We start from the raw sequence: 454,800 nt of genomic DNA on the forward strand, positions 1-454,800 counted from the left end.
GCGATTGCGCTCGTGCTCGGGCGCGCCGGCGCGACGGTGATCGGCACCGCCACGTCCGACAAGGGGGCGGCGGCGATCAGTGACGCGTTGCACGCCGAAGGCATGGCCGGTCGCGGCGTGGTGCTGGACGTCAACGACGGCCGCGCGGCCGATGCGCTGGTCGATTCAGTGGTCAAGGAGTTCGGAGCATTGAACATCCTAGTGAACAACGCCGGCATCACGCAGGACCAGCTTGCGATGCGGATGAAGGACGACGAGTGGGACGCGGTGATCGACACCAACCTGAAGGCCGTGTTCCGCCTGTCGCGTGCCGTGCTGCGGCCGATGATGAAGGCGCGCGGCGGGCGCATCATCAGCATCACGTCCGTCGTCGGCTCGACCGGTAATCCGGGGCAGGTCAACTACGCAGCGGCCAAGGCGGGGGTAGCCGGCATGACGCGGGCGCTGGCGCGCGAGATCGGCAGCCGCAACATCACCGTCAACTGCGTGGCGCCGGGTTTCATCGACACGGATATGACCCGCGTGTTGCCCGAGGCGCAGCGCGCTGCGCTCGACGCGCAGATTCCATTAGGCCGGCTGGGTGCGCCGGAAGACGTCGCCCACGCGGTTGCATTCCTCGCTTCGGCGCAGGCGGGATATATCACGGGCACGACGCTGCACGTCAACGGCGGCATGTACATGTCCTGACGGGTGCCGGCTGCGCTTGCCGCGGTGCTTGCAAGGGTTGCGGCGAATCTGGTCGCGCGTCATTTTTTGCGGGACAAACCTGATAAAATGCGCGCACTTGCATTTTTGAACTCATTTTCCCTGGAGGGGTGCATGGACAACATCGAACAGCGCGTCAAGAAGATCGTCGCGGAACAGCTCGGCGTGGCTGACGCGGAAATCAAGAACGAGGCATCGTTCGTCAACGATTTGGGTGCGGATTCGCTGGACACTGTCGAGCTTGTGATGGCGCTGGAAGACGAGTTCGGCATGGAGATTCCGGATGAGGAAGCCGAGAAGATCACGACGGTCCAGCAGGCAATCGACTACGCCCGGGCTAACGTCAAGGCCTGAGCGTCTGGGTTGACTGTCGCAGATCGCGGCCACAGGGCTCACGGGTTTCCGTGCGGCCGCTGTGGCTTTTTGATTTTCTGTTATTTATGAAAAAGGGAATATCGTGAGCCGTCGTCGTGTGGTAGTTACCGGCCTTGGGCTGATTTCGCCCGTTGGCAATAACGTTGCCGACGGTTGGGCGAACCTGATTGCTGGCAAATCGGGGATCGCGAATATCACGAAGTTTGACGCATCGAATTTTTCAACGCGTTTTGCCGGTGAAGTCAAGGGCTTCAATATCGAGGACTACATGGCGGCCAAAGAGGCCCGTCACATGGATACGTTCATCCACTACGGCTTTGCGGCCGGCGTGCAAGCCATGACGGACGCGGGCATCGACACGGCAAGCGAGGATTTGGAGCGTATCGGTGTGGTCGTCGGCTCGGGCATTGGCGGCTTGCCGATGATCGAAGTCACGCAAACCGAGATGCTGAACCGAGGGCCACGGCGAATCTCTCCTTTCTTCGTCCCAGCCTCGATTATTAACATGATCTCCGGTCACCTGTCGATGCGCTACGGCCTCAAGGGGCCGAATCTGGCGATCGTGACCGCATGCACGACCGGCCTGCACTGCATTGGCGAGGCGGCGCGGTTGATCGAATACGGGGACGCCGACGTGATGCTGGCCGGCGGCGCAGAAGCGACCGTGTCGCCGCTGGGCATTGGCGGCTTTGCCGCCGCGCGCGCGCTGTCGCAGCGGAACGATGATCCAGCCACGGCTAGCCGTCCGTGGGACAAGGACCGTGATGGCTTCGTGCTGGGCGAGGGCGCCGGCGTGATGGTGCTTGAGGAATACGAGCGCGCGAAGGCGCGTGGCGCGAGGATTTATGCTGAAGTTGCCGGCTATGGCATGAGTGCTGACGCATACCACATCACGGCGCCGCTCGAGGATGGCGACGGCGCGCGCCGCTGCATGCTGGCAGCGTTGAAGAACGCGCGCGTGAACTTGGATGAAGTTCACTACCTAAATGCGCATGGCACGTCGACGCCGTTGGGCGACCTGGCGGAGACCATCGGCATTAAGCGCGCGTTTGGCGACCACGTCAAGCACATGGTCGTGAACTCGACAAAGTCGATGACCGGCCACCTACTGGGCGGCGCGGGCGGTCTGGAGTCGGTATTCACCGTGCTGGCGCTGCATCACCAAGTATCGCCGCCGACGATCAACATTTTCAATCAGGATCCGCAGTGCGACCTGGATTACTGCGCGAATACTGCGCGGGAGATGAAGATCGATGTCGCGTTGAAGAACTCATTCGGCTTCGGCGGCACGAACGGTACGCTGGTGTTCAAGCGCGTCTGATGACGGATCGCGCCATCTTCGCGGGGCTGCGGCCCGCGCCGTCGCTGCACTCCAGCATCGCATCGGCGGCGCGCGACGACGCGATGGCTTTGCAGCGCTCGCCGATGCTTGCGGCGCTGGGCATGGTCTGCGCGGGTGCGTGCGCGCTGGCGGTGATGTTGGTGCTGGCGCCGCGCATCGGTTTCATCGCTGCCGCAGCGGCAGCGCTCGCGGTGGCGCTCGTATTGGCTGTTTTTTCGCAGTGGCAGGAGCGCATGAGGCCGATTGCGATCCAAGTCGGGCCGGATGGTGCGCTCACGTGGCATCGCCAGGGTGCGCCGGTGCGATATCACCGGATCCTTGGGCACGCGCGTCCTGCTGCCGGCCTGTTGGTGCTACGCCTGGCGCCTGATGACGAGCGGGCGACGCGGCACAGTGCACGGTCGGGTTCGGTGCTGATCGCGGCCGACGCAATCGAGCCGGCCCATTTCCGCGAGTTGGCGATCGCGCTGGCGCGTCAACGCCGGCGGCCCGGATGAGTTGTTGCACCGCAGCACGCCCGCGCGGCCCCTTGTAACCGTTGTAACGCTTGCCTGCCCACAGGGCGCTACAATAGGCGTCCTTTCGCGTCGCAATCTATACAGACAACGGATTTTTCAGGTGAGCGAAAAAGAAATCGACCAGGCGCTGGTCGAGCGCGTCCAGAAAGGCGATAAAGCCGCGTTCGAACTCCTGGTCGCCAAATACCACCGCAAGATCATTAGGCTCATTTCGCGCCTCGTGCGCGACCCCGCAGAAGTCGAGGACGTCGCACAGGACGCGTTCATCAAGGCATATCGTGCGCTGCCGCAATTTCGCGGCGAGTCCGCGTTCTATACGTGGTTGTACCGGATAGCCGTCAACACCGCAAAAAATTACCTTGCGACGCAGGGCCGGCGTGCGCCGACGTCCACGGAAGCGGACGCGGAGGAGGCTGAAACTTTCTCCGATGCTGACCAACTAAGGGATATCAACACGCCTGAATCAGTGTTGATGAGCAAGCAGATCGCACAGACGGTCAACGCCGCGATGGCGCTATTGCCCGAGGAGCTGCGCACGGCGATCACGCTGCGCGAGATCGAGGGGCTGAGCTACGAGGAAATCGCCGAGATGATGGGTTGCCCAATCGGCACCGTTCGGTCGCGGATTTTTCGGGCTCGCGAAGCCATTGCGACAAGGTTGCGCCCGTTGCTGGATACCCCCGAAGGCAAGCGGTGGTAGTGGTAAGGGTCGAGCGGGGGCGACGGGGTTGTCAGTTAGATGGGGAGCATCATGGAGTCGGTTCCATTGCAAATGAACGAGTCGGCGAGCCACATTTCGGTTGCCGAGCGTATTTCCGCCGCGCTGGATGGTGAGTTGCCGGAAGGTGGTGGGCACGCGGCGCGCGCGCGCGTGTCGCACAGGCTTGCCCAGTTTCTGTCGACGCTGGATGCTGACGGGCGGGCCTTGTGGACCGACTATCATCTGATTGGTGATGTGCTGCGTTCCGATGAATTGGCCGAGGATGCCGCGATGAGCGCGGCGTTCGTTGCCCGGTTTTCCGCGCGACTGGCCGAGGAGCCGCACGTGCTGGCGCCGTCGGCGTTGCAGACCAGCGTGCGGCGCACGCTGGCGTTACGGCGCCGCATGCTGCCCGTATTCGCGGTGGCCGCTGCCGCCGCGACGCTGAGCTGGGTGGTCGTGCCGCAACTGCAAGGCCTTGGCGGTGCGGACACGCCGGCACAAGTCGCTTCGGTTAGCGGCTCAGGTGTGGAGGCAATGCAACGCGTCGCATTGGCGTCCACGCCGATGAATGGCGGCGTGCCGCAGGACATCCAGGAGGCGAACATTGTTCGCGATGCGGATCTGGATCAATATTTGGCCGCGCACCAGCAATTCGCGCAGCAGCCGATGATCCAATCCACCACGCCTTTGATCCGTGCCGCCGCGGTTTCCGAGAGCAAATAATCTGATGCAGCTTCAGCGGTCAAAAACAATCGATGCACGGGGGCGGCTGCGGGGAACGATGTTCGTCGCAGCCGTATTCATTTCGATGGTCTGCGCGGCCGTCCACGCTCAGCTGCGCACCGACGAGCCGCTCGTCGCGCGGCGCGAGGCGGCCAATTGGCTGAACCGGATCCACCAGGCAGCGCAGCAGCAGAGCTACGAAGGGATTTTCGTCTACCAGCGTGGTTCGGCGGTGCAGTCATCCAGTATCGTGCATTTCGCGGATCATGGTGACGGCGAATATGAAAGGCTTGAAAGCCTGGACGGTAAGCCGCGCCGAATGCTGCGGCACAACGACGAGGTCTACACGTTCGTGCCCGAGCGCAAGCTGTGCGTGTTCGAGCATCGGCAGAACAGGGATGCGTTCCCCGCGTTGTTGTCCGCGAGCAGCGACCACGTATTGAGTGTCTACGATCCGCAACTGCTGGGGACCGACCGTGTCGCCGGACTGGACGCGACGGTGATCGAATTGCGTCCAAAGGACGCGCTGCGCTATACGTATAAGTTGTGGGCTGACCAGAAGACCGGCTTGCTGTTGCGCGAGCAGACGCTGGACAGCGACGGGCAGGTGCTCGAGCAGGTTGCCTTTTCGCAGGTCCGGCTCGGCGTGCCGGCGGGCCGCAACGCGATTGCCCAGGCCGTGCGCAACGCATCTGGTTGCGTGCGCCCCCCGGTGGAGCCAGTCAACATGGAAGCAGCGGGCTGGCAATTGCCGAATCAGATTCCCGGGTTTCGCAAGGTGCGGGAGCTACGTCGGCCGATGGCCGCACGCGATCCGTCGTCGTCGCCCATTGCCGTGGATCAGGCGGTGTTTTCTGATGGGCTTTGTGCGGTCTCGATTTTCGTCGAGCCATTCGAGCGCAATTCCCGCAAGGAAGGTTCGGGTGCGAGCGCAGCCACGCACATCCTAGTCAAGCGTCATGGTGATTATTGGATCACCGCGTTGGGTGAAGTACCGATGACGACGCTGCAACGGTTCACTTCTGCCATAGAATACAGGGCTCCTCGATAGTTCGCGCGGTCTCTTTCTTTTGGTCAACAATATGAATATCCATCCGGTGCGCAGATTCCTGCTCGCGGCCGCCATGGCCATCTGTATTCCCTTGGTGTCCCCGTGCGCAGCCGCGGCGCCAGCTGCTGCCAGCCTGCCAGATTTCACGGATCTGGTCGATAAGGTCGGCCCGGCGGTCGTCAATATCCGCACCACGACGCATGCGCAGCAACAGGGCCCGATAGGCGGCCTGCCCCCCGGGCTGGATGATGGCGGCGATATGGCCGAGTTCTTCCGGCGCTTCTTTGGTATTCCGCTGCCACAGCAGCCGGGCAAGCCGAACCCGCCGCGCGGAGGGGGCGGAGGCGAGGATTCAGATCCGTCGGATTCAGAACAGAGCAGCGGAGTAGGTTCCGGCTTTATCCTGTCGGCTGACGGCTATGTGATGACCAATGCGCATGTGGTGGATGACGCGGACACGATCTATGTGACGCTGACCGACAAACGCGAATTCAAGGCAAAGTTGATCGGCGTGGACGAGCGCACCGACGTGGCGCTTGTGAAGATCAATGCGGCGAGCCTGCCGACGGTGACGATCGGCGATTCGAACAAGGTTCGGGTCGGGGAATGGGTCGTGGCGATCGGCTCCCCCTTCGGGCTGGACAACACGGTCACGTCCGGCATTGTCAGTGCGAAGGGGCGCGATACCGGCGACTATTTGCCGTTCATCCAAACCGATGTCGCGGTCAATCCCGGCAATTCGGGCGGGCCGTTGATCAACATGCAGGGCGAGGTAATCGGCATTAACTCGCAAATCTACAGTCGTACTGGCGGTTTCATGGGGATCTCGTTTGCCATCCCGATCGACGAGGCAATGCGCGTCGCAGACCAGCTCAAGGTCAACGGACGAGTTGTGCGGGGGCGGATCGCGGTGGCGGTCGGCGAAGTGAGCAAGGACGTGTCGGACTCACTGGGGCTGCCTAAGGCGCAAGGCGCGCTAGTGTCCAGCGTCGAGGTGGACGGCCCGGCCGACAAGGCCGGCGTGCAGCCGGGGGACATTATCCTGAAGTTCAATGAGCGCACTGTGGATACGGCGACGGACCTGCCGCGGATGGTGGGCGAAACCAAGCCCGGTACCCGAGCGACGCTGACGATCTGGCGCAAGGGCCAGACGAAAGATTTGTCGGTCGTTGTGGCCGAGATGCAGCCGGACAAGACGAAGGCGCAGACTAGCCGCCGCACGCCGCCGCGCGAGCGTGCATCGAACCAGCTTGGACTGGCGGTCAGCGATCTGTCGCCGGCGCAGCGCAAGGCGATGAATCTGGTCGGTGGCGTGCAGGTCGATGGCGTGCACGGCCCGGCGGCCCGCGCAGGGTTGCAGCGGGGCGACATCATCCTGCGAATCGGCGATACTGACGTCGCGAATACGAAACAATTCGAGTCGCTCGTGCAGCAACTCGATCCGCAAAAGGCTGCGGCGTTGCTGGTGCGCCGCGGCGACAACACGCAGTTCGTCCCAGTCAGGCCGCGGCTCGCGCCGGCACAGAAGTAATGCGGGCCGACGCTCGATGATGGCGCACGGCTCGCGCCGCCTGCCTCGCCTGACGCTGTACGGCCGCGCCTGGTGTCATTTGTGCGACGACATGCGGGCGCAGCTCGATGCACTGTGGCCGAGCACGAGCGGTATCGTCGTCGACGTGGTTGACATCGACGCGGATCCAGTGCTGCAAGCGCAGTATGACGAGGCGGTACCTGTGCTGCTGCTGGACGGCGTCGAGTTGTGTCGCTATCGGCTCGATCCTGTGCGCGTCGCGCGGGCGTTGGCAGACTTCGATGCGGGGCGATGGCCTACGAGTCCAGCCTGATCGATGCGTTTTCCGCTAAAATGCGCGGATTCTTGACTTTATCGCAAGGCGTGCTCCACTTTTGTCCGAGCGCGCCTTTTTCGCTTGATCGGCATTGAATGGATCATATTCGTAATTTTTCGATCATCGCGCACATCGATCACGGTAAATCGACGCTTGCCGACCGCATCATCCAGTTGTGCGGCGGCTTGTCGGACCGCGAAATGGAAGCGCAAGTGCTCGATTCGATGGACCTGGAGCGCGAACGCGGCATCACGATCAAGGCGCAGACCGCCGCGTTGACGTACCGGGCGCGGGATGGCCGTGTCTATAACTTGAATCTGATCGACACGCCAGGCCACGTCGACTTTTCCTATGAAGTGAGCCGGTCGTTGTCCGCTTGCGAGGGGGCACTGCTGGTCGTCGACGCGAGCCAGGGGGTCGAGGCGCAGACTGTCGCAAACTGCTATACCGCGATCGAGTTGGGTGTCGAGGTCGTGCCGGTGCTCAACAAGATCGATCTGCCCGCGGCGAACCCGGACAACGCGATGGCCGAAATCGAGGATGTGATTGGCATCGACGCCACAGACGCAGTCCAGTGCAGCGCGAAGACCGGCCTGGGCGTGCAGGATGTGCTCGAGGCGCTAATCGCTAAGGTGCCGCCGCCCCGCGGTGACGCGCAGGCGCCGTTGCAGGCGCTGGTCATCGATTCGTGGTTCGACAATTACGTCGGCGTCGTGATGCTGGTGCGCATTATCAATGGCGCGTTGCGCCCGAAGGACAAGATCAAGATGATGGCGACCGGCGCGCAGTATCCGGTCGAGCACGTGGGCGTGTTCACACCGAAGTCGCAAAACCGTGACGTCTTGTCCGCGGGCGAGGTTGGGTTCGTGATCGCGGGCATCAAGGAGTTGACGGCCGCGAAGGTCGGCGACACGATCACCCATGCGGCGAAGCCGGCGGCTGAACCGTTGCCGGGCTTCAAGGAAGTCAAGCCCCAGGTGTTTGCCGGGCTGTATCCGGTCGAGGCCAACCAGTACGATGCGTTGCGCGAGTCGCTCGAGAAACTTAAGCTCAACGATGCGTCGCTGCAATATGAACCTGAGGTCTCGCAGGCGCTGGGCTTCGGCTTTCGCTGTGGCTTCCTAGGCTTGCTGCACATGGAAATTGTGCAGGAGCGGCTTGAGCGCGAATTCAATATGGATTTGATCACGACGGCGCCGACCGTCGTGTACCAGGTGCTGATGCAGGACGGCTCGATGATGATGGTCGAGAACCCGGCGAAGATGCCTGAGCCCTCCAAAATCGCCGAGATTCGCGAGCCGATCGTGACGGTAAACCTGTATATGCCGCAGGACTATGTCGGCGCGGTGATTACGCTGTGCACGAGCAAGCGCGGCAATCAGGTCAACATGGCCTACCACGGTCGCCAGGTGCAACTCACGTACGAGATACCGATGGCCGAGATCGTGCTGGACTTTTTCGATCGGCTCAAGTCCGTATCGCGCGGCTACGCGTCGATGGACTATGAGTTCAAGGAATACCGAGCATCGGACGTGGTCAAGGTCGATATGCTGATCAACGGCGACAAGGTCGATGCGTTGTCGGTGATCGTGCATCGGTCGCAGTCGCAGTATCGCGGCCGCGAGGTGGCCGCGAGGATGCGCGAAATCATTCCCCGGCAGATGTACGACGTCGCGATCCAGGCGGCCATCGGCGCGCACATCATCGCGCGCGAGAACATCAAGGCGCTGCGCAAGAACGTGCTAGCCAAGTGCTACGGTGGCGACATCACGCGCAAGAAGAAACTGCTCGAAAAGCAAAAAGAAGGCAAGAAGCGGATGAAGCAGGTTGGCAGCGTCGAGATTCCTCAAGAGGCATTTCTCGCTATCCTCAAAGTCGAAGACAAATAACCGAAAAACGGAATCTCCATGAATTTTGCGCTGATCCTCTTCATCCTGGTTGTGTTGACCGGCATTGCATGGGTAGCGGACAAACTGGTTTTTCTGCCTCAGCGCCGGCGGGCCGCGGATGCCGCCGCGCACGAGTTTGATCAGCAGCAACAGCGCATGGATGAGCGCTTTCGCGACGAAGACGCCGCCCGCACGCGGGCCAGGCTGCGCGAAGAACGGCTGCGCCAGCCGTGGTGGCTCGAGTATTCGGCAAGCTTCTTTCCGGTGATCTTGCTAGTATTCGTGCTGCGTTCATTCATTGTCGAGCCGTTCAAGATTCCGTCCGGCTCGATGGTGCCCACGCTGCTTGTTGGCGACTTCATCCTGGTCAACAAGTATGATTACGGGGTCCGCTTGCCGATCATCGACAAGAAGATCATCCCGAACCGAGACCCGCAGCGCGGCGACGTCGTCGTATTCCGCTATCCGAAGGACGAGTCGATCGATTACATCAAGCGCGTCGTTGGCGTGCCGGGCGACGTGGTCGCGTATCAGGACAAGCACTTGACGATCAATGGTGAGGTGGTGCTCGAAGTGCCGCTGCCGGATTATCTGGATGAGGACCGGCTGTCAATGGGGCAGCCGGCCAAATACGTCAAGCAGTACAGCGAGACACTCGGGGGCAAGCGCCATGCGTTGCTCAACGATCCGGCCGTGCCGCCGTTCGTGATTGGCGCAGACGATTATCCCTATCGCGACAATTGCCACTACAACGACCGTGGCGTGATTTGCAAGGTGCCGCCGGGCCACTATTTCGTGATGGGCGACAACCGGGACAATAGTGCCGACAGTCGCTACTGGGGCTTCGTGCCTGAGCGCAACCTGGTTGGCCGTGCGTTCTTTATCTGGCTGAACTTCTCGAACCTGAAGCGAATCGGCTCGTTCGAATGACGCCTGAGCGTTGCACGGCTCAGCCTGCTGCACGCGTTATACTTCTATCCATGCCTTTGTCACCGCTGGAAAGCCGGCTGCACTACGAATTTCGCAATGCGGAATTGTTGCGGCAGGCGATGACCCACCGAAGCCACAGTGCCACGCATAACGAGCGGCTCGAATTCCTTGGCGATTCAGTCCTCAACTGCGTGGTGGCCGCCCTTTTGTTCCAACGTTTTGGCAAGCTTGACGAAGGCGACTTGTCCCGCGTGCGGGCGAATCTTGTCAAGCAACAGTCGCTGTACGAAATTGCTCAGGCGCTAAATATCGCAGAGGCGCTGCGGCTCGGTGAGGGGGAGTTGCGCAGTGGCGGCTTCCGGCGGCCATCGATCCTGGCCGACACGTTTGAGGCGGTGCTCGGCGCGATCTTCCTGGATGGAGGGTTCGACGCGGCGCAAACGGTGATCAAGCGTTTATATGTCCCTATTTTGGATCATATTGATCCGCGCACGCTGGGCAAGGATGCCAAGACATTGTTGCAAGAGTATTTGCAAGGGCACAAGATCGCATTGCCGAGCTACGCGGTGATCGCGACCACGGGCGCCGCCCACAATCAGCAGTTCGAGGTCGAGTGCACGGTGCCGAAGCTCGAGGTCAAGGTGTTCGGCACCGGCGCCAGTCGGCGCGCCGCCGAGCAGGCTGCCGCAAAAAAGGCGCTCGAAGAAGTGATGGCGGTGGCGCCGCAGCTGCTCGGCAAGCCGAAGCGATCGAAGAGTGCGGCACGCGCTGCCAAGCGCGAATCCGGGGACACACCGTCGCCTAGCACCGGGGTGCAGGGTGCACTGGATTTACGCCCCGCATTGGACCGCAAGACCGAGCGGCTGGTGGGCCGCGCCGAGCGCGCCACGCATCCCGCCGAGCGGGCGATGCAGCCGATGGAGCGGGGAGGCAATGACCATGAACGCGTGAGCAGCGCGCCGTCGTCAAATGGCGTGCCGAGCGCCGTCGCGATGATGCGTGCCGCGCAGGCTGACCATTCGGTCGAGCGGGCGCCACGCCAGGCCGACAAGGGGGCCGCTGCGGCCACAGCGGTCGATGCGCCATTGGCCAAGGCAGCGGCAGCGATTGCCGCTACCACCGTGGTGGTTGCCGATGTGCCGGCCGGGTCCAGACAGGCGCTCGATGAGCGTCGCGATACGGCGCCTCATCCGACGCCGCGCAAGGCCGATGCCGGCGCGTGAGCGCGACCGCGCTAATGCGGCCCGTCGCAGCATGGCCTGCCCGCGCTTTACCCTTTGAACCCGACAGCCGAGGTCGGGCGCTACGCGCCCACGTCAGCGATATTTTCTGCAGGTCCGCTTGCCATGAATTCAACTCTTGAACAAACTGGTTTCCGTTGCGGCATGATCGCGATCGTCGGGCGACCCAATGTCGGCAAGTCGACGTTGATGAACGCCCTCGTCGGGCAAAAGGTCAGCATCACGTCACGCAAGGCGCAAACCACGCGGCACCGGATTACGGGTATCCGCACGCTGGACGATGCGCAATTCATCTTTGTCGACACGCCCGGCTTCCAGACCCGGCACGGCTCGGCGCTGAACCGCTCGTTGAACCGCGCGGTCACCTCGACGCTGACCTCGGTGGACGTCGTGCTGTTCGTGGTCGAGGCTGGCCGTTATGGGCCCGACGACCAGCGGGTGCTGGAATTGATCCCGCCGTCGGTGCCGACGGTGCTGTTAGCGAACAAGATCGACAAGCTTTCGGACAAGAGCGCGCTGCTGCCATTTTTGAAAAGCACAGCGGCACTGCGCGCGTTCCGTGACGTCGTACCGATGAGCGCGAAGCAGCCGGACGACATCACGCGGCTGTTGAAGATCTTGCGGCCGTCGTTGCCGCTCGGTGAGCCGATCTATGGCGAGGACGAGTTGACCGACCGCAGCGAGCGATTCTTGGCGGCCGAGATCCTGCGGGAGAAAGTCTTCCGCTGGACCGGAGACGAGTTGCCCTACACGAGTACGGTACTGATCGACAAGTTCGAGCAGGAAGGCCGACTGCGGCGGATTTTTGCAACGATCCTCGTCGATCGTGACAGTCACAAGGCGATGATTATCGGGCAGAAGGGCGCGAAGCTGAAGCAGATCAGCACCGAGGCGCGCCTCGACATGGAACAGCTCTTCGATGGTCGAGTTTATCTGGAGACGTTTGTGAAGATCAAGAGCGGCTGGGCGGACAACGAGGCGGGATTGCGCGCCTATGGGTACGAGTGACGTCTGGCCGGGTCAACCAGAGGAGGCCGGGCAACTCGATGCCGGCGTGGCACCCGGGCTGGCGCCCGATGGTGCGCCGCCGGGCGCGTCGGGTGCGTCAGGTGCGTCAGGTGCGTCGGGCGATGTTGCGCGGTCCGCGCCAGATGACACCGCGCCGACCCGTCGCCGCGCCGCCGCGCCGCGCTCGGGCCACCGTATCGCCGAGCAGCCGGGCTTCGTGTTGCACACTTACCCGTATCGCGAGACGAGCCTGATCATCGACGTGTTCACGCGCATGCACGGCCGTCTCGCGCTCGTCGCAAAGGGGGCGAAGCGGCCGCATTCGGCGCTGCGCGGCGTGCTGCAAACGTTTCAGCCGCTCGCGCTGTCATGGACCGGCAAGTCCGAAATGCGGACCTTGACCCGGGCTGAATGGGTCGGCGGGATGCGTCCGCTCGCCGGTGATGCACTGCTGTGTGGCTTTTACGTCAACGAGTTGCTCGTCAGATTCTGTGCACGGGAAGATCCGCATACCGCGTTGTTCGACCATTACTTGCTGACGTTGACGCGGCTCGCGCATGACGAACCGGCGGTGCAGGTATTGCGCTCGTTCGAGCGCGTCTTACTGCGTGAGACCGGCTATGCCATGTCGCTCGATCGGACCGTGGCGAGGCAGAATGTCGTGGCCGGGCGCTCGTATGTGTTCGACCCCGAGCGGGGCGTATGCGACGTCGAGATGCTCGAGCCTGACGCGCACGCGTTGCGCGGGCCGGTCATCGCCGGGCAAACGCTGCTTGACATGGAGCGCGACGATTATTCGCGTGCGCAGACCGTCGCGCAGAGCAAGACCCTGATGCGTTTTTTGCTGAATACTTATCTTGGCGGCGCGCCGCTTGCGACGCGCCAGATCCTGATCGACTTGCAAAACCTATGAACATCTTCTCGTCGCCAACGCCTGTTATCGAGTTGGGTGTCAACATCGACCATGTCGCTACGTTACGCAACGTGCGTGGTACGGCGTATCCTGACCCGCTGCGCGCGGCGCTGCAAGCTGAGGCTGCCGGCGCCGACGCGATCACGCTGCATCTGCGCGAGGACCGCCGCCATATCGTCGATGCCGACGTGCGCGCGTTGCGGCCGTTGCTCAAGACTCGAATGAACCTGGAGTGCGCGTTGACGCAGGAAATGCTCGACATCGCCTGTGACGTGCGCCCACACGACGTTTGCCTGGTACCGGAAAAGCGCGCCGAGCTGACCACCGAAGGCGGATTGGACGTGGTTACACACTTCGACGCAGTCAAGGCGGCGAGCCGGCAACTGGCCGATGCGGGCACGCGCGTATCGCTGTTTATCGACGCCGAGCCGGAGCAGATTCGGGCGGCCCACGAAAGCGGCGCGCCGGTGATTGAGCTACATACTGGACGCTACGCTGACGCGGATGATGACGCTCGGCAGTCACAGGAATTCGAGCGGATTGCCGCGGGTGTTGACTTGGGGCTGTCGCTGGGCCTGAAAGTCAATGCCGGTCACGGCCTGCACTATACCAACGTGCAGCGCATTGCCGCGCTCGATGGCATTGCCGAGTTGAACATCGGCCATGCCATCGTTGCGCATGCCATTTTTGCGGGATGGGACAACGCCGTGCGGGAGATGAAGGCGATCATCGTTGCGTCGCGCGTGGGCACGCGCGCATGAGCACCGCAGCCGCGCCGATGGTGCCCCGCGCCGTCTATGGGATCGGCACGGACATCGTGCAAGTCAGTCGCATCGCCGCCGTGATGGAGCGTACCGGTGGCCGCTTTGCCGAGAAAATCCTCGGTCCGCAGGAACTGGCGGTCTATCGCGTGCGCGCGGCACGCTCGCACGTGCGCGGCGTGGCGTTCTTGGCCACGCGCTTCAGCGCGAAGGAGGCGTTCTCCAAAGCGATCGGGCTCGGTATGCATTGGCCAATGACGTGGCGCGCGGTGCAGACGCTCAACGAGAAGAGCGGCAAGCCGGTGCTCGTCGCGTCGGGCGAGCTGGCCCGGTGGATGGCCGAGCGCGGACTTAGCGCACGCGTATCCGTCAGCGACGAACGCGATTATGCGGTGTCGTTCGTCATTGCCGAAGTCGGCGCGTCCATGGAGGGCCCCGATGCCGGGCCGATGGAGCGGCACGCAACCGACCTCAGGAACCCGAGTTGAACAATCGCAAGTGCCAATATGGTCCGGTGATGTTCGATGTCGCCGGCACTTCGTTGAGTCGTGACGATGTCCGCCGGATCGCCGATCCGCTGACCGGCGGCGTGATTTTGTTCGCCCGCAATTATGCAAGCCGCGCGCAACTGCTCGAGCTGACCGGCGCAATCCGCGATGTGCGCGACGACGTGATCATTGCGGTGGACCAAGAGGGCGGGCGCGTGCAGCGTTTCCGGGAGGATGGGTTCACGTCGCTGCCGCCGATGCGCGTCCTGGGCGCGTTATGGAACGACGATGCACTCGCGGCGATTCGAGTGGCCACGGCGATCGGCTATGTGATGGCATCGGAGTTGCGCGCGAGCGGCCTCGACTTGAGCTTTGCACCGGTGCTTGACCTCGACTACGGGCACGCGAAGGCGATCGGCGATCGCGCGTTCCACGCGGATCCGCGCGTCGTCGCGCTGTTGGCCAAAAGCGTCGCACATGGCTTGGCGCTGGCCGGAATGGCAGCCTGCGGCAAGCACTTTCCGGGGCACGGCTACGTGGAGGCGGATTCGCATGTCGAGGCGCCTGTCGATACCCGCGCGCTCGACGAGATTCTCGGCTGCGATGCGCAGCCGTATCAATGGCTTGGGCTGTCGCTGGCCGCGGTGATGCCGGCCCACGTCGTCTATCCGGCCGTCGATGCCCGGCCGGCCGGCTTCTCGGGCGTGTGGCTGCAGCAGATCCTGCGCGGCAGGCTTGGGTTCAATGGCGTGATCTTCAGCGACGATTTGTCGATGGAGGCGGCGCGCCAGGCCGGGACCACCGCCGAGGCCGCGCACGCGGCGCTCGATGCCGGATGCGACATGGTGCTCGTGTGCAATCGTCCCGAAGACGCCGACGATGTGCTGCAGCGCCTGCGCGCGCGCGTCATCGATACGGCGTCCCGGCGCCGCATCAAGCGGCTCGCACCCCGCGGCGGCGCGCCAAAGTGGAGCGAACTGATGCGCCAACCCGACTATTGCCAAGCGCGCGAGCTGATCGACAGTCTGCGGTGAACGGGATGGCCGGCTTAGGTCACCTTCATTCGCTGAAGCTTGTTGTACAGCGTCTTGGGGCTGATGCCGAGCAGCGTCGCCGCCCGATGCCGGGTGCCGCCCACCGCATCGAGCGTGGCGCGGATCAACATCTCCTCGACATCGGCAAGCGGTGTGCCGACCGCGATCTGCACCTGGTTGCTCGATAGCGAACGGCCAGTGCGACCGCCTTCATTGTTCGGCGACAAGCTTTCGATCATGTCCTCGGACGCCTGATGTGCACGCTCGATCACGTCGCGCAATTCACGCACGTTGCCCGGCCACTCGTATTGGAACAGCTCGTGCACGCAGAGCGGGCTGAGCCGCTTGACCGACTCGTGGCGTTGGTTCAGCACGTCGACGAAATAAGTGGCCAACAGTTCGATGTCCTCGCCGCGCTCGCGCAGCGGCGGCAATATCAACGGCGCCACGTTCAGCCGTTGCAGCAGGTCGGCGCGCAGCGTGCCGCGGGCCAGCGCCTGCTGCGGCGATTCGACGGTGGCCGCCACCACCCGGAAGTCGGCGCTTCAGATCGGTGGTGCCGCCCATCCGGCGGAACGTGCGCACGCCCAGCGCTCGTGCGAGTGCTTCCTGCTGCGCGGCGGGCAGCAGATCGACACGGTCGATGAACAGCGTGCCACCGGCCGCTCGTTCCAGCACGCCGGCTTCGTTCGTCTCCGCCCCATCGAATGCGCCGCGCTGGTGACCGAATAGCATGCTTTCCCACGGCTCAGCGCCTGCGTGACTGGCCGCCGCGCCGTCCAGCTTCACCAGCGGGCTTTTCTTGCGACGGCTCATCTCGTGCAGCGTTCGCGCGGCAATCTCCTTGCCTGTTCCCGGCTCGCCGACGATCAGCACCGCTGCCTCTGTCGGCGCGATACGCTCGATCGTGTCATAGACCTGTTGCATCGCCGCACCGCGGCCAATCATTGAGCCGAAGCGGCCGACCCGCCGCAATGCCGCACGCAGGTTTTGGACTTCCTCGGTAAGCTCGTATGGGCGCGGAATGCGCGCCAGCAGGCTGCGCAATCGCGGGATATTGACTGGTTTGAGTAGGTAATCCCAAATGCCGTGGCGTAGCCCTTCGATCGCGCTTTCTACCGTCGCGTTACCGGTCATTACGATGACCGGCGTCGCGCCGTCCGGCTGAGACGGCAGCGAGTGCAGCACGTCTAGCCCACTGCCGTCAGGCAGGTTTAAGTCGACCAGCACCACATCGGGAATAAACCGCTGCAACGCGGCGCGCGCTTCTACGAGCGTGGCTGCCGTGTCGACGGAAAAGCCATCAGTACTCAGAATGGCCGACAATCCCGACAGGCTGTTAGGGTCGTCTTCAACGATTAGGGCGTGTGGCATAGCGCGAAGAGGTATGATCTGCGGCGAATTTTTGAGCGCTGCGGTGGCGGTTCGGGGTGAGCATGCTTCGTGCCAATTCGTAGCACTTTACCAATCAATGCGTTGCTGTAACAGGGTGACTCGCGTACGACCCCGAAGCGGCAAATTTTTCCCGTTTGGCGCGTAAATTTTTCCACCGCTGCGCAGCAGTGTCGCGTCGCGTAGCATTGGCCCCTGTAAACAAAAAGCGCTCCAGTTGGAGCGCTTGCGTTGCGGCATGGGGAATATTCGGCGCGTTGTTACGCGCGGCTGCGGTACTCGTGTGTACGCGTGTCAATCTCGATCTTGTCGCCGATGTTGCAAAATAGCGGCACTTGCAATTCAAAGCCGGTAGCCAGCTTGGCATTCTTGAGTACCTTACCGGACGACGTATCGCCCTTGACCGCAGGTTCCGTATAGACGATTTCGCGCACCAGCGTGGTCGGCAACTCGACTGAGATCGCCTTGTCGTTGTAGAACACCACTTCACACGTCATGCCATCCTCGAGATAGTGCAACGCATCGCCCATCATCTCGCTTTCGACCTCGTACTGATTGTAGTCCGCATCCATGAAGACATACATCGGATCAGCGAAGTACGAATAGGTGACTTCCTTGCGGTCGAGCACGACCACGTCGAACTTGTCATCGGCCTTGTACACCGACTCGTTGCCCGCGCCGGTCAGCAGGTTCTTCAGCTTCAGCTTGACGACCGCGGCGTTGCGGCCCGACTTATTGTACTCGGTCTTTTGCACGACCATGGGATCGTTGCCGATCATTATGACGTTGCCCGTACGCAGTTCTTGAGCGGTCTTCATAACACTGTCCTGTCCGATAAATGGGTATGGCGAATGACTGACGGCACGCCCCCGCATTGGGCAGTCCGGCAGGCGAGCCTAAGCTCTTGAAAACCCACTATTTTAACGTATTTTGGGCAAATGCGGCCAGATGCCCGGCTAGATCACCAACGGCGGCTAGCTCGTCCGCCCATGCGTGCGCGCGTGCCGCGAACGCTTCCCGGTGCTGGATGAAATCCTGCCAATCGGGCATGCCATGCGTTGAATTGCCGTTCCATGCGTGCCAGAAACGCGTCAATGCGTCGCGCGCGCGCGGCTCCAGCGCCGAGCCGATATGCGCGAGGGCCGCGTCCAGCTTCGGCAGATGCGCATCATCCGCCTGTGGATAGATGTGCCAGACGAACGGCTTGCGTGCCCACTGCGCGCGCACGAACGAATCCTCGCCACGCACGAAGTTGATATCGGCGCTCCACAACAGTCGATCGTAGCCGCGTTGGTCGGTGAATGGCAACGCATGCGCGCTCAGCGCGCCTGCGCTCGCGCTGGTGCCCGCCGCGAATGCGCGCGCTCCTGCAGGATGACCGAAGAATCGCGCTACGGAGCTGGAGATCCGTCCCTGTGGAACCAATAGCACCAACGGATCCGTCGCATCGCGCCATTGCTCGAGCAGCGCGTCGAGGGCGGGATTCTCGTAGGAGAACAGCGATACGACCGTGGCGGCCGGATCGGGCTGCGGCAGCCCGAGCCCCGTCCACCAGCCTGCCCGTTCGGCCGCCGATTCAACGAATGCGCGGCGCTGCGCGTCCAGGTCTTGCTCGCAAAGCACTCCGCCGGTGTGGGCGCCGAGGCCGGGGAAGAAGAACGTCTTGGCCAGCGCATGGCGGGGATGGGGCGACGCGCGCAAGTGAAAGTTTGCCACCCAGTCTTCCGATGACAGGTATTCAAGGTTGATCCAAACTACCCGCGACGAGCGTTGCGCCATCGCAGCAACGTATGACGCCGGCAGATCACAGGCGAATGCCTCGATGACGACATCGGCGATGTTTAGTACCGCCGCGCCAGGTTCAGCGAACTGGGGCTCATGCCAGTGCTCGATGGCGACGCCGGCCAGCACTTGCCGCTCACGCTCGGCATCCAGCCCAGGCGCCAGACGCGCGAGCGTGGCCAACTCGTCGATGAATAGACGCACCTGCCAGCCGTATTCATTCGCCAACTGCCGGGCCAGCCGCCAGCAGACGCCGGCGTCGCCAAAATTGTCGATTACCGTGCAGAAAATGTCGCACGTGAGTGGCGCACGCGCGCCGACGAGCAGGTCGGGGCAGGAGGACATGGGATGCGTGCGCGACGCGCAGGCCGCTTGACGAATGATCTAAACTGTTTATTTTAGAGCACAGATTCCGTGCAGCGCACGGGACTGATCCGGTATTGGCTACATGACTGAACCGTCTGCCCCTGTGTCCGTTGCCGAGCCCGATAGGGGTTTCAACCCTAAAAGTGTCATTGCACAGTTGCCGCACCTGCCCGGCGTGTATCGCTACTACGACGCACAAGGCGCCGTGCTGTACGTGGGCAAGGCGCGCGACTTGAAAAAGCGTGTATCGAGCTATTTCACCAGGACGCTAGTGTCGCCGCGTATCGCGTTGATGGTCCAGCGCATCGCGCGCATCGAAACCACGGTGACCCGCTCCGAAGCAGAGGCACTGCTGCTGGAGAACAATCTGATCAAGGCATTGACGCCGCGCTACAACATTCTGTTTCGCGACGACAAGTCGTACCCGTACTTGAAGCTCACTGGGCATCGCTTCCCGCGCATGGCGTACTACCGTGGCGCGGTCGACAAGAACAACCAGTATTTTGGCCCATTCCCGAGTTCCTGGGCGGTGCGCGAGAGCATCCAGATCCTGCAGCGCGTATTCCAATTGCGAACCTGCGAGGACTCAGTCTTTAGCAACCGTACCCGCCCCTGCCTGCTGCATCAGATCGGCCGGTGCACTGCGCCTTGTGTCGGCGCAATCAGTGACGAAGACTATGCGCGCGACGTGACGAACGCGGCGCGCTTTCTGCAGGGGCGTCAGCGTGAGGTGATGAACGAACTGGAGGACAAGATGCATGGTTACGCGGCCGAGTTGAAATTCGAGCAGGCGGCCGCGGTACGCAACCAGATGAGTTCGCTGTCCAAGGTGCTGCACCAGCAGGCGATCGAGGTCGGCGCCGAGCGTGGCAGCGGCGATGCCGACATCCTGGCGGTGGTCGCGCAAGGAGGGCGCGTGTGCGTGAACCTGGCCATGGTACGTGGCGGACGCCATCTCGGCGACAAGGCTTATTTCCCATCCCACGTCGAGACCGCGCTGGCCGCGCCGCACGAACTCAGCGTCGAGGAAGCTATGCAGACGGCGTGCGTCGCCGATAGGTTGTCGGTGGGTCAGGCGCCGACAACCGCCGCTGGGCACGATGCCGAAGACGGCGCGGAAGTTGCCGAGGTGCCGGAAGCCGGTGACGGGTCCGAGGCGGGCAACGAATCGGAGGTGGGCAATGGGTCCAAGGCGGGCGGTGGATCCGAGGCGAGCGCTGGATCCGAGTTGGGCAATGGATCCGAGGTGGATGGTGGATCCGAGGCCGGCGATGGGTTGGAAGTGACGACAGCCGCCATCCCGGCAGCCAGCACTGCGGCAGCCGATGTCCTGGCGGCGGACCGTAGCACACGGAAGGCGGCGCGGGATGGCATCGAGGCAGAGGTGCTGGACGCGTTTATCGCACAGCACTATATTGGCCATCCGGTGCCGCCCGTAATCATCGTCAGCCATGCGCCGGCCACGCGTGAGTTGGTTGACGTGCTAGCGCAGCAGTGCGGGCACAAGGTCTCGCTGATCCGCCAGCCGCAAGGCCAGAAGCGGGCATGGCTATCGATGGCCGAGCAGAATGCACGACTCGCGCTCGCCCGGCTGCTGTCCGAGCAGGGTTCCCAGCAGGCCCGTACGCGCGCGCTTGCCCAGGTGTTGTCAATTGACCTGGAGGACTTGTCATCATTGCGCATCGAGTGCTTTGACATCTCGCACACGATGGGCGAGGCGACCCAGGCCTCCTGTGTCGTCTATCACCATCATAAGATGCAGTCCGCCGAGTACCGACGCTACAACATCACGGGGATCACGCCGGGTGATGACTACGCCGCTATGCGGCAGGTGCTCACGCGGCGCTATGAAAAGGTCGTATCGCAGTTGGCCGGCGCATCATCGACTTTGCCGGCCGACGTGCAACCACCGGCTCGCGACGCCGCACCCGCCCGCGACGCGCAGCCCGCGGCGCAGGCGGGTGCGGTCGCGGGTGCTGGCGTGCTGCCGCATATTGTGCTGATCGACGGCGGCAAGGGGCAGGTCGAGATCGCCCGTCAGGTTTTCACGGAACTGGGACTGGATGCCGGCATACTGGTCGGGGTCGCGAAAGGTGAGGGTCGCAAGGTCGGTCTTGAGACTTTGGTCTTCGCGGACGGGCGGGCGCCGCTCGAGTTGGGCAAGGAGAGTGCTGCGCTGATGCTGGTCGCGCAGATTCGCGACGAGGCGCATCGCTTTGCCATCACTGGGATGCGGGCCAAGCGCGCCAAGGCGCGGCACAGCTCGCGCCTGGAGGAGCTTGAGGGGGTTGGGGCGAAGCGACGGCAGCGATTGCTCGCGCGCTTTGGCGGGCTGCGCGGCGTGATGTCCGCCAGCATCGACGAATTGGCCAGTGTCGAGGGCGTGTCGCGCGCACTGGCCGAGCAGATTTACCATCAATTGCATTGAGCATGGCGGCCGGCGCGCGGGTCGCTTGCTTGTGACGCGCCGGATCACGCGGCACAATGACAATTCTGCGCAACCTTTCATCGCCCGTTCGTTTCGATGCCTTTTAATTTACCGATTTTCCTGACGTGGCTACGGATCGTGCTGATCCCGTTGATTGTTGGCGTGTACTATCTGCCGGACACGATGCTGATCGCGCAGGACAAGAACGAAGCGGCTGCGGCCATCTTCATCCTGGCGGCGTTGACCGATTGGTTCGATGGATTTCTCGCGCGCAAGCTCAACCAAACCTCGGCATTTGGTGCCTTTCTTGATCCGGTTGCGGACAAGCTGATGGTGACCGCTGCGTTACTGGTGCTGGTGCACTTGATGCGGCTCGATTCGGCCATTGCGCTGGTGATCGTGGGCCGTGAGATCACGATTTCCGCGCTGCGTGAATGGATGGCGCAGATCGGCGCATCTAAGAGCGTCGCCGTCAATTCGCTAGGCAAGTTCAAGACCGCGTGCCAAATGATCGCGATTCCAATGCTGCTGTACTATGCGCCAATTGGCGTGCCGGGGCAGTTCGCGATCAACACGCGCGTCGTGGGCGAGTGGCTGATCTACTTGGCGGCCGTGCTGACGATCTGGTCGATGTTCTATTACATGAAGCTGGCCTGGCCGCAGATCCGCGATCGGGCCGCATGACGGGTTGGAGCGGAACGGGCATTTCTGCGATGGCCCGGATTTTTTTATCGGCCTCGGTCCTTGACACTGTGCGTCGCTTTCAGCATAATCTCGAACTTCGCTGAACACGCCAACGCGTGAACGGCGACAGCATCGTGCGGGAGTAGCTCAGTTGGTAGAGCGCAACCTTGCCAAGGTTGAGGTCGCGAGTTCGAGACTCGTCTCCCGCTCCACGACGCATAGTAGCTCATGCTTGCGGGAGTAGCTCAGTTGGTAGAGCGCAACCTTGCCAAGGTTGAGGTCGCGAGTTCGAGACTCGTCTCCCGCTCCAGGTGCCATGGCGCGATAGCAAAGCGGTTATGCAGCGGCCTGCAAAGCCGTTTAGGCCGGTTCGACTCCGGCTCGCGCCTCCAGACAACCCCCTAATTTTCAGGGGGTTTTTTGTTTGCGCCACGCCCCCTACGACGACCAGTTGCTTGACGCTTGCTATCTTCAGCGCTGCCAGCAGTGTAGCGGCCTTCAACGTCGAAAAGCGTGTGCTGCTAACGACCGCGTCGACGCCGTGTATCGCCGCGGCTAGGGCAATGACGTCGTTGGCGTTCACCTCGTGCACGGCGGCTTCCCCAGTACGGCGACCGATATGGCAGGCAGTTGGCGACGGGCAGCGCATGATGCTCACGCGTGCATGCGCAGGCATCATGCGACAATGGTAGCGGTCGTGCCACCTGCATGACGCCGGCGTACCGGCGTGCCATGGTGGCGCACGTCTACCTTTGAGGCCCTGTGCAACCCGTGCACGCTGGAATAAACGGATGAAATGATCGAATGGAGTTTCCGGCACTTCGCCGAGTTGAGCGCGGCTGACGTCTACGACATGTTGGACGTGCGCAGTGAGGTTTTCGTCGTCGAGCAACGGTGCATTTATCGCGATATCGATCAACTTGATTGGCAGGCGTGGCATCTGTTTGCGCGCGATACGCGCTTGCCGGGCTGTCCGTGCGCGGGCTATCTCCGGGTGCTGTCCGCCGCGCAGCACGATGAGCGCGCCGATCGCGTCATCGGTCGTGTGCTGACTTCGCCGCGCCATCGCGGCGATGGGCTGGGCCGCGCGTTGATGGCCCAGGCGCTCGACCATATCGGCTCGCGCTGGCCAAACACGGCGGTGCGGCTGCACGCGCAGGCGCACTTGCAGCGCTTCTACCGCGGGTTCGGATTCGAGCCGATCTCCGACGAGCATGATGACGATGGCATTGCGCATGTCTGGATGCGTCGTCCGTGACTGATGACCGCCTTTGCGCCAACAAGATGAAGAACGCTACTACAAGCGCTGTCCTGACCAAGCAGGATTTTGAAACGTTGTCCGAGTTCCGCTACCAAATGCGGCGGTTCCAACGTTTTTCGGAAAACGCTGCGCAAAGTGAAGGCATTACACCGTTGCAATACCTGCTGCTATTGCATGTCAAGGGTTTCCCGGGGCGCGAGTGGGCGACCATCGGTGAGTTGGCTGAACGGCTGCAAGCCCAGCCGCATGGCGTGGTGGCGCTGGTCACGCGCTGCGAGGCGTTGGAATTGGTCAAGCGCGTGCAAAGTGAAGTGGACCGGCGACAGGTCCAGGTGCATCTTTTGAAGAAAGGCGAGCACGTGCTGGGTCATCTTGCGTCGCTGCATCGCGCGGAACTTAAGGCGCTACGCGGCATGTTCAAAGTACCCGATCTCGATTACTGAACCAGCCTCGCGCGATGCGACGTGCATCGCGCGTGCACAGCTCGGCGATGCAGCGGCGTCAGGACGTTTGCTTGATCAGGTGTTTCAAGTCGTTGGTGATCATGTTGGCGGAGTCGGATGCGGTAGCGAGCAGGCGCGCGCGGCCGGTACGATCGAACACATAGACCGCTGAGCTGTGCGTGACCTCGTAGCTTCCGTTGCCGTCGGGTTTCTCGGCCTGGTACGCGACGCGATAGCGTCGTGCCAAATTAGCGATCTGTTTTTCGGAGCCGCTCAGGCCGACCACGTGCTGTGGATCGAACGCCTGCACGTAGGTATGCAATGTCTGCGGCGTGTCCCGGTGGGGATCGACCGAAATAAACAGAATGCGCACGTCGCGGGCGTCGTCGCCCAATTGCTCGACAACTTGCATCAGCCGGGCCATGGTCTCCGGGCATACATCCGGACAATGCGTATAGCCAAAGAAGACTAGCGTGGTTTTGCCGGCGAACGACGCGCCGGACACAGTCTGCCCGTTGTCTGCCTGCAGCGAGAAGCCAAGATCCGGCAGGTGGCCAGAGACGTTGGTCAGTTTCCATTGGCCGTTATCCCGCGTGCACGCTGACAATGTCACCAATAGGCCGACGCACGCGGCGAGCACGGTGTGGCGCAGCACCGATTGGCGGCGGGGCGCGCGCGGAATGCGCATACGCGATCGGGGCAACGGGATGGACATCGGCAAACGGAACACGGGTAGGGACTTGGCGCGGAGCGTATCGACGCATCCACCGAATGGGGTACTTTAGCGCATTTCGTTGCGCACGGCGACCCATGCACGGCGGTGGGGCAATATGCCGCGCGTTGCCGTTGCGGTAAGATGCCACGACAATAAGGCGGACGATGCGGCAACGTGCGTGATGCCCGTCGATGGGGCATCGTCCTGCGCCGCTGTCTCTTTGATCCAGACTATCCATTCGATGCAACGCTTATCCGATTCATTTGCCGCACTGCCTCACGTCAACCCGCTTGAAGCAGCATTTTTCTTCGATTTCGATGGCACGCTGGTGGAACTGGCGGGGGCGCCGGATCGTGTGGTTGTCGAACCGGTGCTCATCCAGTTGCTAGGCGGGTTGCGGCAAGCATCGCACGGCGCGCTTGCGGTGGTGTCCGGTCGCGGCATCGACAGCATTGACATGCTGCTCGCGTCGGACGCGCTGGCAAACCTGCCCATCGCGGGGTTGCATGGCGCGGAGCGGCGCGATGCGAATGGCGGCGTGTTGCGCGTGGGGTTCAACGATCCACGACTCGCGCGCATCGAACGGGAGCTCGAGCGTGTGGTCGGTAATAATCCCGGCATGTTGCTCGAGATCAAGGGCGCGGCGCTTGCGCTGCACTATCGGAATGCGCCGGATCGAGAGCCGGTGGCACGACGCGAGACCGAGCGGTTGTGCGTTGAATACAGCGATGCGTATGTGCTGCAGCCCGGCAAGATGGTGTACGAAATCAAGCCGAAGCACGTCGACAAAGGGCGGGCGATCGCGGCATTCCTCGACGAGCCGCCGTTCGCGGGTCGCGTGCCGGTTTTTGCGGGCGATGACCTGACGGACGAAAAGGGCTTCGACGTGGTCAATGCGCGCGGCGGCGTGTCGATCAAGATTGGTGACGGCGATACGCGGGCCGGCGCCAGGGTCCCTTCGGTCGCCGCATTCCGCGATTGGCTCGCGACGCTGATTGGCGCGCGGCCACTGCGCGCATGAACCGCCAGATGCACGGCGACTTGTACGGTGCCGCATGAGCCGGTTGATCATCGTTTCAAACCGGGTTGCGCCGATTTCCGAGGGAGGGCCCGCCGCCGGCGGACTGGCGATCGGCGTCTATGACGCGCTAAAAGAGACCGGTGGCATGTGGTTCGGCTGGAGTGGCGACACGCAGTCCGGCCCGATCGAGCCGATCAAGCTCGAGGAGCGTGGCCCGGTGACCTTTGCGACGATCGCGTTGTCCCGGCGCGACTACGAGCAATACTATCGCGGCTTTTCGAACGCGGTGCTATGGCCGACATTCCACTATCGCTGCGACCTTGCCCATTTTGAGCGGCAGGAGTTTGACGGTTACCGCCGGGTCAATCGATGGCTGGCGGACCAGTTGGTGCCGCTGATCCGGCCCGATGATGTGATCTGGGTCCACGACTATCATCTGATTCCGTTTGCCGAGGCGCTGCGTGCTCGGCACGTGGCGAACCGTATCGGCTTTTTTCTTCATATTCCGTTTCCGCCCGCGCAGTTGCTGTTGACCGTCCCGCCGCATGAGGAACTGATGCGGGCGCTGTGTTGCTTCGATTTGGTCGGCTTCCAGACAGAAGGGGATCTGCGTGCCTTCGTCGATTACATCGAGCATGAGGCACATGGGCAGGTCGAACGTCGTATTGACGCCAGGGTATGCAGCGTGCGAGCGTATGATCGCACGCTGCGCGCCGGCGCCTATCCGATCGGCATTTATCCGGACGAGATTGCGCAATTGGCTGCGGTCGGCGAGAGCGCTAGCTACGTGCGCAATCTGAAGGCAACGCTGCACGAGCGACAACTGATCATGGCCGTGGACCGGCTAGACTATTCGAAAGGGCTGGTGGAGCGGTTCCGTGCGTTCGAGAAGCTGCTTGAGGCGACGCCTGCGCGCCGCAACAAGGTGTCGTTCGTGCAGATCGCGCCACCGACCCGCGCTGACATGAATGCGTACCAGGACATCCGGCTGCAGCTCGAGGCGGAGGCGGGCCGGATCAACGGACGTTTTGCCGAGTTGGATTGGGCGCCGATCCGCTACATTCACCGGCAGTACGAGCGACAGGTGCTGGCTGCGTTGTTCCGGATATCCGATGTCGGCTACGTGACACCGCTGCGCGACGGCATGAATCTGGTGGCCAAGGAGTATGTGTCCGCGCAGGATCCCGACGATCCGGGCGTTTTGGTGCTGTCACGCTTCGCTGGCGCCGCGCAGGAACTGCACGGCGCGTTGATTGTCAATCCCGCCGACCTCGCGGGCATGGCCGACGCCCTAGATCGCGCGCTGAGCATGCCGCTGTTTGAGCGGCGGCAGCGTCACGCGGATATGATGACGCAGTTGCGTGAGAATAACGTATCTGTATGGCGCGATCACTTCCTCGGCGACCTGCGCTTGCTGGCGCCGGCCACAGGCTGACAGCAAGCACGCCGTCGAAGAGGGCGGCAGCGACGTATACGCAGCGACGCCCACACGCAGCGGTGGGGCGACTGCGCGGGCCGAGCCCCGCCAGAGACGCGCTAACCTTGTGGCCAGGGACGCGCCAGTCTCGTTAAGCGTGCTCGACGAGTCTCGGTTCGTGGGCATGGGCTGCAGCGCGTCCCAATTGCTTTGTCAGCAAGTCGCGATACGGGCCGGGCCGATTCTTCAGCTCGTCCGGCGTGCCATCGTCGATGACCTTGCCCGCGCTCATCACGATGATTCGGTCGAAGTTCTGCAGCGTCGAGAGCCGGTGCGCGATCGCCACCACGGTGCGGCCCCGCATCAGCCGGTCCAGCGCCTGCTGGATCGCTTCCTCGGATGCGCTGTCCAGTGCGGACGTTGCTTCGTCCAGCAGCAGGATCGGGGCGTCCTTCAAAATGGCGCGAGCGATCGCGATGCGTTGGCGCTGTCCGCCAGAGAGCTTGACGCCACGGTCGCCAACGATCGTCTCGAACCCGTCTGGCATGGTCTCGATGAAGTCCGTGCAGCGGGCTTCGCGCGCGGCGGCGAGCACTTCCTCGCGGGACGCCTCGGGCCGGCCATAGGCGATATTCTCATACACGGTTCGATGGAACAGCGAAATATCCTGCGGCACCAGCGCGATGGCGCTGCGCAGGCTGTCCTGCGTGATGCGTGAGATGTCCTGTCCGTCGATCCGGATCACGCCGCCCTGCGGCTCGTAAAAGCGCTGCAGCAGCGCCAGTACGGTGGACTTGCCGGCGCCGGACTTGCCCACCAGCCCAACCCGCTGACCCGGTTCGATATGCAATTCGAAATGATCGAGAATCGGGCGGCGTCGTGGATATGCGAACGTGACCTGCTCGAAATCGACGCACCCCCCATTCGTGCTCAGCTCGGTAGCGTCGTTGCGGTCGGGCATGTCATGCGGCTCGAGCAGCGTCTGCACGGCTTCGGACAGCCTTGCCACATGCTGCGTGACATCCACCAGCGCGACCGCGAGGTCCCGCGTGCCGTGCAGGATCGTGAAGCCCAGCGAACTCACCAGCACGATGTCGCCGGAGGTTGCCTGCCCACGTGTCCATAGCCACAGCGTCCAACCGAGCAGCCCGGCCGAGAGCAGTGCAGTGATCACCGCGTGCAACAGCCGCAGCTTCTCCAGGTACAGCAGGCTTTGCTGGCGTGCGGTCATCTCGGCGTGCACGGTCATGCCGAAGCGCCGCTGCTCGCGCAGCGTCATGCCGAAGGCACGTACCAGCGCCATGTTGCCGATCACGTCGACCAGCTCGCCGTCCACTGACGCGGCGCGCGTCGCGAAGGCCTGATGATGCGCGCTGCCGCGCCGGGCCAGCTTGAACAGCACGATCGCCAGAATGGCGGAGGCCACCAGCAGTGTGCTAGCCATCAGGGGGTTGACCGCGAAAATCATCACGATCGCGCCGCACACGGCGATACAAGGTGGCAACACATTCCACGCCATCATGTTCTCGGCCGTGTAGACCGCGTTGGACGTGGCAGTGATGCGACTGGCTAGCATCCCAGGCTGCTTTTCGGCGAAATAGGTCGGCGAATGGCCGCTCAGGTAGCGGAACAAGTCCTTGCGCAAATCGCCTGTGACGACCACGAACGTATGCGCGGAGATCCCAGCCGCCGACCCGCCATAGCAGGTTGTCAGCGNCAATCAGGCCGAACAGCAGCCCGAACGCGCCCCATACCTCGAGCGGGTGATGGCGGCCGTGACTGAGCACGTCGATTAAATGCTTGATCGCATACTGTGATGCAAGCGCGCAGCCGACCGCCGCGAATACGCTTGCCAATACGGTGGCGTGCGCGACCGGATGACGCCGAATGTAGCGAAACAGGAACGACAGCGGACGATGGGCGTAGCTCGCCAGCCGCGTATTGCGCGCATTGCGTTCGGCCGCCGTCAGGCGCTCATTCTGGTCGGGGTAAAGCGTCGAATCGGTGTTTGCCATGGCGAGTGCGGTGGCCTCGAACAGTGGTGACCCTGGCAGGCGAGCTGCCAAAGACGGGATTGTAAACGCGCCGGGAACGGTTCAGTCGGGCGACGTGCGAATCGGCAGGCCAGGGCACGTATGGTGGTGGACCCCAACGGCAGCCGATCGGGCGTGGCCAGCAAGCGACATTTCATGTCCGTAGGTGACTGTATTTTAAGATACAATGACAAGTCAGCCTGCGCTGACTGCCAGCGCGTCGCGTCGTGTTGCGTTGCGTTAAATCGCGCAGCCCAACGCCCGGCCCGCGTGGCCAGCCCTGCAAACAATCTAAAACAGCCTTTTAAAACAAGGCTTAGCAAAGTGTATCAATACTGTAACAAGGTAAAGACTTTGAAAGGCAGGCAAGGATTTGTGCTATGCGGCATCGATAATCGAGTCCTGGTCAGCCCCTAGATAGTTTTGCCGAACAGTCAACGGCTTGACGTCTTGAGCGTTTATGGCTTGCCCACCGTCGGAAGACGATGGCATTGAGCGCGGCAGACGGATTAGACCGAGAGACTGTACAACCGCACCGTGCCGGTGCGGCAAAACCGGCCGCCGCGCTCGCGCCGATGGCGCAGGCGCGGCGGCCCGGGTGGCAAGCCGGGGGGCCTGAGCCGTATTAAAACGAAGTAGCCACTTCGCCTGACTTTTTTAGGAGTTTACCGACATGCGAATCGCTCAAATCGCGCCGCTGCACGAGGCTGTTCCTCCAAAGCTGTACGGTGGGACCGAGCGCGTCGTGTCCTATCTCACTGAAGCGCTGGTCGAACTCGGACATGATGTGACGCTGTTTGCCAGCGGGGATTCGCAAACGTCGGCCAAGCTCGATGCGGTATGGCCGCAGGCATTGCGACTGGATCCGTCGATCCGCGACACGATGGCGCCGCACATGTTGCTGCTCGAGCAGGTGCGCCGACGCTCGGAAGCGTTCGATGTACTGCATTTCCATATCGACTACTATCCGTTCCCGCTGTTTTCGCGCCAGCCGGTGCCGCATTTGACGACATTGCACGGCCGGCTCGACTTGCCTGAGCTGCAGCCGATCTTCAACGTGTTCAACGACGTGCCGGTCGTGTCGATCTCCGACAACCAGCGCAATCCGTTGCCGCAGGCCAATTGGCTCTCGACCGTACATCATGGCCTGCCCATCGATCTGCTGACGCCCCGCACCGATATCGAGCCGAGCTATCTGGCCTTCCTGGGACGTATTTCGCCGGAAAAGCGCGTAGATACCGCGATCCGGATCGCACAGCAGTGCGGCATGAAGATCAAGATCGCCGCGAAGCTCGACAAGGCCGATCGTGCCTATTACGAGGAACAGGTCAAGCCGCTGATGTCGCTGCCGCACGTCGAGTACATCGGCGAGATCTCGGAAGCCGAGAAGGCCGAGTTTCTGTCGGGCGCGCATGCGTTGTTGTTCCCGATTGACTGGCCGGAGCCGTTCGGCTTAGTCATGATCGAGGCAATGGCTTGCGGCACGCCCGTGATCGCGTTCAAGCGCGGCTCCGTGCCGGAGGTCATCGAGAACGGTGTGTCGGGCTTTGTCGTCGAGGATGAACTGAGCGCGGTGGCTGCGGTGAATCGGCTGCATACGCTGCCGCGCGCCGGCGTACGAGCGGCATTCGAGGCCTGTTTTACGTCGAAGGTGATGGCGCAACGCTACGTCGATGCGTACAAGGCATTGCTGCGCCGCAGCCGTCGTACCGTGCTGCGCGAAGTCGCCGCCGGCTAAGCAAACTGCATCGAGCCGGTTCGACGAGCCTGCTGCATTCCTCCAATGCCCACGGTGTTCGATGCCGTGGGCGTTTTTGTTTGCGCGGCGATTGCCGCATTGCTCCGTAAGAGTCCTTATAATGTGCCGCTGGGGCGATTGCGGCGGCCTGCAGGGCGGCTGTGCGACAAACAGGAGAATAAATTGCCGAGGGACTTGCCGAGGGCAATGCGACCGAACCGCCATACTGTGCCAGGTGCCGCGACGATTTTTGCGTTGCGAGCGATCGGCCTGGCGTTGCTTGCACGCTGGGTGCAGTCGATGTCGCAGATGGGCTTCGTGTCGATGCTGAATGGCGTCGCGTCGTCGCCGTGGGCATGCCTGAACATCATTCTGCTGTTCCTGCTGGTTGCGCTGCCCGGGGCGCAGGCGCGCGTGGAACGGCCATTTCATCCGCTACCCCAATGGTTGAGGCAGGCTTTGCGTTGCTTTGCGCTTGTCTGTTTTCTGTTCGCCGCATGGTCAATCGGGTCGTTCGTTGCCGCGGCCGAACCCAAGGCGACGCTGCATGCCGTGGCAAACAGCAATGGCTGGTTGGCCGTATTGCCTTGGCTATATGTCGCTGTGATTTGGATTTGCCGGCCGCGGCCGCTGTGGCGATCGAATTTCGCGGCGCGGCGGTTTGCGATCGGTCGCTATGCGGTGTCCATCGATCTCGTCACGCGGACCACCGTCGTGTGGGTCGAGAGCCGCAAGGTTGGCCAGTATGACGGCCGAGAGCTGTCGCTGCGCTTGGTCAACGAAGGTGCGCCGATCCGTGCGTGGCGGCGGTGGGTTCATGCCGAGCAGCCGTGTGCCCAGCTATTGTGGAATTCGCCGGCGGCGGCCGGCCACAACCGGCAACGGGTGATGCACGTGGTGCTCAAAAATGACGCGGATTTTGCCGCTAGTCGCGCTTTGGAGAGGGCGCTTGCGTCGCTCAGCGCTGCCTGATCCCTGTCTGCCAACGAATTGGGTGGAACTGCGGATCATGCCGTTTGAGCCCCTTTCGTCTGATAACTTAGCACGCTCGCAAACCCTCGAACGGTTTTAAATTCTCCGTCGCCACGTGCACGGTGTCTTATTGGACCGTTTCGTCGCAGAAAGCCAACATCGGCGCGACGCATAGCGTTGTGGGGTACATGCGCTTTTGCAGGCGCGACGCTCGGGTCAGCATAGTGTTATCCGACTCAGTTCTAATGCGTGCGACGCACTACTGGAGTGTAGCGTGTGCTTTCAGCTAACCTGTCATGCAGCCGCGCTGCGCCGTGTTTGTCTCTTGTTGCCGAGCTTGCCAATGGACCTGGATCTGAACGCCACGTTGAATGATTACCGGAGCTATATCTATGCGTTGGAGGTTTATCAAAAACCTTCGGCCGCGTCGATGCCGCCACAACACAAGCCGGCAGACGTTGCCTTGGCTAATTCGCCAGTTGACAGGCCGACTACGTACAACGACTTGCCGCCTGAAGTGATCCTGCGAATTGGCAGCCATGTGCCGATCCAGGATGTTGGCAGCTTTGGAGCAGTCGATAGTCGAACTTACCATTTAATGAAGGAACGGCGAACGGTTTGGCGATTCTGGCGGCGCGCTGAAAGGGCCGTTAGCCTTTCGGCGGTCAAAACTATTATTTGGGACCTTAGCGGCCTTATCGAGGATCCCGAGCAGCGTGTAGAACCCATTGAAATGCTGCAGCAGCGTCTCAAGGTGCTGCCCCGCGCGGAGCGAGTCGAAGCTTTCCAGTGGCTGTGTGAGGCGACTGATGATATGCCGAAAAAAGGAGCGCAGACACAAAGGGCACTGATGGCAATGCTCGGTGATTTTCCGATCCCTGAGCGTATTCTGTTATTCAACTATCTAAGTGCGAAATTGGCACATCGTAGTCCTGATCAGGAAAATCTCTGGCCAGACCTTGCACTCCAGTTACTGTCTTTTCCACTGACTTCACCCAAGATTTTAGAGGGTTACAATTTTATTTTGGCCAAAACGTCGGACTTACCTGAGTCACAGCAGGCAGAGCTGATTCCGGTCTTGGCTGATTTACTGTTCCAGTTTTTGGATAAGTATGGGTATGCTAACACGCTCGTTCCGCAACTGTATGCTGAGTTGCGCGAAAGGACGTTGCGACTGTCAATGCCATATCAAGGCGCTCCGATTGGCGCATTAGCGGCGGTCTTATCGGCATTGCCAGAATCCGAGCGGTCTGTGCGCTACGCGGAAATGCGCAACGTGGCGATGGCATTGCCTGATGAACCATGGAGCACTGCACTCCTCGGTTTATTTTCAGGATTGCTTGCGTTGCCTAGCCATCGGCACGCTGATGAAATAGCTGTGCTGGAGCGAGGGTTTGCACGCGTGCCGTTGGCGCAGCGGACGCAGGTGGCAGCTGGCTTGTTGGAGTGCGCTTTTTTCATGGATGCCAGCCTATCAAGGCAGGTTTGGCAGCAAGCGCTGAACTTGCTCAATAACGCCGACGAAGACCAACTATATCGAGTTTTCGACGTGCTCAAAAGGAGGGGTATTGTCCTAACTCAGTTGTCCAATGCTAAGCGGGACTTAGCGATCAGCGAGATCCTATCGTATATGAAATACAACAGATTTTCCGAGCAGGGACGCACCCGAATACTCGAAAGTTTGGGGTATAGCAAAGCCTTTGCTGGAGCGTAACCCGGATTCGGATGGTTGCGCTGCACAGCTCACCGTATTTATTACGGGTGTCGTAGGATTTTTGCAGTAATTCAAATCCGATCTGATCTTCGGGTTGTTGCTTTTCCTAGAACAACGATTCTTTTTTATCCAGCCCACGCCGGATATCAAAGTTTTGTGAGACGGGACGGTATGGGAGCATGCCCCTGCCCCTTCACTTGCGCAGGTCCGCTTGGGCATGCAGTGCTTCGTAATTTCATAGTTGACATCGGAATGCGAGCACGTGACCGCGTGCTTCACATTAGTATCGCAAGGGCGAGGTCATGCGAAGGAGGCGCTTGTATGAGGCTAGTCGGGATCACGGCAAAATTACTGAGCTTCGAAGATAAAGAGCCGGTTAACTCAGTGCTGATATCGAAGCCATACAATGTGAAGGGCCGCGTACATGGCGAACTAGCAGGGCTTGAGCGATTACGAAAGGCGTCCATTCAGCCGGAGGCTGGCTCTGTCGACAAAAAAAATGAGCCAAGCAAAGAGCAGTCGGTGTCCGATCCTTGTGAAGACTGGAATTTACAAGGGCAGTATGCTTTTTTCGATGTCAAATATCATCACCAGCAGCATGTGAATATGTGTGGCGACGCAAGCGCAGCAATGCTGTTGAGCTTCTTTGGAAAGAAACCAGTTGATTTGAACAGGAACCCACGGCGTATATGGGAAGGCTTGAATTCTACTCAGCTGATAAATTTATTAGAAAGCCATGGCTTCCGGGTCTCATCAATTCCGCTGCCACCCCGATTTGAGCGGCATCCGAAGGATAGGACGGTGACGGGAGGTTGGGAAAGCTCGCAGTTATGCTCGCTGCTTAATGGTTTTGGTCCAATCATCTGTGGCGGCCGGTGGCCAAGGCATGTGTTCGGTCATTGCATATTGTTAATTGGGGCAACGGAAAACACGGTTGTTTATCACGATCCATGGAGTGGAGCTAAGCGAACCAAAACATTGCAGCAGTTTAATGGTTTTCTAGATTGGGACGATCCCAATGCAATGATCGCGAGCGATAAAGGATTAGCCGCGATGCACGATATTTCCATGCCTATCGTCGAAGAAGGGCCAAGCCAAGGAACCGCCTTCAAGAAGCGTTGACTTACTAACAAGCACCGCGGAAAGGAAATGACACGCAAAGTGCGCATACTGTTAAATTAAGGACAGTTTATAGTCTATTAAGATATTAGATAGCCAAACCAGTGTCCTTTGTCGTGCGAGAGGGATGGCTCGCTTCGCCTTGCTACACGAGCCTTCCAGCGCTCTACCGCTGAGCTAAAACTTTTAAAATTTGCCTCGGAGCGTCCCTAGCGTTGTGGGACGGTTACGGCATCGCTATGTATGTACACATAGCCGTTCGCACCGAAAATTGTCTTCTAACGCGTGAACCGCGCGTCTGCATGAGTGTCTCCGAATTTCCCCATTCGCTCGTTTGGAAGCATCCTCAAACAAAACAGAAAACGAGTGGAGAGTTAGGCCGCGATAGGTGCCTACCGCATGCTTGGTCTAGGCAGGGGTGCAGGGAAAAAATTTTGTTTTGCTTTGCTAATTTATAGTTACGGTCCAGCTACCGAGTGCTGTTCACCCGTAGGGACACTGACACGAATAAGGGCGTTGCAGATGCGTGTGCATGCGTGAACTATATTGCTGTTTGGGGTGGGGCGCTTCATCATGACAGCAACTTGACCTGTAAGGATTGTAATCGTGCGCTTGCATGTCGGGTGGGGGAGTTGATGATGGGCGTATCTAGTCCTGTGACGCAAGCTGCGCACGACGCTGACATAAAGACGGGTTCAATTGATCAGATGGACTGATTAGTATGGTATACTGAATTATCTTGTCTTTTCATTCGATCGCAGTGCGAAATAGGATAAAAGGCAGTATGGTAAATGTAGATGGATGGAGTTGTTAGTTGATTCAACGTATTAAAGCATTATCTGTCGCTGTAGCCGTAGCGCTGACTCAATACGGTTGTGGGAGCGGTGAAGTCGATATGGTCCGTAGTGCTCCATTAGCGGATTACCAAGGGTTTTACACCAATATAGAGCCAGACGGCTCTATATTGTCAACCGCCATCTTTGATGACGGGTCTTTATATGCAATATCGTTTGATAAAGAGGGGAAGGAATTTCACGCGTTACGAGGAACGGTTGAAGGCAGTAACGGTAACCTTTTCGCTTCGGACATCATCGGCTATAGTTTCAATGGTCTAAGACCAGTGCGCGGCCAACTTTCCGGTACATATCGGGCTAAGCAATCCTTAAGCGGCCAAGTTACTTATTCCGAGACGGGGCGGATCATGCCGGTTTCGGTGACCTATGATCCGCGCTATGAGGACACACCAACCCTTGCTAATGCGGCAGGTGTGTATTCGGGCCTGGCCGTCGGAGAATCGGAACGAGGTCAAGCGAACGTCAGCATAACACCGCAAGGCGCGGTGGAAATTTCAGGTCCTAACGATTGTCGAGCGGCTGGAGGAATTACGCCTAAGAAAACTGGCAACGCCTACGATATAACGGTTCGATACGGTCAGATTGCGAGTTGCTCACTGTCTGGCCAAGTGATGACGGGCAGCGTGGTCATTGAGGCTGAGACGGGCCATCTGAACGCTCTCGCAACGAGCGCGGACCGAACCCACCCGCTGTTGTTTACGGGAGGGAAGTAAGCCACAACGGAAGCAAATGACTATAGCTGCGGCGCAGATGCCGTCGTGCGTCTAGGGCATCACGACGTGTGCCGCTTAACACAAAGCTATACAATGCGTTGGATATGGCGCGCTTGCAGCGAACGTAGTTACCGTAGAACGAAGCCAGTACGGCCAATGTCGATGCTTTGCGGTTTGTGCTTCAATGTGGTGCCGTCCCGCAAAGCTTGATAACGTCTTGGCTGCCCAAAATTTTAGTTTCCTGGAGTTGACCCGGTAGTCCCGGACACGGCCTTACACTACAGTTGATGAATCCATGGTGCGTCGAAACTCGCGTGGTGAGCGATATTTCAGCGCGCTATGGGGATGCTTCTCGTTGTAATGCTCGAACGCAATGGCGAGATTGGGCACGGCCGTTGCCGTATCCGGTTTTGGCATGAAAGCCACGTAATCGCGCATCATCGTCTTCACGAAGCTCTCAGCCATGCCGTTACTCTGCGCACTGCACACCGGCGTCATCTACGGCTTCAGGCGATTTCGGTGGCGAAGCGGCGCGTTTCGTCGGCCGTATAACCGCAGCCGTTATCGCTCAGCCCCTCGATTTCCGAGGGTGCTTGCAGCGCGTTGTCGAAGCGGTTTTCGACGGCCGCCAGCATCACATCATGCCATGTTGCCGCTATAGCCAGCCGTCGTCGCCATCCAGCTCATCGCTTCGTGGTCGCAGCAATCCAGTGCGAACGTCATGCGCAGCACCTCGCCATTGTCGCAGCGGAACTCGAAGCCGTCCGAACACCAGCGTTGGTTGCTGTGTTCGACTGCGACCTTGCCATCGTGGCGACGTTGCGCTCGAGGTGGCTGCGGCCTTCGTTGTATCAGCAACGCGTGCGTACGCATGACTCGGTACACGCGCTTGGCGTTGACCGGTGCCACTGCGTTCACGCCGCAGGATGCCCCAGACGCGCCGGTAGCCATAGCTGGGCAACTCAGTCACCACCAGCCGGATTTCCTCGACCAAAGCGCCATCGTCTATCCCGCCACTAGGCCGGACGCGACAGTTTCGCCACCACATTGGAGCGCGTCACGCCGAGAACTTCGCAGACCTGCTTCACGGATCGTCCTGCGGCAGCAAGGGTGAGCGCGCAATCCACTTTTTTGCTCGCCCGTATTCCACTGCCTCGCGCAGAATTTCGTTCTCTAGGCTTTTCTTGCCGAGCAGTCGTTGCAGCTCCCGAACCTGCTTGAGTGCGTCGGTCAATTCCGACGCCGGTGCGACTTCCTCGCCAGCCTTGAGCGCCGACAGGCTCCCGTCCTGATACAGTTTGCGCCAGTGAAATAGCGGGTTCGGATTCATGCCGTGTTAGCGCGCGACCATCGAGACCGATTTCCCTGGCTCGAAGCTCTCCCGCACCATTATCAGCTTTTGCTGGCGCTGACTAGCGTCGTCGCCGCTCCGGGCCCCTCAACACTTCCATCACTTCCTGCCTAGTGTTAGTCACAAACACAGTCTTATGCCTATCCGCTAGTTTAAGTGGCTGGCCGTGTCCGGTGATTCACGGGACTGCTCCACTTCATGATAGTGGAGCCTTGATTTGTAATCCTTGAACTCGTGCTGACCTCGTGTCGGATTCTATTCAATGTAAAGCCGCTTTAAGATACGATGAGTACTAAGCCGCCAATTACCATGGCGCATTTGACAACGCTCCTTGTTATGTGCTCGACAGGGGAATAAAATGGAGTTTTGTGACTAAAGAAAAGCTGTAGTGGATTAGGGAGGGTAATAACCTGAACTAGATAACAACAAATCAGACCGCTATGGTTTGCCAAAGAATGGAGGTCGAGGTTGCAGCGTAACTATTTCAGTTCCACCTTGATCATTTGGAATTTTTTGGATTAACAATGTTTATTTAAATAGAGATGGCTTGAAAGCTAGCGGGGCTTATTGAGAGTTTAATGCCTCTATATATGAGTGATATATTCTACGCGAACGAGGGCAGTCCGTGGCGAGATAGGCTACTCATTGGTACTGTAAAAGCCTCGGGTGGTACGCTGTCCTCTTCGGATGTTATCGACTATGATTTGACCAACGCAGAAACGCATAAAACGATTATTTCTGCAACATACGCGCCGAAGGGCTGGTTAAACGGTACATTAGTCAGCCCGGACGTGGATAGAGAAAGCGTTACTTTTGCAACTACATATGACGAAGACTACGAAAAGATGCCAACTCTTGCTGCGATAACGGGCACTTACAGGGGCACGACCAAAGGGTTAAATACGAGCAATTCTACTGGTGTTTCTATTACAACTGACGGGTATATAGCGTTAGATAGCGGGGCGTGCAAGGCGAAAGGAACAATTGCACATCGTACTTCCGGAAACGCGTATTCGCTGACACTGAATTTTGACGAGTCTCCGTCTTGCACGTACTCTGGCCGGACGCAATCAGGCATCGCGGGGGGGGGGGACAACGGGGTAATCATGGTCGCTCGTGCGGTGGATACGTCACATCCGCTGTTATTTTTGGGAATTAAATAGCAAGAACCGGAGGTTGACCGTCTAATTAAAATTAGATCGGCGAGCGGGCAGCTTTTACAATTGCCGCCCGCACTATGCTCTTGTCAGCAGTGTGTTGATTATTGTGCTTGTGAGGCTATCTCCAATTAAGGCCGTTCCTCCTAATCTTTGATACTGCAAAGCATGCCGATGTACGCCTGGGTGAGCCGCTAACCGCCATCAGTCAGTCCATGTCTAGCGGTTCGCGCTCCGGGCGGCGACGGTAATGGCTCTGTTACCATTTCCGGCCTACGCCCTTCGCGCTGCGCAGTGGCGGAGCGTGGCGGGCCATATACGGGGAGTCCATGTTCAATCGCGAAGTCGTGCAGATCGTCGAAGTGCTGGGGCGTGCCACGCAGGGTATCACCCAGCCATTTATCTGCCGGGGCGACGACAATCAGCTATATTTTGTAAAGGGGCTTCATGCTGGGCGCCGGAGTCTGGTCGCCGAGTGGCTCGGGAGTGCGATGGCCGAAGCGTTCGGGTTACCCGTTGCACCGTTTCGGATTGCGCAGGTGGCCGACGAACTGATCCAAATCGGCCCTTCACATTTCGCCGAACTTGGCGCAGGCTATGTATTTGCGTCCTGCGCGGTGCCAAACGCACTAGAGATGTCATGGACGCTGCTTGGCAATGTCGATCCCAAACTGCAGTTGGACGTCATCGTGTTCGACTGGTGGATTCGGAACCAGGACCGGACGCTGACCGAGAAAGGCGGCAATCCAAATTTGCTTTGGGACCCGGGAGCAAGTCGAATGTTAGTGATTGATCAAAACCAGGCATTCGATCCCTATTTCGACGGGGCAGCCTTTCTCGAGCTTCACCCGTTCTCCCAGGTATGGCGCAGCGTCTATGAGGACTTCGTGACCCGGCAGATTTACGAGATGAGGATGCTAAACGCGCTCAAACAGTTCGAGTGCGCGTGCGATAAAATGCCAGCTTCGTGGTCTATCGTCGGTGATGACGTGCCGCTCGGGTTCACGCCTGACGAGGCATACAGCCTGCTGCTTAGGTATTGCCACGAGGATTTTTGGAAACCATAATGAAACACGCGTGCCGTTACGCCATTGTCCGCTTCATGCCTTATCTGGAGACGGGTGAGTTCGCGAACGTGGGACTCCTGCTGATGAGCCCCACAGCGAGGTTCTTTGGTTTTCGCATGCTCGATAGCGTGCGGCGGGTGACCGCGTTCTTTGACGAACTTGACCCGAATATCTTCCGCCGTGCGAGGAAAACCTATCAACAAGAGCTGACGCGTATCGGCACGTCTATCGAACATGCGTTCTGCAATGTATCGCACGGTTCGGGTCCGGACTATGCGAAATTCGCGTTCACCGAACTGGTGAAGCCGCGGCAGGCGATCATGTATGCCGATGCGGAACGGGCGGTCTTGGCGGAGGATCCGGCCGAGAAGCTGCTCGAGCTTTTTGATCACTATGTTGGCCGTGTGTTCGTGACCCGGGCCTATCAGGAGCGGGAAGTCGAAAAGGACGTGCAGCGCATTCTAAAATCCGCAGAACTGGCTGCGCTGTACAAACAGCAGGTGTTGATCGGCGATGACGCCTACCGCGCAAGGTTGCCGTTCGCACGGGTAAACGAGCACGGCCAGGCGATACGTGCGATCAAGCCGCTGTTTCTCGCGCATGACGACCCCTCACGGCTGTACGACCATGGCTGGGACTGGCTGGGCAAGGTCAAGAAGCTGCGTCGCGACGACAAGCTCATTGGCGACGTTATGTTTGCTGTCCGGCGTCCGATAGAGGAATTTGGGCCGCACGCAGCTGCCTTCGCTGATGTAAAGCAGGATTTGGAACGCGAGGATTTTATCTCAGTGGTATCTGACAGCGACGAACGTAGCATCCTCGCCTTTGCTCGCGATTGAGCTACAGATGGGTACCGGCGCCTCGGCCGTACCGGCCATAGGCGACCGTCTGGCTTAATCGGTCAATACATGTATGTCGAGGCACGATGCAAAGGCACGCACGACCTGATGCGTGTCGTGCCGGAATTTGCCGCCGTTTCGACCGACACGCGTTTCGCCGTAAGCAACGAGGTTTTCGCGAGGATGACGGATGATCAATAGAGGGGCGTCTCGAGAGGCGTTCCCATTCTTTGCGGGCTACGCTGAGAGCGTGCCCTATAGTGTCGACTCACGGTTCACAGTAGACTCGAATCTTTGGCTATCCGGCGGCCCTGATCAACAGCAATGATCTCGCTGCTGATCGCTGAGACTTGTATTGCGCGAGCGGATCCATCCCGATCTTGTGTACTTTCAAGATTTTGCTGGCCTCGCCTTCTTTTGTGATGAGATTTCCTCGGCGTACCGTTTCAGGAGATCGCCGAAGGTATTCCGCTCAGTTTCCGATCGGTCAATGAATACCCCGGTCCATCTCGGACTCGGCACGCCGCGCCCAAGCTTCATCGGTGGCCTTGATATCGAAACTGCGAGACAGCGACAGCCACTCGCGTCGCCGAGTTTGCGCTTTCCAGTACTGTCCTCCTTGCCGAATCGTCGCCATGCAAATGCCTCGCCAAGTGAACCGTGGCAAATTTGTGGCAAACCACCCGATTCAGGGGAGGACAGAAATCGAATGAGGAGGGTGTTCGATCGGGAGGCTTGCTGACATTGTCGCAAGTCGCGTATCTGTGCCGCGCTCCTGGAGCGAGCGAAGCAAAGCGACGAGTGCCAGTGACAACGACGCACGCCAGAGACCGAAGGAGCAGAGCGCTCCTACAAGACAGGGGCGATAGTGAGCCTTCATGATAGTGGAGCCTTGATTTGTAATCCTTGAACTCGTGCTGACCCCGTGTCGGATTCTATTCAATGTAAAGCCGCTTTGAGATACGATGAATATTAAGCCGCCAATTACCATGGCTCATTTGACAACGCTCCTTGTTATGCGCTCGAAGGGGAAATATAATAAAAAACTTGTGAATCAATAATAATATTAATTACATGCATCAGAGATTAATTTTTATAGCTGTTGCCTCTATCATAAGTGGATGCGTTCATACCACAGCGAATCCTGTACAAGTGGCACAAATCGGCGACGAGAGCAAGAGCTGCCGAGCAATCGTCAACGAAATAGAAGAAATGAAGGCGCTAATACTTTCTACTCAAAGTGAGGGTAATGTTAAGACGGCCAAGAACGTGGGTTTGGGGGTGGCAGGTGCGTTCCTGCTTGTGCCATGGTTCTTTATGGATCTAGGGAACGCTCCTACAGTCGAGCAGAAAGCCGCGCAAGCGCGAATTAAGCGGCTTACAGCTTTGTATGAAGACAAAAAATGCGCAGGTCCAACTACGGATAGTGCAATAGCACCTGCGCCTGCAAGCAGTGCGGCGGCATTGAATAGCATACAATGATCGAAGGCGGCCTTACTTCACACTATTACCTGAACCACGTCTTCATGTTGTCAGCAGGGTGTTGACTATTGTGGTCGATCAGGAAAAAACGTCGGGTCAAGCGTTTGCTCCATCGACCACGGGCAGGTCTCGGGGAAAGTCGTGTATGACAGCCCCGTTTCTTTAGACGCCGCCTCGACGGCGTCATCCCAAGCGTCGGCCCACCAGTCAGGATCATTAAGCGACGCTTTAAGGCTAGGTGTTTTACGGATACGTCGTTCAATGCCGTTGCGTTGAGTATGAATCTTCGCTTCCCAACTTGCGCCGCGACGCTTGGATTGGAACTCCCATTTCAGCAAGTGTGCGAGCAGTATGGCCATCCGGTTCGCCAGTTCGCGTTGTTCGCTCTTACCCACGTCCTCAATTTCCTCCGCGATGTGTTCTATATCGATGGCGGATAGCTTGCCCGCACGCAATAGTGCAGCTTGCTCGTTGGCCCACGCTATTACATCTTCATCGTAGCTCGTTCCCATCAGTCATCTCCCTCGGTTAGGGGGCTTCTATCAAGCTTACCAATTATCCATCATAGAGCCATCAATTAGCCGTCATCTGACGCCATGGGTTAGATGGTGGCCGGTGATACAAATGCTATGTCTAAGATTGCTCAATCAGCGCCCGTTCATCATATGTGGCCCCCACGTAAAGCTGTTGACGGCCCCTACAGCGGCTTCGCTGCTTCCGGGAGGGGTAAGCTTTAGCAGTCCTTTGCAGGCCTGACGTGGCCCTTACACCTGCCGCCCGAATCACACCACGCGCCCGATGACAGCGAACCCCCGCTGATCATTCGCGTCTTCTATCGGTACCTCATACGGCGGGTAGTCTGGGTTCGCAGAGATTACCCGAAGAAAGGGGCCGTGCAAGCGTTGCAGCCGCTTCACAAGTACCTGACCGTCCACTCGAATAACGTAGATGCCATCCTGCGGCGACGTGAACGCATGATTGATAAGAATATTGTCACCGTCGTGCAGCACAGGGTACATAGAATCCCCGTGCACTCGTAGCACGCTCAAATCCTCAGGGCGGGCGTGTAGGTAGTTCTCTACCCAATAGCGCCGGAACGCCATTGTGAATTTAGCCTTCTCATCGTCCGGCCAAAGTCCGGTCGCTGTCTCTTGAAGATCATAGCGGGGGACATACACGAACTCATCCAAAACTTTTCGTAACGTGTCATCGCTCGCCCACGAACGCCAGAAGACGGCCGCGCTTGCGCGATCATTGGCCGTGTCACAAGCCGCCTTCTATGTATATGTCAGTGCCTCGAAGCGGACGCAGGCGCGGGCCGCCAACCAACCGTAAAGCGATTAACAATGCGCTCAACGCAAACCCTGATTGGCGCGACATGCCTATTCCTGATTCTGTGTTTAACAGCTTGTATGCGAACCGCCCCCGCATCCTATCGCGGCCTGCCAGCGGCGTCACTGTTCGCTGATTGTCCGGAGCTGACGCCGCCGACTTGCCGGACGCTCGGCGGGATGGTGCAATCCATTCTCGACTACCAGACTGCCCTAGACCGCTGTAATGATGACAAGGCGGCGCTCCGAGCCTGGGCTGAGCGGGAAATGGAAAACTAGCCGAGCTTCCTGGCAAGGTCAGCCGCACGTAGATGCGTGTAGCGCTGGAGCATGGAGAGCGTCTTATGTCCGGTGATGCTGGCGACCTCCATCGAATTAAGCCCCTTTTCAAAAGAACCGGCTTGTCACCTCGTGACGAAGATCATGAAGGCGAAGGTCCACGATCTTGGCACGAGCGCGCGCTCGACGGTAAGTGCATTTGATTGCCTCCGTACTCAGGCCGGGGAATACCAGGCCAGTGCGCTCCGTTGCAATGCCACTGAGTACTTTAACGGCACGGCTAGAAAGCGCCACGGGGCGACCGTCGCCATTTTTAGAGTCGGGCAACCACAGCGTTTGGTTGTTAAGGTCAATATTGGGCCGGTGTATCCCCACGACTTCGCTGCGGCGCATGCCCGTCTCGATTGCCAGCAGGACGGCGGGGTAAAGAAACTTATTGCGGGCACGTGGGCACGCGTGCAGCAACAAAGCTTCTTCGCCGCTTTCCATGCGGCGACTCCGCGGTCTGTTGTGCTTCGGGCGGCGGATGCGGCTGACCGGGTTGACCGGAAGGTAGACGCGCCACTCGATCATGGCCGTCGAGAATACGTGCGACAGTAAATTCAGTTCGCGATTGATTGTGCTGCCGCTGACTGTTTTCAACCGTTCGTCTCGCCACGCAGCCAGTACGTCCGGTGTCACGTTGGCGACGGCGTACTTGCACAAAGGCCACTTGAGCATGCTGTGGATACGCTTTGCCTCCGCTGCGCCACTTTTTTTGGTCGGGGACACGCGTATTGCGTATTTCTTAAGAAGATCGCCTAAGGTGGTTTCGCGGGCTATTGAAGTGTCTACGAATGTCCCCCAACGTATATTTTCTTCAATAGAACGCGCCCAATCTTCAGCCTCGGCTTTAGTCGGGAATGACTTGGATTGAGAAGGGAATCCCTTTCGACGGACCTTGGCTTGCCAGCGGTACCGAGCTGAACGATCGTCGCGACGAGTGATAGTCGCCATGCAAAACGCCTTCTATTGTGTCCCCGGAGTGTCCCCAAGGCCAAACTAGAAGGCGCTTAGCATGCTTAACTGCTTGAATTCATTGGTGGGTAGTACTGGGATCGAACCAGTGACCCCTGCCGTGTGAAGGCAGTGCTCTACCGCTGAGCTAACCACCCAACTGAGTCAGCGATTATGACAGGACTTGCAGGATCCGTAAAGCGCTTTTCACAGGCTCGGGCTGCGTTATCGGTATTCGGTGCTCGACCGGGTCCGCAGTGGCACCGGCCTGCTCGCGTGTTAATCACGTGCGTATCCGTCGACACCGCACCGACGCGCGCGGCACGCCGCCGTATCACGCGGCAGCCGCGGGGGCGGCTTCACTCACCGACTGCGGCGGCTCCCGCCATACGCACGGCCCTTTGCGTGCTTTGTCGAGTTCGTCGAGCACACCCGCGTGGGCGGCAAGCTCGTCATCGCTCGCACTGATGACGGGCAACTCAAACTGGGCGAGCGACACGCGCGTCGTGGCTACCGATCCTGAGCCCGGCGTGTCGGCCAGCATGTCGATGACCAGGCTTTCCTGGCCGCGTGTCATCGCTAGGTAGACGTCGGCCAGCAATTCCGCATCGAGCAGCGCGCCATGCAGCGTGCGGTGCGCATTGCTAATGCCGAAGCGCTCGCACAGGGCGTCCAGTGAGTTACGCTTGCCGGGAAACATCGCCTTGGCCTGCACTAGCGTGTCGATCACTTCGCCACAATGATCGCAAAACGGCGGCAGTCCCAGCATCGCAAATTCCGCGTTGAGAAAGCCGATGTCGAACGGCGCGTTATGAATGATGATGTCGGCATCCTTGACGAAATCGCGCAGCGCATCGGCAATTTCCGCGAATTTCGGCTTGTCGCGCAGGAACTCGGTAGTCAATCCATGCACGGCCAACGCGCCGGGATCGCTGTCGCGCTCCGGATTGACGTAAAAGTGCAGGTTGTTGCCGGTCAGCTGCCGATTGACGATTTCGACGCAGCCGATTTCAATGATCCGGTCTCCGCCTTTGGCGTTTAGGCCAGTGGTTTCGGTGTCGAGAACAAGAAGACGCATGGTGGGATTGCCTGTTCAGAAAAGTTTAGCGCGCGGCGCGTCCGCACGCGGCTCACGCTTGCTCGAGCGATGTCACGCCTCGGTTGGCCAGTGCGTCGGCCCGCTCGTTTTCCGGATGGCCGGCGTGGCCGCGGACCCAGCGCCATTCGATCTCGTGCAGCACGCTCAGCGCATCGAGACGTTGCCATAGATCGGCGTTCTTGACCGGTGTTTTCGCGGCAGTCATCCAATTCTTCTTCTTCCAGCCGTGAATCCATTCGCTGATGCCTTTTTGCACGTACTGCGAGTCGGTATGGACGACCGCCTTGCAGGGCCGCTTCAGCGCCTCGAGCGCGGCGATCACGGCCATCAGCTCCATTCGGTTGTTGGTCGTCGAGCGCTCGCCGCCAAACAGCTCTTTTTCCTGCGTGCCGAAGCGCAGCAGTGCGCCCCAGCCGCCCGGACCCGGGTTGCCTTTGCATGCGCCGTCCGTGTAAATCTCAATGAGGGTGTTGGATTCCATAAGTTCGTCGATAGGGTGGCACGCAACGCCGGCGCACGCCGGCGTTGTCAGTTAGCGTTTGGCGTCGCAACCGGATTCAGCGCCGGCGTGAGCGCCTGTTTTTTGATTTTGGCCGGGCCGATTAGCCGCATGCCATGCACCCGCTTGATCGCGGTGATCATGTATGCCGCGCCGAAAATCGGCCACCAGCGATCGCCGGCCGCTTCCATGAACGCATACCGCGCGAGCCACTTCTCGGTGTCCACCGGCGGACGGTAGCAGCCGAAGCGGCCACGATCCAGTTCGAAGCCGAGCAATTTGATCCAGTCCTTCATTCTCGTGAAGGCGATCAGGTCGTGTGCCGCTGGCACGAACGCATGGCCGCCGCGGCGGCTGATCGACTGCCGCATGCCCCATAGGCTCAGCGAGTTGAAACCGACGATCACTAGTCGTCCCTCTGGCACGAGGACGCGTTCGGCTTCGCGCAGCAGCCGATGCGGATCGTGCGTGAACTCGAGCGTGTGCGGCAGGATCAGCAGATCCACGCTCTGCGACTCGAACGGCAGGTCCAGGAAATCGCACCAAAGCGTTTCGCGTTGCGGCGGCGCGTGGCGCTGGCCGGTATCGGCGGCGCCATGGCTATTCTGGCCCGGCAATCGATAGGGCGCGCTCGCGCCGCTGGCCGCGTCCAGCACCAGGCCGCGGCATGGCATGCGGTTCTCGCGCAACGCATCGAGCTGGGGCAAGCCCAACTGCAGCGCGTAATAGCCGAACATGTCGGACACCAGGCGATCGAGTTGGCTTTGCTCCCACGCGAGCACGTATCGCCCCGGTGGTGATTCGGTCCAGGTTGGCCAGTCTATAATCGGTCGGTTCGACATTGTATCTATGGGTCCTGCGCGATGAACGTACCGTTGGAAGCCAGATCAGCCCGTGACGCCGGTGGCGGGTTGCAATACATCCCGGTTCCGGCGTTCGAGGACAACTATATCTGGGTCATCTCGAACGGATGTGACGCTGCAGTGGTCGATCCCGGCGATGCCGCGCCGGTCGCCGACTTCCTGCAGCGACAAGGCTTGCGGCTGACCGCTATTTTACTCACCCACCACCATGCCGACCATGTCGGCGGAGTGGCCACGTTGATCCAGACGTGTGGCGCACACGGCGCGGTTCCGGTATACGGTCCGGGCAGCGAGACCATTCAGGTAGTCACGGACCCGCTCGCGGGTGGGGACGAAATCCGGATCGAGCCGCTTCGGTTGGTATTGTCCGTGATTGACGTACCCGGGCATACACGTGGGCATATCGCCTATTTCGCAGCGGCCGGCGAGGATCCCGTGCCGCACCTGCTGTGCGGCGACACGCTATTTGCCAGTGGTTGCGGGCGTTTGTTCGAGGGCACGCCGCAGCAGATGCTTGCCTCGCTGGACGCGCTGGCGGCGCTGCCCGACGCCACCGAAGTGCATTGCGCGCACGAATACACGCTGTCCAATATTGCATTCGCGCTCGCGGTGGAGCCGGACAACGCAGATTTGCTCGTCTGGCGGGACCGGGCGCAGGGTTTACGCGCTGATGGGGTGGCGACGGTGCCGACTACGGTGGGTCATGAGAAGCGCGTCAATCCATTCCTGCGCGCCCATCTGCCGTCGATCCGGCAGCAACTGGCCGACAAACGTCATGTGCACGTCAGCGGGCGGCTCGACACCTTTGCTGCGTTGCGCGAATGGAAGAACGTCTTTCGCTGACGTCAACCGCGTCGGTGAATCCGGACGTCATCATTTATTCCAACGACGCCGCATGTCGAGACCCTCACATCGATGGCGGATTGCACACGAAACCTGAAGAACAGCCCTCAATGCCTGGATTTTGCAGGCTTTTTTACAGTTTTTGGGTTGACGCGCCGCACGCGTTCTGCGTACTATCGGACCCAATTTTCCGGCGCCCCTTTGGAATCCGAGACGTTCGATGCGATTGATACTCAGCGTGCTGTTGACACTGTTGCTCGCCGCCTGCGCGAGCAGCGGCACGAATACGGCGCAATCCTCTCAACCGGCTTCCTCCGCGCTTGCCACCTCGCAGAACCTGCAACCCGTCGAAGGCAATCCCATCCAAAAGCATGCCGCGCTGTCCTCGTCCAAACACACCATCGACGTTGATCATGGCAGCGTGCAAGAACTGCAAGGCTCCGATGATTTATGGAGCCGGATTCGCGCCGGCGTCCAGATCCCGGACCTGCAAAGCAATCTGGTCGACATGCAGACGAATTGGTACGCACAGCGCCCCGACTACGTCGAGCGCATGACCGAACGCTCAAAGAAGTACCTGTATCACATCGTTGAGGAGCTTGAGCAACGGCACATGCCGACGGAGTTGGCGCTGTTGCCGTTCGTCGAGTCGGCGTTCAACCCGCATGCGCTCTCGGTCGCGAAGGCCGCCGGCATGTGGCAGTTCGTGCCCGGCACGGGCCGCACCTTCAAACTGAAACAGAACATGTTTCAGGACGAACGGCGCGACGTCGTCGCCTCGACCAGTGCGGCGCTCGATTATCTGACGAAGCTGCACGGCATGTTCGGCGACTGGTATCTGGCGCTGGCCGCGTACAACTGGGGCGAAGGCAGCGTGCGACGTGCGATTGCGCGCAACTTAGCGCGCGGGCTGCCAACCGACTATCAAAGCCTGCCGATGCCGGCCGAAACGCGCAATTATGTGCCCAAGCTGCAGGCGGTGAAAAACATCGTAATGAACCCGCGGCAATATGGGCTGACGTTGCCGGATATCCCGAATCACCCGTACTTCGTTACGGTGACGACCGCGCGCGACATCGACGTCAAGGTGGCGTCCAAGCTCGCAGGCCTTTCGCTGGACGAGTTCCGCTCGCTGAACCCCGGCTTCAAGCAACCGGTGATTCTCGGCGCATCGCAACCGCAGATCCTGCTGCCGTTTGAGAACGCGAATGTGTTCGAGCGTAACCTGAAGGCCTACGATGGAAACCTGTCGACGTGGAAAACGTACAAGGTGACCGAGCGCGCGACTCCGGCGGTGCTGGCCAAGAAAATCGGCGTTGACTCCGGCATGCTGATGACGGTCAACAAGATTCCAGCCGGCATGCGGCTCAAGCCCGGCTCGACGCTGCTGGTGCCCAAGGACGATGGCGACGACGAGGATATCAGCGCCGACGTCGCGGAAAACGCCGTACTCGCGATGGAGCCGGACGTGCCCGATACGCGTAAGATGTTGATCCGTGTGCGGCGCGGGCAGTCGATGGCGGCGGTGGCCCAGCGCTATGGCGTGAGCGTCGCACAGATCAAGGCATGGAACCATACGCGGCGCAACACGGTGATGGCGGGTCAGCGGCTGATGTTGCACGTACCAGTCGGGCGGGTGATTGTAAAGAAGGTGCCGGCGCCGCGCGCGGGCCGCGTGGAAAAGATTTCGGCGCGCGCGCAGGACAGGCGGGCGGTTTCGCGCTACGGTGCGCGCAGAGGCCGTGCGGGCATCGTGCGCGTTGCCGAGCCGGTCCGCAGCAAGGCCGGCGGGGTGAAGGCGGGCAAGGGGGCGGCGAAGTCGGCGGGCACTGCCGTATCCACCCGGGCCGGCAAGGCGGCGCGGGCGTCTGCCGGTAAGACCCAGGCCGCAGTCGTGAGCCGCGCGAAGACCACAGGCGACGCGCGTAGACGCAAGGCAAACTAGGCGACTTATGCATCGGCGGCGCGTTGCGGGGGCACGCGTATGATGCTCCATCGGGCGGGATATTGTGTCAGAACGAGCGATGCCGCAATTCTGATGTGGTCCAGTTGCACAAGCTCGCCCCGATCGATGAAGCGCCGCGCAAGCTGCAGCCGTGTGGTGCACACCCCCTGGCCGGCGAGCGCGGCTTGCAGCAGCAGCGCTGAGTCGTCGAAGATCGGTCCGCGCGTGGGCTCGTCCGCGTCCAACCCCGCCGCATTGAAGAAGTCCCGCCAGGAGCGCCGCGTAAAGCGCAGCAACGGCATCGACGGCAATTGCTCGATCCGGAAATCTGGATAGTGGGCAAGCAGCGTCGGATGGCACACCGCGACGACCTGGTCGTCGAGCAGCTTCCTTGCTTCGAATCCAGGCTCCTCGACCCGTCGATGCCAGATGCCGACGTCCACTGAATAGGGATCCGGCGGCTCGACCTCGGCGTGCATGCGCAGCGCCAGGTCCACCAGCGGGTGCCGGTCGTAGAAGTCGCTATGCGTCAAATGCAATGCTTCGGCGGCACGACTGAAACTGCGCCGGCGCGATGCGGCTTCCAGCGCCCGTAGCGCTTGCAGTGGCGGCAGTGGAGGGCTCATCGCGTCAAATTATACTCACAGCGCGGGTTGAAATTTCTCGTTGGCCATGTCGCCTCGCCTGTCCAATAATCGGCGTTCGATAGGCCGCCGCCGCACCAAGCACAGACTATGACTTCCAGCAGAATCCGCATCTTTGTCGTTTTTTCGATCGGCTACTTCGTGTCGTATGTGTTCCGAGGCGTCAATTTGGGTTTCGCGCCGCTGTTGGCCAACGAGTTTGGACTATCGTCGAGTGACCTCGGCACGCTGACCAGCATGTATTTCCTCGGCTTTGCCGGCGCGCAGATCCCGGTCGGCGTGCTGCTGGACCGCTTTGGCGCGCGGCGCGTGACAGCCGCGGTGATGCTTGTGGCCGCCGCGGGCATCTTGCTGTTCGGTCTCGCGCAGGACTTCGGTTCGATGATGCTCGGCCGCTTGCTGATCGGCGTCGGCGTGTCGGTATGCCTCGGTGGCGCGTTCCAGGCGACGGCGCAGCATTTCCCTGCGTCCCAGTTGACAGTCGTGAATGGGCTCGTGATGGTGGTGGGCGGCCTGGGCGGGGTAGTCGTGGGCACGCCGTTGACCTGGCTGCTGTCGGTAACGGGCTGGCGCACCCTCTGTATCGCACTGGCGGTGCTCACGCTCGTCGTGGCGGCATCGATTTGGGTGTTCGGGCCCCATACTCGGGAACCGCAACATCGCGCGGGTGTGCTGGCCCAATTGCAAGGCACGTGGGAAGTCGTGCGCAGCCGCCGCTTTTGGAAGCTGGCAACGTTCTCGGGCTTGACGCAGAGCGTGTTCTACGCGATGGCAGTCGCTATGGATCGGTGCATTCCTACGCGACGTCACGTTCCAGTCGTTGCCGGATGCCGCGGCCCGTGCCGCATCGAGCGTATCGGTGCTCGGTGCCACTTTCATTGCAGGCAATATTGGTTTTGGTGCACTGGCCCGCACACTCGAGCGTTGGGGCGTGTCGGTATATCGATTCTCTGGCGTCACGATGGTGTTGTTCGTGCTGGTGCAGGGGCTTATCGCCGCTCGCGTGCCGTTGCCGCCGATGGTGGTGTGGGCCGCCTATGGCGCATTGGGCGGCAGCGGCATTCTTACCTATGCCGTGCTTGCCAAGCACTTCCCGGTGCGCCTGATTGGCCGCGTGAACACGAGTTTCACGTTAGTGATTTTCCTTGGGATCTTTGTGCTGCAAGTGGCGATTGGCGCGGCGCTCGGTCATTGGCCGGAGCGGGGCGGCCATTATCCGGTTCACGCGCATCAGTGGGTCTGGGTCGCGCTGATTGTAGTGCAAGGGCTTGCTGCAATTGGGTACTTCATGCCGGCTCGCGACGCTCGGGCAGCGCGCGAGTGGCCACAGGGGGCGACCGGGACGGCTGAGGACGAGCCGATCCGGTGAAAATGGACTAAAACTGAAGCGTGGCCGACACTGGGTCGTTGAACCGATGGGTTTGAGGCAGGGTCGGTTTCAAGCTATAATTTGAAAGTTTAAGTTAATTAACCCGCACCCTAGCGCCTACCTCCCCCAAACCGCTCGTCCGCCGCGCGCCCGATGCTATCGGAGCTGTCGCCCGCAGCGGGGCCGCTTGTACGCGTCGTTCGTGAGCCGAATTGGCCTCGGAGGCGGACAATGCGCCCCCCGGACAAGGACGACAGGTCGGCAGCAGGGTGTTCCCGGAAGGAGCCTCCCGTGTTGCCGTCTTTTTCTCCCGCTCTGCTTGCGCTTGCCGATGGCACCGTTTTGCGCGGCTACTCGATCGGCGCCACCGGCCACACGATTGGTGAGGTGGTGTTCAATACCGCGATCACCGGCTATCAGGAAATCCTCACCGATCCTAGCTACGCGCGCCAGATCGTCACGCTGACGTATCCGCACATCGGCAATGTCGGTGTGAATAGCGAGGACGTCGAGTCGAGTCGCGTCCATGCAGCCGGCCTGGTGATTCGCGACCTGCCGGTGCTGGCGTCGAATTTCCGTGCTCAGCGCACGTTGTCTGACTATCTGGCCGGCGAGGGCGTGGTCGCGATTGCCGGCCTGGACACGCGCCACTTGACCCGCATCCTACGCGAGCGGGGCGCGCAGAACGGCTGCATCCTCGTCGGGACTGACGAACAGCAGGCGGTCGAGCTGGCGCGCGCGTTCCCGGGCCTGGCCGGCATGGATCTGGCAAAAGTCGTGTCGACGCACGCGCGCTACGAGTGGACCGAGGCCGAATGGCGCCTGGGTGAAGGCTACCGGGCGCAACAAACGCCGCAGCACCGCGTGGTCGCGTTCGACTATGGCATCAAGCGCAATATTCTGCGCATGCTTGCCGAGCGCGGCTGCCATGTAACCGTGCTGCCTGCGCAATCGAGCGCCGCCGACGCGCTCGCGCTGGATCCGGATGGCGTGTTCCTGTCCAACGGGCCTGGTGATCCGCAAGCGTGCGATTACGCGGTCGCCGCGACGCGCGAATTGATCGAGCGCGGCGTGCCGACGTTCGGCATTTGCCTGGGCCACCAGGTCATGGCGCTGGCTGTCGGCGCGAAGACGTTGAAGATGAAGACCGGCCACCATGGCGCCAATCATCCGGTCAAGGATCTGGACAACGGCAAGGTTGTAATCACCTCGCAGAACCACGGCTTCGCGGTCGACGCGTCGACGCTGCCGGCCAACGCGAAGGTCACGCACGTATCGCTGTTCGATGGCACGCTGCAGGGGTTCGCGCTGCAGGACAAGCCCGCGTTCTGCTTCCAGGGGCACCCGGAAGCGTCGCCGGGGCCGCGCGACATCGGCTACCTGTTCGACCGGTTCGTTGACCTGATCGAGGCGAGCAAGAGCGGCCGCAACTGCGCCACGAGCGCTGCATAGCGCCGCGCGGCGGGCGGCTCATTGCCCGCTGTGCGCCAGGCGGCGTGCAGGCGCGTGTGCGACATGCGCCGCACCGCAATACCGAAGACACGAATATCAGCGCGATACACGCGCACACCAGCGAGTAGCGTTATGCCCAAGCGGACAGACATCAACAGTATCCTTATCATCGGCGCGGGGCCGATCATCATTGGCCAGGCGTGCGAGTTCGACTATTCCGGCGCGCAGGCGTGCAAGGCGCTGCGCGAGGAAGGCTATAAGGTGATCCTAGTCAACAGCAATCCGGCGACGATCATGACCGACCCGGACACGGCCGACGTCACGTACATCGAGCCGATCACCTGGGAAGTCGTCGAGACAATCATTGCGAAGGAGCGTCCCGACGCGATCCTGCCGACGATGGGAGGCCAGACCGCGCTGAACTGCGCGCTAGACCTACATCGGCACGGCGTGCTGGACAAATACGGCGTCGAGTTGATCGGCGCGTCGCCCGCGGCGATCGACAAGGCCGAGGATCGGCAGAAGTTCAAGGAGGCGATGGACCAGATCGGGTTGGGCTCGGCCAAGTCGGGGATTGCGCACTCGTGGGAAGAGGCGCTGAAGGTCCAGGCCGAGATTGCCCAGGCGACCGGCGGCGCGGGCTATCCGGTGGTGATCCGGCCATCGTTCACGCTCGGCGGCTCGGGGGGCGGTATTGCATACAACCGTGTCGAGTTCGAAGAGATCTGCAAGCGCGGCCTAGACCTGTCGCCCACGCGTGAGTTGCTGATCGAGGAATCGCTGCTGGGTTGGAAGGAATTCGAGATGGAGGTCGTGCGTGACCGGCACGACAACTGCATCATCGTCTGCTCGATCGAGAACCTCGATCCGATGGGCATCCACACCGGCGATTCGATTACCGTCGCGCCCGCGCAGACGCTGACCGACAAGGAATACCAATTGATGCGCGACGCGTCGCTCGCGGTGCTGCGCGAGATTGGGGTGGACACTGGCGGCTCAAACGTGCAGTTTGCGATCAATCCGCGCGATGGCCGCATGATCGTGATCGAGATGAATCCGCGCGTGTCGCGCTCGTCCGCGCTTGCGTCGAAGGCAACAGGATTCCCGATCGCGAAGGTGGCGGCCAAGCTCGCGGTTGGCTATACGCTGGATGAGTTGAAGAACGAGATTACCGGCGGCCAGACGCCGGCCTCGTTCGAGCCGACGATCGACTACGTGGTCACGAAGGTGCCGCGCTTTGCGTTTGAGAAATTCCGCGAGGCCGATCCGCATTTGACGACCCAGATGAAGTCCGTCGGCGAGGTGATGGCAATCGGGCGCACGTTCCAGGAATCGTTTCAGAAGGCGCTGCGGGGGCTGGAGGTCGGCGTGGACGGGCTGGACGAAAAGTCCACGGACCGCGACGAGATCATCGAGCGGATCGGCACGCCGGGTCCGGACCGGATCTGGTATGTCGGCGACGCATTCCGCGTGGGCCTGTCGCGCGACGAAATCTTTGACGAAACCGCGATTGATCCGTGGTTCCTCGCCCAGATCGAGCAGATCGTGTTGAAGGAAAAAGCGCTCGCCGCACGCTCGCTGGTCAGCCTGTCGCGCGACGAGTTGCGGTACCTGAAGCAGAGCGGCTTTTCGGACCGGCGTCTGGCCAAGCTCACGGGCGCGAGCCCGGCCGAGGTGCGCGCGCGTCGCATCGAATTGAATGTGCGGCCGGTCTACAAGCGCGTGGACACCTGCGCGGCGGAGTTTGCGACGAAAACCGCCTACCTGTACTCGACGTACGAGCAGGAGTGCGAGGCGCAGCCGACGACGAACAAGAAGATTATGGTGCTGGGCGGCGGCCCAAACCGGATTGGCCAGGGCATCGAGTTCGACTATTGCTGCGTGCATGCCGCGCTGGCGATGCGCGAGGACGGCTACGAGACGATCATGGTCAACTGCAATCCGGAAACGGTGTCGACTGACTATGACACGTCGGATCGGCTCTATTTCGAGCCGCTGACGCTGGAGGACGTGCTCGAGATCGTCGACAAGGAAAAGCCGCTCGGCGTGATCGTGCAATACGGTGGCCAGACGCCGCTGAAGCTCGCACTGGATCTAGAGGCCAATGGCGTGCCGATTGTGGGCACCTCGCCAGACATGATCGATGCGGCCGAGGACCGCGAGCGTTTCCAGAAGCTATTGCAATCGCTCGGCCTGCGTCAGCCACCGAATCGGACCGCCCGCACCGAGGACGAAGCGCTGCGGCTGGCCGGCGAGATCGGCTATCCGCTTGTCGTGCGGCCCTCCTATGTGTTGGGCGGCCGCGCGATGGAGATCGTGCATGAGCCACGCGACCTGGAACGCTACATGCGCGAGGCGGTCAAGGTATCGAACGACTCGCCGGGTGTTGTTGGACCGGTTCTTAAATGATGCGATCGAATGCGATGTCGATTGCATCTGTGACGGCAATGCGGTCTTCATCGGCGGCGTCATGGAGCATATTTGAGCAGGCGSGCGTGCACTCTGGCGATTCCGCATGCTCGCTGCCACCGTACTCGCTGTCGGCCGCAACCGTGACCGAGCTGAAGCGGCAGACCGCGGCGATGGCGCGAGCGCTGAACGTGATCGGGCTGATGAACGTACAGTTCGCGATTCAGCAGGTGCCGCAGGCCGACGGTACGCTCGGCGATGTGATCTACGTGCTGGAAGTCAATCCGCGCGCGTCCCGCACGGTGCCGTATGTGTCGAAGGCGAGCGGGTTGCAACTGGCCAAGATTGCCGCGCGCGCGATGGTCGGACAGACGCTAGCCGCGCAGCGGGTGACACGGGAGGTTGAGCCGCCTTACTTCAGCGTGAAGGAGGCGGTGTTCCCGTTCATCAAGTTCCCGGCTGTCGATCCGGTGTTGGGACCGGAAATGCGCTCGACCGGTGAAGTGATGGGCGTCGGACGCACGTTCGGCGAGGCGTTGTTCAAGTCGCAACTGGCTGCCGGCTCGCGGCTGCCCGCGTCGGGCACCGTGCTGTTGACCGTGATGGACGCGGATAAGCCCAAGGCCGTCGAGGTAGCGCGCATGCTGCACGAGCTTGGCTATCCGTTGGTCGCGACGAAGGGAACGGCCGCGGCCATTGCGGCTGCCGGCGTGCCGGTCAAAGTCGTCAGCAAGGTCAAGGACGGTCGGCCGCATATCGTCGACATGATCAAGAACGGCGAGATCGCGCTCGTGTTCACGACTGTCGATGAAACCCGGACCGCGATTGCTGATTCGCGCTCGATCCGCATGAGCGCGCAGGCGAACAAGGTGACGTACTACACGACGATGTCTGGCGCGCGCGCTGCAGTCGAAGGGCTGCGCTATTTGAAAAACCTCGAGGTCTATGATTTACAAGGGCTTCACGCTCGCCTAAACTGATCATCGATCCGGCGGTTTGCGCAGATGAGGTAAGATGCGTCTGTACCCGTCGGTGGTACCCGAAATAGCCCTATGAGCCGCGGTTGAGCGGTATCCCGGAATGGGATGCGATCAACCGCGGTAATTTTTTTAATCCTGAGCCGTTTATGAGCACTATTCCACTGACGAAGCGCGGTGCTGACCAACTGCGTGACGAATTGCAACGACTGAAGTCGGTCGAGCGTCCGTCGGTGATCCACGCGATCGCCGAGGCGCGTGCACAAGGTGATTTATCGGAAAACGCCGAGTACGATGCCGCGAAGGAGAAGCAGGCATTTATCGAGGGCCGCATCGCTGAACTTGAGTCAAAATTGTCGGCCGCGCAGATCATCGATCCGAAGGCGGTCGACGCGGACGGGCGCGTCGTATTTGGCGCCACCGTCGATCTCGAGGATCTCGATTCGGGTGACAAGGTTACCTACCAGATCGTCGGGGACGACGAGGCGGATCTCGAGCATGGGCTGATCTCGGTCAGCTCGCCGATTGCTCGCGCGTTGATTGGCAAGTTTGAGGGCGATGTGGCGGCGGTGCAAGCGCCCAGCGGCGTGCGCGAGTACGAGATTATCGCGGTACGCTACGAGTAAAATGTCATGTTCCTGTTGATTACGGCATTTGAACGATGATTGCACAGCGCCTGTTCCGCCTGCTCGCGATGCTATGGGTTGGCAGTCTCGTCAGCATCGGCTACGTGGCTGCGCCGACCCTGTTCGCGTCGCTCGATCGCGCGAGCGCGGGCACGGTCGCCGCCTCACTGTTCCACACGCAGGCAATGATCGGCGTGGTGGCCGGTATCGTGTTGCTCGGGTTCGCGCACGCGTTCGTTAAGCGCGGCGACCGGACGTACCGGGCTGCGCGCTGGGTGATCGTCGCGATGCTGGTCTGCGTGCTGGTCGGTTATTTCGCGCTGCAGCCGTTCATGAATGAATTGCGCGTCGCGGCGCAGCACGCCGGGACCGATGTCGGACATTCCGTCTATGCGGCGCGCTTTGGTGCGTTGCACGTCGCGTCCAGCGCCCTCTATCTGGTGCAAAGCCTGCTTGGCCTTGTGCTGGTGTGGCGCCTGCCAGTTGCCACGCGGTCGATGTTCTGAGCGATCGATCGGCCTTCGCTGCAATCGTGGCGCGTTCGCCGTGCAGGCTGGGCGCAATCGCATGCCAGCAAGCGTCGCGCGGGGACGCACGGGGTCCGGTAGCAGGCTGGTTGTGCCTACTTGTTAGACTGATGTTGGCGCTTCAGACTCGTCTGCCGCTTTTTCGCCTTTTTAACATTGCCGCCAGCGGTGACGCGTTCATTGCCGAGTACCTTGACCAATTGCGGCTTTGGGCGTCGTACTGTGCTGGACGGTTTTACCACCTTGACGACGCGTGGCGCGGCACCGGTCGTCGATGTGTCGCGGCGCGCGGCGCAGCGCGCGGTGCCGGCGCTCGGCACGTCGGTGCTGCGCTGCGCCGCGGCCTGGGTCTTGGTCGCGCGGGTGCGCGATGCACTGCCGCGCGGGGTGCTGGCTTCGGTGTCGTCGCGCTGCGGCCTCCAGATCACCAGCAGCTTGCCGATGTGCTGAATGGGCGCCGCCGACAGACGGTCGCAGATCGTGTCGTAAAGCGCCGCGCGCTCGTCGCGCTCGTCGCCGAACACGCGGATCTTAATCAACTCATGCGCGTTCAGGTGCACGTCGATCTCGTTGAGCACCGCGTCGGTCAAGCCGTCTGCGCCGATCAGCACGACTGGTTTGAGCGAATGGGCTTGCGAGCGCAGCGCGCTGCGCTCGGCGGAGGAAAGGGTAAGAGCAGGCATGAGGGTAATCCGTCAAGCAGGGTCACGGCCAACGGCCGCAAAGACGCGTATTATCCGCTAAAAGAGCCGTCACCGTGTCGCTCGGGCCACATTTAACCTGTTTTATGGCAAAAAATCGTTTCAATCAGTCGTGGTTGCATGACCACATCAATGATCCGTACGTCAAGCTCGCGCAGCGCGACGGGTATCGGGCACGCGCGGCGTACAAGCTCAAGGAAATCGACGAGCAGGATAAGCTGATTCGGCCCGGGCAGGTGATTGTCGACCTGGGCGCCGCACCGGGAAGCTGGAGCCAATACGCGCGCAACAAGCTGGCGGCCGGCTCCCACCGTGCCAGCGGTGGCATTGATGGCACGATCATTGCGCTGGATATGCTGCCCATGGAACCGATCGCCGACGTGACGTTTATTCAGGGCGATTTCCGTGACGATGCGGTACTGGCGCAGTTGGAGGCGGCCGTCGAGGGTCGCGCGGTAGACCTTGTCATTTCCGACATGGCCCCCAACCTGTCGGGTGTTGCGGTAGCGGATGCAGCGCGGATCGAGCACGTATGCGATTTGGCGCTCGAATTCGCGCAGAATCACCTGACATCACAGGGGGCGCTGTTAGTTAAGTGTTTTCACGGCAGCGGTTATAGTCAGATCGTCGAGCGGTTCAAGCACCAGTTCAGGAGCGTGGCGGCGCGCAAGCCGAAGGCCTCGCGCGACAAATCGTCGGAAACGTTTATTCTCGGTCGGATGCTGAAGCATCCGCGAGCGTAAATGCAGCAATATCGGTTCGGTAGCGCACCGTTTCGGCATGGCGCGCTGAAACGCGTGAAGCGCGTGGTTTTTCAAATTTTTCGCTATCCGCCCGAGAGCCAATCGCTATGGCAGGGGGAGGCGGACTGGATTAGAATGCCTGAGGGTGGTTGGCTTTCTGACTGAAAGTCGGATGCTGCCCTATATGAGTGAAGGAGTGGTGCGTTGAACAACAACATGTTTTCCAAGGCGGCAGTGTGGCTTGTCATCGCACTGGTGCTGTTTACGGTGTTCAAGCAGTTCGACAAGCCCCGCGTCCCGGAAGGCGTCACGTATTCGCAGTTCATGGACGACGCGAAGAACGGCAAGGTCAAGAACGTCGTCGTCCAGGGCCGCAACCTCACCGTCACTCCTGCGGACGGCCAGAAGTACCAGATTGTGTCGCCCGGCGACATCTGGATGGTCGGCGACCTGATGAAGTACGGTGTGCAGGTCAGCGGCAAGGCGGATGATGAACCGAACGCGCTGGTGTCTGCGCTGTACTACCTTGGCCCGACGATTCTGATCATCGGGTTCTGGTTTTACATGATGCGACAGATGCAGGGTGGTGGCAAAGGCGGGGCGTTTTCGTTCGGTAAGTCGCGTGCGCGGCTGATCGATGAAAACAACAATGCGGTGAATTTTACCGACGTCGCGGGCTGCGATGAGGCGAAGGAGGAAGTGTCCGAGCTGGTTGATTTCCTGCGCGATCCGCAGAAATTTCAGAAGCTCGGCGGCCGCATTCCGCGCGGCGTGCTGCTCGTCGGACCGCCGGGAACCGGTAAGACGCTGCTTGCGCGTGCGATCGCCGGCGAGGCGAAAGTGCCGTTTTTCAGTATTTCGGGTTCGGACTTTGTTGAAATGTTCGTCGGCGTGGGCGCAGCCCGCGTGCGTGACATGTTCGAGCAGGCGAAGAAGCACGCGCCCTGTATCGTGTTCATCGACGAGATCGACGCGGTCGGCCGCCATCGCGGCGCCGGCATGGGTGGCGGCAACGACGAGCGCGAACAGACGCTCAATCAGATGCTGGTCGAGATGGACGGTTTCGAGGCCAATTCGGGCGTGATCGTGATTGCCGCGACCAATCGCTCCGACGTGCTCGACAAGGCACTGCTGCGTCCCGGACGCTTTGACCGTCAGGTCTACGTCGGCTTGCCGGACATCCGTGGACGCGAGCAGATTCTGAAAGTCCACTTGCGCAAAGTGCCGATTTCGAACGATGTCGATGCATCGGTGGTGGCGCGCGGCACGCCAGGCTTTTCCGGCGCGGACCTCGCGAACTTGGTGAACGAGGCGGCGCTGTTCGCCGCGCGGCGTGGCAAGCGCATCGTCGAGATGCAGGATTTCGAGGATGCCAAGGACAAGATCTTCATGGGTCCGGAGCGCAAGTCAGCCGTGATGCGCGAAGAGGAGCGTCGCAATACCGCGTATCACGAGTCGGGCCATGCGGTCGTCGCAAAGCTGCTGCCGCACGCTGATCCGGTGCACAAGGTAACGATTATGCCGCGCGGCTGGGCGCTGGGCGTCACGTGGCAGCTGCCCGAGCATGATCGCGTCAATCTGTACCGTGACAAGATGCTCGAGGAGATCGCGATCCTGTTTGGCGGCCGGGCTGCTGAGGAAGTCTTCTTGAATTCGATGTCCACCGGCGCGTCCAATGACTTCGAACGGGCGACCAAGATGGCCCGCGACATGGTGACGCGATATGGCATGTCCGACGTGCTTGGGACGATGGTCTATATCGATACGGAGCAGGACGGCATGCTCGGCCGGTTGTCGTCGCGTTCGGTGTCCGAGGCTACGCAACAGAAGGTTGACGCGGAGATTCGCCGCATCCTCGACGAGCAATATGGGCTCGCGCGCAAGCTGCTGGAGGAGCACCGTGAAAAGGTCGAGGTGATGGTCAAGGCACTGCTCGATTGGGAAACGATCGACGCCGACCAGATCAACGACATCATGTCGGGCAATGACCCGCGTCCACCGAAGAACCTGCCTCCGCCGTCTGGCGACGCGCCGAGCGGTGGCACGGGTGGCGGCGCTGAGGTGAAGCCCGCGCCGGGCGCGGCCGCTCCCGCGTAACCGCAGCCGTTTCCCCGCCAAGGGCTGGTGCTGGTGCACCAGCCCTTTGTCATTTTCTTCTACTGAGTATTGCTGTTCAATGTCGAGCACTCCTAGCGCAACCGGCCTGGTCGCCGGCGCGACGTTGCAATGCGGCCGCTTCAGGCTGACGCTGGCGCGGCCCCTAGTGATGGGCATTTTGAATGTGACGCCAGACTCGTTCTCCGATGGCGGACGTTTCATCGGCTACGAGGCCGCGCAGGCGCGCGCTCAGCAGATGATTGACGAGGGGGCCGACCTGATCGACATCGGCGGCGAATCGACGCGGCCCGGTGCACCGCCGCTCCCACTGGACGAGGAGCTGGCGCGGGTGTTGCCTTTGATCGACGCGTTGCGTGATACGGGCGTGCCGATCTCGATCGATACGTACAAGCCCGAGGTGATGCGTGCCGCGCTCGACGCCGGCGCGGACTTGATCAACGATATCTGGGGCCTGCGTCAGCCCGGCGCGCTCGATGCGGTGCGCGACACGCGTTGCGGGCTGTGTGTGATGCATATGCAAGGCGAGCCGGGTACGATGCAGCGCGAGCCGCAGTACCGCGATGTCGTCGCGGATGTTCGCGACTTTCTCGACGGGCGGATCCGGTCACTGGAGCGCGCCGGGATTGCCGCGGACCGGCTCTGTGTCGATCCGGGCTTTGGTTTTGGCAAGACGGCCGAGCACAATTTCACACTGCTGCGTGAATTGCCGCACGCCGTGCCCGCTGGTGTGCCGATCCTTGTGGGGCTGTCGCGTAAGTCAATGATCGGCGCGGCCACAGGTCGCAGCGTGCCGCAGCAGCGCATAGCCGGCAGTCTTGCCGGCATGCTGGCGGCGGTCGATCGGGGCGCGGCGATTGTGCGCGTGCACGACGTCGCGCCGACGGTCGATGCATTGAAAGTCTGGCAGGCGATGCGGGCACGACCGTGGTGCGACGCCCAGTCCGTGCACAGCTAGAACGATAAACAGCAACAAAGGCGACGCATGTTGCGGCGTGTGCGGCGCACGCCTGCGGACGCGTCGCACAGTATGAAAAAGAGGAGTTCAACATGAGTCGTCGTTATTTCGGCACGGACGGTATCCGCGGCAAGGTGGGCGAGCCGCCGATCACCCCGGATTTCGTGCTGCGGCTCGGCTATGCGGCGGGCAAGGTGCTGGCCGGCGCGGACACCACGGGCAGTGGGCGGCCGACCGTATTGATCGGCAAGGACACGCGAGTTTCGGGCTATATGCTCGAGGCGGCGCTGGAAGCGGGTTTCTCGGCGGCCGGCATCGACGTGATGCTGGCCGGGCCGATGCCCACGCCAGGCATCGCGTATCTGACGCGCGCGCTGCGACTGGCCGCCGGCGTCGTGATCAGCGCGTCGCACAACCCTTATTACGACAACGGTATCAAGTTCTTTTCGGGCGACGGCAACAAGCTGCCCGACGAGGTCGAGCATGCGATCGAGAACCAACTCGAGCAGCCGATGACGTGTGCGCCGTCCGAGCATCTTGGCAAGGCGCGGCGCCTGGATGACGCGGCAGGACGGTATATCGAGTTCTGCAAGGGCACGTTTCCGGCCGCATTCGACCTGCGTGGACTGAAGCTCGTCGTCGATTGTGCGAATGGCGCGGCATATCAGGTCGCGCCGCACGTGTTCCATGAGCTGGGAGCCGAGGTCGTGCCGATTGGTGTTGCCCCGAACGGCTTCAATATCAATGACGGGGTGGGCGCGACCGCGCCTGACACGCTGGTGACGGCCGTGCGTGCCAATCACGCCGATCTGGGCATCGCGCTGGACGGTGACGCGGACCGGTTGCAGGTCGTCGACGCGTCCGGCCGCCTGTATAACGGCGACGAGTTGCTGTACGTACTCGTGAAGGACCGCATCGCCACACACGGAGTGGTGCCGGGCGCGGTTGGCACACTCATGACGAACCTAGCGGTGGAGGTCGCGCTACAGCAGCTCGGCGTTGAATTCGTGCGCGCCGCGGTAGGCGATCGCTATATCCTGGAGCAGCTGCGCGAACGAGGTTGGCAACTCGGCGCCGAAGGCTCCGGCCACATCCTGTCGCTGGACCGCCATACGACCGGCGACGGCATCGTATCGGCGCTGCTCGTGCTCGCCGCGATCAAACGTAGCGGTCAGACGCTGGCTCAACTGCTCGGCGGGCTGACGTTATTTCCGCAGACGCTGGTCAACGTGCGGATGACGCCGGGCGCTGATTGGAAAGGCAGCGCCGCGATTCGTGAAGTCGTCGCGCAGGCTGAGCGCGCATTGGGCCAGTGCGGCCGCGTGCTGATCCGCGCGTCTGGCACTGAACCGGTATTGCGCGTGATGGTCGAGGCGCAGCGGGCGGAAGAGGCAAACGGTCACGCTCAAGCGATCGCCGAAGTCGCGCGCGCGGCGACCACGGGGTAACCTGTGGCGCCGGCGCGGTAAAAAGTTCGCAGGCTGCACCGGAAGTCCGCAAGCCGAACCGCAGGCCTGCAGGCTGAACCGCAAGCCCACAGCTGGACTAGAAGCCCGCAGGCGGAGCAGATTCACTGCCGCGGGCATCTTACGATCGGCAATGTGACTGTCACGGTTTAGTCACCGAATGTCACATGACTGTCACGTTCCCCGCCTAAGCTTCTCGATGTTTCGACTCCGCTCACCCCTGGTCCTGGAGGTCTCATGAAATCGATGCATACCGCGATCGCCGGCGTTGTCGGCGCCCTGTTTGCCTGGTCCGTGCAGGCTGCCGATATCACCGGCGCGGGTAGCACGTTCGCGGCGCCGATTTATACGAAGTGGGCCGATGCCTATCGGAAGTCGGGCGGTGGCAAGGTCAACTACCAGGGCATCGGATCATCCGGCGGCATCAAGCAGATCATCGCGAAGACGGTTGACTTCGCCGGCTCGGACGCACCGCTGAAGGACGATGCGCTCGTCAAGGATGGCCTGTTCCAATTCCCGACCGTGGTCGGCGGCGTGGTGCCGGTGATCAACGTGCCGGGTATCAAGGCCGGCGAACTGGTGCTATCCGGCGAAGTGCTGGGCGATATCTACCTGGGCAAGATCAAGAAGTGGAATGCCCCGGCGATTGCCGCGCTCAATCCGAAGATGAACCTGCCGGATACCGATGTCGCCGTGGTGCGCCGCGCCGACGGCTCGGGTACGAGCTTCATCTGGACAAACTACCTGTCGAAGGTGAACACTCAGTGGAAGTCAAAGGTTGGCGAAGGCACGACGGTGAATTGGCCGGTGGGCATCGGCGGCAAAGGCAATGACGGCGTGGCCGCGTTCGTGCAGCGCCTGCCTGGCTCGATCGGCTATGTCGAATGGGCCTATGCGAAGCAAAATCATATGACCTTCACTGCGCTGAAGAACCAGACTGGCACGGTCGTCGAGCCGAAGACTGAAACGTTCAAGGCCGCGGCCGCCGGCGCCGACTGGAAAAAGTCGTTTTACCAAATCCTGACAAACCAGCCGGGCAAGCAAGCCTGGCCGGTGGTCGGTGCGACGTTCGTGCTGCTGCACACCGCGCAGGACAAGCCCGCGCAAGGCAAGGAGACGCTCAAGTTCTTCGACTGGGCATTCAAGAACGGTACGCAGGCCGCGACCGAGCTGGACTACATTTCACTGCCGGAATCGGTCGTCAGTGAAATTCGCACGCAGTGGAAGTCGAAGGTGAAGGACGGCGCGGGCAAGGCGCTCGCCGAGTAACCGGCATCCCGTGTCGGCGCGGGCAGGCGCAACCGCTTCGCGCCGCGCCGGCGCGTGGTGCTTTGACGACAAGCGGTTACGCGCGCGAGCGTTGCGCCGCGTGGCCTGTGAAGAGGCATCATGGCCGACATTCAGACTGCATCCGGCTCGGGCGGCAACCGCGCGATGAAAGCGCCGGGCCGCACAGGCGACATCGTCTTCGGCGCGCTGGCACGGCTTGCCGCGATCGTGACCTTGCTGATGCTCGGCGGGATACTCATCTCGCTGATCATCGCGTCCCTGCCCACCCTCCAAAAGTTCGGCTTTTCGTTCCTGTGGCACTCCGATTGGGACCCACCCTCCGAACAATTCGGCGCGCTGGTGCCGATTTACGGCACGATCGCCACATCGTTGATCGCTCTGATTATCGCGGTACCGGTCAGCTTCGGCATTGCGTTGTTTCTGACCGAACTCTCTCCTGCCTGGCTGCGGCGCCCGTTGGGCATTGCGATCGAGCTGCTGGCCGCGATTCCGTCCATCGTCTACGGCATGTGGGGCCTGTTGGTGTTCGCGCCGGTCTTCGCGAGCGGGTTCCAGAAGCCGCTGCAGACCGTGCTCGGCTCGATGCCGCTGGTCGGCGCGCTGGTGGCCGGCCCCCCGGTGGGCATCGGCATCCTGGCTGCCGGCGTCATTCTCGCGATCATGACCATCCCGTATATCGCCGCAGTCATGCGCGACGTGTTCGAAGTGACCCCAGTCCTGCTGAAGGAGTCCGCGTACGGCATGGGTTGTACGACCTGGGAAGTCATGTGGAAAATCGTGCTGCCGTTCACGAAGACCGGTGTGATTGGCGGCATCATGCTCGGCTTGGGCCGTGCGCTCGGCGAGACCATGGCGGTCACGTTCGTGATCGGCAACACCAATCTGCTGTCCGGTGCTTCGTTGTTCGCCCCAGGCAACAGCATCACGTCGGCGTTAGCGAATGAATTTGCCGAGGCCCAGCCCGGGCTGCATACGGCAGCCTTGATGGAGTTGGGCCTGATCCTGTTCCTGATTACCTTCATCGTGCTCGCCTTGTCCAAAGTGATGCTGTTGCGTCTGGAAAAAAGGGAGGGCGCGCGATGAGCCGCCCCGTATGTTCTCGCGCGTCGGATCTCGTGTCGCCGGGTAGCGCGAACGCCGATGATGCGCCGCGTATCCGGTTGCAGGCGCGCCGCCGTCGCACCAACGCGATCGCGTTGGCCCTGTCGTTGCTGGCCATGGCCTTTGGTCTGGTGTGGTTAGTGTGGATCTTGTTCACGACGCTGCGCTTGGGCATCGATGGACTGTCGCTGACGCTGTTCACCGAATCGACGCCGCCACCGAACACGGACGGCGGCGGGCTGGCCAACGCGATTGTCGGCAGCCTTGAGTTGGTGACGTTGGCCACGCTGTTTGGCACGCCGATCGGTATTCTGGCCGGCGTCTATCTGGCCGAGTATGGTCAATCCAACCTGTTGGCTAGCACGACGCGTTTTATCAACGACATCTTGTTGTCCGCGCCGTCCATTGTCGTTGGCCTGTTCGTCTACGCGCTGGTGGTCGCTCGCATGGGGCACTTCAGTGGCTGGGCTGGTGTGGTGGCGCTTGCGCTGTTGCAGATTCCGATCGTGATCCGTACCACGGAAAACATGCTGAAGCTGGTGCCCAATGCGCTGCGCGAGGCGGCCTTCGCACTCGGCACGCCGAAGTGGAAAATGGTGACATCAATTACGTTGAAGGCGTCGGCGGCGGGCATTACGACGGGCGTGCTGCTGGCGCTCGCGCGTATCGCCGGCGAAACCGCCCCTTTGCTGTTCACCGCGCTATCGAATCAGTTCTTCAGCTTAAACCTGAATCAACCGATCGCAAACCTACCCTATACGATCTTCAAGTTTGCGATGAGTCCGTTCCCACAGTGGCAATCGCTCGCGTGGGCAGGCGTGTTTTTGATTACGCTGGGTGTGCTGGGCCTAAATATTTTGGCCCGCGCGTTGTTTTCAAAGTAAGCGACGGAAGACGATCCATGAACATGGCTGAGCGCCACCTCGACCCTTTGCGTACCGGCGACAGTGTGCCGATTCCGCTCGGTTCGGCCAAAAGCGGCGCCCGCGTGCTGGCGCCGCCGAAGATCGAGGTGAAGAACCTGAACTTCTTCTACGGTAAGTACCATGCGTTGAAGAACATCAATCTGAGCATTCCCGAGAAGCAGGTCACCGCATTCATCGGACCGTCCGGTTGCGGCAAATCCACGCTGCTGCGCACGTTCAACAAGATGTTCGCGTTGTATCCGGAGCAACGCGCCGAGGGCGAGATCCTGATCGACGGCGAGAACCTGCTCGCAACCACCCGCGACATCTCGCTGCTGCGCGCGCGGGTTGGCATGGTCTTCCAGAAACCGACGCCGTTTCCGATGTCGATCTACGACAACATCGCGTTTGGCGTGCGGATGTTCGAAACCTTGTCGCGCTCAGAAATGGATGAGCGCGTCGAATGGGCGCTGACCAAGGCCGCGCTATGGACCGAAGTGAAGGACAAGCTGCAGCAAAGCGGCTATGGGTTGTCCGGCGGCCAGCAGCAGCGGCTGTGCATCGCGCGTGGCATCGCGATCCGTCCCGAAGTGCTGCTGCTGGACGAGCCGTGCTCGGCGCTCGATCCGATCTCCACCGGCCGCATCGAAGAGTTGATTGCCGAGTTGAAGGACGACTATACGGTGGTCATCGTCACGCACAACATGCAGCAGGCGGCGCGCTGTTCGGACTACACTGCCTATATGTACCTGGGCGAGCTTATTGAATTCGGAGATACCGAGAAGATTTTCATCAAGCCGGTGCGCAAGGAAACAGAAAACTACATTACGGGTCGCTTCGGTTGATCGAGCCGATTGCCAAGACGGGAGAGCATCATGTCCGACAAGCATTTGTCTAGCCAGTTCGACGCGGACCTGAACCAGGTTTCGTCCAGGGTCCTCGAGATGGGGGGCTTGGTGGAGTCGCAGATCATCAAGGCGATGCAGGCGTTGAACCATTTTGACGCCGAGGTGGCCGACCAAGTGATCACTGACGAGGCGCGGCTCAACTCGATGGAAGTTGAGATCGACGAGGCGTGCAGTCATATCATCGCGCGGCGCCAGCCCGCGGCGCGTGATTTGCGGCTGCTGATGGCCATCTCGAAGACGATTACGAACCTGGAGCGCGCCGGCGACGAGGCTGAGAAGATCGCCAAGCGCGTGAAGCGCATCATGGAGGAGGGTAACGCGCGCACGGTGAACATCGCAGAAATCCGACTGGCCGGCGACATGGCGACGTCGATCCTGCGTCGCGCGCTGGACGCGTTTGCCCGGCTGGACACGGTCGCCGCCGCGCAGATCGTGCGCGATGACAAGGCGATCGATGAGGCATTCCGGGCGTTCGTGCGCAAGCTCGTGACCTACATGATGGAAGATGCGCGCACGATCTCGGTCGGGCTGGATCTGCTGTTCGTCGCGAAGGCGATTGAGCGCATCGGTGACCACGCAAAGAACATCGCTGAGTTCATCATTTACATCGTTAAAGGCACGGACGTGCGGCATGTGCCGCGCGACCAACTCGAGCGTGAGGCGCTGTCGTAGGACGATGCGGCTTCGTGTAACTGTACGATCTAAAAAGGCGAAAGAGGTGCCGATGCCCAGCAGCATTCTCGTGATCGAGGACGAGCCCGCGATTTCCGAGTTGATTGCGGTGAACCTACAGCACGCGGGACACTGTCCGATTCGCGCGTACAACGCCGAGCAGGCGCAGCGCCTGATCAGCGATGTCTTGCCGGACCTGGTGTTGCTCGATTGGATGCTGCCCGGCAAGTCGGGCGTCGCATTCGCACGCGAGTTGCGTAGCAACGAGCGCACCAAGCACATCCCGATCATCATGCTGACCGCGCGGGGCGAGGAGCAGGACAAGGTGCTCGGGTTGGAGATCGGCGCCGATGACTACGTGACCAAGCCGTTTTCGCCCAAGGAGTTGATGGCGCGTATCAAGGCGGTGCTGCGACGCCGCGCGCCGCAGCTCACCGAGGATAGCGTGTCGATCAACGGCCTGCGACTGGACCCGGCGACGCATCGCGTCGCGGCGAGCCGCAACGGCGAGCAAACCCAGCTCGATCTTGGGCCGACCGAGTTCCGCCTGTTGCATTTCTTCATGACGCATCCGGAACGCGTGCACAGCCGCACGCAACTGCTCGACCAAGTATGGGGCGACCACGTATTCGTCGAAGAGCGCACGGTGGACGTGCACATCAAGCGGCTGCGTGCCGCGCTCAAGCCGGCCGGCTGCGATGCTATGATTGAGACAGTGCGCGGTAGCGGCTACCGGTTGGCCAAGACAGCCTAACGCTGGCGCCGTCGGCGCCCGCACCTTTGTCTGATTGTCCCGCGGCACCTTTCGCTCCGATATGAATATCATTTGGGCGCGCGCGCTCGTGTCGCTAGTCTTGCTGGGCTGTATCGCCACGGCAATCGCCTTCGCGGTCAATGTGGATGCGGCGCTGTCGTTCGCGTTGCTCGCACTGCTCGCGCAGTCGCTTTTCAACACCTACCATACGCAGCGCCTGTGGCGGCTGCTTGATGCGCCGGTCTACGGGGAAGTGCCGAGCGCGCCGGGGTTGTGGGGCGAGATCTACTACCGCTTACATCGGCTCGCCAAGCGGTGGCACGCGCAGGTGCGGCAGGTGGAGCAGCAGCATACGCGGTTTATCCAGGGCATCCAAGCTTCCCCCAACGGCGTGATGATGCTCGACGACCACAACCGGATCGAGTGGTGCAATGCCATCGGTGAGCAGCACTTCGGGCTCGACGTGAAACGCGATTTGTGCCAGCACGTCACCCACCTGGTGCGCCAGCCCGATTTCGTGCGTTATCTGAACAGCCAGCAGTACGACGAGGCGCTGACGATGCGTGGCATGGGCGCAAGCCGACAGCATATCCTGTCGGTGCAGGTTTTTCCGTATGGTGACAACCGCAAGCTGATCCTCACCCAGGATATTACCGAGTTGGAGTGCACCGATGCGATGCGGCGCGACTTCGTCGCCAACGTGTCGCATGAATTGAAGACGCCGTTGACCGTGCTGTCTGGCTTTCTCGAGACAATGCGTGAACTGCCGATTGCGGAATTGGACCGGCGCCGATACCTGGATATCATGGCACAGCAGGCGGCAAGGATGCAGACGATCGTCAACGACCTGTTGGTGCTCGCCAACCTGGAGGGTGACATCAAGCCGCCGGCCGAACAGCCAATCGACATGCGTGCGGTGCTGCAGCATCTGCGTAATGAAGCGTCGGGATTGTCCGGCGGGCGGCACCACATCAAGTTCGAGGCCGACGACGATCTCAACGTGGTGGGGACGGAAAGCGAAATTCTCAGTGCGCTTGGCAACTTGGTCAGCAATGCGATCCGCTATACCCCGGATGGTGGGGCAATTCAGGTCACGTGGCGTGCCGAGCGTGACGGCGCCGTGCTCAGCGTCGCCGACACGGGGCTGGGCATTCCGGCCGAGCATATCCCGCGGCTGACCGAGCGCTTCTATCGCGTCGAGCGCAGCCGCTCGCGCGACACCGGCGGCACCGGGCTCGGGCTGGCGATTGTCAAGCACGTGCTGCAACGCCACGATGCGGACTTACACATTGCCAGTGAGGAAGGCAAGGGCAGCACGTTCTCAGTCCGCTTCCCGCCGTCGCGGGTGACGCACGGGCGCAGTGGGGCGGCCTGACATACGCTGGCGCCAGCGGCGCTTTACCAGCCGCATTCAAGCGTCGGTACCAACGGTGCTTCGCAACCCACGTTCAAGCGTCGGCGCCCGGGGCCTAGGCACTTGCAGAAGCTATCACAGTATGATGATAAGGTTATGACGCGCTGCAACCGGAGCGGCACTGTCACAAATCCTACCCGTTATTCTGGTACGGTCGGCAATCCGGCCCGCCATTGACCCATGCACAAGACCCCGCACCTGCTCGCTGCCGTTGACCTAGGCTCCAACAGCTTCCGGCTTATCATCGCACGCGTGGAGAAAACTTTCGCCGGCACGCAGATTGACCCAGTGGACGCGTTGCGCGAGCCCGTGCGGCTCGCTGCTGGCCTCACGCGTGACAAGTTCCTTGACCAGCCAGCGCAGTCACGCGGCTGGGACGCGCTCAAGCGTTTTGGCGAGCGGCTGCGCGATTTTCATCCGGACCACGTGCGGGCGGTGGCCACCAACACGCTGCGGGTCGCAAAGAACGCCGACGAGTTCCTTGACGAGGCCGAGCGCGCACTGGGCTTTCCGATCGAGGTCATCGCCGGGCGCGAGGAAGCACGCCTAATTTATGCGGGCGCCGCGCATTCGATGCCGGCGAGCAACGGCAAACGGCTGGTGTTCGATATCGGTGGAGGTTCGACCGAGTTCATCATTGGCGACGAATATGACCCGCTGATGATGGAGAGCCTGTACATCGGTTGTGTGACGCACAGTCGACAGTTCTTCCCGAGCGGTAATGTTGACGACTACGCGATGCGTCAGGCAGAGCTGGCCGCCAAGCGCGAGATCCAAGTCATCTCCAGCCTGTATAAGCGGACCGGCTGGGACCAGGCGGTCGGCTCGTCCGGCACTGCGCGGGCAATTGCGGAACTGGTCGAGGCCAATCAATTCAACGACGCCGGCGTGACGCACGGCATCACGCGTGGCGCACTGGAGCGCCTGAAGCGCGCGCTGATCAAGGCGGAAAACGTGAACCGGCTCAAGCTGGCCGCCCTCAAGGCCGACCGTGTGCCAGTGCTGGCCGGCGGCCTGTCGATCATGCTGGCGGTGTTTGAGGAATTGGGCATCGACTACGTGGATACGACCGATGGCGCGTTGCGGCTTGGTGTGCTGTACGACCTGCTGGGTCGCTCACAGCACCAGGACATGCGTGCGGTGACGGTGGAAGGCTTCTCGCGGCGCTATGGTGTCGATCGCGCGCAAGCCGAGCGCATCGCCGCGCTGGCAACCGGTTTTTACAATCAACTGAATGAAACCGATCCACAACGGCGCACGCAGGGAGCGCTGCTGCTCGGCTGGGCCGCGATGCTGCATGAAATCGGCCTGTCGATCTCGCACAGTGCCTACCATAAGCATTCGGCGTACATCGCGACTCATGCCGACATGCCCGGATTCTCGCGCACTGACCAGGCACGGCTGGCGGCGCTCGTGCTTGGCCACGCCGGCAAGCTGGGCAAGCTCACGCAGACACGGGACCTGGACTGGCGCCTGTTGTTCTGCTTGCGGCTGGCCGTGCTGCTGTGCCGTCGCCGGATCGACGTGGCGACCCCGATGCTGGCCGTGCGCGAGCATGATGGCGGCTTCGAGGTGCGCTTGTCGCACAGCTGGGTTGATGACAACCCGCTGACCGAGTACAGCCTGGTCCAGGAGGCGGCTGAGTGGGAAAAAATCGGCCGGCACTATCGGGTCGTCTACGTAGATTGACGCTCGCGGTCAGAAAAACGCCTGGATGCCCGTTTGCGCCCGTCCGAGGATCAGTGCATGGATGTCGTGCGTGCCCTCGTACGTATTGACGACTTCCAGATTGACCAAGTGTCGGGCCACGCCGAACTCGTCCGAGATTCCGTTGCCGCCGAGCATGTCGCGTGCGGTGCGCGCAATGTCGAGCGCCTTGCCGCATGAATTGCGCTTCATGATCGACGTGATCTCGGCCGCGGCGGTGCCTTCATCCTTCAWYCGTCCCAGTCGCAGCACGCCTTGCAGGCCCAGTGTGATCTCGGTTTGCATGTCGGCGTGCCGAGCGCAAAGCATTGGCCAGAGGAGCAGACCTGGGTATATGCCCGAATGATAGCCGGGGTGTGTCGAAAGTGCTTCTGATTTGGCGTGCGGTGCCGAATCGAAATCGCATAAAATTCTTTGGTGAAGGGGCGGGAAGAATTTTATGCAGGCAATTTCACTCGATGCGACCGATTGCCGGATTCTAGCGCTGCTGCAGGAGGAGGGTCGCGTCAGCAATCTCGAATTGGCGGAGCGGATCGCGTTGTCGCCGTCTGCTTGTCTCAGGCGGATGCGGTTGCTCGAGGAGCAGGGCGTGATCGAGCGTTATCGTGCGTCGTTGTCCCGCGAGAAGCTAGGTTTCGAGCTAGAAGCCTTCGTGCAGGTGTCGATGCGCAACGATCAGTCGGACTGGCACGAGAAGTTCGCTGCCGCATTGCGCGATTGGCCTGAGGTGGTCGGCGCATTCGTCGTGACCGGGGAAAGCCACTACATGCTGCGCGTGCTGTCGCACAACCTGAAGCACTTTTCGGATTTCATCATCGATCGATTGTATAAGGCGCCGGGCGTCATGGATATTCGTTCGAACATCGTGCTGAAGACATTGAAGGACGGCGCTGGTGTCCCGGTTGAACTGCTGCCTCGCGCGCGTTGAAACCCGCGCGGGATTCAGCCGAGCGGATCGACGGTATGAAAGCCACCGCGATGGAACACCAGCGGTTCGCGCGCATCACCGGCGACGCCGCAGCGCTCGACCTCGCCGACGAAGATCACGTGATCGCCCTCGTCGTAGCGGCTGCGATTGTGGCACTCGAACCATGCGAGGGCGCCATCCAGGATGGGCATGCCGGTGTCGCCGGCCGCGTGTGCTACGCCGGCAAATCGGTCGCCTTTCAGGGTCGCGAAGCGGTGGCACAGCGCGAGCTGCGACGCGGCGAGCACATTGACGACATAATGTGTATTGGTTTCAAACACGGTCATCGAGCTTGCCCGTTTCGCCAGGCTCCATAGCACGAGCGGCGGCGCCAGCGAAACGGAATTGAACGAACTGGCGGTGATGCCGATCAATTGTCCCGATTCGGCGCGCGTCGTGATGATGGTCACGCCGGTGGCGAATTCGCCCAGTGCGAGCCGAAACGCAGCAGTATCGAAATTGGGGTAGGCGGCGGACGTCATGGTTGAGTGCGAGCAGCGGCGCGCCGGGGCGCACACGCGAGGGCAGTGATGCGTTGAATGAGGCGAAGCCACGATTGTAGCGGATCAGGCGCGGGCTGGCTGATCGAGCCGCTGGGTGTCCGCGGGGCGGTACCGCGCGCCGATGGGCTGGCGGGCGGCAAGGCCCGACGGACATATCGCACGATAACGGGATGCCTGACTCGATGGGCATACCGCATGATGATGGGATGCCTAACTCGATGGGCGATTCCCGACTGATTGAGAGGGGGCAACGATGAACGAAGTGGCGACGCTGGGCGGAGGATGTTTCTGGTGCCTCGAAGCGGTATTCCTAGATGTCGAAGGTGTCACGGCCGTTGAGTCAGGCTACGCGGGTGGCCATGTCGACGCTCCATCGTACGAAGCGGTGTGCAACGGCGAGACTGGGCATGCGGAGGTCGTCAATCTGACCTTCGATCCGGCGGTGATCGGTTATCGCGAAATCCTGGAGATTTTCTTTGCCACGCACGATCCGACGCAATTGAATCGGCAGGGTAACGACGTCGGCACTCAGTACCGGTCGGTGATCTTTACGCATTCGGTTGAACAGGCATGCATTGCGACGGCGATGCGCGATGAGCTTGCGGCGCGTCGGTTCTATGATGCGCCGATCGTCACGCAGATCGAGCCGCTGGCGGGAAACTATTGGCCGGCCGAAGCCTATCATCAAAACTATTTCGCGAACCACCCAGCACAGGGCTATTGCGCATTCGTGATCGCGCCGAAGGTGGCCAAGTTCCGGCAGCGTTTTGCGCACCGGCTTAAGTCGCGGCGCGCATAGCGACGCAGAACCATGTTCGCGCTGGCCGCTGGCATGCTGGCATGCCAGCATGCCGGGGCAGAGCGCCCGGCCAAGCCCGCTACGCGACACCGTGCACGGCGGCGAGACTATCCGGGCGCAGCCAGATGGGTAACGATTGCGTCGGCCAGCGCGATGCACGAGAGCGGGGCACATCCCTCGGCGTTGTTGCTGACCGTGATCAGCACGGACTGGCCTGCGCGTGCGTGTCGCGCTGCCAGCGCGGCGAGCGCCTCGCGCGTGTCGCGGTCCTCATCGAGCATCGTGTCGAATGGGGCGTACCGCGTTTCTGCCTGTTGGTGTTTCAATCCTGCATGAAGATTCCAGCGCACGACCAACGGGCCGGGCGTGTCGCCGTCGAGCAGCGCCAGTGCGGTAGCCTGGCGCTGCACGGACGGCATCCGTGCGTGGATGCCGATGCAGTAGCGCACGCGCGCGGCCCGCAGGGCCTTCATCAGCCGGGGCGTCAGCAGGATCGCGTCGCGGATTTCTACCGCGTACACGACCCCGTCGGGCAGCGCTGGTAGCGCCTCCAGAAACGGCTGCAAGCGCTGGACGAACGTGGCTGGCTCGGCGATCCATCTGTCGGGCAACGGCGGGAACTGGAACACCAGTGCGCCTGCCTTGTGGCCGAGCCCTTGCAGGCAAGGCTCGATGAACTCGCGCCGTGCCAGCCCGGTATCAAGGAAGCATGGATTGGCTTCGCCCGGCATGCCGCGCTCGCCGCGTACCGTCGCATCGGTAATGCTCGACGTCGCCTTGACAGTGAAGCGGAATGCGTCGGGCACCTGCGACGCGTAACGCGCATAGTCGCCGACGGACAGTGGCGCATAGAAGGTCCGGTCGATGCTGACACTGCGCAGCAGCGGATGCGCGCTGTAGGCAGCCAACCCATTGCGCGACAAACGGCTGTCGCTGTATTCGTCGCCATAGACGAGGCCGTTCCATCCCGGGTACGACCATGACGATGTGCCGAGGCGCACGTTAGGCGGCAACGCAGCGCCCAGTTGTCGGCAACGCTCGTCAATGCGCGCCGGCAGGATCTCCCCGCGCGAGCGGTGGCGCGCCGACGCGGCGGTCGCAGACTTGTCGGTATCGGCCGGCGCCGCCGCTGGCGGGGACGTGCCGAACAAATGAAATTGGCCGTCGTTGGAGGGTGCTTGCTCGGTCACAGCGGATTGGCGTACATGTAGCGGCGCGACCAGGGCAGCGTGCACGCGGGTCGTCCGGCCTTGCGGCATACCACTTGATAGATCGACACGTCATCGTTGTCGAACGCGTACGCGCACCCGGCCAGGTACACACGCCAGATGCGGAATTTCTCGTCATCGACGAGCGACCTTGCTTCGGCTGCGCATTTCTCGAAATTCTCGGTCCACAATTCGAGCGTGCGCGCGTAGTGTCGACGCAAGCTTTCGACGTCGATGGCCTCCAGCCCGCCGCGCTGCATCGCTTCCAGCGCCAGGCTGATATGGGGCAGTTCGCCGTCGGGGAAAACATACTTGTCGATGAACTCGCCGCCGCCCAGCGCGGTTTCGCCGCTGTTGAAGTCGCTCGACGTGATGCCATGGTTCATTGCGATGCCGTCGTCCGTAAGCAACTCGCGGATCTTGCTGAAGTACAGCGGCAGGTTTTTGCGACCGACGTGCTCGAACATGCCGACGCTGGTGACGCGGTCGAATTGCCCCGACACGTCGCGGTAGTCCTGCAGCCGGATCTCGATTCTGTCCTGCAGCCCCGCGTCCTTGACGCGTTGCGTGGCCAGCGCGAATTGATTTTCGGACAGCGTGACGCCAACACACTGCGCGCCGAACTTCTGCGCCGCGCGCAGCACGAGCGTGCCCCAACCGCAGCCGATATCGAGCAACCGTTGCCCAGGTTGCAATTGGATCTTAGTCAGAATGTGGTCGATTTTCTTCAGTTGCGCGGTATCCAGATCCTCGTCGCCATTTTCGAAATAGGCGCACGAATAAACCATGTTTTTGTCCAGCCACAGCTTGTAGAACGCGTTGGACACATCGTAGTGGTACTGGATTGCCTTCTTGTCCGAGGCTTTCGTGTGCGTAAAATAGCGCCGCACGCGCGCCAGCTTGCTGGCATGGGTAACGGTGCTGCGGGCCAGCGAGTAGCCGACGCGGATCACATCGGACAGCTTGCCCTCGATATCGATCTTGCCCTTGATGTATGCCTCGCCGAGGTGGTCCAGGCTCGGATCCAGCAGCAGCGGCAGCGCCGCCGCCGTGTTGACCTTCAGCGTGACTTGCGGCGCCGCAAACTTGCCGAAATCATGCTGCTGTCCATCCCACAGGACCAGACGTGCGGGCAGATTAGTCTTTTCGCGCACTTCCGAAACCCATTGCGCAAGCTTTTTTTCCCAGAACATAAAAATTCTCCTGTTCGTTGAAACGCAAGCAAAGCAACTGTTGTTCGTCTGTGATGCAAACCTTCCGGCCACGCGACGTGGCTTCGCGTGAAGCCTTGTCTCGCAACGCACCGGCATTGGCAGGCAGGGTCACGGCGACAGGCGCACGATCCTCCAAGTGTTGTCCGGATTGCGCAGGTACTGGATTCGATCGTGTAGCCGCGATGGCCGCCCCTGCCAGAACTCAACCGCGTCCGGCACCAGCCGGTAGCCGCCCCAGTGCGGCGGCCGCGGCGGGTGGTTGCCGAACTGCGCCGCGAAGTGCGCTTCACGCGCTTGCAGTTGTGCGCGATCGTGCAGCACCGCACTTTGCTCCGACGCCCACGCACCGATGCGTGAGCCGAGCGGACGGGACGCGAAATAGGCGTCGCTTTCGGCGTCGGCGATCTGGCTCACCCTGCCTTCGATGCGGACCTGGCGCTCTAGCTCAATCCAATAGAAGAGCAGCGTGGCGTACGGGTTGTGCGCCAGTTCGCGACCCTTGCGGCTTTGGTAGTTGGTGAAGAACGTGAAACCTTGCGCATCGACCCCCTTGACCAGTACGATGCGGGCGTCCGGCCGGCCACGCTCGTCGACGGTGGCCAGTGTCATCGTATTCGGTTCGGGAAGCTGTGCGTTGAGCGCCTGTTCGAACCAGCGTTCGAACTGCTTGATCGGATCGGCGTCGACATCGGCCTCCGATAATGTGCCAAGCGCGTAGTTCTTGCGTAGATCAGCGAGGAAGCTCATCTTTTTATGCGGTCGCTTACTATGGGTCGAGTATATCGGAAGACGACGATAGCCGCTCGATAGGGCGACGCAGCCGCCGCAGGCAAGGCACAATAGCGGTTTGGCCACCGCATCGCGCATGATGCGCGGCGGCGCTCCTTCTGCTTCTTCAACGCTAGACCATGTCCGCTTCGCATGCCATCCATACCGCGTCATCCGAGCCGTGCGCCGCGCGCGCGGCGCCAGCCGAGCCAGCCCCGGAAACCGGGGAATTCGAGACCGCTGACCATCCGCGCCGTTTTGGCGGCGTAGCACGATTGTACGGCGCAGCCGCGCTGCAGGCATTCGAGCGTTGCCATGTCGCAGTCGTGGGCATCGGCGGGGTCGGCTCGTGGGTGGCCGAAGCGCTGGCGCGTAGTGCGATTGGGCGCCTGACGCTGATCGACCTGGACCACGTTGCGGAAAGCAACACGAATCGCCAGATCCATGCGTTGAACGGTAACTATGGCAAGCCGAAGGTCGGCGCAATGGCCGAGCGGATCGCGGCGATCCATCCGCAGTGCGTCGTCACGCAAGTCGAGGATTTTGTCGAAGCCGACAACCTGGACGCACGGCTGGGCATCGGGTACGACTTCATCGTCGATGCCATCGATAGCGTACGCACCAAGACGGCGCTGATTGCATGGTGCGTCCGGCACCGGGTGCCGTTGGTGACGGTGGGCGGTGCGGGCGGGCAACTCGATCCGACGCGGATTCGCATCGACGATCTGGCCCGCACAATACAGGATCCGCTATTAGCCAAGGTGCGGGCGCAGTTGCGCAAACACCACGGATTCCCGCGCGGGCCGAAGGCCAAGTTCAACGTCCCGGCGGTCTACTCCGATGAGCCGTTGATCTATCCGCAAGCGGCCGCATGCGATTTGGACGGCGGGGAGGCCGCGTATGCTGGTGCGCCGGACATTGGTACGGCGCCGATCGGGCTCAACTGCGCGGGCTTTGGCTCGAGCGTGTGCGTGACCGGCAGCTTCGGCTTTGCCGCCGCAGCCTATGTGCTGCGCGTGCTGGCCGCGCGCCAGCCGGGTTCGGCGCACGGCTGCTCAGAATAGCGCGCTGCTCAGCTTGCGGCGCCACTGCGAGACCAGGTGCGGTTGCCCTGACGCGAGATCGAATACCGACAGCATTGTCTTGCGACCGATGTCGTCACGGAACGAGCGGTCGCGCTTGACGATCTCCAGCAACTGCTCGAGCGCGCCGGCATAGTGACGCGCGGCGATCCATTGGCTGGCAAGATCAAAGCGTGCTTCCAGATCCCCCGGATCGTTCGCGATGCGCGCTTCCAGCGCGCTCGTATCAGGCAACTCGGTGGCCACCGCGGCCGCGTCCAGCCGGGTCTTCAGCGCGTTGTAGCGCGCGTCGATACCCTGCGTGGTCCGCGGCGACAAAAATTCGGCCTCGGCCCGCGCGTCATCGAAACGATCGTCGTCGAGCAGCCACTCAATCAGGTCCAGGCGCGCCTCGTCAAATCCCGGATCGAGTGCTAGTGCCGTGCGCAATCGGCCCAGCGCTTCGTCGGTGCGGCCCTGGGCACGCAGGGCGTGCGCGGCGCGGCGCTCAGTTTCGGCGGCGTCAGGCACCAACTGGTCGATGAAGCGGCGCAATTGCCCTTCCGGCAGCACGCCGACGAACTGGTCCACTGGCCGGCCGTCGACGAACGCGATCACGTGCGGAATGCTGCGAATGCCAAAATGCTGTGCCAGCTCCGGACTGTCGTCAAAGTTGACTTTCGCGAGCTTAAAGCGTCCGCCGTACTCGCGCTCGATTTTTTCCAACAGACGGGCCGAGGACCTTGCATGGGCCGCACCAGGGCGCCCAGAAGTCGACCAGTACTGGCACGTTTCTCGATGCGGCGATCACGTCCTGCTCGAAAGTTTCAAGCGTCGTGTCCATCATGTTCCTCGCAAAAAAGAATTGGCTATCCGGCTACCAGATGGAGGGCGATCTTGCGTAATTCAACGGTCCGGTAACGGAGCCCATTTGGTCTCGCCGGGCACCTTGTCCATCGTCTGCTGCCGCCATGCCTGTTGCGCGCGCTCGATCTTTTCGCGCGAGCTGGAAACGAAATTCCAGTGGATGAGGCGCTCGCCGTCAAGTGGCACGCCACCGGCCAGCATCACGCGAGCGTCGCCCGCGCTGCTCAGTTGCGCCACGGTGCCGGCATCGAGTACCGCCATCTGGGCCGACTCGATCGCTGTGCCATCCACGTCCAATTCGCCATCGACCAGATAGACTGCGCCCTGCTCGTGCTCGTGCTCGTGCTCGTGCTCGTGCTCGTGCTCGTGCTCGTGCTCGTGCTCAGGCGGCACGTCGAGGTGGCAGCCAGCGTCCAGCGTCACCGACACGTGTCAACGCAGCGGACATTGGTGGCTCCCAGATAAATAGATACTGATTGGGACGCCGATTGGAACGTCGCTGTGTGTACGGTATTGCACGAGGCGTTACAACTGCTTACTTTTCGCCGTCAACGGTGTTGTTGGCCATCGCGTTTTTGTAGCCAAGCGCGACTGTTTCGCGCGTTCGGAAAAGGAGTCCGACATGAGTAAGCTGCTGATCGCATTGACCGCTGGTCTGTTCGCCGCTTCCGCGGCATACGCGCAAGGCGCGGCATCGACGCCCGTGGTGGCGTCCGCGCCTGCCGTGACAGCGTCCGCGCCGGTGGCCGCCAGCGGCGTGAACACCAAAAAGCACCATGCACGCCACCATCACGGTGCGAAGGTGAAGCGTGCCGAACAACGAAAGGCGGCGAGCCACCCCGATAGCGGCGGCACCGGTTCGAAGTAACCGATCCGGGCGCGGTCGCGCTCGAAGCGTCGTGTACCGCTCCCCGCGGCATCGCGGCGTTCGCACAGCCTCTCCCGTATTGGCGGGCGGGGCTTTTTTTATTGGCGCGGCATGCCGCCGATAGCGCTGCCGGCTCCATAAGCCTGACAAGCGGGTTATTCTGTTGGTCGTTCGCGTGGCTTGGGCAAGGTCGCCGCGCGGCTTACCCCCATAATAAGCCGTCAAGGAGTGCTGGATGTCGCCAAAGGACCTGTTGCTCGCGTTTGTCGTGATCGCAGTATGGGGCGTCAATTTTGTCGTCATCAAGGTCGGGCTGCACGGTCTGCCGCCGATGCTGCTCGGCGCGCTGCGTTTTCTGCTTTCGGCTTTTCCCGCTGTGTTCTTCGTCAGGCGGCCAGCCGTGCCGTGGCCGCTTTTCCTGGCTTATGGCGCGACCATCTCATTAGGCCAGCTCGGGTTACTGTTCATGGCCATGTACGTTGGGATGCCCGCCGGACTAGCATCACTGGTGCTGCAATCGCAAGCATTCTTCACGCTGGTGTTCGCCGCGCTGCTGCTCGGTGAGCGTTGGCAGCCGCACAATTTGCTCGCGTTGGCGATTGCGACGATCGGGCTAGCCGTCATCGGCATACAGAGTCAACATGCGATGCCGGCCGCCGGCTTCGTGCTCACGCTGCTCGCGGCATCGATGTGGGCGCTGGGTAATGTCGTGATGCGCAGGATCGGCAACGTCGATTTGTTGGGACTGGTGGTCTGGTCCAGCCTGATTCCGCCATTGCCGTTCATCGCACTGTCCCTCTGGTTCGAGGGGCCGGCGCAGATCTGGGCGTCGGTCACCCAGATCTCGGCTGCGTCGGTGTTCGCGGTGGCCTACCTGGCATTTGGTGCCACGCTGCTTGGCTGCAGCTTGTGGGGCCGCTTGTTGATGCGCTACCCGGCCGCGCAGGTCGCGCCGTTTTCACTGTTGGTGCCAATCGTCGGGCTGAGCACCGCGGCGCTGTGGCTCGGTGAGGCGCTCACCCTGCCGCAATGGCTCGGTGCGATTCTGGTGATGGGCGGCTTGCTGGTGAACGTGTTGGGCCGCTGGCTGAGCGATCGGCTGGCGCACGCACGCCGAACTTGAGCATGGCGGCGGCCCGACGGGCGGCGCCGGGCCGCCGCGGCTTTTGCAACGGCGCGCGCCCGCCGCGGCTTTTGCAACGGCGCGCGCCCGCCGCGGCTTTTGCAACGACGCGCGCCCGCTGCATGCAACTCGTTATGCAGACTTGCCCCAACTGTCACGCAGGCTGACGATTCGGTTGAACACCGGCTGGCCGGGCACTGAATCGACACGGTCCGCGACGAAGTAGCCGTGTCGCTCGAACTGAGCCCGGTCCTCAGGTAGGAATTGTTGTGCGCCCGGCTCCAGGTAGGCGGTGACCACGCGTTTAGCATCCGGGTTCAGCGCTTCGAGGAAGTCACGACCGCCGGCATCCGGCTGCGGCTCCTTGAACAGCCGGTCGTATAGGCGCACCTCGGCGCGGTACGCATGCGCGGCGCTGACCCAGTGGATGTTACCCTTGACCTTGTAATGGTTCGAACCCTCGGTCCCCGACTTGCTGTCCGAGAAATAGTTGCAATGCACCGCGACGATGTTGCCGTGCTCATCCTTGTCCGCGCCCGTGCATTCGACGACGAAACCGTAGCGCAGCCGCACGCGATTACCCGGGAACAGCCGGAAATAGCCCTTTGGTGGATTTTCGTTGAAGTCCTCACGCTCGATCCACAGCTCCCGCGAGAACGGGAAGGTCCGCGTGCCGCGCTCCGGGTGATGCGGATGCACCGGCGCGCTGCATGTTTCCTCGCTATCTTGCGGATAGTTGTCCACGATAAGTTTGAGCGGATCGAGTACGGCGATTGCGCGAGGCGCCTTCTCGTCCAAGTCCTCGCGTAGTGCCGCCTCGAGCAGTCCAAAGTCGATCCACGAGTTGATCTTGGTCAATCCGGTGCGTTCGCACATCAGCCGGATGCTCCCTGGCGTGAAGCCCCGACGGCGCAACCCAACGATCGTCGGCATGCGCGGATCGTCCCAGCCGTCTACGTGCTTGCCCTCGACCAGTTGCAGCAGCTTGCGTTTGCTCGTGATCACGTACGTCAGGTTGAGCCGCGAGAACTCGATTTGCTGCGGCAGCGGGCGCGTGAAGATGCCGGCATCGGCCAGCTCCGCGAGAAACCAGTCGTACAGCGGCCGATGATCCTCGAACTCCAGTGTGCATAGCGAATGCGTGATGTTCTCCAGCGCATCGCAGATGCAGTGCGTGTAGTCGTACATCGGATACACGCACCATGCATCGCCGGTGCGATAGTGATGGGCGAAGCGGATCCGGTAGATGACTGGGTCGCGCATGTTGATGTTCGGCGACGCCATGTCAATCTTGGCGCGCAGCACATGCGTGCCTTCGGCGAATTCGCCAGCCTTCATCCGGCGAAACAGCGCCAGGTTTTCCTCCGGCGTGCGATCGCGATACGGTGACGGCGTGCCAGGCTCGGTCAGTGTGCCGCGTGTGGCGCGCATCTGCTCCGCGCTCTGGCTGTCCACATAGGCTTTGCCGCGCTGAATGAGCAGCTCGGCGAACGCGTACAGCTTGTCATAGTAGTCGCTGGCGAAGTACAGGTGCTCGCGACCGTCCTTCTGCCAATCGAAGCCGAGCCACCGGACCGCGTCGATGATCGAGTTCACATACTCGACATCTTCCTTTTCTGGGTTCGTATCGTCAAAACGCAGGTGGCAAACGCCGCCGTAGTCGCGCGCGATGCCGAAGTTCACGCAGATGCTCTTGGCATGGCCGATGTGCAGGTAGCCGTTCGGCTCCGGCGGGAAGCGCGTCTCGACCCGTTGGCCCCACTTCCCGGACCGGTTGTCGTCATCGATGATGTTGCGGATGAAGTTCGATGCGGTGGCCGGTTCAGCCGATGCGTTTGTGGGTGCGCCCGAACCGCCGCCGGCCGGCGGTACGCCAGCAGAGGCGGCAGGGTGTTGGCCGGGCTTGGCACCCGATCTTGCGTCGTTGCGTTCGATATTCATGAGCGGGCAGGGTGGGCCGGCCCGTGCCCGGGCCGGACAATATTCATGACATTGCATTTTACCCGACGTGACGGCGTGGCGCGGGCTGTGCGGCGCGATCTGCTGGCGGGGCTGCGACCGTAACATCTGTAACAGCCCGTAAAACTGATTGCCACCCCGCGCCTCGGTCTCTTAGGATCCCTGAGCTCGCGCATGCGCGCGGCCCCGCTCAAAGGAGAAGAAATGAACGCGAAGGCGTCGACGCTCGCAAAGTTGGTGGTCCTGGTATCGCTCGTTCCGGCATTGTCCGCATGCGGCTCGTTGTCGCGCTCAGAAAAACACGCGGCGATTGGTGCGTCGGCCGGGGGCGCACTCGGTTACGTGTTGACCGGTGGGCCGCTGGGCACGGTGGTGGGCGCGGCTGCTGGCGGCCTGGTCGGCGCGGGCCATTGATGCGTGATTCTGGGCGATAAAAAACGTAGTCCTCACTGGCGCGCTTTCTAACGTGTTGCGCCGCGCCGGTCGGTAACGCAATATTATTTAATATATTAAATAAATTAAGGAGACATCATGAGTTTGGACGACACCTGTCGGTGGTCGCGCGCCATGTTAAGCATCGTGGCCAATGCGGTTGCACTGTCGTTGCCGTTGTCCTTCGTCGGCAACGAAGCGGCCTTTGCGAGGGCGCCGGTCCAAACCCCGGTGCTGACCGCGTCGGCCATCGCGGTGGCTGACAAGTACAGCGCCGATGCCGCCCAGCAGATCTTCAACGAGGGCGGCAACGCGATCGACGCGGCGGTGGCCATCGCGTTCACGCTGGCAGTCACGTATCCGGAGGCGGGCAATCTTGGCGGGGGCGGCTTCATGACGCTGTACGTGGAAGGCAAGCCGTACTTCGTCGACTACCGCGAGCGCGCGCCGGCCGCCGCGTCGCGCACCATGTATCTGGATGGCAAGGGCAAGGTGGTCAGCGGTATGAGCCTGGTCGGCGAGAAGGCCGCCGGGGTGCCGGGCACCGTTGACGGCATGTGGCAGGTGCATCGCCGCTTTGGACGCTTGACATGGAAGCAGGTGCTGACACCGGCAATCCAGTACGCGCGCCAAGGCTTCGAAGTCGAGCCGCAACTGCAGCAGGTGCGCGAAGCGGAGGAAAAGCACTATGAGGGCAAGACCAATTTCAGCCGCTATTTCGGTGCGTTGAAGGCCGGTACTACGTTCAAGCAATCGGAGCTGGCTCAGACGCTGCAACGCATTGCTGATCACGGCGGTCGCGAATTCTATACCGGCAGGATCGCCGAGTTGATCGCCGCGCAGACGCGCGGCAGCAAGTGGATCACCCGGCATGACCTGCAGCAGTACCGAGCCGTGTGGCGCCAGCCGATCATCGCGAACTGGCACGGCTTATCAGGTCATSCACCGCGCCGCCGCCGAGCTCGGGCGGCATCGGGTTGATCCAGTTGCTGAAGATGAAGGAGAACCTGCGAAGCCGCTTCGCCGACGTGCCACTGAACTCGCCGCAGTACATCCACCTGGTCGCGGAGATTGAGAAGCGCGTGTTTGCCGACCGCGCGCAATACCTGGGTGATCCAGATTACTACAAGGTGCCGGTCGCGCAGTTGATCGACGAGCCGTATCTGGCCAAGCGGGCGGCCGAGGTCAACCCGAAGGCGCCGTCGGACACCCGCAGCGTGCAGCCAGGCCTGGGCATGGTCACTGCACAGCGCGTGAGCCGTGTCACGGCGAATGAACGCGCCGAGACTACGCACTACTCGGTAGTCGATAAGTGGGGCAACGCCGTGTCGAATACCTATACGATCAACGGCTATTTTGGCTCCGGGGTGGTCGTCGAAGGTGCGGGCTTCCTGTTAAACAACGAGATGGACGACTTCTCGTCCAAGCCCGGTGTGCCGAACCTGTACGGGGTGGTCGGCAGCGATGCCAATGCGATTGAGCCCGGCAAGCGGCCGCTGTCGTCGATGACGCCGACGATCCTTACGCGCAACGGCAAGCTCGCGCTGGTGGTCGGCACGCCAGGCGGCTCGCGCATCTTCACGTCCGTGTTTCAGGTCATCACCGACCTGTACGACTTCAAGATGCCGGCCAACGAGGCCATTGCCGCGATGCGCTTTCATCATCAGTTGCTGCCGCCCAACACGATTTTCTGGGAGCCGTACCGGCCGATCGAGGGCGAGCTTGCGCAGCAGCTCCAGACGCTTGGCTATACGCTGGAAGGGCAGGCGTTCAACGGCGACGTCCAACTCGTAAAGATCAACGGCGATACACCTGAGCCGGTGACGGACCCGCGCAAGCGCGGCGTCGCGAGGGTGATCCGGTAGGGCGGCTGTTCGATGCGGCGTCGCGCTTGCGCGACGCTCAGTATGAGCGGGGCGCGGGCGCTAACACAAACTACAGTTGAGCACGATCAACAACGTCAGCGGATAGAGCGTGGCAAAGCCCTCGCGACGGCGGTGCGTGGCTTTCGCGCCTATCTCGGCGAGCGCGATCGCAAGCACGGCGCAGCTCGACGACTGCAGCGCGCCGAGAGTATCGTGCAGCAGTGCCAGCCCAAGCGTGAAGCCGAACAACAGCGAGTCGGCGCTCGACGAACATGCCGACACGCGGCGCTCCAGGTGATGCAGCACGGCGTCGAGCCGCCGCGCGGCGCCGTCCGGCACGAAAGCGAGTACGAGCGCGCCGCAGCACTGGAGCGTGCAGGCGAGCACCATCGCGGCAAAGGCGAGGTAGAGGAGCGACACCGGCAATGCAAGCGTATCGATTGCGTATGGATGCCTGCCCTACTGCAGCGCGAGCGTCGCGGCCAGGCCCAGCGCGCTGAACAATGGCAGGTTGTGCCGCAGGTCGGGCCACGGCTTGAACCATGTGTTGGGCGCACGCTTCATGTCAGATGACCCGTTGCTCGCGTAATGCGGCGAGCGTGGCCGTGTTGTAGCCGAGCCATTCGGCCAGCGGCATGGTGGCGCTCGAATCCATGTTAGTCATCAGAGCGGCGATCGCGACGCGTGCGCATCAGGGGCCGGCGAGCACGCGCGTCAGCTCCAGGACGCGCAGGTGAGTCAGGGCTCCTATCAACCGAACATGTCTTCTTGCAAGTGCGGCGGTTGCAGCAATTATACGGGGGTGGGCCGGTGCGTACATCCCGTATAATCAATCGTTTAAACGGACGCGTCCGTGTCCGGATTCACCCGATGCGCTGGCGCGCCAGCGACAGACCACTCGAAGCACGCTATGAAAGCCGCTGAAATCCGCGAGAAGTTCCTGAGGTTCTTTGAATCGAAGGGCCATACGATCGTTCGCTCGTCGAGCCTCGTGCCCGCCAACGATCCGACGCTGCTGTTCACCAACTCCGGCATGGTGCAATTCAAGGACGTGTTTCTGGGCGCCGACACGCGGCCGTACTCGCGGGCCACAACCGCGCAGCGCAGCGTGCGGGCCGGCGGCAAGCACAATGATCTGGAGAACGTCGGTTATACCGCTCGGCACCATACGTTCTTCGAGATGCTGGGCAACTTCTCGTTCGGCGACTATTTTAAGCGCGACGCGATCCACTATGCGTGGGAGCTACTCACGCGCGTCTACCAGCTGCCGCCTGAGAAGCTGACCGTGACCGTCTACCACGAGGACGACGAGGCGTACGACATCTGGGCCAACGAAATTGGCGTGCCGCTCGAGCGGATCATCCGCATCGGCGACAACAAGGGCGCCCGCTATGCATCGGACAATTTCTGGCAAATGGCCGATACCGGTCCCTGTGGCCCGTGCTCGGAGATTTTTTATGATCATGGCCCGCAGGTGTGGGGTGGGCCGCCCGGATCGGCCGATGAGGAGGGCGACCGCTTCATCGAGATCTGGAATCTCGTGTTCATGCAATTCAACCGCGATGCGCAAGGCAACCTGACGCCGTTGCCCAAGCAGTGCGTCGATACCGGCATGGGCCTGGAGCGGCTCGCCGCGGTGCTGCAGCACGTGCACAGCAACTACGAGATTGATCTATTCCAACGGTTGATTGCCGCGGCGGCTCGCGAAACCGGCGTGTTGGATCTTGCGCACAACTCGCTGAAGGTGATCGCCGACCATATCCGCGCGTGCGGTTTCCTGATCGTTGACGGCGTGATCCCGGGCAATGAGGGGCGCGGCTACGTGCTGCGCCGCATCGTGCGCCGCGCGATTCGCCACGGCTACAAGCTTGGCCGCAAGAGCCCATTCTTTCATCGGCTAGTTGAGGATCTGGTTGGCGAGATGGGGGCCGCGTATCCTGAGCTGAAGGTGGCGCAGCAGCGCGTGACCGACGTGCTGCGCCAGGAAGAGGAACGTTTCTTCGAGACGATCGAGCACGGGATGTCGATTCTGGACGCCGCGCTGTCCGAGCTTACGGCGCGCGGCGCAAAAGTGCTCGACGGTGAGCTTGCGTTCAAGCTGCACGATACGTACGGCTTCCCGCTGGACCTAACAGCGGACGTGTGCCGTGAGCGGGGCATCGGCGTCGATGAGGTGGCGTTCGACGAAGCGATGGCGCGCCAGCGCGAGCAGGCGCGTGCGGCCGGCAAGTTCCGCATGGTCCAGACGCTCGACTACACGGGCAGCAAGACGACATTTCACGGCTACGACAAGCACGTGTTCGACGATGCCAAGGTCGTCGCGGTGTATGTCGATGGCACGGCGGTGCCATCGCTGCGGGCGGGCCAGCAGGGCGTGGTCGTGCTTGACCAGACGCCTTTCTATGCGGAGTCGGGCGGTCAGGTCGGCGACCAGGGCACGATCGGCAATGCCACGGTGCGCTTTGCGGTGTTTGACACGTTGAAGGTGCAGGCCGACGTGGTCGGCCACCACGGTACCCTCGAGCAGGGCGAGCTGAAGGTCGGCGATGTCGTTAGCGCCCGCGTCGATGCCGAGCGGCGCGCACGCACTGCGCGCAATCACTCGGCGACGCACCTGATGCACAAGGCGCTGCGCGAGGTGCTGGGCCCGCATGTGCAGCAAAAGGGCTCGCTGGTCGATCCGGACAAGACCCGTTTCGATTTCTCGCATCATGCGCCGCTCAGCGATGACGAGATTCGTCGCGTCGAGGCGATTGTCAACGCCGAGGTGCTGGCCAATACGCCGGGCCTCGCGCGAGTGATGCCATTCGACGACGCGGTCAAGTCGGGCGCGATGGCGCTATTCGGCGAAAAGTACGGCGACGAGGTCCGCGTGCTCGACCTGGGGTTTTCGCGCGAGCTGTGCGGCGGCACGCACGTGCAGCGCACCGGCGACATCGGTTTGTTCAAGATCGTGTTCGAAGGGGGGGTGGCGGCCGGCATCCGTCGTGTCGAGGCGATCACCGGCGACAATGCAGTGCGCTATGTGCAGGACCTGGAGTCGACGCTCGCGGGGGCTGCCGCGGCATTGAAGGTCCAGCCGGCGGAGCTTGCCCCGCGCATCGCGCAGGTGCAGGATCAGTTCAGGGCGCTGGAGAAGGAACTGGCGCAGCTTAAATCGAAGATCGCGTCGAGCCAGGGCGACGAGCTGGTGAGCCAGGCGGTCGACGTGGCGGGCGTGCATGTGTTGGCGGCCCAGCTCGAAGGCGCCGATGTGAAGACGCTGCGTGAAACGGTGGACAAGCTGAAGGACAAGCTTAAACATGCAGCGATCGTGCTGGCGAGCGTCGACGGTGGCAAGGTCAGCCTGATCGCCGGCGTGACGACCGACGCGAGCAAAAAGGTCAAGGCCGGCGAGCTGGTCAACTTCGTTGCGCAGCAGGTCGGCGGCAAGGGCGGCGGCCGGCCGGATATGGCGCAGGCGGGCGGCACCGATCCGTCGAAGCTGCCGGCGGCGCTCTCCGGCGTCAAGGAATGGATCCAGGCGCAGTTGTAAGCACGCCGCGGGTATCACTGCAGGTTACCGCGTGTCGCGGCGACGGTCCGGTGGCCCTCACGCAGCGTGGCCCGTGGACACAGTTGGGGCGGCGGGCGGCGGCCGCCGACGGGACTGCGGCGGCCGCGATGGCGCCACCGTCGCAGTCGTCGTAGCCGTAGCTGTCGTCGTAGCCGTCGCGGCGTGGGGCGGCGCGACGGCTACGGCAAGGTCAGCCAGCAGAATCTGCCGCAGCGCCCGGGCTGCGGATGACGTGTACCCGCACCGCCATGCGAGCAGCGTGTCCGATCATGCCGATGTCAGGCAACGGGTGCATTGATATACCTATTTCACGCCCGCCCGCTCGTTGCAGTTCGAGCACTGAGCGGGGCGTTACGGCGATGCCGGCCCCGGCGGCGACACAGGCCACGATCGCATGATACGAGCCGAGCTCGAGCGCGCGGCGAAGCCGCAGCGCGTCGTGCGCGTACCAGCGTTCGGCATACGCGCGATACGCGCAGCCTGACTCGAATGCAATCAGCGTGGCAACGCGCACGTCCCGCGGCTGGCGGATCGGCGGGTGGTCGCGCGCGGCGATCAGCACAAGTTCCTCGCGATACACGGGCGTGAGTTCGAACGTGTCGGTGAGGTGGGACACGCCATCCACCGGTGTGGCGATCAGCGCGACATCGATATCGAACTCCCGCAAACGGTTGATCAGGCATCCGGTGGTGCCGGTTGCGAGTTCCAGCGTCACGTCTGGCCACTGGCCACATGCTCGCCGGCCCGTCGCATCGTCGGCGTGCGGCAGACGATGCACGGCGCGGCCAGGGGGAGTCTCAAAGCCGATACAATAGGCGGCTCTTTCGCGCATTTCAAACGATGATGGGATCGACCCTCGCAGGCGTGTTGGGCAGCGACTACCGGTATTGTCCGCGCTGCCGCGCCGAACTGATTGACCAACCCGTTGCGCACGGTACTCGAGCCGCTGGTTCGATAGCGGGGCGGCGGACACGATACGTCGAATGCTCGCGGATTTGACGATGCAATCGTTCGTTGCCGTGTTGCTCAATGGCCTGAGCTATGGGTTGCTGTTGTTCCTGTTGTGTGCCGGGTTGACACTCGTGTTCAGCTTGATGGGCGTGATGAACTTTGCGCATGCGAGTTTCTACATGCTCGGTGCCTACATCGGCTACACGAGCGCGCGCTACGGTGGCTTTGCCGCCGCGTTGATCCTCGCGCCGGCCGCGGTGGCCGGCCTGGCCGCCGCTTTCGAGCTTGGCGTGCTGCGCCGTGTGCACCGTCAGGGGCCGCTTGCCCAGTTGCTGGCGACCTTCGGCCTGGCTTATCTAATTGCCGAGTTCGTGCAACTAGGATGGGGCCGCTCGCCGTTGCCCGCCGTCGTGCCGCAGTGGCTCGATGGCGCACTGGTGAATTGGCATGGCGTGGCATTCTCCCGTCTTCGTGCCTTTATGATGGCGATCTCCGCTGGCGTGCTTGGCCTCTGTGCGCTGCTACTGCGGTATTCTCGCCTTGGCCTGGTGATCGCGGCCGCGCGCACGCACCCGCACGCCGTGCAGGCACTGGGCCATGATGTCGCTCGTGTGCATATCCAGGTGTTCGCGTGCGGCGCGGCGCTTGCCGCGGTGGCTGGCGTGCTTGGCGGCGTGGCATTCGTCACGGATACGTCGATGGCCGAAACGCTGGGTTCGGTCGTGTTCGCAATCGTCGTGGCGGGGGGAATGGGTTCGTTGGCTGGCGCATTCGCCGCATCGCTGTTGTTTGGCATCGTGCAGACGCTGCTTGTCGGACTCGACATACGGCTTGGCTCGCTGCTCCATTGGGTGTTGCCGACGGTGGACGAGACCGGCGCATGGGGCCGCATCACGTTGGCACAACTCGCGCCAGTAACGCCCTTTGTGTTGCTAATCATCATGTTGGCGTTGCGTCCGGGCGGGCTGGTGCGTGGCCATGTGGAGCTGGACACATGATGGTGCATCGCCAGGCCCCGCGTGGCATGCGGATCGACCGCGACGTGCGGCGGCTGCCGTGGGGCGGGCTGATATTGACAACCGTGCTCGCCGCGCTACCGCTGCTGCCGCTGGCGCACGGCGAGCCGAGCGGCGCGGCGCTGGCGCTCGCGTCTCAGGCGGCCGTGCTGATTGTGTTCGCGCTGTCGTACGATTTGTTGCTCGGTCAAACCGGCCTGCTGTCGTTTGGCCATGCCATGTATTACGGCATCGGCGCATTGGCGGCGGCGCGCGTGGCCAACGCGTGGGCATTGTCCGCGCCGTGGCTGCCGGTGGTCGGCGGCGCAGGTGCGGCGCTTGTTGCCGTCCCGGCCGGGTGGCTCAGTGCGCGCCGGGGTGGCGTGACCTTCGCGATGGTGACGCTGGGGCTCGGCGAACTGGTCGCGACTGCCGCGAGCACCGTGCCGGAATGGTTTGGCGGCGTGGGTGGCGTGATGATCGACCGCGGCGCCGTCCCGGGCTGGCTCGGTATCGATTTCGGTGCGACGCGCGCGGCCTATGGCCTGGTGGTCGTGGTCGCACTGGCCTCATGCATGCTGATCGCCTGGTTATTACGCACGCCGCTCGTGCACGTGGCCAATGCGGTGCGCGACAATCCGCGACGGGCGGCATTCGTCGGCGTGGATCCGTCGCGCGTGAGGTGGGCGATGACGGTCATTGCCGCATTCTTTGCCGGCGTCGCCGGCGCACTATCGGTGGTGACCTTTGAGATCGCCACCGCGGACAATGCGAGCGTTGCAACATGCGCGACCGCGTTGATCGCCGTGGTGATTGGCGGCACTGGCACGTTCGCCGGTCCTATCCTGGGCGCCGTGGTTTATGTGTCGATCGCGAACGGCTTGGCGTCGATTACCCGCGCGTGGCCGATGTACGTCGGCCTTTTTTTCTTGCTCGTCGTGGTGCTCGCGCCCGGCGGGCTGATCGGTGCATGGTTGCATCGCCGGGTGTCGCCATCGCTGGCGGGCAGCCGGCGTGCGCGATGCGCGCTACCACGGTTCAGCGGAAGACGCATGGGACGTGCGCTGGCAGTGCTCGGCATGCTGGCCGGCGGTATCGCTGTAATTCAGTCAGTTTATGCATGGCGATTTGGCGATACCGGCGCAGATATCAGTCCGGGCTTGCATGCCGCCAACGGGTGGGGCATCGCGGTGGCCGGGGCGGTATGGATGGCGGTGTCGGCGTTCGCGCTGCGTGGCACGACGCTGCGTTCGCCGCGCCGGGTTGCTACGAGCTTGCGTTCGACCCATGCTGCTGCGGCAGCCATGGCTTCGACCCACGCTTCTACGGCGGCCATGGTTTCGACCTATGCTGCTACGGCAGCCACGAGACCAGCCGTAGCCAAAGCCACCGCGTCAGTCATCGTCGCAGGCGCCGCCGCCAACGTGCCGGCACGAGCAGCCGGTACGGCGGAACAAGCGAAACCCATTGATCCTGCGCCGAGGGTACGGCCGAGACACGCGCCGAGTGGTCTGGCGCTTGATGTGACGCTGGACGACGTCCATGTCAGTTACCGCGCGACATCCGTGCTGCGCGGCGTGCATTTGCACGTGCGAGCCGGCGAGATTCACGCATTGATCGGCCCGAATGGGGCAGGCAAATCCACGGTATTCAACGTGCTCAGTGGCGTCACGCAGGTCGATCGGGGCACCGTGCGGCTCGATGCCAGGCCGATCCGGCGGTTGGCGGCACATCGGATCGCTCGCCTTGGGGTCGCGCGGGGCTTGCAGACACCCAACTTGTTCACGCAGTTGTCGGTACTGGATAACGTGTGCTGTGCGATGCTTTGCCCGCGCGGCGCGCCGCTTTATCGCTGGCTACAACCTGCCGCGTGGCGCGGTCTGCGTGAGCGCGCACTCGACTGGCTACAGGTGGTGGGCCTCGGCGACGAAGCCAGCGCCCGCGCCGCGCAACTGAGCTACGCCCAACAACGCGCGCTTGAGTTGGCCATGGCCACGGCTAGTGGTGCGCGACTGCTGTTGCTGGACGAGCCGACCGCCGGCATGAGCCGGGCAGAGGCCATCGAGGCGCTTGCATTGATCCGCGCGATGGCGGCGGGGCGCACGCTCCTGCTGATCGAGCACGACATGGGCGTCGTGTTCGATCTCGCAGACCGGATTTCGGTGCTGGTTGATGGCGTGGTCATCGCCACCGGTACGCCGGCGCAGATCCGCGCCAATCCGGACGTGCGCGATGCTTACTTGGGCCCCGCGCGTGCGCTATGAGACTTGACGTGCGCCACCTGGAGGCCGGATACCAGGGCGTGCGGGTCATCCAGCACGTATCGATGCACGTGGACGGCGGCGAGATCGTCGCCCTGTTTGGCCGCAATGGCGTGGGCCGCTCGACGCTGGCCAAGGCCATTGTCGGTCTGGTTGAGCGGCGCGGCTCGATCGAGCTCGATGGCATGCAGATCGGCACGTTGCGCACCGTGGACATTGCCCGCGCCGGTGTCGGTTATGTCGCCGAGACCCGCGATGTGTTCCCGACATTGAGCGTCGCGCAGAACTTGCTGCTCGGTCTGCCGCGCCGCGCACGGGGTCCGGCGGTGCTCGAGCCGCTGTACGAGTTGTTTCCCCGCTTGCGTGTCCGTGCCGACGTGAAGGCGGGCGTGCTCTCCGGTGGGGAACAGCAGATGTTGGCCATTGCCCGGGCGTGGGCCGCGCAGCCCCGTGTATTGATCATTGACGAGCCGACTGAGGGCCTCGCGCCGCGTGTTGTCGATGAGCTTGGCGTTGCACTGTCAACGCTGGCTGCGCGCGGCACGGCGATTGTGCTGATCGAGCAGCGTGCCGCAATGGCGTTGGAGCTGGCGCGACGCGTCTACGTGATGGGACGCGGTCCGTCGGGCTTGGGTGAGATCGTCTTCACCGGTGCGCGTAGCGAGTTCGAGGCGAAGCCGGCGATTGCCCGGCAATGGCTGTCGGTGTAGCGCTGCGCGAGCCGCAGCGGCGACATGGCATGATCAAGTTATAGTCTGGTCAGCACGCCGGCAATGCAGGCTGCCAGCGTCGTTTCCCGCTACAATTCGTAGGCGGTGCGGCTCGCATCGCGTTTGAGCTAACGGTAGGGATTCGATGGAAGTTCACAAGGAAGTTGACGCGCGGGGGCTGAACTGCCCCTTGCCGATCTTGCGTGCGAAGAAAGCGCTGGCCGACATGCAGAGTGGCCAGATCCTGAAAGTGCTGGCGACGGATCCCGGCTCGCAGCGAGATTTCGCCGCGTTTGCAAAGCAGACCGGCAACGAGCTAGTGGAAACCAGCACGGGCGCTGACAGGACATTCGTGTTCCTGATGCGTCGGCGCTGAGTAGCAAACGCGCCGCAAGCTGCGGCGCCGTGCCGCGGCGTTAGCCTTCGAGTACCGGCGAGCGGGTGCGTAGGTATTCGGCGAACTCGTCGCGAACCTCCGGGTGCTGCAGCGCGAACTCGATTGTTGCCTTTAGGTAGCCGAGCTTGCTGCCGCAGTCGAAGCGCGTGCCGTGGTACTTGTACGCGAGCACCTGCTCGTCGCCGAGCAGCGACTGGATCGCATCGGTCAATTGCAATTCACCGCCCGCGCCTGGCTTCAGTGCACGCAAGTGACTGAAGATGCGCGGCTTGAGCACATAGCGGCCGACCACGCCAAAATTGGATGGCGCGACCTCCGGGGCTGGCTTCTCGACGATGCCTGACATCTTGACGATGTTGTCTTCCCATTCCTTGCCGTCGACGATGCCGTACGACTTCGTTTCCTCGTGCGGCACTTCCTCGATGCCGATCACCGAGCTGTGGTAGTGATCGAATACGTCGATCATTTGCTTCATCACGGGCGGGCGACCGTACAGCAGATCGTCGGCGAGGATGACCGCGAACGGGTTATCGCCGACGAGTTTTTCTGCGCACAGCACCGCATGCCCGAGCCCGAGCGCCTCGGGCTGGCGAACGTAGAAGCAGTCAACGTGGCTGGGCTTGATTCCGCGCACTAGCTCGAGCAACTTGTCCTTGCCGCGAGCCTCGAGTTCCGCTTCGATCTCATACGACTTGTCAAAGTGATCCTCAATCGCGCGCTTGCTGCGGCCTGTCACGAAAATCATTTCGGTGATACCTGCGGCAATCGCTTCCTCAACCGCATACTGAATCAGCGGCTTGTCGACCACTGGAAGCATTTCTTTCGGGCTCGCCTTGGTGGCTGGGAGGAACCGCGTGCCAAGACCTGCCACGGGAAACACTGCCTTAGTAACTTTGAGCATCTTCGATTACCTTGTTCGTTTCCGGTTGTACTACGTTAGCCCGATATTGGGAAAATGAACAGCGCGACAAAAAATATCGCCCTGTCATAGCAGATAACCCTGCACTTTATGCCGGAAGCCGCTCGAGTTGGGTGGTCAGTTTTGCCAACCTCGACTCAAAATCTGCCAATCTTTTGCGCTCCTGGTCAACGACGGCGGCCGGTGCGCGAGCCACAAAACGCTCGTTTTGCAGCTTCGTATTGCATTTGGCCAGTTCGTCGCCGATGCGGCTGATTTCGCGGGTCAGTCGCTCACGTTCGGCGGCAACGTCGATCTCGACCTTCAGTACCAGCTTGCTCGAGCCGACAAGGGCGACAGGCGCGCCATGCGCCTGCTGGTCGAGCGCGGCTTCGTCTGCGAGCACCTGGACTTGCGACAACCGCGCGAGCGCTTGGGCATAGGGTGCGAATTCGCGCAGGCGCGTGGCATCGCCGGCCGCCACCAGCGGTACGCGGGTGGCGGGCGACAGGTTCATCTCACCGCGTAAATTACGACATGCATCGACTACTGCCTTCAGTTCGGTAACCCACTGTTCCGCCTGCTCGTCGATCTTCGATGGTGTGCTGCGTGGATAGGGCTGCATCATCACGGAGGCGTCGCCGGCCGCGGTCCCGGCCGGGTACCGGCCCGCCAGCGGCGCGACTTTCTGCCACAACGCCTCGGTAATGAACGGCATCAGCGGATGCGCGAGCCGCAGGATTGTCTCGAGCACCCTGAGCAGCGTACGCCGCGTGCCGCGCTGCTGCGCCGGCGTGCCGGTCTGCAACTGGACTTTGGCCAATTCGACGTACCAGTCGCAATACTCATCCCAGACGAACTTGTAGATCGCGTTTGCAATGTTGTCGAAGCGGTAGTCGGCAAAGCCCTTCTCGACATCGGCCTCGACCCGTTGCAACAGCGATACGAGCCACCGGTCGGCGGGCGAAAAATCGAGCGTGCCGTGCGGCCCGCAATCGCCTTGGCACGGCGCGATACCGCAATCATGCCCCTCGCAATTCATTAGCACGAAGCGCGTGGCGTTCCACAATTTATTGCAGAAGTTGCGATAGCCTTCGCAGCGCGCCAGATCGAAGCTCACGTTGCGCCCGAGCGTGGCCATCGATGCCATCGTGAAGCGCAGCGCGTCGGTGCCGTAGGCAGGAATCCCGTCCGGGAACGCTTTGCGCGTCTTTTGCTCGATCGATGCCGCCTGCTTCGGATTCATCAACCCGGTTACGCGCTTGGCGACGAGCGTCTCTAGGTCGATGCCGTCAACGATGTCGATCGGATCGAGCGTGTTGCCGCGGCTCTTGGACATCTTCTGGCCTTCAGCGTCGCGCACCAGGCCGTGCACATACACGGTGTGGAACGGCACCTTGCCGGTGAAATGGGTGGTCATCATCACCATTCGGGCGACCCAGAAGAAGATGATGTCGAAGCCCGTTACCAGCACCGACGAGGGTAGGAAGTGCTCGAGTTCCGGCGTCGATTGGGGCCATCCAAGCGAGGAGAACGGCACGAGCGCGGACGAGAACCACGTGTCGAGCACGTCCTCGTCGCGCTTGAGCGCGCCGTTATAGCCCTGAGCACGGGCCTGTGCTAGGGCATCGGCTTCGCTGTGTGCGACGAACACCTGCCCATCATCCGCATACCAGGCGGGAATCTGGTGGCCCCACCAGAGTTGGCGCGAGATGCACCAGTCCTGAATGTTCTCCAGCCACTGGTAGTACGTGGTGGTCCAGTTTTCCGGCACGAACTTGATTTGGCCGCGGCGCACCACGTCCAGCGAGGTTTGCGCGATCGACTTGCCCGGATGCAGTGTGCCTTCGGGCGCCGGCTGGCTCATCGCGACGAACCACTGATCGGTGAGCATCGGCTCGATGATTGATTGCGTGCGATCACCACGCGGCACGACCAGCCGGTGCGGCTTGACCGACTCGAGTAGGCCGAGCGCGTCCAGGTCTGCGACGATGCGCTCGCGCGCGTCAAAGCGATCCAGCCCGCGGTAGGCGGCCGGTGCGTTGTCGTTAATCTTCGCATCGAGCGTGAGCACGACGATCTGCGGCAGTCCATGGCGTTGCCCGACCTGGTAGTCGTTGAAATCGTGTGCTGGCGTGACCTTGACCACACCGGTGCCGAACTCGCGTTCCACATAGTCATCGGCGATCACCGGGATCTCGCGTCCGACCAGCGGCAGCGTGACGGTCTTGCCGACCAGCGCCGCGTAACGCTCGTCCTGCGGATGGACCATGACCGCGACGTCACCGAGCATCGTCTCGGGCCGTGTGGTCGCCACGGTTAGGTGGCCGGAGCCGTCAGTGAGCGGATAGCGGATGTGCCACAGCTTGCCGTCTTCCTCCTCGCTGACCACCTCCAGGTCCGACACCGCGGTCCTTAGCTTCGGATCCCAGTTCACGAGCCGTTTGCCGCGGTAGATCAGCCCTTGCTGGTAGAGGCGCACGAACACGTCGGTGACGACGCGGGACATGCGCTCATCCATCGTGAAATACTCGCGTGACCAGTCGGTCGATGCGCCGAGCCGCCGGATCTGCCGCGTGATCGTGGAGCCCGATTCCTGTTTCCATTGCCAGACGCGCTCGATGAAGCGCTCCCGCCCCAGCTCGTGCCGTGATTGCTTTTGCGCGTCGAGTTGGCGTTCCACGACGATTTGCGTGGCAATGCCCGCGTGGTCCGTGCCGGGCACCCACAACGTGTTCTCGCCGCGCATCCGGTGGTAGCGTGCCAAGCCATCCATGATAGTCTGGTTAAACGCGTGGCCCATGTGCAGCGTGCCGGTCACGTTCGGCGGTGGCAGCTGAATCGCGAAGTCGGGTCGCTGCGGGTCTAGGGTTGCCTTCGCGTAGCCACGCTTTTCCCATTCTGGGCCCCAATACGCCTCGATCGTCGAAGGCTCAAAACTTTTTGCAAGCGTGGTATTGCTGTCGCTCATTGTCGAAATCTGCCGGAAAGACGGTGAAAATGCGGTCGAATAGATCGTTACAGTAAATTATAAGGGAGCTGGCGATGCACGGGCGCCGGTTGCGCCGCCGCGCGGCGCGGCACCTGCCGCCGTGGGACGGCGCATACTGGGTGCATTCCCCGCCTGCTGGACCGATCACGGCCGTATAATGGCAAGCTTGTTGTGACCAAGGCCGCTCATGTCCGATTTGCTTGCCAACCTGAATCCCGAACAATATGCAGCGGTGACGCTGCCAAATGAACCGGCCCTGATTCTTGCCGGCGCGGGCAGCGGCAAGACGCGCGTGCTAATTACCCGCATTGCATGGTTGATCTCGCGCGGCGAGGCGAGCCCCGCTGGCATCCTGGCCGTCACCTTCACAAACAAGGCGGCGCGCGAGATGCTGATCCGTTTGGACGCGATGCTGCCGATCAATACGCGCGGCATGTGGATCGGCACGTTCCACGGATTGTGCAACCGCATGCTGCGCGCCCATTACCGCGATGCCGGGTTGCCGCAGGCCTTCCAGATTCTGGACACAGCAGACCAGTTGTCGGCGATCAAGCGGCTGATGAAGGGTCTGAACATCGACGACGAGAAATATCCGCCAAAGAGCCTACAGTACTTCATCAACAACGCGAAGGAGCAAGGGTTGAGGCCCGAGCAGGTCGATGCGAGCGATAATTTCAATCGCAAGTGCGTCGAGCTGTATGCCGCCTACGAGCAACAATGCCAGCGCGAGGGGGTCGTCGACTTTGCGGAATTGCTGCTGCGCTGCCATGAACTGCTGCAACGCAATCCGACGCTGCGGGCGCATTACCAGGCCCGTTTCCGGCATATCCTGGTCGACGAGTTCCAGGACACCAACAAGCTACAGTACGCGTGGCTGAAGCTGCTGGCCGGCGGGCACAATGCGATATTCGCGGTCGGCGACGATGACCAGTCGATTTACGCATTCCGCGGCGCCAACGTGGGCAACATGCTCGATTTCGAGCGCGAGTTCAACGTCCGGCATCTGATCAAGCTCGAGCAGAACTATCGTTCGCACGGCAATATTCTCGATGCCGCTAATGCGCTGATTGCGCATAATTCAAAACGGCTTGGCAAGAACCTGCGTACCGATGCCGGCCACGGCGAGCCGGTGCGGGTCTATGAGGCGACGACCGATTCGCAGGAGGCCGGCTGGATCGTCGAGGAAATCCGCGCCCTGATCGACACGGGCCTGTCGCGCGACGAGATCGCGGTACTTTATCGCAGCAACGCGCAGTCGCGCGTGGTCGAGCACACGCTGGTCAATGCCGGGATCGCGTACCGGGTCTACGGCGGGCTGCGCTTTTTCGAGCGCCAGGAAGTCAAGCATGCGCTTGCGTACCTGCGGCTGATCGACAATCCGAGCGATGACACCGCATTTGCGCGGGTGGTCAATTTTCCGGCCCGTGGCATTGGCGCACGCTCGCTTGAGCAACTGGCCGATGCCGCGCGGCTGTACAACTGCTCAATGGCACAGGCGATTCCCTATGTGACCGGCAAGGCCGGCCAGGCGCTGGGCGGGTTTCTTGCTCTGATTGAGCGGATGCGTGGCGAGACCCGTGCGATGAGCTTGCCGGAGACGGTCGAGGCGGTGATCCGGCTCAGCGGGCTGGAGCAATTCTATGCCAACGACCGTGAAGGCCAGGAGCGTATCGAGAACTTGCAGGAGCTGGTCAACGCGGCCAGCGCATTCGTATCCGAGGAGGGCTATGGCCTCGATACGCCGGCGCGCTCGATTCCGCTGGCGCCGGGTGCAAGCCGCGCTGCCGCGCTGCGGGGGCCGGACGATGACGGGGAGCAGGCCGTGCTGGATGCGCCGCGCATTGACGCACCGGCGCAGAATCCCGACCAGATGACGCCGCTTGCCGGCTTCCTGTCGCATGCGTCGCTCGAGGCGGGCGACAATCAGGCGCAGGCCGGTGAGCACGCGGTGCAATTGATGACGGTGCATGCCGCCAAGGGGCTCGAGTTTGCCGCCGTGTTCATCACCGGACTCGAGGAAGGCTTGTTCCCGCATGAGAACAGCGTGACGGAACAGGATGGGCTCGAGGAAGAGCGGCGCCTGATGTACGTTGCAATCACGCGCGCCAAGGAGCGGCTCTATCTGTCGTTCGCCCAAAGCCGGATGCTGCACGGCCAGACGCGTTACAACGTGCGCTCGCGTTTTTTCGACGAATTACCGGCTGGGGTGTTGAAGTGGCTCACCCCCAAGTTAGAGCCCGGCTCACGCTGGGGTCAGCGTGCCGGTTTCGGCGACAACGCTGGATGGGGCCGCGATTGGTTCGGCCGCGGCGGCCGGCGCGACGACGCGCCGTATGGCAATGCGCGCTTTGACGACGGTGCACCGGCGCCGGCGTTCGCGGACCAGCAGCGCGCCGCGCAAAGCGGCTTCCGGATCGGCCAACCCGTGTTTCACGCGAAATTCGGCGAGGGTACGATCACCGCGCTGGAGGGGGGCGGCACGGACGCGAAGGCGCAGGTCGCCTTCAAGCGGCACGGCACCAAATGGCTTGCGCTCGCGGTCGCGAAACTGCAGTCGGTATGACGAACGGATAGCGGTGAGGGCGACGGGCTGGCAGCGGTGAAGGCGATGGGCCGGCAGCGGTGAGAGCGACAGACTGGCAGCGGTGGTGGTGACGGACCGGCAGCGGTGGACGCGCAGGGCCGTGGCACGCACGCGGCGGCGCTGCCGTGAGCGTCGCGACGGCTTACTCGGTCGGCGGCGGACCAGTGGGCTGCTCGACGCCGAAACAGCCGCGATAGGTTGCGTAGAACGAGCAATAGATCATTGTCCACAGGATTACGCTGACGGGCAACAGCGCGGTCAACGCGCCGCTTGTCAGGCCGAACGCGCTCAGCACGAAACCGAGCACCAGCGACACACCCATCAGGACCGCAAGCCACGTGGCCAGGTAGACGAGGAACGCGCCGCGGTTGCGCCAGCAGGCCACGAAGCTGAAGAACATCGCCTTGACGGGCGGCACGCGATGCCAGGCGGTCAGCAGCGGCGCGAACCAAAACAGCATCATTGTGGGCACGTAAAATACGAAGCCGAGCGCGATACTGGAAAGGAACATGCCGCTGGAGGCGACGTCGTCATCCGGCTTTGCCTCGCTGACGACGGTTTTCAGCAGCGAACCGCCGTCGATCAGTGACGTCAGGAACAGGCTCGCGGTGACCAGCACCAGGTAGATTAGCCCGAGTTGCAACAGCTGCCGCGCGACGGCGCCGCCATGCGCGCGAAAGCCGGTAAACAGCGCGAGCGGTAACACGTGCTTGCCGGCGATCACGTCGCGGCACGCGCTCATGAACCCGACGGACAAACCTGGCGCGAGCATTAGCCACAGCGCGGAGCCGACTACCGGCACATGCGCGACGAGCATCATCGAGAACAAATAGGTGAAGAAGATCGCCAGGAAGCTCAGCGGGTTCTTGCGGAATAGCCAGATGCCTTGGCGGAACCAGACATAGCCGGATTTTGTGGGTGCCTCGATTAGTCGCATAGGAGAGTGGTCAAACCCACGGTAACGCGTCTGCGCCGATACGCTCGCGCAACACACGCTCGAAATGAGCGGGGTCGTGCGGCTTGAGCAGGTGAGCGTCGCGTGGCAAGTAAAAGTCATAGAGCCGGGATAGCCAGAAGCGCAACGCACCGGCACGCAGCATGTCGCGCCAATGCTGTGTCTCGGTCGGCGTGAACGGCCGTACGGTCTGGTACGCGCGCAGCAATGCCTGTGTCCGCGCATCATCCAGGCGACCGGTGTCCAGGTCGATGCACCAGTCGTTGACGGTCACGGCGACATCGAACAGCCACTTGTCGCAGCCGGCGAAATAGAAGTCGAAGAAGCCGCCGAGCGTGTCACGTCCGTCGCACGACGCGAACAGCACGTTATCGCGGAACAGATCGCAGTGGCATGGCCCGCCGGGCAGCGCCGCGTAGCCGGACGACGCGAAGAACGCCTGATGATACGCCAATTCGCTGACCAGCAATCGGTGCTGCGCATCGGTCACGTAGGGCAACACCGCCGGGATATTGTCTCGCCACCAGGATAGGCCGCGCAAATTCGGCTGGTGCATCGGAAAATCGCGTCCGGCAACATGCATCCGCGCCAGCATGTGTCCGACTTCGGTGCAGTGTGTGACCTGCGGCGCCAGCCGCGGCGAGCCTTCCAGCCGCGTCACGATCGCGGCGGGCTTATCCATCAGCATGCCGAACAACGCGCCGTCGTCGCGGCGCATCGGGTCGGGCACCGGCACGTGATGCGCTGCTAGATGCCGCATCAATTCCAGGTAGAACGGCAACTCGTGCGCGGCGAGCTTTTCGAAGATCGTCAGCACGTACTCGCCAGTGGTTGTCGTCAAGAAAAAATTGCTGTTTTCGATTCCAGACGTAATGCCGCGGAAATCGATGATCTCGCCTATTGCGTAGTGCTGAACCCAGGCGGCGAGCTGGGCTTCGGGGACGGCGGTGAAAACGGCCATGCAGACGTCATTGGACAGGTTGAAGGTTGCCGCCGCTAGCGTGAGGCGGCAGGGGGGCCGCGTGCGGCTGATATCGATTGCCGGCCGCCGAGTCGGTCAGTACTTGAGTTGCAAGGACGGCAGCCGCGTAGAAGGCTTGCCGCTCTCATGCACTTGCGGCGAGACATCCGGCGAGGCGCTCATCTGATAGCGCGTGCCGAAATTCGAATGGACCTGGATTTCGACCGGCTTGCCACGATCGCGATATTCGGTGATCGATGTGCCGTTCGGACTCTTTTCGTAGAAGCTCGGCGTGCGGGGCGCGTTCAATTGCACTGTCGAATGCGCGACGCCGGCAGGCCGGTTGATTTCTGTCAGATTCGGCAAGCCGACGGCCTCGTTTGCATCCTGCGACGCGGCGGTGGCCGGCGTCGCCGCCGCGTCCGGTTGTGGTGCGCTTGCCGCAGCGACCATTGTGGCGGCCAGCGCCAAGGTAGCCGGCACCAGTACGGTCGCGAACCGGGCTGCGCCGCGAGGGGGTGCGCCAAGCGCAATGTGGAACGGCTTCATGACAGTTCTCCGAGACGGTAAGGCAATTTTATCAAACCAGCGTGCGTCATAGACGCCAGCGTGACGCTGTCGCCGCGGTTTTTTTGTGCCCCGCATCGCTGCCATGTTTCGTGATAATGTGGATTGGCTCCGGTCGGCACGGGCCCGCTGCGCTCCTGCACCCAGGCCGTCACGTCTGCTCCGAGGAAATCGAATAATGAATATGATCAACGCGTCTGCTACGTTTTGCACCGAAGCCTTCGACGATCCCGCCGCGGCCGTCGAGCGGCTGTCCGCCATTTATGCTGCCAGCAGTGCGTCGCTGCGCGATGCATTCGAACAGTATCGGCGTGGTGAGCGCATCGAGGCACGTATCCGCGCCTGTTATCCGTTCGTGCGGATCCGCACGAACGTCAATACGCATATCGATTCACGCCACTCGTATGGCTTCGTCGCGGGCCCCGGCGTCTATGAAACCACAGTAACCCGGCCAGACTTGTTCGCCGACTACTATCGCGAACAACTGAGACTGCTCGTGAAGAACCATGAGGCGTCGATCGAGATCGGGGTGTCGCAGCAGCCCATACCGATCCACTTTGCGTTTGCGGAAGGCATCTACTTGGAGGGCGAGCTAGACGTGGACCGCCTGCGGCAGATGCGCGACATCTTCGATACGCCGGATTTGTCGCTGTTGGATGACCGTATTGTCAACGGCACGTACGAGACGCCGCCTGGCGAACCGCACCCGCTGGCCCTATTCACAGCGGCGCGAGTGGACTTTTCGTTGCACCGGCTGCGTCACTATACGGCGACGTCGCCGGCTCACTTTCAGAATTACGTGCTGTATACGAATTACCAGTTCTACATCGACCAGTTCGTCAAGCTTGGCCGTTCATTAATGGCGCGTGCCGACGATGCGCGTGAGCGCGCGTATCGCAGCGAATACGTCGCGTTTGTCGAGCCCGGCGACGTGATCACATACAACGCGAACCTGGGGGAGCAGCCGGAACAGGGGCTGCCGGTGGCGCGCATGCCGCAGATGCCTGCGTACCACTTGAAGCGCGCCGACGGCAGCGGCATTACGATGATTAATATCGGCGTGGGGCCGTCCAATGCGAAGACGATCACTGATCACGTCGCGGTGCTGCGCCCGCACGCGTGGATCATGCTCGGGCACTGCGCCGGCTTGCGCAATACGCAGCGGCTCGGGGACTACGTACTCGCGCATGGCTATGTGCGCGAGGACCACGTGCTCGACGACGACTTGCCGCTGTGGGTACCAGTGCCCGCGTTGGCCGAGGTGCAGGTGGCACTGGAGCGAGCTGTCGCACAGGTCACGCGGCTCGAGGGCGCCGAGCTTAAGCGCGTGATGCGCACCGGCACGGTCGCCACCACGGATAATCGCAACTGGGAACTGCGCGATCATCACGAACCGGTGCTGCGGCTGTCGCAGAGCCGGGCAGTCGCGCTCGACATGGAGAGCGCGACGATCGCGGCGAATGGCTTTCGCTTCCGCGTGCCGTATGGCACGTTGCTGTGCGTGTCTGACAAGCCGCTGCACGGCGAACTGAAGTTGCCGGGCATGGCGGATCGGTTCTACCGTGCGCAGGTGGACCAGCACCTGCAGATCGGCGTGAAGGCGATGGAGTTGCTGCGCACCAACGGACTGGACCAGCTGCACAGCCGCAAGCTGCGCAGCTTTGCTGAGGTGGCATTTCAGTAGTCCAGCCTTATGGGGCGGGGGACTGGCGCCCCCCGCCAGCTTTGCTTTGTCTAACTTGTCTAGGGTTGTCTAACTTGCACGCTTGATCGGCACGGGCGAAACACGTTCGACCTCCCGAGCTTTTGTGTAGTGTGCCGTCATTCCTTCGGTCGTGTGGCCGGCCAGCGCCTGGGCTGTTGCGGCACCTTTCAGGCGTTTCAGGTCGGTTAATGCCTTGGCCCGCAGATCGTGGAAATGCAGTCCAATCAGATATTTCGGATCGGGTGCGATCCCTTTTTCATTGCAGCCGTCCTCGTAAGCTTTTCTCGCGCGTTGACAGCCGCGTTTCCAGCCAGAATAAGCCCCAATATAGGTGAAGCGACTGCCTTTGTGTGTGCAGATGACTGGTCCAATGGCCGTAACCTTTCCACCACGTGCTAGATCGAGCGTGTCCTTCAACTCGGGTGTCATTTCGATGAGTAATCGCACGCCACTACTATTGACCGTTTTGCTGGGATGAAAATAGATCCCTTCGTCAGTGACATCCTGCCAGTTGAGCGCAAGCAAGTCGCCAATCCGCTGGGCGGTTTGGTAAGCCAGATCAATCAAGCAAAGAATGGAACGAGAAGAGGAATGCAGGTTCTTCCCTGACTCGACAATGGCGGCTCTGATTGCTTCCAGTTCAGCGTCTGTAATGTACCGATCGCGCTTTTTTTCTTTGGCTGCGCCAATTTCTCGGGCTGGGTTCCGATCGCGTAATCCTTTCCGAATGGCGTGCATGAAGATCAACGACAACAACGCTTTGTACTTGTTGCTGCTGTTCGGCTTGTCGTGAAAGTGCTTGTCGAGAAAGCGCGCGACATCTGCAGGGCGCACGTCCTCAATTAGCCATTGAGGGCCAAATTCCTGGCGAATCAGACTGAGCATCTTGGCATAATTTGAGCGTGTCTTTGGGGCATAGTCAGGAAGCTTCTTTTGCACCCAATCGTCGATTAGAGCAGGCATCGTATTGGCTGCTGACCGCGAACTGTCCGATGCGCGCGTATATTTAGCCAGTTTCTCGTACAAGCATGCGATCCCTTCGGTGGTACGACATAGTTTGTGCCACTTTCGTTTGATATCCACGAACCACCATGTGCCATGCTTCTCGTACACGCGAGCGGGCAAATGAGATGGAATTTTGCGACGCCCAATCACACTATAGCTCCCATATCGGATGTCAATTGCGGACGCTTGCGTTGCTTGCTTGGCTGTGCGATGCCGGTTATATGGTGGCGCCAAACGCGCACACTGCCATCGGGGCGCCGATCGGCCGGGATACCCGCTTTCTGTAGCGCGGTAAGTTGCCGGCACGGCTGACGGTAGCCGGTGGCTTCAATGATTTCTTGTTCGGTAAGGGTCAGTGAGTCCATAATGCCTTTGAGCCAATGCCTCTATATCACTCTCCATCTCCAGCAGGGACAGGTGTTGTTCCAGGTGTCATCCTGGGATGCTGCGTGTGCATTGCATAGAGCGATGCATGCCATTGCGTCATCTACCACACTGCGTGTCATTCCGCATTCCCGCGCATTGGCATGAGTTGTCATTGCTCTGTCTAAAAGAACGGGCGCACGTACTGGTTGCCCGCCCGTAAGTGCCGCAAGGTCCGTCACTTCATCCTCGCGTTGCCGGACACGTGTACGTCCTCGCACACTCGCGCACTGCCGAACACAATAAATCGATCATCGATAAGTTCGAATTTCTTGACAATGGTCATACCTTCACCGTTCGGGTTGTTCATGGTGCCGATTCTCCTTGGGCAAACGGGCGGTTGTCTCACCAAAGCATGAGACATCTGCGTTACGGCTTGATTTCGAGGCGTTGGCTGTGTTCGAGCCGACAGCCCGGCACGCCGCTCCCGTCTTTGATTGCCTGTGCGATCAACTTTTTGTCTGGCTTTGGTTGTGGAGGTGGCGGGTCTGTCATGTACGCCATTGGAACTTGGCGCTCGTCATCGATGACGACCTTGGCAGGATTCTCACGCACGGTAAGCTTGAGGTACGGACATTCAAGCTTTTGCACGCCGCTCATCAGCATGTTTTGCAGCAGATATGCTCTGATTCGCTCTGCACGATTTGCGTATTTTTGCGCGCGCATCTGCATTTCTTCAATTGCAACTTGAATCTGTTCGGCCGACGTTTCAAGGTTGCGAATCAAGAACGCAATGTTTTGAGCTTTAGTAATGAATTCCCCGCTGATTGATTCAAGCGTGTCTGCTACGGTTTGCTCATCGAGATCAAGTTCCACCAATCTATCGGCCGCATGTCGATACTCATTGGCAATTTGGTATAAGGTCAGGTCACTCACGTCAACTCCTTAAAAGGGGATGTCGCCATCCGTGTCCAACGAGCTGTCAGCGCCAGGTGTAGGGTCGCCTGGCTGGGAGGCTTGTCCCGCCACGCGCTTCAACGGACGATGGCGAAGCGCCAAAATCATCTTTGAGAGTTGTGTCGGTTCGACCTTTTTATCGAGGATTTCTCCAGCCATCAATCCGCTCGAGGCTTCAAAAAAGGCGGCGGGCACGACTTTGGTTCCGATGCTTCCGTCCTTTTTTAGATAGTCCTCGGTTTCAAACAAAATGCCTACCTGCTTGTTCATAAGATCCTTGAACACCTCGGCGTCAAAATCCTGAACGCTGTTCGTTTCCCGGTCCCACTTCTTTACGATGGCGTGAGAGGGCGTGATGCTCTTGATACGCAGGCACGCCATCAGCGCTTGTAACTGCTTGAAGCCGAACAGTGGTTCGCCTTGTGCTTTCATGGTCCAAAGCGTGAAATTTGCGCTCAAGCGTTCTGGTGTCTCGAACGTGAAGTCGATGCCACGGGTGCCTTTGGCACTCGTCACGTCTTCTGCTCGGGTGAATATCCCCACATACTTTCCAATGTCAGTGATGCGTCCACTGCGTTCATCGGCTTGACGTGCTGCGTTTGGATCGAGTGCATACATGATGTGTTTCCGTTCAGGCGGTTTCGGTCAGTTCATAGAAGGCGGTGATGGCGTGATCGACCGCCGACAGGTCATTCGGAATACGGTCCGATTCGAACAATCCCATCGGACTTTTAACGGTGTCACGTCCGTTGTTACGCGTGGTGAAGGTGTATTCGCCATCGGTCACGTCGGTGCGCAGCACGATGGTGAACATCCCTTCGATCGTGATCTTCTCGTCTAACATCTTTCCGATCGTCTTGATCTTCGTGGTGCCTGACTGATCTTCTTCGGTGTGGCTGAGCACATAAACGCGCACGTCATCGGGCAGCGTGCCAGCAGCGCAAAGCACGTCCCATGCGTGGCGGCCAATTTCGGTAAACTTGTCAAATCCACGTTCGTCGCTGCGGCGCATGAATTCGTTGGCGAGCATGTACTGGAAGTCGTCCAGCACAATGACCTTGCGCCTGGTGTGCTGCATGACCGTGACAATCTTTTGGGATTGATCCGACACGAAGATGTTGCCCGCCTTGTCCTTCGTGTGATAAGTCCATCCTGCTGCGCGAAAAGGCAGCGGCTTACGGATGGTCTGAATCAACAGGGTGTGTGCTGGGTCCATCTTGCAGAGGGCGGTAGACTTTCCGGTTCCGCTCTGACCGAGAATCAGCGTTGCGATGCTCATTTTCGACTCCTTGCGATTCGTGCCATTGAAGAAATTCCTGTAATTCCTGTTGCTGTCGGTAGTCGGGGCCGTGATCAGTGGTCATGTGCTTTCTCGTGTCAAGGGCGGCAGGATTCAGGATGCCCCGATGCATCTGCGAACGCCGCGGGGAAGGGGACAGATTTGTGCTATGCTGCGTGATATCTGGCTCTGTTTCTGATATTTCGCCATGACCGCCATCGCCTTTGACACACTGAAATTTGCTAACCGGCTCAAGACGGCCGGTGTGCCACCCGCACAGGCTGAAGCGGAGGCCGAGGTGTTTGCGGATATCTTCGAAGCCAACCTCAACCAGCTTGTGACTAAAGCAGACCTGCACGCTGAGCTGGAAAAACTTGAGAGCCGCCTGGATGTCCACATGGACAGGCATTTGACTGACTTGGAAACCAAGATAGACAAGCGCTTTGCCGAGATGGATAGACGTTTGGCCGTTTTGGATGCCAAGGTGGACAAGGGATTCGCGGAGGTCAAGAGCGAGCTTGATAAAAGGTTCGCGGAAGTCAGGGGCGACCTTGATAAGAGGTTTGCGGAAGCCAAAGGCGAAGCGTTGCTCCTCAAATGGATGCTCGGTGTGACGGTTGCTAGCACGACATCTCTCCTAATCAGATCGTTTTTCTGAAGAAGTAACCTTTTTGCCCAAACGGCATGAGGCGCACGCTGTTACCTATCGAGATTCACAACAATCAATACGCCTAGCGTGATTGCAAAGCATGCGAGCGCGACGGCGCTATCCGACATTCCAGACCGAAGGAGCATCCGATCCCACAGCGGCGGGGTGATGTCCTTGGCATCGTTTAGGCCAGCGGGGTGCTTGCTTTCTGCGCTGATCGTTATCTTGCTCATCTCAGTGCGTCCTTTCTAAATTTTTGACATCGCAGATAGCTTCTGTTTCTGCATCCTCGAGCATCGTGTCCAGCACAATGCTTTTGACCATCGCGCCAAACTGAGCGTCGCCCATCAGCCATGCGGTGCGCAGCGCTTCGCCGTGCTTCGACTGCATCGCGCTATGCATCCCGCCCACGATGTCGTCATACGTCAGCCTGTTGACCTTGCTTGCGAACTTCTCTTTGGCGATGGACGCGATGAGTTCATCACGCTCCGTCTCGGCGTCTGCGCGCTCGTCCATTTCGGCCTTTTCGCGGGCGTAGCGGTAGTCACGAAGCTGGTCTATATCTGCATAGAGGGTCATAGCTGCCTCCTTTACCTATTGATAAGTGCTGCGTATCGAAGGAACAGTGGTTAATCAACGCTATACGGTATGCACTACTAATTTTGTATCGCTCGGCTTGAAGCTTAGGTACTTGTTGTGTTCAGTAAATGACGCTGTAGCCGGGCGCTACTCTGACGTATTGGGAGACGAACCTATGCTTTCTTTGTCGCGCGCCTGTTTTCTAAGCCGCACAACGCCATTTACTCAACATTGGATTGAATACAACCGCCGGGCACCGCGGCCACTCCTGATGCTGGCAGTTCCGGGTTTCTCCGGCGGTCGAGTATCGCTTCCGTGACCTTTGTCGCTTCCTGCTCTCCGGTAGCCAATACTTCGGCCTAGCGCGGGGCTTCTGGCGTCACGTTTCGGCCAAGCGATAGGGCCGGCATGGCGAGTCCCTTCTGGGAGGCACATGCATGACTTCGATTGTTAAAGATCGCCGGAGAACTACCGGGGCACCTTGTGCTGTTGAGTAACTATAGCAATATGCTAAACTCATAGCAAGAAAAATTTTGCCAAGAGCTAAAATTTATATACAAGAAAGCCCGCACTCAGCGGGCCATTTGTGGGCTAGGGCTAACTATCTAGGCACCTGCAAGCAAAGGATTGAGCGATGCGCCTCCTCATGGCCTCCTCTCTGGTGGTGGGTGCTCGGTTGTTTCCGAATCGACGGCTAGCATAGCGGCGCGAAGGCACATCTTCACGTGTTCCAGTTGCCGCAGTACTTCGCATGTCTCGCACGGACTTTCAGTTGGCTTGTTCGCTTGGCCCTCTATGGCATATAGGACTGTTCGTTTACTCTCAGCTGTCACTATGTGCTCCCCATTTTCCCAGTTTCGTTAACAATGGAAATGAAGGAGCGGGCGCGTTCTTGGGGTCTATGGCAATCGATGTTACTTTGTCTTTTTTTTCGACTGCCCAACGCTTGGGGCGCCCCGCTGCGAGCGTAGGATATAGTTTACGCCAGCAATCACCATCTCACGTTGTGCGCCTCCTACTTGGTCAATTTCAATCAGGCGTTCGATCGTATCCCGCATACCCCCCGAGATATTCAAAAGAGTTTCGGCAAGTAACCTAGCTCGACGCTCACGGGCTGAACCAAACACAAGTGGTTGATTCGCTTCTGCAACCTGGGGGTTGACAAAATCATCATCATGTGATTGGTCCATCCATCCTTCCGCTTCTCCGATGGCTTTCTCTATGCGCCGCGCTATGTCATCTCCCATTGAGCGTTGTCGCCCCGTCTTGCTGTTCGGCTGTGCTGTCTTTACTTGACTTAAGTAGGCAGGTGATACACCTGCGGCCTCCGCAAGCTGCGTCTGTGAGCCGTTCATGCGCTCAATCGCCAGCAACAGGTTGCTCCGCCTAATCTCTGCAATCGTCTTCATGGCGCATATTGCATAGCGTTGAGATAACAAAGGAAATGTGCCTATTGCTATTGATATGTATTTAGCAATTTGCTATATTGCGGCGTGGATTTTAAAGCATACCTTTTTGAGAAGCGCGGTCGCCTAGCCGATCTCAGCCGAAAAATCGGCGCTCATGCCTCTGACGTTAGTCGGTGGGCTTCAGGCTATCGACCTATACCTGTTCAGTTTGGGTGGCCGATTGAGCGCGAGACTGGGGGCCTCGTTACACGCGAAGAATTATTCCCCGACAAGTGGCGAGAAATTTGGCCTGAACTTGCAGTAAAAACCATCAATAGAAAGATGCCGTGATAACCATTTAGCGAGACGTTTTACGCAGATTGCAGGTCTCGCTGCGCTGCAAATTTGTGGGTAAATCTCCCAATATTAGACGCTCCTTTTTAAGCTTGGCGTTTCAGCGCCAAGCTTAAACGTTGGTCCTGACAAGCGCTGACAAGAGAGGTTGTCGATGAGAGTCACCGGGGGGGAAGAACGCCTACTGACTGTCGGGGCCGGAGAAAGTACACAGGATTTCACTAAAGTCACGATGCCGTTGAAGCTACCGAGTAATCGGTCATGGCATACCAAAAATTTTCCTCGAAACAACGACACAACACGAGACAAACGATTTGACGTGAGATGCATCGATGCAGCGAGAACTGAACTTAAAGCCGGAGATGCAGCGCGTGGACATACGCTGCATCGACGCGCAACCGTCGCTGACAGCGGCCATCCGCCTGTGTCAGCAGATGTCCGGTTTGGACGACAAGAAGATCGTCGGAAAGCAGGGCATCGTCGCCGACGTGGCGCAGTGGTCGCGCATCACCAGAAGCGGCCAACATTACTTCCCCCAGGACAAGCTAAACGCCTTCATGGACTTGTGCGGCAACGAGGCGCCGTTGATCTGGCTGGCCCGGTCGCGAGGGTATGACCTTACCCCGCTTGAGACCGAGATGGAGCGGCGTCTGCGCCTGGAGCGCGAGAAAACCGACGAACTCGAGCGGGAAAACATGCTGCTCAAGAAGCTGCTGACGGGGAGGATGGAATGAAAAAAGCTCATTGCACATTGATTGAAATACAGGCTTTTGCTGCCGCTTGCGTGGTCAACCTCTCAGGCTGGTGCCGGTTGCACGCGCAGCCCAAGCGCGCGCGACGTCACCATGCTTGAACAGTCGAAACTGACGACATAAGCGTCGCACATCATAGACGGTTGAATGGAGCTAAGCATGGCCCGTGCACGAAACATCAAGCCCGGCATTATGGAAAACGAGGATTTAGCCGAGTTGGATCCGTTTGCCCGACTCCTTTTCATTTATCTGTGGATGCTGGCGGATCGCGAAGGCCGTCTTGAAGATCGACCGAAGAAGATCAAAGTGAAAGCGCTGCCGTATGACGATGTGGACGCGGATGCACTGCTTAATAGCTTGCAGTCCAAGGGTTTCATTGTGCGGTACACCGTCTCTGGCGTCGGATACATTCAAATTCTGACGTTTTTGAAGCATCAGAAGCCGCACTCGAACGAAACGCCGAGCGAGATACCACCTTGGAGCCAAGGACTTGCTACCAAGGTAGACAGTCCTTGTGACCTTGGGGTGAAGGACTGCGCACCCAAGCAACAAGCACTTGGCCCTTGTATCTCTGATTCTCTGATTGACGGATTGACTGATTGTCTGATCCCTAGTAAAACCCTTTTACCCCCGACTGCGTCGGAGGCGCCCTCAAAAAAGCTTAAAGCGGAAAAGCCGCCTGTGCCGACAACCGGGATCTGGCACGCCTACGCGACTGCTTACCAGCGCCGATACGGCGCGTTGCCGGTGCGTAACGCGAAGGTCAATGGCCAGCTATCGCGGCTGTTGCAGCGCCTTGGCAAGGAGGAAGCGCCGGGTGTAGCCGCTTGGTACGTGGACAGCAATAAGCGCTACTACGTGCAAAAGATGCATCCGGTGGACTGCCTGCTGGCCGACGCGGAAGCGTTGAGGACGGAATGGGTGACAAATCGCAGGGTGACAGAGACGCAGGCACGCGAGGCGGATCGGTTGCAGGCGACGGGTGATATGTGGACGCGAATCCTGCGGGATGCGGAGGCGGTCAATGGCGGCGGCTGACTTGATCCAGGCGGTGGCGGCCACGGCCGAATTGTGCGGCACAAACCTGAGCGAAGCGGCAGCCAAGATGCTGGTGGCTGATCTGGCGGCGTTTGACGAGCAAGCAGTGATTGTTGCGTTGTCGAAATGTAGACGCGAGATCAAAGGCCGGCTAACGCTCGCGGAGATCCTGTCACGGATTGACGATGGCCGTCCAGGGCCGCAGGAGGCATGGGCAACGTTGCCGCGTGACGCCAATGCGACGGTCATGATGACCGACGAGATGGCGCAGGCCTGGGGCCTCGTGCGCAACCTCCTGAGCGAAGGGGAACAGGTGGCGGCTCGTATGGCGTTCTTGGAAGCATACACGAGGCTAGTGACGGACGCGCGCAACGCAGCCAAGCCCGTCAGATGGTTTGCATCGCTGGGGCTCGACAAGGACGAACAACGGGCGGTTATCACGCGTGCGGTTGAGACGGGCCGTTTGACGCCCGAGCACGCCAAGGCGCTACTGCCCGCACCCGTAGACGGACCGGTGAGACAGTTCCTGTTGACCGGAAACGCAGCCCCCTTGCTCGCGGTGCAATCACCAGCGGACCGGGCGGCTGCGCTGGATAACCTTGGCGAGATAAAGAAAATTATGGCTCGCGTCTGTAAAGCGAAAGAAGCGAAAGCATGAACGGCAACAGGTAACTGTAGCGGCTCGTGCATCCCATATTGCAAGCAATAAGGGTAACGGAAGTGGAAAAACATGAACGGAGATAACCAGGCGCTGCATGAGTTTTGTTTGCGCTGGGTTGAGTGGAGCAGGACGCGGCGACTTTATGCACCATTGCGGCCGAAAAATATTTTGCTACGGCTTAGAGAACCGGCAGGGCTGGGCGATGAGCGTGATGCGGAACTAGATGTTGCGCTGAATTTATTCAACATGGCGTTGAAGGCATACCCAGAAGGGCGATCCAAACAGGCGTTCATGGCATTCTATTTGGGCCACGTCCGCCCGATTAAACGAGCAGCCTATGAACTGGGCTACTCGCGCATGGGTTTTTTCAAAGCCGTGCGCCGGGTGCGGGAGAATGTGTATGCAGCCTCACACCGCTTGATGCGAGATCGGGAGCAGGTCTGAAACTTTGATTCGCTTTGCTGCTCATCGGTACACCTCGCGGCGGTTTCCGATTCGCACAACGAGAATGCGCAAAGTACCGTCCTCGATATTAGCAATAATTCTGCAATCCCCGACACGGTATTTCCAGAAAGCCCCCAAGCGCGAACCTTTGAGGGCTTCGCCAATGCTGCGAGGGGTCGTCCATTACGGATACACGCTCATGTAGAAAGGCCAGGTATAMCGGCGGGCATATTTGCGGGTCAAGTTCCTTAAGATTCTTGCGTGCCAGGCTCGATAATTCMMYCYWCCATGCCATAGTGTTTCATTACTTGTTCGAGCGGTGCGGTATCAGATTTTCCCGCGCGGATCGCTTCAAGCTCACGCTCGGCCAAGTACAAATCCTCAAGGTCGTCGAGATGTTCGCAAATCGCCTCGGTGATGTAAAAGCTCTTGGTGCGCCCGGTCAGTTCGGCCAGGTTCTTCAACCAGGCTTCCACATCGCTAGGCAGTCGAATTGAAAGGGCCATAGCGCTCTGCTCCTTGGATAGTGTGATACAAGTATCGTACAAGGCTGGGCGAAGCGCAAGCTTTTTTGTCTAGAAAACGGTGCATTTTTAGGTGCTGCATGATGATTGTGGTGAGCTATGCCTTTGTCTTGCTTCTCAAATCAGACGTATTCAGATAATTGATCCCGATAAAAAACGAAATGTAACAGAATGTAATAAATGTAAACTTTTTAGTTTACTTAATAAAAGTTTACATTTTCCCCAGTTTTTTGTATCGTTTGTGAAAGGCTGGATTTTGACGTCCAGACGAAACAACGGGTTGAAAGGCGCGATTTCTAAGCCCTGAGCCGGGTTAATCGGCCAGGGCTTTTTTGTTGACCGACTCATCGGCCATCCAGACCGTCAGGTCGTAGGCCAGGACAAGCCGTTGAGTGTCCGCAACAACCCCGGCAGTGCGTCAAGCTTTGATTCTCACGGCAAGGACGCACCGCTGACCCGGCGTGAAGGGTATGAACGTGTAGTAGCCACCAAAAAGTTGTCATAAAAGCGAAAGCCCCGAACCGTTAGCAGCGGTTGGGGCTTTCTTGTTTCCACCCCTTGCCGTAACCAAGAGGAAGAACCTTGTTCAAGTATACGCCGAAACGACAGGAGATTAAATGAAAAAATTCACCTTACCCCCCATTAACGTCACCGCCCCTAGAATTAATTGGAATTTTCCACCGCAGATTTCCAACGCTCCAGTGGCATGTCCACAATTACCTCATGTTGATGCCAATCGCAAACAATTTACATGTCCCCATCTTCTATATAGTCGAGTAAAGGACCTGGACCACCATATAGCATCACTATCCCCCGACGCTGATTTTATCATCAGCCAGTTAACAGACGATGACCAAATTAAATTTTCAGAAAACATCGAAAAAATTAGAGTTTTGAAGCAACAAGTAAGCGAATCCAAAGCACAAGCTGACCAAAAATTAATTGAATACGTCAACAGATTTAAGCTCCAGAATATTTACAACCACCCAAGCGACAATACTGAGGAAAAGAGACTAGATCGCTTAAGCGTTACGCTTTCTGTGCTGGGAGAACATTTTTTCTATCAAGAATGGGAAAATAACTATGCTAAAGCTCGACGCCACGAAATTGATGTTAAGTTTCAACTGGCTGAAACCTATCAACGTCTGATGCCGACACTCAAAGAAGCTTACCTATCAAAATTTTACCATAATTTTCTCAATTTCCCGAGTCGTAGCCGTGATGCAGCCAAAACAATGTTAGACTGGATTGGAGCTCGTAATTTGCATGACGGATTTCTTGACAATAAAGTAGAAATAATTATTAGTGACAGTTTTCTTACTCACCCAGGATCGCAATTTGGCCATGTCGCAATCAATATTGGTGGCGTAATCTATGGTAGAGCGCCAGCTGCTTGGGATATTCGTGGTAAGGAGGCTTATATGGAAAAACAACAGCTCGGGCGAAGCAGCATTGGATATGTAATTCAATTAAGCGAAGAAGATAAAATAAAATTGTTTCGCTCTGTGATCAATAAAATCGTGGAAGATAAAAAATATAGCGTTCTTGATCATAGTTGTTCTATTGAGATCGTCAAGTCTTTCGCTGATATTGGTATTAACGTTGTTGATCCGCGTTGGACTGTTGGAACAATATATTCTCCAGCTGATATTGATAATTTTCTAAAGCATTCAAAATCGGTCATCCAGGTGAATTCATACCCAAAGAATTAGCGTGTCTATGGTTATGAAAAGAATATTTAATCAAATATCTTCTCATCGCCAACCATTAGATAGCCCTTAAATCCATTTTCACATTCCGTCCAATGAAAGCCGTATACTTTACCGTGCGACATACGCTGACTGATACGACAAGCTGTACCTTCTGGAACAGTCATCTCCGAAGTCTGATTAACATCTGAATACAAAACGACTTCTTGTTTAGCTATTTTTTCTGGGCCAAACGAGGGTGCACATCCAGCCACGACAAGCGTTACTATAAGTAAGCGTAACGCTTTTTTGATCGGCCGCCGAACCTGAGAATTTAAGGTTTCTCGGGAGGGCCATCCTCGATAAATCATGGGGTTCCCTTTAAAGTACAGGATACTTGAAAATAGCACGCTAACATCATCATACTAGCACTAGCTAAGGCTTTTCGTATCACACGCACGCATAGCACCGTGCCGCCAGTCAGCGAAGCTTACCTCGCCGTCAGCATCTGAGCTTTACCCACAAGTCCGGTTGTAACTGGATTGGACGGTGTTAACTTTGGTTCATTCTGTTGATGCAGCGGCAGCGGATTGGCGATCGGGGACGACACGGCGGATGCATGGATTGGCGCTCGCCATTCTGCATCTCGTGCTCTGCCGCAAGTGCGAGGAAAGCAGAGCGCGACAGCTTCCGTTCTTGTGCCGCGGAATCAATTTTTTGCACCAAGCGCTCGGGTAAGCTGATATTGAGCCGCACCGCCTTTGCGTTGATTTTGGAAAGATCGATGTCGAATAACATCCAAACGCCCCCCTTGTATTCGGGATGTTGCGTCAGCGCTTCGAGTGGCGAGGGCTCTGGAATCGAGCCTTCATCGCCGTCGAAATGCGCTTCGACCGCTTCTTGGACAGCAACTGGCAGCTCGGTCCAGTTGTCTGCCGCAGCGAAGCAGCCGGGGAAATCCGGGAATGTGACACCATGGGCATGCTTGGCGTCGCCCACATGGACATAGAGTGGGTAGAGCATAGGTTTCCTCTCAAAAACTGCTGGTCACTTCAAGCCAGCCTGTTTCAGGATACTGCGCGCCTTGCCCATCGGAAGATCCTTCTTCGGGTGGGGCACTGTGACCTTACTACGCTGAACACTTAAGTAAACTTTTTAGTTTACTTAATAAAAGTTTACATTTTCCCCAGTTTTTTGTATCGTTTGTGAAAGGCTGGATTTTGACGTCCAGACGAAACAACGCGTTGAAAGGCGCGATTTTCAAGCCCTGAGCCGGGTCAATCGGCCAGGGCTTTTTTGTTGACCGACTCATCGGCCATCCAGACCGTCAGGTCGTAGGCCAGGACAAGCCGTTGAGTGTCCGTAACAACCCCGGCAGTGCGTCAAGCTTTGATTCTCACGGCAAGGACGCACCGCTGACCCGGCGTAAAGGGTATGAACGTGTAGTAGCCACCAAAAAGTTGTCATAAAAGCGAAAGCCCCGAACCGTTAGCAGCGGTCGGGGCTTTCTTGCATTAACCCTCTGGAACAATCAGAAGGAAAGCATGAGTGAATTCTAGCAAACTCATTAGGGAGTTGCGGATGATGTTGAAGGAAATGCCAGCTCAAAGGTTTTGGGCGCTATGGATTGTGGCGCTGTGCTTCGGGGTGGGGTATCTCGCTAAATCCGTCAGTTTTTTCTTTGGACATTAAGTGTGAAGTCGGTCGAAACGACGATTCTGGAAAAACGGAAGCGATCCCGTATCGGCTAACGATAGACGCGAAGATGAATTCAACCGATGCTGGCATTGTGGGACGCCGACTGGCTAATGCAGCGTTAATTGTAGCGGCCGGGTTCGGTAGCGCGGCGCTGATGTGGGCGATTCGCTGGTGGTGAAAGAGACGTGGATCATGCCGATTCCGTTCCCTCACGGTTTCCGCAATCTGGCTATGTACATGTATTTGAATGGTGTACGGAACGGCTAGGCGAAAGCCAGCAGGCTTTTTTATTTGACCGACTCATCGACCATCCAGACCGGCAGGTCGTAGGTCAGGACAAGCCGACGAGTGTCCGCAACAACCCCGGCAGTGCATCAAGTCTTTATACTGGTCGGTCGCTAGAGCGAGGAGTATCGGTTTGAGCGCACGTCCAGTGTGGCGCGGTGTTGCCCCTTGGCTTGCCGCTTGTAATCGCGTTTGAACGCAGACGATCGGTCAATCGTCCGCATGCAGATCTGCCATCAGACTATCGACACTAGCGAACTTTTTGCCCTTGCCCGCTTCCAGTTCAGCAATCGCTTTGCGCGTGGTGGCATTGGGCACCTTCACCTCAAACGGCAGGCGGTGTTCGTCAGCGATGCGCAGCATCAGCAGACGGATAGCATCGGAAATCGATAGCCCCATCGCTTCAAGCGCACTCGCGGCGCGTTCCTTGGTGTGAGTGTCGATGCGAGCACGAACGTAGGTATCAGCGGTACTCATGGTCATTCCTTGATCAGGGTGTTAAACCAATTGTAGTCACAATTTGACTACAAATCAAGTTCCGAACGATGACCATAGCCGAGGGTTCTTACTCGAAACAGCTATGACCCTTAACAGCACAAGAACAGCAAGAAAACAGCGAGGCAAGCCGTTTGCCAAAGGGCAAACAGGCAACCCGAAAGGCCGCCCTAAACGCACGCAGGAGGAATTGGACTTGATCGCCGCGTGCAAGGCCAAGACGCTTGATGCGCTTGAGGTAATCGAGTCAATCATGGTGGGTGGCGATAACGAGCGCAACCGGCTATCGGCTGCACTGGCGATCATCGAGCGGGGTTATGGCAAGCCGGTACAAGGTGTGGAACTAGGGGGCACGGGCGGCGGGCCGATTCAAAGCATAAACATGCCTCCAGATAAATTCTGGGAGATTGCCAAGACCATCGCCGATGAGATTTGACTATGCATCCATTCAGCCCGGACGAACACTTCGCGGCTGCAAAGATGGCACAAGCGGACTTGTACTTCTTCTCGCGCTGGATGTTCTATCAGCGCCGCCGGTACAAGTGGCTGCGCGGCCCGCACCACAAAGCAATCTGCGATGCGCTGATGCGTGTCTTTTTCGGTAAGGTCAACCGGCTGATCATCAACGTACCGCCCCGATATTCAAAAACTGAACTCGCGGTAGTCAACTTTATCGCTTGGACACTCGGACAGGTACCCGATGCCGAGTTCATCCACGCGAGCTACGCTGCACCACTGGCCGCGAATAACAGCGCCAACGTGCGCTCGCTCGTGCAACACGAGGCTTACCAGCAGGTTTTCCCAGCCTGCCGCTTAGCTTCGGACTCGAAAAGCCACTGGATTACCACCGAGGGTGGCGTGATGTACGCCGCTGGTGCCGGGGGTACGATTACTGGCTTTGGTGCGGGCAAGCACCGCGAGGGCTTTGGCGGCGCGATCATCATTGATGACCCGCACAAGCCCGACGAAGCCAAGAGCGATGTCATTCGACAGGGCGTCATCGATTGGTTTCAGAACACGCTGGAGAGCCGCAAGAACAGCAAGGACACACCGATCATCCTGATCATGCAGCGCCTTCATGAGCGCGACCTGGCAGGCTGGTTACTCGATGGTGGCAACGGAGAATCGTGGGAGCACGTTTGTTTGCCTGCAATTCAAGACGATGGCACGGCGCTATGGCCGGAGAAACATACCATTGATGATCTGAGACGGATGGAGCAAGCTGCTCCCTATGTGTTTGCAGGGCAATACCTGCAACGCCCATCTCCACCGGATGGTGGCCTCATCAAGCCGGACGCAATCACGACAATCGACGCGCTACCTGCGGGCACGATCAAATGGGTGCGCGGCTGGGATTTGGCCGCGACCATCGACGGCGACTATACGGCGGGCGCGAAGCTGGGCAAGCTGGAGGATGGCCGCTTTGTCATTGCTGACGTGGTGAGGTTGCGCTGCGGTCCCGACGAGCGGGACGCGGCACTGACGAACACAGCCGCTCGCGATGGCAAATCGGTGCGCATTAGCCTGCCGCAAGACCCGGGTCAGGCCGGCAAGACTCAGGCGCTATACCTGACCCGCAAGCTGGCGGGCTACGCGGTCACCACCTCGCCAGAATCCGGCGACAAGGCGACACGGGCTGAACCGCTGGCCGCGCAGATCAACGTCGGTAATGTGCTTATGCTGCGCGGTCCGTGGAACGACGCCTTGCTTAACGAAATGCGACTGTTCCCGAATGGCACGCATGATGACCAGGTCGATGCGTGCTCACGCGCGTTCGCTGAAATCATGGTGCACAAGCGCGGCTTCTTCGATTTGGATTAAAACCGACATGTTCAACTGGCTACGACGCAAGGATGAGCCGCCCCAAGCCCCCGAGACCCCAAAGTCCGGGGGCTTTTTCACGACCGAGCACGATCTGCGTGTCGGCCACACTGAGGCGTGGGCACATTTGCAGGCGTCAACGTTTCAGCGCTCGGTGGCCGATGATTTCAGCGCCGCTGGCGCCGGCATGGACGCGAACGAACTTGAAAACAGCGTCAAGCGTATTGCAATGCTCCGACAGGAAAACATGCCAGCCGCGCAGGTCGGTTGGTACGCGTCGCAGAGCTTCATCGGCTACCAACTCTGCGCGCTGATCGCGCAGCACTGGCTGGTTGATAAGGCATGCGCGATGCCGGGTAAGGATGCAATCCGCAATGGCTATACGGTCACGGTCAATGACGGTACAAGAGTTGATGCGGGCGTCATTGACGCAATCCGCAAGGAGGATAAGCGTTTTCGAATCAACCACCAGATGCGCGAGTTCGTGCGCATGGGGCGTGTATTCGGCATTCGCATCGCCATGTTCGTGGTCCAGTCAACCGACCCTGAATATTATGCCAAGCCATTTAATCCAGATGGCGTGACACCCGGCAGCTACAAAGGCATCCGGCAAATTGACCCGTATTGGGCAGTCCCAGAATTAAGCTCGACGGCCGTAACCGACCCGACAAGCCTGCACTTCTATGAGCCGACTTACTGGAGGATCAATGGCAAGCCGATCCATCATTCGCACCTGATTATCTTGCGCATCGGCGAAGTTCCGGATGTACTGAAACCGACCTACTACTACGGTGGCGTGCCGGTGCCACAGAAGATTTTCGAGCGCGTCTATGCTTCCGAGCGCACGGCCAACGAGGCTCCGTTGCTCGCGATGTCCAAGCGCAGTACGGTCATTCATATGGATGTGGAAAATGCTGTCGCCAATCAGGCAAAGTTCGAGCAACGGATGGCGACCTGGGCTCACTATCGCGACAACCACGGCATCAAGGTCGTTGGCACGGAAGAGCAGATCGAGCAGTTCGACACGGCGCTCGCGGACTTCGATGCAGTCATCATGACGCAGTATCAGCTTGTCGCGGCGGCGGCGAACGTGCCGGCCACCAAGCTGCTCGGCACATCGCCCAAGGGCTTTAACGCAACGGGCGAGTTCGAAGAAGCGAGCTACCACGAAGAACTGGAAAGCATTCAAGCGCATGACCTGACACCGCTGCTTGATCGTCATCACCTGCTGGTCATCCGCTCGGAAATTGTGCCGAAGTTTGGTGTCCCGCCATTTGAGACGACGGTGGCATGGAATCCGCTGGATTCGATGACAGCGAAGGAACGCGCAGAAGTCAACAAGATGGAAGCGGAAACCGGAGCCATCCTGGTGCAGTCCGGTGCCATCGATGGCATTGATGAGCGCCGCCGCATTACTCAAGACCCCACTAGCGGTTACACGGGCATCGAACAAGCCATGCCGGCTGATCCGTTTGACGATTCCAACCATGAATTGCCCGAACATGATGATGGCGCGTAAGCTACTGACTCGCAAAAAGGCAGTGTGGGCGGATCAGTTCAAGCCAGCTGTGCTACGCGGCAAGCCGCTGCGCGTCAGTGCTGGCCTACAAGCACGGCTACCAGCAGGATCTTGAGCAGCTTGTTGCCGAGATGACAGCTGCCAGTCATAAAGAAATTGTCGCGCTGTTCGAGAGCCCGCCAGCACAAGCCTTTTTTGCGCAGGACGCCAGCCTATCGAGCCAGGCACGCATCATGACAAACGCGCTGATCCGGCGTGTACGCAAGCGCTTCGCGCTCAAGGCAAAGGCAATCGTGGATCGCATGGTCGCGGGTGCAGATAAGGCAAGCAGCGTCAGTTTGCACAGCAGCCTGCGTGACCTGTCCGGTGGACTATCTCTAAAAACCACAGCCCTGCCATCGACTACAAAAGAAATCCTCGCCAGTTCAGTCGCCGAAAACGTTGGCCTCATCAAGTCGATTGCTGACCGGTATCTGGCCGGCGTACAGGGTGCGGTCATGCGTGCAATCAGCAGCGGCAACGGACTACAAGACCTGATCCCCTATCTACGGGAACAGGAAGGCGTTACCAAGCGACGCGCGCGAAACATCGCGCTGGATCAAACACGTAAGGTCTACAACGGCCTGAACAATGGGCGCTGTATGTCGCTTGGCGTAACGCAAGGGGAGTGGGTGCATAGCGGCGGCGGGATACATCCTCGCGAACGCCATCTTGCCTTTGACGGCAAGGTGTTCAATCTGGCGAGGGGCGCGCCGGTCGGACCCAATGGGGCCTATGTGCGACCAGGGGAAGAGCCCAACTGTAAATGCAGCTTTATACCTGTCATTCGCTTTTCCCGAGGTGACGCATGACAAATCGCGTCATCGATACGAACGGCTGGGCTGAAATCCGAGGCAACCCGATTTCCAAGGTGGGTGTATTTCCTTACCTGGGCAGATCAATCGGCGCGCCCGAGCCTAGCCGCATTTACATGGTCTACCGGCCAGAAGAAGAGTTGGCCGATCCTGCTTGCATTGAATCGTTCAGGCTGCTGCCGTGGGTCGATGAACACGAAATGCTAGGCAGCGAGGATACCGGCTATATCGCGCCGGAAAAGAAGGGAATTCAAGGTGTCATTGGTGAGGACGTGTACTACGAAGATGGTGTGCTGAAAGGCAACATCAAAGTCTTCTCCGAATCACTCGCGGCGCTTATCCATAGCGGCAAGCGTGAGCTGTCTGCCGGCTATCGCTGCCAATACGAGTTTACCTGTGGCCAATACAACGGCCAACGCTACGACGCCATTCAGCGAAAGATTCGGGGCAACCACCTCGCGTCTGTCCACGAAGGGCGCCTGGGACCCGATGTCGCTGTCCTGGATCACATGACATTTACATTCGATGCAAAGGAGTTACTCATGACAAATACAAGCAAGGCAACGGGGCAAGATGAAGACGTGTCGCTTGCCGACGTGGTGAAACAGCTGATTCCGCTGGTGCAGGCGCTGGTCGGTTCGGCACCTTCCGCCTCGCCGGACGGCGACGTAGACCCATCGGTAATCGGCGACGATGCTCCGACCAAGACGCCGGTTGAAGAGGACGATGACACGCTGCCTGCCGAAGATGAAGACGATGATTCCCCGGCGGCGAAGGGCGATAAAGAGACAGAAGACGAGCAAGAAACCGCGCAAGCCATGGACGCGGCAATTAAGGCGCTTCGCACTGCATCCAAGACTGCGCCGAAAGCGATGCGCGCGAGCATGGACAGCGCCATTGCCGGATTACGCAAGGCTTACACCGCCGCTCAAACCCAGTCGCAAAAGCCGCGCAAGACGGTAGCGAGCGTTGACGCCGCCGAGGTCACGGCGCTACGCGCGCGCGTGGCTCAGCTGGAGCGCAGTGCCGCCAAAGGAATCATGAGCGAGATCAGCAAACGCGATGCGCTGGCCAGCCGCTTGTCCGCTCACATCGGCACGTTTGATCACGCCGACAAGACGCTGGTCGAAGTGGCGCGCTACGGTGTCTCAAAACTCGGTATCGCTTGCGCCAAGGGGCAGGAGATAGCCGCGCTCGACGGATATTTACACGGTCGCGAGGCCCCCAAACCGGGGCAAGGTACGGATGCAAAGCATCCGACCTCGAGCGAACTCGACCAATATTTACAAGGAGTCTGACAGCATGGCTTTCCAAACCACTGTTCGCGCCGACATGGCCTTCGGGGTGCCGGGCGAACTTTTTACCGATGGCCCGGTGCGCGCCGCGCCGTGGACCTTGGTGTCCTCGAAGCCCAACGTGATTGGCCATGCCTATACGCTCGCGGGCGACGGCGTGGCGCAAGTTGGCGGGACCGGGCAATTTGTGGGCATCCTCGTCCMCCCCAAACACTATGCCTCGTATGGCGCAGCAGCCGGTACGCTCACGCCAACGATGGAWTTACCCAACCAAAGCATCGGTGAACTGCTCACGATGGGCGAAATCGTGGTGAGCCTGCCTGCTGCCGCCGATGTGGGCTATGTGGTTATCTACGACACCACGACGGGTGCACTGTCCACCATCGAAGAAGATAGCGAGGTACCCAGCGGCAGCGTTGAAGTACCCAACGCGCTTGTTTCGCGCTACCTATCGACGGGGGCGGGATTGGCCGTGATCACACTGACCAACTGAGGCACTGAGTATGCAAAGCAAAGAACATTCGTATATCGGTCCACGTGCAGTACGGCCGCTCAAGCTGTCGAGCGTCGCTGGCTATCAGGATCTGTCCCGTATCGGTATTGGCATGGACGCTGCAACCGTGCACCGCATGATGGCGGCGATGGACGCAGCGCTGGTACCCGGTTTAACTACACCGACGATTACCACGCCCGAGCAGTTCCTACAAAACTGGCTGCCTGGATTTGTGGCGATTACCACGGCGGCGCGCACGATCGATGAATGCGTGGGCATCACGACAGCGGGCGCATGGGAAGATGAGGAAGTCGTGCAGGGCGTCATGGAGCTTACCGGTACATCCGTGCCATATGGGGATTACACGAACGTGCCGCTGTCGTCATGGAACGTCAACTTCGAGCGGCGCACAGTGGTGCGTTTTGAAGAAGGCATGCGCGTTGGCACGCTCGAAGAAGCACGCGCTTCGCGGATGAAAGTGAATAGTGCCGAAGGCAAACGCGAAGCGGCAACGCTGGCGCTGGAGATCAACCGCAATCGCGTCGGATTTTACGGCTACAACGATGGAAACAATCGCACTTATGGACTTTTGAACGACCCCAGCCTGCCCGCGTATGTCACCCTGCCAATGGGTGGGGCCAATTCGACCCAATGGGCGTCTAAGACCTTTCTCGAAATTACAGCAGACATTCGCACGATGGTGGCCGATCTGCGCAACCAGACGCGTGGCGTGATCGACCCGAAAAGAGAACAACTGACGCTTGTTCTTGGCACGTCGGTCATCGATTATTTGACAGTGACTTCGATTTTTAGCGTGTCTGTGCAGGACTGGCTGACTAAGACCTATCCGACGATGCGCGTGGTGTCTTGCCCGGAATTTGATGCAGCTCATGCGGGCGACAATGTCGCATATCTGTACGCCGAAAGCGTCAGCGATCAATCGACCGACGGCGGTCAAACCTTTGTACAAGTCGTGCCGGCGAAATTCCGCGTGCTGGGGGTTCAGCAGCTCGCAAAAGGCTACGAAGAGGACTATTCCAATGCGACGGCTGGCGTAATGTGCAAGCGGCCGTATGCTGTCGTGCGTCGCACTGGACTTTAACGGAGAGCAATCATGCATTACGTGTACTCGACCGCAACATGCGATACCGCCTATGGCGTGTGGATCAACAGTGGAAACGACTTGCCGATTCGTACGCGTGCGATCGTGATCAAAGGCGGTGCGGGCGTCGCCAACAAAAACTTAATTACACCTCGTGGTGTAGTAACGCAGGTGACGGACGAGGATTTGGCGCTGCTTGAAAAGGACGAAGCCTTTCAGCGGCATGTCAAACGTGGCTTTATCCACGTCGAGCGATCCAAAACCGATCCAGAGAAGGTTGCCGCGGATATGACCGGTCGCGACCAAGCGTCACCGCTGGTACCGCAAGACTTTGCGGAGAAAAAGCGCCCTAAGACGCGGAGCGGATGATCGTGAGTGCGTCCATCCAGTGGGATGTCAGCGCGTTTCGCGCCGCCTTCGCTGCATTCGAGAGCAAAACCGCGTATCCCGACACCGCGCTTTCGGCAACCTGGGCGGCGGCGACGTGCTATGTGAGTCCAGAGGATCATGGGCACCTGCAAGGCGATGACCGAGTCCGTGCGCTGAATCTGATGACGGCCCATCTCCTTGCGCTGGCGGACATAGTGAAAGGCGGTCAAACGCCGGGCATGGTGTCCACCGCAACCGTGGACAAGGTGCAAGTCACCCTTACCCCACCGCCTGTCAAGTCACAATGGCAATGGTGGCTGTCGCTCACCCCCTATGGGCAGCAGCTCCTCGCGTTGCTGTCGGCTGCTGCCGTGGGTGGCTTTTATATTAGCGGGCTGCCGGAAGGATCGGCATTTCGTCGCGTGTACGGCATCTATCCCTGATGCCTAGGCCGCCTGGATTGGGCGGTCCTATTTCCTAAGTTAATTTAATGGCCAAGGTAATACGCAAGCCCGGCCCCGGCGGTGCACGTCTGCATCAAGCGTTGCAGGATATCGGCGGCCATATCGGCAAGGTTGGCTGGTTTGAATCCTCCAAATATCAGGATGGCACACCAGTCGCCTATATAGCCGCCATCCATGAGTATGGCGTGCCCGAGAAAGGCATTCCGATGCGCGCGACGATGCGCCCAACGGCTCAGGCACAACGAGCGCAATGGGTAAAGCTGGCACAACAGGGCTATACGGCGGTGTTTCGTGGCACGGACACGCCAGCCGCAGTTACGGAGAAAGTGTCGGCCAAAGCAGCTGGCGATATTCGCTGCGCCATCTCAAGAATCCGTACGCCCCCGCTGAAGGTCGCCACCATCACGGCAAGATTTCGTGGCAAGAAGCAAGGCCGCGTCGTCTCGTTAACTGCGGCTAAGCCGCTGGTCGATTCCGGTGTGCTCTTGAATACGCTTACACATATCGTGGAGGACAAATCGTGATGCCAGGCTCTAACCTGCTCGGTTTTGCGTTGTCCGTGATTGGCAAGCAACGTGTCGAGTATTACCGATTTTTGGGGCGCGAGACCAACGATGTGGGCCTTGATGTAAACAGGTATGCGCCGCCTGTGCCGCTGTATGGCAGCGTGCAAGCTGTAGACCGGAACCTATACCAATACCTTGGCCTTGATTTTCAGAAGCGCTACATCCGTCTGTATGCGTGTGCGCAGTTACAGGATGTAGCACGCAACCGATCGAGCGATCAAATCGAGTTTGCCGGTCAGCGCTATCAACTGCTGTCGGATGCCGATTGGTTCAACATCGACGGCTGGGACGGCGCGCTTTGCGTACAGATATGACAGACAACGAACTGTTCCGCATTCTGCTGCCGTTGATTCGTGACGGGCTGCGCGCGAATGGCATTGCCGACATTGCCATCAAGCAGCAGTACCAGCCGACGCAACAAGGCACACCAAGTGGCCCGGTGGTGTTTTTGAACAAAATCGGCGATTACCGGTACGGTTTTCCGCAGCGCAAAAGCGTCTGGGATCGCGAAGCCGGGCAGTTCGTCCATACCGAGTCGGTGTGGATGCACACTGCGCTCCAAGTGAACGTACTTGCACCGCAAAAGCCTGAGCAGCCTGATTGGCTGACGGCATCCGATCTGCTGAACCTGATCGCGTGCATCCTGCAAAGCGATGCTGCGCGCCACACGTTGCAGTCGCATCAAGTCGGCCTCTATCGCGTGCAAGACATTCGCCACACTTATTTTGCTGATGACCGGGATTGCTTCGAAGCCAGCTCGTCATTCGATTTTATCCTCACCCATCTGCGCACGCTTACCAGCCGAGTTCCATCGGTTGACGCGTTCGAGCAAAACATTCATCGCATCTAGGAGCCACTGATGGCTATTCGATTTCCCAAGTACGTTGACGTGACATCGGGCGTCGGCGCAGCGGCCGGTGTGCGCCGGCGCGATTTAATCGGGCGTTTTTTTACGACAAATGCGCTGCTGCCACCGAAAGCGGTGGTCGAGTTCGATAACCTCGATGATGTTGGGCGTTACTTTGGCACGGCCTCGGAGGAATACGCCCGCGCGTCTTTCTATTTCGGCTGGATCTCAAAAAACATTACGCGCGCGCAGAAAATCAGCTTCGCGCGCTGGGTGGATGCCGCCGTCGCGCCGATGATCTTTGGGGCGGCAGTGACTGCGCCATTGTCTCGATTCCAAGCCGTGACGGCTGGCGAGCTGACAATACAGCTTGGCGCAGATATCCACTCCGTATCGCCGTTGTCGTTCGCGGAAGCCCTCAGTTTTGCCGACGTGGCATCGGTTTTACAAGCAGCCATTCGTGCCGCAGGTGAGGGCCCTCTTTGGGAGGGCGCAATGGTCACGTTCGACGCGCGGAAAAACGGCTTCCATTTCACAACCACCAGTACGTGTGCCAATGTAAAGGTCGCTGTCCTGTCCGGCACGATCCATACTATCCTGGGTTGGGATGATCGCGCGATCTACGCCGATGGCGCAGCCGCCGAAACGATCAGTGATGTGCTGGCCGCTTCAACCGAGCTATCCAACAATTTCGGCTCGTTCACGTTCTTGCGGGCGCTTTCCACAGCCGAGACAGAAGAAGCAGCGAAGTGGAACGCGGCGCAGAATGTGATGTACCAGTTCCATACGCGCGTGTTATCCGCCGATGCGGCAGCCTACTATGAAGCGCTCAAAGGTTACGCGGGGACCGGTCTAACGCTCATCGGCGCAAGCGGCGAATACCCCGAGCAACTTCCGATGATGATCCTGGCCGCCACCGATTACAGCCGTCGTAACTCGGTGCAAAACTACATGTTCCAGCAAGCGGCGCTTACGCCCAGTGTGACGACGACGCCTGAATCGGATCGGTTGGATACGTTGCGCGTGAACTACTACGGCCGCACGCAAACGGCTGGACAAGTGCTCGACTTCTATCAGCGCGGCGTGCTGATGGGGGGTGCCACCGCGCCGACAGACATGAATGTCTACGCTAACGAACAATGGCTTAAGGATGCGGCCGGCAGCGCCATTATGGAACTGCTGATGTCGCTGGCGAAGGTATCGGCCAACGTGCAAGGACGTGGTCAACTGATCGCGACGCTGCAAAGCGTGGTCAATCAGGCATTACTCAACGGCACGATCAGCGTCGGCAAGGAGCTGAACAATACGCAGCAGCTGTATATCACCAATATGACGGGTGAAGCCGATGCGTGGCGGCAGGTCCAGACCATCGGTTACTGGCTCGACTGCGTAATCCAATCCAGTGTGACGCCAGACGGACGCACCGAATATAAGGCCGTCTACACCCTCATCTACAGCAAAGACGATGCCATCCGAAAAGTGGACGGAAGCCACGTCTTGATTTGATCCAGACCAGGAGTAACGATGGAAAACATCTCAGGCTTCGGCCTTGTGGTGCAGGTATGTGCATCTAAAACGTTTCCCGCCGGTTTTACGGTCACGCAGTTCGCCGACGATGGCGATCCGTTCGACATTCCGAGCATTCAAGTGAATGACAAGGCGATGGGGCTCAATGGCGATTTGATCGTCTGGTCCAAAGCCAACCCAATCACAGTGACGTTGAACCTGATTCCAGGAAGTGACGATGACAAGAACATGTCGATTTTGCTTGAAGCAAACCGGGTCGGACGTGGCAAACAGAGTGCAAAAGACGAAATCACGATGGCAGCGATCTACCCGGACGCCCGCATACTCACGCTGACCAAGGGGGTCATCACTGACGGCATGCCTGCCAGCAGTGTGGCCAGCGCAGGGCGGATGAAAAGCAAGCCGTACATCTTTGCTTTTGAGAACCGGACGGGGACATCATGAGTCTATTGCTTGAGCCCAAGGAAATATTGATCAGAACGATGGCGGGCGAGGATCGCCCCTACATCCTGTCGAAATTTCCCGCCATTGCAGGTCGCGAGATCGTTTCGCAATACCCGATCAGTGCGGTGCCGAAACTCGGCGATTACAAGACCAACGAGGCGCTCATGTTAAAAATCATGGGCTTCGTAGCGGTGCCGCTTGACAACGGCGAATTGCGATTATCGACTGCCGCACTGGTTGACAATCATGTGCCGGACTATGAGACGTTGATGAAAATCGAGTTCCACATGATGGACTACAACACGTCTTTTTTCTCAAGCGGAAAGGTCTCGACTTTCTTAGGCAATGTCGAGGGCAAGGCGATAGCGTGGATTTCCAAAACGTTGACGCACTTGTTGGAGCGATCCTTTCTGAAGGACGTGCCACGCTCCAGGAATTGAGGACGGTCTACACGCTGGAGGATGCTTTCATCCTTTGGGAGAGCATCGCTATTCCCCGCTACAACGAATGGCTGGCTGCTGAGCATGCCAGACGGACATCGAAATGAGCATTCTTGAGACGTTCTATATTCTGTTCGATTCAGATGCACAGGAAGTCAAGCAAGGGGCACAAGAAGCCGAAAAGGCGACCGAACAGCTTGAGAAAAAGATCAAGGGTGCGGATATGGCGGCCACCCAACTTGGCAAGTCGTTCAAGTCGCTAATCGGGGCGGCCACCGGTGCGATTGCTGGTGCTTTGTCGTTGGGCGCACTGGTATCCGGCGTGGCGCGCACTGTGGCCGGCGCCGACGCGCTCGGTCAGAGTTCCGAGGCACTACGTGTCGAGGTCGAGACATTGCACGCATGGAGTGAAGCGGCCGAGCGCTGCGGCGGCAGTGGCGAGGCATTCCGAAAGACACTTACCGGCCTGAATGAAAAGGTCGCTGAACTGGCTAAGACTGGCAAAGGTGACATTGGCCCATTGCTACAACGGCTCGGCGTGCGGTTTCGCGATCTGAATGGCAACGTCAAGGCCACGCCACAACTGCTGCTGGATCTCGCCCAGTCGTTTGAGCGTTTAAACAAAACGGAATCCGCCGCATTAGGCAGAAAGATGGGGCTGGACGACGCCACCATCGCTCTGTTGCAGAAAGGGCGGCAAGCGCTCGAAGAACAAATCAAGCGGCAAAGAGAGCTTGGCGTTGTCAACAAGACTGATGCTGAAGCGGTAAAGCAATACACCGAGCAACTCGGCAAGGCCAGGATCGCCTTAAGTGATCTCGGACAGGTATTTCAGTACATGTTCACGAATCTCTCGACCACAGTGCTACCCGCCTTGACGTGGTTGCTGAAGAAGTTCGAAGCGCTCACGGCCTACCTGGCAGACCATAGCGACCTAGTAAAAGGCTCCTTCATCGGACTGGCGATGGTACTGACGGCGCTGTACTTGCCTGCTGTCTTGAGCGCCGCCACCGCGACACTTGCGCTGGTCGCGCCCTATCTGCTGATCGGCGCGGCCATTACAGCGGTCGGTGCGTTGTTCGCGCTGGCCTACGAGGATGTGATGGCGTTTCTCGATGGCAACGACTCGCTGATCGGCGAGATGGCGAAACGCTGGCCAATTATTGGCGAAATCGTGCATGGGGTTGCGGATGTGTTTTCGTTTCTGTTTGATCTGGTGAGGGCTGGACTGACCTTCATGACCGATCTGATTGACGAGCCTGAGAAAGCATTTGAGCGCTTTTCGGCGAATGTACGTGCCGCGTTCGACAAGCTGCTGAACAAAATACCCGCGCTTAAGCCGGTTATGACCTTGATCGGTGATGTATTTGATCAGGTCGGCCACACCGTCAAAGCCACGTGGAACGGGATTGCCGCAGCGATTGAAACCGTCATCGGCTTTGCCTCACGCGGCTTGAAGATCATGAGTGGCGCGCTGGGGCAGGTGAAATCTTTTCTCGGCCTTGGGGACGCCGTGCCATCGCAAGGTGGAGCAGCATCCAAGGGCGTAGCGGCCGCAGATCATGCTGGCGTCATCGCCGGCAAACAGGCGCTGGCCGCCACTTCAACGCCGCTGGCGGCACAGACCTCAGCCAGTATCACGCATGCAAACCGCAGTGTGAGCAAGAGCATGAATGTGCAGACGGGGCCCATCACGATCCATACCCAGGCCACGGACGGCGATGCGGTCAATCAGGCCCTCAGCCGTGGTTTGGGGCAGGAGCTGAGTACGACATTGAACCATTTTGATGACGGAGTGGCAGCGTGATTACCGGATTCATTCCGACCGCCGCCGTCGATGTCGTCGGCGTGTTCGATGCAGGCTTTCAGCAGCTTTTTGGCGACGCGCGGCCGATAAAGGCGACGGTCAAGGAAGCGTCAAAAGCAATGGAGCATCCGATTGAATCGGGCGCAACGATGACCGACCACCGGATCATCTTGCCGGTTGAGATCGAGTTGAAGATGATGCTGGCCGGGGCAACATATCGGGACACTTATCGGCAAATCCGTGAGATGTTTCGAAAGGGTGACACGCTGACGGTGCAGACGAAGGCGGGCAGCTACGCCAACATGCTGATCGTAGAAATGCCGCATGAGGAAGAGCCTGATGCCTTCGGCACCCTCGTGCTTACGCTGAAGCTTAAGGAAGTGCGGGTCGTTACGGCACGATACGAAAAACTGTCCGTCCGGGAAGTCAAGGACAAGACACACGCATCCACCGTGCAGCGTGGCGAGCAATCTGGAAAACCTGCGAAAAGGAAAGCCTCTACGCTTCACGACATCTTCGTTTAAAGCAGTCTTCGTTTGATGTAATCGCCATGATTCAAATTCCGCTCGATGCGATCCCTAATCAATCGCTGTCGATTCGGCTCGACTCACGCCGCTACGAAATCACGGTCCAGGCCCTATCTGGGATGATAGCCGCGACGATTGCCCGTGACGGCGAGATGCTTGTGCAAGGGATTCGGTGTGCTGCTGGTACGCCTGTGCTGCCGTTCCGGTATCTAGAAGACGGCGCCGGCAACTTCGTGTTTCTGACGGAGGATGAGGAATATCCCGACTACACAAAGTTCAACAGCACGCATCAGCTTGTGTACCTCAGCGGTGCCGAGCTTGCGCAGGTTCGCCAGTGAAGCCAATGGATAAACTCGATCCACGTATCGTGCGTGTGGGCATCGAAATTAACGGCGAACTGAAGACATATGACGATCTGGCGATTAGCGCGACCGGCTCCAAGTTCGCAAACGCCTTGCAAAATGAAGCCGAGATTCGTGTTTCGAATCTGTCCAAAGCGGACCGCAAATACCTGTTGACGGAAACTAGCCCGTTCAACCTGAATCGTACGCCCAAGCGCATTGTGCTGGACGTAGGCCGACGCTCCACTGGCGCATCGCGCGTGTTTGTCGGCGACATTTCCAGCTGCCTGCCATCCCAGCCGCCGGACATCACGCTGACGTTCAAGTCATCGACCGGGCAATTTCAGAAGGGCCACATCCTTGCGCGCAGCCAGGCTGGCACCGCATCCCTATCGGCCATCGCTAAACAGATAGCGGGCGATCTCGGACTCACGCTGCGCTTCGAGGCGACAGACAAGAACATCGCGAACTACGCGTTTGCCGGCGGCGCGCTGAAACAGGTAGACCGGCTCGGCGAAGCCGGGGGCGTGAACGCCTATGTCGATGACAACACACTGGTCGTGAAAAACTACAACGTGGCGCTGAGCGGCGAGGCACGTGTGCTGAGCGAGTCCACCGGCATGATCGGCATCCCCGAAATCACCGAGCAGGGCGTCAAGGTCAAGTATCTGTTTGATACCACGACCTGCTTGGGCGGCGCATTAACCATCGACAGCAAGTTGAATCCAGCCACGAGCGGCAGTTACGTCATCTTCAAGCTGCATTTTGAACTTGCCAACCGCGACACCCCGTTCTACTGGATCGCGGAAGCCAAACGTGCAGATACCCACTGATGAGTGACTACACCATCCCAAGTCATGATCCGGCGAACACAGGGGGATTAGCGGGCACGCTGCGCGAAGTGTTTAAGAAGCTGATCCAGGGCGTCGATGACATGCTGCCCGCAAAGATTGTCGGCTACGACCGCAACCGCAATGTAGCAACAGTGCAACCGCAGATCATGATGCTGACCACCGAGAACCGAACATTATCCCGGCCGCCATTGGCCTGTGTGCCCGTACTAGCACTGGGCGGCGGCGGCTTTGTGATGTCGTTTCCGTTCAAATCCGGCGACGCTGGCTGGATCAAGGCCAGCGACCGCGATATCTCGCTATATCTTCAATCCGGCTCCGAAGCCGGACCCAATACGCAGCGCTTGCATTCGTTTGCTGACGGCCTGTTCATCCCGGATGTGATGCGCGGCTACACGCTGGCCGACGAAGATGAAGCGAACGCAGTCCTGCAAAGCGCGGATGGCTTGGTACGCGTCGCACTCTGGCCGGATAAGCTTAAGCTGACTGCGCCGATGGTCGAACTTGAGGCAGCGAATGTGCACTGTACGGGCAATCTGACGGCCGAAGGGCGCGTGACCGGGCGCGGCGGCGTGACGTTCGGCGAAACACCGGCCGAAACACACCGGCATGACGGCGTTTAACGCGGCAGCGATATCAGTGGAGGCCCGGTTTGAAAAGCCTTGCAACGAATCAACGCAATGACCTGTTCATCAACGCTGACGGCAGCCTCGCCCTCGCGCGCGACATCGAGGCGGTCAAGCAGGACTGCCAGCACGCGATGCAAGCCCAACTGGGTGAAATGGTGTTCGCACTGGACCGCGGAATGCCCACGCGAGATCTAGTGTGGCACGACACAAATCTGATGCAGTTTGAAGCCTACGCGCGCCAGACGCTGCGCGCGGTAGGCGGCGTCGTTGACGTTACGGCCTTCGAGGTTGCAATCGTGGACAACGCGCTGCGCTACAGCGTGACCATCCAGACTGTTTTTGGACCTGCTGACCTGACGAACGACCATGACTGACACCTACGACTATTTGACGCGCACGGGTGTGATCGTGCCAGACACAGCGGGGGTGCTCGATACGGTTCGCAATGAATGGCGTGGCGTATTGGGCGACGATCTGTCGGTGGCGGATGAAACGCCTCAGGGTGTGCTGATTACGGCTGATGCGCTGGGCCGCAGCAGTGTGATTCGTAACAATGCGGCGCTCGCCAACCAGATCAACCCGAACGAAGCGGGCGGCGTATTTCTAGATGCGCTCTGCGCGTTGACTGGACTTGAACGCGCGAAAGCCCAGCGTTCGAGCATCGCCGATGTAGAGGTGACCGGCATCCCGAATACGGTGATCCGCCAAGGGTTGCGTGCACGCACCGAGGCGGGCGAGCTATTCGAGACAACGGAAACGGTTGTGCTGGCGCGGGATGGACGGGCGAAGGTTGGTTTTCGCGCCGTGGAGTACGGCCCCGTTGCTGCGCCCGCCGGCACGTTGCGGCACATTGTCGATAGCGTCCTGGGATGGGAAACTGTCCATAACCCCGAAAACGCGAAGCTGGGGCGAGGTCGGCAATCCGATGCCAGTCTGCGTAGGCTGCGCAAACAGACGCTCGCGCTGCAAGGCGTCTCCCTCTGTGAAGCAATCACCTCCGCGCTCTACGCAACGGAAGGGGTGCAAAGCCTGCAATTTCGCGAGAATACCGAGAGCGTTGCGCAAGTCATCGATGGTGTAGTCATGAAGCCACACTCGATTTGGGTGTGCATCGATGGCGGGACAGACGTCGATATTGCACAAGCGCTGTTGAAGAACAAAAGCGCTGGCGCAGGCTGGAATGGTACGGTGCAAGTCAATGCAGTTGACCCAGCTTCGGGCCAATCATACCGCGTTCGGTTCGATCGTCCGATACGGCGCGATTTCCTTGCGCGCGTCACGGTACGCGCGGCCTCGTCGGTTGCCGATCCGCAAATTGCCGTGCGTGACGCTATTCTCGCCTACTCGGAAAAACGCATTGAAGGTGAGACGGGCTTTACGGTTGGCACCAGCGTGTCACCGTTTGAACTGGCCGCAGCCGTTAATCGCTATGTACCGGGCCTCTACGTGCAGCGGCTGGAGGTCTCCCATCTCTTGCCGATCAATTATGTGACGACTGAAATTCCTCTTGGAATTTGGGAGAAGGCAGCGATTGCGCCGTCAGGCATTCAGGTCATCGTTGTGTAGCCACGCCAAGCAGCATTGAGAAAGGCGAAAGCCCCGAACCGCTGGCAGCGGTCGGGGCTTTCTTGCATCAACCCGTTGTAAAGGGCAACGAGGAGAGCTTGTGAAGAAGTGTACGACATTCTTGAGAGCGCTGGAAATGATCTCGGACGAGCTGAAACCATCCCGCTATGGGTCTATCTGGTTCATCGCATTCCTAATCGCGGCATCGGCCTTTGTACATGTAATTCGCTGGTGGTAAGTCAATGAGAATCCAGGCATTCGATTTCTCAGTTGATTTGCTACAAGCGTTGCTCTGGCAGTACAACGACGCGGACAATCTGCGCGGACTGCTGGAGCGCAAGCAAGCATGGTACAGCCAGAATCACACCGCGTTTTGGGAGAATTGGATCCGCGATGTATTTGACCTACGTACCGCCAACGATTTTGGGCTGTCGGTCTGGTCGGCCATTCTCGGCGTACCGCTTGCTGTCACTGTGGATCCAACCAAGCCAGGAACGCCTGTTTTTGGATTCGATGTGTCCAACCGGAATTTCGGGCGTGGCAGTTTCGGCTGCAAGTCCTCCTCGACAGTGGGTCTCACCGTCGAACAGAAGCGCACGGTGCTGCGGTTGCGCTATTTCCAGCTCGTCTCACGTGGCACGATTCCCGAGATCAACCAGTTTATGAAGATGCTCCTGGGCGATCAGGGGCAGGTCTATGTGCTTGACCCGAATGACATGACTTATGTCGTTTATGTCTTCACCTTTCAACCCAATCCCGGGTTGACCTTCGTGCTCGACACCTATGATTTGCTGCCGCGCCCGGCAGGCGTCGGCGTGCGCCGGATTGTTGTCACCCGACCGTCGTTTGGCTTAGGTGAGTACAACAAGGATTTTGAACACGGGACTTTTGCGGAGTAACGCATGCAACAAAAATTTTTTGTCAAACCGTTTGCTGTGGCGGGTGACCGCGAAACAGTACCAAACGATATCCAGATCACCGGCGATGTCAGCTATGAGCAGGGCTACGGCTACGACTACCAACGTGACCAAGCGATTGATCCATTAGCCAAGCCGATTGAGCGCAACAAGCACAATGCCATCTTGCACGACATCACTGAGGCGGTGCAGCAATATCAGGTTTTTGGCACGCCGGAGTGGATCACAGCGCAGGACAATGGCGGTACGGCCTATCCCTATGCCCGTCGCGCGCGCGTGAGGTACCGGGCAAGCGAAACAGCCTCATGGGACGTGTACGAATCACTTGTAGATAACAACACGACCGAGCCGAGCGACGCGACAAAATGGGCCTCAGTCATATCGGCCATCGCTTCGCAGGAACAAGCGGTCGCTGGCATCGACAACAGCACGATCATGACGCCGCTAAGTGTCGCGCGAGCCATTTCAGCTTCTTTGCATCAATATAAAATTGGCGAAATTCGAATGTGGCACGGCGTAGCCGAGGACATCCCGACTATGTGGGGGGCTGGTTGGTACCTGTGCGATGGCTCACACGGTACAGCAGATTTACGTGATAAGTTTATCGTGGGGGCAGGCGGACAATATGAGCCCGGTGATACGGGCGGATCGGACACAGTGACGCTTTCCGTTGAGAATATGCCTGTGCACAGTCACGGGGTAATTGATCATGGACACGGCCACGGTGTGCACGACCCAAGCCATAATCACCATGTGAATGACCCCGGGCATGCCCATTTGTACGATAGAGCTGAACATAGGGCCCCACAAAGTGGTAGCAGTACATGGTGCTTCTACGCCAATCAAGGGGCGCATACGGGTACCGCCCACACCGGAATTTGGCTCAATGCATCACACACGGGCATTAGCATACACAACGCCAATGCCAATGTCGCAATTAGCGACGCGGGTGGTGGCGTTGCACATGAAAATCGGCCACCATATTATGCACTGTGCTTTGTGGAGTACCGGGGTATTTGATGCTAAAAACGGCTTGTCAGTCCAAAAATTTTAGTTTTTCTTAAAGAAAAGTATTTGAGATCGACCGAACATTAACTTAAATCTCGTTAACAAACTATGCACGGACTTTACTCCTGGGTATGTTTCCTGGGGCGTTCCCTTGACAACTTTCCGCGTCCACAAATAAGAAAATGGTTTTAGGATAAGATAAAGTGGAAACAGTACTTTTCGCTTTGCCCGGTCAACGCGTATCTCCTTTAAGCTGCAACCTTGGGAGCCGAATATGTAAATGAGGTGAAGTGGCGTAAACGGATTGACGTGCCCACGATCGATCGGCGTCCCATTGGTTTGGCGCATGCTGTTGGCATCGAACTGGAAGAAAGTCCCAGTGAACAGGAACTGAAGTCGAGAATGTAGGTTCGTGATATTGGGCGTGGAAATAATAATAGTGCCTCCTGGGGCCGTCACGCGTACCAACTCTTGGGCGAGTCCAACAGGGTTAATGACATGCTCAATTCCCTCCAGACACGTTACTACATCAAATTCGCCGTCCTTGAACGGTAAAGGTGCCTCCATGTTTGCATTGACAAATCCATTTTTTTTACGGAAATCGACTTTCACGATGGTATGACCCAACTGCTCCAGCGCTTGTGCGAAGTTGCCCAATCCAGCAGGAATGTCGAGAACTCTTGACGGAGATACGTTTTTCTTAAAGTAATCAAGTATCTGATACATATAGCCGGTCAAATAGGGACCGTGAATTTGATGTTTCATAAGCTTCATCTTTTTGTTAAACACATGCCGCCGGGAGAAAAGAACGTACTTGCGACCATACAATCATAAGGCCTCAAACCTTTCCAGCACAATCTTTTCTATGAACTCGGCCCTACGCCGGATTTTTTAGTTCACCAGTCTCAAACTGGAACGCCTATGACCAAAACATTCAATATGTCAACCCTTTTGTCGGTACTGAGTCGAGACGAAGGGCGGCGTTTGAAACCCTACTTGGATACGGCGGGCAAAACCACCATTGGTGTCGGACGTAATTTAACAGATGTCGGAATCAGTGAAGGTGAATGCAGTCTACTACTGGAAAATGATGTGATGCGTTCGATAATGTGGCTCGATCGCCACCTGCCGTGGTGGCGCAGTCTCGATGCGGTACGCCAGCGCGTCATCATCAATATGGCTTTCAACATGGGCCGCAAGCTGCTCACGTTTGCGAACACGCTGGCTGCGATGCAGCGCGGTGATTATGAAGCGGCGGCCAACGGCATGCTTGCCTCGAAGTGGGCCACGCAAGTGGGCGCTCGCGCACAACGTCTGGCGAGCATGATGCGTACCGGAGCAAGTTGATGCAACTCGATGAACACGAAAAAAATCTACTGGCGTTGGCCTTCATCGGTGCAATACTGGGGCTGGATAAGCTGCTTGCCGATGGCGAGCGGGTCAGGCCACGGCTGGTGATGGGCCGCGTCATTGTTGCCGGGCATTAATTCACAGCGCCAATGTCAATGTTGCAATTAGCGACGCGGATGGTGACGTTGCACACGAGGACAGGCTGCCATATTACGCACTGTGCTTTATCGAATATCGGGGCATTTGATCTAGGAGCCGCTTTGCTAGCTAGACTGCCAAACGCTATCAGCCAATCGGTAATGGCCATTTCAGTACTGCATTCCAGCTCATGCTATGTTGAACAAAATTGCGCTACTTTCCAGACTTGGAAAAACAGGGTATCTTTGTTTTTGTGGCGGGATGTGCAGGCTGATCAACGGTTTGTTGCTTAGCCAGCTCAGATGAGCATACCAAACGGAGTTTAGTAATATTCATGAATAGTAATCAAAGTAAAAGCATTGCTTATACTGGTGCAGATCTACTAATTGCTAACGAGGAAAATTTAAAAAACTATAATAATTGGATTGTCAAGCAATTTGTGCGGTGTTTTTGTAAAAATAAATTTTATAAACAGTCGGTGCTCGATTTTGGTGCGGGCGTAGGGACCTTAAGTGCTATTTTTTTGGAAAAAACTGGTATAAAGCCTGTGGCGGTAGAACCTGATCTGCAACAGCGGGAAACTTTGCGCGCTAGGAAATTCAACGCTTACGAATGTATTGATGATGTAGAAGGGCAGTTTGATATGGTTTATACCTCAAATGTTCTTGAACATATCAAAGATGACGTTGCTGCACTTTCAAAAATCAAGAGAAAGCTTACTCCAGATGGTCGTGTGGCTATTTTTGTTCCAGCATTCAATATAATTTGGACAAGCATGGACGATAAAGTTGGACATTATCGCCGGTACACGATACCAATGTTGAAAGCCAGTTTAGAGAAAGCTGGCTTTGAAGTCGAGGAAATCAGCTATCGAGATGCGCTTGGTTTCATGATGGCAGTCGCTTTTAAGTTCATTGGAAATAAATCGGGTGAGCCGAGTCATTTTTCGTTGGTCTTATTTGATAAAATAATATTTCCTGTTAGCCTCGTGTTGGATTTATTTACGAGGCGTTTATTTGGTAAAAATATTCTTGCGATTGCCAAGCCAAGGAATGTTAATTGCTAAGTCTATCAACAGCTATGGTGCGCCTGCTTGCTTTTTGTTTTTAAAATATTGTTGTTGTCGCCACTGACAATGAGGTAGGCGCTCAAAGCCTACAGCAATGAATACAGATGTAGCGAAGATTAACCTGTTCAGCACAATCTTTTTTGCAAACCCGGCCCTGTGCCGGGTTTTTTTTATCGCCTCGAACTCGAGCGCATATGACCAAGATATTCGATATGCCGACGCTTCTGTCGGAATTGAGCCGTGACGAAGGACGACGCCTGAAACCTTACCTGGATACGGCAGGCAAGACCACCATCGGCGTCGGACGCAATTTAACGGATGTCGGAATCAGTGATGTCGAATGCAGTCTACTACTGGAAAATGATGTGATGCGTTCGATAACGTGGCTCGATCGCCACCTGCCGTGGTGGCGTAGTCTCGATGCGGTACGCCAGCGCGTCATCATCAATATGGCTTTCAACATGGGCCGCAAGCTGCTCACGTTTGCGAACACGCTGGCTGCGATGCAGCGCGGTGATTATGAAGCGGCGGCCAACGGAATGCTCGCCTCAAAGTGGGCCACGCAAGTCGGCGCTCGCGCATACCGTCTTGCGACCATGATGCGCACCGGGAAAGAATGATGCACTTGAACGAACATGAAAGAGATCTGTTAAAGCTACTGACTATCGGCGCGATAATCGGACTCGGTAAGCTGCTTGTTGGTGGCGAGCGCATCTGCGCGCGTCTCGTGTTCGGCCGTATGATCATTGGTGCGGCTTTGTCCGCTAGCGCCGGTGCTGCACTGACGGTCTTTAACGATCTGCACCCGACCGCGCTCGTGGGCTTCGCCTCTGCTTTAGGGATCCTAGGGCAGTCGGCGCTGGAGGCGGTCGTTCAAAAATGCGTGGGTAACATGCCGACAGGGCGAGGCGAAGGCACAGATGCTCAGTAAAACCGTTGAAGCAAAAGTGCCGTTTTCTATAAAAATCATACACTTTAATCAAGCATGCAACGCTTTGAGCACGGTGTCGGGCCCTGTCAACACGATTTTGAGCAAGGCGGCAGCGGGACCGGTCGGGTTGCGGCGATGCTGCTCCCAATTTTGCAGCGTCTTGACGCTGACGCGCATTAAGCGGGCAAACTCGTTTTGCGACAGCCTGATCTGCTCGCGCACGGTCTTCACGTCAGGCGTCGTTATCTTGATCCGGCGGGAGGCCGGAGCTTGCCCGTGAGCAATCGCCTTGGCCTCTTTCAGACTTTGCACTAAGTCATCGAGCAATGCTTGTTCCATCACCACAGCTCCTTTACAAACTCGCGCAGCACAGCGGTTTCCCGATCAGTGAGATTATCCTTTTTCGACTTGGGGTAGATCAACAGCATATAAATCTGTTGATCGTCCCTGAGCCAGTAGTAAATCACTCGCACCCCACCACTCTTGCCGCGCCCTGGCAGCGCATAGCGCAGCTTGCGAATTCCACCACCACCTTTGATGATGTTGCCCCGTTGCGGTTTTCCATCAAGACATTTTGAAGGCCCGTATATTCGTCGTCTGTCAGTAGAGCAGCTTGCAAGCGTGTGAGTGTTGGGGTTTCGATGAATTCCATGCCTCATATTTTATACGCCATTGGCGTATAGTGCGGCGGCTAGGGGTGCCGCTGGCTGGCGGCCGGACCGCTGGATATTAACCATGCAAATCAAACCCTCTTGGGTGCTCGTGTTCTTCGCCGCGACGCTATCCGGCGCAGCACTTGGCCTCTACTACTGCGCCCAGCTTGCGCAGGCCCATGCCGAAGCCGCTGTCGTTCGTGAGCGGCACGCCCTGGAGTTGAAAGCCATCTCCAATGCCGTGCTGGCCGCTGAGCGTAAGGCATCGGAGAACCGCCAAGCAGCAGCGAAGAGAATCGAAGCCCTGGATGCGCAACTCACGAAGGAACGCCAAGCCCATGAAACCGACAGTCGTCGTTATCGTGTTGCTCTTGCTGCTGGCACTGAGCGGCTGCGTGTCGCCGTCCGCAACTGTTCAACCCGTGACGACGATCTGTCCGGAATTGCCAGCACCGCCAGCGTGGGCGATGGAGCCACCGCCTACGCAGACCTCGACGCAGCGGTTGCAGAGCGCTTTTTCGCCGTCGCGGCCGACGACCAGCGAGAAATAGACAAGCTTCGGGCGCTTCAGCGTTACGTATGTACGGTGCGGCCGGCGACGGCGGGATGTAGCTAAGCCTGCGCCATCACTTATCACTTATTTGAGCCGTATGGCGTCCGGTTAGCTTGCCTACATTGTCAATGTGCGATAAAGCAGCCCCGCTTGTTGAGTTAACATTACTTTATCCGCCGGCAACCTAGCTTTCGCTGTTCATTGCTGTGCTAATCTGCCCGCTTTTCGCTAGCCTGCTGCGCAGCAGCGCTTTGCGCTGCGTGTGTCTCACTTTTTGCCGAGCTTGTGAATGGATTTTGATCTAAATGCCGCTTTGAACGACTACCAAGCTTACATGTGTGCATTGGAGTCATGTTCGCAGCCTGCCGCGTCGGCCACCCCGCCGACACTGAAACCGGCAAGCGGTGAGCTGGCGAACCCATTGACCAGCCGGCCCACGACATATCATGACCTGCCGCCCGAGCTGATTCAGCAAATCGGTGACTATGTGCCCGTTCAAGACGTGGAGAATTTTTCAACAGTCGATCGTCGTACGTATCATGCGATGCAAACCAGGCGGTTAGTCTACAGCTACTGGCAGCGAGCCAACCAAGCCGTAAGTCTCGCGTCAGTCAACCAGCTGCTCAATGAGATGGATGGCACGCTCGCCGATCCGGTGCAGCACGTCGAGCCGCTTGACGCGTTGCGCCAGCGTCTGCAAGCGTTGCCGGAGGCCGAGCAAGGCGAGGCGTTTAAGCGATTGTTCGCAGCCGCGCAGCGCATTCCGAAGCATGGGTTACAAATACAAAAGGCGCTGATGCTGATGTTTCGTTATTTGCCTTGGTCTCAGCGCCTTGAAGTATTTGACTTCGCTCACGCTTTAGTGGCACAGCGCGAGCCTGAGCAGGACAATGTTTGGCCGGCACTGGCGATTGGGTTGATCGATTTCAACATCGGCTCACCGGAGTTCATCGAGCGTTATCAGGCGCTCTTGGCGCGGCTGCCGTCGCTGAACGTGTCCCAGCAAGCGGAGCTGATTTCGGTCTTGGTCGGGCTACTGGGGCATTTGCATTCGGATAGGGCACACCCAAGTAAATCCGCACAGTATGCGTTTTTGTGTGAACAGGCTCTACGCCTCCCCCCCTCTTATCAGGGTAAGGCAGTTGGCTCGTTGGCGGACAGCATATGGGTCTTGCCTAAAACGGAGCAGCCTGTGCGCTACGCGCAAATGCGCGACTTAGCTTTATCGCTGCCAGACGAGCAGTGGGGAATCGCATTTCGCCGTCTGCCTGTGGCGGCAATCAAGGCGTTGCCGCTTGACCAACATGCACAGGAGTTGGCCTTGCTCGAGCGCCATTTGGCGCGTGTGCCAGCGGCGCAGCGTGAGGGGGCGGCGCTTGGCTTGCTGTCTAGTGTTCGTTATCTGGATGAGGCGCTGTCGCAGCGAGTATGGCCGCAAGGGTTGGCTTTAATCAATGGCAGGGGCGAAGCGGCGTTATTGCGTCTGCTCACCGGGCTTCAGACATATTCTGTGTTCCGGCCCATTAACGATCGCAAATTGCTATTCGCCAAGGCTCAGGTCATCGAGTTTATGGAGGCCAATCGTTTCTCTGAAGCGGCCCGTGCACGCATCCTAGACAGTGTTCGAAATTGGAACTTTCCATGGCTCAGGCATGAGCCATCTTAACGGAGGCGGCGCGCAGAGTGGGTTGTGGCGATCGGCCCATCAGCGCCCTTAATATGAGTTGATACGTGCGTTCGTTTCGGTTAGTCGGTTAGTGTTTCGCGTTGCTAGCGTGTTGCGTCAGTCAGGTGAATACATTGGAGCTTAAACCTTTCTTCGGAGGTGCTTCAATGGATCCGTCATCGTCACGCATTTCGACGCCGACTGTTACTTACCCGCCGTCCATACAGACAGGCAGTTCGAGTGCTCCTCTGCACCAGACTTCGCAGGCGACCCGTCAAGTTGCATCCGGACCGCTCACCAATCTGGCCGCATTGTCGTCAAGGGTACGCGAAGTTGCAGCAGAAACCTTATCAGATGTAAGCGCAGCGATGGCAAGTTGTTGCCCGCCGCCTCGCCCAAGCTCAAGCTCTGGCTCGGAAGGAGAAAATAGGACCCAATTCTTCTCATTAACGCCTCAAGATCTGCTTCACGCCGACGGCACACATCCCTTTTTCCCTTATACGGAAAATCCCCTGAAGAGTTACCAAGCGACTCGGTCCAATTGGACGCAAGCTCAGCATCGCACCTTCTCCGAGGAAGCATTGAGGGTCGCAATAGATGCCTTAGCGCGCGACGAAACAGGTGAACTGGTGGATAGAAATGCCTTCGAGAACATAAGTAATCTGATGTGTTGGAATCTGCCCAGGTATTGTGCGGTCAAAGCGGGGATCATTCCCCAGTCAGAGTATGATTCGATGCACGTGCAGACTGGCTCACTCGATGTAATTTCACTCAACGACAAAAAAGTCAGCAGTGCCGAAGCTCTTAAAGAGGTGCCACGTGGAGACGTCATCGGCTTCTTCGACCCTAACGCGCCGGAGGAACGTCAACTTGTTCATGCGATGATAAGCATGGGCGAAGGCAAGGCCATCGGGTGCAAAAACAACTGCCTGCCTGTTACTGTTGGTAACACAAATGCCTTTCTGGAAGAAGTCGACCTGCATACTCAGCTACTGCGACAAGGAAGATGGACAGAAAACGGTGAAGTCACCCAGCTTGCAGATAATGGTAGCGTGTACAAGAAGTTGATCCTCACCCATCGGCCCCTTAGCGAAATTGGCAAAATTCCCACCTCGGAGCAACCGAGCGGCCAAGCCTCTACATCGGCGCAAGCGTGATGAACGAGCGACGCTGACGGCTCACTCAAGGCAAGCTGCGTAGCTTGCCTTGCAACGTGGGCAGTATGGTCCCGCTGAAGTGCGGCTCGAGAAGCCTACTATTATTACGGATTGTGTTCCGCAAAGCGAAGAACCCTCAAGCGGGATAAGGGTTTGTGGGGCGCGACCCAATCCCAGCGCAACGCGTTTTCGCCGTCGCAGCGGACGGCCAGCGCGAAATAGACAAGCTTCGCGCGCTTCAGCGCTACGTGTGTGCGGTGCGGCCGCAGACGGCTGGATGCAATTGACATCTGCGTCATCAATATTTTAGCTGTATGTCATTCTCGTAGCTTGCCAAGTAACATAGATTACCCTGACGCTGCTAGCTTCGCACTAGCGAGCCGGTTCAAACTCACGCCTTCCTCAGCGGCTTGCATCGCCAGCATACGATGTAGCTGCGGCGGAATACGGACTCGGAACTCTCCGCTGAAATGTCTATCGGCAACGGGCTTGGGAATGCGCTCGCCGTTAGCCTGCATATTAGCCACAGCATCAGCAACGGCTTGGCGAATCCCGGTGAGCGCCTCTTCGGGGGTGGCGGCAAGCCACGAGAGTGAAGGAAATTCTACGCACAATCCCACGTGCTCGCCGTCTTCAGGCGACCATGTAACGCGGTAAGTGTRGTGGTCGATGCTCATTTGGACTGCTCCATCAGTTTGTCAATTGCCATCAGCACCTGACGAACTTGGTACCAGAGGAGCGCTCGAAGTATTCTATGCGCGGCTCCGCAGCAGCCGTTCGGCACGACCGATCAAGAGTTCCCCCTAAGCGCTGCGCTTCAAGTATGCAGCCTCTTCCAAGTCCAACGTGAAATCGAAGACGATCTGAATCGGTTCAGATGGCTGGCGGTTTTGGTTAAAGCTATCAACATCCGATTTCAGTTGCTTGCAGTCGCCGAGGATCTGATGGCGACGCTGCTGAAAGGCCCGTCTCATATGATCGCTCGGCGCAGTGCGAATATCATCCCACAGAACAAGCTGCTCGCCGTCGCCGGTGGTGTATGTTGCCGCGTGTTTTGTTCGAATTCGCCGGCCCTGAGGGTCAGTAACGTACTCGTCTCGAAGTGCTCGTGATAGTTCTTCTGCGCACTGGCCGATGACGGCCGACGGCTGAGGCGCCCAAAGTTTTGCGTTGATCGCCCAGGCGGCGACTTCCCGCATGGTTGCGGGCCATTTGTTGTCGGCACGACGATACTCTTCAACTATGGATTGAAGCTGCTCGTTCTTTGTTGCCATTTTGAACCTCTTACATCGATGATGATTCGATCACACGACGACCAAATCCGTCGGTAACAGCATTTGCAACGACATATTCTCGGACCTTCTCCAAGTGTTTCCTATGGAAGCTCCAGGGAATCAAGCCTCGATTTTGGAGTTGGCCCACAACCAGGCCGGGATGTACTGCGATACGCCGGGCAAAACCAACGATCTGTTCCTCACTAAACATCGGATTGACTCTTGCAATAAAGCCGTCCACTTCCCTCTTAGGAATGAGCGCCTCAGCCGCGTTCTCATTCGCTCTTGTCTCAATATCCGGCTTGCCTGAGCCTGTGTCCATGATGTCTACGTCGAGGATAGGTGCAGCCTGTCCTTCTCCGTGCGCCACGTGATCCAATTCATGCAATAGGGTGTGCCAGAAGTTGTCGACGCGGTCAAACCTCATCGACATTGCGACGACCGGACTTTTTTTGTCCAGCCAGAAGCAGGCGCCGTCGATCTTTGAGCCCGCGATGGCTTCGACAATCACGAAGCGAATTCCGGCCTGTGCCAGAATTCCCGGCACCCGTTGTGTGCCGTCCACGTGGGCTAGTTGTTCGCTGAGTTGAGCCTTCGCCGCTGCCAGTCGCTGAGAATTAAAGCTACCTGCGATAGGCGCGTATGATGCCAACCTCCTTACTCGGCAGAACCATGCCACCTGCGCTACAGGAATCTCATGGTATGTTGTGGCTTTGGCTGCGTAGCAAAGTTGAGGCGATTGCTCAATGTCCTCAATGCCAAAGAACTCCATTATTTGCTGCTGCAACACATCGRCACTTTTGGTTGCTTCAATCCACCCCCGTTTAACCATCTCGCGAACGGGGAAGCGGCCATGCAAGTCTGCCTTGCGTGCAATAGTGTCCTCTTTGTGCCGAACCTTCGATAGCTGGTACTGGCCCTCTAGGTTCATCCAAAGCTCTGGCGACGTGCCCAGTGCCGCGCCCAGCGCGATGGCAGTCTCTGGAGTAATGGAACGCTTGCCGCTGATCACTTCACTGACCAAGCGTGCGTTCTTACCAATAATTTCGGCGAACTCGGCCTGCGTCCACCCACGAGCCTCAAGCTCGTCCTTCAAAAATTCCCCGGGAGGAAAGACCTCGGCTGGAATACGTGCACCCATGCTGCTCTCCGATTCAGTGATAGTCCTCGATGCTGACGACAACGACCAACTTGCCCCCGCTGCGTTTCTTCAGCCGGAGGATGAGACGCCACTGGTCGTTTAACCTCATTGAATGCTCTCCGTCCCTATCTCCTTTCAGCTTCTCGAAGTGGAGCGACTTCAGTGCATAGAAGTCCCGCTCGTCAGTCGCCGCGCGGATGTATTGGAGCCGTTTGCGGTAGGCCTTAACGACAGGCGCAGAAAACCCAGCCGTGAACCCGGCATCGGTTTCCAAGCGGTCGTAGTCTGGGTCAGCGAACTCGATTTCCATTCCGATGAACTTTATACGATTTTACACCATGTGTAAAGATGGATGTTTGGATAAGGCATGCTCTTCGTTCCGCACATGCGCTACGCGGCGCGGGGCGTTTGCCTTGGAGGGGAACGGGGCGGTCGGCGCACGATTTATGCGACGAAGAGACATTCTTGCCACAGCCCCTGCGGGATGGGTGGCTCACATGGGAAGGTGCAGCGGCGGTACACTGGGCAGCTTCTTGTGATTCTGGCACCTTAAGCTAGGTTACTGAATACGAAAAGCATCTAAGCGGGACAAGGGTTTGCGAGTCGTGATCCAATCCCGGCGCAACACGTTTTCGCCGTCGCGGCCGACGACCAGCGAGAAATAGACAAGCTTCGCGCGCTTCAGCGTTACGTATGTACGGTGCGGCCGGCGACGGCGGGATGTAGCTAAGCCTGCGCCATCACTTATCACTTATTTGAGCCGTATGGCGTTCGGTTAGCTTGCCTACATTGTCAATGTGCGATGTGGCAGCCCCGCTTGTTGAGTTAACGTTGCTTTATCCGCCGGCAACCTAGCTTTCGCTGTTCATCGCTGTGCTAATCTGCCCGTTTTTCGCTAGCCTGCTGCGCAGCAGCGCTTTGCGCTGCGTGTGTCTCATTTTTTGCCGAGCTTGTGAATGGATTTTGATCTAAATGCCGCTTTGAACGACTACCCAGCCTACGTTTGTGCATTGGAGTCGTGTCCGCAGCCTGCCGCGTCGGCCACCCCGCCGACACTGAAACCGGCAAGCGGTGAGCTGGCGAACCCATTGACCAGCCGGCCCACGACATATCATGACCTGCCGCCCGAGCTGATTCAGCAAATCGGTGACTATGTGCCCGTTCAAGACGTGGAGAATTTTTCAGCAGTCGATCGTCGTACCTATCATGCGATGCAAACCAGGCGGTTAGTCTACAGTTACTGGCAGCGAGCCAACCAAGCCGTAAGTCTCGCGTCAGTCAACCAGCTGCTCAATGAAATGGATGGCACGCTCGCCGATCCGGTGCAGCACGTCGAGCCGCTTGACGCGTTGCGCCAGCGTCTGCAAGCGTTGCCGGAGGCCGAGCAAGGCGAGGCGTTTAAGCGATTGTTCGCAGCCGCGCAGCGCATTCCGAAGCATGGGTTACAAATACAAAAGGCGCTGATGCTGATGTTTCGTTATTTGCCTTGGTCTCAGCGCCTTGAAGTATTTGACTTCGCTCACGCTTTAGTGGCACAGCGCGAGCCTGAGCAGGACAATGTTTGGCCGGCACTGGCGATTGGGTTGATCGATTTCAACATTAGCTCACCGGAGTTCATCGAGCGTTATCAGGCGCTCTCGGCGCGGCTGCCGTCGTTGAACGTGTCTGAGCAAGCGGAGCTGATTTCGGTCTTGGTCGGGCTACTGGGGCATTTGCATTCGGGTAGGGCACACCCGAGTCAATCCGCGCAGTACGCGTTTTTGTGCGAACAGGCTCTACGCCTTCCACCCTCTTATCAGGGTGTGGCAGTTGGCGCGTTGGCGGAGATCATATGGGTCTTGCCTAAAACGGAGCAGCCTGTGCGCTACGCGCAAATGCGCGACTTAGCTTTATCGCTGCCAGACGAGCAGTGGGGAATCGCATTGCGCCATTTGCCTACGGCGGGAATTGAGGCGTTGCCGCTTGACCAACATGCACAGGAATTGGCCTTGTTCGAGCGCCATTTGGCGCGTGTGCCAGCGGCGCAGCGTGAGGGGGCGGCGCTCGGCTTGCTCTCTAGTATTCGTTATCTGGATGAGGCGCTGTCGCAGCGAGTATGGCCGCAAGGGTTGGCTTTAATCAATGGCAGGGGCGAAGCGGCGTTATTGCGTCTGCTCACCGGGCTTGATACATATTCTGTGTTCGTGACCATTAACGATCGCAAATTGCTATTCGCCAAGGCTCAGGTCATCGAGTTTATGGAGGTCAATCGTTTCTCTGAAGCGGCCCGTGCACGCATCCTAGACAGTGTTCGAAATTGGAACTTTCCATGGCTCAGGCATGAGCCATCTTAACGGAGGCGGCGCGCAGAGTGGGTTATGGCGATCGGCTCATCAGCGCCCTTATACAGACCCTCCCGTGTCAGGCCCGCATCGCGGGCAACTTGTGTCATACCGCGCGCGGGCAATCACGCCAAGTGCTTGGGCAATGAATGTCGGATCATCGCCGCCTTCTAGAAGGCATGCCTCAAAATATTCGGCGATATCTTCTTCGGTCTTCAGATGCTCGGCCGAATCCCATGGCCGGGTCTTGATTTTTTCCATCTTTCACTCTGTATTAAGGCAGTTCAACATCCGATGCGCGGCTTTAATGTCCACAGCTTGAAGAGAAGCTCCGCGCGCTTCAAGGTTACGTGTGCGCGGTGAGACCAGAGACAGTGGATTGCGGCAAGCACCAGTCGTGATGTAAATTGCACACGACCATCTCAAGTCGGAGCGACCCGTAAAAGCCATCCCTGAGGAAACGATATAACCTCAAGCCGATTGGAAGAAGGCCCTGAAGAACGCGCGTCGGTGGGCGATGGATGCGAACGGGGAGGCGAATTGATTCCTCGCGCCGAATGTCGCGGCGTTCACAGTTTTTCCGAACCCAAACCAGCGCCAACATTCGGATTCTCGGACGACTGGCGAAAAAGTCTAGTTGAACGGCCGACCCTGCCCACCTTACCGAGGAGAACGACCCTAATTTCGCCGTCGCAGCGGACGACCAGCGCGAAATAGGCAAGCTTAGCGTACTCCAGAGCTACGCGTGTGCGGTACGGCCGAATTGGTCCATCCTCGTGTCTAACTTGATTCAAAAACGCCCTTCAAACCCGCGTCTGAGGGTGCTTAAGCAATGAGCAGCAAGTTAGAGGAATTCCTGTAACTCACTGATTGTAAAAAGCAATGCATCTTCAAGCTGCGCAGCTTTGCCGACGTCACGCTCCAGTAGCGGCCTACAGGTAGAACATTCGATCTTCGTCACTTTTAGCCGGGGGCTGAGCGCCCTCGGCCGGCGCCCGCTCCTCATAGAACGCGAGCACAGCCTCGAGTACCTGGTCCGGCTCGTCAATCACCTGCATCAACTCGACGTCGTGCGGGCCGATCAGTCCCATTGGCTCAAGCGAGTCGCGGAACCAGTCCAGCAGACCTTTCCAAAACGTGGAACCGACCAGGATGATCGGCACATGGCGCGATTTTTTCGTTTGGATCAGGGTCAACACTTCCGCGAGCTCGTCGAGCGTGCCGAAGCCGCCTGGCATCACGATCACCGCGTCGGAATTTTTCACGAACGTAACCTTGCGGGTGAAGAAATGCCTGAAGCGCAGCGAGATGTCCTGGTACGGGTTGCCGCTTTGCTCATGCGGCAACTCGATGTTCAGCCCGACCGAAGGCGCCTTGCCCGCGTGCGCGCCTTTGTTGGCGGCTTCCATGATGCCGGGGCCGCCGCCGGAGATCACTGCAAAGCCGGCATCAGACAGCTTGCGGGCAATCTGCGTGGCGAGCTTGTAGTACGGCGAGTTCGGCTTGAGCCGGGCAGAGCCGTAGAGGCTGACGGCCGGGCGGATTTCCGACAGGTACTCGGTCGCCTCGATAAACTCTGCCATAATCGTGAACATCTGCCACGATGCGCGGGCCTTCTTGGCTGTCGCGCGCTCTTGATCTGCGAGTGAACGCAGACTCGGAATCACTTTTCTCTTGGTCATAATGCTTGAAAATCGAAACCTCGAAGGCAAGACCCTGCTATTGGTCGATGGTTCGAGCTATTTATACCGGGCCTACCATGCGATGCCGGATTTGCGCGGGCCGGACGGTGGCCCGACCGGTGCGCTGTACGGTCTCATCAACATGATGAGGCGATTGCGTCGCGACATTCCCGCAGAGTATAGCGCGTGCGTGTTCGATGCCAAGGGCAAGACGTTTCGCGATGACTGGTATGCGGACTACAAGGCGCATCGTCCGCCGATGCCCGAGGACTTGGCCCGACAGATCGAGCCGATCCACGTCGCGGTGCGCGCGCTCGGCTGGCCGCTGTTGATGATCGAGCGCGTGGAGGCCGACGACGTGATCGGCACGCTGGCGGTGCGCGCCGCGCAGGCCGGCATGAACGTGGTGGTGTCCACGGGCGATAAGGACCTCGCGCAACTGGTGAACGAGCGCGTCACGCTAATCAATACGATGACCAACGAGCGGCTCGATCGCGACGGCGTGATCGCGAAGTTCGGCGTGCCTCCCGAGCGTATCGTCGACTATCTGACGTTGATCGGCGATACCGTCGACAACGTGCCGGGCGTGGACAAGTGCGGACCGAAGACCGCGCTCAAATGGCTCGCGCAGTATCAGACGCTGGACGGCATCATTGAGCACGCGAACGATATCAAGGGCGCGGTCGGCGACAACCTGCGTCGTGCGCTCGCGTTCCTGCCCACCGCGCGCCGACTCGTCACCGTGCATACCGAATGCGACCTGTCCCCGCAAGTGCAGTCCATCGCCACGTCGCTGCAGGCACGGGCAGAAGCCAAGGATGAATTGCGCGACATTTATTTGCGGCACGGCTTCAAGACGTGGTTGCGCGAGCTTGACAGCGAGGCCGGGCCCGATACGTTCACGGCCACGGCCGACGGTGGGGTCGCGCTCGGCCCGGGCGCGGTCGAGCCGGCGCCGGCAACCGACATCGAGCGGCAGTACGAAACCGTCAACGCATGGGAGCAGTTCGAGCGGTGGCTGGCGGTGATCGAGGCGGCGCCCCTCACGTCGTTTGACACCGAGACTACGTCGCTGGACCCGATGCGCGCGCGTATTGTCGGCGTATCGTTTGCGACCGAGCCCGGGCGCGCCGCCTATGTCCCGCTCGCGCACCGCGGGCCGGATCACCCGGTGCAACTGCCGCGCGACGAGGTGCTCGCGCGGCTCAAGCCGTGGCTGGAGAGCCCCGCGCACAAGAAGGTGGGCCAGCATCTAAAGTATGATGCACAGGTCTTGGCGAGTCATGGCATCACGCTGGCCGGCATTGAGCATGATACGCTGCTCGAATCGTATGTGCTCGAATCACACCGTCCGCACGACATGGACAATCTTGCGACGCGGCACCTCGGCGTAAAGACGATCAAGTACGAGGACGTCGCCGGCAAGGGCGCGGCGCAAATCGGCTTCGACGAGGTCTCGGTGGACGTGGCCACCGAATATTCCGCCGAGGATGCCGATATCACGTTGCGGTTGCATCAGGTGCTGTATCCGCAGATCCAGGTCGAGAAAGGGTTAGATTACGTTTATCGATCAATCGAGCTGCCGACGGCGCGCGTACTGCAGATCATCGAGCGCAACGGCGTGCTGATCGATAAGGACCGGCTCGTTGCGCAGAGCAACGAGCTTGGCATCCGGATGCTGGAGTTGCAGGCCGAGGCGTACGCACTAGCTGGCGGCGAGTTCAATTTGAATTCGCCGAAGCAGATCGGCGAGATCTTCTTCCAGCAGTTGCAGTTGCCGGTGGTCAAGAAGACCCCGTCAGGCGCGCCGTCCACCGACGAGGACGTATTGCAGAAGCTTGCCGAGGACTATCCGCTGCCGAAGGTGTTGCTCGACTACCGTGCGTTGACCAAGCTTAAGTCGACCTATACGGACAAGCTGCCGAAGATGATCAACCCGGACACCGGCCGCGTGCATACCAACTATGCCCAGGCGGTGGCCGTGACCGGGCGGCTTGCGTCTAATGATCCGAATCTGCAGAACATCCCGGTTCGCACGCCGGAAGGGCGGCGCATCCGCGAAGCGTTCATCGCACCGCCGGGCAGCAGCATCGTCTCGGCCGACTACTCGCAGATCGAGCTGCGTATCATGGCGCACATCTCGGGCGACGCGTCGCTGATGGCAGCCTTCGAGCACGGCGAAGATGTGCACCGCGCGACCGCGTCGGAAATCTTCGGCGTGACGCGGCAGGAGGTCACGAGCGAGCAGCGGCGCATCGCAAAAGTCATCAATTTCGGCTTGATCTATGGGATGAGCGCGTTTGGCCTTGCATCGAATCTGGGCATTGCGCGCGACGCGGCCAAACTCTATATCGACCGCTATTTTGCTCGTTACCCGGGGGTCGCGCGGTATATGGACGAGACGCGGATGGAGGCGAAGTCGTGCGGTTTCGTCCAGACCGTGTTTGGTCGCCGGCTGTGGCTGCCGGAGATCAACGGCGGCAATGGTCCGCGCCGTCAGGCCGCCGAGCGCGCCGCGATTAACGCGCCGATGCAAGGGACCGCGGCCGATTTGATCAAGCTGTCAATGATCACCGTGCAGGATTGGATCGAGCGCGCGCGCGTGAAGTCGCGATTGATCATGCAGGTCCACGACGAACTGGTGCTAGAGGTGCCCGACGATGAATTGGAGATCATCCGCGCCAAGGTGCCCGAACTGATGTGTTCGGTCGCCCAGCTCAACGTGCCGCTAGTCGCCGAATTGGGCACGGGCGCCAACTGGGAGGAAGCGCATTGACGCCGGGTGGTCCGGCGTTGACAGCGGAACGCGGGTGACGGTTAACGAGGGGGATCGGAATGCATCGGATCAATTGTGGTCGGCGGCGGCGCTGGCGGATTGGAACTTGCCACGCGGCTCGGCGATCGGTTCGGGGCGCGGCGCGCGCCGCAGCGTGTCAGCGTGGTACTCGTGGATCGCTACCCGACGCACATCTGGAAGCCGCTGTTACACGAGGTGGCGGCCGGCAGCATGGATCCGTTCACGCACCAAATCGAATATGCGGCGCAGGCGCGCTGGCACGGTTTCGAATTCCAGCAGGGCGAGTTGCGTGGGTTGAGTCGCGTCGCCAAGACAATTCGCGTGAGCGCGGTGCGCGACGAAGAGGGCATCGAACTGCTGCCCGAGCGCACGCTCGCCTACGACACGCTGGTGATCGCGATTGGCAGTACCACGCATTTCTTTGGCGTAACCGGCGCCGCGCAACATGCGATCGCGCTCGATACGGTCGCGCAGGCTGAGCGCTTTCGGCGTCGCCTGATCGCCGCCTGCATGCGCGCGCAGCGGCCGCTGTCCAGCGTGGACGTGGCGGCCGATGGTGCACCGAGGAGCGCCGTGCCGCACCCGCAAGCCCGGGGGCAGGGGCCGCTGCCCAGCAGTGCTGCCAGCCTGGCCCACGGCGGCACGGCTGATTCGGCCTACGATGGCGCGGCTGGCCCGACCCACGGCGGCACGGGCGGCCCGCGAATCCAGATCGCGATCGTTGGTGGGGGGGCGACCGGCGTCGAGTTATCGGCGGAACTGCGCAACACGGCGCACGTACTGGCCGCGTATGGCTTGCACAAACTCCATCCTGTCACCGACATCGGAATCGTATTGATCGAGGCCGGTCCACGGATCCTGCCGGCGTTGCCGGAACGCGTTTCAGCTGCGACGGCGGCGCTGCTGCGCCGGCTCAACGTCTCGGTGATCACCGGTGAAGCGGTATCAGAAGTGCGCGTCGGCGAGGTTGTCACGGGTAGCGGAAACGTGTTGCGCGCCGATTTGACCGTGTGGGCGGCCGGCATCAAGGCGCCGCCAGTGCTCGCGCTACTCGACGGGCTGGCCGTCAACAAACTGGGGCAACTGGTCGTGCGCTCGACGTTGCAAACCACGAGCGACGACGACATTTTTGCGCTTGGCGATTGCGCCGCCTGCCCGTGGCCCGAGGCCAAGCGGACGGTGCCGCCCCGCGCCCAGGCGGCGCACCAGCAAGCGAATTTCTTGTTCAATGCATTGCGCGCGCGGCTGGACGGGCGCGCGTTGCCCACCTATACGTATCGCGACTTAGGCTCTCTCGTTTCGCTAGGCCACAATGCGATTGGCAATCTAATGGGCGGCCTGATCGGCAAGAGCCTATTCGTCGAGGGGCTCTTTGCACGATTCATGTATCAATTGCTGTATCGGATGCATATCGCCGCATTGCATGGCTATGGCCGGATGCTACTCGACACGCTCGCGCACGGGCTGCGGCGCACCACGCGGCCGCGGGTCAAACTGCACTGAGCCGTTGGCCAGTCAGGGCTGCGCGCCGGTGGTAACAGGCCTGGCCGGGTCCGCCACCCATTCGCTCCAGGACCCGGCGTACAGTGCTGCGCCGTGCAATCCGGCAATTTCCATCGCGAGCGCATTGTGGCATGCGGTGACGCCGGAGCCGCAGTACAGAATCGTGCGCTCCGGTGTGGTATCACCGAGCACTGCACACATTTCGTCGCGCAACGTGTGGGCGGGCTTGAAACGGCCGTCGGCGGCGAGGTTGTCTTTGAAGAAGCGATGACGGGCGCCTGGGATGTGGCCGGCGACCGGGTCGATCGTCTCGTTCTCGCCACGATAGCGGTCCGGCGCCCGGGCATCGAGCATCCGGCACGCGGCCGTGCGCATCTGTTGCTGCACGCCATGGACGTCGATACTGATCGACAACGGCTGTGATGGCGTGAATGAGCCGGCGGTGATGGCCGGTATCGCGTTGTCCAACGGCTGGCCGGCGGCCTGCCACGCCTGCAGCCCGCCATCGAGCAACGCCACCTCCTCGTGGCCTAACCAGCGCAGCAGCCACCACAGCCGTGCGGCGAACATGCCGCTTTGCGCGTCGTAGACGACCACCTGTAGGCCGCGGCTCAAGCCCCGCTGCGCGAGCCGGCGGGCGAGCGTGTCGCGTTCAGGCAATGGATGGCGCCCGTTGGTGCCGGTCTTCGGTCCGGACAGGTCGCGGTCGATATCCAGGTACTGTGCCCCCGGGATATGCGCAGCGTCATACGCGGCCGCGCCGGCCGACGTGTCGGCCAGATCGAAACGGCAGTCGAAGATGAGCGTGGTCACGCCGGGTGTGGCGAGCCGGGTGGCCAGATTCCCGACGGAAATCAGCGTGGTGTAGCGATGCTGCGGCATGGCGAATCTCCTGGCGAGGCGGTCATGACATCGACCTAGGCGAACTAGCCCTAGTCTAAACAAAAAAGCCGGACCCCAGCCTTAATGCCGTTCAGTTAAGCGACTGAATGGCATTTTTTTGAGTGGCTACAAACCCGTTGTACATGAGGCGAGGCGATGTTAACTTTCGTCGCCATGCTAGCCGACGACCTTCGCCCTCTTATCGAATCCCAGCCGCCGTTTGAATGGAACCGGCTGGGCCAGCCTCTGCCCTACGAATGGATTGAGCGAGCAGTCCAGAGCAGCGGTAGTGCCAGCGTTCGCCGCCGTCGTTCGCCGGCCCAGCAGGGGGGAGGGCGGGTGGTCGCGCTGGCGTTGTACCGGCACCCGTCAATCAGCGAGATTGTTGACGGGCTGGAACTGGCGCTACCTGCGCTGATATGTCATTTGTCAGCAAGCGCGCCATCGCCCAGGCGCGGCAGCGCACGGGGGCGGCGCCCCTGGCGTGGTTTTTTCGTGAATCGGCTAGGAACTGGGTTGCCCAGGATCAAGCGCAATATCTCTTCAAAGGGCTCTGGCTGTTCGCGATGGACGGCACCACGCTGCGCACGACCGACAGTGCGCTCAACCGCAAGCATTTCGGCTCATCCTCGGCCACGCATGAGCGAGTGGGCCGTAATACGCGTTGGGAGGCGCTCAGCGGCGAGCCCGGCGATCAGATAGTGCGCATGCGTGAACGGCTCAAGCAGCTTCCCAACGAAAAACGGCCCGGGCGCAGTGGCACTCGGGCCGTCAAGTCCAGATCTTTTCGCTATACCTTCAGTACCTGACTCGGGACCTTAACTGAACAGCATTAGGACCCTAACCCGGCTTTCGACTGATCGCAGGCACGTGTCAAATCGTGCCGAGCTCGCGGCGCAGGAACTCGTGGAAATGCTGCATGCCGTCTTCCATCGGGCTTTGGTATGGGCCCACCTGGGATTCGCCGCGGGCGAGCAGCGCGCGGCGTCCGGCATCCATTCGCTCGGCGATCTCGTCGTCCTCGACGGCGGTCTCCAGATAGGCCGCGCGCTCGGCTTCGACCATCTCGCGCTCGAACAACGCCACTTCCTCTGGATAGTAGAATTCGACGATGTTTGTCGTGCGTTGCACGCCGCGCGGGATCAGATACGACACGATGAGCACGTGCGGATACCATTCGATCATCACGTTCGGGTAGTACACCATCCAGATCGCACCGAAATCCGGTGGCGCGCCGTTGCGGAACTTCAGCAACTGGTCGTGCCACTTGCGGTATGTCGGCGAACCTGGATTCGCGAGTGCGCTGTGTACACCGACTGTCTGCACGCTGTACCAGTCGCCAAATTCCCATCGCAGATCATCGCACGAGACGAAACTACCGAGTCCAGGATGGAACGGGACGACATGATAGTCTTCGAGATAGACCTCGATGAACGTCTTCCAGTTGTAGTTGCACTCGTGGATTTCGGTGTGGTCGTACAGGTACCCGGAAAAGTCGAAGTGGCTCGCCGGACCCAGGCGCGCGAGATCGCGTGCGATGTCCCGGCCGTTGTGCTCGAACAGCATGCCGTGCCAGGACTGCAGTGGCGTAGCACCCAAGTTCAGGCACGGATTATCCGGAAAGTGTGGCGCGCCGAGCAACTCGCCGCTTAGATCGTATGTCCAGCGGTGCAGCGGGCAGACGATGTTCTCGACATGCCCGCGACCGTTGAGCATAACGGCCTGCCGGTGCCGGCATACGTTCGATAGCAGTTCGATACGCCCGTGTGGATTGCGCACCAGTATGCGGCCCTCATTCTCTGCAGGCAGCGCGAAATAGTCCCCCGCTTCCGGCACCATCAATTCATGGCCGATGTAGCGTGGACCGCGTTTGAACAGGACGTCGAGCTCGCGTGCGAGGAGCGCTTCGTCAAAATAAGCTGAAACAGGCAGCTGGCTGTGAATAGACTTAAGCTGCAGAGCATTGCTCAGATTGGACATTCCCACTCCCGTGCAGACGTGAAAGCAGTGAACAACCCAACCATCGAAAAATCGATTTAGGGAACCAAGGATTATACTCACTCCGGGCAAATGGGGGTATCTAAATCTTTGATCCGGATCGCATTTATGACGCGAATCCGGTCATCGGAGTATATTTTTCGGCTCGGCGTAGGCGGCGCGCAGCACGCCAAGGTCGCATTCGCTGCCGGTCAGACGGCGTTTGCCGTAAAATAGGCGACTTGCCAGAACACATGTGCATGATGCCCAACACCGCTTCCCAAGCCCCTGACGGGGCAGATGTCCCATTGCCGGACAATTACGAAACAGCGCTTGGCGAACTCGAATCCCTGGTCGAGCGAATGGAAGGGGGCGCGTTGAGCCTCGAAGCGTCGCTTGCGGCATATCGTCGCGGTGCAGCCCTTGTTGCATATTGCCAACAGCAACTCGAGAAGGTCGAGCAACAGGTTCGTGTACTCGATGGCGAGACGCTCAAGCCCATCGATCCAGCGATTGATGACGGAGAATGTGCATGAGCGCCACGGCGTTTGACGAATGGGTACGTGACGTGCTGGCGCGAACCGAGGTGGCACTCTCGGCGGTGCTGCCGCCGGCGGACGTCGAGCCGATGCAGCTGCATCAGGCGATGCGCTATGCGGTGCTGGGCGGCGGCAAGCGTGTGCGCCCGATGTTGTGCCACGCAGCTGGCCAGGCGCTGGGTGCGCCTGGCCAGCGCCTCGACGCGGCGGCCTGCGCGCTTGAGTTGATTCACGTGTACTCGCTGGTTCACGACGATTTGCCGTCGATGGACGACGATGACATGCGTCGTGGCAAGCCGACGGTGCACGTGCAGTACGATGAGGCGACAGGGTTGCTCGTCGGCGACGCGTTGCAATCGCAGGCGTTCATCGCGCTTGCCTCGGACGCGCTTGAGGCGCACCGGCAGGCCGCGTTGATGCGCGAACTCGCTTGCGCGAGCGGCTCGCTTGGTATGGCGGGTGGGCAGGCGATCGACCTGGCGAGCGTGGGCACGCGATTGTCGCGGACGCAGTTGGAGACGATGCATCGGATGAAGACCGGTGCACTGCTGCGCGCGGCGGTCAAGATGGGAGCGCTGTGCGGTGATGGGCTGTCGGCCGACATCGAGGCTGGGCTCGATGCGTATGCGAAGGCGGTGGGCCTGGCGTTCCAGGTGGTCGATGACATCCTAGACGTGACGGCTGACTCGGCCACGCTTGGCAAGACAGCCGGTAAGGATGCGGCCAACGACAAACCGACCTACGTGTCGATCATCGGGCTGCAGGCGTCGCGGGAGCTTGCGGCACAGCTGCGACGCGACGCGCATGCGGCGCTCGCGCCGCTGGGCGAGCGTGGGCTGCGGCTTGCGCAAATCGCTGACCTAGTGGTGGAGCGCATGAATTGAGTTGACGCGCCGGCGGCGGGCGTGGCGCCCGCGATCGCAGCGGCGGCCCGCCTGGCGGCCGGTGACGTGCAGCGCGAGGACACATTGGCCAGGAGCGTCGGCGCGTGCGCCGCAGGATTGTCTGGAATGGAACGACGATGTACGACTTGCTGAAAACCATCGATGACCCCGCCGCTTTGCGGCGCCTAGAACGCCGGCAGTTGCAGCCACTGGCCGATGAGCTGCGTGCCTTCGTGCTCGACAGCGTATCGCAGACAGGCGGCCACCTGTCATCGAACCTCGGCACGGTCGAGTTGACGATTGCGCTGCATTACGTGTTCGATACGCCGGCGGACCGGATCGTTTGGGACGTCGGCCACCAGACCTATCCGCACAAGATCCTGACCGGACGGCGGGACCAGATGAGCACGTTGCGCCAACTTGGCGGCATCTCAGGCTTTCCGCGCCGTTGCGAATCGGAGTACGACACATTTGGCACTGCCCATTCGAGCACGTCAATCTCGGCGGCGCTGGGCATGGCCATTGCCAGCCAACTCAAGGGCGAAGATCGGTATGCGATCGCCGTGATCGGCGATGGGGCGATGACCGCCGGCGAGGCATTCGAGGCGCTGAACAACGCCGGTGTGTGTGAGGACATCCCGTTGCTGGTGATCCTGAACGACAATGACATGTCGATTTCGCCGCCGGTTGGCGCACTGAACCGGTACCTTGCGCGGCTAATGTCGGGCAAATTCTATGCGACCGCGAAAAAAGGCGTCGAGCGGGTGCTGCGCCACGCACCGCCGATGCTGGAGCTTGCGCGTAAGCTCGAGGAGCATGCGAAGGGCATGGTCACGCCGGCGACGCTGTTTGAGGAATTTGGCTTCAACTACATCGGCCCGATTGATGGGCATGACCTCGATGCGCTGATCCCAACGCTGCAGAACATCCGCGGCTTGCGTGGTCCGCAGTTCCTGCACGTGGTGACGAAGAAGGGCCAGGGCTACAAGCTGGCCGAGGCCGATCCGGTGCTGTACCATGGCCCGGGCAAGTTCAATCCGGCTGAAGGCATCAAGCCGGCTGCGTCGTCGAAGAAGACGTACACGCAGGTCTTCGGCGAATGGCTGTGCGATGCGGCGGAATTGGACCCGCGGGTGGTGGGCATCACGCCGGCGATGCGCGAGGGCTCGGGGCTGGTCGAGTTCGAGCAGCGCTTCCCGCAACGCTATTTCGACGTGGGCATTGCCGAGCAGCACGCGGTGACCTTCGCCGGCGGGCTGGCGGCCGAAGGGCTGAAGCCGGTGGTGGCGATCTACTCGACGTTCCTGCAACGAGGCTACGACCAGTTGATCCACGACGTGGCACTGCAGAACCTGCCGGTGGTGTTCGCGCTGGACCGCGCGGGGTTGGTGGGCGCGGACGGGGCCACGCATGCGGGTGCCTACGACATGGCGTACCTGCGCTGCATCCCGAACATGGTGGTGATGGCGCCGGCCGACGAGAACGAGTGCCGGCAGATGCTGCACACGGGATTGCAGATCGAGGGGCCGAGCGCGGTGCGCTATCCGCGGGGCACGGGTCCTGGGGTGGCCACGCACAAGCGGCTGAGCGCGGTGCCGGTGGGCAAGGGGGAGATCCGGCGGCAGTCGCAGGCGCCGGCTGGCCACCGGGTGGCGATTCTGGCGTTCGGCTCGATGCTGGCGCCGAGCCTGACGGCGGCGCAGGAGTTTGACGCGACGGTGGCGAACATGCGCTTCGTGAAGCCGCTGGACGAGGCGCTCGTGCGGCAGCTCGCCGACACGCACGAATTGCTGGTGACTGTCGAGGAAGGTTGCGTGATGGGCGGTGCCGGCTCGGCGTGCATTGAGTCCCTACAGGCGGCGGGGATAATCCGACCGGTATTACAATTAGGGCTTCCCGACCGTTTCATCGATCATGGCGATCCGACGAAGCTGCTTGCCGCATGCGGTTTGGATGCGGCGGGAATTGCCAGCGCGATCCGCGAGCGCCTGTCAACTGTGGAACGGCAAAAGCACGATGGCAATGCGAAAACGACCAAGCTCGTCGCATAAGCCTCGCCCGCAACGGCCGTTGCTGTTTCTCATTTAGAATCTGCGCGAGCGGCACGGGCCGTCTGGTCGGGCCGCCCGTGCTGGCGCTCCGACGCCGCCGTGAACCGAGGCGTGCGCCGGTGTCAAGGAATGCCAATGAACCAGATGAATCCCGCTTTTGTGATGCCTGATGTGCAGAGCACGCCAGATACCCGGCAGATCCCAATCCAACGGGTCGGCATCAGAGCGGTCCGCCATCCGCTGACGGTGAGGACTGCGCAAGGCGATGCGCAACCGACGGTGGGATCCTGGAATCTCAACGTGCTCCTTCCCGCCGAGCAGAAGGGCACGCACATGTCGCGCTTCATCGCGCTGCTGGACCAAGCGCAGACGCCGCTGGACATCGCTCATTTCCGCGCCATGCTGGCGACCATGCTCGAGAAGCTCGAAGCCACGGCGGGTCGCATCGAAGTCACATTTCCCTATTTCATCCGGAAAACGGCGCCTGTATCCGGCGTGCAAAGCCTGCTTGACTATGAAGTGACGCTTAGCGCCGACGCATGCGACGGTACTACACGCCTGTTTACCAAGGTATTGGTGCCGGTGACTAGCCTGTGCCCGTGTTCGAAAAAGATCTCTCAATACGGCGCGCACAATCAGCGTTCACATGTGACGATCTCCGCCGAATTAGTCGACGACGTGCCGGTTGAAGACCTGGTGCGGATGGCCGAGGAAGAGGCATCGTGTGAGTTGTGGGGGCTGTTGAAGCGTCCCGACGAGAAGTTTGTCACTGAGCGGGCGTACGATAACCCGAAGTTCGTCGAGGACTTGGTGCGCGATGTCGCGCAGCGGCTCAATGCCGATCCGCGGATCGTCGCCTATGTGCTCGAAGCCGAGAATTTTGAATCGATCCATAATCACAGTGCGTACGCGCTAATCGAGCACGACAAGCGGTGCTCGGACTAGCCCGCTTGCCCGACATTGGTGCCGGGCGGTCCCGGGTACGGGGTGCGTCGCGTCGTTGGCGCGCATGCGCCACGAATGCGTCGCACATCGCTGGACGAAGGTTCACGCGTCTACGGCGGACACTGCACCGGTCGTTATTAAAGGTGATTCAAGGTTATGCCGGTGGCTGCCGCGGTGTGACACCGGCGGTGGCCGAGTTCAGTTGCTACGCTGATTGTTGTCCCGGGTCGTTGATGGCACTCAAATCCCAGCGCGGCTTGACAGTGAACGCATACAACGTATTGGCTGCCGCGGGATTGCGTTGCAGGCGTAGTGCTCCCGCGAGCGCAATCATCGCGCCGTTATCGGTGCATAGTGCAAGGTCGGGATAGTACACATCGAAGCCGCGCTTGGCGGCAGCGGCACACAGCGCTTCGCGCAACTGGCGGTTCGCGCCAACCCCGCCGGCCACGACGAGCCGCTTCATGCCTGTGCGCTTGAGGGCGGCAACTGCCTTCGCGACCAGTACTTCGACCGCGGCATCAACAAAGCCGCGTGCCAAATCGGCTTTTGCCTGCTCGCAAACGTTCGAGCCGATTCGGCTCAGGTGCGTGAGAACCGCTGTCTTCAATCCACTGAAGCTGAAGTCCAGGTCGCCCGAATGCAGCATTGGGCGGGGCAATTCGACGGCGCCAGGCGTGCCGAACTCGGCCAGCCGCGAAACTTCCGGTCCCCCAGGGTAGTTCAGTCCGAGCAATTTTGCGGTCTTGTCGAACGCTTCACCCGCTGCATCGTCCAGTGTTTCGCCGAGCGTCTGGTAGTCGCCGACCTCGGCCACCCGCATCAGCTGCGTATGGCCGCCGGAGACCAGCAGCGCCACGAATGGAAACGGCGGTGGCGTTTGCGCGAGTAACGGCGACAGCAAGTGCCCCTCGAGATGGTGAATGCCGATGACCGGCTTGCTAAGCGCCAGCCCTAACGCATTCGCGATGCTGGCTCCAACGAGCAGCGCCCCGGCGAGCCCCGGCCCCTGCGTAAATGCAATCGCATCGATTGAGGTGCGCGCCACCTCGGCCTGCTGCAACACCTGCTCGAGCAGCGGCAGCGCGCGCCGGATATGGTCACGTGATGCGAGTTCTGGCACCACGCCGCCATAGTCGCGGTGCATGGCGATTTGCGAATGCAGTGCGTGTGCTAGCAGCCCGCGCCGGCTGTCGTACAGCGCGAGCCCGGTTTCATCACATGAGCTTTCGATACCGAGGACGAGCATGAGAATCGGACAAAAGGGTGATCGAGCCGGATGCGGCCCCATTTGCGCCACTGGCTTGCCAGATGGCCGGCACGGCGCGCGACGCCCGCAACGCAATCAATTAGTATAGCAGTGCGACCACCGACGTGGCTGGCAAGCCGGTAGAATGCGCGCCATGGAACACTTCGATATCGCCGTGATTGGCGCCGGCGCCGCCGGCATGATGTGTGCGGCTGTGGCCGGCCAGCTTGGGCGGCGTGTCGTGCTGATCGACCACGCACCGCGCGTTGCCGAGAAAATCCGGATTTCCGGCGGCGGGCGGTGCAATTTCACAAACCTGCAGGCGGACTGGACCCGCTACTTGTCCGAGAACCCGTCGTTTTGCCGCTCCGCGCTCGCCCGCTATACACCGCAGGATTTTCTGGCACTGTTGCGCACCCATCGTGTTCGGTGGCATGAAAAGCACAAGGGGCAACTTTTTTGCGACGATTCAAGCGAGACGATTATTGATGTGCTCAAGCGCGAATGCAGCACCGGCGGCGTCACGTGGCGCCATCCATTGCCGGTTGCGGACGTGGCCGTCGATACGATGGGGTTCGTGTTGAGCACGCATGCCAGCGCGCTGCACGCGCGGGCGCTCGTGGTGGCAACGGGTGGGCTGTCGATCCCGAAGATTGGGGCGAGCGACTTCGCGTACAGGCTCGCCAAACGCTTTGGTCATAAGCTTGTCGAGCCGCGTCCGGCGCTGGTGCCACTGACCTTCGCCGCCGCACACTGGGCGCCGTATGCGGCGCTGGCCGGAATATCGATGACGGCACGCGTATCAACAGGCGGCGACAAGCGGCGTGCCGAGTTCGTCGAGGACTTGCTGTTTACGCATCGCGGACTGTCTGGCCCCGGTATTTTGCAGATCTCCAGCTATTGGAACCCGGGGCATGCTGTGTCGATCGACCTATTGCCGTCGTTTGAGGTGGCCACTGCACTGCTTGACGCAAAAGCCGCGTCGCGTCGGCAATTGGCAAACCAGCTCGCTGAATGGATGCCGGCGCGGCTGGCACAGTGCTGGGCGATCCAGCACCGCCTCCCGCCTCAGGCGCGGCTGGCCGATATTGCCGACAAGGCGCTGCATCGACTGGCCAGCGGGCTCCAGCAATGGACGTTGACGCCGGATGGCACCGAAGGCTTTCGCAAGGCCGAGGTCACGCGCGGTGGCGTCGATACCCGTGAACTATCGTCGACCACGATGATGAGCAAGCGGATGCCGGGCCTGTACTTCATTGGCGAGGCGGTGGACGTGACCGGATGGCTGGGTGGGTACAATTTCCAGTGGGCGTGGTCATCCGGTGTCGCGGCGGGTCGGGCTGCCTCCGCCGCTGTTGTGCAACGTTAGCCGAGCGCTGAAGTTCGGCATTGCGTGCACGCACATCTGCTATACTTTCACACCTTTGGTGTGTGTTGGTGGGATGCGTCCCTTTTTCATACCTTAACTGGACATGACGACGATTCGCGTTAAAGAGAACGAGCCTTTTGAAGTTGCGATGCGCCGCTTCAAACGCACGATCGAAAAGAACGGGTTGTTGACCGAGTTGCGTGCGCGCGAGTTTTACGAGAAGCCGACCGCGGAGCGCAAGCGGAAAAAGGCAGCGGCGGTCAAGCGCCATTTTAAGCGTTTGCGCAGCCAGATGCTGCCGAAAAAGCTTTACTGATCCAGTATCGCGCCGACGCGGCAGTCGAGTTGGCGCGGTCACCCCGCAAACCTGCACCGCGTGTGCGTGCAGGGATGCTGCTGTGGCAGGCGCTGATGGGACCGCGTTGCTGCGCAGACCCGCTTGTGGATTGTGTCCCAAGCGGGTTTTTGTGTTAAACGTCGGTTACCGTATGTCACAATTCCATAGGCAAATCTGGGCCGTTGACGGCAATACGCATGAGCTTGAAAGATCGTATCAATGATGACATGAAGGCCGCGATGCGCGCCCGTGACAGCGAGCGGCTCGCGACCATCCGCTTGTTGCTGGCTGCGCTCAAGCAGCGTGAGGTGGACGAGCGCACGACGCTGGACGACACGGCGATCGTGACAGTCGTCGATAAGCTGATCAAGCAGCGCAAGGATTCGATTTCGCAGTTTCAGTCCGCCGGCCGTGAGGATTTGGTCGCGAAGGAATCGGCGGAGCTTGTGGTGCTGCAGCAGTACATGCCTGCCCAGCTGTCCGACGCCGACGTCGCCGCGCAGGTTCAGGGCGCGATTGCGCAAACGGGCGCGGCCGGTCCCCAGGACATGGGCAAGGTCATGGCGCTGCTCAAGGGCAGGCTCGCGGGCCGTGCCGACATGACGGCGGTTTCCGCACAAGTGAAGGCGGCCTTGTCGGCGAAGTAGCCTTGCCGGGGCGACCGTGATTCCGCATTCATTCCTGCAAGACCTGCTAAACCGCGTCGATATCGTCGACGTGGTGGGGCGGTACGTGCAGTTGAAAAAGGGCGGGGCAAACTTCAGTGGGCTGTGCCCGTTCCATAACGAAAAGAGTCCCTCGTTCACCGTCAGTCCGACCAAGCAGTTCTACCATTGCTTCGGCTGTGGCGCGCATGGCACCGCGATCGGTTTCCTGATGGAGCATGCCGGCTTGACGTTTCCCGAGGCTGTCGGTGAGCTGGCGCAGTCCGTTGGACTCACCGTTCCACACGAACCCGCGCCGGGTGCCTATGGCGGTGGAAGCCCGCCCGGACCGGGAAGCGGCACTGATCCGCCGCCTGCTAATGCCGGCACGGCGCGCGCGCTCGTTGACGTCATGCAGGTCGCGGCCGATTATTATCGCAAGCAGTTGCGGGGCGCGCCGGACGCAATCCAGTACCTGAAGAGACGGGGCTTAACCGGCGAGATTGCGCTGCGCTTCGGATTGGGTTATGCGCCGGATGGCTGGCAAAACCTCGAGTCGGCATTCGCGGACTATCGCGACGACGCGTTGCTCGAAGCAGGTCTGGTGATTGTCAGTGACAAGGCGTCAAGCAACGGCGAAGCGCGCCGCTACGACCGCTTTCGCCAACGCATCATGTTCCCGATCCGCAACGTGCGCGGACAGGTGATCGGCTTCGGCGCACGTGTGCTCGATGACGGCGGCGAGCCGAAGTATTTGAATTCGCCGGAAACGCCGCTATTTAACAAGGGAACTGAGTTGTACGGCCTGTTCGAGGCACGTCTTGCGATCCGCGAGAAGGGCTTCGTGCTGGTTGTGGAGGGTTACATGGACGTCGTTGCACTGGCGCAGTTGGGTTTTCCAAATGCGGTGGCGACGCTGGGCACCGCGTGCACGCCGGTGCATGTCCAAAAACTGATGCGGCAGACCGACACGGTGATCTTCAGCTTCGACGGTGACGTGGCGGGGCGGCGCGCCGCGCGGCGCGCGCTGGACGCATGCTTGCCGCATGCGGCGGACAATCGCACCATCCGTTTCCTGTTTCTGCCCGCGGAGCACGATCCGGACAGCTATATCCGCGAGCATGGCATGCAGGCATTTGCAGACCAGATCGGGCGGGCAATGCCGCTGTCGCAGTTCCTGCTCAACGAGGTGCTGGCGGACAAGGAGATCGACCAGCCGGAAGGGCGGGCCAAGGCGTTGTATGACGCCAAGCCACTGCTGCAAGCACTGCCGCCCAACGCGCTGAGGGCTCAAATTCTGCACATGCTAGCGGATCGGCTGGCGACGCCCGTTGAAGAAGTGGCGCAATTCTGCGAAATTGGCTCGCGTACCGCGCCCGCGGTGCGTGGTGCGCCGGCACGTGCCGATCGTCGTCGCGTTACCGGCCACGAGCATCGGGCACTACGCAATGTGATCATGTATCCGCGCATCGTCGCGATGCTCGATGTGCAGGATTGCGACACGCTAGCCACGCTTGCCCGGCAGGGAGCCTTGTTTGCCGAGACGATCGCGCACGCGCGGCAACTGGGGGACGCGGCCGAATATCGGCTATTGAAGGATCTGCTGCTTAATTCTCCGAATGCGCCGACGTATGAGGAAATCTTCCGGGAAATTCTGGTCTATGATGAAAACGTACGCGATTTGCTGCATGCGTCGCCGGACGACGACAGCGCGCAGCGGCGCGATGAGCAGGAACGGATCGCAGCTGACGAAGTCAGGGCGGTGGTCGCGAAGATGCGTTACGACGCTTGCTGCGAACGACTTGAAATTCTGTCTCGGCAGCCAAAATTGGAAGGAGAGCAGGCCAGGGAGTTCGCCGAGTTGTCGCAGCGGCGTGCCGAACTGAAGCGTCGGGCCATGGCGTTGGCGCTTACCGGAGGAGCTTGACCGCTGTGCTATAATTGAAGGTTTTCAGCGGGGTTGTTCCGGGCGTCGAGCTAGGGTGGAATCGCCATAGCAAAGACCGTAGGGTGGAAAAGAGGCTGGATCGGCTCGAAAGCGCAGGCCAGTGGCGGTAGACGACTCGGTCCGCGGCGAAACCGGCCCATTCCCACTGCGGCGTGTCGGCGAACATCGCGCGATCTACCCAGCGGGAAGCGACGAAGCGATCCTCCGCGACGGCGAAGTCCGCCGAGCAGGCCCGCGATGCGCGCGGCCGAGGCGTTCCCGAAGCGGGCAAGTCGGAAGGTCGTGGCGACCGGGTAACAGCCGGATTAGCCGCACTGAGAGAGTATCCACGGTTGAAGCGGCGGCCGTCGAAGAGCCGCAAGTCGAGACCAGAGCCGTAATGGCGACATCCATGACGAAAAAGCTGAACGAAGTACCAGTTGACGATGAAGCGGGCCAAATCGATGAGTCGGCCGGCTCGGCTGCGCCGGTAAAGGGTGAGAAGATCAAGGCGCGCGATCGCAGGGCCAAGGAAAAGGCGCTGCTGAAGGAGGCGTTTGCGTCTCACCAGCCGGGTACTGCCGAGGAGCTCGAGGAGCGCCGCTCGAAACTGCGCGCGCTGATCAAGCTGGGCAAGGAGCGCGGCTTCCTAACGTATGCTGAAATCAACGATCACCTACCGGACAATTTCGCGGAAACCGAGGCGATCGAGAGCATCATCAGCACGTTCAACGACATGGGCGTGGCGGTCTATGAACAGGCACCCGATGCGGAAACGCTGCTGCTCAACGACAACGCGCCGTCGGTGTCATCCGACGATGAAGTCGAAGAGGAGGCCGAGGTCGCGTTGTCGACGGTGGACTCTGAATTCGGCCGCACGACCGACCCGGTGCGCATGTACATGCGTGAGATGGGCACCGTCGAGCTGTTGACACGAGAAGGCGAGATCGAGATCGCCAAGCGTATCGAAGACGGCCTGAAGCACATGGTTCAGGCGATCTCGGCGTGCCCGACGACAATTGCGGACATCCTTGCGATGGCCGAGCGGGTCGCCAACGATGAAATCCGCGTGGACGAACTGGTCGATGGCCTGATCGATCCGAACGCGGAGGATGCGGACGGTTTTAGCGCGTCGGATGCGGACGAGATTGAGTCGGAAGCTGACGACGCTGACGAAGGTGACGAGGAAGAGGAAGAAGAGGACGAAGGTGCGGGAGCGGCCGCGGCCAGCGCCGCGCAGCTCGAGGCGCTGAAGCGTGCGTCGCTGGAGCGCTTTGCGCTGATCGGTGAGTGGTTCGACAAAATGCGTCGCGCGTACGAGAAGGAGGGCTATAAGTCCAAGTCGTATCTGAAGGCGCAAGAGGCGATCCAGGCTGAGTTGATGTCGATTCGCTTTACTGCCCGCACGGTTGAGCGGCTGTGCGACACGTTGCGCGCGCAGGTTGACGAGGTGCGTCAAGTGGAGCGCCAGATCTTGCATATTGTCGTCGACAAGTGCGGGATGCCACGTGCGGAATTCATTGCGCGCTTCCCGAGCAACGAGACCAACCTAGACTGGGCCGAGCAGATTGTCGCCGAGGGGCATCCGTACAGCGCGGTGCTCGAGCGCAATATCCCGGCGATCCGCGAACAGCAGCAGCGTCTGATCGACTTACAGGCGCGTGTCGTGCTGCCGCTGAAGGACTTGAAGGAAACCAACCGTCAGATGGCGGCTGGCGAACTCAAGGCGCGGCAAGCCAAGCGCGAAATGACGGAGGCCAACTTGCGGCTGGTCATTTCAATTGCGAAGAAGTATACGAACCGTGGCTTGCAGTTCCTGGATTTGATCCAGGAAGGCAATATTGGCTTGATGAAAGCGGTTGACAAGTTCGAATATCGACGGGGCTACAAATTCTCCACGTATGCGACGTGGTGGATTCGCCAAGCGATTACGCGGTCGATCGCGGATCAGGCACGCACGATTCGGATTCCGGTCCACATGATCGAGACGATCAATAAGATGAACCGGATCTCACGGCAAATCCTGCAAGAGACGGGGCTTGAGCCGGATCCGGCCACGCTCGCCGAAAAAATGGAGATGCCTGAGGACAAGATCCGCAAGATCATGAAGATCGCGAAGGAACCGATTTCGATGGAAACACCGATCGGCGACGACGACGATTCTCACCTGGGCGATTTCATCGAAGATAACAATACGGTGGCGCCGGCCGACGCGGCATTACACGCGAGTATGCGAGACGTCGTGAAAGACGTGCTGGACTCGTTGACGCCGCGCGAAGCAAAGGTATTGCGGATGCGCTTTGGCATTGAGATGAGCACGGACCATACGCTCGAGGAAGTCGGTAAGCAGTTCGACGTGACGCGTGAGCGAATCCGTCAGATCGAGGCGAAGGCGTTGCGCAAATTGCGTCATCCAAGTCGCTCGGATAAGCTAAAGTCGTTTCTCGAAGGCAACTGAGTTCCATTTTGCGTCATAATTGCTGATCCGGGCCTCTAGCTCATGCTTGGTTAGAGCAGCGGACTCATAATCCGTTGGTGCCGTGTTCGACTCACGGGAGGCCCACCATATTTCATGCGGCTCGCAGCGATGCGAGCCGCTTTGTTTTGTTCCGCCGAACTTTCCCCACGGAAGTATCCGACTGTAAAGTTAGTGGCAAGATCGCAGGAGAAACCTTGTCGTGCAGCAGTGGCGGTTCAGCGAAGAGCCAATCATCGGCGTGTTGAAGGAAGTCGAGGTCGGAATGACAGTGGCAGATGTGTGCCGCAAACACCGCATTTCGGACGGGGTGTTCTACAACGGGCGAAGCCGCTACGGCGGGATGGATGCATCGCAAGCGCGGCGCATGCGGTAGTTGGAGCAGGAGAACCAGCGGCTTAAGCGGCGGGTGGCCGAACAAGTGCTCGATATCCAGGTGCTAAAGGACGTTCTCGGAAAAAAGTGAGCTTGTCCGCGCAGCGCCGGGAAGTCGTGCCGCAGGTTTTTGAACAGTACGACTATTCGCAGCGCCGGGCGTGCGCGCTCGTTGGCCTGAACCGCACATCGAGCTCGACTTCTCGTTGACGGGTGTTCGCGTGGCGCGCGTGCTTGAGCAACTACGTCAACAGGGGCGGCGCCCGACCCTAATTTAGGTTGATAACGGGCCGCAGTTCGTCAGCAAGGCGCTCGACGCATGGGCGCACGAACATGGCGTCAAACTACCGTTCAGCCGTCCGGGTAAGCCGGTAGAAAATGCGCACATCGAGCGCTTCAACGGCCGACTGCGCGAAGCGTATTTGAACCAGCTTGCGTTCATCAGTCTCGACGATGCACACAAGCGAATCGAAGCATGGCGCGCGCACTACAACTTGATGCGCCCGCATAGTGCCTTGGGGCAACTGGCGCCGGACCCATCCGGCAACTGCATCAACCGGAAACCGGCGAGTCCACTCACTTTCGCGCACGGATGGCGTACTCGGCGGGGTCAGTCCGTCAGACTTTCTTCGTCATCTTCTGGGTCCCTTTGCCGGCATTATCGCCGGCTCAGGCTCCGAGCGTTCCACTTATCCGACTGTCCGATTTCTCGCGGCCATCTCTCGCCGGATTTGGCAAACAATTAGTGCTTCACGCAAATTGCAAATCCTTGTAGGTTATCGCCTAGCGACTTGTCATGCACGCCACCAATCCACCATCCCGTCATGTCGCTAGTCGGTTGCGAGACATCCAGTCCGGCAGACATCCAAAAACCCGCAGCGTCACTTGTTCCACCAGTTGGTTGCGCGCCGCATTGGGGCGCCCATACGTTTCCGCCGCCGCTTACAACTTGCCATCCGGCTGGGCATGGGATGATCAGATTGTCGACTCCACATGCATAGTTGGAGACGATTTGATATTGTGGAAGCGGAACGGCCAACTGCCACACACCGGATTGGCAAAAGAGTGGTGTTCCGTTGGCGTTCCTGGCTTGACGACCGTTCTCAAGACATGTAGCGCCTTCTTCCACGACATTTGTCACTTGAATGTCTTGGACCCGTATTGTGCTAGTCTGGTTGCGGGTGACCATGGAGTATCCTTCAGTATCGACATCTCCGACATCGGGCCCAAGCTGACGATGCCATAAGCGAGAACAAAAGCATCAAAATAAGTTTGATTGTTTTGCGCATGGTTAACCTTCACCCCTACAAAGAAGTTTGTTAATTCACAATTCGAATGGGCCCGCAAAAAAATATAGGTTCTTTCAAATACAATTACAAGTGTTGCAGGTGAACTGTGATGGAAACGCGCCGTAAGGAAACAGCGGAGCGCAGCTTCGCCAGTCAATTATGAAAGCACTGTTACGGGTGCATGCGTGTCTGCGGGGCCCGCTCCCATGCGGCCTCTACTAGAAGTTGTGCGATAAGTTGAGGCTATCCCCAAATCAGTGCCGTTCTAAAGTGGAAATTTCCGGCTCTTGAGGCTACCCCCAAATCAGTGCCGTTCTAAAGTGGAAATTTCCGGCTCTTCGGGGTGGGCCGAATCGGCCCGGGGCCTGCACTGGCAGGCGAACTCGGCAGGCGTCATCCACTGCAGTGCAGAGTGGGGACGCGCCTCATTATAGTACTGGCGCCAGGCCTCGATTTTGCGCTTGGCATCCTCGAGCGACAAGAACCAATGCTCGTTTAGGCATTCCTCACGCAAGCGCCCGTTAAACGACTCGTTCTTGGCGTTATCGGTTGGCTTGCCAGGACGAGAGAAGTCAATCTCAACGCCCCTCTCATACGCCCACTTGTCGAGCACCTTGGAGATGAATTCGCTGCCATTGTCTGCCTTGATGAAGCGCGGTAACGGCCGGCTCACAGCAATGCGATCTAGCGCCGCCACAACGTCCTCACCACGTAGCGTGGCGCCTACCTCGATGGCCAAGCATTCGCGCGTATAATTGTCCACAATTGTCAGCGTGCGCAAACGCCGACCATCAAACAGTGCGTCAGCAACAAAGTCCATACTCCAAATCTCGTTGATCGCGGTCACGAGCTGCTTGGGCTGCCGCAGCCGCGCCGCCTTGTTTCGCCGCGGCCTCTTATGCCGCAATGACAGCCCCTGCTCACGATAGAGCCGGTAAACTCTTTTATGATTGTCGCGCCAGCCTTCCCGACGCAGCATCACATGCACCCGGCGATAGCCGTAGTGCACGCGTGTTTGCGTGATCTGCTTGATGCGCAGGGCGATCGCGTTCGAATCTCGTGCGATTGACTGATAGCTGTACACCGAACGCGACAACTTCAGTACCCTGCAGGCCTGGCGCTGGCTCACGCCAAAGCGTTGCATCAAATCCGTCGTGAGTTCACGCAGCCGGGAAGGCTTCAAAGCTTTTTTGATAGCACATCCTGCAACATGGATTTGTCCAGCGACAGCTCCGCCACCAGCCGCTTGAGCTTCGTGTTCTCCTCTTCGAGCTGCTTCAGGCGACGCAGCTCCGACGGGCCCAGGCCCCCATACTTCTGGCGCCAGTTATAGAACGTCGCATCGCTGATGCCCATCTTGCGGCACACCTCAGCTGCCGGCGTGCCCAGCTCTGCCTGTTTCAACGCAAATGTAATCTGTTCTTCAGTGTATCTGCTCTTCTTCACGACATGACCTTCTGCTTGTTAAGGTTGCATCATGCCGGATTTTTTCTACTTTTGAATGGCCCAGTTTTTTGGGGTAGCCTCACTCTTCGGGGTGGGCCGAATCGGCCCGGGGCTTGCACTGGTGGGCGAATTCGGCGGGCGTCATCTACTTCAGTGCAGAGTGGGGACGCGCCTCATTATAGTACTCGCGCCAGGCCTCGATTTTGCGCTTGGTGTCTTCGAGTGACAAGAACCCATGCGCGTTTAGGCATTGCTCACGCAAGCGCCCGTTGAACGACTCGTTCTTCGCGTTATCGGTTGGCTTGCCTGATATTCAAGCCGAACGTCTTGTAGCTTGCCAGGTAAAGTAAGACTATCTTAGCATTGCCAGCTTTGCACTAACTTCTCCAACAGTTTGCATTGCCAGCATACGATGTAGTGACCTCGTTCATCGGCAACAACATCGCTTCGCATTGCGCGCCCTTCACTCCTTACCGAGCTTGACGATGGACTTTGATTTAAACGCTACTTTAAACGACACTCAAGCTGCCGTTTATGCGGTGGACAAGCGCGCCAACCAGCAAGCTCCGTCTACACTGCCCATAGGCATTAAACGTTCCGTAAGCCCCGTATCCGACACACCGGTAAAAAGGCTTGCAGCTTACCCTGCGCTGCCGACCGAAGTCATTTTACAGATTGCTGACCATTTGTCGCTCGACGATATCCCCGCTTTTTCACTGGTAAACAAGCGCACCTATTATTTAATGGAAGAGCGGCGATGGGCTTGGCGCTGTTACCAGCAAGCGGCTCACGTCTCCGATCTCACGTCGCTACAGCAGTTAATCGATGACATCGAGCGTATTCAAGCCGAGCCGGATATAAGGGCCGAGCCTCTCACAGCACTTTGGCAACGATCGCAATCATTGGGGCTATCCAGAGTGCAAAAAGCCAAGGCATTTAAAAAACTGTTTGCGGCGGCCGACCGCCTCCCAAAACAGGGCCTAATTTTACAAAAAAGAATGCTTGCCTCATTGGTTTACATCATGGCTAGCCAGCGGTCCAAAGTATTTAATTTTGCTTATGCAATAGCTGCACAGCGCCAACCCGATCAAGAAAATTTTTGGCCTGAGTTGGCCAATGCGCTTGTCTTTATATGGACGCCGTCCCAGTACTTTGAAAAATATGAAATGGTGCTCTGCCGGCTTCCATACTTGAATATGTCTCAAAAAGCCGAGCTAATCCCTGTATTGGCTAAACGACTGCGATCCGACCATCGGGTTGACCCTGACGGGAGCAAGGCTCTCTCAACCTATGCCGTACTACAGCAACAGACCCTATATTTGCCCCCCTCACAACAAGGCGCATCGGTCGGCGCGCTAGCCGCCGCTATACAGGAGCTGCCCGAAGCAGCCCGTGCAGTGCGGTACACAGAAATGCGACAGCTGGCACTATCGCTTTCGGACGAGCAGCTGGGCGTCGCACTGCGCTATCTTCCAGTCGGGTTGGCTGAGCTACCGCGCGAGCAACACGTGCATGAATTTCAGTTACTGGAGCCGGCGCTGCTGCGCGTGCTGCCGACGCAGCGCGTGCAGGTCGCAATCAGCCTGCTGGGGCGTACCCATAGGCTGGACGATGCGCTCTCAAAGCACGTGTGGCAACGCGCATTGAGGCTGCTTGACGGCAGCAGTACAGCGGAACTGCTAAGGGTATTTAGCGAGACGAGCTATGTGTTGAGAACTTCAAAAGGGCAAGACGCAGTCAACGAAATTACGGCTTTTATGGACCGTAACCATTTTACTGGGCAGACACGTACAACGGTACTCGAGCATTTATCGCGGATACGCAACGCTCAAGGAGCGTAGCCGAAACTATTGAATCGCCTCGGCTTTTAAAAAGGCCAGTTGGTTTAAGTCGAGGTCGTTTCAGGGGGCTGGCTGGCGAGTTTGCGCCAGTAGTTTGCCTCAGTCTCAGCCGAAGGAATGTGCCCGATGGACCCAAGCAGTCGGATGTGATTGAACCAGTGCACCCACTGCAGGGAGGCTGACCTGCCCGGCGATTTTCGGCCCAGTTGAAACTTGAGAGTGCTTTATCGGGCTGTGCCGGACCCCGAAGAATGAAGCGCACGACTGCTGCAGGCGGATCTAGAAGGAATACGATTACGAGACAGCGGTGGTCGAGGTCGGCCCATTATTTGGTGCAATGAGCCCGTTTGAGAGTTGGACCCGCAACCCTGCGAGCACCCCGAATTGTGATCTGAGGTTTACCCACAAATATGGGTCACTCGTTTTGCCTGAAGATGCGATACATCTTGGTGACTTCGTGCAGGACGAGAAAGCCACGCCACAGAACAGTTGGCCCGGGGGGACGATCATGCTTGCGCGCGAGATAACCGCCGAGCTTGGCGACCCAGCGCACCACTTGCGCCAGCGATGGAGGCTCGTTGGGCAGTTTGGTGGTGCTATGCACGCGGCAATACAGCGCGCGCCACTCGATAGGCTGGAACAAGACTTCGCACGACAAGTGGCCATCCAGTCGGGCCAGCAACGTTGCATACAAGATACGCCAACTGATCACGGCAAACAGCGCGGTCGCCCGTACGAATCGATCCAAATTGCCGAATTGGCGTGCCTCGACGCGACAGCCGCTTTTGAGCACGCGATGCCACGATTCGATCGTCCAACGACGCGCGTACCACGCCAGGCGCTCCAGCGCTTCTTCATGAGTATGGGTGGGCACCGACGTCAGTAACATCCATTCAAGCGGCTCGAGCCCTTCGGGCACCGCTGCTTCCAGGACATGGATCACAAAGACTTCAACATCCGATACGCCTTTGCAGCGCCGGTAGCGCGGCGGGCGCAAGCGCACCTGAGCGCATCGCAGCCTCAGGCGTGCAGTGCGCGCTATCGTGCGGCCCGAGCCCGGGATCTGCAATTCGGTTTGGCCCACCAACGGCGCTGTGGCCATCGCTTCCCACAAATACTTCTCGGGATGATCCACGCTGCGATTCCAACTCGCGCGAACCAGCCAATCAACGCCAGCGGGGCGTTCGGCGACAAATACATCATAGACATCGCCCTCGCGATCGCATACACCAACGATATGCGTTTGAGGGCAATGCTCTTTGAGCGCCGACAGATGTTCAAAGCCCTCGAGCCACTTAACGCTTTCCTTATCGCCAATGGTGCGCTGCTTACGCGACAGCCCTTTGCCAAGTTCTTCGGGTGGGCGAATCCAAGTCTTCATGCCCAGCACACCGAGCGGCAAGCCCTGTGGTGTCACGGCCAGCACGCTATGCATCATGAAGCCGCGCAGATTATGTCCGCTGCCATAGCCCAGGCCTTCCGTTGCCGGCAGATGACTGAGGTTGAATTCAGTCGTGTCTTGCACGGCCAATACAATTGGCACCTGCCGCATGCGGCCCAGTGTTTGGCCAATATGCGGATTGAGCACGCCGTCGGTGTCGACCTTCGGATTGTCAAAAAAGCGGTACCCGGCTTTGAGTTCGGCGACATCCAGGCACTGCGGAAACGAGCTTTGTGGAGCGTGCGAGAGCCGTTGCGCGAGTGCGATCAGACGCCGCCTCAGGCGAGCGTCGCCCAACTGCGCGGCGCCAAACTCATCACTGGCCCAGTCATCATCGTTCGCGTCAGACAATGTCGCTCTTCACCCAAAGAAAATTGTCCAAGAGAAAAGTTAACATCGGGCGCGCCAGCTTACAAGCCGCGCCACGCCGAGATGTGGGTAAAGATCAGAATTGTGATCGAGGGCACGTGGCCCTGCCGGAGCACGCTTACCAGAATCCGATAACGAGAGTTGTCGCCGCTGCCATTCTTTCTCTTGCAGGTACTTTATTCGCGCTGTGCAGGGCTGGACATACATAAGGACATCATCATTGCCTGCATCCGTTGTGTGTCTGCGCCAGAGCACCATGAAGTGCATAGCTTTTGCACTACCACAAAGGGATGACTTGCGCTGTCGCACTGGTTGGCCGTCCATGGCTGTTCCCACGTGGCCATGGAAGCCACCGGCGTTTACTGGAAACCCGTGTGGCACGTTCTCGAAGGCTGCTTCGAACTCGTGCTGGGCAACGCTGCGCATATCCGGAATGTGCCTGGCCGCAAAACCGATGTCAATGACGCGACGTGGATCGCAGAGCTGCTCGCACACGGGCTGATTCGCTCCAGCTTCGTGCCGCCGGCTGCGATTCAGGCGTTACGTGATCTGACACGCACACGCAAACAGCTGACGCGTGAGATCGCCCAGCATTGTCTGCGTATCCAGAAGGTGCTTGAGGATGCCAATCTCAAACTGGGTAGCGTCCTGACTGACGTACTTGGCGGCAGCGGGCGCGCGATCCTGAAAGTCATCATTTAGGGTGAAGACGATCCGGTGCTGCTCGCGGCATTGGCGCAAGGACACGCGCTCAAGAAGACGAATAAACTACGTGAGGCATTGCGCGGGCGCATCACTTCCCATCACCGTACGATGCTCGCGCTGCATTTGCAGCTCATCGAGGCTCTTGAGCACGCGCTGACTGGTCTGGATGCAGCAGTGGGACTTGCTCTGCCGCCAATCCGGCAGCACGAAGAACCATTCCTGACGTCGGTGACCTGACTGCGCGGGTCCTGGTGGCCGAGATTGGGATCGACATGACGCGCTTTGCTGATTCCGCTCACCTCATATCGTGGGCCGGACTGTGTCCGCGCAATGATGAGAGCGCTGGTAAGCGCCGCAGTACGCGCGTGCGCAAGAGCGGCACCTGGCTCAAGACGGCACTCGTGACGGCTGCATGAGCCGCAGTACGTACGAAGAACAGCTACCTGTTCGTCCAGTTCACCCGCATCAAGGCGCGGCGCGGTTCAAAGAAAGCAATCCTCGCAGTGGCTGCGTGGCTAACGTCTGGCTGCAAGTGACCATTATTGCATTGCTTTCCGCGTTGGGAGGTGGATGCTATTTTCATAACGGCGGAGAAATATTGGGTTGAACGGTGGCGAACATAGGTGGAGCCTCATGCCGTGGGACCAGTTGTGCGACGACAGCGCCGTAGCAGCGAATATCTGGGGTGAGGTAGCCGGCGCGGTGCCGCTGGAGTAGTTTGTTGCGCCACCACGTTGAATGGGGTGGCAAGGACTGGCGAGGCGTGGGCGTATTGGTCATGCTAGGGGTTAGGTGACAAAACGTGTTGGCAAAAAAATATCTGCGGGGCCCTTGCGGTGGACGCGTCATTGGCCTATGATTCGACCCCTCGCTGCATSCAGTGAGGCCGCTGAAGGGGCAAACGCAGCGGGCGGGGCAGACAACGGGGTGTGAGGCGGCCAGCATCGCACCGGGGTGGTAAAAAAGTTGTTGACGCTTCGCAAGATTGTGGTCATAATCTCGTTTCTCTGCTGCTGATGCAGCGACGCGACGCAGGGGCTGAAGCCGGGCAGGCTGAGGCGCGGTGGGCGCGATGCTCTTTAACAAGTAACAGCCGATAAGTGTGGGTACTTGATGGTGAGGCGAGCTGGAGTCGGGGGTCAAAGCCGGGCTGTGGCAAAGCGAAGGAATAATCAAGTCTCATACGAAATGAAGGTAGGTTTTGAGAGATCGAAACTTGTCAACGTTTTGAGTTGAGCGACAGGGTCCTTTGGGGCCCGAACAAGTAACAGGTTTGAACTGAAGAGTTTGATCCTGGCTCAGATTGAACGCTGGCGGCATGCCTTACACATGCAAGTCGGACGGCAGCGCGGGTTTCGGCCTGGCGGCGAGTGGCGAACGGGTGAGTAAGACATCGGAACGTGTCCTGGAGTGGGGGATAGCCCGGCGAAAGCCGGATTAATACCGCATACGCTCTGAGGAGGAAAGCGGGGGACCTTAGGGCCTCGCGCTCAAGGGGCGGCCGATGGCAGATTAGCTAGTTGGTAGGGTAAAGGCCTACCAAGGCGACGATCTGTAGCTGGTCTGAGAGGACGACCAGCCACACTGGGACTGAGACACGGCCCAGACTCCTACGGGAGGCAGCAGTGGGGAATTTTGGACAATGGGGGCAACCCTGATCCAGCAATGCCGCGTGTGTGAAGAAGGCCTTCGGGTTGTAAAGCACTTTTGTCCGGAAAGAAAACGGCCTGGTTAATACCTGGGCTGGATGACGGTACCGGAAGAATAAGCACCGGCTAACTACGTGCCAGCAGCCGCGGTAATACGTAGGGTGCGAGCGTTAATCGGAATTACTGGGCGTAAAGCGTGCGCAGGCGGTTTGCTAAGACCGATGTGAAATCCCCGGGCTTAACCTGGGAACTGCATTGGTGACTGGCAGGCTAGAGTATGGCAGAGGGAGGTAGAATTCCACGTGTAGCAGTGAAATGCGTAGAGATGTGGAGGAATACCGATGGCGAAGGCAGCCTCCTGGGCCAATACTGACGCTCATGCACGAAAGCGTGGGGAGCAAACAGGATTAGATACCCTGGTAGTCCACGCCCTAAACGATGTCAACTAGTTGTTGGGGATTCATTTCCTTAGTAACGTAGCTAACGCGTGAAGTTGACCGCCTGGGGAGTACGGTCGCAAGATTAAAACTCAAAGGAATTGACGGGGACCCGCACAAGCGGTGGATGATGTGGATTAATTCGATGCAACGCGAAAAACCTTACCTACCCTTGACATGGTCGGAACCCTGCTGAGAGGTGGGGGTGCTCGAAAGAGAACCGGCGCACAGGTGCTGCATGGCTGTCGTCAGCTCGTGTCGTGAGATGTTGGGTTAAGTCCCGCAACGAGCGCAACCCTTGTCCTTAGTTGCTACGCAAGAGCACTCTAGGGAGACTGCCGGTGACAAACCGGAGGAAGGTGGGGATGACGTCAAGTCCTCATGGCCCTTATGGGTAGGGCTTCACACGTCATACAATGGTCGGAACAGAGGGTTGCCAACCCGCGAGGGGGAGCTAATCCCAAAAAACCGATCGTAGTCCGGATTGCAGTCTGCAACTCGACTGCATGAAGCTGGAATCGCTAGTAATCGCGGATCAGCATGTCGCGGTGAATACGTTCCCGGGTCTTGTACACACCGCCCGTCACACCATGGGAGTGGGTTTTACCAGAAGTGGCTAGTCTAACCGCAAGGAGGACGGTCACCACGGTAGGATTCATGACTGGGGTGAAGTCGTAACAAGGTAGCCGTATCGGAAGGTGCGGCTGGATCACCTCCTTTCTGGAGCGAAAGCGCCTCCAATTCAAGTACTCACGCTTATCGGCTGTGAAAGTCACAGGGACAGACGAAGGGTCTGTAGCTCAGTCGGTTAGAGCACCGTCTTGATAAGGCGGGGGTCGTTGGTTCGAATCCAACCAGAMCCCACCACGCGAGTCTGGTGTGCGCTGAGCGCTGCGCGTGGCGCAGGCCCGAACCCAACACGGGGGCATAGCTCAGCTGGGAGAGCACCTGCTTTGCAAGCAGGGGGTCGTCGGTTCGATCCCGTCTGCCTCCACCACTGCTCAATCGCGAGCGCTCCAGTAGCGCGAGCGCTGGCGATTGACCCGTGGGTCAAGCAGTGCAGTATGGCTGTGACGTTCTTTAACAATCTGGAAGAAGAAGCAGTAATGTCTATTGGAGGCGTCTTGAGATGGGCGCATCCGATAGACGGGTAGTGATTGTAAGTATTGTTTTGAGTGATCTGAGAAGACGCTTGGAAGATACGGCACAACGCGAAAACTCAGCCTATAGCGGGTGCGTTGCGAGACGGACTTGTTATAGGGTCAAGCGAACAAGTGCATGTGGTGGATGCCTTGGCGATCACAGGCGAAGAAGGACGCGGTAGCCTGCGAAAAGCTGCGGGGAGCTGGCAAACGAGCTTTGATCCGCAGATGTCCGAATGGGGCAACCCGGCCCGTATGGGTCATCGGTGACTGAATCCATAGGTCACGCGAAGCGAACGCGGCGAACTGAAACATCTAAGTAGCCGCAGGAAGAGAAATCAACCGAGATTCCCAAAGTAGTGGCGAGCGAAATGGGATGAGCCTGTACAATTTAGCATCGCGGCTAGCCGAACGCTCTGGAAAGGGCGGCCGTAGCAGGTGATAGCCCTGTAGGCGAAAGCCGTGGTGTGGAACTAGGGGTACGACAAGTAGGGCGGGACACGTGAAATCCTGTCTGAAGATGGGGGGACCATCCTCCAAGGCTAAATACTCGTGATCGACCGATAGTGAACCAGTACCGTGAGGGAAAGGCGAAAAGAACCCCGGGAGGGGAGTGAAATAGATCCTGAAACCGCATGCATACAAACAGTCGGAGCCTCGCAAGGGGTGACGGCGTACCTTTTGTATAATGGGTCAGCGACTTACGTTCAGTAGCAAGCTTAACCGGATAGGGCAGGCGTAGCGAAAGCGAGTCCGAATAGGGCGATCAGTTGCTGGGCGTAGACCCGAAACCAAGTGATCTATCCATGGCCAGGTTGAAGGTGCGGTAACACGTACTGGAGGACCGAACCCACTAACGTTGAAAAGTTAGGGGATGAGCTGTGGATAGGGGTGAAAGGCTAAACAAACTTGGAAATAGCTGGTTCTCTCCGAAAACTATTTAGGTAGTGCCTCGTGTGTCACCTTCGGGGGTAGAGCACTGTCATGGTTGAGGGGTCCATTGCGGATTACCTCGCCATAGCAAACTCCGAATACCGAAGAGTGCAATCACGGGAGACAGACGCCGGGTGCTAACGTCCGACGTCAAGAGGGAAACAACCCAGACCGCCAGCTAAGGTCCCTAAAATTGGCTAAGTGGGAAACGAAGTGGGAAGGCTAAAACAGTCAGGAGGTTGGCTTAGAAGCAGCCACCCTTTAAAGAAAGCGTAATAGCTCACTGATCGAGTCGTCCTGCGCGGAAGATGTAACGGGGCTAAGCCAGTTACCGAAGCTGCGGATGCGCGCGTTAAGTGCGCATGGTAGGAGAGCGTTCCGTAAGCCTGTGAAGGTGCATTGAGAAGTGTGCTGGAGGTATCGGAAGTGCGAATGCTGACATGAGTAGCGATAAAGGGGGTGAAAGGCCCCCTCGCCGTAAGCCCAAGGTTTCCTACGCAACGTTCATCGGCGTAGGGTGAGTCGGCCCCTAAGGCGAGGCAGAAATGCGTAGCTGATGGGAAGCAGGTTAATATTCCTGCACCGTCGTTAGATGCGATGGGGGGACGGATCGCGGAAGGTTGTCCGGGTGTCGGAAATCCCGGTCCCTGCATTGGAGAAGGCGCTTTGGCAAATCCGGGCGCGCAATTCAAGGGTGTGGGGCGAGCGGCCTAGTGCTGCGAAGCAATCGGAAGGGGTCCCAAGAAAAGCCTCTAAGCTTCAGTCTAACGAGACCGTACCGCAAACCGACACAGGTGGGCGAGATGAGTATTCTAAGGCGCTTGAGAGAACTCGGGAGAAGGAACTCGGCAAATTGGTACCGTAACTTCGGGATAAGGTACGCCCTGTTAGCTTGACTGGCCTGCGCCAGGAGGGTGAAGGGGTTGCAATGAACTGGTGGCTGCGACTGTTTAATAAAAACACAGCACTCTGCAAACACGAAAGTGGACGTATAGGGTGTGACGCCTGCCCGGTGCCGGAAGATTAAATGATGGGGTGCAAGCTCTTGATTGAAGTCCCGGTAAACGGCGGCCGTAACTATAACGGTCCTAAGGTAGCGAAATTCCTTGTCGGGTAAGTTCCGACCTGCACGAATGGCGTAACGATGGCCACACTGTCTCCTCCCGAGGACTCAGCGAAGTTGAAGTGTTTGTGATGATGCAATCTACCCGCGGCTAGACGGAAAGACCCCATGAACCTTTACTGTAGCTTTGCATTGGACTTTGAACCGATCTGTGTAGGATAGGTGGGAGGCTTTGAAGCGCGAACGCTAGTTTGCGTGGAGCCGTCCTTGAAATACCACCCTGGTTTGTTTGAGGTTCTAACCTAGTGCCCTGAATCGGGCTCGGGGACCGTGCATGGTAGGCAGTTTGACTGGGGCGGTCTCCTCCCAAAGCGTAACGGAGGAGTACGAAGGTACGCTAGGTACGGTCGGAAATCGTGCTGATAGTGCAATGGCATAAGCGTGCTTAACTGCGAGACCGACAAGTCGAGCAGGTGCGAAAGCAGGTCATAGTGATCCGGTGGTTCTGTATGGAAGGGCCATCGCTCAACGGATAAAAGGTACTCTGGGGATAACAGGCTGATACCGCCCAAGAGTTCATATCGACGGCGGTGTTTGGCACCTCGATGTCGGCTTCATCTCATCCTGGGGCTGTAGCCGGTCCCAAGGGTATGGCTGTTCGCCATTTAAAAGAGGTACGTGAGCTGGGTTTTAAAACGTCGTGAGACAGTTTGGTCCCTATCTGCCGTGGGCGTTGGAAGTTTGAGGGGGCCTGCTCCTAGTACGAGAGGACCGGAGTGGACGAACCTCTGGTGTACCGGTTGTCACGCCAGTGGCATCGCCGGGTAGCTATGTTCGGAAGAGATAACCGCTGAAAGCATCTAAGCGGGAAACTCGCCTCAAGATGAGACTTCCCCGGGGACTCGATCCCCTTGAAGGGTCGTTCAAGACCAGGACGTTGATAGGTCGGGTGTGGAAGCGCAGTAATGCGTTAAGCTAACCGATACTAATTGCCCGTAAGGCTTGATCCTATAACTGGTCCGTTTTACCGTTGTGCCACCCCCCACTCCTACCCATTGCTTCCTATTCCAGATTGGCTGGCGCGCCCCGTGCGCGACAGCACCCCCTTTTGCCTGATGACCATAGCGAGTCGGTCCCACCCCTGCCCATCCCGAACAGGACCGTGAAACGACTCCACGCCGATGATAGTGCGGATTGCCCGTGTGAAAGTAGGTAATCGTCAGGCTCCCCCTTTCCCCTCCCACGCCCGCTTCGACCCGAAGCGGGCGTGATGCTTTGGGGCGCCCCCCTTGTGCCTTGCCCTCAGCACGTCGGCTCCCCGTGCTCACGGTCAGCCCCCGGCAATGTCCCTTTGAACCTCACCCCTGGCGGCCAATCGCCGTCAACCCGGCATGAGGCTGTTTGACCGGCACGCGCTCGAGCGCAACCACGCCTGGGCAAGCTTGACCCAATAGGTTGCGCCCACCCCCAACAATGCGTCATTAAAGTCGTAGCTGGCGTTATGCAACTCGCAGGGGCCTAAGCCGTGCCCCGTGGCCCGATGCGCGCCACTGCCATTGCCGAGAAACGCATAGCAGCCTGGCTTGGCTTGCAGCATGAACGACATGAGATGACGCACTTCGTATGGTGCTGGTTCATTTCGGAAAACGCATCTGGCCTTGTCGTGCCATCGGCACACTGCGTAACGCGCAACGCGTTTACGAGGCGAGGCGTTTTGTTAACTGTTTATGAGGAGTGGATATGGACCCCATCAGCTCAATGCATGGTATCGACCCGACTCGCTCTTATATTGGGCCGGACGGGAATCTGTCAAAAGATAGTCTAAAGCTGGATCCCAATAATACTACTAATCCCTGGAGCATATGGGATGGCAACAACTGGAAGCCAATAATGCCTCAAGATATGGTGGCTCAAGCAGCAGCAGAACTTAGGGAAGTGTTAAAAAATACGGATGGTAAGACAGTACAGAGCCATAATATGGATGAAGTGAGGCTACCCCAAAAAACTGGGCCATTCAAAAGTAGAAAAAATCCGGCATGATGCAACCTTAACAAGCAGAAGGTCATGTCGTGAAGAAGAGCAGATACACTGAAGAACAGATTACATTTGCGTTGAAACAGGCAGAGCTGGGCACGCCGGCAGCTGAGGTGTGCCGCAAGATGGGCATCAGCGATGCGACGTTCTATAACTGGCGCCAGAAGTATGGGGGCCTGGGCCCGTCGGAGCTGCGTCGCCTGAAGCAGCTCGAAGAGGAGAACACGAAGCTCAAGCGGCTGGTGGCGGAGCTGTCGCTGGACAAATCCATGTTGCAGGATGTGCTATCAAAAAAGCTTTGAAGCCTTCCCGGCTGCGTGAACTCACGACGGATTTGATGCAACGCTTTGGCGTGAGCCAGCGCCAGGCCTGCAGGGTACTGAAGTTGTCGCGTTCGGTGTACAGCTATCAGTCAATCGCACGAGATTCGAACGCGATCGCCCTGCGCATCAAGCAGATCACGCAAACACGCGTGCACTACGGCTATCGCCGGGTGCATGTGATGCTGCGTCGGGAAGGCTGGCGCGACAATCATAAAAGAGTTTACCGGCTCTATCGTGAGCAGGGGCTGTCATTGCGGCATAAGAGGCCGCGGCGAAACAAGGCGGCGCGGCTGCGGCAGCCCAAGCAGCTCGTGACCGCGATCAACGAGATTTGGAGTATGGACTTTGTTGCTGACGCACTGTTTGATGGTCGGCGTTTGCGCACGCTGACAATTGTGGACAATTATACGCGCGAATGCTTGGCCATCGAGGTAGGCGCCACGCTACGTGGTGAGGACGTTGTGGCGGCGCTAGATCGCATTGCTGTGAGCCGGCCGTTACCGCGCTTCATCAAGGCAGACAATGGCAGCGAATTCATCTCCAAGGTGCTCGACAAGTGGGCGTATGAGAGGGGCGTTGAGATTGACTTCTCTCGTCCTGGCAAGCCAACCGATAACGCCAAGAACGAGTCGTTTAACGGGCGCTTGCGTGAGGAATGCCTAAACGAGCATTGGTTCTTGTCGCTCGAGGATGCCAAGCGCAAAATCGAGGCCTGGCGCCAGTACTATAATGAGGCGCGTCCCCACTCTGCACTGCAGTGGATGACGCCTGCCGAGTTCGCCTGCCAGTGCAGGCCCCGGGCCGATTCGGCCCACCCCGAAGAGCCGGAAATTTCCACTTTAGAACGGCACTGATTTGGGGGTAGCCTCAAGAGCCGGAAATTTCCACTTTAGAACGGCACTGATTTGGGGGTAGCCTCAAAAACGAACTTTACTAAACTCCGGCCGGCACTGTTTGCCGGGGGCAGGTCAGAAGGGGCTCAAAATGCGGGTGGTGGAGCTTGGGACGGCAATGCTGCAGCATTGCCAAAACCTGTCGAAAGCCACCAAATCTAATTTTTTACTGGATGATGCACTTGGTTATGCCATCCTAGTGGCTTCGAGCACCGGCCACGGAGGCTGCATATTTCGNCAGTTCTAAACAGGGCAGCGCGCTTCGGCTATAAGTGGACCCTGCGCTGCCTAGAAGGAACTCGACAAATTTGACCTATTTCTCTTTACTAGAGCCTACGGTGCTTTTAGCAAAGTCCCCTTTAGACCCACTGCTGGAAAGTGGCAGGAATATTTGCTGTTGTCGAATGTTTCGCCGCGAATTCTGTTAGTGAAAGGTAATTCAGTGTGCTGTGTGGACGTTGCTCGCTATAGCCCAGGTGTTACACCGCGACGGCTGCTCGAGCACGCACGAGACTCGTGAACCCGTGCTTATTGACACGTTCATCGCTGAACTTGCTGTTGAGCGACTCAATGAATACATTCTGCGCCGGTTTGCCCGGCTGAATCAATTTCAGCGTCGTGCCATTGGCATACGCCTATTGGTCGATCGCCCGGCTCGTCAGTCCTGGCCCCGGGTTCGTTCGCAGCGCTTTGAGATAGCCCGGAAACGCGCTGCTCCGCCCAACGCTCGAGCGACACTAAGGGATAGCCGCCCTTCCTACACCCACCGCATGGCGCAATTGAGTCCGATGCCAGGTCAATCAGTTATGGCGCTCGCCGGTCCGATACCGGCTCGATTGCGAGATTCATAGGGTTGCGGTTCGTATCACACTAGCCCGCGATGGGTATGACGTAACCGTCCATACCGCGCGCGACGTGATGGCCTATTACATCAGAACCTGATGGCGTTCGTCCCTGCCTGGACATCCCCACTCTCTCGCAAAGCGCTAATAAGGCAACACGAAGTCAGCGTTGAATAAACGAACACGATACGAGGCGCCGAGATCCGCATACATTCCCATTCTTCGCGTCAGGCGCCTTATCAGACAAGCCTGTCGGCCTATATCGCAAGCCGTTGTCGCACTGTCTTCCGTCGGCGCCCCAAATCTTTGTGCGTTAGCAGACCGAGGATGCGAAGTCGGTTAAGCAACGATTTGTATCGGATAACGTAAATCCGGCTCAACGAAAGGAGATGAGAAAAATGAAGGGTGGCGTTGATTGCGATTGCGGCTATTTCTGTCGGGATCCTAACCGGCTGCAACAGTGGGCTGACGGAGGTTTCGCCTTCCGCAGCCAATAGGGGCGCCAATGCCGGAAGCGGCCCGAATGGCGGTCGTCCCGGCAATGATGGCAATCGGCCAGTGGCGAGCCTTGCGCAAGGATACTACGTGGGCATGACGACACCGGGCCAGCGCGAGGTGGGCATCGTTCGCGATGATGGCGTGTTCTGGATCGCCTACGACCGCGGCATGCCGGGATTGGGCGGCTTCGTCAGTGGCACGAGTACGACGAGCGGCACGCAGGCCAGCGGCACGTTCACCTCGACGGACGCGATCCGCTATGACTTCGCGCAGCGCACGAGCGACGCGGAACGGGTGGACGCAAGCTACGTGTACAAGGACTGCTTGTGCGGCCGCAGCACGAATGCGTCGGGCGCGGTGGGGGTGGAGTTCGGCTCGACCTACCAGTCACTGTACGAGCGGCAGCCAACGCTCACAGCGTTGGCTGGGACGTACAGTGGCGGGGACGCGCAAACGCTAGTGGACGACCAGGGGGTCACGTTGCAGATCGATGAGGGCGGCACGCTGAACGCCCGGACAGCCAATGCGTGCACGCTGACGGGTACGTTCCAGCCGCGCACGGTGGGCAACCTGTACGACGTGACGGTCACGGCCGGGCCCGCGCCTTGCTCAACGCCCGGCACGGTGTACACGGGCGCGGCGGTGCTCGACAGTGGCAAGCTGCTGGTGATGGCCACCGATGCGTCACGCCAGGCCGCCCTGGTGCTCAGTGGCATGCATTCGACGGCCGCGCCTGCTATGCAGTGAATCCTGTCCTAAACCGGTGCGCCGTTGCGGCGATTTCGCCACTCGAAAGCCAGTAACCGCCAGCGATACGTATATCGCTTGCCTTCGGCGCCCGTGTAGTTGACAATTCTCATCTTGCCGGAAGGCAAAGGACTGACGGTCGCCAAGTCGGCGGGCGGTTGCAGAGTTGTTGACACTCGCACTTAATTAGCCGATAATCGTCAGTTCTCTGCGGAGGGGTGCCCGAGTGGCTAAAGGGGGCAGACTGTAAATCTGTTGGCTTACGCCTACGTTGGTTCGAATCCAACCTCCTCCACCAGAATTTTTGCAGCAGCGGTATTGGGTGGGAGCACCTCGCGGGTGTAGCTCAATGGTAGAGCAGAAGCCTTCCAAGCTTACGACGAGGGTTCGATTCCCTTCACCCGCTCCAGCGTTTCAGATGTTCGCCCATGTGGCTCAGTGGTAGAGCACTCCCTTGGTAAGGGAGAGGTCGGCAGTTCGATCCTGCCCATGGGCACCAGCAAGTGTCGGTGATGCGTTTGCGCGCGGCGCAACGGACCAAATTCCTGTTAGGAGTCGAATATGGCCAAAGGCAAGTTTGAACGGACCAAGCCGCACGTGAACGTGGGCACGATCGGTCACGTTGACCATGGCAAGACCACGCTGACGGCGGCGATCGCGACGGTGCTGTCGTCGAAGTTTGGCGGCGAAGCGAAGAAGTACGACGAGATCGATGCGGCGCCGGAAGAGAAGGCGCGTGGCATCACGATCAACACGGCGCACATCGAGTACGAGACAGAGCAGCGTCACTATGCGCACGTGGACTGCCCGGGTCACGCGGACTACGTGAAGAACATGATCACGGGCGCGGCGCAGATGGACGGCGCGATCCTGGTGGTGTCGGCCGCAGACGGCCCGATGCCGCAAACGCGTGAGCATATTTTGCTGGCGCGTCAAGTGGGCGTGCCGTACATCATCGTGTTCCTGAACAAGTGCGACATGGTGGACGACGCGGAGCTGCTCGAGCTGGTGGAAATGGAAGTGCGCGAGCTGCTGTCCAAGTACGAGTTCCCGGGCGACGATACGCCGATCATCAAGGGCTCGGCGAAGCTGGCGCTGGAAGGGGACAAGGGCGAGTTGGGCGAGGCAGCGATCATGAGCCTGGCCGATGCGCTGGACACGTACATCCCGACGCCGGAGCGTGCGGTGGATGGCACGTTCCTGATGCCGGTGGAAGACGTGTTCTCGATCTCGGGTCGTGGCACGGTGGTCACGGGCCGCGTGGAGCGCGGTGTGATCAAGGTTGGCGAGGAAATCGAGATCGTCGGTATCCGTGACACGACGAAGACGACGTGCACGGGCGTGGAGATGTTCCGCAAGCTGCTGGACCAGGGCCAGGCCGGGGACAACGTGGGTATCCTGCTGCGTGGTACCAAGCGCGAGGATGTGGAGCGCGGCCAAGTGCTGGCCAAACCGGGCACGATCACGCCGCACACGCACTTCACGGCGGAAGTGTACGTGCTGAGCAAGGATGAGGGCGGGCGCCACACGCCGTTCTTCAACAACTACCGGCCGCAGTTCTACTTCCGCACGACGGACGTGACCGGCTCGATCGAGTTGCCCAAGGACAAGGAAATGGTGATGCCGGGTGACAACGTGTCGATCACGGTCAAGTTGATCGCGCCGATCGCGATGGAAGAAGGGCTGCGCTTTGCGATCCGCGAAGGCGGCCGTACCGTCGGCGCCGGTGTCGTCGCCAAAATCATCGAGTAAGCCAGTTATTTGATGATCGCGATAGGGGCAGCGATAGCTGCCCCGACAGGGTTTTAGGGGTATAGCTCAACTGGCAGAGCGTCGGTCTCCAAAACCGAAGGTTGGGGGTTCGATTCCCTCTGCCCCTGCCAATACAGCGCCGCTTATGCGGCGCGTTCGTTTAGGGTGTTATGGCGAATCCATCCGTCGAAACTGTGAATACCGCAAGCGACAAGCTATTGCTTGCGCTGGGCGTATTGCTTGTGATCGCCGGGATCGCCGGGTTCTACCTGCTAGGCACGCATGATTGGTATGTGCGTGGCGCGGCGTTGGTGGTCGGCATCGCTGCGGGTATCGCGGCGGCGCTCGCCTCTGCCTCAGGCAAGGGCTTTATTGCATTCGCGAAGGACTCGTACCGCGAGGTGCGCAAGGTCGTCTGGCCAACCCGCAAAGAGGCTGGCCAGACGACGTTAGTTGTATTTGGTTTTGTGCTGGTGATGGCGATCTATCTTTGGGTTAGCGATAAGACCATTGAATGGGTCATCTTCTCGCTAATTCTAGGTTGGAAATGATATGAGCGATAGCGCAGCGTCATCGGGTGGAAAGCGTTGGTACGTCGTGCATGCCTACTCCGGGATGGAGAAAAGCGTGCAACGTGCGCTGCAGGAGCGCATCGAACGTGCCGGCATGCAGGACAAGTTCGGCCAGATTCTGGTCCCGACCGAAGAGGTCGTCGAGATCAAGGGTGGGCACAAGTCGGTCACCGAGCGCCGGTTCTTTCCGGGCTACGTGCTGGTCGAAATGGAAATGACCGATGAAACATGGCATTTGGTGAAAAATACCGCCAAAGTGACCGGTTTCGTCGGCGGTGCACGGAATCGTCCGAGCCCTATCTCGCAGCGTGAAGTCGACAAGATCATGTCGCAAATGCAAGAGGGCGTCGAAAAGCCGCGGCCGAAGACGCTGTTCGAGGTCGGGGAGCTGGTTCGCGTCAAGGAAGGTCCGTTCACAGATTTCAACGGCAGCGTCGAGGAAGTTAATTACGAGAAGTCGCGCGTGCGTGTCTCGGTGACGATTTTTGGTCGCGCGACGCCGGTCGAACTTGAGTTCGGCCAAGTCGAGAAGGTCTGATAGGGATTTCATGCGTGACGCGGCACGTTACGCAGCAAAGTGTTGACAGCCCGCTTCATTGGCTGTTGAGGAGCGCGGGTACGGTTTGCCGGAAAGCGCGTTATTACTCACCGAACGCTAAGCGTTCACCCGAGGTTTCAAATGGCAAAGAAAATCATCGGCTTTATCAAACTGCAGATTCCTGCAGGTAAAGCCAATCCGTCGCCGCCCGTTGGTCCAGCGCTGGGCCAGCGCGGTCTGAACATCATGGAGTTCTGCAAGGCGTTCAACGCGCAAACGCAGAGCCTCGAGCCGGGTTTGCCGACGCCGGTCGTGATTACCGCCTACGCGGACAAGAGTTTCACGTTCGTCCTGAAGACGCCGCCGGCAACCGTGCTCATTCAAGAAGGCGGCGAAGGTCGACAAAGGCTCGAGCAAGCCGCACACGGACAAGGTTGGTAAGATCACGCGCGCGCAAGCCGAAGAAATCGCCAAGACGAAAATGCCGGATCTTACCGCAGCTGATCTCGATGCGGCGGTTCGTACGATCGCTGGCAGCGCCCGTTCGATGGGCATTACCGTGGAGGGTGTGTAAATGGCCAAAGTTTCGAAGCGCCTGAAGGCACTGGGAGGCAAGGTCGATCACCTGAAGCTGTATCCCGTGGACGATGCGCTCGCGCTCGTGAAGCAATGCGCGACCGCCAAGTTCGATGAGTCGATCGATGTCGCGGTGCAGCTGGGTATTGACGCGAAAAAGTCGGATCAAGTGGTGCGTGGCTCGGTCGTGTTGCCGGCGGGCACTGGCAAGAGCGTGCGTGTTGCCGTGTTCGCGCAAGGCGACAAGGCGGAGCAGGCGAAGGCCGCGGGCGCCGACATCGTCGGGATGGAAGACCTGGCCGAGCAGGTCAAGGCGGGTAATCTGAATTTCGACATCGTGATCGCGTCGCCGGATACAATGCGCGTGGTCGGTACGCTTGGCCAAATCCTGGGTCCGCGCGGCTTGATGCCGAACCCGAAGGTGGGCACGGTTACGCCGGACGTGGCGACCGCGGTGAAGAACGCGAAGGCGGGGCAGGTGCAGTTCCGTGTCGACAAGGCCGGGATCATCCATGCAACGATCGGCCGTGCGTCGTTCGAACCGACCGCGCTAAAGTCGAATCTTACGGCGTTGGTCGACGCGCTGCAAAAGGCAAAGCCGGCGACAAGCAAGGGCGTTTATCTGCGTAAGATCGCGGTGTCGAGCACGATGGGCGTGGGTGTGCGCGTGGACTCGAGCACGGTTGTCGCGTAACGATTGATAGCGCGGCGAGATGCGACGGTGGTCGCGCCTCGCCACACACAGACTTTGGGCGGTTGTGTCGTTACTGTTGGACGACGCGACCGGTTGTCAAAGACCGTTGGCGGAAGGGTGCCTGGTATCACCTGACCTTAATTGTCAGCCAACGCAGATGGCGAACCCGAAATAGTTTTGCAGGATGGAAGCAGGGCGCTGTGACAAGCGTACCGGCGGAAATACTCCTAACAACCTCGGACGCCGTTTATGAAACGCGGTGCGCGACGTGGTCGGAAACGATCCCCTAGCGTACCGAATCTGGAGGTTAAACGTGCCACTCAGTCGTGAAGATAAGCAGGCCGTCGTGGCTGAGATTTCTGCGCAAGTCGCGAAAGCTCAGACCATCGTGCTGGCCGAATATCGTGGGATTGCGGTTGGCGATCTGACCAAGCTTCGTGCGAAGGCGCGCGAGCAACAGGTGTACCTGCGCGTGTTGAAGAACACGCTCGCGCGTCGCGCGGTCGAGGGTACGCCATTTGCCCCGCTCGCCGAGCAGATGACCGGTCCCTTGATTTATAGCATGTCGGACGACGCAGTCGCGGCAGCCAAAGTCATCCATGACTTTGGCAGGACCACCGACAAGCTCGTGATCAAGGCCGGCTCCTACGAAGGCAAGGTGATGGACAAGGCTGACGTGCAAGCGCTGGCTTCCATCCCGAGCCGCGAGGAACTGCTCGCGAAGCTGCTGGGCGTCATGCAGGCACCTGTTTCCGGCTTCGCGCGTGCTCTGGCCGCGCTGGCCGAAAAGAAGCAGGGCGAGCCGGCCTGACAGGCGGCCGGGTGCGAGCCCGGCTGGCCGCGGATCGTTGGCTGAGAATCCAAATTCCAAGTTAGGAGTATTTTAAATGGCAATCGCAAAAGAAGACATCCTGGAAGCCGTTGGCGCGATGTCGGTTCTGGAACTGAACGAGCTGGTTAAGGCGTTCGAAGAGAAGTTTGGCGTGTCGGCCGCTGCGCTGGCCGTTGCGGGCCCGGCGGGTGCCGGCGGTGGTGCTGCCGCTGCGGTGGAAGAGCAGACCGAATTCACGGTCAACCTGCTCGAAGCCGGTGCGAACAAGGTGTCGGTCATCAAGGCCGTTCGTGAACTGACGGGCCTGGGCCTGAAGGAAGCGAAGGACCTGGTTGACGGCGCACCGAAGCCCGTGAAGGAAAGTGTGCCCAAGGCTGCGGCTGAAGAAGCGAAGAAGAAGCTCGAAGACGCTGGCGCGAAAGCTGAAATCAAGTAATTTTCGGCATTTTGCGCAAAGGGCTGGCGGTTTCGGACCGTCAGCCTTTTTGCGCTTTTTAGATCAGGCGGGCGCCATGCAGGTTGGGCACCGCGATGATCACCAAAGAAGCCAAAGAAAAGGCCATCGTGCACGGCACATGCCCTTTTCTTTGTCTTCTGAAGCGACTGCAGAAGGCAAGTTTGGTCGGGTAGCGGGCAACATGGGCATCCGCTGCCGTCAGCCAGCGGTTGGTAGCGGCCAACCACCAAGCTTATTGGTCCGTTCGAGCGTTTGGACGGCCACAGGGTCTCAGTCGGTGAACACTCGGGCAATCCGGTTCACTGCTGTCGGAGCAATGAACCATCCCGCCGTGATTCGGAGATCGTATGCACTATTCCTTCACCGAGAAGAAGCGTATTCGCAAAAGTTTCGCGAAGCGCCCCATCGTTCACCCGGTTCCTTTCCTGCTGGCCACCCAGCTTGAATCATTCAGCACTTTCCTGCAAGCGGATGTGCCCGCCACACAACGCAAGCCGGAAGGGTTGCAGGCCGCGTTCACATCGGTTTTCCCGATTGTCTCGCACAATGGCTTCGCCCGGCTTGAGTTCGTCAGCTATGCGCTGTCGTCGCCGGCGTTCGACGTCAAGGAGTGCCAGCAGCGTGGCCTGACCTACTGCTCCGCGTTGCGGGCAAAGGTCCGCCTGGTGATCCTCGACAAGGAATCGCCGACCAAGCCGGTCGTTAAGGAGGTCAAGGAGCAGGAAGTGTACATGGGCGAGATTCCGCTCATGACGCCGACCGGCTCGTTCGTGATCAACGGCACCGAGCGCGTGATCGTCTCGCAGCTGCACCGCTCGCCGGGCGTGTTCTTCGAGCACGACAAGGGCAAGACGCACAGTTCGGGCAAGCTGCTGTTCTCGGCGCGGATCATTCCGTACCGTGGCTCGTGGCTGGACTTTGAGTTCGACCCGAAAGACATTCTGTACTTCCGTGTTGACCGTCGCCGCAAGATGCCGGTGACGATCTTGCTGAAGGCCATCGGCTTGACGCCTGAGCAGATCCTGGCGAATTTCTTCGTGTTCGACAACTTCACGTTGATGAACGAAGGCGCGCAGATGGAGTTCGTGCCCGAGCGGCTGCGAGGCGAGGTCGCGCGCTTTGACATCGCCGACCGGGACGGTAAGGTCATTGTCCCAAAGGACAAGCGGATCAACGCGAAGCACATCCGTGACCTCGAGAATGCGAAGACGAAGTACATCTCGGTGCCAGAGGACTACCTGATTGGTCGTGTGCTCGCAAAGAACGTGATCGACGTGGACACTGGCGAAGTGATTGCCAATGCGAATGACGAGATCACCGAAGGCGTACTCGAGAAGCTGCGCGAAGCGAGCGTGAAGGAAATCCAGACGTTGTACACAAACGATCTGGACCAAGGCCCGTACATGTCCTCGACGCTGCGTATCGATGAGACCATCGACAAGACTGCTGCGCGCATCGCGATCTACCGGATGATGCGGCCAGGTGAGCCGCCGACGGAGGAAGCGGTCGAGGCGTTGTTCAACCGTCTGTTTTATAGCGAGGATGCGTACGACCTGTCGAAGGTCGGCCGCATGAAGTTTAACCGCCGCGTCGGTCGCGATGAGATTCACGGTCCAATGACGCTGACCGACGATGACATCCTCGCGGCGATTAAGATTCTGGTCGAGTTGCGCAACGGCAAGGGCGAGGTCGACGATATCGACCACCTCGGCAACCGTCGCGTGCGCTGTGTCGGCGAGCTGGCCGAAAACCAGTTCCGCGCCGGTTTAGTGCGCGTGGAGCGGGCGGTGAAGGAGCGTCTGGGCCAGGCCGAGAGCGAGAACCTGATGCCGCACGACCTGATCAACTCGAAGCCGATTTCGTCGGCGATTCGCGAGTTCTTCGGCTCGTCGCAGCTGTCGCAGTTTATGGACCAGACCAACCCGCTGTCGGAGATCACGCACAAGCGGCGTGTGTCCGCACTGGGGCCGGGGGGCTTGACGCGTGAGCGCGCTGGCTTCGAGGTGCGCGACGTGCACCCGACCCACTACGGCCGCGTGTGCCCGATCGAAACGCCGGAAGGTCCGAACATTGGCCTGATCAACTCGCTGGCGCTGTATGCACACCTGAACGAATACGGCTTCCTCGAGACGCCGTACCGGAAGGTGATCGACGGCAAGGTGACCGACCAGATCGACTATTTGTCCGCGATTGAGGAAGGTCGGTACGTGATCGCGCAGGCGAATGCGGCGATCGACGACGAAGGTAAGCTGATTGACGAACTGGTCTCGGCCCGCGAAGCGGGCGAAACGCTGATGGTCACGCCGGAACCGGATCCAATACATGGACGTCGCGCCGTCGCAGATCGTGTCGGTGGCCGCGTCGCTGATTCCGTTCCTCGAGCACGATGATGCAAACCGTGCATTGATGGGCTCGAACATGCAGCGGCAGGCGGTGCCTTGCCTGCGACCGGAAAAAGCGGTGGTCGGCACCGGTATCGAGCGTACGACCGCGGTGGACTCCGGCACGACGGTGCAGGCGTTCCGCGGTGGCGTGGTCGACTATGTCGACGCGGGCCGCGTAGTGATTCGCGTCAACGATGACGAAGCAGTGGCCGGTGAGGTCGGCGTCGACATCTACAACCTGATCAAATACACGCGCTCGAACCAGAACACGAACATCAACCAGCGCCCGATCGTGAAGGTCGGCGACCGTGTCGCGCGTGGCGACGTGATCGCCGATGGCGCGTCGACGGACCTGGGCGAGCTTGCGCTCGGTCAGAACATGCTGGTCGCGTTCACGCCGTGGAACGGCTACAACTTCGAAGACTCGATCCTGATCTCCGAGCGCGTCGTCGCCGACGATCGCTATACGTCGATCCACATCGAAGAGCTTAATGTCGTGGCGCGCGACACGAAGCTCGGGCCGGAAGAAATCACGCGCGACATCTCGAACCTGGCTGAAGTGCAACTGGGTCGCCTGGACGAATCGGGCATCGTCTATATTGGCGCCGAAGTCGAGGCGGGCGACGTGCTGGTCGGCAAGGTGACGCCGAAGGGCGAGACGCAACTGACGCCGGAAGAAAAGCTGCTGCGCGCGATCTTCGGCGAGAAGGCGTCCGATGTGAAGGATACGTCGCTGCGCGTGCCCTCGGGCATGACCGGCACCGTGATCGACGTGCAAGTGTTCACGCGCGAAGGGATCCAGCGCGATAAGCGTGCCCAGCAGATTATCGATGATGAACTCAAGCGCTATCGGCTGGATTTGAACGACCAGTTGCGCATCGTCGAAGGCGACGCATTCGAGCGGCTGGCGCGGATGCTCGACGGCAAGGTCGTGAACGGCGGTCCGAAGAAGCTGGCGAAGGGCGCGAAGATCACGCGCGAATACCTGGATGACCTGGACCATTATCACTGGTTCGACATCCGGCTGGCCGATGAGGACGCAGCGGCGCAATTGGAAGCGATCAAGGAATCGATCGAGCAAAAGCGCCATCAGTTCGACCTCGCGTTCGAGGAAAAGCGCAAGAAGCTCACCCAAGGCGATGAACTGCCCCCGGGTGTGCTGAAGATGGTCAAGGTGTACCTGGCGGTCAAGCGTCGTTTGCAGCCGGGCGACAAGATGGCGGGTCGCCACGGGAACAAGGGCGTGGTGTCAAAGATTGTTCCGATCGAGGACATGCCGTACATGGCGGACGGCCGCCCGTGCGATGTCGTGCTCAATCCGCTTGGTGTGCCGTCGCGGATGAACGTTGGCCAGATCCTTGAGACCCACTTGGGCTGGGCCGCAAAGGGCTTGGGCTGGCGTATCGGCGAAATGCTGCAGGCCAAGAAGGCGACGCTCGTGCAGGATCTGCGATCGTTCCTGACGAAGGTCTATAACGAGTCGGGTCATCCGGAGTCGATTGACGAGATGTCCGATGATGAAGTCATCGAACTTGCGCAGAACCTGAGGGAAGGCGTGCCGTTCGCGACGCCGGTGTTTGACGGCGCGCACGAGAAAGAGATTTCGCGCATGCTCGATCTCGCGTTCCCCGATGAGGTGGCGCAGCAGCTTGGGATGACGAAGTCGAAGAACCAGGTGGCCCTGTATGACGGGCGCACGGGCGAGGCGTTTGAGCGCCCGGTGACAGTTGGCTACATGCACATGCTAAAACTGCACCACTTGGTCGACGACAAGATGCACGCGCGCTCGACCGGCCCGTACTCGCTAGTGACACAGCAGCCGTTGGGCGGCAAGGCACAGTTCGGCGGCCAGCGCTTCGGGGAAATGGAAGTGTGGGCGCTCGAGGCGTATGGCGCATCGTACGTGTTGCAAGAAATGCTGACGGTGAAGTCGGACGACGTGACGGGTCGCACGAAGGTGTACGAGAACCTCGTGAAGGGCGATCACGTGATCGACGCGGGGATGCCGGAGTCGTTCAACGTGCTGGTGAAGGAAATCCGGTCGCTCGGTATTGATATCGACCTGGACCGGAACTAATCGGACTACTGGAGAGAAGCGATGAAAGCTTTGCTCGATCTATTCAAGCAAGTCCAACAAGAAGAAGTTTTTGATGCGATCAAGATCGGTCTGGCCTCGCCGGACAAGATCCGCTCGTGGTCGTTCGGTGAAGTGAAGAAGCCGGAGACCATCAACTACCGCACGTTCAAGCCGGAGCGCGATGGCTTGTTCTGCGCGAAGATCTTCGGCCCGATCAAGGACTACGAGTGCCTGTGCGGCAAGTACAAGCGCTTGAAGCACCGCGGCGTGATTTGTGAGAAGTGCGGTGTCGAGGTGACGCTTGCGAAGGTGCGCCGCGAGCGCATGGGCCATATCGAGCTTGCCTCGCCGGTCGCGCACATCTGGTTCCTGAAGTCGCTGCCGTCGCGCCTGGGCATGGTGCTCGATATGACGCTGCGCGACATCGAGCGCGTGCTGTACTTCGAAGCGTATGTCGTGATCGACCCGGGCATGACGCCGCTCAAGGCGCGGCAGATCATGACCGAAGAGGATTACTACAACAAGGTCGAGGAGTACGGTGACGAGTTCCGTGCCGAAATGGGCGCGGAAGGGGTGCGCGAGCTGCTGCGCGCGATCGACATCGATGCGCAGGTCGAGCAGCTTCGCACCGAGTTGAAAAACACCGGCTCCGAAGCGAAGATCAAGAAGTACGCGAAGCGCCTGAAGGTGCTCGAGGCTTTCCAGCGTTCGGGTATCAAGCCGGACTGGATGATTCTCGAGGTGCTGCCGGTGCTGCCGCCGGAGTTGCGTCCGCTGGTGCCACTGGACGGCGGCCGGTTTGCGACGTCGGATCTGAACGACCTATATCGTCGCGTGATCAACCGTAATAACCGGTTGAAGCGGCTGCTCGAGTTGAAGGCGCCCGAGATCATCGTGCGCAACGAGAAGCGGATGTTGCAGGAAGCCGTCGATTCACTGCTCGACAACGGCCGTCGTGGCAAGGCCATGACTGGCGCGAACAAGCGGCCGCTGAAGTCACTCGCCGACATGATCAAAGGCAAGGGCGGCCGCTTCCGTCAGAACCTGCTCGGCAAGCGTGTTGACTACTCGGGCCGCTCGGTGATCGTCGTCGGTCCGACGCTCAAGCTTCACCAGTGTGGCCTGCCCAAGCTGATGGCGCTCGAGTTGTTCAAGCCGTTCATCTTCAACAAGCTTGAGGTGATGGGCGTGGCGACGACGATCAAGGCGGCCAAGAAGGAAGTCGAAAGCCAGACGCCGGTCGTGTGGGACATTCTCGAAGAGGTCATCCGCGAGCACCCGGTAATGCTGAACCGCGCGCCGACGCTGCACCGGCTGGGCATCCAGGCGTTCGAGCCGGTGTTGATCGAAGGCAAGGCAATCCAACTGCACCCGCTCGTGTGCGCGGCGTTCAATGCCGACTTCGACGGCGACCAGATGGCCGTGCACGTGCCGCTGTCGCTCGAGGCGCAGATGGAGGCGCGCACGTTGATGCTCGCGTCCAACAACGTGTTGTTCCCGGCCAACGGCGATCCGTCGATCGTACCGTCGCAGGATATCGTGTTGGGCCTGTACTACGCGACGCGCGAGGCGATCAATGCGAAGGGTGAGGGGATGACCTTCACCGGCGTGGGCGAAGTCCTGCGCGCGTATGAGAATAAGGAAGTGGAGTTGGCCTCGCGCGTGAATGTGCGGATCACCGAGATGGTGGCCAACGAGGACTGCTCCGAGGGTGCGCCGAAGTTCGTGCCGAAGGTCTCGCTGTATGCAACCACCGTCGGCCGCGCGATCCTGTCGGAGATCTTGCCGCCGGGGCTGCCGTTCAGCGTGCTGAACAAACCGCTGAAGAAGAAGGAAATTTCGCGGTTGATTAACACGGCCTTCCGCCGCTGCGGCCTGCGTGAGACAGTGATCTTCGCCGATCAATTGATGCAGTCCGGATTCCGGCTGGCTACGCGTGCCGGGATCTCGATCTGCGTCGACGACATGCTCGTGCCGCCGCAAAAGGAAACGATCGTGGGTGAGGCCGCCAAAAAGGTCAAGGAATACGATCGCCAGTACATGTCGGGCCTGGTCACCGCCCAGGAGCGTTACAACAACGTAGTCGACATCTGGTCGGCCACCTCCGAGTCGGTTGGCAAGGCGATGATGGAGCAGCTGTCAACCGAGCCGGTGGTCGATCGCGACGGCAACGAGACGCGCCAAGAGTCGTTCAACTCGATCTACATGATGGCGGACTCCGGCGCTCGGGGCTCGGCGGTGCAGATCCGCCAGCTAGCGGGTATGCGTGGGCTGATGGCCAAGCCGGACGGCTCGATTATTGAGACGCCGATTACCGCGAACTTCCGCGAAGGCCTGAACGTGCTGCAGTACTTCATCTCGACGCACGGCGCACGTAAGGGCTTGGCCGATACCGCGTTGAAGACCGCGAACTCGGGTTACCTGACTCGTCGTCTGGTTGACGTGACGCAGGACCTGGTGGTCGTCGAGGATGATTGCGGCACCAGCCAGGGCGTGGCAATGAAGGCGCTGGTCGAAGGCGGTGAAGTCGTCGAGGCGCTGCGCGACCGGATTCTCGGCCGCGTCGCGGTGGCCGAGGTCGTCAATCCGGAAACTCAGGAGACGCTGTACGAATCGGGCACGCTGCTGGACGAAACCGCGGTCGAGGAGATCGAGCGCCTCGGTATCGATGAAGTGCGCGTGCGCACGTCGTTGACCTGCGAAACGCGCTACGGGTTGTGCGCGAAGTGCTATGGTCGCGACCTGGGACGCGGCTCGCTGGTGAATGTGGGCGAGGCGGTCGGCGTGATCGCCGCGCAATCGATCGGCGAGCCGGGCACGCAGCTGACGATGCGCACGTTCCACATCGGTGGTGCGGCATCGCGGGCGGCGGTAGCCTCCAGCGTTGAGGCGAAGTCCAACGGTACTGCGCGCTTTACCGCGACGATGCGCTATGTCACGAACGCGAAGGGCGAGCAGATCGTCATTTCGCGCTCCGGCGAAGTCGTCATCGCGGATGATCATGGCCGCGAGCGCGAACGCCACAAGATTCCGTACGGTGCGACGCTGCTGCAGTTGGACGGCGTGCAGATCAAGGCCGGTACGCAACTCGCGACGTGGGACCCGATGACGCGTCCGATCATCACCGAGTACGGTGGCACGGTGAAGTTCGAGAACGTCGAAGAGGGCGTGACCGTCGCGAAGCAGATCGACGAAGTGACCGGCCTGTCGACGCTCGTCGTGATCGATTCCAAGCGCCGCGGCTCGCAGTCGTCCAAGAGCGTGCGTCCGCAAGTGAAGCTGCTCGATGCGACCGGCGATGAAGTGAAGATTCCGGGAACCGAGCATGCGGTGCAGATCGGCTTCCAGGTCGGCGCGCTGATCACGGTGAAGGATGGTCAACAGGTTCAGGTCGGTGAGGTGCTGGCGCGGATTCCGACCGAGTCGCAGAAGACGCGCGACATTACCGGCGGTCTGCCCCGAGTTGCCGAGTTGTTCGAGGCGCGCTCGCCGAAGGATGCGGGCATCCTGGCGGAAGTCACCGGGACGGTGTCGTTCGGCAAGGACACGAAGGGCAAGCAGCGCCTGGTCATCACGGACCTGGACGGCAATCAGCACGAATTCCTGATCGCGAAGGAAAAGCAGGTGCTCGTGCACGATGGCCAGGTCGTCAACAAGGGCGAGATGATCGTCGACGGGCCGGCCGATCCGCACGACATCCTGCGCTTGCAGGGCGTGGAGGCGCTGTCGCGCTACATCGTCGACGAAGTGCAGGACGTGTATCGCTTGCAGGGCGTGAAGATCAACGACAAGCACATTGAAGTGATCGTGCGCCAGATGCTGCGCCGCGTGCAAATCGTCGATAACGGCGATACGCGGTTTATCCCGGGCGAACAAGTCGAGCGTTCCGACATGCTCGATGAGAACGACCGGATGATTGCGGAAGACAAGCGGCCGGCAACCTACGAAAACGTGCTGCTGGGTATCACGAAGGCGTCGCTGTCGACCGATTCGTTCATCTCGGCTGCCTCGTTCCAGGAGACGACGCGCGTGCTGACCGAAGCGGCGATCATGGGCAAGCGCGACGACCTGCGTGGCCTGAAGGAGAACGTGATCGTCGGTCGCCTGATCCCGGCCGGTACGGGGCTTGCGTTCCACAAAGCGCGCAAGAGCAAGGAGACGGCGGATCGCGAGCGGTTCGAGCAGATTGCGGCAGAGGAAGAGCACGCGACGCCATTCGACTTCGCCACGCCGGAAACGCCGGTCGAGCATCCGCATTCGGAAAACGAGTGACGCATGCTGCCGGCGTCGGGTTGATGGCGCCGGCCGCCTCGGGTGACCGCATGACAGCGTGCCCGCTCAGGGGTGCGCGTGTCAGGAGACGGTAAGTCTGCGGCGCCCGATGGATGTTTGAGCAATGAACCCCACGTACGAGMGTSCGTGGGGTTTTGTTTTTGTGTGGATTTGTGCGGATCGACGGGAGCGTTCAGCGGTTAAAGGCCAGGGTCTTCAAGGCGGCGGGCGCCAACGGTCACATAGGGCAAGACAGAAATTCGCATCGGGCCACGGCAGTTCGCAGTTGCCGGCGCCTGGATCGGCGGCATGCTGATAATCGATTCACGATCCGTTGTCCCGTTCAGGGCATGTCTTGCGCACCACTGTTGCTGGCGCGCCACCGAGAGGAGCCAAACTCGATGAATACCTTAGTGCAGCAGTGGAGCGGCCCATGGCTCGACATGCGACTGCAAATGCCCCAAGCCGACGCCAAGTCTGACGCGCAGAGTGATCAACTCCCGCCCCACTTGAGCTTGTTGGGGCTGTTCTACCTAGATTCAGAGTCGAAAAACTCCAATGTCGGCGACAGCGATGCGCAGGCCAATACATGGGCTCCCCCGACGCAGACAGCGCACGATGGCACCCAAGCGAACCGGTCTAGTACCGCATCGAATACGCCATCGAGCAGCGAGAAATCGGATGCATCAGCCTTCGGCAACCGCGCCTTTGTGATCCATGCGCCGTTCGTTACCGTCAATGACGAGCAGGATGGGTCAGACGACGATGCGACCATTGTGGACGGGGCCGACACGGATACCGACACGACAGAATGCTGTGGTGACGACGAGTTTGTTCAAGTCGATCCGAAGTATGCCACCCTCGATAATTTTATTGACCAGTACGAAGGCGACGACTTATCGAAGTGGAACGACATGGCATCGGCCGGTCAGTGTATCGCGCTGGAGCGTCCGATTGCCGCGGTGCAGATCCTGAGCGGCAAAGTTGACGGGGCCACCGATGAGATGAAGCAAGCCGCGCTGCAGTATGTCAACGACAATCCGTCGCTCCAGAGTGCACTGCAGCGAACCGGTGCATTGAAGAGTGATGGAACGGTTGACCAGGGAAAAATGGGCGACTTTCTAAACTCGGTTCATAAAAATCTGGAACAGGCCGATAACAATATCCAGGAGTATATGAAGAAGCACCCAGACGCCGATCCCGATTCGTTGGCAACGGCGCGCTCGGCTGCGTTGCTGCAAGCCTACATCGCAATCACCGGCGAGTCCACAGGTCATCAAGACGCCGGTGGCAAGAACCATAGCTACAACGGCGGAAAGGGCGGAGGCATGGTGGCGACAAAAGAGCAAGTCTTCAACCTAACGAAAAACGATGGTTTCGCCGATGCGGTGAAAAATTCCGCTAAGGCATTGTCGACCAACGGCGGGTTCGATGCGCTCGATCGTGCGGGTGTCGACAAGGCCACGAACAAGGCCGACAACCTGATCAACGATGACAATCTGACAAGCTTCATCAAGGACGAGGCGCCGACGGACGAACAATCCGACTTAAGCTTCTTGAAAGATGCAGGCCTGAAAAACATCACGGCCAATACCGATATCAGTACACTGAATCAGGACATCTTCGCTCACCCCGGCAATTACACGGCGGAGCAGAAGGCCGCGGTCATGTGCAAGCTGATGCAGACGCTCATTAACGTGCAGGCCGGCGGCAGCGATCATTTACGCAACGTCGATGAGACGGTCAAAGTGCTCTCGCAGGATATCCAGACACTGGCCAAGGATCCGGCCGTGGGCGAGTACCTAAAGAAGAACTTGCCGCCGGAAATGGAAAGCCTTGCGCAGCTGTTCGAGAAGGCGGGCGGTGGTGCGGCGTCGAGCGGCGGCGCCGAAGGGACCGATTCCAGCGGCAACGGATCATCCAGCGCGAACCCGACCGACATCATCGACACGATCAAGGATGCGGTCAAGGGCACCAAGGACGTCGGCTCATGGGTTGCTCGTGGCGCCGGTGCGGCGGGTGAGGCCGCGGCGGAAACGGGAGAGGTGGCCACCAAGATTGCGACGACCGCTGCCCGCGTCGCGGGCAACGTGGCGGGCGAAGCCGTCGCGGGGATTGTCGGCGCGGTATCGACGGTGCTCGATGCACTCGGGCCGATAGGCGAAATCGCCGGTGTGATCGCGACGATTGTGTCGGCGATCGTCGAAGCGGTGCACAAGAAGCAGAATCAGGAGAAGTTTGCCGATAACGTGAATCCGACGCTGCAGCAATTCGGCATTCCATTGCCAACCTGATCCGCTGTTGGAACCCGATTATGCGACGAATCGTGTATCACCGTGGCGATGAGGTCATGCGCTTTGTCGCTGCGGCAACGGGCGAGGCGAGCTATAACGACTGCACGACGATTGGGCTCGAAAAAGACGGCCATATCGTGGCCGGCGTGGTGTACCAGGGGTACAACGGCCCGAATGTGCTGATGCACTGCGCGATGCTGGAGTCGCGTCATCTGCTGACGCCGGCATTTCTGTCGGCGGTTTTTCTGTATCCGTTCGTGGTGCTCAACTGCCGGCGGGTGACGGGGCTGGTGCGCACGGATAACCTGCGTGCGCAGCGGCTCGACGAGCACCTGGGTTTTCGGCGTGAAGGCATCATGCGCGAGGGCGCCGGAGACGGCACGGATTTCATCCTCTATGGCATGCTCAAGCAGGAATGCCGCTTCCTGCGCGGACGATATTTGCAGGCACTGCAGCAGGAGCTGGGGCTGATTATGCCGGGGCCGATGCGGGCCCGGCGCGCCGAGTCGTCTAAGTGATGCCCACAGAGCGGTATCCTTCATCGGCCATCGGCCAGGTATCGCTGCCCACGCGCGGTTGTTAAAATGTACGGGTCTGAACGCGCACGCTGCGTGCCGTTCCTATCCGTGGAGTTGCATGTCCCGCTGTCTTGCGTTGCTTAAAGAGGTCTTCGGCTATCCGGCGTTTCGCGGACCGCAGGCCGATATCGTCGAACATGTCGCGGCGGGGCACGACAGCCTCGTGCTGATGCCCACCGGGGGCGGCAAGTCGTTGTGCTATCAGATTCCCGCGCTGGTGCGCCACGAAGCTGGCCTGGGCGCCGGCATCGTGGTGTCGCCGCTGATCGCGTTGATGCAGGACCAGGTCGCAGCGTTGACCGAGGCGGGGGTGCGGGCGGCCTACGTGAACTCGGCGCTCACCGCGGCCGAGGCGGCGGCGACCGAGCGCGCGTTCGCACGTGGTGAGTTGCAATTGTTGTACGTGGCACCGGAGCGACTGCTGACGGCGCGGTTCCTGGAGTTGCTCGCGCGCAGCCGGATAGGGTTGTTCGCGATCGACGAAGCCCACTGCGTGTCGCAGTGGGGCCATGATTTCCGGCCCGAATACATGCAGCTATCCGCGCTGCACGAGCGTTTCCCGCAGGTGCCCCGCATTGCGTTGACCGCGACGGCGGACGCGCTCACGCGCGAGGAAATCATCGAGCGGCTCGCGTTGAACAACGCTCGGGTGTTCATTTCGAGCTTCGATCGGCCAAACATTCGTTACCGGATCGTCGAGAAGGATAACGCGCGTACGCAATTACTCGACTTTATCCGGGCCGAACACACCAACGTGGACGGTACCACCGATTCGGGCATCGTCTATTGCCTATCGCGGCGCAAGGTCGAGGAGACCGCCGACTGGCTGGTGCAGCAGGGGCTGCGCGCGTTACCGTATCACGCCGGCATGGACGCGCAGCTTCGCCAGCGGCACCAGCAGGTCTTCCAGCACGAGGAGGGTGTGGTGATGTGCGCGACGATCGCGTTCGGAATGGGGATTGACAAGCCGGACGTGCGCTTCGTCGCGCATCTGGACCTGCCCAAGAGCATCGAAGGCTACTATCAGGAAACCGGCCGGGCCGGCCGCGATGGCCTTGCGTCCAACGCGTGGATGGCCTATGGGCTGGGCGACGTCGTGCAACAGCGCAAGATGATCGACGAGTCCGAGGCTGACGAACTGCACAAGCGAGTGCAAACGGCGAAGCTCGATGCGTTGCTTGGATTGTGCGAGACGGCTGGATGCCGGCGCGTGCATCTGCTCGGCTATTTTGGTGAAACGGGCCAGCCATGTGGCAACTGTGATACGTGCCTGGAGCCGCCAGCAACCTGGGATGGCACTCGCGAGGCACAGATGGCGCTCTCGTGCGTATACCGCGTGCAGCGGGCCAGCGGCTTTGGATTTGGCGCGGGCCACCTGATCGACATATTGCGCGGCAATGCAACCGAGCGCGTCAAGCAACGGAAGCACGACGCGTTAAGCACCTTTGGTATCGGCGCGGCATTGTCAGAGGCGCAATGGCGGGCGATTTTCCGTCAGTTGATTGCGCTGGGCCTGCTTGCAGTCGATCATGGAGGCCACGGCGTACTGGTGCTCACGCAGGCGAGCAAGCCGGTGTTGAAGGGGGAGCGCAACATCACGCTGCGCCGGTATGCCAAACCCAAACGGGTGCGCGAGGCGGATGGTGCACGCCGTGGCGAGCGCACCGATCCGACCGCCGGCATGTCGCCGCGCCAGCGCGCGCGCTGGGACCGGTTGCGCGCCTGGCGCAGCGAGACAGCTAAGGCCGACGGCGTGCCGGCCTACGTGATTTTTCACGATGCGACGTTGGCCGAACTGGCCCGTAGCGCGCCGGTTTCGCTCGATGAGCTGCGCGGCGTACCGGGCCTGGGCGCGCGCAAATTCGAGCGTTTCGGGGATGAACTGCTCGACGTCATCAGCGACGACTGACGGCGGTAGTCGCTCCGCCGACGTGATCCAATGCGCGCAACCTGTTGACGTACTTGCAAATTTTGGATTACTATGCCAGGTTCCGGTATTCGGCGCAATTGCGCTCGCATCGCTGGTCGCCCTTTTTGTCATTTGTGGGCGGGCCGGCTGTCAGCATGGCGGGCGTGGCACTATCGCCGCCGATATGCCGGTGTCGGTTCATCGGGTGGCGTGTGTGCAACCATTCAGGTCCGCTTGCCCGGGCCTGCGCCGTCCGATTTTGTCTATTTCCAGGAATCAACAATGCCAACCATCAATCAATTGGTTCGCAAAGGCCGCACTTCGGAGCATGTGAAGAGCAAGAGTCCGGCCTTGCAGGACTGTCCGCAGCGTCGCGGCGTGTGCACCCGTGTGTACACGACGACGCCAAAAAAGCCGAACTCGGCGCTTCGTAAGGTCGCGAAGGTTCGTTTGACGAATGGCTTCGAGGTCATCTCGTACATCGGTGGTGAAGGCCACAACCTGCAAGAGCACTCGGTCGTGCTGATTCGCGGCGGCCGGGTTAAGGACTTGCCGGGTGTGCGTTACCACATGGTGCGCGGCTCGCTCGACACGCAAGGCGTTAAGGACCGTAAGCAGGCCCGCTCGAAGTACGGTGCGAAGCGCGCCAAGGCGGGTAAGTAAGCTGTATCGCCCGTCGATGCAAAGGCGGTGGTGCCGGATCGGTCGGTGCTATCGAGTAAGTGGTCACCCGGCCAAGCTGGTTAGTCGTGAGATGGATCGGGTTAGTTGGTGGCCGCGGGGTGGGGAAAGCAACCGCTCCAACTGAACAGTCAAAGGAACAGAAATGCCGCGTCGTCGCGAAGTCCCCAAGCGGGAAATATTGCCGGACCCGAAGTTCGGTAATGTTGATGTTGCAAAATTCATGAACGTACTGATGTTGTCGGGCAAGAAGTCAGTGGCCGAACGCATCGTGTACGGGGCTTTCGAGCAAATTCAGGGCAAGGCCGGCAAGGACCCCCTGGAAGTGTTCACTGTCGCGCTGAGCAACGTGAAGCCGGTGGTTGAAGTGAAGAGCCGCCGCGTTGGAGGTGCGAACTACCAGGTTCCGGTCGAAGTGCGCCCGTCGCGCCGTATGGCATTGGCGATGCGCTGGTTGCGCGAGGCCGCGAAGAAGCGTAGCGAGAAGTCGATGGCGCTGCGCCTGGCCGGTGAACTGCTCGAGGCCGCGGAAGGTCGGGGTGGCGCGATGAAGAAGCGCGACGAAGTGCACCGGATGGCGGAAGCGAACAGGGCTTTCTCGCATTTCCGTTTCTAAAGCCCGTTTAGGCTGGAAAGCCTGGCAAACGGAGAAGGAAATTCCGGGCGGGTGCGCTTCCGAAGCGCCTCGCCCGTTTGTGTTAAGGCGCACCGGGGTTCTCCCGCTGCGCAATCCTCTTGAGAGATTAAAGTGGCTCGTAAGACTCCTATCGAGCGTTACCGTAATATCGGTATCAGCGCTCACATCGACGCCGGCAAAACGACGACGACCGAGCGCATCCTGTTTTACACCGGTGTGAATCACAAAATCGGCGAAGTGCACGATGGTGCCGCGACGATGGACTGGATGGAGCAGGAGCAGGAACGTGGTATCACGATCACGTCCGCTGCGACGACGGCGTTCTGGAAAGGGATGGGCAACAACTACCCAGAACACCGCATCAACATCATCGACACGCCGGGGCACGTGGACTTCACGATTGAGGTCGAGCGCTCGATGCGCGTGCTCGACGGCGCGTGCATGGTGTACTGCGCGGTCGGTGGCGTGCAGCCGCAGTCGGAAACCGTGTGGCGTCAGGCCAATAAGTACAAGGTGCCGCGGCTCGCGTTCGTCAATAAGATGGACCGTACCGGCGCGAACTTCTTCAAGGTGTATGACCAGTTGAAGACGCGCCTGAAAGCCAATCCGGTGCCGGTCGTCGTGCCGATCGGCGCGGAGGAGTCGTTCAGGGGGGTCGTCGACCTGTTGAAGATGAAGGCGATCATTTGGGACGACGCGTCGCAAGGAACGAAGTTCGAATATGCTGACATCCCGGCTGAACTCGTGGACACGTGTAACGAGTGGCGCGAAAAGATGATCGAGTCGGCGGCCGAGGCGAGCGAGGCGCTGATGGAAAAGTATCTCGGTGGCGAAGCGCTGACCGAGGCCGAGATCATCAAGGCGCTGCGCGATCGCACGATCGCCTGTGAAATCCAGCCGATGCTGTGCGGGACCGCGTTTAAGAACAAGGGCGTGCAACGCATGCTGGACGCGGTGATCGACTTCCTGCCGTCGCCGGTCGACATTCCGCCGGTTAAGGGCGAGACCGAGAGCGGCGAGGGTGCCGAGCGCAACGCATCCGATGACGAGAAATTCTCGGCGCTCGCGTTCAAGATCATGACGGACCCGTTCGTCGGTCAGTTGATCTTCTTCCGCGTGTACTCGGGCGTTGTGAACTCCGGCGACACGGTGTTGAACTCGACGAAGGGCAAGAAGGAGCGCGTCGGTCGTATTCTGCAGATGCATGCGAACCAGCGCGAGGAAATCAAGGAAGTGCGCGCTGGTGACATCGCCGCGGCGGTCGGCCTGAAGGAAGCGACCACCGGCGATACGCTGTGTGATCCGGCCAATCCGATCGTGCTTGAGCGCATGGTGTTCCCGGAGCCGGTAATCTCGCAGGCCGTCGAGCCGAAGACGAAGGCCGACCAGGAGAAGATGGGGATTGCGCTGAACCGCCTTGCGCAGGAAGACCCGTCTTTCCGCGTGCAGACCAACGAGGAATCCGGTCAGACGATCATCTCCGGCATGGGCGAGCTGCATCTGGAGATTCTCGTCGATCGGATGAGGCGTGAATTTAATGTCGAGGCGACGGTGGGTAAGCCGCAGGTTGCGTATCGTGAAACGATTCGTAGCACGGCGGCGGACGTCGAGGGCAAGTTTGTCAAGCAGTCCGGTGGTCGCGGCCAGTACGGTCACGCGGTCATCACGCTGGAGCCGAACGAGCAGGGCAAGGGCTATGAGTTCCTCGACGAGATCAAGGGCGGCGTGATTCCTCGCGAGTACATTCCGGCCGTCGATAAGGGTATTCAAGAAACACTGAAGAGCGGCGTGCTGGCTGGCTTCCCGGTCGTTGACGTGAAGGTGCATCTGACGTTCGGCTCGTACCACGACGTGGACTCGAACGAAAACGCGTTCCGGATGGCCGGCTCGATGGCGTTTAAGGAAGCGATGCGCCGTGCCAATCCGGTGATTCTCGAGCCGATGATGGCCGTCGAAGTCGAAACGCCGGAAGAGTACATGGGCAACGTGATGGGCGATCTGTCGGGTCGTCGTGGCATCGTGCAAGGCATGGATGACATGGTGGGTGGCGGCAAGATCGTTCGTGCCGAGGTGCCGCTGTCGGAAATGTTCGGTTATTCGACGTCGCTGCGCTCGCTGACGCAGGGCCGTGCGACGTACACGATGGAGTTCAAGCACTACGCCGAGGCTCCGCGCAACGTGGCTGATGCGATCATCAACGCGAAAGCGAAGTGATCGGTTGGCAACGCATTCACGAAACACTTTTGAAAGAAGAGAAACATGGCTAAAGGTAAATTTGAACGGACCAAGCCGCACGTGAACGTGGGCACGATCGGTCACGTTGACCATGGCAAGACCACGCTGACGGCGGCGATCGCGACGGTGCTGTCGTCGAAGTTTGGCGGCGAAGCGAAGAAGTACGACGAGATCGATGCGGCGCCGGAAGAGAAGGCGCGTGGCATCACGATCAACACGGCGCACATCGAGTACGAGACAGAGCAGCGTCACTATGCGCACGTGGACTGCCCGGGTCACGCGGACTACGTGAAGAACATGATCACGGGCGCGGCGCAGATGGACGGCGCGATCCTGGTGGTGTCGGCCGCAGACGGCCCGATGCCGCAAACGCGTGAGCATATTTTGCTGGCGCGTCAAGTGGGCGTGCCGTACATCATCGTGTTCCTGAACAAGTGCGACATGGTGGACGACGCGGAGCTGCTCGAGCTGGTGGAAATGGAAGTGCGCGAGCTGCTGTCCAAGTACGAGTTCCCGGGCGACGATACGCCGATCATCAAGGGCTCGGCGAAGCTGGCGCTGGAAGGGGACAAGGGCGAGTTGGGCGAGGCAGCGATCATGAGCCTGGCCGATGCGCTGGACACGTACATCCCGACGCCGGAGCGTGCGGTGGATGGCACGTTCCTGATGCCGGTGGAAGACGTGTTCTCGATCTCGGGTCGTGGCACGGTGGTCACGGGCCGCGTGGAGCGCGGTGTGATCAAGGTTGGCGAGGAAATCGAGATCGTCGGTATCCGTGACACGACGAAGACGACGTGCACGGGCGTGGAGATGTTCCGCAAGCTGCTGGACCAGGGCCAGGCCGGGGACAACGTGGGTATCCTGCTGCGTGGTACCAAGCGCGAGGATGTGGAGCGTGGCCAAGTGCTGGCCAAACCGGGCACGATCACGCCGCACACGCACTTCACGGCGGAAGTGTACGTGCTGAGCAAGGATGAGGGCGGGCGCCACACGCCGTTTTTCAACAACTACCGGCCGCAGTTCTACTTCCGCACGACGGACGTGACCGGCTCGATCGAGTTGCCCAAGGACAAGGAAATGGTGATGCCGGGTGACAACGTGTCGATCACGGTCAAGTTGATCGCGCCGATCGCGATGGAAGAAGGGCTGCGCTTTGCGATCCGCGAAGGCGGCCGTACCGTCGGCGCCGGCGTCGTCGCCAAGATCATCGAGTAAAATCGCTGGTTTGCTGTAGCGGTACATCGTAGTGTCCGGAGCGGGCCGCCCGTTTCCCGATCGGGGGCCTGCTCCACGTTCTTTGGTTATGGCGATGTCATGTCGCCTCGCTCTTTACAGGAAATGTCATGCAGAAGCAGAAAATCCGTATCCGCCTGAAAGCTTTCGACTACAAGCTGGTCGATCAATCAGCGCGGCAGATTTTCGAGACGGTACAGCGCACCGGCGCGATCCTCGTCGGCCCGATCCCGCTGCCGCGGCGCATCCAGCGCTTTGACATCCTGCGTTCGCCGCACGTGAATAAGACGTCGCGCGATCAGCTGGAAATCCGCACGCACCTGCGTCTGCTGGATATCGTCGACCCGACTGATAAGACCGTGGATGCGCTCATGAAGCTCGACTTGCCGGCGGGCGTCGATGTCGAAATCAAGCTACAGTAACGCGGCTTTGCGGCGCCCCATGCATGGCGATGGCGTGGCGTGCCTAAGTCATTGATTGCTTGCGAAAAACGAAAAGCCTTGCTACAATGCTAGGCTTTTCGCGTATTTGCGTTAAAAAGCCGTGTGGCAGGCGGGCGTCAGCCTCTTGCCTGTTCGCCGGTGTTTCGTAATCAGCCCCGACCAATCGCAGTCGGGAATGGAGAAAACGATGAGCCTTGGACTCGTAGGTCGCAAGGTTGGGATGACCCGTATTTTCACGGCTGACGGTGATTCAATTCCCGTGACCGTGCTGGACGTGTCGGACAACCGCGTGACGCAGATCAAGACCGTTGAAACGGACGGTTATACGGCCGTGCAAGTTGCTTTCGGCGAGCGTCGCGCGTCGCGTGTGACCAAGCCGTTGGCCGGTCATCTCGCCAAAGCCGGTGTTCAAGCCGGTGAAATCCTAAAGGAATTTCGCATCGAAGCCGACAAGGCGGCCGAGCTGTCGCCAGGCTCGGTGGTCGGTGTCGATTTATTCGAAGTGGGTCAGAAGGTCGACGTGCAGGGCGTGTCCATCGGTAAGGGCTATGCCGGTACGATCAAGCGCTACAACTTCGGTTCGGGCCGCGCGTCGCACGGTAACTCGCGTTCGCACAATGTGCCGGGCTCGATCGGCATGGCGCAGGATCCGGGCCGTGTGTTCCCGGGCAAGCGCATGACCGGCCACCTCGGTGATGTGACGGCCACCACGCAGAATCTCGAGATCGCACGTATCGACGCGCAGCGCAAGCTTATCCTCGTTAAAGGTGCGGTGCCGGGCGCAAAGGGCGGCAAAGTTTTTGTGACGCCGGCCGTCAAGGCTCGTGCGAAGAAGGGGGCGTGACAATGGAATTGAAGCTCCTGAACGACCAAGGTCAGGAAAGCGCGGGTGTGAACGCATCGGACATCGTGTTCGGTCGTGATTACAATGAAGCGCTGATCCACCAGATCGTCGTCGCGTACCAGGCGAACGCGCGCAGCGGTAATCGCGCGCAGAAGGATCGCGAGCAAGTCAAGCACACGACTAAGAAGCCGTGGCGCCAGAAGGGCACGGGCCGCGCCCGTGCTGGTATGTCGTCAAGCCCGTTGTGGCGCGGCGGTGGCCGTATCTTCCCGAACTCGCCGGAAGAAAACTTCGGCCAGAAGGTCAACAAGAAGATGTTCCGCGCCGGCGTCTGCTCGATCCTGTCGCAGCTTGCCCGCGAAGGCCGTCTGTCGGTGGTCGAGGACATCAAGCTCGACGCGCCGAAGACCAAGCTGCTGGCGGCCAAGTTCAAGGCCATGGGGCTCGAGTCGGTGCTCGTGATTACCGATACCGTCGACGAGAACCTGTACCTTGCGTCGCGCAACCTGCCGCATGTGGCGGTTGTCGAGCCGCGTTATGCCGACCCACTGTCGCTGATCTACTTCAAAAAAGTGCTGGTCACGAAGGCTGCGGTCGCCCAGATCGAGGAGTTGCTGTCATGAGCGAAATTCGCAAGAACGATCATCGTTTGATGCAGGTTCTGCTCGCGCCGGTGATCTCCGAGAAGGCGACGCTGGTGGCCGACAAGAACGAGCAAGTCGTATTCGACATCGCGCCCGACGCCACGAAGCAGGAAGTCAAGGCGGCAGTCGAATTGCTGTTCAAGGTCGAAGTGGACTCGGTCAACGTGCTGAATGTGAAGGGCAAAGCCAAGCGCTTTGGCCGTTTCATGGGCCGCCGCAAGGACGTGCGCAAGGCGTACGTGAACCTGAAGCCGGGCCAGGAAATCAATTTTGAAGCGGAGGCCAAGTAATCATGGCACTCGTTAAGCTCAAACCGACTTCGCCTGGCCGTCGTGCGATGGTGAAGGTGGTCAACAAGGACCTGCATAAGGGCAAGCCGTACGCGGCGCTGCTCGATAAGCAAAGTTCCACGGCTGGCCGCAACAATAATGGTCATATCACGACGCGCCACAAGGGCGGTGGTCACAAGCATCACTATCGCGTGGTCGATTTCCGTCGCAACAAGGACGGTATCCCGGCGAAGGTCGAGCGTCTCGAGTACGACCCGAACCGTAGCGCGAACATTGCCCTGCTGTGCTATGCCGATGGCGAGCGCCGCTACATTATCGCGCCGAAGGGCGTGATGGTTGGCACTCAACTGTTGTCGGGCTCGGAAGCGCCGATTCGTGCAGGCAATACGCTGCCAATCCGCAATATTCCGGTGGGTACGACTATTCACTGTGTCGAAATGCTGCCGGGCAAGGGGGCGCAAATCGCGCGCTCGGCCGGCGCGTCGGCGATGCTGCTGGCTCGCGAAGGCACGTATGCGCAGGTTCGTCTGCGCTCGGGTGAAATCCGGCGCGTGCATATCGAATGCCGTGCAACGATCGGTGAAGTCGGCAACGAGGAGCACAGCCTGCGCCAGATCGGCAAGGCTGGTGCGAATCGCTGGCGCGGTATCCGTCCGACGGTCCGCGGTGTGGCCATGAACCCGATCGACCACCCGCACGGTGGCGGCGAGGGTCGTACGGCGGCGGGTCGCGATCCGGTCAGCCCGTGGGGTACGCCGGCGAAGGGCTTCCGCACGCGTCGCAACAAGCGCACGACGACGATGATCGTCCAGCGCCGTCACAAGCGTTAAGGAGTAGGCAATGGCACGTTCTGTTAAAAAAGGTCCGTTCTGCGACGCCCATTTGCTGAAGAAGGTTGAGGCGGCTGCAGCTTCGCGTGATAAGAAACCGATCAAGACCTGGTCGCGTCGTTCGACGATCCTGCCGGATTTCATCGGCTTGACGATCGCCGTGCACAACGGCCGCCAGCATGTTCCGGTGTATGTGTCGGAAAACATGGTCGGCCACAAGCTCGGCGAATTCGCGTTGACCCGTACCTTTAAGGGGCACGCGGCCGACAAGAAGGCCAAGAGATAAGGGGCAATCAAGATGGAAGTGAAGGCAATTCATCGCGGTGCCCGCATTTCGGCGCAGAAGACGCGCCTTGTGGCCGACCAGATTCGCGGTTTGCCGGTTGACAAGGCCCTAAATATTCTGACGTTTTCGCCGAAGAAAGCGGCGGGTATCGTCAAGAAGGTGGTGCTGTCGGCGATCGCCAATGCGGAACACAACGAGGGTGCAGACATCGACGAGTTGAAGATCAAGACGATCTACGTCGACAAGGCAGCTTCGCTGAAGCGTTTCACCGCGCGCGCGAAGGGTCGTGGCAACCGTATCGAGAAGCAATCCTGTCACATCACTGTGACGGTCGGGAATTAAGGGGTCACACGATGGGACAGAAAATTCATCCGACTGGCTTCCGCCTGGCTGTCAGCCGTAACTGGGCATCGCGTTGGTACGCGAACAATACCCAGTTCGCGGGGATGCTGAAGGAAGACATCGGTGTTCGCGAATACCTGAAGAAAAAGCTGAAGAACGCGTCGGTGAGCCGCGTCGTGATCGAGCGTCCTGCAAAGAACGCACGGCTCACGATTTTCAGCTCGCGTCCGGGCGTTGTGATCGGCAAGAAGGGCGAGGATATCGAGTTGTTGAAGACCGAACTGCAGCGCCGCATGGGCGTGCCGGTTCACGTCAACATCGAGGAAGTCCGGAAGCCGGAAACCGATGCGCAACTGATCGCCGATTCGATTACACAGCAGCTCGAGCGCCGGATCATGTTCCGTCGCGCGATGAAGCGCGCAATGCAAAATGCGATGCGTTTGGGTGCGCAGGGCATCAAGATCATGAGCGCGGGTCGTCTGAACGGCATCGAAATCGCACGGACTGAATGGTACCGTGAAGGCCGTGTGCCACTGCACACGCTGCGCGCCGACATCGATTATGCGACGTCGGAAGCGAAGACGACGTACGGCATTATCGGCGTCAAAGTGTGGGTCTACAAAGGCGATACACTTGGCCGCAACGATATGCCGGTCGCCGAAGAGCCGGTGGAAGACAAGCGCGCACGCCGCAATGCCCGTCCGGGCGATCGTCGCCCGCGCCGTGATGGCGAAGGCGGTGCACCGGGCGCACGTCGGGGCGGTCCGCGCCGTAGTGGTGCCGGCGCTGGCGGCGACGCGAAGAGTGGAGAATAACCATGCTGCAACCGAAACGCAGAAAGTACCGCAAAGAGCAAAAAGGTCGTAACACTGGCGTCGCAACGCGTGGTAACGCGGTGTCGTTCGGTGAATTCGGCTTGAAAGCGGTCGGGCGCGGCCGTTTAACCGCGCGTCAGATCGAATCCGCGCGGCGAGCGATGACCCGTCACATCAAGCGTGGCGGCCGCATCTGGATTCGCATCTTCCCGGACAAGCCGATTTCGCAAAAGCCGGCTGAAGTACGGATGGGTAACGGTAAAGGTAACCCTGAGTACTACGTCGCTGAGATCCAGCCCGGCAAGATGCTGTATGAAATGGATGGCGTTAACGAAGAGCTGGCGCGTGAGGCGTTCCGTCTGGCAGCGGCGAAGTTGCCGCTGAAGACGATGTTCGTCGCCCGCCAGATCGGCGCCTAAGGAGTCAAGCGATGAAAGCTTCCGAACTTCGCGACAAGGATCAGGCCGCGCTCAACAAGGAGCTGTCGGACCTGCTGAAAGCCCAATTCGGTCTGCGCATGCAGCTCGCGACCCAACAGCTGCAGAACACCAGCCAGCTGAAGAAGGTCCGCCGCGACATCGCGCGTGTGCGTACCGTGTTGACTGAAAAGGCGAACCAGAAATGAACGATAGCGTTAAAACCTCGCTTAAGCGGACGCTGGTCGGCAAGGTCGTCAGCAATAAGATGGACAAGACCGTGACCGTGCTCGTCGAGCATCGCGTCAAGCACCCGATCTACGGCAAGTACGTTGTGCGCTCGAAGAAGTATCACGCGCACGACGAGGCGAACACATACAACGAGGGTGACCTCGTGGAGATCCAGGAAAATCGTCCGATTTCGAAGACGAAGGCCTGGACCGTGTCTCGCCTGGTTGAAGCGGCACGCATCATCTGAGCGAAGGTGGCGTGAGCCACCGCAGTATCGCAATAAGTCGTTGCAAGTCCGGGATTATTTGTTATAATCTCGGACTTCCCTCATATAAGGGGTGCCCCGTCGCGGGTAAGTGGTGGGGCTGAGCTGGCCAGTGCGCGTGTGGGTGGCTGTCATCCGCGCCGCAGGATTCACCGATTGCGATGGCGGGTTTCGTCTGCCGTCGCTGCTGTTCTAACCCAAGCAGCCGAGCGGCTGACGGGACCAAGACTGACCGGCCGCGCCATGGTGGCGTGCCGGATTAAGTTGGGAAAGATAAACCATGATCCAGACCGAAACTCGGCTTGAAGTAGCCGACAACACGGGTGCACGCGAAGTGTTGTGCATCAAGGTGCTCGGCGGCTCGAAGCGTCGTTACGCGAGCATTGGCGACATCATCAAGGTGAGCGTCAAGGAAGCCACGCCGCGTGGGCGCGTCAAGAAGGGCGAAATCTACAACGCCGTGGTGGTCCGTACCGCCAAAGGCGTGCGTCGCCAGGACGGCTCGCTGATCAAGTTCGACGGCAATGCCGCCGTGCTTCTGAACAACAAGCTTGAGCCGATCGGTACGCGCATTTTCGGGCCGGTCACGCGTGAATTGCGTAGCGAACGTTTCATGAAGATCGTTTCGCTCGCGCCGGAAGTGCTGTAAGGAGTCGCGATGAACAAGATTCGCAAGGGTGACGAAATCATCGTCATCGCAGGCAAGGACAAGGGCAAGCGCGGTACCGTGCTGGCGGTTGCGGGCGATCGTGTGACGGTTGAAGGTATCAATCTCGTGAAGAAGCACGTGAAGCCGAACCCGATGAAGGGCACGACCGGCGGTGTGGAAAGCAAGTCGATGCCGTTGCACATCTCCAACGTCGCGTTGGTCGATGCGAACGGCCGTGCATCGCGAGTGGGCATCAAGGTCGAGGAGGGCAAGAAGGTGCGCTTCCTGAAGACCACCGGTGCTGTGCTGAGCGCCTGAGTCGGGAGTCGAAAATGGCACGTTTGCAGCAGGTTTACAAAGAGAAGATTGTTCCCGAACTGACGCAAAAGTTCGGCTACAAGTCCGTGATGGAAGTGCCGCGCATCACCAAGATCACGTTGAATATGGGTCTTGGCGAGGCGGTCGCTGACAAGAAGATCATCGACAATGCGGTGGGTGATCTAACGAAGATCGCCGGTCAAAAGCCGGTCGTGACGAAGGCGCGTAAGGCGATCGCGGGCTTCAAGATCCGCCAAGGCTATCCGATTGGCGCGATGGTCACGCTGCGTGGTCGCGCGATGTATGAGTTCCTGGATCGCTTCGTGACGATCGCGCTGCCTCGGGTGCGCGATTTCCGCGGCATCTCGGGCCGGGCATTCGATGGCCGCGGCAACTACAACATCGGGGTGAAGGAGCAGATCATTTTCCCCGAAATCGATTACGACAAGATCGACGCGCTGCGTGGGCTGAATATCAGCATCACGACGACTGCGAAGACCGACGAAGAAGCGAAGGCACTGCTCGCCAGCTTCAAGTTCCCGTTCAGAAACTGAGGTTACCGTGGCTAAACTGGCACTGATCGAACGTGAAAAGAAGCGTGCTCGTCTCGCAGCGAAGTATGCGCCAAAGCGCGCGGCGCTGAAGGCGATCATTGACGATACGAGCAAGTCCGACGAAGAGCGCTACGAAGCGCGCCTGAAGCTGCAGCAACTGCCGCGCAACGCGAACCCGACCCGCAAGCGCAATCGCTGCGCGATCACCGGGCGTCCGCGTGGCACGTTCCGCAAATTTGGCTTGGCGCGCGGCAAGATTCGCGAAATCGCATTCCGCGGCGAGATTCCCGGCCTGACGAAGGCGAGCTGGTAAGGAGCAACATAAATGAGCATGAGTGATCCTATCGCCGATATGCTGACTCGCATCCGCAACGCGCAGATGGTCGAGAAGGCTGCGGTGACGATGCCCTCGTCGAAAGTGAAGGTCGCAATCGCGCAGGTCCTGAAGGACGAAGGCTATATTGACGACTTCGCCGTGAAGGCCCACGGCCCGAAGGCGGAACTGAACATTGCGCTGAAGTACCACGCCGGCCGGCCGGTCATCGAGCGTCTGGAGCGTGTGTCCAAGCCCGGGTTGCGTGTGTATCGCGGTCGCAACGACATCCCGCAGGTCATGAATGGCCTTGGCGTCGCCATCGTGTCCACGCCCAAGGGTGTCATGACCGATCGCAAAGCGCGCGCCACGGGTGTGGGCGGCGAAGTCATTTGCTACGTCGCGTAAAGCCCGACAGGAGAGTGAAACATGTCTCGAGTAGGTAAGAGCCCGATTCCTCTGCCCAACGGTGCTGAGGTGACGCTGGGCGATACGCAGATTACGCTGAAGGGGCCGTTGGGCACGATTTCTCAGGCGCTGAACCCGCTTGTGAAGGTGATCAACGACAACGGCGAACTGAAGTTCCAACCCGGCCGATGAATCGCGCGAGGCGACTGCGCTGTCTGGCACGATGCGCGCGCTCGTTGCGAACATGGTGAACGGCGTGACGAAAGGGCTTCGAGCGCAAGCTCACGCTGGTCGGCGTTGGTTACCGTGCGCAGGCGCAAGGCGACAAACTGAATCTGTCGCTGGGCTTCTCGCATCCGGTCGGTGCATCAGATGCCGGAAGGTGTGAAGGGCGGAAACGCCGTCGCAAACGGAAATCGTCATCAAGGGGATCGACAAGCAGAAGGTCGGCCAGGTTGCCGCCGAAGTGCGCGGTTACCGTCCGCCTGAGCCCTACAAGGGCAAAGGTGTGCGCTACGCCGACGAAGTCGTGATCCTCAAGGAAACGAAGAAGAAGTAAAGGTGCGCAATCATGGATAAGACTCAATCTCGCCTGCGCCGTGCTCGTCAAACGCGTATCAAGATCGCTGAGCTGCAGGTTGCGCGTCTGGCCGTGCACCGCACCAACCAGCATATCTACGCGCAGGTGTTCTCGCCGTGTGGTACGAAGGTGGTGGCGAGCGCATCGACCGTTGAGGTCGAGGTGCGCCAGCAACTGGCCGACAAGTCGGGCAAGGGCGGTAATGTCGCCGCGGCTCAGCTGATCGGCAAGCGTATCGCCGAGAAGGCCAAGGCTGCCGGTATCGAATCCGTCGCCTTCGACCGCTCGGGCTTCCGCTATCATGGCCGCGTCAAGGCGCTTGCCGATGCCGCGCGTGAAGCCGGGCTCAAGTTCTAAGGATAGGGATTCGTCATGGCAAAGATGCAAGCGAAGGTTCAGGCCGACGAACGCGACGATGGCCTGCGCGAAAAGATGATCTCGGTCAATCGTGTGACCAAGGTCGTGAAGGGTGGCCGGATTCTCGGTTTCGCCGCGCTGACGGTGGTTGGCGACGGGGATGGCCGGGTTGGTATGGGCAAGGGCAAGGCCAAGGAAGTACCGGTCGCCGTCCAAAAGGCGATGGAGCAGGCTCGCCGCAACATGTTCAAGGTGCCGCTGAAGAACGGCACGCTGCAGCATGAGGCGCACGGCAAGCACGGTGCGTCGCAGGTGTTGCTCGCACCGGCCAAGCAAGGTACCGGCGTGATTGCCGGCGGCCCGATGCGTGCGGTGTTCGAGGTGATGGGCGTGACGAACGTTGTGGCGAAAAGCCACGGTTCGACGAACCCATACAACCTCGTTCGCGCCACGCTCAACGGTCTGCGTCGCCAGTCCACGCCAGCCGATATTGCGGCTAAGCGCGGCAAGAGCGTCGAAGAAATTTTGGGTTAAGGCGGGGTGGTCACCATGTCTGGAAAAACTGTCAAGGTCCAGCTCGTCAAGAGCCTGATCGGTACCCGCGACACACATCGCGCGACGGTGCGCGGCCTCGGCCTGCGTCGCCTAAACTCGGTGAGCGAATTGCAGGACACGCCGGCGGTGCGCGGCATGATCAACAAGGTTTCGTACCTCGTCAAGGTCATCGGCTAAGCGCGACACGAGCTTAAGGAGTGAAGATGGAACTGAACAACCTGAAGCCGGCTGCAGGCTCGAAGCACGCAAAGCGTCGCGTCGGTCGTGGCATCGGCTCCGGCCTGGGCAAGACGGCGGGCCGTGGTCACAAGGGTCAGAAGTCGCGTTCGGGCGGCTTCCATAAGGTGGGCTTCGAAGGCGGTCAAATGCCGTTGCAGCGCCGCTTGCCCAAGCGCGGATTCACGTCGCTGACGAAGGAGTTCGTTGGTGAAGTGCGTCTGGGCGACCTGGAGAAGCTGCCGGTCGACGAAATCGATCTGCTGGCGCTGAAGCAAGCGGGCCTCGTGGGTGAGCTGATCAAGAGCGCGAAGATCATTGCGACCGGCGAGATCAAGCGCAAGGTCACGATCAAGGGGTTGGGTGCCACGAAGGGCGCGCGCACTGCGATCGAAGCTGCGGGCGGTTCGTTTGCTGAGTAAGTCGTTGCAGACGCAGTCACTCGGATTTGCTACGGAGAAGGTTCTTGGCTAACAGCCCGACTTTCGCAAAGACTGGACGCAGTGGGCCGAAGTACGGCGATCTGCGCCGGCGGCTGGTCTTCCTGCTGCTGGCGTTGATCGTCTACCGGATCGGCGCGCATATCCCGGTGCCGGGAATCGATCCTGACCAACTGGCCAAGCTGTTCCAAAGCCAGTCCGGCGGCATCCTGGCCATGTTCAACATGTTCTCGGGTGGCGCGCTGTCGCGGTTTACGGTGTTTGCGCTGGGGATCATGCCGTACATCTCGGCATCGATCATCATGCAGCTGCTCGCGATCGTGTCCCCGCAGTTGGAAGCGCTGAAGAAGGAAGGGCAGGCGGGTCAGCGCAGGATCACCCAGTACACGCGCTACTTCACGGTGGCGCTGGCGACGTTCCAGGCGTTCAGTATCGCGGTTGCGCTTGAGAATCAGCCCAACCTGGTGATCGATCCGGGCATGATGTTCCGGCTCACGACGGTAGTGACGCTGGTGACCGGCACGATGTTCCTGATGTGGCTCGGCGAGCAGATCACCGAGCGCGGCTTGGGCAACGGGATTTCGATCATTATCTTCGGTGGTATCGCGGCGGGTTTCCCGAACGCGATCGGCGGGTTGTTCGAGCTGGTGCGCACGGGCTCGATGAGCATCATCTCGGCGATTATCATCGTCGTGCTGATTGCCGCGGTCACGTATTTGGTCGTGTTTATCGAACGGGGGCAACGCAAGATCCTTGTGAACTATGCGAAGCGCCAAGTCGGTAACAAGATCTATGGTGGTCAGTCGTCGCACCTGCCACTGAAGCTGAACATGTCGGGTGTGATTCCGCCGATTTTCGCGTCGTCGATCATTCTGCTGCCGGCGACGATCGCGAACTGGGTCAGCTCCGGTGCAAATATGCGTTGGCTGCATGACCTAGCGTCGACGTTGGCGCCGGGGCAACCGGTGTACGTGATGTTGTACGCGTTGGCGATTGTTTTCTTCTGCTTCTTCTACACTGCGTTAGTGTTCAATAGCAAGGAAACGGCCGACAACCTGAAGAAAAGCGGTGCCTTTGTTCCGGGGATTCGCCCGGGTGAGCAGACTGCGCGTTACATCGACAAGATTCTCACGCGTCTGACGCTAGCCGGTGCGGTCTATATCGTATTCGTGTGCCTCTTGCCCGAATTCCTGGTACTGCGCTGGAACGTGCCGTTCTACTTCGGCGGCACTTCGCTGCTGATCATTGTCGTCGTGACGATGGACTTCATGGCGCAGGTCCAGTCGTACGTTATGTCGCAACAGTATGAATCGCTGCTCAAGAAAGCCAATTTCAAGGGCGGCAACCTCCCGATGCGTTGAGCACAAGGAATATGGCCAAAGACGATGTCATTCAGATGCAAGGTGAGGTCATTGAGAACCTTCCTAATGCAACATTCCGGGTCAAACTGGAAAACGGCCATGTCGTGTTGGGACATATCTCCGGAAAGATGCGGATGCACTATATCCGGATCCTCCCGGGCGACAGGGTAACGGTGGAATTGACGCCTTACGATCTGTCTCGTGCGCGGATCGTGTTCCGGGCGAAGTGATTGAGAAAAAGGGTAATATCATGAAAGTGATGGCATCGGTTAAGTGCATTTGCCGCAATTGCAAAATCATCAAGCGCAAGGGCGTCGTGCGCGTCATTTGCAGCTCGGATCCGCGTCACAAGCAGCGCCAGGGCTAAGGCCACGCTTGCGCTTTTTGTTTGAGGAAAAACAATGGCTCGTATCGCAGGGGTTAACATCCCCGTTCACAAGCACACCGTGATCGGCCTGCAGGCGATTCTCGGTATTGGTGCCTCGCGCGCACGGTTGATCTGTGTGGCCGCTGGCGTGGACACTTCGAAGAAGGTCAAAGAACTGACCGACGCGGATCTCGAAAAGCTGCGCGATGAAGTCGCGAAGTTCGTCGTCGAGGGCGATTTGCGCCGCGAAGTGACGATGAACATCAAGCGCAAGATGGACATCGGTTGCTACGAAGGCGTCCGCCATCGTAAGGGTCTGCCCATGCGCGGTCAGCGCACGCGCACGAACGCCCGTACCCGTAAGGGTCCGCGTCGTGCAGCCCAAGCGCTGAAGAAGTAAGCGGAACTGACAGTTACAGGAAAACGTAATGGCTAAGGCTTCGAACAGCAGCGCGGCGCAACGCGTTCGCAAGAAGGTCAAAAAGAACGTCGCTGAGGGCGTGGTGCACGTCCATGCGTCGTTCAATAACACGATCATCACGATCACGGATCGTCAGGGCAACGCACTGGCGTGGGCGACATCGGGTGGTCAAGGGTTCAAGGGGTCGCGCAAGTCAACCCCGTTCGCTGCGCAGGTTGCCGCCGAGTCGGCCGGCCGCGTCGCGGTCGAGTATGGCGTGAAGAACCTCGAGGTCCGGATCAAGGGTCCGGGTCCGGGTCGCGAATCGGCGGTTCGCGCGCTGCACGGCCTTGGCATTAAAATCACCTCGATTTCTGATGTGACACCGGTGCCGCACAACGGATGTCGTCCGCCGAAGCGCCGCCGCATCTGATGCTGGCAAGTGTATTGGAGCCTGTTGCCGCGCACGGCAACAGGCTCGCTGCATTGAGTTTATCGACTAAGTCCACCGTTCGGCCCAAAGGGCGCGAACTAGCGCGGATCGGCCAGACCCGCGTGAATCAACGTTAAGGAATTGCAAAGTGGCACGCTATACCGGTCCAAAAGCAAAACTGTCCCGCCGCGAAGGCACCGATCTGTTCCTGAAGAGCGCGCGTCGCTCGCTCGCCGATAAGTGCAAGCTCGACAGCAAGCCGGGTCAGCATGGTCGTACGTCGGGCGCCCGCACGTCCGACTACGGTCTGCAACTGCGCGAAAAGCAAAAGGTGAAGCGGATCTACGGCGTGCTCGAGCGTCAGTTCCGTCGTTACTTCGCCGAAGCCGATCGCCGCAAGGGCAACACCGGCGAAACGCTGCTGCAACTGCTCGAGTCGCGTCTGGACACGGTCGTGTATCGCATGGGCTTTGGCTCGACGCGCGCTGAAGCGCGTCAGCTGGTCAGCCACAAGGCGATCACCGTGAACGGCCAAGTGGCGAACATCCCGTCATTGCAGGTGAAAGCCGGCGACGTGGTTGCTGTGCGCGAGCAAGCGAAGAAGCAGACACGGATTCAAGAGGCGTTGTCGCTGGCCGAGCAGAACAACTTCCCGGGCTGGGTGTCGGTCGATGCGAAGAAGTTTGAAGGCACCTTCAAGCACGTGCCGGAGCGTAGCGACATTGCCGGCGACATTAACGAAAGCCTGATTGTTGAATTGTACTCGCGCTAATCGTATCGACGGCCGAGCTGCTTGTCCGCGCGGGTGCGCCCGTGTGCGCCGGTGGCTCGGCTGTTCGTTTTTCAGGTTGTCACCGGTCAGCCTTATCGGTGTAACGAGCCGAGGGTATTGAAAAGGAAAACCTATGCAAACCAGTTTGTTGAAGCCCAAGATCATCGCAGTGGATTCGCTTGGCGACAACCACGCGAAAGTGGTCATGGAGCCGTTTGAACGCGGTTATGGTCACACCTTGGGCAATGCGCTCCGGCGTGTTTTGCTATCGTCGATGATCGGCTATGCGCCGACCGAAGTGACGATCGCCGGCGTCGTGCACGAGTATTCGACGCTCGACGGTGTGCAAGAGGACGTGGTCAACCTGCTGTTGAACCTCAAGGGCGTGGTGTTCAAGCTGCACAACCGCGATGAAGTGACCGTCACGCTGCGCAAGGAAGGCGAGGGTGTGGTGATCGCCGGTGACATCGAAGTGCCGCACGATTGCGAGGTCATCAATCCAGAGCACGTTATCGCCCATCTCTCCAAAGGCGGCAAGCTCGACGTGCAGATCAAGGTCGAGAAGGGTCGTGGCTATGTGCCGGGCAACGTGCGCCGCTATGGCGACGAAAGCGCAAAGGTCATCGGCCGCATTGTGCTCGACGCGTCGTTCTCGCCGGTTCGCCGAGTCAGCTACGCGGTTGAGAGTGCACGGGTTGAGCAGCGTACCGACCTGGACAAGCTTGTAATGAACATCGAGACCAATGGTGTGATTTCGCCGGAGGAAGCGATTCGTCAATCGGCTCGTATCCTGGTCGACCAGTTGTCCGTGTTCGCGGCACTGGAAGGCACCGAAACGACGGCTGAAGCGCCGTCGCGTGCACCGCAGATCGATCCGATCCTGCTGCGTCCGGTCGACGATCTCGAGCTGACGGTGCGCTCCGCGAACTGTCTGAAGGCCGAGAACATCTACTATATCGGTGACCTGATCCAGCGTACCGAGAACGAGTTGTTGAAGACGCCGAACCTGGGCCGCAAGTCGTTGAACGAGATCAAGGAAGTGCTCGCTTCGCGTGGCTTGACGCTCGGCATGAAGCTGGAAAATTGGCCGCCGGCTGGCCTCGACAAGTAACCGGCGGGCGTTGCTGCCCGTTGTAATGAACTGGCAATGGCGCGGATATTCTTTTAAAATCCGCGTCTTGTCATATCCCGTACCGGCCCGTGCACGTTCCTCGTATCTCGTATCGAGTCGCGCAATAGAAGAGCTGGATCAAAACTCTGAATCAAGGAAACTGAAATGCGTCACCGTCACGGTTTGCGGAAACTGAACCGCACGAGCAGCCACCGCTTGGCGATGCTCCGTAATATGTCGAACTCGTTGATCGAGCATGAAGTCATCAAGACGACGTTGCCTAAAGCAAAAGAGCTTCGCAAGGTTGTCGAGCCGTTGATCACGCTGGGCAAGAAGCCGTCCGTCGCGAACCGCCGTCTTGCCTTCGCACGGTTGCGTGACGACAAGTCGGTATCGAAGTTGTTCGAAGTGCTCGGTCCGCGCTACGCAACGCGCCCGGGTGGCTATCTGCGGATCCTGAAGTTCGGCTTCCGCGTTGGCGATAACGCACCGATGGCGCTGGTTGAGTTGGTTGACCGTCCGGTCGTCGACGAAGCAGCGGAAGTGGCAGAAGGCGAATAAGCGCTGCGTCAGCAAATCAAAGGCCAAGCTCAGCTTGGCCTTTTTCTTTATGTGGCGCACCCCGGAGGCTGGTTTGGCGCACAAACACGATCGCGCACGAGTGTTACGATATCGCAGTAGAGGCGGCGTGCCCGGTAGGCTGTCGCCCATCGTTTAATGATGCCGGAGGAACGTGTGTCATCGACCATCATTCTGATGCTCACGACATTGCCCGATGCCCAGGCTGCGGCGACGCTTGCTCGCGCCGTACTGGACGCGCGGTTAGCGGCCTGTGTGACGCAGCTTGCGCCGTCGCACTCGGTCTATCATTGGCAAGGTGGGCTCGAACACGCGGACGAGGTGCCGCTGTTGTTCAAGACGGCGGTGGCGCGTGCGCTCGATTTAGAAAAGTTTATTGCCGCAAACCATCCGTATCAGACGCCGGAGATTCTGTCCTGGTCCGCTGCGTCGTCGCCTGCCTACGCGTTGTGGGTCGACACGGAGACATCACGTCCGATACATGTTTAGTTCGTCTTTCAAACGTTCGGCTGCTGCGTCATGGTTGACCTGGATCGCGCTGATTATCGCGGTGCTGTGGATAGCACTGGCGTTTCGCGCCGCGTGGGCGAGCGACGCGTTTCTCGATCCACAAGACGCGTTTCAGTTTAGCTCGGTCGAAAAGCCGGGGACGGTCGAGTTGCATTTCAGCATTGCCGACGGCTACTACCTGTACCGTGAACGCTTTGCGTTTGCCGTCAAGTCGGGCGATGCTACGCTGGGGGCGCCACAGCTGCCGCCTGGCAAGATCAAGTTCGACCCAACCTTCAATCAGGACGTCGAGACGTACCGCGGCAAGCTTGTCGTCACGGTGCCCATTAGCCGCGCGGGTGGCGCATTCGATCTTGTTGTGACGTCGCAGGGCTGCGCGGACCAGGGGATCTGTTACCCGCCGGCCGAGCACGTCGTGCATCTGAGCGGCCCGGCAGTAAAGGCTGGCGTGGCAGGTGCGACGGCGACCGGTGACGGCAGCGCACGAGCGGGTCCGTTAATCGAGCGCTTCTTCAGCGCCGACGATGCGCAGGCAGTGTTGCAACAGGACGGATTATTTGCCGTGCTGGCGTTCTTCTTTGCCGGTGGCATCGTGTTGAGCTTGTTTCCCTGCTCGCTGCCGATGATTCCGATTCTGTCATCGATCATTGTTGGCCAAGGGGCGCACGTGACGCGCGCGCGCGGCTTCACGCTGTCCGTGACCTATGTGCTTGGTATGGCGCTGGTGTACGCGTTGCTCGGCGTAGCGGCTGCGGCGATCGGCCAAAGTCTCGGGGCGTGGTTGCAGAACCGGTGGGTGCTCGGTGTCTTTGCGATACTGATCGCGGGGATGGGGTGCCTGTTGTTGGCGGGTCGGGATATTCAGTTGCCACAGGGGCTGCAGGACCGCGCCAATGCGCTGTCGCAGCGCCAGGCGGGGGGGCGGTTTGCAGCCGTCTTTATCATGGGGGCGTTGTCAGCTGTCGTCGTCGGCGCATGTATGACCGCGCCGCTGGCTGCAATCTTGCTATTCATCGCGCATACCGGCAACGTCGGCGTAGGGGCCGCATCGCTGTTCGCGATGGGCCTCGGCAATGGCGTGCCGCTACTGGTCGTTGGGATCGGGGCCGGCACGCTGCTACCGCGCGCGGGTCGCTGGATGGACGCCGTCAAGCGTATTTTCGGCATGATGCTGCTGGCCGTCGCGCTGTGGCTCGTGACACCGGTGTTGCCCGGCACGATCTCGATGTCGCTGGCGGCGCTGTGGTTGATGTTCACGGCAGCGCTACTGCGGCTTTTTGATCGCTCGACCGGCACGGTATCGATTGGGGCGCGATTGGGCAAGGGCCTGGCCGCGGCGCTTGTCGTGTGGGCTGTCGCGCTGTTGGTTGGGGTGGCCGCTGGTTCGTCGGATCCGCTCAGACCGCTCGCTGTCTTTGCCGGCGCGCGAACCGGGTCCGGGACGGCAGCAACGATCGCCGTCACTCTACCTACCTTTACCCCGGTCACGTCGACGGCACAGTTGGATCAGGCACTGGGCGCGGCGCGGCGGCCGGCGATGTTGGATTTCTACGCGAACTGGTGCACCAGTTGCAAGGAAATGGAGCAGTTCACGTTCAGTGACGAGCGTGTGCGGACGAAATTGGCGTCGATGCGCCTGCTGCGTGCCGATGTGACGGCGAACAGCGCCGACGACCAGGCGTTGCTGCGGCGTTTTCGGTTGTTTGGGCCGCCCGGAATCATTTTCTTCGACGCCCAAGGCCGAGAACTGGCTCGAGTCGTTGGCTATCAGTCGCCGGAGCTTTTCCTGAAAAGCCTAGATCGCCTGATCGGTGCCCCGTCCCCTATCGCCGGCTAAGAGACTTGGAGCGGGCGCTGCTGGCGACGTGATGCTGGAGCATGCCATAGGCGGGACCCGCTGCTAGATCACCGGCGCTGGACTGCCTACCGTGAATAGGCCCCGCCGGATCGTCCCCACCCAATTGCGCCCCCGGATCACCGTTGCGGGAGCGACTCCTCTGGATAGGGCTCCGTCTGGTCGCGCCCGCTGGATCGCGCCTGCTGGATTGCTCAGGTTGGATGGGTTGGATCGCGCCCATGCGAGGCGGGGCGACATCAGCAACGCTGTTCCCGCAGGATACGGGCCGCATCCAGTGCAAAATAGGTCAGCACACCATCCGCGCCAGCCCGCTTGAATGCCAGCAACGACTCCATAACGACCTTGTCGTGATCCAGCCAGCCGTTTTGTGCGGCGGCCTTCAGCATCGCGTACTCGCCGCTGACCTGATACGCATAGGTTGGAAAGTGAAAGGCCTCTTTCACCCGATATACGATGTCCAGGTACGGCATGCCAGGCTTGACCATGACCATGTCCGCGCCTTCCTCGATGTCCAACTGGACCTCGCGCAGTGCTTCGTCGCCATTGGCCGGGTCCATTTGGTACGTCATCTTGTTACCCTTGCCTAGATTGGCCGCCGAGCCGACCGCGTCACGGAAAGGACCGTAAAATGCTGACGCATACTTGGCCGCATAAGCCATGATCCGGGTATGGATATGGCCTTCGTTCTCGAGCATTGCGCGGATCGAGCCGATCCGGCCGTCCATCATGTCCGATGGCGCCACGATATCGACGCCGGCCTGTGCTTGCGTGCGTGCCTGCTCGACAAGCAGTGCTGACGTCACGTCGTTGATCACGTAGCCATGCTCATCCAGCACGCCGTCTTGTCCGTGGCTCGTGTACGGATCCAGCGCGACGTCGGTCAGCACGCCAAGCTCGGGAAAGCGGCGCTTAAGCTCGCGTACCGCTCGCGGGATCAGCCCGTCGGGATTGCTCGCCTCCCGTCCGTCTGGCGTCTTCAGCGAGGGTTCGATCGCCGGAAACAACGACAGCACCGCAATGCCGGCCTTGACACATTGTTCAGCCACACCCATTAACAGATCGATTGACGTACGTTCGACGCCCGGCAATGAGGCCACTGGTTGGCGAACCTGCGTGCCTTCGACGACGAATACTGGGTAGATCAGATCATCCGTCGTCAGGTGGTTCTCACGCATTAGGCGGCGCGAGAAATCATCGCGACGCATGCGACGTGGACGGTATTGGGGAAAGAAGCTCATAGGGATGCGTATTCGAGTCGGTTATCGGACAGATGGCAATGCCCAAAACTTTTCAGGCCATTGGTATATCATACCGAGCGAGTGCCGCACGATGTGCGGAACTCCCCGCTTCTCCTCCCTGGGCGGGTGCCTGTCGTTCTACGATTAGGCTGTTGACCCGCCGCATGACGGCGGGTTTTTTTATCGGCGCCTCATTGACCGGTGCCTTATGCCTATTCGCCCGCATTGGGGTCGGACTGCGCATCCGCTTGTGAGGCGGCGTCAGGTGCCAACCAGTGCTCCAGCTGTGTGTGAGCCTGGTCTAGGCCGATGCGCTTGAGAGCCGAGAACAGCTGTATCGTGATCTCGCTGCGCAGACCGGCAGCCTGGTAAGCGGTGGCGGCTTTTTGCGCGGCACGCAGGGCATTCGTGCTTTCCTGGCGCGTCAATTTGTCGCATTTGGTCAGCAGCACGTGGATCGGCCGCGCGGTCGCGCCGAACCACTCGACCATGCGTCGGTCCAGTTCCGTGAATGGCCGCCGTGAATCCATCATGAGGATCAGGCCGCGGATCTGCGGCCGCGTCGTCAGGTAGGTGCTCAGTAACGCCTCCCAATGCGCCTTCGCGGCGCCAGGCACTTCGGCGTATCCGTACCCGGGCAGATCTACCAGATGCGCAACGGGCGCATCCGCCGGCCCGATTGCAAAGTAATTGATATGCTGGGTGCGCCCGGGCGTCTTGCTCGCGAACGCAAGCCGCTTTTGGTTGCACAACACATTGATCGCCGTGGACTTGCCGGCGTTGGAGCGGCCGGCGAATGCCACTTCCGGCTGTATCGTCGCGGGCAGGTCGCGCAGATGGTTGACGGTTGTAAAAAAACGGGACTGATGTAACAAGGGCATGGGATCACCAACAGGGCGGCGCAATGCAAGGGCAGTGGCCGGGCAACCCCGGGCTGGCATCAACGCGAATAGCGCGTTATTGTACAATGCGACGGTTCACTGACGATCCAATGCGTGCCCGCCGGGTCGCCGGAGGCTGCCTACCGTCGTTTGTTGCAGAACCTCAGTTCTCTTTCCTACAAGACGAAACAAGGTGTGCGAATGAACCGATTGAGCAAGTCTGTGGTCGTGCTTCAAATGTTGGCAGGAATCGGTGCGGTGTCGGGATGGACGGGGTTGGCAGGCGCGGCGGATGCGCCGGCAAAGCCGGACCTCAATCGGGGACAAGCCATTGCCGCCCAGGTGTGTGCGACGTGTCATGGCACGGACGGCAACAGCGTGGGTGGGGCATTCCCGAAGCTTGCCGGACAGCACGCGGACTACACCGTTAAGCAATTGATCAATTTTAAGACGCAGCCGGGGGCGAAGCAACCGGAGCGCCAGAACGACGTGATGGCCCCTTTTGCCGCTGCGCTGTCGGACCAGGACACAGCGAACGTGGCGGCCTATTTCGCGTCGCAGCAGCAAACGCTCGGTTTCGCGCGCGACAACGCGCTGGTGGCGGTGGGCCAGCGAATCTGGCGCGGCGGCATCCCAGAAAAGGGCGTGCCGGCGTGTGCGGGTTGTCATGGACCCGCCGGCGCCGGGATCCCGGCGCAGTATCCGCGCCTGGCCGGGCAGTGGAGCGACTACACGATCGCGCAATTGAGGGCGTTCGCGCAAGGCACGCGCAACAACAACGTGCCGATGAGCCAGATCGCGGCGCGGCTCAGCGATCATGAGATCAAGGCGGTGGCCGACTACATCAGCGGCTTGCGGTAATGCGGCGCTGGCGGGCAGCGTCCCAATGGAGTGTGAATTGAGTGTTTCAACGTCGGGCGTGCAGATTCGTACCGGACATCGAATCGTGCGCGACGCGATCGAGCTACTCAGCTCGATGCGCTTTGCGATCAGCCTGCTGGTCATTCTTGCGATCGCGAGCGTCATCGGCACGGTACTGACGCAGGAAGACCCCTACCCGAACTACGTTAACCAGTTCGGTCCGTTCTGGGCCGACATCTTCCGCGCGCTCAGGTTGTACACGATGTACAGCGCGTGGTGGTTCCTGCTAATTCTTGCGTTTCTGATCGTGTCGATCTCGCTGTGCGTGATCCGCAATGCGCCGAAGATGATCGCCGACATGAAAAGCTGGAAGGAGCGCGTGCGCGAGGGCAGCTTGCGCGCATTCCACCACAACGCGGAGTATGTGGCAACGATGGACCGGGAGCAGGCGGCGCAGACGCTCGGCGCGCTCGTGCGCCGGCTCGGCTATCAGATGCGGACCGTGCCGTGCGACGAACCAGACGGGGTGGCGACGCTGATCACCGCCAAGCGTGGCGCATTCAATAAGCTCGGCTATATCTTTGCCCATCTGGCGATCGTCGTGATTTGCCTCGGCGGGCTGCTTGACAGCAACCTACCGATCAAGCTGCAAATGTGGCTATTCAACAAGACCCCTGTGCAGTCCAACCAGGTGATCAGCCAGATTGGCGCGGAGCACCGGTTGTCGGCGTCCAATCCAACCTTTCGGGGCTATGCCTGGGTGCCGGAAGGCCAGCATGTGTCCACGGCAATACTGAACCAGCAGAATGGTTCCCTGATTCAGGATTTGCCATTCTCGATCGAGTTGAATAAGTTTATCGTCGATTATTACTCGACCGGCATGCCCAAGTTGTTCGCCAGCGACATCGTCGTGGTCGACCATGACAGCGGCAAGCGCATCCCGGCGCGTGTCGAAGTCAACAAGCCGTTCGTCTACAACGGCGTGGCTATCTACCAATCCAGTTTTCAGGATGGGGGCTCGACGATGCGCATGATCGCTTACCCGATGACCGGCACTGGCAGCCAGCCCGTGCCGCTTGACGGTACGATCGGCGAATCGATGCCGCTGGGATCGCTCGGGCAGGACGACACCGTCGAGTTCACGGATTTTCGTGCCATCAATGTCGAGAATGTTTCGAACGGCGCCGGGCAGAAGGATGCGCGCGGCGTATCGCATCAATCGCTCAAACAGGCGTTTGACGAACGGTTGGGATCGGGCGCGAAGACCTCGAAACCGGTCGAGCTGCGCAATGTCGGTCCGTCCGTGCAGTTCAAGATTCGCGACAAGAACGGGCAGGCGCATGAATATAATAATTACATGCTGCCGGTGCTGATCGATGGCCAGCGCTTGTTTCTGGCAGGCATGCGCAGTCGTCCCGATGATCCGTTTCGCTACTTGCGCATTCCGGCGGACAACGCCGGCTCCGTCAATGAGTGGATGCGGCTGCGCGCAGCGCTGGCGGATCCCATCGTGCGCGACGAGGCGGCGCGCCGATTCGCCGTACGGTCGATGCCGTCGGCCGGCAGTAGCGAATTGCAGAGCCATTTGTGCGACAGCGCCGCGCGCGTGCTGAACCTGTTCGCCGGCGGCGCACGCACCGATGGCATGCCCGCCGGCACGTCCCAGAGCGGCGGATTCCAGGCCGTGGCCGAGTTCATTGACCATTCGGTGCCGAGCGCGGAGCAGCAAAAAGCAGCCGAGTTGCTGTTGCGGATGCTCGAAGGAGCGATCTGGGAAGTGTGGCAGATCGCACGGGAGCGCGCCGGGGAGCCGCCCGCGCCGCCCGACGCCGATAACATGCGCTTCATGCAAAGCGCCATGAATGCGTTGTCGGACAGTTTTTTCTACGGTGCGCCCGTGTACCTGCAACTTGACTCCTTCGAGCAGGTGCAGGCGTCGGTGTTTCAGCTGACCCGCGCGCCCGGCAAGTCTCTCGTGTATCTTGGCAGCATCCTGCTCGTGCTGGGCATCTTTGCGATGTTCTACGTGCGCGAACGCCGCCTGTGGATCTGGCTCAAGCCCGAGGGACCGCACGGCGGCACCCGCGTCCTGATGGCCATGTCCACGGCCCGCAGAACGCTCGATTTTGCTAGCGAATACGCGCGCGTGCGCGACGCACTGGGCGCGGCGCTGGGTGTACGGCCGCTCGATGCCGGCCCGTCGCATGTTGCCACGTCCCATGCCGATACGCATTCGTTTGATGCCGGCGACGACGCACCGTCGTCGCAAACGGGTGACACGTCGGCACCAACCTTGCGATCCCCGCAAAAGTGAAGATCATGGATTTGACTCATTCGTCTTCCCGGCCCGCCCGGGCCTCAGCGTTGGATACGGCGTCATGCCCGCCGTGCGCCGCCCAAGCCACTGCGTCGGTTGAGGGGCCGCGGGCCGGGCGACCAGACTTCGATACCCGTGCGCTGCTGCGCCGCCTGACGCTGCTTGACGGGTTGTTCGCGTTGCTGGTGATCGTGGGCGCGGGCTTTGCGCTGTCGCACTATCACGCATACATGAACGGGTATGACGTCGGCGTGTTGTGCGGGACCGTGCCGGCGTTGATTGTGCTGGGCTGGCGCTGGAAACCGGTTCGATGGCTGGCGCTGGGCATCGCGGTGCTGGCACTGTCCGGCGTGGTGCTGTATCGCGGCGACCTGGCACGGTCCGAGTCGACGTTTTTCCTGAAGTACCTGCTGTCGAGCCAGTCGGCGATCCTATGGATGAGCGCGCTGTTTGTCATCGCGACCGTGTTCTACTGGATCGGCACGCTGACGCGCTCGGCCTCGGGCGGCGCGATCGGCTCGAAGCTGACGTGGGCGGCGGTATTGATGGGATTCGTGGGGATGATGGTGCGCTGGTACGAGTCGTACTTAATCAGCCCGGATGTCGGCCACATTCCGATTTCGAACCTGTATGAAGTGTTCGTGCTGTTCTGCCTGATCACTGCGCTGTTTTATCTTTATTACGAATCGCATTACCGTACGCGGGCGTTGGGTGCATTCGTGCTGCTAGTGATCAGCGCGGCCGTCGGATTTCTAATGTGGTACTCAATATCACGCGACGCGCAACACATTCAGCCGCTCGTGCCAGCGTTGCAGAGTTGGTGGATGAAGATCCATGTGCCGGCCAATTTCATCGGCTATGGCAGCTTCGCGTTGTCGGCAATGGTATCGGTGGCTTATCTGCTCAAGCAGCGCGGCATGCTGGACGATCGACTGCCTTCGCTCGCATTGCTGGACGACATGATGTATAAGTCGATCGCGGTCGGCTTCGCTTTCTTCACGATCGCGACCATCCTTGGTGCGTTGTGGGCTGCCGAGGCTTGGGGGGGCTATTGGAGTTGGGATCCGAAGGAAACTTGGGCGTTGATCGTCTGGTTAAATTACGCGGCCTGGCTGCACATGCGGCTGATGAAAGGGTTGCGTGGCGCGCCAGCAGCATGGTGGGCGTTGACCGGTTTGCTCGTGACGACTTTTGCGTTCCTCGGCGTCAATCTGTTTCTGTCCGGCTTGCACAGCTACGGCCAACTCTAGGCGGCGCTGTACGGTGATGACCCGCATTGCGACCGCCGCACACCGGCGGTTTTTTCGGCCGCATTGCATAAAAATAGGAATCGGTCAGTCGGGTAGCACCGATTCGCCGTCCATCAACTGCGCGAGCGTTTCGCGTCGGCGGGCCACGTGCACCTGCTCGCCGTCCACAAGCAACTCGGCGGCCCGGGGACGGGTGTTGTAGTTCGAGCTCATCACGAATCCGTACGCACCAGTTGACCGTATCGCAAGCAGGTCGCCGGGCTCCAGCGCGAGTGACCGATCGCGAGCCAACCAGTCGCCACTCTCGCATACCGGGCCGACGATGTCGTAGGTCACCGGCGGCCGGCCATCGCGCGGCGCGACCGCATCGATCGCGTGATACGCGTCGTACATGGCGGGGCGGGCGAGGTCGTTCATCGCCGCATCGACGATCGCGAAATGCTTGACCGCTCCCGGCTTTAAGTATTCGACGCGGGTCAACAAGATTCCCGCATTGCCGACTAGCGAACGGCCAGGCTCGAACCAGATTTCACGATGGCCATGTCCACGCCGATCGAAGTGGTCCAGTATTGTTTTCACGAATGTGCCGATGTTCGGTGGCGTTTCGTCATCGTAGCGAATGCCCAGGCCGCCGCCGACGTCGATATGGTCGATTGGCGCGCCGTCTGCTTCGACTTGCGCGACTAACTCGAGTACCTTGTCGATGGCATCAAGGTAGGGGGAAATCTCGGTGATTTGCGAGCCGATATGGCAGTCGATGCCCGCAATGCGCACATGCTTCATGCCCAGCGCCGTGCGATACGCCGCACGCGCATCGTCGAAGGCGACGCCGAACTTGTTCGCCTTCAGACCCGTCGAAATATACGGATGAGTCTTCGCATCGACATCGGGGTTCACACGCAGCGAAATCGGTGCGATTCGGCCTGATTCCCCGGCGATCTGGTTCAGCCGCGCCAATTCGGCCAGCGACTCGACGTTGAAGCACCGCACGCCCGCCTCCAACGCCATGCGCATGTCGGCTGCATTCTTGCCGACGCCGGAAAACACCACGTCGTGCGGCTTGCCGCCAGCGGCGAGCACCCGCGCGAGTTCGCCGCCGGAGACGATATCGAATCCGGCGCCCAGGCGGGCGAACACATTCAGCACGGCAAGGTTGCTGTTGGCCTTGACCGCGTAATGGACCTTGGCGCGGCGGCCGGTGCACGCACCCGCATAGGCCTGGTAGGCGTCGGTCAGCGCAGCACGCGAATAGACGTAGAGCGGCGTGCCGTATTGTTCGGCGAGCTGGCCGGCGGGTACGCGTTCAACGTGCAGTTGAGCATCGACGTAGGCGAAGGCATTGACCATGAATCAGCGGGCAGGTTGGGCCGTACCGGAGGCAGAGCGCGGAACGGACAGGTTTGGCGCGATCCGAAGGCCGCGCTGCGATGGGTCGTCGAGGGATGGCGTCGCGGATGTGCCCATGGCGCTGCTGGCCGACGATGCAGCGGTGGTGGACGCCGGTTGTGCGATGAAGGCCGGCCGTTCAGGCAGCGGCGGCACACTGGGTAAGTACAACGGGCCACGCTGTCCACAGCCCGCGAGCACGGCGATTCCCCAGGCCACGATACCATACGACACCGCGCCGGCACGTGCGCGCGGACCCGCTACAATGCCCGACAACCCTGAAACGACACGCATGACAAACCCTGTCAATCTAACCGGTGGAGTTTAGCATGACCGATACCGAATACCTGGAGCTGGCCGAACAGACGCTCAACGCCGTGCAAACGGCACTCGAGGACGCGGCCGATGAGGCGGGCATCGACGTTGAATGCGAGCGCAGCGCAAACGTGCTGACGCTCGAATTCGACGACGCCTCGAAGATCATTGTGAACCTGCAGCCACCGATGCAGGAAATTTGGATCGCAGCGAAGTCCGGTGGGTATCACTTCAAGTATGTCGACGGCGCGTGGCGCGATACCCGCACGTCAACCGAGTTTTTTGCGACGTTGTCCGCCGCGGTGTCGCAGCATGCGGGCCAGCCGGTCACGCTAGCGCGCGCGTCGTGAGCCGGCATGCGGTGCACCGTGCTGAGTGCGCGCCGCGCTTGTGCGGCGTGCTCACTGGCCCTTGAACAGGTTCATGATGTCCTGTCGTTCGGATTCGTTCACGCTCGCGTTGACACCCGAGTCCGAGGCGGCGCTCGCCGATTCCTCAGCCAGCGCCGAGGCAGGTACGCCGACTGTCGCCACGAACCCTGAGCCCGGCATCATGTTGGCGTAGTACAGTTCGCCGCCGATATCCTCGATGCCTGGTGGGCGGGGCATGGTGTAGGTGGGCTTGCCCTTGAGTGCCCGGCCCATGTAGTCGATCCAAATGGGCAATGCGAGGCCGCCGCCGGTTTCGCGATCGCCTAGACTGCGCGGGCTGTCAAAGCCGATCCATGCGACTGCGACCAGCGTGTGCTGGTAGCCGGCGAACCAGGCGTCGCGCGAGTCGTTGGTCGTGCCGGTCTTGCCGCCGATGTCCACGCGCTTGAGCACGTTCGACTTGGCGCCCGTTCCGCGCTGTGCGACACCGACCAGCAGGTTGTTCATGATGTACGCATTGCGCGGATCGATCGCGCGCGGCGCATTTTGGTCGGCCACCACCGGCTGCGCGCGCGCGGCGAGCGCGCCACGCGCATCGGTGATCTCGGCAATCAGGTAGGGATTGATCCGGTAGCCGCCGTTGGCGAACACCGCATAGCCGGCGGCCATCTGCAATGGCGTGACGAGCCCCGCGCCGAGCGCCATCGGCAGGTAGGCGGGGTGTTTATCGGCGTCGAAGCCGAATTGCGTGATGTACTGCTGTGCGTAGTGTGTGCCGATATGGCCCAAGATTCGGATCGATACGAGGTTCCTCGACTTCTGCAGCGCGGTGCGCATTGTCATCGGCCCATCGTAGCTGCCGCCGTAGTTCTTCGGCTCCCACGCATGGCTGCCAGGCGTGGTCGGCGCAAAGTACAGCGGCGCGTCATTGATCATCGTCGCCGGACCCAGCCCTTTGTCCAGCGCGGCCGAATAGATGAACGGCTTAAAGCTCGAACCGGGTTGGCGCCACGCCTGCGTGACGTGATTGAATTTGTTTTTGTTGAAATCAAAGCCACCGATCAGTGCGCGGATCGCGCCATCCTGCGGCGTGAGCGCGATGAGCGCGCTCTCCACCTGGGGTAACTGCACGATGCTGAACGCACCGTCCGCGGCCTTGGTGATCCGGATGATCGATCCGGGGCGGATGCGCTGGTTCCGCTGCGCGCGCCCGGACAAGGCCGCGGCGGCAAAGCGCAGCCCATCGCCTTGGATGGTGACAGTGTTGCCGTCGATCAGCGTAGCCTTGACCTCGTGCGGGCCCGCTTGCGTGACGACGGCGGCGACCAGTTCGCCGTTGTCCGGGTGTTCGAGCAATGCGTCCTCGATTGCCTGCTCGCGCTCGGCGGCATCTTGCGGCAATTCGATAAACCCTTCCGGCCCACGGTAACCGTGGCGGCGGTCGTAGTCCATCACGCCCTTGCGCACGGCGCGGTATGCGGCCTCCTGGTCCGCCGAATCGATCGTCGTCACCACCTCGAAGCCGCGTGTGTAAGTCTCGTCGCGATACTGCGCGTACATCAACTGCCGCACCATCTCGGCCACGTACTCCGCGTGCACGCTGTACGGCGTGCTCACCGTTTTGAGCACGATCGGCTCGTGTACCGCCGCATCGTATTGCTCCGCGCTGATGTAGTGCAACTCGAGCATACGTTGCAGGATGTACTCCTGGCGTATCTTCGCGCGCCGGGGGTTGACCACGGGGTTGTAGGCGGATGGCGCCTTAGGCAGCCCGGCGAGCATGGCCGCCTGAGCGAGCGTCACGTCCTTCAAATCCTTGCCGAAATACACGCGCGCCGCGCTAGCGAAACCGTACGCCCGTTGCCCGAGATAGATCTGATTCATGTAGACCTCAAGAATCTGATCCTTCGTCAACGCCGACTCGATCTTATACGCGAGCAGCATCTCGTACAGCTTGCGGGTGTAGGTTTTCTCGCTGGACAAAAAGAAGTTGCGCGCCACCTGCATCGTGATCGTACTGGCGCCTTGCGCACTGCCGCCGCGGGTGAAATTGGCCACGCCGGCGCGCACGATGCCGGTCAGGTCGACGCCGCCATGATTGTAGAAGCGATAGTCCTCGATCGCCAGCACGGCCTTTTTCATCACCTCCGGGATTTCGTCGAATTGCACGATACGCCTGTGTTCCTCGCCGAATTCGCCGATCAGCACATGGTCCGCCGTATAGATGCGCAGTGGCACCTTGGGCCGGTAGTCCGTCAATGCGTCCAACGATGGAAGGTTGCGCTCGGCGACGAGCGTCGCGTAGCACAGTACCAGCACCAGCGCCAGTATCGTACCGATCAGCAGGGTGCCCAGCGCGAGCAGAGCCCGCCACCATAGCGCGCGCTTGCGCTTTGGGCCGGCCGGAGGAGGAGAGGCGTCAGGCGTCGTCGATTGCATGGGAATACCAAAAACACGAACTCGCGATTATAGCGGGGCGTGCTGACATGACTGCTCGCCTTATCCGCAACGATGCCTATTGTGGGCGCGACGTGGCGTGAGTGAGCCGCCGCTGGCCAATCAGCCGAATGTTCGGCGGCGGCGCGGCTCGCAACAATGTCTGCACGCTTCGTTGAGCGCAGAGCCGGAGTGGTTTTCGGCCGACGCGGCGCAGCAAGGGAGGGAACATGCAGAATGCTTTATTGTCCATTGGGCGCCGGTTCGCGGCGGGAATCGACATTACGCCGTCGGAAATCCGGATGGCGGTGGCCAGCCGCAGGCTGGCTGACGGCGCCGACGTGCGCGTTGAGCACCTGGCGGCGCAACCGCTGCCGGCGGGTGTGGTGGAGGATGCCGAAATCCTGCGGCCCGAATGCGTGTCGCGGGCATTGAGCGTATTGCGCGACGGTATTCCGATACGGCGGTCTCTCGCCAGTGTGCGATACGCGATGGCGTTGCCGCCGGCGGTGACCTACACGGGCGTGACCTCGCTCGCCGAGCTGGCACGTCGCACGCCTGGCCTCGCTTCGGCGCAGCACGCTTGCGCCGCGTTCGACGAATTGGAGCCGGCAGTGCTGGCCGAGGCCGAACGCCTGTTTGGCGTGGATCCATCGTCGATCGTCGTCGATTGGCTCATGGCGGATCGGGATGATGATCCCGACGCGGTGACGATCACCGCCGCTTCGCGTGATTGGCTCGATATACGGATCGCCACCGCAGCGGCTGCGAACATCGTGCTCAGTACGGTGGACGGCGAAGCTGCGGCTGCACTGCGTGCGTGCCGGCTGCAGGGGGCACTGGTGTTGCCCGCCGATTGTTGCTGGTGCGCGATATGGGCCGGTGGTGGCACTGTGTATGCATGGCTGCTGCGCGGCACGATGGTACGGCGCGAGTGGCATGCGTTACCCGGGCATCGGGGCCCGATATTGGACGCGCTGCGTGACGCGCTGGCCTCGGATGACCTCTCGGGTGCCGTGGTGAGCGGCGAGGTCGCCGCGATCGCGGCCGCGGGCCTCGATTTCGATGCGTTGCGCGGCGCACTCGGATGCGATCCGCAGCTATTCCGGTGTGCGCCATTTTGCCGTGCATTGATCGCCGCACAACCGTGCAGCAACAGTCCGGCGTATGCCGTCGCCTTCGGGCTCGCGATGCGCGGAGTGCTCGAATGAGCGGCGTGTCAGCAAGGACGCGTGACGGGCGTTGCCGCGCGGCATGTGCGTTGCTGCTTGGCGACCTGGGCGGTTTTAACCTGTTGCCCTATCGCGCGCGGCGCCGAGGCAGAATGCGTCAACGCAGAGCGTTTGGTGCGGCATGTGCCGCGTTGGGCGGCGTTGGGGTCGCGGCGATCGTGGCGGCCGCCGCTGGACGCAATGACATCGCGGCTGAGCAGAACCGGCAACGGCTCGAAAGTGACCTTGCGGCTGCAGCGATTCCGATGGCCGAGCATGCCAGCCTGCAGGCCGAGCTGGGTGCCTACCGCGCGTTTTGCGAGCACGCGACACAGCGCGCGGTGCGTAGGGACCAGTTGCTCGCGTTGCTTGACCGCCTGTCTAGAGCCGCAGCCCATGACGTACGCCTGACCGAACTGAGTCGGCGCGGCGACGAGACATTCGTCAGCGGGCAAGCCACTGGCCAGCCTGCTTTATCCGCATGGCTCAATGAATTGCGGCATGCGCCAGGCGTGGTTTCGACCAGCGTCCTGTCGTTTCGGCGCGTGCCGCCTGATCGTGAGGCCGCCGGCACAGGCCGCACCACGCCTGCTGGCGCGTTCGACTTTACCGCACGGTTGACCCACGCCGGTACGCGGCCGCCGGCATCGCCGCATGAGCAGCGTGTTGCTGCGCGAGGTGTGGAGCAGTTCGTCGACGCTGGAGCGCCCTCATGATGACGCACACAATCGACGCTGTCCCATACAGCTTACGCGGTCAGGCGGCGCTGCTTGTGTCGTGGCGGGCATTGGCGGCGCGGCCGCTGGAGCAGTGGCCGGCCATGCCGTTCCGTATCGTGATAGGGGCGTTGGCCGCGTTGTCGTTTAGCGGCACGCTGTATGTGTCGCAATCCTTGCGCGACGAGCGCATGCGTGCCGAGGCCGTGGCGGTGGCTGAGCTGCGTGCAAAGACTGCGCAAACCCATCGGCAAATCAGTGCGTTGCCCGCGCTCAGGAGCCAATTGGAACAGGCGCGTGCTGGGCGAATCGATCCGGACGTCGCACAGCACATGCAACGGATCGACACGTTGGCAGCACGTGCGGGCCTGTTACTCGACAGCGTCGAGCCTGTTGCCGAATTCGCGGTGGGCGAACACCGAGGCGAGGGGGCGCAAGCAGTTGCCCGGCAGACGGCCAGGCTGGCCGCATCCGGCGATTTTATCGGCGCGTGGTCCTTTCTTGGTTCATTGAGCACGCTGCCGGTGATCGCGGTACCCGACGAAGTTCAGCTGAAAGTGGACGGTGGACAACTGTCGTTGCGCGCCCTGTTGACGCTATATGGCATGCGCGGTGGACCCGGTCTCGCTGCAGCGGGCTGCGGCTGCGAGGGGGGACACGAGTCCCGCGTGCCGTTGCCGGCGCGCAGCCTGGCGGCGGACGCCGTTCGCGCGCTTGATGCCAGCAAGGATGTCGCTGCCGAGCGAGATGTCGATGCCGACCAGAGGCGTGCCGGCAACCTACCTTCGCCGTTGCCACCGGATCCTTTTAGTGGTTCCCGGGCATTCCAGCCTCGCATGGCATCGGTCACGTCATCGGTGTGGATCGGCACGATATGGAGCGGGTCGCACCGGATCGCCGTGGTCGATGCAATCAAACCCCGCCTGCCGGCTGCCCCAGGCGATGGCACTGACTCGGCGGGAACTATTGCCGACGACGCGGCCTGGGAAGCCGGGCGCAGCGATCATGGACCATTGGCGCTATCAGCGGAGGGCTACGGGTGAGCAGCGTTCGATTCGGCAACATGCGTTGCGTGGCGGCGCGGTGTTTCGTCACCATGCTGGGCATTGCGCTTGTCGGGCTTGCCGGGGCGCTGGCTGATGCTCGCGCCTCGTTGGCCACAGGGCGGCCTGTGTCACATGCCATGGCCGAGCACGATGCGCGCATGCTGCAACTGCCGAGCGCGGCGATGGCGGCGGGGGCGCCGGCAGCTCGCCTTGGGCTCGCGCCGAGGCTTGCGTCCACTCCCACACCTACACTTACACCCACGCCCGGGCTCACCACACCCGCCTCCGGGCCCATACCCGCGCAGACGCTATTGCCGGCGCCGAAGGTCAGCGCGTGGGATGGCGCTGGGCCATCTGCCTCCCCACCGGCCGCGCGTAGCGGCTCGCGCTCCGACGCAAACGTGCACGATGGTGCGGATGCGGCCAGGCCGATCTCCTTGACTTTTCGTGACGCGGAACTGAGTACGGTACTTAGCGCCTTCGCCGAATTCACGGGATCCAACATCATCGTCAGCGACAAGGTTCGCAAAAAAGTGTCGCTGCATCTGGTCGACGTGCGATGGTCCCATGCACTGGCTGCGCTGCTGCAAGCGCACGGACTTGAAATGGAGCGACGCGGCAATGTGATATGGATCGCGCCGGCGGCCGAAATTGCGGCGCGAGAACGCGCGTTGCTGGAGGTGCGCGCGAAACGATTGCAACTGGAGCCGCTGGCTAGCCGCCTGTTCGAGCTTCATTATCAGCGGGCCGAAGACGTGCGCACGATGATCTGCGCATCGGGCAGTCAGCGGCTGTTGTCCAGCCGCGGCGCGGCGAATGCCGACTCACGTACCAATCAATTGTTCGTCACCGATGTCCCCGGGCGGCTGGCCGACATCGCGTCGCTGATCCAGGCAATCGACCGGCCGACCCGGCAGGTGTTGATCGAGGCGCGGATCGTTGAGGCGGATGATGGATTTTCCCGCGCGCTGGGTGCACGAGTCGCGATGCTCAAGCGCGACGGCGGCGATAGCCCGACATCCAGTGGCGAGATGGCGTCTCAGGGTAACACCGGGGCGGGACTGCGGGGGCCGATGGTCGATCTACTGGCGGCTCCGCTTTCCGGGTTTGCGCCGGCTAGCGCGGGCATTGGGCTGCTGAGCGCGTCGGTATCGAGGTTGCTCGATATCGAACTCAATGCACTGGAGATGCAAGGGCGCGGCCGCGTGGTATCAAGCCCGCGCGTGATCACCGCGGATCGGTTCAAAGCCGTGGTCGAGCAGGGAGCCGAAGTACCGTACCAGACCCGTACCCAGCGGGGTAGCGCGGTACAATTCCGGCGTGCGACGCTCAAGCTTGAAGTCGAGCCGCGCATCACGCCTCGCGGACATGTGATACTGGACCTCGACATTGTTAAAGACAGTGTTGGCTCTGAGACGTTGCATGGGCCGGCGATCCATACGAAGCGGGTGCAAACGAGCGTGGAGGTCGAAAACGGCGGCACGGTCGCCATTGGCGGTATTTATTCCCAGGACGATCGGCAAGATGAGGCCCGCGTGCCCATCCTGGGTGATATCCCGCTGATCGGCGCTTTGTTCCGGCATCGGATCCGAAGTGACCGTCACAGTGAGTTAATCATATTGATTACTCCCACGGTCGTTACTGGACTGCAGGCAACTGCGCCCGGGGCGCGACATCAGGACCTTGGTGGCGCCACACCACGGCCCGGCGGCGCCGAAGCGGGCCAGCGTCGGCTTGCCGAAGCGGATCCTTTGCAAAGTGCCGAAGTGGATCCGTTGCAGGGTGCCGAAGCGGATCCTTCACGGGGAGCCGACGCTGGCCCGCCGCAACCTGCTGAAACGGGCCCGTTGCAGCCAACCGAAGCGAACTCATTACAGCCTTCACGATGGCCTGCCGAGGCGGATCCGTCACAGTCCGCCGAGCAGGACGCACACGAAACCGAGGGGCAGCATGAGGAGTGATGCGCAAACCGTCCGCGTCGCCGTCGCGATGCGTGTGCCGGTTCCACAAGTACAGAGGTACTGCGCTGCGGCCTCGACAAACCACGACGTTTGCAATTAAGCTGCACAACGGACCAGTAGATTCATGTCAATGACACAGTTGCTCGACGCGACGGCAAACGCCAGCGTTTTTTTCATCGGATTGATGGGGGCGGGAAAGACGACGGTCGGTCGTGCTGTCGCCCGTCGCCTCGCACGCCCCTTCGTCGATTCTGACCACGAAATCGAAGTCCGTACGGGCGCGCGCATTCCTGTGATATTCGAGCATGAGGGGGAGGATGGCTTCCGCCACCGGGAATCGGCGATCATCGACGAGTTGACGCGCCGTCCAGGTCTGGTCCTTGCGACGGGCGGCGGTGCAGTGATGCGGCCCCAAAACCGTGAGTGGCTGCATGCGCGCGGCATTGTCATTTATTTGCGCGCCACGCCACATGACTTGTGGCTGCGCACCCGTCGCGACAAGAATCGGCCGCTGCTGCAAACCGACGATCCGCGCGGCAAGCTGGAATCGCTGTTCGCGTTGCGGGATCCGCTGTATCGTGAATGCGCCCATTTCGTGATTGAAACCGGACGGCCCACCGTCAATGGTCTTGTCAATATGGTACTTATGCAACTGGAAATGATCGGCATCCGCCCGCAGCCCGACTGCGACGCACCGCAGGATGCCCTGCCGCCCCATGATAATGCTTGTTAAGCCGCCCCGTATGATCCATGTCGAGGTCGCACTGGGCGAGCGTGCCTACCCGATCCATATTGGTGCGGACTTGATCGACCAGGAAGCGTTGTTCGCGCCGCATATTCGCGGCACCTGCGTGGCCATCGTGACCAATACCACGGTCGAGCCGCTGTATGGCACGCGGGTACGGGCAGCGCTTGAGCGCGTCGGCAAGCGCGTGCAGACAATCGTGCTGCCTGATGGCGAAGCGCACAAGAACTGGCAAACGCTGAACCAGATATTCGATGCGTTGCTGGATCAGCATGCAGACCGCAAGGTGACGCTGGTCGCGCTGGGCGGCGGTGTCATCGGCGACATGACCGGCTTCGCCGCCGCATGCTACATGCGGGGTGTGCCGTTCATTCAAGTGCCGACCACGCTGCTGTCCCAGGTCGATTCGTCGGTTGGTGGCAAGACCGGCATCAATCATCCGCTCGGCAAGAACATGATCGGTGCGTTCTACCAGCCGCAAGCGGTGATCGCCGACATCGGCACGCTGGATACGCTGCCGCAGCGTGAGCGTGCCGCCGGCCTCGCCGAAGTCATTAAGACAGCGGCTATCGCGGATCCGGTATTCTTTGACTGGATCGAAGCGAATATCGACGCGTTGAACCGTTGTGATGCATCGGCGCTGGCATGGGCGGTCAAGCGCTCCTGCGAGTTGAAAGCGAAGGTGGTCGCCGCCGACGAGCGCGAGGCAGGTTTGCGCGCGATACTGAATTTCGGCCATACGTTCGGTCATGCGATCGAGGCCGGCCTCGGGTATGGCCAGTGGCTACATGGCGAGGCGGTCGGTTGTGGGATGGTGATGGCCGCGGACCTGTCGGTACGGCTTGGCCTGCTGGACGAGGCCACGCGCGAGCGACTGGTCCGCTTGATCGGCGCAGCGCACTTGCCCACGCGCGCGCCGGCACTTGGCACGGATCGGTATGTCGAACTGATGCAGCTCGACAAGAAGGCGCACAGCGGTACGATAAAGTTCATTCTGTTGAAGCGAATCGGTGACACGCTGATCACCGGTGCGCCCGATGCTGAGGTGCGCGCGACACTGGCGGCGAGCGTCTGAGTTCACGCCCCGGTGTTCGGACGGCTGAAGCAGGGCGGCCGCAGTCGTTGCTTAAGGAGTGTCGGTAAGTGAAGAGTGCGTTCGAAGGTCAATGTCGACATATGATGCCGACATTGTGCGATCTCGAGGATCATCTGGCGCCGTATGCGGTGTCTTCACGGCTGTCCCGTGGGCGCCGCCATCCGGAACCCGCGCCCGATTCCCGGACCGAGTTCCAGCGCGATCGGGACCGTATTATCCACTCGACGGCGTTCCGGCGCCTCGAATACAAGACGCAGGTGTTCGTCAATCACGAGGGCGACCTGTTCCGCACGCGACTGACCCACAGCCTGGAAGTCGCGCAGATCGCGCGTTCGGTGGCGCGCAACCTGCGCGTCAACGAGGACCTGGTCGAGGCGATCTCGTTGGCGCACGATCTCGGGCATACGCCGTTTGGCCATGCCGGGCAGGATGCGCTGAACGAATGCATGCACGAGTTCGGTGGATTCGAGCATAACTTGCAAAGTCTGGCGGTGGTCGATGAATTGGAGGAGCACTATGGAGGATTCAACGGCCTGAATCTGTGCTTTGAGACCCGCGAGGGCATCTTGAAGCACTGCTCGCGCGACAATGCGCGGCGCCTGGGCGAGCTCGGTGAACGCTTTCTGCACGGGCGCCAGCCTTCCATCGAGGCGCAGATTGCCAATCTTGCCGACGAAATCGCGTACAACAATCATGATATCGACGATGGGTTGCGCTCGGGACTGCTGACCCTGGAGCAACTCGATGCGGTCGAACTGTGGCGTGCGCATCATGCATTGGTGAAGCAGGTCCATCCGACACTGGAGGGGCGGCGGCTAATCCACGAGACGATACGGCGGATCATCAATACGTTGATCGTCGATTTGATCGGTGCGACGGCTGAACGCCTGGCGATGGCGGCGCCAGACTCGGTTGATGCGGTTCGCGCATCGGCGCCGTTGGTCGCGCACAGTGACGCGGTCGCGGCGCAAGCGCGCGAACTCAAACAGTTCCTGTTCCACAACCTGTATCGCCATTATCGTGTGATGCGCATGGCGAACAAGGCGCGTCGCGTGGTTGTGGGGTTGTTCGATGCGTTCCGGGACGATCCGCGCTTGCTGCCACCCGATTACCAATGCGATGATTCGACGACGCAGGCTAGACTCATAGCGCATTACATCGCCGGGATGACGGATCGGTATGCGCTGAAAGAATATCGCCGCCTGTTCGTTATCGACGACGGCTAAACGCCCACGCTTGCTTTCCCTGCGCGTCGATTTGCGCTGCTTCTACCTTCATTCAAACGAGGAATACAAGGTGGTTAATTGGCCTTATCCGCGCGTGGCCGCACACCGGGGTGGCGGTACGCTGGCGCCGGAAAATACATTAGCGGCAATCCGCGTCGGCGCAAAGCTGGGGCTCAAGATGGTTGAGTTCGATGCCAAGTTGTCCGCCGACGAGGTGGCATTCCTGCTGCACGACGATACAGTGAATCGGACCAGCGATGGCTGGGGTGCTGCTGCGCGCAAACAGTACGCGGCGATTACCCGGTTGGATGCCGGCAGCTGGTTCGACGGACGCTTCAGTGGTGAATGGATGCCGACGCTGCAGCAGGCAAGCGAGTGCTGTAGCGCGCTCGGCCTGGCCGTCAACGTCGAAATCAAACCGTGTCCGGGACGCGAAACCTTGACCGGGCACATTGTGGCAGGTGAAGTGGCGCGATGGTGGAAGGGCACCACGCCGCCGGCGCTGCTGTCGTCGTTTTCCCTCGAGGCGCTGTGCGGCGCGCGCGACGCGGCGGCGCATCTGCCTCGCGGCTGGCTGGTCGGTGCCGTGCCGGTGAACTGGCGCGAGCACGCCCGTGCGCTCGGCTGCGTCTCATTGCACGTGGACCACCGCCAGTTGACCGCCGCGCGTATTGCGCAGATCAGCGAAGCCGGCTTGCGTATCCTGGCCTACACCGTCAATACGCCAGAACGCGCCCGAGAACTTGTCGAGTGGGGAGTCGATACGATCTGCACAGACCGCATCGACTTGATCGGCGCGGACTTCTTTGGCTAGGGTGACGCGCTTGCGCCACGCTATGCATGGTAAGTCCTCTACGGCGAGTCGGTAATTCGTACACCGTAGGAGGATGCTGTACTAAATAAGACGTTTGGTCCCGCGAAGGGTACGCCGCCCAGCGGTGGAAATATCGGTCCGTCAATGTGGTGCTGCGTCAGTGTCGCGATGCCGCGCCGCTAACGGCGCGGCGGGCGAGGAACCCTGGGTCAAAGCCGACTCAACAGCCTCGGACGCTGTCGGGACACACACAGGACAGCTCGGGGCGCCGCAGACCGGCGCTAGGTATGTGCGCCGCGTCTCGGCGCGGAGCGTCGTTAAGCGCGGCCCAGCAACAAGCCCAGCAGTAACGCCGCGCCGGCGGCTGCAGCAACGGCCTGCCATGGACGTTCATGGACATATTCATCCGCATCGCCCCAGGCAGCCTGCGCGCGGCGTTTTACGTTCTCTTGGGTATCCTCCAAGCGCGAGCGCGCAGCTTCGATCTTGTCCCGCAGTTGCTGGCGCAAAACCTCGGCATCGGCTTGAGTACTGTCAGTTAGCGTATTTTCCAATTCGGACAACAGCTCACGTACTTCGGTGCCGACGTCCTGCACGGCATGGCGCCCATGGTGTGCGATACGCCGCGCGCGGCGGCCGGCCCTGTCGAACGAATCCCCTAGCGCCTGGCGGGTATTTTCCAAATTTGCCATTACAGCTTCCTCCAGTATTGTCGAATGTTCGACGGTGTTGCAAAAAAACAACTTGTCGTGGCACGCGACGTGCGTGGAACCACTAAACAGCGGCAGTGCGGCATGCGAGCGTCAATGCGCCGCTTCAGGTTGGTCCTGCAATCCGCAATTTGGTTCTCGATGGCGGTGGCATTGCGCAATGCGGCTGTCGGTGCCGCCATAGTAAAGCACATTGCAGGCCAACCCGGAGATTGTTGGCGTCGTGCCGGTCAAGGCTGGCGATAGCTGCGCTGCTGGCCAAGGCGGGCGTCACGAAAGTAGACGGCGCGCGAGCTAAGGCGGTGTCACGCATTTAAACGACGCGCGGGGCAAGGCAGGTGCCATGCAGGCTTGTATTGCATGGGCCAAAGCGGGCGGTACAGCTGCAAGCGCTGCTCTCGGCACGGAAGAGGCTAGCACGGCAGCTCCCCGGCGCGTCGGGTGTCAGAAGCGGTAACCGACGTTTAGAAGCGTGACGAGCGGATTCAGCTTGATGTGCGCGTGGCTCGTGACGTTACGCATGCCGACCGGTGTTAGCGCGACGGTATGCAGCTTAGCATCGGTTGAGAATGGAAGGAACGACACGGAAAAGCTGGCGAAAATGTGCTTGTTAAAGTTGTACGCGAAACCGGCGTTGAACACCGGGGCCCAGGCGCTGTCTACGTCCACAGAGGCCGGACCATGCAACTGCTGTGACACGAACGTCGGATTCTTGATCCGCGCGTTGGTGAACCAGATATAGCTCACGCCGATTCCGACGAACGGACGAAACGTAGCATCCGCATTGCGGAAGTAGTATTTGAAGATGAGCGCAGGACTCCATTGTCGCGCCTCTCCGAGTTTGCCGTACGAGGCGAGAGTGCCGCCGCCGCGCAGGTCGAATTTGGGCGGAATGCCCGCATCGGCTTGGACGACGAAGTTGTCGGTGATGAAGTACCCTGTGGAGAAGCCGAGAGTATTGGAGGAGCCGATACTGGCGCTCGACCCAGGGACCGCAATATTGACGGGGGAGCCGCCGATGTTCGTGGTTCTCAGTACGTCGCTGCTGTCTTGCGGCGCTAGATGGAACCATCCGGCTGCCATGTAGACGCTGCCAGCCGTTTGAGCATGTGCCTGGTTGAAGCAGCAGGCGATGGCCGCGAACCTCGGGATGGCCTTGATGACGCGTATTAATTGCACTGTGCTTCTCCATTTTTTTAAAGCTTGCCCATTATGCAGACAACGTTTCAAACGAGCCATAGTCTTGCATTAAGCATTTTCCCTAAAGCTGGGACGCAGTTGGCTTTGCACGCCGCGTCGTGCGCGAGTGCCGCGGGATGATTGACTCCTGCGGATATACTTTAAATGTGATCTAAACGGAAATTCCTGCAATGGCCCGGTTAGCACGTCTTTATGTCCCCGACCAGCCGCAGCACGTGATTCTGCGAGGCATCGATCATCAGCCTGCTTTCGTCGATGACGAGGATTATGCGCTGTTTGTCGAGTGCTTGAAAACGGCATCACGCGACCACCGGCTTGCGGTCCACGCGTACGTCCTGATGCCGTCGGCGGTGCAGTTGCTGGCGACGCCGCGCGAGGAGTCCAGTCTTCCCAAGGCGATGCAGGCCGTGGGTAGGCGCTACGTCGCGCACTTCAACCGTCGCTATGGACGACGCGGTACGCTGTGGGAAGGGCGCTACCGTGCCACGGTGATCGAAGCAGACCGGTATTTCATGCTGGGCAGCCGGCTGGTGGAGCTTAGTCCGGTGCGCGAGCGCCTCGTTTCTTCTGTCGATGCGTATCAGTGGTCTAGCTATCGACACCATGTTGGCCTCGCACTCGATCCGCTGATTACCGATCATCCGTTGTATTGGGCGCTGGGCAATACGCCGTTCGAGCGCCAGCACGCCTATAAAGAGTTGTGTGAGCAAGCGTTGGATGAAAATGCGGTCAATGAACTGCAGCAGGCCACGCTCAAGGGCTGGGTGTTGGGAAGCGAAAGTTGGCGCGACTGGGCGGCCCGGCAGGCGAACCGCCGCGTGTCGCCATTGCCGCGTGGGCGTCCTCGCAAGACGCGGGCCGACGATGATCAGGGGCCGGCCGGTGTGCAGTCGCCTGGTGCAGAGGCCGAAGGCGATGCCTCGGCTGCTGCGCGCCCGTCAGGCGATGTGCCGTCGTCGGAGGCAGGCCGCTCAGGTGAGGCAGGGCCGGGCAATGATCCGTCCGCACAGAGTGTGCAGGCGGGGCGGGCCACGACTGGCCTTGATGCCGCTGACACGGGCACGAGGGGCGATGGCGCTTCGGCACGGGCATCGGGGGAGGGACCGACCAATGGCGATTCGGAAACCGATCATCCCACTTCAACGTAGGACATCCCTGTCAGCGGCGGCCCCACCGAACCCCCTTATTGGCTACCGGTGGCTTCCCTGGCGGCGTTACATTCGATATCTCCATATCGAGTAGTCCCCCTGTCGGGCGGTCCTACATCGGGTGGCCTACATAGGGCGGTCCACATCGAGAAGTCGCTCCCTCCGGCATTCCCTCTCCGGCATTCCCTCTCCAGCATCTCTCTCCAGCATCTCTCTCCAGCATCTCTCTCCAGCATCTCTCTCCAGCATCTCTCTCCAGCATCTCTCTCCAGCATCTCTCTCCAGCATCTCTCTCCAGCATCTCTCTCCAACCCCCTGCATTGGGCAGCCACCCCTGCGGAAGTTCCTCATCGGGCGGCATGGTAGCCCAGGGCCGGCCGCGTGACGCACGGGCCTCCGCAATGATGCATCGAGTACGAAACGGACTGGGCAAGCGTGGTGCGTTTCGATTGCCATGGACGCCGTCTTGATCGTGTAAAGCAGGCACGCCAGGGGTACTCTTTGCACACCCCTTCCATTGATATGGAACCAATTTTTAGGGACAAAAAATAGTGATAAATATTATGGGGGACATATCAATCGATTTTTCTTGGCATCCTATTGATTCGTCGCGTATATTCCGAATTTCCAGCTGATTTATCGTTTCCGTGTTCACCAGTTGCGACTGCTGTTTGATCCAGCGCGACATGCGCTGAAGACTTTGCAGCGCCCGCGACGCAGCGTTTAAGCGCGAGTTTTCCAGGCCGTTTGCACCCAATCACAATTACGGTGTCCCTATGAAAGACGCAACACAATCGACCGTCGTCGGCCAGGGCTTGCCCGAAGCACAAGGCTTGTACGCGCCAGAAAACGAACATGACGCGTGTGGCGTCGGTTTTGTCGCGCACATCAAGGGCCGCAAAAGCCATGCAATCGTGGAGCAGGGCCTGAAAATTCTCGATAACCTGGATCACCGCGGCGCGGTGGGCGCGGATCCGCTGATGGGCGACGGCGCCGGCATCTTGATCCAAATTCCGGATGCGTTCTATCGCGAGGAGATGGCGCGGCAGGGTGTGACGTTGCCGCCGTTGGGCGAGTACGGCGTTGGCATGATTTTTCTGCCTAAGGAGCACGCATCGCGCCTGGCGTGCGAGCAGGAACTCGAGCGCACGGTCAAAGCCGAGGGACAAGTGGTACTCGGCTGGCGCGACGTGCCAGTCGATGGCACGATGGACATGTCTCCGATGGTGAAGGCCAGCGAGCCGGTGATTCGCCAGATTTTCATCGGTCGCGGCAAGGACATCATGGTCACCGACGCGCTCGAGCGCAAGCTGTACGTGATCCGCAAGACGGCCAGCCACCGTATCCAGGCGCTCAAGCTCAAGCATGGCAAGGAGTATTTCGTGCCGTCGATGTCGGCGCGCACGGTTGTCTACAAGGGGCTGCTGCTCGCGAAGCAGGTGGGGATCTACTATCGCGACTTGCAAGACGCGCGAGTCATGTCGGCGCTTGCGTTGGTGCACCAGCGTTTCTCGACCAATACGTTCCCGGCGTGGGAGTTGGCGCACCCGTACCGGTTGATCGCGCACAACGGCGAAATCAACACGGTCAAAGGCAACGTCAACTGGTTGAACGCGCGCACCGGGGCCATCGCGAGCCACGTGCTCGGCAATGATCTGCACAAGCTGTGGCCGCTAATCTACCCGGGCCAGTCCGATACGGCCTCGTTTGACAACTGCCTTGAATTGCTGGTGATGGCGGGCTATCCGCTGGCTCACGCGGTGATGATGATGATTCCGGAGGCGTGGGAGCAGCACGCGCTGATGGATGAGAACCGCCGTGCGTTCTACGAATATCACGCGGCGATGATGGAGCCGTGGGACGGTCCGGCGGCGATCGCGTTCACCGACGGTCGCCAGATCGGCGCGACACTGGATCGCAACGGCTTGCGTCCGGCGCGCTACCTCATCACCGACGATGACATGGTGATCATGGCGTCCGAGGCGGGCGTGCTGCCGATTCCCGAGTCCAAGATCGTTAAGAAGTGGCGCCTGCAGCCGGGCAAGATGTTTCTTATCGACATGGAGCACGGCCGCATCATCGATGATAAGGAACTGAAGGACAATTTAGCGAACGCGAAGCCGTACAAGAGCTGGATCGACGCGGTGCGCATCAAGTTGGACGAAATCGAGCCGAAGCCGCAGGACGTCGCGGTGGTGGCTGAGCCGCAGGCCGCGCCGGCGTTGCTGGACCGGCAGCAGGCGTTCGGCTACACGCAGGAGGACATCAAGTTTCTGATGGCGCCGATGGCGCAAGCCGGCGAAGAGGCGATCGGCTCGATGGGCAATGACTCGCCACTCGCGGTGATGTCGAACAAGAACAAGACGCTGTACCACTACTTCAAGCAGTTGTTCGCGCAGGTCACGAATCCGCCGATTGACCCAATTCGCGAGAACCTAGTGATGTCATTGGTATCGTTCATCGGACCGAAGCCGAACCTGCTCGATACGAACAACATCAACCCGCCGATGCGGCTAGAAGTATCGCAGCCAGTGCTCGACTTCAAGGATATCGCAAAGATCCGCGCAATCGGCGAGTACACCGGCGGCAAGTTCAGTTCTTACGAATTGACTATTTGCTATCCGGTCGCGTGGGGCAAGGCCGGTATCGAGGCGCGCCTGGCGTCGCTGTGTGCTGAGGCAGTCGATGCTGTGCGCTCCGGCTACAACATTTTGATCGTATCGGATCGCAAGACCGACCGGGACAATGTCGCGATCCCGGCGTTGCTCGCGACCTCGGCGATTCATAGCCACCTGGTGGCGCATGGGTTGCGCACGAGCACGGGCCTGGTGGTCGAGACCGGTTCCGCGCGCGAGGTTCATCACTTCGCGCTGCTCGCCGGCTATGGCGCCGAGGCGGTGCACCCTTATCTGGCGCTCGAGACGCTGGTGGCGATGTCCAACGGCCTGCCGGGTGCGCTGTCGGCAGACAAGGCTATTGAAAACTTCACGAAGGCGGTCGGCAAGGGCCTGCAGAAGGTCATGTCGAAGATGGGCATCTCAACCTACATGTCGTACACCGGCGCGCAGATCTTCGAGGCGGTGGGCTTGTCCAGCGAACTGGTCGCCAAGTACTTCAAGGGCACCGCATCCAACGTTGGCGGCATTGGTTTGTTCGACGTGGCGCAAGAGGCGATCCGCCTGCATCGCGATGCTTTCGGCGACAACCCGGTCCTGGCGACGATGCTTGACGCCGGCGGTGAGTACGCGTACCGCGTGCGTGGCGAAGACCACATGTGGACGCCCGATGCGATTGCAAAGCTGCAGCATTCGGCACGTAGCAACTCGTACCAGACCTACAAGGCGTACGCGCACATCATCAACGACCAGACTCGCCGTCATATGACGTTGCGTGGCCTGTTCGAGTTCAAGGTCGATCCGGCCAAGGCCATTGCGCTCGATGAAGTCGAGCCGGCTAAGGAGATCGTCAAGCGCTTTGCAACCGGTGCGATGTCGCTGGGCTCGATCAGTACCGAGGCACATGCGACGCTGGCGATCGCGATGAACCGCATCGGTGGCAAGTCCAACACCGGCGAAGGCGGCGAGGACGAGCGCCGTTACCGCAATGAGTTGCGTGGCATCCCGATCAAAAACGGGGATACGCTCGGCTCGATCATGGGTGAAGAGGCGGTCGTCGTCGATATTGCGTTGCGCGACGGCGATTCGCTGCGCTCGAAGATCAAGCAGGTCGCATCGGGCCGTTTCGGCGTGACCGCCGAGTACCTGAGTTCGGCCGACCAGATCCAGATCAAGATGGCTCAGGGCGCCAAGCCGGGCGAAGGGGGCCAGCTGCCCGGACACAAGGTGTCGGCGTACATCGGCAAGCTGCGCTATTCCGTGCCAGGCGTCGGCCTGATTTCCCCGCCGCCGCACCACGATATCTATTCGATCGAGGACCTCGCGCAGCTGATCCACGACCTGAAGAACGCCAACCCGAGTGCCGGCGTATCGGTAAAGCTTGTCTCTGAAGTCGGTGTGGGCACGGTGGCGGCGGGCGTGGCCAAGGCCAAGGCCGACCACGTCGTGATCGCGGGCCACGATGGCGGCACGGGCGCATCGCCGCTGTCGTCGATCAAGCACGCTGGCACGCCGTGGGAGTTGGGTCTGGCCGAGACGCAGCAGACGCTGGTGCTCAACAAGTTGCGCGGCCGGATCCGCGTGCAGGCTGACGGGCAGATGAAGACCGGGCGCGACGTTGTGATCGGCGCGCTGTTGGGCGCCGACGAGTTCGGCTTTGCGACAGCGCCGTTGGTCGTCGAAGGCTGCATCATGATGCGCAAGTGCCATCTAAACACGTGCCCCGTGGGCGTCGCGACGCAGGACCCGGTGCTGCGCGCGAAGTTCCAGGGCCAGCCCGAGCACGTGGTGAACTTCTTTTTCTTCGTGGCCGAGGAAGTGCGCGAAATCATGGCGCAACTCGGGATGCGCCGCTTTGACGAACTGGTCGGGCGGGCCGACTTGCTCGACACGAGAAAGGGCATCGAGCATTGGAAGGCGCGCGGGCTCGATTTCTCGCGGATCTTCCATGTGCCTGAAACAGACGCCGAGGTGGCGCGCCGACACGTCGATACGCAGGACCATGGCTTGGATCGGGCATTGGATCATGTGTTGATCGACAAGGCGAAGGCGGCGATCGACAGAGGCGAGCATGTGTCGTTTATCCAGCCGGTGCGCAACGTGAATCGCACGGTCGGCGCGATGCTCTCGGGGGTGATCGCGCGCAAGTATGGGCACGATGGCCTGCCGGACGACACGATCCACATCCAATTTAAGGGGACAGCGGGGCAAAGTTTCGGCGCGTTCCTGGCGCACGGCATCACGCTGGACTTGGTCGGCGACGGTAACGACTATGTGGGCAAGGGGCTCTCGGGTGGACGCATCATCGTGCGTCCGACCAATGACTTCCGCGGCAAGTCGGAAGAAAACATCATTTGCGGCAACACCGTCATGTATGGGGCGATCGAGGGCGAGGCGTACTTCCGGGGCGTCGCGGGCGAGCGTTTCTGCGTGCGTAACTCCGGCGCGACGGCGGTCGTTGAGGGCACCGGCGACCACGGTTGCGAGTACATGACCGGTGGCACCGTCGTCGTGCTCGGCGAGACCGGCCGCAACTTCGCGGCTGGCATGTCGGGAGGCGTCGCGTACGTGTTTGATCCGGACAACACGTTCGCGACCCGGTGCAATAAGGCGATGGTCGCGCTTGAGCCGGTGCTGCAGCAGGCCGAGCAGGAGTGCACGGTTGATTCGGCGTTGTGGCATCAGGGCCAGACCGACGAGGCGTTGCTCAAGGGGCTGATCGAGCGCCACTTGCAGTTCACCGGATCGCCGCGCGCTAAGGCGCTGCTCGAGAACTGGGATACGTCGCGGCGTCAGTTCGTCAAGGTGTTCCCAACCGAGTACAAGCGTGCGTTGGCCGAGATCGGCGCCAAGAAGAAGGCGGCGAGCGCGCCGAGCCTAGCGGCCTGATGGCTCGCGCATCGACGCGACTTTGGAGGCGCCGGCAAGCAAACGCACGATAGTCCCGCCGCGGTGTAGCGGGCTGCTCCCCTCAATATGCATTGGTTAAGAGAAGCTCATGGGCAAGGCAACCGGTTTTCTCGAATATGAACGCCGCCACGAGGCGTATGAACGACCACTGGAGCGTGTGAAGCACTGGAAGGAATTCACGCATGCGCTGACCGATGAGGACGCAAAGATCCAGGGCGCACGCTGCATGGATTGCGGCATTCCGTTTTGCAACAATGGCTGTCCGGTGAATAACATCATCCCGGACTTCAACGACCTTGTGTTTCACCAGGACTGGAAGCAGGCGATCGACGTGCTGCACTCGACGAACAATTTTCCGGAATTCACCGGCAGGATCTGTTCCGCGCCGTGCGAGGCCGCCTGCACGCTGAATATCAATAGCGATGCGGTGGGCATCAAATCGATCGAGCGCGCGATTATCGACAAGGCGTGGAACGAAGGATGGGTCGCGCCCCAAGTGCCCAAGCTGAAGACCGGTAAGAAGGTCGCAGTGGTGGGGTCCGGGCCTGCCGGGCTGGCCGCCGCGCAGCAGCTGGCGCGAGCCGGCCATGAGGTGACGGTGTTCGAGAAAAACGACCGGATCGGCGGCCTGCTGCGCTACGGCATCCCCGACTTCAAACTGGAGAAGTGGCAGATCGATCGCCGCATGCGCCAGATGGAGGCCGAAGGCGTGTCGTTTCGTACCGGCGTGTTCATCGGCAAGGAGCCCTTGCCGCCGTCGATCAACCATGCGGCGAAGGAAACTCTGTCGCCAAACGAATTGCGCGAACAGTTCGACGCAATTGTGATGGCGGGCGGTGCCGAAACGCCGCGTGACTTGCCGGTGCCGGGCCGCGAGTTGGCCGGCATCCATTTCGCGATGGAGTTCCTGCCGCAGCAGAACCGAGTCAACGCCGGCGACAAGCTCGCCGATCAGTTGCTCGCCAAAGGCAAGCACGTGGTCGTGATTGGCGGCGGAGACACGGGGTCGGACTGCGTCGGCACGTCGAACCGGCACGGCGCGAAGCGCGTCACGCAGTTCGAATTGCTGGCGCAGCCGCCGTACGAGGAGAACAAGCCTCTCGTGTGGCCATACTGGCCGATCAAGCTGCGCACGTCGTCATCGCACGAGGAAGGTTGCGAGCGCGATTGGTCGGTCGCGACCAAGCGTTTCGAGGGCAGCAACGGCAAGGTCGACAAGCTAATCGCTGCGCGCGTCGAGTGGAAGGACGGCAAGATGCAGGAAGTGCCCGGCTCCGAGTTCGAAATGAAAGCGGACCTGGTGCTGCTTGCGATGGGCTTCACGCAGCCGGCGGCAGCGATGCTCGATGCGTTCGCCGTTGACAAGGACCAGCGCGGCAACGTGCGGGCCGGCACCGACGGCGAGCGCGCGTATCACACGTCGGTCGACAAGGTGTTTGCTGCCGGCGACGTACGCCGGGGGCAGTCGCTGGTGGTCTGGGCCATACGCGAAGGCCGCCAATGCGCGCGCGCGGTGGATGCGTTCCTGATGGGGGACTCAGCGCTGCCGCGCTGAATTGAAGTTGTGCGCGGGCCGGCGCCGGTCCAGCCGGGCTGCGCGACGATGAGCCCACGAGCCGCAACGTTTGAGCCGCAACGTTTTATATGCGTCGCGGTTTTTTCGTCATCGGCTACCGTGTGCAGTAGGACGGCTTTGCCGTAAGGAATCGTCGATGGATGTCAGACTGCAGCGTTGCTTTGTCGCACTGATTCCCGATTCCGGCGCCCTCGATGCAATCGACGCGTGGCGCGCTCCATGGCGCGCCGGCCATATCGCAGGCGTCAGATGGATACCGCGCGAGCAGGTTCACCTGACCATACGATTCATTGGCGCGCTGACGCCGGATGGGGAAGCGTGCCTGATCAACGAATGGCCGACGCTGACGCCGGTGCCGGACGTGCTGCCCACCTCGCATGCCGCGATGCTGCCTAGCGCTAAGCGGGCGCGCGTGTATGCGCTTGAACTGATCAGCGCGCCGGCGTTCCTCGCGTGGGTGGCTCGCGTCGATGTGCTGATGGAGCGGGCCGGTGTGCCCGCCGCTGCGCGGCCGTTGCGGCCGCATCTGACCCTCGCTAGGCTGCGCGGCGATCCGCCTGCGTCGACGCGCGATTTCGAGAGGGTGCATCCCGTGCCGCCGTTGATTACCTTTGATACGCTGGTGTTGGTCAGCAGTACGCTGACGCCGGCCGGGCCACGCTACGCGAGGCTCGCAGCGGTACCGGCCGGGCGTAGCCTGCCGTGACTGCACTATGCGCGCGCGAGGCACAGCCGTCATCACGCTGCCGCACGTGAGTCATCGCGCACCACTTCGATCGTCTCATCGTGCATCGCTTGTACCGACTCCCGGTGCGCAACACTGACGATTGCCGCGTGGGCTAGACGTTGCGTCAGCACGTGGTACAGCGCCGCCTCAGTATCGAGGTCGAGCGCGCTGGTCGCCTCGTCAAGGAACAGGAAATCGGGCTTTTGCAACAGCACGCGGGCGATTGCCAGGCGTTGCTGTTCGCCGGGCGACAGCACGCGCTCCCAATGGTCGCTCACGTTGAGCTGATCGACTCGTTCGCCCAGCCGGCAGGCGCGCAGCACGTCGGCACAGTCCGCGTCGGTGAACGCGTCGGCCGTTGCCGGATAGCACAGCGCGCCCTTGAGCGTGCCGATCGGCACGTAGCTTTTCTGCGGCACGAACATCACGCGTGCGTTGACGGGCATCTCGATGGTGCCGCTGCCAAATGGCCACAGGCCGGCCAGCGAACGCAGCAGTGTGCTCTTGCCGGAGCCCGACGCGCCTCGTACGAGCACCCGCGAGCCGGGCGCGATTACAAACGAGCCAATCGTCGACAGCGGCGTGCCATCCGGGCGCAACAGCCGCAGCGCCTGCACGCGCAGTACCGTCGTATCGGCCATTCTCATATGAATGCCGCCGTGCTCGGTGGCCCGCGACGTCGACTCGAGCAACTGCGGCTGCGCCATGATGCGCTGGAATTCCTTGAGCCGGTTAATCACGGCGCGCCATGCGGCCAGTGTCGAATAGCTGCTGATGAACCATGAGAACGCGTTGCTGACGGTGCCGAACGCGCCAATTGTCTGCTGATAACCGCCGTAGCTGACCGCCTTCTCGAAGTATTTCGGCGCGGCGGCGATGAACGGGAACACGATGGCCAGTTGCGAATAGCTGACCACGACAATGTTCAGACGCCGCGTATAGCGCATGATCATCCGCCAATTGTCGCGAATGTGCCCGAAGACGCCTTGCAGCGCTTTCTCCTCGGTGCGCTCGCCTTCGTACAGGGCAATCTGGTCCGCATTCTCGCGCAACCGGATCAACGAGAAACGAAAGTCCGCTTCGACCCGTTGTTGTTGGTAGTTGATCGACACGAGCGGATGGTTGACGCGATGCGTGATGTACGAGCCGATTACCGCGTAGAGCAGGGCGGTCCACACCATGTAGCCAGGTATTGTCACATCGGTGCCGAACACGGTGAAGCTGAGTGGGCCGGCCAACTGCCACAGGACATGGCTGAACCACAGCAATGTGACGGACGTGGATAGGAAATCCAGCGAGAGCGCCAGCGTCGTGCTCGCCAGTTCCTGTAGGTCCACTGAAACCCGCTGGTCCGGGTTATCGGCAAGCTTGTCGCGCTCGATTCGATAGTACGCGCGGCCCGACAGCCACGCGTGCATGTACTGCGTGGTGAGCCACTGGCGCCAGCGGAATTCGAGCATCTGCCGGAAGTATGTGCGGTACGAGCCGAGCAAGATCATCGCCATCGCGATCGCGGTAAATTGCAGCAGCGAGTGCTTGAACACCGGATAGTTGTACTGCTGGATCGAGTCGAAGAACACGCGCTGCCATGTGTTGAACCACGCGTTGACCGCCACCATGGTCATGTTAATCGCGACCACGAGCGCGAGCAGTCCCCAGGCGATCCACTTTTCGTCCGACACCCAATACGGCTTGATCAGGCTCCACGTGGTAATACGTTCGTTGTTGCCCGATGCGGGTTGACTCATAGGGTTCCTCAACTGTAGGGTTCCTCAAATCGGTCCATTCACCGGCGCGCCGGTGCGTTGCACTGTCGCGAACGACGCGAACGACGCGAACGACGCGAACGACGCGAACGACGCGAACGACGCGAACGACGCGAACGACGCGAACGACGCGAACGACGCGAACGACGCGAACGACGCGAACGACGCGAACGACGCGAACGACGCGACGGTGACTGACTCGTGCCAGTGCGGATTGTTCCGACTACCGCTTAATTCCGGCTTAAGGCATGCGGTGGCGCGCGCTCCGGCAGCGGCGATTGCGCGACATTGTGCCAAAGCAACGAATTGCGGCTGGCGGCGGTTTTGTGATTTAATGGGCTTAGACGAAACAGGGGTGCTTTGCACGTTGATGTGCGTTTGCAAGTCGATGCGCGGCGAGTCGCGCAGTGCCAGGCTGAGAGAGTCCCTTTGCACCCGATCCGGGTAATACCGGCGCGGGAAGTTTTCGATTCTGTCCTGCCGTGAGGGAACGGACGTGCCTGCCGGCGCGCCACTGTGGTCAGGTTCCCGCACGTGAATCTCGCCGGTTTCGTCCTTGTACCCCGATTCCCGTACATAGGATTCGATTGCCGTGCCCCAATCCGACCCCTCTTTAGAAACCGCGTGCCACGCCGCGCCGATGCCCGATGTCGCCGTCTTGGGCGGCGGCTTGTCCGGTCGTCTCATTGCGTGGCGGCTCGCGCGCGCGGGCCATCGCGTCGCGCTGTATGAGCAAGGCGAGTCGAGCGGACGCAGTGCGGCAGCGTGGGTCGCCGCAGCCATGCTCGCGCCGCTGGCCGAAGCTGCTAATGCCGAGCCGTTGCTGGTGGAGCTGGGCGCCGCGTCGCTCAAGCGCTGGGCCGAATGGCTGCCGCAGCTGCCACAACCGGTGTTCTTCCAGCGCAACGGCACGCTGATTGTCTGGCATGCGGCCGATCGCGCCGAATGGCCATTGTTTGAGCAGCGCGTGCGTGTGAACGCGCCCGTGACGATGCTGCACGATGGCATCGTCGCACTGCACGGCGCTCAGGTCACGCAAGCCGAGCCGGCGCTTGGTATGCGCTTTCACGATGCGCGCCTGCTGCCCGGCGAGGGGCAACTGGATAATCGGCAGTTGCTGGCGGCGCTGGGGGCCGCGCTCGACGAGTTGCATGTGGACACGCACTGGCATACCTGCGTGCGCGAGGATGCCCTGCCTGCTGCCGGTCTGGTGATCGATTGCCGTGGACTGGGCGCGAAGCAGGCATGGCCCGGTCTGCGCGGGCTGCGGGGCGAAGTCGCGCGGGTCCATGCGCCGGGCATTGGTCTGAGCCGGCCGGTGCGTCTGCTGCATCCGCGCTATCCGTTGTATATCGCGCCCAAGCAGGACGATCACTATGTGATCGGGGCCACCGAGATCGAAGGCGAGGACATGTCGCCGGTGAGCGTGCGCTCGGCGCTCGAGTTGTTGTCGGCGGCCTATTCGCTACATCCCGCCTTCGGCGAGGGCCGGATCCTCGAGCTGAACGCGCATTGCCGGCCCACACTGCCGGACCATCGCCCCGCGCTGTCGTGGGATGGCGCGTCGGTGCTGCGCGTCAATGGCCTGTACCGTCACGGCTATATGATTGCGCCTGAGGTGGCGCACGAAGCTGTGGCGCTCGCGCACGCGTTGCTCGAGGCGCAGGTGCGCGATCCGGACGGCTTCGACGCGTGGCGTGCCGCCTCGCGCTGGCCGATGCTTTACCGTGCGGCTGCGCTGCAGCCGTGCTCGACTGACTGACGCATGAACCATGGATATCCAAATCAACAACCAGCCTTTCTCGTTGCCCGATGATGCGTGCCTTGCTGACGCGCTGGCCTCGTATGGTGCAGTGCCGCCGTACGCGGTCGCAATCAACGGCGAATTCGTGCCGCGCACACAGCATCCTGCGCGCGCGCTCACGCAAGGTGACCGGATCGACGTCGTAAAGCCTGTGGCAGGCGGATGACGCATCGGCGGCATGCCACGCGAGCCGACAATCTGGCCCATGGGTCACTGAAACTGACGGAGACAATGATGCATTCCCATTCCACCGCCGATGCGCTGATTCTGTACGGACAACCCTTTACAAGCCGGCTGTTGCTCGGCACTTCGCGCTATCCGTCGCTGCATGCGCTCGAAGCCTCGCTCGTGGCCGCGCAGCCCGCAATGGTCACCGTCGCGCTGCGGCGCCAATTGGCCGCGCAGGGCGACGCCGACGTTGGGTTTTTTGACGCGCTGAAGTGTCGGGGTGCTGCGCTGTTGCCCAACACCGCTGGCTGCCATGCCGTGAAGGAGGCGGTGACGACCGCGCAGATGGCCCGCGAAGTGTTTGAAACTGACTGGATCAAGCTTGAGCTGATTGGAGACGACTACACGTTGCAGCCGGATCCGGTCGGTTTGATCGAGGCGGCCGACATCCTTGTGCGGGACGGCTTTAAGGTGCTGCCGTATTGCACGGAAGACCTCGTTGTCGCGCGGCGACTGCTCGACGTCGGCTGCGAGGCGTTGATGCCGTGGGGCGCTCCGATTGGCACCGGCAAGGGGGTGGTGAACCCGTATGGACTCAAGCTGCTGCGCGAGCGCCTGACGGACGTGCCGCTGATCGTCGACGCAGGGCTGGGTGTGCCGTCGCACGCGTGCCAGGTGATGGAGTGGGGGTTTGACGCCGTGCTGCTCAACACGGCGGTGTCGCAGGCGGCGCGGCCCGAGGCGATGGCGCGGGCATTCGCGAGTGCGGTCGAGGCGGGTCGCGAAGCGTACTTGGCTGGGCCGATGCCGGAGCGCGACAGCGCGCATGCGAGTACGCCGGTGGTCGGCATGCCATTCTGGCACCAGGACGACTATCGCGCGCCGGAGGGCGCCGCTGTCCCGCCCTCGAATGAGCGGGCATGAGCGGCGCCTTCCTGCGGGAGCGCGAGGTTTTTTATCCGCCTGCGGATGAACTGCTGGAGGCGGCCGAGCGGATCCGCGCACGGTTGGGTGATTGGCCGCGTGCCAGCCAGCCGGTGCGGATCTGTCTCGCGCCGCCGCCGCAGCCGGGGCCCGGTGACGTGATCGTAGTGACCGATGTGCAGCCGCATGCGGCCGATACCGCGCGCTGGGTGGCTGCCGGCGCCACGGTGCTGGACGCGTCGGCGCGTGCCATGCGGTTGCATCAGGGTGATGCGGTCCGCACGTTGGAGGCCGCGCCGTGCGACGATTGGATCGCGGCATTCGCCGCGTTCCTCGATTGTGGCTGCGCGCCGCACGATGCGTTGTGCCTTGCCCTGGCGTGGCGGCAGGGCGACGAGTATGCGCAGGATCCATGGCCGTGTGATGTGTCGCGCTTTCCGCGCGTGCTGGGGTTGCCTGATGCGCCGGTGCAGCCGTTCGCCGCGTGCCCGGCAGCGCTCGGTCTGTATCCGGTGGTGCCGACGGCCGACTGGATCGAGCGGCTGCTAGCGCTCGGCGTGCGTACTGTGCAACTGCGCCGCAAGGTTGACGGGGCGGGCGATGCGGCGGATCCGCGCGCGTTAGCCGTGCTGCGGGCCGACGTGCGCCGCGCCGTTGCGGCGGGGCGCCGCTATGACGACGCACGCGTATTCATCAACGACCACTGGCAACTGGCGCTGGACGAAGGCGCCTATGGCGTGCACCTGGGCCAGGAGGATTTGTCGCGCGCGGACATCGGTGCGCTGGCACACGCGGGGCTGCGGCTGGGTCTGTCCTCGCACGGATACTACGAGATCTTGGTGGCGCTGCACTTCAAGCCGAGCTATATCGCGCTGGGTGCGGTGTTTCCGACCACCACCAAGGCAATGCCCAGCGTGCCGCAAGGGCTTGCGCGACTCGCGCGCTACGTGCGATTGCTGGACGGCGTGGTGCCCTGCGTGGCAATCGGTGGCATCGACCTGCAGACGCTGGACGACGTGCTGGCCACCGGTGTGCGCGGTGCCGCGCTCGTGCGCGCGGTAACGCAGGCCCACGACGTCGAAAAAGCAATCTTTGCGTTGCAAAGAGGGTTTATCCGATAATGCGGGGCTTGCCTGCCATTGCCCTACGCCGCGAAGGTGGCGTGTAAGCGGTCTCGCGCACAGTCCACGTCGGGGTTTCAGGCGGCAGATCCGCTTTAGGCCCTATAATCCGCGTTCCGTGCCTTTTGATGACCGCCTACGTGCCGCCAACCGCCTCCGATATCCTGCTTGAGCTTCGCGATGTTGCTTTCGGCTACAGTGCTGAGCGGCTCGTGCTCCAGAACCTGAACATGCGTTTCAAGCGTGGACAGGTGGTTGCGATCATGGGCGGCTCCGGGTGCGGCAAGACGACAGTGTTGCGGCTCATCGGTGCGCTGGTGCGCGCCAACCGAGGCCAGGTACTGTTTCGCGGCGAGGACGTCGGTGCTATGGGCCCCCAGGCGGTCTACGCGGCGCGGCGCAGGATGGGCATGTTGTTCCAGTTCGGCGCGTTGTTTACCGACATGTCAGTGTTCGACAACGTCGCATTTCCGCTGCGCGAGCATACGGACTTGCCAGAGGCGCTGATCCGCGATCTCGTGCTGATGAAACTCAACGCGGTCGGCTTGCGCGGCGCACGCGACTTGGCGCCGTCCGAAGTCTCGGGCGGCATGGCGCGCCGGGTCGCGCTGGCTCGGGCGATCGCGCTTGACCCCGAGCTGATGATGTACGATGAGCCGTTCGCGGGACTTGATCCGATCTCACTGGGTATTACCGCGAACCTGATTCGCACCCTCAATACCGCGCTCGGCGCCACGTCGATCCTCGTGACACACGATGTGCCGGAGTCGTTTGCGATCGCGGACTACGTGTATTTCATTGCGAATGGACGGGTGCTCGCCGAGGGCACGCCCGCGCAGTTGCGCGCGTCGCAGGACCCGAGCGTGCGGCAGTTCATCGACGGCGCGCCTGACGGTCCCTTTCATTTTCACTATGCGAGCGCGTCGCTGGAGGCGGACTTCGGTCTCGGCGCCGTGCCGCGCGCAGGAGAGTAGCGCATGATTGCCACGGTCGGCCGCGCCGTTCTCGACGGCCTTTCACGAACAGGCTACGGCGCCCGTATGTTCGCGCGGCTTGCGTCGGAGTGCTTCCCATTGCTGCGGCGCCCGCGCACCGTCATCCAGCAGATCCACTTCCTGGGTAATTATTCACTCGTCATCATCGCTGTTTCGGGGTTGTTCGTCGGCTTCGTGCTGGGCTTGCAGGGCTACAACACGCTGAATCGCTACGGCTCCGAGCAGGCGCTCGGGCTGTTGGTCGCGCTGTCGCTGGTGCGCGAGCTTGGGCCAGTGGTCACTGCGCTGCTGTTTGCCGGACGCGCTGGCACGTCGCTGACCGCGGAGATCGGCCTGATGAAGGCGGGCGAGCAACTGACCGCGATGGAAATGATGGCGGTGGACCCGATCCGGGTCGTCGTTGCACCGCGATTCTGGGCTGGCGTAATCGCGATGCCGATCCTGGCGGCGATCTTCAGCGCGGTCGGCATCGTCGGCGGGTATGTCGTCGGTGTGGTATTGATCGGCGTGGACCCTGGCGCGTTTTGGTCCCAAATGCAATCGGGCGTCGACCTGCGACAGGATATCGGCAACGGTGTGATCAAGAGCATCGTGTTCGGCTTCGCGGTAACCTTCGTCGCGCTGTTCCAAGGCTATGAAGCCAAGCCGACCCCCGAAGGGGTGTCGCGCGCGACGACCAAGACGGTCGTGTTCGCATCGCTGGCGGTACTTGGGCTGGACTTTTTGCTGACCGCGCTGATGTTCAATTGATAGATGGGCCCGGCGCCATGGCGCGCCGGCACGACTGCGTGCGCGATCCCCGCGTAGCACGCAGCGGTAATAGCTATTCCGATGGGATGACGATGAAGAAAAACGCTCTGGACTTCTGGGTCGGCTTGTTCGTGGTGCTCGGTTTTGTTGCGCTGCTGTTCCTGGCGCTCAAGGCTGGCAATATGAGTTCGCTGTCGTTTCAATCCACCTACTCGGTGAAGATGAAGTTCGACAACATCGGTGGACTGAAGCCGCGCGCGGCGGTCAAGAGCGCCGGCGTGATGGTAGGCCGCGTGCAGAGCATTGAGTTCGATACGCAGACTTACCAGGCACTGGTCACAATCGACGTATTTAAGCCGTACACGTTCCCGAAGGACTCGTCGGCCAAGATTCTCACCTCGGGTCTACTTGGCGAGCAGTACATCGGCCTGGATCCGGGGGGCGACGAACAGCTGCTCAAGGATGGCGACACGCTTACGATGACGCAGTCCGCGATCGTACTGGAAAACCTGATCGGCCAATTCCTGTACAGCAAGGCGGCGGATGCCGGGGCAGGCAAGCCGGCCGTACCTGCCACACCCGCCCCGGCGGCCCCGGCGGCGCCCGGGCCCGCCGGGGCCAGCCCTGACGCATCTCAAACCCAAGTCGCGCCGGCAAGCGCGACGGCAAACTGAGGGGAGGCAGCATGACAACGATGCGAGCCACCGTCGTGGTCGCGGCTGCTGTGATGGCGCTGGGCGGTTGCGCGGCGGTGAAGACACCGTCGAAGCAAGACCCGCTGGAAGGATTTAACCGGACGATGTTCGAATTCAATGACACGCTGGACCGCGTGGCGATGAAGCCGGTGGCGCGCGCTTATAACTGGGCGTTGCCTCAATTCGTCCGCGATCGTGTGTCGAGTTTCTTCTCAAACATCGGCGATGTGTATATCGCCGCCAACAATTTGTTGCAAGGCAAGATCACCGCAGGCACGGAAGACATCATGCGCGTGGCGATCAATAGCACGTTCGGGCTGGGTGGGCTGTTCGACTTTGCTAGTCAGGCTAGGCTGCCGAAACACCAATCGGACTTCGGTGTCACGTTGGGCCACTATGGCGTGCCGCCGGGCCCGTACCTCGTGCTGCCACTGCTCGGGCCCAGCACCGTGCGCGACGCGGCAGGCTTGCTGGTCGATTGGCAGGGCGACCTGACTGCCTACATGCGTCCGATCTGGCTGCGCACGACGCTCTATGGTGTGCGCATCGTTAGCACGCGCGCGGCGTTGCTCGGTGCGACCGACCTGCTGTCCAATGCGGCGCTTGACAAGTACTCGTTCGTGCGCAACGCCCATTTGCAACGGCGTCAGTACCTGATTTCGGATGGCAATCCGCCGCCGCCCGCGTACGATGATGAATCGGACGCCGACACCGGCCCGAGCGACGATGGCGCACCGACGCCTGGCGCAGAAGGTGCGCCGGCTGCCGGCGCGACCGGCGGTGCTGCTGGAGCTACTGGAGCTGCTGGAGCCGACCTTGCCCACCCCGCGGCGACGCGACCGCCGGCACCGGCCGCCGCATCACAGCCCGACGCGGTGCAGGGAGCATCGGCCCCACAACGGCAGGAGCCGACCGGCGCGACCGGGCCGGATGCTGCAGCGGCGCAATCGGCATCGGCTGGTGCCGCGCAACCGGCATCGGAGACGCACGTGCCAAGCCAGCAGATGATTCCACCCGGCCGTCCCTATAGCATTCCGAATCTTCGGTTTAGGTGAGCATGCTTCGCGGCGAATGAAACTCGAACTGCGCAATTCGCTCCAATATTTGACGATCGTTGACCATAGCGAAAAGAAATAATCGATAGGACTGAGTTGATGAAAAAATTTTTACTGATCCCCGTCGTTGCCACGTTGCTGTCGTGCAGTACCGGTTCGTTTGCCGAAGCGCCGGCCATTGATATGGGCACACCGGATGGGCTGGTGAAATCGGTGACGACCGACGTGCTGAGCATCGTGCGCGCCGACTCGTCGATCAAAGCCGGCGACATCGAGCGGATCACGCAGGTCGTCAACCAGAAGATCCTGCCGTACACCGACTTCGCGAGGACGACGCGTCTGGTCATGGGACGGCACTGGCGCACCGCGACGCCGCAACAGCAGCAACAAATCGTCGAGCAATTCAAGATGCTGCTGATCCGGACCTATTCCGGTGCCCTGTCGCAGGTCGGCAATCAGGAAATCCGGTATCAGCCGCTGCGCGCGGCGCCGACTGATACCGACGTCGTTGTACGCTCGACGGTGATCAACAATGGCCAGCCGATCGAGCTCGATTATCGGATGGAGAAGACCGCGTATGGCTGGCGGGTCTATGATTTGAATGTCGCCGGTGCGTGGCTCGTGCAGACATACCAGCAACAGTTCAATGAGCAGATCCAGCAACATGGGATTGATGGCTTGATCACCTACCTATCGCAGAAGAATACGCCGGCCGCTGCGGCCAAGAGCCCATCGTGACGACCTTCGAAACGGGCCAGGCCCTGACGTTCGCGACGGCGAACGCCGTGCTCAAGGCTGGCCTGAACCATATCGCCGGCGGCGCGACCGCCGTAGATTGCGCCCGCCTGCAGCAATTCGATTCGTCGGCGTTGGCGGTATTGCTGGCGTGGCAACGCGAGGCTCGCGCGCGTCGCGCCGCGTCGTTCTCGATCTTGAACCTGCCCGACGGATTGGCTAGCTTGGCCCAGGCCTACGGCGTCCAGGCGCTGGTTTCGTCCGGCCGACATTGATGCTGTCACGTCGCTTCAGGTGACGGTGTGGACCATGTGGCCGATCGGTCCCCTCGCGGCGACCCGCCGATTTCGCCTATAATCAACCGTTTTTTAGGCCGTCGATAGGCCATTGCCCGCCCGCGAAGCATGCACAGGTGGGCCCGCAAACCCTGCCGGCGCTGTCGCGCCGCACACTCATGCCAGCCATAGAAATTCACAACGTCAAGAAGCGCTATCGCGATTTGCATGCGCTCAAAGGCGTGTCGTTCACCGTCGAGGAGGGCGAGTTCTTCGGATTGCTCGGTCCCAACGGCGCAGGCAAGACGACGCTGATTAGCATTCTTGCGGGTCTGGCGCGCGCGGACGAGGGAACGATCGCAGTGCGAGGTCACGATGTTGTGACGGACTTCAGGCGCGCACGGCGCGCGCTTGGCGTGGTGCCCCAAGAGTTGGTGTTCGACCCCTTTTTTACCGTACGTGAATGCCTTCGCATCCAGTCCGGCTATTTCGGTTTAGCCCGCAACGACGATTGGATCGACGAAGTGATGGCCAATTTGGACCTGACCGAGAAAGCGGACGTCAACATGCGCGCGTTATCCGGTGGAATGAAGCGGCGCGTGCTGGTCGCGCAGGCGCTTGTGCATCGGCCGCCGGTGATCGTGCTGGACGAGCCGACCGCGGGCGTGGACGTGGAATTGCGCCAGACACTGTGGAAATTCATCTCGCGGCTTAACCGCGAGGGGCATACGATCGTGTTGACCACGCACTACCTGGAAGAGGCCGAGTCGCTGTGCGACCGCATCGCCATGCTTCGTCGCGGCGAGATGGTTGCGCTCGAGCGCACCGGTGCGTTGCTGCAGCGCTTCAGTGGACTACAGTTGTTCGTGCGAGTGAGCGCAGGCAGGGTGCCGGCGCAGATCAGGGCTCTGGAGATCGGCACGCCCGATCCGGCAGATCGGCAGCACCTGCTGCGGCTGGACTCGTATGACGACGTGGAGCCGATTCTTGCGCAATGCCGTGCGGCCGGCTGCCGGTTTGACGAGATCGACGTGCGCAAGGCCGACCTGGAAGACGTGTTCGTGCAGATCATGAATGCGCCCCAGGCCGTGGAGGGGCTGGCATGATCGGCTTCAGGACGCTGTTCTACAAGGAAGTGCTGCGGTTCTGGAAGGTGGCCTTCCAGACCGTGCTGGCCCCAGTGATGACCGCGCTGTTGTATTTGACCATCTTTGGGCACGCGTTGCGGGGGCATGTTCAGGTCTATCCTGGCGTTGAGTACACGAGCTTCCTCATTCCGGGACTGGTCATGATGAGCGTGTTGCAAAATGCGTTTGCGAACAGTTCGTCGTCGTTGATCCAGTCCAAAATCACCGGCAATCTGGTGTTCGTCCTGTTGCCGCCGCTGTCGCACTGGGAGATGTTCTGCGCCTACGTGCTGGCCTCGGTCGTGCGTGGCCTGACTGTCGGGCTGGGGGTATTCGTCGTGACGATTGCGTTCATCCCGGTGTCGTTCTGCGCGCCGCTGTATATCGTCGCGTTCGCCGTGTTTGGTGCGGCGATTCTCGGCACGCTGGGCCTGATCGCCGGGATCTGGGCCGAGAAGTTCGACCAACTGGCGGCATTTCAGAATTTTCTAATCATGCCATTGACGTTCCTGTCGGGCGTGTTTTATTCAACGCATACCTTGCCGGACCTATGGCGGCACGTATCGCACCTGAATCCGTTCTTCTACATGATTGACGGATTTCGCTTCGGCTTCTTCGGTGCATCCGACGTGGCGCCGCTTGTAAGTCTGGCAGTGGTGGGTGGTTTTTTCGTCGCCGTCGCGGCATTGGCGGTACGCTTGCTGGCAAGCGGGTATAAGCTGCGCCATTGAGCATGGGAATCGGTCGAGGCGTCGCGCCTGGCGTGCGTCGCGACCCACAATTGAGAGAATACTGAGAGGGATTTGCGATGTTGCCGACCCCGGAACAAGTCAAGGGATATATTGAAGCAGGCTTGCCGTGCGAGCGCGTTGACATCGAAGGCGACGGCCAGCACTTCTTCGCGACGATCGTCAGCTCGGCATTCGAGGGCAAGCAAAGGATTGCACGGCACCAGCTCGTCTATGCGGCGCTGGGCGAGCGCATGCGCGAGGAGATTCACGCGTTGAGCATGAAGACGTTGACACCGGCCGAATGGCAAAACCGATGAACCGGGATTCGAGTGCGGATTAAACGAGATAACCTGGGCGTGACGAACGACGCCCCAGTGGCCCAGGCGGTTCACGCGTCGCGCCCGCCGGCCACACAAAGCGGAAGCGAATCAATGGATAAATTGCTGATCGACGGTGGGGTCCGCCTCAGTGGCGAGATCACGGTGTCCGGTGCCAAGAACGCGACGTTGCCGATCTTGTGCGCAAGCCTGTTGAGCGCGGAGCCGGTTCAGTTGGAGAACGTGCCGAACCTGCAGGACGTGCGTACCATGTTGAAGTTGCTTGGCCAGATGGGGGTGCGCTCGGAGGTGAATGGCAACACCGTGACGCTGGACGCGTCGCAGGTCGACAAGCCGGTGGCGCCATACGAGTTGGTCAAGACGATGCGTGCGTCGATTCTCGTGCTCGGACCTCTAGTGGCGCGCTTCGGTCATGCACAAGTGTCGCTGCCTGGCGGATGCGCGATCGGCGCGCGTCCAGTCGATCAGCATATCAAGGGATTGACCGCGATGGGCGCGCAGATCTCGATCGAGCACGGCTTCATCGATGCGCGGGCAAGCCGCTTGAAGGGCGCGCACGTGATCACTGACATGATTACCGTGACTGGCACGGAGAATCTGCTGATGGCGGCGGTGCTTGCGGACGGGGAAACCGTGCTGGAAAACGCGGCGCGCGAACCGGAGGTCACCGACTTGGCGAACCTGCTTGTCGCGATGGGCGCGAGAATCGACGGGATCGGTACGGACCGGCTCGTGGTACACGGTGTGCCGCGTCTGCACGGCGCGCGCCACGCGGTGATCCCAGACCGCATCGAGGCCGGCACGTTCCTGTGTGCGGCCGCCGCCACAGGTGGCGACGTCACGCTGCGCGGCGTCACCCCGCTGATCCTGGAGGCGGTCATCGATAAGTTGCGCGAGGCGGGCGCGCAAGTGTCGGCCGGCGATGACTGGATCCGCCTGCGCATGCCAGGCCGTGCGCGTGCGGTATCGTTTCGCACCTCCGAGTATCCGGCGTTTCCGACCGACATGCAGGCGCAGTTCATGGCGCTGAACGCGATAGCGACCGGGACGTCACAAGTGGTGGAGACGATTTTCGAGAATCGCTTCATGCATGTGCAGGAGCTGAACCGGCTTGGTGCGAACATCACGATCGACGGTAATACGGCGCTGGTGACCGGCGTGGACAAGCTGTCTGGCGCGAAAGTGATGGCCACGGATCTGCGCGCGTCGGCCAGCCTTGTCATTGCCGCGCTGGTGGCCGACGGGCAGACGCTGATCGATCGGATTTATCATCTCGATCGTGGCTACGACCGCATGGAGATCAAGCTGGGCGCGCTGGGCGCGAATGTCAGCCGTGTCAGCGCGACTGCACCGATCAATACGGACGATGCCACGCAGAAGGACGGCTTGGCCCACGGAGCGGCTGCATGAGCACGCCGGCCAGCATGCCGGGCGCGTTGGCACCGGCAGTCGGGCCGGGCGTGCCGTTGACGTTGGCGCTGTCCAAGGGCCGTATCTTCGAGGAGACGCTGCCGCTGCTGGCGGCGGCCGGGATCACGGTGACCGAGGATCCGGAGTCGTCGCGCAAGTTGATTTTGCCCACCACGGATCCGGGCTTGCGCGTGATCATTGTACGGGCGACCGACGTGCCGACCTACGTCGAGTACGGCGCAGCCGACTTCGGCGTGGCCGGCAAGGACGTGTTGCTCGAGCATGGCGGCGACGGACTGTACCAGCCGATCGACTTGAACATTGCCCGTTGCAGGTTGTCGGTCGCGGTGCCGCAGGGTTTTGACTACGCGAATGCGGTGCGGCAAGGGGCCCGACTGCGGGTGGCCACGAAGTACGTGAGCAGTGCGCGTGAGCATTTTGCGGCCAAGGGCGTGCACGTGGACCTGATCAAGCTGTATGGTTCGATGGAATTGGCGCCGCTGGTGGGCCTGGCGGATGCGATCGTCGACTTGGTCAGCTCCGGCGGCACGCTGCGTGCGAACAACTTGGTCGAGGTCGAGCAGATCATGGAGATCTCGTCGCGGCTGGTGGTCAACCAGGCTGCGCTCAAACTCAAGCGTACCCAACTCAAGCCCATTCTCGAAGCGTTCGAGCGCGCCAGCAAGAGTGGGGCGCAAGCCGTGGCTGAGCACCGCGCAGATACCGGGGCGCCCGGCGTGTGATGCCCGCATCACGAGACACAAGGAACTCGTATGGCGATCAAGATCCGCAAACTCGACTCCTCCGATGCTAGTTTCAAGCCGGCGTTGGCGGCCGTGCTCGCATTCGAGGCGAGCGAAGACGAAGCGATCGAGCGCTCGGTCGCGCAGATCTTAGCTGACGTCAAATTACGCGGCGATGCCGCTGTGCTGGAATACACGAAGCGTTTTGACCGGCTGGACGTGGACAGCGTTGCGTCCCTGGAATTGCCAGCTGCCCGGCTGCAGGTGGCACTGGACGCGCTGGAGCCCAAATGCCGGGCAGCGTTGGAGGCGGCGGCGGCGCGCGTGCACGCGTATCACGACAAGCAGAAGATCGAATGCGGCAGCCACAGCTGGCAGTACACCGAGGCGGATGGTACGGTGCTCGGCCAAAAGGTCACGCCGCTGGACCGCGTCGGCTTGTACGTGCCCGGCGGCAAGGCAGCCTACCCGTCATCGGTGCTGATGAATGCGATTCCGGCGCGCGTGGCTGGCGTGCGCGAAATCGTGATGGTGGTGCCGACGCCGGACGGCATGGCCAATGACCTTGTGCTGGCTGCCGCGCTACTTGGCGGCGTGGACCGGGTGTTGACCATCGGGGGCGCCCAGGCCATCGGCGCACTCGCCTACGGTACGGACACGATCCCGGCCGTGGACAAGATCTGCGGACCGGGCAATGCCTACGTTGCCGCCGCCAAGCGACGGGTGTTCGGCACGGTCGGCATCGACATGATCGCGGGTCCGTCGGAGATTCTGGTGTTGTGCGATGGCACCACCGACCCGCGTTGGGTCGCGATGGATTTATTTTCGCAGGCCGAGCACGATGAACTCGCGCAGTCGATCCTGTTGTGTCCGGACGCCGTGTTCATCCGGCGCGTCGAGGAGGCGATCGACCAGTTGATCGGGACGCTGCCGCGGCGCGACGTGGTCACCCGTTCGCTGCAGGATCGCGGCGCGTTGATCAAGGTCCGAGACATGGCCGAGGCATGCGCAATCGCCAACGACATCGCGCCGGAGCACCTGGAGGTGTCGGCGCTCGAGCCGCATCAATGGGTGCAGCACATTCGCCATGCTGGCGCGATCTTCCTAGGCCGCTACACGAGCGAGAGCCTCGGCGACTATTGTGCGGGTCCGAACCACGTGCTGCCGACTTCCCGGACCGCGCGTTTCTCGTCGCCGTTGGGCGTGTATGACTTTCTGAAGCGCTCGAGCGTGATTGAGGTGAGCGCCGAAGGGGCGCAGACGCTCGGTGAAATTGCCGCGGAACTCGCGTATGGCGAGGGCCTGCAGGCGCACGCGCGCAGCGCCGAGTATCGGATGAAGGCCGGCGGCTGACCGCACGGGCGGGCAGGCGGGACAGCTTGGACACCAGACTATGACGATACCCCAGAACATCATTCGCCCGGACGTGCTGGCAATGACGAGCTATCCGGTACCGGATGCCGCCGGCTTGATCAAGCTGGACGCAATGGAAAACCCCTACGCGCTGCCGCGGCCGCTTGCGCACCGGCTCGGCGAGCGGCTTGCCCAGGTCGCGTTGAACCGCTATCCAATGCCGCGGCCCGGCGCATTGCTGGACAAGCTCAAGTGCGCGATGCAGGTGCCGGCTGATTGCGACGTGCTGCTGGGCAACGGCTCGGACGAATTGATCAGCCTGATTGCGACCGCGTGCGCGAAGCCGGGCGCCAAGATCCTGGCGCCGGTGCCCGGCTTCGTGATGTACGCGATGTCGGCCAAGCTCGCGCAGCTGCAATTCGTTGGCGTGCCGCTGAATGCCGATCTGACGCTGGACGTGGGCGCGATGCTGGAGGCCGTCGCCGCGCACCAGCCCGCGGTGATCTATCTGGCCTATCCGAACAATCCGACCGGCACACTGTTCGACGACGCGGATCTCGAGCGGGTTGTGCGCGCGGCCGACCGGTCGCTGGTGGTTATCGATGAGGCGTATCAACCGTTTGCGCAGCGCAGCTGGATGTCGCGGGCCGGCGAGTTCGACAACGTGGTGGTCATGCGCACCGTCTCCAAGCTGGGCCTGGCCGGTATCCGGCTCGGCTATCTGGTCGGCTTGCCAGGCTGGATCAACGAGTTCGACAAGGTGCGTCCCCCCTACAACACTAACGTGCTGACGCAGGCGACGGTCGATTTTATGCTCGATCACCTGGAAGTGCTCGATGCGCAGGCCGCTGAATTGCGTGCCGAGCGGGCGCGACTTGCCGAGGCGATCGGCGCGTTGCCGGGTGCTCACGTGTTTCCGAGTGCGGGAAACTTCCTGCTGGTGCGCGTGCCGGATGCCGCCGCGGTGTTCGACGCGCTGCTCGGTGCACGAATTCTGATTAAAAACGTGAGTAAAATGCATCCATTGCTGGCTGAGTGCGTGCGGATCACGGTCAGCACGCCGGATGAGAATGCACAATTGCTAGCTGCGTTGAGCAATGCGCTGGTTTGATCGCGTGTGAGTCGCTGTTTAATTTTTCCGCCATTTTCAGGAACATCCATGCGTATTGCGGAAGTCGTGCGCAACACGAGCGAAACGCAGATCCGAGTGAAGGTCAATCTGGACGGTACTGGCCAGCAGAAGCTGAACACCGGGGTGCCGTTTCTTGACCACATGCTGGACCAAATTGCCCGCCACGGCTTGATCGATCTCGAGGTCGACGCGCGCGGCGATTTGCACATCGACGACCACCATACGGTCGAGGACACCGGCATCACGCTAGGCCAGGCTATCGCCAAGGCGATCGGCGAGCGCAAGGGCATCCGCCGCTACGGCCACGCGTACGTACCGCTGGACGAAGCATTGTCGCGCGTCGTCATTGATTTTTCTGGACGCCCGGGGCTGGAGTTTCATATCCCCTTCACGCGCGCGCGGATCGGCAACTTCGATGTCGATCTAACGATCGAATTTTTCCGCGGCTTTGTCAATCATGCCGGTGTCACGCTGCATATCGACAACCTGCGCGGCCTGAACGCGCATCATCAGGTCGAGACCGCGTTCAAAGCGTTCGGCCGGGCGCTGCGTATGGCCGCCGAGATCGATGCGCGCGCGGCCGGACAGATCCCGTCGACCAAGGGCATCTTGTAGGGCAAAGTGCAACCGTTGCTCAACCGCGCGTTGCCATTTTGTTTGAGCCTGACCGCGAACCAGAACGTGGCGCAGAGGCGTTGCACGAGGGGACGAGTCGCACGATACGCGTCGCGTCGATATCGGTGGTCTGCGTGAACGCGGTATCGGCCACGCTCGGCGAGCGGATCGGGTGGAAAACACGGCTACCGGTACTCAGGTAGCCGGCGAACAGCGCGCGGGGCGGGCGGTGCGGCCACCCGCTTGAATTTGGGACGGATGTTTACCAGAAGCGGGTCTGCATGAAAACTTCGATAGCGATTGTCGACTACGGGATGGGCAACCTGCGCTCGGTTTGGCAGGCGATGTTGCGCGCCGCGCCACAGGCCGATGTGCAAGTGGTCAGCGATGTGCACAAGGTGCGCGCCGCGCACCGCGTGGTGCTGCCCGGCCAAGGGGCGATGCGCGATTGCATGGCGTCGCTGGCTGCCTCGGGGCTGCAGGACGCGGTGCTGGATGCGACACGCACCAAGCCGGTCCTGGGCGTGTGTGTCGGCGAGCAAATGCTGTTCGACTGGAGCGAGGAGGCCGATACGAAGGGCCTGGGCGTGCTGGCCGGCAAGTGTCTGCGCTTTCAACTGGACGGCAAGCTGCAGGACGACGGCTCGCGCTTCAAAGTGCCACAGATGGGCTGGAACCGGGTGCGGCAGACCCGGCCCCACCCGCTGTGGGAGGGTATCGCCGACCAAAGCTTCTTTTATTTCGTACACAGCTATTATGTGGTGCCCGACGGTGCGTCCGACACCGTGGGGGAAACGGTGTATGGCGCGCCGTTTACGTCCGCGGTAGCACGGGATAATATTTTCGCCACCCAATTCCATCCCGAAAAAAGCGCGGAAGCGGGGTTGCAGCTGTATCGCAATTTTGCCCAGTGGAATCCATGACGATTGCTCGGAGCCTAGTGTCCAATGCCTAGTGCTCGGTGCTCGGTGCTCGGTGCTCGGTGCTCGGTGCTCGGTGCTCGGTGCTCGGTGTCCGGTGTCCGGTGTCCGGCGTCCGGTGTCCGGTGTCCGGTGTCCGGTGGCGCAGCCTTCGGCACTAGGCCGCGCGCCGGCCAGGTCCGCCTGACAACTTGTACTAAACTAGCGAAAACCTGCCGTCACACCGCAACGCAACGTGATGGCAGCCCAATGAATTTTTCACCCAGACTGACACGTGATAGTTATGTTGCTCATCCCGGCCATCGACCTCAAGGACGGTCAATGTGTGCGCCTGAAACAAGGCGATATGGACCAGGTGACGGTCTTTTCCGAGGACCCGGCGGCCATGGCCCGTCACTGGGTGGACAACGGTGCGCGTCGGCTTCATCTGGTCGACTTGAACGGTGCGTTTGCCGGCAAGCCGAGGAACGAAGAAGCGATCCGCTCGATCATCGCCGAGGTTGGTGATGAGATGCCGGTGCAGCTCGGTGGCGGGATTCGCGACCTCAATACGATCGAGCGGTACCTGGACGATGGATTGTCGTATGTGATTATCGGCACGGCCGCGGTGAAGAACCCGGGATTCCTGCGGGATGCGTGCAGTGCATTCGGCGGCCATATCATCGTCGGGCTGGACGCGAAGGATGGCAAAGTGGCCACGGACGGCTGGAGCAAGCTGACCGGGCACGAGGTGATCGACCTGGCGCGCAAGTTCGAGGATTACGGCGTCGAGGCGATCGTCTATACCGATATCGGCCGCGACGGCATGTTGCAGGGCATCAACATCGAGGCGACCGTGCGTCTCGCGCAGGCGGTCAAGATTCCGGTGATCGCCAGCGGCGGGCTGTCGAACCTGGCCGACATCGATGCGCTGTGCGCCGTCGAGGACGAAGGGATCGAAGGTGTGATTTGTGGGCGCGCGATCTATTCCGGCGAGCTTGATTTCACGGCCGCGCAGAACCTTGCCGATTCGCTGCGCGAGTCTCGCGCCTGAGGCTGCGGCGCGCACCGCGGGTCGGCTGCCCGTGCGCCGCCATCGCGCTGGTCACACGCGTTTCACTTTTCAGCACCTACTTTCATGGCTTTACCGAAACGCATCATTCCGTGTCTTGACGTGACCGCCGGACGGGTCGTCAAGGGCGTCAATTTCGTCGAACTGCGCGACGCCGGCGATCCGGTCGAGATCGCGCGGCGCTACGACGAGCAGGGGGCTGACGAACTCACGTTCCTGGACATTACCGCGACGTCCGACGGGCGCGACCTGATTCTGCCGATCATCGAGTCGGTCGCCGCGCAGGTGTTCATCCCGCTGACGGTCGGCGGTGGCGTGCGTACCACCGAGGATGTACGACGGTTGCTCAATGCAGGCGCCGACAAAGTCAGCGTCAATTCCACCGCGGTGGCCAATCCGCAGTTCGTCCGCGATGTGAGCGAGCGCTACGGTTCGCAGTGCATCGTCGTTGCGATCGACGCGAAGCAGGTCGGCGACTCGCATGAGGTGCCGCGTTGGGAGGTGTTTACGCATGGCGGCCGCAAGGCGACTGGACTCGACGCGGTGCAATGGGCGCGCCGGATGGCGCAGTTCGGGGCCGGCGAGATCTTGCTGACTAGCATGGACCGGGATGGTACCAAGAGTGGATTCGATCTGGCGCTCACGCGTGCGGTATCGGATGTGGTGTCGGTGCCGGTCATCGCCTCGGGCGGCGTGGGCTTGCTGCAGCACTTGGCCGATGGGGTGACCGATGGCCATGCGGACGCGGTACTGGCCGCTAGCATTTTCCACTACGGCGAATACACGGTCGGCGACGTGAAGCGGTTCATGGCCGAACGTGGCATTGCAGTGAGGCAGTAATGGGCGGCAATGACTGGCTGGACAAGGTGAAATGGGATGCGAACGGCTTAGTGCCGGTGATCGCGCAGGAAGCGTCGAGCAACGATGTGTTGATGTTCGCGTGGATGAACCGTGAAGCGTTAGCTAAGACCATTGAGCTGGGGCGCGCCGTCTACTTTTCCCGCTCGCGTAACAAGCTGTGGTTCAAGGGCGAGGAATCCGGCCATGTGCAGCACGTGCGCGAAGTGCGGCTGGACTGCGACGAGGATGTTGTGCTGTTAAAGGTCGAGCAGGTATCCGGCATGGCCTGCCATACCGGCCGGCATTCATGTTTTTTTCAAAAATTCGAAGGCACTGTGGACGACGGAGAATGGATATCGATCGACCCCGTGCTGAAAGATCCGGAAAGCATCTATCCATGATCCACCATACTCAACCTGCGCTGCAGCGGACGGCTGACGCCATGAGTCCGCGGGACGCGAACGATGCTCTGCGCGACGTGCTGCTGCGGCTGGCGGCAACGATCGATGGCCGCAAGGGGGGCGACCCCGAGGCCTCTTATGTCGCGCGACTGTTTCACAAGGGCGACGACGCGATTTTGAAAAAGATCGGTGAAGAGGCGACCGAAGTCGTGATGGCGGCCAAGGATGCGCGTCACGGGGGCTCGAGCGCGACGCTGGTGAACGAGGTGGCCGACCTGTGGTTCCATTGTCTTATCATGTTGTCGCATTATGGTGTCGGACCCAATGACGTGCTGACCGAACTGCAACGCCGCGAGGGCCTGTCGGGCATTGAAGAAAAGGCGTTGCGCAAACGGCGCGAGCGCGAACAGAATGGTGATTGAGCCGTGCGGCAGTGCTGTGGAGCGATGCGATGAATGATCCGTTAGATGACAACGAGCGTGCGGTGCGCACGCTCCAGCGTGCGCCGCTGGACGAACAGCGACTGCGTTCGCTCAGAACGCTGACCCATCTGTTGTACGCGCTCTATGCGTTGTTGTGGTTTACTGGCGGCGTGTCAGCCTTGATCGCTGTCATCGTCAACTACATCAAGCGTGACGATGTCGCGCACACGCCGTACGCCGCGCATTTCGCCTGGCAGATCCGCACCTTCTGGTGGGGATTGGTGTGGGGTGGCGTGGGTTTTGCCACAATGGTGATCATGATCGGTTTCGCCATCTGGTTTGCCGCCGGCGTCTGGGTGCTTTACCGGATCATCAAGGGATGGCTGTATCTGAACGACAACAAGCCGTTGCCGGTGCGACAGCGGGCGGCGGTATGACGGTGGACTGTTTGGAAACGTGATATGACGCAATCCGACTGTATCTTTTGCAAGATCGCGAGCGGTGAACTGCCGAGCAAAAAGGTGTTCGAGAACGACGAATTCGTCGCGTTCCACGATCTGCGGCCGGCAGCTGCCGTGCACGTGCTCGTCATTCCTCGAAAACATATTGAAACACTGTCTCATTGCACGGAAGACGATGCGCCGCTGCTTGGTAGAATGACAATACTGGTCGCGCGCCTGGCCGAGCAATTGGGTTGCGCGTACACCGGGGGGCAGACCGGTTTCCGGACCGTCATCAATACCGGGCCGGGGGGCGGGCAGGAGGTCTACCACCTGCACGCGCATATCCTTGCCGGCCCGCGGCCGTGGCTGCGTATGGGCTGACATCCCACGCAATCGAAATCGGAGAGTTTTTATGGGCTCATTCAGTATTTGGCACTGGCTGATCGTGCTGTTGATCGTGGCGTTGGTGTTCGGCACGAAAAAGCTGCGCAACATCGGCAGCGATCTCGGCGGTGCGGTCAAAGGTTTCAAGGACGGCATGCGCGACGCGGAAGGGGCCGACGCCGATTCGCACAAGGAACTGCCACGCTCCGGCACGATCGACGTCGATGCGAAGGAAAAGTCCGGTTCGCGCGATGCGCGTTGAGCGCCCGGCTCACACGTTGACCGGCTCACCGCGATGCTCGACTTAGGCCTCAGTAAGATGGCGTTGATCGGCGTTGTTGCGCTGATCGTAATCGGCCCGAAGAAGCTGCCCGGTGTGGCGCGTACCGCGGGCGCACTGTTCGGCCGTGCCCAGCGCTATGTGAACGACGTCAAGGCGGAGGTGATGCGCGAGATCGAGTTGGACGAGTTGCGCAAGATGAAGTCCGACTTCGAGGATGCCGCGCGAAACATGCAAACCTCGATTCACGAGCACGTGCAACAAGCGCAAACTGAGCTGACCGAGGGCTGGCGCGACGGCACCGGCCCGAACACGGACAGCGCCGAGCAAGGCGTCAGCGCCGGCGCGTCGAATTCGATTTGGCACGACTCGCCCAGTGGCGCGGTGCGAGCATCGTCGCGCAAAAACTGGCGGGTCAAGCGCACGGTGACACCGGTGTGGTACAAACGGGTCGCTGCACGTCGTACCCATGTGCAGTCGGGCGCGGCTCGCGTGGCGCGGCATACACCGCCAAACCTGCGGCGGCCGATCCGTTTCCTGTGATCCTGTCCCGTTTCCTGTCCACTTCTTTTCTCCGTCCCAGGCCGCTGTGAGCGAAGCTCCGCACAATCCGCAGAACGAAGACACCGAAGAAACGTTTATTTCGCACTTGATCGAGTTGCGCACGCGGGTGATCCGCGCTGCCGTCTCGGTGCTGGTGGTGTTCGTGTCGCTGGTCTATTGGGCGCCGGACATTTTTCGGCTGCTGGCTCATCCGCTGATGGCGAACCTGCCCAAGGGCGGCAAGATGATCGTCACCGACGTCACCGGCTCGTTCTTCGTGCCAATGAAGGTGACGATGCTGGTGGCGTTCGTGATCGCGCTGCCGGTGGTGCTGTATCAAATCTGGGCGTTTGTTGCGCCGGGCCTGTACCAACATGAGAAAAAGCTCGTGCTGCCGCTGGTTTCAAGCAGCTACGTGTTGTTTCTGTGCGGGATGGCGTTCGCGTATTTTGTTGTTTTTCCGACCATCTTTCGCGTAATGGCGCACTACAATGCGCCGCTCGGCGCCGAGATGTCAACGGATATCGACAATTACCTGAGCTTTGTGTTGACGATGTTCATCGCGTTCGGCGTGACGTTCGAAGTGCCGATCGTCGTCGTGCTGCTCGCGAAGCTGAATATGGTGACGGTAAACAAGCTCAAGGAAGTGCGTCCGTACGTGATCGTCGGCGCGTTCGTGGTCTCCGCCATCGTGACGCCACCCGACGTTTTCTCCCAACTCATCCTCGCGGTGCCGCTGCTCGTGCTATACGAGCTCGGGATCATTGCGGCACGGCTGCTGGTTACTCGGCAGCCGGACAGCGAGCCCGAAAGCGAAGAGGCAAAATAGCGGCACGGCGGGCCGTGCTGCGCGCCTTTATGCTGAGCGCCGCGCGGCGGCGCCCGCCACTTCGTCGTCGCCGTTATCGGCGGCGCTCGTCATTCATCGTCGTCGCCGTTGTCCAGCGCTTGCTTGGGCGGCGGCGGGCGCTTGCCGATCGTCACGTCGATGTCCATTTCGTGCGACTTGCGCCACAGGTGCACCTTCGCGACCGTGCCGGGCTGAATCAGCGCGATCACGTTGAGCAGGCGCGTCGTGTCAGTGATATCCTCATCGTTGACCTTCACGAGGATATCGCCCGGCTTGATACCGGCCTTGTCCGCCGGTCCGCCTCGCAGCACGCCCGCCACGATCGCGCCTGATTTCTGTTGTAGACGGAACGATTCCGCGATTTCCGGCGTCACGTCTTGAGGCTCGACACCGATCCAGCCGCGCGTGACCGTGCCCGTTGTGATGATGCTCTCAAGCACGCTGCGCGCCGTCGACACTGGAATGGCAAAGCCGATTCCCAGTGAGCCGCCGCTGCGCGAATAGATCGCGGTATTGATGCCGAGCAAGTTACCGTTCACATCGACCAGTGCGCCGCCGGAATTACCCGGGTTAATCGGCGCATCGGTCTGAATAAAGTTTTCAAAGGTGTTGATCCCCAGGTGATTGCGTCCGAGCGCGCTGATAATGCCCATCGTCACCGTCTGGCCGACCCCGAACGGATTGCCGATCGCCAGCACGACGTCGCCCACGCGCGCATGTTCCATCCGTCCGAGCGTGATCGTCGGCAGATTGGGTAGACTGATCTTGAGTACCGCCAGATCCGTTTCCGGGTCTACGCCGATCATTTTCGCGCTCGCCGTGCGCCCGTCGGCCAACGCGACCTCAATCTCGTCGGCGCCGTCCACCACGTGCTGGTTCGTTAGAATGTAGCCCTCCGAGCTCACAATGACGCCGGAGCCGAGGTTGGACGCGGGCTCCTGGCGTTTGCGCTCGTAGTTGCGGTCGCCGAAGAAATAGCGGAACAGCGGGTCGTTGGCGCGCGGATCCGGCATTTGAGAGCCGTCTTTGCTGGAAAATACGTTCACCACTGCCGGCATCGCGTGCTGGGCGGCGTCTGCGTATGACGTGACCAGTCCGCGGCCCGCCATGCCCGGGGCGACCTCCTGCAGCGCGACGATGGGGGAGGCCAGCTGTTGCCCGAGGTTCCCTTGGCGCTGCAGCCACTGCGGCTTCAGCGTCGCGACGATGAACATCAACGCGAGCAGTACTGTCACCGCCTGCGCAAAGAACAGCCAAAAGCGTCTAAGCATCTGAACTTATGGGGCTTGCATGGATCGAAATGAACTTGAATTGTACTTGAACGGGTTGCTCGAAACCTCGCGGTTCCGGGACTATTGCCCCAACGGGTTGCAAGTTGAAGGTCGTCGCCGGATCGAGAAGGTCGCCACCGGCGTGAGTGCTTGCGCGGCGTTGCTCGAGGCGGCGATCGACTGGAAAGCTGACGCGGTGCTCGTGCATCACGGGTATTTTTGGAAAAACGAAGCGCCGCAAATCACGGGCCACAAGTATCGGCGACTGCGCCTTTTGATCCAGAACGACATCAACCTGTTGGCTTACCACCTGCCACTGGACGCACATGCGGAACTGGGCAATAACGCGCAGCTCGGCGCGCGGATGGGGTGGCAGGCCGACGCGCGGTTCGGTGACAACGATCTCGGCTTCCTCGCCACGCTGCCGATGCCCACGTCGCTGTCGCATCTGGCCGCACAGGTCGGCAATACGCTCGGGCGCGCGCCGCTCGTGCTGGGCGATCCTGATCGCAAGTTGCGCCGTGTCGCGTGGTGTACCGGCGCCGCGCAAGGCTACTTCGACGAGGCGATCAGGGCCGGCGCCGATGTCTACCTGAGCGGCGAAGTGTCCGAGCCCACCACCCACTTGGCGGCGGAGTCCGGCGTGGCGTATGTATCGGCCGGCCACCATGCGACCGAACGTTACGGCGTGCAGGCTATCGGAGCCCACTTGGCCGACGCATTCGGTTTGGAGCATCTATTCATCGACATCGACAATCCGGTCTAGTCGGGCTGCGTCGATATCTACGCCGACAAATCCGTATGCGTCGGCGGGGAACAAATGGTGCGACGTATTGCCGCATCCGTGCCGTGCCGTGCCGTGCCGTGCCGTGCCGTGCCGTGCCGTGCCGTGCCGTGCCGTGCCGTGCCGTGCCGTGCCGTGCCGTGCCGTGCCGTGCCGTGCCGTGCCGTGCCGTGCCGTGCCGTGCCATGCCGTGCCATGCCGTGCCATGCCGTGCCGTGCCGTGCCGTGCCGCATCCGTGCCAAGCCAAGCCAAGGGGCGGCGCGCACCTGCGCAGACCGCAACGCCCGCATTCGGCACATCGTACCGTCCGCATTCAGCGCATCGCGCCCCGCATTGATATATCGCGCCGCCGCATTCGGCGCATCGCGCTCCTGCATTCGGCACATCGCACTGCCGGGCTGGACTCCACAGCGGGGTGCGCCCGTCAGCCGCAGTGCCCCCGCGGATCCCGTGTGACGTCGATTTCGTGATTTTTGTTAAGTAGTTGCTTAATATAAGAGGCCGTGCTATACGAATCGGTGCCGCCAAACCCTTGCGTAGCAAGCCTTTACGCGGCAGGCCGCAACCTAGGCTTGTAAATGGCGCCTGCATTCCCGCACACTATGAATGGGTAGCCGAAGGAAGACTGGAGTCCAACCAAGAAGTGGGGCGTGTGATGCGAGACAAGGAAGACAATCGCGTCGATGGCAGCCGCCGTACCTGGCTGATAGCGACGTCAGTAGCGGGTGGAATGGGAGGCATGACAACCCTGGTGCCGTTTGCTGCATCGCTGGCACCGTCCGAAAAGGCCAGGGCCGCAGGTGCGCCGGTTGAGGTGGACATTAGTACCTTGAAGCCCGGCGAAATGATGACTGTTGCATGGCGCGGCAAGCCTGTGTGGATCATCAATCGTACCGAGCAGATGCTGGCCGAGGTCACCAAGGCTGACGGCGAGGTGGCCGATCCGCATACGCAGAATCCATTTTCGATCCCGCTCCCCGAGTATTGCCAGAACGAATACCGCTCCCGTCCCGAGCACAAGAACATCCTCGTGCTCGTGGGCATCTGCACGCACTTAGGCTGCTCGCCGAGCCCGCGTTTTTTACCGGGTCCCCAGCCGAACCTGCCGGCCAACTGGCCGGGCGGTTGGCTGTGTCCGTGCCATGGCTCGACCTTTGACTTGGCCGGCCGCGTGTTCAAGAACAAGCCCGCACCGCAAAACCTGGATGTACCGCCGTTCATGTTCAAGACGGCCACGCAGCTCGTGATTGGCCAGGACGAGAAGGGAGAGGCGTAAATGGCGACGACGGACAACTCTGATGAAGGCACAGGCCTGCTCGGCTGGATCGATCGCCGTTTTCCACTGAGTTCAACATGGAAGGCGCACGTATCCGAGTACTACGCACCAAAAAACTTCAACTTTTGGTATTTCTTCGGCTCACTGGCCCTGCTCGTGTTGGTGATCCAGGTCGTCACCGGCATTTTCCTGGTGATGAACTACAAGCCTGACTCGCAGTTGGCGTTTGCGTCGGTCGAGTACATCATGCGCGAAGTGCCGTGGGGCTGGCTGATCCGGTACATGCATTCGACCGGCGCATCGATGTTTTTCGTCGTCATCTATCTGCACATGTTCCGGGGGCTGTTGTACGGCTCCTATCGCAAGCCACGCGAACTGGTGTGGATCTTCGGCTGCCTGATCTTCCTGTGCCTGATGGCCGAAGCGTTCTTCGGTTATTTATTGCCGTGGGGCCAGATGTCGTTTTGGGGTGCACAGGTCATCGTGAACCTGTTCTCCGCGATTCCGTTTATCGGTCCGGACCTGGCACTGTGGATCCGTGGTGACTACGTCGTGTCGGATGTCACGTTGAACCGCTTCTTTGCGTTTCACGTGATCGCGATCCCGCTGGTGCTCATCGGCCTGGTCGTCGCTCATATCGTCGCGCTGCACGAAGTGGGCTCGAACAACCCGGACGGCATCGAGATCAAGGCAAAGAAAGACGCAAAAGGCATTCCGCTCGATGGAATCCCATTCCATCCGTACTACTCGGTGCACGACTTCTTCGGCGTCTGCGTCTTCCTGCTCGTATTTTGCGCGATTATCTTTTTCGCGCCCGAGATGGGCGGCTATTTCCTCGAGGCGAACAACTTCGTGCCGTCCGACCCGCTCAAGACGCCGACCGAAATTGCGCCGGTCTGGTACTTCACCGCGTTCTACGCAATGCTGCGTGCGACGACGGACGACTTTAAGATCGCGTTGATGATCGTGGTCGGGCTGCTCGGCATGCTCGGCTTAATCAAGGCCCGCGGAGGCGTGAAGAAGACGGGCTCGGTCGTGGCTGCCGTGCTCGTGATTCTCGCAATGGCCAGCACCCAGGCCAAGTTCTGGGGCGTCATCGTCATGGGTGGCGCCGTCCTCACGTTGTTTTTTCTACCGTGGCTTGATCGCAGCCCGGTCAAGTCCATCCGCTATCGTCCGGGTTTTCATCGATTCTTCTATGGAATCTTCGTCGTCGTCTTCCTGACACTGGCCTTTCTTGGCACCCGGCCCCCCTCGCCGGCCGCGACCGTGATCGCGCAGGCCTGCACGCTAGTGTATTTCGCCTTCTTCCTCGGGATGCCGTTCTGGACTCGCCTGGGCACATTCAAGCAGCCGCCCGAGCGCGTGACCTTCAAGCCGCATTGAACGCGGGAATCGGACGCGAACGGAGAATACCAATGAAGAAATGGCTTTCGATACTTGCGCTGCTGGCGGCGACACTGGCTGGCACGCTGGGCGTGGCCCGTGCCCAGGAGGAGGATATCGTCCTCGATCGCGCGCCGGACCGCACCAACAATCTTGCGTCGCTGCAACGTGGCGCGCAGTTGTTTGTGAACTACTGTCTGAACTGCCACAGTGCGAGCATGCTGCGCTACAGCAAGCTGCAGTCGATCGGCATCCCGCAGAAGGAAATCGAGGACAACCTGCTATTTAGCGGCGGCAAGGTCGGTGACACGATGACTGTGGCGATGCGCCCGGCTGATGCGCAGGAGTGGTTCGGCGTCGCGCCGCCGGACTTGTCGCTCGAGGCGCGCGCGCGAGGTGTGGACTGGCTGTACACGTACTTGCGCACGTTCTATCGCGACCCGACGCGGCCAACCGGGTGGAACAACCTCGCGTTCCCGAATGTCGGAATGCCCCATGTACTGTGGCAACTGCAGGGCGTGCGCGATGCGAAATTTATTGAACAAAAAGGTGAGGACGGTGAGGTGACGCACCAGTTCGACGGCTTTACCCAGGTGAGCAACGGGACGCTTGCGCCGATAGACTATGATTCGTCTGTCGCCGACCTTGTCTCCTACCTTGCCTGGATGTCAGAGCCGGCACGCAAGACGCGCGAGCGCGTAGGCGTGTGGGTGCTGCTGTTTCTCGGCGTACTGACTCTGTGCGCCTGGAGGCTCAACGCCGCGTACTGGAAAGATATCAAGTAAGCACGCCGTTCGCGGTGTGGGGCTGGCAGCCAAGAAGACCGGCATGGGGCGGTCTTCTCAGCGCTGGCCCTTCGGTTTTTTGAGGAAAGTAGAAATGATGGTTTTGTATTCCGGTACCACTTGCCCATTCTCCCAGCGTTGCCGGCTGGTGCTGTTCGAAAAGGGCATGGACTTCGAGATCCGCGATGTCGACCTGTTCAACAAACCGGAGGACATCTCGGTGATGAACCCGTACGGGCAGGTGCCGATCCTCGTGGAGCGCGATCTGATCCTATACGAGTCGAACATCATCAACGAGTATATCGACGAGCGTTTCCCGCATCCGCAATTGATGCCTGCTGATCCGGTCCAGCGTGCTCGTGCACGGCTGTTCCTGCTCAATTTTGAGAAAGAGCTGTTCGTGCACGTTGGCACGCTCGAGAACGAGAAGGGCAAGACGGCCGAGAAAGCGCACGAGCGCGCGCGTGCGGCGATTCGTGACCGGCTGACGCAATTGGCACCGATCTTTGTTAAGAACAAGTACATGCTGGGCGAAGAGTTCTCGATGCTTGACGTGGCGATCGCGCCGCTGTTGTGGCGTCTGGATCACTATGGCATCGAGCTGTCCAAGAACGCGGCGCCGCTGATGAAATATGCGGAACGCATTTTTAGCCGGCCGGCCTATATCGAGGCGTTGACGCCCTCCGAGAAGGTGATGCGTCGTTAAGCGGCGGCGGGCTTGAGTCCCCAGTCGTAACTGCTTGCCGGTGTGACGCCCGCGTGCCGGGCGCGACGCGTCGGCAGGTCGAGGAACAATAATGCAAGAGATTTCCACCAAGCCCTATTTGTTGCGCGCGCTCTACGAGTGGTGCACGGACAATGGATTGACGCCGCATATCGCGGTAAAGGTCGACAACCACACGCGTGTCCCGCGACAGTTCGTGCGTGACGGCGAAATTGTGCTTAATATCAGCTTCGATGCGACCAGCCAGTTGCAAATGGGCAACGATGTGATCGAATTCCTCGCGCGCTTCTCCGGCAAATCGCACAAGATTGAGGTGCCGGTGGCCAACGTCCTGGCCATTTATGCGCGCGAGAACGGGCAGGGAATGGTGTTCCCGGTCGAAGGGATTCCAGATGAGCCGGTCGAAGGCGCACCCGAGTTCGAGGCCCTTGCGGCAGACGAATTTTACGATATGACGCCCCAGGAGAAGCAGCGCATCCTACGAGAGCGTGTGTTGCAGCAAGTGGGACAGAGCGGGCCGGCCGTAGTCGGCCGCGACATGCAGCGCGGCCAGCACTCAGAGGGTCAGGCTGTGCAAGAGCCCGACGCTGCCGATGCCGGGGGCGAGGGTCGGAAGGACAATAGTCGCAAGCATCTGAAAGTGATCAAGTGATCTTTTGCCGCAGACCCAGGCTGTAGTATACTGTTTAGCTATGCCGGCTTAGCTCATCTGGTAGAGCAGTTGATTTGTAATCATCAGGTGGCGGGTTCGAGTCCTGCAGCCGGCACCAATACTGACGCGGGTCCCAGCGAATGGGGCCCGCATTTTTTTTGTTCTACAAAACCCGCTTTGTTCTACAAAATTACTTTTGCTGACAAGGCGGAGGCCGCGTAGCGCGCTCCGAAGGGCCAACTGGCAGCGAAGCACTTAACGCTGGTTGGTGCTGCATGACCTGCCGACAATAGAAGCAGCAGCCGGTTACCATCCCAGCTCACAGAAGGCGGCTGACCATGCAGGTAGCGTCACCGGTCGATCGGCGATTGGATAAGAGCACGGCTGAGTTGGCGATGCGATAATGCCCATCTTGGCGAGGTGAATGAAAAAGGTTGACGCACACTTGCCAAGCTTGCCTACTGGGATAAACGGGGACATATCATCCGGCAATGAGCGCGACAGCGCCAAGCATGACGAAGAACTCTCGCTATCTGAGCTATAACCAGGCGTACTTACACACATCGCTTACAAACAAAATTGTGCCGTAGCTGTCTGGGATTCGATGATGTGGTTTGCTTTGTCACACTTGGATGCGCGTGTGCCGTTTGGCATTTAGCGTCTCCCTTTTCCAGATAACAGAGTGCATCCAGCGAGTAGAAGACTCTAATACCGTGGCAATAGCCAGAGGGCAGGCCGCGTTTGACTTCAACGCAGCCGCGCAGCGGGTTTTGTGTGCTGGCGATAGTTCCATTGATTGGGACCGTTCCCACAGGGCGGTGAGCGGTTCGGCCCGCAGATCCGGTTCGGCTTGAATCTGCTCAATCTCGCCTATCAATTGTTGTAGCGACGCGAGATCGGAGACGCTGTCTGCTTGCTGGTAACAGCGCCACGCCCATCGTCTTTCCTCCATCAGGGCATAGGTGTTGCGATTGACACGTGAAAACTCGGGGATATGATCCAACGGTAGGTAGCGTGCGACCTCCAGAATCACTTCGCCTGGCAAAGTGTCGTAGATTCTGGGCTTTTTGGGGCGTGCGTCGAATGTGGTGTCCGCTGATCGTTTTGCGCCCGTAGGCGGTGCAGCGGGCGACGCTTGGTGGGCTTGTTCGTTCATCGCATAAATAGCGATGGGGGCAGTATCCAATGCGTCGTTAAAGTCCATCGACAATTCCGGGAGTCAGATATGGGCCATAAAGCGGGTGATCAGGGCGAGAAGGCCCCTGGCGCTGAGGCCAGGATGAGCGTAGGGTGTAGCTGGGCACAGATGGGCCGCCGTGGGACGGACGAGGGCGGATCATACGGTGATTCACTGCCTGCTGGGCAGCAGGCTAGCGAAGAACGAATGCCTAAACGCGACTGCGAGCGGCCATCGGCTAGTTTTGTGTCGAATACTCATAACGTTGGCTCAGAAAGCGCAGTCTCCTCCTTGCCCGCCGGCTTCGCTTAAGTCAGTGGTTTTCATGAACTCACTGGCATGCTCGGTTAGCCTTTGTGATGTGCGTTTCCGATGGTGTCAACAGCAACTTAGAAGTGGCTCTTTCCCACTTTGTGTAAAGTTTCACGTCACAAATCAGCATCGATTCAACACGCGAGTACAAAGCAGCTAAAAGTCGACGCGGCCATACATTTGTCGCTTGAGAAACTTGAGCCGATTGACATAGCTTTCGACGATACCGTTACTGTAGGGGCAGCAGTGCTGCGTCATAGTCGTGGCCGAGACCTGCCGCTAATCACCACATTTCAGGCACGCCGCTGGCTTGCCAGTTCACACAAAGTGTGAAAGAGTCAGTATTACTTTGACGCTAACAACTGCGCCGCGGTGACTTGCTGCGACGCGGTTGGCGCGTGCTGGTTGGCCGCTGATTGAGTTACGGTTAAGGTAGAGGGTCTGGTACGTAATAAAAATTATAAAGAATCCCGAGAATGCAATGCTTACGTTCAAGGTCACGACAGTCGGGGCGTCAGCTGGCTTCATCCTCACCAAGGAAGCGATGGCACGGCTCAAGGTGAAGAAGGGGGATACGGTGTATTTGACGGAGGCGCCGGAGGGGGGCTATCGGATTACACCCTATGATCCCGATTTCGAGCGTCAAATGAGGCTGGCGGAAGAGATCATGCATGACGACCGCAATATCTTGCGGGCGCTTGCCAAGTGACCGCTTGGCGATGGGTTCGCGCGGATCTAATCTATGCCGTGCATGATCGCCAGCTAGCCGAGCATGGTGGTCTTGATGGCGTGCGCGACATAGGCGCTGTGGAGTCGGCATTGGCGCAGCCGCAGAACCTCGATACATACGGCGAGGCGGACGTTGCGGCACTGGCGGCCGCGTATGCGTATGGCTTGGCTCGGAATCATGGTTTTGCGGATGACAACAAGCGCACTGCATGGATTGCCGCGCGCTTGTTTCTTGCTGACAATGGTTATCGCATGCAGTTTGATCCGGCTGACGCGGTTAGGACGATGGAAGGCGTTGCCTCCGGCGAGATTGATGAGGGACAACTTGCAGCGTGGTTTCGACAGCGGGTTGCGGTTGTTTGATGCGTCGGCAGAGCGGCGTCTAGCGCCGCACCGCGATGACCGCCCCGGCTCTGGGAGTTACCCCGCGTCCGTAGCCATCTCCGCAAGGCGCTGGGTGCGCAGTCGGCGGTACAGCGTGGAGCGGGAAATACCCAACTCTCGTGCCGCTTCGGTTTGCCGGCCGCGGTGCCGCTTCAGCGCCTGGTCGATCAAATGGTCATCGACGACCATGGGCGGCTTGATGATCGGCACGGCCTCCGGCGGCACCCACTGCTCAAGTTCCAGATCGCGAGCCGTCAGGATGGTGCCATCCGTCATCACCAAGGCGCGCCGTACGCGGTTGATCAACTCGCGCACGTTTCCGGGCCACGGATAGCGACGCATGGCGGCCATGGCCGACGGGGAAAAACCCTTCACGTGCGGCGCATCGGACTTGTATCGTTCAAACATGCATTGCGCGAGCACCTCGATGTCCTTGCCGCGCGTGCGCAACGCGGGCTGCTCCACGCGTAGCACGCATAGCCGATGGTAGAGATCGGCGCGAAAACGTCCGGCATTGACCGCCTCTTCCAGGTTCGCGTGCGTGGCTGAAATGACTCGCACGTCAACGTGGATCGTGTCACGCCCACCCAGGCGCTGGATCGTGCGCTCTTGCAGGAAGCGTAACAGACTGGTCTGACTCTCCAGCGGCAGGTCCGCGATCTCGTCGAGGAACAACGTGCCGTGGTGGGCCGTTTCGATCCGGCCGAGCTTGCGCGACAACGCTCCGGTGAACGCGCCGCGCTCGTAGCCGAACAACTCGGACTGGACCAGGTGAGATGGTATTGCCCCGCAGTTGATCGCGACGAACGGCCGATTTGCACGCGGTGAGCGCTCGTGGATCGCGATCGCGGTTAGCTCCTTGCCGGTGCCGGACTCGCCGGAAATGAGCACCGGCGCGTCGGTGCGCGCGATCCTTGGGATCTTGTCGAACAGCTTTAGCATCGTCTCGCAGGTACCGATCATCCGGCCCTCGCGTGAGCGTGACGGGCCCTGAGACGCACGCAGCATGAGCATACCGTACGCGTGTGCGACCGCATCGGCAACGCGCTCCTGCGACGCGGGAAGCGTTACATAATCAAAACAATAGTCACGAAGCACCGCCTTGACTGCCGCGATACTGAGCTGCCGTGGCTCGACTAGACCGACCCAGGCTACCTCCGATGACGCCTGGCAGCGCGACAGCGCGTCGAGCCATTCGGTGTCGGGCACCGTGCTCAGGTCGAGGATCCCGCCTGCTTGAACGACATGCTGTAGTGCGTGCCGGACGGCCTGCCCATCGTCGACGACCGATACGAGCCAGTTACGTCGGGATAAGTATTGTCGCAGGTCCCGACGCGGCTCGCGCGTCCAGTAGACGAGTTTTCGAGAAATGGTGAATTGACTGTCGTTAGCTAGCGACATGACTACCCCGTATCGATGCATTGTTTTTGTTGTATGGACAATCATATCCGCGGCATAACGCGGAAGTGATAAATCTTGTCAAATCGTCGGTTGGCATGTCGCAATCGAGGCCGCAGCAACAGCGAATAGATATCAGACAGGTGAGTCTATCGCCCCCCGCCGTCTCTGCCGGCTTGGGATGTCCGGCACTTTCAGACTATAGCGAGGCTTGTTCGCCGGGGCCGGCACGCATGCGAAAGAGGAGCGAGAAAAACGCAACGCGCCGACACTGTGGGTGTCGGAAGTGATGGGGCGAGTGGCTGAAAAGATAATATCGGGCGAGAACGTCGTCGGATGTCCGTCATACGTGCAACAGCAAGTGCTTGTGTTCCCACGAACTGATCACGTAGAAGAACACTTCGTACTCTGTTTTCTTCCACGCAAGGTAAGCCTTGACGAATTCCTTGCTCAGGACCGCGGCCAGCGGCTCACATGCCTCCAGCAGCGTCAAGTCTTCTGCAGATTGTGCGGCAACTAGTGCGGTTGCTGATATCCGTCGTTAGACAGGGGCTCGGTCGGCTTGAGCGCTTGAGGCATACCAGGTAGCTGGCCGCGAGCGTGCCGGCAATGGCCCGCTAGGGATTGCAGTTCGTACCCAATATGCGATTCCGAGGAAGACTACTTAGTGTCCGGCATAGACGAACCACGATGGCCGTCCATTCCTTTTTTGCGCAGCGACTGGTGTCGTTACTTTAGCGTCTGCAACGCGTTGCGCACCGTGTCAAAGACTTGCGTGATTTGTTGCTCGGAGATGATCAGCGGTGGTGAGAATGCGAGCGTGTCCCCGGTATAGCGGATCAATACGCCAAGCTCGAAACACTTGACGAACGCTTCGTAGGCACGCGCGCCGAACGCGCCGTCGCGCGATTCCAGTTCCACGCCGCCGACCAACCCCAGGTTGCGTACATCCTTCACGTACGGCGCATCGCGCAGCGCGTGGATCGCGTTCTCGAAAAAAGGCGCGATCTTTGCCGCCCGTTCAAACAATCCCTCGCGTTGATACAGGTCCTGCGCTGCAACTGCCGCTGCCGCCGCGATCGGGTGAGCCGAGTACGTATAGCCATGAAACAGTTCGATAGCACCCGGCGCGCTGGCATTCACGATCGTGTCGTAAATCTTCCTGTCCGTGGCTACCGCGCCCATCGGCGCGGCGGCGTTATTGATTGCTTTGGCCATCGTGATCAGGTCTGGCTTGACGCCGAAGAACTCAGCGGCCGTCGCGCGACCGAGCCGCCCGAACGCGGTGATGACTTCGTCGAAAATCAGCAAAATGTCGTGCTTGGAACAGATCTCCCGCAGCCGCTGCAGGTAGCCTTTTGGCGGAATCAGCACGCCAGTCGAGCCGGCCACCGGTTCGACGATCACGGCTGCGATCGTGGACGCGTCGTGCAAAGCGACCAGCCGCTCGAGTTCGTCGGCCAGATGCGCGCCATGTTCGGGCTGTCCGCGGGAAAATGCGTTCCTTGCCCGATCGTGGGTGTGCGGCAGATGGTCGACTGCAGGCAGCAGCGCGCCGGAGAATGCCTTACGGTTGGCGACAATGCCGCCTACCGAGATGCCGCCGAAACCGACTCCATGGTAGCTGCGCTCGCGGCCGATCAGCCGGGTGCGCTGCCCGTGGCCGCGCGCCCGGTGGTAGGCGAGCGCGATCTTCAGCGCGGTATCGACCGACTCCGATCCCGAGTTGGTGAAAAAGATGCGGTCCAGCCCGTCCGGCATGACGCGGGCCACCTTGGTCGCCGCCTGGAAAGCGAGCGGATGGCCCATTTGGAACGGCGGCGCATAGTCGAGCGTGCCGGCCGATTGCTGCATTGCGGAGACGATCTCCTCGCGCGCGTGACCCGCATTCACGCACCACAGGCCGGCCACGCCATCGAGTACCTTGCGGCCATCACTGGCCGTGTAGTACATGCCCTTGGCTGACGTCAGCAGGCGCGGCGCGGCCTTGAACTGGCGATTGGCGGTGAATGGCATCCAGAAGTTCGACAGATCGCCAGTGATATCGGATGAAGTCATGGTCGCTCCTTGAGTCGTTGTCCCACTCTATCGCCGCCCGGTCACCGACGGACAGATATAGTTTGCAACTGTGCTCCTAACTTTATTGTTTGTCACCCAAACTGTACTGGACCACACGACCACACGACCACACGATCGAACAACATCGGCTTCGCGCCGGCGCGCAATTGCCGTCGGTGCGCAAGTTGGCTCGCACGCACCGGCCATCGTCATCCGAGGGGGAGTCGCGATACGCCGGCAATTAGACAAAGGCTTGATGCATACCGCGTATCAGGTGGTTCCGTACGCGTCGTACGTTCGAGAAGATCAACGAATTGGCCGAGAAAACCAACGTTTTGGCACCGATCAGCGGCCCGAAAAGAGCGCGTTTTTTACGACCGGCGCCGAAGCGGTTGAGAATGCGGTGAAAATCGCGCGGCTTGCGCAAGCTATGCGACGAGCATGAGATCGTGTTGTTTGCCGATGAGATCCAGACTGGTTTTGCGCGCATCGGCACATTGTTCGCGATGCAGCGCTTCGATGTCAGCCGGACCCGGATGCCGATGGCAAAGAGCCTGAGCGGCGGCATGCCGCTGTCCGGCGTGGTCAGCTGGGCCGCGCTGATGGATGCTGTGGAACCCGGCGGGCGGGGCACCTACGCGGGCAATCTGCTCGCCTGCGCGGCGGCGCATGCAGTGCTTGACTCACAAAGCGAGTCCAGCAGCATGCCTCGAAGGTGGCCTGTTGCTGCTCTTATGCAGCGTACATGGTAATGTGTTTCGCTACCTTTTCCTGCTGACGATCGAGCCGGCAGTGCTGGATGAGGAACTGGACATACTTGAACATGCGCCGACGCACGGCACCGTCGCGCAAGCATAGGAACAGGAGCATGGGATCGGACAATCAGACGTTATCGTTGAAGGATTCGTCACTGCTGCGCGATCTGGCCTACGTCAACGGGGCATGGGTCGGCGCGGATGAAGGGCGCACGTTCGAGGTGATCGATCCGGCGACGGGCCGCACGCTAGCGGCCGTTCCGGCGATGGGCGCGGCCGAGACGCGTCGCGCGATCGATGCGGCGCAGCTTGCACAACGCGCATGGCGTGTGAAGACGGGTAAAGAGCGTGCCGCGGTACTGCGTCGCTGGCACGATTTGATGCTGGCCAATGCGCACGACCTGGCCACGATCATGACGGCCGAGCAAGGCAAGCCGCTTGCTGAGGCGAAAGGCGAGATCGGCTATGCGGCATCGTTCCTCGAGTGGTTTGCGGAAGAGGCCAAGCGGGTGAACGGCGACACGTTGGCGAGCCCCGCCGGCGACAAGCGGCTCGTCGTGCTGAAGGAACCGGTGGGCGTATGTGCGGCGATCACACCCTGGAATTTCCCGGCGGCGATGGTCACGCGCAAGGTGGGCCCCGCGTTGGCGGCCGGCTGTGCGCTCGTGCTCAAGCCGGCGGAAGCCACGCCGCTGTCGGCGCTTGCGCTGGCCGCCCTGGCCGAGCGCGCCGGCGTGCCGGCGGGTGTGTTCAGCGTGGTCACGGGCGATCCGAAGACGATCGGCGCGGAAATGACGTCCAATCCGCTCGTGCGTAAGCTGTCATTCACGGGCTCGACGCCGGTCGGGCGGCTGCTCGCGGCCCAGTGTGCGCCGACGATCAAAAAGCTGTCGCTGGAGTTGGGCGGCAATGCGCCGTTCATCGTATTCGACGATGCGGATCTGGACGCGGCCGTGGAGGGGGCGCTCGCCTCGAAGTACCGCAATGCGGGCCAGACTTGCGTGTGCACGAACCGCTTCTACGTGCACGACTCGGTGTACGACGCATTCTCGCGCAAGCTTGCCGATGCGGTCAGCCGGCTCAAGGTGGGCAACGGGTTCGACGCGGAGGTCACGCAGGGACCGTTGATCAACCAGGCCGCGGTGGACAAGGTTGAGTCGCACATCGCCGACGCGCTTTCCCACGGCGCGCGCGTGCTCTCAGGCGGCAAGCGGCACGCGTTGGGCGGCACTTTCTTCGAGCCGACGGTATTGGCCGGCGTGACCCAGGCCATGCGCATCGCGCGCGAGGAAACGTTTGGACCCGTTGCGCCGCTGTTCCGGTTCAGTACCGATGATGAAGTGATCCGTCTGGCCAACGAGACAGAATTCGGGCTGGCTGCGTACTTCTATAGCCGAGATCTGGGGCACGTGTGGCGCGTGGCGGAAGCGCTCGAGTACGGCATGGTGGGAATCAACACGGGCTTGATCTCGAATGAGATCGGCCCGTTCGGCGGTGTGAAGCAGTCAGGGCTGGGGCGCGAGGGGTCCAAGTACGGGATCGATGAGTATCTCGAGCTTAAGTACTTGTGCATCGGTGGGGTTTGATTCCTTCTGGTCGGGCGTGCCGCTTGGGACTGCGGTGCGTTGTGCACCAGCGGTTCCGGCAATCCCGCCCTGGTGTGCCGGAAGCCTTGTGCGTTGCGGCCCGGCGTCGTTTCATCGCGCGCCTGGCAGGGCATCGAAGCGCCACATACCATAGCTTACGCATAAGCGGGCCAGTTTCGGCCGGATGGCGTCGCGGCTGCCATAGGCGATGGATCTCGGCGGTGCCGCAGGCTTTTTCGGTACACTGTCACCAATCGGCCGGTAGCACGGATTGTGCTACCGGCCGATTGGTGACAACTGTGCGCCACCGCGCTTGTCGGCGTGGCGCTTGAACCTGTGTTTCGACCTGCTATGTCCGAGAAGTATGACGTCCGCCCCGGCCAATCCATCGAATTGCTCAAGGAACTCCATATCCTGACGCGCGAGGGCAAGCTTAACCAGGACAGCCGGCGCAAGCTCAAGCAGGTCTACCATCTGTACCAATTCATCGAACCACTGCTCGCCGAATCGAAGCACCAGGGTCGCGACGTGACGCTGGTCGATCATGGTGCCGGCAAGTCGTACCTCGGTTTCATCCTGTACGATCTGTTTTTCAAGAACCTGGGCGACAACTCGCGCCTGTACGGTATTGAGACGCGCGACGAACTGGTGACCCAATCCGCCGACCTGGCCGCCCGGCTCGGGTTTCCTGGGATGGCGTTCCTGAAATTATCCGTAGCAGAATCGATCTCATCGGACCAACTGCCGTCAGCGGTGGACATCGTCACTGCGCTGCATGCTTGCAATACGGCGACCGACGATGCGATCCGCTTTGCGCTGGCCAAGCAGGCCCGCCATATCGTGCTGGTGCCATGCTGCCAGGCGGAGGTGGCGGCCGTATTGAGGCGCAACAAGGCGAAGGCGCTCGGACGCACCGCGCTGAGTGAGCTGTGGCGTCATCCGCTGCACACGCGCGAATTCGGCAGCCAGTTGACCAACGTGCTGCGCTGCCTGCAGTTGGAAGCGCATGGGTATCACGTTAGCGTGACCGAGCTGGTCGGCTGGGAACACTCGCTGAAAAACGAACTGATTATTGCCACGTACAAAAACCTGCCACGCCGCAAGCCGTCCGAGCGGCTGACGGCGATGTTGGCCGAACTCGGGCTGGAAGAACTCGCGCAACGTTTCTTCATCCCAGCGCTGGCCCGCGACAGCGAGCAGCGGATCGCCGATCCGGCGTGATCAACGACGCTCGTCGTGCGCCTCCAGCAGGCGGCGCCAGCCCGCGTGACCGAGTGCGCGCATCGTTTGCTCGTTGCGTTCGTAAATGTGCGCCGCATCTGGAAACGCATCAACAGCCCGCGTCACGCTGGCTTCCCGCAGCAGATGCAGGATCGGATACGGCGCACGGTTCGTATAGTTCTCGATGTCGTGCTCGCCGGTGCCGGCGAATTGGAACAGTGGGTGAAAGCTTGCGATCTGCACGCTGCCTTCCAGCGCGCGCCGACGCAAAAGCTTGTCCGCGCGTGGCAGGAAGTCGTTGAACGCGTAGAAGTCGGCAAATGCGTCCGGCAATATCAGCAACGTCGTATCGATCGATTGCGGATCCGCGTCGACCAGCGTTTGCAGTTCGACATCGAGTGCGGCCAGCACGTCGGCGGCGGTGCAGGCGTCGCTGACCGTGTAGCGGATCTGCTGCTTGACGTGGACGGCCTTCGCGAAAGGGCACAGATTCAGGCCAATGACGGCCCGTTCGAGCCATTGCACTGTGGCGCCGATGACGGCGGCGCGGCCCTGGCGTTTATCGTGCATCGGCATCACAGGGTGCGGTGGCCGCGTCGATCAATTGGGCGGCCAGGGCCGGCGCCGAGTCGATTATGTCGCAGCGCGGGTCGAAGGTCTGACTGGCGGTGTAGACGCCTTCAACGAGCAACGCAAGCGATGCACCGAGCCGTGCGGGCTCGTGTGCGCCGGCCTGTCGTGCCAGATCGGTCAGCCGTTCGAGCAACGCCGTCTTGTTACGGGCGACGATCTGGCGCGCCGGGTGGTCGCGGTCCGAAAACTCACACGATACGTTGACAAACGGACAACCCCGGTAGTCGGGTCGGCGCGCGCGCGCAGTCAAATCTTCAAAAAATTGCTTCAATTGGCGTGCCGGCTGCCCGGGATGTTGCGCGGTACTGCACTCGAACCGTTGCCAATACTCGGCGTCCATCCGGTTCAGGTACGCGACCACAAGCTCGTCTTTCGACGCGAACTGGCGGTACAGGCTCATTTTGTTGACGCCTGCTTGCTCGACAACTGCGTCGATGCCCACCGCACGTATGCCTTGAGCGTAGAACAGCCGCGCCGCCGCGTCGAGCAATTGTTGCTGTGCGTCGGCGCCTGCTGTTGGGGTGCGGCGATGCGTGCCGGCGGACGGCGTGCGCCCGTGCGGGGAGGGTTGATTGCTGCGACTCATGACTCTTCCTGCGCTGCACCGATACAGGAGGTCTGGCAGCGCAATACCATTCCTTGATATGTTACCGATCAGTCACTAAGATTGCAACTTCATGTTGCTGACCCGTAACATGAAGTTGCGGTCGAACCAACGGGACAGGCGCAGATGAATACAGCAGTGAAATGGATCGGCGGTCGCTTTCATCAATGTTCAACGGGCGCGGCACTACGCTGCAACGACCGGCCCGCTTTTCGGTATGCTTAGAGTTCTTCCCTGCTATGGTGACGATTCACGGCGAGACCTGACGATGACCCCCAAACCCGCCCCGACCGAAGTCGATATCCACCCGCTGCTCGCCGGGCGCTGGAGCCCGCGTGCCTATGCCGACAAGCCGGTGACGCGCGACATACAGCACCAAATTCTCGAGGCGGCGCGCTGGGCGCCGTCGTCATATAACTTGCAGCCCTGGCGTTTTATCGTCTTTGACAAGCATGCCGATGCGCCCACCTATGACCGTGCTTTTGTCACGCTCGTGCCGTTCAACCAGGGCTGGAGCAAGCCGGTGCCGGTGCTGATTGCCGTGCTGGCCAAGACCACCACGCCAAAGGGCGACACGAACCCCTGCGCGCAGTACGATACCGGCGCGGCGGCGATGGCGCTGGTGCTGCAGGCGCATGCGCTCGGCCTGTGCGCGCATCAGATGAGCGGCTTTGACGTCAATGCCTTCAAGCAAACCTTTCAGACTCCCGACGACGTGCTGCCGATTGCGATGATTGCGATTGGGCATCCGGGTGATCCCGCGCTGCTGGGTGAGGCGCTGCGGGAGCGCGAATGGGCGCCCCGCCAACGCTTGGCGGTCAGCGAGCTTGCGTTTGCCGGTGCATGGAACAAACCGTTCTGATTTTGTCATCGTCGGCCGCGGCGAGCATCGCGGCGACGCCGATCAGATAGCCGCCGAATACCGCTGCGCACTCGTGCGTATCGATTAGGCGACCGAGCAGCACGCCGGATATCGCATAGGTGAAAAAAATCGCGTTGTAGAAGAACGCTTGTGCAGCCATCAGCGCCAGCCCGACCAGCGAGCGGCGCCGATGCCGCACGAGTAGCGCGTGGCAGATTTCGCGCAGTGGCGTGTGGGGGCGCACCTTCAAGCGCAATGTTGGCAAGCCCTCGCAGTCGAGCATGACGCCGCGGCGACGAAACTGCTGCTCGATCGCCGTGACGATCGCATGGGCTTCGTCGGGCCGCCCATGCGTCAGCAGCCAGCGCGGGCTCTCCGGAATCCACATCCGCATGAGTAATACTAGCAACCCGAGTCGGCACCGATAAAAAAGCATAGACGCCACCCATAGTCCGGCGGCAGCAGCACGGGGTCCATGCAGCGACACAGGCTTTGCCTGCGGCGCTGCTTCGTGCTAAAAACCTGTCCCTTTCCGAGTTGGCGGTGTCAACCGTGAGTTCGCAGCTGGCCATCCCAGGAGCATCGAATGGACTATTGTGCAATTGATTTTGGCACGTCTAATTCTGCCGTCGCGCTGCCGGCGAGGGACGCCGCGCCGCATGGCGTCCGGCTAGCCCCGGTCGAGGACGACCATGCGACCCTGCCCACGGCCGTGTTTTTCAATCTGGACGAGGACATTCGTGTGTTCGGCCGGGCTGCGATCGAATCCTATATCGATGGCTATGACGGACGGCTGATGCGCTCGATGAAGAGCATTCTGGGCTCGCCGCTGGCCGAGCAGAGCACTGAATTAGGGGACGGCACTGCGGTGCGTTATCTGGATGTGATTGCGCTGTTCCTACATCATCTCAAGCAGTGTGCGGAGGCCGCTGCGGGTCGGCCGGTGGAGCGGGCGGTGTTGGGCCGTCCTGTATTCTTTGTCGACGACGATCCGCGGGCCGATCGTCTGGCGCAGGACCAGTTGAAAACAGCCGCCCATGCCGTGGGTTTTCGGTACATCGAGTTCCAGTTCGAGCCGATTGCCGCGGCGTTCGACTACGAGGCGCGGCTCGATGCCGAGAAGCTGGTGCTGTTCGCCGATATCGGCGGCGGTACGTCCGACTTCTCGCTGGTGCGGGTCGGGCCGGACCGGGCGCGAAAGCTCGAACGGCAAGCGGACGTGCTTGGCCACCACGGCGTGCACGTAGCCGGCACCGATTTCGATCGGCGCGTGGAACTGGTGGCGATCATGCGTGAGTTGGGCTATCAATCACTGGACGAACAGGGACGCGAGGTGCCGAATCGGATTTACTTCGACCTCGCGACTTGGCACCTGATCAACACCGTCTATGCACCCAAGCGAGTGGGCGAGCTGCGGCTGACCAAGTACGTTTATGCACAGCCCCGCTACCACGACCGATTGATGCGCGTCATCGATGCGCGGCTCGGCCATGCGCTGGCCGGGCTGGCTGAGCGCGCGAAGATCGGCGTGGCCGCGGGCGGTGACGCGACGCTCGACTTGTCCCAGGTCGAGCCCGAGCTGGCGGTGGTTTTTTCCGAGCCGGAACTGCTGGAGGTGGCGCAGGACGAGATCCGCCGGATCGCGAACGCGGCGCGCGACACGCTACGTCAGGCCGGCGTGCAGGCCGCCGATTTGGGGGCGGTGTACTTCACCGGGGGCTCAACCGGGTTGCGCTGCGTGACTGAGGCGATCGGCGACGCGTTTCCGCGGGCGGAAAAGGTCTTCGGTGATCGTCTGGCCAGCGTTGCCACCGGACTGGGGATCCACGCGCAGCGCCTGTTTGATTGACGCGCACACCGGATGAAAAAACCCCGCATAAAGCGGGGTTTTTTAATGGGCGCATCGCGCCAGGCGGGAGGGGCTTATGCCGCGCGAATATTCGCCGCTTGCTTGCCCTTCGGGCCCATCTTCACTTCGTACGTGACCTTTTGGTTTTCCTGGAGGGACTTAAAGCCATCCATGCGAATTTCGGAGAAATGCGCAAACAGGTCTTCACCACCGCCGTCCGGCGTAATGAAGCCAAAACCTTTGGCGTCGTTGAACCACTTGACGGTTCCGGTTTCCATAAAACAAATCCTTAAAAATGAATAAGAGCCGAGGCCCGATAGCGCATGAAATCAAGGAAGGGTGAGAGGAACTACCGAAGTACCGTCGTGGGAGACTACAGAGGAACAACCACCAACACTCGCCACTTGAAATCCTGCATGCACATTTATATTGCGAAAATCAGACCCGGTCAATGTTTTTTTCGCAAACTCAGTAGTTTCCCGGATGCGCTCTAACCGGGATTGCTTCGGATTCGTCTTTTCTGCCATTTCTCGCAACATCCCGCATCGCCATCAAAATGGGCATAGAGTTCGCTTTCTACGCCGCGGCTGGCGATTTATGTTAATCATTTGTCATTTGGTTGATGCCACGTGCAACGTTAATTCCGCGCTCGTCGGGTCGCCTCATGTTTCGTCGATTCGCAACTGATCGGCCAGTTGAAAGGTGCCATCGTTAAACTTCGCGCCGGTTGCAACCGACGCGTGACGCGTACTCACGAGACGTGCCAGCCGGAAACGGCACAGCGGTAAGGCGCGCTCATGTTCCTAGGAGATGTTGTGGATAGTTCGATCAAGCGAAACATCAGCCCCTTTGCGCTGATGTTGACCGGCTTGGGCTCGATCATCGGGTCGGGCTGGCTCTTCGGGGCCTGGAAGGCGGCAAAAATTGCAGGGCCGGCGGCAATCATTGCATGGATAATTGGGGCGGTGGTGATCCTGGCGATCGCGCTGACCTATGCGGAACTCGGTGCGATGTTCCCCGAGTCGGGCGGCATGGTCCGCTATGCCCGCTACTCCCATGGTTCGCTAGTCGGCTTCATCAGCGCGTGGGCTAACTGGATCGCGATCGTCTCCGTGATACCGATTGAGGCAGAGGCATCGATCCAATATATGAGCTCATGGCCTTATGATTGGGCCCATGCGCTGTTCGTGCACGGCGAGCTGACCTTACCCGGGCTCCTGCTGTCGGCTGTGCTCGTGATCGTGTACTTCCTGTTGAATTATTGGGGCGTAAAGCTGTTCGCGCACGCGAATTCGGCAATCACGATCTTTAAGTTTCTAATTCCAGGCGCCACCATTCTGGGCCTCGTGCTGACCGGCTTTCATACGGATAACTTCGCGACCGGTGCGACTGGACAGTTCGCGCCCTATGGCTGGTCGGCGGTGCTGACCGCAGTGGCCACCAGCGGCATTGTCTTCGCCTTCAATGGATTCCAAAGTCCGGTGAATCTGGCGGGCGAGGCGCGCAATCCGGATCGCAGCGTGCCGTTCGCCGTGGTCGGATCGATCCTGATCGCGCTAGTTATCTATGTGCTGCTGCAGGTCGCGTATATTGGCGCCATCAATCCGGCGGATGTCGCCAAGGGCTGGGATAAGCTGAACTTCAGTTCACCGTTTGCCGAGCTTGCGCTCGCCCTGAACCTGAATTGGCTCGCGATGCTGCTGTACATCGATGCGTTCGTGAGCCCCAGCGGCACCGGTACCACTTACATGGCGACGACGACCCGGATGATTTACGCGATGGAGCGCAACAACACGTTGCCCAAGATTTTCAGTAGCGTGCATCCGCTCTATGGGGTGCCGCGGCCCGCAATGTGGTTCAACCTGATCGTCTCGTTCATCTTCCTGCTCTTTTTTCGTGGCTGGAGCTCGCTGGCCGCGGTCATCTCGGTTGCCACGGTGATCTCGTACCTGACGGGGCCGATTAGCCTGATGGCGCTGCGCCGCACCAGCGGGGACATCGAACGGCCGCTGCGCATCCCCGGCATGGGCTTGATTGCGCCGTTTGCGTTTGTCTGTGCGTCGCTGATCCTGTATTGGGCAAAATGGCCGCTGACCGGCGAGATCATTCTGCTGATGGTCGTCGCGCTGCCGGTTTTCTTCTACTACCAAGCCAAGGCAGGCTGGAAAGGATTTTCTAAGGACTGGCGCTCAGCCTGGTGGATGGTCACCTACCTGCCGGTCATGGCGGTGCTGTCGTACATCGGCAGCAAGCCGTTCGGCGGGCTCGGCTACCTCCCCTATGGCTGGGACATGGCGGTCGTCGCGGTGACCTCGCTCGGGTTCTATCAGTGGGGGGTGTCTAGCGGCTGGCGCACCGCGTATCTGGACGAGCGGGAACAGCGCGAGGAAATCCTGGAAGGCGTCGGTATTTGAGCGTGGGGCATCGGTATCGGCGTGCCGTCGCGTGCATCGGCGTGGATTGACACCGAGGCACGCGTGCCGGCTCGCGCCGCTACACTGCGTTACGCCGGCGGCAGGTGCGATAGCGTCGCCGCCGCAATTAGCGCGGCCGCCAGCAGTGCTGACTTGACCCACAGTGTTCTGCCAAGATGGGCGGCCGTGACTGAATAACGCGGCGACAACGTATTGCTTTCTCCGCCATGAGCGCGTTGCGCATCGCGCAGCCGCGGCAACCATACAGCACGGTTCAGTATCCCGAGCAATGCGGCCGCCGCCACGATGACGAGCTTGGCGCCAAGCCATCGGCCATAGTAGGTGCCGGCCAGCGGGGCGGGTGCGTTGGCGCAGATCCAGGCGACGTTGTATAGGCCGGTGAGCGCGACCAACGCCAAGGCGATCGCCCACGCGCGGGACAGTCGTTCACAAAACGCCAGATGCCGCCCGCCGTCGGCGCGTGTCTGCAATGCGAACGTTGGCAACACGAATGCTGCGATGCTCACGCCGCCAGCCCATGCAGCGCTCGCTCCGACATGGACGCAGTACACGGCCTGCGTGAGGCTGAAGTCGCCCGCATCTGCCGCATGACTGGCCGCGGCCTTGCCTGCCGCATACAGCGCGAGGCCCAGCACCGTGATGCGCACCGGCCAACGGGGTGGGGCGCTGCCCGGCCCGGGGGGTGGGCCGCCTCGTGCTTGGCTGCCGCGCAACTGCACGCGCGAGGCGGCGAGTGCCACCGCGATACCGGCCGCCCCGGTCAGCCATGCGGCGCCGTCATGCGACTGTCGCAGCACAATGCCCAGCGCGGTGCTCAGTGTCGAGCCGCTCATCGTGGCGGCCTGCAGCCACAGGTACACCAACTGAGTGATGCCCAGCGCGCACAATGAAAACCATAGGATGGCCGGCAATCGGATGCCAGGCATGGCTTGCTTGATCGAGCCACGTAGTCGCAGCCGTGCGGCGTCGCGAGACGAAGCGAATACGGTGGCCAGCGTCGCGCCGCACAGTATCGAGCCTGCGGCGATCGCGAACAGCACGTCCTGGATGGCGGCGATGGTCATCTGCATGATGGACAGGGACGAGGTCATCGGGCCGCGCTCCGGTTGACGACCACGCGTGGGCGCGCTCGCGTAACGGCGATAGGCGAGGCATCGACGATGGGCGAAGCAACTTCACAGGTTGTGGCCGTGTTTTCGCGGGCGGCGACGGAAAGTGGATGCAATGCTTGGATAGTCATCAAGGCTGGAGCGCGGTCGGCGGGCTGCCCACCAAGCCACGGCGACCATCATCGCGGTGTGGGCAATGGCAGGATGGGGGCGGGTGGCAGGTGTCGGCGCCGGGTCCGCATATGTCGGGCAAAACGAGCGCCGATTATGCCATGCGTCGCGATGGGGCGATCGTGCGCGAAGCAGCCGCCTCAGCGCGACGATGACGCGGTGCGTGTCACGGGCTCGCATCCCGCAGGCCGCTGCCCCATTGCTTATGCGGCGCTACAGCACGTAATGGGTCATCGCCAGCGAGCGCTGATAGGTGCCTTGCGCGTGGATATCCAGCTTGTAGTCGTCGTCGGCTGCGCCCAGCACGGCAAACACAGGTAGCAGATGCTCGTCGCTCGGATGCATCGCCACGGCGTAGGGTGCCTGCTGCCGGTAGTCGAGCAAGGCGCCCAGATCATGCGTGGCCATCCTCGCTTCAAACCATCCGGTGAACTCAGCCACGTGCGGATCTGCATCACCGGGCCGTGCCGAGAAGTCCGCGGCCTGTAGATTGTGCGTGATTTGTCCGGAGCCGACGATCAGCACGCCGTCATCGCGCAGGGGCCTGAGCGCGTGCCCGACCCGATAGTGATGTGCCGGATCGCGGTGCGGCTGAATCGACATCTGCACCACCGGGATATCGGCCGCGGGATACAGCAACAGCAGCGGAACCCAGGCGCCGTGATCCAGCCCGCGTACGGCGCCGCTGGCCGCGATGCCAGCTTGCATCAGCAATTCGATGGCGCGCTGCGCGACGTCCGGTGCGCCGGGCGCATCATACGTCAGTTCGTACAGCGCGCGGGGGAAGCCATAGAAGTCGTGAAGGGTCTCTGGTGCCGTTGTGAGGCTGGCGACTGGCTCGGTGCTGGTCCAATGCGCGGACAACACGAGAATGGCGCGCGGACGCGGCCAGCGCGTGGCCAAGGCGGCGAACCCGACGCGCGGCATCGACGGGTCGATCGGCAGCGTCGGCGCGCCATGGGACAGGAAGACGGTAGGTAGACGGGGCATCGCAGCAGGCACGCATCTGGCGTGCAAAACAAGTCATACCGCGACTATAAGGGCGCGCGCCCGTCTAATAAATGCGACAGCGGGAAACGGATTGTGTCGTGCCGGTTGTCAATCCCGCGCCGGTGCCAGTCCCGTCCATGCCCGCGAGCGTGCTGCCGCGAGGCCGAACATATCTAGCGCGCGCGCGACGGTATCGGCCACCAATTCGTCGATCGTCGCGGGGCGGTGGTAGAACGCCGGCACCGGTGGGAACACAATGCCACCCATCTCAGTGACGGCCGTCATGTTGCGCAGATGCGCGAGATTGAGCGGCGTTTCGCGAACCATCAGCACAAGCCGGCGCCGCTCCTTCAGTGTGACATCGGCAGCCCGGGCAATTAGGTTGTCGGACAGGCCATGCGCGATGCTGGCCAGCGTTTTCATCGAGCACGGTGCCACGATCATGCCGTCCGTCTGAAACGAGCCGCTGGCGAGGGTTGCGCCGATGTCGCGCGGATTGTGCACGTAATGCGCCAACTGTTCGAGCGCCGCGCGCTCGATGCCTAATTCGTGTCGTACATTGAGCCAGCCGGCACTGGAGACGACCAGATGGCTTTCGACGCCGTCCAACTCACGCAGCGCGCGCAGCACGCCGGCGCCATAGGCGGCGCCGGTGGCGCCGGTGATCGCGACGATTAGCCGTCGTGTCGACGGCCGCGCGTCATGAGGCATTCGTGAACAACTGCTGCAATTCTCCGGACTGGTACATCTCCATCATGATGTCCGAGCCACCGACGAATTCACCGTTCACGTACAACTGCGGGATCGTGGGCCAGTTCGAGAACGTCTTGATGCCTTGCCGCACTGCCTCGTCCTCGAGGACATTGACCGTATGCACCGAATCGACGCCGCATGCCTTCAGGACCTGGATGGCTCGGCCGGAGAAGCCGCACATCGGGAATTGCGCGGTGCCCTTCATGAACAGCACGACCGGGTGGTCGCTAACGATTTGTTTGATGCGCTCTTGGGTATCCATGGCTGACCTTGCTTTAAATGCGGTTTGGATTAGATGATAGCGGATTTCGTCTGCCCGGGCCGGCGTTGCGGCCTGCTATCGGCTGCCGCAGGTGACGCGCTCGATGCCGGCCAGGTCTCGCACGGAGCGTACCGAGTCAAAGCCGTGCGCATCGAGCAGCGCGCGCACGGCTTCAGCCTGGTCGTACCCGTGTTCCAGCCAGAGTGTGGCGCCCGGCGCCAGCCACGCGACGGAACCGGTGACGATCGCGCGAATCGCGCTGAGCCCGTCTGCGTGGTCGGTCAGCGCGTCCAGCGGCTCAAAGCGCAGGTCGCCCTCGCGCAGATGCGGGTCCGACGCGGCGATATAGGGCGGATTGCTGACGATGGCGTCAAAGCGTGCCGGGGCGAGGCGATGCGGCTCGCTAAGCGCGTCGAACCAAGTGCCGTGGCGCAGTGCGAGACGGGGCTGCGTCGGTGTGCCCGACGTGACGAAATCATGACGCGCGGCCGATACCGGCAGTGCCGGCGCAAGCGCCGCGTCGCCGAGCAGGCGCCGCGCATTGCGCCGCGCGACGTCCAGCGCGCCAGCACAGCGATCCGTGGCGACGATCCGCGCATCCGGGCGCGTATGGGCGATCGCAATCGCGATGGCGCCGCTGCCAGTGCCAAGATCGAGTATGCGGGGGGACGGGATTGTCTGTACCGCGTTCAGCGCGCACTCAACCAGCAGCTCCGTCTCCGGACGCGGGATCAGCACGTGCGGCGTCACATCGAAGTCGAGCCCGAAGAATTCGCGCGAACCGACCAGTTGCGCGATCGGCTCGCCCTCGACTCGCCGGGCCTGCAACGCCAGAAAGCGCGCCGATAACGCGTTTGGCAGCGTGTCGTCAGCACGCGTGATCAGCGCGGTACGCGGCCAATCCAGCACGTGGGCGAGCAGAATCCGGGCTTCCAGCGGGGCCAGCGGCGAGTTTCGCAGCAGTTGCGCGACGCAAGTCATGATGCGCTTACTCGATCTCGCCCATCGCGGCGAGCAGCTCGGCCTGATGTTCCGAGACAAGCGCGTCGATGAGCGCGTCTAGGTCGCCGTCCATCATCTGTTCCAGCTTGTACAGCGTCACGTTGATCCGGTGGTCGGTCAGCCGGCCCTGCGGGAAATTGTAGGTGCGAATGCGCTCGGAGCGATCGCCCGAGCCCACGAGGCTTTTGCGGGTGGCGGCCTCCTTCGCATGCTGCTCCTGATATTGCTTGTCCTTAATGCGGGCGGCCAGCACCTTCATCGCGCGGTCCTTGTTTTTGTGCTGCGAGCGATCGTCCTGGCATTCCACTACGATGCCGGTTGGCAGGTGCGTGATGCGCACCGCCGAGTCGGTCTTGTTGATGTGCTGGCCGCCGGCGCCAGACGCGCGGAACGTGTCAATGCGCAAATCGGCTGGATTAAGCTCGATTTCGGCGATCTCGTCCGCTTCTGGCATCACGGCGACCGTGCAAGCCGACGTGTGGATACGCCCCTGCGTCTCGGTGGCCGGCACCCGCTGCACGCGATGCCCGCCTGACTCGAATTTGAGCCGCGAATAGGCGCCCTGGCCGATGATACGAACGATCACTTCCTTATAGCCGCCCAGGTCCGACGCGCTTTCCGACATCATCTCGACCTGCCAGCGATGGCGTTCCGCATAGCGCAGGTACATGCGCAGCAGATCGCCGGCGAATAGCGCGCTCTCGTCGCCGCCGGTGCCGGCGCGAATTTCCACAAAGATGTTGCGCTCGTCGTTCGGGTCCTTGGGCAGTAGCATTTTCTGCAAGTCGCGCTCCAGTTGCTCCATCCGGCTGCGCGCCGTATTAAGTTCGTCCTCCGCGAAATCCCGCATCGATGGATCGGTCAGCAATTCCTGAGCGGTCGCCTCATCGTTGCGCGCGGTTTTCCACTGCGCATATTGCTCGACCACTGGCGCGAGTTCCGCGTGCTCGCGGGTCAGCTTGCGGTACTGGTCGAGATCGGACGTGACATCTTCGCGCGAAAGTAGTTCGTTCAACTCCGGCAGTCGCTTGGTAAGCTGCTCCAGCTTGGCTTGCATACTCGGTTTCATCGGCGCATCTGGCAAAGGGTGCGAACGGGGTCGCGTTCAATGGAAAACGAAGGCACGCTCGACGATACGCGCGTGCCGGCGGGGGCGAGCGCCACTAACGCTCAGAGGGGCCGGCGTGCTGGTAGAAGCCGGACATCAGGTCGACCAGCTTGTCGCGATCGCCGCCGGCCGCGTGGGTCAGCGCATGCGTCGGACCATGGATGAACTTGTTGGTCAGCGCCTGCGACAGTGCCTCGAGCACGGCGGCGGGATCGTCGCCGCGTGCCAGCATTTTCTGAGCGCGCTCCAACTCCACGCGGCGCAGCCGGTCGGCTTGCGTGTGCATGTGACGGATCACCGGCACGATGCTGCGTTGCTCGAGCCAGTGCATAAAGGCTTGCACGCGTGTCTCGATAATCGCCTCGGCCTGCGCGACGGCGGCTTGCCGGATGGCATTGCTTTCCCGCACGATCGAGCCGAGGTCGTCCACCGTATAAAGGAACACGTCGTCCAGCTCGGCCACTTCGGGCTCGATGTCGCGCGGCACCGCCAGGTCCACCATGAACATTGGCCGGTGCTTGCGTGCCTTGAGCGCGCGCTCTACCGCGCCCAGGCCGATGAGCGGCAGGGTAGACGCGGTACATGACACGACGATGTCGAACTCGTGCAGCCGCGACGGCAGCTCGGCGAGCATGATCGCCTTGCCGCCGAAGCGCTCGGCTAGCTTGCTGCCGCGCTCCACGGTGCGGTTGGCGACGATCAGCTCACGCGGATTCTGCGCGGCGAAATGCGTCGCACACAACTCGATCATCTCGCCGGCACCGATGAACAACACGCGTTGCCCGGCGATGTTCTCGAAAATGCGTTGCGCCAACCGCACTGCCGCGGCAGCCATCGATACCGAATGCGCGCCGATCTCCGTCTGCCCGCGCACTTCCTTGGCCACCGCGAACGTACGCTGAAACAACTGGTTCAGGTAGGTACCGAGCGCACCGGCTTCCGACGCGGTACGCACGGCGTCCTTCATTTGGCCCAGGATCTGGGTTTCGCCGAGCACCATCGAGTCCAGGCCCGATGCCACTCGCATCGCATGGCGGACTGCTTCGGACTGCGGCAACGCGTAGATATGCGGGGCAAGCTTCTCGACCGAGATCCGGTGATAGCTCGACAGCCACGCGATCGCATGTTCGCGCGCGGCGCGGTCGTCGGTCGCACAGTAGAGTTCGGTCCGATTGCAGGTTGACAGTATCGCGGCCTCCGCCAGTGCTTGCTGTGCGTGCGCGATACGCGTGGCGGCACTGGGGGCCGCGATGTGTGCCTCATCGCGCCGCGCCCACGCGTCCTTAAGCGTGTGCAAGGCTGGCTTGATCTGCTCGAGCGGAAACGCCACGCGCTCGCGCAATGCGACCGGCGCGGTGTGGTGGTTGATCCCGATGGTGAGCAGGTGCATGGTTGCCGTCAAAAGTAGCCCATCATTATAACTTTTTTGGCCGTTGGCCACCCCCGGCTGCCGGCGCCATCCGGCACGCCGCACGGCGGCACTGCCCGCGCTTATCTCGGCGCGTTGGCCGCCGGTGCGGTTAAACTGGCCGGCAACGCGAGTGGGCTGTTCGAGGATGGCGAGGTGCTCGAATGGTCGCTGTGCGTGCTTGGCGCGATGACGGCCGTGGCCGTGACCGTCTCGCTTGGCTCACATCCTTTTTGCCGGTGAACTCAATGAACGCCCGACAAACCGCCGCCGATCAGGCGGTCTCCTTCCCCGAGCGGCTAGCGCGGCTGCGCGATGCGATGAAGCGTGCCGATCTGGCCGCGTATATCGTGCCGTCCGCTGATCCGCACTTGTCCGAGTACCTGCCGCAACGCTGGCAGGGCCGTGCGTGGCTGTCTGGCTTCACTGGCTCGGCGGGTCTGTTGGTCGTGACGTCGGACTTTGCGGGACTGTGGACCGACAGCCGTTACTGGGTGCAGGCTGCCGCGGAACTGGCCGACAGCGGCATCGAGTTGATGAGGATTCAGGCGGGGCAGACGCAGCCCCATGTGGACTGGCTCGCCACGCACCTGGAACCCGGTGCGCAGGTCGGCGTGGATGGCAGCACGCTGGGCCTGGCCGCCGCCCGTGTGTTGCAGGACGCGTTGCAGGCGGCTGGTGTGCAACTGCGCGCCGACGTGGACCTGCTCGAGCTAATCTGGGACGGCCGACCGACGCTGCCTGGGACGCCGGTGTACGAGCACGATCTTTCCTACGCGCCCGTGACCCGCGCGCAAAAGCTCGACCAGTTGCGCAGCGCGATGCGCGACAACGGTGCGGATTGGCATTTCGTCTCCACGTTGGATGACATCGCATGGATTTTCAACCTGCGCGGCGCCGACGTGAGCTACAACCCGGTCTTTGTCGCGCACGCGTTAATTGGGCCGCAGCACGCGACGCTGTACGTGGCCGACGGCAAGATCGACGCGATGTTGCGCGAGCGGTTGGCGCAAGACGGCGTGCGCGTTGCCCCCTACAGGGATGCGCCGGCGGCGCTAGCCGCGATTGAGCCCGATAGCACGCTGCTGATCGATCCGCGCCGCGTCACGTATGGGTTGATGCAAGCCGTGCAGCCTGGTGTGAAACTCGTCGAGGCGGTGAATCCGTCGACCTTCGCAAAGTCGCGCAAGACGCAAGCGGAAGCCGTCCATGTGCGCGCGACGATGGAGCAGGACGGCGCTGCGCTTGCGGAATTTTTTGCGTGGTTTGAACAGGCACTCGGGCGCGAGCGCCTCACCGAATTGACAATCGACGAAAAGCTTACCGCCGCGCGAGCACGCCGCCCCGGCTTCGTGTCCCTTAGCTTTCCGACGATCGCCGCGTTCAACGCCAATGGCGCGATGCCGCACTATCGCGCGACGCCGCAGTCGCATGCACTAATCGAGGGCGACGGTCTGCTGTTGATCGACTCCGGCGGCCAGTATCTGGGCGGCACCACCGATATCACACGCGTTGTGCCGGTGGGCCGGACCCGCGCCGAGCAGCGGCGCGATTTCACGCTGGTGCTCAAGGGCATGATTGCGTTGTCGCGCACGACGTTTCCGCGGGGCGTGCGCTCGCCGATGCTGGACGCAATCGCACGGGCGCCGATTTGGGACGCATGCATGGACTTTGGACACGGCACGGGCCATGGGGTCGGCTACTTCCTGAACGTGCATGAAGGACCGCAGGTGATTTCGCACTACGCGCCGGCCGAGTCCTACACGGCGATGGAAAAAGGCATGATTACGTCGAACGAGCCTGGTATTTACCGTCCCGGCCAGTGGGGCATCCGCATCGAAAACTTGCTGTTGAGCCAGCCGGCGCGCACGAGCGAGTTCGGTGAGTTCCTCTGCTTTGAGACGTTGACGCTGTGTCCGATCGATACCCGTTGCATCGAGCGGTCGTTGCTGCGTGAAGACGAAGTGGCCTGGCTCAATGCTTATCACGCGCAAGTGCGTGAGCGGGTCGGCAAGCATCTGAGCAGCGACGCGAAGGCGTGGCTCGAGACCCGCACCGCGGCAATCTAACGCTACATCGCGATTTCCGGGCGTCTGAAGCCGGCCAAGCCGGAACCGCGGATCTTCCGGTTGACCGCGCCGTGTCCCACCCGCATCTGCCGGACATCCAGCTGGGTGAAATCGCCTTCATCGACGACAACCAGTACAACGCGCAGGCGGCCGACGCGATTGGCTGGCGCGGCGCGCATCACATGGATGCCGCATCGACGCGCCAACGCCTGCGCCAATTGGGCAACTGGGGCTGCCGATCTGAGCCGCACAAGCGGCCCGCGATCTGATGTCAACGCGTGATCGGCTTGTACCGCAGCCGCTTCGGTGCGGCTGCCTCGTCGCCAAGCCGTGCTCGCTTGTCGGCTTCATATTCCTGGTAGTTGCCATTGAAGAACACCACCTGCGAGTCGCCTTCAAACGCGAGGATGTGCGTGGCAATCCGGTCCAGGAACCAGCGGTCGTGCGAAATCACCATCACTGATCCCGCGAATTCGAGCAGCGCATCCTCGAGCGCGCGCAACGTTTCGACGTCCAGGTCGTTTGACGGTTCGTCTAGCAGCAGCACGTTACCCCCGGCGATCAGCGTCTTGGCCATGTGCAGCCGTCCGCGTTCGCCTCCTGACAGGTTCCCGACCTGCTTTTGCTGATCGGCGCCGCGGAAATTGAAGCGGCCGATGTACGCACGCGATGGCGTTTCGTAGCGGCCGACCGTCAGCACGTCCGCGCCGCCGGAAATTTCCTCGAACACCGTTTTGTCGGCGGCCAGCGCATCACGGCTTTGGTCCACATAGGCGAGCTTGACCGTGGGTCCGAGTTTGACGGTGCCGCAGTCCGGTTGCTCGCGGCCCGTGATCATCCGGAACAGCGTCGACTTGCCCGCACCGTTCGGCCCGATGATGCCGACGATCGCGCCGGGTGGTACCGAAAAGCTTAGATTGTCGATCAGTAGGCGGTCGCCGAAGCTTTTGCTGACGTTCTGAAATTCGATGACTTCGTTGCCGAGACGCTCGCCCACCGGGATGAAGATCTCCTGCGTCTCGTTGCGCTTCTGGTATTCGACGCTGTTCAATTCTTCGAAGCGGGCGATACGCGCCTTGGACTTGGCCTGGCGGCCCTTCGGATTCTGGCGTACCCACTCCAGTTCCTTATGAATTGCCTTCTGACGAGCGGACTCCGCCGCCTCTTCCTGCTTCAGGCGAGTTTCCTTCTGGTCCAGCCAACTGCTGTAATTGCCTTTCCACGGGATGCCGTGGCCCCGGTCCAACTCCAGAATCCACTCCGCTGCGTTATCCAGGAAGTAGCGATCGTGCGTGACGGCCACGACCGTGCCCGAGAAGCGCACCAGGAATTGTTCGAGCCACTCGACCGATTCCGCGTCGAGGTGGTTCGTCGGCTCGTCGAGCAGCAGCATGTCGGGCTTTTGCAGCAGCAGCTTGCACAGCGCGACACGGCGTTTCTCGCCGCCGGATAAGTGCTCGATCCGGGCGTCCCATGGTGGCAGTCGCAGCGCGTCGGCTGCCACCTCGAGTTGCTGCTCAGCGCTACCGCCTTCGGCGGTGGCCAGGATCGCCTCGTACTTGGCCTGGTCAGCGGCTAGCGCGTCGAAGTCGGCGTCCGGCTCCGCATAGGCCGCGTAGATTTCATCAAGCCGCTGCTGCGCGTGGAACAGCTCGCCAAGGCCTTCCTCGACCGCTTGCTTGACCGTGTGCTGCGGGTTGAGTTGTGGCTCCTGTGGCAGGTAGCCGATCTGGATGTTGGACATCGGGGTTGCGTCACCCTCGATGTCCTTGTCCAATCCGGCCATGATTTTCAGCAAGGTCGATTTGCCCGAGCCATTCAGGCCGAGCACACCGATCTTCGCGCCGGGAAAGAACGACAGCGAGATGTCCTTCAGGATATGTCGCTTGGGCGGCACGATCTTGCCGACCCGGTTCATGGTAAAGACGTATTGAGCCATTGGGTTTGCGTAACGGAGACGAAGCTGGAGGGGGCAGCTTGGCACGGGCGCAAAGCGCGTGCGCGGCTGCCTAAAACCACTATTGTACGGCTCCGGGCGCCGATGGCAGGTCGCATTGGCCGTGTGGTGGCTTGGCCGACGTGCGAGCGGTGCTATAGAATGAGGCGGCGCGACACCGCCCGCTCGTGGCCACCGCATGCTAAATTGCCGTAGTTTGCAGTTGTATTGCGCTGCTGCTACGATCCGGTTTCGGGCATGTCCCACTTTTCTTTCCTGTTCTGATCAACCGACACCGAGGGAGGCGCAGTGATGTTGATACCGCAGATCGCCGTCCCACGCGTGGCGCTACAGCACCGTTAGGCGCTGCCGGCGCGGGTTGCCGAGCACCCGCGCGGTTTCCCGACAGATCCGCTGCTTGTCGCCGGTTTTATCCGGCCCGCATCGTCTGTCCGTTTCTGTTTCTCTCTTGGGCAGTCCTGCGACCAGCGAGTCGCGGGCCGTGGCAAATGGTTCGAAAAAAAATCAACTTTGGCGGACAAGCCTTCAAGGCTGTCCTCGGTTTCACCTTTTCGCATTGGGGTAAGCAGCCCTGGCGGATCGCGGCGATCGCATCACTGGCGTTGTTGTCAGCGCTCGCCGATGTGCTGACGCCGCTTTATGCGGGACGCCTGATCGACGCGCTTACCACCAGCGCGAGCGGCGCCGCCGGCAAGCAGGCCGCATGGCGCGCGGCGGTTTCGGCCTTCTGGACCCTGGCGGCGCTAGGGTTGGGTGGCATGTTGATGCGCCAGTTTGGTTTCCTGAACATCATCGTGCTCACGCTAAAGATGATGAGCGAGATTGCGTCCAGCGCGTTCTATCGCGTGCAGCGTTTCTCCGCCGACTGGCATGCAAACAGCTTTGCCGGCTCGACGGTGCGCAAGGTCACGCGCGGTATGTGGGCGCTGGACCTGCTTAACGACACGTTGCTGATCGCGCTGCTGCCGTCGCTGGTCATGCTCGTCGGTGCCACCGTGCTGCTCGGCGTGCAGTGGCCGGTGATGGGCATCGTGGTTGGCATCGGATCAATTGTGTATGTCGCGGTCACTGTGGTGCTATCGCTTGGTTACGTGGCGCCGGCCGCGCGGCTGGGGAATGCGTGGGACACGCGGATGGGCGGCGCGTTGGCCGACGCGGTCAGCTGCAACGCTGTGGTGAAGGCGTTCGGTGCCGAACAGCGCGAGGACGCGCGCCTTGCCCGTGTAATCGTCAAGTGGCGACAACGCACGCGCCGTACTTGGATCCGCGGTACGCTCAACGGTGGCGTGCAGGGTGGCATGCTGGTCGCGATGCAGGCTGCGATTCTCGGGGTGGCCCTGCTGCTGTGGGTTCGCGACTTGGCCAGCGTGGGCGACATCACCTTTGCGCTGACCCTGTTCTTCATGTTGCAGGGGTATCTGCGCGAAGTGGGCATGCACATCCGCAACCTGCAGCGTTCAGTCAACGACATGGAGGAACTGGTGTCGTTGCAGGCGCAGCCCTTGGGTATCGACGACAAACCGGGCGCGGGGCGTATCGTGATCCGCCGGGGCGAGATCTGCTTCGAGCACGTGACGTTCCGATACGGCGCTCACACAACACCGCTGTATGAGGATTTCTCTGTGCGCATCGCCCCCGGCGAGCGTGTCGGCCTGGTCGGCCATTCAGGCTCGGGCAAGACGACGTTCATTAAGCTGATCCAGCGGCTGCACGACGTAAGCAGCGGGCAGATCATGATCGACGGGCAGAACATCGCCGACGTCCAGCAGGCGTCGCTGCGCAGCCAGATCGCGATCGTGCAGCAGGAGCCCCTGCTGTTCCATCGCTCGCTGGCCGAAAACATCGCGTATGCGAAGCCCGGCGCAAGCCGCGCGGAAATTGAGCGGGCGGCGAAGCTGGCCAGCGCTCACGACTTCATCACCGCGCTGCCCGACGGCTACGAGACGTTGGTTGGCGAGCGGGGCGTCAAACTGTCCGGCGGCGAGCGCCAGCGGGTGGCGATCGCGCGTGCCTTCCTCGCCGACGCGCCGATCCTCATCCTGGACGAGGCGACCTCTAGCCTGGACAGCGAGAGCGAGGTGCTGATCCAGCGGGCGATGGAGCGACTGATGATGGGGCGCACAACGCTGGTCGTCGCGCACCGTCTGTCGACGGTCCGAGCACTGGACCGGCTGCTCGTGATGGATAAGGGGCGGATTGTCGAGGAAGGCAGCCACGATGAATTGATTCGCGTGGAGGGCGGCTTCTACCGGCGGTTGTTCGAGCGCCAGGCGCTGGCGTTGACGCGAGGAGGGGACGCCACTGGTGCGGCGGTGGGGCGCCGGCAGGCCTCGGCCGCCGGCGTGCCGGATGCCGAGGTGTCGCTGCCGTTGCCTGAGTAGCGGGGCAGGGACCACAATGCACGGACATGGCCGTGGGTGACGCGCGCAGCTTGCCGCGGTGCAATGTCGGGTACTGCGGTGGCAGTGGAGGTGGCGATGCGTGAGTCACGAAGCGAGCCGCGGACATCTCGCCATTGACGACGGGACTGTTCCGTTCGCGTGTGCCCGCCATGGGCGGGGCTGGCACGGCGGGCGTTCAATGATGTCGGCGGTGCGTGGCCGGCGTCCGACCAGCGGCATGGTGTTGTGAAACGCAGCGCTACTGGAGCGCGCGCCGGCAACAGCGCGTTAGACGTTGAACAGTTAGACGTTGAACAAGAAGTTCATCACATCTCCATCCTGGACCACGTACTCCTTGCCTTCGGCCCGCATCTTGCCCGCTTCCTTCGCGCCTTGCTCGCCTTTGTAGACGATGTAGTCATCGTACGAGATCGTCTGAGCGCGGATGAAACCGCGCTCGAAATCCGTATGGATGACACCGGCCGCTTGTGGCGCCGTATCGCCGACGTGGATGGTCCACGCGCGGACTTCCTTGACGCCGGCGGTGAAGTACGTCTGTAGCCCCAGTAGTCTGAAGCCTGCCCGAATCACGCGATTCAGCCCAGGCTCATCCATGCCCATGTCGGACAGGAAAATGCCTTTTTCATCGTCCGGCAACTCGGCGATTTCCGCCTCGATGGCGGCGCACACGGCGACGACCGGCGAGCCTTCTTGCGCTGCGTAGCCACGCACCGCATCGAGGTACGGATTGTTCTCGAAGCCGTCCTCTCGCACGTTGGCTACGTACATCGTCGGCTTCGCAGTAATCAGGCAGAACGGCTTGATCAACGCGCGCTCGTCGTCGGACAGATCCATCGCACGGACCGGGCGTGCCTGGTCCAGTTGTGCACGCACCTTGTCCAACACGGCGGCTAGCTTGACCGCTTCCTTGTCATTGCCCGATTTTGCTGCCTTTGAATAGCGTGCGAGCGCCTTCTCGACGGTCGCCAGGTCGGCCAGCGCCAACTCAGTATGGATCACTTCGATGTCCGCGAGCGGGTCCACCTTGCCGGCGACGTGAATCACGTTGTCGTCGTCGAAGCAGCGAACCACGTGCGTGATCGCGTCCGTTTCGCGGATGTTGGCGAGGAACTGATTACCCAGGCCTTCGCCCTTGCTCGCCCCAGCGACGAGCCCGGCGATATCGACGAACTCGACGACTGCCGGAAGCACGCGCTCAGGCTTGACGATCTGGGCCAAAGCGTCGAGCCGCGAATCCGGCACCTCGACCACGCCGACATTCGGCTCGATCGTGCAAAACGGATAGTTCTCGGCGGCGATGCCCGCCTTGGTCAGCGCGTTGAAGAGCGTGGACTTGCCGACGTTGGGCAAGCCGACGATGCCGCATTTGAGGCTCATGGAAAACCTTTTTGGATCAACTGTTTGCGGCTAGTTGCCGTGTCATTTGCGATCCCGGTCGCTGGGTCGCGGCAGCCGCAGGATGCATTCGGGGGGCGAGACAAGCCGGACGAACGTGCTCATTTGACGCGCGATTCCGTACTGGCTCGGTACTCTAAAGATACTAATTGTAGCGCGTTTGGACACCGTAATTGGCAACGCGTTTAGCCCCCTAGAATCACGCTGGCAGCAGTCGTTCCGTGCGAGCCACGATAATGGAAGGTTCTATCTCCTTGTTCCGTCCGGGCCGCTGGTCGGGGTAATGCTTGGAGGCGCAGCCCGGGAGCGGGCGCTGATCGACGGGGATTGGGCATTCGAATCCTGCACAGGGTGATCCCCGCGTGGCGGCACGTTCGCGAGGAGTACCCTGAATCTAACGAGCCTGCGACTGTATCAGGCGGTTGCGGACTGGTGGGCGGTGCTAGACTTCTGTCGCCGGAGGCTGAACTTTCGCTTTAAATTTTTCATTCCTTCAATAGTCCGGGTGCTAAGCGTCGATTTGGTGGATTTATTGCTCTTAATAGTGGCGTTCGTCCTCGTATCGACTTTTTCCAGTTTGAAAGGGCTGTGTCCAGTATCAACCTGCGTGGCTTGCGCGATCTGCGTGAGGCGAAGCTTGCCGAATAATCGCTTGAGCCTGCCCGGCCGCTTAGCAGTGGGGAGCGGCGTCGGGTTCCATGGCTCGTAGGACCTATGCTCCATTGAAGATCTTATGCTTTCGGCGTGCAGTGACTGCGGCGGCTCGGGCAGTTCCGGCGTGGACAATGTTGGCGACGGGTTCGGACTCCTCGCTTTAATCGATGTACTCTTTATCTCATTGCTGGCTTCTTTAAGATCTGCAAGTTCTTTTTTTAGTTTCTCTATTACTTCCTTCTGTTTTTGTATCTCTGTACGCAGATTGGGCGAAAATGGTTCCGCTTCGCTGTGCTGCTCCACCACCTTGATTTTGTTGCGAGTGTCCTGACCTCCGGCACTTGCTTGCGAGGATTTGAATAGCTGGGGAGGCGTATTGAGGCGGAACATATTTTTTGTCGCAGCCTCAAATTTATCCTTGTCTATGCCAGAAATTAACCGTTTCTTTTGTGAGGAGGGGGGGACGGTTTGCTGCAAGCGCGTGTCGGAAATGCCGGACTGCTCGTCCTTTTTGATGGGACTGTCGGCGCGCGGATCCTGCGCAGCCTCGGCAGCACGATGAAGATCTTGTTGGACCGAAATGGGACGGAGGCTAACGATACTGTCGCTGGTAGCGATATTTTCGTCATCGGCGTCCCATTCGCTCCCACTGGAGCTTGCGGGTGACGCTGCATTAGCGTTGCCTCTCAAGTTGACAGGCGCATATTGCTTGGTAGCGATATGTGTGTCCAATATGGAGGAGGATTCTGAGCTGGAATCGGATCCCAAATTCGATCTTCGTTTTTTTAGCTCAAACGCAATTCGTACGGCCATTTCGGAGGGCTTGGCAGGTGTGTTCGCGCTTGAGGGGCCGGTTGATTTATTGGCCCATTGTTGATTGTCAGTTGCACCAAAGCGTCCTATTGCTGATGAGCTGTTATGAATCGTCGATTGCATACTGCTAGGCTGCCAAATTTGAAGGAATTCGAACCTTAGCGACTTTGATCTAAATATGAATTGGGTTGCGCGATTCGGAGTCAGTGGATGCGAAGTCGACATCTCAATGTGTTGAAGGCTTTTTTGAAAAAAGACGCTAAATAAATAAAAAAAGACACCAGTAACCGCGTACTGTTTTTAACGTGAACAAGTGATGACACGGTAAGGCATGTTACTCAAGCCCTGACACACCGGGAAAGCGATGCGGACCGCTCACCAACGTTGCCGCTGCGCCCCACTGCCCCGGCTGCGCCGGCACAAACGCTGCGTGTTTCGAACCGGCGTGAATGGTGACCCGCTTGTGAGGCATTTCACGCCAAAGGGGCATGGCCCCGACCGCTATAATGTGCCAATGAATTCCGCACACTCGAACCATCAAGTCATTGTGATCGGCGGCGGGCTAGTCGGCAAGGCCGCCGCGCTCGCGCTGACCCAGACCGGCCTGCGCGTCGCGTTGCTCGCGCAGCGCGCGCCCGCGCCAAGCGAACATCGGTTCGACACGCGTATCTACGCGCTGTCGTCCAGTTCACAAGCGTTGCTGGAGCGGCTGCGGGTCTGGCAAGCCCTTGACTCGGCGCGGTTGTGCCCAGTGTACGACATGCGTGTGTTCGGCGATGCGCATGCACAATTGCATTTTTCTGCATTTCAGGCGGCGGTCCCGCAGTTGGCGTGGATCGTCGAATCGAGCTTGATTGAACGCGCGCTCGACGCCGCATTGCGGTTCCAGCCGCTACTGACTTGGTGCGAATCGCGAGCCCAGGCGCTGCAACATCACCCTGAAGCCATCAGCGTGACGCTGGATGATGCGCGGGTGTTGTCCGCCGACCTGGTTGTCGGCGCGGATGGCGCATACTCGTGGGTGCGGGAGCAGGTCGGCGCGAAGGTGAAACGGCGCGACTATCGGCAAACGGGCGTCGTGGCGAACTTCCGGTGTAGCAAGCCGCATCATGAAACCGCATTCCAATGGTTTATCGGCGGCGAGATCCTTGCGTTGCTACCGTTGCCGGACTCACACGTGTCGCTGGTCTGGTCCGCTCGCACCGAGCACGCGGATGCGTTACTGCAACTGGATTTGCCGGCGCTGGCCGAACGGATCGAGGCCGCCACAGGCGGTGCTAGTTCGCGTCAGGTCGGCACGCTCGAAGGCGTGTCCCCCACGCAAGGATTTCCGCTTGCGCTGCAGACGGTGGATCGGTTGATTGCGCCGCGCGTGGCGCTCGTCGGCGATGCGGCTCATCTGATTCACCCGCTCGCGGGGCAGGGAGTCAACCTTGGACTGCGCGATGTTGCCGCGCTGCTGGACGTGGTGAATCGCAAGGAACCGTTTCGTGATCTCGGGGATCTGACACTGCTTAGACGTTACGAGCGTTCGCGTCGCGAGGACATTCAGAAGCTGACCATCGCAACCGATGGGCTGCAGCGGTTGTTTGCGCTGCCGGGCGGGCTGGCCCGCGGCATCCGCAATGTCGGGATGGCGATGGTCGGTGCGCAGCCTTTCATCAAGCGCTGGCTGGTGTCGGCCGCGCTTGGCTGACGCGTGTACGCTCAATTCAGCAAGGAACCACGATGACATTTCAAATTCGCACGATCGCGCTGACCTCGGTGGTCGGCACGCTGCTGGCCGCCGCCGCGTTGGCCAGCTACTCCGCATTCGCCGATACGAGCCTGAACAGCGTGAAGGCCGCGGTGCAAAGCCGGCTCGGTTCCGACGCGAGCGTGAAGGGCGTGGCCAAGACGCCGATCGCCGGACTGTACGAGGTTAATCTTGGCAAGGAAATCGTCTATAGCGACGCTCATGCCGATTACCTGGTGCTGGGCGACCTGGTGGAGACTCGCACGCGGAAGAACCTGACGCAGGCGCGCAACGACGAGTTGAACAAGGTCGATTTTGCGAGCCTGCCCCTGGCCAACGCCGTCAAGGTCGTCAAGGGTAATGGCGCGCGCAAGCTCGCAGTGTTCTCTGATCCGAATTGCGGATACTGCAAGCGGCTGGAGACGACGCTGAAGGGGTTCGACAATATCACCGTCTACACCTTCCTGTATCCGGTACTTTCGCCCGACTCCGACATGAAGGCGAAGGCGATTTGGTGTTCGGCGGACCGTGCGAAGGCGTGGCAGGCGTGGATGCTCGATCATCAGTCACCGAGCGGGGCCGGCAATTGCGACACCAGCGCGCTGCAGAAAAACCTGGCGCTGGGCCAGAAGTTGAACGTGAGCGGCACGCCGACGATCATCTTGGCCGACGGACGCCGGCTCCCCGGCGCAGTGCCGGCCGAGCAGCTCGATAAGGCCCTGTCCGTGCAGCATTGACGGTTTGCTGATTGGCGGCCTGTGACCCCGATTTGTCCGGCCAGCAGGCCGGCGCCTACCTGCGTATCTCGATGAAGCCGATTCGTTATTCCATTATCCCGAAGCACCCGGCCGCTCACGTGTTCGAGGTCACGTTGACTGTGACGGATCCGGATCCGCAGGGCCAGCAGTTTATGCTGCCGGTTTGGATACCGGGCAGTTATCTGGTTCGCGAATTTGCACGCAATATTGTGACGCTGAGGGCCACGAACCAGGCTGGCCGCAAGGTCGCCGTCGTCAAGCTGAACAAGAACACGTGGCGTACGGCCGCCGTGGATGGCCCGTTGACGCTGACCTACGAGGTCTACGCGTGGGACCTGTCGGTGCGCGCCGCGCATCTAGACGAGTCGGTCGGGTTTTTCAACGGTACCAGCGTATTCCTGGCCGTGGCCGGACGCGAGCAGGAGCCGTGTGAGGTGGAGATTCGGCGTCCTGAAGGCAACGCGTATCGCGGCTGGCGGGTGGCCACCGCGTTGCGCGAGGCGCGCGGCACGCGTCGTTATGCATTCGGCCTGTACGTCGCTCAGGACTATGATGAATTAATCGACCATCCGGTCACGGTCGGCGAGTTCGAGCTGGCCCGCTTCGATGCGCACCGTGTGCCGCACGACGTCGTGATCGCAGGCAGAGTACAGGCGCTGGACATGCCGCGGTTGTGCGCGGACTTGAAGCGGATATGCGAAGCGCAGATTGCGCTGTTTGAACCCCGCACGAAACGTGCGCCGATGGATCGGTACGTGTTCATGACGCTGGCGGTGGGCGACGGATACGGTGGGCTTGAGCATCGCGCGTCGACCGCGCTGATCTGCAAGCGCGATGATCTGCCGGCAAAGGGCAAGCCGCAGACCACGGATGGCTATCGCTCGTATCTCGGCCTGTGCAGTCACGAGTACTTTCATACCTGGAACGTGAAGCGGATCAAGCCGGCGGCGTTTGCGCCGTACGATCTGACGCAGGAAAACTATACGCCGCTGCTTTGGCTGTTCGAGGGGTTCACGTCGTACTACGAAAGCCTCATGCTGGTCCGAGCAGGGTTGATCTCACAGGACGAATACCTCGCACAGTTGGGCAAGACAATCGGCTCCGTGCTGCGCGGCGCCGGGCGATTGCGTCAAACCGTGGCCGAAAGCTCGTTCGATGCATGGATCAAGTACTACCGGCAGGACGAGAATGCGGGCAATGCGATCGTCAGTTACTACACGAAGGGATCGCTGATCGCGCTGGCGTTCGACTTGTCGATTCGGGCACAAACGCGCCATCGCAAGTCGCTCGATGACGTGATGCGTCTGCTGTGGCAACGCTACGGACGCGACTTCTACACAGGGCGGCCAACCGGCGTCGAGGCGGCCGATATTCCGGCGTTGTTTGCCGAGGCGAGCGGCGCGGACTTGAGCCGGCTCTTTCGTGATGCGGTGAACGGCACGCGCGACTTGCCGCTGGACGCACTGCTCGCGCCGTTCGGTGTGGAATTGGCTGCTGCCGACACGAATGGCAGACCCTCGTTGGGGGCGCGCTGGCGTACCGGCAGTGACTGTACGCTCGCGAGCGTCTACGATGGTGGCGCGGCGCAAAAGGCCGGCTTATCCGCGGGTGACGTGTTGGTGGCGATCGATGGGTTGCGGGTGCCCGGCAGCGGACCCGATGCGCTGCTGGCCCGTTATCGGCCCGGCGACATGGTGCAGGTGCACGCGTTTCGTCGAGATGAGTTGCGCGCTGTACGACTCAAGCTGGATGCACCGGAGGTCGCGCACTACACGCTTACGGCGCGGCCCATTCCTGCATCGGCCAAGCGCGCACGCGACGCGTGGTTGCATGCCGGCCGGTGATCGTTCCGCCAGTGCAACAAACTGTGTCGCGCAACGCCCTTTTTCGCACTGCGCCAAAAAACTAGGATGGCTCCTGAAGCGGGCATGACGCCCGAACTGAACCTGACGGAGCCCCAAGATGACTACGATTCTGCAGATTAATTCCGCTGCGCGCAAGGACGCGCAATCCACGCTGTTGGCCAATGAATTGGTGGCGAAGCTGCAACAGTCGCATCCGGATGCCACGCTCGTCGTGCGCGATCTGTTGACCGACAGCTTGCCGCACCTGGACGAGGCGGTACTGGGCGCCTTCTTCACGCCGGCAGAACAGCGCAATGCGCAGCAGCAGGCGATCATCGCCCGCAGCGACGCGTTGGTGGCGCAGTTGAAGGCTGCCGACATCATTGTCATCGGCGCGCCGATGTACAACTTTGGTATCTCGAGCCAGTTGAAAGCGTATTTTGACTACGTCGCGCGTGCCGGCGTGACCTTCCGCTATACGGCGCAGGGTCCACAAGGACTGATCACAGGCAAGAAGGTGTATGTCGTGACCGCGCGCGGTGGTAAGTACCTCGGCACGCCGGCGGATTTGCAGACGCCTTATTTGAAAACGTTCCTCGCCTTTATCGGCCTGACCGACGTCACGTTCATCTTCGCCGAAGGGCTGAACCTCGGTGAGCAATCCAAGCAAAGCGGCCTGGCGGCGGCACGCGAGGCGATTGCCGCCGTGTGATGCGCAGTTGCCGGCAGCAGACCCCAATCGGCTCACGGCACGCGCCAATCGATCGGCTCGCGACCCACCTGGCGCAGATGTTCATTGGCGAGCGCGAAGTGGCGGCAACCGAGGAAGCCACGGTGCGCCGACAGCGGTGACGGATGCGGCGCTTCGAGGATCTGGTGGCCGCGGCCGTGCAGTAACTGTCGTTTGGCTTGCGCATGCGAGCCCCACAGCATGAACACGAGGCCTTCGTGCTGCGTGGCAAGGTGCTCGATCAGTGTGTCCGTGCATGGCTCCCAGCCACGCTTTGCATGGCTAGCTGCCCGGTTGCGCTCCACGGTCAATACCGTATTGAGCAGCAGCACCCCTTGCCGAGCCCAGTCATCCAGGCAGCCATGGCGTGGCACCGCATGGTCGAAGGTCGCGGCAATTTCCTTGAAAATATTACGTAACGATGGGGGAGGCCGGACGCCGGGGGGCACGGAAAACGCCAGTCCGTGCGCCTGTGGCACGCCGTTGTCTTCGCCGTGATAGGGATCCTGACCTAGGATGACCACCTTGACGTCATCCGGCGACGTCAGATGCAACGCGCGGAATACGTCCGTCGGATAGACCGTCTTGCCGCTGCTGCGCTCGTGGTCGACGAACTCGCACAGGCGCGCGTATGCCGGACTGCCGATGAACGGCGCCAGGTGTGCGCGCCACGCCGGTGGCAGGTTATCGAATTGTTGTTCGAGGGTGAGCGCCGCGCAAGATGGAGGGCCTGACCGGGACGATGGTGCGGCCGCGCACTCACGCGGTGGTGACAGCGGATTGTCAAACAACGATGGTTGCCAAGCGTCGGCCAACGCGTTGCCGGGTAATGATGATTGCCCATGCTCGGCCGACGCCCGCCGGTGCTCGGCTGGTGCCGGCGGGCGCTCGGTTCGCTGCTCGCTGGCACCGCGCAATGCGGTGGTGATGGAGTTTTTAGTGCGGGAAGCCATGATCGCGATAAAGGCAGAGAAAAGAGTGGGGCGCCCGGCCACAACGGATGGCTTACTGGCCGCTACGCAACCGATAACCCCGTTCGGCCTTGCTGACGTCTTCGGATGTGGTGCCCGGCAAGCGCTGCTGGATGACGTCGGCGAGCGCGTCGAGGGCTGCATGCGCGCGGGCGTTTGGCGCATCTTTCAATTCAAGCTCGATTTCGCAGATTGGTGCGCGCCGCAAAGCGCCGTCCACCTCGGCTTGCACTTCGCCAATGTCCAACGCGGCTTCGATGAGTGTGCCGGTCCAGTGAAGCGGCCATAGCGTGCGCGTGAAGTGGGTGTGAAACAGTGGCACGAGCGTCGCCGCAGCGTCGCGCACGAGCGCGCGCGCTTGTGCGTCGCCGCACGCGGCGAGCAGCGCGTCGAGTTCGAGCGCTTCACCGGCCACGGCCATTTCCCATTCATGGCGGCTGTGCACGCCGCCCGACGCGCCACCGCCAAACTTGAAGGTCTGTAGCCAGCCATCGGGCGTGCGTCGCAATCGCAACGCACCGCCGGCGCGCGCGAGCCCGCCGTCGGGCGTATCGAAGTAGAGGTTGGCGAGCGCGACCGGTTGGCCGGCCTGTCCGCTCAACTCAGCGAGTAGCGCGCGGGCGGCCTCGACCCGCGACGCCGGCAGCGCAAGCTTGATTTCCCGTTCGATGCTCATCGTCGTCATGGACGCTGCGGTCCGAAAAACATGTCGGCGAGCGCGGCACCGGGGTTGTCCGCGCGCATAAATGCCTCACCGACCAGGAAGGTATGCACGCCGGCTGCACGCATCCGGTCCACGTCGTCGCGCGTCAGAATCCCCGACTCGGTGACTACGATACGTTCGTCGGGAATGCTGCCGAGGAGCCCAAGCGTGGTGTCCAGCGTGACGGCGAACGTGCGCAGGTTGCGGTTGTTGACGCCGATCAGCGGTGTCTTCAGCGTCAGCGCCACGTCCAGCTCGTGCGCGTTGTGCACTTCCACCAGCACCGCGAGCCCCAGCGAATGCGCGTACGCTTCCAGCTCGCGCATCTGCGCTGGCTCCAGCGCGGCGGCGATCAGCAGAATGCAGTCCGCACCCATCGCACGCGCCTCCAGCACCTGGTACGGGTCGATGATGAAGTCCTTGCGCAGCACGGGCAGCGTGCACGCGTCGCGAGCCTGCTGGAGGTAGCGCGCGCTGCCCTGGAAAAACTGTGCGTCCGTGAGTACCGACAAGCATGCGGCGCCGTGCTGCGCGTACGAGCGGGCGATGTCGGCTGGCACGAAGGTTTCGCGCAACACGCCCTTGGAGGGGCTGGCCTTTTTCACCTCGGCGATGATCGCCGGCTGTTCGAGCGCGTGCTTGGCACGCAACGCAGCAACGAAGTCACGCAGGTCGCCGCGCCGCGCGTGGGCGCTCAGTTGCAATTCTGCCAGGGGCGCACTCGCCTGCGCGGCACGAATCTCATCGCGCTTGACGGCAATAATGCGATCGAGGATATCAGTCATGGTGGTGCTCTGCTTGGCTCAATGACGCAACTGCTGCGTGAAACGGACAAGTTCATCGACCTTTGCACGGGCGGCCCCGCTGGCAATTGCCTCGCGCGCTTGCCGGATCCCGTCGCCGATCGAGGCGGCGACGTTGGCCGCATACAGCGCGGCACCGGCATTGAGCGCGACGATCTCGCGGGCGACGCCCGGCGTATTCTCTAGTGCGCTGAGCAGCATCGCTTTCGATCCGTCCGCGTTGGCGACCTTCAGGGAGCGATTCGACACCATTTGCAGGCCAAAGTCCTCGGGATGGATCTCGTATTCGTGCACCTGGCCATCGCGCAACTCGCCGACCCGCGTCGCCGCGCCGAGCGATACCTCGTCCATCCCATCTCGCCCGTAGACGACCAGCACGTGGTTTGCGCCAAGCCGTTGCATCACCCGGACCTGGATGCCGACCAGATCCTCGTGGAACACGCCCTGCAGTTGGTTCGGCGCCCCAGCCGGATTGGTTAACGGTCCCAGTATATTAAAGATCGTGCGTATCCCCATTTCGCGACGGATCGGCGCGACGTTCTTCATCGCCGGATGGTGGTTCGGCGCGAACATGAACCCCATGCCGGTCGCCTCGATGGACTGCGCCACCTGCTCCGGCGTTAGGTTGACGTTGACGCCAAGCGCCTCGAGCACATCGGCGCTGCCGGACTTGGATGACACGCCGCGATTGCCGTGCTTGGCGACCCTTGCACCGGCTGCGGCGGTCACGAACATCGTCGCCGTGGAGATATTGAACGTATGCGAACCGTCGCCACCGGTGCCCACGATGTCGACAAAGTGCCGGTTGTCGGCTACCTGCACGTGGTGGGCGAACTCGCGCATGACGGTTGCCGCCGCGGCGATCTCACCGACCGTTTCCTTCTTCACGCGTAGCCCGGTGATGATGGCGGCCGCCATGACCGGCGACATTTCTCCGCGCATGATCATCCGCATCAAGTGCAGCATCTCGTCATGGAAGATCTCGCGGTGCTCGATGGTACGCTGCAGCGCTTCCTGGGGGGTGATGGGCATCCGGTTCTCCGTGCGGGTCAGGCCAGTGAGCGGCGCCGACAGGGGCGTCGCGCCAGTAGGGGACGCGCTCATCGGGCAAGCGCCGCAGTGCGGCTTTGAGTGATGAAATTCTCCAGCAGCGCATGGCCATGCTCGGACAGGATCGATTCCGGGTGAAACTGCACACCCTCGATCGGCAGCGTCTTATGGCGCACGCCCATGATTTCGCCATCGTCGGTCCATGCGCAGACTTCCAGGCAGTCGGGCAGCGTGTCGCGCTCGATGGACAGCGAGTGGTATCGTGTGACCTTGAAGCGGTGCGGCAGATCGGCGAAGACCCCCCGCCGGTCGGTCTCGATTTCGCTGACCTTACCATGCATGATCGTCTTGGCGCGCACGATGCGGCCGCCGAACGCCTCGCCGATCGCTTGGTGTCCCAGGCATACGCCGAGCATCGGGATGCGGCCAGCGAAGCGTTGGATTACCGCGAGCGTCACGCCGGCATGCTGCGGATTGCTTGGTCCGGGTGACAGGCAGATATGCTGGGGGTCCAGCTCGGCGATCTCGTCGCAGGTGATTTCGTCATTGCGGTAGGTCCGCACCTGCTCGCCCAACTCGCCGAAATACTGGACAAGGTTGTAGGTGAACGAGTCATAGTTATCGATCATCAGCAGCATACGGCACCCAATGGACTGATATTGAACGAAAAGTCGCCGCGATGAGGCCGCTGGCCCGCGGACCCGTGCGGTGCGGCCCGGCATGGGGTCGCCCCAGGCGCCCGACGCAAACGGGCGCGAACATGAACGCGGGCGCGCGGTGGGCGCATGTTGTCCACGCAACCGGCTGCGCGAGCGACAGCAGAGACGACGGGGCCCGCATCGAGCGGTTCGGGCGTGTTGGCGACGGCTGAATCTGTCAACGACATCGGCAATCTCCTTGCGCTGGGAGCCGCCCTATCAGAACGGCGCATCCAGGCCATCCTGCACGTGCTCGGCGGCGCGCAATACTGCACGTGCCTTGTTCTCGGTTTCCTGCCATTCTGCTTCAGGTACCGAATCGGCGACGATGCCGGCGGCTGCCTGCGTGTACAAGTTGCCGCCGTGGATCACGCCGGTGCGGATCGTGATCGCCAGATCCATCTCGCCAGAAAATGACAGATAGCCGACCGCGCCGCCGTACAGGCCGCGTTTGACCGGCTCGAGTTCATCGATCAACTCCAGCGCGCGCACCTTTGGGGCGCCGGACAGCGTGCCGGCTGGGAACGTGGCGCGCAGCACATCGAAGGGCGTCGTGCCAGGCTTAAGCTTGCCCTCGACCGAACTGACGATGTGCTGCACGTGCGAGTATTTCTCGATCACCATCTTGTCGGTGACGACCACGGAGCCCGTTTGCGCGATGCGGCCGATGTCATTGCGTGCGAGATCGATCAGCATCACGTGCTCGGCGATCTCCTTCGGGTCGTTCAGCAACTCCGTCGCCAACTGCGCGTCACGCTCCGGCGTATTGCCGCGCGCGCGCGTGCCGGCCAGCGGACGGATCGTCACGATCTGCTCGCCGCCGCGCGCTTCCTGTCGTACCAGGATCTCAGGTGACGCGCCGACCACGTGGAAGTCACCGAAGTTGTAGAAATACATGTACGGCGACGGGTTCAGCGAGCGCAGCGCGCGATACAGCGATAGGGGATTGTCGCGAAACGGTTTTGTCATCCGCTGCCCGACCTGCACCTGCATCAGTTCGCCGGCGGCGATGTATTCCTTGGCCTTGCTCACCGCGGCCAGATAGTCATTTTTGGCGAACTCGCGATAGGTATCAGTGCGCACCGTCGGCGACGTGACCGGAGGCTGGGCCGGGCTGCGTAACCGGTTGCGCAATTCGCGCAACCGCTCCTTGGCGCGTGTGTACGCTTCCGGGGCACCCGGATCGGCGTAGACAATGAGGTAGAGCTTGCCCGCTAGGTTGTCGATCACAGCCACTTCTTCAGTCAACAGCAGTTGGATGTCCGGCAGGCCCAAATCGTCCTTCGGCGTTGAATGCGCGAGCTTCTTCTCAATGAAGCGCACCGCATCGTAGCCGAAGTAGCCCGCCAGGCCACCGCAGAAACGGGGCATGCCGGGTCGGAGCGCGACCTTGAAGCGCGCCTGGAACTGCGCGATGAATGCAAACGGATCGCCTTCGTGCGTTTCGATGACCTGGTCGTCGTGCACTACTTCGGTGATGCCGGTGCCGCCGGCTTGCCGCGTGCGCAACAAGGTGCGGGCGGGTAGGCCGATGAATGAATAGCGGCCAAAGCGTTCGCCGCCGACCACCGACTCGAGCAGGAACGAATTTGCGCCTCCCCGTTCAGGTTGGGCGAGCTTTAGATACAGCGACAGCGGCGTATCGAGGTCGGCGAGCGCCTCGGCAATCAGCGCAATGCGGTTATAGCCTTCGTTGGCAAGGGACTGGAATTCGAGCTCGGTCATGTTGGCAATTCCTGTTGGCGCTCCGTGCACGGCGCGGCATACACGGAGCCGATGTCGCGGCCCGGCCGCAGCGTAAGTGCCAAAGCCGACGTACCGGGACGCGGCGGCGCTACACGGCGTGCATCGTGGACACCGCCGCGATGCTGGGAGCAACAACGAAAACAAAAAACGGGAGAAATCGAAACCCCGCAAGCAACGGGCTTCGGCGCGGGATCGCGCTCAGGCGTGCCAGCAGCGCCAGGGCCAGGCTCCCCGGTCGATACTGCCAAGACTGCGTTTTCTGTTCAGAAACATGACGATGGTAGCGGATACCCTGGGATGGAAGCTACTGCGCGGCGTACGGTGCCGTTACCCGGCGGGCCGCCTCCAGCAGCGAGTCCACTATACCATCCGAGTCGATCAATTGTACAGGTTGGCCGTGGTTGTAGCCGTATGGCACGGTCAACGTCGCGAGCCCGGCGGCGCGCGCTGCGCGCGCGTCGTTTTCCGAGTCGCCGATCGCGACCGCCCGCGCGGGCGGCACGCCGAGCGCGTCGCACGCGGCCAGCATCGGTAACGGGTCCGGCTTTTTCCGTGGCAGGCTGTCGCCGCCGAGCACCACTTCGAAATACGGTCGCAGGCCATACTGTTCGAGCAACTCGAGCGCGAATCGAAGCGGTTTGTTGGTTACGCATGCAAGCTTGATCCGCGCAGCCCCGAATGCGTCCAGCCCGCGGATCACGTCCGGGTAGAGCCGCGTGTGGCGGCCATTGACCCCCGCGTATGCCCGTTGGTATCCAGCCAGTGCCACATCGAACCGCTGCTCGGCCGCGGCTGGCGGCAGGCGTGCCGACAGCACGCTGCGCACGAGATGCTCGGAGCCCTTGCCGACGTAGGCGACGACTTCGGCTTGGTTGATCGGCGGCAAGCCCAGCTCGCCGAGCACCGCGTTGAGCGCCGCCGTAAAATCGCCGGCGGTATCGACCATCGTGCCATCCAAATCGACGATTGCGGCCTCGATCGGTCCAATGGTGAGCGCACCGCGACGATCGTCATCGGCGACCGGTGTCAGGCTCGTGTCGGTCATCACGCGTTCATCGTCCGAGTGCGGCGCGCATCTGGTTAATCACCTGCCGGTAATCGGGCTGCCCGAAAATCGCCGAACCCGCGACAAACGTATCGGCGCCGGCCGCCGCGATCTGTGCGATGTTGTCGGCCTTCACGCCGCCGTCCACCTCCAGGTGAATCTCGCGGCCCGTCTGCGCTGCATACGCGTTGATGCGCCGCCGCGCTTCGCGCAGCTTGTTCAGTGCCTCGGGAATAAACGACTGTCCGCCAAAACCGGGATTCACCGACATAATCAACACCAGGTCGATGCGCTCCATCACATGGTCCAGGTAGTTCAACGACGTGGCGGGATTGAATACCAATCCCGCCTTGCAACCGTGGTCCCGGATCAGTGACAGCGTGCGATCGATATGGTCAGACGCCTCTGGATGAAAGCTGATCACGTTCGCGCCCGCCCTTGCGAAGTCTGGCACGAGGCGGTCCACCGGACGCACCATCAGATGCACGTCGATCGGCACGTTGACGTGCGGGCGGATCGCTTCACAGACCATTGGGCCGATCGTCAGGTTAGGCACGTAATGGTTGTCCATCACGTCGAAGTGGATCCAGTCGGCGCCGGCGGCGACCACGTTGCGCACTTCTTCGCCGAGACGGGCGAAGTCGGCGGAAAGAATGCTTGGGGCGATGCGAAAAGTCATCTTGGAACTCGTTGGCAGGCGCTGAGCGGCAGACAAAGCGTTATTCTAGCGTGCCGGCGCGACGCCAGCCCGGGCGCGGCGCCCTGATGCCCGCGTCGATGTGTCAGTGGATCGCGTTACGCGAGCGACGTCACATCGGCCACATCGGGTCAGCCACATCGCATTGCAGGTTGCGACACGCAGGCGCATCAACGAAAATGCGATGCGCAGGCGCCTACATACCCGCGCCACGGGTAAGCGCGCGCCCGTATTGCGCGACCTTTACCGGAATTCAGGATGAGTCAGTACGAATTGAGCGTCTCGGCACAGGCGGCCTATCTGCCGGACCAGTCCGATCCAGAGCGCCAGCAATATGCGTTCGCCTACACGTTGACAATACGCAACACGGGACAGGTTGCCTCGCAGCTGATTGCGCGCCATTGGATCATCACCGACAGCGACGCGAAGGTGCAAGAGGTCAAAGGGCTCGGGGTCGTCGGGCATCAGCCGTTGTTGCAGCCGGGCGAGCAATTCGAATATACGAGTTGGGCGGTCATTGCGACGCCGGTGGGCACGATGCGCGGCGAGTACTTTTGTGTGGCCGAGGACGCTACGCGCTTCGAGGTGCCGGTAGCGGAATTCGCGCTGTGCATGCCGCGCACGCTGCATTGAGCGCGCACGATGGCGGCGTGGCGCCGCGAGCGCTCCGGTGCGCAGCACCGCGGCGGCTGGCCGGCGCAGCGCCGCAGGGCGTCAATCACGCTTGCGCGGCGGGCGGCGCACGTACCATACGATGTACGCGACCAATCCAATCGGCAGCAGTATTTCAATCGTGGACAGTAGCCACGGGCAAGCGGTGAAGCATTCGGACATGGCGGTTTGGGAAGCGAGCGAGCGTTTTAACGGTTGCTTGTATGGTAACGGTGGCGCGCATGGCGGCGGACCGAGGTGGGTGGCCGCAAGGGGTCGGCATGCGGCCGGCGTGCGGCGTTGGGGCCGCGCCGCGGCGCTGGCCGCGACGATCGTTGCGGCGGCGATGCTTGCGTCATGCGGTGGCGGCGAGGCGGTGCGGCCGGCGCCGCGCGTGCCGCCGGCCGGTGCCGCGCCGAGTCAGCAGGCGTTGGCCGATGCGCGGCTCACGCCGGTCAATTGGCAGCAGGTGCCCGGTTGGCAGGAGGACAGCCTAATCGGCGCCACCGCCGCGCTGCGGCAGAACTGTGCGCGCATGAGCAGCCTGGCGAATTGGCGGAGCGCGTGCGTTGCGGCGCAGCAACTGGATGACCTTGACGTGGCCGCCGCGCGCACGTTTTTTGAAACGTACTTCACGCCGTTTGTGCTAGCCAATAACGACGGCACGCTCGACGGCCTCGTTACCGGCTACTACGAGCCGCTGTTGCACGGGTCTCGGTACCGGCGTGCGCCGTACCTGTACCCGTTGTATCGCTGGCCGAGGGCAGCTCGCCCGGGCGCCGCGTTGCCGCCGCGTGCGCAACTGATGCGCTCCGGCATGCTGACCGGCAACGAGCTTGTCTACGTGGACGATCCGATCGAGGCGTTTTTCCTGCAAGTGCAAGGCTCTGGCCGGGTATTGCTCGACGACGGCACGGTGATGCGGGTCGGTTACAGTGGCACCAACAACCAGCCATATCGATCGATCGGCCAGTGGCTGATCGATCGTGGCGAGCTATCACCGGCGCAGGCGACGATGCAAGGAATCAAGGCATGGGCCCGGGCGAACCGGTTGCGTGTCGATGCCCTGCTGGACGTGAATCCGCGCTTCGTATTCTTTAAGGAAGTGCCGTCTAGCGAGGGCGTGCCCAGCGGCGGAGCTGACGGGCCGGTCGGTGCGCTGGGTGTGCCACTCACGCCTGAGCGTTCGATCGCGGTCGACCCGACGTCGATTCCGCTCGGCACGCCGGTATTCCTGCAGACCACTCGGCCATTGTCGAACCAGCCGATGAGCCGGCTGGTGTTCGCGCAGGACGTGGGCAGCGCGATCAAAGGCGGTGTGCGGGCTGACTACTTTTGGGGACTGGGCGATGACGCGGGCGATCTGGCCGGCCGCATGAAGCAGAGTGGCCGGATGTGGCTGCTGCTGCCCAACAGTTGAGCGGCCGTGTTGCGCGCGGCCGCTAACGGCTCAGGCCTCAGGCTTGCGCGCGGCGTTTGTCCACGATGCGGCGCGCCTTGCCTACTGAGCGCTCGATGCTGTTCACCGGCAAGACAACGGTTTGCGCCGTGACGCCGACTAGCGCCTTGACATCGTACGCCAGACTCGCGCGTGCCGCTTCGACTGCGCGTTCGTCCAGCGCCGATTCCGGACAGGGCTCGACATGGATCGTCATCACGTCGAGTGGGCCTTCCTTGGTCAGCACGATCTGGTAGTGAGGGGCAAGCACGGTAGGGTGCTTGAGCAACAGCTCCTCGATTTGCGACGGGAACACATTCACGCCTCGGATGATCATCATGTCATCGCAGCGGCCGGTGATCTTCTCCATGCGCCGCATCGCGCGCGCGGTGCCGGGTAGCAGCCGGCTCAGATCACGGGTGCGATAGCGGATGATCGGCAAAGCCTCTTTGGTCAGCGAGGTGAACACCAGCTCGCCGAATACGCCGTCGGGCAGTACCTCGCCAGTGTCCGGGTCGATGATTTCCGGATAGAAGTGATCTTCCCAGATCGTTGGCCCGTCCTTGGTTTCTGCGTATTCGGAGGCGACGCCGGGGCCGATGATCTCTGACAGCCCATAGATGTCCACCGCGTCGATGCCCATGCGTTTCTCGATCGCCGCGCGCATGTCGTTGGTCCACGGCTCTGCGCCGAAGATGCCGATGCGCAACGACGATTCGACCGGATTCAGGTCGCGTCGCTCGAATTCATCGGCGATCGATAACATGTAGCTGGGTGTGACCATGATGATGTCGGGTCGAAAGTCATGGATCAGCTGGACCTGCTTCTCGGTCTGCCCGCCGCCGAACGGGATCACGGTCAGGCCCGCGCGCTCCGCGCCGTAGTGCGCGCCCAGCCCACCGGTAAAGAGCCCGTAGCCGTAGCTGATATGAACCTTGTCGCCGCGCCGTGCTCCTGCCGCGCGGATGGAGCGCGCTACGAGGTTGGCCCACATGTCGATGTCGTTGGCGGTGTAGCCGACCACGGTCGGCTTGCCGGTGGTACCGGACGAACCATGGATGCGCGAGATCTGGTCCATCGGCACGGCGAACATGCCGAACGGATAGTGATCGCGAAAGTCCTGCTTCGTCGTGAACGGGAAGCGAGACAGGTCCGCCAACGTCTTCAAGTCGTCGGGGTGCACGGCCGCGTCATCGAACTTGCGCCGGTAGACCGGTGAATGCGCATACGCGTGCGCCAGAGTTTTCTTCAGCCGTTCAAGCTGCAGGGCTTGTAGTTCGTCGCGGCTGGCTGTTTCAATCGGCTCCAGCGGCAGTGCGGTACTCATCGAAATTCTCCTTATTATTGTGTCTGTCCCGTGGCGGGCGTCAGTCGTTTGAACGGATAACGTTTCCTTTAATCTGTGCTGACTTGCCGCGAAACATGGCGACCGGCTCGCCGGCGCGATTTGTCACACGGATGTCGTAGAGGCCGGTGCGCCCAGATCGCACCTGTTCCACGGCTTCCGCGGTCAGCGCGTCGCCGTGGTGCACCGGCCGCAGGTATTCGATCGTGCATCCGGCTGCCACCGTATTCACGTTATAAGTGTTGCACGCAAATGCGAATGCCGAATCGGCAAGTGTGAAGATCAACCCGCCGTGGCAGATATCGTGGCCGTTTAAAAATTCGGCGCGCACCTGCATCGTCGCGCGCGCATAGCCGGGCCGAACTTCGACTACCTGAATGCCGAGCCAGCGGGTGCACGCATCGTTTTCGTACATTTGCGCGGCACAGTGGTGCGCGAGCAGCTCGGCTTGCACCACGCTGGGTTCGGCGTCGGTGTGGGAAGGGCAGTCCATATCAGTGTCCTTTAAAACGGGGTTGACGTTTCTCGATGAACGCGCGCACGCCTTCCGCATAATCGTGCGACGCGCCAAGCTTGCGCTGCAGGTCGCGTTCAAGATCCAGCTGTATGTCCAAATCCAGCGTGGCGCCGCTGCGGATGGCCTGCCGGGTCGCGACGATCGCGGCGGTGGGCTGCTGCGCGAGTTCCGCGGCGAGTTTCCGCGCTTGTGGTAGAAGGGCCGCATCGTCGACGACGCGCCAGATCAGGCCCCACGCTTCGGCCTTCTCCGCGCTGAGTTTCTCGCCAGTGAGCGACAGTCCCAGCGCGCGGGCGATACCGACTCGTCGTGGCAGCGTCCACGTGCCGCCAGTGTCCGGTACCAGCCCAATCTTCACGAAAGCCTGGATGAAACGGCTCGAACGCGCGGCAAGTGTGATGTCGCATGCCAACGCCAGGTTTGCGCCAGCGCCTGCTGCTGTGCCGTTGACCGCTGCGGTCACCGGCAGCGGCAGCTGCTGCAGCCGCCGCACGAGTGCATTGAAGTTTTGATCGATCAACTCGCCCAGGTCGGTTTCATGGCCAGGCGTGAAGTCGAGGTCCGCGAGGTCCTGGCCCGCGCAAAATGCCTTTCCTGCGCCTGTCAGTACCAGCGCCCGGGCACCCGCACGCTGCACTTCATCCAGCGCCGCGCGCAACTCGGCATGCATCGCGCGGGTGAAGCTGTTGAGCTTATCCGGGCGGTTCAGCGTAATGGTTGCGACGTGAGCGGCTGCGTCGATGTCGAGCAGAATTGACGTGTAGGTCATGGGAGTTCCCTCCTGCCTAGGCAAAATGGAGTGCGCGAGGCCGACTTCAAACGCGCTCGATGGCCAATGCAATGCCCTGTCCGACTCCAATGCACATCGTGCATAATGCATAGTGGCCGCCGTTGCGGTGCAACTGGTACATTGCGGCCGTGACCAGCCGCGCGCCGGATGCGCCAAGCGGGTGGCCGAGCGCGATCGCACCGCCGTTCGGGTTCACGCGCGGGTCGTCATCGTCGATGCCCAGCAGCCGCAGCACGGCCAGGCCTTGTGCAGCGAATGCTTCGTTTAACTCGATGACGTCGAACTGCTCGAGCGTCATGTTCAATTGCCGCAGCAGCTTGCGTGTCGCGGGCGCCGGTCCGATGCCCATCACGCGTGGCTCGACTCCCGCCGTTGCCATGCCGAGCACGCGCGCCTTCGGCGTAAGCCCGTGCGTGCGTGCGGCTGCTTCGCTGGCGATTAGCAGCGCACATGCGCCATCGTTGATGCCGGACGCATTGCCGGCGGTGACGGTACCGCCTGGGCGTACCACACCGACGAGCTTGGCTAGTGCGTCCATCGACGTTTCGCGCGGATGCTCGTCGTGCTGCACCACGATCGCATCGCCGTTGCGGGACGGCACGGTGACCGGCACGATCTCGGCAGCCAGCACGCCGTCACGTTGCGCACGGGCGGCCTTTTGCTGGCTGCGTAACGCGAATGCGTCTTGGTCGGCACGGCTTACGTTATAGTCGGCCGCGACGTTTTCGGCGGTCTGCGGCATCGAATCGATACCGTACTGCTGTTTCATCAGCCGGTTCACGAAACGCCAGCCAATCGTCGTATCGAAGACTTCGGTCTGGCGCGAGAACGCGGTGCTGGCCTTGCCCATCACGAACGGCGCGCGCGTCATGCTCTCGACACCGCCGGCCAGCATCAGTGACGCGTCACCTGCGCGGATCGCCCGCGCCGCGGTGCCGATCGCATCCATGCCCGAGCCGCATAGCCGGTTTACCGTGGCGCCCGGCACGTCAACGGGCAGGCCGGCGAGCAGCGCGGCCATCCGGGCGACGTTGCGATTATCTTCGCCGGCCTGATTCGCGCAACCGTAGATCACGTCGTTGACTGCCGCCCAGTCCATTGACGGATAACGCTCGAGCAGCGCCTTGATCGGGATCGCGCCAAGGTCATCTGCGCGAACGTCTTTTAGCGCGCCGCCATAGCGGCCAAACGGCGTGCGGACTGCATCACAGATAAAAGCTTCGGTCATGGTGCCATTCGCCTACGCTTGTCGAGTTCGTTTTCGTCGGTGCGGAGCAATGCCGAGGTGGCGCCGGTCAGCCGCGCGGTGCTACGTGCGCGCGGCTTTGCACGACGCGGAAGCGGTTCGCCACAAACGCGGCGTCGGTCAGCGTCGCATTGGCCGCTGGGTTCGCACCGGTGCCATGGAAGTCCGAGAACGCCGCGGACTGGTTCACGAACACGCCGCCGGTCAAGTTCAGCGACAGCGCGACGCCGCCTTTGATCGCCGCTTCGTGCGCGGCTTGCTGCACTGCCTCGTCACCACTGTATACAGATAGGGTCAGCGCGCCGTGCTGCGCGGCAATCGAGCCGGCCAGCGCCAGCGATTGCGCGGTGGAATCCGTCGCGATGACGAATGCGATCGGGCCGAACCATTCCTGCGTGAATCGGTTCTGGTCGGTGGCCGCATCCAGCTTGACCAGCAGCGGCGTGTGCACGCGTGCATGCTCGAACGCGGGATGCACGAGCGGTTGGCTGTCCAGTAACACGCTACCGAGCGCGCGCGCGCGCTCGATACGCTGCACCACGGCGTCGTTTTGGATGGCCCCGATCAATTCGACCGCCTTGGCTGAATCCGACGTCAGTTTTTGGACGGCCTCGGCGATTGCTTGGCCGACTTCGTCAAAGCTAAGCGTACCGTCGGCGGTGCGGATGCCGTTGCGCGGCACATAGATGTTTTGTGGTGCGGTACACATCTGGCCCGAGTACAGCGCCAGCGAGAATGCGATATTGCGTGCGGCCGCCTTGATGTCGTCGACCGAGTCGATGACGATCTGGTTCACGCCCGCCTTCTCGGTATACACGTGGGCCTGGGTCGCGTTGCGCTCGAGCCAATTGCCGTTGTGCGTGCTACCCGTGAAATCGATCAGTCGAACATCGGGGCGCGTGGCGAGCTGCTGCACGAGCGTGCCGTCATCCGGATCCGTTGCCAATAGCGTAACGACGTTCGGATCGAAGCCGGCCTCGCGCAGCACGTCGCGCGCGATACGCACGGTGATCGCCAGTGGCAGGATCGCGCCAGGATGTGGCTTGACGACCACCGCGTTGCCGGTCGCAAGATCAGCAAACAGTCCCGGATAACTGTTCCATGTCGGAAAGGTACAACAGCCAAGCACCAGGCCGATGCCGCGCGGCACGATCGTAAAGTGCTTTTCCATTGCCAGCGGCGGGTTCTTGCCTTGGGGCTTTTCCCAGTAAGCTTGGGCCGGGATGCGCCGCAACTGATCCCATGCACATGCGATGGCCTCGAGCGCGCGGTCCTGCGCATGCGGCCCGCCGGCCTGGAACGCCATCATGAATGCCTGCCCGGTCGTATGCATCACGCTGTAGGCGATCTCGAAGCTTGCCCGGTTCAGCCGCTGCAGGATCTCCAGGCTCACCCCAATCCACGCGTCGCGGCCCGCGCGCTGCCATGGTTGCTGCGCGCGCGCCACGGCAGCGAACAGCGGGTCCGGCTCGGCCTTCGGATAGCGCACGCCCAAAGCGAAGCCGAACGGCGAGTGCTCCTGGCCTACCAGTCCATTACTGGGTTGATCCAAATCGAACGTTTGGTTCAAAAGCGCTTTGAACGATTGCTCACCGTCCGCGTTCGCCGTTTCCCCGTACACCTTGGGGCTGGGCATCTCGGGGAACGGACTCCAGTAGCCGCGCGTTTCCTGTGCCTGAAGTGCCTGTGTCAACGTCGATTCATGTTTAGCAAACAATGGATGTGTCATGGCGGGTAGTCGGACAAGTGAGGCGGAGAGGGATAAATAAACCGACCGGTTGGTTGGAAAATGTTAGCATTCTTTTCGGGTTGCGCGGCGTTTTTTCGCGGTTCCCCTTGTCAGTGGAGAATTCATGACATACGAAAACATTTTGGTCGACACAAGCGGACGGGTTGGGCTGATTACGCTGCACCGCCCGAAGGCGCTCAATGCACTGAACGACGCACTGATGGACGAGTTGGGCACGGCGCTCAAGGCGTTCGACGACGATGAGCAGATCGGCGCGATCGTGGTGACGGGCAGCGAAAAGGCATTCGCCGCCGGCGCGGACATCGGAATGATGGCGAAGTACACCTATATGGATGTTTATAAAGGAAACTACATTACGCGCAACTGGGAGGCGGTACGTGCGGTGCGCAAACCGGTGATCGCCGCAGTGGCGGGCTTCGCGCTGGGCGGCGGGTGCGAACTGGCGATGATGTGCGACATTATCATCGCGGCGGACACCGCGCGGTTCGGCCTGCCGGAGGTCAAGCTTGGGGTCATGCCGGGCGCGGGTGGCACGCAGCGCCTGCCGCGCGCGATCTCCAAGGCCAAAGCGATGGACCTGTGCCTGACCGGGCGTTTCATGGATGCACACGAAGCGGAGCGCGCGGGACTGGTATCCCGCGTAGTCGGGGTGAATAAGTTTCTGGACGAGGCGCTCAGCACGGCGGCTGCGATTGCTGAATATTCGTTACCTTCGGTGATGATGATCAAGGAATCGATCAATCAGTCGTACGAGACCTTGCTGACCGAGGGCGTGCATTTCGAGCGCCGGCTGTTCCACTCGCTGTTTGCCACCGAGGATCAGAAGGAAGGGATGGCTGCGTTTGTCGAGAAGCGCAAGCCCGTCTTCAAGCATCGTTGAAAACAGGCTTGCGTTGGAGGTGGCGGGGCGCTAAAATCTTATTTTTCGCACGACGGACGCCGTTGCGCGAAAGTGGGGCGGGTGAGCGGAATTTTCTCGAAACCCCGTGGTGAAAAAAGTTTTAAAAACTTCTTGACGCCACGATGAGAAATCTTCATAATCTCGTTTCTCTGCTGCTGATGCAGCGACGCGACGCAGGGGCTGAAGCCGGGCAGGCTGAGGCACGGTGGGCGCGATGCTCTTTAACAAGTAACAGCCGATAAGTGTGGGTACTTGATGGTGAGGCGAGCTGGAGTCGGGGGTCAAAGCCGGGCTGTGGCAAAGCGAAGGAATAATCAAGTCTCATACGAAATGAAGGTAGGTTTTGAGAGATCGAAACTTGTCAACGTTTTGAGTTGAGCGACAGGGTCCTTCGGGGCCCGAACAAGTAACAGGTTTGAACTGAAGAGTTTGATCCTGGCTCAGATTGAACGCTGGCGGCATGCCTTACACATGCAAGTCGGACGGCAGCGCGGGTTTCGGCCTGGCGGCGAGTGGCGAACGGGTGAGTAAGACATCGGAACGTGTCCTGGAGTGGGGGATAGCCCGGCGAAAGCCGGATTAATACCGCATACGCTCTGAGGAGGAAAGCGGGGGACCTTAGGGCCTCGCGCTCAAGGGGCGGCCGATGGCAGATTAGCTAGTTGGTAGGGTAAAGGCCTACCAAGGCGACGATCTGTAGCTGGTCTGAGAGGACGACCAGCCACACTGGGACTGAGACACGGCCCAGACTCCTACGGGAGGCAGCAGTGGGGAATTTTGGACAATGGGGGCAACCCTGATCCAGCAATGCCGCGTGTGTGAAGAAGGCCTTCGGGTTGTAAAGCACTTTTGTCCGGAAAGAAAACGGCCTGGTTAATACCTGGGCTGGATGACGGTACCGGAAGAATAAGCACCGGCTAACTACGTGCCAGCAGCCGCGGTAATACGTAGGGTGCGAGCGTTAATCGGAATTACTGGGCGTAAAGCGTGCGCAGGCGGTTTGCTAAGACCGATGTGAAATCCCCGGGCTTAACCTGGGAACTGCATTGGTGACTGGCAGGCTAGAGTATGGCAGAGGGAGGTAGAATTCCACGTGTAGCAGTGAAATGCGTAGAGATGTGGAGGAATACCGATGGCGAAGGCAGCCTCCTGGGCCAATACTGACGCTCATGCACGAAAGCGTGGGGAGCAAACAGGATTAGATACCCTGGTAGTCCACGCCCTAAACGATGTCAACTAGTTGTTGGGGATTCATTTCCTTAGTAACGTAGCTAACGCGTGAAGTTGACCGCCTGGGGAGTACGGTCGCAAGATTAAAACTCAAAGGAATTGACGGGGACCCGCACAAGCGGTGGATGATGTGGATTAATTCGATGCAACGCGAAAAACCTTACCTACCCTTGACATGGTCGGAACCCTGCTGAGAGGTGGGGGTGCTCGAAAGAGAACCGGCGCACAGGTGCTGCATGGCTGTCGTCAGCTCGTGTCGTGAGATGTTGGGTTAAGTCCCGCAACGAGCGCAACCCTTGTCCTTAGTTGCTACGCAAGAGCACTCTAGGGAGACTGCCGGTGACAAACCGGAGGAAGGTGGGGATGACGTCAAGTCCTCATGGCCCTTATGGGTAGGGCTTCACACGTCATACAATGGTCGGAACAGAGGGTTGCCAACCCGCGAGGGGGAGCTAATCCCAAAAAACCGATCGTAGTCCGGATTGCAGTCTGCAACTCGACTGCATGAAGCTGGAATCGCTAGTAATCGCGGATCAGCATGTCGCGGTGAATACGTTCCCGGGTCTTGTACACACCGCCCGTCACACCATGGGAGTGGGTTTTACCAGAAGTGGCTAGTCTAACCGCAAGGAGGACGGTCACCACGGTAGGATTCATGACTGGGGTGAAGTCGTAACAAGGTAGCCGTATCGGAAGGTGCGGCTGGATCACCTCCTTTCTGGAGCGAAAGCGCCTCCAATTCAAGTACTCACGCTTATCGGCTGTGAAAGTCACAGGGACAGACGAAGGGTCTGTAGCTCAGTCGGTTAGAGCACCGTCTTGATAAGGCGGGGGTCGTTGGTTCGAATCCAACCAGACCCACCACGCGAGTCTGGTGTGCGCTGAGCGCTGCGCGTGGCGCAGGCCCGAACCCAACACGGGGGCATAGCTCAGCTGGGAGAGCACCTGCTTTGCAAGCAGGGGGTCGTCGGTTCGATCCCGTCTGCCTCCACCACTGCTCAATCGCGAGCGCTCCAGTAGCGCGAGCGCTGGCGATTGACCCGTGGGTCAAGCAGTGCAGTATGGCTGTGACGTTCTTTAACAATCTGGAAGAAGAAGCAGTAATGTCTATTGGAGGCGTCTTGAGATGGGCGCGTCCGATAGACGGGTAGTGATTGTAAGTATTGTTTTGAGTGATCTGAGAAGACGCTTGGAAGATACGGCACAACGCGAAAACTCAGCCTATAGCGGGTGCGTTGCAAGACGGACTTGTTATAGGGTCAAGCGAACAAGTGCATGTGGTGGATGCCTTGGCGATCACAGGCGAAGAAGGACGCGGTAGCCTGCGAAAAGCTGCGGGGAGCTGGCAAACGAGCTTTGATCCGCAGATGTCCGAATGGGGCAACCCGGCCCGTATGGGTCATCGGTGACTGAATCCATAGGTCACGCGAAGCGAACGCGGCGAACTGAAACATCTAAGTAGCCGCAGGAAGAGAAATCAACCGAGATTCCCAAAGTAGTGGCGAGCGAAATGGGATGAGCCTGTACAATTTAGCATCGCGGCTAGCCGAACGCTCTGGAAAGGGCGGCCGTAGCAGGTGATAGCCCTGTAGGCGAAAGCCGTGGTGTGGAACTAGGGGTACGACAAGTAGGGCGGGACACGTGAAATCCTGTCTGAAGATGGGGGGACCATCCTCCAAGGCTAAATACTCGTGATCGACCGATAGTGAACCAGTACCGTGAGGGAAAGGCGAAAAGAACCCCGGGAGGGGAGTGAAATAGATCCTGAAACCGCATGCATACAAACAGTCGGAGCCTCGCAAGGGGTGACGGCGTACCTTTTGTATAATGGGTCAGCGACTTACGTTCAGTAGCAAGCTTAACCGGATAGGGCAGGCGTAGCGAAAGCGAGTCCGAATAGGGCGATCAGTTGCTGGGCGTAGACCCGAAACCAAGTGATCTATCCATGGCCAGGTTGAAGGTGCGGTAACACGTACTGGAGGACCGAACCCACTAACGTTGAAAAGTTAGGGGATGAGCTGTGGATAGGGGTGAAAGGCTAAACAAACTTGGAAATAGCTGGTTCTCTCCGAAAACTATTTAGGTAGTGCCTCGTGTATCACCTTCGGGGGTAGAGCACTGTCATGGTTGAGGGGTCCATTGCGGATTACCTCGCCATAGCAAACTCCGAATACCGAAGAGTGCAATCACGGGAGACAGACGCCGGGTGCTAACGTCCGACGTCAAGAGGGAAACAACCCAGACCGCCAGCTAAGGTCCCTAAAATTGGCTAAGTGGGAAACGAAGTGGGAAGGCTAAAACAGTCAGGAGGTTGGCTTAGAAGCAGCCACCCTTTAAAGAAAGCGTAATAGCTCACTGATCGAGTCGTCCTGCGCGGAAGATGTAACGGGGCTAAGCCAGTTACCGAAGCTGCGGATGCGCGCGTTAAGTGCGCATGGTAGGAGAGCGTTCCGTAAGCCTGTGAAGGTGCATTGAGAAGTGTGCTGGAGGTATCGGAAGTGCGAATGCTGACATGAGTAGCGATAAAGGGGGTGAAAGGCCCCCTCGCCGTAAGCCCAAGGTTTCCTACGCAACGTTCATCGGCGTAGGGTGAGTCGGCCCCTAAGGCGAGGCAGAAATGCGTAGCTGATGGGAAGCAGGTTAATATTCCTGCACCGTCGTTAGATGCGATGGGGGGACGGATCGCGGAAGGTTGTCCGGGTGTCGGAAATCCCGGTCCCTGCATTGGAGAAGGCGCTTTGGCAAATCCGGGCGCGCAATTCAAGGGTGTGGGGCGAGCGGCCTAGTGCTGCGAAGCAATCGGAAGGGGTCCCAAGAAAAGCCTCTAAGCTTCAGTCTAACGAGACCGTACCGCAAACCGACACAGGTGGGCGAGATGAGTATTCTAAGGCGCTTGAGAGAACTCGGGAGAAGGAACTCGGCAAATTGGTACCGTAACTTCGGGATAAGGTACGCCCTGTTAGCTTGACTGGCCTGCGCCAGGAGGGTGAAGGGGTTGCAATGAACTGGTGGCTGCGACTGTTTAATAAAAACACAGCACTCTGCAAACACGAAAGTGGACGTATAGGGTGTGACGCCTGCCCGGTGCCGGAAGATTAAATGATGGGGTGCAAGCTCTTGATTGAAGTCCCGGTAAACGGCGGCCGTAACTATAACGGTCCTAAGGTAGCGAAATTCCTTGTCGGGTAAGTTCCGACCTGCACGAATGGCGTAACGATGGCCACACTGTCTCCTCCCGAGACTCAGCGAAGTTGAAGTGTTTGTGATGATGCAATCTACGCCGCGGCTAGACGGAAAGACCCCATGAACCTTTACTGTAGCTTTGCATTGGACTTTGAACCGATCTGTGTAGGATAGGTGGGAGGCTTTGAAGCGCGAACGCTAGTTTGCGTGGAGCCGTCCTTGAAATACCACCCTGGTTTGTTTGAGGTTCTAACCTAGTGCCCTGAATCGGGCTCGGGGACCGTGCATGGTAGGCAGTTTGACTGGGGCGGTCTCCTCCCAAAGCGTAACGGAGGAGTACGAAGGTACGCTAGGTACGGTCGGAAATCGTGCTGATAGTGCAATGGCATAAGCGTGCTTAACTGCGAGACCGACAAGTCGAGCAGGTGCGAAAGCAGGTCATAGTGATCCGGTGGTTCTGTATGGAAGGGCCATCGCTCAACGGATAAAAGGTACTCTGGGGGATAACAGGCTGATACCGCCCAAGAGTTCATATCGACGGCGGTGTTTGGCACCTCGATGTCGGCTCATCTCATCCTGGGGCTGTAGCCGGTCCCAAGGGTATGGCTGTTCGCCATTTAAAGAGGTACGTGAGCTGGGTTTAAAACGTCGTGAGACAGTTTGGTCCCTATCTGCCGTGGGCGTTGGAAGTTTGAGGGGGCCTGCTCCTAGTACGAGAGGACCGGAGTGGACGAACCTCTGGTGTACCGGTTGTCCGCCAGTGGCATCGCCGGGTAGCTATGTTCGGAAGAGATAACCGCTGAAAGCATCTAAGCGGGAAACTCGCCTCAAGATGAGACTTCCCCGGGGACTCGATCCCCTTGAAGGGTCGTTCAAGACCAGGACGTTGATAGGTCGGGTGTGGAAGCGCAGTAATGCGTTAAGCTAACCGATACTAATTGCCCGTAAGGCTTGATCCTATAACTGGTCCGTTTTACCGTTGTGCCACCCCCCACTCCTACCCATTGCTTCCTATTCCAGATTGGCTGGCGCGCCCCGTGCGCGACAGCACCCCCTTTTGCCTGATGACCATAGCGAGTCGGTCCCACCCCTGCCCATCCCGAACAGGACCGTGAAACGACTCCACGCCGATGATAGTGCGGATTGCCCGTGTGAAAGTAGGTAATCGTCAGGCTCCCCCTTTCCCCTCCCACGCCCGCTTCGACCCGAAGCGGGCGTGATGCTTTGGGGCGCCCCCCTTGTGCCTTGCCCTCAGCACGTCGGCTCCCCGTGCTCACGGTCAGCCCCCGGCAATGTCCCTTTGAACCTCACCCCTGGCGGCCAATCGCCGTCAACCCGGCATGAGGCTGTTTGACCGGCACGCGCTCGAGCGCAACCACGCCTGGGCAAGCTTGACCCAATAGGGTGCGCCTACCCCCAGCACCTCGTGAAGCATCGATAGTTGGGTTGACCTTACCCCGCCGAGTTCTCTTGCTCCAACTACCGCATGCGCCGCGCTTGCGATGCATCCATCCCGCCGTAGCGGCTTCGCCCGTTGTAGAACACCGCGTCCGAAATGCGGTGTTTGCGGCACACATCTGCCACCGTCATTCCGACCTCGACTTCCTTCAACACGCCGATGATTGGCTCTTCGCTGAACCGCCACTGCTGCATGAGACGGTTTCTCCTGCGACCTTGCCACTAACTTTACAGTGGGATACTCCCGTGGGGAAAGGTCGCCGGCGCAACGTCGCATCATGGTCGCTGATTTTATGCAGAAAATCGAACGCCTCAGGCTGGGCCAGTTGCTCGGCTTCGCCGACGCTCCAAGTGAAGGCTTCCCACGACATGACCGATTCGATCGCCTTGAACGCGTCGGCGCATCGGGATGAGGGATGTGCATGACCGGCATACTAACATTAAAGGGCCATATCCTATGCAGCGGTACAGTTTAGCCTATGCGCGTACCGTCTTCCCGTGTGTTGAAACCGACGAACGGGCCAGCTCGCTTGATGTGAATCGGGTTTGAGCCGGTGGGGGAGTAACTCTCCATTGGCGTGGGTGCCAAGCGTAGCGTATCCATGAGGAGCGGAAAATGAAAACAAGCGTCGTTCAACAGTACGCAATGCGTCAATCCTCGCGCCGGTCGAGTAGGCAGCCGTCCGAGAGGGGGGATGAGTCAACGCCAGCATTTGACCTAGCGCCAGTTCAAGCCGCGTTGGCTAGGCTTTCGCCTGCTTCGCAAACGAGCCACGAGGGTGAATGGATTCCGTATCAACAATTGGCAGAGGTTTTTCAAGAGGGGGGATATTGTTTATGGTCTGGATGCGCCGAGAAGCGTGCATTGGACACGTTAAAGCAAGCCGGGTTTAGTAATTTGGACCAAGGCAGCGGCGGCACGCAAAAGCGGGAAGCGCTGCCGCCTAAAAAAATTCTGATTCAAAATGATTTGACAAATGCGGTATGGGACCCGCTGGATAAGCCCTACGTTTACCAGTCCGACAAGCGCATCAAAAAGGCATTATCCGATGCCCAGCGGGGTATTGCATTCAAGACATTTTTGTCACGCCACGCCCGCTACAATGTTGCCAGCGAAGTGTCGCCAAGCCAACAGCTAACGTTAGAGGCGAGTAAGGCGTTATGGAAGAAAACCAGTAAGGCGGGGCTTGAATACCAGTTGCTGGTCAGGCAAAAAAACATTCATTTTATTGTGGACGGTATTGATGAAAACCTCAGTGCGGTAGCAGGCAAGATAGGGCATGGAACCAGTATTACGTCTAGTGAACTAAGATGGTTGTATCGGCATCAAAAAACCGAGCAGGTCAAGCAATATGTGCGGTTTTGGAAGGAGGACAGAGAAGTCCCGCACGATGAGATCTTCAGCCAGAAAAAATGGCGGTTTGGCCCCGATTATGAGCAAATGTACCGGCCCAAGCAAAGTTACTGGCATGCTAGCTGGTTGACCAGCGCTCGCCCACCCAGGCCAAAGTGAGCCGTCGCCGATCCGCCCTCATTGGAATCGTTAAAGTCAAGGGTGAAAAAATGCCGGTAGGCCGGCCTCATTACGGGGTAAACGTATCTTTCGTGCAATTTATGGCGGTTTGACCATAAAAATCTTTATAGAACAACAGTTTAAGCATCCTTCAATTGCGCGCAAGCCGTGACGCTGCCAAGATCTATTGCGAGCGCCTCGTCAAGTTATTACCGCCAGATTTCGCACGATTCGAGCGATTAACCCGAGGAGGGCGCGCACTTTACTGCTGCCACAGCGGCCCCCTGTGCCGACGACAGGCACTGGCATCTCGACCCGATCTTCGGCACGCATTCTCGCTGTCCTTGCACGCGTCGGATAGAGGGAAACGATCAGCACGATGGTGCCATCAAACCTTTCACCTTTAGGTGTCCACTCGCGACCAATGACGTTTGGAGCTTTGTCTTCGTGACTGTTGTCATGGTTTGTCTTAACAGAAATGCATGTCGGCGATCGAGCACCGGCTTTTTCACGTTGTGTTGTGTATGAGATCCGGTCAGTTCGCGGGCTAAAGAAGACAGAATCGCTCTATCACGCTCATTGTTTTCCGGCGATGATCATCCGCTGCGCGGTTCGATGGTACGGTCGCTTCAACCTGAGCCTGCGCGACATTGGGGGACGACCCGTCAGTCGTGATATCGCAGTGGTCGCCGTGGCAAATGGGACGGATATCCGCCGCGTTTGATGGTTTTGTGTTTTTGAACAGCTTATCATCTAAATCTGCCTGTTGATTCAAATGAATTTTTCAAGGAGGATGCGTATCACGAGCTTGTTAAGAGGGGCAAGGCCATGACAGCGTTTGATGACGCATTTGAAAAGACGGTGGCCCGAGAAGGAGGCTATTCCAATCACGTTGATGATAGCGGCGGCGAAACGTCCTATGGCATTACTGAGGCGGTGGCACGAGCAGAAGGGTATCTGGGTACGATGGCCTTGCTGCCCTTAGCGACCGCCAAAGCCATCTATCGGCGCCGCTATTGGGAGCCGCTGCATCTGGAGGACGTTGTCATGCTATCGGTGCCGATTGCGCTTGAATTATTTGATACCGGTGTCAATATGGGCACGCAGGTGGCAGCGCAGTTTCTGCAGCGTGTGCTCAATGCGTTTAATCGTCGGCAGACCGATTACCCCGATATGATGGTGGATGGTTTGATAGGCCCCAAAACAATCGCAGCGCTCAAAGCTTTTCTGGACAAACGCAAAGAGCCAGGGCAAATGACGCTTCTCAAGGCACTCAATAGCCTACAAGGGGCACGTTACATTGAGTTGGCGGAGAGACGAGAGAAAGACGAGGCATTCGTGTTTGGCTGGGTAATGAACCGACTATGAAAGGTGTTTCCCGATCCAAACTATTTTTTCAAAATTGGATGCAAGGCAGCGCAATGCGCAATGATTGTTTCATTGTTGTGTGCATCGCCAACGTATCCATGATGACGTCATGGTTGCACTTAATTGAGCGATGGCAAGTGCATTGTTTCGCGGCGGCTTGTTTTTAAAGCAGGGTCATTGTGCCTGCATTGCGAATTCTTTCAACAATGGCGGTTTAAGTCATGGTCCGTTTGGACGATGAAATAAATGCGGTATATAGTGTTTTTGCCTTTGCAGTCCGTCTAGCGTTCCGGCTGCAGGAGCACATGGGATGGGTTTAGCACACAGGCAGGAGCAGGAATTTTTGATATAGCAGGCGACGTGCCTTAGGCGGGGAACACAGCTGCCGCGGGTCAGGGAGAGTGCAATGCAGCACTTGCTGAGATGGATCGCGCCCTATGGTGCTCTATTCATTGTGGGGATCGCCTTAGGTTGGGGCATGAGCTCGGTTATCGCTGGTAGACGGCTGGCTGAAGAACAAGCTGCGCGAGCCCGGGATCATGAGCAGCATGCCGAACAAATGAAAGCGATTTCAGACGCAGCCTTGGCCGCGCAACAGAAAGCGACCGCTATGCGTGAGGTCCAGGCCCGCCGGATCGAAACGCTGGATGCACAACTGAGTCAGGAGCGTCAAGTCCATGAGAATGAAAATCAACGTCTGCGCGATGCTCTTGCTGCCGGCACTGAGCGGCTGCGTGTCGCCGTCGTCAACTGTTCAACCCGTAGCCGTGACATGTCCGGCTTTGCCGCCACCACCGGAATGGGCGATGGCTCCCCCACCTACGCAGAGCTCGACCCAACGGTTGCAGAGCGCGTTTTCCGGGTCGCTGACGACGACCAGCGAGAAATAGATAAGCTCAAAGCCTTACAAGCTTACGTGTGCACGGTGCGACCTGAAACCGCAGAGTGTTCCGTAAATGGTTTTCAGTCGGCGGGACCATGACCAAGTGTCTTAAACGACTGGTCACCAAAGGAGGTATCAACGCAAGTCTGTAGTGTAAATTCAAGCGTACGGCGATTAAACAACTACTTAAGCGAAATGCGTTGGTTGCCGAGATGGCCGGCCCAAAAATGTCCATGCGATACAGTTGTAAGCATAGCATACACGGTCCGATCAACTGGATGCCGGATGCGCGAACGTATAGCAGAGGTAAAGCATGACGTGGTGGTTTGAACTATTGCGTGTGCCATCCGTGTTCAATTCAATGACCTGGACACAAGATGACCTTACCCTGGTGAGTGGGGTAGTGTGCGGCGCATTGATATTTTTGCTGCATAGTCGTGAGCCGTCGTGGCCGCGCAAGATAGCATATTTCGGCGTATCAGTGATTGGCGGACTTTCGGTGACTTCGTCAGTGCAGCAGTACGTGGGGTTACCAGAATGGCTTGCAGCGTTTTTGTCTACGGCGGCGATCGTGACGCTGGCCAATGCACTGCTGGATTGGTCGGAGAAAATGGTGCCGGAACTGTTGACTCAGTTGACCTACCGGATTATTAGAAGTACGCCTGTTAATGACACTAAGAATAGCGAGTTAGAAAAATGATAAAAGCGGCAATAGTGTACTTCAATGCCTACAGCGTATGTGACTTGCTGCTGCTGTTGATGAATGGGGTATTGGCAAGTGCGATTTTTCTGATTCTGTTGTTTGCCTTTAGTGCGCCAGTACCTCGGCGCAGTCCGTTGAATTGGTATGAGCGAGCGATACGATTTTGGTTGGTCGCGGTGTATGGCATTTTGGCGGTACGTGTATGTGCAGGGTGGTATTCCACACCGGTGGAACCGACGCATGTGGCGGTCAATGCTTTGGTACTGGGTTTTGCGATAATGGCGCGTGGAGATGTTGGCGTAATCACCGAGGCGTTGCGTCAGACGCGCAAGGCACGCCGGAATGTATTAAGTGAGCGTAAGCAGATGTAGCGGACACTTTCTTTGATTCAACAAAATCGGTGAACACAGATCTCAAGGACGTATCCGGCATTTTGTGTGTGAGGCGGATTAAGGCTCACAGCCTGGTGTTGAAGCACTCAGGGTAAAGCAGCGCGAACTGTGTCATCGTGCTTTCCAATCATGTCGAGGACCGTTCCATTTGACAACGGCGTTGCGCGGCGCCAACCTGATCAGTTTGAGTGCGGCCTCGTCGCTAGGGAAGTGGTCGCGCGTTTTGATGAGCTTGCACAGTTGCATATGCAGCGATTCGATGGAATGGGTCGTGTAGATACTTTTCCGAATCTCCGGCTCGGGTCTGGGTTCAGCCTGCGGCCGGGCTCAATCGTCGATTCTTCTTTTCGTTTGCAAGGCATGTTGGCCCCTTTGCCGATAGTTTATGCCTCACACACAAGAAACCGGATAGGCTCTGAATTTTGCAACCCCTGGTTCTGACGTTTTTGGCTTGCGCAAATCTATCCGGAATTTAAGTTTGAGCCTCGTTCCACGATGAAAATCGCACCGGTCGAGTCTCAGCGTCGATTTCCCTCAGCAATTTTGTGACCTTCACACGTGGCATCCAGATCGACATGATAAAGATCGCGTGAGGTGTCTATCAATACACGGCGGCCTGTTGGCATCAAAAATCACTTGACGAAGAGTGAAATCGCGTCCACGCAATTAACTCGTGCAGTTTTTGCGGTTGCATCCTCTGGCGTAGGGTAGCGAACCAAAAGCGGTTGGCTGTTTGTGCGTTGGACAAATCTGCACGTGCTGTGCTGGGCTGTGGGAGACGAGTGCCCGACGCAGCAACGTGCTGTGCAATCTGTTGAAATACATTAGACGGGCGTGGCGCCCATCGGCTACTCGTTAAATTTTGTTCGGGCTCTCCTGTTTTTTGAACAGTGGTAAACATGCCGGGTTTAAAGTTGTCCATCCTACCCGATACTTGCATTTCAGGCAGGCCATAATTGTAATTCGCTTCAAATAAACGCCGTCCGCGAGGTGTCGGTGTTGCCTTCTCTGTGATCGGCATATCGAAACCCGTAGAGACCCGGCCATTTCCTTTGCCGTGACCGAGCCGGAGATTGCCGGTCGAGTCGAATGTATTAGCCATGAAATTTTTATAGGCTTGGAGTCGATCCGCCTTCGTCTTTCCCTCAAGAGCCCTTTGGATGTCGGCAGCCATCCGGTTGCGTTTTAGGGTATTGGCATTGTAATCGGTGGCAACCCACACATCGCGTAATTCAGTACCATAACCATGACGAGCATATTCATCGGCCAAAATTGCACGGCCGAACCCGCGTAGCCGGCCCATCGCTGCCGCCTGCTTTGCCAGCCCCGTACGTTTTTGTTTCCAGAGAGATTCAGCTTCCTCCTCTCCGATATTATCACCTTGTTGACTTTGCGCTTTTTTCGCTTCTTCAAACTGTTGCGCCCCCGCTCTGTGCAGTAATGTCATTTGATTTATCAAATGCTGACCAGTTGCGCTCGCGATGAGGTGGTTAATGCTTGCCGATCCAGGGTCCCTGCCTTCATTTACCGCAGCTTCCTGGTAGGTTAGCGGGCGGCCCGTTTGTTGTGCTGCCTCGGCATAAAAGGGTCGCTTCGAGTTATATTGAGTGTAGCGCTTAGTAACATCTTCGCCATAATATTGCTTAAGCCACTGCTTATCCGCATCACTGATATCGGCCGCAGGCCCATATTTTACTTGGTAAATGATATCAGGCCTGTTAGCATCGTGCTGATCATCATAATAGAAGTTCTTTTCTTCTAGCTCGGGTAATCGACGCTGCGGTGGCTGGGCGAAACCCGCTAGGCTTTTGTGGATTAATTCGATGGTACGCAGATGAAACTCGCGCTGCTGCGCATCCTGTAGCGCATCCGATGCCAGCGTAGGCTCCGAAAGCTTGCGTTGCCGACTCCGCTCTGTCCAGTGTCGAGCGCGTTTATTCGGTAAGGCGTGTATCGGTTCCGACTCCGAGTATGTCCGTTTTCGCTTCATTTCCACTCCTAGTAGAGGCGACGATGTATCGCTTTCCGCTGCCCGGCCGTGGCTTAAAAACTGCGCTCGCAAGTTTGCGTCAGATTTTTACGCTGATACAAAGTAATGTATCGTCGATGTACTTGACGATCAAGCGCTAAGCGATGCTCGGCGAAAAGGGGTGGACTCAGAGGTAGCTTCACTCGTTCAGACAGTGTTCTAAGATTTTTAAGTGGAACGTCCGGGGCGATTACGCTACCAATTTGATCGCAGGCAGCGTCGAAGTATGCCTCAACTGGCGTCTGATCCGCCAAACTCGAATGCAGCCGGCTCGTCGTATCGTCCACGTACACCAAGCAGCGTGCACTGTGACGCGCGCTTCTCAAACCACAGATGCTCGCTGCCGTCAATCTGGATCAGCTCGCCCAGGCACGCGCGCCGTGCGGCCGGCGAGGCTGTAGTGCATGGCATCACCATCGTCATTGAGCCGATCAGTCTGCGTGACATGCCAGGATATCTGCTGAATCGGCAAAGCGAAGCTGAAACGGCACGTCGGCGGATCTGCGTTGGCTGCGTGAGGTGCGGTAAAGAGGTTCGCGTGGGTTGCGTGATGGCTGGTAGGCAGCTCGGCAATTGGCTGCATGACATGCGGTGAGCGGGTCGGCGCCGCCCACCGTCTGGCTACGTGCGTGGCTCGGCGCCGTTTGCCGCGGCCGGCTTGACCACTACCGTGCAGGTCGTGCCGGCAGACAGGATCAAGCCGTCGGGCACCTGATCGATATGGATGCGTACTGGAACACGCTGTGCGAGGCGGACCCAATTGAAGGTTGGATTGACGTCGGCAAGCAGTTCGCGGCTCATCGGATTATCGCGGTCGGCGATGCCGCGCGAGATCCCTTCGACATGGCCTTTTAATACTGCGCCGCTCATCAGTCGCATTTCAGCCGAGTCGCCGATCTTGAGCAGCGGGATCTTGGTTTCCTCGAAATAGCCGTAGACCCAGAACGAGTGGCTGTCAACGAGCGCCAGCTTAGGTTGCCCGGCGATGGCGTAATCGCCGCGATAGGCATTGAGGTTTGTCACATAGCCGTCCACTGGCGCGACCACGGTCGTGCGCTCCAGGTTTAACTTCGCCGCGGCGAGCTGCGCGAGCGCCTGTTCATACTGGGCCTGGGCGCTGGCGGCCTGAATCACGGCATTTTCGCGGTTCTCCTTCGAAACAACCAGCGCGTCCAAATCCCGGCGTCGTGCGGCATCGTTACGGCGCATCTGCAGATCCGCCTTGCGTGCCGCGACCAACGCCTCGGCTTGCTGGACGGCGATGCGGTAATGGCCCGGATCGATGCGCATCAAGACGTCGCCGCGATGCACGAACTGATTGTCCCGCACCGGGAACTCGACAATCTGCCCTGACACGTCCGGCGCGATATTGATGATCTCCGCCCTGACGCGCCCATCGCGGGTCCAGGGCGAATCCATGTAGTAGACCCACAACGCGCGACCAAGCAGCACGGCAACGGCGAAGATCGCGATAGTCGCAAAGAAGCTGAGGATACGGCGAAGTTTCATGTCCGACTCTTTGGATTCAACGATAAATGGCGAGCCCGAACAGGCAGACAATACAGGTGAGCAGGCTCGCGCGGGCGAGTGACGGGTGCCAGAACAGACGATACACGCCAAAGTAGGCCAATACGCGATCGAGTGCCCACGTCAATGCGGTGCCGGCCAGCGTGGTGAGCAGGAGCATGGGTACGTAGGCGTCGAACAATGCGATGTCACGCGGCATGGGTGATATCTCGTCGGTGAGGGCCTTGCGGGCCGGGCGTCAACTCGCTGAGCGGGGATTGGGCATCGAGCAGAGCGGTCCGGATGAAATGCAAATAGCTCAAAGTACGTTGCAACCTGTGCCGGTCATCGCGCGACCCAGCGACGCTGTGCAGCATGACTAGCGCCGCGTTGATATTGGTCGCAGTTGCCTCGCGTGCGTCGAGGAGCCGTCGATGGCTGGGGGCGGAGAACAAGGCGGCCAGTGTGTTCAGCATGTGCTGCGTGGCCTGCCGCCACGGCATGTTGGCCGAATAGCGGGGGTCGGCGGGGAGTCGGTCGAGTTCCGTGCGTAATTCGATCACGGCATGACCGACCTCGAGCACGGTAAAGGTCCACGATAACATCCGCATCTGCAGGTCCGGACGATCCGCGGTGACTGCATTGGCTTGGTGCAGCAGGTCACGCGTGCCGCTTTCTAAGTATTGGCGGGCTCGGCTCAGTCGAGTGTTGCATGCGTCTACGACTTGGTGCAGCAAGGCCCGCTGCAGTTGCTTATGCAGCCACGGACTGGCCGGCGGCAGCAGTACGGCACTGATCAGCGCGACGACGAGCATCGCGGCAATTAGCGCGATGGCATCGTTCATGTACGACGAAGGGTCGTAGCGCACGACGTTGTCGGGGCCAGCCAGGAAGCAGAAGAATACGCAATAGCCCATGCCAAACGCGCCCCAGCCCGTACGCGTGGACATCAGTACGCCGAACATCAGCAAGGGGGCAAGGGTGGCGCACAGCAACGTGTAGCCGTCCAGGTGAGGGAAGATGCCGAACACCGCGATGGAACCGGCGAGCACCGCGGCCATCGTACCCATCGCCATCTGCGCGGCACCCTTGGCGGGCTGCGGCATCGACGCGACTAGCGCGCTCGTGGCTGCTGCGTTCAACACCGCCATGCCGCCGCTGGGCCAGGCGGTCCAAATCCAGAATGCGGCGAACAACAGCATCGCGATGGCCGCCCGCACGCCGGCTACGCCCGCCGCCACGGTATGAGTGCGCGGGATGTAGCGTTGTGCCTCGTGCTCGCGTTCATGAAGGTCCGTGCTCAGCGACGCGTACGTGAGCGCGTACGCGTGCATCTCGTCGACGAATCGGTACAGCAACTCGGCTGCGGTATCGAAGTCCAGCAGCGCGATGCCTTCACGCTGTTCGAGCTGCGCTCGGGTATCGCGTATGCGACGCGGCAAGGCCTGTTTGAACGCCTGCAGCTGTGTCGCCACGTGCTGTGCATCCTCCGCGTTGCGCACGGGTTCGCCGTTTTTCTTTAGCAGTAGCGGCGCAACTTCCCGAAAATACGGTTCGATTGCCTCGACGACCTGGGCCTGGCCGCTTGCACGGATACGGTTCATCAACTGGTGTAACGCATGAAAGCGTGTCGACGCGTTCATGAACTCGGTGTTCAGCCGCGACAGCCGGCCACTGCGCATTCGGCTGCGTGGATCCTCGAACACTGCGAAGCTGCGCATCGCTTCCAGCCCGACGACATCGGCGGCAAAACGCGCGTTGGTGCGTTCGGCACGAGAGCGGTCAATCCGGCCCGCCAGCGTGTCCGATACAAATTCGACGAACGCGAGGTATCGCGCTCGGACTGTGGAGCGAAGCGCGTCGGCGGTGTGCTGGGGCAGCACTAGCGCGCTGACCGCGCCGGCACATAGGATGCCCAGCGTGACCTCCGTGACCCTTGTCACGGCGGCCATGAACGCACCGTCCGCATGCTGGACGGCCGGAATGCCCACTAGCGCAGCGGTATAGCCGGCAAGCACGAACCCGTACGAGCGGAAGTTGCGGTTGCGTGCCGCGCCAAAGGTGCAAATGCCTACCCAGACCGATACGGACAGCAAAAACAGCTCGCGCTGTTGCGCAAACAGCGAAACCAGCGCGATCGTCACGACCGAGCCAATCACAGTCCCCACGATCCGGTAAAAGCTTTTGGCGAGCACCATCCCGCTTTGCGGCTGCATGACGATGAACACGGTCGTCATCGCGGTACGCGGTTGCGGCAAGTCCAGCTTCATGGCCACGCCCAGCGCAAGCAATGCGGCGCCGACGGTCTTGAATATATAAATCCATACCCGGCCGTCGATGCGTAACCAGTCGCGCACTGTGTCGCGCCATGCGGATGATGACGTCAACCGGGCCAGCACGGATGTAGCGCTGCTCATGGCGATGCCTGCCGGGCGACGGCCTTAGGCACGCGCGGATCTTCGTCGGATGGGCCATCGCCCGGACCGACCAGTCCGCCGCCCAGCGCGGCCGTCAGCGACGCACGGGCCGCCAGCTTCGACGCATGGATGATCTCGGCGTCCTGTTGTGCCTGCAACAATTGGGTTTGCGCGCTCAATACGGATAGGTAGTCGGTCAAGCCGCGTCGAAAGCCGGTGGAGGCCAGATCGTAGCTACGCTGGGCAACAGCGACCGCGCGCTGCGCCGCATCCTGTTGGACATCGAGCGATTTCAACGTGACGATCTGGTCCGCGATGTCCTTCAATGCGTCAACCAGCGTCTGATTGTATTGATCGACGGCCAGGTCATAACCGGCGCTGGCGGCATCCAGCTGGGCGCGCAGCCGCCCGCCGTTGAAGATCGGCAGGGATACTGCCGGCCCCACCGTGGCAGCATGCGCCTGGGACAGCAGAAAGGCCAGCGGCCCGCCACCGACGAACATGCCGCCGACCGAGGCCAGCAGATTGACGTTCGGATAGAAGGCGGTCCTGGCAACGTCGATACCCGCCGCGTTGGCGGCCACGCGCCAGCGCGCGGCGACCACGTCCGGCCGATGACCGAGCAACTCGGCAGGCAAGTTCGATGGCAGGCTCACCGGCGTCTGGAGCGAGAGCGTCGGACGTTGCAGCGCGGCGCCCGCTCCCGGGCCTTTACCGGCCAGCGCGGCAAGCTGGTTGCGCAAAAGCGCGATCTGTTCGTCGAATGCCGCGATTTGGCGTTCGCGTCGGGGCAGCGGAGCTTGCGCTTGCGTAAGCTCCAATTGAGTACCGATACCGCCTTGCAGCCGCCGTCGTGCAATGTCGACAATCGACTGCTCGTGTGCCAGCGTTTGCGCGGCGATGTCTCGTTGCGCGAACGCGAGCGACAGCTTGATGTAGGCGCGTACGATGTTGACCTCGAGTTCGAGTTGCGCGGCCCGGGCATCGACCGCCTGCATGCACGCCGCATCGAGTGCGCGCTCGGCGGCCTTCTCATCGTGTCCCCATAGGTCTAGGTTGTACGACAACGACAGTCCGATCGTGTTATTCCACGTATCGGCGTTGGCTAGCGGCCCAGGACCGTAATACACATTGTCGGGCCAGTGCTGCCGCGTCATCGACAGATTGCCGTTGAGTTGCGACGCGAGATCGGCCCGCGCGACGCCGGCCATTGCCCGCGCTTGCCGTACGCGATCCCGGGCCATCGCCAAGCTGGGCGAGCCGGCCAGCGCGTCGGTGATCCACTGATCGAGCTGCGGATCGCGGTACATTTTCCACCATTGCTCGCTTGGCCACTGTGCATCGATGCTTGCCGCACGCACGGCTTGGGACGCATCGAGCTGGCCGGCGTCGACCGGCTTGGCGCGAGGCGCGATGCCCTGGGTACTCGCACAGCCCGCAATAATCAAGTAGCCTGCAAAAATTGCGGGAGTCAGCGTGGTGAAACGTCGGACGGATCGCACGGCTATCTCGGAGCACTCCGAAGTGACGGGTCGGTACGATTATATTTTTGAAGCATTTTCCGAATAACCGACCGCTTTGAGATAGTTTTTTACCGAATAAGCAATAATCGCTGTTGCGAACTGTGCAACAATTTCTTGAACTGCACAGGAAGTTCGTTATGGATACGCTGCAGAACATGAGGGTGTTTGTCCGCGTGGTGGAGGCGAAGAGCTTCACGGCTGCGGCGCAGCAGATGAATACGACGACGGCGTACGCCTCGCGGGCCGTATCGGACCTGGAGGCACACCTGCGTACCCGCTTGCTAAACCGCACGACGCGGCGTATCGCGCTGACGGAGGCGGGGGAGCGATACTTGCTGCGATGCGAGCAGATCCTCGCTTACGTCGATCAGGCCGAAGCCGAAGCCGCCGACGCGCACGCGCGACCCGCTGGCCGGCTCAGAATCCATGCGACCACCAGCTTCGGCCAGTATTACGTGGTGCCTGCCGTCACGCGCTATCAGGAGCGTTATCCCGCTGTTTCGGTCGATCTGACGCTGTCGCAGCACGTGCCGGATCTGCTCGATGAAGGCTACGATGTTACGCTGCAGGTCAGCGCGAACGAACTGCCCGATTCCGGATTGGTATCGCAGCGGCTTGGCGACTCGTATAGCGTGCTATGCGCTTCTCCGGCCTATTTGGAAAAGCGTGGCACGCCCCGAAGCGTTTCGGATCTGGCCGGCCATACATGCCTGCGCATCGTGACATCGATCTTTCCCGGTGATCATTGGCGCTTCGACGGGCCGGACGGCATTGAGACGATCGAGTTGCCGGCGCCGACGTTCCAGGTCAATGTGTCGGACGCGCTCGCGGTGGCACTGCGCGAGGGAATGGGCATTGGCGCGCTGCTCACGCCTTCAGCGTTGCCGGCGCTGCGCAATGGCACGCTGGTGCGTGTGTTGCCAGACCACAAGATGCAAAAGATGACAATTTACGCGATGTATGCGTCGCGGCAATATCTGGATGCGAAGATCCGGACTTGGGTCGAATTCCTGCGCGAGCATATTTCGAAGGCACTCGCGGCCGACGAGGCCGCGTTGCAGACCTTCGGGGTGCGCTAGTCATGGACCGCAGCGTAGCACTTTCCCGGGATTGAACACATTGCCGGGATCGAGTGTAGCCTTCAATGCACGCATCAATTCGAGTTCCACGGGCGACTTGTAGCGTGCCGCGTCCTCGATCTTTAACTGCCCGACGCCGTGCTCGGCGCTGATCGTGCCGTGGTGCGCATGGACGCTATCGTAGACAATCCGGTTCACGCGCGCCTGGTGCTCGGCCAGAAAGGCCCGCGGATCCACTCCCACGGGCGCCTGTACGTTGTAGTGCAGGTTACCGTCGCCTAGATGCCCGAAGGTGACCATCCGCGCGCCGGGCACGGCTGCGGCAATCGCCGCATCGGTAGTGTCGATGAATTCGCCGATGCGCGAGCTTGGCACTGCGATGTCGTGCTTGATATTGAGCCCTTCGTTTGCTTGCGCGAGCGGGATGTGCTCGCGCAGTGCCCACAATGCGTTCGACTGCGCCAGGCTTTGCGCCACGAGCGCATCGTCGACGATACCGCGCTCGAACGCACGCTCCATTAATCGCTCGATGAGTTGGCTTGCGTGCGCCTCGCTTTCGCCGTCGGATAACTCGAGCAACACGATCTGCGCATGCGGGGCGGCGAACGGGTATCGCTGCGACGGGAAATGGTGGGTGACCAGCCGTAGGCAGAAGTCGGACATCAACTCGAATCCGGTTAGCAGCGCGCCGGCAGTGTCGCGGGCCAGTGCCAAGAGCTGTAGCGCGGCGTGCGGCGATGCAACGCCGGCCAGTGCGGTGATGCGCGCAGCCGGCTGCGGATAAAGTTTCATCACGGCTGCCGTGATGATGCCCAGCGTGCCTTCGGCGCCGATGAAAATATCGCGCAAGTCGTATCCGGTGTTGTCCTTGCGTAGCCCGCGCAAGCCATTCCAAATCTCACCTTTCGCAGTCACGACTTCCAGGCCCAGGCACAGTTCGCGCGCGTTGCCGTAGCGCAGCACCGCGGTGCCGCCGGCGTTCGTCGCCAGGTTGCCACCCAACGTGCAGCTGCCTTCGGCCGCCAGGCTGAGCGGGAACAAGCGGCCGGCGTCCGACGCGCGGGCCTGCACGTGTGCGAGGATGCAACCGGCTTCTGCGGTAATCGTGTCGTTGATGGGGTCCACCGCGCGCACGCGGTCCAGGCGGCGCAGGCTGAGCACTGCCTGTCGCGCGCTGGCGTCCGGCGTGGCACCGCCGGCCAGCCCGGTGTTGCCGCCTTGCGGTACCAGCGCGACGCCGAATTCGGTGGCCAATCGTACCAGCGTGGCGACTTCCGCCGTGTTCGCCGGACGCAGCACCGCGCAGGCGCGGCCGACGTACCGGCGGCGCCAATCTGTCACGTAGGGCGACATGTCGTCCGGGCCATCCAATACCTGGTCTGCGCCGATGGCGTGCTTGCAAGCTTGCAGAAAGGCGGGCAGTGCGGCGGTGTCGTGAGGCGTCATCGGTGTTCAGCCAAGGCGTCAGCGGCAGCAGTGGCGTGCCGGGCAGCGCGCTTGAATGGCGCGAGATAGCCGAGCACGCTGACGAAGTAGACGAGGGCGAGCACTGCCTCGATCCAGCCTAGGTGCGCACCGGCGCCCGCATCACTGGTTGCGCGCACGATTCCCTCCGCGAAATAGGCCAGAATCAGCATGGCTGACCATTGCATCGTATATAGCCTGGCGCGTAGCAGCCCGGGCACAACCAGCAGTAGCGGCAGCGCCTTGAGGGCCAGCGCCGAGCCGCCGGGACGCAGCGGCGCGAGCCAGATTTCCCAGCTCACGGCCAGTATGACCAGTGCGAGCAGCGTGGCAATCGCGATCATCAACAGCCGATGCAACCGCTGCGCGGTTCGTAGCGCCGGGTTGCCGGGCTGCCGGTTCATTGCCTGTCGGCCAGCGCGAGCGCCGCGCGGGCGAGCCGCGCGCCGAGTGCGTGCGCCAACGTCTTCTCGTCCGACGACAGCGGGGTCGGATTGTTTCCGCCACTCACCCCGGCGACGTGAGAGGCACCGTACGGCGTGCCGCCGCTCGTCGTGCTCATCAGTGCGGATTCGGTATAGGGTAGCCCGACGATCAGCATGCCGTGATGTAACAATGGCAGCATCATGGATAGCAGTGTGGATTCTTGGCCGCCGTGCAGGCTGCCGGTGGACGTGAAGACGCAGGCGGGCTTGCCCGCCAGCGCGCCGCTAAGCCATTGCGGCGTTGTGCCGTCCAGAAAGTACTTCAGCGCCGCGGCCATATTGCCGAAGCGCGTCGGCGAGCCCAGCGCGAGCCCGGCGCACTCAGCTAGGTCGCGCAACTCCGCGTACGGCGGGCCATCGTCGGGGATATCCGGCCTGGTGGCCTCGCAGACCGTGGAAACGGGCGGCACGGTGCGGATGCGTGCCTGTGTGCCGGGCACGCTGTCCACGCCGCGGCCGATGGCCCGCGCGAGTTCCCGGGTGGCGCCGTTGCGGCTGTAGTAGAGAACGAGTATGTCTTTCATGGCCTGTGCGGTGAACCATTATTATAGAAGACGTAAGGAGGATTGGCCCTTGAAGAAGTTCGATATCGATCTGGATGCGCTGAAGCGGCTCGCGCGCTTTGTCGCGACTCGCAGCGCCGAGGACCGTATCCCGCAGGTGGCGGGCAGCCTCACGTTCACGACCGTATTGTCGCTAGTGCCGCTGGTGACGGTGGCCTTTGCGCTGTTCACCGCGTTTCCGATCTTTGCGTCATTCCAACAGTCACTACAGGGTTTCCTGGCCGACCATCTGATGCCGGCGCAGATCAACAGCCAAATTTTTAAATATTTAAACCAGTTCGCGGAAAAGGCGAAGGGACTGACGACGGTCGGGATGATCACCCTTGTGGTCACGTCGGTCATGACGATGATGATCGTCGAATCGGCGTTTAACACGATCTGGCGTGTACGTAAGTCGCGCCCGCTTGCGCAGCGTATTCTGGTGTATTGGGCAGTGATCACGCTGGGGCCGCTGCTGATCGGGGTGAGCCTATCGGTGTCGTCCTATCTGCTTACGCACTCAATGCTTGCTAGCACGGTCGCCAACGTGGCCGGCGCAGCCAGCGCGGCATCGGGCGCCGCGTCGCGCGCGATGCCGGCGTTCGCCGAATGGGCGCTGACCGGCGCGGTGCTGACGCTGTCGGTACTAGCATTCACGCTATCTTACGTCTATTTACCGAACTGCCGGGTGGCGTGGCGCGACGCGCTCGTTGGCGGGCTGTGTGCGGCGATCGCGTTTGAGCTTGCCAAGCGAGGCTTCGGGCTCTATATCCGGCGCATTCCGACCTATACGGCCGTGTATGGCGCATTTGCGACCATTCCGATTTTTCTGCTGTGGGTTTACCTGAGTTGGTTAATCACGCTGTTCGGCGCGATGGTGACGTCTGCATTGCCAGAGATCCGGCTCGGGCACTTTCATCGCGTCGATTACGCAGGCAGCGACTTGCTTGATGCGCTGGAGCTGCTTGCGTGGCTCAACGACGCTCGCGATGCGGGTCGTGCCGGCTACACGCTGCATGAACTTGCGCAGTTGCAGCGCTGCGGGTTGCACACGGCTGCCCGACTGTTGGACAAGCTCGAGGCAATCGAATGGGTCGCCCGGATACGGCGCGAGCGCGATCCAGATCGCTATGTGCTTCTAGTGAATCCGCGGCACGCGAGCCTGCGCCAACTCTATCCACTGTTCGTCATCGATCGCAACGAGTTCACTTATCAACTCAATCTCGACACCGCGCACGTCGATGGCCCGACGCTGCTCGCTGCGCTCGACCATCGCGGCCTGGATGTGTCGCTCGCTGCGTTGTTGGCCGCGCGCCGCCGTCGCGGCGCCCAAACTGAGCGGGCCAACGGCGGGTGCTCCTCACCGGCGGCGGCCGTTTAGCGCGCGAGCGCCTCGATGGTCGCCAGAGGGGGCCTTTGCTACGGTTGTGGCCCGGCAAGTGCGGCGCTAGCACCGAAAAACTGTGATCGGCGAAGTCGCGCGACTGGAGCGCCCACACGCTGTGGTCGTGCTGCGCGCGCTGTGGGACCTGCTGTCGGGTGTTCGTCTGAACCGGGCCGGCGTGCCGAATAGGCCGCGCGCGTGATCGACGCGGTGCGCCGGTATCGCAGCATCGAGGCGGTGGCGTGGACTGCGCCGCTGCGCTATGCTTTTCTTTTACCGGTCTTTCGGCTAGGATCGGTGCACGAAGCTGCGCAGTGCAAGGAGGAGGCCATGCGAGTCAGCGATATCCTGAAGGTCAAGGGCAATGCGCTCTACACCGTCACTCCCGACACACCGTTGAGCGAAGCGGTTCAGACCATGGCCGAACACGACATTGGCTCGCTGGTCGTTATTGAATTCGGCGATCTGGTCGGCATGCTGACGTTCCGCGAAATCATCCTGACATTGCGCGACCGAGGCGGCTCGGTCGATGCCGTGACGATCCGCAAAGTGATGGACGATCATCCGCTCACTTGTACGCCGGAGACAGATATCAACGAGGTACGGCGCATGATGCTTGAGCGTCACGCGCGCTATTTGCCGGTGATGGAAAAACGCACGCTGATGGGCGTGATCTCATTCTATGACGTGGCCAGGGCGGTGGTCGAGGAGCAGGGGTTTGAGAACCGGATGCTCAAAGCCTATATCCGCGACTGGCCGGAGGATGAAGGAGCGCGCGAGGCGTGCTGAAGCCGTGGCGGGGCTGGTGTACGGCGTGCGCCGCGGCAGCGCTGGCATAATGATGGCTTGAGCAATTTCCAGGCAACCAGCATGTCGGGCAACACTTTCGGTACGCTTTTCACGGTGACGACTTTCGGGGAGTCGCACGGTCCGGCCATCGGCTGCGTGATCGATGGCTGTCCGCCAGGGCTGGCGCTGGCCGAAGCGGATATACAGGTAGAGCTCGATCGCCGCAAGCCGGGCACGTCGCGCCACGTAACGCAGCGCCAGGAGGAAGACCGGGTCGAGATCCTATCGGGCGTGTTCGACGGTGTGACGACCGGCACGCCGATTGCGTTGCTAATTCGCAATACGGACCAACGCAGCAAGGATTACGGCAATATCGCGGAAACTTTCCGGCCCGGCCATGCGGACTACACATACTGGCAAAAATATGGTGTGCGCGATTACCGTGGAGGCGGACGCGCGTCCGCGCGGCTAACTGCGCCGAATGTCGCGGCAGGGGCGGTAGCGAAGAAGTGGCTGCGGGAGCGCTTCGGCGTCCAGGTGCGCGGCTACATGAGCGCGTTGGGCGAAATCGACATCCCGTTCGTGGATTGGGCGCACGTGGCCGACAATCCTTTTTTCGCACCGAATGCGCAAATCGTGCCGCAGCTCGAAGCGTACATGGATGCGTTGCGCAAGGACGGCGACTCGATCGGCGCCCGGATCTCGGTGATCGCCTCCGGCGTGCCACTCGGCTGGGGCGCGCCGTTGTTCGACAAGCTGGATGCGGACATCGCCTATGCGATGATGGGGATCAACGCGGTAAAGGGCGTGGAGATTGGCGCCGGATTTGACAGCGTGCGCCAGCGCGGCTCGCTGCACGGCGACGAGTTGACGCCCGCCGGCTTTGCGGGCAACAACGCCGGCGGCGTGCTGGGCGGCATTTCGACCGGCCAGGATATTGTCGTGTCGATCGCAATCAAGCCGACCTCGAGCATTCGTACCCCGCGCCGCTCGATCGACAAGGCTGGCGAGCCCGCGATGGTTGAGACGTTCGGACGCCATGACCCATGTGTCGGAATCCGAGCGACACCGATTGCCGAAGCGATGCTTGCGCTGGTGCTGATGGACCATGCGTTGCGGCACCGCGCGCAATGCGCGGACGTCAAGACGTCGACGCCGGCGATCGCCGCGCGCGCCCCGGGCGCGTGATTCCGGAGTGCCCCCGGCTGGCGACGGCGCCGCGTCGTGCGCCGCTGCGTGGCGTCACATGTTCGGGTAGTTTGGGCCGCCGCCGCCCTCGGGCGTGACCCACACGATGTTTTGCGTCGGATCCTTGATGTCGCAGCTCTTGCAGTGCACGCAGTTCTGCGCGTTGATTACCAGCCGCTCGCCGCCCTCTTCGGCGCGCACGAACTCGTACACCGCCGCCGGACAGTAGCGGCTCTCTGGGCCCGCGTACTCGTGCAGGTTGATGCGCACCGGCACGCTCGCGTCCTTGAGCGTCAGGTGCGCTGGTTGGTTCTCCTCGTGATTCGTGTTCGAGATGAACACCGACGAGAGCCGATCGAACGTGAGCTTACCGTCCGGCTTCGGGTACGCGATCGGCTGGCACTGCGACGCCGGCTTGAGCATTTCGTGATCCGCATGCCGATGATGCAGCGTCCACGGCACGTTGCCACCCAGTAGCTTCTGCTCGATGAACACCATTGGCGAGCCCACGTACAGCCCCTTGCTCATCCACTGCTTGAAGTTGCGTGCCCGGTATAACTCCTCGTACAGCCACGAGCGCTCGAACGCCTGCGGGTACGCAAGCAGCTCGTCGTGCCCACGGCCTGCCTGCAACGCTTCGAACGCCGCCTCTGCGGCCAGCATCCCGGTCTTGATCGCCGCATGGCTGCCCTTGATGCGCGAGGCGTTCAAAAATCCCGCCTCGTCCCCCACCAATGCCCCGCCTGCAAACGTGAGTTTGGGCAGCGACATCAGCCCGCCCGCGGTGATCGCGCGCGCCCCGTACGACACCCGTTTGCCCCCTTCCAGGAACGCGCGGATTGCCGGATGCGTCTTGTAGCGCTGAAACTCCTCGAATGGTGACAGGTACGGGTTCTCATAGCCCAGCCCCACCACGAACCCCACCACCACCTGCCGGTTATCCAGGTGGTACAGGAAGGAGCCGCCGTAGGTTTTCGCATCTAGCGGCCAGCCCGCCGTGTGGATCACCAGCCCCGGCTTGTGCCGCGCCGGCTCCACCTCCCACAGCTCCTTGATGCCGATGCCGTACACTTGCGGATCCACCCCTTCGCGCAGCCCAAAGCGCTCCTCTAGCTGCCGTCCCAGGTGCCCGCGCGCGCCCTCGCAGAACAGTGTGTACTTCGCATGCAGCTCCATGCCTAGCTGGAAGTGCTCCGTGGGCTGGCCATCCTTGCCCACTCCTAGGTTGCCGGTGGCCACTCCGCGTACCGCGCCGCGCTCGTTGTACAGTACCTCGGCCGCGGCAAAGCCCGGGAAGAGGTCCACCCCTAGCGCCTCGGCCTGCTGGCCCAGCCAGCGCGTCACGTTGCCCAGGCTCACCACGTAGTTGCCGTGGTTCTTGAAGTTCTCCGGCAACGCCCAGTTTGGCGTCTTCAACGTCCCCGTACGGCTCAGAAACAGGAACCGATCCTCCACCACGGGCACCGTCAGCGGCGCACCTCGCTCACGCCATTGCGGAATCAACTCATCCAGCGCGCGCGGGTCCATCACCGCTCCTGACAAGATGTGCGCGCCAATCTCCGAGCCTTTCTCCAGCACGCACACCGCCAGCTCCACCCCTTGCTCCGCCGCCTGCTGCTTGAGTCGGATCGCCGCCGATAGCCCCGCCGGCCCGCCGCCCACCACTACCACGTCGTACTCCATCGACTCGCGTGGCCCGTACTGCTCGATCCAGCTTTGCGGGGTCATTGACGTTCTCTCCGTTAGAATGCGTTTTAGTCGGGTGCCATTGTCCGGGAAGCGACTGGTGGCCGCAACCGAAGGGCAGTGAATTAGCACGATCGTTCTGTTTTATGATAACGTATTGCGCAGCGTGCGATACGGTCTGTCCTCTTCACCTGAACAAGGAATTCCAATGGGTCGTTCGATCAATCTTGAAGGCAAGGTCGCGCTGGTTACTGGTGCGTCGAGCGGTCTGGGCAAGCGTTTCGCGCAGGTGCTGTCGGGCGCGGGCGCGAAAGTGGTGTTGGCGAGCCGCCGCACTGAGCGTCTCAAGGAGCTACGCGCCGAGATCGAGGCATCGGGAGGCGCGGCGCATGTGGTCGCGTTGGACGTGACCGACTATGGCAGCATCAAGGCCGCGGTCGCGCACGCCGAAACCGAAGCAGGCACCATCGACATCCTGGTCAACCATTCCGGCGTATCGACGACGCAGAAACTGGCCGATGTGACACCGGCCGATTTCGAATACGTGTTTGACACCAACACGCGTGGCGCATTTTTCGTGGCGCAAGAGGTCGCCAAGCGCATGATCATGCGGGGCAATGGCGCAGCGGATGCGAAGCCATGCTATCGGATCATCAACATTGCATCGGTTGCCGGCCTGCGCGCGTTGCCGCAAATCGGATTGTACGCAATGAGCAAGGCCGCTGTCGTGCATATGACCAAGGCAATGGCGCTCGAGTGGGGACGCCATGGCATCAATGTCAACGCGATCTGCCCCGGTTACATCGATACCGAATTCAGCCACCATCACGCGTCCACGGAGCACGAACAGAAACTGCTCGCGATGCTGCCGCGCAAGCGGGCCGGCACGCCGGAGGACCTGGACGGGTTGTTGTTGCTGCTCGCGGCCGACGAGTCGCACTTTATCAACGGCTCGGTGATGGCCGCCGACGACGGATTGGGGTTGGTCTGATGTCTTCTGACATGTATCGCCACGTGTTCGAGATGGTGTTGCCGATCCGCTGGGCAGACATGGACGCGTTTCAACATGTGAACAATGTCGTCTATTTCCGCTATATGGAACAGGTACGGGTCTCCTGGTTCGAGACGTTACGCTTGCCTGTGCCGGATGAGAGCGGGTGTGGCCCGGTGATCGTCAGCGCGCACATGGATTTTCTGCGCCAACTGCGCTATCCCGGCGACGTACGCGGCACGATGCGGATCGGCAAGCCGGGACGCAGCAGTCTGGACTCGCGCTTCGAGTTGACGCGCACCGACGCGCCCAACGAGCTCGTCGCGCAAGGGGGTGCGAAGATTGTTTGGGTCGATTACGACGCGGGCAAGTCGGTGCCGTTGCCTAAGGCACTGCTCGCAGCGCTCGAGTAGCCACGCTGGGCAGGGCGGCCCCCGCGCGCTTCCTGTTTGTGTCCACGGGATGCGCGCTATTCAGCCGGCTTTCGGTCCGTGCAGTAATCGGCAATCCGCGCGGCGTGCTCAGCCGAGCAACCGCTGGACTCGTTCAGTCGTATTGCCGCTGCCGCACTTGCGCATCAGTCGGGCGCGATAGATGTCTACGGTGCGCGAGCTGACGTCCAATGCGCGGCCGATTGGCTTGCTGGTCTTGCCCGTGACTCATTGCGCGGCGTCAGTTTGACGGCCACGCGGCGCGTCGCGGGTGCCGAAAGATCACACAGAACGGCTCGTTGCAATCCTCGATCACGCGCTCGCGCGGTAGCCACGACGCGCCCGAACTACCGGCCGCGGCGCGCGCTGCTCGAGACTGAGCGGCGCAAAGTGGAACGCAGTTTGGTAATTTAGTTCAGGCATCGGTTATATCAATCACGTATGCCGGCATGCTGCGGCGAGCGTCACGGCCGTCGCGAACAGTACCGACGACGGTTCCGTGCGGTGCGGCGCTTATGTGCTTTTGTGTATTGTGCCGCAACCTCCGCTCAGCGTAACCTTTGCACACCCAATTTGGCGCCGTGCCGCGACCGTAGCACCGGACCCGCGTAGCCCCTCGCACTGAAGCGGGATATTCATAGAGAAAGGGACAGCGACATGAACAAGCTTTATCCGAGTGCCCAGGCAGCGCTGGCGGACATTGTCAAGGACGGCCAGACGTTCGCGGTCGGCGGTTTCGGCTTATGCGGGATCCCAGAGGCGCTCATCGGCGCGCTGCGCGATTCGGGCGTCAGAGGCATCACCTGTATCAGCAACAATGCGGGCGTGGATGGGTTTGGACTGGGCCTGCTGCTCGAAACGCGACAGATCAAAAAGATGATCTCATCGTACGTGGGCGAGAACAAAGAGTTTGAGCGTCAATACTTGGCCGGCGAATTGGAACTGGAGTTCACGCCGCAAGGCACGCTGGCCGAGAAGTTGCGTGCCGGTGGCGCCGGCATTCCGGCCTTCTTCACCAATACCGGTTACGGCACGGTAATCGCCGAAGGCAAGGAGACGCGGCAGTTCGGCGACGACCACTATGTGCTCGAGTGCTCATTGACCGCCGATATCGCGCTCGTTAAGGCCTGGAGGGCCGACAAGGCGGGCAATCTGATCTATCGCCGTACCGCGCGTAACTTCAATCCGATGTGTGCCATGGCAGGCCGGATCACGATTGCCGAAGTCGAGGAGATTGTCGAGACTGGCGAGCTTGACCCGGATGCGATCCATACGCCCGGCATCTTCGTGCAACGGCTGGTGCACAATGCGCACCCGGAAAAGCGCATCGAACAACGCGTCGTGCGCCAGAAATAAGCGCGCAAAGGAGACTGAGATGGCCTGGAATCGAGATGAAATGGCGGCGCGCGCCGCGCAGGAATTGCAGGACGGCTTCTATGTGAACCTGGGGATCGGGCTGCCGACGCTGGTAGCCAACCATGTACCGGATGGCATCGAAGTGTGGCTCCAATCCGAGAATGGATTGCTTGGCATCGGTCCGTCGCCGACCGAGGACGAAGTCGACGCGGATCTGATCAACGCCGGCAAGCAGACGGTGACGACCTTACCCGGCTCGTCGATCTTCTCGTCCGCCGACTCGTTTGCGATGATTCGCGGCGGGCACATCAACCTGGCGATTCTGGGCGCGATGCAGGTTAGCCAGGGCGGCGACCTCGCCAATTGGATGATCCCTGGCAAGATGATCAAGGGCATGGGCGGCGCGATGGACCTGGTGGCCGGCGTCAAGCGGGTGATCGTGCTGATGGAGCACGTGGCCAAGGGCGACCAGCACAAGATCCTCGAGCAATGCACGCTGCCATTGACCGGCGTCGGCGTCGTGAACCGGATCGTCACCGACCTGGGCGTGATCGATGTGACCAAGGCCGGCCTGAAGTTGGTCGAGATCGCGCCCGGCGTGAGCATCGAGGCAATCCAGCGCAAGACCGGTGTGCCGCTCGACGTGAGCGCGCTCGCATAGTCGGGACGATAGCCGCGGCACGCCCGCGCCGCCGTATCGTGACGGTTGTGGCGGTCAGGGGGGATTGCGGCCGCGTGTGCGTCGGCCGATCGGCTATGATGCGTGGAGCTGGCAGGCCGCGTGCGCAAAGCACGCTAAAATTGAGTCATTACGTTTCAGGATACATCCATGCCGGCTCCGTCCGCTTCGCCCGACCCCCGTACACCGCGCCAGGGCTTCGTGCGCTGTATCAGTCCCACCGGCCTGCACCGGATTGCCTACACCGAATGGGGTGACCCATCCAATCCGCGCGTGCTTGTTTGCGTGCATGGCCTGACCCGTACCGGCYAGGGATTTTGATGCGCTGGCCAGCCGCCTCGCGGCACCGTTTTCGCGTCGTGTGTCCCGATGTCGCCGGTCGTGGGCTGTCCGACTGGCTCGACAATGCGCAGCAATACGCATTGTCGCAGTACGTGTCGGATATGGTGACACTGATTGCTCGGTTGAATGTCGAGACCGTGGATTGGTTCGGCACGTCGATGGGCGGCATGATCGGCATGGTGCTGGCCGGGCTGCCGAACAGTCCGGTGCGCAAGCTGCTGCTTAACGACGTCGGGCCAACGCTGGAGCCGGATGCGCTGCGCCGGATCGGCGAGTACGTCGGCAACGCGCCGAAGTTCGCTACCGAGCAGCAGGCATACGATTATCTGGCCTCGATCTTAGCGGGGTTCGGTGCGCATACGCCAGACGAATGGCGGGCGTTGAATCGGCCGTTGCTGCGGCATCATGCCGGTGCGTGGGTGTTGCACTATGACCCGCGCATCGCGATGCCGTTTGAGGCCAGTAAGGCGGAACTCGCGAGTACCGGCCAAACGTTGCTGTGGCGCGCCTTCGAGGCAATTCCAGGGCCTACGCTGGTGGTGCGGGGCGAGCAGTCCGATCTGTTGTCGCGCGAGACCGTCGAGGCGATGCAGCAGCGTGGCCGCCAAGTGTCGGCCGCCGAGATTGCCGGCGTCGGCCATGCGCCCACATTTGTGCACGATGAGCAGATCGCGATCGCCGAAGCATTCTTTGGCGGCGGCGAGCCGGCGCTTGTGCATCGGCCGGCGCCGACGCTGCAATGAGCCGGCGTGCGATGGCGCGCGTTTGATTTCATCGACTCCACAGGATATTTACCATGGCAGTGCAACGTTTTCATGTCGGTCCCCGCTTATCCGAAATTGCCGTGCACAATGGCACCGTCTACCTAGCCGGTCAGATCGCCGAAGACACGAAGCAAGACATTGCTGGACAGATGCGCGAGGTGCTCGGCCACGTTGACCGGCTGCTCGCGGAGGCCGGCAGCGACAAGTCGCTGATTTTGTCGACGCAGATCTACCTTTCCGACATGGCGAATTTCGCCGTAATGAATGACGTGTGGGACGAATGGGTGCCCAACGGCAATACATCGCCGCGCGCCACCGTGCAGGCCAAGCTCGCCGATCCGGAATGCCTGGTCGAAGTCGTAGTGATTGCCGCGCAGCGAAGCTGAGCGTTTCCCGTGCTATCGCGCCGCGCGGCAGCCGCCGGCGCTGTCCTAGTTTGACAGATGAGTACCGAACCCGAAACCCGCGTCCAGTTGCTGGCAGCGACGCTTGACGACGCGCTTGCCTTCGTGCGGGAGCACGCCAGTGGGGTGCGACTTGGGTCGGGCGAGATGCTCGTTGAGCACGCGCAGGGTACCGCGCAGATCGTCAATACGCTGAACGTCGATCCTCCGTCATCTGTGGCGGCGGCGCTATTCCCGGTGATTCCCTATCTGAGCGAGCCGGAACGCTTGCTGGGCGAGCGTTTCGGCGAAGACGTGCTGCAACTGGTCACGGATGTGCGCAAGCTGCTGCGGCTCGGCGTCATTGGCATTCAGGCAACGACACCTGACAGCGACAAGGGCCGCGACGCGCAGGCACATCGTCGTGCGCAGGTCGAGGCGCTGCGCAAAATGCTAATGGCGTTTGCGCAAGATATTCGCGTCGTGCTGATCCGGCTTGCGTCGCGGCTGCAGACGCTGCGCTTTTATGCGGCGCACAAGCTGGCGCCGCCGGCGGAGTTGCCGCGCGAGACGCTGGAAATCTATGCGCCGCTTGCGAACCGCCTCGGCATCTGGCAATTGAAATGGGAGCTGGAGGACCTCGCATTCCGTTTCGAGGAGCCGGCGACCTACAAGCGTATCGCAAAGCTGCTCGACGAGCGGCGGGTCGAGCGTGAATCGTACGTGCGCGATGCGATCGCGCGCCTGAAGCGCGAGCTTGCGGCGGCGAGCATCGATGCGGAGGTGAGTGGACGCCCTAAGCATATTTACAGCATCTGGCGAAAGATGCGCGGCAAAAAGCTCGAGTTCTCCGAACTCAACGATGTACGCGCGTTCCGCGTGATCGTGCCGGACGTCAAGGACTGTTATACCGTGCTCGGTATCGTGCATAACATCTGGCAGCCGGTGCCCCGCGAGTTCGACGACTATATATCCCGGCCGAAGCCCAATGGCTACAAGTCGTTGCATACGGTGGTGATCGGCGATGACGGCCGGGCATTCGAAGTACAGATCCGCACGCACGACATGCATCGTTTTGCCGAATATGGCATTGCCGCGCATTGGCGCTACAAGGAGGCAGGAACCCGCGGATACGACGGCCAGTTCGCCGCCAGTGACAAGTACGACAAGAAGATCGCGTGGCTGCGGCAGTTGCTTGCGTGGAAGGATGAAGTGTCCGGCAGCGACTCGCTGTCGCAATCGTGGGAGCAGCTACGGCAGACGCCGCTGGATGACCATATCTACGTGCTGACGCCGCAGGCGCGCGTGGTGGCGCTGCCGCAGGGAGCGACGCCGGTCGATTTTGCCTATTACGTGCACAGCGAACTCGGGCATCGATGCCGGGGCGCTCGCGTGGACGGGGCGATGGTGCCGCTGAACACACCGCTGCAAAACGGGCAGACGGTCGAGATCGTCGCGGTCAAGCAGGGGGGGCCGTCGCGTGACTGGCTCAACCCGCAACTGGGCTATCTGCATAGCGCGCGCGCCAAGCAAAAGGTGCGGGCGTGGTTTAACGCGATTGAGTTGCAGGAGACCATCGCATCAGGCCGGGCCGCTGTCGAAAAGACGCTGCAACGCGAGGGGCGCACGTCGGTCAATCTCGATGAACTTGCTGCGAAGCTCGGCTTCAAGACACCGGACGAACTGTTCTTGCAAGTTGGCAAGGACGAACTCAGCCCGCGCTCGGTCGAGCAGGCGCTTCGCGATGCGCCTACCTCGGAGCCGTCTGGGCTGGAGCCTGCGAATTTTGCGCGGCGCAGCAGCGGCGCCAGTGTTGCGTCCGGGGCGTCGACCGGCGTGCTGGTTGTGGGGGTGGATGCGTTGCTCACGCAACTGGCGAAATGTTGCCGGCCGGCGCCGCCCGACGAGATCGCCGGTTTCGTGACGCGCGGCAAGGGAGTCTCGATCCATCGCAGTGATTGCGTAAGCTTTTTGCGCATGGCCGCGCGCGTGCCGGAGCGCGTGCTGCCTACGGCTTGGGCCAACGACGTGCTCAGCGGCCGCGGCCAAAGCGTCTACCCAATCGACTTGGCGGTTGAAGCTGTCGATCGCCAGGGGTTGCTGCGCGACATCACCGAGGTGTTCGCACGCGAGAAGATTAATCTGGTGGGCGTGAAGACCCAGACGCGCCGCAATGTTGCGTATATGCAATTCACCGTGGAGGTGTCCAACAGCGCGCAGGTGCAGCGTGCCGCCACGCTGCTCGGCGATGTGCAAGGTGTGGTCCGGGCGAAGCGGCGTCAATGAATGCCGACGAAGGAGGTCGTTTGCCACGTCGGCGTGAGGATCGTGTCGGTCCAAGCCATCGCATCGCATAAAAGGCTGGCATTGCATCCGCCCCTTTACATAAAACACTGTCGCACCGCGAAGGCTGGCCGTTGGGGAAGAACCCGGCGTACCGGCTGTACTGCGAAAAGCAGTTGCAATTGCGCTCGAAGCTGCTGAAGTGAAGAAAGAGGGGGGTGACACGGATGGCGAAGTTCATGCTAGCCAAACCGAACGATGCTTGGAGTATGGATTTTTCTATGGTCTATCAGCTCGCTGATGGTTTGAAATTGCAAACCTTGACGATCGTGGATCTTTCTACGAAGGAGGCACTGGCAGTGGGTGCCAGCTGAATTTGCCCGTCAGCTGGCGCTTTTGCCGGATGTGGCTGGACCCGAAACGCCGGAAAACTCGCTCTAAATCTAGTTTGGAAAACCCAAACGAATCAATCAAGGCTGTTTTCCAAGATTGGGCCGGTCCGAAAATCAGACAGGTTATCCCGGAGCAGTTCACACAATTAATCTCGCTGCATTGGCTCGAGTGCGCGTGGACGAATCCCACCGGCGGAGCCATCGTCGAATTTTGGCCTAAGCGGTTCTAGTAGCTCATCAAATTTTTTCGTGATGCGCGTAACATTCTCTTTTCTCATTGCTGCGCTCAACGGTAAGCCGAAAGCACGATTGACTTGTACAGCGGCAACCTCAAGTTGTAACTTCTCGAGTGGAGCCTTTCCCGTGATACGAGGGCTATTCTCTACCTTATTAACGTATCTATCTTCATATTCATCGCTGATCGAAGGAGGTTCTCCATAGAATTGAGAAGGATTTGGAAGCTGCTGCTGATAATAAAAATATAACGCGTAAAAGTCCAGTTTTATACTTTCGCTGTTATTCATTGTCATTTCTACTTCCCGCGCAAGTTGATCTACTATCGGTGGAAAGTAGCTTAATCTAAACTCCTCTGGCTTAGTCGATGCGTACCGTGAGTCCTCTCTAAACACTGGCGGGCCATTTACCCATGGGTCTACTATAACGTCATCATTTTGGGGCGAAAAGATATTGTTTTCTGGGAGAAATGTAAAACCATCTCTGGGTTGAAGACGGGTACGTATTTCAGACCATGCATGATCTAATTTTTCTGGCGGGGCTCCTACAAGAAGCGCAGTTTGGTTTATTTCGCTGTTTAAAATAAAAGCGTCTTTTGCACCGATTACCGTTGCTTCTTGTGCATACTCACCACAACAACCGGCTCCAACAAAGCGAGCAACCGCCAACGAGCATATCTGTCCGATATAGTCGGCCAAATGTTGGTTTTCATCTGGCAACAAGCTAGTTTGCAGCCGAAATGAAAAATCGGCAGGAATGTAGTTGAGATAATGGATTTTATCGTCTGTGGGAAAATTATTGTGTATTAGTGCGCCAATTAAAACGGATCCCATTATCTCTGCCATTGCACGTGAAACCTTGGTGCGCACATAAGGATCGAAACCCTTGCTTTCATAATCTTCATGTATATTGCCTCGGCCAGCTGCGAGACGCTGACGTGTCTTATCAATAATAGTCTGACTTATTCTGAGTTTTTGGACCTGCTCGTCAGCTGCAGGTGTTCCATTTATTCTATTTCGCCCGACTATATAGGCTGCAACGGCAAGCTCATTGTCAACAATTTTGGCCGGGTGGGAGGGTGCTCTGGATGCACGAAGCTCCATCAGTGACGGCGAGACTACAGTCGCGGCGCGGCTCGGCGCAGTGCGTTGCGATGCGGTATCCGACCGTATTTCATGCTGTTGTGCCGGCGTCGAGTAAAATCCGTCATCAATTTGAAAATGATTTTGCAGTCTAGGCGATGGCATGACTTGTCTCCCGCATAACAGGGTAAATAGGGGCGTGGCGCTACAACGTAGCGCCACGTAACTATAGACAAGCCTATACAATCTGCCGGACTGCGTGCGCTTGCCGCGAACACAGTTGCCGTAAAACGACGCACAATACTGACTACTGACCAGGATCGGGGATTGGGTGCGCAGGCTTTGGGTACAATGCTTGACCGCAAGGCTTGATACATGTCTTGGTCGCCCGATTATCCTGCAATATAGGCGAGGAGTGCGGCGCGGGTCTCCTGGCTGAACCGGTTGCGCTCAACGAAAGCCCTAACCTCGGTTTTGATTTCTTCCCATTGCTGTTCAGGCAGCTGTGCTCGCATAGACAAGCTTTCCAATTTAGAGAACATATGGAGTGCGTCCGCTTCGCTACCGTTATCAAGCAGGTGCAGTGCACGCTGCCATCCTTGTTTCAGATGCGGTGTGCCGTAGAGCAGTCCAAACGCCGCCTGTGCACGCTGCTCGGGCAACACACGCTGAATAACGGGTTCCAGCAGGGAAAGCTCGTGCGTATGCTGAGCTAGCGGCAGTGTTGCCAATGCGGATGGCAAATACTCTAGCGCGCTACCTAATTGATGATCGGGCAGTGACAACGTTAAGCGCCATAGATTGGCGTAGTGCACGGATCTTTTTGTCGTCGGTAACAACCGCATGTTTTTGGCCAATGCGCCGATCGGTGCACCACGGTAAGACTCGGGCAGGCGCTGCACCCCTTGGAACAATGCTTCGTAGAATTCAACGATCGTTTTGCGAGAGCGAAAGTCGCTTATCTGTTCGGTTAGTTCCATGAGCAAATCGAACTGATCTTCCACGTTCAGCGTGGGAAGCCGAGCCAAAAAATCGCTTACTGGCTTGGGAGAGAATGAACAGTGCCTTCGCAGCGATAAAAGGGCAGTCCAGGTGCTACCCTGTTCAAGACTCCGTCGTTCGGCGTCTGCATATGCAATTTGATACAAATTGGGTTGCTGCCAATATGGAAAATCACATATGGATACAATCATGTCTTTTTGTAGCGGCAGACCGTATTTTGGCACACGGCCCGCTGCCTCAAAAACTTGTTGAAATGCCGCTGGATGTTGTGCGTCGGGCAAATCTTTCATTGCTCGGCGCCACAGTGCCTGAAGAGGCTGAATACGCAGCATCGGTTTGGCGCGAATATCTTCAAGTTGGGTGAGCAACTGTTGCACCGACGGGAGATCCAGCGCAGCGACATGCTCGGCACGTTGACGACAAAGCCAGCTTAGCCGCCATTCCTGCAGCGCGTGATAGGTACCCTTATCCACACCTGATAGGCTGCCAATGTCGTCAAATGGCGTGTAATTCGCCACTAGTTGAAGGATTTCTGGCGGCAATTCGCGGTAACTCGTCGAGCGGCTTTCCACTAGACTATTCAGCGCACCGCGGGTTGAAGGACCTGCCACCGGGAGGTGCTGCACGCTGGCGCGCGCCGGTGCGACCAGACACGCAGAGCGGGGCGGCGTAGCTGCCGCAGGACGACTGGCTTGATTCTCCATAGCGTATAGCGCTACTTGAGTGCTGCCGAATGCAACGTTTGGATCGAATTCCATGGGTAAGTACGCCAAATGTGGTATTGCGAATTGTTCCGGAAATTTGGAAACTGTTTTGCTTGAGTCTCTCCTCGATGGCAGCCCCAGCAAGTTGCTTATCGTAAGCAACTTTGGCTTGCGCAGGCGAAGTATTGCTGAAAATACCGAGTGATCTGCGGCGAATTTTGTAACCCTTTTGTAACCCATCAAGTAGGGCGTTTTGCGTCGATATAGCGCAATCGATCCGCTTAGCGAGGCACCCGCACGCGCCGTTTGACGTAGTGAGCCCGTGTGCACTCGACTGGACTCTGTAATTTGAGCCGCCCGAACATCACGCAGTTGTCGTTGCCCACGACGCGCTCGTAGTGTTCGCACAAAGTGTCTGCTAAGTCGTTGCCAATATAGACACGAAGGCGCTGCCTGGCTCACGGGTGGCTTCATACGACACCCAAAACCGGACACATGCCGTGCTACAAACCCGGATAAATGCACGGACTCACGACACCCCTTGCATAAAACACTTGGCAACAGATGAAAACCTCCCTATAATCACGGCTTCTTCAGGCTCGTAGCTCAGCTGGTTAGAGCACCACCTTGACATGGTGGGGGTCGTTGGTTCGAGTCCAATCGAGCCTACCAACGAATACGGATTCCTAGCGGAATCCAATGCAAAGCAAAGGCCGCTCATCGGCGGCCATCGGGCGAAATGGTTATGACACCGCGAACGTTGACTGGGACTTTTCCGGAGCGACGCTAGTCGAGGACCTGTTTCGACCTTTGTTTTGTGTTGAATCTGAAATGCGGCCCTCGATAGGGCCGCATTTTTTTTGGCCTTGTTTCCGGCCCCCGACTTAACCGTATATGGCACGGCGCCAGGAGAACGCAATGATTTCGGTACGACTGCCTGATGGCTCTATCCGGCAATACGATCATCCGGTGACGGTGGCCGAAGTGGCCGCGTCGATCGGTCCGGGTCTTGCGAAGGCGGCGCTTGGCGGCAAGATCGATGGCGAGCTTGTGGACACGTCGGCCGTGATCCAGCGCGACGCCAATGTCTCGATCGTCACGGACAAGGACCCGGAGGGGCTTGAGATCATCCGCCACTCGACGGCGCACTTGCTCGCCTATGCGGTCAAGGAGCTGTTTCCTCAGGCCCAGGTGACGATCGGGCCGGTCGTGGACAACGGGTTCTACTACGATTTCGCTTATCACCGCGCGTTCACGCCCGAAGACTTGCAAAGCATCGAGCAGCGCATGCACGAGCTCGCTAAGAAGGACGAGCCGGTGTCACGGCGCGTGGTGTCGCGCGACGAGGCAGTCGACTACTTCAAACGCATCGGCGAGCGCTACAAGGCGGAGATCATCGAGTCGATTCCGCAAGGCGAGCAGATCAAGCTGTATTCGCATGGCGGATTCACGGACCTGTGTCGCGGACCGCATGTGCCCTCCACGGGCAAGCTCAAGGTGTTCAAGCTGATGAAGCTGGCCGGCGCGTATTGGCGTGGCGATTCACACAACGAGCAGCTGCAGCGGATCTACGGCACGGCGTGGGCGCGCAAGGAGGAGCAGGACGCGTACCTTCACATGCTTGAAGAGGCTGAGAAGCGTGACCATCGCAAGCTCGGCAAGCAGCTGGATTTGTTCCACCTGCAGGAGGAGGCTCCCGGGCTCGTGTTCTGGCACCCGAAGGGTTGGGCGCTGTGGCAGCAGGTCGAGCAATACCTCAGGCGCCGGCTCGGCGAGGCCGGCTACCTCGAGGTGAAGACGCCGATGATCATGGATCGCTCGCTGTGGGAGCGCTCCGGTCACTGGCAGAACTATCGCGAGAACATGTTCACGACGGAATCGGAGAAACGCGACTACGCGATCAAGCCGATGAACTGTCCGGGGCATGTGCAGGTGTTCAATCATAGCCTGCATTCGTATCGCGATCTGCCGCTGCGTTTTGCCGAGTTCGGTTCATGTCACCGCAATGAGGCCTCGGGCGCGCTGCATGGGCTGATGCGGGTGCGCGGGTTCGTGCAGGACGACGCGCACATCTTTTGCACGGAAGACCAGGTGATTGCCGAGTCGATCGCGTTCAATTCGCTGGCGATGAGCGTGTACAAGGACTTCGGCTTCGAGCAGATCGACATCAAGCTGGCGTTGCGGCCGCAGCAGCGCGCGGGCACGGATGAGACGTGGGACCGCGCAGAACAGGGCTTGCGAGAAGCCCTGGCTGCGTGCAGCCTGCAGTGGCAGGAGCTCGATGGTGAGGGGGCGTTCTATGGTCCGAAGATCGAGTACCACATCAAGGACGCGCTGGGGCGGTCGTGGCAGTGTGGCACGCTGCAATTGGATTTTGTGTTGCCGGAGCGCCTCGGCGCGGAATACGTGGCCGAAGACAATAGTCGTCGTCGCCCGGTGATGCTGCACCGTGCGATTGTGGGTTCGATGGAGCGCTTCCTTGGCATTCTGATCGAGCATCATGCTGGTGCTATGCCGCTGTGGCTCGCGCCATCGCAGGTCGTGGTGATGAATATTGCAGAAAGTTCGGCCGATTACGCGAATATTGTTGCCCAATCATTGAAAAAACAAGGGTTTAGGGCGGCAGCGGATTTGCGTAACGAAAAGATTAGCTATAAAATACGAGAACACGCGCTCGAAAAAGTCCCGTATCTGGCAGTTGTCGGCGACAAGGAGCGCGATGCGCAAACGGTAGCCGTGCGTGCCCGTGGCGGCGTCGATCTGGGCGTGATGCCGGTCGAAGCCTTCCTCGAGCGCCTGCACAATGAAGTGCGGGTACTTGGGTGAGCCATCAGCAACGCGGCTAGTTTTTTGATTTTTAGAGGAAACGTAACATCGCTACTGATAAGTCGTCGCATCGCATCAACGGTGAAATTAGCGCGCCGGAGGTGCGTCTGGTTGGGGTCGATGGGGAACCCATTGGCATCGTGAAGCTGGCCGAGGCGTTCCGTTTGGCGGAACAGCACGATGTCGACCTTGTCGAGATTGCTCCGCATGCACAGCCGCCTGTGTGCCGCCTGATGGACTATGGCAAGTTCAAGTATCAGGAAGCCAAGAAGCAGCACGAGGCGAAGCTCAAGCAGAAGGTGATCCAGGTGAAGGAAGTCAAGTTCCGCCCGGGCACCGACGATGGGGATTACCATGTCAAGCTGCGCAACCTGACGCGATTCCTCGACGAAGGCGACAAGACGAAGATCACGTTGCGATTCCGTGGGCGCGAGATGGCGCACCAGGAAATCGGCATGCGGATGCTGGACCGTCTGCGCCAGGATCTGGACGAGTACGGTCAGGTCGAACAAATGCCAAAGATGGAAGGTCGTCAGATGGTGATGGTGCTGGCGCCGAAAAAGAAGAAGTGATGGGCGTGCGTTGCGCGCGCGGCATGCTGCCGCTTGCGATGCAGCGCACGATGCGGGTTTCGAAGGCGGCCGGTACGGCGTCTTCCGAAAAGGCGGCGCGTGATGCAATCGCAATGCGCGCCGACGACAAGTGGTCCCCGGGTCTTGCAAGGGCGGAGTGTTGAGCCGCACACCTGTGGCCATAAAAAACTGGAGTGGTAGCAATGCCTAAGATGAAGACCAAGAAAAGCGCGTCCAAGCGCTTTGTCGTGCGTCCGGGCGGTACCGTCAAGCGCGGTCAGGCCTTCAAGCGTCACATCCTGACGAAGAAAACGACGAAGAACAAGCGCCAACTGCGTGGCAGCACGGATGTCCATGCGTCGGACGTCAATTCCGTTCGCGCGATGATGCCGTTCGCGTAACCCTGAATCGAACTCATAGGAGAGAAACATGCCTCGAGTCAAACGTGGGGTTACCGCACGGGCCCGTCACAAGAAGATTATCAACCTTGCGAAGGGCTATCGTGGCCGTCGCAATAATGTGTTCCGGATCGCGAAGCAGGCGGTCATGCGTGCCGGTCAGTACGCATACCGCGATCGCCGCAATAAGAAGCGCGTGTTCCGGCGCCTGTGGATTGCGCGTATCAATGCAGCGGCGCGGCAACACGATATCACCTACAGCGTGTTCATGAACGGCTTGAAGAAGGCGTCGATTGAGCTCGATCGCAAGGTGCTTGCCGACATGGCCGTGTTCGACAAGGCCGCTTTTGCTGCCATCGTGGCACAGGTGAAAGCCGCCGTTGCCCGCTAACCGCAAGGACAGTCGGTGCCGGGTCGGTCGTATCGCGCCCATTGGGCCGCACGCTGACCGGCAGACTTGAACGGGGGCTCTTGCTGGAGCCCCCGTTTTTTTGTTGGCCGCAAGCCTTTTTGATCCACTGACAGACGTTGAAATGATGGGATCTCCCGATCTTGAGCAGATCGTCGCCGACGCGCAGCGTGCCTTTGCGAATGCTGCGGACACCGTGACGCTCGAAAACGAAAAGGCGCGCTTCCTCGGCAAGGCCGGTGCGTTGACCGAATTGCTGAAAGGCTTGGGCAAGCTGGATCCAGCGGTGCGCAAGAGCGAGGGCGCTCGCATCAACGTCGCGAAACAGCAGGTCGAGGCGGCACTGAACGCACGTCGCCAGGCACTCGCCGATGCGTTGATGAATCAGCGGCTAGCTGCCGAGGCGATCGACGTGACGCTGCCCGGGCGCGGCGCGGGCGTGGGCAGTCTGCATCCGGTGATGCAGACGTGGGAGCGCGTCGAGCAGATTTTTCATTCAATTGGCTTCGACGTGGCCGACGGGCCGGAGATCGAAACCGACTGGTACAACTTTACCGCGCTGAACAGCCCCGAAAACCATCCAGCGCGCTCGATGCAGGACACGTTTTATCTCGACGCGAAGGACGCGCAAGACAGGCCGTTGTTGCTGCGCACGCATACGAGCCCGATGCAAGTCCGATATGCGCGGATGAATAAGCCGCCGATTAAGGTCATCGTCCCCGGGCGCACCTATCGTGTCGACAGCGATGCGACACATTCGCCGATGTTCAACCAGGTCGAGGGGCTGTGGATCGATGAGAACGTTAGTTTTGCAGACTTGAAGGGCGTCTACACGGACTTTTTGAAGAAATTTTTCGAGCGCAACGACATCCTCGTGCGTTTTCGCCCATCGTACTTCCCGTTTACCGAACCGTCCGCCGAGATCGACATGAAGTTCGAGCACGGCAGAAACGCCGGGCGCTGGCTCGAAATTTCCGGCTCGGGGCAGGTGCATCCGAACGTGGTGCGCAATATGGGGCTCGACCCGCAACGCTATATTGGCTTTGCATTTGGCAGCGGCCTGGAGCGACTGACGATGCTGCGCTACGGCGTGGACGACTTGCGCGCGTTCTTTGAGAACGATCTGCGTTTCCTGCGCCAGTTTGCGTGACCTGACTTTCCTTATCGACACCCCATGCAATTTGCTGAATCCTGGTTAAGAAGCTTTGTTGATCCGCAATTGTCGACGGAGGCGCTGTCGCATGCGCTGACGATGGCGGGGCTCGAGGTCGAGGAATGGGCGCCGGTGGCGCCGCCGACCTCGAAGATCGTGGTGGGCAAGGTGCTCGAGGTCGTCAAGCATCCGAATGCGGATAAGCTGAACGTGTGTCAGGTTGACGCGGGCACGGGGCAGACGTTGACGATCGTGTGCGGTGCGCCGAACGTGGTGCCCGGCATCAAGGTGCCGACCGCGCTGGTCGGCGCGACGCTGCCACCCGCGCAAGCGGGCGGTGCGCCGTTCGAGATTAAGCTGTCGAAGCTGCGCGGCGTCGAAAGCCAGGGCATGCTGTGCTCGGCTCGCGAACTGAAGTTGTCAGATGACCACAGCGGACTGTTAGTGTTGCCGGACGATACGCTAATCGGACGCGACATCCGCGACGTGCTGCAGCTCGACGACATCATTTTCGAGATCAAGCTGACGCCGAACAAGGCCGATTGCTTATCGGTGTTCGGTATCGCACGCGAGACGGCTGCGATTACCGGGGCGCCGCTCAACGCACCGTCCTACCACCCTGTTCCGGTCACCTGCGATGCACGGTTACCGGTGCGTATTGAGGCGCCGCAGCTTTGCGGACGGTTCTCCGGCCGCGTGATCCGTAATGTCGATGCGCGGGCCAGCACGCCTGCATGGATGGTCCAGCGGCTTGAGCGAGCGGGACAGCGCAGCATTTCGGCGCTCGTTGATATTTCGAACTATGTAATGCTCGAGCTTGGGCGTCCGTCGCATATATTCGACCTGGACAAGATCAACGGCGGCTTGCACGTGCGTTGGGGCAAGCGTGGCGAGACGCTGAAGCTGCTCAACGGCAATACGATCGAGCTGGACGAAACGGTCGGCGTGATTGCGGATGATCAGGGACGTGTCGAAAGCCTGGCCGGCATCATGGGCGGCGACAGTACTGCGGTGACGCTCGATACGCGGCATATCTATTTGGAAGCGGCATTTTGGTGGCCGGACAGCATCCGTGGACGCGCTCGCCAATACAACTTCTCGACCGATGCCGCGCATCGCTTCGAGCGAGGCGTGGACTACGCGACCACCGTTGAGCATATCGAGTACCTGACGCACCTGATCACGACGATCTGCGGTGGCGACGCCGGTCCGGTGGACGATCATATCGTCAACCTGCCGCAGCGCAAGCCCGTCTCGATGCGCGTGTCGCGGGCAAACCGGATCATTGGCGTGCCGATTGAGGCGAACGAGATTGCCAGCATCTTCACGCGCTTGAATTTGTCATTCGAGCGTGCGGCGGATGGCGATACGTTTATTGTGACGCCGCCAACCTACCGTTTCGACATCGAGATCGAGGAGGATTTGATCGAGGAGGTGGCTCGCATCCACGGATTCGAAAAGATCCCGGCGCGCGCGCCAATCGCGACGAACGAGATGCACGCGACGAACGAGGCGCGGCGCTCGGTCCATGCGTTGCGTCGTGCGCTGGCGGCGCGCGACTATGCGGAAACGGTCAATTTCAGTTTTGTCGATGCTGAGTGGGAACGGGATTTCGCCGGTAATGAGCGGCCCGTCGCGCTGCTCAACCCGATCGCGAGCCAGCTGTCGGTGATGCGTTCGACATTGTTCGGCAGCTTGATCGGCGTGCTGCAGCATAACCTGAATCGGCGTGCGGAGCGCGTGCGCGTGTTCGAGGCTGGTCGGGTCTTTCGCGCGGACCCGACAGTGAAGGATGGCGAATTGACGGTGGAAGGCTTTGCCCAACCGAAAATGATCGGTGCGTTGGCCTATGGTCCGGTCGTCGACGAACAATGGGGGGTATCGGTGCGACATGTCGATTTTTTCGATGTGAAGGGCGATGTGCAGGCGCTGTTTGCACCGACGGTGCCTCGCTTCACACGGGCCTCGCATCCGGCATTGCACCCGGGGCGCAGTGCGCAAATCGAGATCAATGGTCGCATTGTCGGTTGGATTGGCGAGCTGCATCCGCGTTGGCTGCAAAAATACGATCTTCCGCACGCGCCGGTACTGTTCGAGGTCGAGGCTGACGCGGTGGCCGGGCGTGCGTTACCGGTCGTGACTGAGATCTCGAAATTCCCGCCGGTGCGCCGTGACATCGCGTTGGTCGTGCCGCAGCATGTCGAAGTCCAATCAATACTCGATGAGTTCGCGCAGGCGCGGATTGGCAACGATGCACTCCGGTTCGTGCAAAAAATGGTGCTATTCGACGAATTCCGGCCGAAATTCGACGCGAAGCAAATCGGTTCTGGCGCTGTTTCGGGGGGGCTCTCGGCTGACGAGAAAAGCCTTGCGTTCCGGGTAACCTTGCAAGATACTGGCGGGACCCTTCAGGACGAGACGGTTGATCTAGCCGTCAAAACCCTGGTGGAGCGCTTGGCTCGAGTCTTTGGTGCAAGGTTGCGCGGCTAAATCGAAATCCGATTTGACCGAAAGAAACCAGGGGCCATTCTTATACGATAAGCATCCAATGAACTCGAGTGAATTTGAAGCACTTCTGTCTGCGCAACGCAGTGCGATGAGTCGCGATAATCCGGCCTACAGCAATCCGGTTTCATCCGAGACGCCGACGTTGACAAAAGCCGAGCTGGCCGAGTTGCTGTTCGATCAGGTCGGTCTGAACAAGCGCGAGGCAAAGGACATGGTCGAAGCGTTCTTCGAGGCAATTCGCGATGCGCTTGAAAATGGTGAGAGCGTCAAGCTATCTGGATTCGGCAACTTCCAGTTGCGCGACAAGCCGCAACGTCCGGGACGCAATCCGAAGACCGGCGAGGCCATTCCAATCGCGGCACGGCGCGTGGTGACTTTCCATGCGAGCCAAAAGCTGAAGGCGCAGGTCGAATCCGGCGCCGCGAATCTGCAGTCACGCTGAATGTAGCCGTGTCAGGGTCCGCTGGCCGTGTTAGCCCCCTGGACGCATCCAAGACCGACATGACGAGCGTGTGACGATGGACAAAGTCACGTTGCCCCCGATACCCGCGAAGCGGTATTTCACGATCGGTGAAGTCAGCGAACTGTGCGGCGTCAAGCCGCACGTGCTCAGATATTGGGAGCAAGAATTCACGCAGTTAAGGCCGGTCAAGCGCCGCGGAAACCGGCGTTATTATCAGCATCATGAAGTACTGCTGATCCGACGGATCCGAGAGTTGTTGTATGAGCAAGGATTCACGATCAACGGTGCGCGTAACCGACTCGATTCACGCGGTGCGCTGTTGCCGGACGAGCCGGGTGGTGCGGTCCCGACGGGCGAGGCGGGCGTGCAGCCAGCGGATCTTCGGCTTGTTGCCGTGGACGTGGGCGCACTGCGCGACGAAATCCGTCAGGTGATCGTTTTACTGACGGACGGCAAGCGGTCTTGACCCATCGACGGGCGCATTCTTCCCTTGCTGATCTACTTGATAGGCGTGTCACCGATTCCTCGTGGTTCGGGGCGGTTACCGTGCCTTCAGATCTCTTCCGACAATTCATCCACGAAGCGCGCTAGTCGTTCGTGACGCTGCTTGGCCAGGCGCTGACCCTCCGGCGTTTGAAAATGGGCGGAGAGCTTTAATAGCTTCACGTGAAAATGGTCAAGCGCGTATCGCGCATCATCCAGCGGCCGGTATTGTGCGTGCGGATCGGCGTGTGCATAGAGTTGCGATCCCATGCGTCCAGCGACGTAGAAGCATCGTGCGATACCGAGTGTGCCGATGGCGTCCAGCCGATCGGCGTCCTGCAGAATCCTGGCTTCGAGCGTGTTTGGCGCGATACCGGCCGTGTAACTGTGCGCTTCGATTGCATGAGCGACGGATTCAATCTTCTCTTTTTGCCATCCAAGTCGCCGCAAAATTTGCGTAGCGCGTCGGGCAGCCAGCCGAGAGGCTTGCGCGCGCAGCGGCGAGTTCTTTTCCACCTGAACGCAGTCGTGCAGCAGGACGGCGGCGAACAGCACTTGTGCGTCGCCACCCTCCTTTGACTGGATGGCGAACGCGTTTTTCCACACGCGTTGAAGGTGGGCTACGTCGTGAGCGCCGTCGTCCCCTTCCGTTGCAAACGGAAGAAGGATTGACGCGAGGTGCTGGTATGGAGCGAAGGCTGGCGTCATGCAGGAATGGTGAAAACACAGTGATCTAGCATTTTATCCACCGGATCGGTTCGATGCGCTCAATGCTCGTCTTGGATAGAAAGAGTGGATTGCCTCGGCATAGTTCATCCTGTGCAAGGATATTCAGACCAACGAGCGCGCACGCCCGGCGCTCCGAATAGTCGTATTGTTTAAGAAACTGCTGCACGACTTCCCAGCGCTGCGCGGGCGAACTCACTTTTTTCGAGAACGTCCTCGCATTGACTGGTGGACAGCGACAATCATCTTGGCCGGTCGCATTGACTCAGGTTTTTTGCTACCGAGCGGAGCCTGTTGCCTCATGTAATGTGTGACCCGTCAGAATGCTGGCGGGGACGACTTATGGCGAGCAGGCTCAGTATGTCAACACGACGGGAATGGATAGAGGCGGTCGGTGAACGGTATCGCCGTCCCGCACGTTGGCCCACATCAGCTTAAGCACATCCGCCGGCCGCTGTCCGGTCAAATAGGCTAGCTCCATCGCGTGGCGAGTGGGCTGGGCAAGTCGGCTGCGCGTCGCCGTCCGTAACGGTTCAGCCAACCGCGATGACGTGTCCAGTGCTACCCGCGTGGGCCATGGAACCGCCGTCTACGCAGACCTCGACACAGCGACTGCGCAACGCGTTTTTGCCGTCGCCGCCGCCGACCAGCGAGAAATAGACAAGCTGCGTGCGCTCCAAGGCTATGTGTGTGGTGGGTCGGAGATGCCGCCGATGACGCGCCGCTCGTTAGCTCGACGTGGTGCTGGGCGGTAGGCCAGTGTGTCGTCGAACTAGCGGACGTTGAAAGGGCCGAGCGGTACCGAAGGCATGAGACATATTAGAAATCTTCTAATATCGCCTCCCCATTGCACAACAAACAGGCAGTAATAGAAAACCCGCGAAAGCCTTAGCTGACGCGGGTTTGAGACTGGTCGGGGCGAGAGGATTTGAACCTCCGACCACCTGCACCCCATGCAGGTACGCTACCAGGCTGCGCTACGCCCCGAAAGCGATGGAGTATAGCAGAGATGTGCACGATTGCGAACTGCATCCGGCTGGCTAATGTGCAATGTAGTCGGATGTATTGATCCGCTACGCGCATCGGGCGGCCGAGATACCGGATTGCGTCGCGCAATGCCAGCACCTGCCGGGTGAAACCGAGCAGTATGGCGTCGTGCTGTGGCGACACGATGCCGCGGGGCTTGTGCACGAACAGCGTCTTGCCGAGCGATGCCTACAGGGCCTTCCAGTGGCCCGCTCACCGTAATAGATGCGAAGCATTAGAGCGCGTGGCGCACTGTCCATCATGGCGGCCCGAACGACGAGGCTATAGTCGCCACTGCGGCCGTCCCGACAAGTCGACTTCGCAGCTTTCCTCTTTTCAAGTGACCCATACCCATGTCTGGCAAACAAAATCGGCGCCTGATCGACAGGCGCCTTTATTTAATCGTGTTAGCTGCCTGCGTAACCCAAGTGCACGCACAGAGCAGTGTAGCGCTGTACGGTGAATTGGACACTGGTGTCGCATGGTTGAGCAATGTCGCCGACCATGCGCAGTACAAGGCGACCAGCGGCTTGATCGACGGCAGCTATTGGGGAGTGCAAGGCTCGGAAGACCTCGGTGGCGGAAACAAGGCGGTGTTCCGGCTCGAGCGCGGCTTCGCGGTGACCAACGGGCAGTCACTGAATGATCATCCGTATTACGTCGGTTTAGGCAACGAGCGATACGGCACGATCACGCTGGGTCACCAATACGATGCAGTCCATGACTACTTTGCACCCGTTACGCTAACGGGCGGGGCGGGCGGCACTGCGTTCGCCCATCCGTTCGACAACGATAATGCGAACAACTCATACCTGGCGCGTAATTCGATCAAGTATACCAGTGCCCAATTCGCGGGTTTCAGCGCGGGCGGCATGTATGCGTTCTCGAACGCGGCGGGACAATTCGCAAACAACCGTGCGTACAGCGTCGGGGCGAGCTACCAGAACGGCCCGTTCAATGCGGGCGCCGCATACCTTCACGTGGGCGGCCGCGGCAGGACGGCAGCCGGCGCCTACGATATCGCGGCGCTGCCCGGCTCGAACCGCGACGCGTTCAACGCCACTGTCGGTGCACAGAATACCTACGGCGTCGGCGCGAACTATGCGCTGGGAGACCTGACGCTGGGTGCCGCGTGGTCTCGTGCAATCTATACGGGTGTTGCCGATGCCGACACGGGCGCCAGTGCCCGTTCGATCGGATTCAGCAACTACGAGGTCAATGGCGTATATCAACTCATGCCCACATTGACGCTGGCCGGCCTATACACGTACACGAAGGCGTCCGATGCGCACTGGCACCAGGGCGCCGTGCAACTCGATTATGCGCTCTCCAAGCGTACCGACACCTACATGGAGGCGATTTACCAGCGCGCATCGGCTGGCGTGCCAGCCATGATCAATACCGCCGAGCCCGCATCGGGTGGGAGCCAGCTATTGATCGCCGCAGGCGTTCGCCACCGGTTCTGATTTACCGGCCATCACCCGCCAGCGGTCCAGCCGATCTATGATGTACAGACGCACTGAGCACTGAGCACTGAGCACTGGGCACTGAGCACTGGGCACTGGGCACTGAGCACTGGGCACTGGGCACTGGGCACCGAGCGGGGAGCAGGAAAGCACGGTGCACCGTATGCCGAGGCGCGAGTCGTCAGCGTTGCAAGGAGTCCTTACTGGCTTGCCGCATGCTGCGCTCGAGCAGCGCATCTAACTGGGCTGGTTTAATCGGCTTGACCAAGTGCGCGTCAAAACCGCTGGCCAACGATCGGGCGCGGTCACCTGGTTGGCCGAAGCCAGACATCGCAACAAGCGTCGAGCCGGACAGGTCCACACTCGAGCGCAATACGCCCGCCACGCCGAACCCGTCGACATTGGGCATGGCCAGGTCGGTCAGCACGAGATCCGGCAGGAACACGCGGGCGATCTCGATCGCGTGCGCGCCATCGTAGGCCACGCGGGCCATGTGGCCCTTGAGTTCGAGCAGGACGGCGAGGCTGTCGGCGGAATCGCGATTGTCGTCCACGACGAGCACCCGTAGGGGTATCGACGGTGTAGACATGACGACGCTGGACGATGCCGGCGGATCCGCCTGTGCTTGATGCCGGGCGATCGGCAACCGTATCGTGAACGTGCTGCCGCTGCCGAGCCCATCACTGGACGCGTCGATCATTCCGCCATGAAGCTCGATCAGCGAGCGGCACAGCGTCAGGCCGATTCCCAGGCCAGTATCGGTTGGATTCTGTGCGTGGTTTTCTTGCACGAACAGGTTAAAGATCGACTTCAGACCCTCCTGCGAGATGCCCCGGCCCTGGTCGATCACGCGCAGGAAGATCATGCGCTTTCCGACAGTGACCTCAATGCTGATCCGAGCGCCGCTGGGCGAGAACTTGGAGGCGTTGTCCAGCAAGTTTTGCACTGCCTGGACCAATCGTGTCATGTCGCCACGGACCCAGGCCGGTTGGGGCGGCAATTGCACGTGCAAACTCTGCCAACGCTCGTCGATGAACGGGCGGGCAGCCTCCACGCTGCGGGCGACGACTTCCGCCATGTCGATGCAGGCCAGGCGCAGCTCCAACTTGCCGGTGGTGATTCGCCCGATGTCCAGCAGATCGTCGACAAGCCGCGTCAAATGGCTGACCTGCCGATCGATCACGTCGCGGCAATGACGCATCGTCGCATCGACATTCGGGACCAGCTGCATCACGCTGACTGCATTACGCACGGGGGCAAGCGGATTGCGCAATTCATGCGCGAGCATCGCGAGAAATTCGCTCATGCGGCGGCTGGACAGCTCTAGTTCCTCCAGACGCTTGCGCTCGGTCATATCGCGCGTCACCATGGTGAAGCCAAGCAGTGCGCCGGCGGCGTCGCGTACCGCCGTGATCACAACATTGGCCCAGAACAATGTGCCGTCCTTGCGCACGCGCCATGCATTGTCCTCGACACGCTCCGTGTTCGCGGCGGCTTGCAACTGCTGCTCAGGCATGCCGTCGGTGTTATCGTCGTCGCGATAGAAGACAGACATATGGCGGCCAATGATCTCTTCTGAACGGTACCCGTTGATCTGCATGGCGCCAGCGTTCCAGCTCGCCACGCGGCCTTGTGGATCCAGCATGCAAATGGCGTAGTCCTTGACCGATTCGACCATCAGTCTGAACCGTTCTTCGCTCTGGCGAAGCTTGTCCTCCTCTGCACGTCGCTCGGTCAAGTCGCGGGTGATTTTTGCGAAGCCGTACAATTCGCCCGATGGCGCGCGCAGCGCTGTGATCACGACATTGGCCCAGAATCTCGATCCGTCCCGACGGACGCGCCAACCCTCATCTTCAACGCGGCCGAATTCGGCGGCATGCCGCAATTCATATTCGGGTTTGCCGTCCGCGATGTCGGCCGGACTGTAGAACACTGAAAAGTGGCGCCCGATGATTTCTTCGGCACGGTATCCTTTAATGTACTGAGCACCGGTATTCCAACTCGCGACGTGGCCTTCCGGATCAAGCATGAAAATCGCGTAGTCCTTGATGTTCTGGACCATCAGTTCGAAAGCGGCAGGATCATGCAGCACAGCTCGCCCTGACATCGTGGTCACCGTTGTTTCCACAGGTTGGCTGGCAGCACTGGGGGTCTGTCTTGCATGGCAGTATGGGTTCTTAGCTATGGCGGTAGGGATTTCCAGTTTGGCATTTTATTGATGAGCTTGCCGCCATCGCTGATACCAGTTCATCAACGGCGTAGCGGAAATGCCGTGGACTACAACTGATGCAGTGACGACGAACAATGCAGTGGACACGATCGCCGTGCTAGCCTGCACACCGTGCTCGACTGCGAAGGCGGTGTAGTAGAACGAACCGATTCCACGGATGCCGAACCAGCTCATCAGGCGACGCTGTGCCGGCGAGGCGCGGGAGCCGGCCAGTGAAATGCCCCACCGCGAGTGGGCGAACAAGTAGAAATAGCACGGCCGCCACCATCGCATTGCGCTGGCTTAACAACGGCGCTGGCAAGGTAGTTAGTACATTGCCGATGACGATCATCGTGGCCATTTCCGCGATTTTCTCCAGTTCGATCGTGAAGCCGAGAATGGACTCGGCCATGTAGGCGTGAGCCTTGTCCGGATGTGCCGCAGTCGCCTGAACGTTCTGTGGGTCGAGTGTGCCGATCGTCGCCTGCGCCGTGCGCTCGCCGCTGGCACGATGCTCGACACGGCGCATCGCGACACCGGCGGCAAAGACTGCAAGGAATCCGTATGTATGGGCGAGTTCTGCGGCGCCGTACGACAACACAATCAGCCCGAGGGCAAAAAAGCCCTCCAGGCCCAGTGCCTGTGCGTGCCGTGTGCGCAGCCATGCCACTATGTGGGTCGTTGCCCATCCGAGGGTGGCACCGATGCCGATTGCACCAACGCCGCCCCAGAGCGCATGAGCCATGAAGATCGGGGACAGTGCCGCGGCGATCGGCCTATCCGGTTGGTTGCACAAGGCAATGCCGAGGAGCGCGAATGGCATGGCCGCCCCGTCGTTCAATCCGCCTTCGCCGGACAGCGCAAAACGCATCTGGTCCTGATCGCGTGAATCTTGTACCTGAACGTCGTGGGCCAGCACGGGATCGGTCGGGGCCAGGATGGCGGCTGTCAACAGTGCGGGACCGACTGGTAGATCGAGTACTACCATGCCGAACGCAGTCAATAACGGTATCGTGACGAGCATCGCCAGCACGCCGAGCCTTAGCGGCAAGCCCCAAAGTGGATTGGCCAGCGGCACCCGCAACCGCAAGCCAATGGCGAATAGCGACACGAGCAGGGCCACCTCAGTCAACACTCGCAGCAAATGCGCGTCGCGAAAAATATCCAGCGCGAGTATTCCGGCTCCGGGCGTGCCGAGTGCAGCGCCTATTGCCAGATACAGCATCGCGCTGCTGCAGGGCAGGCGCTTGAGCAGCGAGCCGGCGATGCCCATTACGACGAAGACGCTGCCCACGATGAGGAACCAGGTTGTTTCACACATGATGCATGGGCGCGCTGGGTCGGATAGACGCTCGGGCGCGCATTGTCACGATCCTCGGCGCCGGCCGAATGTGTCCCGCAATGCCTGCTTGGATCGTTCCAGGACCTGGCGGCGCGACACAGGTAAGTGCTTTCCGGCTCGGTTGATGTAAAAATTTAGCATCGACATGGCCGATTGGAACGGCGTGCCGCGACGCCGTGTGCTGTGCATCGACGCGCGCTTAAGCGATTCAGCGATTTGCTGCGCCGTGCCCTGCTTGAAGACATCCGGCTCCAAGTCCAACGCGTGGCTGTGCTGGGTCACGTCGCGTGACCAGCGTTTTGCACGGTTGCCGCAATGGGCAGCGCGCGCTGTCGCGTGACGCTGGCGCGGCGGGCGGCCATTACGGTGCCGGGTGGAGGGATGGGAACGGGTGCTGCTTGTCATGGCGGCCTCTCGGTATGCGACAACGCGCTTTCGCAAGCTTCATGCCCATGCGTCGCCGACTTAGCGGCCCCGGGTCGGGGCGGCAGCAGATTGGCCAGGCATGATTGATGCAATGCCGAAGAGAGTCGAAACAACGGAGCCGTTACGTCTGGCTGTATCACTCACCCTGCCCACACACGGAGTACGCCATGTCACGGATGTCATCGCTGAGGGACAGACAGGCGATCCGCAAGCTTGCTGCCGACGCGAAACCACAATGAATCGCGCTACCGTCGTGCCGCCGTGTCCCATCGTCTGACGGTTTTCATCTGCTTGTGCGACTGGCACGCGCGCAAGGGGTCTAGTCATGTGCCGATGGCCGTTGCCGGCCTTTGATTTGGGGAAAAATGCCATGCTTCGTTACGCTGTTATTTTTTTCATCATTTCTATCATCGCTGCCGTATTCGGCTTTGGCGGGATCGCTACGGGCGCAGCTGAAATCGCAAAAATACTGTTTTTCATCTTCCTCGTGATTTTTCTGGCGACGCTGTTGCTTGGCCTGATCAGGCGATAACCGCTGCTGTATGAAAGACTCGGAGCAACGCAACTTGCATGAGACGGTGGCGGGTGTGCGGATTTCGCATCCCGATCGGGTGATGGATCCGCACACCGGTACCCGCAAAATTGACCTGGTTCGCTATTTCGAATGGGTGGCCCCGGTGTTGCTGCCTCATCTGCGCGCACGGCCTGTCGGGTTATTGCGCGCACCGGGCGGGATCGATGCAGAGTTGTTTTTCCAAAGGCATAGCGATCGGCTTGCGATACCGCATGTCACGCAGCACGAAGGCCTGGACCCTGGACACAAGCCACTGATTACCATCGACGATACGGCGGCGCTGGTGGGGGCCGCCCAGATGGACGTAATCGAACTCCATACATGGAACGCACAGCTTCCTGCCATCGAACATCCCGACCGGGTCGTCTTTGATCTTGATCCCGATCCAGCGTTGCCGTGGCGCGCTATGCTTGAGGCCGCCGAACGTTTGCGCACTGTGTTGGCTGACCTCAGCTTACGGTGCTGGTGCAAAACCAGCGGCGGAAAGGGGTTGCATGTGGTCGTCCCGTTGGACTCACACGCCAGTTGGGACGACACCAAGGCGTTCTCGCAGCGCATTGCCCGCCATATGGCCACCGTCTGGTCAGCGCAGTTTGGTGCAAAAATGGGCGAGCCGAATCGCCGGGGCAAGATCTTCGTCGATTACCTGCGCAACAGCCGCGGCGCAACCACGATCGCCGCCTACGTACCGCGCGCCCGGCCAGGGGGGGCTGTGTCGATGCCCCTCACATGGGACGAGGTGCCTCACACGAGCAGCGCGGCGCAATGGACATTGCGCAACATCGCCGAGCGGCTCGACCGATTAGGCGCGGACCCCTGGGCTGGCTATTGGAGCACGCGCCAGCGCATCACAGCGGCGATGCTTGAGCGCTTGGAGCCGGGCGACGAGAGCGCCTGAGCGCGCCCGCGTGCGAGGCACTCAATCCATACACGCATCTATCGGATGTTATGCCTGACCGCCGCGGTCTATGCCTGTGCTTGGCACTCCGCGCGCTTGCCTTGTTTGGCCAGTTCATCGTTGCTGTGCTCTGTGCCCAGCTTGGTGCCATCAACAGCCATGAATCCGCCAGCACGCTTCTGGATACACTGCTTCTCGTGCTTGCGTGCCGTCATCACGCTCATCCTGAGAGCAGCGGCATAGCTGCCATGATGAACTCTTAGCGGATGGCTCAGCATGCATGCCGTGTTTGGCGAGATGCAGCCTTCGAACACCGCACTTGGCATGCCGGAAGCCACGGGGTCAGTGGGTTTGTGCCTGGACTGTCGGGCAGGTACAGACGGTTATCGTGGCAGGCATCGTGGCAGGCACAACAGCGGCCTCGCCTGACATCCGACGATGAATGTCTTCCCGCACCGTTGTAAAAAGGGCACGGGTAGGCCGTAGCCACCGCACGCCGGGATCGGCATGTGCTCACCGCATGGCGGCCCATCACGCAATTGGCACGGGTGTTGCTCGTCCATGAGACAGCGGTCCGCGCCGCATTGTGTGTGTGCGGTCGCGCTTGTTTTTCAAAATTGAAGGATTACCGAAAATGCCCCAACTACTGGAACAACGCATGCGTCAGTCGCTGGCATTGACGCCGCGGCTGCAGCAGTCGGTGCGCCTTTTGCAGCTGTCTTCCGTCGAGTTCCAGCAAGAACTGCGCGCGGCGCTGGACTCTAATCCTTTTCTCGAGGACGACTCGTTGAACGGAGCCGAAGATGCGGTACCGGATACGCTGACCAGCGCTGGCTGTGATAGTGGGGACGGCGTATTGCCGTCCTGCGCCGAACCCATCACCAGTGGCACGGAGGCCGCCGGTGTGGCTGCGGAAACACCCTATTCGGATACGGCCACAACGGATTTTGCTGGCGATCCGTATGATCACGGCCCAATTCGTGAGTACAGTGGCGCGGACAACAGCGATCCGACTGCTTGGTTACGCATTCAGCCGTCGCTACGCGAGCAATTGCAGGGCACGTTGTGCCTGTATCGCCTTGATGAGCGCGACCAGGAGTTGGCTCAATTGGTGATTGAGGCGCTGGACGACGATGGTTACCTGCGCCAACCCCTGTCGGAGCTGGCCGCGCTCGCCGAGCTTGGTACGCCACCCACGGACGAGGAGTTGTTGGTTGCGCTACGTTTTGTTCAATCATTGGACAAGCCTGGTATCGGCGCCCGCTCATTGTCCGAGTGCCTGCTGTTGCAGTTGAATGCGATGCCGGATGACACGCCACGGCGCGACATTGCACGTGAGATCATCGTGCATCACTTGGAGCGGTTGGCGCGGCGCGAATTCGGTGAATTGCAGAAGCATATCGGTTGCAGCACGCGCGCGTTGCACGAGGCCTGTGCGCTCATCCGCAAGCTTGATCCGAAGCCCGGCAATGCCTATGGACGGGCTGAGGACAACTATGTTGTGCCGGACGTGATCGTGCGGCAGGCGCGAGACAAGTTTGTCGTTACCGTGAATCCCGCCGTGCTACCGCGCGCTCGGATCAACCGGATGTACGCGGATTTGTTTGCGCAAGCATCGGGCACTAACCGCTCGCCGCTGGGGCAGCAATTGCAGGAAGCGCGCTGGCTGTTGCGTAATGCGCAGCAGCGCTTCGATACGATCCAGCGGGTCGCCGAATGCATCGTGGCCCACCAAAAGGCGTTCTTCCTATACGGTGAAATCGCACTAAAGCCGTTAGTGCTGCGCGACGTCGCGGATGAGCTTGGCCTGCACGAGTCGACAATCTCGCGCGCCACGGGCAACAAATACATGGCGACACCGCGCGGCATATTCGAGTTCAAGCACTTCTTCCCCCGTGAACTGTGTACCCAGAGCGGCGGAACGTGTTCCGCGGCGGCCGTGCGGGCATTGCTTAAGGAAATGATCGATGCCGAGAATGCACGCGATCCATTGTCCGACGTCACGCTTGCGCGGATGCTGACGCAGCAGGGCATCCAGGTGGCCCGGCGTACCGTGACGAAGTATCGGCAGCAAATGAAGGTGCCGCCGGCAGACTTGCGCCGGCAGGCGTAAAGCCGTCGTTGGTGGCCTGTGCAGCGCGGCGCTTGGAAGCCGGGCGTGGTCGCCCCCGCGTGACCGCGCACCGCGTTGCTCAGCCTCCGTATATGTCGAAATCGAAGTACTTTTGCTCGAGCTTTTTATAAGTACCATCGTTGAGCATGTCGGAGATGGCCTTGTTGATCATCACCTTCAGGTCGGTGTCTTTCTTGCGCAGGCCGATGCTCGCACCGGTACCCAGCGTTTTTTCGTCTTGCAGGCCAGGGCCGACGAATGCGTATCCTTTGCCGCGCGGTGTCTTCAGAAAGCCGACGTCGGCTTGTACCGTGTCCTGCAGCGCCGCGTCCAGGCGGCCAGCGAGCAGGTCGGCATAGACCTGATCCTGATTCTGGTAGGGGACAACCTCGACGCCCTTAGGCGCCCAGTACGTCTTCGCGTATGTTTCTTGAATGGTGCCTTGTTCGACGCCCACGCGCTTACCCTTGAGCGATTCTGGCGTCGGCTGGATGCTCGAGCCGACTTTGGCTACCAGCCGCGTCGGCGTGTTGAACAGTTTGGCCGAGAACGCGACCTGCTTGGCGCGCTGCGGCGTCATTGTCATCGAGGACAGCACGCCGTCAAACTTACGCGCTTTGAGGGCGGGAATCATGCCGTCGAAATTGTTCTCGACCCACATGCACTTGGCGTGCAAGCGACGGCAGATCTCGTTGCCCAGGTCGATGTCGAAGCCGACTAGCTTGCCGTCCGCGGCCTTCGATTCGAAAGGCGGATAGCTCGCGTCGACGCCGAATCGGATAGTGGACCAGTCCTTGGCATAAGCGCCGGCGGATGCGCCGAAGGCGACAACCGCGACAGACATAGCGGCAAATAGTTTTTTCACTTTTAGCCTCCTTTGAGCCTTGGTGGGTTGTGGATTTGCATGCATCCCTCCTGTAAGAGGAACGTATTGGCGGGTGCACCACGCATGAACCGGTGAGCCGCGCGTGCTGCCTCTGCGCCGCGCAGAGTAACAGTCTAGACACGCTGCGTCGAGAGGGTGGCGCTCAAGTATGTATTTAATAGGGACGGGATTGTCGGATCTTGACCGTCGAAAGGCCGTGCGTTGGACTGGATGACGGGGGATAAGTGTGCAGCGTCCTGCGTAAAGTCCCGTATGCAGGCCGTCAACGAACCAAACCAGTGACCGCGCCGAGCGTGAACACGCATGTGGTGCTGCGCTTGACTTTGCGAACCTGAATCAACCAGTCAGGCGCCGTGCGGTGCCGTCGGCGACCACGTTGCGCGGCAGTGCTTGGACGTTGGCCGTCGCCGATGCCATAGACCCAGCCTGCCGCTACCCGACAGCGCCGCCGACGTAGGGCCCCATGCTACGACCCTTCAGCCGTATCAGGCCAAGCAGCATGTCCAGATAGGGCGTTGGCACGCCGCTCATCCGGGCAAGCTCATACGGCGCGCCGACGATTCCATCGATCTCCATCGGCCTGCCGGCTTCGGCATCTTGCAACATCGATGTCTTGAACGCACCGAGTTGGCGCGTCTGAGCATTGCGTTGCTCGACACTCATGCCCATGTCCAGTCCCAGCTTCGCACCGATGGCTTGCGCTTCCCGCATCACTTCGACGACCAGGCGTGCGGTGAGCGGATCGTCCAGGATCACGTCGGCGGTTGAGCTGGTGAGCACGCTGATTGGGTTCATCGTCATGTTGCCCCACAGCTTCGCCCAAATCTCATGTTGGATCGAAGAGGCGAGCGACACGTCGAAACGAGCGTCTCGTAGCAGCCGGACAATCTCATGCTGGACCGCGTCGCCGGTGTCGTGCGGTGCCCGAGCGATTAGCAGGTTCCCCTTGTTGCGCACGATCACGCCGGGTTCGCGCACCGATGCGGCCAGGTGCACGACGAGGCCATCGGCCTGTGCCACGGGCAGCGCCGCGGATACGACGCCGCCAGGGTCCACCGATTCGAGCCGCCGATCGGCGCATGCGCCACCGAATTGGTGCAGGAACCACCACGGCACGCCGTTCATGACCGACACGATCCGCGTGTGCGGGCCGATCAATGGCGCCAGCGATGCTGCTGCATCGACCAGTGCATGGCCTTTCAGGCACACGAACACGATGTCTTGGGCGCCGAGCGCGGCGGGATCGTCTGTGGCGTGCGCGTGCACGATCGTGGGCTCGCCATCCTCGATCAGCGTCAGTCCGCGTGAGTGAATCGCCTCGAGTTGCGCGCCACGGGCCAGCACTTTGACCGGAACACTGGCCTGTGCAAGCCTGCCCGCCAGCAGGCCGCCGACCGCGCCGGCGCCCACGATGGTGATATTTTTGGACATCACGGTGTCACGCCTTGTAGGACGGATCGATGCGCTCGACGCGGCGGATCAACGCAGCCAGCACGGCCTCGCCGGCGCCGGTGTCCGGCGAGAACTGCAACGCGTCGCGCGTGGCGCGCGCAGTGACGTGCGCGGGGATGGGGAGCACGTCACCGCGCATCGACTCAGTCAAAACCTGGATCTCGCACGCGCGATTTAGCGTCCACAGCAAGACGAACGCATGCGCCAGCGTGCGCCCGTGCGACAGCAATCCGTGGTTGCGCAGGATTAGCAGGCGCTTGTCGCTGAGCGAAGCCAATAGCCGCTGCTGTTCATCTGCATGCACGGTGATGCCCTCGAATGTGTGATAGGCGACCATATCGTGCAGCTGTGCCGCATAGAAGTTCGAATACGACAATCCGTCGTGCATGCAGGCGACCGCCAGCCCGGCAGATGTATGTACGTGCATCACGCAATGTGCATCGTCCACGTTGCGATGGATCGCACTGTGAATGATGTAGCCGGCCGGGTTGATCGGATAGTCGCTGGTGCTCAGGATGTTGCCGTCCACGTCGATCTTCACCAGATTCGACGCAGTCACCTCATCATAGGTAAGGCCGAACGGATTGATCAGAAAATGCTTGTTTGGCCCCGGCACACGAAGCGTGATGTGATTGAAGATCAGTTCGGTCCAGCCGAGCAGGTGGAAGACCCGATAGGTGGCGGCGAGTTGCACGCGGGCGTGCCATTCGTCGGCAGTGCACCAGGACGGGGGCGCCGTATGCTGCGGTGTGGCCATGTTCGTCTCCTTGTGGCCGGCACATCATGCCGGTCGTGCCGGATCGGGCATCGGTGACTATCGTAACGGCTTATCGATGTGAGTGCAACCGATATGATGCGTGCGCACGCATCATATCGGTTGCCGGATGACGCAGAGAGCTGGCAGCGGGGATGGGTGGGGGCCGTGGTGGTGCGGCTTGATGGAGCAGACTGGAAAAGTGGATTGACAGAGGGTATCGCCAAAAAGTGTAAGCAGAGCGCCGGGGTAGCAATGGTATGCTGGATGCTCGTTTCACCATCGATTGTCAATGTCCCGATCGTCCATGCGTACCCGACGTCCTGCTCCGAGCCCGATCGACCAGCTTTTCACTTATCGGCTGCATTGGCTCAAAAAGCTGACCGACAAGGTAATGAACGACGCATTTGTTGCCCGCCTGGGATTGCCGTTGACCGAGGCGCGCGTGCTGCTCAGCGTCGGCTCGTTCGGTCCGTTGTCGGTATCGGATCTCGGGCGCGCGTCGAACTTGGATCGCAGTCAGGCGAGTCGCGCCACCGACGTGCTTGGCAAGAAGGGTTTGCTGACTAAAGAAGCGGACGAGGAAGACGGTCGTGGCGTGCGCATCGCGCTCACGACGAAAGGAGCCTTGTTGTTTCGCAAGGCCGCATCGATTTCCCGCGAACGCAACGATGCGATCCTCGCGGCGTTGTCCGAGGCTGAACGCGCGGCGCTGGACCAGGCGCTAGACAAGATTTTCGCGAGTGTGCTGCAAGGATAACGTGTGGCGCGGGCATCCGGGCCGGCACACATCCGAGACGCCAATGCCCCATTCTTGCTGGGATAAATTGCCGCGATGATCGCATAAGCGCCGTGCGCAGTCATTGGAATGTTTGCTCGATCCTTTCCGAGGGTTTTTCCGCGTAAATTAGACAGACAGGTCTGCCTATTATCGATTTGTCACGACTCCGATGGCCCAACACTGGGCTCGACCGCTCGCCGGTAACCGTCGTAGTGGACGAGATTGCAAAAATGGCGGACCTGGTTCGTGCAAGTGACCGCGCGCTTCGGCCTGGGCGCGTCGCGGATCCCGCTTTGCTTTACGGTATCGGCTGTCCGTCGCCGGCACGCTTGCAATCTTCAACGCATAAACAATATGGAGTCTGCCTTGAACCAATTGATTTCAAAGACGTTGACGCGCATGTCTTGTGCCGTTGCTATGGGCCTTGGCCTGTTGGCCGTCTCTGGCATGGCACGCGCCGACGATGCGCAGCCGAACAGCGAACCCTGCGACGCGCCTTGGGACGCCAAGACGATCTACCAGGGCGGTGAGGTAGTCAGTTACGCCGGGCGAAACTACACTGCGGCCTACTGGACGCAGGGCAACGCGCCAGACCTGAACAGTGGCGACGGTAATACTGGCCAGCCGTGGCGTGTCGGGCAAACTTGCAATGCGGTCGCCAACGTGGCTAGCGGCAATCCGGACGCCAATTTCTCCCCTGCGACACTGCAATTCTTGAAGAAGAACACGGGTTTGGACGGCGAGCAGTGGAACAACATCATGAAGCTAATCAACAAGCCGGAGCAGGACTCGCTGCAATGGACGAAGTACTATGGGTACTGTCAGAACATCCATGATGATCGTGGCTATACGATCGGGATTTTCGGCGCGACCACGGGCGGTTCGAACGATACCGGACCTGACGGTCCCGAGCTATTCAAGACGTTCGATGCGCTCAGTGGTGCCAAGATTCCGTCTGCGGAAGGTGGACTGACCCGTATTGGTGCGCATGGCAAGATGTCCGGCTCGATCTTAAAGATCTCGGACAGCAGCAAGACTTTTTGTAGCAAGGTCAAAGCCCAACAGAACAACCCGACGTGGCGCGAGGCGATGTGGCGCACGTTCTACAACGTGGACATCCAATACAGCGTGCAACAGGCTCGCCAGCGCGGCTTTGACAGCGCGCTGACGATCGGATCGTTCGTTGACACGGCGTTGAACCAGGGGGCGGACGGCGGCGGAGACTCGCTGAAGGCGCTGCTCGCGCGCTCCGGCGATAGCCCGAACGAGAAGACCTTCATGACGCGGTTCTATGCCGAACGGGCCAAGGTCGTCGACACGCACGACTACAATACCTCGCCCAACGGTAAAAACCGGGTCAAGCAATGGAGCAAGCTGATGGACCAAGGCGAGACGGACTTGAAGAACGCCGACGCGGCGATCGTCAAGGTCACGAACTGGCAATTGCACTAGCCGTCGGGCGTCACAGGGCCGTCAGCCGCGGCGCGTCGTGCGCGGCGGGCGGCTTAGACGCCGAGCAACTCCACCTCGAACACGAGCGTTGCATTTGGCGGGATGACACCGCCTGCGCCGCGTGCGCCATAGCCCAATTGCGGCGGGATCGTCAGCCGGCGCACGCCGCCCACGCGCATTCCCTGCACGCCTTCGTCCCAGCCTCGGATGACCATGCCGGCGCCCAGTGCGAACGAAAACGGCTGGTTGCGGTCCTTGCTGGAATCGAACTTCTGTCCGTCGATAAGCCAGCCGGTGTAGTGCACGCTGACCGTCTGGCCTGCTTGAGCTTGCGCGCCGGCACCTTTGGTCAAATCATCGTATTGCAGCCCGGAGGCGGTCGTTACAGTGGCCATGGCGGGAATTCCTTGAGTCAAAAGCCGACATCGTAGCGCAAACGGCCGGGCACCAGCGGGATCGAGCCTTGCTAGAAGGGGAGCCTTGCTGAGGTCTGGCTCCGACCTGCACAGGCAGTGGCGTGAGCCGGATCCTTTGTCGGCGCGGATCGTGACAGCGCCAGCGCGATGCCTATAATACCCGTCACGGCTTGGCGTTCCGGTCCGTGCTTTGCCAAATGGAGAAATTGTATTGAGTCGCTCTATTCCTGCATCGGGCAACTTTGACGGTGAGCCCGACGATGCATTGGCCGCCCGCGCGGCCTACCTGCAGACCGTTGCCGCCTTATTTGCGCGCGATCGCGTGTTGTCGGTGGCGTCGCATGACTTGCGCAGTCCGCTCAACGGCATTCACAGTTGGATCTACGTCTTGGAGAGCAAGGTGGGGCAGGCCGAGCCCACCATTGCGCGAGCATTGGCCGGCTTGCGCACGGGCGTGGAGCAGCAGGTACGCATCATCGAAGATGTCATCGATGCTACCCGCGCGCAAAGCAAGGCGCTGCCGCTGGACAAGATGATGCTCGACGTCGAACGTATCGTCGCGCACGTTGTGCAATGTCTGGATGCGACTTTCGCGCGCGAACGCGCCACGGCGATCGAGGTACGTTGGCCGCCGTCGCGTATCTCGATCGTGGCGGACGGCGCGCGCATTGCGCAGGCGCTGTGGGCGGCGTTGGCGTATGCCGTGGACGCATCGCGTCCTGGCGGGGCGGTCAGCATGGAAAACGTCTTTGAGGACGGCGTATGGCGGGCGAGTATCCGGTTCCAGCCGTCCGATGCGCTGACTAACCCGGACTTGCCCCATGCGTTCGAACCATTCCTGCGCGGGACGACACCGGTGCAGGGCACCGACGGGATGCCGCTCGCCCTGTCCGTCACGCAGCGCGTCGTGCTGGCGCACGGCGGCAAATCGAGTGCGGCGAGCGGGACCGATGGTTTCACCTCGATCGCGTTGACGTTGCCCGAGCGCGGATGAGCAGGCCGCCGGGCGTCGCGCTGTCAACCGCAGGCCCGCTTGCGATCATGGCGCGTGCGGCGTGCGCGCCTCGTCGGCCGCGCTGCCGTGCAGCGTACCCAGGGCGGCGCGTGATGCCGTGCAGCTGGGCTGCCCCGCATCTGCTACGTGACACCAGACGCATACGGAGACGGCGCGCCGGGGCTATCATCGACATCATGAACGAGGCTTCTGACCGTTTTGTCGCGTTCCATCCGTGGAATGACACAGGGCGCGACTTCGTCGTCGGGGATTTGCACGGCTGCACCGATGCGCTGCGCTATCTGTTAGCGCAGGTGAGGTTCCATGGGGCGCACGACCGTCTGTTTTCGGTGGGAGACCTGGTCGATCGTGGGGAGCATCCTGTTGAGGCGCTCACGTTGTTAGAAATGCCATGGTTCTTCGCGGTCAAGGGCAATCACGAGGCGGTGATGTGCGACGTGGCCGACGGCGTGTTGCCACAGACGGTTTGGGACTCGGTAGGCGGTGCGTGGGCGCGCGCGCTGCCGGCCGAGATGCTGAGCCGCTACGCGGCGCACGTCAGGCGCTTGCCGCTGGCGCGTGTCGTAGGCAGCGGCGAGCGGCGCTTCAACGTGCTGCATGCTGAGTTCTTCGGCGACGACCTCACGCTGGATGCCGCGCAATTTGATGAGCGCACGCGCGCGCGCCTACTATGGGGGCGGCAGTTGATCACAGGCCGGGGCGACCCGCGCGTGCAGCGGGGACTATCGCATACTTACTGCGGACATACGCCGGTGCCCGAGGTCCGCACGGTTGGCGCGCAGACGTTCGTCGATACAGGCGCGTTCTTGCCGCATGGTGTGCTGTCGATAGTGAATGTGCATAGCGGCCGCATCCATGCGATCTCGACTCACGAGGCGCTGCGGCGGGGTGCCGCGTCGTTGGACTGGCCCACGCACGGTTAGCCGACCTGGGTCAGTTCGAACACGACGTCGATGCGGCTGCCGTTCCAGTTGTATTCCAGATAGGCGGCATGGTGGCATTGCCGCAGCAGCGTGGTCCGGAACGCTGCCAGGCACTCGCCCTGCGGGTCGCGCACGGAAGGATACGCGATGCCCGCATGGCCCGCATGGCGGGCGGCTGTGCCGAGCGCCTGGCCGAATGTGTAGTCATGCGGATGCAGGATGGTCGGCGCGAGGGCATTGCGTTGCTCACGCAGATCCAGCACGCTGCCTTGCGCGTTAACCGTGTAGAGTCGCATTGGCTGGCGCATCGGCGGCTCATGCGTTGCCGACAGGAACAACGCGGTGTGATAGCGGGTTTCGGCGATCGCGGTACGTGCGTCGCGCGCGCAATAGAACACGCCGAATGTGCCCGGCGAGAAGCGACTGCCAGCGGGATTCAGATGGGTGAGCGCCGCCATGATCGGACCGTAGCCTGGACCGAAGCGGCGCTCCTCGGGGGGCACCAGGTCGATTTCGCCGACTTCAGTGCGCAGGCGATCGTTGGTGATCGCCTCGAGCGCGTACAGCGCGTCGAAATCGCTGGCTGATGCGATACGATCGAACAGGTTGATCGCCGGCAAGCGTGTTGGCACGACCCGGTAGGCAGGCTGCCACTGGAGCGTGGCGATGGGCCAGCAGCCCGGGTCGCGTAGCGCCGCAAGGGGTGGCTCCCGGACCTCACTTTGAGTGTTGCCGGAAGGCTGAGCAGTGCTGTACTCGTCGTTCAAGCCCAACCTCCGCGCATTGCGTCAAGGTATTGCCGCACGGCGACCAGGTCGCTGAGATTGCCTGCCAGCATCCGGTCCAGCGCGCGCTTGCCGTTGAACGGTGGCGCGCTGTTGGGTCGCTTGACCCAGCCGTCGGCGAGATCCGGCTGCGGCAGCAGGATCTGCAGCGCCTTGTAAATGCCGAGCAAATGCGAGAGCCGCTCGAGCGTATCGCGTGACAGCCGTGCCGCATCGGGCGCGGCCTTCCACTTGAAGAACGTCGAGCGCCCCGGGGAGCCCAGCAGCACGAGTTGTTCATCGACCGACAGTTGCCAGTCATGGGCAATATTGAAGAACGCACGCAGTCCAGCGGTGGACATTTCGGCCAGCGTTGGCTGGCTGGCGGGCGGTATCGGCGCGGCGGCCCCGTCAGCGACTCGAATTGGACGGCTCATCGGGTACCTCATCTAAGTGTGAACTATTAGGCTAATATAGTCCATACAAAGATTTTTACAAGTCGGCCAAACGGCTAATTCACTTGCTTGGCACTCCGTGCTCGTCCAGACGCGCGAACAGCAGGCGATCTGCCAGCCACACTGCGATCAACGTCATGCCTATCAACGGGAACACGACGCCGGTCGCGGTTATGCGAGCGTATCGACCACACCACCGTCCACGCGCAATGCGGCACCGGTTGTGGCGCTGGCTTGCGGCGAGCACACGTACACGACCATGTTCGCGACTTCCTCGGGCGTGGCCGCACGACGCAGGATCGAGCTGCCGCGATGGGTCACGACGAATTCGTCGGCGGCTTGCTCGACGCTTTTACCTTGTTCACGCGCCGGTTGTTCGAGCATCGCCCGAAAGCCCGCCGACAGCGTTGGCCCCGGTAGTACGGAATTGACGGTGACGCCGCTGCCGGCTGCGTATTTCGCGATGCCGCGCGCGATCGACAACTGCCCCGTCTTGGAGAAGCCGTATGCAAGCATGTCTGGTGGGATGTTGAGCGCCGACTCCGATGAGATGAACACCACACGCCCCCAGCGGCGCTCCATCATGCCTTTCAAGTAGCTGCGTGTCAGCCGCACGCCGGACATGATGTTCGCTTCGAAATAGCGGTGCCAATCCTCGTCGGGCGTCGAGAAGATGTCACCGGGCCCGAACACGCCAAGGTTATTCACCAGGATGTCGACGTCGGGAAACGTGGCGCTGAACGCATCACAACCGTGTGCATACGACAGGTCCGCGGCGAAGCCGCGCAGCGCGGCGTCCGGCACGGCTGCGCGGATCGTGCGCAATGCGTTGTCTACGCAATCCTGCTTGCGGCCGTTGACGATCGTGAGCGCGCCGGCTGCGGCCAAACCTGTCGCGATCGCGAGTCCAATGCCGGCGGTCGAGCCGCTGACGGCGGCGGTTTTTCCTGACAGATCGATTTTCATCGCGAATGCTCCACTTGTTGACAGTGAAAGGAGGTCGTCGGGAGTGTCATCGTAGCGAAAGCTTGCCGGGCCAGCTTGGCGTGCTGACCGGCACGATGCCGTGCGCGTCGTCATGCGCTCAATCGTAGCGCATGCGCCGCCGACATGAGAACCCGGTGAGCGTGTCACGCCACAAAAAAATGCCGCAACTCGGGGCACGTTCCCCGGTTGCGGCCTTTGCTCCGTGCGCGCGCCGAGCGCGGCACGTGTTGCTCGCTTACGCTGCAGCGTCCTTGAGCTTCTTCAGCGCACGTGTCTTGATGCGAACCGTGGCCGGCTTTGCATCAAACCAGCGTTCCTCGCCGGTAAACGGATCCTTGCCGAAACGGCGCTTCTTGGCCGGCACGGCTTGCACCGTGATTTTCAGCAGGCCGGGCAGCGTGAACTCGCCCACGCCCTTTTTGTGCACGGCGCCGAGGACCGTCTGCTCCAGCGCGGCGAGCACGGCCTTAGCGGCCTTGGGCTCGACTTGTGCGCGTTCGGCGATATGGGCGCTGAGGCTGGCCTTCGTGAAAGTCTCCTTGATCGGGGCAGCGACGCCGTTGGCGACAGCCACCTTTTTCGCAGGGGCTTTCTTTGCAGGGGCCTTTTTGGCAGGGGCCTTTGTCGCAGCAGCTTTTTTCGCTACAGGTTTTGCAGAGGTTTTCGTCGTCGGTTTTTTTGTGGCCATCGTATTGAAATGCCCGGTAGTTAAGAACCCTCGCCGGAGCCGCGCGTCACGCGTTTATCCGACGAGTGGCTTATTCTACGTTGGCTGATGGACTTGTCGCTAGCTACGTTCTCTTAAGCGCAACATTGTTGACGTCTTTGGACTCGGTGCGGCATGCGGCGATGAGGCGCGTACCTGCATGCTGCACGCTTAGCACCGGGATATCCTGCATCCAAGAGGGGACGGCCGCGGCGCAGCGCTGCGTGGTCGTGCCGCGGTCACCGCCTAACAGCGTGTCATCGCAGGGCGCCTGTGATCGAGCTGACGTGTCCTGTCCGGCTGATGCCCATCTGCGAACCGTTCTTCAGCTCTCATGGCTTGCACAGGTCATCGACGTGAGCGCGAACGTGGCGTGGACTTGTTTCGACACGGACAACGGTGCATTACACTGAAGCAGGCTGCTGGCTTGCGAGCAACGCATCGCACGGCATCGGCAACTTGTGGTGATTGTGTTGGCGCCGGCAATGACGCGGTGATCGCGTTGCAGCGGGCTGCACGGCTGCCGCTCGGCGACATGCAACGTGGGTTCATCCGCGACTATGCGGTGACGGGCCAGTCGATCAATGCGGCTGCCGCAGGTCGGCGATTGTCCCTATTGAAATAGCCGAAGCCGGCTAAGACGGCTCACGGCACTAAAACGTTGCTATGAGCGCGGCTGCATGTTGATCAGCTGCACGTCAAGCGCCTGGCTCGATATCGGTGGCCGGTAGGCTTTCCAGCGTGCTCGCACGAATGGCCGCTCGTGGCCGGACAGTTGAAGTGCGATCCGTGTGACCCACCGGTGAGTCGGTGCATGATAGCTGTGCAGCGATAGGGCGAGCCCGATCAGGCTCGCGGCTACGACCCAGCGCGACACGCGCGCGGCCGGGTTAGGCTCATGCTGTGCTGCCCATGCGATCCAGCCCAGCGACACAGCCGCGCCAAGCGCGCAGCCGGCAACTACTTCGGATACCGAATGGGCATCCAGCACGACTCGCGATACGCCGATGGCGGCACCCGCGATGAGGCCCGCGGCCAGCACCACCAGTCGCAGCATGACCGGTGCGCCGCGCGTGCTTAGGAACGCTGCGGCCGGCAGTACCGCGGTCGCCAGCATCGAATGGCCGCTGATGCCGGTGAAATCCAGTGAGCGTATACCAATGCCCCAGCCGAGGAAGGCCACCTTGGTGACCAGCACGAGCGCGATACCGGCGCCGAGAAGGCCGGACCACGCGAGCGCGCTGCGCCAGGTATGGCTCACGCCGAGCCACAGCGCGATGGCCGCGGCGACGGGCAGCATGACGCCCGCCCCGCCAAACGCGGTAATGAGGGCCCAGGTGGTCGGCGCAAGGTCTGGCATGGTTGGGGCAATGACGCGAAATCGACAAGGGGCGGGTTGCGGTATGGCACAAGTATAACCGCGTGCATGGCGTGCCTTGGCCACGACATTCGGTCGGCTGCCAACAGCATTTGAGAAATAGTGATATGGCGCAATACACAAATGCGCCGGCGCTGACCTGACCGGCGCCACTGACCGATGCGTATCGTGGAGGAGCGATTCATGCTAGAGAGCGTCAGACGATACCTCGGCGGACCGCTTAGCGAGCGCGTGATGCGCCGCTGTTGCGCAGCCAAGACGGAACGGGCGAGCGGCCTTGCGCGGGTTAGGGTTTCCCTTATTGGTCGTGGCAAGCGTGGATCATGCCGACTGGCCGGCGCGCGGACGCTCCAGGTTCGGCAGCAGGATGGTGACGATGCCGATCAACGGCAGGAACGCACACACGTGGTAGACGAACCGCACACTGGTGGTGTCGGCCAGCCAGCCGAGCACGGCGGCGCCCACGCCGCCCATGCCGAACGCAAAGCCGAAGAACAGGCCGGCGATCATGCCCACCTTGCCGGGGACCAGCTCCTGTGCATACACGAGGATCGCGGAGAAGGCCGATGCGATCACCACGCCGATGATGACCAGCAGCACGCTGGACCAGAACAGGTTGGCGTATGGCAGCGCCAATGTGAAGGGGGCGACGCCGAGAATCGATGCCCATATCACATACTTGCGACCGATCCGGTCACCGATGGGGCCGCCGATCACCGTGCCGGCGGCGACTGACGCGAGGAAGATGAACAAATGAACCTGTGCCGATTGCACTGACAGGTGGAATTTGTCGATCAGGTAAAAGGTGAGGTAACTGTTGATGCTGGCCAAGTAGAAGTATTTCGAGAATATCAACAGCATGAGCACACCGATGGCGGTGGCGATGCGCGAGCGCGCCAACGCCACGTGGGCCGTGCTGGAGCGGGACTTTTTCGTGGACGGATGGCTACGGTACCAGCGTCCGACATTGAACAGGATCACGATGCCGACCAGCGCCGCGAGCGAGAACCAGGCGATGCTCGGCTGTCCGTGCGGGATGATGATCCAAGCGGCCAACAACGGTCCGAGCGAGGTGCCGAAGTTGCCGCCGACCTGAAACAGCGACTGCGCGAGTCCGTGACGGCCGCCAGAGGCCATGCGTGCGACGCGCGAGGACTCGGGATGGAACACCGACGAGCCGCAACCGACGAGCGATGCGGCCAGCAACAGCATCGGGAAAGTGCCGGCCACGGACATCAGGAGCAATCCACACAATGTGAAACCCATGCCGATGGGCAGCGAGAACGGTTTCGGGTGCTTGTCGGTGTACAGGCCCACGAGCGGCTGCAGCAGCGAGGCCGTGACCTGATAGGTCAGCGTGATCAGCCCGATCTGGCCAAAGCTCAATTGGAAGTTGGCCTTGAGCATCGGATAGATTGCCAGGATCAACGACTGAATCATGTCGTTGAGCAGGTGCGAGACGCTGATTGCGCTGAGCACCGAGAACACGGTTGCGCCAGCCCGCGTGGTGGTGGCGCTGAGTGTAGCGCCACCGGAATTACCTGCGGCGGCCGCGGTCTGTTTGTCGAGCGTGGACATCGATTTTTCTCGTCTGTGGGTCGAGGGCTGCGGTAGCCGATGCGGGCGTACCATCATGGTGCGACGTTGAGTTTAATTTGGCTTAAACACGCTGTCAGGACAATTATTGTCGAGAATCGGTCAAGCTCGCCGGGCCGCATCGGCGTTGCATGCACCGTGACCGAAAAAGCCGCTGGCTCGCTTCCTGTCAGGCCGAGTTGACGCGAATGCAAGCGAGTCGATCGCAGTGTCGTAGAGCGGATGAGCGGCCCCACGAGGGCCGAGGAATCAGCTTATGCTTGGGCTTCCTGTCGTAGCAAGGTGTAGCGTTTTTTTACTGTATCGAACCGCACGCAGTGGTGCATCGACAATCATGAACATAGGCCAGGCCGCGCACGCGTCAGGCGTCAGCGCAAAGATGATCCGCTACTACGAAAGCATTGGGCTCGTGACGCCGCGCAGTCGCACCGATGCCGGCTATCGCGTGTATAGCGACAAGGAGGTTCACGCGCTGCGGTTCGTGCGCCATGCGAGGCGGCTGGGCTTTTCGATTGTCGATATCCGGCGACTGCTGGCGTTGTGGAACGATCGCGAGCGTGCCAGCGCACAGGTCAAGTCGATCGCGCTGGGTCACGTCGCCGAACTCGAGCAGCGCATCGCGGAGCTGTCGGCAATGCGCGACACACTGGCGCATCTGGCCGCGCATTGCCATGGCGACGAGCGAGCGGATTGTCCGATCATCGAACATCTGGCATTGGCCGACAGCGGCCCATGCGCGCATGGTGCATCGCTACCGCTCGATGCGGACGCTGCCCGCAGCCGCCGTGCAGCACGCGGGCAGCATGTTGAGGGCGCGCTCACTGACGCGGCAGCATTACCCCAAAGCTGGCGTTCGCGTTTGCGAGGCTGAACGCTAGTTACCTATTGTTTTGTACGGCGAGTCGATCAGTATGGCCGTGCTGCGCCACTGCATGCCCCGGAACAGGTGGGGTGACGATGCCGGATGGGCCGCTCACGTAGTCCGGCGTATGTTCCTGCAGCTTGGTGTACCACGCGTTCTTGGCCAGCGAGAATACCAACGTCCTGCCGCTGAGCAGATAAGGTGCTCAGCGTGCCGGTCCATAGCCCCTCGGCAGTCCTGCAGGCTAGCAGATGCGTTGACCGTCGAACCGTTTGCGCTGTTGCCATTGCCCCCGCCGCATGCCGCGACACAAGCCAAAAGGCCCGCAGTCGCGATTGCGCGTGCGATTACCGTGGCGCACCCGAGCCGTGCGCACGCGGCGCGCAGCGGGCCATCGGATCGACGCACCAAAAACGTGCATTCGCGTGGCTGACAATGGGCAGCGCGGCGCGCTTTTTCACGGTAGGGCGTGGCAGGGCGGGTGGATCTGGCGGTTCACGCTGAATGGGCGTGCCAAACAGGCATGCCCATCATTCGTGCAATTCGCTGGACTTTTTTGAGGCGGATTTCTATACTCGGGTTAACCCGATTAAGGGAAATCCCTGACGTCGTTCCGGCGGGACGTCCCCCCGATTCCTGGAGAACTGTGATGCTGACCTATCTGATGATGGCCTTGTCGAACTGGTTCGAAAACGCCGAGCGCCGTCGTCGCGAAGCTTATTTGGCGCAGTCGGCCGATATCTTCGAACTCGAGCGGCGCATTCGTGCGCTGGAAAACCACGGTTACCGCTCGTTCTAATCCTACGCTGTACGGTGGGGGGAGCCGCCGTGTCGGGTTAGGGTTGGTCTGTGCGTTGATGGGTTGATGACGACGGCCAACCAACGTGAATCGCGTATTCTACGCGACCTAGGCTCGTCACCGACGAATCCTTTACCGTCCGACTTGCCGTCGAACGACGCGCAACGTGACATTTCGCTGCCGCCCGCGACCAGCGGCGTTCATCCGCCGCCATCCCTCCCGAATGGGGCCGTCGATGGTGCCCAGCCTATCGAAACTGCTGAGGCCGTCAACCGTCGGATCCTAGTTCGCTGCGGTGACGTGAGACGGCGCTGCCGTTCGCAGTTAAGCGAAACGATATCCCATTGATCTAGGGCAACCGTGCATGGACTATGCCGATGCCGCAACACGGCGCGCGGTTCGCTGCGCCGCATCGCACTGCTGTCAGTCTCTAGTCCTCAGTCGTCGCTTACCTCCAGTACGAAGCGGGCTTGCCGGTCAACGCCCAGTGCGTCGACAAGCCAGGGCAGGGTTTCGTGCAGCGCCGCAGCCAGCGTATACGGCGGATTGAGCACGAACATGCCGCTGCCGTACAGTCCCAGACCGTCTTTCGGTACCGCGCCGACGCTCAGTGCCACATGCAACCAACGGTCTTGCCGCAAGCGCTTGAGTTGCGCGGGAAAGCGTTGCGCTTCGAGCCGCGTGACCTGCGGGTACCAGATCGCATAGACGCCCGTCTCAAAGCGCTTCAGGCACTCTTGGACGCAACCTAGGGTGCGCGCGTAGTCGCGCTTGTCCTCGTAGGAAGGATCGATCAGTGTCAAGGCGCGCCGTGGCGGAGGCGGCAGCAGTGCCTTGATTGCCTCGAAGCCGTCACCGCCGGCGATGATCGCGCGCCGCCCGGCATCGCGAAAATTGCTGCGTAGCACGTCGATCTCTGTCGTATGCATCTCGAACAGCCGCATCCGGTCCTGCTCGCGCAGCCTCTGCCAAGCGAGATAGGGGGAGCCGGGGTAGAAACGCAGTTCGCCATCCGGATTCAATGCGCGCACGGCATCCACATAATCGGCCAGCGGCGCCGGCAGATCGGAGCGTTTCCACAACCGCGCAATACCTGTCTCGAATTCGAGCCGCTTCTGCGCGTAACCTTCGTGCAGCGCGTATGCGCCGGCGCCCGCGTGCGTGTCGATATACCAGAACGCCTTGTCTTTCTGCGCAAGATAGCGCAGAAGGTGCACGACGACGCAATGCTTGAGTACGTCGGCATGATTGCCGGCGTGAAAGGCGTGACGGTAGCTGAGCATGATGCCCTAAAAGAATTTCGTCGATACGATATACCGCCATACGAGACGGTGGCATGGGTGTTGCAAGGCGGCGCTCAATACTACGATCACCGTGGGCAATACACCGCTGCGCCGCTGCGGCGACTGGCCGCGCTACGCGGGTCCTAGCATGCGCTCTACCAGCTCGTGCTTGGCTTGCCGGTGGCGATGGGCGTCGAGTAGACGCCGTTCAATGTCGGCGACCGGACGGTGCGATGGCATGGCGGGCACCGTGCCATCGCCCGCCCCGGTTACTTCAATACTTGCGCGATTGCGTTGGCCACCACGTCAAGGTTGCGCGTATTGAGCGCGGCCACACAGATACGTCCGGTGTTGACCGCATAAATACCGAACTCCTCGCGCAGACGCTCGACTTGCGCGGCGTTGAGTCCTGAATACGAGAACATGCCGCGCTGCCGGTTGACGAATTCGAAATCGCGCTGCACGCCGGCGTCCTTGAGCTTTTGTACCAGGCCGCCGCGCATCGCGCGGATGCGCTCGCGCATCTGGCCAAGCTCTTGTTCCCAGAGGGCGCGCCATTCGGGATTGCCGAGCACCGCCGCCACGATCGCGCCGCCATGTGTCGGCGGATTCGAATAGTTGGTGCGGATCACACGCTTTAATTGCGATAGCACGCGCGCGCTTTCCTCGCCGCTACGCGTGATGACCGTCAGCGCGCCGACCCGCTCGCCGTACAGGGAGAACGACTTGGAGAACGACGAGGAGACGAATACGTCGATACCCGCCGACGCGAACAGGCGTACCGCTGCGCCATCTTCGTCGATGCCCTGCGCGAAGCCCTGGTAAGCCATATCCAGGAACGGCACCAATTCACGTGCCTTGACCACGTCAACGATCTGCCGCCACTGCGCCTCGTCCAGATCGACACCTGTCGGGTTGTGGCAGCAGGCGTGCAGCACCACGATCGTGCCGGCCGGATAGCTGCTCAGCGCGGCGAGCAACGCATCGAATTTCACACCGTGAGTCGCCGGGTCGTAGTATGGATAGGCCACGACTTCGAAGCCGGCGCTTTCAAACAGTGCGCGATGATTTTCCCAACTCGGGTCACTAATCGCCACCTTCGCATTCGGCTCGATGCGCTTGAGGAAATCCGCGCCGATTTTCAGCGCACCGGTTCCGCCAAGCGCTTGCACGGTAATGACGCGGCCCTCAGCGATGAGCGGCGAGTCGTTACCCAACAACAGTTTTTGCACGGCCGTGTCGTATGCGGCGATTCCGTCGATCGGCAGATAGCCGCGCGGCAACGCTTGCTCCAGCCGGGCCCGTTCAGCCTCGCGCACCGCGCGCAGCAGCGGAATCTTGCCTTCCTCGTTCGTGTAGACGCCCACGCCCAGGTTGACCTTTGTTGGACGGATATCGGCATTGAAAGCTTCATTCAAGCCCAGGATCGGGTCGCGCGGCGCGAGTTCGACGGCGGAGAAAAGAGACATGATCGTATCGGCAATGAGTTCGAAAAGACGGCGGGCGGCGGCCATGGCATGGTTGGGATCAACGCCGTGCAACCACCCATCCCTGCATTGTAACCAATGCCGGCCGCGTTGTTCCGCGTCGGCGGGCAGCAGTGAACTATGCGCCATTGATCCGCTCCGGTGCATGGTTTGCTCCGGCGTATAGGTTGCTCCGGCGTATAGGTTGCTTCGGTGCATAGGTTGCTTCGGTGCATGGCCTGTTCCGGCGTATGAACTGCTCTGGCGTATGAACTGCTCCGGCGTATGGCCTGTTCCGGCGTATGATCTGCTCCGGCGTATGATCTGCTCCGGCGTATGACCTGCTCCGGCGCGCGGCTCACGCCAATGTATGGCCGTGCCGCCGCCCGAGTCGGGCCGGTCACGATGTCAGTGCCGGAACTCGAACGGGTGCGCGTGCCGGTGCGCGGCCGGGCGTGGCGGTTTCGCCCCGAGATCCCGCTCGGCCCCGTGTCGTGCCAAAACGCTAGAATGTACGTTTGCTTGTCCCGGCCGGAAGGAACGACCCATGTCCGCATTGCACACCGAGAACGATCACGCGCTCGACGAGAGCAAATTCGTTGTCTTCGATGGATCGCCCTACCAGCTGTACCAGCCGTTTCCACCGGCAGGTGACCAGCCGGAGGCCATTCGCCAGTTGGTCGAGGGTATCCAGGACGGCCTCGCGTTCCAGACGCTGCTCGGCGTGACCGGCTCCGGCAAAACGTTCACGATGGCCAACGTGATCGCCCGGCTCGGCCGCCCGGCGATCGTATTCGCCCCGAACAAGACGCTGGCCGCGCAGCTGTATTCCGAGTTCCGTGAGTTTTTTCCGCGCAACGCGGTCGAATATTTCGTGTCGTATTACGACTACTACCAGCCCGAAGCGTACGTGCCGCAGCGCGACCTATTTATTGAAAAGGACTCATCGGTCAACGAGCACATCGAGCAGATGCGGTTGTCGGCTACCAAGAGCCTGCTGGAACGACGTGATGTTGTGATCGTCGCGACGGTCTCGGCGATCTACGGGATCGGCAATCCGTCGGAATACCACCAGATGATCCTCACGCTGCGCGACGGTGACCGCGTCGGCCAACGCGACATCATCGCCCGGCTGATTGCCATGCAGTACATGCGCAACGATGTCGATTTCCAGCGTGGCACATTCCGCGTGCGGGGCGACACCATTGACGTGTTCCCGGCCGAGCATGCCGAAATGGCGGTGCGCGTCGAGTTGTTCGATGACGAAGTCGAATCGTTGCATTTGTTCGACCCGCTGACCGGGCGGGTGCGGCAACGTATCCCGCGCTTCACCGTCTACCCGTCGTCGCATTACGTAACGCCCCGCGATACGGTGTTGCGAGCGGTTGAGACGATCAAGGAGGAGTTGCGCGAGCGGCTCGCGTTTTTCCACCAGGAAGGCAAGCTTGTCGAGGCGCAGCGGCTCGAGCAGCGCACCCGGTTTGATCTTGAGATGCTTCAGGAGCTGGGTTTCTGCAAGGGCATCGAGAACTATTCGCGGCATTTCTCGGGTGCCGCGCCTGGCGAGCCCCCGCCAACGCTGTGCGACTATCTGCCGGCCGATTCGCTGATGTTTTTGGACGAGTCGCATGTGCTGATCGGCCAGCTCAACGCTATGTACAACGGGGACCGGGCCCGCAAGGAAAACCTGGTCGAGTACGGGTTCCGGCTACCGTCCGCGCTGGACAACCGCCCACTGAAGTTTCATGAATTCGAGCGCAAGATGCGCCAGGCGGTGTTCGTGTCGGCGACGCCGGCCGGCTACGAGCAGCGCAACGCGGGCCAGGTCGTCGAGCAGGTGGTGCGGCCCACCGGGCTAGTGGATCCGCAGATCGAGGTCCGTCCCGCCATTTCTCAAGTCGATGATGTGCTGTCGGAAATTAATCAGCGCGTGGCGGCTGGCGAACGGGTGCTGGTCACCGTGCTAACCAAGCGCATGGCTGAGCAACTGACCGAGTTTCTTGCCGACCACGGCGTGAAGGTACGCTACTTGCATAGCGACATCGATACGGTCGAGCGGGTGGAGATCATCCGCGACCTGCGGCTGGGCACCTTTGACGTGTTGGTCGGCATCAATCTGCTGCGCGAAGGGCTCGATATCCCGGAGGTGTCGCTCGTGGCGATCCTGGACGCGGACAAGGAGGGGTTCCTGCGCGCCGAGCGCTCGCTGATCCAGACGATCGGACGGGCCGCACGCAACGTCAACGGTTACGCGATCCTGTATGGCGACACGATCACCGACTCGATGCGGCGCGCGCTCGACGAGACCGAGCGGCGCCGTCGTAAGCAGATCCAATACAACGAGCGCAACGGCATCGTGCCGCGTGGCGTCGTCAAGCGAATCAAGGACATCATCGACGGCGTCTACGACGTGGACGACGCGCGCGCTGAACTGCGCGCGCAGCAGGAGCGCGCGAAGATCGAGGACATGTCGGACAAGCAGCTCGCGAAGGAAATCAAAAAGCTCGAAAAGCAAATGCTGGACTACGCCAAGAACCTCGAGTTCGAGAAGGCGGCGCAGACCCGCGACCAATTGGCGCGGTTCAAGCAACGCGCGTTCGGCGCGAGCGTCGGCGACCACGTGCCGGAGCTGCGCTAGGCCGCGTCGCCGCGCGGGCTCGCGCTCCGGGCGGCGTCGTGGCGTCGCGGCGACAAGATGTGTCGATGCGGCGCATATTGCCGCTTGGGACAACGCGCGGATCGGTGCTACACTGGTGGTGTATTGAGAATTGTTCTTATTCCAGTTTTCACACACATTACAACGAGGAATGTCGATGACAGGTTTTCGTCTAGTTCGTACCGCCACCGCCGTGGCGTCATTTGCACTGGTAATGGGCGCTGCAGGCGCGGCGTCGGCGGCCGAGTATCCGATTGGCAAGCCACAAATCCAGGGCGGGATGGAAGTCGGCGCGGTGTATCTGCAGCCGATCACGATGGACCCGGAAGGCATGATGCGCAAGGCGTCCGACTCGGACATCCACCTGGAGGCGGACATCCATGCGGTCAAGAACAACCCGACCGGCTTTGCCGAAGGTGATTGGATGCCGTACCTGCAGGTGCGTTACGAGTTGACCAAGCCCGGCTCGAACTACGTGCAACAGGGTGATCTGATGGCGATGGTGGCGAGCGATGGCCCGCACTACGGCGACAATGTGAAGCTCGCGGGTCCGGGCAAGTATCACCTGAAGCTGTTTATCGCGCCGCCCGCGCAGACTGGGCATATGGCGTTCGGCCGCCATGTTGACAAGGAAACCGGTGTCGGTCCGTGGTTCAAGCCGTTCGAGTTGAACTACGACTTCCCGTTCGCCGGCATTGGCAAAAAGGGTGGTTACTAATCGATGAAGCGCACGCTCAAATTGCAGGGCACGGCGTGGCTGCTTGCGTGGAGCGCCGCGTTCGGCGGCGTCGCCCACGCTGCGGATCTGCCCACGTTCCGGCTCGAGATGGCGGACGGCAAGCTCAATCCGGCGCGCATCGAGGTGCCGGCCGGCCAGCGCATCAAGATCGAGGTGCACAACACCGGCAAGGGCGCTGTCGAGTTCGAAAGTGTGCAGTTGCGCAAGGAGAAGGTGCTGGCGCCGGGTGCCGAGTCGTTTGTTGTGATCGCGCCGCTGTCGCCGGGCGAGTACAAGTTTTTCGATGATTTTCATCAGAGCGCGCAAGGCGTGATAGTGGCAAAGTGACGGGCCGTGCAGCCGCGCGAAGGAAGATGTAATGGGACAGATTCTGTTCATCGTATGGCGGGAGAGCGTTGAGGCGCTGCTCGTGGTCGGCATCCTGCATGCCTGGTTGAACAATGGCGACGCCGCTGCGCGCAAAGGATTGCCGTGGCTGTGGCTTGGCGTCGGCGCGGGATTGCTGGCGGCGGTTGGCCTGGGTGCCGCGTTAGTCGGCTTTACCGAGGTGCTGTCCGGTGATGCGCAGGATTATTTCCAGACGGCGATGGTGCTGGTTGCGTGCGTGCTGATCGTGCAGATGGTGCTGTGGATGAAGCGGCATGGCCGCACGCTCAAGCGCGACATGGAAATGTCGTTAGCCGAGAGCCGGCGCAATGCAAACTGGTGGGGTGTCGCAGTGCTTGCGGCACTGGCGGTCGCGCGCGAAGGCAGTGAAACGGTGATTTTCCTGTATGGGCTGGGGTTCGGTCAGTCGGGCCACGTCGATGTGACGCAATGGCTGGCCGTGCTGATCGGTCTGGCGCTCGCGTTGCTCACGTTCTATCTGCTGCAACTGGGTGGCCGAATATTCTCGTGGCGTGCGTTTTTCCGCGTCACCGAGGTCATGCTGTTATTCCTCGGCGCCGGTCTGTTCGAAGCGGGCATCGATAAGTTGATCGACAAGGAAATTGTGCCGACCGGTATCGATGTGGTGTGGAACACGTCGCACATCCTGGACGACTCCAGTACAGTCGGCTCGCTGGTGGCGACGCTGACCGGCTATCGGGCCCATCCGGCATTGGCCAACCTCATTGCGTATGCGTTGTTCTGGCTGGTGGTCTGGGTGTTGCTGCGCCGGATCCGGCAGCGCCAAACCTCGTGCGCGCAGAGGAAGCCCGCATGAGTATGATGCTGGCTCCACGCTCCGGCTGGTTGGCCGAGGCTGGGCACTGGATGCAGCGCCATCAGACGGTGATCCGCAACGTGCAGTGGGTCGTCGTGCTCATTTATGCGCTGTTGATCCTGGTGCCGGCGTTCATGCCGCTGCCGGATGATACCGCGCATATCTGGTCGAACCTCACGGTATTCGCGCAGTTCGTGTTTTGGGGCATCTGGTGGCCGTTTGTGCTGCTGTCGATGGTGATGCTCGGGCGTGTATGGTGTGGCGTGCTGTGCCCGGAAGGTACATTGTCCGAGTTCGCGAGCAAGCACGGGCTGGGCCGCCCGATTCCGCGCTGGATGCGCTGGGGCGGGTGGCCGTTCGTCGCGTTCGGACTTACGACGATCTATGGGCAAATGGTCAGCGTGTACCAGTATCCGAAGGCGGTGCTGCTGGTGCTCGGCGGGTCGACTGTTGCCGCCATCGTGATTGGCCTGTTGTACGGCCGGGAAAAACGGGTGTGGTGCAAGTACCTGTGTCCGGTCAATGGCGTATTCGCGCTGCTGGCGCGGCTCGCCCCGTTGCGCTATCGGGTGGATGAGCAGGCGTGGCGTCGTTCATATACGCAGGGCGAGCATGGGCACCGTGTGATCCCGGTGAACTGCGCGCCGCTCGTGCCGTTGCGAAACATGAAGGGCGCGTCGGCCTGTCATATGTGTGGCCGTTGCAGCGGCCATCGCGATGCAATCGCGCTGACGTGGCGCTCGCCGGCGCAGGAAGTCGTGGAGCTGGGCGAGGAGGCGGCGAACCGTTGGGACACCGCGTTGATTTTGTACGGGTTGCTCGGCATCGCGATCGGCGCGTTTCATTGGACCGTCAGTCCGCTGTTTGTCTCGATCAAGCAATCGCTGGCCGCGTGGCTGATCGACCACGACATTATGTGGCCGCTGCAGACCAATGCCCCATGGTTCATTTTCACGCACTATCCGCAGCAAAATGATGCGTTTTCGTGGCTCGACGGCGGCCTGGTGATCGGCTATATCGTCACCACGGGTTTGCTGTATGGCACGGCGCTGCTGGCGTGCGTCGCAATGGGCAACCTGCTGCTCGGCCGGTGGCGTACGTCGCGGTTGCATCACTTTGCGCAGGCATTGATCCCGCTGGCCGGCATGGGCGTGTTCCTCGGTTTGTCAGCCACTACCGTGTCGCTGTTGCGCGCCGAGCATTTGCCCCTTGGCTGGGTGCCAGACGTGCGGCTCGCGTTGCTGGCGATAGCCAACACGGCAAGCCTTTATCTCGCGGTGAAAATCATCGTCAAGCATGTCTATGGTATCAGTGCTGGTGTTGCACGGGGCGTAGGTGCACTACTGTGCTTTGTCGCGGCGTTGGCGGTCGTTGACAGCGCATGGTGGCTGATGTTCTGGGGCTGGGCCTGAGCATGGACCTCGCAAAGGCCTGAATTGACGCCGAAATCCGAATGGATGGCGAAACCCGGCTGGTGCAGAGGTCCAGCCTATGGTGAGCTTCGACCTGTGACAAGGTTTGATCTGTGACAAGGTCCGGCATGTGACAAGGTCGTCCGGCGCGCGGCAAGGTATGACGTTGCGGCAAGATGTGCCTGCGGCAAGGTCTGCCCTGTGTCTGTCCTACGACAAGGCTGCCCTCTGAAGGCCGGACTGGAGCGGCTCGATGACGTTTGAACTTGTCTTGTGACGAAGCCCGAGTCGACGCTGAGATCAGAGTTCGGAGATTGGGCGGGGAATCCCGCAAAAAAACGGCTTCACTGGCTATGGCGGCAGGCTTATCAGGCGCGAAGGGGTCTAGGTCTCGCGATGATGCCGCCAAGGCTGGCTAGTGCCAAACACCTCGGATCGAGGTGGTCCCCACAATACTCGGTTGGAGCATGCTGCCTGGTAGTTGCCGGGCAGCATGCCGGTCATTTGGTCAGGATCAGCTTGCCCAGCCGCGTTGCGCGCAGCTGATACGTTTCACCGTTGTGCAGAATGCTCACGTGCGTGCGACCTTGCAGCAAGTCGTCGCTTTGCAACGCATGCGCGGCATGGGTCGTGCCCATCGGCTGCGGGGTCGGCGTGGCGAGCGCCGGCGCAGCACGCCGGTCCCCGGGCTGGGCAGCGGAACTGCGCATCGGGCGGGCCATCCCGGAAGGCAGGCGCAGGGTGCTGAGAGAGCGGTTTGCGGTCGTCATCGAAGATGCGGTGTGTTGATCGTTGACAACGAGTTTAAATGATAATTATTCTTATTTGCAATTGCGTCTATTAATCACCGCAGCAAGTCGATAGCCCATGCCGCGGGTCAGTGCAGTGTGTCAATGCACGTGTGTAGACAGCCGACCGTTGCCCGCGTATTCGCGGATCAGCCGTACAGTATCGAGATCCGCCTCGCGATAGGCCGACTTGACGATTTCAGTCATTTGCTCATCATCGGAACCTTGCACGGCGCTTGGCAGCGTGGTGCGGTACTCGAAACGCACAAACAATTGCACCGGGTCTGGCTGCTCGATCGTCATCGTCAGCGATCCGCCGACGTGGGCCTCGGTTGCCTCGATGTCATACCGGACTTGATGCCCGGGGCTTAGCGTCACGCGATCACGCACGGTGGCCGGTCCATAGTGCAATTCGCGTTCCAACGTATCGCCGTGGCGCGACAGGATCGTGCAGCTGTCCAGGCCGAGCACGAACAACTGCGGCTGTTCAGCACGCAGCACAAGGCCGGCCCACAGTTCGTCGCGGGTCAGCGTAGTGGTCAACGGGTTCAGCGGGTCGTTGACCTGGATCAGGTGTTCAAAGTTCAAAGCAGCAGTGTCCTCCAACAGGCAAGGTGCCGTGCGCCGTGATGATAGCGCGGATCGGCGCCGGTTCACGCGGCCACCGCCAGTCCACTTTGAATGGCGACCGGATGCGTCAACAGCTGATGGACTGGGCACGTACTGGCGATTTGCAACAAGCGTTCCCGCTGCTCGTCATCCAGCTCGCCGTGCAGCACGATCGTGCTGCGGATAGTGGTCCCCTCGTCGTTCTGCTCGATATCAAGCGAAACATCGACATCGGCTAGGGGCCATTGCTTGCGCTGCGCGTACATCTTCAGCGTGATCGATGTGCACGCGCCCAGGCTGGACAGCAGCAGCGACACGGGCGTGGGCCCGCGGTTGCCGCCGCCGGCTGACGCCAGCTCGTCCGCCAGCCGTCATCACGTCTTGGCCGTTATGCGTGAACGGTGCCGTAGGGCGTTCGCCGCCCACTGCTCAGGCAGCGATGTGTCCAAACTTGCCGTCGCGGTAGTCCGCGACGGCTTGGCGGATCTCGTCCTCGGTGTTCATTACGAACGGGCCGTAGCGCACGATAGGTTCATTGAGTGGCACGCCGCCGATCAGCAGAAATTGCAGTGGCCGGTCGGTGGCGCTGATCATGATCGTATCGCCGATGTTGTCAAACACTACCATCTGCCGTGCGCCGGCCGCTGTTTGCTGGGCGCCATAGCGACCACCATTGTCAAGCGCATAGGCGAACATGCGAAAGCCATCCGGTACCGGATGCACCAGGGTTGCACCAGGCTGCATCCGGAAATGCTGGAATAGGATCGGGGTGCGCGTCTGAATTGCAGCGCTCACCCCGAGTGCCTCCCCGGCGATGACCTTGACGTCGATGTGCCCGTCCGGCGTGCGTGCAACCGGAATGCGCGCGCCGGGCAATTCTTGGTAGCGAGGTGCCATCATTTTGTCACAGCGCGGCAGATTGACCCACAATTGGAAGCCGTGCGAGCGCCCGCCGTGTTCGAGCAGCGATGCGGCCGGCATTTCGCTATGGACCACGCCGACGCCGGCCGTCATCCACTGGACGTCGCCCGGGCCGAGTGTACCGGCGTGGCCTGCGGAGTCCCGATGAGCGAACTCGCCTTCCAGCATATACGTGACCGTCTCAAAGCCGCGATGGGGGTGCGCGGGTGCGCCGACGGCCTGGCCCGGCGCGTAGTCAACCGGGCCCATCTCATCGAGCAGCAAGAACGGATCGAAGTCCGCCAGTGTCCGCGTCGGAAACGGCCGGTGCACGACAAATCCCGCACCCTCCACGGTGCGCTGCGCGGGAACCACTTGCTGGACTGCGCGGGCTCTCACGTCCTGCGAGCGTGCTGCCGCGATGGTATGGCTGGGGTGATCGATCATCAGAATCTCCGTGATTCAATTGCGCTATTTGCAGCATCTATGCAACATGAGATGATTATAGGCAGGGTATCGTTGGCTGCCAGTGGGCCGTGCTGCAACGAATTGTTCTACTGATGGAACGACGACGTGAACCTAGGTCATCATGATCTGAACGACCTGCTGTACTTTTCGCAGGTGGTCGAATACGGTGGTTTTTCTGCTGCTGAGCGCGCGTTGGGTATTTCCAAATCGCGTTTGTCACGACGGTTGTCCGACCTGGAGGCGGCGCTCGGGGTGCGGTTGTTGCAACGCTCGACGCGCAAGCTCGCGCTGACTGAGGCGGGTGCGCTGTTCCATCGGCATTGCGTGGCGATGCTCGGCGAAGCGCGGGCCGCGCTGGATGCGGTTCACCAGCTTGGCTCGACACCGCGCGGCACGGTGCGTGTCAGCGTGCCGATGACTGTCTCCCAAACGATGCTGGCGCATTGGATGCCAGAGTTCCTGCGCCGCTATCCAGACGTGAAAGTGGTGGTACACGTCACGAACCGTGTGATTGACTTGTTCGAGGACGAGATCGACGTCGCGCTGCGGGTGCGCTCGGAGCCGCACGCGAACGCGAATATCGTCGTGCGGCCGCTATGGCGTAGGGAGCAGATGCTGGTCGGCTCGCCGAGCCTGCTGGACGCGAACCATCCGCCGATGGTGCCGGCTGACCTGGCGCGCTATGCGACGCTGTCGGTGCCCAGTGCCGACGGCCGGTACGTGTTCAAGCTGATTGCGCCGGATGGCTCGCATCACGACTACGAGCATGAACCGCGGCTAGTGACCGCCGACTTGCTGATGATCCACCAGGCGGTATTGGCCGGTGTGGGTATTGCGGTGCTGCCGGACAATATCTACCAGGCGGCGATGAATGCCGGGCAATTGTCGCCGGTGATGCCCGGCTGGACATTGCCGCCGCCGCAGCTGTACGCGGTGTTCCTGTCCCGGCAGGGATTGCTGCCGGCGGTGCGCGCGTTCATCGATTTCCTGGTCGAAATGATTGAGAATGGCACGGGGACGCCGCATGATGGCCCGGCTGACGCGCTGTACCTAGATTCGACGCGACATGATCGGGAGCGTGCGGCCGAGGGTTAGCGCGTCGGCATTGAAGCACGCATTTGCGATCGAGCGACGTCATGCCCCACTGCCCGAAGGCGCCGTAAGCGCAAGGCCCTCCTCGTGGGGGGGCCGCGACCGCTCCATGTCGCGCCGATCGGCGGATCCCGGTATTGGGTTCAAGGACCCGGCGGTTCTTGTTTCGCCGGGCGCCTAGGCGCCACGCGTGCGGTTCACGTGACTCAGCTCATTCGCCTGCGCTGGGCAACCCACCGGCCACCGCGTTGAAGCCGCTGTCAACATAGGTGATCTCGGCAGTAATCCCGGAGGACAGCTCCGAGAGCAGGAACGCGGCCACGTTGCCGACCTCCTCGGTAGTCACATTCCGGCGCAGCGGCGCGTTATGCTCGACGAATTGCAGGATCTTGCCGAAGTCCTTGATGCCGCTGGCCGCCAGCGTTTTGATCGGACCCGCCGAGATACCGTTGACGCGCACGCCGCGCGGCCCGAGCGAGGCCGCCAGGTAGCGCACGCTGGCTTCCAGCGAGGCCTTGGCAAGTCCCATTGTGTTGTAGTGCGGCACCACGCGCTCGGCGCCCAGGTACGTCAACGTCAGCAATGACGCGGTGTCCGCCAGCATCGGCGCAGCAGCCTTGACCATGGCTGGGAAGCTGTAGGCGGAAATGTCATGCGCGATGCGGAACCCTTCGCGCGACAGGCCGTCCAGGAAATCGCCCGCGATCGCCTCGCGCGGCGCGAAGCCGATCGAGTGCACGAGCCCGTCCAGGCTGTCCCAGTGCTGCTTCAGCGACGCGAACAGCGCGTTGATCTGTGCGTCGTCGGCCACATCGCAAGGCAAGACCAACTCGCTGCCGAATCCGGCGGCGAACTCGGTGATGCGCTCCTTGAAGCGTTCGTCCACGTAGGTGAACGCAAGCTCGGCGCCTTCGCGGTGCGCAGCCTGAGCAATACCGTACGCGATCGAGCGGTTCGACAGCAGACCTGTGATGAGGATGCGTTTGCCAGCCAGAAAACCCATGAATACTCCCTATGTCAATCGTATGCCGATCGGGGCCGCCGGCGGCATGTCGCGCAACGGTGAGCAGTGCCCGATGCCGGTGCGGCGCCCGATTTTCTATAGAATTGTCGCACAGCGCAACCCTGGACCGTTTCCATGACCCTTGGCCCGCGATGGCTCCATCGTCGATTGCAGTCTTGTCTCATCGCCGCTTTACTGGTCACCTCTGGACTGGCCGCGCCCGCCGCGCAGGGTGCCTATGCGATCGCACAGTACGGCGAGCCGAAGTATGCACAGGGTTTTTCGCACTTTGACTACGTCAATCCCGACGCCCCGAAGGGTGGCACGCTGACGTTGGCCAACCCGAACCGGCTCACGAGTTTCGACAAGTTCAATCCGTTCACGCTGCGCGGCAACGTCGCGCCCGGCATCGACTTGATGTTCGAGACGCTGATGACCGGCAGCGCGGACGAGTTAGCGTCGGCCTACGGCCTGCTGGCCGATAACGTGCAGATTGCGCCGGACCGGCTGTGTGCGACGTTCCATTTGAATCCGAAGGCGCGCTTCTCGAACGGCGACCCGGTGCAGGCGGAGGACGTCAAGTTTTCGTTCGATACGCTCAAGAGCCCGTTGGCCGCCCCGCAATTTGCCGCAGTGTTCGGCGATATCACGCGCGCGGTGGTGGTCGACGCCGCGACGGTCCGGTTCGAGTTCAAGCGTCCGAATCGGGAATTGCCGCTGCTGGCCGGCAGTGTGCCCGTGTTCTCGCGTAAGTGGGGACTGCGCGTGGATGGCTCGCGTATTCCATTTGACCAGCTGGCGTTCGAGCCACCGATCGCCAGCGGCCCGTACCTGATCGAGCGCTACGACAATGGCCGCACCATCACGTTAAAGCGGGACCCGCACTATTGGGCAGCTGGGCTGCCGGTGCGGCGCGGCATGTACAACTTCGAGCGGATCACATACAAGCTCTATGCGGATAACGTCGCCAAGCTCGAAGCCTTCAAGGCCGGAGAATTTGACGTAAATGTCGAGTACATTGCCCGCCAATGGGTGCGCGGCTATGTCGGCAAGCGGTTGCGCAGCGGTGAGTTGGTCAAGCGCGAGTTCCGCCATCACAATAGTGCGGGCATGCAGGGTTTCGTGGTCAACACGCGGCGTGCGCTGTTCCGCGATGTGCGGGTGCGGCGCGCGCTCGATCTGGCGCTTGACTTCGAATGGCTGAACCGGCAACTGTTTTATGGACAGTACACCCGGTTGAACAGTTATTTTGCCAATGGTGTGCTGGCCGCGCGCGGCACGCCGGATGCGGCCGAGCTGGCCATCCTCGCGCCGTTGCGCGCGCAACTCGATCCGGCCGTGTTCGGGCCTTTGCCGGCGCAGCCGGTCACCGCGCCGCCTCCCCACTCGCTACGGGCCAATTTGCTTCAGGCGCGTGAACTGCTCGCCCAGGTGGGCTGGACGTACCGCGACGGTGCATTGCGCGCACGCGACGGCACGCCGTTCGAATTCGAGATCATTGACGATTCGGGCGGCGGCATGGCACAGGTCGCGGCGCCGTATATCCGCAACCTGCAAAAGCTCGGCATCCGGGTCACGTACCGGCAGCTGGACTATGCGGTGCTGCAGAAGCGGCTGGACGCATTCGATTTCGACATGACCGCGTTGCGCTATCCAGATGTCGCGGTGCCGGGCTCGGAGCAACTAGCGCGTTTTGGCAGCCATGCGGCTGACGAGCCGGGCTCGGACAATTTGTTCGGCCTGAAATCGCCTGCGATCGATGCCATCTTGCACGCGCTGCTGGCCGCGCGCACGATGGATGAGCTGGTGGCGGCAAGCCGCGCGCTGGACCGCGTGCTGTTGCACGGCTATTACGTGGTGCCGCAATGGTACAGTTCGGTACACCGGATCGCCTATCGCCGCACGCTAGCGTATCCCCGGAGCGGGCCGCCTAACTACACCGCCGAGGAGTGGGTCCGCTCGCTGTGGTGGCAGGCGCCGCAGGACCGCCCATCCTCGAATGACGCACCCTGAACCGGCATGTGGAGCTACATCCTGAAGCGCCTGTTGTTGATGATCCCGACGCTGTTCGGCGTCTTGACGCTGACCTTTGTCGTGATCCAGTTCGTGCCCGGCGGCCCGGTCGAGCAGACCGTGCGCGAGTTGCGCAAGGGGCAGGAGCAGGGCGTCGCGCCGTTCGGCATGAGGGCGCACGCCGGCGTCGACGCGCAACAGATCGCGCAATTGAAGAAGCTATATGGTTTCGACAAGCCACCTCTGGAGCGCTACGCGTTGATGCTATCGCGTTACGCGCGATTCGATCTCGGTGACAGCTACTTCCGGCATCAAAGCGTCTGGTCGCTGGTGGTCTCCAAGCTGCCGGTGTCGATCAGCATCGGGCTATGGACGTTCTTGTTGACCTATCTGATATCGGTGCCGCTGGGCATTGCGAAGGCAGTGCGCAACGGTTCGCGCTTTGATCTGTGGACCAGTATCGTCGTGCTGGTTGGCTACGCGATTCCCGGCTTTGTGCTCGGTGTGCTGCTGCTGGTGTTGTTCGGCGGTGGCACGTTCTTGCAGTGGTTTCCGTTGCGCGGGCTGACATCGGACAACTGGTCGCAGCTCAGCATGTTGGGTAAGATCGCTGACTACCTGTGGCATATCGCGCTGCCGGTGACCGCGTCGGTGGTCGGCAGTTTTGCGGTGGTCACGATGTTGACCAAGAACGCTTTTCTTGACCAGATCCGTCGCCAGTACGTGCTGACGGCGCGTGCCAAGGGCCTGCCCGAGCGCCGCGTGCTGTTCACGCACGTGCTGCGCAACGCGATGCTGCCGCTCGTCGTCGGCTTTCCCGCAGCATTCATTGGCGCATTCTTTACTGGCAGCTTGTTGATCGAGACGCTGTTCTCGCTCGATGGCCTGGGGTTGCTGTCCTATGAATCGGTGCTGCGGCGCGACTACCCGGTGGTACTCGGCACGCTGTATCTCTTTACGCTAATTGGGCTCATCACGCAGCTGATTTCCGACCTGTGCTACGTGCTGGTTGACCCAAGGATCCAATTTGACAATCTGGAGCGTTGACGTGAGATTGCGTGCAAAGTCTGGCCACGGGGCCGGCCCGGATGCGATGGTGCGCGGCGCCGTGCCGGCGCTCGCGTCGCCGTCGCCTTACCAGCGGCTGTGGCGCCGCTTCAAGCGCAACCGCATCGGCTATTGGAGTTGGGTTGTCTTCGTCGCGCTGTATGCATTTAGCCTGTGCGGCTTTTTCGTGTCGAACGACCGGCCTTTGATCGTGCGCTATCAGCATGCACTGTATTTCCCATTGTTTCAGACGTATCCGGAAACCACGTTTGGCGGGCAGTTTCCCACCCCGACCGATTATCTTGACCCGTATATTCGCGCGCGTTTCGAGCAACCAGGTCATTTCGCCCTCTATCCACTGAACCACTACTCGTACGATACGCTGAATTATTTTTCGCCAGTGCCCAATCCCGCGCCGCCGTCGCGCGAGAACTGGCTCGGGACCGACGGCCAGGGGCGCGATGTATTCGCGCGCCTACTGTACGGCTTTGCTGTGTCGGTATCGTTTGGACTGGCACTGACGGCGATCGGTACGCTGCTGGGCATCGTAATCGGAGCACTGCAGGGGTACTTCGGCGGACGCATCGATTTGGCGGGGCAGCGGCTGACCGAGATTTGGGGTTCGTTGCCGGAGCTGTATTTGCTGATCATCTTCGCCTCGATTTTCGAACCCAGCCTCACGCTGCTGCTGGTACTGCTGTCGCTGTTCGGATGGATGGGGCTGGCCGCCTACGTGCGCGCAGAGTTCCTGCGCAACCGCACGCTCGACTATGTGAAGGCGGCGCGCGCGATGGGGCTGTCGCACTGGCAAATCATCCGCCGGCACGTGATGCCCAACAGCATGACGCCGGTCATCACGTTCCTGCCGTTCCGCATGAGCGCGTCGATCTTGGCGTTGACGAGCCTGGACTTCCTCGGTCTTGGCGTGCCGTCACCCACGCCCAGCCTCGGTGAGTTGCTTGCGCAAGGCAAGGCGAACCTGGACGCATGGTGGATCTCAATGTCGACGTTCGGTGTCCTGGTGCTGACGCTGACGCTACTCACGTTCATGGGCGATGCGTTGCGCAATGCGCTCGATGCCCGGCTGGCCGATGCGCTGGGCGTGGCGGGCGGGCAGTGACGTGGTGCCCGCCGGCGCCGTGTCGTCGCGCTGCCCGGGTAGCGGCCTGATGAAATGAACCCTACGATCACAATGACGCAAACATTCCCGCCGACAGGCGAGGTGGCCGCTCCGTCGGTTCAGTCGCAGCCGCTGCTGTCGATCGAGCACTTGCAGGTGCGTTTCGGCGACTCGATCGCCGTTCATGACCTAAGCCTGGCCATTGGCCGGGGGGAGCGGGTCGCGTTGGTCGGCGAATCCGGATCGGGCAAGACCGTGACCGCGCTGTCTGTGTTGCGTCTGCTGCACGACGCGCAACTGGACGGCGCCATCCGTTTCGCTGGCGAAGATCTGCTTACGTTGAGCGAAAGGCGCATGCGCGGTGTGCGCGGTGCCCAGATCGCGATGATTTTTCAGGAGCCGATGAGCGCGCTCAATCCGTTGTATACGATCGGCAAGCAAATCATCGAATCGATCCGATGGCATGACGGCGTGGACGAGCGCCAGGCGCGGTGCCGAGCGATCGCGTTGCTCGCCCGTACCGGCATCGACGACGCGCCTCGGCGGGTGGACGACTACCCGCACCAGCTCTCCGGCGGCCAGCGGCAGCGGGCAATGATCGCGATGGCGCTCGCGTGCCGGCCCCAGTTGCTGCTCGCGGACGAGCCGACTACGGCACTGGATGTGACCATTCGTGGCCAGATCGTAAAGTTGCTACTCGAGTTGCAGCAGACACGCGACATTCATCCCCACGGCATGGCGGTGCTACTGATCACTCATGACCTGAATCTGGTGCGACGCTTTGCGCAGCGCGTTGCGGTAATGGAGCAGGGCAGACTCGTGGAGACGGGCGCTGTCGAGCAAATTTTCTCCGCGCCGCAGCATCCGTACACGCAGCGGTTGCTGGCGAGTCGGCCAGTGCGCAACATCTTGCCGGTGTTGCCGATCGCGCCGGTGCTGCTGGAGGCGCGCGACATTCGCGTGTCGTTCCCCAAGCGGCGTCGCACCATCGCCGAGTGGTTCGCGCCGCGCCGTTTCGTGGCGCTAGATGGCGCCAGCGTCGCCGTGCGCCAGGGTGAGACGCTAGGCGTGGTGGGCGAATCCGGCTCCGGAAAAACGACGTTGGCGATGGCGTTGCTTGGCCTGCAGCACATCGATACCGGCACGATTGAGTTCCGCGGCCGACCGCTGGGCTCGTTCCGTGGACGCCAGCGGCGTGCGTTGCGTGCGCAGATTCAGGTCGTCTTTCAAGATCCGTTCAATTCGCTTTCGCCGCACCAGACAGTTGAGCAAATCGTCGGCGAAGGACTTGCGCTGCATGCGCCAGGCCTGGACGAGGCCGCACGGCGCGCAAAGGTGATCGCCACATTGCGGGAGGTTGGCATCGATCGCACCGCATTGTTACGCTATCCGCATGAATTCTCCGGCGGGCAGCGTCAGCGGATCGCTATTGCGCGCGCCCTCATCGTCGAGCCGCAGGTCCTGGTGCTGGACGAGCCGACTAGTGCGCTTGACGTGTCAATTCAACAGCAAGTGCTGCATTTGCTGTCTCGGTTGCAACAAAAGTACAACCTCGGCTATGTGTTTATCTCACACGATCTGGAGGTTATCGCAGCGATCGCACACCGGATTGTCGTCATCCAGGGCGGCATGATTGTCGAAACCGCGCCCACCGACGCGTTGCTGCATGGGCCGACTCATCCTTACACCCGTAAATTATTGAAAGCTGCCAAGTTTGATGCGCAGTCGGACTAGTGGAAACTAATAAACATATAAGAATAATTGAAATTGTCTATTTTCTTTGACAGCGTAATAAACACTGGTTAGTATCGTCCCAACTTTTCCGCATCCCCCTGATTTTTCAGGGCTTCCCAGAAAATACTACCGACCCGATGCAGCATATCAACTTGAAGCAAGCTTGCGCTCGAATTGTTGCTAGCGTGTTCCTCGGCGCGCTGATGGCTGGAGTAAGTGGGGCGTACGCCGACGAAACAGGTAGCCGCAAGCAAAACGTCAACATAGGGCTAGGTTTACAGCCGTTGGCGGCACAAAACGGCACGACGCAGGGCGGTGCCCAGGAATCCCACCAAAGCGCAAGCCAGACTTTTTCTTCAAACACCCATTCATTTCTTTCCGGCATGGCCGCCAAGGCCGGTGACGTGGTGGTCGGCGCGCTTAACATGATCGGGGTGCGTTATCGATGGGGGGGTGACTCGCCCAGTTCGGGTCTCGATTGCAGCGGCTTTGTCCGTTACGTGTTCCAAGACACGCTCGGCCTGACGTTGCCGCGTCGTGCGGAGGAAATGAGCCGCGTCGGCGAGAAGGTCAAGATGAGCGAATTGAAGCCGGGCGACTTGGTGTTCTTCAACACGATGCGTCGCACGTTCTCGCACGTGGGCATCTATATCGGCGACAACAAATTCGTGCATTCGCCGTCGACCGGCAGTACGATTCGCGTCGATGAACTGGATAGCGGATACTGGGAGAAACGGTTTACCGGCGCGCGTCGGCTTGACGCCGCGTATCCGAAGGCCGACGCGTTGCGGCAACGCGTCAGCGCATCGACGTCGGACTGAACGCTCCCGGCCGGGTGACACATGCCTGTGCGTTACTGCGGGCGGGCCAGCGCCAGCTTTTGCTGCAATTGCGGAAAGATCCGATTGACGGCCTCTTCTCCGGCGAGAATTGCCGCGTTCCGCTGGCCGAAATCGCTGCCGCTCATCGCGGCGAGATTGGGATGGACTACGACATCCGCATATTTGTCGAGTTCGTAGGCTTTGATCGACTGTCCCATGATCGTGAAAGTCTGCATCAGCACGTCGAACGAGCTGTGTGTCAGACCGTTTTCCGGGCGCTGCGAGATGTCGATGGCGATCACGAAATCGGCCCCCATCTTGCGGGCGAACACGGCCGGCACCGGGCTGACCAGGCCACCGTCAACATATTCGCGATCACCGATGCGCACCGGCTCGAATATCGACGGCACGCTGCACGAAGCACGTACCGCGATGCCGGTATTGCCCCGCTGAAACAGGATCGGCTGACCGCTTTTCAGGTCGGTTGCCACGATGCCCAGTGGACGGGCCATCTTTTCGATCGGCCGGTTGTTCAGCGTGGTGTTGATATAGTTCTGCAGCGCGACGCCCTTGAGGAAGCCGCGTGAGCGCAAGGGCAGCGCCCAGTCGCTGATCGCCGCCTCGTTCATCGTCAACGCAAGCTTGTTCATCTGCAGGCCGGTCATACCGGACGCGTACAAGGCTGCGATGACTGAGCCGGCGCTGGTGCCGACAACAATATCGGCATCGATGCCGCGCGCCTCGAGCGCCTTAATGACACCGATGTGGGCGAAACCGCGCGCCGCGCCTGCGCCGAGCGCCAGCCCGATCTTTAGCGGGCGGGCCGGCGCGGCGGGCGGCAGCGAAGGGGCGGCCATATTGGAGCGGGTCTTAGGGCCGGTGCATGCGGCAAGCAGCGCGGCCGTCGCGGCACCGAGCAAGCGGCGGCGGGCGGGCGAAACAGCGGACAGCTTCAACGAAATCTCCAGCACGATGGGCGCACAGGTCGGTGTTGCCGTGACACGGCAACGACGGTGTCCCGCGCGCATTATAGGCGCATTACCTTGACTAGGCGCATTGCCCTGACATTGCCCGGGGCGTCGCGGCCGCACCGGTATAATGACGGCTTGCCCGGTCCGCAAGTCTTGCCTTGAACCGCGAGTCTTGCCTCGAATCGCGGGCCTTGCCTCGAACTATCCGATCTGCAATGACCACCTCCGTACGTACCCGTTTCGCGCCGAGCCCGACCGGCTTCATCCATCTTGGCAACATTCGCTCCGCGCTCTATCCGTGGGCGTTCGCCCGCAAACATCACGGCACGTTCATTCTGCGCATCGAGGATACTGACGTCGAGCGCTCGACCGACGCGGCCACGCAGGCGATCCTCGATGGCATGGCAGTGGCTCGGGCTCGATTTCGACGAAGGGCCGTACTACCAGATGCAGCGGATGGACCGCTATCGCGACGTGATCAAGCAACTGCTCGAGCAGGGCCTCGCGTATCCATGCTACATGTCGCCCGAGGAACTGGATGCACTGCGCGAACGGCAGCGCGAGGCGGGCTTAAAGCCGCGCTATGACGGCACTTGGCGACCCGAACCGGGCAAGGTGCTGCCGATGCCGCCCGCCGGCGTGCAGCCCGTCGTGCGCTTTAAGAATCCGCTGAGCGGCACGGTAGCATGGGACGATGCGGTCAAAGGGCGCATCGAGATTTCGAACGACGAGCTTGACGATCTGGTCATCGCACGGCCCGACGGCACACCCACGTATAACTTCTGCGTGGTGGTCGACGACCTGGACATGGCGATCACGCACGTGATCCGTGGCGACGACCATGTGAACAACACGCCGCGCCAGATCAATATCCTGCGTGCGCTGGGCGGCACGCCTCCCGTGTACGCGCATTTGCCCACGGTGCTCAACGAGCAAGGCGAGAAGATGAGCAAGCGCAACGGTGCAATGAGCGTGACGGGGTATCGCGATGAGGGCTACCTGCCCGAGGCGGTGTTGAATTATCTTGCTCGGCTTGGTTGGGCGCACGGCGATGCGGAAATCTTCTCGCGCGAGCAGTTTGTCGAATGGTTCGACCTCGAGCACCTGGGCAAGTCGCCGGCGCAGTACGATGCCAATAAGCTGAAATGGCTTAATAACCATTATCTGAAGGAAGCCGACAACGCGCGGCTGGCATCACTCGCGCTGCCGATGCTGGCCGCGCTTGGTGTCGATGCGACGCGGGGGGCGCCGTTGGACGGCGTCGTCGCGCTGTTCAAGGACCGTGCGAACACTGTTAAGGAGATCGCCGAGAGCGCGGTGATGTTTTACCGGACGCCGGCGCCGGCAGCGCAGGAGCTTGAGCAACATCTGACGGATGCCGTGCGTCCCGCGCTTGAGGAGTTCATCGAAGCCCTTGCGGGGATCAACTGGACGAAGGACGCGATCGGGGCGGCGTTGAAGGCGGTGCTGGCAGCCCACAAGCTGAAGATGCCTCAGCTGGCGATGCCGGTACGTCTGCTGGTGGCCGGGACGACGCATACGCCGTCAATCGATGCGGTGTTGCATCTGTTCGGTCGCGAGACGGTGCTCGAGCGGCTGAGGGCGGTGCTGTCTTGAGCGAGGTGACAAAATTTTGAGTCAAGGGGCTTTACAAATGGTCGGTTTGTCCCTAAGAATCTCGTTCTCTGTCGGGGGTATAGCTCAGCTGGGAGAGCGCTTGCATGGCATGCAAGAGGTCAGCGGTTCGATCCCGCTTACCTCCACCAAGACATAGTCAACAGAAAGCCGAAGTAGTCCAGAAAGCCTTGGGAAATCAAGGCTTTTTCTAATTTTACGGTCCTACATTCCCCTCCGCTACGCGCTCGGATGAACGCCCGTACTGCCAGCGTTTCAGGCGTGCGATTTCGGCCAGCAGTCGCGCAATGGTTTCGTCGCGCGAGGCGACGATACGCTTCAGTGCGTCGATGTTATCGGGCAGATGGCTGGCATGCTCGGCCGTGTAAAGCATGCTCGTGTACTCGTGAGTGCCGGCGCACCGCCTCATGCGGCGCGTGTGGGCTGCCACGTTCTTTCAGGGTGTCGCCAATCGATGCCCTCCAAAAGCATGCAGAGTTGGGTTGGCGAGAGGTGGACGCTGCCCGATTCGCTTGCGTCCATACAAAGCGTCCTCGCTCCAGACGCTTCGCATACAGGTTCATGCCGTCGCCGCTCCACCATAGGACTTTGATAAGGTCACCGCGGCGTGCGCGAAACACGAACACATGCCCGGCGAAGGGATCATGCTCGAGCGTTGATTGGACCAGCGCAGCCAGGCCATCCATTCCACGCCGCATATCAGTTACGCCCGCGGCCAGCCACACGCGCGTTCTTGTGGGAAGGCCGATCACGGTGCTGAACGTAACGTCGAAAGCACCGTCCTGAGCACGCCTAGGTCCAGCGGTCCATCAAAACGAACCCGAACACTGCCACTCTCGACTACCAGGGCCGATGTTGCCGGTGCAGGCACCGGCAACTGCACAGGAATAAACGTTTGGTCAGGCTGCTGTCAAGCGCATCTGAAATTTGAGCCACTTCGCGCGTGATCGCGCAAAGTAAAAGTGAGCCAATCGTTACATTTTTGGTGCCAGGACGTGGCCGGCCTTTCGTTGTTGTTTAAGTCGGTAGCTGTCTCCTTTGATCTGAATGATATGGGCGTGGTGCAGGATGCGGTCAAGCATGGCCGCAGTTAGCGTTGCATTGCGCCCGAATGTTTCGTCCCATTGGGTGAACGGAAGGTTACTGGTGAGGATCATTGAACCGCGCTCGTATCGCTTTGCCACGATCTGGAAGAAGTGGCTGGCTTGGTCTTCCGAGAGGGGCAAGTATCCGATTTCATCGACAATGAGCAGTCTTGGGCCGAGGACGTTGTGTCGAAGTACGGCGTCGTAGCGTTCCTGGCGCCGTGCTGCTTCGAGTTGCAACATGAGATCGGCCGCCGTGATGAACTTGGTCTTGATACCCGCTTGTGTTGCGGCGTATCCGATTGCAATCGCCAGGTGCGTTTTGCCGACACCGGATGGACCAAGCAACACGGCGTTCTCACCACGTTCGATAAAGCGCAGCGTGGCTAATTCGTCAATGGCCTTGCGCGGAGCGCCCACAGCGAAACTGTAGTCGTAATCGTCCAGCGTCTTGATCGCCGGAAATGCCGCCATGCGTACCAGTGTCTGTCGCGATCGAACCTGCCGTATCTCGCGTTCATGTGCCAGCACGTGCTCAAGAAAGTCGAGGAAGCTCCACTGCTTGGCCGCGGCGTCGCTGGCCAGCGCGACATAGCGTTGCATGAGCCCTTCAAGTTTTAAACTCTGGCAGTGATCGTCGATACGTTCTTGCTGCAGATTCATGCATGCACCTCGGTCAGCAATTGCTGGTAGACCGACAAGGGATGCTGCAACGATATGGCTGAAGATGCCGACGGTCTGCCGACCGGCGTGGTTACCCATAGCTGTGTTGCAAACGCGGGCAAGCTGCGCAGCGTGTCTCGTTCGCGCTCTTCGAGAAGCGTTGCTGGTGGCGCTCCCGTGACCGGGTGCACCCGTTGGTTTGCAACGTCTCGCAGCCATTTGCCTACCTCGGCGTTGGCCGTATCGACGTCCAGTACCATACCCGACTGCTTGAGCCAACTGGACAGCGGCACATAAAAGTTGCCGCGCAGATACCGATGGAAGCGCTCGACCTTGCCCTTCGTGCGCGCGCGATAGGGCTGGCAGAGTCTGGGCATGAAGCCGTAGCGCTTAGCCAGATCGAGTAGACCTGGATGCCATCGATGTTCACCCTTACCGTACGCATCACGCTCGAGCACGATCGTCTTGGCGTTGTCGTACAGGATCTCGCAAGGCACCCCGCCGAGCGTTTCAAATAAAGCGTGATGGCAAGCAATCAGCGTTTCGGCCTTCTCGTTGGTGGCAAAGCGTGCCCAGCGCCAACGGCTAAAACCGAGCGTGGCGGTGAACGCGTACAGCGGATCAGCGCCGCGACGAAATACGACGAAGTCGCATTGCATCTGTCGCTCCGGCTCGGTCTCGAAGCGCACGAGCGGATCAGGTGCCGGCACAGGTTTGTGCGCCTTCATAAAAGCTTGAATACTGCGCAGCTGCCCTTCATAGCCCAGCGCGCGCAGTTCACGCAGCAACGCTGGAGCGGCGATCGTCTCGGGCCAGGCCGCTTGCATCCTCTCAAGAATGTACGCCTGAAACTGATCAAGCTTGCTCGGCCGTGGTTCACGCTGCTTGTAGCGAGGCACGTCCTGCGACGCCAAGTAACGCGTCACAGTGTTGCGAGACACGCCCAGGCGCCGCGCGATCTCTCGCAACGACAACCCTTGGGCTTTGAGTACATGGACTTGCATCCACTGTTCCTTCTGAAGCATCGCCAGCCTTCGCGCGAAAAAGGCTGACTGTACTGAAAGGTGGTTCACATTTACTTTGCGCGAAGTGGCTCATTTTTACTTTGCGCGCAACACTGCAAAAGCGTGGCCTCTTGGCCGAAACCATCAATGGCCTCTACAAAGCAGAATTGATCCATAAACGCGGACCTTGGAAAACCAAAGCTGACGCCGAATTAGCCACGCTCGAATGAATCGCCTGGTTCAACCATCATCGATTGCAGGAATCGCTGGGCTATATTCCGCCAGATAAAGCTGAGGCAAACTACTATCGGCAACTCATGCAAAAGTCCAATCCCTCAACCTTTACTTCCTTGCCATAGCCTCCACAAAAACCGGGGCGATTCAACAATGCTGCGCCTCGCTTTAGGCATATCGCTAGACTTCATCTACGCATCGACTGTTTCTGCCGAATCGATGCGGTCAGGTCGTGCTGCCGATGAATGAGCTTGTTTATGCCACAGATTGGCATAAACGCCCTGTTGCGCCAGAAACTCCGATGCGTGCCAGTTTCCACGATCGCCCCCTCTTGCATGACCAAGATGAGGTCTGCCTGCTGAATCGCGGCAAGCCGGTGTGCAATCACGAGCCGTGTGGTGTGGCGATAACGCTCATAGAGATGTTTGAAGATATCCGCTTCGGTGTGTGCATCGAGTGCGGCAGTCGGTTCGTCCAGCAACAGTAAAGGACTATTGCGCAATAAAGCGCGAGCTAGCCCCACACGTTGCCGTTCACCGCCTGACAATTTGTTGCCTCGCTCGCCAATCGACGTATCTAGGCCCTGGCTTGCCGCCGCGATGACCGGTGTTAACGCGCAGGTCTGAATAACGCTTTCAAGCTCCGAGTCGGAAGCTTGCGGATAGGCAAAACAAATGTTTTCTCGGATTGAGCGATCCAACAAATGCGCCTCTTGTGTCACGTAACCGATCGACTGACGCAATTGCGATTCGGAAAACGATTCGATCGGTTGACCTTCGATGAGGATTTGCCCCTCATCGAGCTTATATAGGCGCAGTAACAGTTTGATGAGCGTGGACTTACCCGCGCCGCTCGAGCCCACCAGCGCACAGAAAGCGCCGGCAGGAATCGAAAAATTCGCGTGGCGCAATACCCGTCTACCGCACGGATGACAAAAGCTGGCGTTGCGAAATTCGATTGACGGCGCCTGCTCGAACAAAGGCTGACCCAAGGGGTCGAAGCGCCATCTGACACGGATGGTATGCAGCAATTCCGACAGATTGAATAAACCGATCTGGATGCCCCGCAACATATAGCCGAACGTGCTAAGCGGCAGCGTGAATCGCAGCAGGTAGCTGTTCAACAGCACGAAATCGCCGATGGTGAGCCGGTGCGCCAAAATATCCCGTCCCGCCAGCGCCGTGAGCGCAGTCAACCCGATACCGACAATCAGTAATTGCGCAGCGCCGACGATTTCCATCTTGCGCGCGATATGGATACTCGCCCAGGCCCGCATTTTGAACACACGGTTGAGCCGCGCGAGTTCGCTGGCTTCATTCGAAAACGCTTTGACCGTGTCGGCATGCGTGAGCGTATCGACGAGTCGTGTCGAAGCGCGATCCGACGCCCGGTTTTTCTTGCGTTGCAGCACTTCGCAGCGCTTCGCCGTCGCGACGCTAAAGTAAAGATAAAGGGTCAAAATTCCCAGCAAGACTGCTGCATAAACCCAGCCAAACAACGAACAAACGACGATGCCGACGACCACGATTTCGACGCAAATCGGCGCGAGGCTCCAAAAGAGTCCGATAATTGCCCGCATCGCACTGTCTTGTACGCGCGTGAGCTCGCTCACGGAGGCGCCCGTTTGGTGAGCACTCAATGCCGCAGCGGGCTGACCGAGCACTCGGCTGACGTAGTTCAGCGTAATCGTGCGTTTGATCCGCTCATTGACCACCACGAACAGATACTCTTCGCAACGGTGCGTCGCTTGCGACAGGAACCATGCCCCGCCGTACGCTACGCAGAGCAGATAAACGCTCGTCGCCGAGAGCGACGCGCCGGACAAACCATCGATGAGCCACTTGAGCAGCATCGGAGAGACAATGGTGAGTCCGACCGAGCATCCGGTACAGCCAATGGCGGCGATGAGCTGAAGACGCGTTCTCCATTCGCGCGTCCACAAACAACCCAGCAGAAAAAAGATCGTCTTAAAAAGACCGTGCCGCATCGCGCCTCACCCACAGGTTATTGCCAACTTTGAATAAACAGCTCGGCAGCATAGAGGTGAAGGAGGTCCATGAAATGTTTACTGTTCCCCTTACTGCTCTGCTGAATCGCGTCATGGGTGCGCGCTACGTCGATGTAGCCTGCTTTGGCCAACCATCCCTCGAGACAGACTGCCATGACATGCTCCCGGTGGTCTCGAAGACCCAACAAATCGATGCCCGATGTCTCGCCTTTGTTGCGTCGCCATAGGTTCGGGTAGCCGGTGGCGGCCGCGACCGATTTTCTCAGCACAATGCGATTGTGCGCCCCTTCGAAATGATCGTAGCTGGGCGTTGACAGCGCGAACTCGACCATCGGCTGGCAAAGAAACGGATAGTGCTTGGGTTGCGTAAATGGATAGGCAGGAATTCTGACATCATCGAGCGATAAAAAAGCCATAAACAGCTGATCAAGCTTGCCGGGTAGGCGAGTCTGGGTGTGCTGAAAGAATGGGTGTAGGCACGTCCGTCGATCGAATAGTATGTGCTGCGTGTCCTCGGAGAGTAGCTTAAAGGTGTCGTTGACCTTGTCAGAAGGATCGCTAGCAAACACCGATTGCACCGCACGTTTGGCCACGCGCATCAGCGGCGCGCGGTACATGAGTGCCAAATCCATCGCCATGCGCCTAAGTCGCCGCCATTGCCCGGTGAGTGCCGCATCGGCCAGCGCGCTGCAAGGCGGCGGCGCCAAAAAGAGCGCATCGCCGCCATGCCCGCTGATCAGTGGGGTGTGCTCTTGCCGCTCAAATTGACTGGCACAATACTGACCACGCGCGAGCACGCTATACCGCAGACTCGGTTTCGCCATGCGTGGCGGCTCCGACTGAACAGGAGCAAACGTTAAGGCCTTCCCATTGACCTCCTGGAGGTGAGCCTGAGTATGCTGTGCCACTTGGCGGGCATGATCCAGCTCGTTGGACGAAGCCACATCGGCGTGATAATAGTGCGCGCAAGACAGCGGCTGATCTGCCGAGGCGACAGCGCGCATCGCCAGCAGCACCGAACTGGATTCCAGGCCGCCGGAGAGCTCCAGCACGGGCCGATCACTGAATGAGACGAACCGGTTCAGATAATGCTTTAAAATATCGAATGGGGTTTGCGTATCATCCTTGATTGCGTGCTTGAGCGGATCCCAGACGGTCACGATCTGCGGCTGACGGCCCTCCGTATAAGACAGCGCGCAACCTACCGGAAGCTCTCGGATCCGATCGAACGGCAGCTCGCCACTTTGCATGGTGCCCGTACGTAACCAGGTCGTAAAAAAGGCGTGATTCCAGGCGGGCCGCTCGCCGCGCTCCACCAAGGTTTGATGCAAACACGTGATCGTATCCGAAAAAAGCAAGCCGTCACGGTTAGACCAGGCCCAATATAACGGCCATTGGTTACTCGGATCGCTGCAACAGATCAGCTTTTTGGCCGCCAGATCAAAGCTGATAAAGAGATATCTTCCCCAGCATTGCGCCATGAGACGCGCTGGGCCTTCGGCCACCATCGCTTGGAGCTCGCCTTCCTGGATTTCGCGATGGTCTTGTTTCGAAAACGCCGAACCATAAAAGTAGTAGGCGCTCGTGCCCAAGCGCCCGCATAAAACGCGTGTGGACGGCTCGGATTGATGCCACAGCGCGCCCGCAGTCCGATGGGACGGATCGCGCACGAGCGTCCAATCCTGTTTTTGTGCCCAATCATCCTGCGCTTGGGGATAGGCGATACCGAGTAGAGTCATACGGACAGGTCAAGCAGCGGATGGGGACATTCCAGAATTACGGCGAGCTCTTTGCGTCTGAGCGGGCTATCGCCAATCACCGCCCCGCCGGCTTCCGACCAGGCGTGTGCATAAAACGGAAAGGATTGCACGCCAATCACCAATTTCAGCGCCAAACCGGCACGCGCGCACAACACGGTCAGCGCGACGGACCACTCTAAACACTTGGTCGAGCGGGGATAAAACAGACAAGCCCAATTGAGCGCGTCCACGAAGGGCGCATAATCATCGGGCAGACCGATACGCAGGCTGGCCTCGCGGTGCGCCTGATGGCACAGTTGCAATAACCCAGCCAGTCCCTGCCGCGCGGCGCATCGGTGCACGGATCGCAAGAGGAACAGCGCTTTGACGATGCGGGTCCAGGCGGGGCGACGCGCGAACGCATCCTCAGGCAACTTCCAGCCATTGGCCGACATTCCACCCGTTGTCGGAGACGGGCTCAACATGTTCAGCTTCGCGTCCGCCTCGGCAAAGGAAGTGACGCTGATCCACTGCGCCCGCTTTAATTCTTCCAGAATAGAGGCCGACTGAACCGCCTCGACTCGAGCAAAGCGCGCATCACTTAGCCCAAGCTGCTGGGCCAAGGCTGCCGATTGCCGCTCGGTGAGCACCGCATACCGATCGCGCACCACATCGAGTAAAATAATCTGCTGAGCAAAACAGGCCCCAAATACATGGGGCATCAAATGATGCGGCATGTGGGTATGATAGTTGTATCTCGTGGCGCTCGGAAAACACCCAGTAATGGCCTCGCATAGCTGACTTTGTCTCCAAGCGCCATGCTGCACCGCAGACGGACCGTTGCTGGGTGCCGACGTTTATTTATTCGTCGTCGGAGTCAATGCGATCACTCCAGCGGCCAGCTTCCACTTCCTTGTACTGTCCCGCACCGCCCAGCGTCTCTGACGACGCGCACAGCTCCATCAGCGATTCCTCGGCCAACAGCAGGCCCGACTCTTGTTGTTGCTTGTTCATAGCATCTCCTTGATTCCGTCGTGAAAAAAGCCGCCCGCCGAGTCAGCAGGCGACCCCTCAACTGATGTCGTTCAAGCTGACATCAKTVACKTAAAACTAAAATKAAAGCGAAGTTAAGTAAAGGGTCGGGGGATTTTTTTTCCGACTGTCCGTCTTTTTAGGCGGAATAGAACAAAAATGACAGAGGGGTATCACGACCCGCTCGGCCAATCGGCAAGACGAAAGGATGTTGTGAGGGCTTTGCGTTAAAGACCATTTTTCCGTACAGGCCCACGGGGTTTTCTACTGGTATAAAAAAGGTGGCGCAAAGGACAGTACGGGGCTGACCAAGATCCGGCTGTGCGTTCCAACTCGCGCAAAGATAGAAGTGCGGGCTCGACAGCGTAGAAAAGGTGAAAGTGATCTCAACCAATCACACGCTCCGTGCTCTCGTCGGCCAGACACCGCTCCTCGCCCTATCGTGAGCCGCCGATGCCCCGCACTGGCACAGTTTCTACGCGCCGCATACGCGGTGACCGGTAGGCATGCATGGCATGCGTACCTATCAGCGGCTAGATGCGGCCGCCGGTATTGCTAGACAGCCGAGTACCGCGACGATCCAGCGTGTGATCGGGCATGTGCGGGCGTGGGTTGTGTTACCCGCGGCGCCCGTGGGCACCGCGCAAGGTGGCGGTGCCCTCAACCGAGCCGGCGGCCAACATTCAAATGAAATTGCGCTTGCAGACCGCTGAGCAGGCGCTGGCCGACGCGTATCGGCGTATGCAGCAGCTAGAGCAGGACAATCAAGCGTTGCAGCAGCAGTTGGGGCAGACCAAGGGCATGGCGCAAGCGGCCCAGCACGCGCTCGATGCGCACGTCGCGCCATTGCGTGCGACCATCGACGCAGGCCAACACGCGGCGCAAGCGTTGACACCGGCTGGCCGCCACTGAGCAGTTTCTCAAAGTGCAAAACGATGCGGTGCGCTAGCAGATTGGCGCCAGCGCGCCGAGGCGCTCACCGAACAGGTCCGGCAGCAGGCCGGGTGGATCAAGACGCTACGTCGGCAGCTTGCCGTGCAGGCCGAAAAGTGTAGTTTCGATTTAACGAGCAACGCATACCTAATGGGTCGCCGTACCGCGTGCTGGCTCTCAGCCTAGTGATCCACAGCCGGTTCAGGATAGCAAGGGCAGTTGGCACATCGCCTTGCATGGCTAAGGTACGGATTCGGTTTTCCGTATTCCAGCGCTCATCATATTGTTGTGCGGTGGCGACAAGTCGATGCAACAACGGGACATTAAGCGAGCCTTGATGCTTGCTGTTAAATTGAGGGATTAGCATGGGAATTAAGACGACACCTTTCGATGCGGCTGACTATCTTGACGTGTCCGAAGCGCAAGCTGAGTATCTTCGCGTCTCGTTCGAAACGGGCGACGCGGCCGACATTCAAGAGGCCATCGGTACCGTCGCGCGTGCGCGCGGCATGACGCAAGTTGCGCGCGCGGCGGGGGTCGGCCGTGAAAGCTTGTATAAGGCACTGGATGAGCAAGGCAATCCAGAGTTCGCGACCATTTTAAGTGTCGTGCGTGCGCTTGGGCTGAAAATCACCGTCACGCCTGCCTACGATTATGCTTGATACCGATTCGGTATCTTTCTAGCTTGCACGCCCGAAAAGGAATCGGCGCAACACGCGCCGAGCTTGGTTTTGTGCATGATGCAGCTAGGTGGCGATAAGTGCGATTTACACTAACTTAGCTTTAGCCGCCGAACACCTCATCAGCGCGGATCATGTCGCGTGCCCGGATTCACCGGCTCTTGCCATTTTTTTGCATTGCAGTCAACGACTATGAGGCCTGTGAATCTGCGCAAAAACACATTGTGCGCTAATCTCGTCTGCTTGCTCTCCAACTGGGGCCGTCTAAAGAGACTATACCGGCTCTGCCGGCTGCGCAGAATGGACGACCAAAAGCGTTTTGATCTGCGGTAGCGCTTTTTCCCATTGTTCCGCAGGAACTGCATCAAGCCGTTCCGCCTTAATAAGTTCCAACACCGCCTTTTGATTCCGTTCTCGTTGGCGTTTCTCCGTAAGCGTCGTCCCAAGGCCGCATTGACGTTCAGAATTTGACTTCGAAAAGCCGTTGATTTGCGAGGTCGAGATCGAACGCATCGGGATCGAAGCTGCCGCCGCACCACTTGAGGAAGTGGTTATGTTCCTCATGCGAGGGATCGATGATTGCATCGAGAAAGTCGATGTATCCGGGGGCTCCGCCGACGTCCTCCGGCGGGCATGCGTTGCGTCCGTCTAGGCACAAAGGCGAGCGAAGTTGCGCATTGGCGGGCAACGCCTTTTCGACCTTGATGCGATGCTGCCAGTTGTCGCCGTAGTCGTAAATGTAGGTGAATGACTTCAGCGCGCCCAACGCTTTGACTAGCGTGACCCTGGCTTCATCCAGCATCGGCGGATCGCTCGGGTAGTCAGGGTCCGGTTCGCCGTAGTGGGTATTGCGGAACACGAATTCATGCGCATGGCCGCCTTCCCATCCCATCGCTAGTAGCAATATGACGTGAAGCTTTCGTAGCCTAATTGAACCGGGCACCACGATTTGCCGCCAGATTGCCGGTTTGATGTGCTGTAGCTCGACACGCAGCACATAGTCGGGGGCTGGCGAGGTGATGGAACGTAAGGCGCTTTTGCGGGATGGGGCCATTGGAGTCGCTCTCATGCGGCTTGCTGCTCGACGTGCTCCGTGGGCACCACGCGCCATGGAAGTAACTCGTCGATGTGGTTGATGGGATGATCGGCGACGCGCTCGAACACCGCGCGCAGGTAGGCAAATGGCTCGACACCGTTCAGGCGTGCCGTTCCGATCAAGCTATAGATCACCGCCGCACTGTGGCCTCCTGCGTCCGAGCCTGCGAACAGATAGTTGCGCCTGCCGAGCACGAGTGGCCGGATAGCTCGCTCAGCGGTGTTATTGTCCACTTCGATGCGTCCGTCTTCGCAGTACCGCGTGAGCGCTCGCCAATGCGTCAGCGAGTACTTAATCACCTTGGCCAGACCTGACTTCACCGAGATTTGCGACAGTGTATGTTCGAGCCAGGCCTTTAGGCTGAGGAGCAAAAACTCGCAGCGTTGCTGACGAACCGATAGACGTTCGTCAGGTGTCTGGCCGCGAATTTCGCGCTCAACGGCGTACAAGGCGCCGATTCGGCGCAGCGCTTGCTCGGCGATCGTAGAATGGTCTAACTCGTACAGATCGTAGAACTTACGACGAGCGTGCGCCCAACACGCAGCCTCGACGATCGTGCCGTCGCGATACAGCGCGTCATACCCGCTATAGGCATCTGCTTGCAAGATTCCGCTGTAGCCCATCAGATGTTCGCGTGGTCTCTCACCCTTGCGGTCAGCAGAGTACCGATACCAAACGGCGGGCGGGGCGCGACTTGCGGCGGAACGCTCGTCCCTCACGTAGGTCCACAATCGTGCTGTGCGCATTTTTCCGCGCCCCGGCTCCAGCACAGGCAAGGGCGTGTCGTCGGTATGAATCTTTTCGCCTTCGCGCACGTAGCGTCCCAGTGCATCAGCCAACGGCTGTAGCAACTCAGCCGCCTCGCGTACCCACGAGGCCAGGGTTGCACGATTCAGTTCAATGCCGGCACGTCGATAGATACCCGCTTGCCGATACAACGCAGTGTGATCAGCGTACTTGGCGGTGACCACCTGGGCGAGTAGTCCAGCACCAGCCATGCCTCGCGTGATCGGCCTTGAAGGAGCAGCCTCCTGAACCACCATCGCACAACGTGAGCAACTTAGCTTTGGCCGTACGTGCCGCAGGACTTTAAAGTAGTCCGGCACGTAGTCGAGCATTTCGGACACGTCCTCGCCGAGCGCGCGCATCTTTGCGCCGCACTTCGGGCAGCCGCAATTCGTCGGCGCATGCACGATCGTTTCGCGCGGCAGATGGGCGGGCAATTGCCTTGGTTTGCGGCGCAGGGAAATAACCTTTGGTGTGCCCGTTGCCTCAAGGCCTGCGTCTTCGTCAGACAACTTTGCCGCGGCAGGAACGTCAAAGTCTTGTTCGGGTATCGGCAGATCGCAGAGTGCGAGCTGCAGCTGACCCATCAATTCCGCTACGCGCTTGGATGAACGCCCGTACTGCCAGCGTTTCAGGCGTGCGATTTCGGACAGCAGTCGCGCAATAGTTTCGTCGCGCGAGGCGATGATGCGCTTCAGTGCGTCAATGTCATCGGGCAGATGGCCGGCATGCTCGGCAGTGTAAAGCATGCTCGTGTACCTGTGAGTGCCGGAGCACCGCCTCATGCGGCGCGTGTGGGCTGCCACGTTCGTTCGGGATGTCGCCAATCGATGCCCTCCAGAAGCATGGAGAGTTGGGCTGGTGAGAGGTGGACGCTGCCCGAACTCGCTTGAGGCCATACAAAGCGTCCTTGCTCCAGACGCTTCGCATACAGGTTCATGCCGTCACCGCTCCACCATAGGACTTTGATAAGGTCACCGAGCCACACGACATTCAACATACCGTTTGCAAGTGGCGATCATCGCGTATCCGTGGCATCCAGCGCACGGTCAGCAATTCCGAGTAGTACGGCGTAGCGGGCGCCGAGGAAACCAGCTAGTTCATCTTGATGTGCCGGGCGGCCTCTCACGCGAACTACCCGTGTGGATGCTAGATGCGTCAATATGCTCGACGATGTCCCTTGGCTCACCCCAATTGAGCCTGTCAGCTCTGAACGAACTGCGCGCCAATCTGCACACCCGAGCACTGCAGCCGACTATGGGTGGATCATCGAAACTCTTCAGCACGGAGGGCAATTTCTATGACGCGGGTAAACAGCACAGAGCAAGGCATACAACTGCCTTTGATACTGGAGAGCGATCCAGCATGGAACAAAAGCCTCGTGGGCAATCGACGCGACGAGTTGATAGTGGCGCTGGCAGATCTACTACTGGAAGCACTGGGCA

At 60.5% G+C, this 454,800-nt stretch carries 418 protein-coding genes, 17 tRNA genes, 6 rRNA genes, 37 pseudogenes and 1 riboswitch (2 of these 479 cut by a window edge); of the genes and pseudogenes, 319 read left to right on the plus strand and 159 right to left on the minus strand.

The window, feature by feature from the left end; translation table 11 throughout:
* The 17 genes from fabG to nagZ form a co-directional block, all read left to right on the plus strand.
* Window positions 1-687, plus strand: partial view of a 3-oxoacyl-ACP reductase FabG gene (gene fabG, locus RBRH_RS03320; RefSeq protein ID WP_013434542.1) — the 3' portion only. 63 nt of this gene lie to the left of the window's left edge; only the last 687 of its 750 coding nucleotides appear in the window; its start codon lies off the left edge, out of view; it ends in the stop codon at window positions 685-687.
* 132 nt (window positions 688-819) lie between these two features.
* Window positions 820-1,059, plus strand: a complete 240-nt coding sequence (gene acpP, locus RBRH_RS03325; RefSeq protein WP_041754094.1) for an acyl carrier protein — start codon at window positions 820-822, stop codon at window positions 1,057-1,059.
* Window positions 1,060-1,162: 103 nt separating this feature from the next.
* Window positions 1,163-2,401 (plus strand): beta-ketoacyl-ACP synthase II, encoded by a 1,239-nt coding sequence (gene fabF / locus RBRH_RS03330; RefSeq protein WP_013434544.1) that lies wholly within the window; start codon window positions 1,163-1,165, stop codon window positions 2,399-2,401.
* Window positions 2,401-2,919: a protein YgfX gene (locus tag RBRH_RS03335; protein ID WP_049786351.1), complete on the plus strand. Its 519-nt coding sequence runs from the start codon at window positions 2,401-2,403 to the stop codon at window positions 2,917-2,919. The genes fabF and RBRH_RS03335 overlap by 1 nt, the downstream gene beginning before the upstream one ends.
* 121 nt (window positions 2,920-3,040) lie before the next feature.
* On the plus strand, window positions 3,041-3,640 hold the full coding sequence (gene rpoE, locus RBRH_RS03340) for an RNA polymerase sigma factor RpoE (RefSeq protein ID WP_041753171.1): 600 nt from the start codon (window positions 3,041-3,043) through the stop codon (window positions 3,638-3,640).
* Window positions 3,641-3,691: 51 nt separating this feature from the next.
* The gene (locus RBRH_RS03345) at window positions 3,692-4,366 is read left to right on the plus strand and encodes a sigma-E factor negative regulatory protein (RefSeq protein WP_041753172.1); all 675 of its coding nucleotides are present in this window, start codon (window positions 3,692-3,694) and stop codon (window positions 4,364-4,366) included.
* A 4-nt stretch (window positions 4,367-4,370) separates the two neighbouring features.
* Complete coding sequence (locus RBRH_RS03350) at window positions 4,371-5,417, plus strand: MucB/RseB C-terminal domain-containing protein (protein ID WP_041753174.1); 1,047 nt, start codon at window positions 4,371-4,373, stop codon at window positions 5,415-5,417.
* Between the two features lie 31 nt (window positions 5,418-5,448).
* Window positions 5,449-6,948: a DegQ family serine endoprotease gene (locus tag RBRH_RS03355; protein ID WP_041753177.1), complete on the plus strand. Its 1,500-nt coding sequence runs from the start codon at window positions 5,449-5,451 to the stop codon at window positions 6,946-6,948.
* Between the two features lie 16 nt (window positions 6,949-6,964).
* Window positions 6,965-7,261 (plus strand): glutaredoxin family protein, encoded by a 297-nt coding sequence (locus tag RBRH_RS03360; protein ID WP_013434550.1) that lies wholly within the window; start codon window positions 6,965-6,967, stop codon window positions 7,259-7,261.
* Window positions 7,262-7,359: 98 nt separating this feature from the next.
* Complete coding sequence (gene lepA / locus RBRH_RS03365; RefSeq protein WP_013434552.1) at window positions 7,360-9,153, plus strand: translation elongation factor 4; 1,794 nt, start codon at window positions 7,360-7,362, stop codon at window positions 9,151-9,153.
* A gap of 18 nt (window positions 9,154-9,171) precedes the next feature.
* Window positions 9,172-10,083, plus strand: coding sequence for a signal peptidase I (lepB, locus tag RBRH_RS03370; protein ID WP_013434553.1), 912 nt, complete (start codon window positions 9,172-9,174; stop codon window positions 10,081-10,083).
* Window positions 10,084-10,133: 50 nt separating this feature from the next.
* On the plus strand, window positions 10,134-11,306 hold the full coding sequence (gene rnc, locus RBRH_RS03375) for a ribonuclease III (RefSeq protein ID WP_083813425.1): 1,173 nt from the start codon (window positions 10,134-10,136) through the stop codon (window positions 11,304-11,306).
* 123 nt (window positions 11,307-11,429) lie between these two features.
* Window positions 11,430-12,332: a GTPase Era gene (era, locus tag RBRH_RS03380; RefSeq protein WP_049786352.1), complete on the plus strand. Its 903-nt coding sequence runs from the start codon at window positions 11,430-11,432 to the stop codon at window positions 12,330-12,332.
* The gene (gene recO, locus RBRH_RS03385) at window positions 12,319-13,245 is read left to right on the plus strand and encodes a DNA repair protein RecO (RefSeq protein WP_013434556.1); all 927 of its coding nucleotides are present in this window, start codon (window positions 12,319-12,321) and stop codon (window positions 13,243-13,245) included. Before era ends, recO begins: the two co-directional genes overlap by 14 nt.
* Window positions 13,242-14,006, plus strand: coding sequence for a pyridoxine 5'-phosphate synthase (pdxJ, locus tag RBRH_RS03390; RefSeq protein WP_013434557.1), 765 nt, complete (start codon window positions 13,242-13,244; stop codon window positions 14,004-14,006). The genes recO and pdxJ overlap by 4 nt, the downstream gene beginning before the upstream one ends.
* Entirely contained in the window at window positions 14,003-14,494 is a 492-nt protein-coding gene (gene acpS / locus RBRH_RS03395; protein ID WP_232509329.1) for a holo-ACP synthase, read from the plus strand. The genes pdxJ and acpS overlap by 4 nt, the downstream gene beginning before the upstream one ends.
* A 29-nt stretch (window positions 14,495-14,523) precedes the next feature.
* Window positions 14,524-15,528, plus strand: coding sequence for a beta-N-acetylhexosaminidase (nagZ, locus tag RBRH_RS03400; protein WP_041754099.1), 1,005 nt, complete (start codon window positions 14,524-14,526; stop codon window positions 15,526-15,528).
* Window positions 15,529-15,542: 14 nt separating this feature from the next.
* On the opposite strand, the pseudogene RBRH_RS03405 reads toward nagZ, so the two are convergent.
* The 3 genes and pseudogenes from RBRH_RS03405 to earP all read right to left on the minus strand — a co-directional run bounded on the left by RBRH_RS03405 (window position 15,543) and on the right by earP (window position 19,047).
* Window positions 15,543-16,902, minus strand: a pseudogene (locus RBRH_RS03405) (sigma-54-dependent transcriptional regulator).
* A 278-nt stretch (window positions 16,903-17,180) separates the two neighbouring features.
* A complete protein-coding gene (gene efp, locus RBRH_RS03410; RefSeq protein ID WP_041753181.1) occupies window positions 17,181-17,738 on the minus strand; it encodes an elongation factor P in 558 nt (185 codons plus the stop codon).
* 97 nt (window positions 17,739-17,835) lie between these two features.
* Entirely contained in the window at window positions 17,836-19,047 is a 1,212-nt protein-coding gene (gene earP, locus RBRH_RS03415) for an elongation factor P maturation arginine rhamnosyltransferase EarP (RefSeq protein WP_013434562.1), read from the minus strand.
* Window positions 19,048-19,150: 103 nt separating this feature from the next.
* On the opposite strand from earP, the gene uvrC reads away from it, so the two are divergent.
* The 7 genes from uvrC (at window position 19,151) to RBRH_RS03450 (ending at window position 23,884) form a co-directional block, all read left to right on the plus strand.
* On the plus strand, window positions 19,151-21,496 hold the full coding sequence (gene uvrC, locus RBRH_RS03420) for an excinuclease ABC subunit UvrC (RefSeq protein WP_013434563.1): 2,346 nt from the start codon (window positions 19,151-19,153) through the stop codon (window positions 21,494-21,496).
* A 96-nt stretch (window positions 21,497-21,592) separates the two neighbouring features.
* Window positions 21,593-22,180, plus strand: a complete 588-nt coding sequence (gene pgsA / locus RBRH_RS03425) for a CDP-diacylglycerol--glycerol-3-phosphate 3-phosphatidyltransferase (protein WP_013434564.1) — start codon at window positions 21,593-21,595, stop codon at window positions 22,178-22,180.
* A 136-nt stretch (window positions 22,181-22,316) separates the two neighbouring features.
* Window positions 22,317-22,392, plus strand: a tRNA-Gly gene (locus RBRH_RS03430).
* Window positions 22,393-22,414: 22 nt separating this feature from the next.
* Window positions 22,415-22,490: transfer RNA gene (locus RBRH_RS03435), tRNA-Gly, on the plus strand.
* An 8-nt stretch (window positions 22,491-22,498) separates the two neighbouring features.
* Window positions 22,499-22,572 (plus strand) — tRNA-Cys (locus RBRH_RS03440).
* A 404-nt stretch (window positions 22,573-22,976) separates the two neighbouring features.
* The gene (locus tag RBRH_RS03445; protein WP_013434566.1) at window positions 22,977-23,438 is read left to right on the plus strand and encodes a GNAT family N-acetyltransferase; all 462 of its coding nucleotides are present in this window, start codon (window positions 22,977-22,979) and stop codon (window positions 23,436-23,438) included.
* Between the two features lie 26 nt (window positions 23,439-23,464).
* Window positions 23,465-23,884 carry a MarR family winged helix-turn-helix transcriptional regulator gene (locus RBRH_RS03450; protein WP_041754100.1) on the plus strand — a complete coding sequence of 140 codons (420 nt, stop codon included), beginning with the start codon at window positions 23,465-23,467 and terminating at the stop codon, window positions 23,882-23,884.
* Between the two features lie 58 nt (window positions 23,885-23,942).
* On the opposite strand, the gene RBRH_RS03455 is transcribed toward RBRH_RS03450, so the two are convergent.
* On the minus strand, window positions 23,943-24,572 hold the full coding sequence (locus RBRH_RS03455; protein ID WP_049786353.1) for an SCO family protein: 630 nt from the start codon (window positions 24,570-24,572) through the stop codon (window positions 23,943-23,945).
* A gap of 268 nt (window positions 24,573-24,840) precedes the next feature.
* Between RBRH_RS03455 and otsB the strand changes: the two genes are divergently transcribed.
* Window positions 24,841-25,620, plus strand: coding sequence for a trehalose-phosphatase (gene otsB, locus RBRH_RS03460; RefSeq protein ID WP_041754103.1), 780 nt, complete (start codon window positions 24,841-24,843; stop codon window positions 25,618-25,620).
* 34 nt (window positions 25,621-25,654) lie between these two features.
* Window positions 25,655-27,055 carry an alpha,alpha-trehalose-phosphate synthase (UDP-forming) gene (gene otsA / locus RBRH_RS03465; RefSeq protein ID WP_041753182.1) on the plus strand — a complete coding sequence of 467 codons (1,401 nt, stop codon included), beginning with the start codon at window positions 25,655-25,657 and terminating at the stop codon, window positions 27,053-27,055.
* Between the two features lie 133 nt (window positions 27,056-27,188).
* On the opposite strand, the pseudogene RBRH_RS03470 reads toward otsA, so the two are convergent.
* Window positions 27,189-29,052 (minus strand): annotated as a pseudogene (locus RBRH_RS03470) (ABC transporter ATP-binding protein).
* A 691-nt stretch (window positions 29,053-29,743) separates the two neighbouring features.
* Here RBRH_RS03470 and RBRH_RS03475 point away from each other — a divergent pair.
* From RBRH_RS03475 to RBRH_RS18620, 5 genes are all read left to right on the plus strand, one after another.
* On the plus strand, window positions 29,744-30,808 hold the full coding sequence (locus RBRH_RS03475; protein ID WP_013434574.1) for a glycosyltransferase family 4 protein: 1,065 nt from the start codon (window positions 29,744-29,746) through the stop codon (window positions 30,806-30,808).
* Window positions 30,809-31,015: 207 nt separating this feature from the next.
* The gene (locus RBRH_RS03480) at window positions 31,016-31,780 is read left to right on the plus strand and encodes a hypothetical protein (RefSeq protein ID WP_041754104.1); all 765 of its coding nucleotides are present in this window, start codon (window positions 31,016-31,018) and stop codon (window positions 31,778-31,780) included.
* Between the two features lie 343 nt (window positions 31,781-32,123).
* Window positions 32,124-33,494, plus strand: coding sequence for an F-box protein (locus RBRH_RS03485; protein WP_041753184.1), 1,371 nt, complete (start codon window positions 32,124-32,126; stop codon window positions 33,492-33,494).
* Between the two features lie 321 nt (window positions 33,495-33,815).
* Window positions 33,816-34,616, plus strand: coding sequence for a papain-like cysteine protease family protein (locus RBRH_RS16985; protein ID WP_157864331.1), 801 nt, complete (start codon window positions 33,816-33,818; stop codon window positions 34,614-34,616).
* Window positions 34,617-35,427: 811 nt separating this feature from the next.
* The gene (locus RBRH_RS18620) at window positions 35,428-36,180 is read left to right on the plus strand and encodes a hypothetical protein (RefSeq protein WP_013434579.1); all 753 of its coding nucleotides are present in this window, start codon (window positions 35,428-35,430) and stop codon (window positions 36,178-36,180) included.
* Between the two features lie 273 nt (window positions 36,181-36,453).
* On the opposite strand, the pseudogene RBRH_RS16990 reads toward RBRH_RS18620, so the two are convergent.
* Window positions 36,454-37,631 (minus strand): annotated as a pseudogene (locus tag RBRH_RS16990) (IS3 family transposase).
* Window positions 37,632-38,121: 490 nt separating this feature from the next.
* On the opposite strand from RBRH_RS16990, the gene RBRH_RS18625 reads away from it, so the two are divergent.
* From RBRH_RS18625 to RBRH_RS03505, 3 genes are all read left to right on the plus strand, one after another.
* Complete coding sequence (locus RBRH_RS18625) at window positions 38,122-38,694, plus strand: hypothetical protein (protein WP_157864332.1); 573 nt, start codon at window positions 38,122-38,124, stop codon at window positions 38,692-38,694.
* 323 nt (window positions 38,695-39,017) lie between these two features.
* Complete coding sequence (locus tag RBRH_RS03500; RefSeq protein ID WP_013434584.1) at window positions 39,018-39,755, plus strand: HipA family kinase; 738 nt, start codon at window positions 39,018-39,020, stop codon at window positions 39,753-39,755.
* Window positions 39,755-40,594: a DUF3037 domain-containing protein gene (locus RBRH_RS03505; protein WP_041753185.1), complete on the plus strand. Its 840-nt coding sequence runs from the start codon at window positions 39,755-39,757 to the stop codon at window positions 40,592-40,594. The genes RBRH_RS03500 and RBRH_RS03505 overlap by 1 nt, the downstream gene beginning before the upstream one ends.
* Before the next feature lie 487 nt (window positions 40,595-41,081).
* Here the strand turns inward: RBRH_RS03505 and RBRH_RS18630 are convergent, their stop codons facing one another.
* Entirely contained in the window at window positions 41,082-41,231 is a 150-nt protein-coding gene (locus tag RBRH_RS18630; protein WP_157864333.1) for a hypothetical protein, read from the minus strand.
* 437 nt (window positions 41,232-41,668) lie between these two features.
* On the opposite strand from RBRH_RS18630, the gene RBRH_RS03515 reads away from it, so the two are divergent.
* Window positions 41,669-42,076 carry a hypothetical protein gene (locus tag RBRH_RS03515; protein WP_013434589.1) on the plus strand — a complete coding sequence of 136 codons (408 nt, stop codon included), beginning with the start codon at window positions 41,669-41,671 and terminating at the stop codon, window positions 42,074-42,076.
* 65 nt (window positions 42,077-42,141) lie between these two features.
* Here RBRH_RS03515 and RBRH_RS03520 read toward each other — a convergent pair whose 3' ends face one another.
* Both RBRH_RS03520 and RBRH_RS03525 read right to left on the minus strand, forming a co-directional pair.
* On the minus strand, window positions 42,142-42,588 hold the full coding sequence (locus RBRH_RS03520; protein ID WP_013434590.1) for a DUF29 domain-containing protein: 447 nt from the start codon (window positions 42,586-42,588) through the stop codon (window positions 42,142-42,144).
* Window positions 42,589-42,858: 270 nt separating this feature from the next.
* Window positions 42,859-43,266 (minus strand): S24 family peptidase, encoded by a 408-nt coding sequence (locus RBRH_RS03525; protein ID WP_013434591.1) that lies wholly within the window; start codon window positions 43,264-43,266, stop codon window positions 42,859-42,861.
* Window positions 43,267-43,422: 156 nt separating this feature from the next.
* Between RBRH_RS03525 and lysC the strand changes: the two genes are divergently transcribed.
* Window positions 43,423-43,686 (plus strand): Rz1-like lysis system protein LysC, encoded by a 264-nt coding sequence (gene lysC / locus RBRH_RS21540; RefSeq protein ID WP_013434593.1) that lies wholly within the window; start codon window positions 43,423-43,425, stop codon window positions 43,684-43,686.
* Between the two features lie 108 nt (window positions 43,687-43,794).
* Here lysC and RBRH_RS03540 read toward each other — a convergent pair whose 3' ends face one another.
* The 5 genes from RBRH_RS03540 to RBRH_RS03560 all read right to left on the minus strand — a co-directional run bounded on the left by RBRH_RS03540 (window position 43,795) and on the right by RBRH_RS03560 (window position 47,122).
* The gene (locus RBRH_RS03540) at window positions 43,795-44,682 is read right to left on the minus strand and encodes a tyrosine-type recombinase/integrase (RefSeq protein WP_013434595.1); all 888 of its coding nucleotides are present in this window, start codon (window positions 44,680-44,682) and stop codon (window positions 43,795-43,797) included.
* A gap of 83 nt (window positions 44,683-44,765) precedes the next feature.
* Window positions 44,766-44,840: transfer RNA gene (locus RBRH_RS03545), tRNA-Val, on the minus strand.
* Between the two features lie 176 nt (window positions 44,841-45,016).
* Window positions 45,017-45,760 carry a DNA polymerase III subunit epsilon gene (gene dnaQ / locus RBRH_RS03550; RefSeq protein WP_013434596.1) on the minus strand — a complete coding sequence of 248 codons (744 nt, stop codon included), beginning with the start codon at window positions 45,758-45,760 and terminating at the stop codon, window positions 45,017-45,019.
* A 52-nt stretch (window positions 45,761-45,812) separates the two neighbouring features.
* Complete coding sequence (gene rnhA / locus RBRH_RS03555; protein ID WP_013434597.1) at window positions 45,813-46,262, minus strand: ribonuclease HI; 450 nt, start codon at window positions 46,260-46,262, stop codon at window positions 45,813-45,815.
* Window positions 46,263-46,309: 47 nt separating this feature from the next.
* Window positions 46,310-47,122, minus strand: coding sequence for a class I SAM-dependent methyltransferase (locus RBRH_RS03560; protein WP_013434598.1), 813 nt, complete (start codon window positions 47,120-47,122; stop codon window positions 46,310-46,312).
* 21 nt (window positions 47,123-47,143) lie between these two features.
* Here RBRH_RS03560 and gloB point away from each other — a divergent pair, with 21 nt between their 5' ends.
* A complete protein-coding gene (gloB, locus tag RBRH_RS03565) occupies window positions 47,144-47,986 on the plus strand; it encodes a hydroxyacylglutathione hydrolase (protein WP_013434599.1) in 843 nt (280 codons plus the stop codon).
* Window positions 47,987-48,206: 220 nt separating this feature from the next.
* Window positions 48,207-49,931 (plus strand): transglycosylase SLT domain-containing protein, encoded by a 1,725-nt coding sequence (locus tag RBRH_RS03570; protein WP_013434600.1) that lies wholly within the window; start codon window positions 48,207-48,209, stop codon window positions 49,929-49,931.
* A 5-nt stretch (window positions 49,932-49,936) separates the two neighbouring features.
* Here the strand turns inward: RBRH_RS03570 and RBRH_RS03575 are convergent, their stop codons facing one another.
* Window positions 49,937-50,557, minus strand: a complete 621-nt coding sequence (locus tag RBRH_RS03575) for a LysR substrate-binding domain-containing protein (protein WP_013434601.1) — start codon at window positions 50,555-50,557, stop codon at window positions 49,937-49,939.
* A gap of 108 nt (window positions 50,558-50,665) precedes the next feature.
* Here RBRH_RS03575 and RBRH_RS03580 point away from each other — a divergent pair.
* From RBRH_RS03580 to RBRH_RS03600, 5 genes and pseudogenes are all read left to right on the plus strand, one after another.
* Window positions 50,666-51,944, plus strand: a pseudogene (locus RBRH_RS03580) (MFS transporter).
* 291 nt (window positions 51,945-52,235) lie between these two features.
* On the plus strand, window positions 52,236-53,396 hold the full coding sequence (gene carA, locus RBRH_RS03585) for a glutamine-hydrolyzing carbamoyl-phosphate synthase small subunit (RefSeq protein WP_041753190.1): 1,161 nt from the start codon (window positions 52,236-52,238) through the stop codon (window positions 53,394-53,396).
* Window positions 53,397-53,528: 132 nt separating this feature from the next.
* A pseudogene (gene carB / locus RBRH_RS03590) lies at window positions 53,529-56,785 on the plus strand (carbamoyl-phosphate synthase large subunit).
* Between the two features lie 146 nt (window positions 56,786-56,931).
* Complete coding sequence (gene greA / locus RBRH_RS03595) at window positions 56,932-57,408, plus strand: transcription elongation factor GreA (protein ID WP_041754109.1); 477 nt, start codon at window positions 56,932-56,934, stop codon at window positions 57,406-57,408.
* 35 nt (window positions 57,409-57,443) lie between these two features.
* The gene (locus RBRH_RS03600) at window positions 57,444-57,914 is read left to right on the plus strand and encodes a DUF4149 domain-containing protein (RefSeq protein ID WP_013434607.1); all 471 of its coding nucleotides are present in this window, start codon (window positions 57,444-57,446) and stop codon (window positions 57,912-57,914) included.
* 116 nt (window positions 57,915-58,030) lie between these two features.
* Here the strand turns inward: RBRH_RS03600 and RBRH_RS03605 are convergent, their stop codons facing one another.
* A complete protein-coding gene (locus tag RBRH_RS03605) occupies window positions 58,031-58,618 on the minus strand; it encodes a YhbY family RNA-binding protein (RefSeq protein WP_013434608.1) in 588 nt (195 codons plus the stop codon).
* A 104-nt stretch (window positions 58,619-58,722) separates the two neighbouring features.
* Between RBRH_RS03605 and RBRH_RS03610 the strand changes: the two genes are divergently transcribed.
* From RBRH_RS03610 to ppx, 12 genes are all read left to right on the plus strand, one after another.
* On the plus strand, window positions 58,723-59,379 hold the full coding sequence (locus tag RBRH_RS03610) for an RlmE family RNA methyltransferase (protein ID WP_041753191.1): 657 nt from the start codon (window positions 58,723-58,725) through the stop codon (window positions 59,377-59,379).
* A 204-nt stretch (window positions 59,380-59,583) separates the two neighbouring features.
* Window positions 59,584-61,476 (plus strand): ATP-dependent zinc metalloprotease FtsH, encoded by a 1,893-nt coding sequence (ftsH, locus tag RBRH_RS03615; protein WP_013434611.1) that lies wholly within the window; start codon window positions 59,584-59,586, stop codon window positions 61,474-61,476.
* A 79-nt stretch (window positions 61,477-61,555) separates the two neighbouring features.
* The gene (gene folP, locus RBRH_RS03620; protein ID WP_041753192.1) at window positions 61,556-62,452 is read left to right on the plus strand and encodes a dihydropteroate synthase; all 897 of its coding nucleotides are present in this window, start codon (window positions 61,556-61,558) and stop codon (window positions 62,450-62,452) included.
* Between the two features lie 92 nt (window positions 62,453-62,544).
* The gene (glmM, locus tag RBRH_RS03625) at window positions 62,545-63,900 is read left to right on the plus strand and encodes a phosphoglucosamine mutase (protein WP_013434613.1); all 1,356 of its coding nucleotides are present in this window, start codon (window positions 62,545-62,547) and stop codon (window positions 63,898-63,900) included.
* Window positions 63,901-64,155: 255 nt separating this feature from the next.
* Window positions 64,156-65,187, plus strand: a complete 1,032-nt coding sequence (pstS, locus tag RBRH_RS03630) for a phosphate ABC transporter substrate-binding protein PstS (protein WP_013434614.1) — start codon at window positions 64,156-64,158, stop codon at window positions 65,185-65,187.
* Between the two features lie 120 nt (window positions 65,188-65,307).
* Window positions 65,308-66,291, plus strand: a complete 984-nt coding sequence (gene pstC / locus RBRH_RS03635) for a phosphate ABC transporter permease PstC (RefSeq protein WP_013434615.1) — start codon at window positions 65,308-65,310, stop codon at window positions 66,289-66,291.
* Complete coding sequence (gene pstA, locus RBRH_RS03640) at window positions 66,288-67,193, plus strand: phosphate ABC transporter permease PstA (RefSeq protein ID WP_013434616.1); 906 nt, start codon at window positions 66,288-66,290, stop codon at window positions 67,191-67,193. The genes pstC and pstA overlap by 4 nt, the downstream gene beginning before the upstream one ends.
* 17 nt (window positions 67,194-67,210) lie before the next feature.
* Complete coding sequence (gene pstB, locus RBRH_RS03645) at window positions 67,211-68,059, plus strand: phosphate ABC transporter ATP-binding protein PstB (RefSeq protein WP_041753193.1); 849 nt, start codon at window positions 67,211-67,213, stop codon at window positions 68,057-68,059.
* Window positions 68,060-68,089: 30 nt separating this feature from the next.
* Window positions 68,090-68,794 carry a phosphate signaling complex protein PhoU gene (phoU, locus tag RBRH_RS03650; protein ID WP_041753195.1) on the plus strand — a complete coding sequence of 235 codons (705 nt, stop codon included), beginning with the start codon at window positions 68,090-68,092 and terminating at the stop codon, window positions 68,792-68,794.
* A gap of 52 nt (window positions 68,795-68,846) precedes the next feature.
* On the plus strand, window positions 68,847-69,548 hold the full coding sequence (gene phoB, locus RBRH_RS03655) for a phosphate regulon transcriptional regulator PhoB (protein ID WP_041753196.1): 702 nt from the start codon (window positions 68,847-68,849) through the stop codon (window positions 69,546-69,548).
* Between the two features lie 61 nt (window positions 69,549-69,609).
* On the plus strand, window positions 69,610-70,923 hold the full coding sequence (gene phoR, locus RBRH_RS03660) for a phosphate regulon sensor histidine kinase PhoR (RefSeq protein WP_041753197.1): 1,314 nt from the start codon (window positions 69,610-69,612) through the stop codon (window positions 70,921-70,923).
* 219 nt (window positions 70,924-71,142) lie between these two features.
* Window positions 71,143-72,651, plus strand: coding sequence for an exopolyphosphatase (ppx, locus tag RBRH_RS03665; RefSeq protein WP_013434621.1), 1,509 nt, complete (start codon window positions 71,143-71,145; stop codon window positions 72,649-72,651).
* Window positions 72,652-72,660: 9 nt separating this feature from the next.
* Here the strand turns inward: ppx and RBRH_RS21255 are convergent, their stop codons facing one another.
* Window positions 72,661-73,182 (minus strand): acyl-CoA dehydrogenase family protein, encoded by a 522-nt coding sequence (locus RBRH_RS21255; RefSeq protein WP_415878033.1) that lies wholly within the window; start codon window positions 73,180-73,182, stop codon window positions 72,661-72,663.
* Here RBRH_RS21255 and RBRH_RS03675 point away from each other — a divergent pair.
* A complete protein-coding gene (locus tag RBRH_RS03675; protein ID WP_013434623.1) occupies window positions 73,109-73,597 on the plus strand; it encodes an Lrp/AsnC family transcriptional regulator in 489 nt (162 codons plus the stop codon). The two genes, RBRH_RS21255 and RBRH_RS03675, sit on opposite strands and share 74 nt — an antisense overlap.
* 14 nt (window positions 73,598-73,611) lie before the next feature.
* Here RBRH_RS03675 and RBRH_RS03680 read toward each other — a convergent pair whose 3' ends face one another.
* On the minus strand, window positions 73,612-74,118 hold the full coding sequence (locus tag RBRH_RS03680) for a flavin reductase family protein (protein ID WP_041753201.1): 507 nt from the start codon (window positions 74,116-74,118) through the stop codon (window positions 73,612-73,614).
* Between the two features lie 274 nt (window positions 74,119-74,392).
* On the opposite strand from RBRH_RS03680, the gene msrA reads away from it, so the two are divergent.
* Window positions 74,393-74,938: a peptide-methionine (S)-S-oxide reductase MsrA gene (gene msrA / locus RBRH_RS03685; RefSeq protein ID WP_013434625.1), complete on the plus strand. Its 546-nt coding sequence runs from the start codon at window positions 74,393-74,395 to the stop codon at window positions 74,936-74,938.
* Window positions 74,939-75,045: 107 nt separating this feature from the next.
* On the opposite strand, the gene RBRH_RS03690 is transcribed toward msrA, so the two are convergent.
* From RBRH_RS03690 to pdxH, 3 genes are all read right to left on the minus strand, one after another.
* A complete protein-coding gene (locus tag RBRH_RS03690) occupies window positions 75,046-76,197 on the minus strand; it encodes a DUF72 domain-containing protein (RefSeq protein ID WP_013434626.1) in 1,152 nt (383 codons plus the stop codon).
* Entirely contained in the window at window positions 76,125-77,339 is a 1,215-nt protein-coding gene (locus RBRH_RS03695; RefSeq protein ID WP_013434627.1) for an SAM-dependent methyltransferase, read from the minus strand. The genes RBRH_RS03690 and RBRH_RS03695 overlap by 73 nt, the downstream gene beginning before the upstream one ends.
* Window positions 77,340-77,468: 129 nt before the next feature.
* Window positions 77,469-78,107, minus strand: a complete 639-nt coding sequence (pdxH, locus tag RBRH_RS03700; RefSeq protein WP_041754110.1) for a pyridoxamine 5'-phosphate oxidase — start codon at window positions 78,105-78,107, stop codon at window positions 77,469-77,471.
* 161 nt (window positions 78,108-78,268) lie between these two features.
* Between pdxH and tcdA the strand changes: the two genes are divergently transcribed.
* Complete coding sequence (gene tcdA / locus RBRH_RS03705; protein WP_013434630.1) at window positions 78,269-79,192, plus strand: tRNA cyclic N6-threonylcarbamoyladenosine(37) synthase TcdA; 924 nt, start codon at window positions 78,269-78,271, stop codon at window positions 79,190-79,192.
* Here tcdA and trxA read toward each other — a convergent pair.
* Both trxA and RBRH_RS03715 read right to left on the minus strand, forming a co-directional pair.
* Window positions 79,184-80,033 (minus strand): annotated as a pseudogene (gene trxA, locus RBRH_RS03710) (thioredoxin). The gene tcdA and the pseudogene trxA sit on opposite strands and share 9 nt — an antisense overlap.
* 62 nt (window positions 80,034-80,095) lie before the next feature.
* Window positions 80,096-80,479 (minus strand): pirin-like C-terminal cupin domain-containing protein, encoded by a 384-nt coding sequence (locus RBRH_RS03715; protein ID WP_415878034.1) that lies wholly within the window; start codon window positions 80,477-80,479, stop codon window positions 80,096-80,098.
* Between the two features lie 199 nt (window positions 80,480-80,678).
* Here RBRH_RS03715 and RBRH_RS03720 point away from each other — a divergent pair, with 199 nt between their 5' ends.
* Together RBRH_RS03720 and RBRH_RS03725 are read left to right on the plus strand one after the other, a co-directional pair.
* A complete protein-coding gene (locus RBRH_RS03720) occupies window positions 80,679-80,924 on the plus strand; it encodes a hypothetical protein (protein WP_041753202.1) in 246 nt (81 codons plus the stop codon).
* Window positions 80,925-81,159: 235 nt separating this feature from the next.
* Window positions 81,160-82,047 (plus strand): O-acetylserine/cysteine exporter, encoded by an 888-nt coding sequence (locus RBRH_RS03725; protein ID WP_013434636.1) that lies wholly within the window; start codon window positions 81,160-81,162, stop codon window positions 82,045-82,047.
* A 132-nt stretch (window positions 82,048-82,179) separates the two neighbouring features.
* On the opposite strand, the gene RBRH_RS03730 is transcribed toward RBRH_RS03725, so the two are convergent.
* Window positions 82,180-84,114: a glutamine--tRNA ligase/YqeY domain fusion protein gene (locus RBRH_RS03730; RefSeq protein WP_013434637.1), complete on the minus strand. Its 1,935-nt coding sequence runs from the start codon at window positions 84,112-84,114 to the stop codon at window positions 82,180-82,182.
* A gap of 96 nt (window positions 84,115-84,210) precedes the next feature.
* Between RBRH_RS03730 and RBRH_RS03735 the strand changes: the two genes are divergently transcribed.
* Both RBRH_RS03735 and ggt read left to right on the plus strand, forming a co-directional pair.
* A complete protein-coding gene (locus RBRH_RS03735; protein ID WP_041753204.1) occupies window positions 84,211-84,420 on the plus strand; it encodes an ornithine carbamoyltransferase in 210 nt (69 codons plus the stop codon).
* Window positions 84,421-84,573: 153 nt separating this feature from the next.
* A pseudogene (ggt, locus tag RBRH_RS03740) lies at window positions 84,574-86,303 on the plus strand (gamma-glutamyltransferase).
* A gap of 60 nt (window positions 86,304-86,363) precedes the next feature.
* On the opposite strand, the gene RBRH_RS03745 reads toward ggt, so the two are convergent.
* Window positions 86,364-86,723, minus strand: a complete 360-nt coding sequence (locus RBRH_RS03745; RefSeq protein ID WP_157864335.1) for a hypothetical protein — start codon at window positions 86,721-86,723, stop codon at window positions 86,364-86,366.
* A gap of 490 nt (window positions 86,724-87,213) precedes the next feature.
* On the opposite strand from RBRH_RS03745, the gene alaS reads away from it, so the two are divergent.
* On the plus strand, window positions 87,214-89,838 hold the full coding sequence (gene alaS, locus RBRH_RS03750) for an alanine--tRNA ligase (RefSeq protein WP_041753207.1): 2,625 nt from the start codon (window positions 87,214-87,216) through the stop codon (window positions 89,836-89,838).
* Window positions 89,839-90,049: 211 nt separating this feature from the next.
* Here the strand turns inward: alaS and RBRH_RS03755 are convergent, their stop codons facing one another.
* Window positions 90,050-90,832: a LysR substrate-binding domain-containing protein gene (locus RBRH_RS03755; protein WP_415878035.1), complete on the minus strand. Its 783-nt coding sequence runs from the start codon at window positions 90,830-90,832 to the stop codon at window positions 90,050-90,052.
* Between the two features lie 28 nt (window positions 90,833-90,860).
* Between RBRH_RS03755 and RBRH_RS03760 the strand changes: the two genes are divergently transcribed.
* From RBRH_RS03760 to RBRH_RS03775, 4 genes are all read left to right on the plus strand, one after another.
* Window positions 90,861-91,808, plus strand: coding sequence for a branched-chain amino acid ABC transporter permease (locus RBRH_RS03760; RefSeq protein ID WP_041754112.1), 948 nt, complete (start codon window positions 90,861-90,863; stop codon window positions 91,806-91,808).
* The gene (locus RBRH_RS03765; RefSeq protein ID WP_013434648.1) at window positions 91,805-94,069 is read left to right on the plus strand and encodes a branched-chain amino acid ABC transporter ATP-binding protein/permease; all 2,265 of its coding nucleotides are present in this window, start codon (window positions 91,805-91,807) and stop codon (window positions 94,067-94,069) included. The genes RBRH_RS03760 and RBRH_RS03765 overlap by 4 nt, the downstream gene beginning before the upstream one ends.
* Entirely contained in the window at window positions 94,066-94,776 is a 711-nt protein-coding gene (locus RBRH_RS03770) for an ABC transporter ATP-binding protein (protein WP_013434649.1), read from the plus strand. The genes RBRH_RS03765 and RBRH_RS03770 overlap by 4 nt, the downstream gene beginning before the upstream one ends.
* A 145-nt stretch (window positions 94,777-94,921) precedes the next feature.
* Window positions 94,922-95,152: a sulfurtransferase TusA family protein gene (locus RBRH_RS03775; protein ID WP_013434650.1), complete on the plus strand. Its 231-nt coding sequence runs from the start codon at window positions 94,922-94,924 to the stop codon at window positions 95,150-95,152.
* A gap of 40 nt (window positions 95,153-95,192) precedes the next feature.
* Here RBRH_RS03775 and galU read toward each other — a convergent pair whose 3' ends face one another.
* Both galU and RBRH_RS03785 read right to left on the minus strand, forming a co-directional pair.
* On the minus strand, window positions 95,193-96,074 hold the full coding sequence (gene galU / locus RBRH_RS03780) for a UTP--glucose-1-phosphate uridylyltransferase GalU (RefSeq protein ID WP_013434651.1): 882 nt from the start codon (window positions 96,072-96,074) through the stop codon (window positions 95,193-95,195).
* A 106-nt stretch (window positions 96,075-96,180) separates the two neighbouring features.
* Window positions 96,181-99,042, minus strand: coding sequence for a valine--tRNA ligase (locus tag RBRH_RS03785; RefSeq protein ID WP_013434653.1), 2,862 nt, complete (start codon window positions 99,040-99,042; stop codon window positions 96,181-96,183).
* Window positions 99,043-99,250: 208 nt separating this feature from the next.
* Between RBRH_RS03785 and RBRH_RS03790 the strand changes: the two genes are divergently transcribed.
* Window positions 99,251-101,626, plus strand: a complete 2,376-nt coding sequence (locus RBRH_RS03790; RefSeq protein ID WP_013434654.1) for a UvrD-helicase domain-containing protein — start codon at window positions 99,251-99,253, stop codon at window positions 101,624-101,626.
* 163 nt (window positions 101,627-101,789) lie between these two features.
* On the opposite strand, the gene RBRH_RS03795 is transcribed toward RBRH_RS03790, so the two are convergent.
* The 3 genes from RBRH_RS03795 to RBRH_RS03805 form a co-directional block, all read right to left on the minus strand.
* Window positions 101,790-102,584 carry a BPSS1780 family membrane protein gene (locus RBRH_RS03795; RefSeq protein ID WP_041753209.1) on the minus strand — a complete coding sequence of 265 codons (795 nt, stop codon included), beginning with the start codon at window positions 102,582-102,584 and terminating at the stop codon, window positions 101,790-101,792.
* A gap of 10 nt (window positions 102,585-102,594) precedes the next feature.
* Window positions 102,595-103,563 (minus strand): homoserine kinase, encoded by a 969-nt coding sequence (locus RBRH_RS03800; protein WP_013434656.1) that lies wholly within the window; start codon window positions 103,561-103,563, stop codon window positions 102,595-102,597.
* A gap of 96 nt (window positions 103,564-103,659) precedes the next feature.
* Entirely contained in the window at window positions 103,660-104,016 is a 357-nt protein-coding gene (locus RBRH_RS03805; RefSeq protein WP_049786444.1) for a hypothetical protein, read from the minus strand.
* A 292-nt stretch (window positions 104,017-104,308) separates the two neighbouring features.
* Between RBRH_RS03805 and RBRH_RS03810 the strand changes: the two genes are divergently transcribed.
* A complete protein-coding gene (locus RBRH_RS03810) occupies window positions 104,309-105,814 on the plus strand; it encodes an AMP nucleosidase (RefSeq protein WP_013434659.1) in 1,506 nt (501 codons plus the stop codon).
* 69 nt (window positions 105,815-105,883) lie between these two features.
* Here the strand turns inward: RBRH_RS03810 and RBRH_RS03815 are convergent, their stop codons facing one another.
* The 6 genes from RBRH_RS03815 to RBRH_RS03835 all read right to left on the minus strand — a co-directional run bounded on the left by RBRH_RS03815 (window position 105,884) and on the right by RBRH_RS03835 (window position 109,439).
* Window positions 105,884-106,861: a tyrosine-type recombinase/integrase gene (locus tag RBRH_RS03815; RefSeq protein ID WP_232509331.1), complete on the minus strand. Its 978-nt coding sequence runs from the start codon at window positions 106,859-106,861 to the stop codon at window positions 105,884-105,886.
* Between the two features lie 125 nt (window positions 106,862-106,986).
* Window positions 106,987-107,205 carry a DUF4224 domain-containing protein gene (locus tag RBRH_RS03820; RefSeq protein WP_013434661.1) on the minus strand — a complete coding sequence of 73 codons (219 nt, stop codon included), beginning with the start codon at window positions 107,203-107,205 and terminating at the stop codon, window positions 106,987-106,989.
* 236 nt (window positions 107,206-107,441) lie between these two features.
* On the minus strand, window positions 107,442-107,573 hold the full coding sequence (locus tag RBRH_RS20885; RefSeq protein WP_269764290.1) for a hypothetical protein: 132 nt from the start codon (window positions 107,571-107,573) through the stop codon (window positions 107,442-107,444).
* Between the two features lie 59 nt (window positions 107,574-107,632).
* Window positions 107,633-108,139, minus strand: a complete 507-nt coding sequence (locus RBRH_RS03825; protein ID WP_013434662.1) for a siphovirus Gp157 family protein — start codon at window positions 108,137-108,139, stop codon at window positions 107,633-107,635.
* Between the two features lie 9 nt (window positions 108,140-108,148).
* Window positions 108,149-108,778, minus strand: a complete 630-nt coding sequence (locus tag RBRH_RS03830; RefSeq protein WP_013434663.1) for a hypothetical protein — start codon at window positions 108,776-108,778, stop codon at window positions 108,149-108,151.
* Between the two features lie 13 nt (window positions 108,779-108,791).
* Complete coding sequence (locus RBRH_RS03835) at window positions 108,792-109,439, minus strand: AAA family ATPase (protein ID WP_013434664.1); 648 nt, start codon at window positions 109,437-109,439, stop codon at window positions 108,792-108,794.
* A gap of 208 nt (window positions 109,440-109,647) precedes the next feature.
* Here RBRH_RS03835 and RBRH_RS03840 point away from each other — a divergent pair, with 208 nt between their 5' ends.
* Window positions 109,648-110,097 carry a coiled-coil domain-containing protein gene (locus tag RBRH_RS03840; protein WP_013434665.1) on the plus strand — a complete coding sequence of 150 codons (450 nt, stop codon included), beginning with the start codon at window positions 109,648-109,650 and terminating at the stop codon, window positions 110,095-110,097.
* Window positions 110,098-110,138: 41 nt separating this feature from the next.
* On the opposite strand, the gene RBRH_RS03845 is transcribed toward RBRH_RS03840, so the two are convergent.
* From RBRH_RS03845 to RBRH_RS16160, 3 genes are all read right to left on the minus strand, one after another.
* Window positions 110,139-110,321, minus strand: a complete 183-nt coding sequence (locus RBRH_RS03845; protein ID WP_041753211.1) for a hypothetical protein — start codon at window positions 110,319-110,321, stop codon at window positions 110,139-110,141.
* Between the two features lies 1 nt (window position 110,322).
* The gene (locus tag RBRH_RS03850) at window positions 110,323-110,667 is read right to left on the minus strand and encodes a hypothetical protein (protein ID WP_013434666.1); all 345 of its coding nucleotides are present in this window, start codon (window positions 110,665-110,667) and stop codon (window positions 110,323-110,325) included.
* 914 nt (window positions 110,668-111,581) lie between these two features.
* Entirely contained in the window at window positions 111,582-112,076 is a 495-nt protein-coding gene (locus RBRH_RS16160) for a helix-turn-helix domain-containing protein (protein WP_049786355.1), read from the minus strand.
* A gap of 84 nt (window positions 112,077-112,160) precedes the next feature.
* Here RBRH_RS16160 and RBRH_RS16995 point away from each other — a divergent pair, with 84 nt between their 5' ends.
* The 5 genes from RBRH_RS16995 to RBRH_RS16165 all read left to right on the plus strand — a co-directional run bounded on the left by RBRH_RS16995 (window position 112,161) and on the right by RBRH_RS16165 (window position 115,304).
* A complete protein-coding gene (locus tag RBRH_RS16995) occupies window positions 112,161-112,406 on the plus strand; it encodes a transcriptional regulator (RefSeq protein WP_157864337.1) in 246 nt (81 codons plus the stop codon).
* A 335-nt stretch (window positions 112,407-112,741) separates the two neighbouring features.
* Entirely contained in the window at window positions 112,742-113,143 is a 402-nt protein-coding gene (locus RBRH_RS03860) for a hypothetical protein (protein WP_013434669.1), read from the plus strand.
* A 165-nt stretch (window positions 113,144-113,308) separates the two neighbouring features.
* Window positions 113,309-114,199, plus strand: coding sequence for a hypothetical protein (locus tag RBRH_RS19745; RefSeq protein ID WP_013434671.1), 891 nt, complete (start codon window positions 113,309-113,311; stop codon window positions 114,197-114,199).
* Window positions 114,186-114,857 (plus strand): hypothetical protein, encoded by a 672-nt coding sequence (locus RBRH_RS03875; protein ID WP_049786356.1) that lies wholly within the window; start codon window positions 114,186-114,188, stop codon window positions 114,855-114,857. The genes RBRH_RS19745 and RBRH_RS03875 overlap by 14 nt, the downstream gene beginning before the upstream one ends.
* Window positions 114,858-114,929: 72 nt before the next feature.
* A complete protein-coding gene (locus RBRH_RS16165; RefSeq protein WP_013434673.1) occupies window positions 114,930-115,304 on the plus strand; it encodes a hypothetical protein in 375 nt (124 codons plus the stop codon).
* Between the two features lie 21 nt (window positions 115,305-115,325).
* Here RBRH_RS16165 and RBRH_RS21260 read toward each other — a convergent pair whose 3' ends face one another.
* Together RBRH_RS21260 and relB are read right to left on the minus strand one after the other, a co-directional pair.
* Window positions 115,326-115,442 carry a type II toxin-antitoxin system RelE family toxin gene (locus RBRH_RS21260; RefSeq protein WP_013434674.1) on the minus strand — a complete coding sequence of 39 codons (117 nt, stop codon included), beginning with the start codon at window positions 115,440-115,442 and terminating at the stop codon, window positions 115,326-115,328.
* 110 nt (window positions 115,443-115,552) lie between these two features.
* Window positions 115,553-115,810: a type II toxin-antitoxin system RelB family antitoxin gene (gene relB / locus RBRH_RS03885; protein ID WP_049786357.1), complete on the minus strand. Its 258-nt coding sequence runs from the start codon at window positions 115,808-115,810 to the stop codon at window positions 115,553-115,555.
* A gap of 635 nt (window positions 115,811-116,445) precedes the next feature.
* Here relB and RBRH_RS18640 point away from each other — a divergent pair.
* A complete protein-coding gene (locus RBRH_RS18640) occupies window positions 116,446-117,540 on the plus strand; it encodes a hypothetical protein (RefSeq protein ID WP_013434677.1) in 1,095 nt (364 codons plus the stop codon).
* 26 nt (window positions 117,541-117,566) lie between these two features.
* Here RBRH_RS18640 and RBRH_RS18645 read toward each other — a convergent pair whose 3' ends face one another.
* The 4 genes and pseudogenes from RBRH_RS18645 to RBRH_RS03900 all read right to left on the minus strand — a co-directional run bounded on the left by RBRH_RS18645 (window position 117,567) and on the right by RBRH_RS03900 (window position 119,982).
* Window positions 117,567-117,887 carry a hypothetical protein gene (locus RBRH_RS18645; protein ID WP_157864338.1) on the minus strand — a complete coding sequence of 107 codons (321 nt, stop codon included), beginning with the start codon at window positions 117,885-117,887 and terminating at the stop codon, window positions 117,567-117,569.
* A gap of 181 nt (window positions 117,888-118,068) precedes the next feature.
* A complete protein-coding gene (locus tag RBRH_RS03895) occupies window positions 118,069-118,539 on the minus strand; it encodes a type II toxin-antitoxin system HicB family antitoxin (protein WP_013434678.1) in 471 nt (156 codons plus the stop codon).
* 24 nt (window positions 118,540-118,563) lie between these two features.
* Window positions 118,564-118,647, minus strand: a pseudogene (locus RBRH_RS17010) (type II toxin-antitoxin system HicA family toxin); the annotation flags it as partial.
* Between the two features lie 1,062 nt (window positions 118,648-119,709).
* Complete coding sequence (locus RBRH_RS03900) at window positions 119,710-119,982, minus strand: type II toxin-antitoxin system RelB/DinJ family antitoxin (protein ID WP_013434680.1); 273 nt, start codon at window positions 119,980-119,982, stop codon at window positions 119,710-119,712.
* 97 nt (window positions 119,983-120,079) lie between these two features.
* Between RBRH_RS03900 and RBRH_RS03905 the strand changes: the two genes are divergently transcribed.
* The 24 genes from RBRH_RS03905 to RBRH_RS16170 all read left to right on the plus strand — a co-directional run bounded on the left by RBRH_RS03905 (window position 120,080) and on the right by RBRH_RS16170 (window position 139,393).
* Complete coding sequence (locus RBRH_RS03905; protein ID WP_157864339.1) at window positions 120,080-120,430, plus strand: DUF5681 domain-containing protein; 351 nt, start codon at window positions 120,080-120,082, stop codon at window positions 120,428-120,430.
* 2 nt (window positions 120,431-120,432) lie between these two features.
* A complete protein-coding gene (gene terL, locus RBRH_RS03910; RefSeq protein ID WP_041753215.1) occupies window positions 120,433-121,815 on the plus strand; it encodes a phage terminase large subunit in 1,383 nt (460 codons plus the stop codon).
* A 7-nt stretch (window positions 121,816-121,822) separates the two neighbouring features.
* A complete protein-coding gene (locus RBRH_RS03915; protein ID WP_041753217.1) occupies window positions 121,823-123,334 on the plus strand; it encodes a phage portal protein in 1,512 nt (503 codons plus the stop codon).
* Window positions 123,335-123,411: 77 nt separating this feature from the next.
* Window positions 123,412-124,185 carry a phage head morphogenesis protein gene (locus tag RBRH_RS03920; protein ID WP_013434685.1) on the plus strand — a complete coding sequence of 258 codons (774 nt, stop codon included), beginning with the start codon at window positions 123,412-123,414 and terminating at the stop codon, window positions 124,183-124,185.
* The gene (locus tag RBRH_RS03925; RefSeq protein ID WP_013434686.1) at window positions 124,182-125,486 is read left to right on the plus strand and encodes a DUF2213 domain-containing protein; all 1,305 of its coding nucleotides are present in this window, start codon (window positions 124,182-124,184) and stop codon (window positions 125,484-125,486) included. The genes RBRH_RS03920 and RBRH_RS03925 overlap by 4 nt, the downstream gene beginning before the upstream one ends.
* 4 nt (window positions 125,487-125,490) lie before the next feature.
* The gene (locus tag RBRH_RS03930) at window positions 125,491-125,976 is read left to right on the plus strand and encodes a structural cement protein Gp24 (RefSeq protein ID WP_041753219.1); all 486 of its coding nucleotides are present in this window, start codon (window positions 125,491-125,493) and stop codon (window positions 125,974-125,976) included.
* A gap of 10 nt (window positions 125,977-125,986) precedes the next feature.
* The gene (locus tag RBRH_RS03935) at window positions 125,987-127,078 is read left to right on the plus strand and encodes a major capsid family protein (RefSeq protein WP_013434688.1); all 1,092 of its coding nucleotides are present in this window, start codon (window positions 125,987-125,989) and stop codon (window positions 127,076-127,078) included.
* 12 nt (window positions 127,079-127,090) lie between these two features.
* Window positions 127,091-127,447 carry a hypothetical protein gene (locus tag RBRH_RS03940; protein ID WP_013434689.1) on the plus strand — a complete coding sequence of 119 codons (357 nt, stop codon included), beginning with the start codon at window positions 127,091-127,093 and terminating at the stop codon, window positions 127,445-127,447.
* Between the two features lie 2 nt (window positions 127,448-127,449).
* Window positions 127,450-127,890 carry a DUF4054 domain-containing protein gene (locus RBRH_RS03945; RefSeq protein ID WP_157864341.1) on the plus strand — a complete coding sequence of 147 codons (441 nt, stop codon included), beginning with the start codon at window positions 127,450-127,452 and terminating at the stop codon, window positions 127,888-127,890.
* Window positions 127,891-127,991: 101 nt separating this feature from the next.
* On the plus strand, window positions 127,992-128,435 hold the full coding sequence (locus RBRH_RS03950) for a hypothetical protein (protein ID WP_041754132.1): 444 nt from the start codon (window positions 127,992-127,994) through the stop codon (window positions 128,433-128,435).
* Window positions 128,435-128,791: a phage collar protein gene (locus tag RBRH_RS03955; RefSeq protein WP_041753220.1), complete on the plus strand. Its 357-nt coding sequence runs from the start codon at window positions 128,435-128,437 to the stop codon at window positions 128,789-128,791. The genes RBRH_RS03950 and RBRH_RS03955 overlap by 1 nt, the downstream gene beginning before the upstream one ends.
* Complete coding sequence (locus tag RBRH_RS03960) at window positions 128,788-129,327, plus strand: phage gateway protein (RefSeq protein WP_041753221.1); 540 nt, start codon at window positions 128,788-128,790, stop codon at window positions 129,325-129,327. Before RBRH_RS03955 ends, RBRH_RS03960 begins: the two co-directional genes overlap by 4 nt.
* 9 nt (window positions 129,328-129,336) lie before the next feature.
* Window positions 129,337-130,830, plus strand: coding sequence for a DUF3383 domain-containing protein (locus RBRH_RS03965; RefSeq protein WP_013434694.1), 1,494 nt, complete (start codon window positions 129,337-129,339; stop codon window positions 130,828-130,830).
* Window positions 130,831-130,848: 18 nt separating this feature from the next.
* Window positions 130,849-131,295 (plus strand): phage tail fiber protein, encoded by a 447-nt coding sequence (locus RBRH_RS03970; RefSeq protein WP_013434695.1) that lies wholly within the window; start codon window positions 130,849-130,851, stop codon window positions 131,293-131,295.
* Complete coding sequence (locus RBRH_RS03975; protein ID WP_013434696.1) at window positions 131,292-131,735, plus strand: hypothetical protein; 444 nt, start codon at window positions 131,292-131,294, stop codon at window positions 131,733-131,735. The genes RBRH_RS03970 and RBRH_RS03975 overlap by 4 nt, the downstream gene beginning before the upstream one ends.
* 103 nt (window positions 131,736-131,838) lie before the next feature.
* On the plus strand, window positions 131,839-133,542 hold the full coding sequence (locus RBRH_RS03980) for a phage tail tape measure protein (protein WP_013434698.1): 1,704 nt from the start codon (window positions 131,839-131,841) through the stop codon (window positions 133,540-133,542).
* Between the two features lie 41 nt (window positions 133,543-133,583).
* Window positions 133,584-134,066, plus strand: coding sequence for a phage baseplate protein (locus tag RBRH_RS03985; RefSeq protein WP_157864342.1), 483 nt, complete (start codon window positions 133,584-133,586; stop codon window positions 134,064-134,066).
* A 26-nt stretch (window positions 134,067-134,092) separates the two neighbouring features.
* Entirely contained in the window at window positions 134,093-134,407 is a 315-nt protein-coding gene (locus RBRH_RS03990; RefSeq protein WP_013434700.1) for a phage baseplate plug family protein, read from the plus strand.
* Window positions 134,408-134,412: 5 nt separating this feature from the next.
* Window positions 134,413-135,243: a baseplate hub protein gene (locus RBRH_RS03995; protein WP_041753222.1), complete on the plus strand. Its 831-nt coding sequence runs from the start codon at window positions 134,413-134,415 to the stop codon at window positions 135,241-135,243.
* Window positions 135,243-135,884, plus strand: a complete 642-nt coding sequence (locus RBRH_RS04000) for a Gp138 family membrane-puncturing spike protein (RefSeq protein ID WP_013434702.1) — start codon at window positions 135,243-135,245, stop codon at window positions 135,882-135,884. The genes RBRH_RS03995 and RBRH_RS04000 overlap by 1 nt, the downstream gene beginning before the upstream one ends.
* 29 nt (window positions 135,885-135,913) lie before the next feature.
* Window positions 135,914-136,264, plus strand: a complete 351-nt coding sequence (locus tag RBRH_RS04005; protein WP_013434703.1) for a hypothetical protein — start codon at window positions 135,914-135,916, stop codon at window positions 136,262-136,264.
* Window positions 136,257-137,456, plus strand: coding sequence for a baseplate J/gp47 family protein (locus tag RBRH_RS04010; RefSeq protein ID WP_013434704.1), 1,200 nt, complete (start codon window positions 136,257-136,259; stop codon window positions 137,454-137,456). Before RBRH_RS04005 ends, RBRH_RS04010 begins: the two co-directional genes overlap by 8 nt.
* Window positions 137,457-137,698: 242 nt before the next feature.
* Window positions 137,699-138,355, plus strand: coding sequence for a DUF2612 domain-containing protein (locus tag RBRH_RS04015; protein WP_013434705.1), 657 nt, complete (start codon window positions 137,699-137,701; stop codon window positions 138,353-138,355).
* 3 nt (window positions 138,356-138,358) lie between these two features.
* On the plus strand, window positions 138,359-139,393 hold the full coding sequence (locus tag RBRH_RS16170; RefSeq protein ID WP_013434706.1) for a phage tail protein: 1,035 nt from the start codon (window positions 138,359-138,361) through the stop codon (window positions 139,391-139,393).
* A gap of 30 nt (window positions 139,394-139,423) precedes the next feature.
* Here RBRH_RS16170 and RBRH_RS04030 read toward each other — a convergent pair whose 3' ends face one another.
* Window positions 139,424-140,146, minus strand: coding sequence for a class I SAM-dependent methyltransferase (locus RBRH_RS04030; RefSeq protein WP_157864343.1), 723 nt, complete (start codon window positions 140,144-140,146; stop codon window positions 139,424-139,426).
* A 156-nt stretch (window positions 140,147-140,302) separates the two neighbouring features.
* On the opposite strand from RBRH_RS04030, the gene RBRH_RS04035 reads away from it, so the two are divergent.
* The 5 genes from RBRH_RS04035 to RBRH_RS04055 all read left to right on the plus strand — a co-directional run bounded on the left by RBRH_RS04035 (window position 140,303) and on the right by RBRH_RS04055 (window position 142,869).
* Entirely contained in the window at window positions 140,303-140,728 is a 426-nt protein-coding gene (locus RBRH_RS04035; RefSeq protein ID WP_013434708.1) for a glycoside hydrolase family protein, read from the plus strand.
* The gene (locus RBRH_RS17020; protein WP_157864344.1) at window positions 140,728-140,868 is read left to right on the plus strand and encodes a phage holin family protein; all 141 of its coding nucleotides are present in this window, start codon (window positions 140,728-140,730) and stop codon (window positions 140,866-140,868) included. The genes RBRH_RS04035 and RBRH_RS17020 overlap by 1 nt, the downstream gene beginning before the upstream one ends.
* Window positions 140,869-141,203: 335 nt before the next feature.
* Window positions 141,204-141,935 carry a class I SAM-dependent methyltransferase gene (locus RBRH_RS16175; protein ID WP_013434710.1) on the plus strand — a complete coding sequence of 244 codons (732 nt, stop codon included), beginning with the start codon at window positions 141,204-141,206 and terminating at the stop codon, window positions 141,933-141,935.
* Window positions 141,936-142,132: 197 nt separating this feature from the next.
* Window positions 142,133-142,558 (plus strand): glycoside hydrolase family protein, encoded by a 426-nt coding sequence (locus tag RBRH_RS04050; protein WP_041753224.1) that lies wholly within the window; start codon window positions 142,133-142,135, stop codon window positions 142,556-142,558.
* Window positions 142,558-142,869, plus strand: coding sequence for a phage holin family protein (locus RBRH_RS04055; RefSeq protein WP_157864345.1), 312 nt, complete (start codon window positions 142,558-142,560; stop codon window positions 142,867-142,869). The genes RBRH_RS04050 and RBRH_RS04055 overlap by 1 nt, the downstream gene beginning before the upstream one ends.
* Window positions 142,870-142,917: 48 nt before the next feature.
* Here RBRH_RS04055 and nadS read toward each other — a convergent pair whose 3' ends face one another.
* Together nadS and RBRH_RS04065 are read right to left on the minus strand one after the other, a co-directional pair.
* Entirely contained in the window at window positions 142,918-143,208 is a 291-nt protein-coding gene (gene nadS / locus RBRH_RS04060) for a NadS family protein (RefSeq protein WP_041753226.1), read from the minus strand.
* On the minus strand, window positions 143,208-143,528 hold the full coding sequence (locus tag RBRH_RS04065) for a type II toxin-antitoxin system RelE/ParE family toxin (protein ID WP_013434715.1): 321 nt from the start codon (window positions 143,526-143,528) through the stop codon (window positions 143,208-143,210). Before RBRH_RS04065 ends, nadS begins: the two co-directional genes overlap by 1 nt.
* A gap of 76 nt (window positions 143,529-143,604) precedes the next feature.
* Between RBRH_RS04065 and RBRH_RS04070 the strand changes: the two genes are divergently transcribed.
* The 4 genes and pseudogenes from RBRH_RS04070 to RBRH_RS20090 form a co-directional block, all read left to right on the plus strand.
* Window positions 143,605-144,138 carry a lysis system spanin subunit gene (locus tag RBRH_RS04070; protein ID WP_049786361.1) on the plus strand — a complete coding sequence of 178 codons (534 nt, stop codon included), beginning with the start codon at window positions 143,605-143,607 and terminating at the stop codon, window positions 144,136-144,138.
* Between the two features lie 226 nt (window positions 144,139-144,364).
* The gene (locus RBRH_RS04075) at window positions 144,365-145,741 is read left to right on the plus strand and encodes a hypothetical protein (RefSeq protein ID WP_013434717.1); all 1,377 of its coding nucleotides are present in this window, start codon (window positions 144,365-144,367) and stop codon (window positions 145,739-145,741) included.
* 167 nt (window positions 145,742-145,908) lie between these two features.
* Complete coding sequence (locus RBRH_RS18650; protein WP_157864346.1) at window positions 145,909-146,898, plus strand: hypothetical protein; 990 nt, start codon at window positions 145,909-145,911, stop codon at window positions 146,896-146,898.
* A gap of 164 nt (window positions 146,899-147,062) precedes the next feature.
* A pseudogene (locus tag RBRH_RS20090) lies at window positions 147,063-147,185 on the plus strand (lysis system i-spanin subunit Rz); the annotation flags it as partial.
* A gap of 60 nt (window positions 147,186-147,245) precedes the next feature.
* Here RBRH_RS20090 and RBRH_RS04090 read toward each other — a convergent pair.
* The 4 genes from RBRH_RS04090 to RBRH_RS04105 form a co-directional block, all read right to left on the minus strand.
* Window positions 147,246-147,575, minus strand: a complete 330-nt coding sequence (locus RBRH_RS04090; protein ID WP_013434720.1) for a type II toxin-antitoxin system HicB family antitoxin — start codon at window positions 147,573-147,575, stop codon at window positions 147,246-147,248.
* A gap of 126 nt (window positions 147,576-147,701) precedes the next feature.
* Entirely contained in the window at window positions 147,702-148,172 is a 471-nt protein-coding gene (locus tag RBRH_RS04095) for a hypothetical protein (RefSeq protein WP_013434721.1), read from the minus strand.
* Window positions 148,173-148,182: 10 nt separating this feature from the next.
* A complete protein-coding gene (locus tag RBRH_RS04100) occupies window positions 148,183-149,313 on the minus strand; it encodes a HigA family addiction module antitoxin (protein WP_041753231.1) in 1,131 nt (376 codons plus the stop codon).
* A 13-nt stretch (window positions 149,314-149,326) separates the two neighbouring features.
* Window positions 149,327-149,623 (minus strand): type II toxin-antitoxin system RelE/ParE family toxin, encoded by a 297-nt coding sequence (locus tag RBRH_RS04105; RefSeq protein ID WP_013434723.1) that lies wholly within the window; start codon window positions 149,621-149,623, stop codon window positions 149,327-149,329.
* A gap of 309 nt (window positions 149,624-149,932) precedes the next feature.
* On the opposite strand from RBRH_RS04105, the pseudogene RBRH_RS20095 reads away from it, so the two are divergent.
* Window positions 149,933-150,043: pseudogene (locus RBRH_RS20095) on the plus strand (lysis system i-spanin subunit Rz); the annotation flags it as partial.
* Window positions 150,044-150,269: 226 nt separating this feature from the next.
* Window positions 150,270-151,646, plus strand: a complete 1,377-nt coding sequence (locus tag RBRH_RS04110) for a hypothetical protein (protein ID WP_013434725.1) — start codon at window positions 150,270-150,272, stop codon at window positions 151,644-151,646.
* A gap of 47 nt (window positions 151,647-151,693) precedes the next feature.
* Here the strand turns inward: RBRH_RS04110 and RBRH_RS04115 are convergent.
* Both RBRH_RS04115 and RBRH_RS04120 read right to left on the minus strand, forming a co-directional pair.
* Window positions 151,694-151,895 (minus strand): annotated as a pseudogene (locus RBRH_RS04115) (addiction module antidote protein); the annotation flags it as partial.
* Window positions 151,896-152,566: 671 nt separating this feature from the next.
* Window positions 152,567-153,316, minus strand: coding sequence for an LOG family protein (locus RBRH_RS04120; RefSeq protein ID WP_041753233.1), 750 nt, complete (start codon window positions 153,314-153,316; stop codon window positions 152,567-152,569).
* A 1-nt stretch (window position 153,317) separates the two neighbouring features.
* Here RBRH_RS04120 and polA point away from each other — a divergent pair, with 1 nt between their 5' ends.
* Together polA and RBRH_RS04130 are read left to right on the plus strand one after the other, a co-directional pair.
* Window positions 153,318-156,092, plus strand: a complete 2,775-nt coding sequence (gene polA, locus RBRH_RS04125) for a DNA polymerase I (protein ID WP_041753235.1) — start codon at window positions 153,318-153,320, stop codon at window positions 156,090-156,092.
* 63 nt (window positions 156,093-156,155) lie between these two features.
* Window positions 156,156-157,616 carry an NAD(P)/FAD-dependent oxidoreductase gene (locus RBRH_RS04130; protein ID WP_041753236.1) on the plus strand — a complete coding sequence of 487 codons (1,461 nt, stop codon included), beginning with the start codon at window positions 156,156-156,158 and terminating at the stop codon, window positions 157,614-157,616.
* 12 nt (window positions 157,617-157,628) lie between these two features.
* On the opposite strand, the gene RBRH_RS04135 is transcribed toward RBRH_RS04130, so the two are convergent.
* Complete coding sequence (locus RBRH_RS04135; protein ID WP_041753238.1) at window positions 157,629-158,498, minus strand: sulfurtransferase; 870 nt, start codon at window positions 158,496-158,498, stop codon at window positions 157,629-157,631.
* Between the two features lie 174 nt (window positions 158,499-158,672).
* Here RBRH_RS04135 and RBRH_RS20100 point away from each other — a divergent pair.
* Both RBRH_RS20100 and RBRH_RS20105 read left to right on the plus strand, forming a co-directional pair.
* Window positions 158,673-158,855, plus strand: a pseudogene (locus RBRH_RS20100) (transposase domain-containing protein); the annotation flags it as partial.
* Between the two features lie 62 nt (window positions 158,856-158,917).
* Window positions 158,918-159,307 carry a transposase gene (locus tag RBRH_RS20105; RefSeq protein ID WP_013434731.1) on the plus strand — a complete coding sequence of 130 codons (390 nt, stop codon included), beginning with the start codon at window positions 158,918-158,920 and terminating at the stop codon, window positions 159,305-159,307.
* A 64-nt stretch (window positions 159,308-159,371) separates the two neighbouring features.
* Here RBRH_RS20105 and RBRH_RS04145 read toward each other — a convergent pair whose 3' ends face one another.
* The gene (locus RBRH_RS04145; protein ID WP_041753239.1) at window positions 159,372-160,478 is read right to left on the minus strand and encodes an aromatic ring-hydroxylating oxygenase subunit alpha; all 1,107 of its coding nucleotides are present in this window, start codon (window positions 160,476-160,478) and stop codon (window positions 159,372-159,374) included.
* A gap of 260 nt (window positions 160,479-160,738) precedes the next feature.
* Here RBRH_RS04145 and RBRH_RS04150 point away from each other — a divergent pair, with 260 nt between their 5' ends.
* The 4 genes from RBRH_RS04150 (at window position 160,739) to folE2 (ending at window position 164,894) form a co-directional block, all read left to right on the plus strand.
* Complete coding sequence (locus RBRH_RS04150) at window positions 160,739-161,011, plus strand: exodeoxyribonuclease VII small subunit (protein WP_041754141.1); 273 nt, start codon at window positions 160,739-160,741, stop codon at window positions 161,009-161,011.
* Window positions 161,002-161,898 (plus strand): polyprenyl synthetase family protein, encoded by an 897-nt coding sequence (locus tag RBRH_RS04155; protein ID WP_013434735.1) that lies wholly within the window; start codon window positions 161,002-161,004, stop codon window positions 161,896-161,898. The genes RBRH_RS04150 and RBRH_RS04155 overlap by 10 nt, the downstream gene beginning before the upstream one ends.
* A 137-nt stretch (window positions 161,899-162,035) precedes the next feature.
* Window positions 162,036-163,949, plus strand: coding sequence for a 1-deoxy-D-xylulose-5-phosphate synthase (gene dxs / locus RBRH_RS04160; RefSeq protein WP_041753241.1), 1,914 nt, complete (start codon window positions 162,036-162,038; stop codon window positions 163,947-163,949).
* 135 nt (window positions 163,950-164,084) lie between these two features.
* Window positions 164,085-164,894 carry a GTP cyclohydrolase FolE2 gene (gene folE2 / locus RBRH_RS04165; RefSeq protein WP_041753243.1) on the plus strand — a complete coding sequence of 270 codons (810 nt, stop codon included), beginning with the start codon at window positions 164,085-164,087 and terminating at the stop codon, window positions 164,892-164,894.
* A gap of 205 nt (window positions 164,895-165,099) precedes the next feature.
* On the opposite strand, the gene tsaD is transcribed toward folE2, so the two are convergent.
* On the minus strand, window positions 165,100-166,143 hold the full coding sequence (gene tsaD / locus RBRH_RS04170) for a tRNA (adenosine(37)-N6)-threonylcarbamoyltransferase complex transferase subunit TsaD (RefSeq protein WP_041753244.1): 1,044 nt from the start codon (window positions 166,141-166,143) through the stop codon (window positions 165,100-165,102).
* Between the two features lie 139 nt (window positions 166,144-166,282).
* Between tsaD and RBRH_RS04175 the strand changes: the two are divergent.
* The 7 genes and pseudogenes from RBRH_RS04175 to RBRH_RS17030 form a co-directional block, all read left to right on the plus strand.
* Window positions 166,283-167,512: pseudogene (locus tag RBRH_RS04175) on the plus strand (BaiN/RdsA family NAD(P)/FAD-dependent oxidoreductase); the annotation flags it as partial.
* A 103-nt stretch (window positions 167,513-167,615) separates the two neighbouring features.
* Window positions 167,616-167,828, plus strand: coding sequence for a 30S ribosomal protein S21 (rpsU, locus tag RBRH_RS04180; RefSeq protein ID WP_013434742.1), 213 nt, complete (start codon window positions 167,616-167,618; stop codon window positions 167,826-167,828).
* A gap of 218 nt (window positions 167,829-168,046) precedes the next feature.
* On the plus strand, window positions 168,047-168,496 hold the full coding sequence (locus tag RBRH_RS04185; protein WP_041753246.1) for a GatB/YqeY domain-containing protein: 450 nt from the start codon (window positions 168,047-168,049) through the stop codon (window positions 168,494-168,496).
* A gap of 16 nt (window positions 168,497-168,512) precedes the next feature.
* A complete protein-coding gene (gene dnaG, locus RBRH_RS04190) occupies window positions 168,513-170,420 on the plus strand; it encodes a DNA primase (RefSeq protein ID WP_013434744.1) in 1,908 nt (635 codons plus the stop codon).
* Window positions 170,421-170,832: 412 nt separating this feature from the next.
* Window positions 170,833-172,878 (plus strand): RNA polymerase sigma factor RpoD, encoded by a 2,046-nt coding sequence (rpoD, locus tag RBRH_RS04195; protein ID WP_041753247.1) that lies wholly within the window; start codon window positions 170,833-170,835, stop codon window positions 172,876-172,878.
* 29 nt (window positions 172,879-172,907) lie between these two features.
* Window positions 172,908-172,986: transfer RNA gene (locus RBRH_RS04200), tRNA-Ile, on the plus strand.
* Between the two features lie 112 nt (window positions 172,987-173,098).
* Window positions 173,099-173,807, plus strand: a pseudogene (locus tag RBRH_RS17030) (integrase core domain-containing protein); the annotation flags it as partial.
* Window positions 173,808-174,013: 206 nt separating this feature from the next.
* Here the strand turns inward: RBRH_RS17030 and RBRH_RS18655 are convergent.
* The 3 genes and pseudogenes from RBRH_RS18655 to RBRH_RS17035 all read right to left on the minus strand — a co-directional run.
* Window positions 174,014-174,460, minus strand: a complete 447-nt coding sequence (locus RBRH_RS18655) for a hypothetical protein (RefSeq protein WP_013434750.1) — start codon at window positions 174,458-174,460, stop codon at window positions 174,014-174,016.
* Window positions 174,461-174,864: 404 nt separating this feature from the next.
* Window positions 174,865-176,006, minus strand: a protein-coding gene (locus RBRH_RS04215; protein ID WP_157864307.1) for an IS3 family transposase whose coding sequence is annotated in 2 segments (ribosomal slippage) — window positions 174,865-175,754 and window positions 175,754-176,006 — 1,143 coding nt in all. Because the reading frame shifts where the segments join, the coding sequence is not laid out codon by codon here.
* 79 nt (window positions 176,007-176,085) lie between these two features.
* Window positions 176,086-176,313: pseudogene (locus tag RBRH_RS17035) on the minus strand (integrase core domain-containing protein); the annotation flags it as partial.
* Between the two features lie 178 nt (window positions 176,314-176,491).
* Here RBRH_RS17035 and RBRH_RS04225 point away from each other — a divergent pair.
* Window positions 176,492-177,847, plus strand: a complete 1,356-nt coding sequence (locus tag RBRH_RS04225) for an F-box protein (RefSeq protein ID WP_041753249.1) — start codon at window positions 176,492-176,494, stop codon at window positions 177,845-177,847.
* A 44-nt stretch (window positions 177,848-177,891) separates the two neighbouring features.
* Here RBRH_RS04225 and RBRH_RS18660 read toward each other — a convergent pair.
* Window positions 177,892-178,026: pseudogene (locus tag RBRH_RS18660) on the minus strand (IS3 family transposase); the annotation flags it as partial.
* A 236-nt stretch (window positions 178,027-178,262) separates the two neighbouring features.
* Window positions 178,263-179,639, minus strand: coding sequence for an IS4 family transposase (locus RBRH_RS04230; protein WP_013434753.1), 1,377 nt, complete (start codon window positions 179,637-179,639; stop codon window positions 178,263-178,265).
* Between the two features lie 183 nt (window positions 179,640-179,822).
* Here RBRH_RS04230 and RBRH_RS17040 point away from each other — a divergent pair.
* The 6 genes and pseudogenes from RBRH_RS17040 to rrf (RBRH_RS04260) all read left to right on the plus strand — a co-directional run.
* A pseudogene (locus RBRH_RS17040) lies at window positions 179,823-180,874 on the plus strand (IS110 family RNA-guided transposase); the annotation flags it as partial.
* Window positions 180,875-181,637: 763 nt separating this feature from the next.
* A 16S ribosomal RNA gene (locus RBRH_RS04240) occupies window positions 181,638-183,168 on the plus strand.
* 69 nt (window positions 183,169-183,237) lie between these two features.
* A tRNA-Ile gene (locus RBRH_RS04245) sits at window positions 183,238-183,315 on the plus strand.
* 54 nt (window positions 183,316-183,369) lie between these two features.
* Window positions 183,370-183,445: transfer RNA gene (locus RBRH_RS04250), tRNA-Ala, on the plus strand.
* A gap of 263 nt (window positions 183,446-183,708) precedes the next feature.
* Window positions 183,709-186,596, plus strand: a 23S ribosomal RNA gene (locus RBRH_RS04255).
* Window positions 186,597-186,697: 101 nt separating this feature from the next.
* Window positions 186,698-186,811, plus strand: a 5S ribosomal RNA gene (gene rrf, locus RBRH_RS04260).
* Together the 16S, 23S and 5S rRNA genes with 2 tRNA genes alongside form the textbook arrangement of a ribosomal RNA operon.
* A 156-nt stretch (window positions 186,812-186,967) precedes the next feature.
* Here the strand turns inward: rrf (RBRH_RS04260) and RBRH_RS04265 are convergent.
* A pseudogene (locus RBRH_RS04265) lies at window positions 186,968-187,189 on the minus strand (amidohydrolase); the annotation flags it as partial.
* Window positions 187,190-187,326: 137 nt separating this feature from the next.
* Between RBRH_RS04265 and RBRH_RS18665 the strand changes: the two are divergent.
* Window positions 187,327-187,626: a hypothetical protein gene (locus RBRH_RS18665; RefSeq protein WP_157864347.1), complete on the plus strand. Its 300-nt coding sequence runs from the start codon at window positions 187,327-187,329 to the stop codon at window positions 187,624-187,626.
* 29 nt (window positions 187,627-187,655) lie between these two features.
* Window positions 187,656-188,797, plus strand: a protein-coding gene (locus RBRH_RS04275; RefSeq protein ID WP_157864307.1) for an IS3 family transposase whose coding sequence is annotated in 2 segments (ribosomal slippage) — window positions 187,656-187,908 and window positions 187,908-188,797 — 1,143 coding nt in all. Because the reading frame shifts where the segments join, the coding sequence is not laid out codon by codon here.
* 398 nt (window positions 188,798-189,195) lie between these two features.
* Here the strand turns inward: RBRH_RS04275 and RBRH_RS20110 are convergent.
* Window positions 189,196-189,590 (minus strand): annotated as a pseudogene (locus RBRH_RS20110) (integrase core domain-containing protein); the annotation flags it as partial.
* Between the two features lie 646 nt (window positions 189,591-190,236).
* Here RBRH_RS20110 and RBRH_RS04285 point away from each other — a divergent pair.
* The 12 genes and pseudogenes from RBRH_RS04285 (at window position 190,237) to rplL (ending at window position 196,323) form a co-directional block, all read left to right on the plus strand.
* A complete protein-coding gene (locus tag RBRH_RS04285) occupies window positions 190,237-190,923 on the plus strand; it encodes a hypothetical protein (protein ID WP_232509333.1) in 687 nt (228 codons plus the stop codon).
* Window positions 190,924-191,135: 212 nt separating this feature from the next.
* Window positions 191,136-191,221 (plus strand) — tRNA-Tyr (locus tag RBRH_RS04290).
* 37 nt (window positions 191,222-191,258) lie between these two features.
* Window positions 191,259-191,332, plus strand: a tRNA-Gly gene (locus RBRH_RS04295).
* 15 nt (window positions 191,333-191,347) lie between these two features.
* Window positions 191,348-191,422, plus strand: a tRNA-Thr gene (locus RBRH_RS04300).
* 62 nt (window positions 191,423-191,484) lie between these two features.
* The gene (tuf, locus tag RBRH_RS04305) at window positions 191,485-192,675 is read left to right on the plus strand and encodes an elongation factor Tu (RefSeq protein ID WP_013434762.1); all 1,191 of its coding nucleotides are present in this window, start codon (window positions 191,485-191,487) and stop codon (window positions 192,673-192,675) included.
* A 55-nt stretch (window positions 192,676-192,730) separates the two neighbouring features.
* Window positions 192,731-192,806: transfer RNA gene (locus tag RBRH_RS04310), tRNA-Trp, on the plus strand.
* A 39-nt stretch (window positions 192,807-192,845) separates the two neighbouring features.
* Complete coding sequence (gene secE / locus RBRH_RS04315; RefSeq protein ID WP_013434763.1) at window positions 192,846-193,226, plus strand: preprotein translocase subunit SecE; 381 nt, start codon at window positions 192,846-192,848, stop codon at window positions 193,224-193,226.
* A 1-nt stretch (window position 193,227) separates the two neighbouring features.
* Entirely contained in the window at window positions 193,228-193,785 is a 558-nt protein-coding gene (gene nusG, locus RBRH_RS04320; RefSeq protein WP_013434764.1) for a transcription termination/antitermination protein NusG, read from the plus strand.
* A gap of 141 nt (window positions 193,786-193,926) precedes the next feature.
* Window positions 193,927-194,359: pseudogene (gene rplK, locus RBRH_RS04325) on the plus strand (50S ribosomal protein L11).
* Window positions 194,360-195,055 (plus strand): 50S ribosomal protein L1, encoded by a 696-nt coding sequence (gene rplA / locus RBRH_RS04330; RefSeq protein WP_013434767.1) that lies wholly within the window; start codon window positions 194,360-194,362, stop codon window positions 195,053-195,055.
* 313 nt (window positions 195,056-195,368) lie between these two features.
* Complete coding sequence (gene rplJ, locus RBRH_RS04335; RefSeq protein ID WP_041753254.1) at window positions 195,369-195,866, plus strand: 50S ribosomal protein L10; 498 nt, start codon at window positions 195,369-195,371, stop codon at window positions 195,864-195,866.
* Between the two features lie 76 nt (window positions 195,867-195,942).
* The gene (gene rplL / locus RBRH_RS04340) at window positions 195,943-196,323 is read left to right on the plus strand and encodes a 50S ribosomal protein L7/L12 (protein WP_013434769.1); all 381 of its coding nucleotides are present in this window, start codon (window positions 195,943-195,945) and stop codon (window positions 196,321-196,323) included.
* Between the two features lie 58 nt (window positions 196,324-196,381).
* Here rplL and RBRH_RS18670 read toward each other — a convergent pair whose 3' ends face one another.
* On the minus strand, window positions 196,382-196,567 hold the full coding sequence (locus RBRH_RS18670; RefSeq protein WP_013434770.1) for a hypothetical protein: 186 nt from the start codon (window positions 196,565-196,567) through the stop codon (window positions 196,382-196,384).
* A gap of 124 nt (window positions 196,568-196,691) precedes the next feature.
* Here RBRH_RS18670 and rpoB point away from each other — a divergent pair.
* From rpoB to dsbD, 40 genes and pseudogenes are all read left to right on the plus strand, one after another.
* Window positions 196,692-200,805: pseudogene (rpoB, locus tag RBRH_RS04345) on the plus strand (DNA-directed RNA polymerase subunit beta).
* A 21-nt stretch (window positions 200,806-200,826) separates the two neighbouring features.
* Window positions 200,827-205,077 carry a DNA-directed RNA polymerase subunit beta' gene (rpoC, locus tag RBRH_RS04350; protein WP_013434773.1) on the plus strand — a complete coding sequence of 1,417 codons (4,251 nt, stop codon included), beginning with the start codon at window positions 200,827-200,829 and terminating at the stop codon, window positions 205,075-205,077.
* Window positions 205,078-205,478: 401 nt separating this feature from the next.
* The gene (locus tag RBRH_RS04355; RefSeq protein WP_232509334.1) at window positions 205,479-207,371 is read left to right on the plus strand and encodes a type III effector HrpK domain-containing protein; all 1,893 of its coding nucleotides are present in this window, start codon (window positions 205,479-205,481) and stop codon (window positions 207,369-207,371) included.
* A gap of 20 nt (window positions 207,372-207,391) precedes the next feature.
* The gene (locus tag RBRH_RS04360) at window positions 207,392-207,889 is read left to right on the plus strand and encodes a GNAT family N-acetyltransferase (RefSeq protein WP_013434775.1); all 498 of its coding nucleotides are present in this window, start codon (window positions 207,392-207,394) and stop codon (window positions 207,887-207,889) included.
* Between the two features lie 118 nt (window positions 207,890-208,007).
* Window positions 208,008-209,858, plus strand: a complete 1,851-nt coding sequence (gene recQ, locus RBRH_RS04365) for a DNA helicase RecQ (RefSeq protein ID WP_041753255.1) — start codon at window positions 208,008-208,010, stop codon at window positions 209,856-209,858.
* 282 nt (window positions 209,859-210,140) lie between these two features.
* A complete protein-coding gene (gene rpsL / locus RBRH_RS04370) occupies window positions 210,141-210,521 on the plus strand; it encodes a 30S ribosomal protein S12 (protein WP_041754145.1) in 381 nt (126 codons plus the stop codon).
* Window positions 210,522-210,684: 163 nt separating this feature from the next.
* Window positions 210,685-211,155 carry a 30S ribosomal protein S7 gene (gene rpsG / locus RBRH_RS04375; protein WP_013434778.1) on the plus strand — a complete coding sequence of 157 codons (471 nt, stop codon included), beginning with the start codon at window positions 210,685-210,687 and terminating at the stop codon, window positions 211,153-211,155.
* A gap of 132 nt (window positions 211,156-211,287) precedes the next feature.
* Window positions 211,288-213,390 carry an elongation factor G gene (fusA, locus tag RBRH_RS04380; protein WP_013434779.1) on the plus strand — a complete coding sequence of 701 codons (2,103 nt, stop codon included), beginning with the start codon at window positions 211,288-211,290 and terminating at the stop codon, window positions 213,388-213,390.
* A 45-nt stretch (window positions 213,391-213,435) separates the two neighbouring features.
* The gene (gene tuf / locus RBRH_RS04385) at window positions 213,436-214,626 is read left to right on the plus strand and encodes an elongation factor Tu (protein WP_013434762.1); all 1,191 of its coding nucleotides are present in this window, start codon (window positions 213,436-213,438) and stop codon (window positions 214,624-214,626) included.
* Window positions 214,627-214,754: 128 nt separating this feature from the next.
* The gene (gene rpsJ, locus RBRH_RS04390) at window positions 214,755-215,066 is read left to right on the plus strand and encodes a 30S ribosomal protein S10 (RefSeq protein WP_013434780.1); all 312 of its coding nucleotides are present in this window, start codon (window positions 214,755-214,757) and stop codon (window positions 215,064-215,066) included.
* 208 nt (window positions 215,067-215,274) lie between these two features.
* The gene (gene rplC / locus RBRH_RS04395) at window positions 215,275-215,931 is read left to right on the plus strand and encodes a 50S ribosomal protein L3 (protein ID WP_041754147.1); all 657 of its coding nucleotides are present in this window, start codon (window positions 215,275-215,277) and stop codon (window positions 215,929-215,931) included.
* Window positions 215,932-215,933: 2 nt separating this feature from the next.
* Window positions 215,934-216,554: a 50S ribosomal protein L4 gene (rplD, locus tag RBRH_RS04400; RefSeq protein WP_041753257.1), complete on the plus strand. Its 621-nt coding sequence runs from the start codon at window positions 215,934-215,936 to the stop codon at window positions 216,552-216,554.
* Window positions 216,551-216,865 carry a 50S ribosomal protein L23 gene (rplW, locus tag RBRH_RS04405; RefSeq protein WP_013434783.1) on the plus strand — a complete coding sequence of 105 codons (315 nt, stop codon included), beginning with the start codon at window positions 216,551-216,553 and terminating at the stop codon, window positions 216,863-216,865. The genes rplD and rplW overlap by 4 nt, the downstream gene beginning before the upstream one ends.
* 2 nt (window positions 216,866-216,867) lie before the next feature.
* Window positions 216,868-217,695, plus strand: coding sequence for a 50S ribosomal protein L2 (rplB, locus tag RBRH_RS04410; protein WP_013434784.1), 828 nt, complete (start codon window positions 216,868-216,870; stop codon window positions 217,693-217,695).
* Window positions 217,696-217,705: 10 nt separating this feature from the next.
* Window positions 217,706-217,981, plus strand: a complete 276-nt coding sequence (gene rpsS / locus RBRH_RS04415) for a 30S ribosomal protein S19 (protein ID WP_013434785.1) — start codon at window positions 217,706-217,708, stop codon at window positions 217,979-217,981.
* Window positions 217,982-217,993: 12 nt separating this feature from the next.
* On the plus strand, window positions 217,994-218,323 hold the full coding sequence (gene rplV, locus RBRH_RS04420) for a 50S ribosomal protein L22 (RefSeq protein WP_013434786.1): 330 nt from the start codon (window positions 217,994-217,996) through the stop codon (window positions 218,321-218,323).
* A gap of 11 nt (window positions 218,324-218,334) precedes the next feature.
* Window positions 218,335-219,138, plus strand: a complete 804-nt coding sequence (rpsC, locus tag RBRH_RS04425) for a 30S ribosomal protein S3 (RefSeq protein ID WP_013434787.1) — start codon at window positions 218,335-218,337, stop codon at window positions 219,136-219,138.
* Window positions 219,139-219,140: 2 nt separating this feature from the next.
* The gene (gene rplP / locus RBRH_RS04430) at window positions 219,141-219,557 is read left to right on the plus strand and encodes a 50S ribosomal protein L16 (RefSeq protein ID WP_013434788.1); all 417 of its coding nucleotides are present in this window, start codon (window positions 219,141-219,143) and stop codon (window positions 219,555-219,557) included.
* 11 nt (window positions 219,558-219,568) lie between these two features.
* The gene (gene rpmC, locus RBRH_RS04435) at window positions 219,569-219,763 is read left to right on the plus strand and encodes a 50S ribosomal protein L29 (RefSeq protein WP_013434789.1); all 195 of its coding nucleotides are present in this window, start codon (window positions 219,569-219,571) and stop codon (window positions 219,761-219,763) included.
* Window positions 219,760-220,032: a 30S ribosomal protein S17 gene (gene rpsQ / locus RBRH_RS04440; protein WP_013434790.1), complete on the plus strand. Its 273-nt coding sequence runs from the start codon at window positions 219,760-219,762 to the stop codon at window positions 220,030-220,032. Before rpmC ends, rpsQ begins: the two co-directional genes overlap by 4 nt.
* 298 nt (window positions 220,033-220,330) lie before the next feature.
* On the plus strand, window positions 220,331-220,699 hold the full coding sequence (gene rplN, locus RBRH_RS04445) for a 50S ribosomal protein L14 (RefSeq protein ID WP_013434792.1): 369 nt from the start codon (window positions 220,331-220,333) through the stop codon (window positions 220,697-220,699).
* Window positions 220,700-220,708: 9 nt separating this feature from the next.
* Window positions 220,709-221,017: a 50S ribosomal protein L24 gene (gene rplX, locus RBRH_RS04450; protein WP_013434793.1), complete on the plus strand. Its 309-nt coding sequence runs from the start codon at window positions 220,709-220,711 to the stop codon at window positions 221,015-221,017.
* Window positions 221,018-221,031: 14 nt separating this feature from the next.
* A complete protein-coding gene (gene rplE / locus RBRH_RS04455) occupies window positions 221,032-221,571 on the plus strand; it encodes a 50S ribosomal protein L5 (RefSeq protein ID WP_013434794.1) in 540 nt (179 codons plus the stop codon).
* A gap of 7 nt (window positions 221,572-221,578) precedes the next feature.
* On the plus strand, window positions 221,579-221,884 hold the full coding sequence (rpsN, locus tag RBRH_RS04460) for a 30S ribosomal protein S14 (RefSeq protein ID WP_013434795.1): 306 nt from the start codon (window positions 221,579-221,581) through the stop codon (window positions 221,882-221,884).
* A gap of 12 nt (window positions 221,885-221,896) precedes the next feature.
* A complete protein-coding gene (gene rpsH, locus RBRH_RS04465; protein WP_013434796.1) occupies window positions 221,897-222,292 on the plus strand; it encodes a 30S ribosomal protein S8 in 396 nt (131 codons plus the stop codon).
* Between the two features lie 21 nt (window positions 222,293-222,313).
* Window positions 222,314-222,851, plus strand: a pseudogene (gene rplF / locus RBRH_RS19905) (50S ribosomal protein L6).
* A gap of 12 nt (window positions 222,852-222,863) precedes the next feature.
* Window positions 222,864-223,229 (plus strand): 50S ribosomal protein L18, encoded by a 366-nt coding sequence (gene rplR, locus RBRH_RS04475; RefSeq protein WP_013434799.1) that lies wholly within the window; start codon window positions 222,864-222,866, stop codon window positions 223,227-223,229.
* A 15-nt stretch (window positions 223,230-223,244) separates the two neighbouring features.
* The gene (gene rpsE, locus RBRH_RS04480) at window positions 223,245-223,763 is read left to right on the plus strand and encodes a 30S ribosomal protein S5 (protein ID WP_013434800.1); all 519 of its coding nucleotides are present in this window, start codon (window positions 223,245-223,247) and stop codon (window positions 223,761-223,763) included.
* Window positions 223,764-223,778: 15 nt separating this feature from the next.
* Window positions 223,779-223,961 (plus strand): 50S ribosomal protein L30, encoded by a 183-nt coding sequence (gene rpmD, locus RBRH_RS04485; protein WP_041753260.1) that lies wholly within the window; start codon window positions 223,779-223,781, stop codon window positions 223,959-223,961.
* Between the two features lie 26 nt (window positions 223,962-223,987).
* Window positions 223,988-224,422, plus strand: coding sequence for a 50S ribosomal protein L15 (gene rplO / locus RBRH_RS04490; protein WP_041753262.1), 435 nt, complete (start codon window positions 223,988-223,990; stop codon window positions 224,420-224,422).
* 44 nt (window positions 224,423-224,466) lie between these two features.
* A complete protein-coding gene (gene secY / locus RBRH_RS04495; protein ID WP_041753264.1) occupies window positions 224,467-225,801 on the plus strand; it encodes a preprotein translocase subunit SecY in 1,335 nt (444 codons plus the stop codon).
* A gap of 11 nt (window positions 225,802-225,812) precedes the next feature.
* On the plus strand, window positions 225,813-226,031 hold the full coding sequence (infA, locus tag RBRH_RS04500) for a translation initiation factor IF-1 (RefSeq protein WP_041753265.1): 219 nt from the start codon (window positions 225,813-225,815) through the stop codon (window positions 226,029-226,031).
* Between the two features lie 20 nt (window positions 226,032-226,051).
* On the plus strand, window positions 226,052-226,168 hold the full coding sequence (rpmJ, locus tag RBRH_RS04505) for a 50S ribosomal protein L36 (protein WP_041754149.1): 117 nt from the start codon (window positions 226,052-226,054) through the stop codon (window positions 226,166-226,168).
* Window positions 226,169-226,202: 34 nt separating this feature from the next.
* Complete coding sequence (gene rpsM, locus RBRH_RS04510; protein WP_013434807.1) at window positions 226,203-226,568, plus strand: 30S ribosomal protein S13; 366 nt, start codon at window positions 226,203-226,205, stop codon at window positions 226,566-226,568.
* Between the two features lie 28 nt (window positions 226,569-226,596).
* Window positions 226,597-227,001 carry a 30S ribosomal protein S11 gene (gene rpsK / locus RBRH_RS04515; RefSeq protein WP_013434808.1) on the plus strand — a complete coding sequence of 135 codons (405 nt, stop codon included), beginning with the start codon at window positions 226,597-226,599 and terminating at the stop codon, window positions 226,999-227,001.
* Window positions 227,002-227,149: 148 nt separating this feature from the next.
* On the plus strand, window positions 227,150-227,773 hold the full coding sequence (gene rpsD, locus RBRH_RS04520; protein WP_013434810.1) for a 30S ribosomal protein S4: 624 nt from the start codon (window positions 227,150-227,152) through the stop codon (window positions 227,771-227,773).
* A gap of 133 nt (window positions 227,774-227,906) precedes the next feature.
* On the plus strand, window positions 227,907-228,884 hold the full coding sequence (locus tag RBRH_RS04525) for a DNA-directed RNA polymerase subunit alpha (protein ID WP_013434811.1): 978 nt from the start codon (window positions 227,907-227,909) through the stop codon (window positions 228,882-228,884).
* Between the two features lie 165 nt (window positions 228,885-229,049).
* Window positions 229,050-229,445, plus strand: a complete 396-nt coding sequence (gene rplQ, locus RBRH_RS04530) for a 50S ribosomal protein L17 (RefSeq protein WP_013434812.1) — start codon at window positions 229,050-229,052, stop codon at window positions 229,443-229,445.
* Window positions 229,446-229,601: 156 nt separating this feature from the next.
* Window positions 229,602-229,952 (plus strand): divalent-cation tolerance protein CutA, encoded by a 351-nt coding sequence (cutA, locus tag RBRH_RS04535; protein ID WP_013434813.1) that lies wholly within the window; start codon window positions 229,602-229,604, stop codon window positions 229,950-229,952.
* The gene (dsbD, locus tag RBRH_RS04540) at window positions 229,945-231,810 is read left to right on the plus strand and encodes a protein-disulfide reductase DsbD (protein WP_013434814.1); all 1,866 of its coding nucleotides are present in this window, start codon (window positions 229,945-229,947) and stop codon (window positions 231,808-231,810) included. The genes cutA and dsbD overlap by 8 nt, the downstream gene beginning before the upstream one ends.
* A gap of 257 nt (window positions 231,811-232,067) precedes the next feature.
* On the opposite strand, the gene hemB is transcribed toward dsbD, so the two are convergent.
* Together hemB and yihA are read right to left on the minus strand one after the other, a co-directional pair.
* Window positions 232,068-233,069: a porphobilinogen synthase gene (hemB, locus tag RBRH_RS04545; RefSeq protein ID WP_013434816.1), complete on the minus strand. Its 1,002-nt coding sequence runs from the start codon at window positions 233,067-233,069 to the stop codon at window positions 232,068-232,070.
* Window positions 233,070-233,281: 212 nt separating this feature from the next.
* The gene (gene yihA, locus RBRH_RS04550; protein WP_041753267.1) at window positions 233,282-233,950 is read right to left on the minus strand and encodes a ribosome biogenesis GTP-binding protein YihA/YsxC; all 669 of its coding nucleotides are present in this window, start codon (window positions 233,948-233,950) and stop codon (window positions 233,282-233,284) included.
* A gap of 201 nt (window positions 233,951-234,151) precedes the next feature.
* Here yihA and RBRH_RS04555 point away from each other — a divergent pair, with 201 nt between their 5' ends.
* The 3 genes from RBRH_RS04555 to ccsB are packed head-to-tail and all read left to right on the plus strand — an operon-like array spanning window position 234,152 to window position 238,378.
* Complete coding sequence (locus RBRH_RS04555; RefSeq protein ID WP_041753269.1) at window positions 234,152-234,811, plus strand: c-type cytochrome; 660 nt, start codon at window positions 234,152-234,154, stop codon at window positions 234,809-234,811.
* Window positions 234,812-234,848: 37 nt separating this feature from the next.
* The gene (locus RBRH_RS04560) at window positions 234,849-237,125 is read left to right on the plus strand and encodes a cytochrome c biogenesis protein ResB (RefSeq protein WP_041754152.1); all 2,277 of its coding nucleotides are present in this window, start codon (window positions 234,849-234,851) and stop codon (window positions 237,123-237,125) included.
* Window positions 237,126-237,130: 5 nt separating this feature from the next.
* On the plus strand, window positions 237,131-238,378 hold the full coding sequence (ccsB, locus tag RBRH_RS04565) for a c-type cytochrome biogenesis protein CcsB (RefSeq protein WP_083813497.1): 1,248 nt from the start codon (window positions 237,131-237,133) through the stop codon (window positions 238,376-238,378).
* Between the two features lie 84 nt (window positions 238,379-238,462).
* Here the strand turns inward: ccsB and lysA are convergent, their stop codons facing one another.
* Together lysA and lptM are read right to left on the minus strand one after the other, a co-directional pair.
* Window positions 238,463-239,725, minus strand: coding sequence for a diaminopimelate decarboxylase (lysA, locus tag RBRH_RS04570; protein ID WP_013434821.1), 1,263 nt, complete (start codon window positions 239,723-239,725; stop codon window positions 238,463-238,465).
* A gap of 3 nt (window positions 239,726-239,728) precedes the next feature.
* On the minus strand, window positions 239,729-240,058 hold the full coding sequence (lptM, locus tag RBRH_RS17050; RefSeq protein ID WP_083813431.1) for an LPS translocon maturation chaperone LptM: 330 nt from the start codon (window positions 240,056-240,058) through the stop codon (window positions 239,729-239,731).
* A 35-nt stretch (window positions 240,059-240,093) separates the two neighbouring features.
* Here lptM and cyaY point away from each other — a divergent pair, with 35 nt between their 5' ends.
* Window positions 240,094-240,429 (plus strand): iron donor protein CyaY, encoded by a 336-nt coding sequence (gene cyaY, locus RBRH_RS04580; RefSeq protein ID WP_041753273.1) that lies wholly within the window; start codon window positions 240,094-240,096, stop codon window positions 240,427-240,429.
* Between the two features lie 51 nt (window positions 240,430-240,480).
* On the opposite strand, the gene RBRH_RS04585 is transcribed toward cyaY, so the two are convergent.
* On the minus strand, window positions 240,481-242,889 hold the full coding sequence (locus RBRH_RS04585; RefSeq protein ID WP_013434824.1) for a penicillin-binding protein 1A: 2,409 nt from the start codon (window positions 242,887-242,889) through the stop codon (window positions 240,481-240,483).
* A gap of 227 nt (window positions 242,890-243,116) precedes the next feature.
* On the opposite strand from RBRH_RS04585, the gene pilM reads away from it, so the two are divergent.
* The 8 genes from pilM (at window position 243,117) to ugpQ (ending at window position 251,701) form a co-directional block, all read left to right on the plus strand.
* A complete protein-coding gene (pilM, locus tag RBRH_RS04590; RefSeq protein ID WP_013434825.1) occupies window positions 243,117-244,097 on the plus strand; it encodes a pilus assembly protein PilM in 981 nt (326 codons plus the stop codon).
* On the plus strand, window positions 244,094-244,813 hold the full coding sequence (locus tag RBRH_RS04595) for a hypothetical protein (RefSeq protein WP_013434826.1): 720 nt from the start codon (window positions 244,094-244,096) through the stop codon (window positions 244,811-244,813). The genes pilM and RBRH_RS04595 overlap by 4 nt, the downstream gene beginning before the upstream one ends.
* Window positions 244,810-245,856: a hypothetical protein gene (locus RBRH_RS04600; protein WP_013434827.1), complete on the plus strand. Its 1,047-nt coding sequence runs from the start codon at window positions 244,810-244,812 to the stop codon at window positions 245,854-245,856. Before RBRH_RS04595 ends, RBRH_RS04600 begins: the two co-directional genes overlap by 4 nt.
* 140 nt (window positions 245,857-245,996) lie before the next feature.
* A complete protein-coding gene (locus RBRH_RS04605) occupies window positions 245,997-247,820 on the plus strand; it encodes a type IV pilus secretin PilQ (RefSeq protein WP_083813498.1) in 1,824 nt (607 codons plus the stop codon).
* Window positions 247,821-247,944: 124 nt separating this feature from the next.
* A complete protein-coding gene (locus RBRH_RS04610; RefSeq protein ID WP_013434829.1) occupies window positions 247,945-248,553 on the plus strand; it encodes a shikimate kinase in 609 nt (202 codons plus the stop codon).
* A gap of 10 nt (window positions 248,554-248,563) precedes the next feature.
* Entirely contained in the window at window positions 248,564-249,640 is a 1,077-nt protein-coding gene (gene aroB / locus RBRH_RS04615; RefSeq protein WP_083813432.1) for a 3-dehydroquinate synthase, read from the plus strand.
* Window positions 249,641-249,741: 101 nt separating this feature from the next.
* On the plus strand, window positions 249,742-250,887 hold the full coding sequence (locus RBRH_RS04620) for a deoxyguanosinetriphosphate triphosphohydrolase (RefSeq protein WP_083813433.1): 1,146 nt from the start codon (window positions 249,742-249,744) through the stop codon (window positions 250,885-250,887).
* A gap of 70 nt (window positions 250,888-250,957) precedes the next feature.
* Window positions 250,958-251,701 carry a glycerophosphodiester phosphodiesterase gene (ugpQ, locus tag RBRH_RS04625; RefSeq protein WP_041754155.1) on the plus strand — a complete coding sequence of 248 codons (744 nt, stop codon included), beginning with the start codon at window positions 250,958-250,960 and terminating at the stop codon, window positions 251,699-251,701.
* Window positions 251,702-252,018: 317 nt separating this feature from the next.
* Here ugpQ and RBRH_RS04630 read toward each other — a convergent pair whose 3' ends face one another.
* Entirely contained in the window at window positions 252,019-252,393 is a 375-nt protein-coding gene (locus RBRH_RS04630; RefSeq protein ID WP_041753275.1) for an ElaB/YgaM/YqjD family protein, read from the minus strand.
* A gap of 462 nt (window positions 252,394-252,855) precedes the next feature.
* A complete protein-coding gene (locus tag RBRH_RS04640; RefSeq protein ID WP_041754156.1) occupies window positions 252,856-253,581 on the minus strand; it encodes an OmpW/AlkL family protein in 726 nt (241 codons plus the stop codon).
* Window positions 253,582-253,781: 200 nt separating this feature from the next.
* On the opposite strand from RBRH_RS04640, the pseudogene RBRH_RS04645 reads away from it, so the two are divergent.
* From RBRH_RS04645 to thpR, 4 genes and pseudogenes are all read left to right on the plus strand, one after another.
* Window positions 253,782-254,468: pseudogene (locus tag RBRH_RS04645) on the plus strand (transposase); the annotation flags it as partial.
* A gap of 1,067 nt (window positions 254,469-255,535) precedes the next feature.
* Complete coding sequence (locus RBRH_RS04655; RefSeq protein WP_013434839.1) at window positions 255,536-260,263, plus strand: glutamate synthase-related protein; 4,728 nt, start codon at window positions 255,536-255,538, stop codon at window positions 260,261-260,263.
* A 109-nt stretch (window positions 260,264-260,372) separates the two neighbouring features.
* The gene (locus RBRH_RS04660; protein ID WP_013434840.1) at window positions 260,373-261,839 is read left to right on the plus strand and encodes a glutamate synthase subunit beta; all 1,467 of its coding nucleotides are present in this window, start codon (window positions 260,373-260,375) and stop codon (window positions 261,837-261,839) included.
* Window positions 261,840-261,996: 157 nt separating this feature from the next.
* On the plus strand, window positions 261,997-262,566 hold the full coding sequence (thpR, locus tag RBRH_RS04665) for an RNA 2',3'-cyclic phosphodiesterase (protein WP_041753280.1): 570 nt from the start codon (window positions 261,997-261,999) through the stop codon (window positions 262,564-262,566).
* A 32-nt stretch (window positions 262,567-262,598) separates the two neighbouring features.
* Here the strand turns inward: thpR and RBRH_RS04670 are convergent, their stop codons facing one another.
* Both RBRH_RS04670 and RBRH_RS19725 read right to left on the minus strand, forming a co-directional pair.
* Window positions 262,599-264,335: an ABC transporter ATP-binding protein/permease gene (locus RBRH_RS04670; RefSeq protein ID WP_041753282.1), complete on the minus strand. Its 1,737-nt coding sequence runs from the start codon at window positions 264,333-264,335 to the stop codon at window positions 262,599-262,601.
* A 24-nt stretch (window positions 264,336-264,359) separates the two neighbouring features.
* Window positions 264,360-264,650 carry a hypothetical protein gene (locus RBRH_RS19725; protein ID WP_065757419.1) on the minus strand — a complete coding sequence of 97 codons (291 nt, stop codon included), beginning with the start codon at window positions 264,648-264,650 and terminating at the stop codon, window positions 264,360-264,362.
* 44 nt (window positions 264,651-264,694) lie between these two features.
* Window positions 264,695-264,832: riboswitch (TPP riboswitch) on the plus strand.
* A 161-nt stretch (window positions 264,833-264,993) separates the two neighbouring features.
* On the opposite strand from RBRH_RS19725, the gene RBRH_RS04680 reads away from it, so the two are divergent.
* From RBRH_RS04680 to tatC, 28 genes are all read left to right on the plus strand, one after another.
* Complete coding sequence (locus tag RBRH_RS04680) at window positions 264,994-266,115, plus strand: FAD-dependent oxidoreductase (protein WP_041753285.1); 1,122 nt, start codon at window positions 264,994-264,996, stop codon at window positions 266,113-266,115.
* A 10-nt stretch (window positions 266,116-266,125) separates the two neighbouring features.
* Window positions 266,126-266,323: a sulfur carrier protein ThiS gene (gene thiS, locus RBRH_RS04685; RefSeq protein WP_013434845.1), complete on the plus strand. Its 198-nt coding sequence runs from the start codon at window positions 266,126-266,128 to the stop codon at window positions 266,321-266,323.
* 68 nt (window positions 266,324-266,391) lie between these two features.
* Entirely contained in the window at window positions 266,392-267,249 is an 858-nt protein-coding gene (locus RBRH_RS04690; protein WP_049786446.1) for a thiazole synthase, read from the plus strand.
* On the plus strand, window positions 267,246-268,370 hold the full coding sequence (gene thiE / locus RBRH_RS17055; RefSeq protein WP_013434847.1) for a thiamine phosphate synthase: 1,125 nt from the start codon (window positions 267,246-267,248) through the stop codon (window positions 268,368-268,370). The genes RBRH_RS04690 and thiE overlap by 4 nt, the downstream gene beginning before the upstream one ends.
* A 128-nt stretch (window positions 268,371-268,498) precedes the next feature.
* The gene (locus RBRH_RS04700; RefSeq protein ID WP_041753286.1) at window positions 268,499-269,344 is read left to right on the plus strand and encodes an ABC transporter ATP-binding protein; all 846 of its coding nucleotides are present in this window, start codon (window positions 268,499-268,501) and stop codon (window positions 269,342-269,344) included.
* A gap of 3 nt (window positions 269,345-269,347) precedes the next feature.
* Window positions 269,348-270,115: a lipid asymmetry maintenance ABC transporter permease subunit MlaE gene (gene mlaE, locus RBRH_RS04705; RefSeq protein ID WP_013434849.1), complete on the plus strand. Its 768-nt coding sequence runs from the start codon at window positions 269,348-269,350 to the stop codon at window positions 270,113-270,115.
* A gap of 86 nt (window positions 270,116-270,201) precedes the next feature.
* Window positions 270,202-270,789 carry an outer membrane lipid asymmetry maintenance protein MlaD gene (gene mlaD / locus RBRH_RS04710; RefSeq protein WP_049786447.1) on the plus strand — a complete coding sequence of 196 codons (588 nt, stop codon included), beginning with the start codon at window positions 270,202-270,204 and terminating at the stop codon, window positions 270,787-270,789.
* 11 nt (window positions 270,790-270,800) lie between these two features.
* On the plus strand, window positions 270,801-271,865 hold the full coding sequence (locus tag RBRH_RS04715) for an MlaA family lipoprotein (protein WP_013434851.1): 1,065 nt from the start codon (window positions 270,801-270,803) through the stop codon (window positions 271,863-271,865).
* 99 nt (window positions 271,866-271,964) lie between these two features.
* Window positions 271,965-272,603, plus strand: coding sequence for an MlaC/ttg2D family ABC transporter substrate-binding protein (locus tag RBRH_RS04720; RefSeq protein WP_041753288.1), 639 nt, complete (start codon window positions 271,965-271,967; stop codon window positions 272,601-272,603).
* Window positions 272,600-272,875 carry an STAS domain-containing protein gene (locus RBRH_RS04725; protein WP_013434853.1) on the plus strand — a complete coding sequence of 92 codons (276 nt, stop codon included), beginning with the start codon at window positions 272,600-272,602 and terminating at the stop codon, window positions 272,873-272,875. Before RBRH_RS04720 ends, RBRH_RS04725 begins: the two co-directional genes overlap by 4 nt.
* Before the next feature lie 179 nt (window positions 272,876-273,054).
* A complete protein-coding gene (locus RBRH_RS04730; protein WP_041754163.1) occupies window positions 273,055-273,981 on the plus strand; it encodes an ABC transporter ATP-binding protein in 927 nt (308 codons plus the stop codon).
* Window positions 273,978-274,733, plus strand: a complete 756-nt coding sequence (locus RBRH_RS04735) for an ABC transporter permease (RefSeq protein ID WP_013434855.1) — start codon at window positions 273,978-273,980, stop codon at window positions 274,731-274,733. The genes RBRH_RS04730 and RBRH_RS04735 overlap by 4 nt, the downstream gene beginning before the upstream one ends.
* A gap of 77 nt (window positions 274,734-274,810) precedes the next feature.
* A complete protein-coding gene (locus tag RBRH_RS04740) occupies window positions 274,811-275,050 on the plus strand; it encodes a BolA family protein (RefSeq protein WP_013434856.1) in 240 nt (79 codons plus the stop codon).
* Between the two features lie 114 nt (window positions 275,051-275,164).
* Window positions 275,165-276,481, plus strand: coding sequence for a UDP-N-acetylglucosamine 1-carboxyvinyltransferase (gene murA / locus RBRH_RS04745; protein ID WP_049786363.1), 1,317 nt, complete (start codon window positions 275,165-275,167; stop codon window positions 276,479-276,481).
* Window positions 276,482-276,495: 14 nt separating this feature from the next.
* Window positions 276,496-277,224 carry an ATP phosphoribosyltransferase gene (hisG, locus tag RBRH_RS04750; RefSeq protein ID WP_049786448.1) on the plus strand — a complete coding sequence of 243 codons (729 nt, stop codon included), beginning with the start codon at window positions 276,496-276,498 and terminating at the stop codon, window positions 277,222-277,224.
* Window positions 277,225-277,254: 30 nt separating this feature from the next.
* Window positions 277,255-278,577: a histidinol dehydrogenase gene (gene hisD, locus RBRH_RS04755; protein ID WP_013434859.1), complete on the plus strand. Its 1,323-nt coding sequence runs from the start codon at window positions 277,255-277,257 to the stop codon at window positions 278,575-278,577.
* Window positions 278,578-278,617: 40 nt separating this feature from the next.
* The gene (hisC, locus tag RBRH_RS04760; protein WP_013434860.1) at window positions 278,618-279,688 is read left to right on the plus strand and encodes a histidinol-phosphate transaminase; all 1,071 of its coding nucleotides are present in this window, start codon (window positions 278,618-278,620) and stop codon (window positions 279,686-279,688) included.
* A 48-nt stretch (window positions 279,689-279,736) separates the two neighbouring features.
* Entirely contained in the window at window positions 279,737-280,324 is a 588-nt protein-coding gene (gene hisB / locus RBRH_RS04765) for an imidazoleglycerol-phosphate dehydratase HisB (protein ID WP_041753290.1), read from the plus strand.
* A gap of 281 nt (window positions 280,325-280,605) precedes the next feature.
* A complete protein-coding gene (gene hisH / locus RBRH_RS04770) occupies window positions 280,606-281,247 on the plus strand; it encodes an imidazole glycerol phosphate synthase subunit HisH (RefSeq protein WP_013434863.1) in 642 nt (213 codons plus the stop codon).
* 280 nt (window positions 281,248-281,527) lie between these two features.
* Window positions 281,528-282,277 (plus strand): 1-(5-phosphoribosyl)-5-[(5-phosphoribosylamino)methylideneamino]imidazole-4-carboxamide isomerase, encoded by a 750-nt coding sequence (gene hisA, locus RBRH_RS04775; RefSeq protein ID WP_041753292.1) that lies wholly within the window; start codon window positions 281,528-281,530, stop codon window positions 282,275-282,277.
* An 84-nt stretch (window positions 282,278-282,361) separates the two neighbouring features.
* Complete coding sequence (hisF, locus tag RBRH_RS04780) at window positions 282,362-283,135, plus strand: imidazole glycerol phosphate synthase subunit HisF (RefSeq protein WP_013434865.1); 774 nt, start codon at window positions 282,362-282,364, stop codon at window positions 283,133-283,135.
* Entirely contained in the window at window positions 283,135-283,536 is a 402-nt protein-coding gene (hisI, locus tag RBRH_RS04785; protein ID WP_013434866.1) for a phosphoribosyl-AMP cyclohydrolase, read from the plus strand. The genes hisF and hisI overlap by 1 nt, the downstream gene beginning before the upstream one ends.
* Window positions 283,537-283,577: 41 nt before the next feature.
* A complete protein-coding gene (locus tag RBRH_RS04790; protein ID WP_041754169.1) occupies window positions 283,578-283,958 on the plus strand; it encodes a phosphoribosyl-ATP diphosphatase in 381 nt (126 codons plus the stop codon).
* A 29-nt stretch (window positions 283,959-283,987) separates the two neighbouring features.
* A complete protein-coding gene (locus RBRH_RS04795; RefSeq protein ID WP_041754170.1) occupies window positions 283,988-284,395 on the plus strand; it encodes a DUF4870 family protein in 408 nt (135 codons plus the stop codon).
* A gap of 24 nt (window positions 284,396-284,419) precedes the next feature.
* On the plus strand, window positions 284,420-284,782 hold the full coding sequence (locus tag RBRH_RS04800; protein WP_013434869.1) for a histidine triad nucleotide-binding protein: 363 nt from the start codon (window positions 284,420-284,422) through the stop codon (window positions 284,780-284,782).
* Between the two features lie 31 nt (window positions 284,783-284,813).
* Window positions 284,814-285,047, plus strand: coding sequence for a Sec-independent protein translocase subunit TatA (gene tatA, locus RBRH_RS04805; protein ID WP_041753293.1), 234 nt, complete (start codon window positions 284,814-284,816; stop codon window positions 285,045-285,047).
* Window positions 285,048-285,080: 33 nt separating this feature from the next.
* Window positions 285,081-285,608: a Sec-independent protein translocase protein TatB gene (gene tatB, locus RBRH_RS04810; RefSeq protein ID WP_013434871.1), complete on the plus strand. Its 528-nt coding sequence runs from the start codon at window positions 285,081-285,083 to the stop codon at window positions 285,606-285,608.
* A gap of 46 nt (window positions 285,609-285,654) precedes the next feature.
* Complete coding sequence (tatC, locus tag RBRH_RS04815) at window positions 285,655-286,437, plus strand: twin-arginine translocase subunit TatC (protein ID WP_041753294.1); 783 nt, start codon at window positions 285,655-285,657, stop codon at window positions 286,435-286,437.
* Between the two features lie 89 nt (window positions 286,438-286,526).
* On the opposite strand, the gene RBRH_RS04820 is transcribed toward tatC, so the two are convergent.
* On the minus strand, window positions 286,527-287,729 hold the full coding sequence (locus RBRH_RS04820; protein ID WP_013434873.1) for a Do family serine endopeptidase: 1,203 nt from the start codon (window positions 287,727-287,729) through the stop codon (window positions 286,527-286,529).
* Window positions 287,730-287,748: 19 nt separating this feature from the next.
* Between RBRH_RS04820 and RBRH_RS04825 the strand changes: the two genes are divergently transcribed.
* Entirely contained in the window at window positions 287,749-288,495 is a 747-nt protein-coding gene (locus RBRH_RS04825; RefSeq protein WP_013434874.1) for a Nif3-like dinuclear metal center hexameric protein, read from the plus strand.
* On the opposite strand, the gene RBRH_RS18690 is transcribed toward RBRH_RS04825, so the two are convergent.
* Window positions 288,466-288,900, minus strand: coding sequence for a hypothetical protein (locus tag RBRH_RS18690; RefSeq protein ID WP_157864350.1), 435 nt, complete (start codon window positions 288,898-288,900; stop codon window positions 288,466-288,468). The two genes, RBRH_RS04825 and RBRH_RS18690, sit on opposite strands and share 30 nt — an antisense overlap.
* A 269-nt stretch (window positions 288,901-289,169) precedes the next feature.
* On the opposite strand from RBRH_RS18690, the gene petA reads away from it, so the two are divergent.
* From petA to RBRH_RS04860, 6 genes are all read left to right on the plus strand, one after another.
* A complete protein-coding gene (gene petA, locus RBRH_RS04835) occupies window positions 289,170-289,790 on the plus strand; it encodes a ubiquinol-cytochrome c reductase iron-sulfur subunit (RefSeq protein ID WP_041753295.1) in 621 nt (206 codons plus the stop codon).
* Window positions 289,791-291,176: a cytochrome b gene (locus tag RBRH_RS04840; protein WP_013434877.1), complete on the plus strand. Its 1,386-nt coding sequence runs from the start codon at window positions 289,791-289,793 to the stop codon at window positions 291,174-291,176.
* A 32-nt stretch (window positions 291,177-291,208) separates the two neighbouring features.
* Window positions 291,209-291,961: a cytochrome c1 gene (locus RBRH_RS04845; RefSeq protein WP_041753297.1), complete on the plus strand. Its 753-nt coding sequence runs from the start codon at window positions 291,209-291,211 to the stop codon at window positions 291,959-291,961.
* A 94-nt stretch (window positions 291,962-292,055) separates the two neighbouring features.
* The gene (locus tag RBRH_RS04850; RefSeq protein ID WP_041753298.1) at window positions 292,056-292,667 is read left to right on the plus strand and encodes a glutathione S-transferase N-terminal domain-containing protein; all 612 of its coding nucleotides are present in this window, start codon (window positions 292,056-292,058) and stop codon (window positions 292,665-292,667) included.
* Window positions 292,668-292,758: 91 nt separating this feature from the next.
* Window positions 292,759-293,337, plus strand: a complete 579-nt coding sequence (locus RBRH_RS04855) for a ClpXP protease specificity-enhancing factor (protein ID WP_013434881.1) — start codon at window positions 292,759-292,761, stop codon at window positions 293,335-293,337.
* A 42-nt stretch (window positions 293,338-293,379) separates the two neighbouring features.
* Window positions 293,380-293,455, plus strand: a tRNA-Thr gene (locus tag RBRH_RS04860).
* A gap of 504 nt (window positions 293,456-293,959) precedes the next feature.
* Here the strand turns inward: RBRH_RS04860 and RBRH_RS04865 are convergent.
* A complete protein-coding gene (locus tag RBRH_RS04865) occupies window positions 293,960-294,541 on the minus strand; it encodes a hypothetical protein (protein ID WP_041753300.1) in 582 nt (193 codons plus the stop codon).
* A 766-nt stretch (window positions 294,542-295,307) separates the two neighbouring features.
* Here RBRH_RS04865 and RBRH_RS04870 point away from each other — a divergent pair.
* Window positions 295,308-295,535 carry an AbrB/MazE/SpoVT family DNA-binding domain-containing protein gene (locus RBRH_RS04870; protein ID WP_013434885.1) on the plus strand — a complete coding sequence of 76 codons (228 nt, stop codon included), beginning with the start codon at window positions 295,308-295,310 and terminating at the stop codon, window positions 295,533-295,535.
* Window positions 295,532-295,918, plus strand: a complete 387-nt coding sequence (locus tag RBRH_RS04875) for a type II toxin-antitoxin system death-on-curing family toxin (RefSeq protein ID WP_013434886.1) — start codon at window positions 295,532-295,534, stop codon at window positions 295,916-295,918. The genes RBRH_RS04870 and RBRH_RS04875 overlap by 4 nt, the downstream gene beginning before the upstream one ends.
* A gap of 57 nt (window positions 295,919-295,975) precedes the next feature.
* Here RBRH_RS04875 and RBRH_RS04880 read toward each other — a convergent pair whose 3' ends face one another.
* The 3 genes and pseudogenes from RBRH_RS04880 to aptA form a co-directional block, all read right to left on the minus strand.
* Entirely contained in the window at window positions 295,976-297,340 is a 1,365-nt protein-coding gene (locus RBRH_RS04880) for a sigma-54 dependent transcriptional regulator (protein WP_041753301.1), read from the minus strand.
* Between the two features lie 340 nt (window positions 297,341-297,680).
* Window positions 297,681-297,987 (minus strand): annotated as a pseudogene (locus RBRH_RS18695) (glutamine synthetase); the annotation flags it as partial.
* Between the two features lie 79 nt (window positions 297,988-298,066).
* Window positions 298,067-299,395, minus strand: a complete 1,329-nt coding sequence (gene aptA, locus RBRH_RS04885; protein ID WP_013434889.1) for an omega-aminotransferase AptA — start codon at window positions 299,393-299,395, stop codon at window positions 298,067-298,069.
* A gap of 198 nt (window positions 299,396-299,593) precedes the next feature.
* On the opposite strand from aptA, the pseudogene RBRH_RS17060 reads away from it, so the two are divergent.
* From RBRH_RS17060 to RBRH_RS04905, 3 genes and pseudogenes are all read left to right on the plus strand, one after another.
* Window positions 299,594-300,108 (plus strand): annotated as a pseudogene (locus RBRH_RS17060) (aminotransferase class III-fold pyridoxal phosphate-dependent enzyme); the annotation flags it as partial.
* A 155-nt stretch (window positions 300,109-300,263) separates the two neighbouring features.
* Complete coding sequence (locus tag RBRH_RS04900) at window positions 300,264-301,736, plus strand: NAD-dependent succinate-semialdehyde dehydrogenase (RefSeq protein ID WP_013434893.1); 1,473 nt, start codon at window positions 300,264-300,266, stop codon at window positions 301,734-301,736.
* A gap of 351 nt (window positions 301,737-302,087) precedes the next feature.
* Window positions 302,088-302,957: a class I SAM-dependent methyltransferase gene (locus RBRH_RS04905; RefSeq protein WP_041753304.1), complete on the plus strand. Its 870-nt coding sequence runs from the start codon at window positions 302,088-302,090 to the stop codon at window positions 302,955-302,957.
* Here RBRH_RS04905 and RBRH_RS04910 read toward each other — a convergent pair whose 3' ends face one another.
* Both RBRH_RS04910 and RBRH_RS04915 read right to left on the minus strand, forming a co-directional pair.
* On the minus strand, window positions 302,958-303,527 hold the full coding sequence (locus RBRH_RS04910; protein ID WP_041754173.1) for a DUF1415 domain-containing protein: 570 nt from the start codon (window positions 303,525-303,527) through the stop codon (window positions 302,958-302,960).
* Window positions 303,517-304,176 (minus strand): TetR/AcrR family transcriptional regulator, encoded by a 660-nt coding sequence (locus RBRH_RS04915; RefSeq protein ID WP_013434897.1) that lies wholly within the window; start codon window positions 304,174-304,176, stop codon window positions 303,517-303,519. The genes RBRH_RS04910 and RBRH_RS04915 overlap by 11 nt, the downstream gene beginning before the upstream one ends.
* A 286-nt stretch (window positions 304,177-304,462) precedes the next feature.
* Here RBRH_RS04915 and RBRH_RS04920 point away from each other — a divergent pair, with 286 nt between their 5' ends.
* Entirely contained in the window at window positions 304,463-305,056 is a 594-nt protein-coding gene (locus RBRH_RS04920; protein ID WP_041753305.1) for a nitroreductase family protein, read from the plus strand.
* Window positions 305,057-305,165: 109 nt separating this feature from the next.
* Here the strand turns inward: RBRH_RS04920 and RBRH_RS04925 are convergent.
* Window positions 305,166-305,533: pseudogene (locus RBRH_RS04925) on the minus strand (MFS transporter); the annotation flags it as partial.
* Window positions 305,534-305,642: 109 nt separating this feature from the next.
* On the opposite strand from RBRH_RS04925, the gene RBRH_RS04930 reads away from it, so the two are divergent.
* Complete coding sequence (locus tag RBRH_RS04930; protein WP_013434900.1) at window positions 305,643-306,905, plus strand: Hsp70 family protein; 1,263 nt, start codon at window positions 305,643-305,645, stop codon at window positions 306,903-306,905.
* A gap of 74 nt (window positions 306,906-306,979) precedes the next feature.
* On the opposite strand, the gene RBRH_RS04935 is transcribed toward RBRH_RS04930, so the two are convergent.
* Window positions 306,980-307,183 carry a cold-shock protein gene (locus tag RBRH_RS04935; protein WP_013434901.1) on the minus strand — a complete coding sequence of 68 codons (204 nt, stop codon included), beginning with the start codon at window positions 307,181-307,183 and terminating at the stop codon, window positions 306,980-306,982.
* Between the two features lie 537 nt (window positions 307,184-307,720).
* On the opposite strand from RBRH_RS04935, the gene RBRH_RS04940 reads away from it, so the two are divergent.
* A complete protein-coding gene (locus RBRH_RS04940; RefSeq protein WP_041753310.1) occupies window positions 307,721-309,319 on the plus strand; it encodes an APC family permease in 1,599 nt (532 codons plus the stop codon).
* An 89-nt stretch (window positions 309,320-309,408) separates the two neighbouring features.
* Here the strand turns inward: RBRH_RS04940 and RBRH_RS04945 are convergent, their stop codons facing one another.
* The 7 genes from RBRH_RS04945 to hemA all read right to left on the minus strand — a co-directional run bounded on the left by RBRH_RS04945 (window position 309,409) and on the right by hemA (window position 316,125).
* Entirely contained in the window at window positions 309,409-310,431 is a 1,023-nt protein-coding gene (locus RBRH_RS04945; protein WP_013434904.1) for a CopD family protein, read from the minus strand.
* Between the two features lie 402 nt (window positions 310,432-310,833).
* A complete protein-coding gene (locus tag RBRH_RS04955; RefSeq protein WP_041753313.1) occupies window positions 310,834-311,610 on the minus strand; it encodes a DODA-type extradiol aromatic ring-opening family dioxygenase in 777 nt (258 codons plus the stop codon).
* A gap of 108 nt (window positions 311,611-311,718) precedes the next feature.
* Window positions 311,719-312,321: a UbiX family flavin prenyltransferase gene (locus tag RBRH_RS04960; RefSeq protein ID WP_013434907.1), complete on the minus strand. Its 603-nt coding sequence runs from the start codon at window positions 312,319-312,321 to the stop codon at window positions 311,719-311,721.
* Window positions 312,311-312,625 carry a Grx4 family monothiol glutaredoxin gene (gene grxD / locus RBRH_RS04965; RefSeq protein WP_013434908.1) on the minus strand — a complete coding sequence of 105 codons (315 nt, stop codon included), beginning with the start codon at window positions 312,623-312,625 and terminating at the stop codon, window positions 312,311-312,313. The genes RBRH_RS04960 and grxD overlap by 11 nt, the downstream gene beginning before the upstream one ends.
* A gap of 75 nt (window positions 312,626-312,700) precedes the next feature.
* Window positions 312,701-313,606, minus strand: a complete 906-nt coding sequence (gene prmC, locus RBRH_RS04970; RefSeq protein ID WP_041753315.1) for a peptide chain release factor N(5)-glutamine methyltransferase — start codon at window positions 313,604-313,606, stop codon at window positions 312,701-312,703.
* Window positions 313,607-313,613: 7 nt separating this feature from the next.
* On the minus strand, window positions 313,614-314,696 hold the full coding sequence (prfA, locus tag RBRH_RS04975; RefSeq protein WP_041753317.1) for a peptide chain release factor 1: 1,083 nt from the start codon (window positions 314,694-314,696) through the stop codon (window positions 313,614-313,616).
* Window positions 314,697-314,790: 94 nt separating this feature from the next.
* Window positions 314,791-316,125, minus strand: a complete 1,335-nt coding sequence (gene hemA / locus RBRH_RS04980) for a glutamyl-tRNA reductase (protein WP_041753318.1) — start codon at window positions 316,123-316,125, stop codon at window positions 314,791-314,793.
* Between the two features lie 36 nt (window positions 316,126-316,161).
* Here hemA and RBRH_RS04985 point away from each other — a divergent pair, with 36 nt between their 5' ends.
* From RBRH_RS04985 to RBRH_RS04995, 3 genes are all read left to right on the plus strand, one after another.
* The gene (locus RBRH_RS04985; RefSeq protein ID WP_013434912.1) at window positions 316,162-316,386 is read left to right on the plus strand and encodes a hypothetical protein; all 225 of its coding nucleotides are present in this window, start codon (window positions 316,162-316,164) and stop codon (window positions 316,384-316,386) included.
* Between the two features lie 5 nt (window positions 316,387-316,391).
* Window positions 316,392-318,212, plus strand: coding sequence for an aminopeptidase P family protein (locus RBRH_RS04990; protein ID WP_041753321.1), 1,821 nt, complete (start codon window positions 316,392-316,394; stop codon window positions 318,210-318,212).
* Window positions 318,213-318,283: 71 nt separating this feature from the next.
* A complete protein-coding gene (locus RBRH_RS04995) occupies window positions 318,284-318,481 on the plus strand; it encodes a hypothetical protein (RefSeq protein ID WP_157864351.1) in 198 nt (65 codons plus the stop codon).
* Between the two features lie 2 nt (window positions 318,482-318,483).
* Here RBRH_RS04995 and ettA read toward each other — a convergent pair whose 3' ends face one another.
* Window positions 318,484-320,151 (minus strand): energy-dependent translational throttle protein EttA, encoded by a 1,668-nt coding sequence (gene ettA, locus RBRH_RS05000; protein ID WP_041753322.1) that lies wholly within the window; start codon window positions 320,149-320,151, stop codon window positions 318,484-318,486.
* 506 nt (window positions 320,152-320,657) lie between these two features.
* On the opposite strand from ettA, the gene RBRH_RS05005 reads away from it, so the two are divergent.
* A complete protein-coding gene (locus RBRH_RS05005) occupies window positions 320,658-322,550 on the plus strand; it encodes an ABC transporter ATP-binding protein (protein ID WP_013434916.1) in 1,893 nt (630 codons plus the stop codon).
* Window positions 322,551-322,853: 303 nt separating this feature from the next.
* Here the strand turns inward: RBRH_RS05005 and ychF are convergent, their stop codons facing one another.
* Together ychF and RBRH_RS05015 are read right to left on the minus strand one after the other, a co-directional pair.
* Window positions 322,854-323,948 (minus strand): redox-regulated ATPase YchF, encoded by a 1,095-nt coding sequence (gene ychF, locus RBRH_RS05010; RefSeq protein WP_013434917.1) that lies wholly within the window; start codon window positions 323,946-323,948, stop codon window positions 322,854-322,856.
* Window positions 323,949-324,380: 432 nt separating this feature from the next.
* A complete protein-coding gene (locus RBRH_RS05015; RefSeq protein ID WP_157864352.1) occupies window positions 324,381-325,556 on the minus strand; it encodes a hypothetical protein in 1,176 nt (391 codons plus the stop codon).
* 391 nt (window positions 325,557-325,947) lie between these two features.
* Between RBRH_RS05015 and RBRH_RS05020 the strand changes: the two genes are divergently transcribed.
* The 4 genes from RBRH_RS05020 to RBRH_RS05035 all read left to right on the plus strand — a co-directional run bounded on the left by RBRH_RS05020 (window position 325,948) and on the right by RBRH_RS05035 (window position 330,482).
* The gene (locus tag RBRH_RS05020; protein ID WP_041753326.1) at window positions 325,948-327,129 is read left to right on the plus strand and encodes a UbiH/UbiF family hydroxylase; all 1,182 of its coding nucleotides are present in this window, start codon (window positions 325,948-325,950) and stop codon (window positions 327,127-327,129) included.
* Between the two features lie 32 nt (window positions 327,130-327,161).
* Window positions 327,162-327,905, plus strand: a complete 744-nt coding sequence (locus RBRH_RS05025) for a DsbC family protein (protein WP_013434920.1) — start codon at window positions 327,162-327,164, stop codon at window positions 327,903-327,905.
* Window positions 327,906-327,976: 71 nt separating this feature from the next.
* A complete protein-coding gene (locus RBRH_RS05030; RefSeq protein ID WP_041754175.1) occupies window positions 327,977-329,770 on the plus strand; it encodes a M61 family metallopeptidase in 1,794 nt (597 codons plus the stop codon).
* A 118-nt stretch (window positions 329,771-329,888) separates the two neighbouring features.
* Complete coding sequence (locus RBRH_RS05035) at window positions 329,889-330,482, plus strand: FMN-dependent NADH-azoreductase (protein WP_013434922.1); 594 nt, start codon at window positions 329,889-329,891, stop codon at window positions 330,480-330,482.
* A 32-nt stretch (window positions 330,483-330,514) separates the two neighbouring features.
* On the opposite strand, the gene RBRH_RS05040 is transcribed toward RBRH_RS05035, so the two are convergent.
* The 8 genes from RBRH_RS05040 to rpe form a co-directional block, all read right to left on the minus strand.
* A complete protein-coding gene (locus RBRH_RS05040; protein WP_173362420.1) occupies window positions 330,515-331,453 on the minus strand; it encodes a uracil-DNA glycosylase in 939 nt (312 codons plus the stop codon).
* A 52-nt stretch (window positions 331,454-331,505) separates the two neighbouring features.
* A complete protein-coding gene (locus RBRH_RS05045; RefSeq protein WP_041754178.1) occupies window positions 331,506-332,147 on the minus strand; it encodes a CYTH domain-containing protein in 642 nt (213 codons plus the stop codon).
* Between the two features lie 5 nt (window positions 332,148-332,152).
* On the minus strand, window positions 332,153-332,959 hold the full coding sequence (gene trpC / locus RBRH_RS05050) for an indole-3-glycerol phosphate synthase TrpC (RefSeq protein ID WP_013434925.1): 807 nt from the start codon (window positions 332,957-332,959) through the stop codon (window positions 332,153-332,155).
* Window positions 332,960-332,977: 18 nt separating this feature from the next.
* Window positions 332,978-334,009, minus strand: coding sequence for an anthranilate phosphoribosyltransferase (gene trpD, locus RBRH_RS05055; protein ID WP_041754180.1), 1,032 nt, complete (start codon window positions 334,007-334,009; stop codon window positions 332,978-332,980).
* Between the two features lie 68 nt (window positions 334,010-334,077).
* Window positions 334,078-334,665 (minus strand): anthranilate synthase component II, encoded by a 588-nt coding sequence (locus RBRH_RS05060; protein WP_041753329.1) that lies wholly within the window; start codon window positions 334,663-334,665, stop codon window positions 334,078-334,080.
* A gap of 279 nt (window positions 334,666-334,944) precedes the next feature.
* Complete coding sequence (gene trpE, locus RBRH_RS05065) at window positions 334,945-336,450, minus strand: anthranilate synthase component I (RefSeq protein ID WP_041753331.1); 1,506 nt, start codon at window positions 336,448-336,450, stop codon at window positions 334,945-334,947.
* 325 nt (window positions 336,451-336,775) lie between these two features.
* The gene (locus RBRH_RS05070) at window positions 336,776-337,516 is read right to left on the minus strand and encodes a phosphoglycolate phosphatase (RefSeq protein ID WP_041753333.1); all 741 of its coding nucleotides are present in this window, start codon (window positions 337,514-337,516) and stop codon (window positions 336,776-336,778) included.
* A gap of 7 nt (window positions 337,517-337,523) precedes the next feature.
* On the minus strand, window positions 337,524-338,195 hold the full coding sequence (gene rpe, locus RBRH_RS05075) for a ribulose-phosphate 3-epimerase (protein WP_041753335.1): 672 nt from the start codon (window positions 338,193-338,195) through the stop codon (window positions 337,524-337,526).
* Window positions 338,196-338,471: 276 nt separating this feature from the next.
* Between rpe and apaG the strand changes: the two genes are divergently transcribed.
* Both apaG and mltA read left to right on the plus strand, forming a co-directional pair.
* Window positions 338,472-338,846: a Co2+/Mg2+ efflux protein ApaG gene (gene apaG, locus RBRH_RS05080; RefSeq protein WP_013434931.1), complete on the plus strand. Its 375-nt coding sequence runs from the start codon at window positions 338,472-338,474 to the stop codon at window positions 338,844-338,846.
* 364 nt (window positions 338,847-339,210) lie between these two features.
* Window positions 339,211-340,284 (plus strand): murein transglycosylase A, encoded by a 1,074-nt coding sequence (gene mltA / locus RBRH_RS05085; RefSeq protein ID WP_049786450.1) that lies wholly within the window; start codon window positions 339,211-339,213, stop codon window positions 340,282-340,284.
* A 37-nt stretch (window positions 340,285-340,321) separates the two neighbouring features.
* Here the strand turns inward: mltA and paaK are convergent, their stop codons facing one another.
* From paaK to paaN, 5 genes are all read right to left on the minus strand, one after another.
* Window positions 340,322-341,629: a phenylacetate--CoA ligase PaaK gene (gene paaK, locus RBRH_RS05090; RefSeq protein ID WP_013434934.1), complete on the minus strand. Its 1,308-nt coding sequence runs from the start codon at window positions 341,627-341,629 to the stop codon at window positions 340,322-340,324.
* Window positions 341,630-341,669: 40 nt separating this feature from the next.
* On the minus strand, window positions 341,670-342,062 hold the full coding sequence (gene paaI, locus RBRH_RS05095; RefSeq protein WP_173362430.1) for a hydroxyphenylacetyl-CoA thioesterase PaaI: 393 nt from the start codon (window positions 342,060-342,062) through the stop codon (window positions 341,670-341,672).
* A gap of 79 nt (window positions 342,063-342,141) precedes the next feature.
* Complete coding sequence (gene paaG / locus RBRH_RS05100; RefSeq protein WP_041753338.1) at window positions 342,142-342,933, minus strand: 2-(1,2-epoxy-1,2-dihydrophenyl)acetyl-CoA isomerase PaaG; 792 nt, start codon at window positions 342,931-342,933, stop codon at window positions 342,142-342,144.
* A 46-nt stretch (window positions 342,934-342,979) separates the two neighbouring features.
* Complete coding sequence (gene pcaF / locus RBRH_RS05105; RefSeq protein WP_013434937.1) at window positions 342,980-344,182, minus strand: 3-oxoadipyl-CoA thiolase; 1,203 nt, start codon at window positions 344,180-344,182, stop codon at window positions 342,980-342,982.
* 67 nt (window positions 344,183-344,249) lie between these two features.
* A complete protein-coding gene (paaN, locus tag RBRH_RS05110) occupies window positions 344,250-345,929 on the minus strand; it encodes a phenylacetic acid degradation protein PaaN (RefSeq protein ID WP_013434938.1) in 1,680 nt (559 codons plus the stop codon).
* Between the two features lie 124 nt (window positions 345,930-346,053).
* Here paaN and RBRH_RS05115 point away from each other — a divergent pair, with 124 nt between their 5' ends.
* The 6 genes from RBRH_RS05115 (at window position 346,054) to rrf (RBRH_RS05140) (ending at window position 352,438) form a co-directional block, all read left to right on the plus strand.
* The gene (locus RBRH_RS05115) at window positions 346,054-346,830 is read left to right on the plus strand and encodes an enoyl-CoA hydratase (protein WP_013434939.1); all 777 of its coding nucleotides are present in this window, start codon (window positions 346,054-346,056) and stop codon (window positions 346,828-346,830) included.
* Between the two features lie 438 nt (window positions 346,831-347,268).
* A 16S ribosomal RNA gene (locus RBRH_RS05120) occupies window positions 347,269-348,799 on the plus strand.
* A gap of 69 nt (window positions 348,800-348,868) precedes the next feature.
* Window positions 348,869-348,945 (plus strand) — tRNA-Ile (locus RBRH_RS05125).
* A 54-nt stretch (window positions 348,946-348,999) separates the two neighbouring features.
* Window positions 349,000-349,075, plus strand: a tRNA-Ala gene (locus RBRH_RS05130).
* A 263-nt stretch (window positions 349,076-349,338) separates the two neighbouring features.
* Window positions 349,339-352,223, plus strand: a 23S ribosomal RNA gene (locus RBRH_RS05135).
* A 101-nt stretch (window positions 352,224-352,324) separates the two neighbouring features.
* Window positions 352,325-352,438 (plus strand): 5S ribosomal RNA (gene rrf / locus RBRH_RS05140).
* Between the two features lie 305 nt (window positions 352,439-352,743).
* Here rrf (RBRH_RS05140) and RBRH_RS05145 read toward each other — a convergent pair.
* Window positions 352,744-352,917, minus strand: coding sequence for a transposase (locus RBRH_RS05145; protein ID WP_013434940.1), 174 nt, complete (start codon window positions 352,915-352,917; stop codon window positions 352,744-352,746).
* 421 nt (window positions 352,918-353,338) lie between these two features.
* On the opposite strand from RBRH_RS05145, the gene RBRH_RS05150 reads away from it, so the two are divergent.
* From RBRH_RS05150 to RBRH_RS05170, 5 genes are all read left to right on the plus strand, one after another.
* Window positions 353,339-354,235: a hypothetical protein gene (locus RBRH_RS05150; RefSeq protein WP_013434941.1), complete on the plus strand. Its 897-nt coding sequence runs from the start codon at window positions 353,339-353,341 to the stop codon at window positions 354,233-354,235.
* Window positions 354,236-355,063: 828 nt separating this feature from the next.
* A complete protein-coding gene (locus RBRH_RS05155) occupies window positions 355,064-355,603 on the plus strand; it encodes a glycoside hydrolase family 108 protein (protein ID WP_013434944.1) in 540 nt (179 codons plus the stop codon).
* Window positions 355,604-356,009: 406 nt separating this feature from the next.
* On the plus strand, window positions 356,010-356,585 hold the full coding sequence (locus RBRH_RS05160) for a lysis system i-spanin subunit Rz (protein WP_013434946.1): 576 nt from the start codon (window positions 356,010-356,012) through the stop codon (window positions 356,583-356,585).
* 214 nt (window positions 356,586-356,799) lie between these two features.
* On the plus strand, window positions 356,800-357,186 hold the full coding sequence (locus tag RBRH_RS05165) for a putative holin (RefSeq protein WP_013434947.1): 387 nt from the start codon (window positions 356,800-356,802) through the stop codon (window positions 357,184-357,186).
* Window positions 357,183-357,560, plus strand: coding sequence for a hypothetical protein (locus RBRH_RS05170; protein WP_013434948.1), 378 nt, complete (start codon window positions 357,183-357,185; stop codon window positions 357,558-357,560). Before RBRH_RS05165 ends, RBRH_RS05170 begins: the two co-directional genes overlap by 4 nt.
* An 85-nt stretch (window positions 357,561-357,645) precedes the next feature.
* Here RBRH_RS05170 and RBRH_RS18700 read toward each other — a convergent pair.
* From RBRH_RS18700 to RBRH_RS05205, 7 genes and pseudogenes are all read right to left on the minus strand, one after another.
* Window positions 357,646-357,878: pseudogene (locus tag RBRH_RS18700) on the minus strand (transposase); the annotation flags it as partial.
* 328 nt (window positions 357,879-358,206) lie between these two features.
* Window positions 358,207-359,571, minus strand: a complete 1,365-nt coding sequence (locus RBRH_RS05180) for a hypothetical protein (protein WP_041753341.1) — start codon at window positions 359,569-359,571, stop codon at window positions 358,207-358,209.
* Window positions 359,572-359,841: 270 nt separating this feature from the next.
* Window positions 359,842-360,057, minus strand: coding sequence for a hypothetical protein (locus RBRH_RS19640; protein WP_041753344.1), 216 nt, complete (start codon window positions 360,055-360,057; stop codon window positions 359,842-359,844).
* A 174-nt stretch (window positions 360,058-360,231) separates the two neighbouring features.
* Window positions 360,232-361,119 (minus strand): efflux RND transporter periplasmic adaptor subunit, encoded by an 888-nt coding sequence (locus tag RBRH_RS05190; RefSeq protein WP_013434953.1) that lies wholly within the window; start codon window positions 361,117-361,119, stop codon window positions 360,232-360,234.
* A gap of 16 nt (window positions 361,120-361,135) precedes the next feature.
* The gene (locus RBRH_RS05195) at window positions 361,136-361,336 is read right to left on the minus strand and encodes a DUF1656 domain-containing protein (RefSeq protein WP_013434954.1); all 201 of its coding nucleotides are present in this window, start codon (window positions 361,334-361,336) and stop codon (window positions 361,136-361,138) included.
* Window positions 361,326-363,533 (minus strand): FUSC family protein, encoded by a 2,208-nt coding sequence (locus RBRH_RS05200; RefSeq protein WP_013434955.1) that lies wholly within the window; start codon window positions 363,531-363,533, stop codon window positions 361,326-361,328. The genes RBRH_RS05195 and RBRH_RS05200 overlap by 11 nt, the downstream gene beginning before the upstream one ends.
* Complete coding sequence (locus tag RBRH_RS05205) at window positions 363,530-365,035, minus strand: efflux transporter outer membrane subunit (RefSeq protein WP_013434956.1); 1,506 nt, start codon at window positions 365,033-365,035, stop codon at window positions 363,530-363,532. Before RBRH_RS05205 ends, RBRH_RS05200 begins: the two co-directional genes overlap by 4 nt.
* 158 nt (window positions 365,036-365,193) lie before the next feature.
* Between RBRH_RS05205 and RBRH_RS05210 the strand changes: the two genes are divergently transcribed.
* Window positions 365,194-366,135, plus strand: a complete 942-nt coding sequence (locus RBRH_RS05210) for a LysR family transcriptional regulator (protein WP_041753346.1) — start codon at window positions 365,194-365,196, stop codon at window positions 366,133-366,135.
* Here RBRH_RS05210 and RBRH_RS05215 read toward each other — a convergent pair whose 3' ends face one another.
* The 3 genes from RBRH_RS05215 to wrbA are packed head-to-tail and all read right to left on the minus strand — an operon-like array spanning window position 366,136 to window position 368,608.
* On the minus strand, window positions 366,136-367,581 hold the full coding sequence (locus tag RBRH_RS05215; protein WP_013434958.1) for an FAD-binding oxidoreductase: 1,446 nt from the start codon (window positions 367,579-367,581) through the stop codon (window positions 366,136-366,138).
* Window positions 367,578-368,003 carry a DUF2069 domain-containing protein gene (locus RBRH_RS05220; protein ID WP_013434959.1) on the minus strand — a complete coding sequence of 142 codons (426 nt, stop codon included), beginning with the start codon at window positions 368,001-368,003 and terminating at the stop codon, window positions 367,578-367,580. Before RBRH_RS05220 ends, RBRH_RS05215 begins: the two co-directional genes overlap by 4 nt.
* A complete protein-coding gene (gene wrbA / locus RBRH_RS05225) occupies window positions 368,000-368,608 on the minus strand; it encodes an NAD(P)H:quinone oxidoreductase (RefSeq protein ID WP_013434960.1) in 609 nt (202 codons plus the stop codon). The genes RBRH_RS05220 and wrbA overlap by 4 nt, the downstream gene beginning before the upstream one ends.
* Window positions 368,609-368,657: 49 nt before the next feature.
* Here wrbA and RBRH_RS05230 point away from each other — a divergent pair, with 49 nt between their 5' ends.
* Complete coding sequence (locus tag RBRH_RS05230; RefSeq protein WP_041753348.1) at window positions 368,658-370,007, plus strand: YihY family inner membrane protein; 1,350 nt, start codon at window positions 368,658-368,660, stop codon at window positions 370,005-370,007.
* A 2-nt stretch (window positions 370,008-370,009) separates the two neighbouring features.
* Here RBRH_RS05230 and RBRH_RS20115 read toward each other — a convergent pair.
* Window positions 370,010-370,143: pseudogene (locus RBRH_RS20115) on the minus strand (alpha/beta fold hydrolase); the annotation flags it as partial.
* On the opposite strand from RBRH_RS20115, the gene RBRH_RS20890 reads away from it, so the two are divergent.
* The 3 genes from RBRH_RS20890 (at window position 370,090) to aroC (ending at window position 371,987) form a co-directional block, all read left to right on the plus strand.
* Window positions 370,090-370,212, plus strand: a complete 123-nt coding sequence (locus RBRH_RS20890; protein ID WP_013434962.1) for a hypothetical protein — start codon at window positions 370,090-370,092, stop codon at window positions 370,210-370,212. The pseudogene RBRH_RS20115 and the gene RBRH_RS20890 overlap by 54 nt on opposite strands.
* A gap of 128 nt (window positions 370,213-370,340) precedes the next feature.
* Window positions 370,341-370,799 (plus strand): CBS domain-containing protein, encoded by a 459-nt coding sequence (locus RBRH_RS05235; protein WP_041754186.1) that lies wholly within the window; start codon window positions 370,341-370,343, stop codon window positions 370,797-370,799.
* A gap of 81 nt (window positions 370,800-370,880) precedes the next feature.
* The gene (gene aroC, locus RBRH_RS05240) at window positions 370,881-371,987 is read left to right on the plus strand and encodes a chorismate synthase (protein WP_041753350.1); all 1,107 of its coding nucleotides are present in this window, start codon (window positions 370,881-370,883) and stop codon (window positions 371,985-371,987) included.
* A gap of 54 nt (window positions 371,988-372,041) precedes the next feature.
* Here the strand turns inward: aroC and RBRH_RS05245 are convergent, their stop codons facing one another.
* Window positions 372,042-373,715: an electron transfer flavoprotein-ubiquinone oxidoreductase gene (locus tag RBRH_RS05245; RefSeq protein ID WP_041753351.1), complete on the minus strand. Its 1,674-nt coding sequence runs from the start codon at window positions 373,713-373,715 to the stop codon at window positions 372,042-372,044.
* 166 nt (window positions 373,716-373,881) lie between these two features.
* On the opposite strand from RBRH_RS05245, the gene RBRH_RS05250 reads away from it, so the two are divergent.
* Complete coding sequence (locus RBRH_RS05250; RefSeq protein ID WP_041753353.1) at window positions 373,882-374,664, plus strand: SDR family oxidoreductase; 783 nt, start codon at window positions 373,882-373,884, stop codon at window positions 374,662-374,664.
* Window positions 374,664-375,077: an acyl-CoA thioesterase gene (locus RBRH_RS05255; protein WP_013434967.1), complete on the plus strand. Its 414-nt coding sequence runs from the start codon at window positions 374,664-374,666 to the stop codon at window positions 375,075-375,077. The genes RBRH_RS05250 and RBRH_RS05255 overlap by 1 nt, the downstream gene beginning before the upstream one ends.
* Window positions 375,078-375,185: 108 nt before the next feature.
* Here the strand turns inward: RBRH_RS05255 and RBRH_RS21265 are convergent.
* Window positions 375,186-375,424 (minus strand): annotated as a pseudogene (locus tag RBRH_RS21265) (LuxR C-terminal-related transcriptional regulator); the annotation flags it as partial.
* 328 nt (window positions 375,425-375,752) lie between these two features.
* Between RBRH_RS21265 and RBRH_RS05260 the strand changes: the two are divergent.
* From RBRH_RS05260 to RBRH_RS20895, 6 genes and pseudogenes are all read left to right on the plus strand, one after another.
* Complete coding sequence (locus RBRH_RS05260; RefSeq protein WP_013434970.1) at window positions 375,753-376,451, plus strand: CoA transferase subunit A; 699 nt, start codon at window positions 375,753-375,755, stop codon at window positions 376,449-376,451.
* Between the two features lie 19 nt (window positions 376,452-376,470).
* Window positions 376,471-377,112 (plus strand): CoA transferase subunit B, encoded by a 642-nt coding sequence (locus tag RBRH_RS05265; RefSeq protein WP_041753355.1) that lies wholly within the window; start codon window positions 376,471-376,473, stop codon window positions 377,110-377,112.
* Window positions 377,113-377,280: 168 nt separating this feature from the next.
* A pseudogene (locus RBRH_RS05270) lies at window positions 377,281-378,215 on the plus strand (alpha/beta fold hydrolase).
* Between the two features lie 53 nt (window positions 378,216-378,268).
* The gene (locus tag RBRH_RS05275) at window positions 378,269-378,622 is read left to right on the plus strand and encodes a RidA family protein (RefSeq protein WP_013434974.1); all 354 of its coding nucleotides are present in this window, start codon (window positions 378,269-378,271) and stop codon (window positions 378,620-378,622) included.
* Between the two features lie 57 nt (window positions 378,623-378,679).
* Window positions 378,680-380,905 carry a RelA/SpoT family protein gene (locus tag RBRH_RS05280; protein ID WP_013434975.1) on the plus strand — a complete coding sequence of 742 codons (2,226 nt, stop codon included), beginning with the start codon at window positions 378,680-378,682 and terminating at the stop codon, window positions 380,903-380,905.
* 236 nt (window positions 380,906-381,141) lie between these two features.
* Window positions 381,142-381,276 (plus strand): transposase family protein, encoded by a 135-nt coding sequence (locus tag RBRH_RS20895; RefSeq protein WP_162145547.1) that lies wholly within the window; start codon window positions 381,142-381,144, stop codon window positions 381,274-381,276.
* A gap of 164 nt (window positions 381,277-381,440) precedes the next feature.
* Here RBRH_RS20895 and RBRH_RS18715 read toward each other — a convergent pair whose 3' ends face one another.
* Both RBRH_RS18715 and RBRH_RS05290 read right to left on the minus strand, forming a co-directional pair.
* Window positions 381,441-382,775, minus strand: a complete 1,335-nt coding sequence (locus RBRH_RS18715) for a hypothetical protein (protein ID WP_157864353.1) — start codon at window positions 382,773-382,775, stop codon at window positions 381,441-381,443.
* Between the two features lie 227 nt (window positions 382,776-383,002).
* Window positions 383,003-384,370, minus strand: a complete 1,368-nt coding sequence (locus tag RBRH_RS05290) for a hypothetical protein (RefSeq protein WP_041753357.1) — start codon at window positions 384,368-384,370, stop codon at window positions 383,003-383,005.
* Window positions 384,371-384,911: 541 nt separating this feature from the next.
* Between RBRH_RS05290 and RBRH_RS05295 the strand changes: the two genes are divergently transcribed.
* The 9 genes from RBRH_RS05295 to RBRH_RS05335 all read left to right on the plus strand — a co-directional run bounded on the left by RBRH_RS05295 (window position 384,912) and on the right by RBRH_RS05335 (window position 393,111).
* Window positions 384,912-384,988 (plus strand) — tRNA-Val (locus tag RBRH_RS05295).
* A 246-nt stretch (window positions 384,989-385,234) separates the two neighbouring features.
* Window positions 385,235-387,142, plus strand: coding sequence for a threonine--tRNA ligase (thrS, locus tag RBRH_RS05300; RefSeq protein WP_041754188.1), 1,908 nt, complete (start codon window positions 385,235-385,237; stop codon window positions 387,140-387,142).
* A 47-nt stretch (window positions 387,143-387,189) separates the two neighbouring features.
* Window positions 387,190-387,714 carry a translation initiation factor IF-3 gene (infC, locus tag RBRH_RS05305; RefSeq protein ID WP_083813434.1) on the plus strand — a complete coding sequence of 175 codons (525 nt, stop codon included), beginning with the start codon at window positions 387,190-387,192 and terminating at the stop codon, window positions 387,712-387,714.
* Between the two features lie 203 nt (window positions 387,715-387,917).
* Window positions 387,918-388,115, plus strand: coding sequence for a 50S ribosomal protein L35 (rpmI, locus tag RBRH_RS05310; RefSeq protein ID WP_041753359.1), 198 nt, complete (start codon window positions 387,918-387,920; stop codon window positions 388,113-388,115).
* Between the two features lie 28 nt (window positions 388,116-388,143).
* Entirely contained in the window at window positions 388,144-388,503 is a 360-nt protein-coding gene (gene rplT, locus RBRH_RS05315; RefSeq protein WP_013434982.1) for a 50S ribosomal protein L20, read from the plus strand.
* Window positions 388,504-388,648: 145 nt separating this feature from the next.
* On the plus strand, window positions 388,649-389,671 hold the full coding sequence (pheS, locus tag RBRH_RS05320; RefSeq protein WP_041754189.1) for a phenylalanine--tRNA ligase subunit alpha: 1,023 nt from the start codon (window positions 388,649-388,651) through the stop codon (window positions 389,669-389,671).
* Window positions 389,672-389,695: 24 nt separating this feature from the next.
* Window positions 389,696-392,164, plus strand: coding sequence for a phenylalanine--tRNA ligase subunit beta (gene pheT, locus RBRH_RS05325; protein WP_013434984.1), 2,469 nt, complete (start codon window positions 389,696-389,698; stop codon window positions 392,162-392,164).
* Window positions 392,165-392,222: 58 nt separating this feature from the next.
* On the plus strand, window positions 392,223-392,624 hold the full coding sequence (locus RBRH_RS05330; RefSeq protein WP_041753362.1) for an integration host factor subunit alpha: 402 nt from the start codon (window positions 392,223-392,225) through the stop codon (window positions 392,622-392,624).
* 76 nt (window positions 392,625-392,700) lie between these two features.
* On the plus strand, window positions 392,701-393,111 hold the full coding sequence (locus tag RBRH_RS05335; protein ID WP_041753364.1) for a MerR family transcriptional regulator: 411 nt from the start codon (window positions 392,701-392,703) through the stop codon (window positions 393,109-393,111).
* An 86-nt stretch (window positions 393,112-393,197) separates the two neighbouring features.
* Here RBRH_RS05335 and RBRH_RS05340 read toward each other — a convergent pair whose 3' ends face one another.
* On the minus strand, window positions 393,198-393,836 hold the full coding sequence (locus tag RBRH_RS05340) for an HD domain-containing protein (protein ID WP_013434987.1): 639 nt from the start codon (window positions 393,834-393,836) through the stop codon (window positions 393,198-393,200).
* 524 nt (window positions 393,837-394,360) lie between these two features.
* On the opposite strand from RBRH_RS05340, the pseudogene RBRH_RS20125 reads away from it, so the two are divergent.
* Window positions 394,361-394,609 (plus strand): annotated as a pseudogene (locus RBRH_RS20125) (hypothetical protein); the annotation flags it as partial.
* Between the two features lie 155 nt (window positions 394,610-394,764).
* Here the strand turns inward: RBRH_RS20125 and RBRH_RS05345 are convergent.
* Window positions 394,765-394,841: transfer RNA gene (locus RBRH_RS05345), tRNA-Pro, on the minus strand.
* A gap of 392 nt (window positions 394,842-395,233) precedes the next feature.
* Between RBRH_RS05345 and RBRH_RS05355 the strand changes: the two genes are divergently transcribed.
* A complete protein-coding gene (locus tag RBRH_RS05355; RefSeq protein ID WP_013434991.1) occupies window positions 395,234-396,346 on the plus strand; it encodes a porin in 1,113 nt (370 codons plus the stop codon).
* Between the two features lie 181 nt (window positions 396,347-396,527).
* Here RBRH_RS05355 and RBRH_RS05360 read toward each other — a convergent pair whose 3' ends face one another.
* The 3 genes and pseudogenes from RBRH_RS05360 to RBRH_RS05370 all read right to left on the minus strand — a co-directional run bounded on the left by RBRH_RS05360 (window position 396,528) and on the right by RBRH_RS05370 (window position 400,302).
* Entirely contained in the window at window positions 396,528-398,453 is a 1,926-nt protein-coding gene (locus RBRH_RS05360) for a PAS domain-containing hybrid sensor histidine kinase/response regulator (RefSeq protein WP_049786367.1), read from the minus strand.
* Window positions 398,454-398,558: 105 nt separating this feature from the next.
* A pseudogene (locus RBRH_RS05365) lies at window positions 398,559-399,876 on the minus strand (cation:proton antiporter).
* Between the two features lie 45 nt (window positions 399,877-399,921).
* Window positions 399,922-400,302 (minus strand): DUF3175 domain-containing protein, encoded by a 381-nt coding sequence (locus RBRH_RS05370; RefSeq protein ID WP_041753368.1) that lies wholly within the window; start codon window positions 400,300-400,302, stop codon window positions 399,922-399,924.
* A gap of 391 nt (window positions 400,303-400,693) precedes the next feature.
* Between RBRH_RS05370 and RBRH_RS16710 the strand changes: the two genes are divergently transcribed.
* Window positions 400,694-400,855 (plus strand): DUF1328 domain-containing protein, encoded by a 162-nt coding sequence (locus RBRH_RS16710; RefSeq protein WP_041753371.1) that lies wholly within the window; start codon window positions 400,694-400,696, stop codon window positions 400,853-400,855.
* Window positions 400,856-400,901: 46 nt separating this feature from the next.
* Window positions 400,902-401,795 (plus strand): annotated as a pseudogene (ligD, locus tag RBRH_RS05380) (non-homologous end-joining DNA ligase); the annotation flags it as partial.
* A 68-nt stretch (window positions 401,796-401,863) separates the two neighbouring features.
* On the opposite strand, the gene RBRH_RS18720 reads toward ligD, so the two are convergent.
* Window positions 401,864-402,133, minus strand: coding sequence for a hypothetical protein (locus tag RBRH_RS18720; RefSeq protein ID WP_013434997.1), 270 nt, complete (start codon window positions 402,131-402,133; stop codon window positions 401,864-401,866).
* Window positions 402,134-402,429: 296 nt separating this feature from the next.
* Here RBRH_RS18720 and RBRH_RS05385 point away from each other — a divergent pair, with 296 nt between their 5' ends.
* Complete coding sequence (locus RBRH_RS05385) at window positions 402,430-403,908, plus strand: RNA polymerase factor sigma-54 (RefSeq protein WP_013434999.1); 1,479 nt, start codon at window positions 402,430-402,432, stop codon at window positions 403,906-403,908.
* 79 nt (window positions 403,909-403,987) lie between these two features.
* On the opposite strand, the gene RBRH_RS05390 is transcribed toward RBRH_RS05385, so the two are convergent.
* The 3 genes from RBRH_RS05390 to RBRH_RS05400 form a co-directional block, all read right to left on the minus strand.
* On the minus strand, window positions 403,988-404,773 hold the full coding sequence (locus tag RBRH_RS05390) for an ABC transporter substrate-binding protein (protein WP_041753372.1): 786 nt from the start codon (window positions 404,771-404,773) through the stop codon (window positions 403,988-403,990).
* Between the two features lie 453 nt (window positions 404,774-405,226).
* Window positions 405,227-406,225 (minus strand): 2-dehydropantoate 2-reductase, encoded by a 999-nt coding sequence (locus tag RBRH_RS05395; RefSeq protein WP_041753374.1) that lies wholly within the window; start codon window positions 406,223-406,225, stop codon window positions 405,227-405,229.
* Between the two features lie 7 nt (window positions 406,226-406,232).
* The gene (locus RBRH_RS05400) at window positions 406,233-407,003 is read right to left on the minus strand and encodes a class II aldolase/adducin family protein (RefSeq protein ID WP_013435003.1); all 771 of its coding nucleotides are present in this window, start codon (window positions 407,001-407,003) and stop codon (window positions 406,233-406,235) included.
* 289 nt (window positions 407,004-407,292) lie between these two features.
* On the opposite strand from RBRH_RS05400, the gene RBRH_RS05405 reads away from it, so the two are divergent.
* Complete coding sequence (locus tag RBRH_RS05405) at window positions 407,293-407,760, plus strand: MarR family winged helix-turn-helix transcriptional regulator (protein WP_232509335.1); 468 nt, start codon at window positions 407,293-407,295, stop codon at window positions 407,758-407,760.
* 387 nt (window positions 407,761-408,147) lie between these two features.
* Window positions 408,148-409,233 carry a chitosanase gene (locus tag RBRH_RS05410; protein WP_232509336.1) on the plus strand — a complete coding sequence of 362 codons (1,086 nt, stop codon included), beginning with the start codon at window positions 408,148-408,150 and terminating at the stop codon, window positions 409,231-409,233.
* A 53-nt stretch (window positions 409,234-409,286) separates the two neighbouring features.
* On the opposite strand, the gene RBRH_RS05415 is transcribed toward RBRH_RS05410, so the two are convergent.
* The gene (locus tag RBRH_RS05415; protein WP_041753377.1) at window positions 409,287-409,628 is read right to left on the minus strand and encodes an FKBP-type peptidyl-prolyl cis-trans isomerase; all 342 of its coding nucleotides are present in this window, start codon (window positions 409,626-409,628) and stop codon (window positions 409,287-409,289) included.
* 232 nt (window positions 409,629-409,860) lie between these two features.
* Here RBRH_RS05415 and RBRH_RS05420 point away from each other — a divergent pair, with 232 nt between their 5' ends.
* Window positions 409,861-410,643, plus strand: a complete 783-nt coding sequence (locus tag RBRH_RS05420) for a sensor histidine kinase (protein WP_083813435.1) — start codon at window positions 409,861-409,863, stop codon at window positions 410,641-410,643.
* Between the two features lie 197 nt (window positions 410,644-410,840).
* On the plus strand, window positions 410,841-411,587 hold the full coding sequence (locus RBRH_RS05425) for a metallophosphoesterase (protein WP_041754193.1): 747 nt from the start codon (window positions 410,841-410,843) through the stop codon (window positions 411,585-411,587).
* Here the strand turns inward: RBRH_RS05425 and RBRH_RS05430 are convergent.
* The 4 genes from RBRH_RS05430 to RBRH_RS05445 form a co-directional block, all read right to left on the minus strand.
* Window positions 411,584-412,255, minus strand: a complete 672-nt coding sequence (locus RBRH_RS05430; protein ID WP_041754194.1) for an RES family NAD+ phosphorylase — start codon at window positions 412,253-412,255, stop codon at window positions 411,584-411,586. The genes RBRH_RS05425 and RBRH_RS05430 overlap by 4 nt on opposite strands.
* Before the next feature lie 95 nt (window positions 412,256-412,350).
* Complete coding sequence (locus RBRH_RS05435; RefSeq protein WP_041753380.1) at window positions 412,351-412,788, minus strand: MbcA/ParS/Xre antitoxin family protein; 438 nt, start codon at window positions 412,786-412,788, stop codon at window positions 412,351-412,353.
* A 189-nt stretch (window positions 412,789-412,977) separates the two neighbouring features.
* Window positions 412,978-413,772: an SDR family NAD(P)-dependent oxidoreductase gene (locus RBRH_RS05440; RefSeq protein WP_041753382.1), complete on the minus strand. Its 795-nt coding sequence runs from the start codon at window positions 413,770-413,772 to the stop codon at window positions 412,978-412,980.
* Window positions 413,773-414,028: 256 nt separating this feature from the next.
* On the minus strand, window positions 414,029-414,481 hold the full coding sequence (locus RBRH_RS05445) for an HU family DNA-binding protein (RefSeq protein ID WP_013435012.1): 453 nt from the start codon (window positions 414,479-414,481) through the stop codon (window positions 414,029-414,031).
* Window positions 414,482-414,833: 352 nt separating this feature from the next.
* On the opposite strand from RBRH_RS05445, the gene RBRH_RS05450 reads away from it, so the two are divergent.
* Window positions 414,834-415,124, plus strand: a complete 291-nt coding sequence (locus RBRH_RS05450) for a hypothetical protein (protein WP_013435014.1) — start codon at window positions 414,834-414,836, stop codon at window positions 415,122-415,124.
* Window positions 415,125-415,163: 39 nt separating this feature from the next.
* Here RBRH_RS05450 and RBRH_RS05455 read toward each other — a convergent pair whose 3' ends face one another.
* Window positions 415,164-415,859 carry a phosphatase PAP2 family protein gene (locus RBRH_RS05455; protein ID WP_041753384.1) on the minus strand — a complete coding sequence of 232 codons (696 nt, stop codon included), beginning with the start codon at window positions 415,857-415,859 and terminating at the stop codon, window positions 415,164-415,166.
* A gap of 339 nt (window positions 415,860-416,198) precedes the next feature.
* Window positions 416,199-417,455 (minus strand): MFS transporter, encoded by a 1,257-nt coding sequence (locus RBRH_RS05460; RefSeq protein ID WP_041753386.1) that lies wholly within the window; start codon window positions 417,453-417,455, stop codon window positions 416,199-416,201.
* A gap of 352 nt (window positions 417,456-417,807) precedes the next feature.
* On the opposite strand from RBRH_RS05460, the pseudogene cueR reads away from it, so the two are divergent.
* Together cueR and RBRH_RS17075 are read left to right on the plus strand one after the other, a co-directional pair.
* A pseudogene (gene cueR, locus RBRH_RS05465) lies at window positions 417,808-418,215 on the plus strand (Cu(I)-responsive transcriptional regulator); the annotation flags it as partial.
* 769 nt (window positions 418,216-418,984) lie between these two features.
* Window positions 418,985-419,134, plus strand: coding sequence for a DUF3563 family protein (locus tag RBRH_RS17075; RefSeq protein ID WP_083813437.1), 150 nt, complete (start codon window positions 418,985-418,987; stop codon window positions 419,132-419,134).
* 437 nt (window positions 419,135-419,571) lie between these two features.
* On the opposite strand, the gene RBRH_RS05470 is transcribed toward RBRH_RS17075, so the two are convergent.
* Both RBRH_RS05470 and RBRH_RS05480 read right to left on the minus strand, forming a co-directional pair.
* Window positions 419,572-420,417 (minus strand): 23S rRNA (adenine(2030)-N(6))-methyltransferase RlmJ, encoded by an 846-nt coding sequence (locus RBRH_RS05470; RefSeq protein WP_013435022.1) that lies wholly within the window; start codon window positions 420,415-420,417, stop codon window positions 419,572-419,574.
* 269 nt (window positions 420,418-420,686) lie between these two features.
* Window positions 420,687-421,886, minus strand: a complete 1,200-nt coding sequence (locus tag RBRH_RS05480) for an amino acid aminotransferase (RefSeq protein ID WP_041754196.1) — start codon at window positions 421,884-421,886, stop codon at window positions 420,687-420,689.
* A gap of 544 nt (window positions 421,887-422,430) precedes the next feature.
* Here RBRH_RS05480 and uvrB point away from each other — a divergent pair.
* The 5 genes from uvrB to RBRH_RS05505 all read left to right on the plus strand — a co-directional run bounded on the left by uvrB (window position 422,431) and on the right by RBRH_RS05505 (window position 427,894).
* Window positions 422,431-424,521 (plus strand): excinuclease ABC subunit UvrB, encoded by a 2,091-nt coding sequence (gene uvrB, locus RBRH_RS05485; protein WP_041753389.1) that lies wholly within the window; start codon window positions 422,431-422,433, stop codon window positions 424,519-424,521.
* Between the two features lie 169 nt (window positions 424,522-424,690).
* Window positions 424,691-425,257 (plus strand): iron transporter, encoded by a 567-nt coding sequence (locus tag RBRH_RS05490; RefSeq protein ID WP_041753392.1) that lies wholly within the window; start codon window positions 424,691-424,693, stop codon window positions 425,255-425,257.
* A 3-nt stretch (window positions 425,258-425,260) separates the two neighbouring features.
* On the plus strand, window positions 425,261-425,605 hold the full coding sequence (locus tag RBRH_RS05495; RefSeq protein WP_013435028.1) for a cupredoxin domain-containing protein: 345 nt from the start codon (window positions 425,261-425,263) through the stop codon (window positions 425,603-425,605).
* Between the two features lie 31 nt (window positions 425,606-425,636).
* A complete protein-coding gene (locus RBRH_RS05500) occupies window positions 425,637-426,482 on the plus strand; it encodes an FTR1 family iron permease (RefSeq protein WP_013435029.1) in 846 nt (281 codons plus the stop codon).
* On the plus strand, window positions 426,479-427,894 hold the full coding sequence (locus RBRH_RS05505; RefSeq protein WP_041754199.1) for a 4Fe-4S binding protein: 1,416 nt from the start codon (window positions 426,479-426,481) through the stop codon (window positions 427,892-427,894). The genes RBRH_RS05500 and RBRH_RS05505 overlap by 4 nt, the downstream gene beginning before the upstream one ends.
* 500 nt (window positions 427,895-428,394) lie before the next feature.
* Here RBRH_RS05505 and hemP read toward each other — a convergent pair whose 3' ends face one another.
* The 4 genes and pseudogenes from hemP to RBRH_RS05525 form a co-directional block, all read right to left on the minus strand.
* Window positions 428,395-428,664, minus strand: coding sequence for a hemin uptake protein HemP (gene hemP / locus RBRH_RS05510; RefSeq protein ID WP_013435031.1), 270 nt, complete (start codon window positions 428,662-428,664; stop codon window positions 428,395-428,397).
* A gap of 120 nt (window positions 428,665-428,784) precedes the next feature.
* A complete protein-coding gene (locus RBRH_RS05515; protein ID WP_041754201.1) occupies window positions 428,785-429,270 on the minus strand; it encodes an SRPBCC family protein in 486 nt (161 codons plus the stop codon).
* Window positions 429,271-429,335: 65 nt separating this feature from the next.
* Window positions 429,336-429,659: pseudogene (locus RBRH_RS05520) on the minus strand (OsmC family protein); the annotation flags it as partial.
* 61 nt (window positions 429,660-429,720) lie between these two features.
* Window positions 429,721-430,638 carry a pirin family protein gene (locus RBRH_RS05525; protein WP_013435034.1) on the minus strand — a complete coding sequence of 306 codons (918 nt, stop codon included), beginning with the start codon at window positions 430,636-430,638 and terminating at the stop codon, window positions 429,721-429,723.
* 126 nt (window positions 430,639-430,764) lie between these two features.
* Between RBRH_RS05525 and RBRH_RS05530 the strand changes: the two genes are divergently transcribed.
* Entirely contained in the window at window positions 430,765-431,754 is a 990-nt protein-coding gene (locus RBRH_RS05530) for a LysR family transcriptional regulator (RefSeq protein ID WP_013435035.1), read from the plus strand.
* Window positions 431,755-431,962: 208 nt separating this feature from the next.
* Here the strand turns inward: RBRH_RS05530 and fabI are convergent, their stop codons facing one another.
* A complete protein-coding gene (fabI, locus tag RBRH_RS05535; RefSeq protein WP_013435036.1) occupies window positions 431,963-432,754 on the minus strand; it encodes an enoyl-ACP reductase FabI in 792 nt (263 codons plus the stop codon).
* Here fabI and RBRH_RS18725 point away from each other — a divergent pair.
* The 6 genes from RBRH_RS18725 to RBRH_RS05560 all read left to right on the plus strand — a co-directional run bounded on the left by RBRH_RS18725 (window position 432,753) and on the right by RBRH_RS05560 (window position 439,489).
* Window positions 432,753-432,893 carry a hypothetical protein gene (locus tag RBRH_RS18725; protein WP_157864355.1) on the plus strand — a complete coding sequence of 47 codons (141 nt, stop codon included), beginning with the start codon at window positions 432,753-432,755 and terminating at the stop codon, window positions 432,891-432,893. The genes fabI and RBRH_RS18725 overlap by 2 nt on opposite strands.
* Complete coding sequence (locus RBRH_RS05540) at window positions 432,890-434,767, plus strand: extracellular solute-binding protein (RefSeq protein WP_013435038.1); 1,878 nt, start codon at window positions 432,890-432,892, stop codon at window positions 434,765-434,767. The genes RBRH_RS18725 and RBRH_RS05540 overlap by 4 nt, the downstream gene beginning before the upstream one ends.
* A 6-nt stretch (window positions 434,768-434,773) precedes the next feature.
* Entirely contained in the window at window positions 434,774-435,814 is a 1,041-nt protein-coding gene (locus tag RBRH_RS05545; protein WP_013435039.1) for a microcin C ABC transporter permease YejB, read from the plus strand.
* Window positions 435,815-435,860: 46 nt separating this feature from the next.
* Entirely contained in the window at window positions 435,861-436,934 is a 1,074-nt protein-coding gene (locus RBRH_RS05550) for an ABC transporter permease (RefSeq protein WP_041754205.1), read from the plus strand.
* A 72-nt stretch (window positions 436,935-437,006) separates the two neighbouring features.
* Entirely contained in the window at window positions 437,007-438,668 is a 1,662-nt protein-coding gene (locus tag RBRH_RS05555) for an ABC transporter ATP-binding protein (RefSeq protein ID WP_049786368.1), read from the plus strand.
* Between the two features lie 137 nt (window positions 438,669-438,805).
* A complete protein-coding gene (locus tag RBRH_RS05560; protein WP_013435042.1) occupies window positions 438,806-439,489 on the plus strand; it encodes a C40 family peptidase in 684 nt (227 codons plus the stop codon).
* 32 nt (window positions 439,490-439,521) lie between these two features.
* Here the strand turns inward: RBRH_RS05560 and RBRH_RS05565 are convergent, their stop codons facing one another.
* Window positions 439,522-440,517 carry a patatin-like phospholipase family protein gene (locus tag RBRH_RS05565; protein ID WP_157864356.1) on the minus strand — a complete coding sequence of 332 codons (996 nt, stop codon included), beginning with the start codon at window positions 440,515-440,517 and terminating at the stop codon, window positions 439,522-439,524.
* 158 nt (window positions 440,518-440,675) lie between these two features.
* Between RBRH_RS05565 and gltX the strand changes: the two are divergent.
* Together gltX and RBRH_RS05575 are read left to right on the plus strand one after the other, a co-directional pair.
* A pseudogene (gene gltX / locus RBRH_RS05570) lies at window positions 440,676-442,077 on the plus strand (glutamate--tRNA ligase).
* A 73-nt stretch (window positions 442,078-442,150) separates the two neighbouring features.
* Window positions 442,151-442,226 (plus strand) — tRNA-Ala (locus RBRH_RS05575).
* A gap of 65 nt (window positions 442,227-442,291) precedes the next feature.
* Here the strand turns inward: RBRH_RS05575 and RBRH_RS18730 are convergent.
* The 4 genes from RBRH_RS18730 to istA form a co-directional block, all read right to left on the minus strand.
* Window positions 442,292-442,468, minus strand: a complete 177-nt coding sequence (locus tag RBRH_RS18730) for an IS66 family transposase (RefSeq protein WP_157864357.1) — start codon at window positions 442,466-442,468, stop codon at window positions 442,292-442,294.
* Window positions 442,428-442,847 (minus strand): IS66 family insertion sequence element accessory protein TnpB, encoded by a 420-nt coding sequence (gene tnpB / locus RBRH_RS17080; protein WP_013435047.1) that lies wholly within the window; start codon window positions 442,845-442,847, stop codon window positions 442,428-442,430. The genes RBRH_RS18730 and tnpB (RBRH_RS17080) overlap by 41 nt, the downstream gene beginning before the upstream one ends.
* 222 nt (window positions 442,848-443,069) lie before the next feature.
* Window positions 443,070-443,843, minus strand: a complete 774-nt coding sequence (gene istB, locus RBRH_RS05580; protein ID WP_013435048.1) for an IS21-like element helper ATPase IstB — start codon at window positions 443,841-443,843, stop codon at window positions 443,070-443,072.
* A complete protein-coding gene (istA, locus tag RBRH_RS05585) occupies window positions 443,840-444,874 on the minus strand; it encodes an IS21 family transposase (protein WP_332415371.1) in 1,035 nt (344 codons plus the stop codon). The genes istB and istA overlap by 4 nt, the downstream gene beginning before the upstream one ends.
* A 104-nt stretch (window positions 444,875-444,978) precedes the next feature.
* On the opposite strand from istA, the pseudogene RBRH_RS17090 reads away from it, so the two are divergent.
* A pseudogene (locus RBRH_RS17090) lies at window positions 444,979-445,206 on the plus strand (integrase core domain-containing protein); the annotation flags it as partial.
* Between the two features lie 62 nt (window positions 445,207-445,268).
* Here RBRH_RS17090 and RBRH_RS05590 read toward each other — a convergent pair.
* The 4 genes from RBRH_RS05590 to RBRH_RS18735 form a co-directional block, all read right to left on the minus strand.
* Window positions 445,269-447,068: an ABC transporter ATP-binding protein gene (locus RBRH_RS05590; protein WP_013435052.1), complete on the minus strand. Its 1,800-nt coding sequence runs from the start codon at window positions 447,066-447,068 to the stop codon at window positions 445,269-445,271.
* Between the two features lie 17 nt (window positions 447,069-447,085).
* Window positions 447,086-448,759, minus strand: coding sequence for an asparagine synthase-related protein (locus tag RBRH_RS05595; RefSeq protein WP_232509337.1), 1,674 nt, complete (start codon window positions 448,757-448,759; stop codon window positions 447,086-447,088).
* A 65-nt stretch (window positions 448,760-448,824) separates the two neighbouring features.
* Window positions 448,825-449,565, minus strand: coding sequence for a lasso peptide biosynthesis B2 protein (locus RBRH_RS05600; protein WP_041753398.1), 741 nt, complete (start codon window positions 449,563-449,565; stop codon window positions 448,825-448,827).
* A 124-nt stretch (window positions 449,566-449,689) separates the two neighbouring features.
* Entirely contained in the window at window positions 449,690-449,842 is a 153-nt protein-coding gene (locus RBRH_RS18735) for a burhizin family lasso peptide (RefSeq protein ID WP_013435055.1), read from the minus strand.
* Window positions 449,843-450,547: 705 nt separating this feature from the next.
* On the opposite strand from RBRH_RS18735, the gene RBRH_RS05605 reads away from it, so the two are divergent.
* Window positions 450,548-450,772: a hypothetical protein gene (locus RBRH_RS05605; RefSeq protein WP_162145548.1), complete on the plus strand. Its 225-nt coding sequence runs from the start codon at window positions 450,548-450,550 to the stop codon at window positions 450,770-450,772.
* 386 nt (window positions 450,773-451,158) lie between these two features.
* Window positions 451,159-451,455 carry an addiction module antidote protein gene (locus RBRH_RS05610; RefSeq protein WP_013435059.1) on the plus strand — a complete coding sequence of 99 codons (297 nt, stop codon included), beginning with the start codon at window positions 451,159-451,161 and terminating at the stop codon, window positions 451,453-451,455.
* Window positions 451,456-451,933: 478 nt separating this feature from the next.
* On the opposite strand, the gene RBRH_RS05615 is transcribed toward RBRH_RS05610, so the two are convergent.
* From RBRH_RS05615 to tnpB (RBRH_RS05625), 3 genes are read right to left on the minus strand one after another with little or no spacing between them, the layout of a single operon-like run.
* Window positions 451,934-452,527: a plasmid pRiA4b ORF-3 family protein gene (locus tag RBRH_RS05615; RefSeq protein WP_049786369.1), complete on the minus strand. Its 594-nt coding sequence runs from the start codon at window positions 452,525-452,527 to the stop codon at window positions 451,934-451,936.
* Window positions 452,528-452,538: 11 nt separating this feature from the next.
* On the minus strand, window positions 452,539-454,104 hold the full coding sequence (gene tnpC / locus RBRH_RS05620; protein ID WP_041753401.1) for an IS66 family transposase: 1,566 nt from the start codon (window positions 454,102-454,104) through the stop codon (window positions 452,539-452,541).
* A 32-nt stretch (window positions 454,105-454,136) separates the two neighbouring features.
* Window positions 454,137-454,355, minus strand: coding sequence for an IS66 family insertion sequence element accessory protein TnpB (gene tnpB / locus RBRH_RS05625; RefSeq protein ID WP_013435063.1), 219 nt, complete (start codon window positions 454,353-454,355; stop codon window positions 454,137-454,139).
* Between the two features lie 300 nt (window positions 454,356-454,655).
* Here tnpB (RBRH_RS05625) and RBRH_RS05630 point away from each other — a divergent pair, with 300 nt between their 5' ends.
* Window positions 454,656-454,800, plus strand: the 5' portion of a protein-coding gene (locus RBRH_RS05630; protein ID WP_041753402.1) for a hypothetical protein. The gene runs 59 nt beyond the window's last position; only the first 145 of its 204 coding nucleotides appear in the window; its start codon is at window positions 454,656-454,658; the stop codon falls past the right edge of the window.

It is taken from the genome of Mycetohabitans rhizoxinica HKI 454 (genome assembly GCF_000198775.1).
GTDB lineage: Bacteria > Pseudomonadota > Gammaproteobacteria > Burkholderiales > Burkholderiaceae > Mycetohabitans > Mycetohabitans rhizoxinica.

Bases quoted from the DNA above. Each gene is read 5' to 3' on its own strand.
- RBRH_RS04915 (WP_013434897.1), bottom strand. From the start codon at position 304,176: ATGAGTCGCAGCAATCAACCCTCCCCGCACGGGCGCACGCCGTCCGCC.
- nusG (WP_013434764.1), top strand. From the start codon at position 193,228: ATGAGCGATAGCGCAGCGTCATCGGGTGGAAAGCGTTGGTACGTCGTG.
- rpmJ (WP_041754149.1), top strand. From the start codon at position 226,052: ATGAAAGTGATGGCATCGGTTAAGTGCATTTGCCGCAATTGCAAAATC.
- acpS (WP_232509329.1), top strand. From the start codon at position 14,003: ATGAGCACCGCAGCCGCGCCGATGGTGCCCCGCGCCGTCTATGGGATC.
- RBRH_RS04825 (WP_013434874.1), top strand. From the start codon at position 287,749: ATGGATCGAAATGAACTTGAATTGTACTTGAACGGGTTGCTCGAAACC.
- RBRH_RS18665 (WP_157864347.1), top strand. From the start codon at position 187,327: ATGGACCCCATCAGCTCAATGCATGGTATCGACCCGACTCGCTCTTAT.
- RBRH_RS04120 (WP_041753233.1), bottom strand. From the start codon at position 153,316: ATGACCAAGAGAAAAGTGATTCCGAGTCTGCGTTCACTCGCAGATCAA.
- RBRH_RS03770 (WP_013434649.1), top strand. From the start codon at position 94,066: ATGAGACTTGACGTGCGCCACCTGGAGGCCGGATACCAGGGCGTGCGG.
- RBRH_RS16175 (WP_013434710.1), top strand. From the start codon at position 141,204: ATGAATAGTAATCAAAGTAAAAGCATTGCTTATACTGGTGCAGATCTA.
- tnpC (WP_041753401.1), bottom strand. From the start codon at position 454,104: ATGCTTTACACTGCCGAGCATGCCGGCCATCTGCCCGATGACATTGAC.
- RBRH_RS18640 (WP_013434677.1), top strand. From the start codon at position 116,446: ATGAAAAAATTCACCTTACCCCCCATTAACGTCACCGCCCCTAGAATT.
- RBRH_RS04720 (WP_041753288.1), top strand. From the start codon at position 271,965: ATGAAAAAATTTTTACTGATCCCCGTCGTTGCCACGTTGCTGTCGTGC.
- RBRH_RS04185 (WP_041753246.1), top strand. From the start codon at position 168,047: ATGAGCTTGAAAGATCGTATCAATGATGACATGAAGGCCGCGATGCGC.
- RBRH_RS05555 (WP_049786368.1), top strand. From the start codon at position 437,007: ATGACGCAAACATTCCCGCCGACAGGCGAGGTGGCCGCTCCGTCGGTT.
- gloB (WP_013434599.1), top strand. From the start codon at position 47,144: ATGAACGTACCGTTGGAAGCCAGATCAGCCCGTGACGCCGGTGGCGGG.
- RBRH_RS05415 (WP_041753377.1), bottom strand. From the start codon at position 409,628: ATGGCCACTGTAACGACCGCCTCCGGGCTGCAATACGATGATTTGACC.
- greA (WP_041754109.1), top strand. From the start codon at position 56,932: ATGAGCACTATTCCACTGACGAAGCGCGGTGCTGACCAACTGCGTGAC.
- RBRH_RS18725 (WP_157864355.1), top strand. From the start codon at position 432,753: ATGAATACTCCCTATGTCAATCGTATGCCGATCGGGGCCGCCGGCGGC.
- lysA (WP_013434821.1), bottom strand. From the start codon at position 239,725: ATGGTCAATGCCTTCGCCTACGTCGATGCTCAACTGCACGTTGAACGC.
- RBRH_RS03680 (WP_041753201.1), bottom strand. From the start codon at position 74,118: ATGACGTCCGCCGCCTACCCCAATTTCGATACTGCTGCGTTTCGGCTC.
- RBRH_RS05455 (WP_041753384.1), bottom strand. From the start codon at position 415,859: ATGCCAGACCTTGCGCCGACCACCTGGGCCCTCATTACCGCGTTTGGC.
- RBRH_RS03500 (WP_013434584.1), top strand. From the start codon at position 39,018: ATGTTCAATCGCGAAGTCGTGCAGATCGTCGAAGTGCTGGGGCGTGCC.
- tuf (WP_013434762.1), top strand. From the start codon at position 213,436: ATGGCTAAAGGTAAATTTGAACGGACCAAGCCGCACGTGAACGTGGGC.
- RBRH_RS03560 (WP_013434598.1), bottom strand. From the start codon at position 47,122: ATGTCGAACCGACCGATTATAGACTGGCCAACCTGGACCGAATCACCA.
- polA (WP_041753235.1), top strand. From the start codon at position 153,318: ATGCTTGAAAATCGAAACCTCGAAGGCAAGACCCTGCTATTGGTCGAT.
- RBRH_RS05160 (WP_013434946.1), top strand. From the start codon at position 356,010: ATGCAGCACTTGCTGAGATGGATCGCGCCCTATGGTGCTCTATTCATT.
- RBRH_RS03875 (WP_049786356.1), top strand. From the start codon at position 114,186: ATGGCGGCGGCTGACTTGATCCAGGCGGTGGCGGCCACGGCCGAATTG.
- RBRH_RS03675 (WP_013434623.1), top strand. From the start codon at position 73,109: ATGCAGGCAATTTCACTCGATGCGACCGATTGCCGGATTCTAGCGCTG.
- mlaE (WP_013434849.1), top strand. From the start codon at position 269,348: ATGATTGCCACGGTCGGCCGCGCCGTTCTCGACGGCCTTTCACGAACA.
- rpsU (WP_013434742.1), top strand. From the start codon at position 167,616: ATGACGACGATTCGCGTTAAAGAGAACGAGCCTTTTGAAGTTGCGATG.
- tcdA (WP_013434630.1), top strand. From the start codon at position 78,269: ATGTCCGCTTCGCATGCCATCCATACCGCGTCATCCGAGCCGTGCGCC.
- RBRH_RS03785 (WP_013434653.1), bottom strand. From the start codon at position 99,042: ATGAGCGACAGCAATACCACGCTTGCAAAAAGTTTTGAGCCTTCGACG.
- RBRH_RS20105 (WP_013434731.1), top strand. From the start codon at position 158,918: ATGTCATTTGTCAGCAAGCGCGCCATCGCCCAGGCGCGGCAGCGCACG.
- RBRH_RS05460 (WP_041753386.1), bottom strand. From the start codon at position 417,455: ATGTCCACGCTCGACAAACAGACCGCGGCCGCCGCAGGTAATTCCGGT.
- RBRH_RS04680 (WP_041753285.1), top strand. From the start codon at position 264,994: ATGCCCGATGTCGCCGTCTTGGGCGGCGGCTTGTCCGGTCGTCTCATT.
- RBRH_RS04955 (WP_041753313.1), bottom strand. From the start codon at position 311,610: ATGCCCCGTCTACCTACCGTCTTCCTGTCCCATGGCGCGCCGACGCTG.
- RBRH_RS03940 (WP_013434689.1), top strand. From the start codon at position 127,091: ATGCATTACGTGTACTCGACCGCAACATGCGATACCGCCTATGGCGTG.
- lepA (WP_013434552.1), top strand. From the start codon at position 7,360: ATGGATCATATTCGTAATTTTTCGATCATCGCGCACATCGATCACGGT.
- RBRH_RS04910 (WP_041754173.1), bottom strand. From the start codon at position 303,527: ATGCACGATAAACGCCAGGGCCGCGCCGCCGTCATCGGCGCCACAGTG.
- rplW (WP_013434783.1), top strand. From the start codon at position 216,551: ATGAGCGAAATTCGCAAGAACGATCATCGTTTGATGCAGGTTCTGCTC.
- RBRH_RS03695 (WP_013434627.1), bottom strand. From the start codon at position 77,339: ATGTTCTGGGAAAAAAAGCTTGCGCAATGGGTTTCGGAAGTGCGCGAA.
- RBRH_RS04070 (WP_049786361.1), top strand. From the start codon at position 143,605: ATGCAAATCAAACCCTCTTGGGTGCTCGTGTTCTTCGCCGCGACGCTA.
- RBRH_RS04065 (WP_013434715.1), bottom strand. From the start codon at position 143,528: ATGAGGCATGGAATTCATCGAAACCCCAACACTCACACGCTTGCAAGC.
- RBRH_RS05115 (WP_013434939.1), top strand. From the start codon at position 346,054: ATGACATACGAAAACATTTTGGTCGACACAAGCGGACGGGTTGGGCTG.
- hisG (WP_049786448.1), top strand. From the start codon at position 276,496: ATGCCGGGCGCGTTGGCACCGGCAGTCGGGCCGGGCGTGCCGTTGACG.
- istB (WP_013435048.1), bottom strand. From the start codon at position 443,843: ATGAATCTGCAGCAAGAACGTATCGACGATCACTGCCAGAGTTTAAAA.
- dnaQ (WP_013434596.1), bottom strand. From the start codon at position 45,760: ATGCGTCTTCTTGTTCTCGACACCGAAACCACTGGCCTAAACGCCAAA.
- grxD (WP_013434908.1), bottom strand. From the start codon at position 312,625: ATGGATACCCAAGAGCGCATCAAACAAATCGTTAGCGACCACCCGGTC.
- rpoD (WP_041753247.1), top strand. From the start codon at position 170,833: ATGACGAAAAAGCTGAACGAAGTACCAGTTGACGATGAAGCGGGCCAA.
- trpE (WP_041753331.1), bottom strand. From the start codon at position 336,450: ATGACCGAGCTCGAATTCCAGTCCCTTGCCAACGAAGGCTATAACCGC.
- rplE (WP_013434794.1), top strand. From the start codon at position 221,032: ATGGCACGTTTGCAGCAGGTTTACAAAGAGAAGATTGTTCCCGAACTG.
- RBRH_RS17020 (WP_157864344.1), top strand. From the start codon at position 140,728: ATGCAACTCGATGAACACGAAAAAAATCTACTGGCGTTGGCCTTCATC.
- cutA (WP_013434813.1), top strand. From the start codon at position 229,602: ATGATGCCGGAGGAACGTGTGTCATCGACCATCATTCTGATGCTCACG.
- RBRH_RS05445 (WP_013435012.1), bottom strand. From the start codon at position 414,481: ATGGCCACAAAAAAACCGACGACGAAAACCTCTGCAAAACCTGTAGCG.
- lepB (WP_013434553.1), top strand. From the start codon at position 9,172: ATGAATTTTGCGCTGATCCTCTTCATCCTGGTTGTGTTGACCGGCATT.
- RBRH_RS04715 (WP_013434851.1), top strand. From the start codon at position 270,801: ATGACAACGATGCGAGCCACCGTCGTGGTCGCGGCTGCTGTGATGGCG.
- RBRH_RS18655 (WP_013434750.1), bottom strand. From the start codon at position 174,460: ATGGTCACCCGCAACCAGACTAGCACAATACGGGTCCAAGACATTCAA.
- hemB (WP_013434816.1), bottom strand. From the start codon at position 233,069: ATGAGCTTCTTTCCCCAATACCGTCCACGTCGCATGCGTCGCGATGAT.
- infA (WP_041753265.1), top strand. From the start codon at position 225,813: ATGGCCAAAGACGATGTCATTCAGATGCAAGGTGAGGTCATTGAGAAC.
- rpsK (WP_013434808.1), top strand. From the start codon at position 226,597: ATGGCTAAGGCTTCGAACAGCAGCGCGGCGCAACGCGTTCGCAAGAAG.
- rplX (WP_013434793.1), top strand. From the start codon at position 220,709: ATGAACAAGATTCGCAAGGGTGACGAAATCATCGTCATCGCAGGCAAG.
- RBRH_RS05340 (WP_013434987.1), bottom strand. From the start codon at position 393,836: ATGACGCCAGCCTTCGCTCCATACCAGCACCTCGCGTCAATCCTTCTT.
- RBRH_RS16170 (WP_013434706.1), top strand. From the start codon at position 138,359: ATGCAACAAAAATTTTTTGTCAAACCGTTTGCTGTGGCGGGTGACCGC.
- recQ (WP_041753255.1), top strand. From the start codon at position 208,008: ATGTCCCGCTGTCTTGCGTTGCTTAAAGAGGTCTTCGGCTATCCGGCG.
- rpsC (WP_013434787.1), top strand. From the start codon at position 218,335: ATGGGACAGAAAATTCATCCGACTGGCTTCCGCCTGGCTGTCAGCCGT.
- RBRH_RS03805 (WP_049786444.1), bottom strand. From the start codon at position 104,016: ATGGTCGCTGCGGCAAGCGCACCACAACCGGACGCGGCGGCGACGCCG.
- terL (WP_041753215.1), top strand. From the start codon at position 120,433: ATGCATCCATTCAGCCCGGACGAACACTTCGCGGCTGCAAAGATGGCA.
- RBRH_RS05405 (WP_232509335.1), top strand. From the start codon at position 407,293: ATGTCCCGATCGTCCATGCGTACCCGACGTCCTGCTCCGAGCCCGATC.
- fabI (WP_013435036.1), bottom strand. From the start codon at position 432,754: ATGGGTTTTCTGGCTGGCAAACGCATCCTCATCACAGGTCTGCTGTCG.
- RBRH_RS05030 (WP_041754175.1), top strand. From the start codon at position 327,977: ATGAAGCCGATTCGTTATTCCATTATCCCGAAGCACCCGGCCGCTCAC.
- rpmC (WP_013434789.1), top strand. From the start codon at position 219,569: ATGAAAGCTTCCGAACTTCGCGACAAGGATCAGGCCGCGCTCAACAAG.
- RBRH_RS04935 (WP_013434901.1), bottom strand. From the start codon at position 307,183: ATGGAAACCGGAACCGTCAAGTGGTTCAACGACGCCAAAGGTTTTGGC.
- ppx (WP_013434621.1), top strand. From the start codon at position 71,143: ATGCACAAGACCCCGCACCTGCTCGCTGCCGTTGACCTAGGCTCCAAC.
- galU (WP_013434651.1), bottom strand. From the start codon at position 96,074: ATGCTCAAAGTTACTAAGGCAGTGTTTCCCGTGGCAGGTCTTGGCACG.
- RBRH_RS04920 (WP_041753305.1), top strand. From the start codon at position 304,463: ATGACCCCCAAACCCGCCCCGACCGAAGTCGATATCCACCCGCTGCTC.
- RBRH_RS03960 (WP_041753221.1), top strand. From the start codon at position 128,788: ATGACAGACAACGAACTGTTCCGCATTCTGCTGCCGTTGATTCGTGAC.
- RBRH_RS03445 (WP_013434566.1), top strand. From the start codon at position 22,977: ATGATCGAATGGAGTTTCCGGCACTTCGCCGAGTTGAGCGCGGCTGAC.
- paaK (WP_013434934.1), bottom strand. From the start codon at position 341,629: ATGAGTACCGCACTGCCGCTGGAGCCGATTGAAACAGCCAGCCGCGAC.
- trpD (WP_041754180.1), bottom strand. From the start codon at position 334,009: ATGCCCATCACCCCCCAGGAAGCGCTGCAGCGTACCATCGAGCACCGC.
- RBRH_RS05155 (WP_013434944.1), top strand. From the start codon at position 355,064: ATGACAGCGTTTGATGACGCATTTGAAAAGACGGTGGCCCGAGAAGGA.
- RBRH_RS03915 (WP_041753217.1), top strand. From the start codon at position 121,823: ATGTTCAACTGGCTACGACGCAAGGATGAGCCGCCCCAAGCCCCCGAG.
- RBRH_RS16985 (WP_157864331.1), top strand. From the start codon at position 33,816: ATGAGGCTAGTCGGGATCACGGCAAAATTACTGAGCTTCGAAGATAAA.
- RBRH_RS03605 (WP_013434608.1), bottom strand. From the start codon at position 58,618: ATGCCTGCTCTTACCCTTTCCTCCGCCGAGCGCAGCGCGCTGCGCTCG.
- RBRH_RS05145 (WP_013434940.1), bottom strand. From the start codon at position 352,917: ATGCAGCAGTGGCGGTTCAGCGAAGAGCCAATCATCGGCGTGTTGAAG.
- RBRH_RS03905 (WP_157864339.1), top strand. From the start codon at position 120,080: ATGACCCTTAACAGCACAAGAACAGCAAGAAAACAGCGAGGCAAGCCG.
- RBRH_RS05005 (WP_013434916.1), top strand. From the start codon at position 320,658: ATGGTTCGAAAAAAAATCAACTTTGGCGGACAAGCCTTCAAGGCTGTC.
- folE2 (WP_041753243.1), top strand. From the start codon at position 164,085: ATGAACCAGATGAATCCCGCTTTTGTGATGCCTGATGTGCAGAGCACG.
- RBRH_RS05470 (WP_013435022.1), bottom strand. From the start codon at position 420,417: ATGCTCAGCTACCGTCACGCCTTTCACGCCGGCAATCATGCCGACGTA.
- secE (WP_013434763.1), top strand. From the start codon at position 192,846: ATGGCGAATCCATCCGTCGAAACTGTGAATACCGCAAGCGACAAGCTA.
- RBRH_RS03345 (WP_041753172.1), top strand. From the start codon at position 3,692: ATGGAGTCGGTTCCATTGCAAATGAACGAGTCGGCGAGCCACATTTCG.
- hisB (WP_041753290.1), top strand. From the start codon at position 279,737: ATGCGTATTGCGGAAGTCGTGCGCAACACGAGCGAAACGCAGATCCGA.
- lysC (WP_013434593.1), top strand. From the start codon at position 43,423: ATGCGCTCAACGCAAACCCTGATTGGCGCGACATGCCTATTCCTGATT.
- rpsE (WP_013434800.1), top strand. From the start codon at position 223,245: ATGGCAAAGATGCAAGCGAAGGTTCAGGCCGACGAACGCGACGATGGC.
- RBRH_RS03990 (WP_013434700.1), top strand. From the start codon at position 134,093: ATGATTCAAATTCCGCTCGATGCGATCCCTAATCAATCGCTGTCGATT.
- rplC (WP_041754147.1), top strand. From the start codon at position 215,275: ATGAGCCTTGGACTCGTAGGTCGCAAGGTTGGGATGACCCGTATTTTC.
- RBRH_RS05165 (WP_013434947.1), top strand. From the start codon at position 356,800: ATGACGTGGTGGTTTGAACTATTGCGTGTGCCATCCGTGTTCAATTCA.
- RBRH_RS05275 (WP_013434974.1), top strand. From the start codon at position 378,269: ATGGCAGTGCAACGTTTTCATGTCGGTCCCCGCTTATCCGAAATTGCC.
- rplP (WP_013434788.1), top strand. From the start codon at position 219,141: ATGCTGCAACCGAAACGCAGAAAGTACCGCAAAGAGCAAAAAGGTCGT.
- rpoC (WP_013434773.1), top strand. From the start codon at position 200,827: ATGAAAGCTTTGCTCGATCTATTCAAGCAAGTCCAACAAGAAGAAGTT.
- otsB (WP_041754103.1), top strand. From the start codon at position 24,841: ATGCAACGCTTATCCGATTCATTTGCCGCACTGCCTCACGTCAACCCG.
- RBRH_RS04150 (WP_041754141.1), top strand. From the start codon at position 160,739: ATGCCCAACACCGCTTCCCAAGCCCCTGACGGGGCAGATGTCCCATTG.
- RBRH_RS03480 (WP_041754104.1), top strand. From the start codon at position 31,016: ATGCGACCGAACCGCCATACTGTGCCAGGTGCCGCGACGATTTTTGCG.
- RBRH_RS03995 (WP_041753222.1), top strand. From the start codon at position 134,413: ATGGATAAACTCGATCCACGTATCGTGCGTGTGGGCATCGAAATTAAC.
- RBRH_RS19640 (WP_041753344.1), bottom strand. From the start codon at position 360,057: ATGTCACGCAGACTGATCGGCTCAATGACGATGGTGATGCCATGCACT.
- RBRH_RS18625 (WP_157864332.1), top strand. From the start codon at position 38,122: ATGAGTGATATATTCTACGCGAACGAGGGCAGTCCGTGGCGAGATAGG.
- RBRH_RS04960 (WP_013434907.1), bottom strand. From the start codon at position 312,321: ATGCCTCATGACGCGCGGCCGTCGACACGACGGCTAATCGTCGCGATC.
- hisH (WP_013434863.1), top strand. From the start codon at position 280,606: ATGAAAACTTCGATAGCGATTGTCGACTACGGGATGGGCAACCTGCGC.
- RBRH_RS16710 (WP_041753371.1), top strand. From the start codon at position 400,694: ATGCTTCGTTACGCTGTTATTTTTTTCATCATTTCTATCATCGCTGCC.
- RBRH_RS05070 (WP_041753333.1), bottom strand. From the start codon at position 337,516: ATGACCGACACGAGCCTGACACCGGTCGCCGATGACGATCGTCGCGGT.
- RBRH_RS04905 (WP_041753304.1), top strand. From the start codon at position 302,088: ATGTCCGAGAAGTATGACGTCCGCCCCGGCCAATCCATCGAATTGCTC.
- RBRH_RS03820 (WP_013434661.1), bottom strand. From the start codon at position 107,205: ATGGACTCACTGACCCTTACCGAACAAGAAATCATTGAAGCCACCGGC.
- aroC (WP_041753350.1), top strand. From the start codon at position 370,881: ATGTCGGGCAACACTTTCGGTACGCTTTTCACGGTGACGACTTTCGGG.
- paaN (WP_013434938.1), bottom strand. From the start codon at position 345,929: ATGACACATCCATTGTTTGCTAAACATGAATCGACGTTGACACAGGCA.
- RBRH_RS05335 (WP_041753364.1), top strand. From the start codon at position 392,701: ATGGACAAAGTCACGTTGCCCCCGATACCCGCGAAGCGGTATTTCACG.
- paaG (WP_041753338.1), bottom strand. From the start codon at position 342,933: ATGACCTACACGTCAATTCTGCTCGACATCGACGCAGCCGCTCACGTC.
- rnc (WP_083813425.1), top strand. From the start codon at position 10,134: ATGCCTTTGTCACCGCTGGAAAGCCGGCTGCACTACGAATTTCGCAAT.
- pdxH (WP_041754110.1), bottom strand. From the start codon at position 78,107: ATGAGCTTCCTCGCTGATCTACGCAAGAACTACGCGCTTGGCACATTA.
- thiS (WP_013434845.1), top strand. From the start codon at position 266,126: ATGGATATCCAAATCAACAACCAGCCTTTCTCGTTGCCCGATGATGCG.
- RBRH_RS03775 (WP_013434650.1), top strand. From the start codon at position 94,922: ATGGAAGTTCACAAGGAAGTTGACGCGCGGGGGCTGAACTGCCCCTTG.
- RBRH_RS05565 (WP_157864356.1), bottom strand. From the start codon at position 440,517: ATGCGCGCGGGACACCGTCGTTGCCGTGTCACGGCAACACCGACCTGT.
- RBRH_RS03505 (WP_041753185.1), top strand. From the start codon at position 39,755: ATGAAACACGCGTGCCGTTACGCCATTGTCCGCTTCATGCCTTATCTG.
- RBRH_RS03735 (WP_041753204.1), top strand. From the start codon at position 84,211: ATGAACGCGAAGGCGTCGACGCTCGCAAAGTTGGTGGTCCTGGTATCG.
- pcaF (WP_013434937.1), bottom strand. From the start codon at position 344,182: ATGACCGAAGCTTTTATCTGTGATGCAGTCCGCACGCCGTTTGGCCGC.
- RBRH_RS03800 (WP_013434656.1), bottom strand. From the start codon at position 103,563: ATGGCCGTTTTCACCGCCGTCCCCGAAGCCCAGCTCGCCGCCTGGGTT.
- glmM (WP_013434613.1), top strand. From the start codon at position 62,545: ATGAGTCGTCGTTATTTCGGCACGGACGGTATCCGCGGCAAGGTGGGC.
- rpsJ (WP_013434780.1), top strand. From the start codon at position 214,755: ATGCAGAAGCAGAAAATCCGTATCCGCCTGAAAGCTTTCGACTACAAG.
- rplD (WP_041753257.1), top strand. From the start codon at position 215,934: ATGGAATTGAAGCTCCTGAACGACCAAGGTCAGGAAAGCGCGGGTGTG.
- RBRH_RS16165 (WP_013434673.1), top strand. From the start codon at position 114,930: ATGAACGGAGATAACCAGGCGCTGCATGAGTTTTGTTTGCGCTGGGTT.
- RBRH_RS04000 (WP_013434702.1), top strand. From the start codon at position 135,243: ATGAGTGACTACACCATCCCAAGTCATGATCCGGCGAACACAGGGGGA.
- RBRH_RS04930 (WP_013434900.1), top strand. From the start codon at position 305,643: ATGGACTATTGTGCAATTGATTTTGGCACGTCTAATTCTGCCGTCGCG.
- RBRH_RS03485 (WP_041753184.1), top strand. From the start codon at position 32,124: ATGGACCTGGATCTGAACGCCACGTTGAATGATTACCGGAGCTATATC.
- RBRH_RS05385 (WP_013434999.1), top strand. From the start codon at position 402,430: ATGCCCCAACTACTGGAACAACGCATGCGTCAGTCGCTGGCATTGACG.
- rpsS (WP_013434785.1), top strand. From the start codon at position 217,706: ATGGCACGTTCTGTTAAAAAAGGTCCGTTCTGCGACGCCCATTTGCTG.
- RBRH_RS03830 (WP_013434663.1), bottom strand. From the start codon at position 108,778: ATGTATGCACTCGATCCAAACGCAGCACGTCAAGCCGATGAACGCAGT.
- rpsH (WP_013434796.1), top strand. From the start codon at position 221,897: ATGAGCATGAGTGATCCTATCGCCGATATGCTGACTCGCATCCGCAAC.
- rplL (WP_013434769.1), top strand. From the start codon at position 195,943: ATGGCAATCGCAAAAGAAGACATCCTGGAAGCCGTTGGCGCGATGTCG.
- apaG (WP_013434931.1), top strand. From the start codon at position 338,472: ATGAGTCAGTACGAATTGAGCGTCTCGGCACAGGCGGCCTATCTGCCG.
- RBRH_RS05605 (WP_162145548.1), top strand. From the start codon at position 450,548: ATGAAATTGCGCTTGCAGACCGCTGAGCAGGCGCTGGCCGACGCGTAT.
- RBRH_RS03610 (WP_041753191.1), top strand. From the start codon at position 58,723: ATGGCAAAAAATCGTTTCAATCAGTCGTGGTTGCATGACCACATCAAT.
- RBRH_RS03475 (WP_013434574.1), top strand. From the start codon at position 29,744: ATGCGAATCGCTCAAATCGCGCCGCTGCACGAGGCTGTTCCTCCAAAG.
- rplV (WP_013434786.1), top strand. From the start codon at position 217,994: ATGGAAGTGAAGGCAATTCATCGCGGTGCCCGCATTTCGGCGCAGAAG.
- RBRH_RS05025 (WP_013434920.1), top strand. From the start codon at position 327,162: ATGACATTTCAAATTCGCACGATCGCGCTGACCTCGGTGGTCGGCACG.
- mlaD (WP_049786447.1), top strand. From the start codon at position 270,202: ATGACGATGAAGAAAAACGCTCTGGACTTCTGGGTCGGCTTGTTCGTG.
- RBRH_RS04600 (WP_013434827.1), top strand. From the start codon at position 244,810: ATGATGACGCACACAATCGACGCTGTCCCATACAGCTTACGCGGTCAG.
- RBRH_RS03730 (WP_013434637.1), bottom strand. From the start codon at position 84,114: ATGTTACGGTCGCAGCCCCGCCAGCAGATCGCGCCGCACAGCCCGCGC.
- dsbD (WP_013434814.1), top strand. From the start codon at position 229,945: ATGTTTAGTTCGTCTTTCAAACGTTCGGCTGCTGCGTCATGGTTGACC.
- RBRH_RS03515 (WP_013434589.1), top strand. From the start codon at position 41,669: ATGCATCAGAGATTAATTTTTATAGCTGTTGCCTCTATCATAAGTGGA.
- nagZ (WP_041754099.1), top strand. From the start codon at position 14,524: ATGTTCGATGTCGCCGGCACTTCGTTGAGTCGTGACGATGTCCGCCGG.
- RBRH_RS04555 (WP_041753269.1), top strand. From the start codon at position 234,152: ATGAACCGATTGAGCAAGTCTGTGGTCGTGCTTCAAATGTTGGCAGGA.
- prmC (WP_041753315.1), bottom strand. From the start codon at position 313,606: ATGACTTGCGTCGCGCAACTGCTGCGAAACTCGCCGCTGGCCCCGCTG.
- RBRH_RS04700 (WP_041753286.1), top strand. From the start codon at position 268,499: ATGACCGCCTACGTGCCGCCAACCGCCTCCGATATCCTGCTTGAGCTT.
- RBRH_RS04870 (WP_013434885.1), top strand. From the start codon at position 295,308: ATGCTTACGTTCAAGGTCACGACAGTCGGGGCGTCAGCTGGCTTCATC.
- RBRH_RS03810 (WP_013434659.1), top strand. From the start codon at position 104,309: ATGAATATGATCAACGCGTCTGCTACGTTTTGCACCGAAGCCTTCGAC.
- recO (WP_013434556.1), top strand. From the start codon at position 12,319: ATGGGTACGAGTGACGTCTGGCCGGGTCAACCAGAGGAGGCCGGGCAA.
- mltA (WP_049786450.1), top strand. From the start codon at position 339,211: ATGCTTGCGTCATGCGGTGGCGGCGAGGCGGTGCGGCCGGCGCCGCGC.
- RBRH_RS04135 (WP_041753238.1), bottom strand. From the start codon at position 158,498: ATGCCGCAGCATCGCTACACCACGCTGATTTCCGTCGGGAATCTGGCC.
- hemP (WP_013435031.1), bottom strand. From the start codon at position 428,664: ATGACGACCGCAAACCGCTCTCTCAGCACCCTGCGCCTGCCTTCCGGG.
- ccsB (WP_083813497.1), top strand. From the start codon at position 237,131: ATGGATTTGACTCATTCGTCTTCCCGGCCCGCCCGGGCCTCAGCGTTG.
- rpsG (WP_013434778.1), top strand. From the start codon at position 210,685: ATGCCGCGTCGTCGCGAAGTCCCCAAGCGGGAAATATTGCCGGACCCG.
- phoB (WP_041753196.1), top strand. From the start codon at position 68,847: ATGCCCAGCAGCATTCTCGTGATCGAGGACGAGCCCGCGATTTCCGAG.
- RBRH_RS05260 (WP_013434970.1), top strand. From the start codon at position 375,753: ATGAACAAGCTTTATCCGAGTGCCCAGGCAGCGCTGGCGGACATTGTC.
- RBRH_RS03600 (WP_013434607.1), top strand. From the start codon at position 57,444: ATGATTGCACAGCGCCTGTTCCGCCTGCTCGCGATGCTATGGGTTGGC.
- RBRH_RS05195 (WP_013434954.1), bottom strand. From the start codon at position 361,336: ATGCCGCGTGACATCGCATTGTTCGACGCCTACGTACCCATGCTCCTG.
- RBRH_RS04145 (WP_041753239.1), bottom strand. From the start codon at position 160,478: ATGTCCAATCTGAGCAATGCTCTGCAGCTTAAGTCTATTCACAGCCAG.
- RBRH_RS03900 (WP_013434680.1), bottom strand. From the start codon at position 119,982: ATGACCATGAGTACCGCTGATACCTACGTTCGTGCTCGCATCGACACT.
- RBRH_RS05540 (WP_013435038.1), top strand. From the start codon at position 432,890: ATGACCCTTGGCCCGCGATGGCTCCATCGTCGATTGCAGTCTTGTCTC.
- tatA (WP_041753293.1), top strand. From the start codon at position 284,814: ATGGGCTCATTCAGTATTTGGCACTGGCTGATCGTGCTGTTGATCGTG.
- RBRH_RS04945 (WP_013434904.1), bottom strand. From the start codon at position 310,431: ATGACCTCGTCCCTGTCCATCATGCAGATGACCATCGCCGCCATCCAG.
- pdxJ (WP_013434557.1), top strand. From the start codon at position 13,242: ATGAACATCTTCTCGTCGCCAACGCCTGTTATCGAGTTGGGTGTCAAC.
- RBRH_RS04790 (WP_041754169.1), top strand. From the start codon at position 283,578: ATGAGTCCGCGGGACGCGAACGATGCTCTGCGCGACGTGCTGCTGCGG.
- pheS (WP_041754189.1), top strand. From the start codon at position 388,649: ATGGGATCTCCCGATCTTGAGCAGATCGTCGCCGACGCGCAGCGTGCC.
- RBRH_RS05500 (WP_013435029.1), top strand. From the start codon at position 425,637: ATGGGACAGATTCTGTTCATCGTATGGCGGGAGAGCGTTGAGGCGCTG.
- RBRH_RS05425 (WP_041754193.1), top strand. From the start codon at position 410,841: ATGAACGAGGCTTCTGACCGTTTTGTCGCGTTCCATCCGTGGAATGAC.
- RBRH_RS04525 (WP_013434811.1), top strand. From the start codon at position 227,907: ATGCAAACCAGTTTGTTGAAGCCCAAGATCATCGCAGTGGATTCGCTT.
- RBRH_RS05400 (WP_013435003.1), bottom strand. From the start codon at position 407,003: ATGGCCACACCGCAGCATACGGCGCCCCCGTCCTGGTGCACTGCCGAC.
- RBRH_RS03860 (WP_013434669.1), top strand. From the start codon at position 112,742: ATGCAGCGAGAACTGAACTTAAAGCCGGAGATGCAGCGCGTGGACATA.
- phoU (WP_041753195.1), top strand. From the start codon at position 68,090: ATGTCCGACAAGCATTTGTCTAGCCAGTTCGACGCGGACCTGAACCAG.
- RBRH_RS05015 (WP_157864352.1), bottom strand. From the start codon at position 325,556: ATGCAATCGACGATTCATAACAGCTCATCAGCAATAGGACGCTTTGGT.
- RBRH_RS05255 (WP_013434967.1), top strand. From the start codon at position 374,664: ATGTCTTCTGACATGTATCGCCACGTGTTCGAGATGGTGTTGCCGATC.
- era (WP_049786352.1), top strand. From the start codon at position 11,430: ATGAATTCAACTCTTGAACAAACTGGTTTCCGTTGCGGCATGATCGCG.
- rplO (WP_041753262.1), top strand. From the start codon at position 223,988: ATGGAACTGAACAACCTGAAGCCGGCTGCAGGCTCGAAGCACGCAAAG.
- RBRH_RS05610 (WP_013435059.1), top strand. From the start codon at position 451,159: ATGGGAATTAAGACGACACCTTTCGATGCGGCTGACTATCTTGACGTG.
- RBRH_RS05290 (WP_041753357.1), bottom strand. From the start codon at position 384,370: ATGGAATTCGATCCAAACGTTGCATTCGGCAGCACTCAAGTAGCGCTA.
- RBRH_RS05060 (WP_041753329.1), bottom strand. From the start codon at position 334,665: ATGCTGCTGATGATCGATAACTATGACTCGTTCACCTACAACCTTGTC.
- lptM (WP_083813431.1), bottom strand. From the start codon at position 240,058: ATGCGTGTCGTTTCAGGGTTGTCGGGCATTGTAGCGGGTCCGCGCGCA.
- RBRH_RS05215 (WP_013434958.1), bottom strand. From the start codon at position 367,581: ATGACGCCTCACGACACCGCCGCACTGCCCGCCTTTCTGCAAGCTTGC.
- RBRH_RS03835 (WP_013434664.1), bottom strand. From the start codon at position 109,439: ATGAGCATCGCAACGCTGATTCTCGGTCAGAGCGGAACCGGAAAGTCT.
- RBRH_RS04035 (WP_013434708.1), top strand. From the start codon at position 140,303: ATGACCAAAACATTCAATATGTCAACCCTTTTGTCGGTACTGAGTCGA.
- RBRH_RS04795 (WP_041754170.1), top strand. From the start codon at position 283,988: ATGAATGATCCGTTAGATGACAACGAGCGTGCGGTGCGCACGCTCCAG.
- trpC (WP_013434925.1), bottom strand. From the start codon at position 332,959: ATGACTGATATCCTCGATCGCATTATTGCCGTCAAGCGCGATGAGATT.
- RBRH_RS04865 (WP_041753300.1), bottom strand. From the start codon at position 294,541: ATGGACTTTAACGACGCATTGGATACTGCCCCCATCGCTATTTATGCG.
- thpR (WP_041753280.1), top strand. From the start codon at position 261,997: ATGGATGTCAGACTGCAGCGTTGCTTTGTCGCACTGATTCCCGATTCC.
- RBRH_RS03845 (WP_041753211.1), bottom strand. From the start codon at position 110,321: ATGAGCAAGATAACGATCAGCGCAGAAAGCAAGCACCCCGCTGGCCTA.
- petA (WP_041753295.1), top strand. From the start codon at position 289,170: ATGCGAGACAAGGAAGACAATCGCGTCGATGGCAGCCGCCGTACCTGG.
- RBRH_RS05210 (WP_041753346.1), top strand. From the start codon at position 365,194: ATGGATACGCTGCAGAACATGAGGGTGTTTGTCCGCGTGGTGGAGGCG.
- paaI (WP_173362430.1), bottom strand. From the start codon at position 342,062: ATGTACGAAAACGATGCGTGCACCCGCTGGCTCGGCATTCAGGTAGTC.
- pilM (WP_013434825.1), top strand. From the start codon at position 243,117: ATGCAGAATGCTTTATTGTCCATTGGGCGCCGGTTCGCGGCGGGAATC.
- RBRH_RS03895 (WP_013434678.1), bottom strand. From the start codon at position 118,539: ATGCTCTACCCACTCTATGTCCATGTGGGCGACGCCAAGCATGCCCAT.
- earP (WP_013434562.1), bottom strand. From the start codon at position 19,047: ATGTCCTCCTGCCCCGACCTGCTCGTCGGCGCGCGTGCGCCACTCACG.
- RBRH_RS03350 (WP_041753174.1), top strand. From the start codon at position 4,371: ATGCAGCTTCAGCGGTCAAAAACAATCGATGCACGGGGGCGGCTGCGG.
- RBRH_RS04050 (WP_041753224.1), top strand. From the start codon at position 142,133: ATGACCAAGATATTCGATATGCCGACGCTTCTGTCGGAATTGAGCCGT.
- RBRH_RS05250 (WP_041753353.1), top strand. From the start codon at position 373,882: ATGGGTCGTTCGATCAATCTTGAAGGCAAGGTCGCGCTGGTTACTGGT.
- thrS (WP_041754188.1), top strand. From the start codon at position 385,235: ATGATTTCGGTACGACTGCCTGATGGCTCTATCCGGCAATACGATCAT.
- RBRH_RS04620 (WP_083813433.1), top strand. From the start codon at position 249,742: ATGATGCCGACATTGTGCGATCTCGAGGATCATCTGGCGCCGTATGCG.
- acpP (WP_041754094.1), top strand. From the start codon at position 820: ATGGACAACATCGAACAGCGCGTCAAGAAGATCGTCGCGGAACAGCTC.
- RBRH_RS05490 (WP_041753392.1), top strand. From the start codon at position 424,691: ATGTCGATGACAGGTTTTCGTCTAGTTCGTACCGCCACCGCCGTGGCG.
- RBRH_RS04730 (WP_041754163.1), top strand. From the start codon at position 273,055: ATGCCAGCCATAGAAATTCACAACGTCAAGAAGCGCTATCGCGATTTG.
- rpmD (WP_041753260.1), top strand. From the start codon at position 223,779: ATGTCTGGAAAAACTGTCAAGGTCCAGCTCGTCAAGAGCCTGATCGGT.
- RBRH_RS18650 (WP_157864346.1), top strand. From the start codon at position 145,909: ATGGATCCGTCATCGTCACGCATTTCGACGCCGACTGTTACTTACCCG.
- RBRH_RS04630 (WP_041753275.1), bottom strand. From the start codon at position 252,393: ATGGCAAATTTGGAAAATACCCGCCAGGCGCTAGGGGATTCGTTCGAC.
- rplA (WP_013434767.1), top strand. From the start codon at position 194,360: ATGGCCAAAGTTTCGAAGCGCCTGAAGGCACTGGGAGGCAAGGTCGAT.
- rplT (WP_013434982.1), top strand. From the start codon at position 388,144: ATGCCTCGAGTCAAACGTGGGGTTACCGCACGGGCCCGTCACAAGAAG.
- RBRH_RS04585 (WP_013434824.1), bottom strand. From the start codon at position 242,889: ATGCAATCGACGACGCCTGACGCCTCTCCTCCTCCGGCCGGCCCAAAG.
- RBRH_RS03575 (WP_013434601.1), bottom strand. From the start codon at position 50,557: ATGAGCCCTCCACTGCCGCCACTGCAAGCGCTACGGGCGCTGGAAGCC.
- tuf (WP_013434762.1), top strand. From the start codon at position 191,485: ATGGCCAAAGGCAAGTTTGAACGGACCAAGCCGCACGTGAACGTGGGC.
- RBRH_RS04360 (WP_013434775.1), top strand. From the start codon at position 207,392: ATGCGACGAATCGTGTATCACCGTGGCGATGAGGTCATGCGCTTTGTC.
- RBRH_RS05200 (WP_013434955.1), bottom strand. From the start codon at position 363,533: ATGAGCAGCGCTACATCCGTGCTGGCCCGGTTGACGTCATCATCCGCA.
- RBRH_RS03690 (WP_013434626.1), bottom strand. From the start codon at position 76,197: ATGCCGCAAGGCCGGACGACCCGCGTGCACGCTGCCCTGGTCGCGCCG.
- RBRH_RS03795 (WP_041753209.1), bottom strand. From the start codon at position 102,584: ATGCGACTAATCGAGGCACCCACAAAATCCGGCTATGTCTGGTTCCGC.
- RBRH_RS18630 (WP_157864333.1), bottom strand. From the start codon at position 41,231: ATGGCGACGATTCGGCAAGGAGGACAGTACTGGAAAGCGCAAACTCGG.
- RBRH_RS05435 (WP_041753380.1), bottom strand. From the start codon at position 412,788: ATGAGCCGTCCAATTCGAGTCGCTGACGGGGCCGCCGCGCCGATACCG.
- RBRH_RS03925 (WP_013434686.1), top strand. From the start codon at position 124,182: ATGACAAATCGCGTCATCGATACGAACGGCTGGGCTGAAATCCGAGGC.
- RBRH_RS05505 (WP_041754199.1), top strand. From the start codon at position 426,479: ATGAGTATGATGCTGGCTCCACGCTCCGGCTGGTTGGCCGAGGCTGGG.
- RBRH_RS05150 (WP_013434941.1), top strand. From the start codon at position 353,339: ATGAAAACAAGCGTCGTTCAACAGTACGCAATGCGTCAATCCTCGCGC.
- rpsL (WP_041754145.1), top strand. From the start codon at position 210,141: ATGCCAACCATCAATCAATTGGTTCGCAAAGGCCGCACTTCGGAGCAT.
- RBRH_RS04605 (WP_083813498.1), top strand. From the start codon at position 245,997: ATGGCCGAGCACGATGCGCGCATGCTGCAACTGCCGAGCGCGGCGATG.
- RBRH_RS20885 (WP_269764290.1), bottom strand. From the start codon at position 107,573: ATGAACAACCCGAACGGTGAAGGTATGACCATTGTCAAGAAATTCGAA.
- tatB (WP_013434871.1), top strand. From the start codon at position 285,081: ATGCTCGACTTAGGCCTCAGTAAGATGGCGTTGATCGGCGTTGTTGCG.
- RBRH_RS05600 (WP_041753398.1), bottom strand. From the start codon at position 449,565: ATGCCGCATCATTTGATGCCCCATGTATTTGGGGCCTGTTTTGCTCAG.
- tnpB (WP_013435063.1), bottom strand. From the start codon at position 454,355: ATGTTGAATGTCGTGTGGCTCGGTGACCTTATCAAAGTCCTATGGTGG.
- rpsM (WP_013434807.1), top strand. From the start codon at position 226,203: ATGGCTCGTATCGCAGGGGTTAACATCCCCGTTCACAAGCACACCGTG.
- RBRH_RS04055 (WP_157864345.1), top strand. From the start codon at position 142,558: ATGCACTTGAACGAACATGAAAGAGATCTGTTAAAGCTACTGACTATC.
- pstA (WP_013434616.1), top strand. From the start codon at position 66,288: ATGAGCCGCCCCGTATGTTCTCGCGCGTCGGATCTCGTGTCGCCGGGT.
- pstC (WP_013434615.1), top strand. From the start codon at position 65,308: ATGGCCGACATTCAGACTGCATCCGGCTCGGGCGGCAACCGCGCGATG.
- RBRH_RS17075 (WP_083813437.1), top strand. From the start codon at position 418,985: ATGCTGACCTATCTGATGATGGCCTTGTCGAACTGGTTCGAAAACGCC.
- RBRH_RS05495 (WP_013435028.1), top strand. From the start codon at position 425,261: ATGAAGCGCACGCTCAAATTGCAGGGCACGGCGTGGCTGCTTGCGTGG.
- RBRH_RS04900 (WP_013434893.1), top strand. From the start codon at position 300,264: ATGGGATCGGACAATCAGACGTTATCGTTGAAGGATTCGTCACTGCTG.
- RBRH_RS04840 (WP_013434877.1), top strand. From the start codon at position 289,791: ATGGCGACGACGGACAACTCTGATGAAGGCACAGGCCTGCTCGGCTGG.
- RBRH_RS03450 (WP_041754100.1), top strand. From the start codon at position 23,465: ATGAAGAACGCTACTACAAGCGCTGTCCTGACCAAGCAGGATTTTGAA.
- RBRH_RS03360 (WP_013434550.1), top strand. From the start codon at position 6,965: ATGATGGCGCACGGCTCGCGCCGCCTGCCTCGCCTGACGCTGTACGGC.
- alaS (WP_041753207.1), top strand. From the start codon at position 87,214: ATGAAAGCCGCTGAAATCCGCGAGAAGTTCCTGAGGTTCTTTGAATCG.
- ettA (WP_041753322.1), bottom strand. From the start codon at position 320,151: ATGGCTCAATACGTCTTTACCATGAACCGGGTCGGCAAGATCGTGCCG.
- RBRH_RS05615 (WP_049786369.1), bottom strand. From the start codon at position 452,527: ATGGCCCCATCCCGCAAAAGCGCCTTACGTTCCATCACCTCGCCAGCC.
- RBRH_RS05590 (WP_013435052.1), bottom strand. From the start codon at position 447,068: ATGCGGCACGGTCTTTTTAAGACGATCTTTTTTCTGCTGGGTTGTTTG.
- RBRH_RS04105 (WP_013434723.1), bottom strand. From the start codon at position 149,623: ATGGAAATCGAGTTCGCTGACCCAGACTACGACCGCTTGGAAACCGAT.
- RBRH_RS05545 (WP_013435039.1), top strand. From the start codon at position 434,774: ATGTGGAGCTACATCCTGAAGCGCCTGTTGTTGATGATCCCGACGCTG.
- pgsA (WP_013434564.1), top strand. From the start codon at position 21,593: ATGCCTTTTAATTTACCGATTTTCCTGACGTGGCTACGGATCGTGCTG.
- RBRH_RS03955 (WP_041753220.1), top strand. From the start codon at position 128,435: ATGCCAGGCTCTAACCTGCTCGGTTTTGCGTTGTCCGTGATTGGCAAG.
- RBRH_RS03790 (WP_013434654.1), top strand. From the start codon at position 99,251: ATGTCCGATTTGCTTGCCAACCTGAATCCCGAACAATATGCAGCGGTG.
- rplB (WP_013434784.1), top strand. From the start codon at position 216,868: ATGGCACTCGTTAAGCTCAAACCGACTTCGCCTGGCCGTCGTGCGATG.
- RBRH_RS05170 (WP_013434948.1), top strand. From the start codon at position 357,183: ATGATAAAAGCGGCAATAGTGTACTTCAATGCCTACAGCGTATGTGAC.
- RBRH_RS03850 (WP_013434666.1), bottom strand. From the start codon at position 110,667: ATGACCCTCTATGCAGATATAGACCAGCTTCGTGACTACCGCTACGCC.
- hisI (WP_013434866.1), top strand. From the start codon at position 283,135: ATGGGCGGCAATGACTGGCTGGACAAGGTGAAATGGGATGCGAACGGC.
- RBRH_RS05525 (WP_013435034.1), bottom strand. From the start codon at position 430,638: ATGATCGATCACCCCAGCCATACCATCGCGGCAGCACGCTCGCAGGAC.
- RBRH_RS20895 (WP_162145547.1), top strand. From the start codon at position 381,142: ATGCTAGCCAAACCGAACGATGCTTGGAGTATGGATTTTTCTATGGTC.
- RBRH_RS03570 (WP_013434600.1), top strand. From the start codon at position 48,207: ATGCGATTGATACTCAGCGTGCTGTTGACACTGTTGCTCGCCGCCTGC.
- RBRH_RS19745 (WP_013434671.1), top strand. From the start codon at position 113,309: ATGGAGCTAAGCATGGCCCGTGCACGAAACATCAAGCCCGGCATTATG.
- pheT (WP_013434984.1), top strand. From the start codon at position 389,696: ATGCAATTTGCTGAATCCTGGTTAAGAAGCTTTGTTGATCCGCAATTG.
- rplN (WP_013434792.1), top strand. From the start codon at position 220,331: ATGATCCAGACCGAAACTCGGCTTGAAGTAGCCGACAACACGGGTGCA.
- RBRH_RS03725 (WP_013434636.1), top strand. From the start codon at position 81,160: ATGTCGCCAAAGGACCTGTTGCTCGCGTTTGTCGTGATCGCAGTATGG.
- RBRH_RS04010 (WP_013434704.1), top strand. From the start codon at position 136,257: ATGACTGACACCTACGACTATTTGACGCGCACGGGTGTGATCGTGCCA.
- thiE (WP_013434847.1), top strand. From the start codon at position 267,246: ATGAGCGGCGCCTTCCTGCGGGAGCGCGAGGTTTTTTATCCGCCTGCG.
- RBRH_RS05450 (WP_013435014.1), top strand. From the start codon at position 414,834: ATGGCTTGCACAGGTCATCGACGTGAGCGCGAACGTGGCGTGGACTTG.
- rplR (WP_013434799.1), top strand. From the start codon at position 222,864: ATGGATAAGACTCAATCTCGCCTGCGCCGTGCTCGTCAAACGCGTATC.
- RBRH_RS05045 (WP_041754178.1), bottom strand. From the start codon at position 332,147: ATGAGCATCGAACGGGAAATCAAGCTTGCGCTGCCGGCGTCGCGGGTC.
- murA (WP_049786363.1), top strand. From the start codon at position 275,165: ATGGATAAATTGCTGATCGACGGTGGGGTCCGCCTCAGTGGCGAGATC.
- phoR (WP_041753197.1), top strand. From the start codon at position 69,610: ATGAATATCATTTGGGCGCGCGCGCTCGTGTCGCTAGTCTTGCTGGGC.
- RBRH_RS18715 (WP_157864353.1), bottom strand. From the start codon at position 382,775: ATGCCATCGCCTAGACTGCAAAATCATTTTCAAATTGATGACGGATTT.
- RBRH_RS04690 (WP_049786446.1), top strand. From the start codon at position 266,392: ATGCATTCCCATTCCACCGCCGATGCGCTGATTCTGTACGGACAACCC.
- RBRH_RS05440 (WP_041753382.1), bottom strand. From the start codon at position 413,772: ATGAAAATCGATCTGTCAGGAAAAACCGCCGCCGTCAGCGGCTCGACC.
- hemA (WP_041753318.1), bottom strand. From the start codon at position 316,125: ATGCACCTGCTCACCATCGGGATCAACCACCACACCGCGCCGGTCGCA.
- RBRH_RS04735 (WP_013434855.1), top strand. From the start codon at position 273,978: ATGATCGGCTTCAGGACGCTGTTCTACAAGGAAGTGCTGCGGTTCTGG.
- RBRH_RS04030 (WP_157864343.1), bottom strand. From the start codon at position 140,146: ATGAAACATCAAATTCACGGTCCCTATTTGACCGGCTATATGTATCAG.
- RBRH_RS05040 (WP_173362420.1), bottom strand. From the start codon at position 331,453: ATGGCTTCCCGCACTAAAAACTCCATCACCACCGCATTGCGCGGTGCC.
- RBRH_RS04740 (WP_013434856.1), top strand. From the start codon at position 274,811: ATGTTGCCGACCCCGGAACAAGTCAAGGGATATATTGAAGCAGGCTTG.
- aptA (WP_013434889.1), bottom strand. From the start codon at position 299,395: ATGACTTCATCCGATATCACTGGCGATCTGTCGAACTTCTGGATGCCA.
- RBRH_RS04800 (WP_013434869.1), top strand. From the start codon at position 284,420: ATGACGCAATCCGACTGTATCTTTTGCAAGATCGCGAGCGGTGAACTG.
- prfA (WP_041753317.1), bottom strand. From the start codon at position 314,696: ATGAAACCGAGTATGCAAGCCAAGCTGGAGCAGCTTACCAAGCGACTG.
- efp (WP_041753181.1), bottom strand. From the start codon at position 17,738: ATGAAGACCGCTCAAGAACTGCGTACGGGCAACGTCATAATGATCGGC.
- RBRH_RS04655 (WP_013434839.1), top strand. From the start codon at position 255,536: ATGAAAGACGCAACACAATCGACCGTCGTCGGCCAGGGCTTGCCCGAA.
- RBRH_RS18645 (WP_157864338.1), bottom strand. From the start codon at position 117,887: ATGATTTATCGAGGATGGCCCTCCCGAGAAACCTTAAATTCTCAGGTT.
- RBRH_RS03720 (WP_041753202.1), top strand. From the start codon at position 80,679: ATGAGTAAGCTGCTGATCGCATTGACCGCTGGTCTGTTCGCCGCTTCC.
- RBRH_RS18735 (WP_013435055.1), bottom strand. From the start codon at position 449,842: ATGAACAAGCAACAACAAGAGTCGGGCCTGCTGTTGGCCGAGGAATCG.
- msrA (WP_013434625.1), top strand. From the start codon at position 74,393: ATGAACGAAGTGGCGACGCTGGGCGGAGGATGTTTCTGGTGCCTCGAA.
- RBRH_RS16160 (WP_049786355.1), bottom strand. From the start codon at position 112,076: ATGAAGACGATTGCAGAGATTAGGCGGAGCAACCTGTTGCTGGCGATT.
- cyaY (WP_041753273.1), top strand. From the start codon at position 240,094: ATGACCGATACCGAATACCTGGAGCTGGCCGAACAGACGCTCAACGCC.
- RBRH_RS03980 (WP_013434698.1), top strand. From the start codon at position 131,839: ATGAGCATTCTTGAGACGTTCTATATTCTGTTCGATTCAGATGCACAG.
- RBRH_RS05020 (WP_041753326.1), top strand. From the start codon at position 325,948: ATGAATTCCGCACACTCGAACCATCAAGTCATTGTGATCGGCGGCGGG.
- RBRH_RS05265 (WP_041753355.1), top strand. From the start codon at position 376,471: ATGGCCTGGAATCGAGATGAAATGGCGGCGCGCGCCGCGCAGGAATTG.
- RBRH_RS04610 (WP_013434829.1), top strand. From the start codon at position 247,945: ATGTCAATGACACAGTTGCTCGACGCGACGGCAAACGCCAGCGTTTTT.
- ychF (WP_013434917.1), bottom strand. From the start codon at position 323,948: ATGAGCCTCAAATGCGGCATCGTCGGCTTGCCCAACGTCGGCAAGTCC.
- RBRH_RS05035 (WP_013434922.1), top strand. From the start codon at position 329,889: ATGACTACGATTCTGCAGATTAATTCCGCTGCGCGCAAGGACGCGCAA.
- RBRH_RS18690 (WP_157864350.1), bottom strand. From the start codon at position 288,900: ATGTGCCGAATGCAGGAGCGCGATGCGCCGAATGCGGCGGCGCGATAT.
- uvrC (WP_013434563.1), top strand. From the start codon at position 19,151: ATGACTGAACCGTCTGCCCCTGTGTCCGTTGCCGAGCCCGATAGGGGT.
- rpe (WP_041753335.1), bottom strand. From the start codon at position 338,195: ATGACTTTTCGCATCGCCCCAAGCATTCTTTCCGCCGACTTCGCCCGT.
- RBRH_RS03975 (WP_013434696.1), top strand. From the start codon at position 131,292: ATGAGTCTATTGCTTGAGCCCAAGGAAATATTGATCAGAACGATGGCG.
- aroB (WP_083813432.1), top strand. From the start codon at position 248,564: ATGATCCATGTCGAGGTCGCACTGGGCGAGCGTGCCTACCCGATCCAT.
- RBRH_RS05370 (WP_041753368.1), bottom strand. From the start codon at position 400,302: ATGACAAGCAGCACCCGTTCCCATCCCTCCACCCGGCACCGTAATGGC.
- RBRH_RS03965 (WP_013434694.1), top strand. From the start codon at position 129,337: ATGGCTATTCGATTTCCCAAGTACGTTGACGTGACATCGGGCGTCGGC.
- dxs (WP_041753241.1), top strand. From the start codon at position 162,036: ATGTACGACTTGCTGAAAACCATCGATGACCCCGCCGCTTTGCGGCGC.
- RBRH_RS04670 (WP_041753282.1), bottom strand. From the start codon at position 264,335: ATGAGTCAACCCGCATCGGGCAACAACGAACGTATTACCACGTGGAGC.
- pstB (WP_041753193.1), top strand. From the start codon at position 67,211: ATGAACATGGCTGAGCGCCACCTCGACCCTTTGCGTACCGGCGACAGT.
- RBRH_RS05355 (WP_013434991.1), top strand. From the start codon at position 395,234: ATGTCTGGCAAACAAAATCGGCGCCTGATCGACAGGCGCCTTTATTTA.
- RBRH_RS05180 (WP_041753341.1), bottom strand. From the start codon at position 359,571: ATGAAGCGAAAACGGACATACTCGGAGTCGGAACCGATACACGCCTTA.
- hisD (WP_013434859.1), top strand. From the start codon at position 277,255: ATGGCGATCAAGATCCGCAAACTCGACTCCTCCGATGCTAGTTTCAAG.
- RBRH_RS04845 (WP_041753297.1), top strand. From the start codon at position 291,209: ATGAAGAAATGGCTTTCGATACTTGCGCTGCTGGCGGCGACACTGGCT.
- RBRH_RS03335 (WP_049786351.1), top strand. From the start codon at position 2,401: ATGACGGATCGCGCCATCTTCGCGGGGCTGCGGCCCGCGCCGTCGCTG.
- RBRH_RS18730 (WP_157864357.1), bottom strand. From the start codon at position 442,468: ATGCTTTACACGGCCGAGCATGCCAGCCATCTGCCCGATAACATCGAC.
- RBRH_RS03840 (WP_013434665.1), top strand. From the start codon at position 109,648: ATGACCGCCATCGCCTTTGACACACTGAAATTTGCTAACCGGCTCAAG.
- RBRH_RS05550 (WP_041754205.1), top strand. From the start codon at position 435,861: ATGGTGCGCGGCGCCGTGCCGGCGCTCGCGTCGCCGTCGCCTTACCAG.
- RBRH_RS05360 (WP_049786367.1), bottom strand. From the start codon at position 398,453: ATGTCAGGGCGAGCTGTGCTGCATGATCCTGCCGCTTTCGAACTGATG.
- RBRH_RS03760 (WP_041754112.1), top strand. From the start codon at position 90,861: ATGCAATCGTTCGTTGCCGTGTTGCTCAATGGCCTGAGCTATGGGTTG.
- RBRH_RS05245 (WP_041753351.1), bottom strand. From the start codon at position 373,715: ATGACCCCGCAAAGCTGGATCGAGCAGTACGGGCCACGCGAGTCGATG.
- RBRH_RS04595 (WP_013434826.1), top strand. From the start codon at position 244,094: ATGAGCGGCGTGTCAGCAAGGACGCGTGACGGGCGTTGCCGCGCGGCA.
- rplQ (WP_013434812.1), top strand. From the start codon at position 229,050: ATGCGTCACCGTCACGGTTTGCGGAAACTGAACCGCACGAGCAGCCAC.
- rpsQ (WP_013434790.1), top strand. From the start codon at position 219,760: ATGAACGATAGCGTTAAAACCTCGCTTAAGCGGACGCTGGTCGGCAAG.
- RBRH_RS04015 (WP_013434705.1), top strand. From the start codon at position 137,699: ATGAGAATCCAGGCATTCGATTTCTCAGTTGATTTGCTACAAGCGTTG.
- RBRH_RS04155 (WP_013434735.1), top strand. From the start codon at position 161,002: ATGTGCATGAGCGCCACGGCGTTTGACGAATGGGTACGTGACGTGCTG.
- RBRH_RS04855 (WP_013434881.1), top strand. From the start codon at position 292,759: ATGCAAGAGATTTCCACCAAGCCCTATTTGTTGCGCGCGCTCTACGAG.
- hisC (WP_013434860.1), top strand. From the start codon at position 278,618: ATGACGATACCCCAGAACATCATTCGCCCGGACGTGCTGGCAATGACG.
- rnhA (WP_013434597.1), bottom strand. From the start codon at position 46,262: ATGGAATCCAACACCCTCATTGAGATTTACACGGACGGCGCATGCAAA.
- RBRH_RS03355 (WP_041753177.1), top strand. From the start codon at position 5,449: ATGAATATCCATCCGGTGCGCAGATTCCTGCTCGCGGCCGCCATGGCC.
- RBRH_RS04850 (WP_041753298.1), top strand. From the start codon at position 292,056: ATGATGGTTTTGTATTCCGGTACCACTTGCCCATTCTCCCAGCGTTGC.
- tsaD (WP_041753244.1), bottom strand. From the start codon at position 166,143: ATGCTCGTCCTCGGTATCGAAAGCTCATGTGATGAAACCGGGCTCGCG.
- hisA (WP_041753292.1), top strand. From the start codon at position 281,528: ATGTTGCTCATCCCGGCCATCGACCTCAAGGACGGTCAATGTGTGCGC.
- RBRH_RS04225 (WP_041753249.1), top strand. From the start codon at position 176,492: ATGGACTTTGATTTAAACGCTACTTTAAACGACACTCAAGCTGCCGTT.
- RBRH_RS03935 (WP_013434688.1), top strand. From the start codon at position 125,987: ATGCAAAGCAAAGAACATTCGTATATCGGTCCACGTGCAGTACGGCCG.
- RBRH_RS04820 (WP_013434873.1), bottom strand. From the start codon at position 287,729: ATGCTTAGACGCTTTTGGCTGTTCTTTGCGCAGGCGGTGACAGTACTG.
- RBRH_RS05330 (WP_041753362.1), top strand. From the start codon at position 392,223: ATGAACTCGAGTGAATTTGAAGCACTTCTGTCTGCGCAACGCAGTGCG.
- RBRH_RS03970 (WP_013434695.1), top strand. From the start codon at position 130,849: ATGGAAAACATCTCAGGCTTCGGCCTTGTGGTGCAGGTATGTGCATCT.
- RBRH_RS05280 (WP_013434975.1), top strand. From the start codon at position 378,680: ATGAGTACCGAACCCGAAACCCGCGTCCAGTTGCTGGCAGCGACGCTT.
- RBRH_RS04075 (WP_013434717.1), top strand. From the start codon at position 144,365: ATGGATTTTGATCTAAATGCCGCTTTGAACGACTACCAAGCTTACATG.
- rpmI (WP_041753359.1), top strand. From the start codon at position 387,918: ATGCCTAAGATGAAGACCAAGAAAAGCGCGTCCAAGCGCTTTGTCGTG.
- RBRH_RS05235 (WP_041754186.1), top strand. From the start codon at position 370,341: ATGCGAGTCAGCGATATCCTGAAGGTCAAGGGCAATGCGCTCTACACC.
- otsA (WP_041753182.1), top strand. From the start codon at position 25,655: ATGAGCCGGTTGATCATCGTTTCAAACCGGGTTGCGCCGATTTCCGAG.
- RBRH_RS03765 (WP_013434648.1), top strand. From the start codon at position 91,805: ATGATGGTGCATCGCCAGGCCCCGCGTGGCATGCGGATCGACCGCGAC.
- RBRH_RS03520 (WP_013434590.1), bottom strand. From the start codon at position 42,588: ATGGGAACGAGCTACGATGAAGATGTAATAGCGTGGGCCAACGAGCAA.
- RBRH_RS04110 (WP_013434725.1), top strand. From the start codon at position 150,270: ATGGATTTTGATCTAAATGCCGCTTTGAACGACTACCCAGCCTACGTT.
- nadS (WP_041753226.1), bottom strand. From the start codon at position 143,208: ATGGAACAAGCATTGCTCGATGACTTAGTGCAAAGTCTGAAAGAGGCC.
- RBRH_RS05560 (WP_013435042.1), top strand. From the start codon at position 438,806: ATGCAGCATATCAACTTGAAGCAAGCTTGCGCTCGAATTGTTGCTAGC.
- RBRH_RS05220 (WP_013434959.1), bottom strand. From the start codon at position 368,003: ATGAACCGGCAGCCCGGCAACCCGGCGCTACGAACCGCGCAGCGGTTG.
- RBRH_RS04990 (WP_041753321.1), top strand. From the start codon at position 316,392: ATGAACGCCCGACAAACCGCCGCCGATCAGGCGGTCTCCTTCCCCGAG.
- hisF (WP_013434865.1), top strand. From the start codon at position 282,362: ATGGCTTTACCGAAACGCATCATTCCGTGTCTTGACGTGACCGCCGGA.
- RBRH_RS05480 (WP_041754196.1), bottom strand. From the start codon at position 421,886: ATGTCTCTTTTCTCCGCCGTCGAACTCGCGCCGCGCGACCCGATCCTG.
- yihA (WP_041753267.1), bottom strand. From the start codon at position 233,950: ATGCCCTTGTTACATCAGTCCCGTTTTTTTACAACCGTCAACCATCTG.
- RBRH_RS04880 (WP_041753301.1), bottom strand. From the start codon at position 297,340: ATGTCGCTAGCTAACGACAGTCAATTCACCATTTCTCGAAAACTCGTC.
- RBRH_RS03540 (WP_013434595.1), bottom strand. From the start codon at position 44,682: ATGGCGACTATCACTCGTCGCGACGATCGTTCAGCTCGGTACCGCTGG.
- uvrB (WP_041753389.1), top strand. From the start codon at position 422,431: ATGTCCGCATTGCACACCGAGAACGATCACGCGCTCGACGAGAGCAAA.
- RBRH_RS04660 (WP_013434840.1), top strand. From the start codon at position 260,373: ATGGGCAAGGCAACCGGTTTTCTCGAATATGAACGCCGCCACGAGGCG.
- wrbA (WP_013434960.1), bottom strand. From the start codon at position 368,608: ATGAAAGACATACTCGTTCTCTACTACAGCCGCAACGGCGCCACCCGG.
- folP (WP_041753192.1), top strand. From the start codon at position 61,556: ATGTCGAGCACTCCTAGCGCAACCGGCCTGGTCGCCGGCGCGACGTTG.
- RBRH_RS05395 (WP_041753374.1), bottom strand. From the start codon at position 406,225: ATGTCCAAAAATATCACCATCGTGGGCGCCGGCGCGGTCGGCGGCCTG.
- pstS (WP_013434614.1), top strand. From the start codon at position 64,156: ATGAAATCGATGCATACCGCGATCGCCGGCGTTGTCGGCGCCCTGTTT.
- RBRH_RS04355 (WP_232509334.1), top strand. From the start codon at position 205,479: ATGAATACCTTAGTGCAGCAGTGGAGCGGCCCATGGCTCGACATGCGA.
- RBRH_RS04095 (WP_013434721.1), bottom strand. From the start codon at position 148,172: ATGGCAACAAAGAACGAGCAGCTTCAATCCATAGTTGAAGAGTATCGT.
- RBRH_RS05190 (WP_013434953.1), bottom strand. From the start codon at position 361,119: ATGAAACTTCGCCGTATCCTCAGCTTCTTTGCGACTATCGCGATCTTC.
- RBRH_RS03455 (WP_049786353.1), bottom strand. From the start codon at position 24,572: ATGCGCATTCCGCGCGCGCCCCGCCGCCAATCGGTGCTGCGCCACACC.